Source organism: Acinetobacter beijerinckii CIP 110307, from assembly GCF_000369005.1.
Classification (GTDB): domain Bacteria; phylum Pseudomonadota; class Gammaproteobacteria; order Pseudomonadales; family Moraxellaceae; genus Acinetobacter; species Acinetobacter beijerinckii.
Genome location: NZ_KB849765.1, coordinates 230,687 through 692,059 on the forward strand (window position 1 = coordinate 230,687; position 461,373 = coordinate 692,059).

A 461,373-nucleotide genomic window follows, 5' to 3' on the forward strand; every position below is an offset into this window, starting at 1 on the left:
CTTGATATCGTCACTGGCATTGTCGGTGGTATTACTGGTGGTGATCTAGGAAATAATCCTGTTACTGGCGTCATTCAAACAGGTATTGATGTACTTCAAGGTGTTGAAAGTCTAAAAACAGATATTATCAACACAGGTATTAATACAGTTGGGGGTACTCTCAGTGGGATCTTACCTCAAGTTCACCCTATCGTTGACTTAACAAATCTCGGCACACTTACTTTCGAAACTTCTCGTGATACTGTAAATGGTACATTAGAAGTCATCTCTGATTTAGCAGGCGCTGATCTTAATGGTGCAATTGGCTCTGCAACAGGTGTCATTGAAACGCTTATCAATAATGGCACTACAGCATCTAATACCATCCAACACATTGTCGGTGATTTGACAGATATTGGTAGTGGTGGACCTTTAGGTGCGATTACAGATCTTATTGGTGGCGTGACTGGCGGTACTGGCGGAAATCCGCTTGATATTGTAACGGGCATCGTCGGTGGCATTACTGGTGGCGCTGGTGGTAATCCTCTTGAAGTCGTAACTGATATTATCGGTGGTATTACTGGTGGTGCTGGCGGCAATCCCCTTGAAGTCGTAACTGATATTATCAGTGGCGTAACTGGTGGTGCTGGCGGCAATCCGCTTGAAGTCGTAACTGATATTATCGGTGGCGTGACTGGCGGTACGGGTGGAAATCCATTAGATATCGTCACAGGTATTGTCGGTGGTATTACTGGTGGTGATCTAGGAAATAACCCTGTAACTGGCGTAATTCAAACAGGTATTGATGTTCTTCAAGGTGTTGAAAGTCTAAAAACAGATATTATCAACACAGGTATTAATACAGTTGGAGGTACACTCAGTGGGATCTTACCTCAAGTTCACCCTATCGTTGACTTAACAAATCTCGGTACACTTACTTTCGAAACTTCTCGTGATACTGTAAATGGTACATTAGAAGTCATCTCTGACTTAGCTGCTGCCGATCTGAGTGGCGTACTTGGATCTGCAACTGGCGTTATCGGTACACTCATCAATAATGGTTCTACAGCCGCGGATATTCTTCAACATATTGCAAATGATTTTACAACGGCAAACCCACTGGATACTGTCACAGGCTTGATTGATAGTATTACAGGTGGAGTTTCTGGCAGCCCGCTTGGCTCTATCGCTGATGTCATTAGCAATATTGGTAATGGGATTGATAGTGGTGATGTTATTTCAGGAATTGCTCAACCAATTCAAACTGTAATTGGCAGCGCTAATCTTGCAATTGATACAGTTCAAGACAACTTCTCTAGTCTAATCAATAATAGTACATTTGAGGGTATTGATGATCTTATTAACATCAATGCTGGAAACGGTGATTACAGTATCAGTGGTAGTGTAGATGGTATCTTAAACGCAATCACTGGCGCAGTATCAGTTACAAGTATTGCAGTAGGTGAAACTAACCCGACAGGTGGTTCTCTCACTGATCTAATTTCTCTACCATCACAATTGACGAGCTTAACTGACAATCTATTTGGTTCAATCAATAACTTCTAACAATCAAGTGAATATATAAAGCCGCTGATATCAGCGGCTTTATTGTTTAATTATTATCAAAAAAATCTGGGCACAAAAAAACCGCAACAAAGCGGTTTAATGTTTAAGTTGGTGCGCTCAGAGAGATTCGAACTCCCGACCCCTTAGTTCGTAGCCAAGTGCTCTATCCAGCTGAGCTATGAGCGCATTACTTATGTGCCTATTTCGGCATGTGTTACTTTTGCAATATTTACTTGGTGCGCTCAGAGAGATTCGAACTCCCGACCCCTTAGTTCGTAGCCAAGTGCTCTATCCAGCTGAGCTATGAGCGCATTAAGTAAAATGGCGGTGAGAGAGGGATTCGAACCCTCGGTACAGTTACCCGTACGCATCCTTAGCAGGGATGTGGTTTCAGCCACTCACCCATCTCACCGTAACACGAGCGCAATAATACAAACTAAAACCACATTACACAAGCAGTGTTCCTGTTTTTTTCTCTTTTTTTAGTTCAATCAAATATTTTTTAATCAATTTCTGCTTTTTTTCATCATTTTATCGTTCAACGCTTGTTAATATAGCGCTCTCTTCTTTACTAAGATCAGTTTAGTAAACAGAATCTTGCAATCTTTGACGTGCAGTCAGAGTTTGAATGACTTATGCTAAACCAATCTGCCAGATGTGAAATGAAACGATATGACTACAAATTGGGTTGATCCCGAAGCTAAAGCAGAAGCGCAACGTTACGATAATCCTATTCCTAGCCGAACACTTATTTTAACTACATTAGAACAATTACAAACTGCACAATCACATGCAGAACTCGTTGATCATTTTAATATTCCAGATCAAAAAAGTATTGATGCCTTAAACCATCGCTTAAGCGCAATGGTGCGTGATGGTCAATTGATGAAGGATGGTTTTAAATACCAACCTGCAACTGATCTGCCAAGTCATGAAGCAACGGTTTATATTAATAGTAAAGGTCTTGGTACTGCCAATATTGCAGGTCAGGATGATTTACTCCTGCCTGAACGTGAACTCCGTTTAGTTTTCAATGGCGATCGAGTTAAAGTCCGTCAAACTTCTGTTGATCGTAAAGGTAAAGCGTGGGGCTTTATAACTGAAGTGGTACAACGCCGCGTTAAACAAATTATTGGTAAAGTGGCTGAACATGAGGGTGAATACTTTATTCAACCAAGCAACCCCAATCAGCATCAACCCATCACCTTAGAAAAAGAATTAATCGAACACGCCAATGCCAAAGTAGGCGATATGCTCCGTGTTGCGATTGATGACTACCCGACCCGTGAAGAACTTGCAACAGGTCATATTGTTCAGTCTATGGCAGACAAAGCAGATACTGAAATCATTATTCCGCAAACCATTTTAGAATTTGGTTTGCCTTATGAGTTTCCAGAGGCTGTCATTAAAGAAGCTGAAAGCTTTAAAGAACCTTCGGAAAAAGATCTCAAAGGACGTGTGGATTTACGTGATCTTCCATTAGTCACCATTGATGGCGAAGATGCTCGTGACTTTGATGATGCAGTGTATGCAGAAAAACGCCCAGGCGGTGGCTACCGTGTCGTGGTTGCGATTGCAGATGTCAGCCATTATGTGCGTTTAGATTCTCCATTAAATGAAGAAGCGGAAGATCGCGGTACTTCAGTTTATTTCCCGCACTTTGTTTTGCCAATGCTGCCAGAGGCGTTGTCGAATGGCTTATGTTCTTTAAATCCACACGTTGACCGTTTATGTATGGTCTGTGATTTAAAACTTTCCCGTGCAGGTAAAGTGACAGGCTATGAATTCTATCCTGCGGTTATGCATTCAAAGGCGCGTTTAACCTATACCCAAGTGGGACAATATTTTGAGGGGACAACAGATGCAATCCCCGAAGATAAAACTATTCATAAATCATTGAATACGCTGTTCCAACTTTATCAAACACTGAAAGGCTTACGTGCTGAACGTCATGCAATGGAATTTGAAACCATTGAAACCTATATGACCTTTGATGAATTAGGTGGAATCAAAGAAATCTTGCCACGTTCGCGTAATGATGCGCATAAGCTGATTGAAGAATGCATGTTATTGGCAAACGTTGCAGCAGCTGAATATGCTCTAGAACATGATATTCCAATGCTTTATCGTGTGCATGAAGCACCAGAATTTTCACGAATTCAAAAAGTTCGTGATTTTGTAAAATTGCTCGGTCTACCATTCCCCGAACAACCAACTCAGGCTGATTATCAACGAGTGATTGAAGCGACCAAAGATCGTTTAGATGCGCCAAGTATTCATGCTGTGTTATTACGCTCTATGATGCAAGCTTACTATGGTGCGAAGAATTCTGGACATTACGGTTTAGCATATGAAGCCTATACGCACTTCACTTCGCCAATTCGTCGTTACCCAGACCTATTGCTACACCGTGCAATTAAAGCGTATTTAGATAAAAAAGTTTACCCACTTTCTGGGGCTGCTTTAGATGATGCGGGTGAACATTTTTCTCAAACTGAACGTCGTGCCGATGAAGCGTCACGTAGCGTAACGACTTGGTTGAAATGCCACTATATGCAACAGCATTTAGGTGATGAATTTGTCGGTATCATCAGTGCAGTAACAGAATTTGGTTTATTTGTTACCTTAAAAGACCTTTATGTAGATGGCATGATCCATGTGAGCCAATTGGGTGAAGACTATTTTGTCTATGATCAAGCAAGTCAGAGCTTAGTTGGACAAAATCGTGGACAGGCATTTAGCTTGGGCGATGAAGTGAAAATTCAGGTCGCTGGGGTCAACCTTGAAGAACGTAAAATCGATTTTAAACTCATTCAACAACTCACCCATCTCGGTCGTGCGATTCGTCAAAAAGCACCTCGTACTACAGCGCCTAACCACACTCAAACGACAGAAGAGGTATTTCGCAAAGCACCCGCTAAAGCGAAATTAAGTGAAGATGGTGAAAAGCCTGTGCGTAAGAAAAAGGACAAAAACAGTCCAAGTTCTTATACCAAGAAGCCTGCTAAAAAAGCTTCAGCAAAGCCTGAAAGTAAAGAAAAGGCAAAGAAAAAAGTGAAAAAGAAAAAGTCGAATGCGAAAGCAAAGAGTGAGTAACAGATAAAATATGGGGAGCTTCGGCTCTCCTATTTTTTGTTATATAATGCATAGTTAAATAATGTCAAAATACAAATAAAATCCTAATGCCTCATTATAAAATCACAAAATATTATTATCATTACTATGTGCTCGCTTGTTTATTCTTTTTAAGCATTAGTGCGGCTATTTATATATTTAAAGCTAACTTTTCACCTACATTAACAGTAAAGATTTTCGCCTTGGTAATTGCTGGCTTTTTCTATGTATTGCTCATACTTTACTTTCTCAATTTAAAAATGAATCAGGAATGGGTGATTCCACGACAATGGCGACGCGTGCAAACGCAACCTAAATTTTATGCCTTGGTTATTTTTCCTTTATTTATTATTCCTCTACTCTGGCTAAACTTAGCAGGTACAATTCCAATGTTATTGACCTATATGGTTGGACAGCCCAAAATCGTAGAAATATCAGCAACTGCCGTAAAAAAACGCTCCCGCAATACAGATTTTTATTCTTTCCAAACAGTTTATTCAGGAATCCCTATTTTTAGAATTACTTTGAATGAATATGAAGCGTATAAAAATCATCATCTCAAATTAAAGTTAAGTACTCGCCAAAGTCACTTCGGCACATATATTCTATCAATTGATGAAATTCAGATCACAACGCAAAACCTAACGAATAAATAATAATTCAACCTTGATTTATCAACCTTAAAGCCCTACATCTATAACTATGTTTAAAGATGAATATGGCAAAAATACAATGACACTACAGCAAGCGACTCTTCCCACTCCCCAGTTTGATCAAATCCAACTTACAGAATTAAAACAACAGATCGAACAAACGATTCAAAACGGTCAAAACTTCTTAAATCAACTCAGTGAAGTTCCTCAAAGTCCTGAAACCCAACTGGCAACTTTGGCGGAAATCGATCAACTTGAAAATAACATGAGTGAATCATGGGGTATTTTGTCGCATCTGAACGCAGTGATGAACAATGCCGAAACCCGTGAAGTTTACCAAGCATTACTGCCAAGTCTAAGCGAATACTACACTCAGCTTGGACAGCACACGGCGTTGTATCAAACTTACCAACATATTCATGATAGTTCTGTATTTCAAACGCTGAACGAAGCACAACAAAGTGCGATTAAACTCGCGCTACGTGATTTCAAATTGTCTGGCGTTGCACTCGAAGGCGAAGCCAAAAAACGTTATGCGGAAATCTCAGCACGTTTATCTCAACTATCTTCAGATTTCTCTAACCATGTACTCGATGCCACTCAAGCCTACTTCAAACCATTAACCGAAGAACAGCTCAAAGGCTTACCGCAAAGCAGTGTTGAATTATTAAAACAATACGGTCAACAACGTGAACTTGAACAAGCCGTAACCACGCTCGACTTCCCTGCATATTTTGCGATTATGACCTATGCTGATGATCGTGAATTAAGAGAAGAACTCTATAAGGCTTATGTCACTCGTGCCTCAGAACAGTCAGATAAAACTGAGTTCGATAATACACCTGTTATGGAAGAAATTCTGAGCCTACGCCAAGAAATGGCGCAACTGCTTGGCTTCAATAATTTTGCTGAATATTCACTTGCTAGCAAGATGGCACCTGATGTCGAAACTGTAGATAAATTCTTGGTTGATTTAGCAGAACATGCACGGACTCCAGCACTTGCTGAAATTGCAGAACTGAAAGCAATTGCACAACAAGATGGTATTAATGAACTCAAACCTTGGGATGCAACCTATTACTCTGAGAAGTTGAAACAGCAACAATTCAACTTGTCCCAAGAAGCACTTAAACCATATTTCCCCGCACCAAAGGTTGTCGATGGTTTATTCAAGATCGTACAACGCCTTTACGATATTCAAATCATCGAACGTCAAGCGCCTGTTTGGCAAAATGATGTCCATTATTTTGAAATTGAAGATCAAGGTCAAGTGGTTGGCGGCTTCTACTTCGACTTATATGCCCGCAATGGTAAACGTGGGGGTGCATGGATGAGTGGTTTCCGCTCTCGTGTGCAAACTGCAAATGGTCTTCAAAAACCAATTTGCTATATGATATGTAACTTTACCCCACCGATTGGCGATCAGCCTGCCCTACTTACCCATGATGAAGTGATTACACTATTCCATGAGTTTGGTCATGGCTTACATCATATGCTCACTGAAGTGGATAATATCTCGGTTGCAGGTACGCACGGTGTGGCTTGGGATGCTGTTGAATTACCAAGTCAGTTCATGGAGTTTTGGGCTTGGGATAATGAAAGTCTAGATGTACTCAGCGAGCACACTGAAACCAAACAAACCTTACCGCAAGAGTTGTTATCAGCGTTATTAAACGCGCGTTTCTTCCAGTCAGGTATGCAAACCTTGCGTCAGATTGAATTTGCTCTGTTTGACTTAACCATTCACCGCCAAGCGCCAGCCTTAAACAGTCAGCAAATCCAAGCCACACTGGATGATATTCGCGATAAATTTGCCGTGGTTCCTGCGGTATCTTATAACCGTTTTCAACACAGCTTCAGCCACATTTTTGCAGGTGGTTATGCTGCTGGTTATTACTCATATAAATGGGCAGAAGTTTTAGCCAGTGATGCCTTCGATCGTTTCGAAAACGAAGGTATTTTTAACACCGAGACTGGAAAAGAATTTAGAAAGTTTATTCTAGCAGTTGGCGGAAAAGATACAGCGCTTGATGCGTTTCGCAATTTCCGAAAAAGAGAACCAAAAATAGATGCATTATTACGACATCAAGGTTGGACGAACACAGATAAAACCGCTTAAACTACGTCAATATTGTTCACAGGGTGTAATTAACTGACATGAAAAGACAGTTCATCGCGGGTGCCAAATGCCCAAAATGTGGCGCTTTAGATCGTGTTGTTAAGATCATCACTGTGGATGACGAGTGGATTGAATGTATCGAATGTGCTTATAGCGAGAAGCGCCCAACCCATGTGGAAGAGTCGCAATCTGCTGAGCCAGATGAAATTGGGGTCATACAATTCAAACCTCGTCATTTTGACTAGAAAGGTTAAAAGATGATGTCATCATATCAAAATGAAAACTCAAAATTATTATGGATGATTATTGGCGGGATCAGTGTGGTAGTCGTGCTGATCTTTGCGATACAGTGGTTTTTTTCTGAAAAGCATCAAGAGACATCTATAACCTCAATACAACCAGCAATTGAAAAAACGGTAACACCGTCTGTTACAGCAACTACGGAATCTGCTGAAGTAGCGAATGAAACACCTGCGCCTATTCAGCTGGTCGAAGAGTCTATTGTTAAAGACCCTATTCCTGCAAATGACACTTTAGCCAAAGAAGAAATTACAAAACTGGATGATATTCATCAGCAACTTAAAGATCAGCAACAAGATCTAAAGCAGCAACATACCGATGTTGATACCTTACTCAAGCTCAAAGAAGATCAAGTTAAATTGCTAGAAGCACAACTTGCTGCTCAGAATAAACCTTAGTTGGTAGCGTTAATTTGAATTAAAGCTACACTTTGGAATTAGATATTTCTTCCATGTATTAAATGAAAATATATTTGATCAGAACAGTAAATAGTATTTAAAAACACTTATATTTCAAGACTAAATTTGATCTAAAAACAAATATTAGCGGATTAAGTGCTTAATCTTTCTATGTATCTAAATCGACGTGAAAATTTAAAAGTATCTCTTTTTAATTCATACTCACTCTATTTCGTATAATGAAATGATAATCTGAACATCTATGACCAATACAGCTCTTATCCATGTGGCAAGATTCCACTTAATATGAATATATTTGATAAAGATAAAAACCTTATTTTTGCAATAGGCTGTCTGACACTCTCTGCATTGTTGTTTTCTGTAATGGGTATTTGTATTCGCTATGCTTCTCATAGTGTAGATAATTTCACCATTGTTTTTTTCCGCAACCTTGTGGGTTTAGTTCTATTTTTACCTTTCATACTTAAACAAGGTATGAGCTTTGTTAAAACAGAAAAACTTTGGATGCATACATGGCGAAGTTTGATTGGTCTGGCTGCAATGTATGGTTTCTTTTATGCAATTGCCCATCTAAAACTATCAAATGCCATGGTCTTTACCTACTCATCCCCGATTTTCATTCCGCTTATTGCATGGCTATTTTTAAAGGAAAAGATCACTAAAGTTATGCTTTACGCAGCAGGCTTAGGTTTTATTGGGGTATTTTGTGTCGCAAAACCTGATCAAGGCTTATTAAACTGGGTTTCGATGGTTGGGATTGCTTCAAGTTTATTTGCTTCAATGGCATTCGTAACCGTCAGAGCGCTTACTCAAACCGAACCACCTGAACGTATTGTATTTTATTTCTGTTTTATCGGATCACTTTTGTCTGTTATTCCTATGTTTTGGGTATGGCGTCCGTATCATTTACAAGAACTCTTCTTTTTGATTGCAGCTGGTGTACTTGCAAATATTAGCCAAATTTTTATGTCACATGCTTATCGACTTGCACCTGCTGGGCAAATTGCTCCAGTCAACTATATGGCAATTATATTTGCAGGAATATGGGGTTTTTTGCTTTGGAATGAAATACCCGATTTCTACAGTTTAATTGGTTTTGTTTTTATATTGCTGGCTATTGTGCTATGTAGTCCGATCATTCAGAAAAGAAGATACAAGTAACCGTTTCTATTGCACATAAAAAAAGCACCCTCAGGTGCTTTTTTTCGATCTCAAAAATTAGTGTTTATACCAACCAAACATTTGGAAAACATAAGGCGCATATGTCACCAAGACTAATGATGTGAATAAAACAATGATAGGTAAAATCCAGCGTTCATAACGGAAGTAGAAACTTGTATATTTCTCTTTCGCTTCTTTATCAGCGGCGGTAACCTCCTCATCCCCGACGGAGAGTCGCGTCAGCAAGTGGTTCAAGGCAACAGGCGGCGTTACATAACCGAATTCGAATGCAACCAATACGATCATCCAGAAGTGGATCGGGTGGATACCATTTTCGTAGGCCACAGGTGCAACCGTTGCAGCAACTAAAATCACCGCACCAAATGGATCTGTTGTCATCCCAATAATGGCAAGTAACAGTGCAATAAAGGCAAGTGAAATATAGATATTACCCAAGTGTGTCGGTAATAACTCAACCACTTCAGCACGCTCGATTAAACCACCGACACTTGCAGATAATGCCATCAGCAGAATCAATGCACCGATATGTCCAACCGTTTCTGAGGTTGCAAAACGTAATGCACCACCAAAACCAAAGCTCTTACTGCCATGTGGATCATGTGATTTCAAGAATTCTGATTTCTTTTCATGCTCACGAACCAGTGCTTCATGCTTGGCATCAACGACTGGTGCAGGGGCAAGTTTTGCTGAAAACAACTTGTCAAACAAGATCATTGCAATCAACACCAACGGTAAAATCATCGGTGCGGTGAATTCATTGATCGACGTATCTAAAGCAAGCTTATAGAACATCACAACGGCAAAACCAATAATCACATAAGGAATCACAGGTACGCACGCACGTAACATGCCAGGAACTGCAACTTTAGGCGAGTTCACACGGAATTTTTCTTCAGCAAGAATTAAAGAAACACCAAGGAAAATGAATGCTGTTAACCAGAATACATAGATACCATGATCAAATAATTCTGTAGACGTCACATGACGGCTGTCCAGCATCGAAATCAAGATCACAAGTAAACATGGACGAATGACCACACCCAAAGAACCTGACATCGCAGATACAGCGAGTGCATATTGACGACGTGCACCAGAGTTCCAGACTTCTTTATAGATGATCGCACCGGCTGCGATAACGAAAATACCAGAAGCACCTGTATATGCTGTTGGAATCGCTGCTGCAATCAAGATTAACCACGTTAAGGTTTCAGGTGCCAAGTTCCATGGACGTAGGATGTTTAAGAATAAATCCATCACACGGGTTTGAGTGAGCAACATACCTGCCCAAATAAACAATGCAAGATTTAAGAAAATACCCGAGAACTCAACCAAGATACCTAAGTAAATCCCTTGCCCCATTGGATAATCCATGAAGAAGGTAAATGCGATCCCTGTCACGATTGACATGAATGCATATAGTGGAACACTCAACAAGGCTAGACCAAAGTTTCCTTTAGTTTGTGCAGTCTTTGGTACGAAGAGAAATTGAAATACACTGATGATCGTCAAAGAAACAAAAAGTAAGATCCATAACCATGAAATCATCAAGGTTTTATCGGTTAACTCTACCCCTGAATTGAGTAAAGATTGATATTGGCTAACCACAGAATAGCTGAGTAAACCATTACCAATCACCATTAACGCTGAATAAACTCTAAAATCAATTCTACTTTTCGGTGCACGCAAACCAATATGGTGATAACGCAAAGATGCAGTAATAGAAGCAAACAGCACCATAAATAACAGTAAAACAGTCTGGTTCTCTGAACCATACTTAAAGATACCGAAGAATGTGGTTTCTACTTGACGATAAGTACGAATACTTGGATGAGCCTCCAAATGTTTCATCGCCTTATCATAAAATTGATATTTTTCTTCACACTGCTGTTGTGCAGCTAACAATGAGGTACGCACATCAGATTCAGAGGCAGCACCAAACATACTTGCAAACTCATCCGCAGCATTGGCTTTCATCTGCGTTTGAACTTGCCCTTCAATGTCAGGATGACGGTCACAAGTAGGTTTTTCAGGTTCAGCACGTAAAAATGAATACTGCATTCCTGTGGTTTGATCACCATACAAACGCTCACCCATACGAAGCATTTGACCGTGAATCATCTCGCCTGTACCAATAAGCAGAGTCATTAGTAGCAATGCAAGAATAATGAATGTTGATATCCAATCATTCCAGATATAACCTAATCGGGCTAATCTAGACTTATTTTCTTGATCATTTTGCATGTCTTGTCCAGTTTATTGTTATCAACATCCATCCAAAGATGTTGAATCATGCGTTATCCATGGCTGATAGATAAATGAATTACCCTTTTCTGACCAATCCCTTTTAAACCGTTTAAATTTGCAACAAAGTTTTATTAAAGAAAATGACTACAATTACTTTATTGTTGGTTTTTATTATCAATACATATGTACTAAATAATATAAAATAAATTTCATAAAATTAAACTCAATAAAGACTATATTAAAGATAAACAGTTAACCAAGAAATTATTTTAAATACATATTAACATTTAATATCAAATACTTAACAACAAAACCCAATTAACTACAAGAATCCAGCTACGAATTAATTAAATGAAGAATCATGAAACTTATATTATAAATAACTTTATATAATAATATTAAAATCTTAAAACAACCTTAAAATGTAAAAATAAAAAAGCACCCGAAGGTGCTTTTTTAATATTACTTATAATTAACTATACCAACCAAACATTTTGAAGTAGTAAGGCACGTAAGCAATAATCAGAATAGCTGGTACCATAACCAGTAAAGGTAAAATCCAGCGCTCATAACGATAGTAGAAAGATAAATGTCTAACTTCAGCGTCTGCTTCAGCAACTTCTGCATCACCAATCGCCTGACGTGCTAATAAGTGATTGAGAGCTACCGGTGGTGTCACATAACCTAACTCAAAACCAATTAATGCAATCATCCAGAAGTGAATAGGATCAATGCCGTACTGATATGCAACTGGTGCGACTGTCGCAGTAATGAGAATTACTGCTCCAAATGGATCCATGATCATACCAACAAAAATCATTAAGAATACAATCAATGTAATCACAACAACGATATTATTAATATCTTGCGGGAAGGCTTCCATGATATGAATCTGCTCGAGGAAACCACCAACACTCACTGAAAGTGCCATCAGAATTACAAGCGCACCAATATGACCTACTGTTTCACTTGTAGATGCGTGTAACGCCTTTCCAAATGAGATATTACGTTCTGGTTTGCGTGGATCATCTTCTGGATTGATTCTCGGTGCAGGTTGAGTACCATCCGCAGGTAATGTATAGCTATTTAAAGTACTATCCCAATGACCAACAGGTGCAAGCGGTGCAGGTTCTTTACGCAACTTATCAAACAATACCATCATCAATAAAATCACAGGCATCATCACTGGTGCTGTAAATTCATTTAAATCTGTTGATAAAGCATGTTTATAGAACAACCAGATCAAAACAAAGATCACGATATACGGTGATACAGGTACAAATGCACGTAATGATTTTGGCAGTGCAATCTTTGGTGGTGCAATTCTAAATTTCTGCTCTGCAAAAATTAAAGCAATAATTAAAAATAAAGTAGATGTGAGTAAGAAGGTGTACATACCGTATTTATAAAGCAGATCGGTTGTAACCTCTTTGTTCAACGAAGCAACTACAACGATCAATAAACACGGACGTAAAACCACACCCATTGAACCCGATAGTGCTGTTGCAGCGAGTGCAAATTGACGACGTCCACCCGCATTCCACACTTCTTTATAAATAATTGCGCCCGCAGCAATAACGAAAATACCAGAGGCCCCAGTGTATGCTGTTGGTAATGCCGCAGCGATTAGAATTAACCACGTTAACGTTTCAGGAGCCAAATTCCATGGACGCAAGATATTCAAGAATAAATCAACAATACGTGTTTGCTTGAGCAACATACCAGCCCAAATAAACAATGCAAGATTCAAGAAAATATTCGAGAACTCAACCAACTGACCAAGATAAATACCTTGACCCATCGGATAATCCATGAAGAAAGTAAATGCAACCCCTGTGATAATTGCCATATAAGCATATAGAGGAACGCTGAGGAAGGCTAAGCCTACATTTCCACCTTCACGTGTTGGAGTTGGTGGTTTAATTAATTGGAATAAACTAATTAAAGTCAGAACCGCAAACAGAATCATCCATAACCAATAAATTACAGTCATTTCAGGTGTAATAGGAACACCAGAATTGAGTACCGATTTATATTGGCTAATGACGGAAGACGTCAACAACGCATTACCTAATAACATCGCAATGTTATAAACACGAAAATCGGTCTTGGTTGCTGGGCTACGTAAACCAATGTGATGAGCTTTCAATGTCGCACTGATGGCAGCAAATACAACCATAATCACAAGGAATAAAGCACGATTCTCCGTACCAAATTTAAAGATGCCAAAGAAGCTCGTTTCTATTTGTCGATAGGTACGAATACTCGGATTGGCTTCGATATGTTTCATCGCCTTATCGTAGAATTGGTATTTCTCATCACATTGTTGCTGAGCCGCTAGCAATGAAGTTCGAACATCTGCCTCAGAAGCTACACCAAACATACTTGCAAATTCATCGGCAGCATTGATTTTCATCTGCTCTTGAACTTGTGCATCTATATTTGGATTTCTGTCACAGGTCGGCTTTTCAGGTTCAGCACGCAGAAATGAATACTGCATTCCTGTATCAGGATCACCATACAGGCTCTCCCCCATACGCAATAATTGACCATGAATCATCTCACCTGTACCAATAACGAGCGTCATTAATAGTAAAACAAGAATAACAAAGGTCGATATCCACTCAGTCCAGATATGACTCAGTAGACCTAGTCCAGACTTTTTCTCTTGATCATTTTGCATGTCTATTCCAGTTTTTGTTATCAACATCCATCCAAAGATGTTGAATCATGCTATTTAAATGGTCGATAGATAAATGACTTACCCTCTTCGTAACCAATCCCTTTTAAACCGCTTAAAGTTGCAGCAAACTTTATCCAAGAATGACCACAATCACATTTATACTGTTTTTCTTAGTTTCCAAGTCTTAAATCGTTTTAATACCAAATATCCTAATCCGCACAACACACCTCCAATTGCACCAATCAAATGAGCTTCGGTTAATACAGGACTGCCAATCAATTGCGCAGTTCCTGTTTGCCCAAAGGTATTTTCCCAAGCTAGTTTCACGGCTATTAAGCTGAGAACCAAGATTGCAAACTTACGCTCATTTTTATACTTCAAATAAACCAAACCGACTGCGGTATATAAACCATGTAATACCCCCGATAGTCCTGCATAAGCATCAATATATGGAAGATAAAAATAGAAGATCAGACTGATAAATGGCGGTAAGATAAATAAGAGCGCCCATAAATGCCAATTACGAACATGAGGAAAAATAAAGGGCAAACATGCAAATGCCATCATGTTCAACAGAAAGTGAACCCAACCGACATGAACCCAATGTGCTGTCCACAATCTCCAAAATTCGCCAAGCAGATTAGGTCGCCAATAAATGAAATGATCAGCAAATACTTGCAAACACGCTGATATTGAAACGCATATAGCGATCAAAATGACTTTCCGTATCCATACTTGATCTTTCATTTATTTACACCTCATAAAAACAGACCTCTCACCAATTTAAATGTTTCATCGGTAAAAGGTCGTTTAATTCAGGTTACTCGGCTGGAACTTCTTCAGTTGCTGGCGCTGATGCACCATCACCACCACCATCGAATAATTCATCCAGTTCCGTTGAGCTTTCTTGTTTGTCATCCCAGAAAGACGTTAAACCTTCATCGCCTGCTCGAACACCAGTATTTTCAGTCCAATAACGATCTGCAATACCACGAACCATGAGACCAGCCATCTGATCGATCAATCTAAACTGAGGATTTGCTGGTTTATCTTCACCTGTAGCCGCAGCATATGAACGGAAAGCATCACGAAGTTTTGCATCATCTCCACTTGCTTGAGCTGCAACGGCATATAGAGCATGAGACAGACGCACACCTTTTTTCTCACCAATTTGCATTGACTGTTTCATGGTCGCATATGGTTCTGGCTTACCATCTCCTGCACCTGGTAATAAGGTCCAGATTACAGCGCGCGTTGCCATTGGCGCACCCCAGAATTTTTCATTGTCTAAACAAGCCATACCTCGTTCAACAATACCTGCAATATCTTTTGGAACGTTGATTGCACCACCTGAGTTAATGTCATTGGTCATCGCCTGTAAACCACTCACCATACCGAGCAGATAAACAGTTTGATCCAAGTCATTGCGCATAGTTGGGCATGAATCACCTAGTTTATATTTATATTTTGCTTCCCAGCGGTCTCTAAATAGTTGATAACCAGCATATTGACGTTGAGCAGCAATACCAGCCCAACGTTTTTGCTCGATACGAGCATCTTGCGCTTCAGTTACCTGCCCAGCTTTTGATGCTCGTAAATAACGTAATTCAGCCTCTAAAGCCTGATTTTCAGCACAAATCCCCGCAGACGTATAAAGCAATACTGCCATGCGCGTCGGATCAGCACCCATATCTTTTGTTGCCATAATCGCAGGAGTTAAAGCATTTCCTGAATTACAAACCATTTCAGCATCATCCATCGCTAAAATTGGTGGCACAATATGATTTTCACTGAAGCCTAATGCAACATTTGCACCTGTTTTAATGACGTATGAACACCCAGATAACATTGATGTTGTAAGTAACGCAACCGCCACACCCTGTCCAATTCTATGGAGTTTAGACATTCTTCCTGTCCTCTAATTAATTTGTTTTTCCTTTTAGATGTACCTTATCAGATGCAATACGTGAATTAAAGAGTAATTGCTCTAATTTAAGATGGACATTTTGACACAATTCACAAATAAGCGAATTGACAGAGAATTGAAAATACACAAATTTCAGGCAAAAAAAAGTAGCATTGCGACGGTTCAGCACATGCTACTTATTAACTGGTAAAAACTTAAAACTCTTTATCTTTTAGTTTTGTTGAAAATAATCCTTTAGTAATGTTCCAGCTCTTCCTACAACAATCGCCATAACGACTGCAATTACTAGAAACATCCACATTGAAATCTCCATAGAGACCTCCTACACTTTGCGTATCCACTTTTGGTGAATACTAGATTGGCGTTCATCATCATTATTCACTGGGAGTGTGTATATTGATGACACTTTCAATCTCTTTCTCTTGGTCACTACAACTTTATGTTGATGTGATTCAAGAAGTTCCCTGAGTAAAGTTCCTGCTCTTCCTACAACAATTGCAAAAATGATTGCAATCACCAGAAACGACCATGTTGGAATTTCCATCTTAGGACCTCCACCACACTTTACGTTGGTGTTTGTACTTTAGCGAAAACGTATCCAAGTTGATTGCCATATTGTCTGACAATCATGATTTTCACGATTTTTTAGAGTATTTAATCTAACAATTGAGATAAAAACTTTACTATTAATTATTAAGAATATGAAAAATATTAATTTTTAATTTTTATACAAATGTAGAATTGTCTGACAATCAAATCACTTTTGCCAGCAACTTTAGATTTTTCCATTGCAAATATGACAATTGATCCCACCAAATGATGTAAGTTTTGCAACTCGAGTCAGCAATATGAATTGAAACATAAGCTTTATGGTCAATTATTTTAGTAATATTCAAACGTTGAATTGCTAAATTCTTATCTGAAAATTCAAACGACCAGATGTGTTCATCTAAATATTCAAAACGAATGATGGACGGCTGCTTGAATAGCTTAAACCATGCGAAAGCCATGATTCCGAGACTTAACAACCACAGCATCGGATGGAGTAATTGATAGCTTAGAATTAAAATGGTAAGAAATATAAAAAACTGCAATACAATCGAAAAACGGCTGTATTGCAGCTCGAAAAGACGACTAGCCGTGGACATAATGTTTTAGTTTTAAAATAAAATCTTTTAATTCATTTCGTGGTGGTTCACCGACTTCCATGAACCAATCTAGCAAATCTGGATCTTCTTGCTCAACCAATTCAGCAAACAAAGCTTTTTCTGCTTGATCAGCGGTTAAATAGTGATTCTTCACATAAGGATCAAAATACACATCAATTTCTTTTAAACCACGACGTGCGCGATAAATTACTTTACGTTCTTCAAGAGTCATTTCATCAGACATTATGTGTTTCGCTATGCAACAGTTTCCCACATAGTGTACCCGATCCCCTGTTAAGTTCGCAGAGATTTTTCCAAGGTGACCAAATACATCAAGTAAATTGAGCATTGATCACATTGTCCAATATTTTCGATTTCTTGTATCTTGACCATGATCATCTCAAATCTATTGATTAAGGAAAAAATAACAAATGCAATCAGGTGCAATTCGTCCAATTCCAAATATGTTAGCACGAAAATTATTTACTTCTGACCATGAAGCATTTCGTGAAACTGTTCGTAAATTTTATGAAAAAGAAGTTGTTCCAAATATTGAGAAATATGAAAAACAACAACATGTTGATCGCGATTTATGGAATAAGGCAGGTGCACTTGGTTTGCTTTGTACCACGATGCCTGAAGAGTACGGTGGTTCAGGTGTCGATCGCCTATACAGCATGATCTTAATTGAAGAACAAGCTTATGCAATGGATTCAAGCACAGGCTTTTCACTACACTCAGATATCGTTGCAAATTACATCAATAACTTTGGCAATGAAGAGCAAAAACAAAAATGGTTGCCCAAAATGGCATCAGGCGAGGCTGTAACTGCAATTGCAATGACTGAACCTGGCACAGGTTCTGATTTACAAGCCGTTCGCACCACAGCCGTATTGGATGGCGATGAATATGTGATCAATGGCTCAAAAATCTTTATTACCAATGGCTATCTATGTGATATGGCAATTGTTGTCTGTAAAACAGGTAATAATGAAAAAGGCTCAGCAAACTTATCTTTAATTATCGTAGAAGCTGATCGTGCTGGTTTTAGCAAAGGAAAACCTTTAAATAAAATTGGGATGAAAGGTCAGGACACTTGTGAGTTGTTCTTTGATAATGTTCGTGTACCAAAAGAAAATTTATTGGGCATGGAAGGCATGGGCTTCATCATGCTCATGAAAGAACTTGCATGGGAACGTATGTTAGTAGCAATTATATGCCAAGCAGGTGCTGAAGCCGCGTTTGCTCATACTGTTCAATACACCAAAGATCGTAAAGCTTTTGGTAAATCTATTAGTACATTCCAAAATACACGTTTCAAACTTGCAGAGTTGCGTACAGAAATTGATTTCTGCCGTACCTATTTGGATCGTTGTATGGAGTTGCAATTAGAAGAAAATTTAGGTGTAGATGCTGCTGCCGCTGCAAAATACAAAATCTCTGATATGTTCTCTAAAGTTGTAGATGATTGTTTACAATTACATGGTGGTTACGGCTATATGCTTGAGTACCCAATCGCTCGCGCATATATCGATAATCGTGCAAATCGTATTTATGCAGGTACCAATGAGATTATGAAAGAACTGATCTCTCGTACACTTTAATCGCTTTAAACGAAGGATAGGGATTCTCGCCCTATCCTTTTTATTTTTTAATTTTTCTTTTCAACGGTTGGTATTGCTTGTGGATTCATTCTCGCCATCAATTGTTTAACTGTCGGATTATCAATATATTGCTGCATTGTTGTATTTAAAGCAGTGCGCGCATTTTGTGTCGTGAAATGCGCCACTTCACTTCCCACATCACTTGCTTTCTTAGCCCATGCCTTTCCTTCAGTGGATTGATAAAATGCTAAAGCAGCTTGTAATTCTTTTTGGCTAAAGCTTTCAACATAGCGCTGCACAATAAATTGTTTACGCTGCTCACTATTTAGGTTTTTACTTAAATCTGTATAAAAACTCTCTGGTAAGTCTTTTGGCAAACGCATCTTAATTTGTTCTAAAATCATCTTATCTGTATTCTGTAGACCTTGCTCAGTGCCATCCACAGAAACTAATTTTTGTGCGATCTGTTCTTTTTGTTTCATATCATCAGCAAATGCAAGCTGACTTAATAATAATGTCCCCAAAATCAATACTTTTTTCATTGATCAATCCTTCGTTTTAAATTTTAATACTGCTCAATATACGCGATATTATCCTGATTTAAAGAATAATTATAAATAAAAAAACCTCATGCATTAGCATGAGGTTTTGATAGAGCCTATTCGATTAAGACACTAATTTTGGCTTACGATCAGCTTGTTCGCCACGTTTGTGAAATTGTAAAACGCCATCATTGAATTTAGCATCTTTCAACTCTTTACGATCAGCTAAATAATTGTTAGTGATTTTCCAAGGTGCTTGTTTACCTTGTTTTGGCATAACATCTGCTGCACGAGCAATATATCCTGAAGACATCTTACCCATAATCGTATCTTGTTCACGCTGAGCAGGATCAGCATGTGCGATTACTTCATCATAACCATTTTTATCCATATGGTTGATCAAGCGACAGATATAATCAGCAGCAATATCAACTTTCAACGTCCATGAAGCATTGATATAACCAATGATCATCGCCATGTTTGGTACATCACTGACCATAACACCTTGATAAAGCATATGGTTTGATGTATTCATTGGTTTGCCATCAATTGAACCTTGCACACCACCTAAAATCTGGATTTCTAAGCCTGTTGCCGAAATAATAATATCAGCATCTAAATGTTTACCCGATTTTAATTGAATACCTTTCGCAGTAAATTTCTCAATTTGATCCGTTTCAACATCCGCTTTACCTTCGCGTAATGCTTTAAATAAATCACCGTCAGGTACGACACATAAACGTTGATCCCAAGGATTGTAGCTCGGCGTAAAGTGTTTCATATCCACTTTACCCTTAAGCTGCAATTCAATGCCTTTCAATAATAAACGACGTACTGTTTGAGGATATTTTTGTGCTAAAGCATAAATACCGCGTTGCATACCAATGTTACGAGCACGGGTAAACTTATAAGCTGTTTCTTCAGACATAAATTTACGCGTTTTTTCATAAATAAAGTCGATTGAAGGAATCGTCGCAATGTAAGAAGGAGAACGTTGAAGCATTGTGACATGACCAGCACCGCCTTTTACCATTGAAGGTACAAGGGTAATCGCTGTTGCACCACTGCCGATAATAACGACTTTCTTACCTGTATAGTCTAAATTCTCTGGCCAATGCTGCGGATGAATGAGTTGACCTTTGAAATCCTGTTGATTAGGAAATTTAGGTGCATAGCCCTGATCATAGTTATAATAACCAGTACAGCCCATTACAAAATTCGCTGACCAAGTTTGCTTTTTCATATTGCTGTCCTCAATCTCAACTGCCCATTTTTTCTTAGCAGAATCATAGTTCGCAGACAATACACGATGACCAAAATGAATTTTTTCTTTTAACTGATTTTCACTAATTACATCACTTAAATAGCTTTTAATCTCAGCACCGCTTGCAAGAACTTTATCTTTTGCCCATGGCTTAAAATTAAAACCAAAAGTAGACATATCTGAGTCTGAACGAATACCAGGATAACGGAATAAATCCCAAGTACCACCAAAGCTTTCACGACGCTCTAAAATTTCAAATTTGCGTTGTGGACAGTTTTTAGAGAGATGTACAGCCAACCCAATTCCAGAGATACCTGCACCAATAATGAGAACATCAACTTGCTTTTCCATTTTTTTTATACCCTGTGTAAATCATGTCTTTATTAAAGCACAAATTTGACAATACACAATGTCAAGTTTAGTCATTCATCGGTTTTTTCATATCACTTCGGGACATTTTGAGAAAAAAAGTGGTTAAAAAATCCTGAGATTTTCGCTTGGTTTTCTTGAATAACAATGCAAAGTAAACAAATAAATTTGTATATAAATTCGATGCTATTAAAAAATAATCTTATCTAATACAAGCACAGAATAACTTTCAAAAAATGTCAAAATAGAAAAACAGACTTTATTACAAGAGAGCTGATAGGTTTTCCGTTAAAACATCGTAAGTTGAACTATTAGGGGTTTAGTAAGTTAAAAAGATCTTTTATCAACTAAGGCAGTACTGCCTTTCGATGGCTGTAAATATACACCCTAGTGTAAAAAAAGCTTCATTAAAAGCTCATCCGTGTATTTAGTATCATTTTTCAAAGCATTTTTTTCCAAACCATAAACCCGAAATCCAAATTTTTGATAAAGGTTAATTGCAGGCTGATTATCATCGGCAACCGTCAGTAAAATTTGTTCTACTTGCGCTTTGCAATAAGCGATAACTGCGCGAAGCAATTCATTTGCAATCCCTTGTCTTTGAAATTCAGGTTCAATAAATACGCTAGATAGAACAAACTTATGAGAAATCTTTATTCCACTCTCTCGTGTTAAAGTCGCTAAACCTATAATTTTACCTTTATGATAGACGCCAAAAATCGTTGAACCTGATAAGCAACTTTGAAAAAAGCTTAATGGCTTTACGACTTCTGAATCATAAGTAGAGCCAAACATTTCTGGAGCTTTCACTAAAGCTGAAAGTCTAATCATTCTAAAATCATTCAGTTCAGCTGCACCTAAAATTGTAATCTCAATATCTAACATATTTCTCTATTTGATGTTTTTATAGTATTGCGACCTAATTTAGCATACTAGCCAATCGCCAAAATCAGTATTAATAAACAAATTATTATTTAGAATCTTTATGTCTCAAAAACTATTAAAAAATCTAATAAAAAAGGTCGGTTATTACACCGACCTTTTTTGGAACAACTGACTGTTCTACGCGTAGAAGTATTATTTTACTTCACGGTCAACGAGTTCAACGTAAGCCATCGGTGCAGCATCACCTGCACGGAAGCCCGCTTTAAGAACACGAAGATAACCGCCGTTACGTTCTTTGTAACGAGGGCCAAGAACGGTAAATAATTTACCAACAGTTGCTGCTGAACGAGTACGAGCAAACGCTAAACGACGGTTTGCAACAGTATCGTTTTTAGCCAAAGTGATTAAAGGCTCAGCAACACGACGAAGTTCTTTCGCCTTAGGCAAAGTTGTCTTAATTAACTCGTGCTCTACTAAAGCATTTGTTAAGTTTTGAAACAACGCCTTACGGTGGCTGCTTGTACGGCCTAATTTCACACCACTATTACGATGACGCATGGTGATAGTCCTACTTAATTAACGGCTACGATAGGCAAAACGGTCATCCATACGGAGACTAGCTGGTGGCCAATTCTCTAAACGCATGCCGAGTTGTAAACCTTTCGATGCCAAAACATCTTTGATCTCTGTTAACGATTTTTTACCTAAGTTAGGAGTTTTTAACAACTCAACTTCAGTACGTTGAACAAGATCACCAATGTAGTAAATATTTTCTGCCTTCAAACAGTTAGCAGAACGAACAGTTAGCTCGAGATCATCTACTGGACGAAGCAAAATTGGGTCAACTTCTTCGCGAGGTTCTTGAGCAACCGGAGTTTGATCTTTCTGAAGATCAACAAAAATTGCAATTTGTTGTTGCAAGATTGTTGCCGCTTTGCGGATTGCTTCTTCTGGATCAACAGTTCCGTTAGTTTCAAGATCGATCACTAACTTATCAAGATCGGTACGCTGTTCTACACGAGCATTTTCAACTGTGTAAGAAACGCGCTTGATTGGGCTATAAGAAGCATCTAACTGTAAACGACCAACAGGACGTGTTTCGCCTTCAGGGAAACGAGAGTCAGATGTTTCATAACCACGACCTTGAGCAACTTTAAGGCGCATTTTTAATGAACCAGAAGAACTCAAAGTACCGATTAAATGATCAGGGTTAACCACTTCAACATTATGAGGTAAACGAAGGTCAGCTGCTGTTACGTCACCTGCACCTTGTTTCTCTAATGTCAAATATGCTTCATTTTGATCGAACAGCTTAATAGACAATCCTTTTAGGTTCAGCAAGAGCTCGACGATGTCCTGCTGCAAGCCTTCTAAAGTACTGTACTCGTGCTCGACGCCTTCTATTTCAACTTCAACCACAGCAGCGCCAGGCAAAGAAGACAATAGAATGCGACGTAAAGCATTACCTAGAGTATGACCAAAGCCACGCTCTAAAGGTTCCAGAATCACTTTTGCCGAGGTCCCGCTCACCGCTTCGACCTTGATCGCTTGCGGAGTTAGAAACTCGTTTGCAGTACGCGTCATTTATTGCTACCTCAAGGATTATTTAGAATACAATTCTACAATCAAGCTTTCGTTGATTTCAGCAGGTAAATCAGAGCGATCTGGTGCAGCTTTAAACGTACCTTCTAACTTAGAATGATCAACTTCCATCCAAGCAGGGATACCACGTTGAGCAGCTAACTCAATTGCATTTTTAATACGCAATTGTTGTTTAGCACCTTCATGCACTGCAATTACATCACCAGCTTTTACTTGAATAGACGCAATGTTTACACGACGACCATTTAAAGTAATAGAACGGTGAGAAACTAACTGACGAGCTTCTGAACGTGTAGAACCAAAACCCATGCGATAAACTACGTTATCAAGACGGCTTTCAAGCAATTTCAACAAGTTTTCACCTGTTGCGCCTTTAACACGAGCTGCTTCTTTATAGTAGTTACTAAATTGACGCTCTAACACACCGTACATACGACGTACTTTTTGTTTTTCACGTAATTGTAGTGAATACTCAGATTGCTTACCACCACGAGCCTGACCATGTTGACCAGGTGCTTTATTGTGTTTTTTGGTTTTAACATCAAACGGTTTAACGCCTGATTTAAGTTGCAGGTCTGTCCCTTCGCGGCGAGAGAGTTTGCATTTTGGACCAATATAACGAGCCATGAATGTTTCTCCTTACACGCGACGTTTTTTAGGTGGACGGCAACCGTTGTGAGGAATTGGAGTCACATCGGTAATGCTGTTAATCTTATAACCCACTGCGCCTAATGCACGAACCGCAGACTCACGACCTGGACCAGGACCTTTTACAAGGACGTCTAGGTTTTTCAAACCGTAATCCAAAGCTGCTTTACCAGCAACTTCAGCAGCTACCTGAGCAGCAAACGGAGTTGATTTACGTGAACCACGGAAGCCTTGTCCACCTGAGGTAGCCCAAGCCAATGCATTACCTTGACGATCGGTAATCGTAACAATGGTGTTATTAAAAGACGCGTGAATGTGTGCAACACCTTCAGAGACGGTACGAGTGACCTTCTTGCGTGTGCGAGTATCTTTAGCCATCTTTTAGCTTCCAGAAATCTTACTTTTTAATCGGTTTGCGCGGACCTTTACGGGTACGTGCGTTAGTTTTGGTGCGTTGTCCGCGAACAGGCAAGCTGCGACGATGACGAAGACCGCGGTAGCAGCCTAAATCCATTAAACGTTTAATGTTCATGGAAATTTCGCGACGTAAATCACCTTCGGTCGGAACCTTAGCAACTTCTGCACGAATCGCATCAAGCTGAGCATCATCTAATTCACGAATTTTAGTGGTTTCAGAAATACCAACAGCAGCTAAGATGTTCTTAGACGTGTGGCGACCTACACCAAAAATATACGTGAGAGAGATAACAGCATGCTTGTTATCCGGAATGTTTACACCGGCAATACGAGCCATTCAATTTTCTCCAAAAAGGCAGTCAAGATAATCAACCGCCCCACAAAAATCTTGAGGGGCGGATAATAACCTAATTAGCCTACTGAAATCAACAGGTCTTAATTAAATTAACCTTGACGCTGCTTATGACGAGGTTCTGCGCTACAAATTACGCGAATAACCCCATTACGACGGATAACTTTACAGCTACCACAAATTTTCTTTACAGAAGCTTGTACTTTCATGATGAAACCTCTAAGTGCGCTTATCCCTTAGGATGAGCAGTCGTTTTTCTCATTAACGTTTGATTATCATATTGATGCGAAGTAAGGTGCGCTTGTAACTGCGCCATAAAGTCCATTACCACTACAACTACAATTAGCAATGATGTTCCACCCAAATGGAATGGAATACCAAAAGAACTCTGTAGCACCATAGGCATTAAACACACTACGGTAATGTAAATTGCACCAATAAATGTCAAACGGTTAAGAATATGATCTAAATAACGAGCCGTTTGCTCACCTGGGCGGATACCAGGTACATATGCCCCACTACGTTTTAAATTTTCTGAAACTTCTTTTGGACTAAATACAAGCGCCGTGTAGAAATAACAGAAGAAAATAATTAACGCACCAAAAAGCATTAAATACAACGGCTGTCCAGGCGATAACACCAATGCCAAATCTTGCAAGCTACGCTTAACAATCCCTGCATTTGGATCAGCACTTCCTAACCATTGTCCCAAGCTCGCTGGAAATAATAACAAAGAGCTTGCAAAAATTGCTGGAATCACGCCTGCCATATTAATTTTTAATGGTAAGTGTGTTTGCTGTGCAGTAAATACGCGACGACCCTGCTGTTTTTGAGCATAGTTTACTGGAATACGACGTTGTGCTTTTTCAATAAACACAATCGCTGCTAAAACTGCTAACGATAATAAACCGAATACAGCTAAACCAATTAAACTACCTTGACCATTTTGTACAGATGAAAAAGACTGAATTACTAAACTTGGTAACCCAGCAACAATACCTGCAAAAATAATCATGGAAATACCATTACCAACACCACGTTCGGTAATCTGTTCTCCCAACCACATCAAAAACATTGTTCCTGCAACTAAAGAAGTCAAAGCTGGAACATAGAATGCCAAGCCTGAAGTCAAAGTAATACCTTGACTGATCAGACCTGCACACATCCCTACACCTTGCACAAGTGCAAGAAATAGAGTGCCATAACGTGTATATTGATTGATCTTACGTTTGCCTTGCTCGCCTTCTTTCTTCAAAGCTTCAAGCGATGGAACAACCGTAGACATCAGCTGCACAATAATCGATGCAGAAATGTACGGCATAATCCCCAATGCAAGAATCGACATGCGTTCTAATGCACCGCCTGAGAACATGTTAAATAAACCTAAGAAGGTACCTTCATTAGCTTTAAAAAACTGTGCAAGCGCCACATTATCAATACCCGGCAACGGAATATGCGCTCCTAGTCGAAAGACCAACAACGCGCCAATCAAAAACATTAATCGACGAATAATTTCACGATATTTCACATGAAACGGTTGGCCTTTCATCATGTTTACATGACCAGTAGAACTAGGAGTCATAGACACTCGAGATTACTCCTCGACTTTACCGCCAGCAGCTTCAACAGCAGCTTTAGCGCCTTTAGTCAACACGACACCTTGTACAGTGAACGCGCGAGTGATTTCACCAGAAAGTACGATGCGAGCACGAATTTGATCGCGACGAACAACATTCGCAGCTTTCAAAGTTTCAAGGCTAATAACATCACCTTCAACTTTATTCAACTCAGACAAACGCACTTCAGCAGTTTTCAAAGCGATTTGGCTAGTGAAACCGAATTTAGGCAAACGACGATATAATGCAGTTTGACCGCCTTCAAAGCCTGGACGAGTACCACCACTTTTACGTGAGTTTTGACCTTTGACACCACGGCCACCAGTCTTACCAACGCCAGAACCGATACCACGGCCTAAACGACGATTTTCACGTTTAGCACCTTCTGCAGGTGCAAGTTCATTTAAACGCAGAGTCATGGCTTATTCCTCTACACTAACCATATAGTAAACTTTGTTGACCATACCACGGTTAGAAGGCGTATCTTGCACTTCTACAGTATGACCAATACGACGCAGACCAAGACCTTGTAAGCAAAGTTTATGATTTTTTAAACGATGCGAAGAAGATTTAGTCTGGGTAACTTTAATCGTTTTCATGATTGATTACCCTTGAATTTGTTCTACTGAAAGACCACGTTTTGCAGCGACTTTCTCAGGAGAAGTCATATCACGCAAACCTTTGAAAGTTGCGTTTACTACGTTAGCAGCATTAGTAGAACCATAACATTTAGCAAGTACGTTATGTACACCAGCAGCTTCAAGAACAGCACGCATTGCGCCACCAGCAATTACGCCAGTACCTTCTGAAGCAGGTTGCATATACACACGGCTTGCACCATGACGAGCATTCACAGGGTGTTGTAAAGTAGTCCCCGCAAGGTCTACAGTAATCATGTTGCGACGTGCTGCTTCAAGTGCTTTAGAAATAGCAGCTGGAACTTCACGTGCTTTACCACGACCAAAACCTACACGACCATTACCATCACCCACAACAGTTAATGCTGTGAAAGAGAAGATACGACCACCCTTAACAACTTTGGCTACACGATCAACGGCAACCAGCTTTTCAACGAGACCTTCGTTTTGTTCAACTTTCGCCATGATTAGAACTCCAAGCCGCCTTCACGAGCAGCATCAGCCAAGGCTTTGATACGACCATGATATTTAAAACCAGAACGGTCAAATGCAACTTTAGTAACACCAGCTGCTTTAGCACGTTCTGCGATTAAAGCACCAACTTTAGTTGCTGCATCGATATTACCAGTCGCACCACTACGCAATGATGTATCCAAAGTTGAAGCTTGCGCTAAAACTTTGCCACCATCTGCTGAAATGACTTGAGCATAGATGTGACGCGGAGTGCGGTTTACACACAAACGAGTCGCACCCAATGCACGAATGTGCAAGCGTGTGCTTTTCGCACGACGCAAACGGGTTTGTTTCTTTTCGTTCATAAGAACCTCGCGCCTTATTTCTTCTTAGCTTCTTTACGAAGAATAACTTCATCCGAATAACGAACACCTTTACCTTTATACGGTTCAGGAGAACGATATGCACGGATTTCCGCTGCTACTTGACCTAACAACTGCTTGTTTGCTGATTTCAAAATGATTTCAGTAGCAGTTGGAGTTTCCGCTGTTACACCTTCTGGTAAAGCGTAGTCAATCGGGTGTGAGTAACCTAAAGCGAGGTTAACAACAGAACCTTTAACCGCAGCTTTATAACCAACACCAACGAGTTGCAACTTGCGTTCGAAGCCTTCACTGACACCTTTTACAAGGTTGTTCAATACAGCGCGAGCAGTACCAGCTTGCATCCAAGCGTCTTTCGACTCTTTTACTGGAGCAAGTTGAAGTGTACTATCATCCTGTTTAAGCTCGACCAGCGCATGCAGGTTGAAAGACAATGTACCTTTGCTGCCTTTCACTTCGACCTGCCGGCCGTTCTTAGTAACTGTTACACCATTAGGTACAGTTACTGGGGCTTTAGCCACACGAGACATGAGGAATCACCTATTAAGAAACAAAAGCAATAACTTCACCACCGATGCCCGCAGCACGTGCAGCGCGATCAGTCATGATGCCTTTGCTTGTAGAAACAATTGCAATACCCAAACCTTGCTTAACGCTCGGTAATTTATCTTTACCACGGTATTGACGTAGACCTGGACGGCTTACGCGCTTAACCGTTTCGATAACTGGTTTGCCTTCGAAATATTTTAACGTAATAGTCAAAGTAGATTTTGTCTCTTCTTGAGCCACTTCTACATTTGAAATATAACCTTCTTGTTGAAGTACGTTTGCAATAGAAACTTTCAACTTAGAAGACGGCATAGAAACGGTTTGTTTCTTTGCCATTTGTGCGTTACGAACACGTGTTAACATGTCGGCAACGGTATCTTGCATACTCATTTAGTCGCTCCTTACCAGCTTGCTTTAACAACGCCTGGTACATCACCCTGCATTACTGTATCGCGTAATTTGTTACGGCTTAAACCGAACTTACGGAAGTAACCATGAGGACGACCAGTTAAACCACAGCGGTTACGAAGACGTACTGGAGATGCATTACGTGGTAATGCTTGTAATTTTAGCGTCGCGGCGAAACGTTCTTCGTCAGTTGCATTTACATTTGCAATCGTTGCTTTTAATTCAGCACGTTTTGCAGCGTATTTTGCTACTGTCTTTTCGCGTTTCAATTCGCGATTAATCATACCTTTCTTAGCCATATCGACCTCTTATTTGAACGGGAAGCCGAATGCACGCATAAGCGCACGGCCTTCGTCATCGCTACGAGCAGTGGTCGTAATAGTGATATCTAAACCACGGATACGATCAATTTTATCAAAATCGATTTCAGGGAAAACGATCTGCTCTTTTAAACCCATAGAGTAGTTACCACGACCATCAAATGATTTCGCTGAGAAACCACGGAAGTCACGGATACGAGGGATTGCGATCGAGATCAAACGATCCAAGAATTCGTACATTTGGTCGCCGCGTAAAGTAACTTTACAACCGATCGGCCAACCATCACGGATTTTGAAACCAGCAATTGATTTACGAGCAAGAGTCACAACTGGTTTTTGACCAGCAATGAGTTGCATATCAGCAACAGCACCATCTAATAATTTCTTATCAGTTGCAGCTGCGCCCACACCCATATTCAGTGTGATTTTAGTAATGCGTGGAATTTCCATCACATTCTTAATGCTAAGTTCTTCTTTTAACTTCGCTTTAAGTTCTTCATTGTAACGTGCTTTAAGTCTGGCCATCGCCTATTCAACCTATTACTTCGCTACCGCCACTGATTCACCATTTGATTTATAAACACGAGTTTTCGCGCCATCAATCACTTGGTAACCAATACGGTCAGCCTTTTGGGTTGTAGCATTAAAAATTGCCACGTTTGAAATATGAAGCGTAGCTTCTTGAGTAACGATGCCGCCTTCAGCGCCAGTTACACGGTTCGGCTTTTGATGCTTCTTCACTAAGTTAAGACCTTCGACCTTAACTCGATCTTCAGAAATTGACAAAACAACACCTTGTTTGCCTTTTTCTTTACCTGCGATCACAATTACTTGATCGCCTTTTTTAATCTTAGCCATGATTGCCTCTTATAGAACTTCAGGAGCCAATGAAATGATTTTCATGAACTGTTCAGTACGAAGTTCACGAGTCACTGGTCCGAAGATACGAGTCGCAATCGGAGCTTTATTGTTGTTCAAAATAACAGCTGCGTTATCGTCGAAACGAATAACTGAACCGTCTGGACGACGGATGCCGAATTTTGTACGAACAACTACAGCATTCATCACGTCACCTTTTTTAACACGTGCGCGTGGGATTGCTTCTTTTACAGTAACTTTAATAATGTCGCCAACTGAAGCATAACGACGGTGTGAACCACCTAGTACTTTAATACATTGTACGCGGCGTGCACCACTGTTGTCTGCTACGTCGAGCATACTTTCGGTTTGAATCATTGCCCTACTCCAAAACCGAGCATCACCGGTCACAATTTCGAAAGGCTCAAAGAGTACTCGAAATTGTCCGATGATGCAACAAGAACGTCTAATTACTCAGCAGCAGCTTCAACTACTTCCACTAAAGTCCAAGCTTTAGTTTTAGAAATTGGGCGGCTTTCTTTGATGGTTACCAAGTCGCCGGTTTTAGCAACATTGTTCTCATCATGAGCGTGTAATTTAGTTGAACGGCGGATTGATTTGCCATACAACGGGTGTTGAACGCGGCGTTCAATAAGCACAACAATAGACTTGTCCATTTTGTCGCTTACGACTTTGCCGGTTAACGTGCGGACTGTTTTTTCACTCATTGTCCGTTCCCCTGTTTTTCGGTAAGGAGTGTCTTGATACGAGCAATTGTCTTACGAGCAATTTGCACTTCATGCGATTTGCCTAATTGACCAGTTGCTTTTGCCATACGAAGACGGAATTGGTTAAGCTGTTGCTCATCAAGCAAAGCTTTCAACTCTTCTACCGATTTTTCACGTAGATCTTTAGTTTTCATTACATTACCGTCCGAGTCACGATAGTGGTTTTAAACGGAAGTTTAGCAGCAGCTAAAGCAAATGCTTCGCGCGCCAACTCATCGCTCACACCTTCAATTTCGTACAGGATCTTACCTGGCTGAATCTGGCAAACCCAGTATTCCACACTACCTTTACCTTTACCCATACGAACTTCTAATGGTTTTTCGGTAATTGGTTTGTCTGGGAATACGCGGATAAAGATTTTACCACCACGTTTAATACGACGGCTAATGGTACGACGTGCAGCTTCGATCTGACGCGCAGTCATACGACCACGTTCAGTCGCTTTAATCGCAATCGAACCAAATGATACTGTACTACCACGGTGCGCTAGACCAGTGTTACGGCCTTTGTGCACTTTACGGAATTTGGTACGTTTAGGTTGCAACATGGATTATTCTCCCTTGTCAGCAGCACGGTCACCGCGACGACCACGACGCTCTTGACCTTCACCACGACCACGACCACGTTTAGCTGGACGATCTTCAGCAGGAGCAGGGTTCATGACTTGTTTCATGCCACCTAAGATCTCACCACGGAAAATCCAAACTTTAACACCGATCGTACCGTAAGTTGTTTCAGCACGCATAGTTGCATAGTCGATGTCCGCACGAAGCGTATGCAAAGGTACACGACCTTCACGATACCATTCTGTACGAGCAATCTCTGCACCGCCTAAACGACCAGAAACCTCAACTTTGATACCCTTAGCACCAGCACGCATTGTGTTTTGTACCGCACGCTTCATAGCACGACGGAACATTACACGCTTTTCTAATTGAGAAGCGATTGCTTCAGCAACTAGACGCGCGTCTAAGTCAGGGCGATCAATTTCATTGATGCTAACTTGCGCTGGAACACCCATAATATTGGTGAGTTCGCGCTGTAATTTCTCAATGTCTTCGCCTTTCTTACCAATAACGATACCTGGACGAGCAGTGCTAATTGTTACTTTAGCAGCACCTGTAGGACGTTCGATAAGAATATTGCTCACCATCGCATTCTTAAGTTTTTTCAATAAAAACTCACGAACTTGAAGATCTTTAAGCAAATATTCAGCGTATTGTTTCGGACTCGCATACCAGTTAGCGTTATGACGTTTCACAACACCTAGGCGGATACCGATTGGATGAACCTTCTGACCCATATCAAACCCCTACCTTAACGGTGATGTGACAAGTACGCTTAGTAATACGATCTGCACGGCCTTTAGCGCGTGGCATAATACGTTTAAGGCTTACACCTTCATCAACGTAAATCGTAGTTACTTTAAGGTCATCAACATCTAAGCTGTTATTGTGTTCAGCATTTGCGATAGCAGACTCTAGTGCTTTTTTAACAAGCACAGCTGCTTTCTTATTACTGAAATTCAAAATATCAAGCGCGCGCGCAATCGATTTACCACGGATCAAATCAGCAACTAAACGTGCTTTTTGTGCCGAGATAGCGGCACCGCGTAATTTTGCAGTTACTTCCATCATAGCACCTATTAACGTTTAGACTTCTTATCAACACCGTGACCACGATAGGTACGAGTTGGTGCGAATTCACCAAGCTTATGTCCAACCATGTGCTCAGTAATGATTACTGGAACGTGGTTACGACCATTGTGAACAGAAATTGTTAAACCAACAAAATCTGGCAGGATCATTGAACGACGAGACCATGTCTTGATCGGCTTACGGTTGTTAGCAGCAACAGCAGCTTCAACCTTAGCGAACAAGTGCGCGTCGACGAATGGACCTTTTTTTAATGAACGAGGCATTATTCAGATTCCTTTACTTGACGCGACGGTCGCGAATAATCATCTTAGTCGTACGCTTATTGGTACGTGTCTTGTACCCTTTAGCCTTTTGACCCCATGGACTTACAGGTTGGATACCTTTACTACGTCCTTCACCACCACCGTGTGGATGGTCAACTGGGTTCATCGCCATACCACGAACGGTAGGACGAACACCACGCCAGCGCGCAGCACCAGCTTTACCCAATGAACGAAGGTTGCTTTCTTGGTTAGATACTTCACCAATTACAGCACGGCATTCAACGTGTACTTTACGCATTTCACCTGAACGTAAGCGAATGATTGCGTAAGAACCATCACGACCTAACAACTGAACCGAAGTACCAGCAGAACGTGCGATTTGAGCACCTTTACCGATTTTAAGTTCAATGTTATGAAGCGTAGAACCGATAGGCATGTTACGAAGTGGTAAACAGTTACCTGGACGAATTGGAGCATCGTTACCAGATTGAACTTTATCACCCGCACGTAAACCTTTAGGCGCAATAATATAACGACGCTCACCATCAGCATACAATACAAGTGCAATATGTGCTGTACGGTTAGGATCGTATTCAATACGCTCTACAGTCGCTGGAATACCATCTTTATTACGCTTAAAGTCAACGATACGGTAGTTTTGTTTATGACCACCACCTACGTGACGCGTAGTAATGTGACCGTTATTATTACGACCACCAGTACGTTTTTTAGCTTCTACCAACGGAGCATAAGGCGCGCCTTTGTGAAGATGGTCATGAACCACTTTCTCTACAAAGCGACGTCCTGGAGACGTTGGCTTACATTTTTGAATTGGCATAATTCTCGTCCTTATTCCGCTGCGTTTTCAGCGGTATCGCCCAAGTCAGCCATTTCAACATCTTGGCCAGCTTTCAGGGTGACGTATGCTTTTTTCACATCAGAACGACGTCCTAATGTTTTACCAAAGCGCTTAGTTTTACCTTTAGTGATCGTTGTATTTACTTTAACAACTTCAACACCAAAGAGTTTTTCAACTGCTTTTTTGATTTCAAGTTTAGTAGCATTAATATCTACTTTAAAAACTTGAACACCAGCAGTATCACCTAAAACTTGTGCTTTTTCTGAGAATACTGGTCCTTGAAGGACTTGATAGATACGTTCGTTGTTCATCCGAGTTCTACCTCAATTTTCTTAGCAGCAGCAACAGACATTACAACTTTGTCGAATGCGATCAAGCTAACTGGATCAATAGCAGTTGCATCTACCACATCTACGTGTGGAAGGTTGCGCGCTGCAAGATACAAGTTCTCATCAACAGCATCTGTAATAATCAAAGCACGAGTTGCATTCAAGTCTGTAAGTTTTGCAAGCAAGTCTTTAGTTTTTGGAGCTGCAACAGCAAACTCTTCAACTAATACAAGACGATCTTGGCGAACAAGTTCAGCTAAGATACATTGCATTGCACCGCGATACATTTTACGGTTTACTTTTTGAGACCAATCTTGTGGGCGAGCAGCAAAAGTTTTACCACCACCTACCCAGATTGGGCTACGAATAGAACCCGCACGAGCGCGACCAGTACCTTTTTGACGGAATGGTTTTTTACCACCGCCAGAAACATCTGCACGTGATTTGTGAGCACGAGTACCTTGACGACCACCAGCTAAATAAGCTGTAACAACTTGGTGTACAAGAGCTTCGTTAAATTCACGTCCGAAAGCAACTTCAGACAATTCAACAGCAGAGCCGGAAACAGTTTTTAAATTCACAGTATTTCCCCTCAGGCCTTAATGGTAGGACGCACAATAACGTCACCGCCAGTTGAACCAGGAATAGCACCTTTAACAACTAAAACAGAACGTTCAGCGTCAATAGATACAATTTCAAGACCTTGAACTGTTACGCGTTCATCACCTAAGTGACCAGCCATTTTTTTGCCTTTGAACACGCGACCAGGAGTTTGGTTTTGACCTGTAGAACCTAATACACGGTGAGATACAGAGTTACCATGTGTAGCATCTTGCGTACGGAAGTTCCAACGCTTAACACCACCTTGGAAACCTTTACCTTTAGACTGACCAGTTACGTCAACAATTTGACCCACTGTGAACATGTCAACACCGATAGAAGCACCAACTTCACGACCTTCAAGCTCAGCTTCAGTAACACGGAACTCTTTAACCAAACGACCAGCTGCAACACCTGCTTTCGCAAAGTGACCTTTCTGAGCGTTAGTTACGCGTGATTCACGACGTTCACCAGTAGTTACTTGAATTGCTTGATAACCATCAGTTTCAAGTGTTTTGATTTGCGTAATGCGGTTTGGATCGACTTCGATAACTGTAACAGGTACAGATACACCAGCATCTGTAAAGATGCGAGTCATACCACATTTGCGACCGACTAAACCAATAGCCATGTGCATAAACCTCTAAAAAAGCGGCCTAATTAACTTAAATCGTTAATTAACCGAAAGCCTTAACCCAAAGCGATCTGAACATCTACACCAGCAGCAAGATCTAACTTCATCAATGCATCAACAGTTTTATCTGTTGGTTGAACGATATCGATCAAGCGTTTATAAGTGCGGATTTCATACTGGTCACGAGCGTCTTTGTTGACGTGTGGTGAAGTAAGAACGTTGAAGCGTTCGATGCGAGTAGGCATCGGGATTGGACCACACACTTGTGCGCCAGTACGCTTAGCGGTTTCTACGATCTCTTGAGCAGATTGATCAATCAGGCGATGATCAAAAGACTTCAAACGGATACGAATTCTCTGGTTAGACATACCAGTAAACTCCAAGCCAAATATATAAAGAATCACCCATGACGCACCTCACCTTTTCGGCAAGTGTCAAGGGCAGTGAAAATCACTAAGGTCATGATCGATGCCACGACTGTAATGCATTTACTACTTTCTTCGTAGTAAACGCCCTCCATTTGAGGGTCGCTCATTATAACGATTGTTTAAGTCTTATGCAATTCTTGATTTTATTTTTTTGTTTTTATCTTTGCTCAAGCATTCACCACATATTCGATCGCTCGATTTAACAGTTGATTGCCCTGCTCAAATTTAGCTTGTATTGATTTTTTTAGATCTGATATGGGTTGTACATACTGACCATTGAAAACGGCCATATCTTCTTCATTTTCGATTAAAAGCTGCAAAGCATGCGGTGTGATTTCTGGGTGAAATTGAAAGCCTAAAACATTTCGACCGATTTGATAAAGTTGATTTCTACAAACATCGTTTTCCGCTAAGCGAACACCCCCTCTTGGAATTTCAAAAGTTTCACTATGCCATTGCATAATATTTATTTTTTCTGGAATCTGAAAATAATTCTCAGGGATATGTGAAGCTCGTCCTACATCCATCCACCCAAGTTCTTGGTAAGTATTACGGCTTACTGCTGCTCCTAATGCATTAGCAATTAACTGACCACCCAGACATAAACCAATTGCAGGTTTTCCTGCCGCCAAATAACGACGCAACCATCGTTTTTCTAACTTTAACCAAGGATAATTTGCTTCATCATTCACACTCATGGTGCCACCCATAATAATCAGCAGATCTACTTCATCTACTCTTGGAAGCGCCTCCAATTCGAGCGGCAAATCAACAGGTAATGCAAAAAACTCTGTTGCCGTTATTTTTGCTTTATGAGCCTTTAAAAAATTATAACAACTTCCAAAACCCTCACCGGCAATGTGCTGAAAATAATGCACTCTTAAATGCGACTTCATGCGCTAAAACCTATTATCGTTAGAATGATATCTAGTCTTTGCAAAAATAAAGCCAGTTTTTTATTTTTTATTTTATCTGTAACGATTCTGTACAAAACATCCAAATAACTAGCAGCTTTTGTGATTTTCTCTTAACCTAAATTATTATTTCAATTTAATTTTGCCCCATGACAGCACATAAAAAAACTCAAACTCAATTGATCCATGCACCACGAAAAGCACCTCAATACATCGAAACAGTACAACCTCCCTTATTCCGTGCATCAACAATCATTTTCAAATCAACATCGCACCTTTTTGATCGTCATTGGACTGATGCTTATGATTATAGTTATGGTACACATGGCACGCCCACCACTTTTACCTTAGCCGATAATATTGCTCAAATTGAAGGAGGAACATATTGCTTACTTGCACCAAGTGGTTTATCTGCGATTACTTTAGTGAATAGTGCAGTATTAAACTCAGGAGATGAAGTCTGGGTAGCGGACAATATTTATGGACCCAACCTTGAACATTTAAACAATTTACAAGCTCGGTATGGCATTCAAGTTAAAATTTATAATCCGATTGATGCCAACAGTTTTCAACCTACAGAAAAAGCGAAACTGATTTGGTTAGAAGCAGCAGGATCTGTCACGCTAGAGTTTCCTGATTTAAAAAACTTAGTTAAAAAAGCACAACAAGCCAATATGCTCACTGCACTAGATAATACATGGGGTGCAGGACTGGCTTTCAATGCATTTGATTTTTCTAATGAACATCTCAGCGTTGATATAACCGTACATGCACTGACCAAGTATCCAAGCGGAGGCGGCGATATTCTGATGGGCTCAGTGGTTACTCGCGATCAACAACTCCATCACAAGCTATATCGCATGCATGCGATTCAAGGCATTTCAGTTTCGGGTGATGATACTGCACAAATCCAACGCAGTTTGGCGCATATGTCACTGCGCTATGATCAACAATCCAAAAGCGCAGTCACTCTACTGGATTGGTTACAACAACAACCGCATTTCAGCCAAGTCTTACATCCAAGCCATGCAGATTCCGCAGGTCACTCATTTTGGTCAGAAATTTGTACCACTGGAAAAAGTGCAGGCTTAGTCAGTGTTATTTTCAAACCCGAATATGATCTCGCTGCGATTCAAAAATTCTGCGACAGCCTCAGCCTTTTTAAATTGGGATTCAGCTGGGGCGGCCCAATCAGCCTAGCAATGCTGTATGACCTCAAACAAATGCGCTCACTGGAAAATACACATTTACAACAAGGATTATTGGTTCGCTTCTGCATAGGACTAGAACATCCAGAAGATTTAATTCAAGATATTCAAAACGCATTAAAACAGATCGAATGAAACTAAAATAGGTGAAGAATGAGTACACCAATTATTATTGCAAAAAAAACCACAGACACAACACAAGATATTGTTTTACATTCACAATTTGCAAATAGACATGGCTTGATTGCTGGTGCAACTGGTACGGGTAAAACAGTTACCCTAAAAGTACTAGCAGAAAGCTTTTCTCGGCTTGGCGTGCCAGTATTTCTAGCCGATGCTAAAGGTGATGTCTCTAGTCTCGCCAAACCCGGTGCCAACAACCCCAAATTTGATGAACGCCTGAAAAGCCTGCAATTAGACGCGATTCCTTTTGCAGCGTCTCCTGTGATTTTTTGGGATTTATTTGGTGAGCAAGGTCACCCTATTCGCACTACGATTTCTGAAATTGGTCCTTTATTATTAGCCCAAATGCTCAATCTGAATGACACACAAGAAGGCGTGCTTTCAGCAGTATTCCGTGTTGCCGATGATCAAGGTTTATTATTAATTGACTTTAAAGATTTAAAAGCAATGCTGACCTATGTCAGCGAAAATGCTTCTGATTTAAAGGCAGAATATGGCAACCTCTCTCCTGCCAGCCTTGGAGCAATTCAACGCAATTTATTGGCATTGGCAGATCAAGGTGGTGAACAGTTCTTCGGTGAACCAAGTCTTAATATTCTTGATTTCATTCAGACTGACACCAATGGTCATGGCTATATTAACATCTTAGCTGCTGACAAATTGATGAATACGCCAAAGTTATATGCAACATTCTTACTTTGGATGATGTCAGAACTATTTGAACAGTTACCTGAAGTCGGCGATATGGATAAGCCAAAGTTGGTATTCTTCTTCGATGAAGCGCATTTACTATTTGATAATGCCAGCCCTGCTTTGCAACAAAAGATTGAACAAGTGGTTCGGTTGATTCGCTCGAAAGGTGTCGGAATCTATTTCATCACCCAGAATCCACTCGATCTTCCCGAAAGCGTACTAGGACAATTGGGGAATCGTGTGCAACATGCACTACGTGCATTTACACCAAAAGATCAAAAGGCAGTTAAAACCGCAGCGGATACTTTCCGTGCCAATCCAGAATTTAAAGTCGACCAAGCCATTACCGAACTTGCCGTCGGTGAAGCTTTGATTAGTTGCCTAGACGAACAAGGGACACCACAAATTGTAGAGCGTGGTTGGGTCATGCCTCCTTATTCATCTTTTACGCCAATCACACCACAAGAGCGTCAAGTCTTAATTGCGCAAAGCATAGTTGCTGGTGTCTATGATCAAGCTGTTGATCGAGATAGCGCCTATGAACGCCTTCAACAAAAAGTATTGCAGCAGTCTCAACAAAAACAAGCGGATGAGTTAGCAAAACAACAAAGTAAAGAACAAGACGCTTTAGCCAAGCAACAGGCGAAAGAACAAGAGCGATTTGCTAAAGAGCAACAAAAAGCAGCAGAAAAAGCGCAGCGAGATCGAGAGAAACTAACGCAGGATATTGTGGGAACTTTTGCTAAGAGCGCTGCACGCAGCTTAGGTGGCAGTACTGGGCAAAAAATTGTGCGTGGCTTACTCGGTTCATTATTCGGTAAAAAATAACCTCATGCTTCTTTGTAAATTAAGGGATAATAAATTATCCCTTAATTTTTTTATGGTTTTTATTTAAATATGCATTGCAAATACACCCTATAAGATGTATTTTAAATACATCTTATAAATGATAGCCAAGAGAGATCAAGCATGACTCCACAGCAAATTGACCTAGTAAAAGCCACTGTTCCTGTATTGCGTGAAAATGGTGTTGCACTTACTGGTTATTTTTATAACCGCATGTTAGGTAATAACCCTGAATTAAAAGAAACTTTTAACATGGGTCATCAACGCAGTGGTGCTCAAGCTCAAGCGCTTGCGGGGGCGGTGTTGGCGTATGCAGAAAATATCGAAGACCCTTCTGTGCTTTTGCCTGTGGTTGAAATGATTGCGCATAAGCATGTGAGCTTAAATATTCAATCCCCAGATTACGGCATCGTTGGTGAAAACCTCTTACACTCGATTAGTGAGGTCTTGAACATTTCAATGGAAGATCCATTGATTGGCGCATGGGCTGCCGCTTATGGTCAATTAGCAGACCTATTTATCAGCACTGAAAAAGCTATTTATGATCAACACCAACAAACTCAAGGGAGTTGGCTAGGTTGGCGTAATTTCAAAATTGCCAAGAAGGTCATAGAAAGTGATGAGATTACCTCGTTCTATCTAGCCCCTATTGATGGTGGCGACTTACCGAAATATGAAGCAGGTCAATACATATCAATTCGTGTATTTGTTGAGGAACTTGGTTTAAGACAGCCACGCCAATATACACTTTCGACTTGTCCACAGTCAGATTACCTGCGTATCTCGGTAAAACGCGAAGATGAAAAAGGCGAGTTAGCGAGTGGTTGGGTATCTAGCACTCTACATGGCTTAGCTGAAGGCTCTGAAATTGAAGTGTCTGCACCAACAGGTAATTTCTATTTGATCGATAGCAGTAAGCGTAATGTCTTTATCAGTGGTGGTGTAGGATTAACACCAATGATTGCAATGCTGAACCAGTTAGTAACTTTGGATATGCCACAACCTGTTAGCTTTATTCATGCTTGTCGTAGCAGCCAAGTGCATGCCATGAAAAAGCATATTCATGAGCTAAAAGCAAAATATCCACGTCTGAGTACATTCACTGCTTATGAGTTCCCTCATGCAGAAGATGTATTAGGCGAAGACTACGATATTGCTGGACGTTTAGATTTAAGCAGCATCGATGCCGCACTATTACCTGCCCATGCTGACTATTATTTATGTGGTCCAATGCCATTTATGGCAGAACAGCATAAAGCCTTAGTTGCTCGTGGTATTCCTGCTGAAAATATTCATAGCGAAGCATTTGGTACAGGTGGCGTAAAACTCAGCTAATCAGCGCTGCGTTTTGCATAGGGCTAGTCTATGTTAGACTAGCCCTTTCTATTTATAGCAATAGATTGAGTGAAACCCATGCAACTCAATAAGTTTACTGATTATGCGCTCAGAATTCTAATGTATGTCGCTCGTCCGAGTGATGTACCCTATACGATTGCAGATATCGCTCAAGACTTGCATGTCTCCCAAAACCACTTAGTGAAAATTGTTCATTTCATGGGCAAACAACAATGGATTGTGACCATTCGAGGGAAAGGTGGCGGTCTTCGTTTAAATCCAGAGGCCAAAAAACTGAAATTAGGTGAAATTGTTCGTATCTTACAAGGCAACCATCAAATTGTAGAATGCAATACCCCCCCTTGTGTTTTGCGTTCGCACTGTGGTCTGAAAGGACTTTTAGATCAGGCTTTAGAATGCTTTTATCAAAGTCTTGACCAATATACACTTGGTGAAGTAGTACAGCATGGTATTTTGCCTTCATCTACACACTCAAATATTAATTTTTTAGAAATCGTTCAGAAAGCTTAAAGATCGCATACAGATGAGGATTCGCACGAACGCCTCACATCCTTTATAATGGTCGTTGCTATTTCTATTCAAAAGTAAGCTTCTATGCGTCGCAGTGAAAAATCGAAAGACACCAAAGCCAAACTCGCACCTAAAGAAAAGATCAGTTATGAAAAAAAGACCGATCCTGCATTAACCGCATATGCAGTACAGTCTTTAAATTGGCTACGCCAAGCTGAGTTTCTGATGAGTGCGCCAAAACTGGCTTTGTGCGTAGAAGATACTGGCTATGAAATTGCTTTTGCAGGTCGTTCTAATGCAGGGAAATCAAGTGCTATCAATGCCTTGACCAATCAAAAACAATTGGCACGTGCATCAAAAAGACCTGGTCGTACACAAATGATCAACTTTTTTAGCTTGGGCAACCCCGATCAACGCTTAGTCGATTTACCTGGCTACGGTTACGCCGCTGTACCTGAAGCAATGAAAATTGTATGGCAAAAAGAGCTAGAAAATTATTTGATTCATCGTCAAAGCTTACAAGGCTTAGTGCTATTGATGGATATTCGCCATCCTTTACAACATTTTGACTTGATGATGTTGGAATGGGCCCATTCTCGTCATTTATTTGTGCATATTCTTTTAACCAAAGCAGATAAACTCAATCGTGGCCCTGCCAATAAAACATTACTTGATGTCAAACAACAATTGAAAAAAATGAAACTCGATTTTTCAATTCAACTGTTTTCTTCATTGAATAAAATTGGTTTAGAAGAATTAGCAAGTGTTATGGGTGGTCGCCTGAATTTCACACTCGATCAACCAAGTGAATTTGATTTAACGCAGATCCCAGAAGCATCAGAAACTGACACTGAAGAATAAATAATGCATTTTTTGCAACTTGATGCATAAAATAATTTTTAATTGTCCCGAATTGCTAAACACAAACACTAGGTAGTTTACATATACTGCTTAGTGTTGGTTCATTGCACTATCGATTAGGACTAAACGATGAAATTACTATCATTTGTGAAGAACAAAGTTCTTGGTTCTTCGATTGACTATAAAATCCTCCCACGCAAAGTAAAATTTGACTGGGAAAAAACGCCAGTAGATTGGATTCCAAACCAACCTTTTGCCAGCTATTTTATTAATGAAATTAACAATATTTTACCTGCTGGTGAATTTTGGTTTTGCCGTTTGTACAACAAAGTTCTGCCTGAAATTACCGATGAAAAATTAAAAGAAGATGTTCAAGCTTTTATTCGTCAGGAAGCAATGCATGCGGTAGCACACACTTCTGCAAACAAAGAGTATCTAAGTCAACGTAATATCGATATTCAACGTAATCTCGATATTATGGATTTCTTGTTTACTAAAGCACTGGCTGATAAACCTTTTGATAAAGAAGTTCCTAAATTTTTAGAACATCAATGGGATTTGTTTCGCCTAGGTGTGATTGCAACCGTAGAACACATGACCTGTGTGCTTGGTAAATATGCGCTATACAATAAACGCTGGGAAGAACTCGGCGCAGATCCTGAAATGATTGATCTAATTAAATGGCATGGCTCTGAAGAAATCGAACATCGTACCGTTGCATTTGATCTTTATCGTCATTTAGGTGGTAGCTATATCGCACGTTACTACCTGAGCGTTGCGGTAATCGTTCTAGTACTTGGCTTATGGGTTGATGGCGCTGCTCACATAATGAGTCAAGACCCTCGTTTCGCAGATAAAAAACCAAGTGTACTCAAACCATGGGTATGGTTGGAATGGTATAAGCAAGGACGCAAAGACGATCAAGTTCTACCAAATCCAATTTGGTTGGTAGCACAGCAAATTGACTACTTAATGCCTTGGTATGATCCTGTGAAAGAAGGTAATACCCAAGACGCGGTGAACTATTTGAATAATTCACCTGCCGCTAAACGCGCATTACAGCCAGCAGCATAACTGAAATTTGCAACAAAAAAGCAGGAGTTCATTCCTGCTTTTTTGTTTTTTAAATTGGTATATTAATCAGCTCAACTCAGTTTCTGCTTTTTTAGCATAACGATCAACCACTACACTAATCATCATATCCCCTTGGACATTGACCACGGTACGTACCGTATCCAATAACCGATCAATCGGCAGTAAAATTGCAATCGCTTCCGCAGGTAAACCAACAGATTGTAAAACCATAATCATGGTCACCATACCTGCACTTGGAATACCCGGCGCTCCCAGTGATGCGATCATTGCTGTTAAACACACAATAATTTGCTGTGTCAGACTTAATTCCAGGCCCATCAAATTCGCAATAAACAAAGCTGCGGCTGCTTCATACAGCGCAGTACCATCCATATTCAATTGCGTGCCCAAAGGTATAACAAAACCTGCTGTTTGAGGACGCACCCCTAAATTTTCTTGAGCACACTTCATACTTAATGGCATCGTGGCTGAACTTGAACTGGTTGCAAAAGCTGTCACCAATGCAGTTCTCGCCCCTCGAAAGAACGTAATCGGATTCATTCTTCCAAATACCCATAGCAATGCAGGTAGAACCACAACACCATGAAAAATAGTTGTTCCTGTAACGACCACTGCAAATTCTGCCAATCGACTTAAAACCGAGAGATCCTCAGTCGCAATGAGCTTAGCCAATAAAGCAAAAATACCAATAGGTGCGAGTTTCATTACCCAACCGACTAGCATCATCATAATTTCAAAAAATTGCTGACTAATTTGGCGTACCACATTAAAGCGCTCACCGCCTTTGACCAATGCAACACCTAAAAAGAGTGCAAATACAACAACGGCGAGGACATTCCCCTCACTAAAGGCTTTAAATGGATTAATCAGTGTATTTTGAATAAAATTGGTTAAAAAGCTTGAAGGCGTGAGTGTATCTGGCGATTGATGACTTTGCATGTCGGCTTGAAAGATACTGATATCAACACCCTTTCCCACCTCAAAAATATGAGCACAAGTAAGTCCTATAATCAGCGCTAAAGTCGTGGTTGTAACACAACTCAGAGCTGTAATTTTCCAAACCCGTCCAAATTGCCCGCCCGCTTGTAAATTTGAAACACCCACGACAATCGAGCTAAAGATAAGTGGGATTAAAAGCATTTTTAACAAGCCGATAAAAATACTACTTAAAATACCTAAACCATATAAGCTATTTGCGGCAAAAATTGTTTCAGGGTAAGCGGTCAATAAAAGTCCGAATGCAAGCCCCAATACTGCGGCAATTAAAATCTGAGTATTTAAATTCATACTGATTAATAAAAGTTTTCTCTTAGCAGTACTATCGCATGTGAGTTTTTAAGAATCGAGCAATTTTTTGTCACAACCTTATAATAAAAACATCATGATTTACTTAGCTAGCGTATGTTCAACGGAGATATTTTTGAAAGATAATCTGCGCAGTTTCTTCATTTGCTGGCACACCATCAAAGCTGGCACCATTAACGACTAAGCCACAGGTCGAAGCATAAAGAACATTTTGTGCTGAACTCAATGCAATTACTCTATGAATAACATCAGCCCAATCCTTAAATAGCCCAACATTTATACGCTCTTTAACAATTTTGTCGGCTGTTTCCTCACGAATACTACACACTTTTGCTAACTCAGCGGCTGAGGCACTATTAATTTCCACTAAACGTAATTCATAACGTAAAGCTCGCTTAGCATCTTTCTCTGCTTGCCTTGCTTCACGTTGTTTAGCATTTCGAACATCGTGTGCCTCATCTTCAGCTTTTTTTCGTGCTAACGCTTCTGGAGACCTCGCGATCTCTCTTTGTGCTTTAGCTTCTTGCATGGCACGATATGAGTTTATATCAATACATTTATATTGTTGATTAATCGCATAGCCATCTTCCAATGCCTGATTGCGCTGTTCTATTGTAAGCAAGGGGACGCCATAACAGGCTTGTTGATATTCTTGTGAGGTAGATGCATCATCTGAACAACTGGATAGCGCCAATCCTAGGCTGGCGGTCATCATCAATAGGTGAGTTGGCGACAATCTTAACTTTGAACTTTTCAGCACAGCAAACTCACCTATTGACCATTTTATTTAATTATTTTTCATTACTGCGTTTCTATTTCTCTGAGCCGAATCAAACCTTCTTGAACGGTGCTGCAAACCAGCTGGCCATTTTGCCACATTTTGCCAAAGTTCAAACCGCGCGAACTTGCGCTAATGGTTGCTTCCATATCGTATAACATCCATTCATCTGCACGCAGCGGGCGATGGAAATAAATCGTATGATCAATACTTGCGCACTGTAAATTAGGTGATATCCACGATAGTCCATGTGGACGTAAAGCTGTCGTCATCAAGGTAAAATCAGAATAAAATGCAACAATTGCCTGATGTAGCGATATTTCATCAATATTCTGCGGGATTTGATCATGCGTACGAATGTAGTGCGCATAAAATGGTGCTTCAGGTTGTGGTTGAAACGGATTTACCGCCTGAATTGGTCGAATTTCCACATGACGTTCACGCATAAAACTGGCACGAACATTTTCTGGAACGAAGTTAATAATACTTTCTTTTAATTCTTTTTCAGATTTTAAGTTTTCAGGAGCAGGATATTCTGGCTCTTTGTGTTGATAATTTAAGCCTTCTTCTGGATTGGCAAAAGATACCATCGCCGAAAAAATAATTCGACCATGTTGAATCGCACGAACCTGACGACTAGCAAAGCTTTTACCATCTCTTAAAGAATCAACTTCATAAATGATTGGCGCATCAACATCACCACCATACAAAAAATAAGCATGTAAAGAATGTGCAGGACGATTCGTTGTATATGAGGCTGCTCGTAATGCTTGTCCTAAAACTTGTCCGCCGAATACACGCTTACCGACCAAGTTACGGCTATTACCTCTGAAAATATTGTTTTCTATTCTTTCTAAGGTCAAAAGTTCGACAAGTTCTTGAGTCAAAGCATTCATGTAATAACCATCCAGCAGCAATGAGGAGAGATTCACTTGAGCAAACGAAAATTTACTCAAAGTACGCAGCGAAGTCAGGGCAATAATATTGACAGACAGAAACAGCCTGAATTGATTGTGCCACAAATTCCAATAAATATGCTCAGGATAAAATGATTCGTCCGTCACATTAATTTATATATATACCCGCTAAAAATACGATTTTTAACGATAAAATCTACCAAATACGCTATATTTTGTCAGAAAATAACATACCGTTTCATGTCAGAATACAGCAGAATGTCGTGTTCATCATGACTATACGTCAGGATTATTATTTAGGAGTTTGTAATGTCCAAGACTGGATTTGGTCAAATGTATCGTCAACTTTCGAGTAAGTTACTTGACCTTGTGGTAACCCCACATGTTCTTGGTGAAGTTCCTACAGAATCCACCGCAGTAGAGCAGAATACAACAGATTCAAATAAATTGATTTGCTATGTATTACAAAATTACTCTCGAAGTAATGCGCTTGTGGTTGATGGAGAAACCCGTCGTCTTCATTTAAAGCCGGCTTTAGACCCAATGAGTTTTGGTACTTATCAAGAAAAAAACTCAGTTCTATTTTTACATCAAAACGAAAATAATTTTTTTAATACACAAACTTTTCCCCCTCGTCTTTTACAGCTCATTGAAGCATTAGAACAAAATCCTGAAGTGGAAGTTGAACTGGTGCCTGTGACCGTTCTTTGGGGACGTTCACCTGATAAAGAGGACTCATGGTTTAAGCTTTTATTCTCTGATACATGGGCAACGCCTGGCACTGTAAAACAATTAGTGAATATTGGACTACATGGTCGCCAATCTTATTTAGAATTTCACGAAGCTCAGTCATTACGTGAATTGGTAGATTATGCCAAGACCAACCACCCTAATATCTCACCAGCAACCTACATTGCCAGCTCACTCGATACTTATTTAGACCAACAACGTGAAGTCGTTTTGGGACCAGATTTATCAGATCGTCGCAACGTCATGCAGTCAGTGGTGAAAGCTCGCGATGTACAAGATGCTATCCGTCGTGAAAGCATACAAAATAAAATTAGCATGTTAGAAGCTGAACGCCGTGCCATTGGTTATGTCAATGAGATCGTTTCAGACTATTCTGCTTCAGCAGTACGTTTTGCTGATATGGCATTAACACGATTATGGACACAGTTATATGATGGTGTAGAAGTACATAACTTTAGTACTGTCCGCGAGCTTGCCAAAGACTACGAAATTATTTATACACCTTGCCACCGTAGCCATATCGACTATTTATTATTGTCTTATGTGATTTATAAACGCGGGTTGATGATTCCCTATATTGCTGCGGGTGATAACCTGAACTTACCATTTGTGGGTCAGCTATTACGTGGTGGTGGTGCTTTCTTTATCCGCCGCTCATTCCGCGGCAATGCACTTTATACCTCTGTCTTCAAAGAATATTTGTATAGTATTTTATCGCGTAACACCCCGATTGAATATTTCATCGAAGGTGGACGCTCACGTACTGGCCGTCTTTTACCACCTAAAACAGGCATGTTGGCAATGACCATACATGGGCATTTACGTGGGCGAGCAAAGCCAATCGTATTCTTACCGACCTATATTGGTTATGAACGCCTCATGGAAGGTTCGACTTATGTCGGTGAAATGCAAGGTAAGCCTAAAGAAGCAGAGTCTATTTTCGGCATCGTCAAAACTTTACGCAAAATCGAACGTATTTTCGGTAAAGTCCATGTAAATTTTGGCGAACCTGTTTTCCTTGATGATATTTTGAAGCAACACAATGCTGATAAAATTCACATCGAAAAAAATGATGCGCCTATTCCAGCTGAAATTTCGAAAGTCGTATCAAGCTCTGCCCATCTGATTTTAGAAAATATAAACCGAGCAGTGGTGATTAATCCTGTATCGTTACTTTCTTTAATTTTACTAGCGACACCAAAACACACGCTCGATGAAGAAATTTGTGCGAAGCAGCTAGATATCTATCGTGATCTTGTAACGCAACATCCTTATGATGAGCGTACAGAAGTTACATCTTTATCTGGTAAAGAAATTATCGCTTACGGTTTAAAGCTTAAACTGATTAAACGTGTACAACATGTACTAGGCGATATTATTGCAATTGAAGATAATCAAGCAGTCTTGCTCACTTATTTCCGCAACAATATCTTGCATGCTTTTGTTCTGCCTTCATTGGTAGCTTCACTGGTTGAGCATAACGGTAAAATCCATAAAACAGATTTGAGTAACGTTATTCGCACCTTATATCCATTTTTAAGAGCTGAGCTCTTTATGAAATGGCAACCTTCTGAATTACAACAGCATATTAATACCTACATTGATGCACTTGTGAATATCGGCTTAATTTTCCAAGATCATGATGGTAATTTATTCAGCCCAACACCAAATAGTGAAGAGCATCAGAAGCTTTTAACCTTGGCGATGCCAGTCAAACAAAGCTTAGAGCGTTATTACATGACGCTTGCACTCATTACGCAGCGTGGTTCTGGCAATATTTCAACCAAACAAGTTGAAGAGTTGAGCCACTTATTAGGTCAACGCTTATCTGTACTTTATGAGTTTAATTCACCTGAATTCTTCGATAAGTCATTATTCCAGAGCTTTATTAAAGTTCTCACACAGCAAAACTATATCCGTAATAATGAACAGGGTTTCATTGAATATGATGACAACTTTAGTGAAATGGCGGCGGGTGCTCAGTTGGTACTTGATGAAACAACATTACAAATGTTGCAACACATCACGACGTTCAGCGATGAGGAACTTGCAACTGCTTTAGAGGCGATGGCATCTCAACAAGCCAAACGCCGCTTAAAGCGTAAAAAGGCTTAATAAAAAAGGCAACTTCGGTTGCCTTTTTTGTATTTACATTCTCACTATCGACGACACTCAAAATATTTTGGATCATCTAAACATCTCAACCGTTTAATCAATTCCGCAAAATAAGCATCATAATAACCAGAGTCGATATAACGGTTACGAATTTTTGCGACTAAAGCTTCATATCCTTGCTTTTCAAAACCAGAAATATCTGCCCAATAATAAGCAGGTAAATGATTTTCCCATTGAATCGCCTGTGCTGCTAAACCATTACTATTTTTCACAAACCACGTTCTAATCTGATGTCCAAAACCATTTGGATAAGCTTGAGGACGAATCACGATATTAACGGCGAAATAGGCCACCGGAAAATTGACAACTTGAGTTGACTCACCAAACTCCTTTTTTAAGTTATATGGCAATACACCATAAGCAGGTGCGGCTAAAATATCGATTTTCTTTTGCTTAAAAGAATCAACTGCCGTAGAAAAATCAACATACACAGCTTTTGCAGCCACACTTTGAACTAGGGCTTGTTGTGGGGGATTATCCTCTAGAATACCTATTCGTTTATTCTTGAGTTGCGATACCTTATTGATCTGTTGCGTATTCATAATCATGTATGCCGTGCCAATTGGAATCATCCCAACCACTTCATATTCCTGACTAATTAAGCGTTTCTCAACATTAGTATTGGTAAAAAGCTGCAAAAATAGTCGTGCAACACGGTTATTCGAAATCAAACCTATTCCACCCGTACTCCCCATAAAGTGGTTATAACGGTAGGTATTAAAATTGGATGCGGCTAATCCAGAACATTTTTTTTGATCAAATGCACGAATGGCTTCTTTTTCATTTTTGAAAAATTGAAATTTAAGTTGAACTTGATTTTGTAATGCATGCAAACGAATATCTTGCAGACGACGACTAATATCACCTTGTGAACTCAATGGATCAAATACACACCACGTTTGTTCTCCAGCCCATGTTACAGTTGTTATAAAACTCAGTAATAGTACGTAAATTATTTTTCTCATAGACAACCCTTGATGCCTCAGTGCAAATCATGTGCACAATCTGGCAGTTCCTTAACGGAATCTGTTGGTATTTAAACATCAAAATCCATACCAACTATTTAAACTTTATTGCAGTTTAATCTAATTATTTTTCATTACTATGTACGGCGAGCCCTGCTGCATAGTCATTAAAGCAAATCAAATGGTCAAATCTAAAACCTGTACTCAGCAATCGAGTCGCATAAATCTGTTTGCCTGTACGCTGTCGAGATGCCAATTGCAGAAGTGGCAACTTCAATTGTTGTTGAAACCACAAAAGAATTTCATGCATAGGTAACGGTGCATTATTACTTACAATATAACTTTTTTGCGCTTTTTCCAACTCAGGCAATAACGCTAGAAATTTTGCAAGATCATCAATATGGATACGATTACTAAAATGAATGGCGGGATAATTTTGAGTTTGTTCGGCAAGTTTTTTTAATCTTAGAATTGAAGTGCCATAAATTCCCGTCGGTCTGATGATAATCGTTTGCTCAGGATAATATGACTGCCAAAGTAACTCCATTTTTCGAAGTATATGACCTTGTTCATCGATTGGTTTGATTACTGATTCATCATCAATCCGCTCTCCAGCATTTTCACCATACACCCGAGTCGAAGAAACAACAATAATCCGCCTTACAGGGTGTAGTTTTAAAGCTTTAACAATAGGCTCAATACCATCTAAATAGGTGTGCTGATAAGCATCTATACCACTTTGTTTTGGGGCTAAAATGACATAAACCACGTCAATAGGATTTAATTTCGATAAATCAAGCTTGTGAATATCCTGCATATAATGAGTCGCGTAACAATCTGTTTTTTCGCTACGACTTATTGTGCTAATGTGGTGTCCTTGCTCAAATAAATGTTTAGCAACTCGTTGAGATGTTTTACCATAACCAATAAATAAAATATGCATTCATATTCCTGATCACAAATGACTTCAGTCCAGCAATTACAAGGCGTTGGCGCAGCCGCAACGACTTTATTAGAAAAGCTTCATATTTTTAGCACGGATGATTTGTTATTTCATCTCCCTCGTGACTATGAAGATCGTAGCACTATTATTCCAATGAATCAGTTGGTTGTTGGACGAAGCTATCTGATCGAAGGAGAAGTACGATCAGTCGATTTTCCTCCTGGTAAAAAGAAATCGCTTGCAGCTTTGTTACAAGATGATTTTGGCAAAGTCACCTTACGTTTTTATCATATTTATAAAGGTTTAACAGATCGTATCAAAATCGGACAACAGCTTCGAATCTTTGGTGAAGTTCGCGTTGGCGCACGTGGTTTAGAACTGTATCATCCTGAAATCCAAGTGATCCAACAACATACGCCTTTACCGAAAACTCAACTGACCGCAATTTACCCAAGCACAGAAGGTCTTACCCAACCTAAATTACGTGAATATGTTCGCCAAGCCCTTCAGCATCATAGTGATGATTTACCTGAATTATTACCGAGCAAATATAGTAATGGTTATGAATTAAAAGAAGCGCTGCATTACATCCACGAACCACCTGTCGATGCAAATATGCTACAGCTCAATCAAGGTTCACATCCTGCTCAGCAGCGTTTGATTTTTGAAGAATTGGTTGCGCATCAAATTAGTTTATTAACACGTCGTGCTTACATTCGCCAAATTGCAGCACCCAAATTTACAAGCAGTAAAATCTTAGCCAAAGCATTACTTGATGCTTTGCCTTTTCAAATGACTCATGCACAAAAACGAGTATCTAAAGAAATATTAAACGATCTGAAACAAGATCAACCCATGTTGCGTTTAGTTCAAGGTGATGTCGGTGCAGGTAAAACCTTGGTTGCAGCAGTTGCAGCCTGTCATGCGCTTGAAGCCGACTGGCAAGTCGCTCTGATGGCACCGACTGAAATCCTAGCAGAACAACATTATCTCAATTTTAAACGTTGGTTTGAGCCACTAGGGATTGAGGTTGCTTGGCTGTCTGGCAGGCAACAAGGCAAAGCGCGTGCGCAGGCGGAACAATTAATTAAACAGGGTCATGCTCAACTGATTGTTGGAACACACGCCCTCTTTCAAGACAATGTTGAATTCTCAAAACTTGGTTTGGTTATTATTGATGAACAACATCGTTTTGGCGTTGATCAGCGCCTTGCCCTCAGAAATAAAGGGGTAGATCAATTTACTCCACACCAACTGGTGATGACCGCAACGCCTATCCCTCGCACCCTCGCGATGAGTGCATATGGTGACTTAGATACATCCATTATTGATGAACTTCCTCCAGGACGTACCCCGATTCAAACGGTGACTATTCCATTAGATCGTCGTGAACAAGTTCTACAACGTATCGCAACCAACTGCAGAGAAGGTAAACAGGCGTATTGGGTATGCACACTCGTAGAGCAGTCCGAAACCTTAGATGCTCAAGCTGCTGAAGCCACCTATCAGGAAATTAAAGAGCGCTTTCCAGATATCAATATTGGTCTAGTGCATGGCAAAATGAAGGCAGATGAAAAGCAAGCAGTGATGCAAGCGTTTAAAGATAATCAATTACAGCTCTTAATTGCTACGACAGTAATTGAGGTTGGCGTAGACGTTCCAAATGCATCCATCATGGTGATTGAAAATGCAGAACGTTTAGGGCTTTCGCAACTACATCAGTTACGTGGTCGCGTTGGTCGAGGTGCAACTGCTAGCTTTTGTGCTCTACTATACAAAGTACCTTTATCTCAGAATGGTCAGGAACGGCTTTCTATTTTACGTGAAAGTAATGATGGCTTCGTGATTGCTGAAAAAGATCTAGAAATACGTGGTCCGGGCGAACTCTTGGGCACCAAACAAACTGGTGATATGGGTTTTCGTGTAGCTCGTTTAGAACGTGATGACCATTTGCTCACTCAAGCACATTATGTCGCTGAACAAATTCTCAAAGATTATCCTCAACATGCCGATGGTTTGTTAAAGCGCTGGTTACCTGAAGCACCAAGGTATGCTTATGTTTAAAAACCTAAGGATGGGTACTCGTCAGCTTTTTGATTACTTCACCCCGTGTAATCTTTGCGACATTGGGATGAAGAAACACCATGGGATTTGCCAAAGTTGCTGGCAGCAATTGCCGTGGTTAAAGCAATCTATCCAACGCAATCAACAACAGATTTTGGTTGCATGTCATTATGAACATCCAATTGATCGCATTATTCAGCAATTTAAATACGAGCAAAAACTTCATCACCAAAGGCTATTGAGTGGACTTTTATTGCAACTCAAACTTCCAAAAGTTCATGCGATTGTACCCATGCCTATCTCAACTGATCGCTTAGTAGAAAGAGGATTTAATCAAAGCTTATTACTTGCTCAAGAACTGAGTAAAAATTTGCATATTCCTATTTGGCAACCCGTACAGCGTTTAGCACAGCACTCGCAAAAAGGCTTATCCCGCGTAGAGAGATTAGAAAATATCGAACAACAATTTATAGCTGATTCAACACAGAAAATACGTTACCGCAAAGTACTGATCGTAGATGATGTTATTACTACGGGTAGTTCGATTAGCGCTCTGTCGCAAGTCTTAGAACAGCTCGGTTGCCAACAAATTTATAGTTTATGTTTAGCAGCCGCTCGCAATCAAAAGTGATTTAATTCACTAAATTTTGCTGACACCACGGAATAACAACATCTCTGGTTAATGGTGCGAGTAGAGTCGATTGATCATCTAAATCAATCCATTTCATTTCAGCAATTTCAGCGGCAATTTGCGGTGTTTGCTTTAATTCAATTACATAGACATAACTGATCAACACATGATTCGGCTCATTAGCAGCTGCCGTTTCAAACTGACCGACGAACTGCTTCAACTCACTACGACAACCAATTTCTTCTAATATTTCGCGTTGAATCGTGATCTCAGGTGCTTCATCTGCCTCTAGTTTTCCACCGACCTGCATAAATGCATGCGTATTCTTTTTACGGACCAACAGCAATTGATCCTGTTCATTTAAAATAATTGCCGCAGCGACAGTAATTGTATTCAAGCAGTTAGCCTCTCCGTTATAGCGAGCAATAGTCTATTATGATTCTGCAACTTGATACATGAGTATCGTATTAAACGTTCGTAAAAATACACTGCTCAATCTAAAAGCTTCAGAAGAATAGACAGATCAATCACATGTATTTGCTTAAAAAACAGCCCGAAGTATTTTGCTATTTTTATTTAACTGAAGATGATTACAGTCACCATTACTGAAAACACATATAGAATTCATACAATTAAAAGCATTTTATATAACTGTCATGCTGATAAAGTAGTCTAAGCAATAAGATTTTTAACAAATTAACGTTTAGGCAAGTGTTTTTCCTTTCATCCTTGTCTAAAATACACGCTGGTTTTCGTTAGAATACGCAAAACCCGACATCGACTGCGCGAGGAAAAAAGACATGCTTGAAGCCTTTTATGCCACAGAGCGCGGTAGTCTAGAAGATGCAACCATCAATGGAAGTTTTGATCTACACCCTGAATTGGTCTGGATTGATCTGATTGCTCCATCTCAAGAAGAGCAACAATGGGTAATCGATGCTTATGATCGGAACTTACCTACTCTCAAATCATTAGAAGACATTTCCTCATCAGCACGCTTTTATCGTGATGACGATGGTATTTTGCATATTAGCACCTATTTTTTAACGAAAAATAAGAGTTATCAAGTCGACGGTGATGTAGAAGATTCGACTCATATGTTAGCGATGGTTCAAACCGTAGCTTTTATTTTGCATAAAGATCGCTTGTTCACCATGCGTGGTGAGAAACTTGTCGCTTTTCGCGCCTTTCGTGCTCGCGCTCGTCGTAATGACTACGATATGGACTATAAAGATCCAACGTGGATTTTACTTGGACTACTTGAGGCAAAACTTGATGAGCTTGCGGATATCTTAGAAGATATCCACAAAGACTTAGAAGGATATTCGACTGAAGTCCTTAACAACCATCATCGAGAAAAAATCTTAGATCTCGATGACATGATTACACGCTTAGCTCAGCAAGAAGATATGCTCGGAAAAGCACAACTTTGTTTGATTGATTTACGACGTGTGCTGACTTTTTTGGCTCGTCCTCGCGCTTTAGGCAGTCATATTTATGATGCTGACATTCGCGAGTTAAGTGAGGATGTTCGTTCACTTGTCGAGCATGATGCATTCCTCTTCCAAAAAGTTCGATTCTTACTCGATACAACGTCTGGATTCATTAATACAGAACAGAATGATACGATCCGTCGATTCTCAATTTTACCAAGCATGCTTGCACCACCCATGTTGATTGCCAGTATTTATGGCATGAACACGGATGTGCTTCCATTTGCGCATGGTAGTTTAAGTTTTTGGATCGTTGCGGCTATACTCATGGCATTTCTAGTCTTACCGATGTTCTATTTCCGCTGGAAGAAATGGATTTAATGTTTTTATCTCTAGAATATTTTGGCTAAGGTCAAAATGTTCTAGCTCTTTTATGATAAATCAAATGCGACAAGATCTTTTTCATTTTCAATAAAATAATCAATTAAGGCATCATATCCTTTAGTTTCCCATTGCTGATATTCTTTCGTACTTAGGAAAACAACAAGGATAAAATTATAATTTACCTCATTAATTTCGAGTTGAGTGGGTAAAAAATTTAAAATATCCGATGTAATAATTGGTAATAAGATTATTCCTCTTACATCATTTTCGATAAGGCGAGTGTCATCAAACAACTGAACACAACCAATACCTATTTGCTCATGTCCTTCAATATCTTCAAGTGTCGCAAATAGCTGCCTGATTAAATTAGCATCACCATCAGAAACCGTAATATAAATATAACGTGTATTCGTAGGTATTGAAAAAATAACATGTAAATTTACATCATCACGCAATGTGCTTACGGCTTGATGTCTTTTTGTCCCATTCTCTTTTTCAAAATAATAAAGATTACAATCATCATTAAATATGTCATTACTGATTACCGTATTGACTATGACGGAACATATTTGCTGTATCTCAGGTGTATATTTCATTCTTCACCTTAAAACCAAACCATAAAACAAAAAAAGAGAGTTAGGTAACTCTCTTTTCTCGATGAATAAGATAATATCAAATCAATTTCAAATCATCTTGCAGATGACAAGATTGGATAATCTTCAGCATTTTCTCAGGTACATTTTTAAAATGCAGACCTTTATTCTCAGGTGTTTGGCGTAACCATTGCACCAATACAGCCAAAGATAAAGTATTACCATGTTCAAGCTGAGCAAGATCAACAACCAAAGGAAAATTCTTGTGCTGTTGAATATGCTTTAAGCCAGTTTGATACATCTGCTCTGCATTTTCAAAATTAATTGTTTTTGAAACAACTAATTGTTGATCAATATACTGAATCACCAAAGATCACCTATTTATTTTTTGCTAACAGCAGCATCTGCATCAGGCTTAAATGTTGCAATCGCTTTATTAATATCGCCACCATTACGCTGAACGGTTGCAGCAAACTGATTACGGAATTGCAAACCTAAATCAATTCCTGAAACATTGATATTACGAACTTTCCACTGATCACCTTTATCAATCAACTGGAAAGATACAGGGATTTTCTCGCCTTTATGCAAGAAATCCAAAGTTACAACAGGGTTCTTACTGTTTGAAGCTCGATATGGACGCATGGTGTAGCTTTCATTGGTATATTTAGCGAAAGCACTACCATAGTTTTCAATAATCACTGCACGAAAGTTTTGCTCAAACTGCGCACGTTGTGCAGCATTGGTATATTGATTATTCGCATAAGTACCCAGAACAATTCTCGTGAATGCTTGAGAATCAACATACGGATCTAGATTTTGGCGAATGATTGTTTTCACTAAAGCTGGATTGTTTTGCAATTTAGCATGGTCCGCTTTTAAACGAGTAATCAAGCCGTCAGCAACACGCTTTACAAAATCAGGTGGGGTTTCTGTAGGCGCAGCAAATGCCGCCGTTGCAAGCATGCTTGATAATACGCTTGCCGTTAACGTTTGTTTCAATAATGTATTCACTTCAATCTCCTAACCTGAATTACTCAACAAAAGAAGCTTCTGCTTCTGTAGCAGCGGGCTGTGATGCAGAACTACTAGATGATGTTGAGTCTGATGTGGTCTTGCCAGCACCACCAGTAATAAACTTACTGATTAAATCTTCTAAATCCATCGTACCCTGGGTATTTGAAACAACATCTCCACGTTTCAAATAGTTCACGCCCCCACCTGGTACAACTTTCAAATATTTCTCACCTAACAAACCGTTGGTTGCAACCATAATATAAGCATCCTCATCCAAACTGGTGATGGAGGTCATGTTACGAATAAGTTGCTGTTCCATTTCTTTTTGTTTCGCTACATCAGCTTGTTGATAATCAGAGCTGTAATGCAATTCTTCCAACGCATTTTTCTGAACTTGCTTTAATTGTTCAGCGTCAAAGCTGGTTAATTTACCATCTAAGTCAAATTTAACTGTTGCCAAACGTGTGACTGGATCCAAAGAAATTGATTCAACACGACCAATCGTTACACCACTCATGGTGACTTTGGCACGTGGTTTTAAGCCATTTACGTTATCAAACTGGGCTGTCATGCTGTAACTATCTTTTAAGTTAGTCCCAACTAAGCCACTGACTGTCATTGCAAGAAAAAATAGAGCAATACCAAAGATAATGACAAAGATACCTACGGCCAGCTCACTAGTACGTGATTTCATTAAATCCCTCCGAACATGACCGCAGTCAACACGAAATCAAAACCTAAGACACAAAGTGAAGAATATACGACCGTTCTGGTCATAGATGTCGCGATACCTTCTGGTGTTGGGTCACAAGCATAACCTTGATATACCGCCACCCATGTACAAATCACAGCAAATACAATACTTTTGATAATGGTGCCATTAAAAATATCATGCCAGAACTGTACGCTACTTTGCATACCGCTCCAAAACGAACCCTCATCAGCACCTAAAAAATCCACACCTACCAACTTACCGCCAATAATACCTATCGACGCAAATATCACCGTAAGCATGGGTAAGCTAACAATACCCGCCCACAAACGTGGTGCTACAATTTGTCTGAGTGGGTCTACCCCAATCATTTCCATACTTGCAAGTTGTTCACTTTGTTTCATTGAGCCAATTTCAGCAGTCAATGCTGAACCAGCACGCCCAGCAAATAATAAGGCTGCAACGACAGAAGCAAGTTCACGAAGTAAAGTCAGTGAAATGGCTGTACCGAGCATTGCTTCACTACCAAATGTGACGAGAATGCTGTACATCTGTAGACCAAGAACTGCGCCTATAAATAAACCAGAAACAGCAATAATCAGCAGGGACATCACCCCGACTCGATACATTTGGTAAATAAAACGCTGAAAGCCACCTTTCGATGGCATGGCAAATAAAACTTGCAGCAGCATTAGCGCAGCAGCACCAATTCCCTTTATCCGCTCAATAACGAGTCTACCTAACCAGGCAATCGCATTCATGGACGAACCTCGTTATCTAAATATGCTTGTTGAGTAAATTGATATTCAACAGGGCCATCAGCCGAGCCCGTTAAAAACTGACGCACAAATGGCGAAGCATGATTTTTTAGCTGTTCTGGTGAACCTTCGCCCTGAATTTTACCTTCTGCGACCACATAAATATAATCGGCAATCGACAAGGTTTCTGCCACGTCATGCGACACAATAATTGTTGTTAAATCGAGTGCTTCTCTCAAAGAGCGAATTAAACGTGTCAACACCCCCATCACGATCGGGTCTTGCCCCGCAAAAGGTTCATCATACATAATCAATTCAGGATCAAGTGCAATGGCACGTGCAAGCGCAACACGACGGTTCATACCTCCAGAAAGTTCTGATGGCATTAATTGTTCAGCGCCACGTAATCCGACTGATTCAAGCTTTAATGCAACCAGTTCTGCGATTAGATTTTCTGGCAAATTGGTATGTGCCCGAATAGGAAAGGCTACATTTTCATACGCAGACATATCTGTAAAAAGAGCACCACTTTGAAATAACATGCCCATTCGCGCACGTGCTGCAAAAAGTTCATGACGGGACATCGCAGCAATATTTTTACCATCTAGTAAAATTTCACCACGATCAGGTACTAACTGTCCACCGATTAGGCGCAGTAGCGTTGTCTTACCAGTACCAGAAGGTCCCATAATTGCTGTTATTTGACCACGTCGAATTTTAAGGCTGATATCGTCATAAATGACACGTTCTCCTCGATTAAAGCTCAAGTGTTTCACTTCAATTAAGGCTTCAGTATCGAGAGGAGATTTATTATTCATAATGGCATTCATTCCTGCACTTTTTATGCACGCATACTATACACTGAAAGAATAAGCGCTTGTTTTTATTTTGATATGCTACGTATGAAGATTATTAATTTATGTAGTTGTTCTTTGTACTTACTTCATTGACACCATGATGAGAATTCACATTGAAAGATTGAGGATTAGTTTCATCAAAAATTGCAAACGCAAAAAACAGACCATTACACAGCATTAAGATCACAAATAAACACGGCAACCCTTCGCTACACACAAACGACCACATTTGATTGAAAAGACTTTTATTTTGATTAACTCTATTCATTTCCAAACTAAAACTTGAACCAGTATACATTTTTGCTATTTTACATGACTACCCCCAAATAAAAAAGCCAGTTTTTCAACTGGCTTCTTCTTTTTATCGGTTTTTATCGATTAAAAGTCGTTTTTCCGACGATAATCACTCGCTACCAAACTTACGTTTTGGGCGGTCATCACCGAAGCTACGCTTTGGACGATCTTCACCACCGAAGCTACGCTTTGGACGGTCTTCACCACCGAAACTACGTTTTGGACGGTCGCTGAAACCACCTTCACGGCGTGCTGGACGATCACCAAAATCACGCTTTGGACGGTCACCAAAACCACCTTCACGTTGTGGCGCTGGACGATCACCAAAATCACGTTTTGGACGATCACCGAAACTGCCTTCGCGACGTGGTTTATAGTCTACACGATTACCACGGTTGTCATCATTCGATTCAAAACGCGGTTTATCATTGAAGCCACCTTCACGACGTGGACGATCTGAATTAAATTCGCGGCGCGGACGATCTTCACCACCAAATGATGGACGTTCGCCACGTGGTTTGTCATCAAAGCTACGACGTGGACGGTCTTCAAAACCACCTTCACGACGTGGACGATCTGAATTAAATTCGCGACGCGGACGATCTTCACCACCAAATGATGGACGTTCGCCACGTGGTTTGTCATCAAAGCTACGACGTGGACGGTCTTCAAAACCACCTTCACGACGTGGACGATCTGAATTAAATTCGCGACGTGGACGATCTTCACCACCAAATGATGGACGTTCGCCACGTGGTTTGTCATCGAAGCTACGACGTGGACGGTCATCACCACCTTCACGGCGTTTGAAATTGCTTTCGCCTTCAAAACGACGACCACCGCCGAAACCGCCACGACCACCGCCGTCACGACCACCGCGACCACGACCACCACCATCACGGCCACGACCGCCACTATCACGACCTGAACGAGCAGGAGGTGGAGATGGCTCTAAACCTTCAATTTCAGATACGCTTAAACGAGCATCTAAATAATCTTCTAAAGCACGAATTTTACCGCGTTCACGGTAAGTCGCTAATGTAATCGCTTGACCTGTACGACCCGCACGACCTGTACGACCAATACGGTGTACATAGTCTTCATTCTTCATCGGTAAACCGAAGTTAATCACGTGAGAAATTGTTGGTACGTCTAAACCACGCGCTGCAACGTCAGTTGCAACCAAGATTTTTGCACGACCTTCACGAATACTACGTAAACGACGGTTACGAACGGTTTGTGGCATTGCACCATGTAATGCAACCACTGAATGACCAGCTTCAGCTAATTCTTCAGCAAGCATGTCTGTGTCTTCTTGTGTGCTTGCGAATACTACAGCTTGATCTACTGACTCATCAGATAACCAGTGAGTAAGTAATTTTTTCTTGTGTTCAAAACCATCAGTCCAATGTAATGTCTGAGTTACATCAGTGTTAGTACTGTGGCCAGTTTCAATTGCGATACGTTGTGGATCATTCATCATGCGCTCAGCAAGACGAATAATACGATCAGCAAAAGTCGCAGAGAACATTAATGTTTGTTTACGATTTGCAGCTAATTCACCAATCGCTTCTAGATCTTCAGAGAAACCTAGATCAAGCATACGGTCAGCTTCATCAACAATAAGTGATTCAACTTTGTCTAACTTGATTTGACGGCGGTTTACAAGGTCAAGTAAACGACCTGGAGTCGCAACGACAACTTGTGCACCTTTAAGCTGTTGGATTTGTTTACCAAAAGGCATACCACCCATAATTGCAGCGATACGAACACCTTTCATGTGGCGTACAAAACCAATCGCGTCTTGGCTTACTTGTTGAGCCAATTCACGTGTAGGAGAAATAACTAAGATTGTAGGCTGAGTAACTGCTTTCATACGATCTTTAAAAGATACGAAAGCTTCTTCGCCAGCTAAAGAGTTTAAAGTTGGCAATAAAAATGCAGCAGTTTTACCTGAACCAGTTTGGCTCGATACTAATAAATCTTTCCCTTCTAACGCAGCAGGGATCGCTTGTTCTTGTACAGGAGTTGGTGTGGTAAAACCTAAACCTTCAAGCGCTTGTTGTAAGGTTTCGTGTAGAGAAAATTCGGCAAAAGTTTTGCTCATAGAGAGTTTCACCCTAATGGGTGCTCCATTTTAATAAATACAAAAAATAGACATCGGCAACAAGCGGCAAAGCGACTCAAGCTGAAAAATAGATGAAGTTCAGCGGCGATCCGAATAACGACGATGTGGACTAAACGCACGCTTGATTACTGCTTCAACCTGAAGAATCGCTAAGCGATTTGGGCGCAAGATGTGGTCCTCTCTACGGACAGCGTGCGCTAATATGAATAGAAATGAGTGTTCAGGTAATGAACTGGAATTTAAGTGCGTGGGCGGATTATAGCAGAAAGTTTAAGAAAGTCACGTCTTTTAGTTATTTTTTCGATTCAATTACTTTTTTCTGCTTATTAAATCAATCATAAAAGTAGGAGATAGAAATAATTAAAAATCAATCACAATCCACTATAAATATAATTATCAGCCACTTAATTTTAAATACAACATCAAAAAATTTAAATATTAGATTATTTTCGCCCCAGCCAAAGACTATTATTTTTTCTTCTCTAATAGCAAATCGCCAAATATCTTTATAAAATTATCAGCAACTATATCAGGAGATCTGTCCGTAAGGACCGCTCTGCATTTGAATCCAGTGTAAATCTTAAATCTTGCTCTAATTTTTAACTCTTCACTTTCAATGACTGGATTTAAATAAGTCCTATTCATTTGCCTTGATAATATAGTTTGTACACACATTTCCAAATCTAATGATGGTAATACTAAAAAAGTAAAAATATGGTTTTCTATTTCACCCTTTAACTCATGATAATTTTGATCGAGATTCTCTGGATATGTCATAAATCCTGAAGAGCAAACTATGATCGTTATCTTATTTATATCAAATTGTGCTTGAAGCTCTTTAAATAGCTGAATATTACGTAATGCATATTTTCGATAACCGTTCATATGAATGTATTGAGAAATATCACCTTCAGTTTGCATAAAGTAGTAATCTAAATCGCAACAGATAAATTTAAATTTCTTAGAAATTAAATTTGCTATTGTTGTTTTTCCTGCTCCACCAGGGCCAATAAAATAGATTAGCAATTGTTTTTCCTTATTTTCAATGATGCATAAAAAAACCCTCAAATATTGAGGGCTTTTTTAAAATTCAGCAAATTATTTTGCAGCTTCGCCCCAAGCTGGAACAACTGTTTGCATCAATGGTTTTAACATTTTAAGTGAACAAGCAAGGACTTGACCATTTTCCATTGAATCATTACCACCACGAGCATCAACGACGACACCACCCGCTTCTTTCACAATCAACTCACCTGCTGCAATATCCCAAGGCTTTAAACCAAGCTCAAAGAAAGCATCAAAGCGACCCGCCGCAACATAAGCCAAATCTAATGCAGCAGAGCCTGTACGACGGAATTGAGCGCCTGATTTAGTCACAGCCAGCAAAGAAGCGAAATGTTGTTCTGCATAAGAAACGATTTCACCATTACGTTTCGCACGGTAAGGATGACCCACTGCGAGGAAAGTATTTTCTAAACTGTCTTTTACATTCGCACGAATACGGCGTTGGTTCATTACTGCACCACGACCGCGGCTTGCAGAGAATAATTCATCACGGACTGGATCATAAATCACACCGTGTTGAGTTATGCCTTTATGTTGCACAGCAATAGAAATACAGAAATGAGGAACAGCGTGAATAAAGTTTTGTGTACCATCCAAAGGATCAATCACCCAACACCAATCAGCATCGTGACCTTTACCTTCTTGTAACCCAAACTCTTCACCTAGGAAGCTATGATTTTTATAGCTTTTGCGAAGTGTATCTATTGTAAGTTGTTCGATGTAACGATCTACACGTGTTACTGGACCATCAATGCCTTTTTCTTCAACTTGTAAATCGAGTTTATGACGATTTTGATGTGCCTTTAAAAGCTCTTGACCAACTGTTTGAGCCGCACGCGCAGCCATAACCACCATAGGTTCCATTGAACACCCACTACAAATTTGAAGATTTTGACAAAGAATAATGCATAAAAGCCCGCATATTCTAGCAAATATACGGGCTTTTAGGTGAAAAATGTTTACGAAAAATTATCTACGTATTTACAGAAGCTTATGTATCACAACCAAGCTTTCTCAATTGAAGCAAAAATCCCTTGTCCATCCAAACCACAATCTGCAAGCATTTGCTGATGTGTCGCTTGATGTAAGAACGTATCAGGCAAACCGAGATTCACAACTGGCTTTAAAATTCGAGCATGTGCTAAGAACTCATTTACTGCACTACCTGCTCCAGCCATGACCGCATGCTCTTCTACAGTAACAAACAGTTGAGTACGAGGCGTTAAATCACGAATGATTTTTTCATCCAAAGGCTTCACAAAACGCATATTCACCACACGTACACCGATCAAGTGTTTATGAGCGAATAGTTTTGCTGCTTCAACTGAGGCTGCCACTCGACTACCAAAAGCTAAAATACTGATCTGCTGATCTGCATCTACATTAAATTCTGCAACAATTTCAGCTTTACCAATTTCTAAAGCAGTCATTTGCTGTTGAATTTCTACACCTGTTCCTGCACCACGCGGATAACGTACCGCGGTTGGTCCTTCGTAGAGATAAGCTGTGTGCAACATCTGACGACATTCATTTTCGTCCTTTGGTGCCATGATGACCATATTAGGAACTGTACGCATATAGGCATAATCATACGCACCAGCATGCGTTGGACCATCTTCACCCACTAAACCAGCACGATCAATACCAAAAGTAACATCTAAATTTTGCAATGCGACATCATGGATTAATTGATCATAACCACGTTGTAAGAAGGTTGAATAAATCGCAACAACAGGTTTTAAGCCTTCACATGCCATACCTGCTGCTAAAGTCACTGCATGTTGTTCGGCAATAGCAACATCAAAGAAACGCTCAGGATATTGTTGTGCGAACTTCACCATGCCAGAACCTTCGCACATTGCAGGTGTGATCGCTAATAGACGTGAGTCTTGAGCTGCTTGATCACATAACCATTGCCCAAAAACATCTGAATATTTGGGTGGTGATTTTTTGACTGGTGCTGAAGCTGTAGGAGTAATCTTAGTAATCGCATGATAGGTAATTGGATCTGCTTCCGCTGGTGCAAAGCCTTTACCTTTTTTAGTGTAAATGTGAACTAATCGCGGACCTTTGCGTTTTTTGAGTGCATGGAAAACTTGAGCTAACTGTTCCACATCATGACCATCAAATGGTCCAAAATAATCAAAACCAATCGCTTTAAATAAATTATCGGCCGCATCCGTCGCAGATTGATGCAAGCGCGAATTATAAGTCCATTTGGGATGTGGTTGAACATAAGCTTCGCCATGTTCATTGACATTAATAAACTGACCTGTTTCCCAAATCGCTGCTAAGTGTTTTGCAAAACCACCTGTGCTACATGAGATCGACATATCATTATCATTGAGAACAACAATTAAATCAGCATCATGTGCAACAGCGTCATTCATCGCTTCAAATGCCATACCCGCTGTCATTGCGCCATCACCGACAATCGCAACAACATCGCATGGATCTTTTTGATAGCGACGTGCCAAAGCCATCCCCAAACCTGCTGAAATTGCAGTTGATGAATGCCCTACCCCAAAGGTATCAAACTCTGATTCATCACGAGCGGGGAAAGCGGCTAAACCATTTTTTGTACGAATTGTGGTAATCGTTTCACGGCGACCTGTTAATACTTTATGCGGATAGGCTTGATGACCTACATCCCAAACCAAGCGGTCTTCAGGAGTATTAAAGCAATAGTGCAGCGCAACAGTCAGTTCGATGACTCCAAGATTTGCACCAAAGTGACCACCGCTTTGTCCTGCTGCATACAAAATGTATTGACGCAACTCATCAGCCACTTGTACGAGTTGGCTTTGCTCGAGCTGACGTAATTGTTGTGGATGATCAATTCCATCTAACAATGGCGTAACAGGGCGTTGAGTTGGAATTTCGGTATACAACATAATGTGGCAAAGCCTTTTTAAGCCTGGCAAATCCGAAGCTGGGTTAAATGGGGGCAATCATACAATTAAATATGATCTACCTTCAATCAGCCACATGTGCGAATGATGTAGTGCTGAACATTCTCAAACCAATCATAACTGACTGGCTCGCAGATTATCCTGAATTATGTCACTGTTTATCAACCATTATTGTGTGCTTTCTATGAAAAAGAAAAACTTATGTGAAAAATCAGAAATTCCAATTCACTCAATCTTCACACATTAAGCTATACTTTGACTGTTTTTATTATAATAGAGAGTTATCTGTGCCGATTGAATTTATTGCAACATCAAAGCTACCTACTGCTTTCGGTGACTTCAATATTTCCGTGTTTCAAGACCCTGAGACGGGTGAAGAACACGTGGCACTTTCTAAAGGTTTAGAAACTGCTCCCAATAAACCAGTATTAGTTCGTATTCATTCTGAATGCTTAACTGGTGATGCGTTCGCCTCACTCAAATGCGATTGTGGTCCTCAATTACAAGCAACTCAACGCCTAATTAATGAGGCTGGACAAGGTGTGATTTTGTATTTACGTCAAGAGGGTCGTGGCATTGGATTAACCAACAAAATCCGTGCTTATGCTTTACAGGATCAAGGGCATGATACGGTTGATGCAAATCTTATGTTGAATCTTCCTGCTGATGCGCGTCGTTATGATATGTGCAGCATTATGCTCGATCATCTTGAAATTAAAGAAGTGAAATTAATCACCAATAATCCTTTGAAACTTAAAGCATTAACCGATCTTGGAATTAATGTGATTGAGCGTGTACCTCTCACAGTTGGTCGTAATCCATTTAATGAACAATATTTAAAGACCAAAAGTGAACGAATGAATCATCTTTATCAAAAAGATGACTTTTAATTCATTTCAAAGGTGTTCAAAAATAAAGCATTTAAGGGATTTTTAATTAGAAAAATTAAAAATCCCTTATTTTTTTTATGGATTTATGTTTTGATATAAGCAATCCCTAGATCACTTTCAGAGGATCATCATGCAACATCCAACTTCAGTTGATATTCAACGTGTTCGTGAGTTTTTACTCGATCTACAAGCACGGATTTGTGCAGGACTAGAGCAACAGGAACTTGCAGGCGGTGGCACCGCTGAGTTTATCATTGATGATTGGCAACGAACTGAAGGTGGCGGTGGTCGCTCCCGTGTTTTGCAAAATGGTGAAGTGATTGAAAAGGGTGGGGTCATGTTCTCCCACATTAATATCAGCAAACTTCCTGCATCTGCTACAGAACGTCATCCACAGATTGCAGGTGCAAAAGCACAAGCATTGGGTGTTTCTTTAGTGATTCACCCGAAAAATCCAAATATCCCAACTTCTCATGCTAATGTTCGTTTATTTATCGCAGAACCAGAAGGTCAAGATCCTGTGTGGTGGTTTGGTGGTGGCTTTGACTTAACCCCATTTTATCCAGATGATGAAGATGTTCAGAATTGGCACCAAACAGCGTACGATTTATGTCAACCTTTTGGTGAATATGTCTATGCAGAACATAAACAATGGTGTGATGATTACTTCTACTTAAAACATCGTGATGAACAACGTGGTGTTGGTGGTTTATTCTTTGATGATTTGAACCAATGGGACTTCGAGACTTGCTTTAAATATATTCAAGCCGTTGGTAATGGTTACTTAGCAGCGATCTTGCCAATTTTTGAGAAGCACCGTGAGCAGCCCTATACCGAAGCTCAACGGGAGTTCCAACTTTATCGTCGTGGTCGTTATGTAGAATACAACTTGGTTTATGACCGTGGCACCTTGTTCGGTTTACAAACAGGTGGGCGTATTGAGTCAATTCTTGTGAGTTTACCGAATTTAGCAGGCTGGTCGTATCGTCCAGAATGGGAAGCTGACTCGCCTGAGAAGCGACTCACGGATTATTATTTAAAACCAAGAGATTGGTTAGGTTTAGAGAATTAAATGAAATTATTCATCCCTGATATAAAGCTCAGGGATGAAATCTTATCTGAAAACATTAAAATAAAAATATTGTGGTATTTGGGATGGGTTGTTGAATTAGGTCTAATCTAAAATTTTGCATCAGCTCTCGACTTAAAGGTTTAGGTCTATCCTTTAATGTCAGAAGTAATCGTAGAAATTGCCCATGCGTGAAAATCACTAAATTCTTTTCCGCATACTCCTTTTCTAATTGTCTTAATTTTTTATGAAATAGTTGTACACGAATGTATAAGTCAGTAAAAGACTCCGCATCATCGCCATCCCGATAATCGCAGTCCATCTTTTCCCAATATGCTTTTACCCACTCTTTTCGATCATCTAAATTGGTATTTGCACACTTACGTTCAGAAAGATAACTAAACTCATGAATGTTTCCATCTATCTCCGCAGTGATCCTATATTTTTGTAAAATAGGTTCAGCAGTCTGATATGTACGTAAATATTTAGAAATAATCACATAGTCAATTTGAGGCAAGCTCACACAAAGTTGCTTAGCTTGTCATTTGCCATTTTCACTAAGAGCAATAGAAGCATGAGATAAAGTGCGCCCATTGATATTGGCCTCGCTTTCAGCATGCCGAATTAAAAATATACTCATAGTTTTATTTAAAGTTGTATCTTGATTTTCATTCATCAAAACATGTTGTAAAAACTAAATCACCACATCGTCTTGTTATAGATGTAAATCAATATTGCAGCATCCCTTTCAACTTTATAAACTTCTACTAACCTTTACCATACTGATCACTCATGACCAAACAATTTGCTGTAATTGGAAACCCGATTGAACAATCTCGCTCACCAGAGTTACATCACGCATTCGCAGCAAAAGCAGGAGTCGATCTAAACTATAAAAAAATTCTTGCGCCCTTAGATGGATTTGAAAGCACAGTAAAAGATTTCTTTGCACAAAACGGTGCGGGCATGAATGTCACTGTGCCTTTTAAAGAACAAGCATTCGCCCTTTGCGATCAATTGACTGAACGCGCTAAGATTGCAAAAGCAGTGAATACCTTATGGATGCAAGATGGCAAGCTCCACGGTGACAATACTGATGGTCAGGGCTTGGTTACAGCAATTCAAGCCTTAAATTGGAGTTTAGAAAATAGTCGTATTTTAATTTTAGGTGCAGGTGGTGCAACACGCGGTGTGATTTATCCACTGGTTCAAGCTGGCACAAAACAAATTGTGATTGCTAACCGAACACTCACTCGCGCTGAGCAACTCGTTGAGGATTTAAAAGATGCTGTTGCCCAGACTGAGCTAAAAGCCATTCGCTTAGATGAATTGACAGGTGAATTTGATTTTGTGATTAACGCAACTTCAGCAAGTTTAAGCGGTGAAGCATTACAATTACCTGAAAACTTAATCTTTCATCATGCCTATGAAATGGCTTATGGAAAACCCTCTAGCTTTTTGGAGCAAGCCCAAGAGCGTCAAGTTCCCTCAACTGATGGTTTTGGCATGTTAGTGGGGCAAGCTATTGAAGCTTTCTCTATTTGGAATGGTGTTAAACCCGAATTAAAAGATTTTTTATAAATCAACGTATGTAAAAAAGAACCTGCATAAATCAGGTTATTTTTTACATAATTAACAATTATTTAGTGCTTAACATTTTCAAATAAACGTCTTTAAAAATTTCATAATCAATAAATTCATTATGCTCAATCTTTAATGATTTTATGCTCTTTTCAGACAACTTATTTTTACGCGCATCAACATACACCTGTCCTAAAATATTTGCTGTTTGGGCAAGTAGAAGCTTTTCTTCACTTGAAACCCCATTTTCCAGTTCAAATTGAATCTGATATTGCTGTGCAAATAACTGTTGTGGCTGCTTATATTGAGCTTGCAATTTTTTCCAAGCTTGACGATCTTTATCACCGCGCATTGCTTCATTAACGATACGATTAACAGCTTGACCCAATTTATCATCAAACTGATCTTCCTCTTGAAGATGGTGTTTATTTTGTAACGCTTCTATTGTTTGTAGTGCTTTACCTTCTGGATTATAAACCTCTTCATTGCCATACCAATACGCAAAGACAGCAGCAATTTCCTGTAATTCCTGACTCGTATAGCGCTGTACAATTTCAGGCTTAGTTTCAATCAATTTCGCGATAAATACTGCTTTATACGTTTGCTCATAGGCTTTCGTTGCATCAAATCGTTGTTCAGCAATCACTTTCAATTGGTCATCTAATGATAGTGTATATGCTTCTGCTGAACGTTCTTGAACATTCGTTTGCCCTAACTTTTCAGAGAAACTACCAATCGCCTGCTCTAACATAGAACCTTTGCTTGCTTCTGCCCATGTTTTAGCACGCTTCAATTGAGCTTGGTCAATTGGAGTTGCTTTACCATAATTAGAAATCAGCATGTCTGCTTTGACGTTAAAGCGAGATTTCATCTCAGGTAATGCATAATTCAAATCATAATCGATTTTAACCGCACGTCCTTGAGTATCTAACCCAACATCCATAATAAAAGGATTACGTTTATCTACAGGTGGGAGTGCTTTTGCAATCTCAGCCTGATGCTTGATCCATAACGCTTTAAATGCTTGATCATCAATAAATTGATTTTTATCGTACACAACAAATTCTTTTTCTATAGCTTTTAGCTTTTCTATGTATGAAAGAAAACCTGATTCAGTTTTCTTATCACCAAATACATCTACACCATAAAGGCTTTGACAATATTGTGCGTCACCATAGGTTGCCTTAGACGCATTTTGCAATGTTAAACATTGGTCTTCTGATAAACCATCTTGCTCATCATCAACTGAAGTTGAATCAGCCACAGCATTTTCTGCGGCATCATCCGCGGCTTGTTGTGCCTCATCAGCGGCATCTTCAGCAGCCTCAACCGCTGAAGTATCCGCTTCAGCATCAACACCAAAGTGCTGATTGACTAATCGATAAAGTTGTTGGCTGACGACACTTGGGTCTTCTGCTGATTGTTTATTATTTAATGGCGTTTTTGTAGTATCAGCAGGCGTTTTGTTGGCATCATCTAGAATTAACTTTTCTAAATTTGCTTCTTTAATATTTAATATGCTTTGCATCAAATATTTTTCATTAACCTTACTATACAAATTTGCTTGTAAGATCAGCTCCTCAATTGAGGTTTTTAAACGAATTTTTTCAACAACACCGGCAGCCTGATCCGCAGATGTAATTGATAAAGCTTGGATATTATTCGCATCGGCTAATCGATAATAAACCGCGCTAGATGCTTTTACATATTCAGCAAATTTTTTGTAATCGACTTGTTTGAACAAATCCTGATATTTGGAAAAATCCAAGTAAGCCAAATTATTTTGATTTTCTTTATTGACCAAATAAGGCATTAAAGCGAAGTAATTGATATAGAATTTATAACTACTCAGATCTAGTACCATCGGTACTTTCGCTTGAACCAACAGTGTTGGCTTTTCATAACGCGCGGTTAGATTAAATGAACCCATTTTTTGGCGATAATGAACTGAGCCATCATATTCAAACTGCATATCATTTAAAATATTGGTCATGATACGAGCGAATTTATCTGCTTTAGTGCCGAAAGCACTCTTAGGCTGCTCAGCTAAAGCGGTATATAAAGCTTTCTTTTGCTGACTATTCAAATTGACTTTTTGATCACGCAAATATTGATCCGCTTTTTGTTGTACTGCGGCATCTAATACTTTGTTATCAGTCGCTGATTTCTGTTTTTCGTCCAGATCGACATGTACATTAAATTTTCCCCGATAATCATAACTCGGATATTCGTACATCGCATTGAGGCTATTAATCGCCTTCTGATCTAAGTTAGCAGAGCCTGAATTGGTTTTAATGACATGCTGTGAACATGCAGAAAGACTAAGACCCAAGATACATAATGTTAAATATTTTAAACGCATAGCTTTACCAAACACCCTTATATCGTTATATTTTCAACTATAAAATAGATTATTTTTCACATATACTGTATGCGAAGACTCTAGCAGAAAAATGATTTTCTTAAGTAAAACTTTTTTTGAAAATTCGCTTTTCTGACATTTTTTTCCCTCGGGTTTATCAATGTATTTTTTATCACTAGTATGAATAATCAAAGTATCGAAACAGATAATCCAAAATGATTCAAATACAGGATTAAGATTATGCCAGCATATAAAGCCCCGCTCCGTGATATTCGTTTCTTAATGAACGAAATGTTAGATTATCCAGCACATTACCAAACTTTGACAAGTGGTCAAAATGCGGATGCTGAAACCGTTGATATGATTCTTGAAGGTGCAGCTGATTATTGCGAAAACGTACTTTCTCCGCTGAACCAATCAGGTGATGAAGAAGGTTGTACTTTCAACAATGGTGAAGTCACTACACCGAAAGGTTTTAAAGATGCTTATGACCAGTTCGTAATGGGTGGTTGGCAAGGTCTTTCTTATCCTGAAGAGTTTGGTGGTCAAGGCTTACCAATGTCTTTGAACCTCATCAAATCAGAAATGATGGGTACTGCAAACTGGTCGTTTACAATGTATCCAGGTTTAAGTACAGGCTGTATGAACACCATCATGCAATTTGGTACTGATGAGCAAAAAAATACCTACATGCCTAAATTGGTTGAAGGTACTTGGTCTGGCACAATGTGTTTAACAGAACCACAATGTGGTACAGACTTAGGTCAAGTAAAAACTAAAGCTGAACCTGCTGCTGATGGTACTTATAAAATCTCTGGTACGAAAATCTTCATCTCTGCGGGTGAACACGATTTAACAGACAATATCATTCATATCGTACTTGCGCGTCTTCCAGATGCCCCTGCTGGTACACGTGGTATTTCTTTATTCATCGTACCTAAATTCATCCCAACTGCTGATGGCGGTGTTGGTGAGCGTAATACAGTTTCTTGTGGTTCTATCGAACACAAGATGGGGATTAAAGCGTCTGCAACAGCGGTATTAAACTTTGATAATGCAACTGGTTACCTGATCGGTGAAATTAACAAAGGCTTACATGCAATGTTTACGTTCATGAACACTGCACGTATTGGTACAGCAGTTCAAGGTATTGCACATGCGGAACTTTCTTTCCAAGGTGCGTTACCTTATGCGAAAGACCGCATGTCGATGCGTGCCCTTTCTGGTAAGAAAGAGCCTGAGCGTGTAGGTGATGCGATTATTCACCATGCTGACGTTCGTCGTATGTTATTAACTCAAAAAGCGGTTGCAGAAGGCGGTCGCGCAATGATCTATCATGCTGCTAAACTTGCAGACAAAATGACAGATGCATTGGTAAATGGCGATCAAGCTGCTTATGAAGCTGCCGACGACAAACTTGGTTTCTATACGCCGATTTTAAAAGGTTTCTTGACTGAATTAGGTTTGGAGGCAGCAAATCACGGTATGCAAGTTTACGGTGGTCATGGCTATATCCGTGAATGGGGTATGGAACAAATCGCACGTGATGCACGTATCTCAACATTGTATGAAGGTACAACAGGTATCCAAGCACTTGACTTATTAGGTCGTAAAGTTCTTTTAAGCTCAAAAGGTAAAGTCGTTCGTGACTATACTGCTGAAATCTTGAAATTCTGTGCTACTCATGCGCGTAACAAGTATTTACGTCGTTTCGCTTGGGACTTAACGAAGCTTTGCGCTCAATGGAATACTTTAACTGTTCGCATCATGCTTGCAGCTCGTAAAGACCGTGACATCGTATCTTCTGCTTCCAATGATTTCTTGATGTTCTCTGGTTATGTAATGATGGCTTATTTCTGGGCTCAACAAGCAGTGATTGCTTCTGAGAAACTAGAAACTGGTAACGGAATTGAAACACCAGAATTCTATAAAGCAAAAATCAAAGTTGCAGATTTCTACTTTGACCGCTTATTGCCACGCGCTCAAGGTCATGCAGAATCAATGGTAACCACGTCTCGTACCTTGACTTCTCTTGCTCCAGAACACTTCAGCTTCGATTACTAATTGAATCGGAACTGATCAATAAAAAGAGCGCTTGAAGCGCTCTTTTTATTTAATATTGGTTTTTAGTGTTTAACTTTTTCAAACACATAAGCCTGTTCAGGGAAAGGATATTCTTGAAAGAACTTGCGATTGCGTCCATGATCACCATTCCAAATTTGATCTAAATCTAAAACTAAATCTTGTTTTGAATTAATTTTATAATACAAATTCACATCGGCAGCTTCACAACGAACCAAAATTTCCTTACCAGCCTTTTGCACTCGCCATTGTACTTGTTTACAGGTCTGTTCTATTTTCGCAATATTCGTTGAAGCGTCTGAACCCAAACGCCCAAAACTGGTATTGGTCCAATAAACGGAGCCATCTTCTAATAAATTAAGAATATACTCAGCTTCTTTTTCATTTTTAACACAACCTGCAAAAGCATCAGTACACGGAATCCGCGCATGATAACGACCAGCATATTGCATATCTTTGTCCGTCGGCTTGTCTAAAGACTTTGAAGCGACATGAGGAATGGTCGCTTGTCCTGCGACTTCAGTTAAAGAAATTCCTTCACTAGATACGTTTTGATCATCTTCGAAAATAATTGCAGCAGAACTTTCCTCACTACTCCGTTGTGTTTGAGTCTGTTTTTTCATTGATTCAGGATGATGGCTATCGCAAGCACTTAACCCTAGCGTGAATAGAACGCCTACACTTACATTTTGTAAGAATAACCTGAACTGCATATTCATAATTCTCTAACATCAACATCGATATGGCTTTCTAAGCTGACTCAATCACCCTAATTTATTGAAAATATAGAGATCAATCAAATAAGCGTCCATTCCCAAAAAGGATAAGCAGCAACAAACTTTCAGATGGAAATAGCCAATGACAAAGCAGATTGCTTTAAGTCGGTGCATTTTAGGCGATAGTGTCGGTTTTTCCATCAACAAATTACACACCGTAACGATTTTGTTATCTGTTTAAACTTTAAAAAAAAGAATTTACCCCTATTTCTTTAATAACAGCAGCTTATATATTTTTATTTTACTGTTGTAACTTATTTATTTTAGGAGAATGTCTCGATGACCAATTCTGGTTTATATCGCTCTAGCCAACGAAGCATGATCGCTGGTGTTCTAGGTGGTATTGCGGAACGTTTTGGTTGGAATGCAAATTTATTACGCCTGATCTTTGTGGTGATCTCGCTCATGAGTGCTGCCTTTCCTGGTATCTTAGTTTATCTAGTTTTATGGTTAGTCATACCGAAAAAACAGATTGATCAAATAGAACGGGTACAAGGTTACAACCAATCCATCAAAACCATTAATGATCACGAGACAACAAAGCGTTAATTAAGGTTTTCTGTATATTTATGTTTTGGTCGCTACGGTTGAGTTTCCCCCAATCCAACCGTAGCTTTTTTTATTGTAAAAATTAAAGCCTAATTTAATTGTCGATTTAATTGCTGTTGTAAAGCAGCAATCATATCTGCTCGACTAATAATACCGATCAAGCGTTGCTGATCAACCACGGGAATATAATTAAAGGACTTTTCGACAAAATATGGAACTAAATCTTGTATGGGTTGTAAAGGATCAACCGTTACCACACGATGACTCATAATTTGTCGAACATAATGCTGCCATGAATTACGCGGGTCAGTTGCTCCCTTAAACCATTCCACAACTTCATATAAAGCAAGAGTTCCTACTAATCTATCGTCATGATCTACCACAGGTAAACTCATTAAATTCACTGCCTTAAATTTATCTAATGCCTGATGAATATCGTCATTTTCATGCAATTTCATCACATCTCGGCTCATGATATCTTGGCACACAAATGAATTCACTATTCGTTCATTCGCACGTTGTTGCGCCTCTAAAATAATTTTTTCTAAATCATACTGACTGATATCAAGCAACTCAGTGCGGTGATCTAATGCATATTCAATATCTTTAGGCTGAATCGACACTTTTTGGGTAGGTGTCGGATCTTTTGACCTTTCATTCACATGGGCAGTCATTGGATAATGCCTACCCACTAAACGGTTAAAAAATACAGCAAAAACTAATAATAAGATCGAATTTAATAAAACAGGATAAACAATAAAGTGAAAACCGAGTCGATGTACAGCATCGCCACCTAACACCGCAGTGATTGCAACAGCCCCACTCGGTGGATGTAATGAGTCGGTGGTCATCATCATAAAGATCGCAAGCCCCACCGCCACACTAAACGCTGTTGTTAAGTCAGGTAAGATTTGCGCACAGCTGACCCCGATCAACCCCGCAATTATATTGCCTATCACCACATTCCACGGTTGCGCTAAAGGGCTATTTGGAACTGCAAACAATAAAACGGAGGATGCACCCATCGGTGCGATATACCAAGCATTTATACCACCTAATACATACCAACTGATTAAAGAGGAAATCGCTAAACCGCAGAGTGCACCAACGCCTGAAAAAAATCGTTCTTTCAGTGGAAGCACTTTATAATTCGGTTTCAGAAAATTTAACCAGTCAGATTGGGGATAGCTCACAATGCACCTTACTGAAATTGTATTGTTTCTCATTCATCGCGCAGTATACGCGCATCTTAATTTAAAGATGTATTTAAATTATAGTTTTAGGTTATGAGTAAAGCTATTGAGCATATTTAAATCAATTTAGATATTCTTGAAGTTGCTCTAAGCGTTCTGCATATTTTTGCATAGGACAAAACTCATACATCGGTGAGCCAATATAAGCTCCTGCATTACGGCATTCCTGATCTACAAAATTCTTCCAAAGTTGTTGTGATTTCATAATATCGCTATAACGTTCTGGCTGTTTATATTGTTTGCTTTGAGCTTTGATTTGATCTAATAATTTGACAATCTGCTTGGTATATAATGTCTTAGTCCTTGTACTACAAATTTCTACCACCGCATTGTTGATATTACCCAACTTTAGCTCTTGAATGGTTTCATCAACACATTGACTATAGGGATCAATCGCTTGCTGCTGCGACGCAGCAAAACTATTCATACTTAGGAAAGCAGTGAGCAACCATATAACTTTAAAATTGTTTTTTACCATTTTTATGTTCTTCATTTTAAGTCACCAATAATAACGAGCAGTTAATACAAAGCTTAATTTTCAGACCTTAGCTTTACGTATATGTCATATTTTATGGCAAGACATCACTCCTATTAAATAATATCTTACATAGATGGTAGAACTTAATATTTACTTTGCCCTCATTAAACTTTTATGGTTAGGCGGTCACCCAATGATTAGACGACAACAACAACTTAAATAATAAGGATATTTTATGAATGTTCCTCACCTTGAAACCCCAACCAATGCCATGCCAAAAGGTTTACTACGGGGTTGGATTATTATTGTCATTGCAGCTTTGCTGTCCTTCGGTTTATATGAAATCTTACCTTACGATCAAAATGCCAATAAAGGACTAAGCTTATTAGTGTTTATTGGTATTCTTTGGCTGACTGAAGCTATTCATATCACCATCACCGCACTCTTGATTCCTATTATCGCCGTGTTGGTAGGTATGCCCAGTGCCGGGACAAATGATGAGCTCAAACCTATTACGACCACTAAAGCACTGAGTACTTTTGCTGACCCTATTATCTTCCTCTTCTTCGGTGGATTTGCACTGGCAACAGCACTACATGTACAAAAGCTTGATCGAAAGATTGCAATGTGGATTATCGCACTCTCCAAAGGTCATCTAGGTATAGCAGTTTTATCGATCTGTTTAGTCACTGCAATTTTGTCGATGTGGATTTCCAATACAGCCACAGCAGCGATGATGTTACCACTGGCTTTAGGTTTACTTTCACATTTTGATGCAGCAAAGGAGCGTAAGACGTTTGTCTTCATCTTACTCGGTATTGCTTATTCAGCAAGCATTGGTGGTTTAGGCACATTGGTCGGCTCACCCCCAAATGCGATTGCAGCGAAGGCTTTAGGTTATGATTTTGCCGACTGGATGAAAGTCGGTTTACCGATGATGCTCATCATTTTTCCTGCAATGCTGGTGAGTCTATATATTGTTCTACGTCCAAAACTTAATCATCGTGTTGAATTTAAAACTGAAAGCATCCCTTGGAATCGTGATCGCATTCTGACCATGCTTGTATTCTTAGTCACTGCTTTTGCTTGGATTTTTGGTAAGGCGATCAGTGAGCAATTTGGAATTAGTCAACCAGACACATGGATTGCAGTACTTGCTGCCTGTATGGTGGTTATTTTAGGTATCGCGACATGGAAAGATATCTCAGATAATACCGATTGGGGTGTTTTGATGCTGTTCGGTGGTGGCTTAACTTTAAGTGCGATTCTAAAAGATTCAGGCTCCTCCTTAGTTCTTGGACAAACACTAGCCAATGCCTTTGGTGATGCGTCTCCATTTCTAGTGATTGTAATAGTTGCAGCATTTATTATTTTCTTAACCGAATTTACCAGTAATACAGCTTCAGCTGCACTTTTAGTTCCTGTATTTGCTGCAATCGCAGATCAAATGGGTTTACCTAAAGAAATATTGGTTGTTGTGATCGGGATCGGTGCTTCGTGTGCATTTATGCTTCCTGTTGCAACGCCGCCAAATGCGATCGTATTTGGAACAGGACACATCCAACAAAGTGAAATGATGCGAGTAGGCTTTATATTAAATATTCTCTGTGTGGCACTGGTTTCAGTTTTTATCTATTTGTTCTTCATTTAGCAGCTATTGCTTTAGCTTGATCATCATTGTGCTAAACCGAACATTCATAAAAAAGCAAACAGTCAGTTAAACTGTTTGCTTTTTTTCTGCTTCAATCTGCAATCAAGACGCTTTTACACCCAACCACGTAAAGGTATTTGGCACATCACTGAGTTGAATGGTTTGCTTGATTTTCAAATTCTTCAAATCTAATTCAACAATGCTTTTCGCTTGCGTATCATTAATAAAAATCGTACCTGCACTCGCATTTACGACTAAACGGCTTTTTGCGAGCTCAGTTGTATCTAAATTTTGAATGACTTTGATTTGTCCAAGACGTTTCCAATTTTGGCTATCAATCACATGTATCACACCAACACTATCTAAAATCGCTAAATATTGACCTGATGCATCGACCACTTGTTGCAAGCGTTTAACTGGGGTTATGCCATCGAGTTCTTTAGCCGCTGAAGACCAATCTAAGCTGATTGCATTTAAGTTTTTTGGATCAACTACAAATAAAGCATGTGTACCTGAAGCAAAAGCAGCAAATTTATCTAGCTTTTCATGTCCTGTAATCGTGCTAATGCGTATTAAATTATCATTTTGATCTGTTATTTTAATTTTTTTATCTACGAAAGAATCCTTGTTTTGCTCAACGACCAATACGCCATCCTCACAACCAAAAGCAGCATATTGTTGAATTGATGCTGCCCCATGTAAACGATTACAAAGGTTGGTTAAAGTCTGCTCTTCGTGAAAATGATCGCCGTGCACATGATAGCTTTTCACAACACTTAATGTTTCTGATGCTTTAGACATATACGTACTTAACACGTACTCGCCACGCGGTTCAGCCACACCATGATGCTTTTTAGGTAAATTTTGAGTTGCAACACTTTGCTGTGCAATGGTTGCATCATCAAACACGTCAAATTTTGAACTATCAGCTTCGCTTCCATCATAAAACAATGCTGCCGTACCATTAAAACTACGATAATGCGCGGGGATTGCGCCTTTTAATTGATACGCCAATAAATAAGGTGCATTGCGTTGCAAGCTGCCATTTTTATTAAAAATTCCACCATCAGCAAATTGCACGATGCCTTCATTTCGACTCAGCATCACCGCATATCGTGATTGAGGGCTGCTATACATGGCAGAAGGAACATAATTCAACGCAGTAGTATTGATCGTCTTTTGCTCTTTTAAATCATACACGGTGAGTAAAGGTCGTATCGTATCTGCATTGGCAATTGCCAAACGCCCTGCATCAGCTTCAATGGGTTGCTGCGGTTTTGGCGACACAACTGATGATGAGTTTGAAGAATCTCCCCCTCCACATGCTGATAGCAACACGCTACTCATTAAAATCGTTAAGACATAACTTTGTTTTAGACTTTTCACCTTATTTGCCTCTATTGGACTGATTATCTACCTAGTTGTTACGTTATAACATAACATATACAAATAATTAATCATTTTTTAAGCTTTCATAAGTTGAGCCAATTTTTTAGAAGCAATCAGTAAATTAGTTAGACATATTTTTCGTTGAGATAACGCCAATAGCGTTTAGGTAAATATTGCACATGTAATTTCACATTCTGACGTTCTTTAATGTTGATACTATTGAAATAATCTTTCCAAAGCTGATCGTATAATTCTTCTTGTGCATCTAATTCTAATTGGAAATTTTGACTGGCACCATTTTCGATATTACGGTCAATCTGATTGGCTTCTAAAGAAACCTCGTGAATGTCTTTCAAATCATAATACAGACCATATTTGCGTTGTTCGTCATAAATCAGCCAACGTTGATCTTGATAACGACGCTTAAAATGCGGCTGTATTAAAGGTAATACATTAAAATCTGGTCGAACTAAACTTAAAAATAAACCATCTGTGGTTTTCTTAAACCGCACAAAAGCTTCCATACGATGCTTTTCGCGCCCGACCTTTTTCGTCCATTGTGAAATCGCTAAAACACTGGGATGAGAGTAATTTTTTTCGACTGAATGTTGATGTCTAAAGACATAGATACAATAATTGAATAAATGCTGATAGGCATCCAAAGACTCAGATAAATAGGCAAAATAAAATTGTCTCAAAGATGAATGCGACAATTTCTGCTGTAAGGCTGACCAGACACGACCTGCATGTTGCTCATGATTTGGAATCTCAACCACCGTGGCAAATAAGCCATGCTGCGCGCCTTGGTTTAAACACAGTTGAACGTGGAATTCTTTAAATTGAAAAGCACGAAATACGCAGTTGAGCAAACCGACCATTGAACCATCAAAGTAATAATAAACCACAGCATCACTGAGCATATTTAGAATCCTAAACTCAATTGTGGTGACAGTTGTTTTACGTACTTAGATGAACCCTGCGTTAATATCTGTTGCCGAATATCAAGCGTGGAAAGCTCTTTTTGAAACCGTGGACTATCTTCACAACGAATAAAGAACTTAGCACGTGAATACGCCACGCCTAATCGTTTCAGCAAATCAATATGCACTTTTCCAAAACGTCGTGCTTGTACGATTTTCTTGGCAGACTTCACCCCAATCCCCGGCACACGCAAAATCATTTGATAATCCGCACGATTTAAATCCACTGGAAATTGTTCAGGATGACGCAATGCCCAGCTCAATTTTGGGTCAACATCTAAATCTAAATGTGGGTGTTTTTCATTGACGATTTCGTTGACTTCAAAACCATAAAACCGCATCAACCAATCACTTTGATAAAGCCGATTTTCCCTTAATAATGGAGGCGCTGAACCGACTGCTGGTAAATAGTTATTTTCGGTGTTGATTGGTATATAACCTGAGAAATAGACACGTTTGAGTTTAAATTCTTTGTAATGTCGATCTGCCATCACCAGCACATCTTGATCAGTTTCCTGATGTGCGCCCACCACCATTTGTGTGGTCTGCCCTGCGGGTACATATTTCGGCACATGCTTGATAATTTGACGTTCATCTTTAAGTTGAATCAGTCGATCTCGTACTAAACCTAAATCCTTTTGTACTTCTTGATGTGATTTTTCAGGGGCAAACGCTTTTAATCCGACCTCAGTTGGCATTTCTAAATTGATGCTCATCCGATCTGCATAAAGCCCTGCTTCGTGAATTAGCTCAGGCGATGCCCCAGGAATGGTTTTGAGATGAATATAGCCATTAAAATTTTCTTCTAGACGCAATTTTTTCACCACTTGCAGCATCCGCTCCATGGTGTGATCAGCAGATTTGAATATGCCTGAGCTAAGAAACAATCCCTCTATATAATTACGACGATAGAAATTAATAGTGAGATCAACCACTTCCTGCACTGTAAACGCGGCCCGTTTGACATCATTGGAACGGCGTGACACGCAATAGGCACAGTCAAAAATACAGACATTACTGAACAGAATTTTCAGTAATGAAACGCAGCGACCATCTTCTGTATAGCTATGGCAAATGCCTGAACGACTGGCATCACCTAGCCCCTTATCTTTATTTTTACGATCACTACCACTAGAGGAACAGGACACATCATATTTAGCTGCATCCGCAAGAATTTGTAATTTTTCACGAATACGATCAGACATAGCAAACACCTCAGTGACAACATCATTTCAAAGCTAACATTTCATGATTTGAAAATTAAGATTGATAAAGATGTTATGCGTCATGAGGTGACGTTTGAATGATTGGATAAAGTCTTTTCGAGACAGGCGAAAATCCTTATACTCATTTTCAGTCCAAACTACTTAAATTATATTGATGAGCTGTAATTACTTAGAAAAAATTAAAAGTGCTATTGGATTTTCTCAAGAATTAGGACTAAAAAATCTTGTGCTAACACCTATAGAAGACCAGTACACAAACAAAGAAGAGCTAGAAAATTTATTAAAAATTGTAAATGGTCATTTATTTGATTTCATTGAACAAAGATTCGCCGTGTATCCTTATTGGGGAGATATGTGCTTAGATTTGAATGCTCATGCATTTATGTATTTACACGCTCTTGGCTACAATGTAGACATGGTATTTGGAAACGTCAATGTTAATAATTCACCTGAAGATGAATTCAACGTTACTAAAGAATCATTAAAAGATGAATACATAAATAGAATAACTCAAGGCAACCAAGATTTACATGCGTGGGTGAATGTCGGTGGCGAGATCATTTTAGATTTTGCACTAATGCCGAGACTGATTAAGAATTACGATTATCCGCGTGAATTTGGAGATGTAATATGCTTTACGACAGATATCTTAGAAAAAAACTATAAATTGATTTACAAACCAATATTAGTTGGTTCAGATTTTTTTGCGACTACAAATAGCTATAATCCACTAAAAGAATCCTTAAAATTAAAAGCAATTCTAAAATCACAATTTAGGTAAAGCCTTTGCCACTCACCATCAAAATCCTTATACTTAAGCACAATTTTTGTTTGATTCCAGTGGATGCACCATGAGTCGTGCTATATCGCATATTGATACATTTCAGGGCTTAATTCTTGCCCTACAAAACTATTGGGCGGAGCAAGGCTGCGTCATATTACAACCATATGATATGGAAATGGGTGCAGGTACATTCCACACTGCAACTTTCTTACGCGCATTAGGTCCAGAAACTTGGAATGCGGCGTATGTTCAACCTTCACGTCGTCCGAAAGATGGTCGTTATGGTGAGAACCCAAACCGCTTACAACACTACTATCAGTTTCAAGTGGTACTTAAGCCAAACCCAGACAATATCCAACAACTTTATCTTGATTCATTAAAAGCGATCGGCATCGACACACTAACGCACGATATTCGTTTCGTAGAAGATAACTGGGAATCTCCAACACTTGGTGCTTGGGGCTTAGGTTGGGAAGTTTGGCTCAATGGTATGGAAGTGACTCAATTCACTTACTTCCAACAAGTCGGCGGTGTTGAGTGCTACCCTGTGACTGGCGAAATTACTTACGGTTTAGAACGTCTTGCGATGTATCTTCAAGGTGTAGACTCAGTTTACGATCTTGTTTGGACTAAAGGTCAATTCGGTACTGTGACATACGGCGATGTATTCCATCAAAATGAAGTTGAGCAATCGACTTATAACTTTGAATATGCCAACGTTGAAAAAATGTTTGAATTATTCGATTTCTATGAAGCCGAAGCAACTCGCTTAATGGAAGCTGAGTTACCACTCCCTGCTTATGAGCAAGTGATTAAAGCATCGCATAGCTTTAACTTGTTGGATGCGCGTGGTGCGATTTCAGTGACTGAGCGTCAACGTTATATTTTACGTGTTCGTACATTGGCACGCTCTATTGCACAAAGTTATGTGGCTGCACGAGCGAAGCTCGGTTTCCCAATGGCAGAACCACATTTGCGTGATGAAGTATTGGCTCAACTGAAAGCACAAGTTGAAGCAGAAGCAGCACAAAACAAAGCCAATGCATAAATGGGAAAAAATCTGATTTAGGAAAATAAAATGCCAAGTGTTGTGATTGAAGTAAGACGTGAATATTCAACTGAACAAGAAATAGCAATCATTGATGCTGTTCAGTCTGCTTTAGTCCAACATTTTCAAATTCCTGAAAAAGACAAACATATCCGTTTTTTCGCTCATTTACCGCATCGTTTTGCTTGTCCACCACATCAAGATCAACCTGAGTTTTATACTCAAATTAGTATTGATGCATTTGCTGGACGTTCTGTGGATGCAAAGCGAAATCTTTATCAAGGAATTGTAAATAACCTTGAAGTGCTCGGCATTCCACCAAAATACGTGACAATTATTATTCGAGATATTCCCTTAGAAAATTGGGGTATCCGTGGCGGTCAAGCAGCGTGTGATGTTGCATTGGGATTTAAGGTAGATGTTTAGATCATCTTGCTTATGACAGATAAATATTTTTAGAAGACATTTGAAATGACACATACCGTACTATTTGAATTGGGCTGTGAAGAACTTCCACCCAAAAGCTTAAAAACTTTACGTGATGCTTTAAAAGCAGAAACGGAAAAAGGCTTAAAAGATGCAGGCTTAAATTTTGCCGCTATAGAAGCTTATGCTGCGCCACGTCGTTTGGCACTCAAAATTATTGATATTGATGCGGCTCAAGCAGACACACAAAAACGTTTTGATGGCCCTGCTGTTCAAGCCGCTTATGATGCAGAAGGCAAACCAACTAAAGCACTTGAAGGCTTTATGCGCGGTCAAGGTATTACGGTTGATCAACTTTCGACTTTTCAAGCGGGTAAAGTTGAAAAAGTTTGCTTCTTGAAAGATGTGAAAGGTCAAAGCCTTGATGCTTTACTGCCACAAATTTTACAAGCTGCATTGGATAACTTGCCAATTGCAAAACGTATGCGTTCAGCGGCAAGCCGTACTGAATTCGTACGTCCAGTAAAATGGGTGGTATTGCTGAAAGATGATCAGGTGGTTGAAGCAACTATTCAAGATCACAAAGCAGCTAATGTGACGTATGGTCACCGTTTCCATGCACCTGAAGCTGTGACTTTGGCGCATGCAAATGACTACTTGGCAACGTTAGAAAAAGCATATGTGGTTGCGAATTTTGAAAAGCGTCAAGCAACCATTCAAGATCAAGTGAAAAAGTTAGCTGATGAAGTCAATGCGACTGCGATTGTGCCAGCAAACTTACTTGATGAAGTGACTAGCTTGGTTGAATGGCCTGTTGCGTTACGTGCGACTTTTGAAGAGCGTTATTTAGCAGTTCCTCAAGAAGCGTTGATTACCACCATGCAGGATAACCAGAAGTATTTCTGTTTGATCAATGCTGAAGGTAAATTACAGCCTTACTTCATTACCATTTCAAATATTGAGTCGAAAGATCCGATTCAAATTATTGAAGGAAATGAAAAAGTTGTACGCCCTCGTTTGTCAGATGCAGAATTCTTCTTCTTACAAGATCAAAAGCAACCGCTTGCATCTCGTAAAGAAAAACTTGCGAATATGGTATTCCAAGCACAATTAGGTACGCTTTGGAACAAATCAGAGCGTATTGCTAAATTAGCCGTTGCCTTGTCACCAATTACAGGTGCAAATGCAGCCGATGTTGAAAAAGCAGCACTACTTGCTAAGTGTGATTTGACTTCTGAACTTGTGGGTGAATTCCCTGAACTTCAAGGGATTGCAGGCACATATTATGCTCGCCTTGAAGGTGAGAATCATGAAGTTGCTGAAGCTTTAGGTGAGCAATACTTACCTAAGTTTGCGGGTGACGTACTACCACAAACCAAGACAGGTACCACGATTGCGCTTGCAGATCGTTTAGATACGCTTGTTGGTATTTTTGGTATTGGTCAAGCGCCTACAGGTTCTAAAGACCCATTTGCATTACGTCGTTCTGCAATCGGTATCTTACGTTTGATCATTGAAAATGAACTTGATGTGACGATTGAAGAACTGGTTAACTTTGCGCTTCAAGGTTATGGCGACGTGGTTAAAGATCATGATAAGACGCGTGCTGATGCCGTTGCGTTCCTTGAAGGTCGTTACCGTGCTAAATATGAAGATCAAGGCGTAGCGGTTGATGTGATTCAAGCCGTTCAAGCACTTGCTCCAAAATCTCCTCTTGATTTTGATAAGCGTGTGACTGCGGTCAATCATTTCCGCACCTTGCCAGAAGCGGCTGCATTGGCTGCGGCAAATAAGCGTGTTGCCAATATTCTTGCTAAAGAAGCGACACCAGAAGGTGCTGTAGTTGAAGCGAATCTAGTCGAAGCTGCTGAAAAAGCGCTTTATGCAGAACTTCAAGCACTCACGCCAGTGGTTCAGCCTTTACTTGCTACACGTAACTACACAGAAGCATTATCTAAGCTTGCTGCTCTTCGCGCGCCGATTGATGCATTCTTTGAAGGTGTAATGGTCATGGCTGATGATGCAGAGTTGAAAGCAAACCGTTTACGTTTATTGGCTCAGTTGCGTGATTTATTCACAGCGATTGCAGATGTAAGTGTATTGCAGGGTTAAGTATTTAAAATACTTGATCTTTAAAATAAACCCCGCTATATATTTAGTGGGGTTTATTTATTGGGCTCGTAAATGAGATTAGTTAAAGTACAAGTACAAAATTATAGAAGTATTATTGATAGTGGTGAGTTTGATATAGAACAAATCAAAACCGTCTTTGTTGGTATTAATGAGGCTGGAAAAACAGCCCTTCTAAAAGCTATTAACCATATAAATCCTGGCAGTGATATTGAAAAAGTTAATATTCTAAGAGACTTTCCTCGCTCTAAGTATTCTGAATATGTACAGAATAAATCAACAGATGAAATCAACAAAACTCCCTTAGTAAAAGGTTGGTTTAGCCTAGAGCAAAGTGATATAGATGAAATTGAAAAACTACCTTACTTTAATCACAATTCAATTGATTTAGAAAAATGTTTATACCTTAGAGATCAAAGGTATAGCCATTGTTTCCATGAGGTAACAGAATTTAAAAAAACTATATATGGTGATATAAGAAAATCTACTCTCAGACTCATAGATGCTTTAAGCTCGAACTCTTCAGCACAAGAAATAATTGGAGAGCTAAACAACTTCTTAGAAACAAATAAACATGACTTCTTAATACTATCAGCTGAAAATTCAAAAAAATATATACAATTAGTTGAAAAAGCAGAAATTAAAATTGATGAAGATAATGAAAAAGAAATTCAAAGAATTGTTGATCTAAGGAATTTAGCTAGTAAAAATATATTCCATGATGAGCTAATAAATTTTTTAGCTAATAGACTCCCAAAATTCATTTATTTTAATAACTATATAAAGGTTAAACCTCTCATACACTTACAACAATTAGCAGATCGACAAGATCAAAAAACAATTGATGATAAATATTACGATTATGGTAATTTATCTTTATTAAAATTTCTTGGCTATACCCCAAGAGAATTATCAAACTTAGGTATCGAAAATAATAGTACTGATACCGATACTTTTAGGGCTAAGCGTGATGAGCGTCAATATAAACTCAATGCTTCTAGCATTAGACTCACAGATTCAATTAAAGAAATTTGGAATCCAAATAATTCAAAAGATGAAGCTTCACAACTTCGTGTTATAGCTGATGGACAATATTTGAAAGTTGCTGTAATTGATCAGTTAGGAGCAGAAATCGAACTTGATCAACGCTCTGAAGGTTTTCAATGGATGGTTTCTTTTTTTATTGTTTTTGAATCTCAAGCTGACAGTGATTATAAAAATTGTATTCTTTTATTAGATGAACCAGCGACGAGCTTACATGCATTAAAGCAAAAAGAGTTTATAAGAACTATTAGTAAGTTAGCTGAAAAAAATCAAACTATCTATACAACACATTCCCCTTTTATGATTTCCCAAGATGAGTTAGATTTAGTAAGAATTGTTGAACTGACCGATAGATCTACAGGTACATTAGTTAATAATAAGATCGTTTCTAATGATCCAGCAGCACTGTTTCCACTACAAGAAGCATTAGGGTACAACCTCGCTCAAAGTATGTTTACTGCAAAGAAAAATGTACTTTTAGAAGGTCTTACAGATTTATGGTACCTAGAAGGGATTAATTCATTATTTGATAAGAACCTTGATCCTAGCATTGCTTTATTACCTGTAGGAACTTCTGCAAAAATTTCTTACTATGCCTCTATGCTTAGCAACAATGACTTAAAAACTTTAGCCCTTCTAGACTCTGATGTAGCTGGAGATAAAGCAGCAGAACAAGATACTGTTATCTACTCATTAGGTGCTAAAAATATACTTAGAACCAAAGAGTTTTTATCTGAAGAAATTAAAAATTCAGAGATTGAAGATATTATTCGAGAAACTTTAGTCAATATTTTTAAGGATCAATATCAAATAGATATTTTAGACGAGGAAATAACGTCAGATAAACCAATCATTGATATTTTCAAAAAAGCTAAGAAAGATTTCTCAAAAGCTCAGTTGGCAAAAGCCTTTTTAAGTTGGGCAAAAAACCATTCCTCAGCAGATTTATCAACTGCTGAGCAAGTAAATTGTAAACATCTAATTGACACTATTAATAAAAAGCTAAAATAGTAATAGGGCTCCTGATATCAGGAGCCTTTGCATAACTATAATTTAACAGGACTTAACAGAACTGTATCAATTTCACATCACCTACATTCTTTTCTTGAACTTGGCGATAAGCTATAAAACTTGAATTGCAGCAATATTGCCAAAAGGATAAAAGATGATGAAAAAAGTACCTGCACTGTGTTTAGCGACTGCACTGATCGCATCGTCTTCTCTCTGGGCAGCCGAAACAAATACAACTACGGCGAATACAAACACTGCAACGGCTGAAAAAACACTTCCTTATGGTGACAACCCTAGCCTTGGTCGAGTATTGCTCTATAAAACAGGAAAAGGACTACAAAACTTAGGTGGCTCGATTCAAGGTGCATCTGAAAACACCTCTCAAAAAATTGGTGAGAAATGGCAAGACACCAAGAAATATACCGAAGAGCAATCTGAGGTTGTTCAAGCCCAAACTGAAAAAGCTAAACAGTACACTGCAAAAAAATGGCAAGATACTAAAGATGCTGTAGTTGGTACCAACGAAGGTAATGTCCCAATTGAACGAGCTGAACTCAGTCAGCCCTCGAAAAACTAAATTTACGACCTCTACTAAGTAGAGGTTTTTTTATAGCGAAGTATTGAATCAAACCAAGATGAACTTGCTCACTACACTATACGGTTTGACGAAAATAGCTTTGATATGACTTATAAATAATCGAGCCTAAATTTACAGTGTTGTCTCAAAACCTTGGTTGAATTTCACGAATTAAGTCGACAAACTGAAAAGAATTTAATTGAACTGGAATCCGTAAATGAGCTTAACACCATTAAAAGTTGCTTTATTATCAATTGTTAGCAGTTTTACTTTTTCTGCATGTTCTACCTATCAAGCGAAAAGTGTATCTTCTCCTCAAGTTTTAGAACAAGTTAAAAATATCGAAGCAACACCATCAACCAAGAACAATAAGGCTCAACTGATTAAACAATCCAATAATTGCTTAATTGAGTTCACTGGATATTTTGATGGTGGACAAGCTGTAGAACATTGGATTTTCAATCAACATGGACTGATCTCAGCAAACTCAAGTACACAACAATACAAAGATGCCGAAGTTGAAGCTGAAGCTGAAACATCAACTGCATTTGATACACAAGACACTGTAGTACAAGCCAACTTTAAGAAACTGCAAAGTAATTTTAAGCACAAAAACTTAGCAAAATGTATTGAATCAACTTAAATAAAAACTCGTTGCAACAGTGTTCATTTGCAACGAGTTATGGCTTTTCAAATATTTTTTGGATCAATTTAAACTATAAAAAATTAATCTTAATTTGATGTGAGCCCATTGGTTGCAGCCAATAGATCTATACGTGGGAATACTAAGCCAGTGCGAGTATCAGTGACTAATTTACCCGTTGCTCTTAAACGATTAACTGTTTGATCAATGGTTTCTGTTGGACTCACGCCATTGGCACGGAGTAAAGCAATTGCCCCCGCAACATGTGGTGCAGCTTGCGAAGTTCCACCTTGCGTATAACCACCCGCTGTAATCATTGCACCAGGTGCAAGTAAAGTCACAAGTGAACCACCATTACTAAAGCAAGTCACTTTATCTGCAGCAGTGGTTGGATCAGAGCATTTTAACGGATTACCCCAAGACGCACTGCCGATATTACTGTCATACACAGCACCTACACGTACAGCACCTGCCACACAAGCAGGTGACGAAATCCCATCCGAAAATGCATCATTACCTGAAGCAACCACAGGCACGACACCCGCGGCACGTGCATTTGCAAAAGCAGTACTATAGCTACTGTTACTACATTCGGAAGTATATTTCACACCTGGTACACCCAAGCTTAAATTCACTGATTTAATGTTATATGTTTGCGCATTATTTACAGTCCAATTTAAGCCCGCCAAAATATCACTGTCATAAGCAGTACTGCCCCACTGACCATTCACGCGAACACGGCGGAAGGTATCAATGCCAATAATTTTGGTTTTCGTGGCAACTTTAGACACGATGCCTGAGACATTACTCCCATGACCATTATCATCTAAATTGCCATCATCGGGCGCACTATCGAAAGCATAGACAACGCGACAGCTTGCAGCAGGTGTATTGATTGCAGTACATCCAAAATCACTATGCTTATAATTCACACCTGTATCAATCACCACAACGCTTGATCCTTCACCTGTAAAACCATTGCTTACAGTCTGAGGTTGATTGATCAAAGGGAGACTTTCCATTGTGTTGGTAGTATTTTTTCGATTCGGATAGACGCCTTTTACAGATGGATCATTGAGCACTTTTGCTAAAGTTTCTCGATTTTGAATTCGGTATAAGCCCAATGGCAAGCCATTAAATTCACGCAAAGTTTGGAAACCTGATTCTTGTGAAAATTTATTTTTAAATCGGGTTTTCCCATCTGCAATATATGATCTTTTTTCTAAACCTAAGGGAATACTGGCAGAGTTCATATCATATTCGATCAGTAAATCATTCGACTCATTGCTGACCAATGCATTAACATCAATTTTTCCTTGCGCAACTTTACTTATCGCACTTGAACTCAGTCGTTGTTTTAATTGAGTTGCGTTGAGTGAAGCAGCAGAAGCTGACGTGGTATATAAAGCACATAAACTTAGCAAAAATAACGTTTTATTTATCAATTTCAATCTCCATTGTTCTTGGGTAAAGAACTTTTGAATCACTAAAACTCTCGGATAAAGAGCATTTGATTATTAAAGTGTTTTGATTTCATTTGCAGGATCTTTGTCAGGATCTATCGGTTGTATCGAAGGATCACTTTTGGTGTCATAAAACGGAACCTCCTCTTTTGTTTTTCTAGTTTGATTTAACAATGTTGCTGTTGTGACTTGTTTTTTTTGCGCCTCCTCTTGGTTGAAGTGTTGCGATGTGGTTTCAAGATGGTCATCTTTGATCTGATGAATATACAGATCATCGGAAGAAGTTAAGGGATCTGAGGGCTGGAAATACATCACCAATACCCCCAAACCAATCAATACAAGTAAAAAAGCCGCTATCATTTTCATTTAATTTCTCCGATGCTTTTTACTAACAATCACAAAGTTATTTACTCAAACGAGCTAAAAAATCAAAATTATTACTTTAATATTCACATTTATTTTCATATCAATAAAATAAAACCTCGAAGATGGAAAATCTAAAAAAGTATCATGATCTTTCATTCATAATGATTTACTCATCTCATCAAATGTTGGAAATACAAAATTCTGTATCCACCTGACACAACATATAAATCAAAATAATGTAGAGTATTTTTTATACCAAGCAATAAAAATGCCAGTTTTCTATTAAAAAAAGCCAATTTAAATAATGCTTATTTATTCAATAGTTATGTTTTTAATTTTATTTGCTTTCATCAATTTTAATTTGAATTTTTATAAATTAAAAATCACTTATAAAGGTATATTTTTCACATAGTTATTAAAGTACTTTATCTTCACAATTTATATCTGATGTGTTTTTCAGTTGTAATCTACATGTAACGTTTTGCTGAAATCCATAGCTTTCCCCTTTTTCATCGATATGATGCATTTGCGTTCATGAAGTGCCCCAACATGGCACATCTTTAAAGGAAATCGCAATGAAAAAAATGATCAAAACAGCTATCGTGACAACAACGCTTCTGGCATCTGCTTCAATTTTTGCACAAAATGTCGGGGTAAATGCCAATGGCTCAGCACAAGTCAATGTTCAATCTGGCGGTTTGATTAAAGGCGTCACTGGACTTGCTAAAAACACTGCTCAAGGCGTCGGAAACGTAGCTCACGGTGTTGGTCATGTCGCACATGATGTCGGTCACAGCGCTGTAAATACAGGTGTCAATGTGACTCAAAAAACCGTTACTGCTGTCGGTAATGTCGGTTCACATGTGGTTAATAAAACAGGTGAAACCTTAAAAAACACCAAAAACTATACGGTAGACAAAGCTGGAGATGCCCAAGCTTTTGCTACTGAAAAAAGAGCTGATGCAAAGAAACGTTATCAACAAAGTCAAAATGATCCGAAATCAATCGGTGTAAATACCCAAGCGGGTGTACAACTTGGCAACTCATCAGTTCAAACCCAAACAGGTTTAAATGCTAATAATAAGCAAGCTCAAGCTGGTGCAAATGTTGGAGTGAAAGTATTGGGTGTAAATGCGAATGTAAATACCAATGCAAAAATTGGCGCTAACTAACTGTTCATCAAACTGTTTTATAAAAAAGCCCTTTGATATTTCAAAGGGCTTTTTTATTTAGCCTACATTTAAATGAGTACGCTCATCTGGACTATGTTCGATAAAATGCGTAAATCCTGATTCATCGCAACTCAGCGTCAATTGCTTATAACTTAAACTGCAATATTCAGCATAATGCTTAAAGAGCAATAGAGATTGATCTAAAGCCAATGCTTCACCCTGCTTCACTAATTTATGAATGCCACGATCATTCATGGTCAGCACATAAATTTCATGGTTGAGTTCAAGCTCAAGCACAGCATTTAATTTCGGCGTTAAAGGCAACAGATAATGGAAATTTGCATTGATTGTTTCTAAATCATAAGTCTCAAGCTTTAGACTCACTAAGTTAAACACCAAAAAAGTATCATTGCCTGTTTTGATTGCAGGAGAAACTGAATGGGTCTGCTGTACAAAATGCGGATGTGCACCTAGCTTACGCAAATTCTGTTCAGTACCTTGTTTTAACTTGAATAATTGCTGAACGAGTTTTTGCTTCATATGTGCATCAAAATAACGCTCATCGAGTTCAAAATCATTATTTTGCAATATTTTCAGTAAAGCTTGATGATGCCTCGGCAGTAAAGCATCTAGTACATGACGATAATAAAATTTACTCTGTTTTTTAACTTCACGAACACGTTTATTGAAATAAGTAATTTCAAAAGGCTTTTCAACAAAATCATTTAAAAGCTCTGAGCTTGCCAAAACAGACAATGCTTCATGCCCCGTGAAAGGCAAATGAATCACATGCATTTTAGGCAATAAAGGCTGGATCTTTAGAAAGTGCTCTTTATCTTCCGCATAGTATGGATCATAGACGATGATATATTCACGTGATGAATCAACTTCATCTGATTGAATCTGCATATCCTGATGAATATTGGCATCAAAAAATTCGGCGTAACGGCGATCTTCAACCACATTTGGATCAATCGAGTATTGCGGAACAAAAGCCACAATTTTTTGCATATTCAATAAATTTGAATACTTGATAGCAGCATAGCCGCCCATGGAGCCGCCATAGCCGACAATGCCTTTAAATTGCTGCAAAATCGGTTGAATCTGCTGCTGCATCTGCAACATGCTACTTTTTGGAAACCAAGACTTTTGCTTCGGCATAATGCCGATCACATTGTACTGATATTTGATCAGCGATTTTTCAGCATTAATCGACATGCCTTTGGCACGGCTAATCAAATCACCGAATGAAATCACCAAAGTGTCACTTGAACCTTTTAAGAAAATAACGCGGATATGTTCATCTTCAAATATTATTTGCTTGTCCATGCTCACACTAAAAATTGTTCCTGAGCTTGTATCAAAAAGTCACCAAATGATGCTTTTGCCAAACCATAATTGCGGAGTATCTTATTTTATAGAGATAAGACAGATTAAAAAGCGCAAAAAATGACACAATCCCTACATCCTACTGCCAAAAAAGGCTTTAGCTTAGGGGCTAAACTCTATCAACAGGTTCGCCCCAGTTACCCACAAGAAACAGCTATTTGGCTGCAAGATCAGCTCCAAATAGGAGAAAATTCAACTGTTGTTGACCTCGGTTGTGGGACTGGCAAATTCTTACCTTTTTTAATTCAGACGCAAGCCAAAGTGATCGCGGTCGACCCCGTCATTGAAATGTTACAACAACTGCAAATAAACTATCCCACAATAACGTCAGTTCAAGCATCGAGTGAACAGCTACCTTTAAACACGGACACAATTGATGCCATTGTATGTGCTCAATCCTTTCATTGGTTCGCAAATCTTGATGCATTAAAAGAAATCCACCGTGTCCTCAGCCCAACAGGTCATCTGGGATTAATTTGGAATCAACGTGATATTCAAGTCGATTGGGTTAAGGCCCTTGCAGATGAAATAGCGCCTTTGGAAGGTGATACACCGCGTTATCATAGTGAGCAATGGAAAAAAGTTTTTGAGGATCAGTCTTTATTTAAATTTGAGCGCTTGAATACATTCCAACAAATCCATCAAGGTACCGTAGAGCAAGTGGTCAGTAAGCGTTTACTATCGACCAGTTTTATTGCAGCGATGAGCGTTGCAGAGCAGCAAAAGCTAAAAGCGCGATTTGAACAAATAGTATTTGATTTTACAGGCTTAACTGCGCAAGATCAGATAGGTTTTCCTTATATCACTTATGCTTATCATTTTCAGAAAATGCCCATTGAAGGATTAAAACGAGTTTATTTATGAACGTAAAATTTAAAACAACATTTGCGATTGGTTGTATCCTTAGTTCAACATTATTACTGACTGCATGTAATAAAGATAAAGAACCCGCAGCCAAGAATGAAAGCCAAACCAACTCGAGCACGGATGCAATTGGTCAACTGAATCAAACACCAATTAAGCAGTTTCCAAGCACACCTGATGATGGACATGATATTGCGATTTTAGATGACTATGACACTCGTTTTACCGAAATGAGTGACAGTATGGAAATTGAATTGGCGAAGATGAAACAAGCCAATACGCTCACACCAGAATTTGAACAACAACGCCAAAAAGATAATATTAAATCTGCTCTCACCATGCTCAAACAACTTGAACTGAAAACTGAGCAAGGTCGTTATATTCAAGGGTTATTATATGATTACTGGGAACAGCAAGCCAAAAATTTAGACCAAGCAACTTTGGCAAATAACAATCAACAGGTAGATGCCAATAAACAAGTCAATCATCTTAATGAATATTTACATGCACAAAGTCAATTGCATCACTGGAAAAGTGCCCAAACACCTGAAACAAAAATGCAAACTGAATAAATATTTGCTGTAAAAAAGGGTCTGTTCAGACCCTTTTATCATTAAGAATTTTAAATTTACTCAATAAAATTTAAATCTTCTGTTTTTCAATCCATTCAATTGAATTGACTCGAAATAATTCACAAGCTCCATCACCGACTCCACCAGGAGTGAGGGAAGATGTCCAAACCAAATCCTTATCGCGCACTTCAACCAACTCTCCTTTTAAGTTGACCAAATCACCGCGTTTCACCTGTTTGATTTGTTTTGCAATTTCAGGGTTAGCAGGAATGATGTGCATATTTGACACCAGCTTTAATGCTTGATCGGGTGGAACAGGTAATTTTTTCATATTCCAATTTAAATAACGATCATATTGACGCACTGAAATTGTCCGTGCGATATCTGGTTCTGCAAATAGACCTAGACTCACCGCATAATCAATAGGTGAAAATTTTGCTTGTTCATCATCATGATAGACTTTTGAACCTAAAATACGAAAATTACCATCAAAAGGTTTTAATACCGAGATAGACTGATACTTCACAACAGGGGATAAACCATTGGCAATATTGTATTCAACTGTCGAAGTTGATGCATGGGTCTGCCCGATTGCAACCACCATACATAAACTCATCCATAGACGTTTATTCATGGTTTTATCATCCTCAAACGACCAGTAAAATTTTGAGCAACTGCTTCATTTCATAGTATGCTGAGACGATGAAAAAAAGTGCTTTTTTTAGTAACAATCAAACTCAGTTTGGTCATATTTTTGTGCTATTAGTTTTTATACTTTCTTTTGAATATTGAATGGATGCCTATGCTTTACCAATTTTATCAACGTCGTATTTTTCCGCATTTACTTAATCAAGTCATGCAAACAGCAAGTTTGATGGATCGACGTCGAGAGTTATTGCTACCAATTGAAGGTGAGGTGCTCGAAATTGGTTTTGGAACAGGCTTAAATGTGCCTTTTTATGGCAATGTAGATAGCTTATACGCACTTGAGCCTAATCCAGATATTTATCAATTGGCTGTGGAACGTGTTCAACATGCTCCTTTCTATATCAAACATGTGCAATCCAGCGCTGAGAAACTGCCTTTTGCAGATGCATCTTTAGATCATATCGTTTCGACATGGACGCTATGTAGTATTCCTCAACTAGATCAAGCATTGGCTGAAATCCATCGGGTGTTAAAACCAACAGGCACTTTTCACCTACTTGAGCATGTTAAGCATCCAGACTCAGTTAAAATACAATCATTACAAACGTTATTGACGCCAATTCAAAAAAGAATAGGTGATGGTTGTCATTTAAACCGTGATATTGAACGTCATGTTTTACAGGCAAATTTTCAGTTCATCGTGAAAGACTATTTTGATGCGGAAGGTATTCCTGCTATTGCACAAAAAATGTTATTGGCAAGAGTACAAAAACGCGAGATGACAGCTTAAAGTGAGCTGTCAAAATCAATTTTTAGCGTTTCAAAGCGGACTCGACCTTGCTGTATCGCTTGAGCAATCGCCTGTTGCCCTTTGCTTAAGCGCGCTCCTCCACTTTTAATATCTAATAAAATGACTTCTATATCTTCAGCACGACCATCCCCATCACGAAAATCGGTATAACCATCAAACACGACATAATCGACAGGATCGCCAAGAAATTTGGCATCACTAGGCAGATATTGAAATTCAGGTAAGATCGGCGCAAATTGCTCAGCCATTTTTCCTTTTAAGACTGCACGACTGGTATTCACACTACGTTTTTGTGCATCTAATAATGCTTGTTTATGTTCGAGTTCTAATTCAGCAATATATTTTTCATATTCAGCTTGAATACGACCATTTCGACTGCTCGACAAAATAATCGTGGTGATCACAACACCAATACATCCACCAATTAACATGGCAAGCCAAACTGACATATAACATTCCTTATTCGTTAACGCTGCTATTTAACTGCAACATTAAACTTTTGTCATGTGTAACACACTCTTATAAAAAAGATGCTAAGGTATAGTTGAATATAAAATCCACGTTTAAAAAATCTAATTCCATGAAGACAATATTAGTTGCAAATCAGAAAGGCGGTTGTGGTAAAACCATGACGGCAATTACACTCGCAGCAGCTTTATCACAGAAAGGCTATAAAGTTGCACTTGCAGATGCAGACAACCAAAAATCATCATTACAATGGCTCAAGCAACGTCCAGACACTGTCACCAATATCCAAAGTCTTGACTGGCGACATGAAAAATCAATTGGTGAAGCACCTAAAAATCTCGATTATTTAATTATTGACGCGCCAGGTGCATTATCAGGTGAACATGCTGAACAACTGGTCAGTGAAGCGCATGCAATCGTTACGCCATTACAACCTTCATTTTTTGATATAGATAGTACACGTCGTTTCTTAAAACACTTACAAGACATCAAACGTATTCGTAAGGGTAAAGTACAAATCTTGTTGATTGCAAACCGAGTCAAATCCAATAGTGCGAGTTCTAAGGATATTCAGGACTTTTTTAACAAAATAGAACAAGAACCTGTCGCATGGATTTCTGAACGCAGTGCATATGGCACATTAGCCATGCAAGGGCTCAGTGTCTTTGATAAAACTCAGAAAAATTTTGTGTCGATCCAAACACAATGGCAACCTGTATTAAATCAGTTAGTCGACGATCCCAGCGAATGGTTCTAAACAGTATGATCAGTGCTAATCTTTTGATAATTAATATTGAAATCGTATGGTGAAAATTTCACTGAACGTGTTTTTCAGTTAATATGTTTTCAATTATTTTTTGGCACTAGAGAAAACTATGGTGCAACAATACGCTCCAACTTTACAACGCGTTTTATTGTTTGGACTGTTTTTTGTTTTAATGTTTTTGGGATTTAGTATTCTCAAATACTTCATTGTGCCTGTTCTTTGGGCAGCTATTATTGCCTATATGACTTGGCCTGTATATCTATGGGTACAACGTCGTTTTTTTGGTGAAAATCGCCCGACTTTAAATGCAACAATCATGATTACCTTAGTCATTCTGGTGATCGGTATTCCCTTTGTTTGTGCTATTTTTATGCTACAACTCGAAGGTCGGAATTTATATTTCAATTTACAAAAACAATTATTCTCAGGTCACATCCAAGTGCCTGACTTTATTAAAAATCTCCCTATTATCGGTAAAGACATCAGTCGTACCGTCAATGAGTTAAGTGCAGACCCGAATAGCATTGCAAAAAATGTTGCTGAGTGGATTCAAGGACATCTTAGTTATGGTCGTTTTGTCTTAAGCGAAATTAGCCGTAATTTGGTGAAACTTACTTTTGCCATCATGACGTTGTTCTTTTTTTATCGTGATGGGCAACTGATTTTGGCGCAAGTCAGTCGTGCTTTAGAAATGGTGATCGGTCCTCGTGTCCATCATTATCTTGATACGATTTCTGAAACAACACGTGCTGTGGTTTATGGGGTGGGTTTAACTGCGGTTGCTCAAGCTATATTGGCTGGTTTAAGTTATTTTGTTGCGGGTGTTCCTAACCCAATGCTACTCACCATTGTCACCTTTATTTTGGCATTGATCCCTTTTGGCACACCAATCTCATATCTAGGTGTTGGCCTGTGGCTATTTGCTCAAGGACAAACCGTAGAAGCTATTGGTGTTATCGTTTGGGGATTACTAATCGTGAGTAGTTCGGATAACGTGATTCGTCCTTTAGTCATCTCAGGTGCAACGCAAATTCCATTCATTTTGATTATGTTTGGTGTATTGGGTGGTATTGCCAGTTTTGGTTTAGTCGGTCTGTTTATTGGTCCAGTCATTTTGGCGATTTTATTGGCAATCTGGCGTGAATGGTTACATGAAAACATTCCCGAACCTGTTGCTGAAATCGAAGCACCAATAGAAACAAAATAAAGCTTAGTCGATACCACTTATCATCTGTTGATGAATCTGACTTGCGAGTTATCACATTCTTTGCTTGAATCGAATAGATAAAGACAATAGATAAGGATAATTCGCAATGCTTTCAAGCTTCAAACGGTGTTCGATTCTTTCCACAATCATGATGAGTATCAGTGCATGCTCATCTATTCCTCTCGACAATAATGCCGCGAAAATTCAGAAACAGCCTACTAGCTCCGATCATAAATATTTAATCCCGATCTATCTGGTTAGCGCCGATGGTATAGGTGCTTCGATTGGCACAGTATCCTTCCAAGATAGTCCAAATGGACTGATTATCACCCCTGCTTTATGGAAACTTTCATCGGGTGAACATGGTTTTCATATTCACGAGAAACCATCATGTGAAGCTGCAATGAAAGATGGAAAAATGGGCGCAGCACTGGCAGCGGGCGGTCATTACAATCCTGACAATATTGCCCATCACGGCACACCAAAAAATGGTCATTTAGGTGACTTACCTGCACTCACTGTCAATGAAAAAGGTTTTGCGACTCAAGCTGTTATTGCACCTCGATTAAAACTATCAGATATTCAGGGACGTGCAATTATGATTCATGCAGGTGGAGATAATTATTCAGACACACCGAAACCACTCGGTGGCGGTGGGGAAAGAATTGCCTGCGGTGTAATCAAATAAAGAGTGTGGGTATCTCAAAAGATATCCACAATTTATGACTTTATTCAATTAATTTATCTATAGTAATGAATATAAATAGATGATGAGCACGAATCTTGCTTAGTTTTATTAAGTGAAAAATCAACAGAAATGGTTTCGAAAATTGGCTCAATATCTTGATCAGCACATCATTTTACCTACACTATAAGGCTATATGATGATTAAAACACTCGTTGAAGTAATACAATCGTGAATAGTCTTTATCATCTTTTCAATCGAGTTCGATCGAACTCCATTCTATTGTATTGCCTACAAATTTTGATTGTGTTGACAGGCACCACATTGGTGTTGCATGGATTGGGACTCGGTCAATTCATTATTCCTGTCACGTTAGGCGCAATCGCGGCTGCCCTTACAGACTTCGATGATCGTCTGAGTATTCGGCTACGCAATTTGGTCTATGTCTGTGTGCTGTTCTTTACTGTTAGCACCATTTTAGAATTTTTAGCACCTTATAAATTTTGGTTTATCGTTTACCTTAGCCTGTCCAGTGCAGCACTGATTCTCATGGGTGCTTTAGGTCAACGTTATGCGACGATTTCATTTGGTACGATTCTCCTTTCGATTTACACCATGTTTGGTCTAGGTGAATATGCCAATTGGTATCAGCAACCCAGTTATTTTGTTATCGGTGCTGTTTGGTACGGATTGACCTCGATCTTATTTTTTATGATTCGACCAACTCTACCCTTGCAGGAGAAGATTTCAACGATTTTCAAAGAAATGGGTGAGCTGCTACAGAGCAAAGCCAAACTGTTTGATCCTGATAATGTCGACAATGTTGAAGCACTGTTGTTTGAACTCTCACAAAAAAATGCCCAAGTGGTGAATAGTCTAAATCAAGCAAAACAATCCTTACTTTCTCGGCTTAAATCATCCCGCATCAATAACAGCAGCATCTATTGGCTAAACTTATATTATTTTGCGCAAGATATTCATGAACAAGTCACCTCTAATTATTTGCACTATGAAAAAATCCATCAAAACTTTAGCCGTAGCGATTTAATTTTTCGTATTCAAAAAAATATGTTTCTACAAGCAACTGCCTGCAAAAAACTGAGTCAGGCTTTGCTGCATAAAAGTACTTATCAAAATAGCCCACTCGCTGATGCTGCGCTTGCTCAATTAGAAGCATCCATGCAAGACTGGATTGCTCAACATCCACATAATCTTGAAGTTAAAAACCTAGAACTGATTCTGAATAACTTAAAAAGTATTCATGAACAATTTGCTCAACTGCAATTTCAACAAAACATCGAAATAAGATCAACACAACATCAACAAGCTCATCTCAATTTACTGGATGAGGATATTCAGGGCTTTCAGGATTTATTGTTAAAACTAAAACAGCATCTAAGTCCTCAGTCGGCATTATTTCGTCACGCAATTCGCTTAGCTATTGTGTTTGCCGTAGGTTATGCCGTGTCCTTGATGCCTTTTGCTAAAAATGGCTATTGGATTTTATTGACCAGTTTATTCGTTTGTCAGATCACTTACTTTGCCACCAAAAGCCGCTTAAAACTTAGAACCATTGGCACGTTGTTAGGTGTACTTTTAGGTGTACCCGTTCTTTATTTTGTACCTAGTATCGAAGGACAATTGGTCATTACCGTAATTTGCGGGGTGTATTTTTTCTATTTGCGTCAAAAAAAGTATGCCCTCGCAACAGTGATGGCAACGCTGATGGTGTTGTTAATTTTCAATTTAAAAGGCGCAGGTTTCAGTATTATTTTGCCGCGTATCATCGATACGTTAATCGGCTGTGCAATCGCTTGGCTAGCGGTTAACTTCATATGGCCAGATTGGAATTTCCGAAATATTCCTGAAAATATCATCAAAAGCAGTCAAGCAACGCTCAATTATTTGCATGCAGTCGTCCAGCAATATCATCAAGGTCGCTCCAACGATCTTGAGTATCGAAAAGCTCGTCGCGCCGCCCATAATGCTCAGATTGAATTATCTAATATGATTTCTAGTCTGAGTACAGAACCTGAACCAAACCAAGAACTCATTCACTATGCATTTCGCTATTTGGTCTATAGTCATAGTCAGTTGAGTTATGTATCCGCGCTGGGTCATCAACGCGAACAAATTCAAGATCAAGATATTTTGAAGCTATTAGACCAGAGTGAAATATTACTTAATCAAACATTGATCGAAAGACAAGCACTTCCAGAAAAGCACATCGAAGAGATGTTTAACGAAATTGATCGTTTAAATTCAATGGCTCAAGTCTCAGAACAACAGCAACTATTGTTAAAACAAATGACGCTATTGCTTGAGACTCTGCCCGAATTGGTGATGTTAAAAAATAAACTACTTGAACTAGAAATTAAGTAGTGAGTTTAGTATAACGCGAGTTAATGAATGCCTTGTTGCAGCCTTGTTTGCATATATTGTTTAAGTACCATTCGAGGTATGCCAAACCAAAAAGCTATCAGGGCAAAACTCGTCAATACAAATGCCCAAATATGAAAATAGGTATATAGCAGACGAACCACTTCAATAATTGAGAAGAAGCTCACCATCATCAATATTGAAACCGCAGCTGCGACCGTTCCTTTCGATACTTCAGAAGACATCAATGCAAAACGATAAATCACTGAAAAACTAATTCCCTCACCAAAACTGATTAATGTCATACCGATCAGCAAACAAGGTACTAAATAGGTTTGCCAAATCACGCCAAGCATCAAAAATAAAGTACCTACTAGCATAATCGGCAAACCCATTAAAATGGTTTTACCAAGTGCATAACGATCCATAATTTTGATCAGAACGATATTGCCTATAATCAAACCAAAAAACACAGGAAACTGCGCCAAGCCATATTGCACACTACTCAGTTTTAGCTCATCTACGAGGATAATCGGTGACAAAGCAATCCACAGCATCAGTGGCATTCCTACAATCGGTAATGCAACACTTAAACCTAAAAACTGGCGATTACTAAAGACTTGTTTGAAATCATCCCAAATATAACCAAAGGGTTGTTTCGCTTGTTTACGACTTTCTTGCGAGGCTGGCATAAATTTATTTAAGCCGAACCAACTGAGAAAAGAAATAAAAGCAATCGCTACAAAGCCCCAGTGCCATGACACATAATCAATCAGGAACGCGCCTAATACAGGTCCAAGCAAAGGCGCAAGCAAGGAAATATTTGCCATCAATGCCATGACTTTAATGGCATCACGCTCTTCAAAAGTTTCTTGAATTGCCGCATATCCAACGGCTGAGATCACACTTAGACCAATACCTTGCAAGAAGCGCAAGGTCAGGAATTGTTGAATATTATGGGTCAATAAAATCAACAAACAGCAAATCGTAAAAAAAGCGACACCAGCCAATAAGACTTTTTTACGTCCAAGCCGATCTGAAAGTGGCCCCAGTAACCAAGCGACACTGGCACCACCCAATAAATAAAATGACATTGAAGATGGCGCCCACGTTGCGCTGACTGCAAATTGCTCTGTGATCGCCAACATCGCTGGCTGAATCAAGTCATTACCGATATAAACTGAAAACTCAAATAGCACTAAAGCCAATGGAAACATGAGCGTTATACGGTTTAACGTCATGCTTTGATTATTCGTCATCATGTTTTATTCACAAAAATAACCAATTCGTGTGCCGTCTATTTTCCTGAAAAAAAGGAAATAGATTCTGCACCACATCATTTTATGGTTTTGATTTAAATTAAATTTTGATTTCCATGCAGTGAGAGCGCATGTAAAAGTGTGAAAACACCGTATTCACAAGGTGTATTTAGAAAACAATTTATTTACGTGAGATTGGTAAAAAGTTTTACCTATTGGCAAAATTGCCAAGCGCAACTTTAGCACTTTTTAAAAATGACCGCAATTTAAGCAAAGCAAATCAATTGTATGGATATGTGAATAACCCAAAAGTTATCCACATTTTTGTCTGAGTTTTATTCAGAAAAAAATTATAGCTCAGCTTTAAGAGCACAATTCAAACTGAAAAGTATTGGTATTTTCCCCTCTTGCGCATTGATAACTTTGTTTTTTATTTACTACTTTCCAAATCTCTTGATCACGCTTCAACTGATATTCAGTGCGAATGGCAGCGACAGAATCATCTAACTGCGCTTGTTCAACGGTAATCTCAGCATCAGTAGGATTTTCAGCGCTATTAAATTGTTGATCAATTTTCAGATTAGTTTCATCATGAAATAAATTCGGTTGATCAAGTAATACCACATGCATCGCTGTACTTTTTTGCACAGCAGCTTGTTGTTGTGACTGAGCAACAGGCTGATTACACGCCGTTAAAACAAGTCCGCATCCTAAAATCATCCAAAGTTTATGCATTTTGTACCTTTCCTATTTACAACATGCAACTATGCTACTATGCAAAATTGAATTTCAAAGCAATAAAATGTATGGGACTTATGTGAGATTTGTTGTATTTATCAATCATTTGACCAGCATCATAAGTAACCCAAAGCACAAATTTTAAAACATTTATACCACTACATATTGAGCATGAACTCATGTCAGATTTAGCAAATAAACTAACGTTTATTTTAATATTAAGTACTGCGATTGTCGGCTGTTCAAAAAAAGAAGAAGGCATGGCAAGCGATGCATCTGTAGCAGCGGAAAGCGCGACACCCAATAATGAATCAATTCAAGCAAATGCAGCGAAAAACCCTGAACAGCTTTTGAGCACACAACAAAGTGCACTCGAACAAAATCGTCAATTGATTAAAAGTGCTGAATTACGCTTTGAAGTAAAGGATGTATTGAAAACCACATCTACACTTGAACAGCAGTTATTGCAATACAACGGCTATATTGAAAATAAGCAAATTGATTATCAAGTGAGTGACCGTTCTCAACATGATCGCATTGATGGTACGGTGGATATTTATGAAAAAATCATACCAACAGTACAACTGACGGTACGTATTCCAAATGCTCAGGTCACAAGTTTCTTAAACAATATGCTGCCTTTAATGTTGAATTTTAATACGCAGAGTTATGAAGCAAAACGCTATGAGTTAAAGCTATTAGAAGAAAAACTCAATACCGCAAATCAAAGTAATAGCGCATCAAATACAGTCAATAATCAACTGCAACAACTGACTGATATGGAAGTGAAAGATCGTCTAGCATATAGCACCATTCGTTTAGAGTTTTTCCAACAGCCTAAAGTTCGTAAAAGCCAAGACTTAAATATTCATCGCATTGCAACATTAGACAGTGACCCATTACTCACTCGAATCGCTCAAGCCTTCAAAGTTGGACTATCGTATTTTAAAGAATCCATCATATGGTTGCTTCAATTCTGGGCATTTTTCCTTGTGATTATTGCAGTTTGGTTTATTCGTAAAGCCTATAAATCTAGAAAACAAAACTGCTAATTATTGATTTTTGATCAATAGTATTTTGCTTATTTACGCATTTTTACTCATGAATAGATTCTCTAAAATGCACTCAAGTTTTAGAAATCTATTTTTGAGTTTAATTTTATGAGCAATATTTTAATCATTAATGGCGCAAAACAATTCGCTCATTCAAATGGTGAATTGAATGACACCTTGACAGACTTTTCAGAATCGCATTTAAAAGCCTTAGGTCATACAGTACAAGTAACACGTACCGACAGTGACTATGATATTCAAGCTGAAATTGAAAAATATCTATGGGCAGATGTGGTGATCTATCAAATGCCAGGTTGGTGGATGGGTGCACCATGGACAATGAAAAAATACATTGATGATATCTTTACAATTGGTCATGGTTCACTCTATGCCAGTGATGGACGTAGCCGTTCTGATGCTTCTAAAAAGTATGGTTCAGGTGGTTTGATTCAAGGTAAAAAATACATGTTGTCGCTCACATGGAATGCACCAATGGAAGCGTTCACTGATCCAGATCAATTCTTTCACGGCGTGGGTGTAGATGGCGTGTATTTAGCTTTCCATAAAGCCAATCAATTCTTGGGTATGGAATCATTACCTACATTTATCGTGAATGATGTAATCAAAATGCCAAATGTCCCAAGCTATATCGAAGATTATAAAGCTCATTTAGATCAGCATTTTGCGACTGCCCATTAAGAGAGAAATCCTATGTTGACAATTATTGCAGAAATTCAGACACATGCAGGTGCAGAACACCGCCAAGCAGTCTTAGATGCTTTCCAAAAAATCATTCCAACTGTATTGGCAGAAGAAGGTTGTCACGGTTATGCCCCATTGATTGATCATCTACCAGCGATTGCGATGCAGACGCAAGATGAAAATAGCATTGTGATGTTAGAACAATGGGAAAGTACCGCTCACCTTGAAGCACATATGCAAACGGCACATATGCTGAAGCATTTTGAAGCGACCAAAGCGCATGTGTCTGATGTGAAAGTGCGTATTTTGGAAAATGGGATTTAGAACAAAGATTGGTTATTTATCAAATCCTCATAAAATATATGATACTCGGTAATGTCATCTGCAACCTGCGTGATTTCAAGAAGATACTGTTTCTGCGATAAATTTTAATTAATACAAGAAGTGAACAGGTTTTGCAGATGACAATGCCTTTGGTTACTTTGGGCAAAACCAAAGTAACTCCAGCCGAAGGCTAATCTTGAATATGAATGAGAACACAATACGACTCCGTCAAGACAAAGAAAAATATAAGCAAATGATTTTACTGATAATAATACTGCTTCAAATGTCGGCTATATTCTGTTAAATAACATTCTAAGCCCTCTCGACGATCAGCTTTTTGCATTTCTCTAGCAGCTAATTGCTCAATTTTGGTTTCCAATAAATTCAGAATCGCTTCTTGTTCCACTTCAGGAAGTTGGGCTTTTTCTTTCTGCTGTTTCTTAATTTCCAAATAATCTTCTGCCCAATGACGTAATGGATCATTTGAATCAACTTGTGCAAATAAATCAGTGATCAATAATTCAGGCATTACTTCTTGGGTTGCTAACTCTGCCGACATCAAACCACGAATCGAATAAAATACTTTTTTATAAGTAAAATTATCTGCGGTTTGCATCACTTTCATGCCACCTTTCGCCAGCGATAAGTAGTGGTGATATAGCGCACTATAGTCGATTCGCTCAAGTAATCCATCACGAAAAGTTTGCCATTCTGGAAAAGCATTAAAATATACAATATGTGCTCTGACCCATTCCAATACTGTTGGGTTACTTTTTGCCAATAAGCCAAACATTTTGTCGAGATCATAAGAAACGAAGTCAAAATCACCATCCATGATTTCGATTAAATCACGGTACTTTTTATAATCAAAATATTGGTCTTTACTCGGCAAATGAAAACCACGTACATCATAGTCGCTGTCAGGGCTAGCCATACCCCATAAACGACTACCACTTTCAATATAAAACAATGGAAGGTCTTGGCGTTGTTGAAATAGTTTTTCAATTTCGTGATGGATGTTCATATTTCTCTCTAAGATTCGATTAAACGAGAATTTTATTATTTATAACCTATGAATTTGATTCTCTACCCTTAATTTGTCGAATAAAAAATAGTATTTCTAATTTAATAGCTAAGTTAACCTATAACACATCAGTAAAATAGATAAGTCCTATCCGCTCATTTTTTAAGTTATGAAGCTCGTAATTCTTAAAGAAATTTAATTCTCCGTCATAACAAAGAAAATTTATTTCACAATGAATAAGCTCTCCTAATATCCATGAAGAGAAATCTTTGAATATAAATGAACAGGAGTAAAATAGATTTCCAATTTTTACTCTCAACATAATACGCAGACACTTTACATTATGTTCATTATAAAAATGATCAATATAGTCTCCATATACTTGATCACTATCTAGATAAATATAGGCTTGAGTTTTCATATTGGTTTTATAAAAAAGCGCATCTTACGATACGCTTTTAGCAGAAATTCTTTTACCTAATCAAGCATTAAAGATCAAATAATTTTCCTGGGTTCATAATTCCGTTCGGATCAAACGCCAATTTCAATGCTTTCATATATTCAATTTCTTCAGGCGAACGTGAATATTCTAAATATGGCTTTTTAGTCATCCCCACACCATGTTCGGCAGAGATCGAACCATCATATTTTTTCACAGTCTCAAACACATATTTATTCACCACCTGACACTTCGCAAAGAATTCGTCTTTAGTTAAGTTTTCAGGTTTTAAAATATTTAAGTGCAAGTTACCATCACCAATATGACCGAACCAGCAGATTTCAAAGTCTGGATAGTTGTTTGCAACGATCGCATCAATTTCTGAGATAAACGCTGGCACATGCGTAATTAAAACTGAAATATCATTCTTATAAGGAATATACGGCGCAATAGATTCCGAAATATCTTCACGTAAACGCCATAAGCTCTGCGCTTGTTCTAAGCTTTGGCTCATTACACCATCAATCACCCAACCTTGTTCCATACAATGCTCAAAAATCTGCATTGCTTTGTCCATGATCGGCTCATACGGCGCTTCAAATTCGAGTAACACATAGAATGGGCAAGTTGTTTCAAATGGACGTTGTACATGCCCACGATTCAAGACTTTTTGCATTGCCACTTCACCAAAGAACTCGAATGCAGTTAAGTCGATTTCTTTTTGGAAAGCATGTAATACAGGCATCACCGCTTCAAAGTCAGGCGTACCCAATACCATGACTTGTAAGTTTTGTGGTTGACGCTCAAGTTTAATCTCAGCTTCTGTCACTAAACCTAATGTGCCTTCACCACCGATAAACAAATGCTGCAATGCATAACCCGTCGCATTTTTAATCATGCCTTTGTTTAAACGTAAAATGTCGCCTTTACCCGTCACAACCGTTAAGCCAAGCACCCAGTTACGTGTCATGCCGTATTTGATCACTTTAATACCGCCTGCATTGGTTCCGATATTCCCACCAATCTGACTAGAACCTGTCGATGCAAAATCAACTGGGTAATACATGCCTTGTTGTTCGGCATAATTTTGCAATTGTTCAGTCACCACACCTGCTTGAACGCGAACCATACGATCGGCTGGCAAAAACTCCAAGATCTGATTCATCTTGTCGAAACTAATTACGATTTCGCCATTATTCGCCACAGCACCAGCCGATAAACCTGTACGACCACCCGATGGCGTAATCGCAACATTGAATTGATTGGCAAGTTTTACAATCGACTGCACTTGTTCAGTGCTTGAAGGGAAAACGATGACTGATGGGTTCGGATCAAAATGTTTAGTATGATCTCGTCCCCAATTTTCTAAACTGTCAGCATCGGTTTTAATACGGCTTTCACCCACAATTGCGGTTAATTGGGTTAATAACTCAGGTGTCAAATCGACTGAAGCATTCATCGTTTACAGGCCTAGCAAGAAGTAGATATTGAGCTTTTGGATAACAACATAATATTTTTCAATCCCTTAGTAATATCGACATCGAAATATCCAAAATATAGAAACGCTGGCGAACACACCAAACTTGATCATGCTCAAGCTTGATTATCGTATTTGTTTATTTTACATGTAAGCACACGAGGGATAAAGCATCGGATGCAAGATACTTCATTTTCCGAAGCCCTATAAGCAATAAAATTCAGCAATAACTGAAAAAATATCAACAATTCTGCTGAGCTAATTTTAAACGAAATATCTATAACTCAAAGCTGTATGCTATGATACCGCAACTAAATTTTGGCCTTTGTAGCGGAGCCGTAATGAGCCAACATCTATCACTACCGAAAGATAAAATCCGTTTCCTTTTGTTAGAAGGTGTGCATCAAAATGCCATCGATACCTTAAATGCGGCGGGTTATACCAACATCGATTATCACAAAACTGCGCTTGAAGGCGAAGCTTTGAAAGAAGCAGTCAAAGATGCGCACTTTATTGGTATTCGTTCGCGTACTCAATTGACTGAAGAAATCTTTGAAGCAGCGAATAAATTGATTGCAGTTGGTTGTTTCTGTATCGGTACTAACCAAGTCGATTTAAAAGCGGCGATGTCTCGTGGTATCCCAGTTTTTAACGCGCCTTATTCAAATACACGTTCTGTAGCAGAATTGGTTCTTGCTGAAGCAATTTTATTACTTCGTCGTGTACCTGAAAAATCAAAAGATACACATGCAGGTGGTTGGAACAAATCGGCTGTTGGTTCTTTTGAAACGCGTGGTAAGACTTTAGGTATTATTGGCTACGGTTCAATTGGTTCACAACTTTCAGTTTTAGCTGAAAGCTTGGGTATGAAAGTTTGCTATTACGATGCGGTAACTAAATTACCTTTAGGTAATGCACGTCAAGTCGGTTCATTAGACGAACTTTTAGCAACTGCGGATGTGGTTTCTCTCCACGTTCCAGATGTTCCTTCTACTCGTAATTTCTTCAAAAAAGAACAATTCGCGAAAATGAAAGAGGGTTCGATCTTCATTAATGCTGCACGCGGTACATGTGTGATTATTGAAGATTTAGCAGATGCGATTAAATCTGGTCACATTGCTGGCGCAGCGGTTGACGTATTCCCGAAAGAGCCAAAAGCCAATGGTGAAGAATTCGTTTCTCCACTTCGTGGCTTAGACAACGTGATTTTAACACCGCACGTAGGTGGTTCTACGATGGAAGCGCAAGCAAACATTGGTTTAGAAGTTGCTGAAAAATTCGTTGCGTATTCAGATAAAGGTATGACGCTTTCAGCGGTGAACTTCCCAGAAATCGCGTTACCACTTTCTGATGGTCAGCATCGTTTACTGCACATTCACAAAAACGTACCGGGTGTATTGTCTAAGATCAATACATTATTCGCTGAACAAGGCATCAACATCTCTGGTCAATCATTGATGACTAAAGGTGATATCGGTTACTTAGTGATGGATGTGGATGCATCTGCATCTCAAGAAGCTTTGGATACCTTGAACCATGTTGAAGGTACAATCCGAGTTCGCGTATTGTTCTAATTATATAATTCAGAACAATCTAAAAAAGCCACAGTAAATGCTGTGGCTTTTTTATGGGTGATTGAATTATTATGTGAATATTATACTGAATGTTAAAAAAATAAGATGTCTGCCTCAATGTTGAAAACACCACTTCATGCCGTATTGCTGTTGATGCTTGCAATGATTTGCGTTCAAGGCAGTGGTTCTTTAGCCAAAATTCTATTTCAAAGTTTTCCAGTACTGACCGTTTCTGCCATGCGCTTGTTTTTTGGTGCGATTATTTTGGCAGTTATCTTTAAAATTTGGACCATCAATTTTAAAGTTGTGCGCTGGAAAGCCATTTGTACTTATGGAATTGCGCTTGCAGGCATGAATGCGCTGTTCTATTTATCGCTTGAAAGATTACCCTTAGGACTTGCCGTTGCTTTTGAGTTTATCGGACCATTGAGCGTAGCGCTTTATTATGCGCGTCAAAAATATGATTTTATTTGGGTTGGCTGTGCAATTTTAGGCTTAATTCTGCTGTTTCCATTACAACAAGCTCAACACGGACTCGATTTATTGGGGGTCTTTTTTGCGATAAGCGCTGGTGCATGTTGGGCAGTGTATATTATTGCAGGACAGAAGCCATCAGGCATATCGGGTAATCATACTGTATGTTTGGGTATGAGTATCGGCATGCTATGTCTCATTCCTTTTACTGTATATTCAGGTGCAATTGATCGCGTATTTGAATTACCTAATCTCTATTATTTTATTGGACTGGCGATCTTAGCCAGTGCTTTGCCGTTTACCCTAGAAATGATCGCATTAAGAAGTCTAACGCCCTTGAGCTTTGGTACTTTAATGAGCCTTGAACCTGCTGTAGCAGCCCTATCAGGATTTATCTTTTTGGGTGAAACCTTATTGTGGAATCAATGGCTTGCACTTGGCACGATTATCATTGCATCGATTGGTTGTACCGTTACCACGCAACGTGCCCGACTGCAAAACGAGCGTACATAAAATGAAAAATCACCAATCTACGCTCTCCACTTCAACTTATAATTTTGAAACCTATTGTTTAGGTTTTTTTACTTTGATTTTGTAGAATCGCCATGAAAAATATTCAGTTGATCGCAGTGCTATACATGGTTCTATCCATGGTGTCATATCAAATCAGCGCTTCGTTTGCCAAACAACTTATTGCAACTCTCGACCCACTCACTGTCACCATTTTAAGACTCTGTTTTGCGACAATTTTAGTTGCAATCATGTTCCGTTCTTGGACGATATTGTCTAAGCTCAAATCTCTTAAATGGCGAGACTTATTGCTATATAGTGCGTCTTTGGGCTGTATGAATATTTTATTTTATACGTCTTTAGGTAAGTTACCTCAAGGTATTGCAGTGGGTCTTGAATTTATTGGTCCTTTGGGATTAGCGCTGCTATCAATCAAACAGCGCAGTGATTATATTTGGGTGGTTTTTGCCATTCTTGGAATCGCACTCATGGTTCCTTGGCACGATGCGAACTCGGAAAATTTCTCTTATTTTGGAGCAGCTTGCGCTTTAAGTGCAGGACTGTTTTGGGCTTTGTATATTTATTTTGGGCATCGTGTTGTGCAACAAAATATCGGAATGCATGCACTCACAATTGCGATTGGTTTGTCAGCACTGACATTATTACCATTCGGACTCTGGAATAACACACCTGCTTTGCTAGATACCCAATATTGGGGCAAAGCCTTAGTGATTGCCGTTTTAGCCACTGCTATTCCCTATGCACTCGATCTCATGGCTTTAAAACGTTTAAGCAAACTCAGTTATGGAACACTGACCAGTCTTGCACCAGCTTTGGCAGCTTTGGCTGGATTACTGATCTTGCATGAACAAATCAGCATGATTCAGTGGTTTGCACTTTTCTGTATCATGATCGCATCGATTGGAGTGACCTTACGTGGTGAAAAAACACAAACACCGTAAGTACACTCCGCTCTGCTCATTATTGTTATAACGAAAAATTAGGTATCTGCATTTTTATATTTCTGATATTCGGCTAAATACTTTTTACCTAATTTTTCCTTTTCACTCTCCTCTAAAATTTTTCCAGCTTGTTGGAAAAACTTATGTTCCTCTTCCTTTAGGTGATGATGAACCTTTTCACTTAATTGTTTAGCAGTTGCAATCCAACTTGGACTACTCATATCCGTTTCTTCAAGTTGCTCGACCAATTCATCCATTTCATGGTGTTCAGCCAAGGCATGTCGAGTGATATCCAAACCTACATCATTAAACATTAAAGGAATATATAAATAGCGATCTTCAGCCACGGAATGTGCATAAAGTTCATTTTTTAATAAATCAAATAATTCTTTTCTGTCTTCACTTGCCCCACTCGTTTCAATCAAGCTATTCGCTAAACTACGTTGTAACTCATGACTTTCTCGGAGTGCTTCAAATATATTCATTATTCACCTCTATGATTGGCTAATCGCCACAATACAGAATTAAAAAACATCCTCGTATTGTGGAATGTGGCTAGATACCCATCATAGAAAGTGTATTTTTTTCAAACAGCATCAATTAGGTTTGTTTTTGTATTGAAAATTTATCTTTAAATTCAAGCAGCCACAATAATTTGATATCCCAGACGGCAAATCAGAATACTCACTAAAATTAAAAATAAAATTCGAATAAAACCACTACCATATTTCAAAGCGAGACGTACGCCTAATAATGAACCTGCAATATTTGCAACTGCCATCATCAAACCAAGTGAGAAAAGCACATGGCCTGTGGGAATAAAGAAACTCAGCGCCGCAAGATTGGTCATGAAATTGCCAATTTTTGATAATGCAGATGCATGCAAGAAATCAACTTGCAGAAAACGAATAAAAAAGAAAATAAAGAAACTGCCTGTACCCGGTCCAAAGATACCATCATAAAACCCGATCGCAAGACTACCAATTGCAGCAAAGATCAAAAGTTTTGGCGTAATTCGTTGATCCACATGAACTTGCCCAAATTGCTTTTTCATGAAGGTATAAATCGCAATCACGATCAGCATAACCAATACGAAAGGTCTTAAAATATGTGTCGGAATCATAGAGACACATGCAGCACCTGCGAATGAGCTGATAAAAGCAAAAATGGCAATTACAACGAGTAATGGCCATTTTAATTTTACTCGTCGCACAAATGAAAACGCTGCTGAAGCGGTTCCACAGATTGAAGCAACTTTGTTAGTTCCAAACAACGTTGCCGGTGATGTATTCGGTAATGCCCCCATTAATGCGGGAATTTGGATAAGACCACCACCACCAACTGCCGCATCAATGGTTCCCGCACAAAAAGCAAAGAACATAAGACTCAGAATCAGTTCCCATTCCATCGACAATGACCCTATAAATTGAGTAAGCGTTTTGGAACAAGACGTTTTTTATCTGTAATTTCAGCTAAACCTAAACAACGTTCACCATCAAAAACCAAAACTTCAGCCGCTGCCTCATGATCAATATTACTTTCCTGACCATTGCCAAAATACTTTTCACGCCCCTCAGGTAATTGAACTCTTGGAAAATGTTCCACGGGTGCATAGACCGACAGCAATAAAGCATCGCGTTGTTCTAGTGAAAGGCTTTCAAGATATTCAATGGTATAACTTGGATTAATCTCAAAGTGTCCCGTTTGGGTACGATGTAATTTTGTCAAATGTCCACCGCAGCCCAAAGCTTCACCAATATCTTCCCCTAATACACGGATATAAGTTCCCTTTGAACAAGTCACATCTAAAGTAAGACTATCTTCAGTAAAACTAAGCAATGTTAAGTTATAAATCGTTACTGGGCGTGCTTCACGTTCAATTTCAATTCCCTTTCGAGCTAACTCATAGAGAGGACGACCATCACGTTTTAAAGCAGAATACATTGGGGGAATTTGCTGAATATCACCTCGAAATTTTTCTAATACGTGTTCAATGCTTTCTGTTGTTAAGTGAGGTACTGGTCTTTGTTGTAAAATCTTACCTTCTACATCACCTGTGGCTGTGGTTTGCCCAAGCTTTACCGTCGTTTGATAGCGTTTGGTTGAATCAAGTAAATAATGTGAAAACTTAGTCGCCTCACCCAAGCAAATTGGTAATAAGCCTGTTGCCAAGGGATCCAATGCACCCGTATGTCCAGCTTTTTGTGCGTTGAAAAGTCGACGTACTTTCTGAAGCGCGGAATTAGAACTTAAACCCAAAGGTTTATTCAATAAGAAAACGCCGCTTAAGTGACGATAAGAACTTTTTTTCATAAATAAAAAGCCAGACAATAAAGGCGTATTTTATCAAAAAACCAGCTCTAAAATTTTAATAAAAGCAGTATTTTTACAGCAAAGAGCAAGATTAAAGTTCGATCTAAATCGATCACAGGTTCGCAATTAATTACTTTTAAAATATAATTTTTTATTTTGATACGACCATAAAAAAATGCGCCTAATAGCGCATTTTTTTGCTTTAAAACAAAGTTAAAATTAACCTTGTTTACGAGCTGGTAATTTTTCACGAATACGTGCAGCTTTACCAGACAACTCGCGTAGGTAGTAAAGTTTAGCACGACGAACGTCACCACGACGTTTCACTTCGATTTTAGCAACAACTGGAGAGTGAGTTTGGAAAACACGCTCAACACCAACGCCGCTAGAAATTTTACGAACTGTGAAAGCAGAGTTTAAACCACGGTTTTTCTTCGCGATTACAACACCTTCAAATGCCTGAAGACGCTCACGCTCACCCTCTTTTACTTTAACCTGAACGATAACTGTATCGCCTGGTGCAAAAGCAGGAATGTCTGATTTTAACTGTGCATTTTCAACAGCTTGAACTAAAGGATGCTTACCACTCATGTGGAGTCTCCAAATGTGCGGGAGAGAAGAGGTCTCTTACACCGCTGGGAATAGAGGCTAAAGCGCATATCTCCCGTTTAACTTTCCCCTTAGAACACATGTTCCAAGGAGCCTATTATTCAACTTAAACAAAGTTTAAGTAGCAACTCGAAGCTAAGCTTCTCGTTTGTTACAAGAATAAAAGCAGTGCTATATTGAATAGCACGTCCAAGTCATACTTGGATTTACCTTTATCCTTGCGAATTTTTTAACCATTTTATTTGCTGCTTGGTCAATTCCACTTTTTCTACCAACTCTGGTCGGCGATCTAAAGTACGTTGATAACGCTGCAAAAAACGCCATTTTTCTATATTGGCATGATGTCCTGATTTAAGTACCTCAGGCACATCCAACCCTTCAAAATGGTCAGGTTTTGTATATTGTGGACAATCTAACAAACCATCCACAAAAGAATCTTGTATCGCGGATTGCTCATCAGACATGACATTTGGCAATCGACGAATAATACTATCAAGCAACACCATCGCAGGAAGTTCACCACCTGATAAAACGTAATCCCCTATTGACCATTCTTGATCAACATAATGCTGGATTAAACGCTCATCCACCCCCTCATAACGTCCACACAATACAACCAAACCATCATATTCAACGAATTGTTGTACCGCCTGTTCACTTAGGGTTTTGCCTTGCGGTGACATATACACCACTGGCACATGAACACAGCCTGCTTGCGAAGCAAGTTGTTTAGCATGGCTAATTGCTTTCGCCAAAGGCTCAGCCATCATCACCATACCTGGACCACCACCAAATGGACGCTCATCCACTCGTTTGTAGTTGCCCTCAGCAAAATCTCGTGGGTTTATGCAAGTTAATTGCACGATGTCACGTTTCGCTGCACGTCCGCTAATCCCGTATGCTGTAATCGCTTCGAACATCTCAGGAAATAATGTGATGACTGCAAAAAACACCGCAGACTCCTCTCATTTCCTGCTGCGCTACTTCCCCTCGAAAGGATTAGTAATCTACGCCCCAATTGACGTAAATGCGACCAGCTTCAAGATCAACACGTTGTACCACATCTTTATGCCAAGGAATCATTCGCTCTTCAGCATCAACACTGTCAGCAGTCGCTTTGACGACCATGACATCATTGGCACCTGTTTCAAACAATTCAAAGATTTGACCTAGATTAACTTCTTGCTCATCATCATTAAGACCTAACACAGTTAAGCCTTTCAGATCAGACCAGTAATACTCGTCTACATCTGCTTTGGGAAGTTGAGATTTAGCAATCCAAATATTAGCGCCAACCAAGTTTTCCGCTCCAGTGCGATCATTCACATCTTTCAGCGCAACAACCAAGCCTTTGCCATGTGGCTTCCAACGTTTTACATCTATTGTTTGCCAACCTGCCTTAGTCTCAATGTACCAAGGTAGGTAGTCAAACATATTGCTCATAGGTTCAGTATTAGAATAAACCCAGAGCCACCCATTCAATCCATAAGCTGAACGTAACTGTCCAATCTGAATCCGATCTTCGGGAACATTCTGTATTGATGTCATGGGTTATCTACTACCCTTAAGCAGTAGCTGCAGCTTTTTTAGCTTGAGCAGCTAAAGAAGCAACACGTTCAGAAGGTTGAGCACCTTGAGCAACCCAGTGAGCAAAACGTTCAGCATCTAAGCGAACTTTTTCAGCTTTACCTTGTGCAGTTGGGTTAAAGAAACCAATACGCTCGATGAAACGACCATCACGTGCATTACGGCTATCAGTAACGATGATTTGATAGAATGGACGTTTTTTTGCACCACCGCGCGCTAAACGAATAACAACCATGAGAACAACCTTATAGTTTTTACGGATTATCCCTGCACCGACCATCGGCAGCATTTCAAACCCCTTTAATAGAGGGCGACATTCTACGTTATTTTTAGCTTGAAAGAAAGATTAAATTTAGATTTATCCACAGCTTTGAATTTGCTTTTGAAATATTACTTTTACCAATCCTCTGAATGAGAACCGCAACTTGAATTAGTAATACTTGCCGCTGTTTTGGTCTTACATTTTTTACCTGTGCTAGTGAACAATAGAGAATCATTTCTAGGATTTTGACTAACTGCTTTGAGTGACCATGTTTGAGAAGCGACATTTAATGATAAGGTGAATTTTTGGCTTCCATTGGTTGCATTTAAAGGTAAAAGCAGCATGGTATCGGTCGCATTTAGAACAGCATAATATGCGCCTTGGTTTGTTGCTGTTCCTTTTAAAACAAAACCATCATAACTAAAATTACGTGATCGATGCTTCTCTAACAAAGCACCAATTTTCAACATCTCTTGCTGGGCAGTTGATAAATCTGCTCGACGAATATAAGCATCATAACTGGGGATTGCAATCGCAGCGAGAATCGCCACAATCATGACCACAACCATCAGTTCAATTAAGGTAAATCCTGAGACACGATTAAATCGAGCAACGCACGATCGTGTCGCAAGACGAGAAGTTATGCTTCGAGTGCGAAGATTAAAAATATAAGACGGAGAGCTATGCTCGTAGTGGCAGGAATGAAATCCTTGCGAAGCAATTCTTCTCACACTCAATCTTGCCCCAAGACGAGAAACTATGCTTCGAGTAGCAGGATAAAGTCGGGTAGCACTCGACTCTACCATCTTAGCGTGATGGGATAAGTTATCTCCCATCACATATTCATATTTCAGTTGCTGAATTTTATTTTTATTCATTATTTTCATACCATGTTAATGGCACGAGTTGACGGCGCATTTTATTTATAGGTAACTCACCCACGTCATTAGTCGCCCAGTTACGAATTAAGCCACGTGACTGTAGTTTTGAATTTGGGTCAGTTATACCCGCTCCAATATTAATCGGGACGATACCTTTTCCAGCAACAAAACTATTTACTTGTCCTGACTGTAACTGTTGCTCACATATCCCAAAGGGTAAGCAATAACGGTGTATTTTGGTTTCACCTCTAACTTGGACTGGGCAGGTTGGCTGCTGACCTGGATTATAAACACTGACATAAAGATTTTTATTTACAACTGCCATCTCATCTAAAATTTTCTTACCTTGTGCTGCATCAGGATCTTTACCCACACTTGCATTCGGATTAAATGAAATGACCCAACCATTTGGCATGAGTGACTTCACTTGATCAATAGTCTTATTTCTAACTTCATCAGCAGTGAATATGCCACGTAACGCATTACTAGAACTGAGATCAATATCTTTAGTGAGCGGTGTAAATGTTGAGCTATATAGATCTGTACGGGTCACGTCACGATCAAATAAGTTATATATTTCCCCTGAACGTTCATCGCTCACAGGTAGACTTCGGTTACCTGAAGCAATACTCAAAACAGCTAAAGGCTCTTCGTAACCATAAATACTAAAACTTGGTGCATCATAGAATCTTGGACTACTTCCATCTGCCTTGTGTAAATTAAGTAATCGTGTTGTATACTGAGCAAAACTTCCTGAACTAGCATTCATGTCTGGATTCAAATCAATACGCCAGACCTGCCCACCTAAATCACCGAAATAAAGATGATCCATCAAACCATCACCATTCCGATCAAGTACATTAATTCTACTCACCACACTGTATTGCATCGTTGCAACTTTTAAAGCATGTTCTTTATTGCCATCGTTTTTTGTTGTTGCATTCGCACTTGTCCACCAAAGTAAGTCACCATTATCTGCATCAAACATATAGATGCCTGCACCTTTGGATAAACTTGGATTATAGTCTTTGCTCTCATATCCAAGATCATATCCACCACCTACGAACATGACGTGTTTCCGTTGACCTTTCCAATTTACGTATGCAATTGTTGGCTTAGACCAACTTTGCCCCATGAAACTTAATGGACTATTTGCAACAGCTTGATCAGGATTAATGTGGAATTTTAATTTTGGTGAGTCTAAATCAGCAAGATCTAAGGCATAGTAACCACGGCCTCCCATTCGCAAGCCACCATAAAGTACTTGCTTGCCCTTAATCCTGTTATTTGAAGAACCTATTTGCCCTACAGTTGCAACGATTTTCCCATCGTTCATCCCATAAACGTATTCTGTATATGCAGTCCAAGCGCCATCGACACCATAGGGCATATTACGATAACTTCCTTGACGTTGATTGGTGAATGCTTTTCTTTGTTCCGCATTTTCAAGCATTTCATTGGGTACAAAAGCGAATTTTTCCTTACCATCATCAGCATCTACGACATGCAATAAGCCTTGAGTAGAACCAAAAATAATATAGTCATCTCGATCTATAACACCATTATTATTAAATTTTGCGTATTGGGTAATTTTCACAGGTGTTGAGTGCAATGGCATTCCTAACTGCCATAATGGCTCGCTTCCCTTAAGATCCTTTGCTTCAATATTTTCGGGTTCAACTTTGTAACCTATTAGGTTAATCAAATACCCTCCCAAATTATCTTTTAATGTGCTATTTGATTGACATCTTAGACTATTAACATCGGCTAAATAATCAAACCTAATTTCTTTTAAAGCATCATTTTCTACAAATCTATAAATATTATTTTCTTTTTTACAATCTCGATTAATCCATAATTTTCGAGTTGAATCTTTATCTTTTTCTCTTAATTTTTTTAATTGATCAGCGACTCCTCCCTGCAAAACTTCAGAACCGTCTTCCTTTTCCTCCTTATTACTGTTCCACTGATCTTTAAAATCTATACTGCCTTTAAGTCTAATAACTTGCTCACCATTCGACTTTCCTTCTGTTAAAACAGAATATTTTTTTAAATTGCCAAACCAATTCTGCTGATTGGATGGCAAGAACATGCTGTTATACACATTATTGTCTAATTCATATGGCGTTAATGGATCAGAAGGTATAGTAGCAACACCTAAAAATGAATTTGTTTTTTCTTCAAGAAGCTGTTGACTAAAATCTAAGATACTTTGGGAAATACTTCCATGGCTTGCTTCCGTATACCAACCACCTTTTCCTTCATTACCCCAATTTACTAAATTTTCTATGTCAGATTCATTTACCGGTGATGTAGGTAAAAGGATATCCACTAGATTTAAAAGTGGTTTTAAATCGACAACTATACTAACCACACTTAGTGCCGTTTTTAACAATCCTTTAACGGTATTAAGCAATGTATTAACGATGCTGCCGTCAATACCCACACCAACAACTTTATCATCCTCTAATCGTACATAATTAAACTCTTTACCTACTCCAGCTACAGCTGTTTTTATTTCTACGTTTGTTTTATAGCTAGAGTTTTTATCTAATAACGCTTTCGAATAATTTGCAATACAGGACCATGTCGCAGTACTTGTTCCTTTCATTGACCAAGATGCTGGTGAATTATTGCAAAAGTCTGAAATATTGTTTGTAGAATTTTTACCAAGTGATTTTTGCATTACTCGCTGTACTCCAAGAATATCACTTGAACCGAGCTTTGGAATATTTCCAGTCAAGACAAAAATACCTTGCCCAAGACATTGAGTTTTATCACCACTATTGATTTGTCTACGAATATTTTCAGGATTAACATAGTTATCACCATAAATAGACACACTATTTCCCCGATAATTAAATCCAGAATATATCGAATCACCAAAATTGTAATAACGAACAATCTTATTTAGACCCAACAACCCTGTACTAATCTCCTCATATCTAGAGTAACTAGGCAAGTTATAACGTTTATTTTGAGGCGTACATAAGAATCCATTGCATGGCTCTTTTTCATATTGCGAGCAATTATTATCCGCACTTCGAATTAAACATTTATATGCATAGTTTGTATTTATCGGAGACTCAAATTCTGAAAGTTTTTCGCCAGTTCCCTTTGTATTGTATCCTAGTAGATAAGCACCTGTTTCTGCATAAGCAGTTGCAGTCGGCGTTTCTACATTACTTAATAATGACAAGACGGCTGCTGGCAATCCAGCGATAAGATCTAAAACATTCGTTAATAATCCTACAATATTTAACCCGTCTAAAAGACTATTCAAAACTCCGATTACACTATCTAAAATATTTCCCAAAGGATCATCACTTGGGAATAAATCATTGATTGCGGTCTGTAATGCTTCTTTTTGACCAGAATCACTTAATGCTTTTGCTGGTACAATGATCATTCCTGCTTGATCATTAATCCCTGAACTATTTTTAGCTGGAAAAACAGATAATCCTATTACAACATTTTCAGACAATGCTTCAATATTTTTACTGGAATTGCCATTAATTACATCTTGAACTGCTATTTTGATACGAGATAAACGACTGTAACAACGATAGCCCTCACCTAAACTAATATTTACTTTTAATCGCCCGCTATCAGGTTTAGGTTCACTAGATGGTAAATCTGAAAATGATGAACAACTCGCCCTCATATAATCCAATGAACTTTTCAAACCTAATAAGCTGTTCTTTCCAGAGCCAGTAACGGAATCGACTGTACCAAGTAAATCTAAAACCGATTTAGGAAAAATCACATCACAATATACTTCGCCACCTGCCTGTGGAGTTAAGCGAACATCCACAGCAGGTAAAGCACCAACCACTCCAAAAATTTTACTACTAATGCAAAGTGGATAATCTCTTAGTAAATCCAAAGCGGGTGAACCCATGGTTTGAGATGTATCAACCATCAACATAATCGTTTTTTTACCAGCATCATTTCCTTGTCGATAAATCTCAATGTCACTTGCATGTATAACAGAGGAGGCTATAGAGCATCCTGAAAAAATGAGACCTGAAAAAAATTTCAATCTTGCGTATTTTTTAGCCACTGAAAAACCAAAATTTTTAATTATTAATTCTTGTTTCAATTTAATTTTTTTGTTATTCATTTGATTGATCTCCCTTATGAACCTGATGGTTCAAAGTCAGATAAGAAGCGATATTCTGCTACCTGTGTACTGAATAAAATATTTTTATCTTTGAGGCATTGAGTCAGAGAAATTTGCCCTTTCTCTAAAGCGTTTGCAGGTGGATCTATACTTTTATTTAAACACCCGATCTTGATATCAAATAAATCATTATTAGGATTTGAAAGTAATCCTTTCATAACTGATGTTACGTACACTTTTAAAAGTATGTTGTTTTCAGTTTTTGCAGTAATTACATCTGTCCCTCTAGCGAATTCTGAGAAAGGCGTTGCTTGAGAGACAGCTCGTTTAACATGGACTTGCGTAATGACCTGAGAACGTCCAGCAGAAATATCATTTGCATGGCATGCGCCACCATTCGTTGCCATAAGTTGAATTTGCATTGTACTATCTTGCCAGTACAGCCAACTCGCATTGGACAAATCAAATGGAGAGTTATCTTTAAAACAAAAGATAAGTTCTTTATTCCAGTTATCATTATTTTTAAAGAATCCAACTATTCCATTTGCTGCTGCAATTCTCTGAGTTGTTTCAGGTCTTTGAAAAGCTATCAATGCAGCATCCGAGTTCTTTAAAAGCAATGCTTGCATCTGATTATTACTCACTAACTTTAGTGAACTCATACTTTCACGAATAGCTAGTGTTCCAACAATTGTGACAAGTAATAATATAATTAAAACCACGATAATAGTTGAACCACGTTCATATCGGATCATCTTCACAACCCTCCAGTACATGTTGTGGTCTTACTACTATCACACCCCTCAGCGACCCAACCCATAGCATTTCTGAGTGAAACTGTCTGCTCAACAACTTGACGTAATCGCGCATCCTGATATGCAGCATTCAATTTCAATTTCATACCTAACATTTGAAACTCATCTTTATTCTTATTTCTTATAGACATGTGGTTACCAGCATTATCTTGCGACTGAACTAAGACACCCAATTGAATTGAATTAATATGAGGGCGAGTAATTTGAACTATTCCATTTATATTTTTCTTTTTTGCCGTTAAATTCATATAGTTTTCAACATCAACATATGCGAGGCTACTATCATTCTTATTTAGATCACCATCAATATAGCCAAGCTTTACCTTGAAAAAATCAACATTAGGTAAAATGATTTGGCTTTTTTTCCAATTTAACTTTAGTGCTGCATCAGTTTCTTTAAGAGCATTGAGTTGTTGTTGAGTATATTGTGCTGCCTGACATCTTAAAGACTGCCTTAAATCAGTTAAACTCGGACCAACATAATAACGTTGTATAACAAACGTATCTTTTGTTAAATGGATACCAGAGCAGTCAAAACTATTGTGAGGTGCTCTATAACGGATTATTAACTGATCATTACTATGTGCAGCAACATGTGCTGTGCCAAAAGTGGATAGTTTGTTATCTTTAAAACAATCATTACAATTTAAATTTATTTTTTTGCCCACGTTTAGATCAGTGAGTAAAATTCCAGCATAAGAAATTTGATCATTGACTGCAGGCAGTGGAGAGCTGAGATTAGCCTTACGAATATCGTCAATTATAAAATTCAAACCAAAGCTTGCATTATTCTGAATATTTGCCATTGCTTTTTGTAATTTATAACTTGTAATTCCTGTAATAAAGAGTTGAATTCCAGCCGCTACGATTATCAGTCCAAGAACTATCGAAATCATAAGTTCTACTAATGTATAACCCTGTTGATTTTGTTTTAATTTTTGAAAGCTTTTTTTCATTTTAATACGCCTCCAAAAATAAACAGTGTGAACCTTGAACGTATACTCCATCTTTAATGCAGTTTTCTAAGCCTCTCTCACCACTTAATGAGGTTTCCTCCCACGCTACATAAATACATTGCCGAGTATTTCCAACAGGACATTTATCAATAGATAAATTCATTCCATGACGTTGCGCATGAAGAGCTACATTTTGTAAATCTTGATTAGCAGTATTTTTAGGATTTGCTGGCGAATTATCTTTGGATATCGTAGATAAAGTTACACTCCCAACGGCATAATGACCATCTATTAAAGCTTGTGGGTTAGCCCTCATTCTTTCTGCTAAATCTTGAGCAATAGTGAGTGCCAAAACTTGATTATTTGCTTCTAAGCTCGCATCAACCGCTCTTAATTGCAATATTGAGAAACCCAACACGCCAATTGCCAATAGAAACAATCCAACTAAAACCTCTACTAGCCCAGTCCCTCTATGATTTGAAATATTCATAAACAGGCTCCTTCATTTATCACTGTATCCCCTGTAATACCAACGTTGATACAATAAGAAAGAGCTTGTCTAGATAGAATAAAATTTACAGAAGTAGCGATACTGCCGTTACTACGAAACTGAATACTCTTTGCGGAAAGAGTTTCTGCAGTTACTTCATGATCCAAATTAACTTTAAATATTCGATCTTGATCCGTTTCATTTATTGATACAGCCGTTGAACAATCACGTATTGAAAGAACATCTAAACATACACCTGTAGTTTTACGTATTAGTACAGCTCTACTTCTTGCTTGAGAAATTTGTATAACTAGTTCGTTTACTGAGGACTCTAACTTTTTACGGTTATACATAACAGAAAATGAAGGCATTGTAATAACAGCTATAATTGCTATAACTAGAATAGTTACCATCAACTCAATCAGAGTAAATCCATCAATATTGATATGCTGCATATAGACCTCCATATGCACATTAATTATTGTTATATTTATTTTCTTTTTACTAGTTCTCACTTTCTTATTAAAATAAGAAAAAATCCATACCATATAGATAAATGGTCTTTTTTTTCAGACAATGTGCTTATTATTTATTTTACTTAAATAGATATTTAAAAATTATTTAATATTTTATTTATTTCACACTAAAAATTAAATACACCAACACTAAATAAAGTTTAAATTAATTATTTTAATAACAGATTTTAGTTAACATGAAGTTCAAATTTTAAAATCCGAACTTCATATCATATAAATAATTACTATAATTTAAATTAATAGCCATCCCAATTCGAAGCTGTTGATAGAGAGCATGCTGTAGCACCCTTAGCCCAGAACTTCTGACCCTGATCATTTAAACAGATCACTCCATTAGACGCTTGTGTTGTACCAGTTTTTGGTGTTGCTATGAGCAACCAAGTTCTGACTTTTGCACTAGCATTTGTAAGCAAAACGCCATCCACATCAGTTAAAGTAATATCGTACAAAGGATCTGTTCTTGGAATTGTTGCTGCACCATAAATGTTAATAACTGTTCTTCCAGCATAATTATTATTTGCCATTTTATAATTAGCCATAGTGCGAGCAATTTGCATCATTTCTGCTTGAGCATCAGTACGTTGAACTCGCACCTTGTATGACGTATAAGATGGGTAAGCAATAGCTGCCAATATTCCTACAATGCCAACAACAATCATGAGTTCAATTAAAGTAAAACCTTTATTCTTTATTACCACGACTCTTCTCCAACACCGCACTCCCAGCGTTTATTCGTTGTATTAAACTTAATATTTACCTTTGTTTTATTTTTGCACTCAAGTCCTTCACTGGTCATTAACAAATCATAATTTCTGACATTATTTGTTTTTGCAACCATAACCCAACTACGCGCCCGAATTACTGCTGGCACTGTAGCATCCGTCAAAAGTCTTGTAGAACCATCACCATCATATATTGTAATTGTATATTTAATTGCTGAACCTACGGCACCTCTTGGTAAAGTGACATAATCCATAGGTCCAACAACATTATAAATAAAATTAGGATCAAAACCTCTATAGGTAAAATTCTTAGCCTTATGACGTTCTAACTGCTCAGCAATTTTCTGCATTTCCTGTTGAACAGTCGATACATCAGCACGTCTCACATATTCTTGATAACTTGGAATAGCTATAGCTGTAAAAATTGCGACTATGACTAGGACAACCATTAATTCAATTAAAGTAAACCCGGTCGAGCCACCTCTTGTTCTACTTAAACTATAAGTAGAACAAGTGAGACAAGTGGATATTTTATTTATTTTATCCATTTTTCATACCAACGAGTTGGGTTAATAATTGATTTGCAACTCCATTTACCTGGACCTTCTGCTAAAGCTTTATTTTGGCAGTTTCCACCACCATCTACAGGAACCAATGCTACGCCACGAATACCAGCACCAATAGGATTAGCATTACATTCCGATACACCTGCAGGGCAGCCCGTGGTAGTTGTTTGAAAACCAGTGTACTGCTCCTTACCTCCAGATCCACTATCAGCAGTTCCATCCTGTTTTAAATATACACCAAATGGAATGCTATATAATTGTCGATCTGTTTCCCCAACAACCCTTGGTAAACAAGGATTTTGTGGTGCAATACCTGTTCCTTGTGGGTCATATACAGGAACTATCAGATTACCAGTAATTGCTATTGGCTCTTCAAATGCTTTCATACCACCAGCAACACGGAATCCAGTTGTTGATGTCTCTGTACCATCGCTTTTACTTGATAAAGAACGATACCATCCATCCTTAGGTGAAGCACCAAAAAATACATTTGGAATATTTCCAGTCAATTTTTGTGGATCTTTTTGGAAGTTCGCCAAAGTTTTATCTTTAGACACCAATGTTGGAGTACCTGTAATCAAATTAGACTTAATAAAGTCTCGATCAATCACACCATAAACATTATTAACCAAACGATCTGATAAAGCATTTGCAGGTAGCATACCATCACGACCAATTATTGGATAAACATCTAATGGAGTACTACGATTTCCTGATGCTAAACCGACCAATATGAAAGTGGTAGCATCGTGGTCATGAATAGTTACTGTCGGCGCCTCATAAAAACGAGGATTTTTACCCAGACCTAATGCAGTTCCTGATGTATTAGTTGCTAAATTAGCCAATCGAACCACTCGCTTACCAAAGTTTGCAGCAGTCGTTCCTATCGTATTATTAAGATCAGCACGAAAAACTTGTCCACCCAAATCACCAAAATATAAATGATCCGTCAAACCATCTCCATCACGATCTATAGCACTAATACGGCTGACAACACTATGCTTCATATCTGCATTAATCGTTTTTGCATTTGATGCACTACTTGCTGACCAAATAAGCGCACCAGTTTTGGCATCAATGACATAAACTGCATTACCTTTTGCAGATGAAACATTATCACAAGACGCATCAGGATACTCTGTCGGCACCTGTACGCCATTTACTGTTGTATAAGAAAAGACTTTACCAAATTCAAAACTTGGATTTTCATAACATTGGTCATAGCCCCCACCCACAATCATTACACGGGTGATTTTATTGTTATAACGCACGTTAGTCAGTACGGGCTTGGACCAAGATTGCCCCATACGATTAAAGTCAGTTTGATCTGGGCCCACTCTAAATAAGAATTTAGGAGCTAGAGGATCTAATAAATCTAAACCATAGTAGCTACTTCCCCCCATTCGCAAACCACCGTAAACATTCATTTGACGTGCTTTGACCGCGCTACTTTCCGTTGGTGAGCTTCCTTTTTGAGTTTTATAGGCTGGATCTGCAACCCAAGCACCATCTAAGCCATGCACTGGAGCATTACTGTCATCTTGCCCCTTAACTAATGCTTTAGAAGCGACATTATTTTTTAATAATTCCGCAGGCACGAACACCATCTGCTCTACACCTGTTTCATTATTTACCACATGCAAACCACCATCCATCGTTCCATATAATACAGATTGATCACGGACATTCGTTAATTTCCCTGATGAATCTAAAGTACCTGAATACGTTAATTGGATTGGGAAAGAATGGATACTCCCCCCCATCGCTAAATTAGGTGTGATTGGCGTGGATAAAGACGCCGGTAAAGCTGTAGCCGCCTCATCTAAAGGCACAGCAAAACCAAGATAATTAAGAAGTTTTTGTTTAATTACTAATGGAAAGTCTTTTAATGTAGTTTGTGTAGTAAATTTACCTAAAACATAGGATGCCACACCAGTATTAGGCGTTGGTCCCTCAGGGATTCTTAACAAACTAGCCCCATTAGCGGCACCTGTTAAAGTTGATCCGCCAGTAGAAGAAACATCAGTAAATAGCTTCCGTAAAGCATCTGGAGTTGCAGTTAAAGCATACTCTTTAGGTTTTTTTGTTAAGTCTTGATTTTGTCCTAAGATTGGCATTGGAACTCTAGAATAAGCTCCACCTAAAGTAATAATTCCACCATCATCATAACTGGTATTTTTATATACACTTGCACTATTCCATAGGTCTTTGGTATTGGTATTGAATGCACCATTTTTATCATAGACCAAAGTAGTCCCATTAGCTGAAGTAAACTTACCCTCGTTCGTTCCAGTTAATGCTACTTTATATTTTTTCAGATTTCCTGTCCAAACCGCTTTATTACTTTGTGGATTTGGTTCAAGTCCACGTAAATAACCATAAGGCTGTAAACCAGAAGGATTCAAATCATCAAGTGGAACAGAGATTGCACCTGTAGTCAGAGGCTCTAAAGGAGCAGCACCTAAGTTATTGATAAATGCAATTACACTATCGGTAACACCCTGTGCTGTTTTTGTTGTAAAGAACCCGCCGTTTCCAAAACCAGGACTATTTACAGCATAAGTGCCTTGACCTGGGGAGCAAGAATCATTACCAGCACGATCACTTTGAGTACGAGAACTTAATTTACAAGCTTGTTGTACATGAGTTGCCGTTAAACTATTAAAATCACTACCAAAACCAACAAAAGCAGTTTGAATTGAAACACCAGCAGGATTCGTAGCTTTATCGAATAATTTCTTTGCGAGCTCACCCATACAATTCCACGAAGCAGCATCACCAGTACTCAAACCGCCACTACTTGGACAAGTAAAACTAGCACCATCCAACGCTGCAGACATAATGGATTTAGACCGCGCATTTGTTGAATTATTGGCTTCACCATCTGATAAGATATAAACCCCTTGCCCATCACAACTCACTCGATCAGCGACAGATGGTAAGGGTGAAATATATTTTAGACCATCTTTAGAATCAGCAACGGATTTATCAAATCCACTATCGGCATTTGGACCAAGTTGCATTTCTAAAGTATATGAATATAAAACGCCAGAAACGGTTTCTGTACCATCTCCATAGAAATCTGATGGCTCTGTACTACCTAAATTCTGCCAATAGGATGAACTCGTACTAGTTCGATAACTATTAGAACCAGAGCCACAATACTGTACACCATTATTAAAATCTGTTGTCCGCCAACTAATACATTTATAATAGTTTATAGTAGTTTCTGTTCTATAAGTGGCTGAGATATAGGACCCACTAAAATTACTCCGCTGATAGCATCTATTACTATTTTGATTGCTATAAGTTCTAAGATAAGGATATGAAGGGTTATCACATTGATCTCTATAAGTATCTGTAGTAGTAATTTTTTTATATAAATCCTTTTGTATTTCTGCTTCACTTCGAGTGGAAGTTCCCATCAAATAAGCCGCGGCTTCAGCATAAGCATGTGCTGTTGGTGTTCCCCCTGATGCTGTTAAACCGCTTACTGCATTTTTTAAAGCGGTACGTTGCGCTGAGCCTACTGCACCTAATTTCTCTGCTTTAACTAGAATACGGCTAGACTTTCCATCACCGCCAACAGAATAGTGTCCCAAACCAACACGAACATCATCTAATATGGGATTATTACTATTGAGGAAAGCATTCATCCCTGTTTTTAAACTCGCTAAGCGATCCTCACCATAATTGTTTTGGCTAGGACTCATTGATCCTGATGTATCTAGCATCATAACAATCGTTTTTTTTCCAGCCGTTGGCACTGCATATATCTGTAAATCACTCGCTTGCACCACAGATGAGGCAACCAACATAGTTCCTACAAATGCCCACATAAAGGAAACGCCATGCTGAATATGGTGAGCATGATTCTTTGAAGTTAACCTGTTTTTGAATTTTTTCATTATCATTCTCCCCTATTCTTATGATGTTGGTGCTGCAATTTCTACATCTTGGCGACGTAAAATGATTTCTTGTACCTGAACATTAACTGGAATGCCATAACCCGTTAAACAGTCCGCGACTGTCTTTTTACCTGTAGTTCCAGCGACATCTTGATCCAGAGCATCATTAATATAACCAACAGCAGTAGCATCACCTATGCAATCTCGTTGAACATCTGCCAAACTAGCACTTGAATAATTAGGTAAAATGGAAGTTGTTGTTACCCTTACTCGAGAACTTTCCCCTTTACTGTTTTGTACAATTGAACCTGCACTTTGGTCTCCTCCTCGCTCCAAATATGCTCCTGGGGCAAGATTTTCAGCATCTGTAGGAATTCTAACCGCAACTTGAGTTACCACAGCTTCACGTGCACTACCAAAATCTTGCTGTAAATTACAGAAACCACTTCTATTCGTTAATGTTGAATCAATAGTGGCTTTCGTATCTTTAGGATCATTTCTCTGAGGTGGGATCAAAACAGTTGCATCCAATGCTGCTGCTACTTGCTGCTCGGAAGTCGGTTTATAACAAAATACAAACTCCTTGCCTGGTGCGTTTCGTTGCTCCATAATTGCAGCACCGATTACTACATCGGCTGCTTTTAGAACATCATAACTCGACAGATTCAGAAATTGATTTGTGGGCGTATCACCAGTTTGCAGTAGTAACTGTCCAATTTGGCTATTTGTAGCAATATTTAGTGAGGTAATTGCTGTACGAACAGCAATGATTCCGATCACAGTTATTAACAGCAATAAAATCAAAACAACAATTAAAGTCGCACCACGTTGCTGATGACGGATTTTTTGTATTTTCATCATATTCTTTCTCCCAAGCCATTTCGAATAGCAACTGTAGTGCTATAGACACGACGTGCGAATCTATTATCTTTATCTGTCAACTCAACACTTTGATTTAAAATATCAATTTTCTTGGTTAAATCGATTGAATTATTTTTTGTATTGTCTGTTGATCTAACTAAAACAGCCAATTTAACTGAAACAATTCGAGGCGGCACTGTTGCTGGAACAGCAGCACGGGCTGTAGCTGCAAGTGTTCTATATTGATTAATTGTATAATAGGCAAGATTACCATTCTCAGCCCGCACCCCGAGTTGAACAGCAAAGTGATCGACTCTTGGCATAATTAATTCACCAGCATCACCAAAACCAGAAATTATTGTTGGTGGCAACACTGGCGTCACTCCAGCGGCAGTTGGTGAATTAGCGTCACAAGCCAGTCCATAATTGGTTCCCGAAGTCGCTGTTGCAGGATCTCTACGTACAAAATAACGTTGAATAACGTAATCACCCTCTTGTACATTCTCACCCTGACAATTGACCATAGCATTAGGTGCAACAAACTGAATTGTTAATTGATCACTTGAAACATCAACATTCGAAAAACCGCGCCATTCATTATTGACTGTGCTTACAGTTTCACCAGTTCCTGTACTGTGGCTAAGTAGGCCATTTGAAATATAAGGGGCTGCTGTTGGAATTGGCAAATTAACATTACTTGTCACCGTGGCTGATCGAGCAGTTAGAACAATTCCGCCCCAAGGAGTTTGTTCATTTAATGCAGGATTATTAATGTTGGAATAATTGGCAAGTCGAATATCTCTTGCCAAATAATCTAGACCAAAAACTCCACTGTTTTGAAGTTCAGCATTTGCTTCTTGCATACGTGAAGTCAACAAACCTCCCGTAAAGAGCTGAATTGCTGCTGCGGTAATAAGCAAGCCAAGCGCCAAGGCCACCATTAATTCAATCAGCGTGAAACCTTTTTGTTGTCTTCTTTTTGTTGAAATTTGATGTAGGGCTTTCATTAATAAGCCTCCATCATTAAACATTTTGAACCACTCACGTATACACCATTAGTACGCATGCATGCACTAACATCTGCTGCTGTGTTTGTTGCGGTTAGAGTCGTATCGCCCCAGGCAGCAAATAGGCATTGCCTAGGAATAGGGGCAGAAGAGACTCCAGGACAATTATCGATTGTTATATTCATACCAATATCAAAGGCAGTTTTAGCTGCAATAAAAGCATCGTATGTAGCCATTTGCGCTGGTGTACAATTTACAGTTGGGTTAAAGCAAATTTTAGAAGGTGTATTCGGTGCAGAAGTAATATTTGTATAATTTCTTACCGCCGCTGGGTAACTACTTTGAGCAGTCGAATTAGCTCGCATATTTTCTGTAAGACCACGTAAAATCATAATTCCTTGAGAACGCATCAGTGCTTCGCTCGAAGCATCAACCGCTCTTAATTGTAAAATTGTATAACCCAACACCCCAACTGCAAGTAGCAATAAAGCAACTAGGACTTCAATAAGTCCTACACCTTTTTGGTGTTTATAAGTATTCATTAACAAGTCCCCGACGTTTTCTGAATATTCCCTAACCGTGTTACTTGTACGGTTCTTTGCTCACCAGACTTACAGAAAATAAATGTTTGTGTTGCAGTTACACTACCTATTTCATTAAATAACACCGCGTTTGAACTCGTAGACTCAACTGTAATTCTTGGATCAATCTGGACGGAAATAACTCGACTTTTTAAAATTTCATCTTTTTGAGCAGTTGTTAAATTGGGTAAAGGGGGTGATCCACTAGTTGCTGTATATTCAGGTATAGTCGCACTTGCACATTCATCTTTAGTAAAATCATTATCTGTATTAGTTTTATTTAGACACAATGCTACAGTCGTTTTCATCATAGCTGCTTGTGATTTTGCTTGATTAATCGCAATAGCTAATTCGCGTGTTGACGAGTTTAGCTTTTGTGTTGTCATCATATTCCCAAAAGCTGGTACAGCCATCATTGCAATAACTGCAAATATAGCTATCGTTACCATTAACTCAACTAAGGTGAATCCTCGACTTTTCCCCATCGCTTAACACCTAAAAATTTTTTACTTATATTAATATTAAACCGATATTGTACAGAACCAATACAAAGCAGATAAGAAACATAAAAAAACGGATGGAGCGCAATCCATCCGTTTCTATTTCACATTTTTCTAATAAAATTAGGCTTGTATCACCTGTATTCTGAGCTCTTTAGGTAAGCTGAAAGTGATGTTTTCTTCTGTTCCTTGCAACTCTTTAGGTGGTGTTGCCCCCCAGTCTTGCAAGCGTTGAATTACTTGTTTTATTAAAATTTCGGGTGCGGATGCTCCAGCAGTTACACCTATTTTAGCATCAGTATTAAACCATTCTTTTTCAAGCTGATCTGCATTATCAACCAAATAAGCCGATTTACCCATACGTTCTGCTAACTCACGCAAACGATTTGAATTTGACGAGTTTGGTGAACCAACCACCAAAACCACATCACATTGCTCCGCTAAATCACGTACCGCATCTTGGCGGTTCTGAGTCGCATAGCAAATATCATCTTTACGTGGACCTTGAATCATTGGAAATTTAGCTCTCAACGCATCAATGACTTTAGCCGTATCATCAATTGAAAGTGTTGTTTGAGTGACAAAAGCTACTTTTTCAGGATGTTTCACCATTAAAGCATCGACATCTTGTTCATCTTCAACCAGATAAATCTCACCACCTCTAGACTTATCATATTGCCCCATCGTCCCTTCAACTTCAGGATGGCCTTCATGACCAATTAAAATTGCTTCAGTGCCTTCACGCGCATATTTGGTGACTTCAATATGAACTTTAGTTACTAATGGACAAGTTGCATCAAAGACTTTTAAACCACGTCGTTCAGCCTCTTGTTGTACTGCTTTTGACACACCATGAGCACTAAAAATGACAATTGAATCATCAGGAACTTGATCTAATTCATCGACAAATACCGCACCTCGCTGACGTAGATCATCAACCACAAACTTATTATGTACGACTTCATGGCGAACATATATGGGTGGATTAAAACATTCTAATGCTCGATTGACGATCGCTATAGCACGGTCAACACCAGCACAAAAACCTCGTGGATTGGCCAACACGATTTCCATAACATCCTCTCTCATGATCTGAATATTTATACCAAGCTATTTCGTTTGGCGGCACGCTACACTACAATAGCCAAGATATTTTATCATATCAGGAAAAATATCATGTCGGGTCTATTGTTTGTCGTTTCTGCGGCATCAGGAACAGGCAAAACATCTTTAGTCAAAGCCCTACTCGATCGCGTCAGCAACTTACATGTTTCTGTTTCTCATACCACTCGTGGACAACGCCCCGGTGAACTTGATGGTGTGCACTATCATTTTACCAGTAAAGAATCTTTTCTATCTCAAGTTGAACAGGGTGGTTTTATTGAATACGCTGAAGTATTTGGTAATTACTATGGAACTTCTCAAGCAAAAGTTAAAGAACAATTACAGCAAGGTCATGATGTTTTATTAGAAATTGACTGGCAAGGAGCTGATCAAGTCCGCAGACTTTTTCCTGAATCAAAACAAATATTTATCCTACCACCAACACAGTATGATTTAAGACAGCGTCTTTCTAATCGTGGTACTGACTCTGTTGAAGTGATTGAACATCGTTTGAGCTGTGCTGTTGAGGACATGCGTCATTTTGCAAACTTTGATTACATTATTATCAATGATGATTTCAATAAAGCCGTGCATGAGTTAGAAGCAATCATTACCGCTAATCGTTTAGCTACTCTACAACAAAGCGCTCGTCATCAGCAGTTAATTGAAAAGTTAATTACTCTACATCGCGAATAACTTGAGTCTTATAGAAAAGCCTTTTATACTATTTAGTCTTTCAAATGTGATGTTCAAACGAGACAACTTATGGCACGTGTAACCGTTGAAGATTGTTTAGACCATGTAGATAACCGTTTTGAGTTAGTACTGGTGGCGAGTAAACGTGCACGTCAATTGGCACGTCAAGGTATGGAACCAACTGTAGAATGGGACAACGATAAACCAACCGTTGTTTCTTTACGCGAAATTGCAGCGGGTCATGTCACTAAAGAAATTTTGAAACAACGTGATCAAGATTATCAAACATCAAATCTTGATATGGTGTTATCAACTAATTCATTAAATTTAGAAGGTTTTACTTTTTAAGTAAAATTTGCTTTGCTTAGAAGCCCATTGTGAAGACACTGGGCTTTTTTGTTTAATGAAAATTCTGTCATATATTGGTAAAAACAATATGTTTCATTGAAAAAATTTAAGAGTTTTTATAACGAACAAATTGACAAGTTTATCAATATGCTTTTCATTAGAAGCTAAGCTTATTCATTATTGAATTCATGTTAAAAAAGGTGTTTTTTATGCCAGGCGAAGAGGTCAGCCAAGCCAAGCAACAACTCAAAGTCATCATTGAAGCCTATCTAAAAGATAGTGCCGTTCAACGAGTTCTTGCTGCCTGTGATTTTGCTGATTTAGCACATAGCGGTATCACACGTAAAAGTGGTGAGCCCTACGTTCTTCACCCTATCGCAGTGAGTTGTATCTTAGCGCACATGCGTTTAGATGCTGACACGCTTATGGCAGCGTTATTACATGATGTAATTGAAGACACTGAATTTACCAAAGATGAAATTGGGCAAAAATTTGGTATTGTTGTCGCCGAACTTGTTGACGGCGTAACCAAGCTCAGCCATTCAAGTGATAAAGAATATAACAAGGCTGCATCTTTTAGAAAAATCTTACAAGCAACCTTACAAGATCCTCGTGTCATTATTATTAAACTCGCTGATCGCTATCATAATATGACCACCTTAGGCGCATTACGTCCTGATAAGCGCGCACGTATTGCCCAAGAAACCTTTGATATTTTCGTACCAATGGCACGTTTGGTCGGCATGAATGAGATGGCGGATAATTTAGAACATCTCTGTTATCAAAATCTTGATTTAGATATGTTTAATGATGTGCAAACCGCATTGCTAGAAACAAAACCTAAACGCTGTGAATATCAAGCAGTTTGGGAGCAAAAACTTTCTGATTTATTGAAAGCATATGATTTGAAAGGCCGTATTAAGAAGAAAAATAATAATATTGAATTACTACGTCATTTCGTAAAAAGTGAAATTGATTTAAATGAACTCAGTCATAGCCATGCCTTTGAAATTATTTTAAATAGTATTGCAGACTGTGATCGTCTCGTTGAAGCATTAAAAGATAATTTCCAAGTTTTACAATATAACGATTATATTCGCCGCCCATTACCGGGTGGTAATCAATCTTTAATGATTAAGCTCAAAGGTGAGAAAACAACATTATCACTCACTATTCAAACCGAGCTGATGCGTAAAGCTGCACGATTTGGCGTGGTGCTTGGAGAAAATGCGCCTCAAGCCTGTCGTTCTGCAATTCAAGCTTCTATGCAGAACTTGAATACCCTGATTGATGGTGAATGTGCAAAAACCACTTTTAGCGATTTGCTTGATTATTTACATCAGGAAAAAATTTGGGTCTACACCCCTCACGGACAACTACATGAATTGCCACAAGGTGCAACTGTTGTAGATTTTGCCTATTCTGCCAGCTTGTTTTTAGGTAACCATGCTGTTGGTGCAAAAGTTGATGGCGAAATTCGTCCACTATCAACACCTTTACACAGTGGGCAGGTGATTGAAATTATCACCGATGTTCTTGCTACTCCAAATCCTGATTGGTTAAGCTTTATTAATACTCAAAAAGCTCGTCGCGCCTTACAAAATATGCTACGCGAACAAGATATTGATGAACAACGCTTAGTGGGACAACAAGCATTAAATCGCGCACTTAAACTTTTCAATCGTTCGATAGATGATTTATCTCCAATTGATTGGATGAATGTGTTGCAATGGCGACATTTGAGTAGCAAAGATACGTTATTTGAACAAATTGCGGTTGGAGATTTACTCCCACAATTGGTTGCGAATCATTTGTTTGCGCAAGATTATCATACCCAGCATCATGAGACTTCAGATCGTTTAATCATCGGCACAGATGGTGTAGATGTAAAATACGCGCATTGCTGTAATCCAGTTTTAGGTGATCCGATCCAAGGTCATTTATCACGTCGTGGTTTGATTGTACATCGCTCTAAATGCCGCAACCTTTTGCACGAACAACATTTACACCCAGAAAATATTATGCCGTTACACTGGCAATCAGAAGAAATTGACGATGTTCGCTTCAGTGCCTATTTATGTATTCATATGACAATGGATGATGAACAAATTTCTGAGTTAATTTATCAATGTCGTAAAGCGAAAACTGGCGTAGAAATGGTTCATTCGCAAGACCAAAAAACCTATGTCAATATAGTGGTGAGTAATCGTAATCAAATTGCCCAAATTATCCGTGATTTACGTATGCACTTTGGTTTCCCTAGAATTGAGCGTTTGAATATGCCAATTGTTCAACCTGAAATTGCCAAAGTTGGTTAAAAGAAAGTATTTGTATTTCTTATCAATTCTAAATAAAAAATAAAATCCTAGAATATTATTCAACAATGGCGACTAACCAGTATTCGGTCATTCAGTAATTATACTTTTGTGTTAAAGTCACATTGTTTAAGATAGAAACAACGACATAGGAGAGCTTAATGTCACGTCAAGTTATTCATACTGAACACGCCCCTGCCGCTATCGGAACATATTCTCAAGCAATTCTTGTTGGCAATACGCTCTATCTTTCTGGTCAAATTGGTTTAGATCCTTATAGTATGGAACTTGTAGACGGCATCGAAGCACAAATTCGACGTGTATTTGATAACTTGAAAGCGGTATGTACTGCCGCTGGCGGAAGTTTGGCTGATATTGCGAAACTGAATATTTTCCTAACAGATTTATCGCACTTTCAATTAGTGAATCAAATTATGGGGGAATATTTTGCTCAGCCTTATCCTGCACGCGCGGCATTGGGTGTAGCAAGTCTCCCTAAAAATGCATTGGTTGAAATGGATGGCATTGTTATTATTTCTTAAATAATATTTATATTTTTCAATTAGATAAAAAAATTAGAAAAGACTGCCGATCAGGCGGTCTTTTTTTATTCAAATTCTCAATAAGAATTTATTCGTTAATAGAATGAAATTCATTGACAAACGATAATAATTATCAATAATATCAATTATCGCATTAGTATTTGTGGATCACTCCCATGTATGTTTGTTTATGTCGTGGAATCACCGATCAAGATATCAAAGACGCCGTTGCTAATGGCGCAGAAAGCTATCGTGAAATTCGTGATTTGCTTGACCTAGGCACTTGCTGTGGACGTTGTGCTCCAGAAGCTCGCGCAATTATCAGCGATGAACTGGCTGAAATTGCCGCACGTATTTCTATTGCTGCATAATTGATTTCTTTCAAAGTTTAATCAATTATTTACGACTCCACCGCTTCTTGCAGAACAATAAACCGTCCTGATTTAAGCGGTTTTTTTATATAAATCATAATCATATTAGGATGTTTTTGATTGTGATTTTCATTTGCCGTTCTATAAATTACTCGCCAGATCACTATTTGTTTATTACTATAATAAAAATTGCCTTAGTTTTAGGGCATCGTTTGGTGTTATGGAGTAAGCGCAATGAAAGGTAATCGCGAAGTTATTAATCAATTAAATCAAGTGCTTTACCACCACTTAACTGCTATCAATCAGTACTTTTTACATTCTCGCATGTTTAATGACTGGGGAATTGAACAACTTGGCTCTGCTGAATACAAAGAATCTATTCGCCAAATGAAACATGCCGATAAAATTATTGAACGTGTTTTATTCTTAGAAGGTCTACCCAATTTACAACATTTAGGTAAGCTCTATATCGGTCAACATACTGAAGAAGTTTTAACTTGTGATATTCGCAAAGTTAAAGAGAATATTGAAACACTCAAGCAAGCTGTTGAATTATCAGAAGCTGAACAAGATTATGTGACGCGCGATCTAGTTCAGGAAATTCTAGAAAAAGAAGAAGAGTACTGGGATTGGCTCGATACTCAACTTGATTTGATTGGAAATGTTGGTATTGAAAACTATATTCAAAGCCAAATCTAACTTAGACATTCTTATTTAGATTGAATCTCAAAAAATAAAAGCCCTGATTAGGGCTTTTATTTTACTTACTTTTATTATTCAGCTCGATAATCTCAGCCAAACTCAGCTTCTGCTTATATAATCGATTTAATACAACCAATTGCTGCTCAGCAGCATTAATTTTTTGATTGTATACCAACAATTGAGCATACTTTTTCAGGTTATAAGGTGTAGCCTTATTCTTGACCATTTCACCTAAAAGCTCTAAATCAGTCTCAGAGAACTTCGTTTTTGGATTCAAAGCAATCCAATCTAAACGTTGCTGAAATTGTGTCAGCAATAAAATTTTCGAACTACCCAAAATCTCTTCTGAAGGCGTTTTTCCCTTGAAGACTAAACGACTATTTTCCTGAAAAAGCTTATAGTCTCTCCAAACTAATAATAAAACCACTATTGAAACTAACCAAAGACAACGAGTGACATTCTTATTGACGTTTATTGCCTTTAAATTTGGCGTTTGCGCCTGAATGAGACCTAATAAAAAACCCATAGGTAAAAGAAAATAGGCGTAGCGTTGAGGAAACTCTAGCATCGCATGAATAAGGATAGTGCAAACCATCAGAATCGCGATAATAGAGGTTATATCTTTAGCCTGCTTATTTAACCAGAAAAACCATAATGCGATATAAGCAATGAATAAGGTCGCAAGAGGAATACCATTCCAAACTAATAAATCCAAAAAGACATTATGAGCGCTATTAAACCAAACTTGAACCGTATTGAAATGAATACTCTCAACTACTGCTATGCTGGTTTGATTCCATCCATAACCAAACCAAGGACGCTCAGCGATTGCATGGAGAATTTGTATCCACATTCCAATTCGCTCATGCCCAGAGCCAGCACGCTCAACAATAGAAGCTGTATGGGAAATCTCTGAGCCAGCACTATATGACATCAACTCAGCAATGAGAGGTAATAAATAACCTGCCAATATAAAATATGCTAGTGACCACATGAGCAATTTTGGAAAATTAAATCTTGGTTGCAACTTATATTGTTTATAAATCCAATAGAAAAAAATAAAAATACAAACAATCCAAGCTGTTCTTGATTGTGTTAAACATACTGCAAAAAGTACCAATACACTTGATGGAATGAGCATCCATAGCGAGGCTTTATGCTTTTCATATAGATACAACGCGCCCAACAATCCCATAATTAGGAAAGTTGAAAGATTATTGGGCTGTCCGAAATTGGCATAAGGTCTACTGCCTTTTAAAGCCATTACCCATCCAAAATGTGACTCCCAATTTAACCACTGTATCACCGCAAACAAACCACTTATGAAAGCCACACATAAAACCGTATAGCTCAATCCCGTCATAATTCGTTCACGTTTTTCATTATTAGAAGCAACGTTATATCCGCTTATGATCATTAACCAAAAAACTAAAAGATATGAAAAGCTAAGAAACGCAACACTAAAATCAGTGATTAATCCAAAACTGAACTGAATCAATGGAATGAGTAGAAAAGGAATCAGCCAAATCTGAGGTCTTGCAAGCTTTATATTTTGATTCAGAAATAATCCTAGTATTGCTAGCGCAGCAGCAAAGCTCGATAGCTCACTCGAAAAAGTCACCCACGGATAGGTATGAAACGGTGATAGCCAAGCAAAACTGATAAAAATAATGGCGAAGAAAAAGCATAATGCTTGCATATTTGCGAATTAAAAAAAGAGCTTGGTTGTATTATACAACGAAGCTCTTTTAAACAAATTTGTTCTTTAACAGAAGTAAACTATTTCCAAGGACGCAAGTCTACAATTTTAACAACCTCACCTTTTTCCTTATTGACGAGGACAGTCATGTCTACTGCATTAGCTTTGAGTGGGACATAACCTGTGGCTTGAGGGTATATAGACAAAGTAGACTTGACTAAGGATTTATCGTTATATTTATACAACTCTTTAAGATGAATAGCTTTCTGTTGTAATCGATTGGTTTGATTCGATAAAGGCGAATACAAATTAGGCCGCTGAGCAATATCTATACCAGAAAAAACAGACTCAAAGGTTATTTTATTATTTTCTTCAACATTTTTTGGCGCACTCGCTGAAACCCATTGAGGATAAAACCAAGATGGATTTTGATACTGTTGCTGTGCTTTTGCAATATTTCGATTATCTATTTCATTGACTCGAACATTATCAAAACGATCAACATTAAATACCAACCATACGGGGCGTCCTTGAGAGATAGTCCATAAACCGTAACTAAGTGCAGACACTTGCAAGATAACAATAATTGTTAAATCGAAAACTAATGTTTTTTTACCTTCTTTATATACTAGCAGCGTTAACAAGGGCCCTAGAATCACATCTATCGCCAACATCATTAAGAATATATGGGTAACACCTACAGCCTTTGCTAAAGGTGCTGGGTACCAAATAAAAAAAACAAGAGCGATAACTAGTAATGCAATACCTATTGAAATCAATCCGTGAATTAAAAATGCTTTTATACGCGAAGACATAATTATTCTTAATACTCCATTTCTTAAACCACAATATTCTATTCATTAAAGCATATAGCGACAATTACTCGGAATATACTTATATGCATTAATTGAACGCACCCCACACCCCCAAACAATAGGCTGACCAGGCACAACTGCAGCACTTGGTCGAGCTGATCCACTGACACTTCCAGAGCCTGGAGTAAGTACGATATTTGAACTTAGATTGGTGTTTATGACACCATTGTATTGAATTTCTATGCTTCCTTCATCCATAACTGGTGTAGCTAGATTTGCAATTCCAGAAATACTTATACTTGCGACATTTTCAGTTGGGGTAAACTGATAAGAGTACGAACCAGCTAGATTAGGACCAGTGCCACTGTATGAAACTATATTACCACTGATCATATAACCTAATGTCTCTACTACTGCTAGTTTTGCTTCGCTAGCAAGCACCAAACCTTCCGAAACTTTCGTTCTAACCGTGTAGTTTTGATAAGCAGGAATAGCAATAGCTGCAAGAATACCAATTATTGCAACTACTAGCATTAACTCAATCAAGGTAAATCCTTTTATATTTTTCATTATTCAACCACTTTTCAACCATTAAGTGATTTATATAACTACAAATTTGATGCCAACTTTATTTTCAATATATAACAATAACTTAAAACATATAAAAAAATTATATTAACAAAATTTGTCAAAAACTCACAATAAAATTACTTATATTACAACTTTCAAGATAATAAAAAACGCATCCGAAGATGCGCTTTTTATTATAAAAATTAGTTAATTAGTTTGCATAACGGCAGTTAGCAGGTACATATTTGAATGCTGCCTCAGCACCAGATGCTAAAGTACAACCCCAAACAATTGGCTGACCTTGAACCAACGCTGTAGGTGGTAAACCAGTTGTTGCACTAGCTACCGCTCCACTACCTGGAACTAAACGAATAGTCGAAGCTAATGAAGTAGCTAATTGACCAGCATAAGTAATTGTAATAACACCAGATGTATTTAAAACTGGAGCTGTTACATTGGTAATTTCAGCAATTGCAATTGAAGCAACATTCTCACCTGCAGTATATTCATAACCATAAGAACCAGCAACTGAAGCACCTGTACCAGCATAAGCAGCAACAGTACCAGAGTTACGAGTTGAGAAAGTTTCCGCAACAGCTGTTTTCGCAGCATTTGCTAAAGTTAGACCTTCGGTTACTTTTGTACGTACTGTATAACTTTGGTAAGCAGGAATCGCAATTGCAGCCAAAATACCGATAATCGCTACAACGATCATCAATTCGATTAGAGTAAAACCCTTTTGCATTGATTTCATAACATTTCTCCAATGTATAAATTTTTTATAAGCTTTTTTCAGCTACTTAGTATTTAGCATGTTTTATGCCAGTCCTTAGCTTAGCCAATTTTAACTCAAAAAAACAGAGACTTAAACAATATTCCTTTTGATTATTCTTAGCGCAATTTAGACGCTTAATGAAAAAAAATGACAATAAATGTCATATTTCACACTAAATTATTAACCTCCCCATCCATTAACTTTGATTATTTTCTAAGACTAGTCAAATTGAGCGAAATCGATCACACAAAAAAATATTATTTTTTATTTACCACTCATCGGATTGATTACAACATAAATGGGCTTTTAAACAAAATAAGTGATCTATATACAACTAAAAAAAAACCAAATGCCTAAAGTACATTCAACATCACTTTAGTTGAGAATAATAGGCTCATTTGGCAGTTCATTTTGATCGTTAATATCTAACTTTACATAGTACTGATCTAAAATCTGTCCAATTTCGATGACACCTTTTGTCACCGCTGGTAGATATTGCTTTTGAGCAAGCAGCAAGACCATGCTCTGGCAAATCTCGTTCCAAATTTCAGTCTGTGTCGCGTTTTTTAAGCCACGATCAATGATGATTTCGACTTTACGCTCACATAGGTTCAGATAAAGTAGCACTCCACTATTAAGCTCGGTATCCCACACTCCTAATTCAGCAAACAATTGTTGTGCGCGTAATCTAGTATTTTGCTGATAAGCCTGTGAGCAAGGTATATGTCCCTCAATCACCACCTGTATTTCACCTACATGCCCTTTTTCAGCTTGCTGCACAGCTTGGGCAATTTGTTGTCGATCTTGTTTAGTAAAATATCGATGTGTCGATGAAATATAAAAGAAATGCTTAAACCAGCGTTTTAAACTTGGTTGTACATAGTCATCCAGTTTCGGCTGAGTAATGATTTCTGTTGTATCTGTCTTAGTTACCATGATCCTGATGCGCCTCCCCCGCCAAAACTACCGCCGCCGCCGCTATAACCACCGCCACTGCCGCCGCCAAAACCACCTCCACCGCCACCGCGACCACCGCCCGATAGAAAGGTTTGGAAAATAAGTTGAGCAAGTGAAGTGATCAGTAAAAAGAAAATACCGACTCCAAGCAATAAGCTCATGAGAAAACCTGCACCGTTAACTAAACCAGCAACTGTAGCAGCCACAGCAGCCGTTGATGCACTTAATCGCTTGCCAACGATAAATGATCCGACTACACCTGCAATCAAGATAAATATTGCCATCATAAGGGTACTATCTTTTGCTTGTTGAGCTTGTATCGCTTGTTCATGGCGCTCTTTGAGTTCTTGAGCAGATTGTTGTGCGATTTCTGGATCTAAATTAACAATTCGGGTGACTTCATCCAGACCTGCCGAAATGCCTTGTGCATACTGCCCTTGTTTAAAATAAGGGGTGATCTGATTTCGGATAATTCGGCTCAATACCACATCAGGTAATACACCCTCTAAACCATAACCTGTAAGTATTTGAATGTTGCGATCATTCACCGCAATTGCTATTAATAAGCCATTATCACGTTTGGCAGAACCTAACTGCCACTTCTCTCCTGTACGCAGTGCAAAATCAAAAATCGCTTCCTGCCCAGTCGTTGGAACAATAATCACACCGATTTGAGCTTTGCCTTGCTGATACAGACTGAGAATTTTCTTATTGAGTTGCTGTATTTCAGCATCACTTAGCACTTTTGCTTGATCAATCACAGGCTGATTTAGAGTTGGTAAACCACGAATTGATTCACCTTCCTGCATATCATTGATGACCGTGGGCAATACAGGTGTTTCAGCAGGCTTTTGCGATGGTACAGTAGAAGTATTTTTTTGCTGATCTTGAATGATTTTCGCTGCGACAATTACGTCACTTTGATCTGTTGCTGTTGCAACCTCAGCCCGAACGGTATGCTGAAAACAAAGCAGCGCAAAAAAAATAATCAAAACATATTTTATTTTTTGCGTTAATTTTATCAACATACCGAACTCCCTATCTTTTAAAAACAGTTTCAACTATTAGTTAAATGAAACTGTTGGGGCTAGTTGTGCTGATTGCTCTGCTTTAAAGTTCTCTTTGGTTTTCATCCCAATGACTTTTGCTGTCATCACTTGAGGGAACTGACGAACGTAAGAATTATAATCTTGGACAGTCGTGATATAACGATTGCGTGCCACAGCAATGCGATTTTCAGTTCCTTCTAATTGAGCTTGTAAATCCCGAAAGTTTTCATTGGCTTTGAGATCAGGATAGTTTTCTGAAACAGCAATCAAACGAGATAGCGCACCTGTTAATTGGCTTTGCGCTTGTTGATATTTCTCAAACAAAGCTGGATCTTCCAATACTTCTTTATCGACTTTTAAACCTGCTACATTTGAACGTGCTTGGGTCACCTCTGTAAGCACTTGTTCTTCATGTTTAGCATAACCTTTCACCACATTAACAAGATTTGGAACAAGGTCAGCACGGCGCTGATATTGGTTCTGTACTTCTGACCAAGAAGCACTGACTGCCTCATCTTTGACTTGTAAGGTGTTATAACCGCAACCTGTAAATAGCAGTGTACTTGCTAATACTGTTGCAAGAGCGGTGTGTTTGATCATTTTCATAAAAATTTATCCTCAAGTTTTTCTTTATATTTTTTGCGATAATTCATTGTAATGAGATTTTTTGCAGGCTGTGTAACATTTATTTAAGTTGATTTATATTTAGATTAAATAAAAAAGGCATTACCCAATCATGTTGATGTAATGCCGCGCTAAGCTTTTTTGATATTTTAAAAGTTTATTAGCTATAAATTTTAGAAGCAGTCTCTTCTTGAAAACTAATCATGCCATATTCATCAGCCATTCGCGCTTTCCAATAATTGACCAATTTCGTGTAATCATGTTTGGCGGGGTGAAAATCTGCTTGGTAATAAGACAAATATTCTGGAATTAATTGCAAAAGCATTTTACTCACCAGATACACACCAAATAGATTACCACCTAACTTCGGAATACTTTTCCACTTATCTTGCCAAATTAAACGCGAGGTTGCGTAGAAAGTTAAACTCGCAAATCCAGTCGTCACACTGCGCATCAACAAACGGCGAATGCGATCATCTCCATATACTTCTTGATAAACATCAAACGCCACTGAACGATGTTCGATTTCTTCGATCGCATGCCAAACCCAAAGTTTCATCGCATCTTCGTCGAGTGTACTTAAAATTTCTGGATGTTTAAGAATATAACCACCAAGCATCGCGGTAAAATGTTCAAATGCACAGGTTAAAGCGAGCTGTAATTTCGGATGCGCTTTTCTTAAAGTGTCGTCCTGCTTTGCCAACCACGCTTGAAAACGATCAAGCTGATAATCATCCCTACGCCAAGCATCATTAAATTCAGTATGCGCTTTAGAATGCATCGCTTCTTGCCCAATAAATGCTGCGATCTGCGCTTGTAATTTGGGATCAGTTACTTTGTCTCGCACATTACGTACGCTATTTACAAAAAATTGCTCACCTATTGGAAAGGTTGAAGACAGCGCAGTCAGCAAATGCGACATAAATGGGGAGTTTGCAAAATAATGCCGTTTAATTTTTTTAGGGTTAAATTGCAAGCGTCGTACAGTGATACCCAAAGCTTTGGGACGATTTAAATAGTTTTTTTCCACATTCACATTTGCAAGAGACATCTTCATTCCCTACATCATTTTCTATACTGTTTTAGAGTATTACGCTGAGAAAACCATATGGACAGGGCAAAAATGCTTAGATCGTTTGCCAAAACTACCAAAAAGATAAGATGTAAAAAAAGCCTGCATATCGCAGACTTCCTTTTTACAAGCTTTACAGTGTATTTCGTTTACACACCTAGATAGTCCAAAATACCTTCTGCTGCTTGGCGACCTTCCCAAATAGCGGTAACTACAAGGTCAGAACCACGCACCATATCTCCACCTGCGAAGATTTTTGGATTAGACGTTTGGAATTTAAATTCTTGTTGTTCAGCCGCAACAACACGACCTGAACCATCTAATCCAACATTCGCAGAACCAAACCAATCAGCTGGGCTTGGACGGAAACCGAATGCAAGCAATACTGCATCTGCTGGTAAGATTTCTTCAGAACCAGGAATCGGCTCAGGACTACGACGACCACGACTATCAGGCTCACCCATTTGGGTAGTCACCACTTTAACACCAGTCACTTTACCATTTTCACCAACAATTTCGATCGGTTGGCGATTGAACAGGAATTTTACACCCTCTTCATAGGCATTCTTCACTTCACGGGCGGAACCTGGCATGTTGCTCTCATCACGACGATAAGCACAAGTCACATCATGCGCACCTTGACGTAATGAAGTACGGTTACAGTCCATCGCGGTATCACCACCACCAAGAACAATCACCTTTTTACCATCGACACTAATGTATTCGCTTGGGTCTTTTTCCCAACCTTGGCAACGATTGACGTTGGCAATTAAGAAATCTAAAGCATCATAAACGCCATCTAAATCTTCACCTGCGAAACCGCCTTTCATATAGGTATAAGTACCCATACCCATAAATACAGCATCGTATTCAGCTAATAATTGTTCAATCGTAACATCAACGCCAATTTCAGTATTTAAACGGAATTCAATCCCCATATCCGTGAAAATTTCACGACGACGCTTCATTACATCTTTTTCCATTTTAAATTCTGGAATACCAAATGTAAGAAGACCACCGATTTCTGGACGTTTATCAAATACGACTGGTTTTACACCACCACGCGCAAGAATATCTGCACAACCTAAACCAGCAGGGCCTGCACCAATAATCGCAACTTTTTTATCGGTCCATTTCACGCCAGACATATCTGGACGCCAACCTAAAGCGAAAGCAGTATCATTGATATATTTTTCAGCATTACCAATCGTCACCGCACCAAAACCATCATTTAAGGTACATGCACCTTCACATAAACGGTCTTGTGGGCAAACGCGACCACAGACTTCTGGCAAGGTGTTGGTTTGATGGCAAAGTTCAGCTGCTTGGAAAATTTGACCTTCCGCAATCAGCTTTAACCAGTTTGGAATGTAGTTATGTACAGGACATTTCCATTCACAATATGGGTTACCACAGCCTAAACAACGATGGGTCTGATTTGCAGCCACTTCCGCAGTAAAGGGTTTATAAATTTCCACAAACTCTGCTTTGCGGACAGTAATATCTTTTTTCTCTGGATCTTGGCGTGCTACATCCAGAAATTGAAAGTCATTATTGAGGCGTTCTGCCATGTCTCTCTCCGTGGGTAGGCGCAGCGATGTCCTTCATCTCTGCACCTGCCTATGTCTTTGCAGTCGTGGAATTATTGTGGGTCAGCTTGAGTTGTTTTCAAAAGCGTTTGCAAATTAGCAGCTTTCGGTTTTACAAGCCAGAACTTACGACTATAGAAGTCGAACTCGTTACGGATTTTATATGCCCAAGCACTTCCTGTTTCTTGAATGTGTTCATCAAGAATACGAAGCAGGTTTTCTTTATGATCTTCCATCGCTTCTGTCGAGATTCGATTTAAATCAATGAGCTCATGGTTATAGTAGTCAACAAAATCGTTATCAAGGTCAAGCACATAAGCAAAACCACCAGTCATGCCCGCACCAAAATTATGACCTACTTTACCAAGTACTGTTACCACACCACCTGTCATATATTCACAACAATGGTCGCCGGCACCCTCAATGACCGCAAATGCACCTGAGTTACGAACTGCAAAACGTTCGCCCGCAGTACCCGCAGCAAATACTTTACCGCCAGTCGCACCATACAAACAGGTGTTGCCAATAATTGCTGTATTTTGCGTTTGGAAAGGCGAACCTTTTGGTGGGAAGATCGATACGCGACCCCCTGCCATACCTTTACCGACATAGTCGTTGGCATCACCCTCAAGTTTGATATGCAAACCACCCGCATTCCAAACACCAAGCGATTGACCTGCTGTACCGACAAGATTCATCACAACTGGGCTATTTTCCATACCCAAGTTACCGTAGCGACGTGCGATTTCACCTGAAATACGCGCTCCAATCGAACGGTCACAGTTACCCACCGTGAAGTTAAACGAACCGCCTGTACCTGCTTCAATAGCTGGCAACATTTCAGCGACCATCTTCTCAGCCAATACACCTTTATCAAACGGCGCATTACCTTGAACTTGGCAATACTGCGCTTTACCTTCAGCAGAAGGATGAGAGGTTAATAAAGCACTGAGATCAAGATGCGCATGCTTGTCTGTTTCACCCGGTAGAACTTCAAGCAAATCAACACGACCAATCAAGTCTTTAAGTGATGCAACACCTAATGCAGCTAACAATTCACGCGTTTCTTCAGCAATAAATTTGAAGAAGTTGATTAGCATTTCTGGCTCGCCAATATAATGCTCTTGACGCAAATGATCTTGCTGCGTTGCAACACCTGTCGCACAGTTATTCAGGTGGCAAATACGCAGGTATTTACAACCTAATGCGATCATTGGTGTAGAACCGAAACCAAAGCTTTCAGCACCTAAAATTGCTGCTTTGATTACATCCAGACCTGTTTTTAAACCACCATCAGTTTGTACGCGAACCTTACCACGCAAATCATTGACACGTAGTGCTTGATGCGCCTCACTTAAACCTAATTCCCATGGCGAACCTGCATGGTGAATTGATGAAAGTGGAGATGCCGCTGTACCACCGTCATACCCTGAAATGGTAATGAAGTCTGCATACGCTTTTGCAACACCTGCCGCAATCGTTCCGACACCCGGCTCAGATACTAATTTCACTGAAACCATTGCTTGAGGATTGACTTGTTTCAAGTCAAAAATCAATTGTGACAAATCTTCGATTGAGTAAATGTCATGGTGTGGCGGTGGAGAAATCAGCGTCACACCTGGTACTGAGTAACGTAAACGTGCAATTAAGCCATTCACTTTACCACCTGGTAACTGACCACCTTCACCTGGTTTTGCGCCTTGTGCAACTTTGATCTGCAATACCTCAGCAGAGGTTAAGTACGCAGGAGTTACACCAAAACGACCTGAAGCGATCTGTTTAATTTTCGAGTTACGGATCGTGCCATAACGTGCAGGGTCTTCACCGCCCTCACCTGAGTTCGAACGACCACCAATTGTGTTCATTGCAATGGCAATAGCTTCGTGTGCTTCTGGAGACAATGCTCCCAGAGACATACCCGCAGAGTCGAACCGAGGAAGAATATCTTCAATGCTTTCAACTTGATCAATAGCAATTGAATTTGTCGTTTTTAACTTAAATAAGTCACGAATCGTAGCGATTGGACGGTTATTAACAAGCTCAGCATATTCTTTAAAGTCTTGGTATTGACCTGAACGTACCGCCTTATGCAGTGAATTAATCACGTCTGGGTTGAACGCATGGTACTCTTTACCAAATACAAATTTGAGTAAACCACCCTGATCAATTGGCTTACGATGTTGCCAAGCAGTCGTTGCCAATTTCTTTTGGTCATTTTCTAAATCAACAAAAGTTGCACCTTGGATACGGCTTGGTACGCCAAGGAAGCATTTATCAACCACTTCAGAAGATAAACCGACCGCTTCAAATAATTGACCGCCACGATAAGAAGCAACTGTAGAAATACCCATTTTAGAAAGAACTTTGAGCAAGCCTTTCTCGATACCTTTACGGAAGTTCGCTTGTGCGTGAATTGGATCACCCAACAATTCGCCTTTAGCAACCAAATCATTGATGACATCATAAGCTAAGTACGGATAAACCGCTGTCGCACCAAAACCAAGTAATACTGCAAATTGATGTGGATCACGAGCAAAACCAGTTTCAACTAAAATGTTCGCATCAGTACGCAAACCAGTTTTAATTAAATGATGGTGAACTGCACCTGTTGCCAATGCTGCATTTGCAGGCAAGTAACCTTCACGGAAATTTTTATCCGTTAATACAATGAGTGTTTTACCATCACGAACAGCTTGAGCAGCCTCTTCACAAATACGCGCAATTGCTGCTTGTAAGCCTTCGGCTTCTGCATAGTTCAAATCGATATCGACAACGCCATAACCTTCACGTTCTTTTTCAACATCACGAAGTTGCTGCATTTTTGAGTTTGACAATACAGGACTTGAAATAATGATGCGGTCAGCGTGCTCAGGACCTTGTTCGAATACGTTTTGTTCACGACCTAAACACGTTTCCAAAGACATCACGATCGATTCACGTAATGGATCGATTGGTGGATTTGTGACTTGTGCAAACTGTTGGCGGAAATAGTCAGACACATGACGTACTTGACGCGACAATACAGCCATTGGCGTATCATCACCCATTGACCCGACAGCTTCCTGACCACTTTCTGCAATTGGACGCAAAATTTGATCACGCTCTTCAAATGTCACCATAAACATTTTCTGCGCTGCTTTTAATGCATCACCTGTTAAGCCTTGATCAATTAATTCCTCTTCAAGCTGCGGATTTGCCTGTAGGCGAATCGCATGATCACGTAACCATTCACGATATGGGCGCATATTTTTAAGATGATTGCTGACATCTTTAGTCTCAAGCACTTTACCAGTCAAAGTGTCGACGACTAAAATTTGACCAGGACCTACACGACCTTTAGATACCACATCTTCAGGTTCATAGCCCCACACACCAATTTCAGATGCCAGTGTGATGTAATCATTTTTGGTAATAACCCAACGTGCTGGACGCAAACCATTACGGTCAAGCATACAAATCGCATGACGACCATCTTGGATAACTAATCCCGCAGGGCCATCCCAAGCTTCCATATGCTTAGAGTTAAACTCATAGAACGCACGTAAATCCGCATCTAAAGTTTCAACGTTTTGCCATGCAGGTGGAACAAGCATACGCAACGCGCGGAATAAATCCATGCCACCACCGACAAGAATTTCAAGCATATTATCTAAGCTTGATGAGTCTGAACCTGTACGGTTCACAATCGGTGTTAATTCAGTTAACCCTGGCAATAATGGGTTTTCAAATTTTGGAGTACGCGCCAATGCCCAATTACGGTTTGCAGTAATGGTATTGATTTCACCATTATGAGCAAGGTAACGAAATGGCTGAGCCAATGGCCAGCGCGGCAATGTATTTGTTGAAAAGCGTTGATGAAACACCACAATGTGTGATTTCAAACGTTCGTCTGCTAAATCGGTATAGAAATCAGCAATTGCTGCTGGCATCATCAAACCTTTATAGCTGATCACTGTAGTCGCTAAAGTAGTGACATAGAATAGTGGATCATTTTGTAATTGTTGTTCTGCACGACGACGAGCTAAAAAGAGTTTACGATTAAACTCAACTTCAGTTAAACCCATTGGGCAGTTAACCAAAATCTGTTCAAACACAGGTAAAGATTGCAATGCAATTTCACCTAAAGCGTCATTATTTGTTGGTACAACACGCCATGCCGCAACAGTCAGACCGGCAGCTTCCATTTCTTTATTGAGGATGTTTTTTGCATTCTGAGCTAAAGCAGGGTCAATATTTAAGAATACTGTACCAGCCGCAAAAATCTCAGTCAGATTGGTTCCAAGTTTTTGAGCTTCTTCGCGGAAAAACTGTTTAGGCATAGCCAACAACAATCCGCACCCATCTCCTGTTTTACCATCCGCGGCAATACCACCACGGTGCGTCATGCAACTTAAACTGTGAATCGCAGTTTCGACCAGATGATGGCTTGATTCACCCTTCATATGGGCAATCAGACCAAAACCACAGTTATCCTTAAACTCATCAGGTTGATATAAACCTTGAGCGGGAGCTACAGTATTAGGCGATGGCATGTGCATAGCGTACCCTTCTTTCAACATGGCTCTTTCGAGCAACAAACAATCAATTCATTTTCTGCGATATTGCCGACCAACTCATATAAAGTTCAATGCTTCGCGAAAACATTTTTACTGGCGGATTTGCAATATACGCCTTTCTTTTCCAAGAATCAGCGCATTTACCATATAAAGTGTTTTCAGTTATTACACCTTCACAAATGTTTGTAAAGCATAAAAACTTTCCATTTCACTAAATTTATGAATCATTTAGCACAAAAAAGGGCAATAAGCAGACAAATTAGCACCACAACTAAGCAAAAAACATACCAAGTTATTATTTTTTTACTAAATCATTAAAAAAGTTAAAATAATATTAAAAAAAAGAGGGGTAGAAATTATTAAAATGCAATGAAACGCACCAAAAAAAAGCCAATAGCTTCAAATAAGAACTAAAATTGACCAATAATGGTGCATTTTAATTAAACGGATCACTCACTTCTCGGCGTGAAGAATCTGAACTTTCTTTTAATTTTTCTGCATTTTGCGCACTAGATGGCTCATTGCGTGGCAATTCCGTTTGACTACGCTTCACATTGACAATATTACCCTCAGCATCTCTTTGTGTAACTGTTGTTCGCACCGAAGTAGAGGCATCTCGCGCCATCTCTGGAGCTATGGTCTTTTGAGTCTGATTTCCTAGTAGCAAGGTCTCATCAATCTTAGGAAGTGCAGCTGGCTTTAACTGAATTGCATACAATTGATTTGCAGCTGACTTCATTTCATCAGCACCTAAATCATTTACAAACTCAGAATATACTGACAACTGCTGTGCTTTGGGCTGAATGGTCTGAGGAAGCTGTAATGCTAACTGATTAAAACGGCGTTTAGCCTCTTCGTCATTAGAGAATACGCCATAGGATAAAACATATTGTTCAGCTTGATCTTCACCACTCAAGCGAAAATATAAAAACTGTTTTCGATCTGCTCGATTGAGTAAAAAGTTTTTGACAATTGCTTCGTCAGAACTACGAAATATTTCCATCGTCCATTGACGTTGATTCTCTTTAATAAACTTTGTTCCACGAAACTCAGGCGCATGCTCGTTAGAAACCACAACACGTGTGCTTAAATCTAAAGGTTGCACCTCATCTGACAATGCACCTAAATGAGTCATCGCTGTAACCTTTTCAGGTTGAATTTGTACCTGAACCTCAGATTTTGACTGAGGTTCAACCTCAGTCAAAGCATCACTGTCCGTCACAGCCCAAAACACCAATGCAGCGACTAAGCAAGCAATAGCAAATACTAACCAGCTATATTGTTGTATATTTTGCCAAATTGATCGTGACGCAGTCATGCCCTTTCCAACACTTTATTTATGCAGATTGATTTTCAAGAATAGATTGTTTCATTAACTCAAGATCAAAGTCTTTGGTAATTACTGCTTGACCTAACTTTTTCAGTAATACCAATCGTAATTGACCATTTAAGACTTTTTTATCATGTGACATATAAGCCAAAAATTCATCTAATGGAATTTCGGGACATGATATCGGTAAATGAGCACGTTGAATGATTTTTTTTGTACGTTCAACATCATCTGAAGAAATCCACCCCAATCGATAGGATAAATCAGCAGCCATCACCATCCCTGTTGCAACGGCCTCACCATGCAACCAAGTGCCATAGCCAAGATACGATTCAATCGCATGACCAAAGGTATGACCTAAATTTAATAAGGCTCTTTCACCTTGTTCTTTTTCATCATTTGCAACTATTCTTGCTTTGTGCGCACATGAGCGATATACCGCCTCTGCAAGCAAATTAGCATCTCGGGCAACTAAAGAGTCAATGTTTTGTTCCAACCAAACCAAAAAATCCACATCACCTAATAAGGCGTATTTAATTACTTCTGCCAAACCTGCAGATAACTCTCGATCTGGTAAGGTATCGAGTTGTGCCATATCAGCCAGCACCACTTGTGGTTGCTGAAAAGCACCCAGCATATTTTTGCCCAAAGGGTGGTTGATTCCCGTTTTCCCACCCACACTCGAATCCACCTGTGACAATAATGTTGTCGGGATCTGAACGAAGTTCACTCCCCGCTGAAAACATGCTGATGCAAAACCAGCCATATCACCCACTACACCACCACCCAATGCCAACACGGTACAATCCCGATTAAAACCAGCTTCAAGCAATGCATCAAAAATTAAGTTCAGATGTTGGATATCTTTATATTTTTCCCCATCTGGCAAAATACATTGTGCAATTTGCTTATCCAATTGGGTTAATGCATCCACATAATGTTGTAAATATAAGGGAGCAACCGTCGAATTTGAAACCAACATTACTTGTCGACCAAACAAATAAGGCTTTAATAATTTTTTTGGATCTAAATGACTTCCAATAAAAATTGGATAACGACGATCGCCCAACTCAACATGTAATGTTTGCATAACCCAAAAACCACTAAACTTGTTTAGATAAAATAACTTGTAAGATACGTTGTGCTAGATCTCGAGCAGCACCTTGATTTGTTTCGATAATATAATGTGCAACTTCACGATACAATGGATCACGTGCCTCCAATAAGTCACGTAATTTTCGCTCTGGATTTTCTACTTGTAATAATGGACGATTTTTATCGCGATAGGTTCGCTGTAATTGTAGTTCTACAGGCGTATATAGATAGACCACAATACCGCGTTGTTTTAAAAAGTTTCGATTTTCAGCTTGTGTAACCGCACCACCACCAGTGGCTAAAACTAGCATAGGACGATTCGTTAATTCATTCAGTACATTCGTCTCTCTGAGACGAAATCCCATTTCACCTTCTTTTTCAAAAATCCATGGAATAGTAGCACCTGTTTTTCGCTCGATTTCATGATCACTATCAATAAAATCTCGACCTAACAATTCTGCTAAATGTCGACCAACCGTTGTTTTACCTGCCCCCATTGGCCCTACCAAATATATATTTGGTAGGGATTCAAACGCTTTGCTTGGCAACGCGCCACCTATATTAATTGCGATTATTGAAAATATATTAATGATTTCTCGTCAAAGTGTCATTAACAATTCTCGGTGTCACAAAAATTAAAAGTTCACGTTTGCTATCTTTCTTTGTATCGCGGCGGAACAATTTCCCTAGGTAAGGAATATCACCCAAGAAAGGAACTTTAGTTTGCGAGTTGAGATTTTCTTGCTCAAAAATCCCACCTAACACAACAGTTTCACCGTTATCAACCAATACATTGGTATCAATTGAATTTTTATTAATCGTTAACTGACCTGTAGGTGTCGGTTGTCCTGGTGCATCTTTGGTGATATTCAACTTCATCATCACCTTACCTTCAGGGGTAATACTTGGAGTGACATCCAAGCTTAAAGTTGCATTAATAAACTCAGTTTTTGGCACTGCATTTGCGCCGCCACCCGAGGAAGATGCATAGGGAATTTGTGTACCAGACTCAATTTTTGCAGATTGCTTATCAGCAGTCATAACTTTTGGTGTTGAAATCACCTCGCCATAACCATCAGCTTGAACTGCTGAAAGCTCTAAATCCAACATAAAATCAGACAAACTAATCAAACCAAAAGCAATACGACTTGCACCAGGAGTCACAGCACCTAAATCTATATTTAAATTGTCTGGGCGTTCAATCTCATACTTCCATCCCCCAGTATCACTATCTTTTTCTGGTTTTCTCAAATTCCAAAGTGTCGTATCACTTCCGCCGACTAACAGATCATTATTTCTGGTGATTCCTTGCGACAAAATACCCCATTTAACTCCCATTTCTTTGGTAAAATCTGTACTAGCACTTACGATTCGAGCTTCAATCATCACTTGCTTTACGGAAACATCCAGTAAATCTACCATTTTTCTAATTTTATCAATATTTTGAGCAGTATCATTTACAATTAAAGTATTTGTTCTTGTGTCCGCGACAGCACTACCCCGAGGGCTTAATAAACTTTCCAAGGCAAGAGAATCTGAGTTTGATGTCCGATTTGCCATCGCGCCTTTACCATCACGAGAATCTTCAATCAACTTCAAGATATCAACTGCTTTCGCATAACTAAGTTTAATATACTCAGATTGAATTGGAGATAATTTAATACTCTGTGCAATGGCTTTGGCTTCTTCTTCTTCTGATTTAATTAGCTCAGAAACAGGAGCAATCCAAATTACGCTTCCATTACGACGTTTATCTAGATTCTTGGTTTTAAGCACGATATCTAATGCTTGATCCCAAGGCACATCTTTTAAACGCAAAGTAATATTACCTTGTACAGTGTCAGCAGCCACCATGTTGATGCCAGTAAAATCCGCAAGCAATTGAAGGACTCGACGAACTTCAATATCCTGAAAATCTAGGGAAATCTTGTTTCCAGTATAGATTTGCGATTTTGCTTTTGCAGGTGACTTATCTTCAGGGCGTTTTAGGCTAATGGTTAATTTATTTTCAGCCTGATAAGCCATATATTCATAGCTACCTGCAGACTGAATAGTAATAACGCCATTACCTTTATCATTATAAGCATCAATACTGGCAACAGGCGTTGCAAAATCATTGGTATTCAAACGACGTGCAAGATGGGTCGGAATCTTATTCCCCATGGTCCGAACAACAATCTTACTACCTTGCTGTTGTACATCAACTGGCGTGTTGCCGCCCAATAAATCAATAACAACTAAACCTTCACCTTGATTTCCTCGCTGAAAACCAATATTAGAAACTCCTTGCTGAGGCTGTCGTGCAATTGTCTGAGTTGCACTTGTTGCTGAAGGTCGAGCTGAATTAATTTTTAAAACAAAGGTATTTCCTTCGACACGTGTTGTAAAGGCGCCCGCATCTTTCAAATTCACAATAACACGTGAGCGTTGATCATCAGCAGCTACCTCGACAGAACTCGCTTCTGCCGTAGATACAGGGATTGAACTTTGTTTCAATGTCTGCTGTGCTTTATCAAAATCTAAAATTAAGCGTGCAGGTTGTTCCAGTTGATAAGCTTGTGGCTGCGGAGGCAAGCCATTAAACATGACTCGAATTTCCGTTCCTTGCTCAGCTAAATTCATAGGTACAATATTCGTCATACTGACCTGTGCGGATGCTATTTGCATCATAGCAATAGCGACAGCACCCATAGAAAATTGACGGAATGCATGATTCATGGTCTTCGCTTCCCCAAATAAAGAATCTTTAAACTGTTTTTTCATTGTTATTCCCTTAATCTTACGGTGCTGGCCCGATTAAAACGAGTGTTCTTGGTCTCTCCACATAACCTTCTCGCCCATCTGGAACAATTTCAACCAAATCTATCTGAGTCGGGCTGATTTTAATAATTCGCCCTTGATTCATCCCCAAATAACTTCCGACCTGTACACGCTCAATTTGTCGATCAGGTGTTTGAATTAATGCAATCGTGTCATTTCCTTTACCACGCATACTACCTTTCATATTTAATGATTCAAGAGCGTAGCTTTCAAGTGGCTGTGGTTGACGATTAAAATTCGGATAAACACGTTTTCCTGCCATGATTTTCAATTCTGCGGCTAAAGAACTTGGCATAAATGGGCTTTTTAACTGATGAGCAGAATAATTAAATAACGGTACAGGGGTGAAAATTGGCGCAGGCTCAATCGGTAATGGCGGTTGATTACGAATGTCAGCCATTTGTTGATTGACCGCATCAATACGCGAGTCACAACCAACCAAACCAATCCCAACGAACAAAGTAAGTAATAATTTATTTTTATTCATTACTATTTTCCTCCTTGAGCAGGTGGATTTGTAGCAGGTTGAGCTGCAACATCAGCATTCGCTTGTTCATCAGCACCAACATAACGATAGGTTTTAGCTTTTATTGAATAATTCACAACTGGAATATCAGACTTTTTCTCTTTATCAGCAGATGCTTCAACAGTAAAGTCATGCAAAGTTACGATACGCGGTAATGCTGCAATCCCTGTCACAAAAGCACCAAAAGCATGATAATCACCTGTAGCATCAATACTAATCGGCTGCTCAATAAAAAACTCTTGCTTCACTTCATTTTCTAAGCGGATATTCTTAAATTTCAGTCCAGAATTAACACCTGTCAAATTAATGTCTTCGACTAAACTCGGAATCTCAGTTTCTTTAGGCAGCTGTTCGAGTTGCTGATTAAAGTTCGCTTCCATCTCTTGCAATTGTGCTTGATATTGTTGCAAATTACGCAACTTAGATTCTTTTTCACGAAACTCGTTGAGTAAACTTTGTTCTTTCGCTTGTGCGTTAGCAATTGATTCTAATTGCGACTTAATCACTACAAAATAACCGAGAGCGCCAACAGCTAAGAAAATAAAAATCCAAGTGGTAATCTTGACAGATAAAGGCCAACTGCCATAATTATTCATATCCAAAGTATTAAACTGTTGGAAGAACTGCTCCACCGTCATTTTCTTTTTCTTTGCAGCAACGGTGTCTTGATTTAAATCATCTGATTTATCTAGGTTCATTTCGCCACCCCTACTGTTCCTGATGCAACGGCTTCTAATGCAGGATCAGCTTGTTCCGTCGTACCGATCTCACCTAAATCTACAGTGACAACAAAGCTTCCATAGTTTTCTTCGACGCGAGGAACCAGTGAGCTTGCGGTTTTATCTTTTTTCTCTTCCGCCGCTAAAAACGAGTTCATAAACGCATTACGATACCAAGGCGAAGCCTCTAAATTACGTAGTAATTCAGCGACTGTATTTGGACTTTCCGCTTTTCCTTCAATCGAAAATTTATCACCTGTCCGACTAAATTTTGTAATGTACATTGTTGGTGGTGTTACTCGAACCAACTCATCTACCAAACGAACAGTAACAGGACGTTGACCTTGTAAACCTTGGATTAATTTCATTCGCTCGATAATTGCATTACGACGTTCTTGCAAACCATCAAGCGCTTTTAATTGTGTATCTAAGTTTTGATTTGTACTTACAATCAGTTGATTCGCCTGCTCTTGATCATTCAACTTATGATCAAAATACATCCATCCAGAAAATACAGATGCAACCCCTAATGCAGCGACCCCAACACAAAATGCGACAAACTGTTTCTTTCTTTGTTCTCTTAGCTCATCACGCCAAGGGAGTAAATTAATCTTTGCCATTAATCAAAACTCCTCAATGCTAAACCACATGCCACCATTAATGATGAGGCATCGTTTTCTATTTTTTTAATATCAATTTGCGGAGAAAAGCCCATTTGTAAAAATGGATTGGCAATCGTTACACGGTAACCGAGTTTTTGTTGTAATAACTTCGCTAAACCAGGAATATTTGCATTACCACCAGCCAGCAAAATATGATCAATTTCATTAAATTGTGACGAGGAGAAGAAGAACTGTAGTGAACGTGCTGCTTGTTGTACAACAGCATCTAAAAACGGTTCAAGAACTTCGGTATCATAATCATCTGGAAGCGTTCGTTCTTTTTTCGCTCGACCCGCCTCTTCAAAAGACAAACCATATCGAGTTTGAACATCTTGGGTCAATTGTCGCCCACCGAAGACTTGTTCTCGCGTATAAATGATTTTACCTTTCTGCATCACAGATAGCGTTGTCATGGTATGACCAATGTCTAGAATACCAACAGTATTGGCACCCATTGGAAGTGTGTCTGAAAACACACTAAATGCACGCTCCATGGCATAACTTTCAACATCAGCAATTTTAGCAGTCAATCCCGCAAGTTCTAAAACTTCTACTCGTGTATCAACATTTTCGGTGCGCGTTGCCACCAAAAGGACATTCACTCGGTTTGGATTGGCCAATTTGTCAGATAAGACTTCAAAATCAAGACTAACTTCATCTAATGGGAACGGAATGTATTGCTCGGCATCCATGCGAATTTGAACTTCTCGTTCATCTGCTGTCATGTCAGCATCCATCTCAATGGTTTTATGAATCACCATTGAGGTAGGTACCGCAATTGCCACATTCATGGTATGCGGATTCGCAAGATTCACCACTCTTTCAAGGGCATCACCTACTGCTTCTGGATTTAAAATGCTTTTTTCGACAACACTGTTTTCAGGCAGCGGCATCACAGCATAACTTTCAACCCAATATCTACCGTTCTTTACAGAGAGCTCCAATAATTTAACAGTTGTCGAACTAATATCGACCCCCACTAACCCCTTATTTGGTTTACGATATAACCTGAGCACAGTACTTTCCTATTTATTTTTTTATCCCCAAAAATACAACCCACTAATTTGTTTTGGTCTTTAATTAATACGGATACAATATCTCATCTAACAATCCGTATGTCTAAAGGATATACTGACCACAATTAGTTTGCCATTCGCTCTTATTAAAACTTACTTATTATGAAAAAGCTATCCAGTTCTGGTATTGTTCGCCCATTTTTTTTGATCATTATTATTATCTTAGTCTCACTTCCAATGGGATTTTATGGCATGTATCTCTATCTCGCGCCATCACTGCCAGATATGAGCTCATTAAAAAAGGCGCCTTTATTAAAACCATTACAGGTATACACGGCTGATGAGAAGTTAATTGCAGAGTATGGGGGCAAACTTTCTATTCCTGTCACCTATGAGCAAATTCCACCAACATTTATTCATGCATTCTTAGCAGCTGAAGATTCTTCCTTTTTTGAGCATAATGGCATTAGCTTTAAAGGACTCGGGCGGGCTATTACCGAATCAGTAACAGGTTCTGATGTCCAAACTGGGGGCTCAACCATTACCATGCAGGTGGCAAAAAACTATTATTTAAGCCCAGAACGTACATTACGACGCAAACTCACTGAAGTATTTCTTGCTCGAAAAATTGAACAAAATCTAACAAAACAAGAAATTCTAAGCTCATATGTAAATAAAATCTTTTTAGGTAAAAATGCTTACGGAATTGCGGCAGCTGCGCGGATTTATTACAACAAAAACATTAACCAGCTTACGATCGCGCAAATGGCAATGATCGCAGGTCTCCCTAAAGCACCCTCAAAATATAATCCTGTCGTCAATCCAGAAAGAGCGCTGGAACGACGAAATTGGATTTTAGGTCGCATGTTACAACTGGGCTATATTAATCAAGGGCAATACCAAAAAGCAGTCGCTGAACCTATTAATTTAAATATGATTGATCGCTCAGTCAGCAATGTATTTCCTTATGTAGGTGAGATGGTTCGCTCTGAACTGGTTCAACATTTCGGTGAGCAAGCGATTGATTCTGGGTATAAAGTCTATACGACTATCGATAGTAATCGTCAACGTTATGCAGAAAAGTCTATACAGGATGGACTTGAAGCCTATGATCGTCGTCATGGTTGGCGTGGTCCTGAAGCACATGACAAACCCTTGAATGAGTTTATGGCGTATGCGAATACCTACCCTGCACAAGTGGTAAAAGTAAATAAAAATTCTTTTGATGCACTCATGCAGGATGGTTCAACTGTTACTGTAAATTGGTCTGGCATGTCATGGGTTCGACCTTATCGCAATGCCAATAGTGTGGGTGGCGGTCCATCAAATGCATCCCAAATTGTTAAAGTAAAAGATATTATTCGCTTACGCCCAAATGAAAACAAAACAGTATGGTCTTTAGTTCAGGTTCCTAAAGTTCAAGGACAATTGATTGCCTTAAATCCAAATGATGGTGCTATAGAGGCCGTCGTCGGTGGTTATAATTTTTATCAATCTAAATTTAACCGTGCTATTCAAGGATGGAGACAACCTGGCTCAACCATTAAACCTTTCGTTTACGCATTGGCTTTAGAGCGTGGCATGACACCCTATAGCATGGTCAATGACAGTCCGATTACCATTGGAAAATGGTCACCAAGAAACTCAGATGGCCGCTATCTTGGCATGATCCCTTTGCGAAGAGCTTTGTATTTATCTCGAAATACGGTTTCTGTTCGCTTACTACAAAATGTTGGAATCGAACGTACACGCCAGTTATTTATGGACTTTGGTTTACAAGATGAACAAATTCCACGTAACTACACAATTGCGCTAGGTACACCACAAGTACTTCCTATTCAGATGGCAACGGGTTATGCCACTTTCGCAAATGGTGGTTATCGCATTCAGCCACATTTTATTAAACGAATTGAAGACGCGGCTGGCAAAGTCATTTATGAAGCAAAACCTGACTATGCATGTATTCCTTGCATAAGTAATCCAGATGCTAATTCACAAGCATCTTCAGAATCAGAGCAAGGTACTGTACAAGAAATTACCAATCAAACATTAGAGGGGCAAGCAGCTGTTTCAGAGCCTACAATTACAACCTCTAGCATCGAGAATACCAATAAAACAAATAGCGACTATCGCCAAGCGCAACGCATTCTTAAATCAAGTTCCGCTTACGATATGGCAAATATTTTACGTGACGTGATTCAACATGGTACAGGTCGTGCAGCACTTAAAATCGGTCGTGATGATTTAGGTGGTAAAACAGGTACAACCAACGATGCAAAAGATGCATGGTTCGCTGGATTTAATGGAAAATTGGTTGCCGTTGCCTGGGTTGGATTTGATCAGCCTAGAACATTAGGTCGCAGAGAATATGGTGGTGTTGCTGCGCTCCCAATTTGGACAAATTTCATGGCGAGCTCACTCAAAGATACGCCTTCGGCATGGGTTCGCTTGGATAAAGATGCTAAAGATCCAATTTCTCGTGATCAAGTGCAAGTCCAACAAAATGAAGATAAAAAAGAATATCGTGCTTCACCACCATTGGCTCGCCCACTCTATCGTCCAGCTCCACCAATAGCACCACGCTCAACTGAAAATGACTTTTCAGATCTACCTGGCACAACGCCTTCTGCTAATGAAGAAATTATTGTCCCATCAAGAACCCAACCACCAACGATGGGATCTGGTGCTCAACCAACCAAATCCCAAAAAGAAAGAGATGGAATTGAAAATCTAATCAACGAAATCCAGTAACACAAAAAAGCCATCAATTTGATGGCTTTTTTCTTTTTTCAAATACATAAATCTGAAATGCAGCAGTCACAGCAAATTGCTGCTTTTGCTCCAGTGCTTGTCTTTTTTCTAAACTGGCTTTGTAAGCATACGGTGTCATTGCAATCAAATTATTTAAGGCTTGATGATCTAATAACAATTCCGCTTCGACCAGCTTGGATTGTTTGATTTCGAATTGGGCATCAAGCTGTTCTACAAACTTCTGTGGTTCATGTAAATTTACCTGTTCAAATAGCGCTTCACGAAGATGGAATAAATGTGTTGGTGCTGGTGTTACCACAATTAAATGACCATTTTTCTTTAGCACTCTGATAATTTCATCTTGCGGGATAGGGCTAAATAAACTGGTGCATACATCGATTGAATGATCTTGAACAGGTAGAGTTGCTCCTGTTGCCACAATCCATGTCACCTTTGAATTCAGCTTTGCTGCTCTTTGAACTGCTGTTTTTGCAATATCTACTCCAATACAATACTGGGTATGCTGCTGCATCGCATTGGTATAATAGCCCTCACCACAGCCAATATCTAAAACGGCATGAGGCTTTAACTCTTGTAGCAATTCAACGATCGCATGTTGTAAAGGCTGATAAAATCCTGCTTGTAAAAATTCACGCCTTGCCAGCACAGACTCTGCCGTATCGCCAGGGTTCTTACTGTGTTTATGTTGAACGACATGTAAATTGACATAACCTTGTTTGGCAACATCATAATGATGCCCTTTTTCACATCGCCACGAATTTTCAATTAGATTCAATGTCTGGCGACAAACAGGACACATCAATAAACTCATCTATTTTCTCCAAACAAAAAAAGCTGGTGATCACCAGCTTCTTTTTATGAATCTTGGTTTAACGTAATTTTAAGGTCATTAACCCCAATACAACGAGGAAAATGGTAATAATCCAGAAACGAATAACGACTTGGGTTTCTTTCCATCCCTGTTTTTCGTAATGATGATGTAGCGGTGCCATTAAAAAGACACGCTTATTACGCATCCGCAATGAACCAATCTGTAAGAACACAGAAATTGCTTCCATCACAAATACACCGCCCATAATTGCAAAAACAATTTCTTGGCGAACCATCACAGCAATCGTGCCCAGCATAGCACCTAAAGCCAATGCGCCGACGTCGCCCATAAAGACTTGTGCTGGATGTGCATTGTACCAAAGGAATGCCAAACCTGCGCCAACCATTGCTGAACAGATAACAACCAGTTCAGAAGTGTATTTCACGTAAGGAATATGCAAATAATTGGCAAATCGAATATCACCTGAAAGGTAAGCAAATACACCTAACCCAGCTGCAACCATGACAATTGGCATGATGGCCAGTCCATCTAGCCCATCCGTCAGATTGACAGCATTAGATGCACCGTTAATCACTAGATACGTAAAAACAATAAATGCAAGTCCGAATGGAACAACAGAAAGTGGTATCGATAAATTTTTAAAGAACGGGATGAGCAAATCCAACATATTGGCCGTATGAACCATACTATCTTGCTGTTTTGCAATAACATATAGCGCAACACCTGCGCCTAAAGATGCTACAGATGTCCAGAAAAATTTCTTACGTGCGGGTAAACCTGCGTTGTCCTTATATCGTACTTTAATCCAATCATCTGCCCAACCAACTGCACCGAATACAACCATTACCCCCAACACGATCCACACATAAGGGTTAGATAAATCAGCCCATAACAATGTACTAATCCCGATCGAGAGTAAAATTAAAATCCCTCCCATCGTTGGCGTACCCATTTTTTTGGCATGATTCTCTGGTGCAAATGAACTGACTGCTTGACCGTATTTCAGGGCTTGTAACTTACGAATCATCACTGGTCCTAACACCAGTCCAATCGCTAAAGCCGTCAATAGACTGAGTAAAGAGCGCAGTGTTAAATAACGAACAACTTGAAATGAGCTGTTATAGCCTGCCAATTGTTCAAATAACCATAACAACATTTAAATTTTCTCCATCAAATCAGCCATCAACGTTTCCATATGGGTATAGCGAGAACCTTTAAATAGGAAACTCATGTGCTGTGGTTGATGTGTTTCTACTAAACTAAACAAAAACGACAAAGCTTGTTCCTGATTAAGAAAAGCCTGTAATTTTTTGCCGTACTGCGTGCTTCTCGCACCTTCTTGTGTTGCTGGTGAAAATTCACCTACTGCAACTACAAAATGAATACCCTGAAGCGAAACTAAATCTCGACCCAACAAATAATGTTGTTGTGCAGCCGTATCCCCAAGCTCACCAATATCCCCAATGATCATGACTTTAATCCCCGCTTGCTGCGCGAGCACTTCAGCTGCGGCACGCATTGAAGTGGGATTGGCATTATAAGTATCATCAATAAACAGATGATTTGAGTGTTGAATAAAATTCAAACGCCCCTTAGCACCCTGAGCTTGTTCTAAACCATGAATAATGTCATCCAGCGCAATTCCAATTGCTAAGGCAAACGCTGTCGCCGCTGTCGCATTCTGCACATTGTGCACACCTGCAAACGGAAGATCTACTGTACGCATACCTTGCGGAGTGTGTAAATTAAATTTTGCTGACTGAGGATGCAATTCAACATCTGTCGCAAACACATCCCCACCATCACCGAAACTTAAAATTGAATGGCTTTGAGCATTTTCACGAATAACTGTGCTGAAATCATCGTCCGCAGGAACAATTGCAGTACCTTGTGACAGTATATGTGCATAAATTTCTGACTTGGCGCGGCAAATACCTTCACGCCCACCAAACTCACCTAAATGTGCAGTACCAATATTCAAAATACCTGCAACATGTGGTTGAACTAAATGAGAGGTATAGTCAATTTCACATTGATGACTTGCTCCCAACTCCATAACGGCAAACTGATGTTCTGAACGTAGCTCAAGTAACATCATCGGCACACCTAAATCATTATTTAAGTTACCACGCGTAATTAACGTCGGAGCTAAACGAGACAAGATACTGCCCAACATTTCTTTGGTGGTGGTTTTACCACTGCTACCTGTGAGAGCAATCACTTTGAGCTGTGAATTTTGCTGACGACGATAAGCCCCTAGATGCCCCAAAGCCAAACGAGTATCTTTCACGATCAGTTGCGCAATATCAGCATCGATTGGACGCTCGACAATCGCAATTTGACATCCTTGTATCGCCACTTGTGCTACAAAGTTATGTGCATCAAAGCGCTCACCTTGCAAAGCAAGAAAAACATCTCCAGCTTCGGCATGACGCGAGTCAGTCAAAATACGCTTAATTTCACCTTGTGGAATATTCTGTTGATACCACTGCCCTTGAGTCGCTTGCTGTAATTGTTCTGCTGTCCAAGGTTCTAATGGAACGGTACTGGTGGTTGAAGTATGCATACGCTTTATTTACCTTTTAACCTTATTGCGCAGGATAAGCTGAATCTACAGAGTGCGGCTGTGCATCAATTGCAGACTGCACCTCAACCACATCATCAAACCAATGCCGAACCCCATCAATTTCCTGATAATTTTCATGCCCCTTACCAGCAATCACCACAATATCACCCGCTTGAGCTTGCGCTACCACAAATTTAATAGCTTCACGGCGATCACGAATTTCATGCACAACATGATCAATAAAACAGATACCATTTTTCATATCTGCAAAAATCTGTTCAGGATTTTCAGTTCGTGGATTATCCGAGGTCAGAACAACAGGATTGGCATGATCTAGTGCTGCTTGAGTCATGAGTGGACGTTTGCCACGATCACGATCACCACCACAACCAAATACTGCCCATAACTGCCCATTGACATGACGTTTCAATGTTGTCAGCACTTGAACCAAGGCATCAGGTGTATGTGCATAATCCACGACAAATAATCGTTCAGCATCTTGAATCACCTGCATTCGACCGGGTGCACCTTTCAATTGCGGAACAAACTCGACTAAATCAGCCAAGGCAAAACCGGTATATTCTGCTGCAATCAAACTTGCCAATAAGTTCTCTACATTAAAATGTCCCAATAAAGGACTTTGTACTGCATAAGAACCTGTTGGGCTAATCAGCGTGAAACTTGCTCCACTCAAGCGATATTGCAAATCTGAGATATGATAATCCGCACTCGCCTTCGTCAATGAATAAGTTAAAATTTTAGGTTGTGAAGGATTCGTTTGAGCCGCATTCAACATCAGATGCGCATGCGCATCATCCAAATTGATTACTACAACCTTTAAAGTGGTGAATTTGAATAATAAGGCTTTGGCTTCAGCATAAGCTTCTAAAGTACCGTGATAATCTAGATGATCACGACTTAAATTACTGTACACTGCAATTTCAAGCGCACAACCATTAAGGCGCCCTTGTTCCAAACCATGTGAACTGGCTTCTAATGCGACAAAACTTGCGCCTTGTTTAGCATAGTCATGTAAGGCATGCTGTAATTGCAGCGCATCCAAAGTAGTATGCGTAGATGGCATTAAATTCGGTAAAATACCGTTACCTGTAGTCCCCATCACTGCACAGCCTTTGCCTTGTGAGCTAATCAGCTCCGCAATCAGACGTGAAATTGTGGTTTTTCCATTGGTTCCTGTCACCGCAATACCACGTAATGGCTGAACAGGATCGGTCCCTTGTAAATATTGCTTTTGCCATTCGCCCATTTGATAACGGACATCAGCACAAACCCATTCATTTGCGAGACCTAATGGCGTTTCACTAATCACCGCCAACGCACCCGCCTTCAAAGCATCTTCAACAAATTGGCGTGTTTTTTCTGCTTGACTATAACTATTTAAAGCAATAAAAATTTGCCCTTGTTCAACTTTACGGCTATCCAAACAAAAGCCATGAAAAGGCTGTGTATACCAAGCCGTATCTATGCTGATCGGATGTATCTGTTGAAAACTAATCGACATAATTTACCTACGGTTTGGATTGTATAGAAGTATCTAATGGTCTATCTAACGGAACATTCAACAAGCGCAATGATTCTTGCATGATACGTGCAAACACTGGTGCAGCAACGAGACCACCGTAATAACGACCTTGTGGATTTTCAACAACAATAATTATGGCTAAACGGGGATCACTGATCGGTGCAACACCAGCAAACAGTGCACGATATTCATTACTCGAATATCCTTTACGATCAGCACGTAATTTATGTGCTGTACCCGTCTTACCACCTACACGATAACCAGGAATGACTGCTTGTTTCGCTGTTCCTCCAGGCATGGTCACTTGCTCTAGCATTAATAAAACTTCGTCAGCAATCTTTGGACTCAGCACCTGTTTTCCTTCAGGTGCTTTATCTAATTTGCGCAAGCTGAGTGGCATTTCAACACCGTGATTTGCCAACATCGCATAGCCCTGTGCAAGCTGTAAAATCGTTGCGTTAAGACCATAACCATATGCCATCGTACCCAATTGTGAGGGATTTAATTTATCACCAGAGTACAATAAACCAGCACTTTCGCCTGGAAATTTCACGTCTGAACGATGACCAAAACCGACACGCCTAAAGAATGAAGGAACCGTATCTTTAGGCAAAGACAAAGCAAGTTTTGCTGAACCGACGTTAGATGACTTAACAATAACGCCTGTCAGGGTGAGCGCACCATAATTATGTGTATCGCGAATCGTATGCCATCCAAGCTTCATGGAACCTGGTGAGGTATTGACAATAGTATTCGGTGTATATTTACCACTTTCCAAGGCAGCAGCCACAGTAAATGGCTTCATGGTTGAACCTGGCTCAAACATATCAATTGCGCCACGATTACGCATCGCATCTTTATTACTAAGACCATTTTTATCATTTGGGTTATACGATGGCCAACTGGTCATCGCTAAAATTTCACCAGTTTTCACATCAACCGTAATCGCTGTAGCAGAACGTGCATTATTCGCAACACCAGCGGCAGTAAGCTCACGATACATAATGTATTGCAAACGAGAGTCGATACTTAGGGTAATATTTTCGCCAGACTCGACTTCTTTGATTACTTCAGAAACTTTTAAACGGTTGCCTTTTTTATCACGAATAATTTTCTGCTCACCATCCATCCCTGACAACTGTTTATTCAGCTGCATTTCCAAACCTTCGATGCCTGTACCTTCACTATTGGTTAATCCAATAATTTGAGCATTCGGCTGAGGTTGCGGATAGTAACGCTTATAACTTTTCTCAGCATAGACGCCTTGAAAGTTTCGCTTGGTAATTAAATCTGCTTGCTGTGGTGGAATTTCTTTCTGTAATACCAAATAACGTGAGCGCGGACGATCATTCATTTGTTTTTTTAAACTTTGACGATCAATACCAACTGCATCGGCTAACTCGTCTAAATTTAGATTTTTATCAGGCAATTGACGCTTAAGTTTACGATTGGTGGGATCTTTTTTGAGTTCTGCGGTGATCTCATCGTATAAATGTTTGGTTTCCCAATAATCTCTTGGATCAATCACAATTTTCATGATTGGCGTACTAATCGCTAAAGGCACGCCATGCCGATCACTAATCACACCGCGCATTGCTTCAAGGCGTTCTGTACGCAAAATATTGGCATTGGCTTTATTTTGCAAAAAGTCTTTATTCACAACTTGCACATAAAAAGCACGAGCAACCAGCACAACAAAACAAAGAAGCACCGTTCCCCAAAGTAGGTAAAAGCGCCACATATCCAAGGCAAGGGTTGGCTTTTCCGAAATGGACTGCTGTTTTTTTCGTATTGGTTTAGTTCTCTTATCAGCCATACAGCATGCCTTATTTATCTTGCTTTGAAGTCATAGGTAAAGAAATCACAACGGTTTGCGCAGCAGGTGGTGAAAACATCCGCAATTGCGTGACGGCGCGTGACCCAATCTGAGCAGTTGCACCAAACGTCTGTTGCTCGATCAATAAACGCCCCCACTCTGCATTTAAATCATCTCTTTCACGCATATATCCACTTAAATCACGATAGTCATGGCGATATTCAAACACCTGAAAAACCACCATCATCGCGCTGACAAACACCAGTGCAAGCAGTACAGCATAAACAATAACTTTTTTCAGTCCCTTTTTGCTGTTGGGTAAAACGTCGTCATCATTTTTATTGTTCATTATTTGCCTTTTTGCTCTAAACGTTCCGCAACTCGTAACCAAGCACTACGTGAACGTGGATTTGCTTTAACTTCTGCTTCACTCGCACGAATACGAGACACTTTCTTTAAACGTCGAGTATCCACCTGTGCTTGTGGCATTCCCCAACCATGATCTTCAGCTAAGCTAGATTCTTTTTGAATGAACTGTTTGATCAAACGATCTTCCAATGAGTGGAAGCTAATCACCGCCAATTGTCCTGTAGGCTTTAATAGCTCTACAGCTTGAGGCAAAAAAACCTCGATATCATCAAGTTCTTTGTTAATGGCGATACGAATTGCCTGAAAAGTACGCGTTGCAGGATGTTTATGTTTTTCCCATTTTGGATGGGCTACTTTTACAATTTCAGCAAGCTGCGCAGTAGTGGTGATTTCTCCAGCAAGCTTAATCGCTTTGGCAATACGACGGCTATAACGCTCTTCCCCGTATTGATAAATAATATTCGCTAATTTTTCTTCTTCAATTTTGATTAACCACTCTGCTGCCGTTAAACCTTGCGAGTTATCCATCCTCATATCCAATGGACCATCATGCATAAAACTAAAACCACGTTCTGCTTGATCAAGCTGCGGTGAAGACACGCCCAAGTCAGCCATAATACCATCGACTTCAGTGATACCAATCTGATTCAATTCAGTCTGGATATCTGCAAAACTCGCATGAATAATTTTAAAACGTGGATCTTCTTGTTCTAATTCCGCAGCCACTTCGAGCGCTTGTGGATCTTTATCAAATGCATATACACGTGCGTTATCATCTAATTTTGAAAGCAATAACTTGGTATGCCCACCTCGACCGAAGGTCGCATCGACATAGAGACCAGTATCGCGACCTGCCAATACGCCATCAACGGTTTCATGAAGTAAGACAGAAATATGCGACATAAGAAATGAATCAACAGCTAAAAATGTAACTGCACATTATCACCTTGTTTTATGCCAGTACCAAACGACTTTTTGTAGAGAATTCTTAACTTCTCATAGATAAAACCGTTTTATTTTCATTTTTCATCCAATAAAAAAGCAAATACACGAAGTATTTGCTTTTTAATCTCACAACGTCGCCGTTATCGCTTTTTTTATCTAAGGTTTTTCAGCATAAATCTGATCAAAGATCGCACCATTCACAAAGTGAGTTTTTTGTGCTTTTGCCCAACCTCCAAACACATCATTAATCTTGAACAATTTAATTTTTGGAAATTGTTTTTCATATTTCGCAGCAACTTGAGGATTTCGCGGACGGAAATAATGTTTGGCCGCCAACTCTTGACCAAGCGGTGAATACAAGAAGTTTAAATAGCCACGAGCCAAATTACGATTACCGTTTTTATCAACCGTTTTATCAACGATAGCAACTGATGGCTCAGCCAATATCGAAATAGAAGGATAAACAATATCGAACTTGTCTTTGCCTAAACCTTGCGTCGCTAAAAGCGCTTCATTTTCCCAAGAAAGTAATACATCACCGATGCCACGTTCAGCAAAGGTCGTTAATGAGCCTCGGGCACCCGAATCCAATACTTTGACATTTTGGTAAAGCTTTTTCACCAATTCTCGTGCCTTGGTATCATTGCCTCCTGGTTGTTTTAAAGCATATCCCCAAGCAGACAAATAAATCCAACGTGGCGCACCACCTGTTTTTGGATTTGGTGTAATAATTTCCACACCTTCTTTGGTTAAATCATTCCAGTCACGAATATTCTTTGGATTACCTTTGCGGACAAGGAAGACAACCGTAGATGTATAAGGTGCTGAGTTATCTTTAAATTGTTTTTGCCAATCTTTTCGAATAAGACCAGCATTGGCGATTTCATCGATATCATTTGCCAAAGCTAAAGTTACAACATCAGCCTGCAAACCGTCGATCACCGATCGTGCTTGCTTCCCTGAACCGCCATGCGATTGTTTAAAATCAACCTCTTGTCCTGTCCGTTGTTTCCAATATTGACCAAATGCTTGGTTGTATTCTTGATAAAACTCTCGAGTTGGATCGTAAGAGACATTTAAAAAAGTCGTAGCCGCCTGTGCTACACCATTTAACCCCAAAGCCAATAAAGCAGCCGCAATTACAGTTTTCATTTAATTTTGCTCATTTGTTACTCATACAACCCACTATATTTATTTAAAATTAATTTACAATCATGCACTTATATTAATATTGTTTTTACTATTCGCTTTTTAAGATATGCAAATATCATGCTTTTATTGCATAAAAAATGCTAAAGCTTATATTTCTTAGTCAAAAATAAGAGAAAACATCAAACTCCACTTTTTCTACACATTTGCTTGCTAAATTCAACTTGCATACAAAGTAGCCAAACAGTTATAAATAGTGAGTATTTATAGCTCAAAAACTTATGATTTTTGTAAAAAGTGTGACGTAGTTCTACTTTTTTATTAAGATTTATGTTTGAATCGTATTATTAAAGCAATAGTATGTTTGCTTAGTTAGTCTTGTAGACTCAGGGTCATAAAGGGGAATGTTGGCAATGCGAGCATTAAAATTGAAAAAAACATTATATTTAAGCTTATTTCTTGTATGTTCTGTACAAGTTGGACACGCTGCTGCGATTAAAGAAAGCAGTAATATCAAATCATTTGATAAATCTTCACCGAATTTGATTGTAAAAGCACTTGATCAACAAAAGCGTAACACTGCAATGTTGCCATCAAATGATGATGAATTGAAAATGCTGAATACGATTCGCACGAATCCCACACAAAACTTTTTTGCAAGTCAACACGAGCGTTTTTCACGTTTCGTGCAAACGATATTCCAACCTCATACTTCTTAAATTTAAATATGTATCCCCTCTCATGTTTAAATGAAGCCTAGTCATGCTGTGATTAGGCTTTTTCGTTATAATAAACCCAATTCTTATTTGCTCCCCTCATAATCTATGAAAGTTCGTACTCGTATTGCACCGTCTCCTACAGGTTTTCCACATGTAGGAACTGCCTATATCGCTTTGTTTAACTTATGCTTTGCTAAGCAACACGGCGGTGAATTTATTTTACGTATTGAAGATACAGATCAGCTCCGTTCAACTCCAGAATCTGAAAAAATGATTTTAGATTCTTTACGTTGGTTAGGTCTCAATTGGTCTGAAGGTCCTGATGTCGGTGGTCCGCATGCACCTTATCGTCAATCAGAACGTATGGGCATTTATAAACAATACGCACTTGAATTGGTTGAAAAAGGTCATGCTTTTTATTGCTTTGCAACTGCTGAAGAACTTGACCAAATGCGTGCTGAACAACAAGCACGTGGCGAAACACCCAAATATGATGGTCGTGGCTTAAAACTTTCTCAAGAAGAAGTACAACAGCGTCTTGCTGCGGGTGAACCACACGTCATTCGCATGAAAGTACCGGAAGATGGTGTCTGTAAAATAAATGATTTACTCCGCGGCGAAGTTGAAATTCCATGGGTTCAAGTGGACATGCAAGTTCTTTTAAAGACTGATGGTCTACCAACGTATCATTTAGCCAACGTAGTCGATGACCATTTAATGGAAATCACTCATGTATTGCGTGGGGAAGAATGGTTGCCATCTGCACCAAAACACCAGTTACTTTACCAATACTTTGATTGGGATATGCCAACACTGTGCCATATGCCTTTATTGCGTAACCCAGATAAGTCAAAATTATCAAAACGTAAAAACCCAACTTCGATCAATTATTATCGTGATATTGGGGTGCTGCCTGAAGCATTGTTGAACTATTTGGGTCGTATGGGTTGGTCAATGCCTGACGAACGTGAAATCTTTACTTTACAGGACATGATTGAAAACTTTGATGTACAACGTGTTTCGCTAGGTGGACCTATTTTTGATGTTGAAAAACTTAATTGGCTCAATGGTCAATGGATTAAAGGCTTAACACCGGGACAACTTTTAGACCGTTTATTGACGTGGAAAAGTGACCGACAAACGCTTGAAGATATTGCAGCTGCCATTCAACCAAGGATTAATCTACTGTCTGAAGCAGTCAATTGGGCGGGCTTCTATTTCAACCATATGCCACAAATCAGCAAAGAGCAATTTGAAAGCAAAAAATTGACTGATGAGCAAGTTCGTCAAAGCTTGCAATTTGCGATTTGGCGCTTAGAAAGTCAGTTTACTTGGAACAACGACACCGTGAGCCAAACGCTGATGGATTTGGCTAACCAAATGGAAATCAAGCTGCGTGACTTTATGCCAGCGTTCTTTATTGCGATTGCAGGCTCAACCAGTTCAACACCAGTCATGCAATCGATGGTGACTTTAGGACCAGATTTAACCTTTGCTCGCTTACGTCACGCACTCGAGCTTGTGGGCACACCAAGCAAGAAAGAACTGAAAATTTGGGAAAAGTTAAACGAATCACTTAAATTGCCGAAAAATGATGCAAATAGTGAGACTTAATTCAGTTTAATCATTGACGTGTGAGTGCAATCCCCCTAATATTGCGCTCACACAAACTGGGGTCATAGCTCAGTTGGTAGAGCGCTACAATGGCATTGTAGAGGTCAGCAGTTCGATCCTGCTTGGCTCCACCAAACTTTTTGTGTTGCCTCACCTGTCCCTATCGTCTAGAGGCCTAGGACATCGCCCTTTCACGGCGGTAACCGGGGTTCGAATCCCCGTAGGGACGCCATATTCTTTATCTAATAACAATGAATAATTATATTTTTCTCTCAATCTTTCTCTTAATCAGATTGCACATTTCATAATTTTCCATAAAATAGCCGCTTCTCTATGCTTGGACAAATTGTCGTATGCAATCTTCCAACTCAAATGCGCATTCAGAATCTAAAACCTTAAAACGTGCAATGAGTACTCGCCATTTAGTTATGCTTTCCTTAGGCGGTGCAATTGGTACAGGTTTATTTTTAGGTTCTGGTGAAGTGATCGCACAAACAGGTCCTATTGGTGCAATTCTTGCCTATATCTTAGGCGGTCTGATTGCATATATGGTGATGCTTTGTTTAGGTGAACTCGCAGTCCATATGCCTGTCGCTGGATCTTTCGGTGCATACGCTCAAAAATACATTGGTCCAGGTACAGGTTACATGATTTCTTGGGTGTACTGGCTGACATGGACAGCGACACTAGGAACAGAATTCACCGCAGCCGCGTTACTAATGCAAGAATGGTTCCCTCATATTTCGATGTGGATATGGACCATCATTTTTGCGATCACAATATTAGGGCTTAATCTTAGCTCAACGCGAATGTTCGCTGAGTCTGAGTTTTGGCTTGCACTGGTCAAAGTGATCACCGTCATTGCCTTTATCATTTTAGGCTTAATGGCTATTTTTGGATTTATTCCATTCCACGGTTACGAATCGGCACCGCTTTTTCACAATCTCACTGCACATGGTTGGTTCCCACAAGGTTTGGTTCCAATTTTTACGACAATGTTGATTGTAAACTTTGCTTTCTCAGGAACTGAATTGATTGGGGTTGCCGCTGGTGAAACCAAAGATCCTGCTGAAAATGTACCAAAAGCCATCAATGCAGCGATTTGGCGGTTATTAATTTTCTTTGTTGGTACCATCATCGTGATTAGTGCCCTGCTTCCTTTCCAAGTTGCTGGCTTAGGTGGTGAAGGGGTCAGTAGCAGTCCTTTTGTTACTGTATTTAATTACATTGGTATTCCATATGCCGATGATATTATCCGTTTCGTGATTATTACTGCATTGTTGTCTGCGGCAAATTCAGGTCTTTATGCTGCATCACGTATGATGTGGTCATTGTCAGATCAGCGTCAACTGCCAAGTCTATTCTCTAGACTCTCTAAAAGTGGCACACCAATCATTGCGCTTGTGGTAACAATGTTCGGTGCTATTCCTGGGTTACTCTCAGAGCACTTCGCTCCTGAAACAATTTTTAAGAACTTATTAGGTGTTGCCGCATTCACGATGGTTATCGTGTGGATGAGTATTTGTTGGAGTCAATTTAATTTTAGACGCCAATGGTACAAGGCTGGGCATACCGCAAAAGATTTAAAATTTGCTGCACCTCTTTATCCAATTGTGCCGATCTTAGGTTTTGTATTCTGTTTTATTACGGGTTTAAGTATGGCAGCAGATCCTGAGATGCAAGCTGGCTTTATTGGATGTTTGCTGTTTATTGCAGGCTGTTATTTAAGTCACTATGTTTTATATCGAAATCGCAAATAATAGTGCTTCATAAAAAATGCAGCGTTAGCTGCATTTTTTATCTCAACAAAAAACATTTTCAACATGATTTTAAACTTAAATCCTTATTTTTGATTATTTATTCTTCGATATGTTTTATTTTTAAACACTTACCCAGTTTTTTTAGATTTTCTATAGAAAAGTGTTTGACACCCTATCTAATTCACCCTAATATACGCCCACCTCTGAAACGTCCCTATCGTCTAGAGGCCTAGGACATCGCCCTTTCACGGCGGTAACCGGGGTTCGAATCCCCGTAGGGACGCCAATATTTATTATTGTTTTCAGATGTATGCCTCATATAAGTCCCTATCGTCTAGAGGCCTAGGACATCGCCCTTTCACGGCGGTAACCGGGGTTCGAATCCCCGTAGGGACGCCAAATTCTAAAAAGCCACTGCAATGACAGTGGCTTTTTTATTGCTTATTCGCTTCCAATACCAACTTGAACTTCTAGGCGTCCAGACTGTACCCGCAAGCCACGGATCTCAAATTGATCCACCAATTGCTGAACCAATTCACGACTTTCTTGCAGAATATTCAATCCAGGCAAAATACTAAAATCTGTCAGACTTAAAAGTTTATCGACCATCCATGAACGGTTATTAATAAAATCAATAAAGCCTGCTTCTTCGAGGTCGATATACCAGAGGCGATGTCCTTCTTTTTGAATCCCAGGGACATCACGAATCAAATGATTAATCAAAAATGGAATCGGTAATGAATTAATCACTTCGAAACTGACATTTCCAACACGACGCGCAGCCCAATTGGTTAAGGTTCCACCGTGACGAATTTGTAGATCAAGATGCTCATCGACCTGACGTAAACGCAGATATTTTTCCTGCCCAATACGACACTCTAAAACATTAAATTCAAGTGAAAGACGATATAAAAACCGACGATAATGTCCATCTAATTCGATATGAAATCGATCATTACCACATTCAACTTTAATATCATCAATTTCAGAGCGATCCATGCGCTTACGAATTTGATTATTCAATAAGATTTCAGGCAAATATAAGGTTAGGCTACTTTTCCCCAAAGAAGCACGCGCCATAGCCAATGAAACTTGTCTCGCCGCTTCACTGGTCTCAGAAACCATATCTCGAACGGTATTTCGCATCCCCTCCACACCACGTTTGGTATGATGAGTCACCTGATCTAGAGCGTCTAAAGCTGCATCTGCCACACCTGCAATATTACGCGAGGTATCACTGGCAAACTCAACGGCATCTTGCGCGTGTTGCAGCGTTTTATTAATTAAACGGCGTGATAACGATGGTTTATCATCAGACGATTCTATGTCAGCTGGCATAATATCGAACATTGCCTTTTTATCATCTTGTCGATTCAAGATGCTCTCCCTCTTTCTCTTTCCTTACTTGCTCATGTTGATGTATGAGCTAAATCTACTTTCTGAACTTATTAGACATTTTTAACTAGATTAGCATGCTCTCTACAGCAATTTGCGTCTTTTTGTTGCTCACTCTCAAATTAATCAAACCCTAGCTTGATTGAATTTCACTCAAAAAATGTTACTTTTCATCTTCTTTATAATCCGATATTTCTTTCGAATCAAAACTTATTAAGATTTGATTATTTCGAATAGTTTTGTATTGCATTAGCGTATTCTGTAATGCATTGATTTTGTCTTGAGCCATTTCAGACTCAAAACCAGCAACTTCTCGTAATGCTACCCATGCCGCATTTACCCGATCAAAGTCATTTCCTTTTTCTAATTTTATTTTCATCCAGTTCGATAAATCTTGAGCTCTTTGTTGTATTTCATATTGATAGATGAATAATTGACTCGTAAATGCAATATTATCCAATTGAAGCAATATCAGTTTCATTTGCTGAAAAAGTGCAGTTTGTTGATACAAATAAGGTTGTAGACATTCTTGATAAAACCAAGATGTAAACGCCGTCATTTCAGTAACAACCATATCTCTTTGCGCATACAACATATTTCTCTCTGAATGAAATTTGTCTAAACTTTCTTCCCCCAAATAATTCAGTAATCCATGTTCGAGTATCAGTTGAAACTCCGCTAAATTTAATGGTTTTTTAGTTTGGAAATGCGTATTTGGCAATGTTTCAAACCAAGCTTTAGACTGACTTGGTGTGATCAATCGTTTTAAAAGTTCTGGTTCAGTTTGCACAGACAGCCAAAATTGTTGTAATGCTGGTTCAAATTCAATGGCTGTCGTCAATTCATTATTTTTCAGAAGCGTTTGCACAGCAGTTCGAATTGCTTCGTTCTGAGCAAGATGTTCTAAAATAATTTCACTATGCAATAATTTAGGTGCGTTAGCTATTACCTCTTTGCTAAAAGGCAAGTCAAACTCTTTCACTTTTAAAATATGATTTAAACTTTTCCCAAGCGAATTTAATCCTCGCCCAACATCAGCCAAAATATTGGTTTGTACCGCCCGTGTTTTTAAAATACTATCCGGCAGTAATGATTTAACACCAGCTTGTAATAGCTTTGCATAAGCTTTCTGATCAATTGGTTTCAAATACTGAATGAGCAAATGGATTGCATACTCCACATCACTCATCTGTGGCTTATATTCAAGCTGATTGCGGTGAATTAAACTTTCAATATAACCGAAAAATGCAACTTCATTGACTTGAGAGGATTGCTGAGCTGCCCATTCATACCATTCAATTGCTTTCGTGTATTCAGAAGCACCCGCATAAGATTTCGCAAGTGCATTTGCATGCTGAGCACTAGGATACTGCTGCTGAAAATGATGAAGTAGCTCAATTTTAGGCTGTTGGTCTAGACATTGATCCAACTGGCGCAAGTAACCATTGATTTGTTGCTGACTCGGTTTCAGTACAACGAAATTGAGTTGATACATCAAACATTGCTCATACCACGCATACTTTCGCGCATGAAACTCATAAGCAGGAATAAAATCAGTTTCAATTAGTTCAATCAATTGTTTTGAATAATGAATATCCTCATCGTCCGCATGCTTAAATTTCCACTGTTTGGGTAATGAAACTTTAAATAATCGCAGCAAGAAATTGGCACTTAGGTCAGGGCTTTCCATTGTCACCAACATCAGTTTATCTTGTGTCGATAAATGCTCTTTTCCCTTCTGTATACGTGACAACCGTAATTTTAAAATTTTGGTAACTAACATACGGTTCCTTGCGCGATATTCAGCAGATGTACGCATCAAATTATCATGACTGATCATCTTTACGCGACTAGGTTTAGACGAGCTGTATCGGCTTTATTAACAGCCTATACAGCCTATGAATAAGTTCATTGATGCTTTTAAATCTTTCAAAATTTTAGCTTTTGCAAAAATTTCGCTAAAATAGCCAAAACACAATAGGAACCATCCATGCAATACCGTTGCCCTAAATGCCAAAGTGTGAAAATTATGCCTGCAAGCCAAGGCGCAAATAGCCCGCGACCAAATGTACCTAAAAGTTTAGTGCTCTTAGTTCCTGCTATTTTTATTCTATTGGTCTTGGTCTTGATTAGTGTTGCCTTGTGGATTTTTGGGAATGGTGCTGGTCAAGGTCTGCAAATCGCAACGATTGTTGTATTTGTTGTCTGTATCATTGCAGCTGTTCTATTTTGGCGTGATCTACCAGACTTTAAAATTTCCATGCAAGCTTTTATGCAAGCACAAAAGCATTGGAAATGCCGTGATTGTAATCATGAATGGCAGAATTAATTGATAAAAGTACAAAAGATCACATCAGCTTAATGCTGATGTGATGCATGATTATGTTCTGTTTCTCGTTCATGTTGATGGGTATGTTGACAGTTCATTTCCGCATCATCTTCGATCTGGAGTGTTACCTCAGCAATACCATGTTCATGCGACAACATTTCTGTAGCCGCTTGATGTAGTTGTTTTCGATCTGCGTTAGGTGCAAATAAATGAACGGTTAGGTGAATATTTTTTGAAGTAATCGCCCATACCTTGAGTTGATGAATATTCTCAACACCTTGCAGTGACAATAAATCATTACGCAATTTTTCAATATCCACTTCTTCAGGTACACCCTCCAAAAGAATATTGATACTTTGTCGAAGCAAAATCCATGTTCTCGGTAATACCCAAAAGCCAATCGCTACAGCAATAATCGTATCAACCCAATACCAGTTGGTATAATAAATAACGATTGCACCAATAATCACACCGACAGACCCAAGCGCATCACTGAGCACTTCCAAATAAGCGCCTTTCATATTTAAGCTTTCGGCCGCACTCGACATTAAAATCTTCATCGAAATAAGATTAATGACGAGACCCAAAGAAGCAACAATCAGCATTCCTACACTTTGAATTTCTGGAGGTTGCGTAAAACGTTGGTACGCCTCATAAAGAATATACATCGCAACGAAAAACAGCATTGAAGCATTAAATAATGCTGCCAAAATTTCAAAACGCTGATAACCAAATGTGCGTTTGTTATCCGCTGGGCGTTTAGCAATCTTGATCGCAGCTAATGCAATCGCTAAAGCTGCTGCATCGGTGAACATATGCGCGGCATCTGATAACAGTGCCAAACTTTGTGTCATTAAACCTGCGATGACTTCAACGATTAAAAATGTTGATGTGAGCACCAGTGCAATCGTCAATTTTTTTGCGTTGCCTTCTGTGACCACAGCATGACTATGATCATGCCCTTGATGTCCACTCATGTTGGACTCCTTATCATTATCAGCATAAAACCCATCAGGTTTTACAAGTCAGCCAAAGTTGGGATACCTTGGCTGGTTCAGATTCTTCTTAGTAAAATGTCTTACTACGAAGATAGCATAGATAGATTAAATGGTGCTTTCCTGACTTTTGTTGTTTTTCAACTCATTCATCCAACGATAAACAATGGGCAAAATGAGTAAAGTCAGTAAAGTTGATGAAATAATCCCACCAATCACTACAGTTGCTAATGGACGTTGTACTTCTGCACCTGTACCAGTCGCAATTGCCATTGGAATAAAGCCAAGCGAAGCGACAAAAGCAGTCATTAATACAGGACGTAATCTCAGAATTGCGCCCTGCCACGTGGCTTTATGCACATCAAACTGCTCTCGGAGTTCTTTAATAAAGCTCAACATCACCAAACCATTCAACACGGCGACACCTGAAAGGGCGATAAAACCCACGGCTGCCGACATTGATAAAGGAATGTCTCGAAGCCAAAGTGCAACCAAACCACCAGACAATGCAAATGGCACACCGCTAAACACTAACAAGCTTTCTTTAAAGTTATGGAACACGGCCATCAGTAAAACAAAGATGGTAATTAAAGCGAGTGGAATCACGATCTGCATACGTGCCGCAGCAGAAGCCAAGTTCTCAAACTGCCCACCGTATTCCAACCAATATCCCGCAGGTAAAGGTTGTTGTTTAAGACTTGCTTGCAATTCTTGGACAAATGAACCTAGATCACGCCCTTCTACATTGGCGGTCACAATAACTCGACGTTTACCATTTTCACGTCCGACCTGATTCATTCCTGAAATGGTTTCAACCTTAGCGATATCTTGTAATTGAATCAGACCACCATTCGGTAGTTGGATAGGAAGCTGAGCTAAATTTTGCGCGGTACGTTGACTGTCCGGTAAACGAATCTCAAAATCAAAACGACGGTCACCTTGTAAAATTTGCCCAACATTCTGACCACCGACACTCGCTGCAACGACATCTTGAATCGATTTCACAGACAAGCCATATTGCGCTGCGAGTGCATTATTGATATCCACATTTAACACAGGTAAACCACTGGTTTGTTCAACTTTGACCGCTGTTGCACCAGAGATCTTTTGTACTTTCTGAGCGATCACTTGTGCTTGAGTATTTAGCACATCCATATCATCACCAAAAACTTTGATGCCGACATCGCTACGTACACCCGAAATTAATTCATTAAAACGAAGTTCAATTGGTTGTGAAAATTCACTATTATTTCCTGGGATGGTTTCCAGAAATGCCTGCATCCGCGTCCGTAATTCATCAATGGTTTCTTTTGGATCTTCCCATTGATCTCGTGGTTTTAACAGAATCACTGCATCGGAAATATTGGGTGGCATCACATCAGTTGCAACTTCAGCCGTACCTGTTCGAGCAAACACAGCTTTAACTTCAGAGAAATTCTTTAAGATCAGTTTTTCTGTATTTTCCTGCATTCTTAAAGATTGTTCCAAACCTGTACTTGGAGAGCGCATTTGCTGTAGGGCAAAATCTCCCTCACTCAATTGCGGTGCAAACTCACTACCAATTTGCGTGGTCAACACACCCGTTAAAACTAAAATACTTACTGCTAAAGCAACTACCACCATCTTAAATTGGTAAGCCCAATCTAGGATTTGTTGATATTTTCTTTTCAGCGCTTGCATCCAACGAGATTCTTTTTCTTTCACCTCACCTGTAATAAATAATGCGACTGCCGCAGGGACAAAAGTCACCGATAAAATCATTGCGCCAAGCAGTGCCATCACCACGGTCATCGCCATTGGATGGAAAATTTTTGCTTCTACACCTGTTAAAGCAAAAATCGGCAAGTACACCACCATAATAATCGCCTGCCCAAACAGGAGTGGTTTTCGTGCCTGTCTAGCTGCAAGAAAAACTTCTTTAAAACGTTCTTGTCTTGTTAATAATCGCCCTGCATGATGTTGGGCTTCTGCGAGCCGTCGAATACAGTTTTCGACAATTACTACCGCACCATCGACAATAATCCCGAAGTCTAATGCACCTAGACTCATCAAATTGGCACTAATATTTTGCTCAGCCATTCCAGTTAAGGTAAACAACATCGAAAGCGGAATGACACAGGCAGTAATTAAAGCCGCACGAAAATTACCTAAGAAAACAAAGAGAATTACGATGACGAGGATCGCACCCTCAACTAAGTTCTTTTGAACAGTTTTAATGGCTTTATTAACTAGACTGGTACGATCATAAACCGTTTCAATTTCAACCCCTTTCGGTAAAGTCGGCTGAATTTCTTGGATTTTTGCATCTACCGCTTGGGCAACGGTACGGCTATTTTCGCCCATCATCATCATGGCGATACCCAATACCGTTTCTTCGCCATTATAAGTTGCAGCGCCAGTACGTAGATCATGCCCAATCGCAACCGTTGCAATATCGGCTACACGAATAGGTAAACCATTTTTGACACTTACGGTAATATTTTGAATATCTTCAACAGTGCTCAACATGCCTGGAACACGGACAGTAAGCTGCTGACCATTTTCTTCAATAAAACCTGCACCGCGGTTTTCATTATTTTCCTGTAGTGCTGTTTGAAATTCAGTCAGTGAAATTTGAAGCTGCTGCAAACGTTTTAAATCAGGAGAAACGATATAGGTTTTGTTATAGCCGCCAATACTATTGATTTCGGCTACACCTTTCACTCGCTGCAATTGTGGGCGTACAATCCAATCTTGAATTTCACGCAAATCCATTGCGGTATAAGGTGTACCATCTTCTTTTTTCGCATCAGGTTTGGCTTTAATCACCCACTGATAAATTTCGCCTAAACCTGTAGAAACAGGTGACATCAGTGGATCAACCGCATCTGGCAATTGCCCATCAGCTTCCTGCAAGCGTTGATTAATCAGCTGCCTCGCCCAGTAAATATCAGTACCATCTTTAAAAATAATGGTGACTTGCGATAAGCCGTAACGAGAAATCGAACGGGTTTGCTCTAAATTGGGAATCCCTGCCATCGCAGTTTCAATCGGATACGTAATCCGCTGTTCAACTTCTAAAGCAGTATAACCATTGGCTTGAGTATTAATTTGCACTTGGGTATTGGTGATATCGGGAACGGCATCAATCGGCAGTTTTTGATAACTCCACACCCCGACCGCAATCCATGTCATCGCAAACAGCATCACCCAAATCGCATTATGGATCGCAAATTGAATAATGCGATCAAACAAACCCTCAGGCTTTGGTAATTGAGAGGAATTAGTGTCCATGCGCAGCCTCTCCTTTTTCAAGCTCTGATTTCAGCAAGAAGCTACCTTCAGCGACATAAGATTGACCTGCCGTTAAACCTTGAGTGATTTCAACCCATTGCCCATCCTGCGTACGCTGCCCGATTTGTACAGGGACTGCGATAAAGTCAAAGCCTTTATTTTGATTGGCTTTAGCAACAAAAACGTTATCTTTACCTTCAACCTGTTGAATCGCCTGTGCATTTACACGGATAGCTGACTGTTTTGAGCCTGCTTGCAGTTCTACATTCACCATCAAATTTGGACGTAATTCGGCTGCATTTGACAGAACTTTAGCGCGCACTTGTAAACGCCCTGTTTGTGCATCGGCTTCAGTGGTGAGACTTTGAACTTGTGCGTTAAATTGATTACCTGTTTGCAGGGATTTGAAGCGGATTTGTTGATTTGGCTGAACATTGACGTTAGCGATTGTCGGCATAACAAACTCTAACCAAAGCTGATCAAGTTGATCTATGGTGAACAACTGATCGGCAAGCTGAACATTTTCTCCAATCACAATATCTTTGTTGCTGATCACACCATTCATTGGTGCTGTGAGGGTATACCGTCCATTAGAATTTGAACCTGCGCCGAAAGCGGTTAACCGTGAGCGAGCAGCTTGTACCTGAATTTGCGCTTGACGATAAGTATTATAAGCACGCTGATAATCTTGTTTTGCAGAAATGCCCTGTGACCACAAACTGCGTTCACGTTCATAATCTTGTTTCGCCAAATCCAAATTTGTTTGCGCAATTTGTAGATTGGCTTGTTGATCGACGAGATCTGGAACCAACAAATTGGCTAAAGCCTGACCTCGTTTGACTTGCTGACCCAGTTCAACAAAAACTGACTCCACACGCCCCGCAAAACTCGGCGAAACGTGTGCTTGACGATCTGTATTGACCACCAATTTGGCTGGAAATGTTTGAACTTGATTGACTTCACCTAATGCAACTTGCGCAAGTTTGACATTTTGCTGTTGCATTTGCTCATTGGTCAGGGTGAGTTTTCCCTCTTCTTCACCCTGCTCTTTTTCACCTTCATGCCCTTCTTTTTCATTTTCCTGATGAGCGTGCTCTTGCTCAGCATTCTCGGTATTTTCAGCTTTTGAACCCCATAACAAAGCACCTGCGAGAATCCCCGTGACAACAATAATGATGCTAATCCAAACCCATTGAGAACGTTTCTTTAATGTGTTGCCCATGTTTATTCTCCTAATTGGTTCGGAAATGAATTACTTTGTTGCCAAACACGTTGATTCAATTGCATCAATGCATCTTTAGCAGTGATTTGATCGACAGGAAGACCCATAAGTGCACTTTGAACTTCTACACTCAGCTGCCATGCCTGTTTAAGGAGTTGTACTTTACGTAAGCGAACGTCTTGTAATTGAGTAGTGGCTTGCTGCACGTCAGTCACAGCAAATTTACCGAGACGAAAACCTTCTAAGGTTTTTTGCTGAACTTGGATTGCCAAGGGCACTTGCTGATCATTTAACTGTTTAAATTGCGTTTGTAAGCCACGTATTTCTGCAAGGCGAACGTCGATATCCATCTGATTTTGCTGACGGTAAAAGCGTTGCTGTTGTTGAATCAGTGTTTGTTTGGCTTCAGCGATTTGAATGCCATATTTTTGTGGATTAAAAATATTAAGAGGAATTTCAACGCCTAAACGAATTTGATTTTCAGTATTTTGATCTGCTGATCGGGTCCGATTTACCCCTAAAGTCATAATGGGCTGAGGACGAGATTTTGCTCTGAGCTGCTCGATATTAGCCTGTTGACGTTGCGTTTCTAATTGCAAACTGCGTTCAAACAAATTTTCAATTTGTTGTTGATCCGTTTTGACTTGTGTTGCACGAGACCAAAGCTCATTCGCACTTGGAGCAATCACAAATTGATTGCTATCACTACCTACAAAACCTGCTAACTGCTTTTGTGCAACCTGTAATTGCAAATCTGCTTGCTGAAAAATGCGTTGATTTTCTAAATGAGCCATACGCACACGCTCAACGTCAACTTGAGCAATACTGCCAGCTTGATAACGTTTTACAGTGGCATCTAAATTTTGTTGACTCACTTGCAACTGTTCTGCGATCAATGACTTTTCCAATTGGAATAAAGCCACTTGTGACCATGCGTATTGCACAATCAAATCAAGTTCCGCATTGTAACGTTGCTGTTCAAGGTCAACTTGTGTTGAGGAAAGTTGAGCAACTTTTTGTGCTGCTCGACGCTGACCAAAAAGATCCAAAGCTTGCGAAACACCAATTGCTAACTCTTGATCTTTGTTACTTTGTAAGCCTGTTTGTTCAACAGAAATACTTGGATTCGCCCACAAAGCGCTTTGTTTAAGCTGCGCACTCGCCATTTGTTGCTGTGTTTGCCAACTTGACTGATTCGCTTGATAGCTACGAATCTGTTCGAGAATTTGCTCAAAGTTAGCATTTGATTGCACTACGCGTGCTGCGTTTTTATTTGCATTCAATAACGACTCAGCAGAAACAGATTGACCAACAGCCATCACAGTTAAAGCTGTAGCCAATATCGACCATTTGAATGCTGACAATGAAACTTGATTTTTTAGCGCCTGAGTGCGCTGATTTAAACTTAAAGACATTTTAAGCCCCGCAAATAAATGAAGATTGCGGTGGGCTATTTTTCGGCTACCCCACCTATAGCGGGGTGTAGAGCGGCGGTGGATTTATTCCAGATAAATGCGGGGATTGATAAAAATTCGACCAATAATATTGTTGTTCTGACTGCTGAACTCGTAAAACAGGTGTATCAAGCAGTTGTTGTTCTTCAGTAACAACCACATGAAAACATGATGGTAAATGATCGTGATGATCTTGCAAGCTCAAAGGCATTGGTAAATCAGTCGTATCCTGATTAATCGAATGGATATGCTGTTTCGTTACAACCTCAGCATTCGCAGGAAGATGATGACCAAAATGACTATCTAAGATTGACTGTTGACTAATATTTTCATGTCCACAATACGCGGCAGCCACATTCCAAAGACTTTGGAATATGAACAAACTCAGCAAGACGGAAATGAAAAGACTAGAACGGCGCAAAAGTTTCTCTTTAGACAAAAATTGCTCAAATGGACTATAGCAAGTAAGTTCGATGTAATAAAATTACATTTAGCAAGATAAAAATAGAAAACAAAGTAAATCTGACTGCTTTAAAAAATAATTTAACTCATCAATATATTTATCTTCATGAATAGGAAACTGATTATTTAAATAATCAGTTTCCTAAAAAATTATTTACATTCACAACTTAAGTTAGAATGATGATGCTGCTTTGTAGTCTTGGTTTTCATTTCTTGCTGAGACTGAATATTTTTTTCTAGAAAAATTAATCCGCCATCTGCATTTGCGAGGGTTGCAGAAAATAATAAAACTACTAAGCCTAATTTTACATTTAATTGAATAGACATACTCATTACCTCATTTAAATATTTCAGATTTATTTAAGGATTTAATCCAAAAATAAAATTAATTTGACTTATGCTTTCATCAACCGACCTTAGTACTCATTAAAAGGTCTAAAAAACATAAGGATTTCTTTGCTACTAAAACCAACTGAACAATGAAGGAAGCACACCATGTAAACGTAGCTCTTCAAAAAGCTGAACTAAAGCTGCAACCCAGATAAACCAAACCACTTGCCCCAAAAAAATACGGAAATGTTTTGGAGATACTTGATAAAAATCAGGCTCTTTAAAGTTTTTGAAGCTTGGTAAAAAGCGAGGGGTTGTGCTTACATAATCTGAATATCTTGTTCCATATTTTTTACTCAAGAACACTTCTTCTTGACGCATAACATAATGGTAATAACCAAGAAAATAGATCGTAAATAAGATTGGGAAGACAAACGTCTCTGTCAGAAACATGATGCCAACGCCGCCTAAATAACTAAATAGATATAGTGGATTTCTACAAAGAGAATATGGACCTTCGGTCACTAATTTTGCATTCTTAAATCCTGAAATATAAAGACTGCACCATATTCTCCCCATCACACCAATGCCTACAAACAGCCATCCGAAGAACCATAAAATATGTTCTATAAATGAAGACTGGAAATGCCATTCACTAAAACTCAAAGCAAGAATAATCGCCAATGTAAATCCAATAACTCTTGAACTTACAGTCCGAACACGTGGGGAAAATAAAATATTCATTTTATAGACCTCAATGACTGCAAATCATTAAAGATGAAATAGGAACTTCATTAAAATGATATTTTTGCTGATGAGGAATGGAGGATGAATACTGGAACAAATTGGATTTATGAATGAAGGAAACGTTCCGTAAAGATTTACAAAATCTTGATAAAACTGTAGATAGCATCGTCTTATCAGCATAATGATGAGCACGTTTCAGTGAGTAATCTACAGAGAAGATCGTTGTACTGTATTTACAAGTATAATTAAGCATAGAATAACCCTTTGAAATAGATATATTTCTAGTGGGTTATTTTTTGGCTACCCCACTAATAGCGGGATTGATTCAGGTGGTGGATTAAATTCAGATAAATAAGGGGATTGGTAGAAATTTACCCAATAATATTTTTGTTTTAATTCATGTGCTCTGAAAATTGGCTCATTTAGTTGTTGTTCTGAAGCTAAAACGACTACATTCGTACAGGTTGGCAGATGATCATGATGATCTGTGACATTAATAGATTTCGATGTATCTGAAACCTTTAAATCAACCTCAGCATCACTGCTATTTTTGGTTGAGCTTTCAGAAAAATGATGACCAAAATGCGAATCTGAGATAATTTGTTCAGTTGGATTTTCGTGCGTGCAATAAGCTGCAGCCACATTCCAAATGCTTTGGAATATGAACAAACTCAATAAGACTGTCATAAATACAGCAGAACGTCGCACGTTTGATCAACTGTTCAAAATTTATTGAAGCATAGCAACGAAAGCTTATGTAATAAAATTACATTATTAAGTGAGATTGTTTTAATTACGTAGCCAATCTTACAAGTCCATTTTTTGTACTTCAAATGATAATCTAAGCAATAAAAAAACCAGCTCGAAAGCTGGTTTTTTATCATTCAGGTATTAACCCGTAATTTTCTTATATTTTGAACGCTTCGCTGTTGCAGTATCGCCTAAACGTGACTGACGGTATGCTTCATATTCCGCATAGTTACCTTCGTAGAACTCAGGCTGTTCATTTTCAAATGACAAGATATGCGTTGCAATACGGTCAAGGAACCAACGGTCATGCGATACAACCATTACCGTACCAGGGAATACAAGAATTGCATCCTCAAGCGCACGTAAAGTTTCAATATCCAAATCGTTTGATGGCTCATCCAGTAAGATAACGTTTGCACCTAACTGTAAGATCTTCGCAAGTTGTAAACGGTTACGTTCACCACCTGACAATTCACCAACACGTTTTTGCTGATCTTGACCTTTAAAGTTAAAGCGACCGATATAAGCACGTGATGCAATTTCATAATCGCCGATTCTTAAGATATCTAAACCACCAGAAACTTCTTCCCAAACGGTTTTATTGTTATCCAAAGTATCACGAATCTGACCAACATAAGCCACTTTAACCGATTCGCCTAAAGTCACAGTACCCGTATCTGGTTGTTGTTCGCCTGTCATCATACGGAATAGCGTGGTTTTACCCGCACCGTTTGGACCTACGATACCGACAATGGCTGTAGGCGGTACAGTAAAGGTTAAGTCTTTATAAAGTACACGACCATCAAATGATTTACTGATGCCTTCAACTTCTACGACCTTATTACCTAGACGTGGACCAGGTGGAATGTAGATTTCAGAGGTTTCATTACGTTGTTGGAACTCACGCGAGTTAAGTTCTTCAAAACGCTCCATACGCGCTTTGTTTTTCTTTTGCTGACCTTTGGCATTTGAACGAACCCATTCCAGTTCTTTTTTCAATGCTTTAGCAAAAGATTCTTCTTGCTTGTTTTCTTGCTCTAGACGCGCATTCTTCTGTTCTAACCAAGAAGAGTAGTTACCTTGATAAGGAATACCCATGCCACGGTCAAGCTCAAGAATCCACTCAGCCACGTTATCTAAGAAATAACGGTCATGCGTAATCGCAACGATGGTGCCTGGGAAATCTTTTAAGAAGCGCTCTAACCAAGACACTGATTCAGCATCTAAATGGTTCGTCGGTTCGTCAAGAAGCAACATATCTGGCTTAGAAAGCAATAAACGACATAAGGCAACACGACGACGCTCACCACCAGATAGCAATGATACATCTGCATCCCAAGCCGGTAGATTTAATGCACCTGCTGCTTGTTCCATTTGGTTATTAAGGTTGTGTGCATCCCAAGCATGGATGATTGATTCTAATTTTTCTTGCTCTTTTGCAAGTGCATCAAAATCTGCATCTTCCGCTGCATATTCAGCAAAAACTTCATCTAAACGAGCAAGCGCATCAAGCGGCTCACGTAGACCATCTTCAACGTTACCACGAACGTCTTTGCTTGGATCTAATGGCGGTTCTTGTTCTAAGTAGCCGATTTTGATTCCTGGTTGTGCACGCGCTTCACCTGAGAAATCTTTATCTACGCCAGCCATAATACGGAGTAAGGTAGATTTACCAGCACCGTTCAAACCAAGCACACCAATTTTTGCACCTGGGAAAAATGATAAAGAGATGTCTTTTAAGATTTCGCGCTTCGGCGGAACCATTTTAGACACTCGATTCATCGTATAAATATATTGGGCCACGCAGGACTCCTCAATTGAAAAACCAATAAATCGCAAAAAGCGAAAAATAATCGCACGTATTATACGCTGAAAACCCGATTAACATGAAGTTAAGATCATATTTGTTTAGCTTAATCAAAGGATTTTCTTTTTCAATGGTTTAGCGTATGCAGAAAAATTCCATAACAAAAAATAGAAACAATTCCGCTTTTTCTGTATATGAATAAAAACGCAATAAATCGCATAAATTATGCACCATTATGGATAACTTTTAAGCTACACTCGACTACGATTTAACTCACGTAGATGATGTAAACATGACCTATAAAGATGAAACTTTAGCTATTCATGCGGGATATTCACCAGAAGCCACCACCAAAGCAGTGGCTGTACCTATTTATCAAACCACGTCTTATGCCTTTGATAATACGCAACATGGCGCAGATTTGTTTGATCTCAAAGTTCAGGGGAATATTTATACGCGTATCATGAATCCAACCACAGCAGTGCTCGAACAACGCATAGCAGCACTTGAAGGTGGTATTGGTGGATTGGCTTTAGCATCAGGGATGGCAGCGATCACCTACTCGATTCAAACCATTGCTGAGGCAGGCGATAATATCGCTTCTGTTTCAACTTTATATGGGGGCACCTATAACTTATTTGCCCACACACTGCCGAAACAAGGCATCGAAGTTCGTTTTTTTGATTATCAAAATCCAGAAGCACTACGCTCAATTATCGATGACAAAACCAAATTGGTTTTTGTCGAGTCGATCGGCAACCCTCTAGGCAATATTATCGACTTAGAAGCGATCTCAAAAATTGCACATGAATATGGTGTACCTGTGATTGTCGATAATACCGTGGCAACCCCTGCATTGCTTAAACCATTTGAATTTGGGGCAGATATTGTCATTCACTCCCTCACTAAATACATCGGCGGACATGGCAATAGTATTGGCGGTATTATCGTCGATAGTGGCAAGTTTCCTTGGGGTAAATATCCAGAACGTTTTAAAGCATTAAATACACCCGATCCGAGTTATCACGGCGTAAATTATGTTGAGGTTCTTGGTGAAGCGGCATATATCGCTCGTGCTCGTGTGGTGCCATTACGTAATACTGGCGCGGCGATTAGTCCTCTGAGCGTGTTCCTCATTTTACAAGGTTTGGAAACTTTAAATCTGCGAATGGAACGTCATACTGAAAATGCCATCAAAATTGCAGAATACTTAAAGCAACATCCAAAAGTAAAATGGGTGAATTATGCAGGACTCAAAGATCATCCACAGCATGATTTAGCTCAAAAATATGTGAAAGGTAAACCTTCTGCAATCCTCTCCTTTGGTGTTCAAGATGGAATCGAAGGGGGAACACGCTTTATTGATGCATTACAACTGTTTACTCGCTTGGTGAACATTGGCGATGCGAAAAGCTTAGCTTGTCATCCTGCAACAACAACGCATCGTCAACTTAATGCCGAAGAGCTAAAATCAGCAGGTGTAAGCGAAGACCTAGTCCGCTTGTCTATTGGGATTGAGCATATTGACGACTTAATTGCTGACCTTGAGCAAGCCCTCGCTCAAGTTTAAATTCAATAAAATCAGAAAGCCTCTCATGTAGAGGCTTTTTTTTATTCAAAAAGATATAAATATTATTGCATTTTCAACTATTACAATATCTTATTTTAGAGTATTTGCTCTAAAAATATTATTATATTTCAAATATTTACACTAGACAAACAAAAAAAATCGGTTAATATTAGTACAAAATAAAGTGCAGTGTTTAAGCGGAATAAGAAGGCATTGCAAACAACAGCTTGATTAATGTAGGTAACTTACATGAACGCAAAACTCAAAAAACTTTTTCAACAAAAAGTCGACGGGAAAACTATCATTGTCACTGGTGCTTCAAGTGGTATTGGTTTAACGGTTTCAAAATACCTTGCTCAAGCAGGTGCACATGTCTTATTACTCGCTCGTACTAAAGAGAAGTTAGATGAGGTTAAAGCTGAGATTGAAGCTGAGGGTGGAAAAGCAACAGTATTTCCATGTGATCTCAATGATATGGAATCGATTGATGCAGTTTCGAAAGAAATTTTAGCTGCTGTTGATCATATTGATATTCTTGTGAACAATGCTGGACGTTCAATTCGTCGTGCCGTACATGAGTCAGTTGATCGTTTCCATGACTTTGAACGTACTATGCAACTCAATTATTTTGGTGCTGTTCGTTTAGTCTTGAATATTTTACCGCACATGATGCAACGTAAAGATGGTCAAATCATTAACATCAGTTCGATTGGCGTACTTGCAAATGCAACACGTTTTTCAGCTTATGTTGCATCTAAAGCTGCACTAGATGCATTTAGTCGTTGTTTATCTGCTGAAGTGCACTCGCATAAAATTGCGATCACTTCGATTTATATGCCTTTGGTACGCACACCTATGATTGCACCAACCAAGATTTATAAATACGTACCAACGCTTTCACCTGAACAAGCCGCAGATTTAATTGCGTATGCGATTGTGAAACGTCCGAAAAAAATCGCTACCAATTTAGGTCGCCTTGCATCGATCACTTATGCAATTGCACCAGATGTAAATAACATTTTGATGTCAATTGGCTTCAACTTATTCCCAAGTTCAACAGCTTCAGTCGGTGAACAAGAGAAGTTGAATATCATGCAACGCGCTTATGCACGTTTATTCCCAGGCGAACACTGGTAATCAACTCAATCTGTTAAAAAACCTCTCGCCATGGGAGGTTTTTTTATGAAATAAATTATCTTTTAAAAGCGCATAAACTAATCAAAAAATGAATGTGAATAAGTTTAGAGTTATCCACAGCCTGCTGATTTAAACCGCAATTATGTGTGTTGGAATATCCACAGACTGGTTTTTTCTAAGGATTTCTTCAAATCTGATTCTTGGATATGCCAGTGCTGGGTATACTGTTTTAACTGAGAAATATTTAATGGTTCTGTTCGAATAAAATTCAGCATTTCTACAGACATTTCTAATTTCTGCGCCAGCCATTTCCATTTCAAAATCATTCTTAATAAATCTAACGAAACATATCGAGTTGGAGCTTTTTGACCCACTTGTGCAGCCATAATATTAAACATATCTGAAAGCGTTAAACGCTGTTCATGAGCAACCAATAATTCAGATCGAGCCAAACCAGTTTCAGTCGCTGCATAACCTATTACTTTCACTAAATAATCAATACTAACCAAAGGCAAATAATGTTGTGCTGTTGCCGGTATTGCACCCATTTTCTTTCGTTTTAATAGACTAATCATATGTGCAATCGGTTGATTAACGGGTATTTCCCCAGTAACTTCATCACTAATCACTGTTGCTGGATGAATAACAGTCCAGTCTAAACCCAAGCTTTGCGCTTGTTTAATCCATGCATAATGCACCTCGACTTTAGACGCTTCATAAGCACCTAATTGCTGATAAACCCTTTGCCAATTGGTTTGTTCAGGTTGATCAATACATACGCCAGCTTGGCGTAAATGATCTTGTAATGTCAGCATATAACCTGAAACATGAACTGCACGATCTAGACGACAATGCTCACTGATACATTTTAAAAGATTTAGTGCACCCTCAACATTAACCTGTTGCGCTTGTTGCATTGTCAGATTCCATGCAAAAAGTGCACTGCTGTTGTATAAAATATTCACTTTAGCAAGTTCAATCCAATTTTTTTGGCTAATCGCAAGATTTGGCTGTGTAATATCCCCTTGAATAAACGTTAATTCAGTGACTGAAACTTGTTTATCTTTCAACCAATTTTCCAACTGATGTTGTTGCGCTTGTTTATCACGTACTAAGGCATAAACCTGATGTCCTTGCGTGAGCAACTCAGCAATTAAAAAGCGTCCAATAAAACCTGTTGCGCCTGCAACAAATGCAATCTGTGGTGAATAATTTAAAGCAATCTCTTTATTGTCCATTATTAAGCACTCTTTATTCGCAAGATAGGCATAGGCTAAAGGATGGAGTACACTCAATGGTCAAGCATTATTTTAAAATAATAAAAGGTCAGCTATGTTAATTGGAACACTCGCAAAACAAGCAGATATCAGTCGCGATACCATTCGTTTTTACGAAAAAATTAATATTATTCAATCAAATACACGCACTAATGGCTATAAAGATTATCCTGAACAAACACTACAACAACTACAACTCATCCGTACCGCTAAAAATCTAGGTTTCTCTTTAAGTGAAATTAAACAAATTTTAGATATGACCGCACAGGATGAAATTCCTGCGTCACAAGTACAAAATATCTTCTTTGAAAAGCTCGCAATGATTGATGAAAAAATTAATCAATTAAATCAAATTAGAAGCATGTTAAGTCGGTTTACCCAAGGTGAGGCATGTCCATTAAGAAAGGATTGTCCTATTCCACAATTAAATTAATTGATTTTCATAAAATTAACTTTTCTCAATTGACTATATTGCCCACAACATTGTTTTTTAAACCGTTCTTAACAAATACATCCTATTCTCGCCATCTAAAAATACAGTCATAAAAAGCATACAAAATAGTGTCATTTTCATGCTTTTTTAGCGTTATATAACATTCTGTAAAGATTCACACACAGAATCTTGCTTGGTTGAGAAAGGAACATATATGAGTCAGACATATAGCAGGGAAGAAAAAAAGAGCCGTATCAAAGGTATTGTTGGTGCGGCATCAGGGAATTTAGTTGAATGGTTCGATTTTTATATTTATGCCGTTTTTGCTGCTTATTTTACTCATGCATTGACCGCTCCAGATATGGATTCAACCACCAAAGCCATTTATGTATGGGGAGTGTTTGGCGCGAGCTTCTTCATGCGACCCATTGGTAGTTGGTTATTCGGACGCATTGCCGACCGCCAAGGTCGTAAACAATCCATGGTTATTTCGATTTGCTTAATGGCACTCAGCTCATTCCTATTTGCAGCATTGCCGACCTATGATCAAGTTGGAATGTGGGCACCATTTTTACTGTTAATGGTTCGTTTACTACAAGGTCTATCCGTTGGTGGTGAATATGGCGCGGTTGCCACCTATATGAGCGAACTTGGATTAAAAGGACAACGCGGTTTCTTCGCATCATTTCAATATGTGACCTTATCAGGCGGACAACTTCTTGCCAGTTTACTTGGGGTGATTTTGCTTGGTTTTATGACGGAGCAACAATTAAATGATGGCGGTTGGCGTATTCCATTTGTGATCGGTGGTGTCGCTGCTTTGCTTTCTCTTGCTGCGCGAAGTCGCTTAGAGGAAACTCTTTCTCATGAAGATGCGGAACGTGAAGAGTCAGGTAGTTTAATTGCATTATTGAAGCAACACTGGAAAACCTTTCTATTGGTGGTGGGATACACCTCAGCAGGTTCACTCACCTTTTACGTGGTAACAGTTTATTCAAAAACCTATCTCACCAATATCGGCATGGATGGTAAAACCGTAGGCTTTATCATGACCACGGCGTTATTTGTGTTTATGATCGCGCAACCTTTGTTTGGGATGTTATCGGATCGAATCGGTCGTCGTGCTTCAATGCTAGCGTTCAGCTTACTCAGCGCAATCTTTATTTACCCAGTCATGGTTACGGGAATGCGGAGTTTTGCCGATTCACCTGTCATCATCACCTTATTACTCATTTTCTTGATGATGTTGCTGAGTTTCTACACCTCAATCAGTGGTTTGGTCAAAGCTGAAATGTTCCCTCCTCATGTCCGCGCCTTAGGTGTCGGTTTCTCCTATGCGGTGGGTAATGCCCTATTTGGCGGTTCAGCGCCATCAGTTGCCCTGATATTTAAAGATGCAGGCATTGAAAATATCTTCTTTATCTATGTCATTTTCATGCTAATGATCTGTTTCTTGTGTAGCTTGGCGTTACCGAAAAAACCTGAATATTTGGAGCATGATCACTGATAAAGTGAATGATTCATTTAAACCACTTTTGTTCTCGCAAAAGTGGTTTTTTTATTTCTGACCGTTTAATCAAGATAAGGATTCAAACGAACCAATTGCTTAAACCCACTCTTTACCACCATTGCTGTTCGAGATTTTGGGCGAATACGTGCCTCTTCTTGAGTAAATTCAATCATGTGCTGGTTAAAGTCTAAACGTGGATATTGCGCATATAATTGTTGTCTAAATAATGTAGAAAATTCAAAACCACGGCTGCCAATGACATCACAACTGGCTGCTTGCTGTAGCAAATGTGCCTCAACACCCTCATCAACCGCAACATAAGGATTCATGTGCATACTGATCACATCAAACAATTGATCTGCCCGTGGTAGTTGCCATCCTTGCGCTAAAGACCAGTTTTGAGCAGCATAAGCCCCCTGTCCTGCAAAGCAACGACAATTTTCGTGATGCTGATAATGTTGCTCAGTCATGCCTAAATCATGGAGTAAACAGGATACCGCCAATAATTCAGCATCAGGTTTTAGATTCTGCATTGTGGAAAATGCAACGGCATAAGACCAAGTTCTTAAACAATGATTCTGCAAACTTACTGAACTACAGGACCGCATCTTTTCAATCGCCTGTTTGACATCATAACTATCAGGCAAATGTAAATCATCCATACTCAAAAACTGATGATTCTGCTTAGAGCGACCTGCTAAAGCATACATTTTTATACTTTGTTTGAGCACAGGGAATAGGCTATGACTCAATAAGGTCATACGATCTTTTAAAGATAAATCTCCTGAAGTTTGAGCCATCCATGCTTGTCGACCAATCTGCATTTTTATCCACCTATAGAAATTAGAGTAATTACTCTAATTTTTAGTTTTACTGTAAATTTATGCTAATGTCAAAGTGAGCTAAGATATTGTTCTGATAGAAGCTAAAGTAGTTTTTTTAAATGTTGCTCTAACCAGTCAATAAAGTCTTGAAAATACTTTGGGCGATATTGTCGATCCGTCAGCAAAATATTTACAGGTAATTCCAAGCATGGAATATCTGAGAATAATCGCTGGAGCTGCCCTTGCTCTACATAAGTTTTCGCGTCAAATTCAGGAATTTGAATTAAACCTATACCTGCTAAACCTGCTTGGATATAAGCTTCCGTATTTTCAACCAGTAAACGATAAGGCATGTTGACACGATGATTCTGAAAGCTTAATTCACTTAATTCTCGATAATGCTTTGCTACATGATAATCCACAGCAAAATGCCGTTCTAACTCATCAAAATGCGTTGGTTCACCATATTCCGCCAAATATTTTGGCGATGCTAAAGTCCATATTTGCGTCTGTTTAATTGGTCGAATCAGTAAGTATTCATCATGAACCTGCCCAACCCGCACCACACAGTCTAGTTGTTGTTCAATCAAATTTGAAAAATCATCACTGCCATTAATCAACACTTTGACTTTAGGATAGCGTTGATAAAATGCGGATAGATGAGGAATCAACACTTGTGTTGCCAAGCGTTTCGGCATACCAATACTGATCTTGCCCTCTTGACTACGTACCTGTGTTTTAAAACGATTTAGCTCTTTAAGCTGAGCAACCAGACGTATTGCCTCCTCATAAAACAAACTGCCTTCATGCGTTAACGCAACTTTACGCGTAGTGCGATAAAACAGTAAAACTTCATATTCTTTTTCCAAAGCCTGAATCGCATAAGTCACATTGGAACGAGGCAAACCCAGTTGCAGTGCGGCTTGGGCAAAAGACTGTTTTTCAGCGACCAGACAAAAAATCTTTAACCGCTCAATTTTATCCATTTTATTATTCAACTTTTTTGCACAATTAGTTCAATACTAACAACTATTTCAAACAAATAAATTCAATTAGGATGTTTTCTATGCAAAAACAACATGAGGAATAAAGCAATGTCACAACATAATCTAAAAGGAAAAACGGTATTGATTACCGGCGGTGCAAAAAACTTAGGTGGATTAATTTCACGTAAATTTGCTGAACAAGGGGCAAATTTATTGATTCATTACAACAGTGCCGCAACACAATCAGATGCTGAAGAAACTTTACAAGCGGTACAAGCACTGGGGATTAAAGCAATTTTGGTACAAGCAGATTTAGCCAATATCCAGAACATTGAAGACTTATTTATTCAAGCCAAAACAGAATTTGGCGGTGTGGATATCGCAATTAATACCGTCGGGCGCGTGCTCAAAAAACCGTATTTAGATACCACTGAACAAGAGTTTGATGGCATGAATGACATCAATAATAAAATTGCCTATTTCTTTATTCAATCGGCAGGTCGTCATCTTAATCCAAATGGAAAAATCTGTACCATTGTCACCAGTTTACTTGCTGCATATACAGGACTTTATTCCACTTATGAGGGTTTAAAAGCCCCTGTGGAACACTACACGCGTGCTGCATCAAAAGAGTTTGGTAAACGTGGTATTTCTGTCACTGCTGTCGCACCTGGTCCAATGGATACACCATTTTTCTATGGTCAAGAAGCACCAGAAGCGGTGGCATATCATAAATCAGCATCAGCATTGGGCGGCTTAACCAAGATCGAAGATATTGAACCCTTAGTACGTTTCTTAGTGACTGATGGTTGGTGGATTACAGGACAAACGATTTTCGCCAATGGTGGATACACCACTCGCTAAGGTATTCATAATCAAGATTGGGTGCATGATCTGTACACCCAATCTTTTAATTCAACCAAAACACCAATCCATAAAAACATGCCAAACTCAAAACAATCGTCAACAAGGTATGACGGACTTTATACGCAATCAAAATCGTTAAAATAGTGGCAAGAAAATAAGGATTAAGTAATGTTTCACGAAATACACCATGTTCATCCATAAAAACAATCGGTGTTGCAATAGCCGTCAATAAACACGGTGCAGAATATTGCAAAGATTGTTGAAACCATTTGGGTAAACGCAAAGGCAGATTCGGTTCAAGAAGAATATAGCGATTCATAAACACCACAATTGCGAGAATAATCAGGAGAAACCAAGTCATGCTGTGCGCTCCCTAAAATTCTGCAAGCAAGTTGCCGCAAACATTCCAATCACACCTGCCATGATCGCAGCACTTTTAAGACCTAAGCTTAGAAAAACAACAGTGAGAATCACTGAAACCAATACCCCAACCAAAGTATTTAAGTTTTTAATAAATGGAACCACGATTGCGATAAATGTCGCAACAATTGAAAAATCGAGATGATATTGATCTAAATTAGGAACTGCGGCAGCAAGAAAGACTCCACAAGCACTAAACAGAACCCAACATATATAAAAGCAAAGTCCTGCACCTAACAGATAGTGAATATAATGTTGTTGCTTTTTAATACTAACTGCAAACAATTCATCAGTTAATAAAAAGCCCAATATCAAACGATCTTTTAAAGGTTGCTTAGAAATATCTTCACGTAAATACAGTGCATATAAATAATGCTGCGTGGTAATCAGAAAAACGGAAATGATGATAGTAATTGCGGGCGTTCCTGCCATGACTAAACCTAAAGTCATTAATTGTGCTGCACCAGCAAAGACTAGTGCAGACATTCCAATCGCTTGTAAAGTCGTTAGTCCTGCTTGAATCGCCATAGAGCCTGCGAGTAAACCCCACGGCAACACTGCAAAACACAATGGCAGTATTTTGATCACCCCGTTCAAAAATGCCCGTGATTCGGTCATCGGAATGTCGTCTATGCTTTCACCTAACATTAGCATCACAATTATTCATTAACGAGAATAGACTATGCCAAAAATGCTTCCATGAAGCTTGTACAAAATTGCTGTTTTATTTGAGAGAGGCGGTGTAACCACCTGGTGTAATTCCAAAAGTTTGGCGAAAATGTCGATTAAAATGACTTTGATCTGAGAAACCACATTGCTGTGACACCTCTGATAAATTCAGACCTTGTCTTAATAATTTTTGTGACTTCTGTAGACGTGCTTGAATGAGCCATGCATGCGGTGAGAGTCCAACATGCTTTTTAAATTGACGTAAAAAATGCCACTGACTGAGATTTGCCATTTCCGCCAATTCAATAAGTGAAAACTCTTGCTCAGGTATACTCGCCATTAATTCTTTAATATTTAAAATGCGTTGTTTGGCATTACTCTGATCATTGGCTTGAGGCTTGGTTTGACTATATTTTGAGATTAGCCAAGCAATTGTCGATAAAAATAAAGTTTGTTTAAGTAACTTATTATTTGGTTGCTCAAGTAAATCAAAAAGTAATCGTAATTGTTGTGCCAAACCTTCATCATGCAACACTGCTTCTCTAAACCACGGTGCTGTACCGTGTACAGTAGTGAGATCACGGGTTAATTCATGGAAAATTTCGGGAGTCGGATAAATCGCGCGGTAACGCCAACCTGTTTCCACGGCTGATGAGCCTGTATGCACTTCATCGGCATTCACTAAAATAATATCGCCTTGCGGTGCAACATGATTCCCACCTGTGCGATAGAACCGTTGTGCTCCTTCTTCGATGACACCGATACAAAATCCTTCATGAACATGTCGTGAAAACTCCTGTTGAAAGTAACTGGCTTTCAACATTTCTAAACCACCCAATTCTTCTAGGTGTAAGTAATCGACTTGTTCTCGAGGTCTGCGCGACATCACGACCTCCTAAGGCATGTATGCATCATTTCAGGTTAACGCGATTTAGATAGATTTATAGAACAAAATTGCTGTTTGATAAAATTATTTCACTTGGGATTTCAATAAAATATTTTTTAATCCTCCTATCAACTCTAAATAAATATCGCCTTTAATATTGTATTAATCCTGAGAATATAATTAGATAAATATTCAGTTGAAATAAATATTTTTCCAAAGAAATATTATATTCTTAAAAATAACTTTAACTTATGATAAAAATCATTTTAAAATACTTCCATAATTTATGTCATAAATTGTAATAAAACCAATAGCTAATAATGATTGTGAGATTTCTATGTTTAATCCTTTACACCCCCAAAAATTAATACCATTAAGCCATGCGATTGCTCTTAGTCTTTCTATGTTGGGCACCAGTACCCTACCAAGTTATGTGCATGCCTCTGCACCTGTTGAAGAAACAACAACTAATACGACAGCTCAAAATACTGTTGAAAATCCAATGGCTAAATTAGATTGGCATTTAGGGCCTAAAAAAGAAAATGTTGCTAATGTTGCGACTTTAAATACGCTCAAAGATGAAGGTTTTTTAGATCCGAAGAATGCAGATAAATTTCTGGAATTAACTGGTAATTTAACTACAGGTAATACAAATATTTTAGTTGCACCTGATGATTCATGGTGGGCAACTTTTGATTTTGAACCATCTGGTTATGTCAAAGATGATGAGAAAATCGATGCTGATGCCTTATTAAAACAACTTAAAGATTCTGATGAGCCTTCAAATGAAGAGCGTGCTCGTTTAGGTTATCCAAAACTGTATACTGTTGGTTGGGTCGTTCCGCCGCATTATGATAATCAGACTAAACGCTTAGAATGGGCACTCAAAATCCGTGATCAGGATAATAACGAAGCGATTAACTATACCATTCGTATTCTAGGTCGTACGGGTGTGACCAGTGCAACATTAGTTTCGGATGAAGAACATTTAACTCAGAACATTAATGCGTTTAAAGGTAGTCTAAAAGGCTTTGATTATAACTTTGGCGAAAAATATGCAGAATATCGTGAGGGCGATAAAGTCGCTGAATATGGTCTAGCAGCATTAATTGCTGGCGGTGCAGCAGTTGTGGCAACCAAAAAAGGCTTCTGGGCTGCTATTGCTGCCTTCTTTGCAGCTACATGGAAATTCATTGCAGTAGGAGCAATTGCTGCGGCTGGATGGCTTCGTTCTTTATTCAAGAAGAACAAATCATAAATGTATTTGCCTTTCGAGGTATTACTCGTAATAGGAATAGTCGGGTTCTATATTTATGACTCGACTCATCTCTATTTTTATAATGAGTTTAATATTTACAAAGGTTTTAAAACCACCTTTAAGTCACAATTGATTTCACGAAAATTCAATTTTTATCGTCAGTACTTGGTTATTCTTAACTTACTTTTGCCACATCAACTTATTTTCAAATGTGCATGGAGGTTTAAAGATACGCATTCAACAATTCATGCAATTGAGATTGAACATATTAGAAAAATTAGTCTAATATTAAAGCCCCTACAGGTTATTAATATTTTAATTTTCTTACTTACTCTCGCTATTCTGCCATTTTTACTGATCTATAAAGCAAATTATGTAGCAATTTCAATTACACTTGTGATGATATATGGCTTAAACCTGTTTTCAATTTTTTTTGTAATGTTCAAACGGAAAAACTTGCAATTATCTTGGTTCAAAACCACTCAACTCTTATTAGATGTGTTGTTATGCCCTCCTTTTGCGGTGAATCTATTAAGAAAAATTAGTCTAAACTATCAAATCAAAACCGAAGGAATTCTGCTTGCCTCTCAAATATTTGATCAGAAGCATTATCAACATTTACTTGATGAAGTTCTTCTAGATATTCAAACATTAAAAACAGCATCTAATGAAAAACATGTTATTCAACTTGAATTACGCGAACAACAACTCCAAAGCTTAAAATACAAAATAGAGAACAAATAAAACATCTCGAAGACAAGTGAATATAAAATCATACGCACAAAATAAAAGCCTCCGAAGAGGCTTTTATTTATTTGATCAGTTACTTAGAACCTTTAATCCCTGCTTGTAATAACAATGCACCTAAACCACCGATTTTTTGCTCTTGTGCTTTTTCAGTTTTTGGCTTGTTATTTTGCGGACGCTTAAAGTCACCTTCTTTACGTGGTGGACGTTGACCTTGAGGCTTACGCTCTGAACGTTCAGTTCGCTCTTGCTGTGGACGCTGTTGTTGACGTGGCGCTTTAGCAGGTGCAGAACCTTCTGCACGCATACTCAAGTTCACACGATTACGTTCAACATCAACTTGCATCACACGCACTTGCACAATTTGACCTGGTTTAACCACTTTATGTGGATCAGAAACAAATTCATTTGCAAGTTCAGAGATATGCACTAAACCATCTTGATGTACACCTACATCTACGAACGCGCCGAAGTTAGTCACATTGGTCACCACACCTTCGAGCTGCATGCCTTCAGTGAGTTGTGCAACTTCCGTAATATCTTCACGAAACTTAGCAGTACGGAACTCTGGACGTGGATCACGTGCAGGCTTTTCAAGTTCAGCTAAAATATCTTGAATCGTCGGCAAACCAAATTTGTCATCGACAAACTCATCTGCTTTGACTTGGCGGATAATTTCAGTATTACCAATAATGTCTTTTACCGTCGTTGCTTTTGCCGCAACAATCTTTTCAACCACGCCATAACTTTCTGGGTGAACTGCTGATGCATCCAATGGCTCAGAACCATTTTGAACACGTAGGAAGCCTGCTGATTGCTCAAAAGTACGCTCGCCTAAACGTGGCACCTTTTTCAAGGCTTGACGGTTGTCGAAACGACCATGTTCTTTACGATATTCAACGATTTGCTGTGCAATGGATTTATTTAAACCTGCAATATACGCCAAGATCGCTGGAGATGCGGTATTCACATCCACCCCTACAGCGTTTACACAGTCTTCAACCACGGCATCCAGGGTTTTAGCCAAACCAGTTTGATTCACATCATGCTGATATTGACCCACACCAATTGATTTCGGATCAATTTTAACAAGCTCAGCCAATGGATCTTGTAAACGGCGTGCAATTGAAACCGCACCGCGAATTGAAACATCAAGCTCTGGCAGCTCTTGAGAAGCGAGTTCACTTGCCGAATAAACAGAGGCTCCTGCTTCACTTACAGTAATACGAGTCAGATTTAAATCTGTATTGGCAGCCATCATTTCAGCTACAACGGCTTCGGTTTCACGACTTGCAGTTCCATTACCAATCGCAATAAGTTCCACGTGGAACTCTCGACATAAACGAGCTAACTCAGCAATTGAACCGTCTTTATCTTCTTTCGGCGCAAACGGGTAAATCGTACTATGCGCAAGAACATCACCTGCGTCACTCACCACAGCAAGCTTCACGCCAGTACGGATACCAGGATCAACACCTAAAGTGGTACGCCCACCCGCAGGTGCAGACAATAATAAGTGACGTAGATTTTCAGCAAAGACATCCATCGCTTCAGCTTCAGCAGCTAAGCGTTTATCAGTCAATAATGAATGTTCGATTTGCGGACGAATCTTACCAAGCCAAAATAATTTTGCAGTTTGTTTTAAATATTCCTGACGGCTTTGTGGTTGAATTTGTTCAAGATTATATTCAGTTTCGATGCGTACCAATGGCGCATCATCTTCACCATCTACTTTTAAACCCAGTACATTTTCTTGACGACCACGTAACATCGCCAATAAACGATGAGAAGGTAACTTGTTTAAATTTTCTGAAAATTCAAAATAATCACGGAATTTTTTGCCAACTTCTTTTTTCTCTTCAGAAGCAACTGTACTTTTCAATAATGCTGTTTTAGCAAAAGTTTGTTTTAATTCAGTGGTGAGCGCAATGTTTTGTGCCCAATCATCAATCAAAATATGCTGAATTGCATCGAGTTGACTTTCAATGTCTGGATAGTCTTCATGACTAAAATCAGCCAACGCTTCTGCTGGATCAATTTGATCGTTAATGATTTTCTCAGCAATCGGACCTAAACCCGCTTCTCTTGCTTTAAAAGATTTACTAGTACGTTTTGGGCGATAAGGCGCATAAATTTCTTCTAACGCATTCTTTGTTTCAGCCGCATTTACACGTGCCAATAAATCATCGTTTAATTTATCTTGTTCTTGTAAAGACTGGATTACTTTCTCACGACGCTCGTATAAATCACGCAAGTAAGTTAAACGTGTATCGAGTTGACGTAATTGCGTATCATCTAAGCCTTGTGTGACCTCTTTACGGTAACGAGCGATAAAAGGAACACTAGCGCCTTCATCAATTAAACGAATAGCAGCTTCTACTTGGTTTGGACGTACGGCGAGTTCATTTGCCAACTGCTGAACTAAGTCAGTCATCGTGATTGATTCCACTAGGGTTAAGTCTAAAAGCACTGATTATAAAGTCCATGACTATAAAATCCACTATTGTTTTTTTGAATATTATTTCAATAGATAATGCTAATTCACCAATGTTTCTAAAATACCAACAGTTTTTTAGCTAAATATTGAAAAAATAGATTGATTGTCATGATTTTACCTGTATACATTTGGTATCTATCTCTTGATTTTATTGGCAATATTTGTTGCTTTATAACATAGCCAAAACCGTGCAATGAACCTTATACTCCCGATCATTGCATAAGACGATGACAATAAACGATAAAGGAGCACACATCATGAGTTTAGTTGTACCTGCCGAATCGACGGAAACCGTACACCATGAAACAGATCGAGTCGAACGTATCTTAGTCGTCGATGATGATGTGCGTTTACGTACGCTTTTACAGCGCTTCCTTGAAGATAAAGGCTTTGTGGTCAAAACTGCCCATGATGCTACGCAAATGGATCGTCTGCTTCAACGTGAGCTATTCTCACTGATCGTTCTTGATTTCATGTTGCCTGTCGAAGATGGTTTAAGTATTTGTCGTCGTTTACGTCAGTCGAATATCGACACACCTATTATTATGCTTACTGCTCGTGGCAGCGATTCTGATCGTATTGCAGGCTTAGAAGCGGGTGCAGATGACTATCTACCAAAACCATTCAACCCAAATGAACTTTTAGCGCGTATTCGTGCTGTATTACGCCGCCAAGTCCGCGAAGTGCCTGGCGCTCCAAGCCAACAAGTTGAAGTGGTCAGTTTTGGTCCATGGGCATTAGATCTTTCTACACGTACTTTAACTCGTGAAGGTCAAGTGGTCACGTTAACCACAGGTGAGTTTGCGGTACTAAAAGCACTCGTTCAACATCCTCGTGAACCATTAACTCGCGATAAACTAATGAACTTAGCGCGTGGTCGTGAATGGGGTGCAATGGAGCGCTCAATTGATGTTCAAGTGTCTCGCTTACGTCGTTTAATTGAAGATAATCCAGCCCGTGCTCGCTACATTCAAACGGTTTGGGGTGTAGGCTACGTTTTTGTTCCAGATGGTGCTGAATAAGCTTAGGAAGCAAATTCTTGAAACTTGAACCAATCGATCCGCAAGCATTTACTGATTTCGTGGCTTATTCAGAACGGCCACGAACCAAATGGGAACGTTTTTTAGATAAAATTAAGCCGCGTTCAGCCGCTATGCGTACCACGATTTTGGTACTTTTTACGGTATTTTTTAGTCTTTTCATGTCCTTGTGGTTCTTTTGGCGAACTTTATATTTACCAGAATTACAACAACATGCGCGTTATCTCGCCATCGAATTAGAGTTAGTCAATAATCCTGATATTCGGATTCTGCATCGTGATACTGAAGTCGATGTCGATACTTGGCTTAAAAATCGTATTGGTATCGAGTACGTCACTGATCCTAAAGAATTCCCAGTCGTCGAAGATAAGTTCTTAGCGGAACTGTTTACCAATCAGATCGAGGCAAAACTAGCTAAAGAACTAGGTGTCGATAACGTTACCGTTTATTTTAAATTTAAACCCATCCCTCGAATTTGGATTCAAACACCAGAGATGAATGGTAATTGGGTGCGAGAACCGTTAAAAACCTATACCAATTACAGTGTTGAATTGATCTCTGCTTGGTTATTTGGTGTCCCAATTTTTTCATCCATTATTATTCTCATTTTAGTTCGACAAATGAATCGACCATTGCGTCGTTTACAGAATGCCGCCAGCAGTTATAGTAAATCAGGAAAAGCGCCTTATTTAGATACTAATCATGGTCCTTTTGAAATTCGTCAAGTTAACCAAGCCTTTAACCATATGGTCTATACACTTGAACAAACCGAACGTGATCGACAAATCATGTTGGCTGGGATTTCACATGATTTGCGCACACCTTTAACACGCATTCGACTCACCGCAGAAATGCTACCTGATGAGTTTTTCCGCGAAGGTCTGATCTATGATGTCGATGATATGGATGCGATTCTAAATCAATTCATTTCTTATATGCGTGATGGTTCTGATGAGGAATTAACGGATACCAACATCAATACGTTATTACAAGAATTAGTCATACAGTTCAAGCCACTGGATATACGTTTTGCAATGCAAGAGCTACCTATCATTCAAGCTCGAAGCTTATCTTTAAAACGTTTAATCGCAAATCTGATTAACAATGCGAAACGATATGGAGCCGAACCGATTGAGCTTTCAGCCAGTCATGTCGATGAACATATATTGATTACAGTTGCTGACCACGGCGAAGGCATTCCACCTGATCAAGTCGAGGAACTCATGCAGCCCTTTGTTCGTGGTAATTCAGCACGGACTGTTCAAGGAAGTGGTTTAGGACTCGCTATTGTGAAGCGAATTGTGGAGATCCATCAAGGACAAATCAATATTCGCAACCGAGAACAAGGTGGTTTAGAGGTCGTAATCTCTCTGCCAATTACGACAACCACAGAAGAAGAACCTCCAAATAATACACTTGATAAAATCAGACAGACTCTAACTGGGCATTTTTAAAACAAAAAGTGGCAGATTAAAATGCCACTTTTTCTACTGTAAAAATATCACGGATTTCACATATTAGACCTTAGCCGTAATCCAATTCCCTTTTCACTTTTTAACGTTAAAATCCATATCTATTAAAAAGTATATTGAGAATGGATCATGTCTTTAAGTCGTATTCGCCTTGCTTCCCTACATGACAAAGTAATGAGTGCTGAACAAGCAGCGCGCTTTATTGAAAATGATATGACGGTTGGTATGAGTGGTTTTACTCGTGCTGGAGAAGCGAAAGCTGTTCCACAAGCACTGGTTGAACAAGCCAAAAAAAATCCGTTAAAAATCACGTTAATTACAGGTGCAAGTCTAGGTAACGACTTAGACAAACAGCTCACTGAAGCAGGCGTTCTTGCGCGTCGCATGCCATTCCAAGTTGATAATACTTTGCGTCGTGCCATCAATAATGGCGAAGTGATGTTTATCGACCAGCATTTGTCTGAAACTGTCGAACAAATGCGTAATCAGCAACTCAAACGCCCTGATGTTGCGGTAATTGAAGCCGTTGCAATCACAGAAGATGGTCACATTGTTCCAACGACGTCTGTAGGTAACTCTGCAAGTTTTGCCATTTTCGCGGAAAAAGTAATTGTTGAAATCAACACCTCTCTCAGTGAAAACTTTGAAGGCTTACACGATATTTATATTCCAACCTATCGTCCAACACGCACCCCATTGCCTTTGACCCAAGTAGATAATCGCATTGGCTCAACCGCAATTCCAATTGATCCCGCGAAAATCGTAGGTATCGTGCTTAATGATACTGCTGACTCTCCATCAACTGTGACACCGCCAGATGATGAAACTCAAGGGATTGCAAATCATTTGATTGCATTTTTTGAGAAAGAAGTTGCTGCTGGTCGTTTAGCAAAAAACTTAGGTCCGCTGCAAGCAGGTATCGGTTCAATTGCCAATGCAGTTCTAACAGGTCTGAAAGATTCAAACTTTGAAGATCTGGTGATGTATTCTGAAGTATTACAAGACTGTACCTTTGAATTAATCGATGCAGGTAAAATGAAATTCGCGTCTGGCAGTTCAATTACACTTTCTGCTCAATGTGGCGAGCGTGTATTTGGCAATCTAGAACACTACAAAGATAAATTGGTTTTACGCCCACAAGAAATTTCAAATCACCCTGAAATTGTGCGCCGTTTGGGTATTATCGGAATTAATACTGCACTTGAGTTTGATATTTACGGTAACGTCAATTCAACTCATGTTTGTGGTACCAAAATGATGAATGGTATTGGTGGCTCAGGTGACTTTGCTCGCAATGCACATTTGGCCATTTTCGTGACCAAATCAATTGCCAAAGGTGGTGATATTTCATCAATCGTACCGATGGTCAGCCATGTTGACCACAATGAGCATGATGTTGATATTTTAGTAACAGAAGTCGGTTTAGCAGATTTACGTGGTTTAGCACCTCGTGAACGCGCACGTGTGATCATCGACAACTGTGTACATCCTCTCTACAAAGTGGCATTAAACGATTACTTTGATCGCTCTTGTGAGCGCGGTGGTCATACACCTCACATTCTTCGTGAAGCATTGTCATGGCATGCCAATTTTGAAGAAACAGGTCATATGTTAGCTGCTGAAAAGCTCGCAAAAACTGCTTAATTCATTATTGTAAAAATAAAAAAAGCTGAATCTAAAAAATTCAGCTTTTTTTTAAATTAGAATTTCAAACCATAAGATAATCCGAGAATATGCTGATCCATTTCTAGGTTAGCTTCACCACCTCCGAAAGCTGTAGGAATTGATTGATTACCTTTTACCTTTTTCTTAAAGCCATAAGTATAAGCAACACTCAACTCCTGTCTCTGATCCACACTCCATGTTGCACCCAAGCTTAAATGATCTTGAATGACACCAGGTGCTAAGATATTTAGAAAAGTTTGATCATTGGGAATGGGTTGATCATTATGGCTATATCCTGCTCTCAAGGTTAATTGTGGATCAACTTGATACGTTGCCCCCAATTTATAGATATTAATATCTTTCCAGCCAAAGCCCTGCCCCTTTTCCGTTCCAAAAGCATTACCTGCCATCACTGACGCTAAACTAAAAGGATGACCAACTGAATCAACATCCGAATAATTAATTCGTTGAGCATCTGCTAATATTTTCAAAGCTGGTGTGATCTGAAAACTTGCGCCAATAGCATAACTTTCTGGAACATCAAAACTACCCGCTTGCGCAAATAAACCACGGTACTTATCAAATTTATCCGCTTCAATTTTTGAAGAGTAATTTGCTCCTACCGTTACAACATCATTTAATTTGGCACTCCACCCGACCCGCACACCAATGCCAGTAGCTGAATCTTTACCTTGGTTACTTAGTTTTTGTGCATCACTTGAAAACGGCGCGAAACCAGAAATACCTTTCGCTTCAAAGCGTTGGTAAAGAATATTCGTTGCAATACCAATGGATTGATTTTCGCTATAACGCCATGCGACCGCAGGTGAAATAAAGACTTGAGCTAAATCAATACCTGCTTCCCCTGCATTACCAAATGCTGCATAAGGGTTGCGTTTATAAGTCGTGTTCATTCCCCCATTGCCATAAATCGCTAAGCCTAGAGCAACGGTATCATTTACTTTCTTATTGATCGCAAATTCAGGCAGTACAAAGTATTCAAGACCATTACCACTGTATTGTCCGTTGGCACCTGCTAAGTTTCCTTCTATTTCCGCAGAGCGTTTAGGATTAAATAAAGTTGCTCCCACATCAACTCGGCTGTCAATCCAACTTAAACCAGATGGATTACTTGCGATGGTGAGCGCGTCGTTAAAGGAAGCTGTAGAAGCGCCTGCATTACCTTGAGATTTAATCCCATAACCATGCATAAAATAGCCTGTAGTTGCAAATACATGCTGCGTGAGGGTCGATAAAATAATCACGGGCAGTGCCACCCCAATAAATTTTTGCATAACTTATCTTCAATAAAAATAATATATGCACAAGCATATTGTTTTTCTTTTATTCTTATAACCAAATAAAACTGAGAAACATATTCTTATTATTCATAAAGAATCTTTTTTAAGTGCAGTTTTACTTTTAAATAAATTGGGTTAAATTTTTCCATAAAAAAAACCCCAAACTTGCGTTTGGGGTTTTTGAATATGGTGGCGGGACCCAGGATCGAACTGGGGACACACGGATTTTCAATCCGTTGCTCTACCGACTGAGCTATCGCGCCAATGGGGTGTATTAAGCCGTATCTCAGCGCAATAGTCAATAATTATCATGAGCTTTTGATTTAACTGCCCATTTTTCACGCAACAAACTTTAAGACAAAAAAAATCCCTGATGGGATCAGGGATTGAAAATACAAATTTATGGTGGCGGGACCCAGGATCGAACTGGGGACACACGGATTTTCAATCCGTTGCTCTACCGACTGAGCTATCGCGCCAAAGTGGGCGTATTAAACAATGTTTGTCAAAACACGTCAAGCAAATTTGCGTTTTTTTCTAACAAGCGATTAATTTTGCTACACATCCTCAAAATTCGGTGTTTTTAGATTTTACCTAAGTGCGATAAACAACGATGAATCGCACCACAACCTGGCTCAAATTGCTTTACGCCATGCTCTTCTTCCATTCGACACACTTCTTCAACTAAACGCTCAGCCACACCACGACCACGGTTAGAAGGATGCACCACAATATATTCCAAAACGCGGCTTTCACCTTGTCCTGTTACCCAAATTGCACCTATAATTTTGGTGTTAAATTCAGCGGTATAAACTGTGGTATATTGCTGTAGATCTTGTTCAAGTTGCTGCATAGCATCTTGCCCATCGCCAAACTCTGGGCTGGTATCGTAAAGTCGCTCTAGCTGGGTACGAATCCCTAGATTATCTAGAGAACTGTAAGCATGTACGCTAATAGGCATTGATTAACCCTCCTGAGCAAACTATGATGCTGTCACTTTTTCGTCACAGCGAAATATTGGTTTTTAATTCAATCATTTTTGACGTTTTTTGAGGAACGTGTCCATGACGCAACGTATCAGTGAAGTGGTAAGAAATACCAACGAAACAAAAATTCGAGTTCGTCTCAATCTCGATGGTACTGGTCAAGGCACACTCAACACTGGAGTTCCATTTTTAGACCATATGATTGATCAAATCAAGCGCCATGGTCTATTTGATATCGATATTCATTGCGACGGTGATCTAGAAATTGATGATCATCACACCGTTGAAGATTGTGGAATCACCTTAGGGCAAGCTTTTGCGCAAGCTTTGGGTGATAAAAAAGGCTTACGTCGCTATGGTCATTTTTATGCACCACTTGATGAAGCACTTTCTCGTGTTGTAGTAGACCTATCTGGTCGTCCGGGTTTATTTATGGATATTCCATTTACTCGTGCGCGTATCGGAACTTTTGATGTGGACTTGTTTTCGGAATTTTTCCAAGGTTTCGTCAATCATGCATTAATGACATTGCATATTGACAATCTCAAAGGCAAAAATAGTCATCACCAGATTGAAAGCGTGTTCAAAGCAATGGCACGTGCTTTGCGTATGGCATGTGAAATTGATCCACGTGCAGAAAACAGTATTGCTTCAACCAAAGGTAGTTTGTAATGACCCGTATTGCTTTACTCGATTATGGTATGGGTAATTTGCACTCTGCGGCGAAAGCCTTAGAACACGTTGGTGCTACTGTTGATGTGACGAATGATCCTAAATTAATTGCCAAAGCGGATAAAATTGTTTTCCCTGGTGTGGGTGCAATGCGTGATTGCATGCAAGGTATGCATGAAGCAGGCATTGATGAGGTCGTCCGTCAAGCTGCCTTCAACAAACCTGTTTTAGCGATTTGTGTCGGTATGCAAGCCCTACTACAAAGCTCTGAAGAAAATGGTGGTGTCGATGCTTTGGGAATTTTTGATGGTGTTGTTAAACACTTCCCAGAAATTTCAAATTTGAAAGTACCACACATGGGCTGGAATCAAGTGCATCAACTTGATCCAAGTCATCCAATGTGGAACAACATTGAACAAGATGCGCGTTTCTATTTTGTACATAGTTACTATGTAGAACCAAAAGATGCTGCTATTACTGCGGCAACTTGTGATTATGGCGTGAATTTTTGCACTGCGATTCATAAAGACAATTTGTTTGCAACGCAGTTCCATCCTGAAAAAAGTCATACCGCTGGGTTACAGCTGTTAAAGAACTTTGTGGAATGGAAAATTTAATCACTTGAATGAATTTAATTTCTGAAAATAAAGCCAATTTAAAATTGGCTTTATTTTTATTTATTTCTAATTACTTTTTGCATATCATGCAAACGTTTTGAATAAAAATCAAACAGCACATCGTTTCAAAATTAATTTTAAAAATCAGTGACTACAGGAAAATAATATGTCATCTCATTTTCAAACCAATGATTCAGGTTTTAGTGCAAATGGTCGTTTCGGCAGACTGTCTTACTTAGGCTGGAATATGTTACTTATGGTCTTCGTATTCATTTTAGGTATTATCGCAGCATTTCTAGTCCCTACTTTTAGCAGCTCATCAACAGGCTCATCGTTGTATGTATTCGGTGGACTCTTTATCATTGTTTATATTGCAATGATCTACTTTAGCTTCGTTTTTTCAATTCGTCGTTTGCATGACCGCAATCAAACTGGTTGGTTATCACTTGTAATGCTTGTTCCATTGATCAACTTTTTATTTGTTATTTATTTAAGTTGTGCAAAAGGTGATGAAAACACAAATAATTATGGGTTGCCTCGTATTACTCAAGGTTGGGAAAAGGTTTTAGCTTGGATTTATATTATCGTCTTCCCAATCAGTATTTTAGCAATTGCAGCAACAGCAATTCCTGCATATCAAAGCTATATAGAGAAAAGTCAGCAAATGCAAATTGAACAGCAGCTTAATCAAGCTGAGTAAGTTCTAATAAAAGCCAAGCTTCCAAACTTGGCTTTTTCATTTCAATAAAAACGTTTAAGCTCAAACCAAAGTTTTGAGTTTCGTTATAATGGAAATGCCACAGCAAACAACGCTTTTAAGCAAAGAACACATCCGTGCATTACCCGCATTTCGAAACTTAGATACCGATAAGATTTTAGTGATTCAAACACCACAACAATGCTTATCTATTCAAAATGAACTCTATCAAACACCTATTTTTGGTTTTGATACTGAGTCTAAACCTACTTTCAAGGTCGGAGAAAAATCGACTGGACCGCATCTTATTCAGCTTGCAACACTTGAAAAAGCTTATTTATTTCAAGTTACTCCAGAAATCTTAGTATTTTTAAAGCCTATTTTAGAAAATGAACACCAACTTAAAGTTGGTTTTGGCTTGAAAAATGATCTGATTAGTTTCCGCCGTAAAGGGATTGAACCAAAATCACTGATTGAACTTTCCAAAAGTTTTTCGAGTTTTGGTTACAACGCTCAAGTCGGTGTACAAACTGCAATTGCTCTACTCTTTCAACGCTATTTTATTAAAAGTAAAAAGGTCAGCACTTCAAACTGGTCTATCAAACAGCTCAGTCCTCAACAAATCAATTATGCTGCCGCAGATGCTTATGCCGCATTGTTGATATGCCAACAGCTATATCATCAGAAAATATTGTCCACTCAAACTCAACAACAAATTGCAAGAATACTTGAAGGTTCAACAGACAAGGCTTAGCGATTGATCAATACTTTGCTAATATGTAGCCAATTTAAACTTTATGATGATGCAAGGAGCGAAAGCATGCTAATCATCCCTGCAATTGACCTGAAAGATGGCAAATGTGTCCGTTTAAAACAAGGTCGTATGGAAGACGATACCGTTTTCTCTGATGATCCAGTGGCAACTGCTCAACATTGGGTTGATGAAGGCGCACGTCGTTTACATTTAGTTGATTTGAATGGTGCTTTCGCAGGTACACCAATTCATAAACCCGTGGTTGAAGCAATTGCTCGCGCGCAACCAGAGCTTCCAATCCAAATTGGCGGCGGTATCCGTTCGCTTGAAACCATTGAACATTATTTAGAAGCAGGCGTATCTTTTGTTATTATCGGCACCAAAGCCGTACAAGAACCTGAATTTGTTGAAGAAGCATGTAAGCGTTTTGCAGGTCACATCATTGTCGGTATCGATGCCATCAATGGCATGGTTGCAACTGATGGTTGGGCCAATGTCACTGACGTTAAAGCAACTGATCTTGCTAAACGGTTTGCTGATGCAGGTGTATCTAGCATTGTATACACTGATATTGCACGTGATGGCATGATGCAAGGTGTCAATGTTGAACAAACTGTTCAGTTAGCACAATACTCTGGCTTGCCTGTGATCGCATCTGGTGGTGTGACCAACCTTGATGATGTTCGTAACTTAAAAGGTCAAAAAGGCATTTTAGGTGCAATTACTGGTCGTGCAATTTATGAAGGCACATTGAGCCTTCGCGAAGCACAACTATTGTTAGATGAACAATCACTTTAATCATTCGCAGCTCTAGCGATTTAAATAATGGCTAGAGCTTTTTTAGCTTAAATGTTATCCTTACCTCGATTTTCCTATCGACTCTCAATTTTATAATGACACTTACGCCACCCTAGTTTTTACAGTCCCCTCGTGTAAATAACTCATCACTGTCTAGTGATGTGGTGTAGTCGTGTGTTTTTATATATCACATCACTAGCCTTTAAAATTTTTTTCAAAAAATAGGCTATTTCTATGTTTTCCAATATACGAGAACAATGGTTCTCTAACATCCGGGCCGATGTATTGGCTGGTCTCGTGGTGGGATTGGCGCTGATTCCCGAAGCAATTGCATTTTCAATTATCGCGGGAGTTGACCCTAAAGTCGGTTTATATGCTTCATTTTGTATTGCAGTCGTTATTTCATTTGTTGGCGGTCGTCCTGCAATGATTTCAGCAGCGACGGGTGCAATGGCTTTGGTGATGGCGAGTCTGGTAAAGGAGCACGGCTTACAATATCTACTTGCTGCAACGCTTTTAACAGGCGTATTGCAAATTTTGGCAGGTTATCTAAAACTCGCAAAACTCATGCGCTTTGTCTCAAAATCTGTGGTGATCGGCTTTGTTAATGCGCTCGCTATCCTCATTTTTATGGCGCAATTGCCTGAATTGGTTCATGTGACATGGCATGTGTATGCACTGGTTGGATTAGGCTTGGCAATCATCTATTTATTTCCACTCCTGCCTAAAATTGGAAAAATCCTGCCGTCTCCCTTGGTCTGTATCATCGTTATTAGCCTGATCGCGGTAGGTTTAGGTATTGATATTCGTACCGTAGGCGACATGGGTGCATTACCAGATACATTGCCTGTATTTTTACTGCCTGATATTCCTTTAAATCTTGAAACCTTAACAATAATCTTACCTTATTCAATTGCATTAGCGGCAGTCGGCCTACTTGAGTCAATGATGACAGCCACCATTATTGATGAAATGACGGATACGCCAAGTGATAAATTCCAAGAATGCAAAGGTCAAGGCATTGCCAATATCGCATCTGGTTTCATGGGCGGCATGGCGGGCTGCGCCATGATTGGTCAGTCAATGATTAATGTGAAATCTGGTGGTCTGACTCGTTTATCAACTTTTTCAGCAGGCGTATTTTTGCTGATTTTAGTTGTCTTTATTAGTGACTGGTTAAAAGTCATCCCTATGGCGGCTTTGGTTGCTGTGATGATTATGGTTTCGATTAGCACCTTTGAATGGAAATCCTTGACCAACTTTAAAGCCAATCCCAAAACGAGCAATGTGGTTATGCTTGCCACTGTTATTGTCGTGGTTGCAACCCATAACTTGGCACTTGGAGTACTCACAGGTGTATTACTTTCTGCTTTATTCCTCGCTAATAAATTAGAGAACGACATTCGTGTTGAAAGCTATTTTGAAAATAACGCCCGTGTTTATGATCTGAAAGGACAAATCTTTTTTAGTTCATCAGAAAAATTCATGCAAGGTTTTAATTTTCAAGAATCTGTGTCCGAAGTGATCATTGATTTAACTCATTCACATATTTGGGATGTGACTTCGGTAGCAATGCTCGATTCTGTCGTGAATAAATTTCAAAGAAATGGGATCAACGTCACTGTACGTGGGTTGAATGAAGCCAGTTCAATCATGATTGATAAATATGGAACGCATAGTAAACATCAGTTTGATGCGATTTAGTTCAATAGACTGAAAGAATTAAGCAGATAAAAGAGCCAGACATTAATGTTTGGCTCTTTTGACATCAATAAATCACATTACGAATAAAACGAAGTATGCCTGTACCTTGATTGCTATAGCGATAAGCTGAAGAACTATCAAATAAAAATGATGTACCCGCTACAACCAAATGTGTTCCAGAAATTAATTCAAGACTGAGTTCACCTTCAATCACATAGATCAATTCCTGCCATCCTTGTTGATCAGGCTCAGCAACATAAGTCTCTCCACTAGCCAATGACCATGTCCATAATTCGACTTGGCTACGTGCAACTACGGATGCATGTAAAGTCGCTTGGCTTTCAATATGATCCCCCTGCCATGCCAAAGTCCTTACGATGGCAGAATCTGCAAGCTCTGGTACAGTGACAAGCTGCTTAAAATTCACACTCAAAGCATGGGCAATTGCATCAAGTTTGGTCAGACTAATATTCACCATCCCTGTTTCTAAAGACGCGATGGTTCGTCGACTCACGCCAGCCCGTTCTGCAAGCTCTTGCTGACTCAATTGGTGTTGGTTTCGATAAAATCGAATATTCTGCCCTACGTATTGCAGCACCGCATCAGGTTGATTCATGCAGCTTCACTCTCTTTTGGTAGTGCGCAATATATTGCACAAACGCATAAATTAATGCAACATGTGCAGTATATTGCACTCTAATTTGGAATTTGGTTTTGACAGCGTTCTCTCAATCGCCTAGAGCAGCACAATTTGCATTGATTTTTATTACCATGATTTGGGGCGGAACTTTTTTGGCAGTTCAATATGCACTTAATTTTAGTAGTCCGATGTTCTTTGTCGGTTGCCGTTTTGCCGTCGCAGCTTTGGCAATTTTTTTAATCTCAATTCAATCTATTCGTGGATTAACTTTAAAAGAAGTCATGGCAGGGACAGGAATCGGTGTAGTGATAGCGATTGGTTATGGAACTCAAACGATTGCTTTACAAAGCATTCTGAGCAGTGAATCTGCATTTCTGACCGCCCTTTATGTTCCTCTCGTCCCGATTTTAATGTGGGTTATTTTTCAGAAGCGCCCTTCTTTAATGACATGGATCGGCACAACACTGGCTTTTATTGGTTTAGTTCTTCTGACTGGCAATGGTATTTCCAAAATCAGTTTAAGCTACGGACAAACGCTGACGTTAATTTGTGCTTTTGTGATCGCGCTAGAGATTATTTTAATTGGCTATTTTGCAGGAAAAGTGAATTTAAGACGAGTCACAGTCATTCAATTAGCAGTTGCTTCTTTATTATCATTTTGCAGTATGCCCTTAGTCGGTGAACATTCGATACCTGCATTTTCATGGCAATTACTTGTTGTTGCGCTTGGTTTAGGTCTGGCGAGTGCACTGATTCAATTTGTGATGAATTGGGCACAGAGAATGGTCGATCCGACCCGAGCAGCAATTATTTATGCAGGCGAACCTGTTTGGGCGGGTGTATTTGGACGCATTGCAGGTGAACGATTGCCTTTATTAGCTTTATTGGGTGGATGTCTTGTTGTGCTTGGCGTTTTAGTGAGTGAGCTGAAACTAAAAATACTCAACTACTCACAAAAGAATAAAGATGCTTAAATTAATCTTTTTTTATTGAAGGCTCTTTCTTCTTCAATAATATTTGTGTTTGATAATACTCAACTTTTGGCATTGGGTCATAGAATGGATGTAACAATGCTTTCCATTCTTGATATGCCTCAGACTTTCTAAAGCCTTCTGTATGATCTTCGATACAATCCCAAAATATCATCAGAATATAGCGATGATCATCTTGGACATTTTTGATCAGTTGAACGGCATTCAACCCTGCCATCGGGTAAATAATTGATTTGGCTTTTTGAAATGCTTCTTCAAACGCATGATTTCGATTAGGTTTAATATTTAAATGCACATGCTCAATAATCATGAATTAACCTATTTAAATCAATTGTAGATATTTTATATTTTTAAATATAAATCAAATAATTATTTAATAAAATCAAATGACTTTAAAATTTTATTTAGAAAGCAGATGAGGCGTTCATCTGCTTTCTGGTCGTCTTATTGATACATGGGTTTATTGTCATTGAGAGCAATCAAACCACGAATCGCACGATAAACAATCCAAATCCATGCAATAAAGATGACTGCAACACAGAAAACGGTTCCCGATAATGCAACACCCGCAAAGGCATTCGGATTATCTCCAGTAAAGAACAAAAAGAAAAATGGAATAAAGGCAATAATATTCCAAGCGAGATACCACCAAAAGGTACGAATTTGCCAAGTAAAATGACTTTCAAAAATCGATCCTTGTACATCACTGCGTTTTACATAGTTGATAATCAACGCAATGATTGCCAATAGACCACCGGAAAAAATCGCAATGATATAAAGCACATACAGTACCAAAGTCAAAGTACGATTTGGATCTTGATCAACGGAATAATTCATTTTTATTTAATCTCCAGAAACAAACTCCCTCAATCAATAAAACACATTGAGCGGAGAAATTAACCAACATATCAATAATATATGGAAGACTATGGTACAGAAATAAATCTTACGAAACGGTTGTTTTTGTGTTTTATGTCGCAGTTTTTGCTGAGCAAGCCAACCACCGCACCATCCACCCAAAGAATCTACAATATGCAAAGTCTGCTCTGGAATGCGTCGATTTCCCAATTGTGCTGCCTCTTTGTCTTGAGCATACAGCCAATAACTCAAAACATTCATTAAACTCACAAATAACAAGGTATAAGGAGGTAATAGCTTGCTAAAACCAGCAATCAGCATAAAAACTGCATAAATCGCAATCCCAATTTTCATTGCAGACCAGCTTTTGGCTTGCTTGGGAGTTGCTGGTTTCGCTTTATGCTCAATGACTTGGGATGCTTTTAAATAGCTTGCTTGCTGTGCACGATAACGACCACGCTCATCCAAAATGACCAAATACTCTAAAGCACAACCGACGATAGGACGAGGTCCCGTACGAGCAAAGTCTTTGATATGGATAAAAACACGCTCCTTATACATATCATTGGGTTGAATAAAGCCATAACCTTTATCATCAAACCATTCTACTAAACGACCTTGATCTCGCATCTCTTTTCCTTAAGCTGTGATTCGTTGTAAACGATCTTGTAGCATCATTCGCATTTCTAACGGATCTTTCTGTGAAATATCCTCACCAGTGCGACCTTGTTCTGCATTTTTCTGAGCGACTTGCAAACGCATACTCCAAAAGCGACACGCAGCCATTGCTAAGAAGATATTTAAACAAGCCAATTCATCATCCGTTAACTGACGAATATTTTGGTATGCAGCAAGAAAAGCATTGGCTTTGGCTTGATCTAAATGGGCTTGTGGATAAGCGGTACAAAAGTCATTGATACTAATCGCAATATCAAATAAAAACTCATCTTGATTTAACTCATAAAAATCAAGAATACCTTGTAATTGATCGCCCTCAAACAGCGTATTGTCTCTAAATAAATCAGAATGAATAAAGCCTATTGGACGATTTGGATGCTGTTGCGTAATGTGTGCAAACTGTTGAAACACTTGATCCAATAAAGATTGATCATCTTCATTCATGTTTGGTCTGAGTTGCTCTGCTACATCTGACCAGTACTGATGATTACGATTAAAATCACGCTCTAAAGGAAAATCTCTTAAAGCCAAATGCATTTTTGCTTGTGCTTGAGCAATTGCTTGTATTTGTACTAATGTTGCCTCTTCAGGATGCCCACCCATTAACCGAGGCGCGATTTGTGCGGGTTTATCAGCTATTGTATGAATTGCCTGACCACGATGCTTTAGCGGCACTGCCACAGGCACATCTGCTTCACCTAAGCAATCCAGCACAGGTACCAATTCACCTGCCCCTTCCGCATCTAACTCCTCAAACACCGTTAACACATATTGTTTCTGTGATTGATCCACCAAAAAATAGTTGGTGTTTTGGATACCACCTTGGATTGGAATTAGATCAATCACTGCCAAACCATAAGGCTCAGCAAAGGCTTGAACTTCTTCTAAACTCAACGGGGTATAAACCGACATGGAAAACCTGCAAAAAATAGCTGTGAAGTTTGATAGAATACCTGTTCCCTCCATGAAGGTGTAGCACCCCTTTCTTTATTGGCGATTTTTTGGAATATTTTATGCTCGCAAAACGTATTATCCCTTGCTTAGATGTTGATAATGGTCGAGTCGTCAAAGGCGTTCAATTCCTTGATATTCGTGACGCAGGTGACCCAGTAGAAGTTGCCCGTCGTTATAACGAACAAGGTGCCGATGAAATTACCTTTTTAGATATTACTGCTACCCATCATGGACGCGACACCACTTACCGTACTGTTGAGCGTATGGCGGAAAGCGTTTTCGTTCCTCTCACCGTTGGTGGTGGTGTGCGTAAAGTTGAAGATATTCGTTTATTATTGAATGCAGGCGCAGACAAAGTTAGCATCAACTCAGCAGCGGTATTTACCCCCGAGTTTGTTCAGGAAGCGTCTCAACGCTTTGGTGCACAATGTATCGTAGTTGCAATCGATGCGAAAAAAACCGGCGAAAACAAGTGGGAAATTTTCACGCACGGCGGTCGTAAACCAACAGGCATTGATGCAATTGAATGGGCTGTCAAAATGGCAGACTTTGGTGCAGGTGAACTGTTGATTACCAGTATGGATGCCGATGGAACCAAAGCAGGTTATGACATTGCCTTGATGCGTCAGATCAATGACCATGTCAATATCCCGACCATTGCTTCAGGTGGCGTTGGTAATTTACAACATTTGGCTGATGGGATTTTAAAAGGTGGGGCAGATGCTGTACTTGCAGCTTCTATTTTCCATTTTGGCCAACATAGCATTCCAGAAGCTAAACAGTATCTTGCTGCACAAGGCATTGAAATGCGTCTCTAATTCCTAATCGAATCCAGTTAACCTCTCACTTGAGAGGTTTTTTTATTTAAAGATTTCATTTATGAAGACAAAAAAATACCTTGCTAGGCAAGGTATGGAAACTGCGTTTATACAACGCTAGAGGGTAAAAATGAATTTTGAGCATCAAAAATGCTTGAACCAAAATAGCCATAAAGTGATCAAAAATATTGACATTAAAAACCGATTTTATTGACAATTCACGACATAGCTTTTGATACATCGTCGTAAATTGTCAAAACAGTTGTACTTTATGGACACACTTCACATTTAAGCTTTTATGCAACCGACTCTTGTTGCTGTTCGTCTTCTACTTGTGCTGCCACAAGTTTAGGCTTTTGCTCAACCCACTTTGCAGGAAAGACTGATTCAATCGCTTGCGTCAAAACTTTAGATAAAGCTGTAGGTAAAGGAAGACCTAGTGGATTGGCTTCTTTTAAATCAGCCGAAGATACAACGCGTGTACCCATGACATAATCAAACCATGGTCGGGTCACACACCAGTTGGCATCTTGATTCGAATTCATATGATGATCATAGTGCCAAGGAATAGTACGTCTCGCCCAATCAGGCTCAAGATGTGCACGGCGGTGTACATAATAATAATTGCCCGCACTATACAGTGCCGCCAAAGACATCCCTTTTGAGATTGGATAAAACGCCACACTTGCAACACCTGCCACGACAGCTAATGACATGATTTCATTACGCGTACGCCAGTGTTCCACCCCTTCAACATAACAGTCATCAGAGAATTCTTGTTTACGAACTTCGCGGTGATGTGCCCAATGAGATTCCATGCTTTTTGGCACAGGACTGTAACGAGGTTGTCCTGGACGATGAACACCATGCAAAATGTATTTATGTGCAAACCATTCAAATGCATTCGCTACAGCTAAACCTGCGATAAAACCCTTCAACATGGTTCTCTCCAAAAGTATCCTTATTTTTATTTAAGATATAAATTTTTGTAGGCGAAGTATTGACGATACGATATATTTATATTGACAAAACACGACAAGAATAGGAAATAGACAGGATGTCTCAACTCAAGAACTATATTGGCTCTGTTTTTGGTGGTTTGGGGCATTTATTAAAAGCTTACTGTGAAGCTGAGCATATTGCTGTTCCTGAACAATTACAGCTCGTTCAAAACCAAGAGCGCTTTGACTATGTCATTTGGCGCGATCTGCTTGAAGACCTCAATCGGTTACATCCTAAAACGGGTTTGGGTTTAGAAATTGCAGAATATGTACAACCTAAACATTTAGGAATTATTGCTTACCTCGCACTATCTTGTGAAAATTTAGGCGAAGCTTTGGCTCGTTATCATGATTTTCATCGCTTGATTTATGATGGAAGCCCTTTAGTTGTTGAATTTAACGAACCATATGTTTCGATCCGCTGGGAAGCACCTGAACCCCACCCCACACAACTCACTGATGAAATTGCGATTGCGCTCATGGTGCAGTTCCTTAAGTTATTTATGTCTGGCGAGACCATTCATTTACACGAAGTTCATTTCGTCAATATCGCGCCGAAAAATATTAGTGTTTATGAGCAATATTTCCATTGCAAAGTTCGTTTTGAACAACCGAAAACTCAGCTTTTATTACCTGTAGCAGAAGCTTTTAAACCATTAAAAACAGGTGATCACACGCTACAGCAATTGTTATTACAACAAGCACAAGCCCTATTAGATAAGCTTCCAAATTCGACCCAGCTCGACCAGCGTTTACAGCATGCGATTTTGACTGGGCTACAAAAGAACCAATATCAAATCGACTTCATAGCAGAAAAACTAGGACTTTCGGTTCGGCAGTTACAGCGTCATCTTCAACAACAAAACACCACCTTTCAGGAACGCGTACAACAAGTGCGTTTTATGTTAGCAACCGAATATCTAAAAGATCCGCATCTAAGCCTACAAGAAATTGCCCTATTACTGTGTTATTCAGAACAGAGTGCTTTTCAGCGTGCCTTCAAACTTTGGACCAATTTAACCCCTCAACAATGGCGAAAGAACAACACAATTTACAATTCTTAATAAAACTAAAGTCAAACTTACTGTTTCACAACTGTTGATTATCTTTACAGCATTTATACAAGATTATAGATCCTGTGTGAACTAATTCACATTTTTTTCACAGGTCATCAGAAAATCCATAATAAATTTTTTGGATATTTTTAGTTTTTTATAAATGTTTTGGTGATAAAAATGAATAAATATTTAGCAGAGTTTCTAGGTACCTTTTGGCTTGTCTTTGGTGGTTGTGGTAGTGCAGTACTTGCCGCTGCTTTTCCAGAACTTGGGATTGGTTTCTTAGGTGTTGCATTTGCATTTGGTTTAACCGTACTAACGGGTGCCTACGCATTCGGTCATATTTCTGGCGCACATTTTAACCCCGCAGTCAGTGTAGGCTTATGGGTATGTGGTCGTTTAGAAGCAAAAGATTTAGCCCCATATATTATTTCTCAAGTGATCGGTGCAACTTTTGCGGCATTTGTTCTCTATATTATTGTACAGGGTCAAGCAGGATTTACAGGAACAGGGGGATTTGCTACGAATGGTTATGGTGAGCTTTCGCCCAATCATTTTTCCATCGCTTCTGCATTTTTAATTGAAGTTGTACTCACAGCCATATTCTTGATAATTATCTTATTATCAACGCATAGAAATGCACCCGCTGGTTTTGCTCCGATTGCTATTGGTTTAACACTCACTGTTATTCACTTAATCAGTATTCCTGTCACCAATACCTCCGTAAACCCTGCGCGTAGTACTGGTGTTGCCTTTTTTGCAGAGACCGCAGCACTAAGCCAATTATGGCTATTTTGGGTTGCTCCCATTTTAGGTGCTGTCATTGGTGCGATTATTTATAAAGTCGTCGCAACTGAAAAAGACTAAACGTTTAAAATAAAAAACAGCCTTCCATGGGCTGTTTTTTTATGAATTATAGAAATGGATTTTCAATTTCCTGTTCAGGCTTTCGTTCGATCTGTTTAGGTAATTCTTCTTTTTCTAAAGCGATCACCACGTCATTGATAAACTGCTGTAAAGCTTTTGCTGATTTCAAACCTGCTTGATCTTTAGTGATTTGTAAATTGCCATATAAACTCACACAATCAAGCTGATTTTCCAACGTCAAATCATATATTGCTGAGGACTCGTTGCCATTTTCAAAAGGTTTAAACATTTTTTCCTCTAATTGTTCTTGTATTCATCACAACATGAGCCAAACATGATCACTTTGCAAGGTACTCTACATTATCTCAACATTTGTAAAAAATACTGGACCAAAGCATCAACCAATTGCTTAATTAAAGCCTGCTTAGTTTCTTCATCAATTTGTGGAAATTTGCTTTCTGTTGGCTGTGATTGTCCTGAACTAAATTGTTTTTGTTGCGTTTGAATCGCTTCATTTGTGGCTTCTTCAGCACACTGACTCTGACCATCCCAATGCGAATAGCTAATGTCTTTATTTGCTTTCACATGTTGTGCGGATAATGGTAGATGATAGATATTACGCTTCTGTTGTTCAGTGAGTTGTGGGAACAAGTTAATTCCTAACTTTTCCTCTAAATAACACACACTGACGACTTTAACTTGCTGCGAATTATCATTCGGCGCGTAATAAGCACCAATAATCCCCTGCTTAGGGAGATAAACTGCTTTGTAGACGGCTGTTGGAACAATCACGCCACTGCCAATCGTTTTTAATCGTTTACCTTCAAAAATAGGACCCGTTAGCACATAAGCATCTTTATGATGTTTCGTCACTACTGCTCGAACAGCTTCTTCTAATTTACGCCATACTTCCTGATTATTTTTAGGAGCTTGTGGAACCATATTGGCCAGAGAAAAACTATCATATTGCGCTGCGGTATTGTTCATATCACCATTCGGTGCCATATGCCCGCGATCATATCCAGAGCCACGATAATCTGATAATAATGCTCGATGCGCTTGCTGTACGCGAGTTTCCTCATGGAAATTATCTTCGCGTTTAATCTTTATGCTTAAACGTTCAGGTGTTAGATATTCTGCCGTCCATAAAGGTGTTTTTGATACACCTGAATACATCACGTTAAAATCGTTAAAACATAAGGCATAGTTATTATTTTTTAGACTTTCTTTATTCAATAATGGCGGAACATCACGATAAAACTGTTTTAAGCAACCGCTATTACTTGATTGTAATGGAATGAATTTAGAGATTTTTTCATTACCAAATGCGATCGCAAAACTTCCTGTCGCAATCAAAGCTAAAATAATTTTCCCAAAATTTTGGCTTAAAAGAGTAAAAGGAGACTTACTCTTTCTGGTTGTTCTCTTCGCCATAACTACATCAAAATCAATATGAACGCGCAGCTTAACAACTCAAAAGTCCACTGTATATTGCGTTTCAGCCTAGAACGACATTTTATGTCGCAATTCTGTTCAATTAAACACCCACTCGTAAAAATGGCGCTCTAGAGCGCCATTTAGAATGATGTGTGCTACTGCTAAATTTCTATTTGACTACCCAATTCCACGACACGGTTGGTTGGAATTTGATAGAAATCGCTGACAGGACTGGTATTCCGCTGCATCGAAATAAATAGTTTTTCACGCCACGGCGACATCCCATCACCCACTGTATGCACAATACGGTCTCTTGAAATAAAGAAACTCATTTGCATCATATCAAATTCAAAATCTAACTCTTTATAAGCTTGTTCCAAAGCATTAGGAATATTCGGTTGATCCTTGAAACCATAGTAGACAAAGATGCGATAGAAATGATCCTCAAGTTTCTCTACTTTTAAACGGTCAGCCGCAGCGACATAAGGAATATCTTGCGTATATACCGTGAGCATCACATTACGATCATGCAGCACTTTATTATGTTTAATATTATGCAACATCGCATGCGGAACAATATTTGGAGTACCTGTTAAAAAGATGGCTTCACCAGGAACAAAATGTGTCTCTTTGCTCATGCCAATGCTTTTTATGAATAACTCGATCGGTAATGCATTGGTTTCCATACGGTTATATACAATTTCACGCCCACGTTTCCATGTCATCAAAATCGTATAAACCACGACACCAATTAAAATTGGCACCCATCCACCTGCTAAAATTTTCAGCGATGTTGATGCAACAAAAACTAAATCAAGAAATAAGAATGGTATCGTAAATAATGCGACTTTCCACCACGCCCAACGCCAAACCCCATAAGCCAATGTTGAGATTAAAATCGTACCGCATAACATGGTCATCGTAACCGCGACACCATATGCACTCGCAAGCTCGGCACTACTTTCAAAAAGTAAAATCAGAATCACCACAGAGATAAATAATACCCAATTAATAAAAGGTAAATAAATCTGCCCTTGCTCTACGTCTGATGTATGGTGAACTGTCAATCGGGGTAAATAGCGCAATTGAATTGCCTGATTAGCAACTGAAAATACGCCTGTAATCACGGCTTGCGAGGCAATCACTGCCGCAGCTGTAGCCAATCCAATCATTGGAAACAAAGCCCATTCTGGAACTAAGATATAGAATGGATTTTCAATCGCTTGAGGATTACGCAATAACAATGCACCCTGACCTGCATAATTCAACAATAGACATGGCAATACAATAATGAACCACGCCAATTTAATTGGCATACGTCCAAAGTGCCCCATATCAGCATATAGCGCCTCACCACCTGTCATCGTCAGTACAACAGCACCCATGGTGATAAAAGCAATGGCTGGTTGTTCAAACACGAAATTCAGTGCCCAGTAAGGATTAATCATCATCAATACGTATGGTGTTTGGATAATACTCCACAGACCAATCAAGCCGATAGAAATAAACCAAAGCAAGGTAATTGGACCAAAGAATTTCCCCATTGTCGCTGTACCATGTCGCTGTACCATAAACAATGCGGTTAAAATTCCTAAGGCAATTGGAACCAACCATTGATCTAAAGCCGGTGTAATTAGACTCAAACCTTCAATCGCAGAAAGTACAGAAATTGCAGGTGTAATGATGCCATCGCCAAAAAATAAGGATGCGCCAATAAATCCAAGTGCAATCAGATAGATCTTATTTTTATCTGAAAAAACTGTAGAACGGAGATTTAACGCCAACAGCGATATGATCCCCCCTTCACCATTGTTATCAGCTCGCATAATGACGGAAACATATTTATAGCTGATACTTAAATTCATACACCAAAAAATCAGTGACAATATACCTAAAACAGATGCTTCGTTAATTGGCATATGCCCCGTTCTGAAACACTCACGTATGGCATACAATGGACTTGTTCCAATGTCTCCAAAGACCACCCCTAAGGCTGCCAGTGTCATGACTGGCAATGCGGCTTTTTTTGCAGTGCTTTGCATATGTTGTCTTCAAAATAGAACGTTATATGCCGCAATATTATCACTAGCTAGAAAGTTTTTCTGCAAATCTGTTTGACTACAACTTGGCATGATGCTTTTTTTTAGTTACTATCGCACACCTTGGTGAGGTGTCCGAGTGGCTGAAGGAGCACGCCTGGAAAGTGTGTAAACGTTTATAGCGTTTCGAGGGTTCGAATCCCTCTCTCACCGCCAAATATACTTTCTATGATATCCCATAGAGTCCTAAAAGCTTAAATCTAAAGGGTTTAAGCTTTTTTTATTGCCTTATGCTTTCCAAGAAATACTATTGAATCCTAAGATAGTTGGGGGTATAACTGGGGGTAAAATAATTTACTCCTATTTTTTACCCCCAAATTTCTACGGAATGAACGGCAATGCTTACAGATGCGCAAGTCAGAAAGATCAAACCACTAGAAAAAAAGACCAAATATGCTGATGAAAAAGGCATGTATTTAGAAGTTACACCATCAGGTGGTATGCATTGGCGTATGAAATTTCGTCTAAATGGGAAAGAAAATATTTTTAGTATTGGCACATATCCTGAGACTACACTGGCTCAAGCAAGAAGAATTCGTGATGAAACTCGCTTACAGATAAAAGATGGCGTTAATCCTAATGAAGCAAAAAAACAAAAAAAATTACATGCAGATGAAAGTACACTCTTTAAAGTACTAGCAATGCAATGGATGCAAGATCGTAAAGATGCGATTACTGAAGGTACTTACTTACGTGATTTATCTGTTTTTGAAAAAGATCTGTTCCCTGCTTTAGGTGATACACCTATAGACCAAATCAAAGGTAAAGATATTCTTGCTTGTGCTAAAAAAATTGAAGAGCGTGGCGCATTGGAAATGGCCAAGCGTTCTATTCCTTTGACTGGTCGAATTTTTCGCTATGCAATACGTAAAGGAATTATTGAGAATGATCCGACCCCTCATCTACAAGAGGCATTAAAGCCACGAAAAGTAAAACATATGGCTCGTCTGGATATTTCTGAGTTTCCGCCATTCCTTGAGCGTATGGATCATTATCACGGTAGTATTTTAGTTAAAACTGCACTACAACTAATGACTTTAACATTTGTGAGAACTGCGGAACTAATAAACATGGAGTGGAATGAGATTGATTTTGATAATCATTTATGGAGAATTCCTGCTTATAAAATGAAAATGGCATTACCTCATATTGTTCCTTTATCAAAACAAGCTGTTGAGTTAATTGAGGGGCTAAGACCAATAACAGGTAACAAGCAATTCGTTTTTTATAATCACAGTAAAGCCAAACCGTTAAGTAATAATGCTCTTTTAAGTGCAATTCGAACAATGGGTTATATGGGGAAAATGACGGGACATGGTTTTCGAGGACTTGCGTCTACAACCTTACATGAACAAGGTTATATGCATGATGCGATTGAAATTCAATTAGCGCACACCGTTGGGAACTCGGTTTCTCAGGCTTATAACCATGCTCAGCATTTAGATTACCGAGTAAAAATGATGCAGGAATGGTCTAATTTTATTGATAATTTGAGAGAAAAATAGTCAATTTAGAAAAGCTCATCGTAAATCTAATAGGTGGAAATATGATAGCTTGAGCTTATCATCTTAAACCCTAGATAGTTACAAGCTTTAGCTTAGAAAGGTATTTCAGCTATGAACCAAACTTGATATATTCTAAATCATTATCAAGTTTTCAACAAAAGGCTCCTATCATGAGCCACTTTAATTTTGGTTTTTATTTTTAGTAGAAATTTATCATGACTTTGGATATTAAAGGCGGTTTAAAAAACACACTTCCTAGTGCCAATAAATATGTTGTGGTAGAAGAACTACTATCTAATGCTATTGATTCCTACCTAATTCGTCGAAAAGAGGATGCGAGCACCCCCAAACTAACTATCACATTTGAAATAGAATTTTATCAAAAAACTTTATTTACTGATGGCGAATATGATTTGGCTATTTCTTGCTTAGAAAATGGAGCAGGATTTTGTAATGAGCAGGTCAAAGCCTTTGTAACTAAGGATTCGACTTATAAAGATTATCTCCATATAGAAGGACTAGGAAAATGTAAAGGTGCAGGTAGAATTCAATTTTTTCACTACTTTGAAATACTTAATATTGATAGTGTCTACTTAGATAAAGATAAGCTAAAACGCAGAATACTTTCTATAAAACCAGAGACCAGAGAAATTTCAGAGTCTCATTTTTCTCAATATGAACTTGAATCTACGGATATAAACACAAAAGTAACACTCAAAGGTATTAAAAAAAACTCATTTAAAAATCAAAATGATATATTAACGATTCGTAATGATTTTTCAGCACTCAAATTAAAAAAATATGTTTTAACAACATTCTTACAGCGCTTAATACTCTTAAAAGAATTAATTGGAGAGTTTTCAATTAATTTTCATGATAACGATAATGGCGAACGAACTTCATCTACTATTTCTTCAGATGATTTACCGTTACCAGTGGATAATAAGACCCTAGTATTAAGATGTTCACATAGCAATTTATCTAAGCCGTCATACGATCTAAAAATTACAAGATATTCTATTACGCCGTCTGAGAATAGCAGCGAACAACATGAAATTGCACTTTGTGCTAATTCTGCAATAGTTTGCTCTCTAGCAAAGAAATTTTTCCGTACGACTTCTGATCTCAAAAAGCCTATTGATGGTTACTTTGAATTAATACTTGTAGAAAGTGAATTTCTTGAAAGCAAAGTGAATCAGCAAAGAGATGCTTTTAATATTCCCAAAGAATGTTCTAGTGGTGAAGATCTTATTGATGAAATTTCAATGCAGGATATTATCGAAGCTTTAGAAGATTATGTTTATTTAATTATAACTCCGAAAGATTTTGATAAAGAAGCTTTAATCAACTCTACTCAAGAAAGATTTGGCATATCTCGAACCATGCTTGAGGATACCAATATCAAAATTCACTTCAGCGATACAGAAGAGAATATCGCTAAGCGTGTTTTAAAGAAGCTTCAGGAAGACATTGTTAAAGATACGTCAAACCTCTTTGATATTAAACAAAGAGTACTACTCCTAGATCCTCGTAGCGAAGATTTCAGAACACAAATTAACGACCTTTCTTGGAAATACACAAGTTCGCTCAAAAAAATGGACATGGCTAATTTATCTCAACTGATAGTTCGTCGCTCTTCAATGATTGAAGTGTTAAGAAAAGCTGTGAGACTTATGCTTGCATGCCAAGAGCAATCTTCTGTTGTACGTCGTGAGGATGAAAAAATAATCCACAATGTATTTTTCCCCACAGGAAAAAACAATACAGAAAGTATTGATCATGATATTTGGATATTAAACGAGGAATATCATTATTTTGAACATATAGCTTCAGACAGACCCCTATCATCTTTCGTATGGAAAGATCAGAAAAAACTGTTTGAATCGGATATTGATGAAAGCTTAGAAGCATTATTCAAAAAAAATAATAATGATCATTCTAAAAAACGTCCAGATATTGCAATTTTTAATGAAGAAGGCTCAGCAATTATTATTGAATTTAAGGCACCTAAAGTACCTCTTCAAGATCATATTCCTGATTTAGTACAGTATTCGAGACTCCTAGCAGCAAAATCTGGTGGAAAAATAAAAAAATTCTATGGTTATCTAATTGGCACTGAATTAGATGAGTCAAGAATGCCAACTAACTATGAAAAATTCCCTAGTGGTCTAGGTTACTTTAATACTAGTGTTATATCCGATCCTGCAACAAGAATCCCCTATGGCGAGCTATATACTGAAATTCTTTTCTATGATCAGTTTATAGATAGGGCAGAAAAGAGGCTTAATATTTATAAGAAAAAATTAAACATTGAATTTTAATGTCAACATAGCGGATTAAGCAAAACAGTATTAATACTCTGGTTTAAGTTAACGAACAGTTCTACTTTATCTAGAGTATACCTGTACCAGTCTGATGCTTTAACAAAGCTGCCAATTGTGAACCTGATTTTAGTTTCTCTGTGTAAGGGCAACCTTGGTCATTAGGTGCCCAATGTGGACATCTTAGATAATATTGATCTAACAACCCAATACCATTCTTTTTCTTTTGTAAAATCATCGGCTCAGCATGCATTGGGCAACAAACAATGTTAATACCTTGCTTTTTATTTCTTAGATCAGATTGTAAATCATCCATACGCTCTATAATACTTTCAGAAGTACTATGATCGTGAAGAATAATATTAAAATCTTGGGCAGGAAGGCTAAACTCAGGTGCAGATGTATCTGTCATTAATGCCAAATCTTGTTGAGATAAATTTTCACGATACTCACACAAATGAATCAGCTGATTATTAAAATACCAACCTGTACATCCCCAATAAAAGTCTTGTGGTTTTACATGAACTAAATTGCGTGCCCACTGCAGTTTCATAGGTCTTTGACATTTAGAACATGACTTGGCCATTGTATCAGCAAAGGCATTCCACTGAAGAACATGTGTTGTTTCTAAACCAATTTCAACTTTGTGGATATTCTCTTCATTTTGTTGGAATTTATCAGCAGCAATGATTTGACTATCATTTTTAATCCTTTGTTTAAGAAAATTTCTTTCCTCATCAAGTTCATATAACCTTTTACGTTGTTGTTCAGTAATACGTCCATTTTCATTTAGCTTTCGACGTAAAAATTGAATTTCTTGATTAAGCTCATGTATTTTTTCTTGTTTTTATTTCTCTCATCATAAACAGTCTTTGTGATAATTTCTTTCGCAGAAAAATAGGTCTTCACAGTAGAAACCACTTCAGAAACCGCGTTCACAGCCACACTGAATAAAGATCCAATGCCAGAAAACAACATATCAAAAAAGCCCATAACTACCCCATGCAAGGGAGTCTATGACTCAGCCATAGACTCCCTTTTACTTACTTAACTAGGCTCATCAAACTGCTAAAGCTATCAATCACGGCATACTTTACGTCATCACCTAAAGACTGATTTTCTTCATTCAACGTTGCAAAGAATTTCTTAGCACTATCAATTTTACGTTTTTCTTTATCACGTAGGTCAGCATCATTCATAGAACCTTTTGTTTCTGCGACAAAATAAACTTGGCGTACTTTATCTTTATCAAAAGCAATTGCCCAGTCAGGGTTATAGTTCCCAAATGGCGTAGGAATTTGAAAACGATCTGGAAGTTTTGCGTAAACAATCACTTCATCAGCCCCATCCAACTCTTCTACAAACTTGCGTTCATTATCAGAATCAGTTACTACATAATCCCAAATGTGGCGGTCTGCTTTAAAGGACTTTAATGGAATATTTTCATTACTTACAAAAATATCATTTTCAGGATAACCCTCTTTTAATGGATTGTATTTTAAACCCTGAATCACCATGGATGCTTGTTGCTCATTGATAATTCTACTCATTTCACGAATAAACGCTTCAGGGTTTAATTTAAATTGAGCAAAAACAGAGGCATTAATCCCTTTGAGAATCTGTGCTACAGTCTTTCGGGTCAAGTTGGTATCTTCCGCAATATTACCAACCAAGTCATATTGCACCTGAGAGTGAATCGATAAAGTACTATTTTCAGTTTTAGAGGTCATTTTTCCAAAAGCTTCTTTTGACTTCAATTCATCAAAACTCACCTCATCTTTCATTGAAGATTCAGCAAGCTTGTAAGTTAAAGTTTCTACAAACTTGTTGTTACGCTCTTTTGCTGTACGCTCAACACAACTAATACTGTCACTAATCAACTTGTTAGAATCAATCTGAATTTGATAAATCGCTTTACGATTAATTTTTTTCCATAAATCCTGAAATTCTTTACGCTCAAGATTTTTAGAGTTGATGTGGTTAGTCAAACGCTTATTAGCATCCTCAGTCATACCATCAGTCGCTTTAGGATCAAAAATACTATCAATTAGCTTTGTAATTTGAGCTGTATAGGGTTGCAACTCATCAGGGAGTGTAACCAGCTCACCATTGGCTTTGTCTTGATGATATTTAGGTGCAATATGATCATTATCATCGATATAGTCATTTCGTGTCAGATACTTATGAATCTGTTTTGCCATAACTTTCGTCACTTCAAGTTTTGAACCATCTGAAAGTGTGAATACCTTGCCTTCAAAGTACTCAGGCGTTGCTTGTGTTGGGCGACTCGCCAATGTATTTACAATCTCTGTCTGCAATTTAGCAACAAAGTCTTTGTAACTTTCATTGGTGACAACAGTCAGATTATTTAAACGATGAACTTCACCTAATGCACCAAAATAGTTGGCATCCATACGTTCGCCATTTTTATTCACCGCTAAGCGTAGACCACGCCCTACTTCTTGACGACGTGAAATCGTATTATCTGAATGCTTCAATGTACAAATCACGAAAACGTTTGGATTGTCCCAACCTTCTCGTAAAGCAGAATGTGAAAAAATAAAACGTGTTGGTTCTTCAAAAGAAAGTAAGCGCTCTTTATCTTTTAAAATGAGATCGTAGGCATCGATATCATCCGCTTGTTGCACGGATACGCCCAATTCTTCATCTTTGACTTTCTTTAATGCAGGATCAGTTAATTTTTTTGATTTTTTATCGATCGAAAAATAGCCATTATGTGTTGTACCTATGTCAATAGACTTTAGATATTCTTGATATGGATCATTTTCTATATTGAGATCCAAAAAATCATTTAAAACAAATTGATATTGTTCTTTAAAGATTTGAGTGTATTCACCATCAACGGGATTGTTATCTTCATCATACTGACGGTATTTTGCCACTTCATCGATAAAGAAAAGACTCAAAACTTTAATACCTTGATTGTAAAGCTGACGTTCTTTTTGAAGATGTGCACGAATTGTTTCACGGATTTGAATCGTGCGCATAACTTGTTCATCAACATGTCCAACGGCTTCGCCTACATGGATTTTTTTCCCATTTTCAAAAGTAACAGAGTTATCCCGTGCATCAATATCGATGACAACGTAACGGTCATGGTATTGCTCAGCCTGTCCAGAGATATTATAAAGATTATCACCCTTTTTAATCTGTCGAATTAAACGCCTAAATCCATTTTTTTCTGCAATCTCTAATTCAAGACGTGCAATTGGTGCAGATTTTGAGACAAGGATATCTTGCAGATACAAGTAACCATGTGTACCTGTTAAACCTTGGACTTGGATACCTTTAACCGTGATTTTCTTTACTAATTTTTGGTTATAAGCATCTAAAGCATCTAAACGGTACACTAAATTGTAGTCACGTTTATGCGTCGCAGAATAACGTAGAATAAATAATGGCTTGAAGTTTGCTAAAGATTGTAAGGTTTTTTCCGCACCCATTTTTTGAGGTTCATCCAAAATTAGAATTGGACGGTTACGACTAATCACATCAATCGGTCTACGAGATTGAAATTCATCGAGTTCATCATAAATACGACGGTTATCTTTACCAGTGGCATTAAACGCTTGCACGTTAATGACCATGACATTAATACCTGCATTTGAGCTAAAGCTTTCTAAGTGATGTAAGGCTTTGGAATCATAGATAAAGAAGCGGGCTTTTTTACCATATTGATCTTTTTCCATAAAGTGGTCTGCTGTCATCTGTAAGGTTTTATAAACACCTTCACGAATGGCAACACTTGGCACCACAATAATAAACTTTGACCAGCCATACTGCTTATGCAGTTCAAACATGGTACGGATATAACAATAGGTTTTCCCTGTACCAGTTTCCATTTCAATATTTAGATTGAGTGGACTACCAGTGAGGTTTTTACCTTTAACATCATCAGTAATTAAACCTGATGATGGCTCTAAAATATTCGCCATTTGTACATTTTGAATATTTTTAAGCACTGCATCTAGGTTAAAAATTTGAGCATTTTCAAAACCAACGTCAGCCACTACTTTTTTAGGTTTACCACGCTGTAAGTCTAATGTCTCTTCAAGCATGTCTGCTTGTGCTGTTGGTTTTTTAGTTTTTACTGCACCTTGGTCGATCATATAACGATGACCTTCCAACTTGGGTTGTCCAATAAAACATTCTACCACTGCCTTTACAGCATCTTTCTGATAATCAAGTGTTTTAAAATGGATTTTCATCTATTCAATCCTCTTAAATAAACTTAACTTCAGTTTCAGGCGACAACTGTTTAAAGCGTTCTTTGATATTAGTTTTGTCATGGTCGAGCTGAATTGCACGTTCTGCCGAGACTACTCGTAAAGGTTTGTCTTGAGCAATCTCATCCACCATGGCAAAGTTAATTTCGTCAAAACATGCCACAAGGCTATTGCCTGCGACATAAAAGACTTCTTTGCCTTGAATAATTTTTTGTTCTATGGGTAATGAAAGTTCTAAACCCCAATCTAGCATCACTTGGAACAACAAGTCTTCAGAGGTACTGTCTTCTTTAATATGATCTGCTAAATCTAAAATGTCCGCTTGTGTATAAGCATCTGGTGTGTAATACACATCCTTCATATTGGTAGAGTCGATTTTTAGAACACGGAAGCCTATATCTAAGTTTTCAATGCCTTCTTTTTCTGCATTTTCAGTTAGGATTTTTTGACCTGCACGACAAATACGTTCTTTAGATATTTCAGCAATATTTTTATAACCAGCCTTGAATGCTTCAGATTTTTCATCCGTTGGTTCGGGTAACTGCACCATAATAAATTTACGATGACCTTGATCTTCTGCATTTAATTGCATTACAGCATGGGCTGTAGTTGAGGAACCTGCAAAAAAATCTAAAATTGTTATATCTTTATCTTGGTTTATAATTTTAATTAAATATTTAATCAAACCAACCGGTTTTGAAAAGTCAAAAGGTATTCCTATTTTCTTTATTAAATCAGCACCTTGCCTATTAATAAATTGATCAATATAATTTCGAGGAGCCGCTCCTTTTTCTTGTCTATCAGTTAAATAGCTTTTAGTGTATAAATTCCATTTTGATTTATTTCCAATCTCATCAAATAGAGGAGAACTTTTTGTTTCTTTAAAAACAATCTCGTTTCGATCTTTCATTCCTAAAAAAGTTTCCTCTACCACTCTCCAACGCTTTCCTTCAGGTGGAATACATTTTGTCCCATCAGGACACTCAATAAAATAACGAGCATTTCTTGAGCGCTCTAGCGTTAAAGATGATTGATATAATGCTACATCATCACGATATAGTTCTCCTTTCCTTGGGCCAACATTTTCAACTTTTTTGAATAGATCAACTTTAACTTCATCATTGAAAGAACGACTTAAACTTTCATTTTTTGCATAACAAATCAAATAATCTGTTGAAGGTGCAAAAAACTTGCCTGCATCACTAGCAGTTTTTGCGACACGAGAAATAATGGCGAGCTTATTACTGTCGCCAAAAACTTCAGATAACATTTTTTCTGCGTTACTAACTTCTTCTTGACCAATTTGAAAAAAAATAATTCCATCATCACTCAAAAGGTTTCTGGCTAATTTTAAACGGCTATACATCATACTGAGCCAATCAGAATGAAAGCGTCCATTGCTATCAGTATTTGCAACTAACTTGTTACCTTCATCATCTGTTTGGTTAGAACGTTCAAAAAAAGCATCTGTACTTTCTGCAAAATCATCTTCGTAAATAAAATCATTGCCCGTGTTATAGGGCGGGTCGATGTAAATCATTTTGACCTTCCCCAAATAGTTCTCTTGCAACAGTTTTAAAGCTTCTAAGTTGTCACCCTCAATAAACAAGTTTTCTGTGCTATCAAAATTAACACTTTCCTCACGGCATGGACGCAAGGTTTTCGCAATAGGTGCATTGGCAGTCAAAATAGATTCTTTCTTTCCCACCCAATCCAAACGGTAACGTTCTTGCTCCCCCTCAACCAAAACATGGGAAAGTTCTTGTTTGAGCAAATCAAAATCAATGGTTTTTTTCACTTCGCTATTTTCACCTTGTGCTTCTGTGACACAATTCGGGAATAAGGCTGCTATCTTTTCAATATTGCTATCCACAAGGTTAGGGCTGTGCATTTTTAGTTGGTCTTGGTTTGGCATTTATACAATCTCAATCATTTAATCTTAAAAATCTAAATTTTCCATATCCCAGTTTTTACCGAAATATGGACGTAATTGTTCGAGTGCTGTCGGCAATTCATCGGTACAGGTCACTCCTAAATAATTGGCTGCTCGCGTTGCACCGACATATAAGAACTTCTGATATAAATCAGGATGCTGTTGTAGTAGTTGATCTACCCCAACAAAGAAAACCGCTTCAAATTCTAAGCCCTTAATATACTCAATGCTACAAACACGTACATCCGTTGCATTGCCTACACTTTGACCTTGCAAACATGCAATGGCTTTTAAATTAAACTCATCTAAATATTCTGTGAGTTTTTTCGCCATATGTTGTACATCAGCTTCATCTTTTACTAAGACAACAATAGAAGGTAAAAGTTGCTCTTCTGCATGATTTGTATTGACTAGACGTTCAATTTCACTAATACGCAGGGTAATCCAGTGAGCAATATCATTTAAGTCTTCATGATATTCTGCTATAACAGGGGCTAAACCTGCAAAATCCGTAAACTTTGGTAATTCAGAACGTGCGGCCAAATCACTTTCATCCATTAAGTCCAAAATTGCATGTGTAAATTCATTTAATTTAGGGCTCTGACGATAAATGATATTAATACGTTCAATTTCTAACTTTTGAGAAATCCATTCAATGAGTTCTAAATCCTTGATCCCATGTGAAGTTAAACGCTGATTAAAGTCACCACAAGCAAAAAAAGAATTGAGTAATGGATTGGTCATAGCTTGCATACATGCCAATTGTAATGCAGAAAAGTCAGTGGCTTCATCTACCATGATTTGATCTTTTAACAGAGTATCTCTTAAACTTTTTAACTCTTGGAATGCAATTTCATCAATATTTCTAATGATATAAGACTCGGTGAGTAAATCTTTAATATTGCGAAGTATCACCAACAAAATTAAATCCAGCTCTGCTTGTGAAATTTTCTTCGCATCAAACTTCTGAACTGAAAAAAAATGTTGATAATGTTCTTCTTTTCTAAACTTTTTAAATAGACTTGTTGGCTTTTTATATAAACGTTTCCAGCAATTTAGGTTATGACGTAAACCATTTTGCAAAGCAATACCACGTCCTAATTGGCTGAGTCTTTCATCAGAAGGTAATTTCCCATCTAACCACTCAAGCAACTTAGCATCTTTACTGTTTTTTTTCAGTGTTTTCTTTAGGTAGCGATTACGCGCAAGCTTCTTTAGAAACTTTAGATATTCGGCTAAAGCTTTGGCTTGTTGAGTATGATTGACTGGTGCATCAATCTCATCATCGTCATAATCAGCTTCATCATCCTCATCTTCTTCCACATTCTTTAAGCTTTCTAAAAAGCGTGCAAGTTCTTCAAGAATATTTTCATGTTTATTAATCAGTAGGTTTTTTTCTTCCTGAATAATTTTTTCACTGATTTTTTTCTCACCTTCAATCATTTTTTTAATTTGATTTTCAAGCTCAAAAAGCTGTCTATATTTGCTCTTGACTGAATTCTCACTCGTAATAATCACACTAATTTTTTCAATGAGTTTTTCATCATTAAGACCAGAGGCCTGCTTTAAGATTTTTAGACCGTTGTTTAGCTCTGTATTTAAAGACAATTCAATAAAATTTTGGAAACTTGAATAGAAGCGACGTGGATCATCTATATATTCTTGTTTCACAAATTCTTCATTTTGCACTAAAGTCAACCCTGAAGTATTGATGGGACTTTTGAGAATACCTAAAGTTTTACGTGCAATATTACGAGCGCAATCAGACCAAGTAATTAAATTATCTTTAATTGCAATACCTTCATAATTAAAGGCTTTTAATAAATATTCTTTTAAAAGATCTGAAGGGGTAAACATTAACCAATCATTAAACCCTTTACCATCTTTACCTAAATTTTTCAATAATTGTAATTCTGATTCTTGAAATGAACCTTCCGAAATATCTAACTTTTGCCCTAATCGCTTAATTAAAGTTGTCGTTTTTCCTGTGCCTGGTGGGCCTAAAATAATGCGTTGTGAATTGATAGGCAAACGAAAAATATTATCTTGATATTCATCTAACGCAGCTTGGCTACGCAATGACATCCCTGAGCGTATGTTGCGGGTTAGTGTTTTTAATTTGCCAGATAAAGTTTGCTCTTGTTCATGTAATTGTTTGAGATAAGCTTCAACATCAATCCCTTTATCTTCAAGACTCTCTAACAATTGACGAAAAGAGTCTAAATTTACTTTTTCATTCTCTGTTAGAACTTCTACTTCTAAACAATCCCATACCTCTTCAATCATACGAGGCGTGAATTTAATTTTTCGACCTACATAGTACTCTTGTTTACCAAACACAATGTCTGATCCACAATTTAAAGCTGCTAAACGACCTAGTGGCGCACGATAGCTAATAAAATCAATTTTTTTCTCACGCCAATCATTTAAGCCCGTAGGTGGTGCAACCTTTGAAATATACACACTGCGACAATAATTGTGATCTACATCTTCTAAGTCCACACGCATAAACACTGGTTCTTTAAATAGCTCAAGACTATCTTTTTGTACAAAATTTGAGGCATTTTCTAATATTAGAAATGCATTGTCAGTAAATGAATTTGCAGTAATCACTGAACCAGAAAAACCAGATTGCTCTAATATATTTTTTGCTTTCAGTGAGATATCAGAAACAATATCTAATGTCTGCCGAGCAATTATATTAATTTCCTGATTTGACATGTTATCCCTCTTATTTCAATAAGCTTTTTATCTGTTTCAACTGAATGTTTAGCTCAGCTATTTTCTGATTAATTTCAACCTTACGATTAAACTGTTTTTCATTTCTCAACTTGGATTTCAACTGATCAAACTGTTTTAACAAGCTTTCAAGTTGTTGGGCTTTCTGTAATTTAATTTCAAGGGAAATAGATTCCCGATCTTGGTGCTGTTCTCCACTTACTGCTAGTGGTAATAACTGTTCGATAAAATGTTCATATAGATCAGACAATTTTAGGTAAAGAGGTAATTCAGCACGGTTATGGTCTTCTAACCACTCAGAAGCATAATATTGACCTATCACAGCTTTGCTTTTATCTGCTTGATTCAACCGTTTATACGTTGCAACGACTTTAACTTTATCCTGATAAACCACTTCAAAAATAATAGGCGTTAAAATGAGTTTGTCGATAAAAGATAGGATTGAAATATCTAAATTTTCCACACGACTTTTCACTCGAAAAATTTGAATTTCTTTCAAGTCATCTTGATCTTCAAGGTGAATCGTAGAAGCTGCCAATTTATAAACCCAACGAACACTCTCGACCTGATTCACAAATAATTGCTCAATTTTACCGTTAGCTTTACCTTGTTCGTAGAACTTGTTTTTCGGAATTATGCGGTCAACTTTTGCTTGTTGTGGAAATTGATATAGCTTCATGACTAAGTATCTTCAATCACAATAAAACTAATAAGTTCAAAATCATTTAAGCCTGAAACAACATCAACCAATGCCGAAGTTGTCAAACCCAAAAACAGACTATCAATATCCTTTTCAACTTTTATATTTTGAATGCTATGGATCACGGTATCCAACAATGCTGAATATTGACTCATATCTCGTCCATCGTTGGTTTCTTGATTAAATTTTTCATACGCTTCTGGTATTGGATCAACTTTTCCACGACATGCTTTCCTTGCGATATCCAATAAATATTTGGCTTGAGTGTAGTCATAAACCACTTCTCCATTTTTATTAATATAAATCAAATAGTACGGATATAAGCGATTACTTTGGCTCGTATGCGACTCAGGATGTCGTGCTCTTAAAGTGAAAATGACGCCTGTATTCAGACCTTGTTCTGGCTGGACAGGCACAACAGTATGAAGACCATTTGGCAATCGTTTCAATTCAGGATGTTGTTCCAAATAGCCAAGCAAATCCATACGGAAATCATTTAGACCTAAATCTGTAATTGATACACCTGTATTCGCATCCTCTAAATCCAGCACTTCATTTTGTAATTTTTGTAGTTGTTCTTTACGATATGCCATATCGTTGGCTTGAGCACTCAGAACATTATCATCCCCTGTGCTCGTCATATCGACAATGACCATCCGATTTTCAACACGTTCTCGTAGGTTGATATATTCATCTAAACTAATGTCAGGCCAGTAATTCACAAGTTGAATTACGTCATTGGACGAGCCTATACGATCCACACGACCAAACCGCTGAATGATACGTACAGGATTCCAATGAATATCGAAATTAATCAAATAATCACAATCCTGTAAGTTTTGTCCCTCAGAAATACAGTCTGTAGCAATTAAAATATCAATTTCTCTTGCTTCATTTGGGAATATATCTTGTTTTTGTTTTGATTTTGGCGAAAACAACGTCAGTAAACCTTGCATATCGTAGGCTTTACGGCTGCCTAGCATTGTTTTAATGGTTGAATTGTTTTTTGAGCCAGTAATACAAGCGCTGTGTAATTGATGCTGTTCATGTAAATAGGGTGCTAGATGTTCGTAAATATAATGCGCAGTATCAGCAAACGCAGTAAAAATGATCACTTTGTAGTTTGAAGGATTAATTGGCTGTTGGACCTTCTCAATCACTTGCTGTTTTAAATGTTGTAGTTTGGCATCGTGGGCTGCATCGATTACTTTAATTGAACGCAATAAACCGAGGATCAGTTGATGATCACCTTCAAGATCAACTTTCCAAGTCATGAGATCCAAATCACCTAGATGGATCTTGAGTTTTTTCCCAATTAAATCTTCACTACTTATCCCTTCATCATTTTCATCTTCATCATATCCAAAATCAGTTGAAATACTGATTTCATCCGAAGATTGCCGCGCTTCAAAATCAGCAATTTGTGATAGGACTTTCTCAATATTATTTTTTAGCACAGTCAGTGTTAAACGAAAGGCATGTACTGAGCTTTCAAGCCGTTTCAGCAAATTCACCGTCATTAAGGCTTGTAGACTTTTTTCCCGATCCTTTTGCTTAAATTTTTTCCCATCTCCTACTTGAGTATCAAATAGCTCTTCATATTTTTTTAATGCGCTTGGAAAAATGTAACTCACTGGCGCATAGACAGACATCTTAATTAATGACAGATCGGCATATATTTCATTCAGAGATACAGTATTGTGCTCAGTCGACAACGCACAGCGAAAAGAAATTGGCTTGAGTCGCTGAGGAAACTGACCAATATCTTTAGTATCATAAAAAGTTTGGATGTGCTTCCTAGAACGGGCAATCGTGACACTATCTAACAACTTAAAGAAATCAAAATCTAATAAATTTAAAATGGCTTGTGTATTGCGTTGCTTTGGATCAAGTTTTGCCCATGTATTAAAACTTGCTTGCGCACGACTAAAAATTGTTGAAATATCCCTCTCGGTATCCAACTTTTGTTCAAGCAATGAGGCATTACCCTCATATGCCAATGCCAACTGATTTTTTAAATCATTAAAACGATTATTGACTGGAGTCGCAGAAAGCATCAAAACCTTAGTTTTCACACCTTGACGAATAATTTTATTCATCAATTTATCGTAACGAGTTTCTTTATCTTTATAAGTATCGCGGTTTCTAAAATTATGTGATTCATCAATTACAACAAGATCATAATTGCCCCAATTGATCTTTGCTAAATCAATCCCGAGTGTTTCACCACTACTACGTGATAAATCAGTATGATAAAGAACATCATAGTTAAAACGATCCTTAGCAAAAATATTGGTTACTAAGTTCGCATTATAATTGGTCCAGTTAGCGCTTAATTTTTTAGGGCAAAGTACCAAAACACTTTTATTTCTTAGTTCATAATACTTAATCACAGCCAATGCAGTAAAAGTTTTACCCAATCCCACACTGTCTGCCAAGATACAGCCATTATAACTTTCAAGCTTATTAATGATCCCTACAGCTGCATCTTTCTGAAAATTGAACAGCCTATTCCATACCAAAGTATCTTGATAACCCGTGAGATCATTTGGCATCACATCCTCATTTAAATCTTCCAAAAAATCCTTAAAGATGTTGTAAAGCATTAAGATATAAATACGTTCAGGAGAATTCTCTTGATAGACAGATTCTATATGCTGAATAATTTCACTGGTGACATCATCAACCTTTGAAGCATCATTCCAAATTTGGTTAAATAATTGAATGTAAGTTTGTACTGTAGCAGTCTCATCAAAGCAATTTACGATATTCGAGATGGCATTTCCCTTCTCAAAGCCAAGCCCCATTGGAGTAAATCCCTGAATGGGCATATATGTTAGGGAATGTCCAGGTTTTTGGATGTTGATAAATTCCTGCATTGGCGCATTGCTATTATTGGATTTAAATTTCGCTTTTCGCCGTATCCAATCAGCACATTCTTTAGCAATCGCCTTTTGTGATAATTTATTCCTTAAATGAATTTCAAACTCTGTTCCGTACAAACTACTTTCACGATCTTGCTGAGGGATCACAAACTCACGTTTTTCTTTTTTAAATTTGTCTGTAACGTTATCCGCAACAAAGGTTGGCGAAGTAAAAATGAATTGTAATTCTTCAATTTTTTCAAGCTCCTTCTTCAATGCAGCAAAGGCATAAATTGAAAAATAAGACGCCGCTATCTTTAAACGTGATTTGCTGTTGAGATTTTCCTCAATCTCATTACCTAATGTGTTATTAATGTTATCAATCAGTTTCATAGAGAAGTAATAATAAATATATCATTCACTATAATAACTGAAATATTTCTTCTTTTTCGCAATCTTCCCCACACATACCAAATTCTTATTTATTTCATAAATTCAATAGTTTTTCAGGTCTATACCAATCACATTCAGCTGCCTGATTGGACCCACATTTAAATTTTTTGGCTTTGCAAAAAATAGGCTGATTATTTGCATAATCCCAGTTATTCCCACTATATTTGCATAAAAAACAATTCTTGATCGGTACTTTGTTCTGAGCTGCCAGCTTTAGCTGGTCCAGAAAGATATCACCATGAGCATAGCCCACATATACAGTAGAGTTAACGAACTCTAAATCTGTTTCAATGATATTGCTATAAATAATTTTATCCCTATACTTCATAAGCTTTGCTTCAATATCTGACAAATAGGAGAGCTCTAAAAAGGACTTACCTGAGTCCCAAACATAGAAACCAAAAAATTGCTTACGTAAACATTTGCACTCAGAATCCGTAATTGAGGCACTACCCTGATTAAAGCCCAAAAACAATGCACCATGAGGTTCTAAATTTGCTTGATATATTTGATCTATATCTTCCTCAGAATCAATTCTTATTTCTATAATACGTTTTCCTGAGCTTTGTTTTTTCTCACTCAAAAAGTGTGTTACAGCAATTTCGATATAAATATTGTCTTCTGGAAAATTTGCTCTAGAAAGTAACAAATCTGGAATAAAATTTTCTTCTCTCTTCTCAACTTCAATAATTGAGAAATATTCAGTCAGATCAAACTTCTTTTCAATAAATCCAAGATCACAATTCTTACGAATACTTCTTCTGAATTTATTGCATTTCTTAGAAATATGAAAGGTAATATAAAAGGGTTCATTTTCTTCTAAGCATTTTTGGTAGACCTCAAAAAAAACCTGTTTCCCCAAACGATGTAAATATGTTTCACCATTGCACTCTTGAATACTTTTATGTGCAAAATGTGGTTGTTTTATTTTTCCATTCACTTTAGCTATTAAAATATTATCACAGCCTAAACATATGAAATCTGACTGTTGCTCTTTACCAACCAAATCAATAGCTTTGATTACTTGCCCCAATTGATCTTTAGCATATTGATAACGTGCCATATTCTTCCAATTATTGTTTTATATCAATAATAACCAAAAAAATAAGGGAGCAAAAGCTCCCCTTACTCTCGCTCTTCCATCTTAGACTCAATCCATCGATGAATTTCCCAAGCTGACCAACCGATACGCATTTCTGTTAACCGTATAGGCTGAGGAAATGTCGGATCATAATACTTTGATTTCTTATTAATCATCTCATAGATTTTTGATTTACTCAGAGCAGTAAATTCAACGACATGCTTGATGTTAATGATTTGATTCATCTGAAAAGTTTGACCTGTGAACGCATTCATGATGTTTCTCTCCTGATCATTGATGCGAGCGGCAATTCGCTCAAATGATAGAGCGCTCCGTAAGAAAAAACTTGGCACCCCGTTCAATCAATTCAAAGCCTGCACCGACTGCTGCAAGCCTTTTTGGATATCCTGCACATGGCTCAGGTCATGGGGTGACTGAGATGGTTCCTGTTTAGATTCATCCGTGTAAAACTCCTCAACAATATCTAGCCCCTCCTCACCACCCACCTCAAAACTGGCATTGCCATAGCCTTGTCGTGCTACATGATCTAAAGCCTCCTGATAAAACCCTGCCGCCTTGCTTTGTTCATCTATCTGTTTGGCTGAAGTAATTGCTTCCTGCAAATTAACCCCATCACGTAAAGTTAAATCCACGTAATAGATTGGGGTACGGTAGCTTTGGGTTGTACTTTTACCTCTAAGCGTTAGTTGCAAAGGTAAACATGAAAGTAGATCACCTGATGCTGCATGGTAATAACTTAATCGTGCAGCTAAGGTACGAATGCTATTAAAACCTGTAGTTCTAAAGATGAATGTACCAAACTCATCCGACTCATCTAAATTCACGTAAAGCCTCCCATAAGGTTTACACAGTCCACCCTGAGCCAATGGACATAAATCAGGTGATGGACATGGATGTTGCTCAATACCGTTTTGTCCTAGTCGCTGACAAGTTTCGCCATTTCCTGAACAGATTAAACGCCCAGTTTGTCGGTCAAATAAGCTGTATTCTGCCCGTAGGTTCAGTTCAGGATCATTGAAGATCATTCTTACAGGTATAGTTCTTAGTTTTTGATTCTGATTCGGTGCTTTAGCACGGAGTTGTTCATCCAGTGGATGTTTAACCCAGCCATCTTTGTTTTGGATTTGGCTGGTAATGGTAAATTGATCATCCTTTTCAGGCAGTCTTTTGCCATTCTTTTCGACAATTTTGCCAATGCTGATACGACCGAGTACAGGTGGTGTGATTGCGAGACCTTTAATCATGTTGAATTCCTCTTTGGTAATTTTTGACTGATGCCCCTTTTATATGAGTAAGAAGCAATCTTTTTTTTGAAATGCATATAAATCTCGCAAGGCAGTCCATTTGCTCTCTATAGGTACGTTTCCTCAACGTGCTTATAGGGAGCGGGGGCTGTTTTGCGCTTTTTTGATGGATTGGGGATTTGATGGATCGGATAGATTTCTGTGTGAATATTTGGAGATTCTACTTAGGCTAATTTATTTGGACTGATCATCATCTGCATAAATCTGAAAGCGCCGTGTGCCCTGCTTGTTTTGTGGGAACTGTTGTAAAAACTCAGGATGCTGTTGCAATAGCGCTTTACTGTCTAAACTGACTGAGTCTTTTGATCTTTTCCAAGTGACTGATCCCGTTTTAAAAGTTGCCCGTTCAGCATCTTGCATCTTGGCTTGGATTTGATGTTTCAGTTGATCAAAGCTCGCTTGATGCTGCTCAATCAAATGACGTTGTTTTAGCAATTGCTCAAAGTCTTGATTGGCATTTTGGTCTTCAGATAAATCCGTACTGCTCAGCGGTACATGAACTGGATATAACAGTTGTAAGGCTTTGGCTGCTGATTCACTGGCATCCACATCAGGCGGAATATCTTTTTCCACACATTCCCAGAAGTAACGTTCAGCATCTACAATGTATTTGATCACCGTTTCACTACGCGTCACTTTAAAGATTCGGGTTTCATGTCCACAGATCAAGGCACAGATATGCGCTGCCTGTTTGCCTGTCACTGCCAGTTGGTGTTGTACCTGACACAACACATATAAAGGCACACCATCTCGCCATAGCTTTGCACCATATTCCCCTACGGTTTTGCACTCTAAGATTTGAACTTCCTCATTACCCACCACGGCATAATCAAGATTAGCCAACATAAAGTGTTTGTCTTCATCAGGATGCTGAAGTACGGCATTGACTCGACGGACTTTATGGTTGGTGTGCATGCTGTAGTATTGCGCCACTAATGGCTCAAGCTGCTTACCCCAATAAAGCGGTGCATGTCCTGCACTTTCGTCTTCAATGTTTTGTTGTATTCGACCTGTTTTGATCATCCACAGCTCTAACATCGACATATAGGGATTGAGTCCACATGCGGTTGCAGCATCACTGCTGCCGATGCCTTGCTTTCTAACTTCTAGCCATTGTTGGTAATTCAACTGTTTAGTGTTGGCCAGTCGTTTTGCTGAAGGTAATTGAGTGGTTTTCTTTGGTGTTTTCTTAGTTCGTGTTCCGACTTCAGCTTTATGTTCTGTCTCGATCTTGATGGGATAAGGTTGTAAGGGTGGATGATTAAGCGTGTTTTGAATTTGCGTATGACTATTCATTGTAAATGTTCCTGTATAGCGAAAATCTTAAAGCTAAATTTTGGGCATAAAAAAAGCCACGTCGGGGGTGACGTGGCGAAAGGGTTCTGCGGTTTAAGTTTTACCTGATGATTAAAATAAGATAGTTTTCTTAAATAAAACTGAATAATGACAAGGTTTATTAAGTCACCATTCTTAATGCCTGTTCTAAACCGCGTTGTTTAATAGCAGCCCCTGCACCAAACCAAGCTGAATCAAGACGATGATCGGTACTCATCGCTCGACGCTCATGGTCACAGAACTCGGTAATCGAACACAGTAATCCATACGCCGTATCCTTGGCTGAACTCAGTTCTGCCCCACGTCCATGTCCGTTAAACATGGTCATGACTTTCGACATTGCTCGTCCATTGGGTTCAGTTTTGGATGAATTTGTTTGATTTGGCATGGCTGCATTGCGGTAGAACTGGATAATGCTTTCATCCTGCTCAACCATACTCAGATTGGTATTGTTGAATACAGCATCAAAGTAAGCAGCCGCTTCTTGCTGTGTGACTTTACGCTGACTCAGTTGTTTCATTTCATACATGTGTTCATCCCATGCACGAACTGAAATTCCCAATTGCTGTTTGACTTTCTCAGCATCGAAACGCGTACTGTGTGGAACTTTAACCACGCCCGCATTGTTCGATGAGTTGTTGTGTGATTTCAATGCAATCGCTAAAGTGTTGTTACACACCACTCGTATTGAAGTGAATTGTGCGGTAGTAGCGAGTGTGCCATCACAAGCAGTTGCTAAAAGAATATAGCCATTACTGACATCTTTACCTTTTAAAGCTGAGGTCTGTCCAGTTTTAGCCAATGCCCAGAACTTCTTGCCACCTTTGAGCACCCCTGCTGTTTCCAGTTCAAAGCCTGATTGTTCAGTCAGATCACGATAGAAGTGTAGAATTTCCATCGGTTGTACCTCCTGAAAGCGTTGGCTCACAACTGATAACGGTGCATGAGTATCAGAACGATAAAGTACCCGCTGTTCTTCAAAGGGCATAATCATGTTTTGACCACGTTGGTTTTGCGCCATATAACTGACATCGGAAGATTCAATCCGCCAATCCATACCAGCTTGCAGTGCCCAAACCTCTAAAGGTTGATTTGGTGTCAGTTGATTGCCTAAACCATGCCAAGGGGTTTGTCCAACAAATGCCATTGTTTCAACTAAATGTGCCATAAGATGTGTCCTTTATTCTGATTTGAATGATGTCTTGCTCAGTATTTATGTGTGCTAATGCTTGATCGTGTTTGATCAGCCAGTACTAAAATCACGCCACCTAATGCAGCACCTGCCACGCCACCAAGCATCGGTGAAAAGCCGATGGACTTGGCAAGGTTCATACCCAGCACCGCCAAAGTCGTCGGTGCGCTAGTAAGGCTGAGTTGCGGTGGTTGTGGTTCTCTAAATCGAGGGCTATACGGTTCTTCTTCTGCGTCCAAATACGACATGGAACTTCTCCAATGTTTAAGAAATGACTGTTTAAAACGCCTTGATTGAGATCATCAATTGAGTGCTTGGCGTTGCTTCATTTCCGTAATATGTATTTGAAATAATTTGGAATCGTATAGCTGTTCATTTTTTACTGAGTTGTACAAATCAGCAGGACAAATCGAATTGACCTATGAAATCGTTATGATTATGATGAGCTTGCTGACCCTCATGGTCAGTCGGTTTTAGCAGACCGATTCATACAGCGCATCAGGGTTTATTCTTCTGAGTATTCTCTACATGCGTAAAACCTTCTCGTCCCCCTTTGCGGTAGAACGGGAGGGGGACGCGTTCGCGCGTGCTGGTTCTGTATGTCCAGTCTGCTAACCCCTTTTCGTTCTGCCACCATTATTTAGCAGTGATGCGGTAGAACTCCATATACATACAGGAGTCAATCATGACTGTTTTCTTTATTTCTCAGTATTCCCCACCCTTGCCTTTTTATTCTGGCGTGTCCTTTGATCGACTCGATCTTTTGACTCGGTAAATTCATTTCGTCATACAGCCGCTTTGTTGTTATTTGGGCATGTCTCTACTGCCAATCTTCAATGATGTATATGCATCGTTGATAACTGACTACGCCTAATTATCTGCAATTCAGTCTGTACGCATTCTAAAAAACCATAAACAACAAGAATCAGGAATACATTTGAATGAACAATCGAATCCACGCATTTATAAAATGCAGTGCTGTTGCAGCCTGCCTATCATTGACTAGCCTGAGCCATGCCGATGTAAAAAGCATGAATCAGTTTTATAACAATCCAACCAGCGCACCCAAAGTGACACGTTGTAAAGGTGATGTGTATTGCAACGCCTTTTATGCACTGTCTAAACAATGGCAAGTCATTCCCAAACACTACCAATTAAGTGGTTATCAACTCATAAGCTTTATTGAAGACAATGATGGTGAAGGTTTAAGCCGTGGCTTTACCCCACCGCAACAAGATCGTGCTTATCAAATTCTAGAAGCGGGTGAAAAAGTCTTTAATGAAAAAGCCCGTAATGATGCTGATCGACTCGTGTATGTCAAAGGACTCGCGGTACTTCACTACATCGATCGTGGTCCAAACAGCAAATAATAAAAAGGAAGCTATTCATGAATTATTCAATTAAAACTTTGCTGCAAGGTACTGCGGTCGCAAGTTGCATGTTATTCACAAGTGTAAGTCATGCAGATATGAGTCAAGTCATGGCACTGATCAACGATCCTGCCACTGCACCAGCGGTGCGTCGTTGTGACAACAATCCAAACTGCAATGCCTTTGTCGCAATCAGTAAGCAGTGGCAAGTGATTCCGAAAGACGATCCATTACGCTATTTCATTTACAGTGGTGATTTAAATGCATTGATCATCGAAGGCAAAGATTTGCATGATCCTAAATTACAAGAAATCGATGATTTGGCGTATCAGATCTTTGACTACAATGCGGAGAATTTTAATGACAGGTGGCTGTACATCAAAGGCTTAACTGTACTGAAGTACGTTCAGCGTATCCAATCAGCACAGTAATCAGCCTCTGACTTGATACCGCCATTATTGATTTAAAAGGACTCCACGCCATGAAGAGACTCATTCTCGCGGCTGTAATTATAGCTAGCCTCACTGCATGTAATAAAAAGCCTGTTGAAGAATCTGCTGCTGCAAGCGATGTCGCCAACACTGATTTATCAGAACTAAAAACACAAGAAAGTAGCAATCAACCCGACTGGCCCTTGGATGCAGCCAAAGAGCAAAAGGCTGAAGCGGCTACAATTGCTCATGATCAATATGATCCAGACAGTATTTATACAGGCGCGGATAATATTGCCATTCCAACGCCACAACTTAAAAAGAGACTGCGCCCAGGCGAATCCGTTGAGGTGAAGTTCCGACCTGTAGATTCATATCCAATTTTTAAAGTCATCGCCAGTACAGCCAACAATACCACTCGCTTAAGAGTCGTTTCTGAAGTTGAAGACGTGATCGACAAAGTTGAAATGAATCATGGTGAATGCACCATTCAGCGAATTGAACCAAATACAGTGAAGTTTCCTAAATTGATGTACTACGGTGCAGTCTTCGATCTAGTACTCAACCACTGTACTTCAGAACAAATTCAGCAGGTTGATCTTTACACCACGCGTGGCAAATTGGCTTACACGCCGATTGTTGAAGAATAGCTGATACAGGAATCAATCATGAAAACACGTTTACTGATTTTAATGTGCAGCTCAATCGTATTATTCGGCTGTAACAAGAACAATGCACCTCAATCTAACCAAAATTCAGCTGAAAGTACTTTAGCTGCAAGTGAAACAGCTCAGATTGATGCCGATCGTCAGCAACTCATGGATGAACTTACCGAATATAAAGACAATCCAAATCTACCGCCTGTACAACAGAAATTAGCCAATGCCTATTATGAGATGCTCAAAACAGGTGGTGGTGACTTAGAAGAGATTCGTGCTTTTATTAGCGAACTTCAAGAAGTTGAACAGGCTGCGGTCGAACAAGCAGCACAACAAACTCCATCTGCCAATGAACAATTTGAAATTCGACTCACTGCAAAGCCGTTGCCTGATGCTACGGCACATTATGCGGCAACCATTATTAATCGACTTGAGGTGGTCTCTCTCAATGACGCGAGTACATCAATCACGTCGGTGAAAGTCAATCGAGGCAATTGCCCTGTAGGTGGTGGTGAAAATTACAAGAATATGCAGTACGGCACTGTTGCTGAAATCATTATTCGCTGTGATGCCAGTCAAGTTCGTGAAGTCACACTAACCACAGCTAGTGGTGAATATACTTTTAATATGAATGGACAATAATCAGTAAGAGAAGTACTGGCTTGTCGTACTTCTCTGTATTACATTTCAATCATCGTAATGATTTTAAGGTACGTAAATGTCTTGAATTGAGTAATCAAATACGCCATCTGTTTCAAATACCCTGATAGACAGAATTAAATCGCTACGCCCTTCTCGTTCTGTAAACAAATCAAGAATGACATCCCAACAAAATCCCATCCATAATGCTTGTGAAGTCTTCCAAGTTTCATCAGGTAAACTCACCAATGTTTCACCATAATCAGTAATATTTTCTGCAATTTCTTGAAGATGCTCTAATTCAATATTTTGAACACCTTCAATACGACTAATAGCTGATAAATCATTATTTTTAAAGGCTTCCACAATTCTAATAAGCGTCTCTCTCCAAACAGTAGGCACTTGAGAAGCTGTTTCTTTATCATATACAACAGGTACATCAGTGATCATTCAGGATTCTCTTTTTTAATTATTAGGCGATAGCAATCAGTTAGATAAGTACACCATTAATTTTCTTTTAAATAAAGTATATCTAAACTGCTGCTAACGTCTTACAAGTTTAACTGATCAATTCAATCTTGTTGATACGCCTATTTGCTTTCTCAAACTGAGCAACACCAAACGTGCGCATACCACGTATTTTAGACCTCAAATACTGAGACTCCTTTTCAGGATTGACCAAGTACTTAGCTGCATTAATCGCATTACCAATCTGCTGAGGATTGTCACGATGAATCATACCGATACCCAGTGTGCCCTCTCGCTCAAACTTCTTAATGTATTCAGTATCATGGCAATTAAAGTACATGCCTGTACTCCCTGTGATTTCCAACCAAGCATCACCAATTAACTTGGCTAAACCAAAACCTTGTTGATGTTTATGCCCATCATAGATCAGTAAGACATGTGCATGTAAACCCTTGGTAGTTCCTTCTTCCAGTGCCCATGCATAACCCTGTAGGTCACTAAAACACCCATCCTGATTAGCTAAACGACTTCTGAAAGCTTCCATGTGTTTCTGAAAGAGATTAACGTCAACTTGATACTGCTGTTCTTTCAAATAGCCCAGATCAACACGAACAAACAACAACTTGGAATAGTGATCAGTTAAATCGGTTAGGTATTGCTGTATACGTTTCTGATTTCTTTTTTCTTGATTCTGATGCCGACTAATGTATTCCTGCATATCATTCAGACTTTCACGAATTATGATTCTGAGGTATGACATATCTTCATGATCAAAATTAAGAATCTGATCATAGGATTGAGACATTAGGATTGTATCTATTGTAGCAATGACATTCATAAAGCCTTGAATACTTGGTACATAGCTTAAGTCATTCCGATAGAACACTTTAAATGTAGGTACTAAATCAACCAAAGCATACTTTAAGTCCTCATTATCAATCTGGTCGTTATAGACTTGATGCACTAAATGACCAACAGCTGTTAATACGCTAGATGGGTTGAGTGGTACTTTATCGAAATTTATCATGAACTTCACTACGAGAATTGAATCATAGTAAATAGACTCGTGTGATAATTTACTTATGTCAGATGTATATGAATAAAGATCATAGTAGAGATATGATCTTAGTCTATTGATTAACAATAATAATCTTAGATACATACTAAGGATATATATAGACTTATAAATGAATATTAGATTAGTTATATGTTCATTTCATAATATTAATAACCTGTTCATTTGAGCACATAGACCCACGATGTCGTGGCGGCAGCCCCATCACCGAATCCACCTTAGCTAAGACAAAATGGGAAATTATCCAGTAAGCTAGAGTTACGTATCTCTCAGCTACTTTGACTTGATTACTGAACCTTTAGAAAACAACTTTTTCTTTTGAATGTTAGATGCAAGAAAATAATGCCTAAAGGTAAAATAAGGGACAATATTATGATAAATATCTTGCTTGAGTCTGTGATCAGATGCCTCCACTGCAACGAAATATTGCTTTAATGAAGATGTTGCAAGAGATAAGACCGCATCCTGTTTAACACAAGGGTTACCATCTTGAATATGCCACTGTGGTTTTTGTAATTTACTTTCAATAAATTCTTTCCACTGGTTATCTAGCTGGAAGATGAAATCTTTACCCCCATAACTTTTATGGTATTGCAAGATAAAAATTACATCTACAACTGGCAACCCATCACTATCTAGCAACCAAACCAAGAAATATCCTTTCAAGCCTTTTAAAATAGCCTTTGAACGATAGATTCGTAAGAAATCAGTGAGGTTTTTAGAGAAAAAATCTAAATTAGTTATGGTCGTACAATAAAACTGAGCACGAGTGATAAAACTGTCTTCTTTAAATAGGTTCTTTACATACTTCTGCGTATTTAAAGTCTGGTTGATGAAGTATGAAATATTCTTATCTACGGTTGGAGAAGTGTTTTTCAGGATTTGATCACTTGGACCATACTCTATTGTTCGAACAGCAAATACTCCCTTTTCATCTCTAAAAACACTTTTTTTCAGAATGTCATTAAAAAATGCCAATTTTTTCAAATTAAGTAAAATACTATGAGCTTCGTCTTGACCAACTATATTTTTACTGATGAGAATCGTATTCCATAAATCACTGTAGAAAAGTTGATTCAGCACCCCACCTCGCATGTTGTTATAAAAATCTATACTTCCAATTGAAACAGTCTTTTGTTTAAAATATTTATATAAAAATAAAAGTTGATTACCTAAACGGGTCACTCTGATTTGATTTTTCTTTTTCGTCGTTGCTGCGACATCAAATCTAAAAAAGGGTTCATTAGAGTGCTTAAGTGAATCGGTAAAAATTTCCAAATACTGCAAAACACGCTTAGCATCTAAATCAAAATTTGGGATATTGATCTCATTAACAAAGACCTTAAGATATTGATGCTTTTGTATTAAGACTTCTGGTAAATGCTCGACTTTCCAAACAGCTTTGGAATCGCTACTATAATTTTGTAGAGCATGATATTGAATCAATTGTTCTTGATCTTTATTGCTCCCTATAAATTGAAGATCAATATTCCATTCATGACTATGTATGTGATTAATCTTTAAAGCATACTGATCCTGAACAATAGGATTTAAACCAATATAGAAATCATATAAGTAATAGTATCCTACGTGCCAATGGCAAAAAGCTTGTAATTTTTCTAGAGTGTCGATTGTACCTGATGTTTTCATACCAGCCACAGAATCTATAGGTATACTCCTATCATGCATTTCTGCAAGGGTATTGGCGATCACTGGTTTTAATTGATTTTCTATAACTTGTTTTGTTATACCAGCTTCCTTTGGATAGACCAAAATACAGCTATAATTCAGACCATATTGCCCATCATCTTCAAGCTTAAAAAACCCTTTTACCAATCGCTGATCATCATGCAAGCTTAATTGAACTCTTTCCAGAATAGGCTTAATATTATTGATGAATCGATCATAACCTACCTCCCCGCGATCATCATTCGGGAAATGAATTTCTATGTTCAACACTTCCAGCAGAGCATAGCGATGAAACAATTTTTCCATCTCTACATAAGCTTTTTCGATATTCAGGATTACTGTATTTTCCCTTGTTTTCCCAGCATGATTAAAGCTGTTATTCATTTCCATAGAAAATGATGATTGCAATAAATCAGAAAGATGCTCCAAAGAAAAATTACCATCCTGATAAATTCGATACTTTTTAAAATATTCTCTCAGAAATTCATAACCGTCATATCGAATTGAATCAACAAGGTTGTTTTGCCGACAAAAAAAGTGATTTATCACATTTTTCTCATCGGAGGAAAATGACTTAAATGCATCAACCCATCCATTTCTACCAACCCAATATTCCAACCTAAGATCGTAAAATTTTTCTATCTCTCGAATTTTTTCTATAAATTTTATCTGTTCAATCGGAAGCGAGTACTGCTCCCATAAACTTTCCCGTACACCCACAAGATGTGTATTATATTTATATCTCAATAATGAAAAAAAAGAATAATCGCTAATAATTTTATTTTTATCTAAAATCATATCAAGATCCATATATTTTATAGTGTATAAATTATAAATAAAAACTATTATTCATGATATAAAAATTATTAATTAAGTACTTAAATCTATTAATTAAGCTTTTATTAAATATAAATCAAAACCAAAGATAGATCGATTTTCAGTCAATTTTTACTATTTCATCTACACGAACTGAAAATATCCCACTTGAATAAAAATTATGAGTCCAAGATATAAAAAATATGTCATTAAAAAATATGGTGCATGAAAGACAGATAACCTTTCTCAACCAAGAAAAATTACTTTCTTTTTACTTTAATTTTTTATATTAATTTATTCACGAATTAAAATTATCTAGACAAGTACTCAAAGCAATGTTTTCTGTACAATAGAGATTTTGAGCTAACTAAATAGCTTAAGACTTTGTTGGGTATACAAGGAACATTTATAAGAATTTCTTATTTAAATTTTAATGATTAGTTATTTTACATGTATGTTTATAAAATTAAAAAATGTATTGAAAGAAAGACCCTATAACAACACCTCACTTTTACAGATTAATATTTAGCCGTTTTATTGGTTTTTTGGTATGTCATTTTACTATTTCACAACAGCAGAGACACTGATCCTCCCATTGCTCCTTAAACGATTTTCAGGAAAATAAACCTCCTGACAAGGCTTGCCTCATAGAGCTAATAATAAACAGCAATTCATTTACACCTAGCATCCTAATCACACTTAGAACATCGACACATCCTAACTCTTATGTCGATGTTTTTTATTTTTATCGACATGACGCCCTATTCATGTTTATGCTATCGACATAACTTATTCTCATGTCGATTTTTTCAATTCGCATCGACATAACAATAAATAATGGAAGAAATACGATGACCCAATGGCAAGCAACTGAACCGTATAACGATCTGCCCCCTTTACCGCCAGAACAGGATGTAGAGACCAAGACAGTACTCAAGTTATGTATTGAAGCTAGAGCAGCCTTGGCTGAATTAAAGCAGGCTGGTGAACTCATTCCGAATCAAACAATCCTAATTAATATCATCCCATTGTTAGAGGCAAAGGACAGTTCTGAAATTGAGAATATTATCACCACAACAGATAAGCTATTCCAACATGCACAAGGCCCTGACGATCAAGCAGATCATGCCACTAAAGAAGCTCTAAGATACAGAACAGCACTATATCAAGGCGTACAGTCCATTCAGGAACGCCCTTTAAATACACGTACCGCTATCGGGATATGTCAGACGATTAAAGGTGTGGATTTGGATATCCGTGCAACTACAGGCACAGCGTTAAAAAATAGCTATACAGGAGCAGTCATCTACACACCACCTGATAGGCAGGAAACGATCCGTAACTTATTATCCAACTTAGATCAGTTCCTACATTACAATGAAGACATAGATCCGTTAATCAAGATGGCAGTGGCTCATTACCAATTTGAAGCGATTCACCCTTTTGTTGACGGTAATGGACGTACAGGGCGGATTCTTAATATTTTGTATTTGATGGATCAACAACTACTGACTTTGCCTATTCTTTATCTGAGTCGTTTTATCATTCAAAATAAAGCTAAATACTACGAACTGCTATTAAGTGTGACTACACAAGAAAATTGGCAAGAATGGATTTTATTCATGCTACAAGCAGTGAAAAATAGTAGTGAGTGGACAATCGCCAAAATCAAAGCAATCCGAAACTTGCATGAACATAGCATCGAATACATTAAAAACCATGCTGAAAAGATTTACTCAAGAGAATTGGTCGATGTGATTTTTGAACAACCCTATTGCCGTATTTCTAACCTAGTCGAAAAAGACATAGCTAAAAGACAGGCTGCATCCACCTATCTAAAAAAATTAGTTGAGTTAGGGGTACTGGAAGAAATCGCTGTCGGCAAAGAAAAATTATTTCTACATCCAAAGTTGTTGCATCTGCTAACGAGTGATGAAAACCAGTTTAGCCTTTACAGTGATCAATAAGCGAAACCTCTGATGTTTTATCTTAATAGCAGTAAAATGAATCAAGGCTTCCATGTTATAGTAAGAACAATAGCTATATAGCTAAAGAAGTACCCTCATACAGTTGGGGGTAAAACTGGGGGTAAAACATAAAAAACGTTTTCTAATTTTAATTAATTATCATACATTTAAATTAAAAAGCTTACTCCCTCTCTCACCGCCAAATTTAATTTCTATGATGTCTCATAGAGTCTTAAAAGCTTAAATCTAAAAGGTTTAGGCTTTTTTGTTGTCTTATGTTTTCTAATTTCCTCTATTAAATCCTGAATTAGTTAGGGGTAAAATAATTTACCCTTATTTTTTACTCCCCAATTTCGATAAAATTAGCTTCAAACCTTAAGTTGAAGGCTATTAAAAAAACATTGATTGATTGGAATTTACTACGATCAATTCGAGTAGAATTGATAAAAAATCAACAATCAAATTAAATTTATCTATTTGCTCAATTTTTCGCTTGTTTTTTAAATTAGATTCTGTAGAATTCTCGCCACGTTGCCGGCATAGCTCAGTTGGTAGAGCAACTGACTTGTAATCAGTAGGTCCACAGTTCGAATCCGTGTGCCGGCACCATCAAATTCAAAAAAGGTTTAAACTTTCAGGTTTAAGCCTTTTTTATTGCCTAGTTTTCACTGCACTAATTTGAATATACCGAACTAAACCATCGTGGTAGAGTTTTCGGCATAGCTTCGCTGTCATTTCGATTTTTATTTGTGCCAAATCAAAACGTTTCTGCTCAGTTGTTCTGTTTTCAATATATGTCGCAAAACCATTTAAAACAGATTCGGAAAAATCTTGAATTTCAACCTCACCATATCCTTGTTCAGATAGGGTTCGCGCGAGTTGTTGCTCATTCATTAAATTTTGCCAATTCACATCAGCACTTTTGAGCAAATAACGGTATTGTTGTTTTTTAAAATTAGAACAATCTCGCCAAGTATCTGACCACATTAAATAATGAAATACTAAATGGCCTTTTGAATTTAAAACTGGAGATACTGAACTGAGAAATGAATTTAATTCACTGTGATATGCCGCATCGACACATAGTACTGCATCAAATGAATTTAAAAGTTTCAGTGCTTTTAAATTTAAAAAAGATTCGCAATAACTATGTATCTCAGGTAATTGTGTTTGAATCCGTTTTACACAATTCGGTTGTAATTCAACCGCACTGAGCTGTTCGATAGAATAGTGATCCATCCAATGTAATAAGCTGGCACCTTGACCACAACCAAGATCTAAAACACGATCATTTTTTTTTAATTGCGCTGAAATTGCAATTTGATCTGCAAGACTTTGGCAGGCCAAACGATAATCATGATGTTGGTCTTGCCAATATCCTAAATTACTCCAAGCAAGTAAAGCATAATCGCCGAGACGTGTTGCATCAATTGCATACTTATGTCCGAAAACTTTTTCAATCCATCCTTGCTTGGGGTTAGGCATTTTTAATAGCCAAGTTCAGGAGCGACATTTACTTTTGGTTTTAGTCCCACAAATGGCACTGAAGCTCCTAAAATTTCAGAGATGTGCATTGCCGAAGTTACCGCTGATTCTAAAATTGGCAAACCATCACACGACCATGAACCACAATAGAACACCTTACGATTTTGTTCCAAATGTCGTTCTTGTATTTTCTTATTCAACGCAACAGTTTCGATATCAACCACTGCCCGAGTAAGGTTAACTTTAGAAATAATTTTCTTTGGATCAATATCAATTACAGGACACCATGTTTGAAATACGGCATTTTTACCGACCAATGAAGGTTCTACAGCATTAATCCACACCGTAAACTGTTGTCGTGTGAATTTACGATCCATCATATAACTGAGTACCGCCCAGTCTTTACGGCGTTGCGGCATCACGATTGGATCGGTATGAATGACTAAATCACCTTGTTCAAATCTAAATTTCTTTAACAAGGCAATATCTTCAGCGAACTGAGGCTGTTTTAAGAAATTTTCAATTGCAGGAGTCGGTGTCGCTATCACGACTCGATCAAACAACTGACTCTCACCTTGTTCATTGGCAACTAAAATTTTATCGCCTTGTTCTTCGACTTTTTGAACAGGTGAGCCACTATGAATTTCAATACCTTCAATCAAACGATTGACTAAAGCTGGTGTACCGCCTTTCATACGAAGTAGCGCTTCACCTTCAGTTAACTGGCGTATAAATTCTAATAATGGTTTTGCTGGCCACTCACCGATGGTTTTAGGATGACACGTGCAAATAGTATAGAGCACAGGCATCACCGTTCCATGCCAAAATACTTCCTCAATATGATATTGATTCATAAACTCAGCCAAGGTGATATCTTGATTGTCTGATTTAAAGAATTGATGCACAGCCGTTTTGAGTTGCAACATCCCTTTGACTAGACGCCAACCATATTGTTGAATGCCTTTGCGATTATTAATAATCGGAAAATTACCAATACGACTACGCGACGTAGTTAACCATGTATCTGTTTTATCTTCAAATAACCAACTGCATGCCATGAAGGTACGCACTGGAAAAGTTTCTATGCCTAAATAACTGGCCAAACTGAGCGTATTTTTCCAAAGTTTAGGGTTCATCACACGTAAAGGTGCATCAATTATGCCACCATCAAAGTCGATACTGTGACTATCCATGCCTCGTCCAGCGAGTGCTTCGAATATCGTTACTTTATGTCCTGCATCATGTAGGATTCTGGCTGAGGCAAGTCCTGCCATTCCACTGCCGATAATTGCAATATCCAAAATTATGTCCCATCAGTTGATGATTTTTCTTGATTATGACTGATAGTTAACTCAAACACCGTATTAAAAAATACCAGATTCAGCATTTAAGTCAGACTTTTGTCGTAACACCCCTGTTCATTTATTGTTACATTTTATCACAACTTGTTTTTCCAGCTTAACTCAATGAAATTATTATATTTAGTATCGTAAATCTAACAATACTATACAGAACATTCTATATTTTTTCATTTTTAGGATGTTAAGGGCTTTGCAAAGTAAAGAAATCGCGCTATTCTGATTACACAACAATGAGAACCGAGTCACATAATAAACTGTATAATAATAAGTGACCTAATATTAAAAAAATCAATAGAGGAACCTTACAGCGAAACCCCATAACTCTAAAGGAGTTATGGGGTTTCTTATATAAATAAATGATTTTTAATGAATTAGTCTTGCATTACACCAAACTTACCACTATTGAAATCATGTACTGCTTCAACAATTTCAGCTTTGCTATTCATTACAAACGGTCCATAACCTTCGATTGGTTCATTTAAAGGCTGACCAGTTAAAATCAGGAATTTACTGTCTTGTTCAGCTTTAACATTAAAGTCAATTTCTTCACGACTTAACACCACCAAACTTGGAGCTTCTATCCGCTGGTTATCATTCAAAATCACCTCACCAGAGAGCACGATCACTAATGTGGTATGTCCTTCAGTCACATAAAATGTGTGGGCCTGACCTGCCACAATTTTGCCATCCCAAACATTGACTGGACTAAACGTTGTAGCTGCACCCGCTGTATCTTGATATTGACCAGCAATCACACGTAATTCACTACCAACATCATCTAAGTCAATGCTTTGAATTTGAGTTGATTCAATTGCTTGATATTTTGCAGGCGTCATTTTTGAATGCGCTGGCAAATTGACCCAGAGTTGAACCATTTCAAACAAACCACCATCATGAGCAAACTCAGGCGAATGAAATTCTTGGTGCAAAATACCACCACCCGCAGTCATCCATTGCACATCACCTGCTTTAATCGTACCACCGCCACCCGCTGAGTCTTTGTGTGTTACTTCACCTTGATAAGCAATTGTAACTGTCTCAAAACCACGATGTGGATGTGTTCCAACGCCATGTTGCGCATTGGTTGGCTCAAAGCGATAAGGCGCTGCATAATCCAACAATAAAAATGGACTAATTGTTTGCCCTAAACGATCATAAGAGAATAAGTTATAAACAGGAAAACCATCGCCAACCCAATGCATGTGTTTGTTTTGGTACACACCAACAACTTTCTTCATTTTGTTTCTCCTCTACGGTAGAAATTCTTTTCTTGAGCTTATTCTACGCTTCGGTAAGCAACACTTATAGAGATGGATTGGCAACACATTATTCTATATATAGGACAATGAAGCATTTTTAATACAACTAAAATCTATAATTTGGCTATCATCCTATTTTTAATATTGTTTATCTCATTTTTTGTACTTCTGACCTTTAAATTTTTTCATTAGCATTATTTCAAATAACACTTCCCATGAAGTAACGATCAATAAATTTTTTCCACAAATCACAAGGATATATTCATGGCTCAAAATTACATTCGCTTAGACAAACACAATGCCGCTGTTTTACTGGTTGATCATCAAACTGGATTGCTTTCTTTGGTTCGCGACATTGATCCAGATAAATTTAAAAATAATGTGTTAGCGCTTGCAGATGCTGCCAAATATTTCAATTTACCAACCATATTAACAACCAGTTTTGAAAATGGCCCGAATGGTCCTTTAGTTACTGAACTTAAAGAAATTTTTCCTGATGCGCCTTATATTGCACGTCCAGGTCAAATTAATGCATGGGACAATGAAGACTTCGTTAAAGCGGTTAAAGCAACTGGCAAAAAACAATTGATTATTGCAGGTGTTGTGACTGAAGTTTGTGTGGCTTTCCCAACGCTATCAGCACTTGCTGAAGAATTTGAAGTTTTTGTAATCACCGATGCTTCAGGTACATTTAATGCGTTAACCCGTGATGCAGCTTGGGATCGCATGTCTCAAGCAGGCGCTCAATTAATGACGTGGTTTGGTATGGCGTGTGAGTTACATCGTGACTGGCGTAATGATATTGAAGGCTTAGGAGCATTATTCTCGAACCACATTCCAGATTATCGCAACTTAATCAACAGCTATAATCAAAACACTGCACAAAAATAAATCGTTCACTGAAGATTAGAAGAGTTAATGCTATTCTAATCTTCATCTGAATATAGGACTAAAGCTGCCTTGATGAACTCATTTGATGATTTTCATTATTTTTATCTTGTGGTGAAACACGGCGGTTTTAGTGCTGCCAGTGAAGCAGAAAGTATCAGTAAATCTAAATTGAGCCGTCGTATTATTGAGCTTGAAAATAAATTTAATGTGAATCTCATCCAACGAACCACACGGCATTTTAAAGTAACTGAACTGGGACAAGAGTTCTATGACGAATGTTGTAAAGTGATTGCTCAAGTTGAATGTGCAGAAAATGTATTACTGAAACAGAAAAGCGAACCACAAGGTTTAGTCAAAATCAGTTGCCCACCATTGATGATGCACTTCCAAATTCGCAAATTATTAAATCAATTTTTAAAAACTTACCCTAAAGTTGAAATTGCCTTGGAGTTGACCAGTCGTCGTGTTGACGTGTTACATGATGATATTGATATTGCAATACGTACCAGTTTTGAACCCAACGAAGACTCTAGTTTAATCATACGCGATGTGATTCAAACTGAACATTGTTTGGTCGCTGCACCTGAACTTTTACAGGGTAAACAAATCACACACTACTCTGAATTATCAGGTTATCCAAGTGTAGCTTTAGGGATTCAAAAAAACCAATATATATGGCATTTATGTGGTGTCAATCATGATGAAACGGTCGATGTGCCTTATTCGCCGCGAGTACGAAGCAACGATTTGGCTGGTGTTTATTATGCTGTCAGTGATGGTTTGGGTATCGCAGATTTGCCCTATTTAACGGTTCAAGCTGACATTGAAAAAGGAAAGCTGATCCATATTTTACCCGAATGGAAGTCTAATCGAGGTACAGTGCAATTAGTCTATGCCTCGCGCAAAGGACAGCGTCTAGTGGTTGAAAAATTGCTTGAAATGCTGATTGAAAATTTAAGACGTTTGCCTGAAAGCCATCACGGCTATAGCCCGACCTAACAAATAAAAAACGATCATGAATGGGCATGATCGTTTTTTATTAAACAGATTTGAGTGTTCAACCACCCAAGATTTACTCAGATAAATCCATACACAAGTACTTCATTTCGAGATATTCATCGATACCAAACTTTGAGCCTTCACGGCCTAAGCCTGATTGTTTAACACCGCCGAATGGCGCAACTTCATTTGAAATTGCTCCCGTGTTAATTCCAACCATGCCGTATTCAAGCGCCTCGCCCACTCGCCATTGACGAGCTGCGCTTTGAGTAAACACATACGCCGCCAAACCAAATTCAGTGTCATTTGCCATTGCCACTGCGTCATCTTCAGTTTTGAAACGGAATAACGGCGCAAGTGGACCAAAGGTTTCCTCTTTTGACACTTTCATATCTTGAGTAACATTGGTGAGTACTGTTGGTTCAAAGAAAGTACCACCTAACACTGAACGCTGACCACCAATACGGACTGTCGCGCCTTTTGCAGTCGCATCAGCAATATGTGACTGAACTTTGGCAATTGCATCTTCATCAATCAATGGACCTTGGGTTGATGTTTCCTGACGACCATCACCGACTTGTAGCTTAGACACAGCTTCGACTAAACGATCTGCCAAAGCATCATAGATACCATCTTGCACATAAATTCGATTCGCACAGACGCAAGTCTGACCACTATTGCGATATTTGCTCGCCATAATGCCCTGAACGGCTTGATCGAGATTGGCATCATCAAACACCAACACAGGTGCATTACCACCCAATTCGAGCGATAGTTTCTTAATCGTCGGCGCACATTGCTGCATTAAAATGCGACCCACTTGGGTTGAACCTGTAAAGCTCAGCTTGCGCACAATATCGCTCTCGCACAGCGTTTTACCGACTTCAATCGCATCACCGCTAATATTTAACAAAATATCGGCAGGCAAACCTGCTTTTAAAGCCAACACTTCTAGTGCATACGCGGTCAAAGGCGTTTGTTCTGCTGGTTTGACCAACATCGAACAACCCGCAGCTATTGCTGGCGCAGCTTTGCGTGTGATCATCGCCGCAGGGAAATTCCACGGCGTAATTGCAGCTGTTACCCCGATCGCTTGTTTAATCACAAGCAAACGTTGGTTTGGCAATGTTGGCGTTAATACCTCACCATCAATACGACGAGCCTGTTCTGCAAACCAACGAATGAATGAAGCAGCATAACCAATCTCACCACGTGCTTCAGCCAATGGTTTACCTTGCTCAGCAGTTAAAATCTGTGCGAGATTTTCTTTATGCTCAAGCATCAATTGATACCATGCCAACAACACATCAGCACGAACTAAAGCAGTTTGCTTTTTCCATGTAGCTTGCGCTTGGGCTGAACGCTGAATCGCTGCTTCAACACCAGCACGGTCATAACTTTTCACCCATGCCAGTATTTCACCTGTCGCAGCATCTTTCACTTCGATATCGTTATGCGCGGCTGGTGCAGCTAGTGAAATATCGGGGTGCTGTAATAAATACTGCAAATCGTTTTGAATCATGCAGATTGCTCCACTGCTTGTGCACTGTCTGCTGTTAATGCTGCAAAACCTTGTTTTAAAATATCGAGACCTTGACGGAATTGCTCAGCAGGAATGGTTAACGGATATAGGAAACGAATGACATTACCGTATTTACCACAAGTGAGAATCAATAAACCATGTTCCATGGCATAACTTTGTACTGCTTTTGCTTGTTCAGCTGTTTCTAGCTCGGCAGCAACCATTGAACCCAAAGCACGAATTTGAGTGACAACATCGCCTGAAGTTTCTTGAATTTCTTTTAAAACAGTAACCAACTCTGCACCCAGCTCATTGGCACGCTCACATAAGTTTTCTTCTTCGATTGCATCAATTACCGCATGAGCAGCAGCAACTGCGATTGGACTACCTGCATAGGTACCTCCCAAACCGCCTGGGTTTGGTGCATCCATCACTTCGGCACGTCCCACTACACCTGAGATTGGGAAGCCTCCACCCAAGCTTTTCGCCATCGTGATTAAATCTGCTTTGGTTTCATAATGATTCATGGCAAATAATTTGCCTGTACGGGCAAAACCAGATTGCACTTCATCAGCGACCAATAAAATACCGTGCTTATCACACAAAGCACGTAAGCGTTTTAAGAATTCGGCAGGTACAACGTTGAAACCGCCTTCACCTTGTACAGGTTCAAGCACAATTGCCGCGACATCATGTGGGGCAATATCTTCGCTAAAAATATCTTCAACACTTTCAATCGCTGCTGCAACTGAAATACCTTTTTCTGGCACAGGATAACGCGCATGGAATACACCTGCAGGCATCACACCAAAGTCACGTTTATAAGGTGCTGTTTTACCTGTCATTGCCATAGTCATAAATGAGCGACCATGGAAACCATTACCAAAAGTAATGATGCCGTGACGACCTGTATATGAACGTGCAATCTTCACTGCATTTTCAACTGCTTCTGCGCCTGTAGTGAAAAATGCTGTTTTCGCTGCACCTGCGATTGGCGCACGCTGATTAATGCGTTCAGCCAAAGCAACATAACTTTCATAAGGTGTCACTTGATAAGCCGTATGGGTAAATTTAGTCAGTTGCTCTGTTACCGCAGCGATCACTTTCGGATGACGATGCCCAGTATTGAGTACTGCAATACCACCTGCAAAATCGATATATTGCTTGCCTTCCTTGTCCCAAATGGTTGCATTTTCGGCTTTTTCTGCATACCACTGACACATCACACCTACGCCACGTGGGGTTGCTTGCTGTTTACGAACATTAAGTGCAGAATGTTGAGTGTCCATTTTATTCCCTCATATTTCATCATCAGTTACAGCTTTAGTCTTACATCCCAAGGGTCGATTTTTAGGATGCGATACAATGACTGCCTATAGCTGTAATTTCGCTCGTCTGAAGGCAAGTGACGAGAGCCATTTTTAAAGTCTAGGAGAGAGCCAATTGCGTAGTTTACTTGGAGATCATTTGCTACAAAGACTCCAACAGGACACTGAGGGAAAACTACATCAGCGCCTTTTCCGCTGTTTACGCGCTGCCATTATTGATGGCGTGGTTCAACCGATGACACGGTTGCCTGCTTCGCGGGATTTAGCCAGCGAAATTCACGTCTCACGAAATACCGTTTTAACGGCGTATGAACAATTACAAGCAGAAGGTTATTTAGAAGCGCGGACAGGGCATGGCACATGGGTCGCAGAAAAACTGCCTGAAAGTTTCTTAAATACCAAGAATAAAAAGAAAGCTCCTGAGCTGACAAAAGTTCAAAGCTCATACGTGCTATCACAACGCGGCTCAAACTTATTGGGTTATGCCGCTGCATCACCGCATCAATGGGGAGCCTTTGTACCTGGTGCACCAGATGTAACCGAATTTCCTCATCATATTTTTAGTCGTATACAAGCGCGTTTAAGTCGCGAACCTGATGTCAATCGACTCATTTATAGCAATGCAGGTGGCTGCATTGAACTACGCAGTGCCTTGGCTGATTATTTACGTGTCGCTCGTTCAGTACAATGTGATGCAGACCAAATAATTATTACTGAGGGGATTCATCAAGCGATTGATTTAGTATCTCGCGCGCTCAGCGATATTGGTGATCATATTTGGATTGAAGATCCGGCTTATTGGGGGATGAGGAATACGTTGCGAATTAATGGCGTACACATTCAACCCATGCCTGTAGATGTGGAAGGTATTATTCCTGAACAACAGCCCAAACAGCCCCCTAAATTAATTTTTGTGACCCCATCTCACCAATATCCATTGGGTTCACATTTAAGTTTAGATCGACGTAGACAACTCATCCAGATTGCGCGTCAGCACAATAGCTGGATTGTGGAAGATGATTATGACAGCGAATTTCGTTTTTCAGGTCAGCCTTATCCTTCACTACAAGGCTTAGAGAACAATGCGCCTGTGCTCTACATGGGCACTTTTAGTAAAACGATTTATCCATCTTTACGCATTGGTTATTTAGTTGTACCTAAACCGCTGTTCTCACCTTTACGTATCGTTGCCGCTGAACTGTATCGTGGCGGACATTTACTCGAGCAAAAAGCACTCGCTGAATTTATTCGTGAAGGTCATTACGAAGCACATATTCGACGTATGCGCTTGCTGTATGGCAAACGTCGGGATTATTTGGTCAGTTTAATTCAACGTTATCTTGGATCTGAGTTTATTCATGAATACGATGAAGCGGCGGGTTTACATTTGGTTTTAAAATTACCAGATCATTGTGATGATGTTGCTATCGCGGCAACTGCACTGGAACGTGGCGTCAAAGTACGTCCACTTTCTCAATACTATATGCAGTCACATGCACATGCCCAACGCGGTTTGCTGATGGGCTTTGCTTGTGTCAATGAAAAAGATATGGTGATGGCATTTGGTGTGTTATTACAATGCTTACGAGAAGCAAAAGTTCCTACACTCAATTAATCATCAATCAACTCTAAATTTTAATAAAAAAGAGCCTCTATAATAAAGAGGCTCTTTTATTTTCAAAAATTAAACTAATTTTTCTTCATGTACTTGGCTTAAGTGCGACGCTCGACGTTCTTCTCCCCAACGCAATTTTTGTGAGACAAAACCAAAGAATACGATAATGCCAAACAGTGCTGTGGTATAGATGACTTCTTTGAAATAAGTACCTTCAATCAACATGGTGAGAATTGCACCGATGATCGCAAAGATCACCAGATAAGTTATATAAGGAAATAACCACATTTTAAACTCAATAGGCGTGCCTTCTGCTTCAAGCTTTTTACGCATACGCAGCTGAGAATATGCAATCGTCAAGTACACATACAGTGTTGCAGCACCTGTGGTTAACATGAAAAAATCGTAGACATTCATACTTTCCGTAGCCGTTAAAATCACAGCAATCACTGAGAAAAAGCACGACACAATCACCCCAACCCAAGGGCTGCTCTTACTATTCACAGAGCCAAAACTTTTCGGTGCATCACCGCGTTTTGACAATGAAAATAACATACGAGAACAGGTATACAATGCTGAGTTAAAACAACTGCATACTGAAGTTAAAACCACGAAGTTCACGATATGACGCGCTTCTGGAATACCCAGTGCATTTAAGGTCACACTATAGGTTCCCCAAGTTGAGTCTTTTAATAATTCGTTATTATGTGGAATCAAACAAACCGCAACAAACATTGAACCGACGTAAAATAGTACAATCCGCCACACCACTGAGTTAGAGGCTTTACGAATTTCTTTAGAAGGATTTTCAGACTCTGCCGCCGCGACGGTGACAATCTCCGCTCCGATATAAGCAAACATGACTCCAAGTAACGCCGTAATCACGGATGATGCACCATTGGGCATAAAGCCTTGCGCAGTTAAATTACTGACACCAGAAGCAGATGCATCTCCCCATGGCCATAAGTGCATAATGGCTAAACTACCGATCACAAGGAATATCACAATCGCAATCACTTTGATGAGTGCAAACCAAAACTCAAACTCACCATAATTTTTTACGTTTTGTAAATTTACAGCGACTAATCCAACAATCACTAGAACCATGTAGGCCCAAATTGGAATAAACGGAAACCAACTATTTAAAATTTTTCCAGCCACATAGGCTTCCCATCCCATCAGCATCGCTAAGGTACACCAATATAGCCAACCGATGGAAAAACCGGCCCAACGACCAATCGCACGATCGGCATAAGTTGAAAATGAACCACTGTCAGGATTTAAAACCGCCATTTCACCTAACATGCGCATAATGAACCAAACCAGTAATCCACCTAAAGCATAAGTGAGAAACACCACTGGTCCTGTGTTGTAAATAATGCTGCCTGAACCGACAAATAAAGAACCACCGATCACACCAGCAATTGAAATCATGGTGAGATGGCGTGATTGAAGTCCATGTTTTAAATTTTGGGAGAGATTGGCTTCAGAACCATGTTGATGTGCTGCCATATCATTTTCCTTAACCTATGAAGATATAAACAACTCAAGACTTCAAATGCTCGATATTGTTTGAATATCTCCTAAAAATTGTGTCACTCAATCCATCTCTCATCATGAAAGAAATATAGCTCAAGCGACGCTTCCGTATGCATACTTCCTATAGCTTTAATTTGTCGTTTTGGCTCTGAAGAAACGAGAGCCATTTTTATAATAAAAGAGAGAGCCAATTGAAAAAATTATGCACAAAAATGGAGAACTTTACTTTTAAAGGAAAAGCCCATATTTAAAAATTCTGTATTTATTATTTATTGAATAAAATATAAATCAAATACTTAAATAAAAACTATGATTTATTTTTTACTCATTCATTGAAATGTTCTTGCTGACTTTGCTCCAATTTTTTTTCTAGAAACCATTAAAAAAGCCCTATCTTAGTTTTAAGAGAGGGCTTTTTTATCACCTAAACCAACCAGTTAGAACGGTAAATCATCATCTAAATCAGCAGGCGCAGCAGCAGGTTGTGGTGCAGCTTTTGGTGTATTAAAACCATTACCCGCTTGTGGATTGCCAGTATAATTGCCTTGATTGCCACCTTGACCATAACCATTTTGGTTATTGTTATAACCTGTATTTTGGTAACCACCACCTTGGTTATTATTGTTAAAACGTGGTTGGTTAAAGTCACCACCACCTTGTTGTTCACCTTGCTGACGTGAGTCAAGCATTTGCATTTGATCGCCACGAATTTCAGTACTGTAACGCTCTTGACCATTTTGGTCTGTCCACTGACGTGTACGCAATGAACCTTCAATATAAACTTTTGAGCCTTTACGTAAATATTGCTGAGCAATTTCCCCTAAGCGATTGTGCAATACAATACGATGCCATTCTGTTTGTTCTTTTCGCTCACCAGTATTTTTATCTGTCCACGATTCACTTGTTGCAATCGAAAACTGAGTCAGAGATCCACCATTCGGAAAGGTTTTTGTTTCTGGATCTTTACCCAAAGTACCGACTAAAATAACTTTATTCACACCACGCATTAGCTGTCATCATCCTATCTATTTCTATGTTTTACTTTATAAGAGTTATGCTTAAATGGCTACCTCTTTGCCAATCAAGTGCGTTAAATCTTGTCGCCCAGCATCATCAATCCGCTGTTTATCGACTTTAATATAAGCAACTTGTTGTTCGGGCATCACCACAACTTCTTCAATACCACGAATTGCCAGTAATTTTGAAGTCCATTCATCTGTTTGTGTCATATGAGGTAAAGGCAACACAATTGAAGACAAATATCTTGGCTGAGCCAAGCCAAAACTAACCAGCAACCAGAGTATAGCAATCCCAGATAATACACTCCAGCCAAGCGCAGTATTCTGTAACATCAAAAGCTGACCGCCTAATGTTCCACCAAAAAATGCGCCTAAAAATTGACTACTCGCATTCACACCCATTGCTGTCGCTTTCGATTGAATCGGTGCAACTTTTGATAACCAAGAAGGCAATAATGCTTCCATCACGTTAAATGCAATAAAGAAAATACCTAAACCTGTCAGCAACACATATTTGGATTCATAGCCAAAAATCAGGATCAGTAAACCGCCAATAATGCCGGCAATTGCTGAAAGAAAAATGCCACGCATCTTGCGGTATTTTTCAGCAATGATAATACTTGGAAATGCAAAAAAGAGACTGAGCACCAATAAAGGTAAATAAATTAAACCATGCTTAGCCAATGGGATCTGTGCATATTCAATCAGTTGTGATGGAATATAGATAAACATTGCGGTCAATAATAAATGCAATGCAAAAACAGAAATATGTAATCGATTTAAATCGCCCATTTGAATCACTTGTTTCAGTTGATTCAAATAACCCTGTTGAAAATTACGATGATGTCGAGTGACTTTAGGTACTAAGAGCAACATTGAAATTGCAGCTAAACCCATAATGGTCGTGACAAAGAATAAACCTGAAATACCCACTAGACTGGTGAGCCACGGTCCTAAACTAAATGCCACGACGAAGGACAAACCAATACTCATGCCCATGGCAGCCATGGCTTTGGTTCGCTGCTCTTCTCGAGTGACATCAGCAAGTAACGCCATCACTACGGCTGAAACTGCCCCTGCTCCTGCAATTGCACGACCTATGATGACGCCATAAATGGTATCGGCAAATCCAGCAATTGCCCCACCAACAGCGAACAGAATTAAACCCAATATGATCAGTGGTTTTCGACTAAAGCGATCAGCTAAGAGACTAAACGGAATTTGTAATATTGCCTGAGTCAGACCATACACCCCGACAGCCAAACCAATCAACGCAGGTGTTGCATACGCATAGGATTGTCCTGCTACAGAAAAAACAGGAATAATCATGAACAACCCCAACATGCGTAAGGCAAAAATGCTACTTAAGGCAAAAGTTGAACGACGTTCTAAAGCATTCATTATTGATAAGACACTATAACTGACTCAACGGATTATAAGTCATTCACTCATAAAGGTTGTAAGTAGATGATAAAAACTTAAGATATTTGCAAGAAAAAATAAAGGAGCGATTCCGCTCCTTTATTTAACATAGCTGATTAAGCTGAAAATAAGCTTAAGATACGTGTTGCTGTCTTTTACTGTATTGAATCGAGGCAATCACTGCCCAAACAATAAAGGCAACACCAATAAGACCAGTAACCACTTCAGGTACATGTAAGCCTGTACCACTTGCAATCATAATGAATGCCAAAGCACCAATTGCATAATGCGCGCCATGCTCAAGGAAGATGTATGCATCCAAAGTGCCTTTTTCTACCAAATAAATTGTCATTGAACGGACGAAGATCGCACCAATAGCCAGACCTAACATGATGATGACGACATCACTAGTAATTGCAAATGCGCCAATCACACCATCAAAGCTGAATGATGCATCAAGAACTTCAAGATACAAGAAACCACCGAAACCAGCTTTCACAACACCTGATGCTGCACCGTTTGCATCATGAGTCACCGCATTACCTTGTTCATCAATTTCAGGTTCACCGCCAAGCATATGACTCAGCACTTGCACACCGATATACACCACAATGCCCCAAATACCAGCCATCGTGACAACAAGACGCTTACTTTCATCTACATTCGATGCCATGATGATCATTGCGACCAAAGCAATAAATACCGACATTGCAGGTACACTAGCTAAATTTGCAAGTTTAGATTCAAGCCAACGGAACCAATGTGTTTCTTTACCATCATCAAAGAAGAAGTTTAAAAACACCATAAGTAAGAATGTACCACCGAAGGCTGCAATTTCAGCATGATGTTCCATCAAACGTTCTGAATAGGATTTTGGATCATTGAGCGCTAGTTTCACCACTTCCATCATCCCCATATCGGCAGTCACAGCGACAATCACGACTGGGAAAATCAAACGCATACCAAACACGGCGATTAAAATACCCACCGTTAAAAAGATCATTTTCCAAAAATGATCCCAATTACGCAGTACTGAAGCGTTTACGACAGCGTTATCAAAAGAAAGGGAAACCTCCATCACAGCTAAAATTGCAGTAATGGTTAATGCTTTAAGCATTGTAGCGACACCTGCTTCTGGGCCATGCGAATAGCCCCAGTAAGCAGATAGTGCTAAACACACTATGGTGAAGAATATGGAGAAACGGAAATGCTTCATGAGCAACCTTTTTACGAAATCGTTAGGGTATAAAAATGTGTCTATTGTAGGCGAGTTTTAGATGAAAGATAGAAAAGATTGTTGCTGTTATTTTGAGATCAAACTCTATTAAAACTGAGTTCTGCTATAGTCTCTTGATGTTTTTCTTTTATCAGTTTCTAACAGGTTCAATTCATGACATTTTCTCAAGATGTTTGGCAACGTAATCAAAATTTATATCAAAAAATCTTAGCTTTGCCGTTTAACCAAGAACTTGCAGCAGGTACATTAAACCGTGAAGCCTTTTGTCATTATGTGATTCAAGATGCGCACTATTTACTGGCTTATGGTCGTGCACTTGCTGTAGCTGCGGCAAAAGCCTATGAAGCAGATGATGTAATTCAATTTTCCGAAGCTGCAAAAATTGCCATTATTGTAGAACGTAGTCTACATAGCGATTTTATGCAGGAATTTGATATCAGCAAAACTGAGTTTGAAAATACACCTTTGACGCTCGCTTGCCATCATTACACTTCTTTTTTAACAGCAACAGCTTGGTCAGAAAGCTACCCTGTAATTTTGGCAGCACTACTGCCTTGTTTTTGGATTTATGCAGAAGTGGGTAAAGACATTGTTAGTCAATCTGTTGCAAATAATCCATACCAAGCATGGATTGATACTTATGCAGGTGAAGAATTTAATACGGCAGTGCGCAATGTGATTACAACTGTAGATAAAGTGGCAGCACGTTGTGATCAAGACACTTTGGCGAAAATGCATGCTGCATACACTATGGGTGCAAAACTGGAATGGTTATTTTGGGATAGCGCTTATCAGCAACGCCAATGGTTAGGTTTAGACCAAGCTTAATCGTCTATCTGATCTTCATTTACATTTTCATAGACATAAAAAAGCCCCTCATGGGGGCTTAGTCGTATATCGTATTGTCCGATATACTGTATGAGGCTCATCTCAAACTGAGTGCATTAAAACACAAATCAGAATGAGTGAATACCTTTATGAGCTAAAAAAGTTGACTGCAATTAAAGCAAGCAATGCAGGTACAGATTGGATATAAATAATTTTTTTACTCGCCGTCAAACCACCATAAATACCTGCGATCAACACACAAGCTAAAAAGAAATTTGCCAAAGCCACAGCATAGGTTTCAGGTGCAACTAATGCCCAAAATAAGCCTGCTGCAAGAAAACCATTATAAAGACCTTGGTTCTGCGCCAAAACTTTGGTGAGCTGAGCTTTTTCAGGGGTATTCGCAAATGCTTTTAAACCTGCTGGTTTATCCCATAAAAACATTTCTAACACTAAGATATAAACATGCAAGACAGCAATTAATCCTACAAGCAGTTGTCCAATCATATAATTTTCCTTTTTATTTTATGACTTAATATCAGTAGACCAGCCTCACGACTGGTCATCTATTTCCCAAGTTAAGGCTTTAACAACACTTTACCCTGACGTGCAGCTTGAGTGGCTTTGAGTGCAGCCGTTTTAATCTCATTAAAACTGAAAATGCCTTCTACAGGTAAAATCAGTTTCTTTTGTGTCGCAAGCGTTAATAACTCAATAAATAATGCCTTCTTACGCTCGGCTGGCATTTCTTTATTAACCACACTTGCCCAAAAACCTTTCACCGTCGCTTGTTTGAAAATTAAATCACCCGATGAAATCTGCATGGTTTCGCCCGTCATGCTGCCAAATGAAACCAATACGCTATTTTCACTCAGTAGATTCAGCATTTCACCACTCGCCGTTCCACCAATTGAATCCACGCCTGCAATCAATGGCTGATCAACATGAATGGCTTTCACTTGTTGCTTCCAATCCGCTTGATCCGTTGCAACTACATGCTGAATGCCTAAAGCCTGCATTTCGGCAATTGCATCGGTACGACGCACAAGATTAATCACTTGCAAACCACGCGCCTGAGCAATCATCGCTACGGTTTTACCCACCGCACCATTGGCTGTGTTTTGAATCAGCCATTTCCCTGCTTGAACATTTACAAAGTCGAGTAACATCAAAGCACTGATCGGCATCCCGATCAATTGAGCTGCTGTTTCATCATCAATCGCATCATTTAAAGGAATGATGCTTTGCGCAGGCGCAATAAAATATTCTGCCCAACTACCATGTACGCCAGCAACAGCAACCCGTTGTCCTAATTTACTTTCATCAACACCTTCACCCACCGCATCGACGATACCTACCGCTTCACTCCCGCCAATTGCAGGCAACGTTGGTTTATAACCATAACTTCCCCTCACCGTCCATACATCATGATTATGGATTGGGGACATAATCGTTTTAATACGGACTTCACCTGCTTTAGGCTCAGGTTTAGGCATATCACCGAATTCTAAAACATCTACGGGTTCGCCAAATTGATGATGAATAATACTTTGCATGATTTATTCCTGTATCGGTTGTAACAGCTGTTTCGTAGTTTCCAAAGCTAGATGCAATGGTGCTTTGTCTTGTGCCAATTTGGTCATCAATGCCGCACCTAACCAAAGCTGATACATCACTTGAGCTGTTTTAAATGGGTCAAGATGTGTTGGAATCGAACCTTGCTGCTGCCCTTCTTGTAATAGCAGCGCTATGCGTTGCGTGAGTCGATGCACACCTAAATTCAAAATCTGTCGCATGTCTTCTGATAAATCAGAGACTTCAGCCGCGAGTTTCACAATTAAGCAGTTTTCTGCCCAACTGCCATAAATTGGATCGTCAATCCACGCCTGCCACAAAGCCATCAATCGTGCATACGCACTTTGTTCAGTGTGCTGCCAAAGCTGCTCAACTCGTACTTTATAGTCAGCCATATACTGTTCTAATAAAGCACAACCAAACGCCTCTTTAGACGTAAAATAGTGGTAGAACGAACCTTTTGGTACGTCACAGGCTTTCAAAATTTCTTGTAAGCCAACCCCCACAAAACCTTTACGCAATACCAATTCAAAACTGGTATCCAAGATATGTTGTCGGGTCGCTTCACTTTTCATTGATCGTTTCATAGACACACTGTATTTTAATATTAGACCAGTCGTCTAGTAAAATTATGTATTTTTATTTAGCAACAGCTTTACAGTAGTAAAATGAGAAAATGAATGATAAAAATACAACTCGGTTAAGACTGATGATGTTTGAAAATGTGGTCTAACCGTCACAATTTGTCGTTTTAAATATTTTTATACCACTTGAACAATTTTAAGGCGCTATCATATAAGACCTGTTAAACATCATGATGCTACTCAGCAATTATTTTAAATTTATGTGTATTGATTCCTTTCTCATCGCATTCAAATTAAATAATCGATGCTGCATGACATCAATGTTCAACCTGTTTTGATCTTCTATTTGCATATTATTGAGATGTTTTCATGAGCCAAAGTCATATCCGTATTCGAGGCGCACGTACCCATAATTTAAAGAATGTGTCACTCGATATTCCACGTGACAAATTTGTGGTGATCACAGGGCTTTCAGGTTCAGGAAAATCATCCCTTGCATTTGACACTTTATATGCTGAAGGTCAGCGTCGCTATGTCGAATCACTTTCCGCTTATGCACGCCAATTCCTTTCGCAAATGGAAAAACCTGAAGTTGACTCAATCGAAGGTTTATCACCTGCAATTGCAATTGAACAGAAATCAACCAGCCACAATCCACGCTCAACTGTCGGTACAATTACCGAAATTTATGACTATTTACGTTTATTGTATGCACGTGTAGGAACGCCATATTGCCCTGAACATGACTTGCCGATGGTCGCGCAAACAGTCTCGGAAATGGTTGATGCAGTAAAAGCGCTCGATGAAGGTACAGCGCTGATGTTACTTGCGCCTGTGGTACGTGAACGCAAAGGCGAATACAGCAATTTATTTGAACAATTACAAGGTCAAGGTTTCGTACGTGCGCGTGTCGATGGTGAAATCATTGATATCGATACGCCACCTGAATTAGATAAAAAGAAAAAACACACCATTGAAGTCGTAATCGATCGCTTTAAAGTCCGTGATGATCTCGGTAATCGTATCGCTGAATCTTTTGAAACAGCATTACGCTTAGGTGGTGACATTGCAATTTTATCGTGGATGAATGGTGAACACCCTGAACGTGTCTTTTCAGCTAAACACTCATGCCCTGAATGTGATCGTGCCGTGGCGGAACTTGAGCCACGTTTGTTTTCATTCAACAATCCCTTCGGTGCCTGCCCTGTTTGTGACGGTTTAGGAACGCGTAGCCATTTCAGTGCGGAAAAACTTATTCCAAATCCTGAAGTATCCATTAGTCAAGGTGCGATTCGTGGTTGGGACAGACAACGTCCTTATTACTATACGATGTTGCAAAAAGTCGCCGATCATTTTGAGATTTCATTAGATATCCCTTGGAATGAATTGGATAAAGAGACACAAAAGAAATTCTTACAAGGTACAGGCAAAGAGAAAATCGACCTCAGTTATATCGATGAACGTGGTCGCAAACACAGTCGTGTACAAGCCTTTGAAGGCGTATTACCGCACTTAGAACGTCGTTATCGTGAAACTGAATCGAATTATGTCCGTGATGATCTCGCACAATATTTATCAAATGCGGCATGTGATGCCTGTGATGGTTCACGTCTCAATGAAATCTCACGTCATGTTCGTGTCAAAGATAAGACCATTGCACAAATCACCAAGATGTCGATTGGTGATGCTGAAAACTATTATCAAGATCTCAATCTTGAAGGTGCTAAAGGTGAAATCGCCGATAAAATCTTTAAAGAGATTCGCGAACGTTTACACTTTCTCGTCAGTGTCGGTTTAAATTATCTCAGTCTCGCTCGTTCGGCAGAAACTTTGTCAGGCGGTGAAGCTCAGCGTATTCGTCTCGCTTCGCAAATCGGTGCAGGCTTGATGGGTGTGATGTATGTGCTTGATGAACCCTCGATCGGTTTGCATCAACGTGATAATGATCGCTTATTACAAACATTGATTCGCTTACGTGATCTTGGTAATACCGTACTTGTGGTTGAGCATGATGAAGATGCGATTCGTGCTGCGGATCATATTATTGATATCGGACCTGGCGCAGGGATTCATGGCGGTGTCATTATCGGTGAAGGTAGCTATGACGAGATTGCGGGGAATAAAGACTCGCTTACAGGTCAATATCTTTCAGGCAGTCTAAAAATTGCGATACCTGCGCAACGTACCCAATCGCCACGCCCAGATGAATTCATCAAACTCTCTGGTGCAAGTGGTCATAATCTACAGAATGTCGATCTCACCATTCCGCTCGGCATTATGACCTGTGTGACGGGCGTTTCAGGTTCAGGAAAATCAACCTTAATTAATCGTACTTTATTACCATTAGCTGCCACTCAACTCAATGGTGCAACAACGCTGACCGCAGAAAAGTTTGATTCGATTGATGGCTTACAGCATCTCGATAAAGTGGTTGATATTGACCAAAGTCCAATTGGTCGTACCCCACGTTCAAATCCTGCCACCTATACAGGTTTATTTACGCCGATTCGTGAGTTATTTGCGCAAACACCTGAAGCCAAAGCGCGTGGTTATAGCGCAGGTCGTTTCTCGTTTAACGTGAAAGGCGGTCGTTGTGAAGCCTGTGAAGGCGACGGCATGATTAAAGTCGCGATGCACTTCTTACCTGATATGTATGTGCCTTGTGATGCTTGTCATGGCAAGCGTTATAACCGTGAAACTTTAGAGGTGGGTTATAAAGGCAAGAACATTTCAGATGTGTTAGAAATGACCGTTGAAGATGCAGCGGAATTCTTTAGTGCGATTCCAGTGATTCATCGCCGTTTAGATACCTTAATGCAAGTGGGTCTGGGTTATATTCGCCTAGGTCAAGCTGCAACCACGCTTTCAGGTGGTGAAGCGCAACGGGTTAAATTAGCGCGTGAGTTAGCAAAACGTGATACAGGTAAAACCTTATATATCTTGGATGAGCCAACCACAGGTCTACATTTCCATGATATTGCCAAGTTACTCGACATTTTGTATGAGCTACGCAATAAGGGTAATACCATTGTGGTGATTGAGCATAATTTGGATGTGATCAAAACCGCTGATTGGGTAATTGACCTTGGTCCTGAAGGTGGTTCTGGTGGTGGTCAAATTATTGCTGAAGGCACACCTGAGCAAGTCGCTGAAGTCGAAATTTCACACACAGGTAAGTTCTTAAAACCGATGTTGAAGTGATATAAAAGGAGTCTTACGACTCCTTTTCTTCATCTGTTAACTTAGCAATAAGATAATTCACATATATCTTTTGAAAGCTTGAAATCTGCGCTCTTTCATTCAGCATCTCGATTACAAACTTTTTTTGCTGGTTAGGTAGTCGAGAGATGAGGTGATGAACTCTAGTATTCAGGAACCGACTGTCTTTTTGAAAATCTTTAAAAATAAATTGATTTAGGCTATTTTTATCAGCATTTCTAATACTTTCTAAATCTAAATCTGAATACGAGCTATCTATATAAACATTATAAATAGCGTCTTTTAAAGTGGGCAGATTTGGATTTAGTTTCAAGAATTCTTGAATAATACTTTGAAATCCATGAACTCCAAATAACTCACTTCCCTTAAAGGCATTTCTATCTTTAGATAATTTTTCCTTAATCCAACTGATAATCTTTGATTCAAGCAACTTAGCTTTTTCAAACTCTCCGAAGTCTTCCAACGTACTAATACAAGCTCTAAGGTCACGTAAAGAACTAACACCAATACTTTGGCAAGAAATTGAATATAACCGATCTATAAAATTATCACTTGCCTGATAATTATCACGCTCATCAAAAAGAGCTGAAAGTTTGTCCTGTAATTTATTATTGGCATCACTTATCACCTCGGATTGGGCTAACTTTATTAAGGCCTCATTTGAAAAATCATCTTTCTGGTCAAACCACTTTTTAAATTCAATCAGCCAAAGATCGTTTTTTATGAAAAAAGTTGAAACTTCGTTTAAATTTTTATAAGTTTGCTTTTTTTGATCTGACCAATTTTCTCTTTGCTGCTCTGTAAAACATTGGCAGTCCTCCCATCCATACTCTAACTTACTGAAATCACAAATTAAGTAACCTTGAAGAATTCTTATTAATATAATTTCTTTAGTCGAATCAGCTACTGTTTCTGGCAGCTTACTTCTAAACTCTCGATATAACTTAATTACTTTTTGAAAGAATCGAAAATTATGAATTTCTAATTTATTAGCAAACTCCACCATCAAATCAACAAGCTGATCATCAATGTCTTTGGTATTTTCTCGAATCAAAGGCTCAACAGAATTGATAATAATCGTTTCATCAACTAGTTTTTCCTTATAGTCCGCATACTTCTGCTTATTGTCACCTTCTGCTTTATCTTCATCTAAAATCAAAATGATCTGACAATTTTTTTCTAATTTTAAATAATTTGCTAAACCCATAACGTCTTTTATATCTAATTTATTAGACATACGCTCGAAGTCATCAAAGCAGATGATGGCATCTTTGACCTGATTAAACATAAGGCTATCAAAAATTTTAGTAGAAGCGTTTAATCCAAATTGTGAAACTCTGGTATCTTTTAAAATCGATGGTAACCCCCGAATCCATCGAGGAATCTCTAAAGCTGAATGGTTATTCTCAATATTGCTATAAATATGCGTTTTTAAATCACTCAGCGACTCAAGACCAAATAATGAGACATAGACGTACTTCTTTTTAAAATTATATCCACCTATACATCTTTTCCAAAAGAAAGTCTTACCAACACCCCAAGGCCCAGTAATCGCAATTGCTGTGCCGATCTCTTCATTTCTAATATTGTGTTCTAGTCGCTCTTTTAATCTTTTTTCTTTCTCTAATATGTCCATCAGATCATAATGCTTTAAATATAAAATTTTATAATAATTCAATAATTGAGCGAATCAAGTCTCAACTATATTCTTCCCTTTTACTTTCGCTTTTAACAACGACTGATCGGCTTTTTCCAATAATTCCAACCAACTTTCAGCACCAATCGCAACACCAATACTGACCGAAACCTGAATCAATTCATCAACATTCGAGGTCATAATATTTTGCTTTAAAATTCCTGAACGAATATTTTCAGCTATGGCTTTTGCAGCACCCATTTCAATACTTTCAATGACCACTAAAAACTCATCACCGCCATAACGCACAATCAAATCAGAAACTCTTACATGATGCTTAAGCTGATCTGCAATCATCGTAATCACTTCATCACCTACAATATGCCCATATCGATCATTCACAAATTTAAAATTATCAATATCAATTGCGAATACGCAGGTCTGAGATAGCGCATTTGGTTTAGCGATTAAATGATTAACATACTCTTCCAAAGCCAAGCGATTAGATACCCCCGTAAGCATGTCGGTATTTGCAATTTTTTTTAATTGCGACTCCATCATATCCCGCTGCTTCAACATAAGCTTTAAGTTATCAATTGCGCCAAACAGCGATAAAAACTCTTGCTTAGGTTGTTTGGTAATTAGTTCAGAACTGTCCGATAATTCTAAAATCATGTCTCTGGCATTAATCAAAGGTGTAAAAACCTTTCGTTTGGTATAAATCATCGTAAAAAGTGCAATCAGCAAAGACAAGCTAGAAATAGACAAGGTGAACATAAACTGCTGTTTGGCTTTTCTATTCTGCTGTGTAGCAATACGAATACTATGATCTAAAATATAATTTTGCAGATCCATGACTGTTGTAAATTTACCAACGATACGCTCTGTAAGTTGCGTGCCTGTTAAAAAATACGCCTGACCCGCTTTACTTTCATCTAATAATTGACGAACTAAGGGTAATCCTTTGTCAAGAAATTCGCTTTTGACCCTTTGATGTAAACGAATATATTCAGGTGTTTTGGTGTACTGTGGTTGGATCGCATCAACTAATGACCAAAGATAATGTGATTGATGCTCAGTTTGTAAAGAACGTGCTCGATTCACATCTGAAATAGTTTCTGAAAAAGTAATTGGTGCCATGACATTGGACGCAACACGTCCAGCTTGATCACGCATATCGGTTAAAATTAAGATGGAAATAAAATAATTTGACATTCTGCTGTCTTGGCTTTTTGATTGAGCCATTAACTCATTTAAAAAGTTACGGCTTTCATCCCATACAGCAAACATCTCTAAAATGGCATGATCAAGCTGAGCAGATGTCCGCTCGGAATGAGTTATTTCAGCATATGCATCGACAATTTTACGTGAGTTTTCCAGTTTAAATTTTAAGTCGGTTTGCAATTTTTGCGCTAAGGATTTAAAACCTGCTTGATCTAATGTAGTGATCGTTTCATTAATTTGACCATCCACGACTTGTCTAAATTCAGCTAATTCTTTTTTATTTTTTTCAATTTCTTCAGGTGTACTCGACATGACTTTATTTGAAGGAGCACGCTCTCTCGAAATTTTATTCGCAGTTTTCACTAAAGCACGTAGACTTGTAATCTCAGTAAGCACCTGATTTGTTTTATTATATTCTTTATAGCTATTCAATATCAAAGGAATAGAAATATATAAAATCGATAAAATTATGATAGCCATACAGAAAAAAAGTCGAAGACTGATTTGTTCTGAACGTAATTTGACACGCTTTAACTTACGTCCCATTCAACCACCTTGTTTTTTTTCAAAAGCCATCCCGAATAAATTTTAAACAATGAATAATTTTACCTGATTTTCAAAATATACTGGCATTATTAATCTCATTTTTCTATGCATTTAAATATATACAACAACATCATATTCTTTTTATTATTTAATTTTTCTCTAAATTTAATTTCAATTTAAATAAGCAATAAATTTGATCAAACACCATCAAAATAAAAAGGATAATTCAATTTAAAACAATGCATTAAGAAAACACTTAACGTGCAAATAATGATCACTATATATGGTTTAATTTATATGTTTAAAACATATGAAAAATTAAAAGCACAATATCAATTTTTTAATTTTAATTAAAAATTCATCATCGGAGATTTAAATCTTTAACATAAAAATAAACAATTTCACAAACTGAACACGCTACGAGATACTTTTATTAGATAGATACTGCGAATTTAGTTCAGTGATTCCTCAGGATGTTTTCTCCCTCCATTAAAAACATCCTTTTCGATCCCAGCCTTTTCAAATCAGGTTGGGATTTTTTTATTCATAGATATAGACAATCTAAACTTAGTCATATCAACAATTAGATTTACCGTTGGTTTTGATACAATAGTGAAGTTCTTGATATTGCAATAATGATGATAAAGTCAAAATTCAGACAAAAAAAAGCTCAACCTTGGGGAAAGCTGAGCTAGTAAAAAGAGATGTGAATACACATCGAATACTAAGAAATGTTATGAGATATAATGCAAATTAAATACCTCTTAGTGCTCATTATGAGAACTATGTCTCAAAAAGTAAAGTTGATTAAATAGATCGGATTTGTTTTTATTATCGCTTTTGCGAATGAATAATTTGTAGTCATAATGCGATCAGAGACTAAATTTACACATCAATTAATTGATATTCATCTAATAATCAGGATAAATAATGAAATATGTCACACTAATTAATAGTCAATATGACAAAATTAAGAAACACTAAAATGAAAAAAACGATTACAAAAATCGGTTTATCCAATAACAAAAGACTACATATTCCACTTCCTGAATCATTTAAAGGCTATTAAAAATCAATATATGTTATTGTAAAAAATCAGTTTAATTTCAGGTTGACAATAAAAAGTACAATTGTATATTTTTTAATCTAAAAATTCACATTTACATTCATTCGTCGGGAGATTCAATTTATTACATTGACTTCATATTTTGTTACAATACAATGACTCCAACTTTACCCATTACTGTTAATGCTGGAAATTGTTATGAAAAAACTCGGTTTAGCCACTGCTTTATTATTAGCCATGACCGGTGCTCATGCTTACCAAGTAGAAATTCAAGGTCAGTCTGAAGCTCTAGATTCTAACGATGAAAAAAGAGATTTTAATAACTACACAGTTGGCGGACAAGCAACTTACTACTTCAAAAATGTAGATGCTTCTAAAGGTCCTTTAGCAGAAGCTGCTTTCGTTAACCAAGCGTCAAATGTATCTTTAGGTTATAACTTTGCTAATCTTGACGAAGTTAAATCTCAAAACGTAGGTGTTAAAGCTGAAGCTTATGTACAAACTCCATATACACCAGCATATGCAAGCTTAAGCTATAGCGCTACTGACAACGATGGTAAATATGGTCTTAGCGATGACCGTGGTCAGCGTTGGGCTGTTGAATTTGGTACTGTAATCGCTCCAAATTTCCTTGTTGCTGTTGGTTATACAAGCGTTGTTGAGCAAACATCTTTTGATACATTCAAAATCTTAAACAGTGGTTTTGCTAAAGCAGTTGGTGAAACAGCTACTATCGCTGATGACCAAGATGCAATCACTGCTCGCACTAAATACGTTGGTGCGATCGATGGTACTCCAATGTCAATCGGTTTCGAGACAGGTATCGTTTACGGTGAAGACACTGCATACGAGTTAAAAACTGATTTGTACTTGAACTCTCAACTTAGCGCAGGCGTTTCTTACGCTGAATCTAGCTTTGCTGGTTCACCAGATTCAGCTTGGGGTGTTAACGTAAATTACTTCATCACTCCAGCGATTGCTGTTGGTGCAAGCTACGTAAATGCTAATGCTGTAGGTTCTGATGAAGATATGCAAACTGTAGGCTTAAACGCTAAAGTACGCTTCTAATCTTGTTATCAATGTTCTAATCAGGCATTGATGCATAAAAAACCAGCTCATGTGAGCTGGTTTTTTTATTGTGTTTAAATAACTGAATGACTTGTTCTTTTTTACATCTTTTTATCTTCAATATTTAACGCACTGATTGCTAAAACAGCCTGTGTACGATTTTGCACACCTAGCTTACGGAAAATAGCCGTTACATGCGCTTTAATAGTCGCTTCAGACACATCTAATTCATAAGCAATCTGTTTGTTCAATAAGCCTTCTGCCACCATCATCAGAACACGAAACTGCTGTGGAGTGAGTGATTGCAAACGCTCTGCTAATGCTGTTTCGTCAGCCGCTCTAGGATCAAAACCAGAGTGTGTTGGTAAATTCGGTGGTAACCAAATCTCACCTTCTAAAACAAGTTTAATCGCTTCACCAATATGACTTGGGTGAGATGACTTTGGAATATATCCCATTGCACCATGTGCAATCGCTCGCTGAATAATCGACACTTCTTCATGCGCCGAAACTACGATGATCGGTATTGCTGGATATTGTGCTCGCACATAAACCAAAGCAGAAAAACCAGATGCACCAGGTAGATTTAAATCGAGTAAAACTAAATCAGGTTCAGAACCATGTTCCAATTTTTCATAGAACTCATCAACATCCGCAGTTTCCTGAATCTGAGCTTGAGGAATGCTATAACGAACCGCTTGAATCAAAGCATGTCTAAATAAAGGGTGGTCATCTACAATTAAAATATTCATAAGCGTTTTACGCAGTCTGCAAGTACGTCACTGTACGGTGTTTATTCAAATTTAATCTATCTTAGCCTATTTTGAAATAAACTGTTGGTCTGAGATCAAAACTTGTTTATTTCAAATCACTGGAAAACAAATCAGATATTGATATAAATCACACAACCTAGGTCAATCAAGAAATACTATACAGAAATAACCATTAGAAACAGAGCATTAAATTGATTTAATTTTTCTTAACTTTATGTTTCTAGATATATCTATAAAACAGATAAGCTTGCAGCATTTCCTTATTTTACAGTACATACCCTCATGTAGATAAATAAATAGCAATTCGAAATGATCTTTTTAGGCAGTTGCTATGTCCAATTACAATATCCCATCTACTCCTCTTAATATTGTTGCAGTATCAGGTGGTTTAAATAGTCCTTCAAAAACAGAAAGTCTGGTTCAAGCCATTCTTGACGAGCTTTCAGAAGCAATCAATATTAAAGTTCATTTTGTAAAGCTTAGTGAAATCGGACCGTTGTTAGGCGGAGCAATTTACCGTAACCAGTTACCACAACGGGTACAGGATGATTTGGCTGCTGTAGAAGCAGCAGATGCGCTTATTGTTGGTACACCTGTGTATCGAGCTTCATTTACAGGTTTATTCAAGCACTTTTTTGACTTCGTAGAGCAAACCGCTTTGGTTGACGTGCCGGTGTTATTAGCTGCTTCAGGTGGCAGTGATCGTCATGCCCTTGTACTGGAGCATCAATTACGCCCCTTGTTTAGCTTCTTCCAAGCACAAACCTTACCAATTGGTGTTTATGCGACTGATCGAGACTTTACGCCTGAATATACGGTAAAAAGTGAGCAATTATCAGACCGAGTGACTTTAGCTGTCGCTCGGGCATTACCAATTTTGGAATGGGCACCTGCCAAAGGTCAACGAGCAGCAGCGATCAAAACCAAAACTGAACAAGCCAATCAGAACTTGGGTATTAACAAACAAATTGAACAAGCTGAGGTATTACCTTCAGCAGCCGTTCCTAGTCTAGATGCTGCTGAGTCTCGCCTACATCCTAAGTCAGGCAAAAAATTAACCCATGTCGCATAAATCAACTCTTTAGAGAGGATACAAAAATGACAATCGCAGAATCAGCAATTAAATTTGCTTATTGGGTTCCCAATGTTAGTGGTGGTCTGGTTGTCAGTACGATTGAACAACGCACCGATTGGAGCTATGACTATAATATACGTTTAGCCCAAGCAGCTGAAAAAAATGGCTTTGAGTATGCACTTACTCAAATCCGCTTTACCGCAGGCTATGGTGCAGATAATCAACATGAATCAGTCAGTTTCAGCCATGCTTTACTGGCAAAAACTGAAAAACTCAAAGTGATTGCAGCCATATTACCAGGACCTTGGAAGCCTGTACTTGCAGCAAAACAACTGGCAACCATTGATTATCTAACTCAAGGACGTGTTGCAATCAATGTGGTCAGCGGCTGGTTTCGTGGTGAGTTTGATGCGATTGGTGAACCTTGGCCTGAACACGATGAACGCTATGTAAGATCAGAAGAGTTTATTCGCACTTTAAAGGGGATTTGGAGCACTGATAATTATAGTTTCGATGGAAAATATTACCAATTTCAGAATTACACGCTTAAACCTAAACCTGTGCAAAAACCCTATATCGAAGTATTCCAAGGCGGTAGTTCACGTGCTGCACGTGATATGGCAGCGCGTGTATCTGATTGGTATTTTACCAATGGCAACAGTGTCGAAGAAATCAAAAAACAAGTGGATGATGTCCGAAGTAAAGCCAAACAAGCCAATCGACAAGTCAAGGTTGGAGTAAATGCCTTTATTATCGCCCGTGATACAGAGGAAGAAGCTAAAGCCGTGTTAAATGACATCATTGCACACGCCAATGTTGAAGCGGTGAATGCCTTCGGTGATGCTACTCGTGAGGCAGGTGCAGCCGCTCCAGAAAAAGAAGGTAACTGGGCAAAATCAACATTCGACGATTTAGTACAATATAACGATGGTTTTAAAACCAATTTGATCGGTACTCCGCAACAAATCGCTGAACGAATTGTGGCGTTGAAAAATGTCGGAGTTGACCTCATTCTGTCAGGCTTCCTACATTTCATTGAAGAAGTTGAATATTTTGGAGCAAAAGTATTACCGTTGGTTCGTCAGTTAGAACAACAGCAGGAAATTCAACTGGAGGCTAAATCGGCATAACCTTGGCATTGAATAAGAAGAAAAATAAAAACGATTGAATCTTTCCCTCATGACTCGGCTTGAGGGATTTTATTTTAAGTCAATTCAATTTCTCGGATGACCGTTTCAACCGAATAACGACACCACTGTGACAACTTCTCAATAAACGCATTCAATTGGGGTGGATTAAAATGACTGACGATCATGTAACAACCATTTCCTAAAGTCTTAAAACATTCATCTATCTGTTCATATTGTATAACCAGCCGCTCAATTTCAATGAATGCTTGTTGTTCATTTAAAAATAATTGAATGAATTGTTTATGTTCATATCGCATGGCAATAGTGTAATTTTTAATAATGCCCGCATCGATTAATTGGTTAATACGTGCACCAACCGCCTGCCCTGTACGATGTACGCTTTGTCCAATTTCTTTGTGGCTTAGACGTGAGTCTTGTTTGAGTATTTCAATAATTTTTAAATCAATCGGATCAAGTTCAATATTCATTTTTTCATTACGAAAGAAAACAGGCAACAATGCTTTCATCTGACTATATCTGATTTTTGCTCTACTCCCTATGCTTGTTTAATCCCCACTTTGGAAACACAACCATGAAACAAGCATTGCTGATTATTGATGTTCAAAATGATTATTTTAAAAATGGCAAAATGGAATTGGTCAATCCAGACCTTGCTCTAGCGCAAACCAATCTATTAGAAGATCATTTTATTCAAAACAATTTACCCATTATTTACATTCAACACATAAACCCTGCCTCTGCCAGTTTCTTTCAGGAAAATACAGTGGGTGTTGTATTACATCCGCAGCTTCAAGTGAAAGACTCGTCGATAATTGTTGAAAAACATTTTCCAAATAGTTTTTTAGAAACCAAACTTCAAGAAATATTAAAACAGCATCAAGTTGAGCAACTGGTGATTACAGGCATGATGACCCATGTCTGTATCGATTCAAGTACGCGCGCAGCCAAAGAGCTTGGCTATCAACCGATTGTAATTGCCGATGCGACTGCAACTCGTGATCTTGAACATGATGGCAAAATTGTTAAAGCAGCCGCTGTTCAAACCGCATTTTTGTCTGCTCTTGGCTTTTTCTCTACAGTGCAAAACACCGCTGACTACTTAGACCGCCATTAAGCTGTTTCCATAAAAAGAGCGCTACATGAAGCGCTCTTTTAGATTTTTAGCATTATCTATTTGGATAAACCGTTGCAATTAAATGTTCAACCACTGCTGGCTCAGCCAACGTAGAAGTATCACCTAAACTATCCAATTCATTTGCTGCTATCTTTCTCAAGATACGACGCATGATTTTACCTGAGCGTGTTTTAGGTAAAGCAGGTGCCCAGTGCAAGGCATCTGGCGTTGCCACAGGACCAAGTACTTTACGTACCCAATCGACTAATTCCTTTCTCAGTGCTTCAGATTCAGCGACATCGGCTTGCAGCGTTACAAAGGTACAAATACCTTGCCCTTTAATGTCATGTGGCATGCCCACAACAGCGGCTTCCGCGACTGCTTCGTGTGCAACTAAAGCACTTTCGATTTCTGCTGTACCTAAACGATGTCCTGAAACGTTGAGCACATCATCGACACGTCCAGTAATCCAATAATAGCCATCCGCATCACGACGCGCACCATCACCTGTGAAATAACAATTTTTAAAGGTTGAAAAATATGCCTCAATAAAGCGCTCTGGATCACCCCAAATTGTGCGCATTTGACCCGGCCAAGAGTCTTTAATCACCAAATTACCTTCAGTCGCACCTTCAAGTTGATTGCCTTCACCATCCACTAAAGCAGGTTGAACGCCAAAGAACGGACGTGTTGCCGAACCTGGTTTGAGCGCTGTTGCACCAGGTAATGGAGAAATTAAAATACCACCAGTTTCAGTTTGCCACCACGTATCCACAATTGGACAACGACCTTCACCCACCACTTCGTGATACCAGTTCCATGCTTCAGGATTGATTGGCTCACCCACTGAACCAAGTAAACGTAAGCTACTACGATCACTTTCACGGACATAGGCATCGCCTTCACGCATCATGGCACGAATTGCGGTAGGTGCGGTATATAAAATCGTGATGTTATGCTTATCAATCACATGACCAATACGTGCCCATGTTGGGTATTGTGGAATCCCCTCAAACATAACAGTCGTTGTTGCATTACTGAGTGGACCATATAACAAATAGCTATGCCCTGTGATCCATCCTACATCTGCGGTACACCAATACACATCATCTTCTTTGAGGTCGAAGACTTCTCTAAAGGTGGTATTCACATAAACTAGATAACCACCAGTGGTATGTAATACCCCTTTTGGTTTACCAGTAGAACCAGAGGTATATAAAATGAATAGCGGATCTTCTGCTTTCATCGGTTCAGGTGGGCAATGCTCATCCACTTCCATAATCGCAAGGTGATACCAAACGTCACGTTCTGCATTGAATTGAATTGGGTTACCTGTACGATGCACCACAATTACATTTTCAACACTACTGGTGCCGTCAATTTCTAAAGCAGCATCAACATTTTCTTTCAGTGCAATCAGCTTACCACCACGCATGCCTGCATCGGCTGTAATCACTAATTTCGCCTGACTATCCTCAATACGACTCGCCAGTGAATCAGGTGAGAAACCACCAAAAACCACACAATGCACTGCACCAATACGAGCACAAGCTAACATCGCAATTGCAGCTTCTGGCACCATTGGCATATATAAAACGACGCGATCGCCCTTGCGTATCCCTTGTTTTTTTAGCACATTGGCAAAACGACAGACCTCATCATGTAATTCAGCAAATGAAATAATTTTATGTCTTGAAGGATGGTCGCCTTCCCAAATAATCGCAGGTTTAAGGGGATTAGTTTTTAAATGACGATCCAAACAATTTGCCGAGACATTTAATTCGCCATCAGCAAACCATTCAATTTTAAAGTTGTCTGGTTGAAAACTGGTATTTTTCACTTGTGTAAAAGGTTTAATCCAATCAACCTTTTTCGCTTCTTCCGCCCAAAATGCTTCAGGCTGTTCAATCGAATGCTGGTAACGTTTGAAATAGTCTGCTTCCGAGATTCTTGCCGTTTGTTTAAATTTCTCAGGCACTGGGTAGATTTCTTTCATAGCTCACTTCCTTGGTTTTTTATTTCATACCCTAGATATACACATCTAATTGATTGGTATGTTTTGTTTTCTCTTGCAGTATTGTCACCATTTACAAGAGCAAACAATGCGGCTTTGGTCGTAGGACTGTTATGATTTTACAACCAAGATAAATTTCAAAAATTTACTCAAAATAATTTAAAATTTAACAGCTTGTCTATGCTTTTTGTTTTTAAAATAAGTGAATATTTTGATCAATCTGTAAAGCTTAAAAGATTTAATAAACAGAACAACAGGAAAAATTATGTTTAATCCCGAAACCACCTCCCAAACACCACGCAAAGATCATCCTTTATCTGCTCAAGGTCGTTTTAATCGTCTGAGTTATTTGGGTTGGTATGGCCTACTCAGTCTCAGTTGTATGCTGGCTTTTATATTAATCATTACGCTTGCTGGCAGTTTTAGTGTCAATAATGTAAATGTACATGAGCCATTTTTTTCGACATTTTCAGGGATTGGGGGTTTCGGCATGTTTGCAATATGGTTTGCTGCTTTTTATTTTCAAATTGTATTTCTAATTCGTCGTTTACATGACTTAAATAAAACAGGATGGCTCAGTTTGCTACTGCTGGTTCCATTCATTCAAATCTTTTTTACTTTATATGTCTTACTTGCACCAGGTACACCTCATCGTAATGATTATGGTGATATCCGCCCTTCAAGCACATGGGAAAAAATCATCGCATGGATCATGATCATGCTCAGTTTATTCATGATATTTGGTGTGTTTATTTTTGCGTATTATTTTGCAAGCCCTGAATTTTGGGACACACCAACTCAAATTATTCAAAACACGACAGAATATTTTTAATGTTCTATGCTCTATAGATAGAGGATATGTCGTTACTGAATTTAGCATGCGCAATCATCATAAATTTATTATGATTGCGTTCCTCACAATACATTACTTTGCGAAATAGAGATTTTCCTGTGGCAGACGAACAGACAACGTTAACGAATATAGCGAAAGATACTGGTGAGCTTATTCATCAAGCGGGTGCAAAAACAACGCAAACGGTGATTACCCATACAGAGAAATACCAAGACGCATATACTGCAATTGATAAAATGGTGAATGCGTTCTGGGATCGTCTTCCCTATATTGGTCTAGCTCTTATTGTCTTTGTAATCTTCTGGTTACTTACTAAATTATTTAAAGTTTTTGTCAATAAAACATTGAGTAATCGTTCTTATACACGACAAAACTTAGTTTTAGTGCTCCATCGTGTCGGTGGTACTTTTATTTTATTTTTTGGCTTCCTAATCGCATTAGTTATTGCAATTCCAGGTTTTACCCCTAGTCAATTAATCGGTGCATTGGGAATTGGTTCAGTTGCCATTGGTTTTGCATTCAAAGATATTTTTCAAAACTTACTTTCAGGTGTACTCATTTTATTGGGTGAACCATTCCGTATTGGCGATGCCATTATTGTCAATGGTATGGAAGGTGTTGTGGAAGATATTCAAATTCGTGCAACATTCTTACGCTCATATGATGGTCGTCGTATCGTCATTCCTAATGCGACTGTTTATACGAGTCCAATTACGGTTAACACAGCTTATCAACAACGTCGCTGTGAATTCATTGTCGGTATTGGATATGATGACGATGAGCAAAAAGCCAAGCAAATTGTTTTAGATATTTTAAATAATGATCGTAATGTATTAAGTCAACCAGCTTTCTCAGTCAATGTCACAGCTTTAGCTGATTTCTCAGTGAATCTAACGGTACGTTGGTGGATCAATACCACAGAAACTGATATTTTATCTTCCACCAGTTCAATTCAAGCTCAAGTGAAGCAAGCATTTAACGCTCAAGAAATTAATATTCCCTACCCAATTCAAGAGCTTAAAATGCAGTCTACTCCTATTGCTCAACTTCCTACTGCAATAAAGACTTCAGACAAACAATCGACCTAAAATATGCGATAAGGCTGTTTCTGTTCTTAAAATTCGGTTGCCTAAGCTCATTGCTTGGCAGCCATTTTTTTTGAGTAACTCAATCTCATAAGGAATAAAACCACCTTCTGGTCCCACCACTAAATTACATCCATTTTGTATCACAGATGGCATCTTTAGCTCAGCATAAGGATGCGCAACATAAGCGGGTTTTTCGTTAGTAATCAAGGTCGGTAAAACATCTTCTACAAAAGGTTTAAAACGCTTGTACAGTTGAATTTTGGGTGGAATAGTATCGCCTGCTTGCTCTAAACCAAGCGTCACATAACTCTCAAGCTGTTGTAAAAATGGACTTTGCCAATAGCTTTTATCTACGCGATAACTATGTATTAAACTGATCTGCTCGACGCCAAGCGTCACTGCGTCCATGATCATACGACGCAATACTTTTGGACGAGGTAACGCTAAAATTAAATGCACAGGTAACTTTTCAGGCACAGTTTCAGTCTGAATGGGTTTAAGCTTGATTTGTTGCTCTGAAATACTTAAAACTTCTGTCAGATAACGCTGACCATGACGAATACCAACTTTTAAAGTATCACCAACATTTAATTGAAGATGTTGTTTTAAATGTTGAATTTGACGAGCATCCTCAATTGACCATACGTCCAATGCAATATTTTGATCAGATTCAAGTAAAACAATATTCATGATAAATTTTTTTGTTCTAAATAATGGTCAATCAATTGAATATGCTTTTGTAGTGAGCCTTTATTCCGTTGTAGAACCAATTCCGCTTGTCTAATCAATTGCTGACTCTGGCTTAGATCATCTAAGCAACTTAAAAGTTGCTGTGCCACTTGTTCAGCATTTTCACCCACAAGTATTCCGTGTTCAGCCACGAACTCCTCTACGATACTTTGAAAATTAAAATAACGTGGACCAATGACAGTCGGCACATCTAAAACCATCGGCTCTAAAATATTGTGCCCCCCACCCGGTTCATTCAATGAACCACCCACAAAACAAGCTTGACTGAGCGCATACCACAACCACATTTCGCCCATACTATCTGCAAGAAAAACCTGTGTATTAACTTGAATTGGTTGTTTAAGACTACGGCGTTGTGTATTTAAATTTAAATTTTGGCAGACTTTATAGACCTCATCAAAACGTTCAGGATGGCGTGGCACAACGATACACAGTAGCTTTGGGTTTGAATTTAAATATGACTGTAATTGTTTCAGTAAACTTTCTTCTTCCGGCGAATGGGTACTTGCAAGTACGATGATCTGACGATCTGCCAATTGCCAATCTAGTTTCAATTGTTGTGCTTGTTCGATGAAAGAGATCGGTGCCGTAATATCAAATTTAATATTACCAACTACCATACTCCTGTTTGGATCAAGACCTAAATCAATATAACGCTGTTGAGTTGCGACATCTTGCGCTAACATCCATGTCAATTGCTGCAACATGGGCTGGGTTAAGCGGCGAACTTTGCCATAACCTTTGGCAGATTTTTCTGAAAGACGAGCATTCAATAAGATACATGGAATTTGTTGCTGCTTGGCCTCTGCTATTAAATTGGGCCAAATTTCAGTTTCAACAAGTGCAAGAAGCTTAGGCTGATAAAGATCAAAAAATTGCTTGAGTAAAGGTTTTTGATCAACAGGCAAATACACAGCCTGAAATAAATTCAAATATTGTTCTTTTAGAAATAACGACTTTGCACGTGCTTGACCTGTCTTGGTAGTATTGGTCACTAAAACAGGATGCCCTAATTTTAAATAATGTTCGATTAGAGGCTGAGCAGCATTGGTTTCTCCGACCGATACCACATGAAACCAAATTGTATTTAAATTTTTAGGCGCTTGAAACGGTCCAAAACGTTCTAGACATTCTTGTTGAAATAGCGCTTCACTTTCAGCCCGTTGTTTAATTTTCCAACGGTATAAAGGCTTGATACATTTCAGTAAAAAGTTATACCAAAAGGGCGTTTGTCGTACTGCGTTGCTTTGCGCCATCCTAGACCATATTTCAGAGTTTAATTTAAGCTCATTATGCGCAATTTCAAAAAAAAACTCATGCCATTTTAGTAAATCGCATGAGTGATTCTGAATGTTAAATACTGATTATGCTTCTAACTTTTCAAATACAGAGTAATCCGTATATCCCTCTGCACCATCAGCATATAAAGTTTGAAAATTTACCTGATTTAAAGGTAGATCATGTTCTAAACGTTCTAATAGGTCAGGGTTTGCGATATAAGCCAAACCAAATGAGACTGCATCCGATTGATTTTCCTCTAAAATCTTTTTAGCAGAATCGGGAGTTAATTTCTCATTGGCAATCCACGCTCCTTTAAATTTCGGACGTAGTTTTGGCTGTAAGCTATCTTCTGCTGCATATTCACGTGTGAAAATAAAAGCAATGTTACGTTGATCAAGCTGTTCAACCACATAACCAAAGGTCGCTAATGGATTGTCATCACCCATATCATGAGAATCAGCACGTGGCGCTAAATGTACACCGACGCGACCTGCGCCCCACACTTCGATAAAGGTATCGACCACTTGTAACAATAGACGCGCACGATTTTCAATCGAACCACCATATTCATCATCACGAATATTGGTTTTACTTTGCAAGAATTGATCGATTAAATAACCATTCGCAGCATGAAGTTCAACTCCATCAAAGCCAGCTGCTTTTGCTTGTTCCGCCGCATTTTTATATTGTGCTACGATTTCTTGAATTTCTTCATGGGATAAAGCACGAGGTGTTACAAACGGACGCTTTGGACGAAGCAAACTGACTTCACCAGCGGGTTGAATAGCACTTGGAGCAACAGGTATATCACCATCTAAAAGATCGGGATGTGAAATACGACCTACATGCCACAATTGAACCACAATTTTTGAACCTTGCGCATGCACCGCTTTGACGATTTTATTCCATGCTTGAGCTTGTTCTTGTGACCATAAGCCTGGCGTATTCGCATAGCCCGCTGCTTTAGGGCTAATCACAGTTGCTTCAGTAATAATCAGACCAGCGTTGGCACGTTGCTGATAATATTCCACCATTAAATCGTTTGGAATACGCTCCGCGCCACTACGCGCACGGGTTAAAGGTGCTAAAACCAAACGATTTTTAATCGTAAAATCACCTACTTGTAACGCAGAATTTAATTCAGCCATGATCGCCTCAACTTCACTTTTTGATGAGCTTTGAAAAAACTCTTTTTAAAGTGATTTTTTTAAATGTTCGATGTATTGCTGAATCAAAGCTTCGTTACGGGTGAAATATGACCATTGCCCATATTTTTCAACCTTAATCAAACCCGCTTGCTGTAAGACAGACAAATGATTTGACATGGTCGATTGTGCAACTTTTCCTAAGCGTTCAATGTGACCTGCACATACGCCTCGTTCAAAACTGCCACCACATTCCTGTACCGGTAAAAATTGCTCTGGTTGTTTTAACCATTGCAAAATTTCTCGACGTAATGGATTGGCTAAGGCTTTGCTTATAACATCAATATCCATAGACTCACCACATTTTCAACAGGCAAAACTTCGTTCAGCACCTAAAATCAGTATATCGAATTTAATAAATATTAATATCTATTTTTTCCGATATTAATATCTATTTTTTCCGATTAACTAAAAATTGCTGAACGAAAATGCCGTTTTAAAGTTATAGACCTTGTTTCAAACTTGCTTCAATGAACCGATCTAAATCACCATCTAAGACTGCTTTAGTGTTTGAATTTTCAACACCTGTACGCAAATCTTTGATACGAGAATCATCTAATACATAAGAGCGAATCTGACTTCCCCAACCAATATCTGACTTCGAATCTTCAAGCGCTTGTGCGGCTTCATTACGTTTACTCATCTCTAACTCATAGAGTTTGGCACGTAATTGCTTCCATGCATGGTCACGGTTGGCATGTTGTGAACGTTGGTTCTGACACGCGACCACAATACCTGTAGGCGCATGCGTTAAACGCACTGCCGAATCCGTTTTGTTAATATGCTGACCACCTGCACCTGAAGCGCGATAAGTATCAGTACGAACATCTGATGGATTAATATCAATTTCAATATTGTCATCAATCTCTGGAGAGATAAACACGGCTGAAAATGATGTATGACGGTTGTTATTACTATCAAACGGCGACTTACGAACTAGACGATGCACACCACTTTCGGTACGTAACCAACCATAAGCAAACTCACCATCAACACGGATCGTTGCAGATTTAATACCAGCAACATCACCGTCAGAGACTTCCATCAATTCGCCTTTGAAGCCATGACGTTCAATCCAACGTAAATACATACGTAACAGCATTGACGCCCAATCTTGCGCTTCTGTACCACCAGAACCAGATTGGATTTCAAGGAAGCAAGGATTCGGGTCCATTGGATTGCTAAACATACGGCGGAATTCAAGATTTCCAAGCGCTTCTTCAGCACTATCTAACTCAGCTTGAACATCTTCAAGCAAACTTTCATCATCTGCTTCAACAGCTAAATCCAGCATAGCTTTTGCATCATCGAGCTGCTCAGCAAGACGATCAAATACACCCAATGTATTTTCTAAACTGCCTTTTTCTTTAGCGATGGCTTGAGCACGACTTTGATCATTCCAAATTGCAGGATCTTCGAGTTCTCTTAAAACTTCTTCTAAACGCTCTGCCTTTAGATCGTAGTCAAAGATACCCCCGTAGTGTTTGACTACGATCAGATAAATCTTTTAATTGGACTAAATACGGATTAATTTCCACGCCTACTTTCTCTCAATTTTTTCACTCAATTTGTTATTTTAACATAAGTGTTTTAAGTGACACAGCCTTCTGTTTTCCAATAGATTTACTAATAAAAAAACTCTCAAACGATCAGTATTTCTTATTAAAATTTTAATTTTGTAATGACACATTTAGCGACAAAAGTGTCCATAAATTACATAAAGATACCAGAACACACAATCTATCCTATGTTTTAATAAATCAAAACATTTATAAATAAATTTTATTTATCAAATAGATATAATTTATATTTTACAAGTTGATTACATTCGTACAGTCCGATTACTTTCCTGTGATTGACGACCACAATATTTTAACTAGACTGAGAGTTGTAACAAAACATGTAATCAACATTCATTTGGTTCATTATCTCAAAAGGGGCATAACCATGAAAAAATTAGCAATTGCATCAGCACTTTTATCTGCACTTGCAGTAACAGGAACTGCTCATGCTTATCAAGCTGAAGTAGGTGGTTCATATACTTATACTGATTGGGATGATTTCGATGGAACTCATAGTTTTGGTGTAGATGGTAAATATTATTTCAACCCAGTTCAAACACGTAATGCACCACTTGCTGAAGCAGCATTTTTAAACCGTGCTAGTAATGTGAACGCAAAAGTTAATTACGCAAATAATAATGGTGTAAAAGATTCACAATATGGCGTAGGGGTAGAATACTTCGTGCCGAATAGTGATTTTTACTTAAGTGGTAATATTGGTCGTAACGAGTTCGAAGTAGACAATTCTTTTGTTGATCAAAAAGTAACAACTTATGGTGCAGAAGTCGGTTATTTACCAGCACCTGGTTTATTACTTGCACTTGGTGTGAAAGGTTACGATGAGAAAGATGGTAAAGACGGAGCAGATCCAACAGTTCGTGCTAAGTACGTAACTCAAGTGGGTGGTAATGACATCAACTTAGAAGCTTATGGTGCTTTCGGTGATCTTGATGAATACCGAGTAAAAGGTGATTACTACCTTGATAAAACCTTGAGTGTTGGTGCGGATTATTATAACAACGACTTAACAAACCGTGATGAATGGGGTATTTCTGCGAAGAAATTCCTTAATCAACAGGTAAGCTTAGAAGGTCGTGTTGGTTTAGGTGATGACTATAATACCTACGGTATCCGTGGTGCTTACCGCTTCTAATTTAAACTCTCTCTAAAAAGAGAAATAATTCAAAAATACCCTGTAAATATTTACAGGGTATTTTTATTTTAAATTCTAAAAAATTTTATAAATAACTATTTCTTATTAATAAATATGAATTAATTTTACTGATTAATTAACATTTGACCTTTCTATTTTTTTCATTACACTACCCATGTAACAAAATATTAATAAATAGCTTATTTTAATAAGGGGTCCACAATGAAAAAATTAGCTTTAGTCTCTGCTCTGTTATCTTCAATCATTGGCTTAAATGCGCATGCATATCAAACTGAATCATTTGGTGCTTATGAACATATCGACATGGATGGTGCTAAAAGTAACAGCGCAGCAATCAGCGGTAAATATTATTTTAAGTCTGTACAAACTCGCAGCGCTCCACTTGCAGAAGCTGCTTTTCTAGACAAAGCATCAAGCATTGGTGGTGGCTATTCTTATAGTAAAATAAAAGATGATGAAGATTTAGTCGACTTTCAGTTTAATGCACTTGGTCTAGAAAGTGAGATTTTCATTCCCGATTCTCAGTTTTATGTTTCTGGCGCATTACACCGTACTAATGTTAAAGCAACTGTTCATGGCTTAGGTTCTGAATCAGACAATGGTAATGGTTATGAGTTTGAAGCTGGTTTCCTACCAATCAATGGCTTATTACTTGCTGTCGGTGTTGCTGATTTTTCCGAAAGTATGAACCCTGTTAAAATTGCAAAATATGGTTTTGTGACTAATTTTAGCAATGCTGCAGTTGTTTCAGGTGAAAATGATGATACCGCTGTATCTCTTCGTGCAAAGTATGTCTCTGAAATTGCTGGCTACTATACAAACTTAGAAGCACAAACTTATATTGGCGATGAAACAAGTTATCGTTTAGGCGCAGATCTATATCTTGATCCAACATTGAGTATTGGTCTCTCATTCGCTGATTCAACAGCAGATGATTCAGACACTATCTTTAATATTCGCGCACAAAAATTCATTACTCCACAATTTGCTTTAGGCGTGGGCTATACAACTCTTGATGATGCTGATTCTTATGGCATCAATGGCACACTTCGCTTCTAAATCATACAGTTTTATAAAAAAATCCGCCCTTCTGAGCGGACTTTTTTATTGCGTTAAATGCGCGATTTGTAGTTGTAAACTGGTATTTCCATTAAAGACATTACGTTCTAAGGTATAAACCAAATCAACATAAGCTAACATTGGATTAAATTCAAAACGATCTATTGCATTAAAGGCAATCGCATCGATCGAATGATTTCCTGATGCAAGCTTAAGTTTTAAATGTTGGTCTTTAAGCCACCGATAATCAATTATTTGGAAGCGACCTTCAAACTGAGGAAGTGGAAATTTTTGCCCCCACGGACCAAGTTGGTCAATCCAGTCTAACGTATTTAAATTCAAATCAGTGGCAACAAGCTCACCATCCGTCCATAAGATCGGCTGAAATAAATCCTCATCCATTTGTGCTATTGCTTCGATAAAAACAGATTTAAATGTATCAAAATGTTCTTTTTTGAGAGTCAAACCTGCTGCTGCTGCATGTCCACCAAAATGGCTGACTAAATGCGGATATTGCTCAGCAACTTGCTCAATCATGTCGCGGATATGAATACCTTCAATTGAACGTGCCGAACCCTTAATATGTATACCATCTTCATCAGGTGCAAAAACCAAACTAGGACGATGAAACTGTTCCTTTAAACGACCTGCAACAATACCAATCACACCTTGATGCCATTGCTGATCAAACATCACCAGTGCAGCAGGTAATTGCTCTGTTTCTAAGTGAATATGCTGCAAAGCACTCATTGCTTGCTGCTTCATCTCCGTTTCAACCTGACGGCGCTCAATATTCAACTGATTGAGTTGCTGCGCAATGGGGTACGCTGTTTCTAAATCTGGAGCAAGCAAACACTCGATACCTATACGCATGCTTTCCATACGTCCAGCTGCATTAATTCTAGGAGCAATCACAAACCCTAAGTCTTGTGCTCGAAGCGTTGCTGCATCACGTTTCGCAATGTCTAATAATGCGAGGATTCCTGCACGACATTGATATTGCTGAATCCGTTTTAAACCCGTATCAATCAGAATACGATTGTTATAGTCCAAAGTTGCAACATCGGCATAGGTTCCTAAAGCGACTAAATCTAAATATTGCGTCACTTTACACGTGCTTTTAGCTTGCTGACTCCGATAACTAGCGAGTTTTGCTAACACATAAAAGGCAACACCAACTCCTGCTAAAGCCTTACTCGGAAAGTCACAACCCAGTTGGTTTGGATTCACCACAGCTTCAGCAGCAGGTGTAGATTTTGTCGTTAAATGATGATCAGTAATAATGACTTGCATACCTAAAGCATGAGCCGTTTCGACCCCTGCATGGCTAGAAATTCCATTATCGACTGTAATTAAAAGATCAGGCTGATAGGTTTGTTTTGCCAAATCAGCAATTGCAGGAGTTAATCCATATCCATATTTAAAACGATCAGGAACTAAATACTCGACCCGTGCACCCATTTCTTTTAGGACTAATATCATCAGTGCAGTACTGGTAGCTCCATCTGCATCATAATCACCGATAATCACGATTTGTTTTTGTTGATCAATTGCTTGATCAATCAGCTCAACCGCGACATCTATTCCTTTCAAGTTTGGCGCTAATAAATTTTTAAGCTTTAACTCCAGTTCTTGCTCTGACTGAACTCCTCGCCTTGCTAAGATTTCTGCAATAAATGTAGGCACGCCCTGAAACTGTTCAGGGCGTGTAAGCAATGGTTTTTTTTTAATTTGTATCTGCGTCATTTATGGCATCAAACGTTGTATAGACCAAAGTCCATTTTGTTTTTCATAACTCAAGCGATCATGTAAACGATTTGGTCGTCCTTGCCAAAACTCGTAGTAATCTGCTTCAAGACGGTAGCCACCCCAAAACTCAGGCTTGTCTAATTCATCAGTCTGTGCTTGATTTTGCAAATTTTGAAAGCGTTGTTGCAATAGCTCACGACTCTCAATCACACCACTTTGTGGGGTACTAATATGTGCCGCAATCTGACTATCGCGCGGGCGTTTATGATAATAATCCATCGACTCTTGTTCGGATATTTTGACGACCTGACCGCCAATACGTACCTGACGCTCTAAACTTGGCCAGTAAAATAGCAACTCTGCAACAGGATTTTGAAGTAAATCTAATCCCTTCTGGCTGTCATAGTTGGTATAAAAATCATATCCAGCTTCTGTCGCACCACGTAGCAAAACTGTACGCACATGCGGACGACCTTGCGTATTAGCAGTGGCTAAAGACATCGCATACGGTTCATGCAGATTTGCAGTAAGCGCATGATTAAACCAATTTAAAAATTGTAGATGTGGATTATCACTGACCTGCGCCTCGTGTAATTCACCTTGTTCATAACTCAAACGTAATTCACTTAGGTCTTTAATGACATCACTCATGATTCATCCTCACCTAAGCAACTTGAGCTTGCGAACGCACGGCATCAGCCAATCGGTTTGCTAACGCTTCAACTTCTGATAAGTCATCACCTTCCACCATTACACGAATCACTGGTTCTGTGCCTGATTTACGAATTAATAAGCGTCCGCGACCTTTCAACTGTTGTTCTGCTTTTTCAAACTCTTCAACTAAAGAAGGAATTGAGTATGGATCAATCATTTGTTGTAAACGGACATTCACCAACACTTGCGGGAATAACACAAAACCATCTACTAATTCATGTAAGGCTTTACCTTGCTCGACCATCACGGTTAGGACTTGTAGAGCCGCAATAATGGCATCACCCGTCGTGCTTTTATCTAAAGTGAGAATATGCCCAGACGGCTCTCCACCAATAGACCAATGGTTTTCTTCAAGTGCTTGTAATACATAGCGATCGCCAACTTTAGCACGGACAAAACCAACATTTGCCTTTTCCAGAGCCAACTCTAGTGCCATATTACTCATGACGGTTCCCACAACCCCTGTAGGTTTTTGATTCGCCTGAGTCGCAAGAATATAAAGAATGTGATCGCCATCGATCAACTGACCATGCTTGTCAACCATTACAACACGATCCGCATCGCCATCAAAAGCAATACCAAGATCAGCCTGATGCTCAATCACAGCTTTTTGTAAAAACTCTGGGTGAGTAGAGCCACAGTTTTCATTGATATTTAAACCATCTGGCTCGTTAAATAATGGGATGACTTTCGCACCTAACTCACGGAAGACTGATGGCCCCACGCTATACGCAGCACCATTGGCACAATCCACCACGATTTTTAAATTACGTAAGTCAAAGTGATATGGGAATGTAGATTTACAGAATTCAATATAGCGACCATTCGCATCTTTTACGCGGACACTCTTACCTAAATTTGCGGTGTCCTCAATGACCAAATCTTGTTCAAGCTCTTGATTAATTTGATCTTGCAAATAATCTGGTAGTTTTTTCCCTTCGCTTGAAAAGAATTTAATACCATTATCGAAATAAGGATTATGTGAAGCGGAAATTACAATTCCAGCATGCGCATGCAAAGCACGTGTTAAATGTGCAATCGCAGGTGTAGGTAACGGGCCTAATAGATGAACATAAACACCAGCCGCATTTAGACCTGCTTGTAATGCTGCTTCCAAAATATAACCTGATAAGCGTGTGTCTTTCCCCAATACCACAATCGGTTTATTTTTCGGACTGTTTCTTTTTAGAACTTTGCCAGCTGCGAAACCTAGTTTTAATGCAAATTCAGGTGTAATTGGCATTTGTCCAAACTTGCCACGAATTCCATCAGTTCCAAAATAGCTCATTATTTACTCACTTTCTTATCTTTATATGACTTTAAGCCATATCATTTTTCATATGATTCACTTTACACCAAAACAAAAAAACCGTCAGTGGACTGACGGTTTTTCTATCGGCAAAATTACCAAAAATCAACCAACACGATAGTTAGGCGCTTCTTTAGTAATCGTTACGTCATGAACATGTGATTCAGACATACCTGCTGAAGTAATTTTTACAAATTTCGCATTTTGACGAAGATTTTCAATCGCAGCTGAACCTGTATAACCCATAGATGAACGTAAACCGCCCATCATTTGATGCACGATGTTACCCATTGGACCTTTATAAGGAACACGACCTTCGATGCCTTCTGGTACTAACTTCTCAGCACTTGCTTTTGAGTCTTGGAAATAACGGTCAGCAGAACCCGTCGCACCTGCCATTGCACCCAATGAACCCATACCGCGATACGCTTTATAGTAGCGACCTTGGAAAAATTCAACTTCGCCTGGTGCTTCTTCAGTACCAGCAAGGAGTGAACCTACCATGATCGTGCTTGCGCCTGCGCCAATCGCTTTCGCCATATCACCAGAGAAACGAATACCACCATCCGCAATCAAAGGAATTTGATCTTTCAAGGCATTTGCAACGCTATCAATGGCAGAAATTTGCGGCATACCAATACCGGCTACGATACGTGTCGTACAAATTGAGCCTGGTCCGATACCTACTTTTACCGCATCTGCACCTGCATCAAGCAATGCCAATGCCGCATCACCAGTTGCGATGTTGCCGCCAATCACTTGAACTTGTGGATAGTTGGCTTTTACCCAACGTACGCGTTCAATCACGCCAGCAGAATGACCATGTGCAGTATCGACCACAATCGCGTCTACACCTGCATCGACCAATGCTTCTACGCGGCTTGGTGTCTCAGCACCTGTACCAACTGCTGCACCTACACGTAAACGACCTAGATCATCTTTACAGCTATTCGGGTAGCTTTCAGCTTTACGGAAGTCAGTTACCGTAATTAAGCCTTTAAGTTCGTTGTTTTCACCAACAACTAAAACTTTTTCAATACGATGCTTTTGTAGCAACGCTTGAATATTTTCTTTCGACTCACCTTCACGCACAGTCACCAAACGGTCTTGACCTGTCATGATATTGCTTACAGGCTGCTCAAGATTTGTTTCAAAGCGTGTATCACGACCTGTGACGATACCCACGACTTTGCCATCTTTGACAACAGGTACGCCACTAATATTATTCGCTTGGGTAATCGCAATCAACTCACGCACCGTGGTTTCAGGCGTCACTGTAATAGGATCTTTCACCATACCAGCTTCAAATTTTTTCACACGGCGGACTTCAGCGGCTTGTGCTGCAATATCCATATTTTTATGCAAAATACCAATACCACCGTTTTGCGCCATCGCAATCGCCATACGAGACTCAGTCACCGTATCCATTGCAGCAGAAACGAGAGGAATATTAAGTTGAATTCCGCGAGTTAAACGTGTCTTTAAGGAGACATCTTTTGGGAGAACAGTAGAGTAGGCAGGAAGTAATAAGACATCATCGAAGGTCAAGGCTTCTTGAACGATGGTCAGCATAACAATCTCACTGGTAATTTCCGTGAGCTATTATAAACAAATTTCGATGTGATTTTCATTTTCTATGAAGAAAATAATTCAATAAACTGCCCTAACCATCCATTACAGCATCTATTTTTTAGCTAAAAAAATGAGAGTATTAACAAACTTGATCGTAATTCTCATTATTTTCAGAATGTTGCGGCTCAAGTTGGATTAAGGGAATCAGATGATGCGCAATACGTGCTTTATTACAATGATCATCTGCAATTTGCACCTCTTTGCACGTTGAACTCCGTGAAGCATAAATCGAGCAACTTACTTGCTGCCCTACCTCGCCTTGTAACGCAATACATTTTACTTGAGGCTGATTCGTTCCTTTCATACATGAATAGACCGAAGTCAGGGGTTCGACCATGTCTTCTGGCATAGACTCCGCTTCAGCCCAATAAAAGGAAACTCGATAATTCGCACAGCATGCGCCGCAACTGACACATGCATCTGAGCTCGCAACTTGAGACAACATTTTCTTAAAATTCTCGTTATCAAATTCATTTTTGTTACTTGAATCCTAAGAAAAGTCATTTATGAAAACAAGAGCTTATTCGTTTAATTTATGGATGAATCAGTCATTTTAATACATCTGCTCTGGTTAACTCATTTCAGTGGGCAAGCTAAAAACATATTGGTTCATAATGTCTACACCACACTCTAAATTTTCGATCCAGTCCAAGAATTGATCAATCATTGCCTTGCCGACAAAAGCTGTACCATGCTGTGGAACAATCATTTCTAAATCCATTTGTCGTACCATGTTGACCCATAATCGAATCACTTTGTTGGAACACATATAGCGTTGGTGAAAGCCTTTCATTTTTTTAATATGCGCTTCAAAGTCGATAATCGGCAGACTAGCATCTTCGACAATTGATGCGCCCATATCACCTGAGAAAAGAATCTTTGCAGTTGGGTCATAAAACTGAAAATTTCCGACTGAATGTAAGAAATGTGCAGGAACTGCAATAATTGTCGATTCACCCAAAGGAATAACTTGACCTGTATCTGGCAGTTCGATCAAACGTTCTTCCCAATTACCTTTCATTCGATCACTCATAAAAGCAGAATTGAGATGGGGGAGGAAGCGCGCCCATAATTTTGATGCAACAACTTTTGCATCTGTATAGACCAACCAACGTGGCATTGAGGTAATAATGTCGGGGTCTTGATGCGATGCCATCACATAATCTAAGTTTTTCAATTTGGTATAACGATTAAGTTCCATCGTGAGCGGTACATAGGTTAAATCACCACCTGGATCTAAAACGGCAGCGCGATCATGATCAATGATTAAAAACTGATTAGCTTGTATTCCCTCACCTTTCACCAAACTGGTAAAACTTATACATTTATGCGTACCATTATCAAATAATATTTGTGATGTTGTTCGTTCCAAGCTCATAGTAACCCCATAAAAAATCTTTAAATATGAATTATTTTAATTCCATAATAAAATAATGGGATTCAGCTTTGGTTTCAATCATATCTTGGATATTTATCATAATTTATCAAGTAATCGTTTTGAGTTTTATTGCTTGGTTTTAGATAACGTATCGATTAAAATAATAACCATTCTCATTAACATCTTGCTTTGTCTTCATCTCCTCCTTTTTGGAAATTTTCTATGTTGTTCACTCGCCCAACGTTACTTGCAGCCTTCATTTTGAGTTATATGACAAGCGCTGCGTATGCAACGGAAGATCAAAGTAATACCCTCCCAACCATTTCCATCAAGGCTCAACAAGATAAAAACAATGATTATGTGGCGACACAAGCAACATCCACTTTGAAATCAAGTGCACCATTATTTAAGACAGCGCAATCTGTTACGGTGATTACTCAAGAACAATTACAACAAAAACAAGCCCAAACCTTGGCTGATGCACTGAATGGTGTTGCTGGGGTCGTCTCAGGACAACTCGGAAGACGGGGTTGGGATGATTTTATTATTCGTGGGCAAACCTCATCTGATCAGGTTTTTATTGATGGGTTACGCCAAGGTCAAAGTACCTTTGTTGCTACTGAAATTTCAGGTATGGATCAAGTTCAAGTTTTAAAAGGACCTGCATCGGTTAACTTTGGTTTAGTTCAACCTGGTGGCATGGTGAACATGGTCACCAAACGCCCACAAGCCGAGAGCTTTTACCGCAGCGCTTTCACCTACGGCTCTCATCAACTCAAGCAAGCAACATTCGATATCAACTATAGTCCGAATGAAAGTGAGAAAGGTGCTTTTCGCTTAAATGGTCGCATCTCTGATCAAAATGATCCGACTAACTTTGTTTATTTTAAAAACTACTATATCTCACCTTCTTATAATTTTGATTTAGGCGAAAAAACCGATTTATCTGTGATTGCTAGCTATCAACATCGTGAATATTTACGACAACAAGGTTTACCAGTCTTAGGTACTTTAATAGATAATCCTAACGGAGCTATAGACCGAAGTTTATATATTGGAGATCCTAATTTCGGACAATATAAAGCTGATGTTTATCGAACAGGTTATACGTTTAAACATGAATTTGGTAATGGCTGGAACTTTAATCAGAATTTTGCAGTGCAAAAAACTGAAATGGATGGTAAAGCTGTTTTTGCACAAACGAAGAAATTTTGGGTTGACGAAACCTTTACAACAATAAACAGATCAAAAAACAGTCGATACCAAATTGCTGATAATCTTAGCTACTCGATTGACAACCAATTAAAAAAAGAGTTTACGCTTTATGGCGTAAAACACTATCTAACAGTTGGTTTAGATGCCTTGCAAGAAAAAAGTGACTACACAAATAATAAATATGATATTGGTGGACTAAATATTTACGATCCTATTTATGGACAAGAAACAACACTTACTGAAAATGTTCATAATATCAATCGCCTCAGATATACAGGTTTATATCTACGTGATCGCATTCAACTGAATGATCAACTGGTTTTGAATCTCGCTGGGCGACATGATTGGACTGAAACAACCAATCAAAATCTAGTTAAGAATACCGAAACAACACAATCTGAGAATGCATTTACAGGTAATGCCTCATTGCTTTATAGCATCAATGAAATCGCAGCACCTTATGTGAGTTATGCAACCTCTTTCTTCCCTGTCAGTGGTACGGATTTTTATGATAATGCCTTTAAACCTGAAAAAGGCAAACAAATTGAGGTAGGTTTAAAACTACAAAGCCCAGACCAACGCATTCAAGGCAGTATCGCTTGGTTTGATTTACGTCGCCAAAATGTTTCCGTAACTGATCCAATCAATACGAGTTTTAAAGTACAACGTGGCGAACAACTGACACGTGGTATCGAAACAGAGCTTGCAGCGCATTTATTTAATCAACTCAAAATTACTGGTGCCTATACCTACACGCCTGATGCAGAAATTAGCAAAGATACTCAAGCTGAGAATATTGGATTAAGCATAGATAATATTCCAAAGCAAAGTTATAGCTTGTCTACACGCTATCGTTTTGAACCCAATTCAAATTTAGGTTGGTATGTAGGCGCTGGCGTTCGAGGTGAAAGCAAAAAAAGTGTCAACGGTTTAACAGTCGATATTCCAAATTACACCTTGTTTGATACTGAGGCTGGTTATGACGCTGAACATTGGGGTGCACAGCTGGCAATCCGCAATATGTTTGATAAAGATTATTATGCTGGCGCGCTCAACGAGAACTTGGTTACTTTAGGCAATCCACGCCAAATTAATTTTACAGTGAAGTTTAATTATTAATTTTCTCTCGACATAAAAGAAGCACCTGTTCAACAACAGGTGCTTCTTTGAATAAAGTTAAGCAAAATAATAATGCTGAACTAAAGTTGAAATACCTACCACTAAGAAAATCGCAGCACCAATTTTATGGATTAAAGAGATTGGTAATTTATCAGCCAACTTATTACCAATGAATACTGCTGGAGCATTTGCAAGCATCATCCCAACAGTAGTACCACACATGACCCAAAATACGCTGTCAAAACGTGCAGCTAAGGCAACCGTTGCAATTTGGGTTTTATCACCAATTTCGGCCAAGAAGAATAGAATAAAGGTCGCACCAAACACACCAAATCTCTGCCATTTATTGATGCTTTCTGTTTCATCACCAAGTTCATCAGGGATCAACATCCAGATCGCCATCCCGATAAAACCAAGTGCTAGTATCCAAATCAAGATTTCAGGGCTGAGAACGGTCGTAATCCATTGACCAAAAACAGCAGAAATACCGTGGTTAATCGTGGTGGCTAATAAAATTGCGATGAGGATTGGAACAGGTTTTCGGAAACGTGCTGCTAACAATAAAGCGAGTAATTGTGTCTTATCACCCATTTCAGCAAGAGCGACGATCGAAGTAGAGATGAGAAATTCATACATAGTGAATGCTCTGGCTAGCAATATATACCGATGACCTACCCCTCCTGCTAGCCAAAATCAATTAGATTGATGCAGAGTGGTAAATCAAAGGTCTTGCCAACAAAAGCACAGCAAAAATAGCTGTTCTTGGTTCTTTGCTATGATGACCATGTTCTGTTGAACAATTATGTTGATCATCACCTCTTTACTTTGCGTAAAGAGCGGCTACTCCCCAATGAAGTGTCTTTATTCTATCAAAGAACTTTATTTTTTTGAATCTTTAAGTCCAAAAATTTTGGTAACTCCACATTAACAATCGAACCAGACCTAATAGTAGAGCTAAATAAAAGCTCAAACCTAAAAAGCCAAAACTACCCCAGCCACTGCTCGTATTTAAATTTTGTGCCTGATATTCCATCGCCATCACAATGGTTGCGACTAATAATTCAATCCCCATCACAATATAAAGCACCCATTCCGATGGAAAATGCAGAAAACTCACCCATAATCCCATGAGCACAAAAACTACCAGCAATAATGGCAACATGACTCTATAAATCGCAAACATTTCTCCACCTCAAATTCAGTGTTTGATTCCTCATTGCCAATATTCAGATTGATAGCAAATAAAATAGCGTTTTTCTATATTGAATAAAAGAAAACCCCGCCTAAGCGAGGTATTCTTCAATCAATTATTCGTTACAGTAGTAAGCTACGAATATCTTTTAATAGCTTGGTCAACTTATTGGTAAAACGTGCTGCATCAGCACCATTAATGACTCGATGATCATATGACAACGATAATGGCAACATTAAGCGTGGATCGAAATCTTTACCATTCCATACAGGTTGCATGGTTGCTGGAGAGATACCCAAAATTGCGACTTGAGGCCAGTTCACTAAAGGCGTAAATGCAGTTCCACCGATACTACCTAAGCTCGTAATGGTAAAGTTGGCACCTTGTAGATCTTTCGGTGATAACTTGCGATCACGCGCTTTTTGACTCAGCTCAGCCAACTCAATAGCGATTTGCTTAATGGATTTCTGGTCAGGATTACGCAGCACAGGAACCGTTAAGCCGTCTGGTGTAGCGACTGCAATTCCCATATGAATTTCGTTACGTAACAACACTGACTTTTGGTCATCTGCCAAATGACCTGCAAAATAAGGCTCTTCTTTTAACAAGTGAGCAATCGCTTTCGCAATAAATGCCAAAATGGTTAAGCTGATTCCTTGCTTTTTAAAGCCATCTTTCAGTTCACCGCGCCACGCTTCAAGCTCAGTGATATCCGCCAAGTCAAACTGTGTCACTTGTGGAATAAAGTTATTCAATGACAATTGCGGTACAGACACTTGCTGTAAACGCGTCATCGCTTTCACTTCACCACCACCAAATGCATTAAAGTCTGGCAACTTTGGTAAGCCTGAAGCAACAGGTGCAGCCTGTGTAGGAGCAGCTTGCGGTGCTGTCAGACGCGTTTTCACATAAGCAAAAACATCGTCTTTCATCACACGACCGTGTTCGCCAGAGGCTTTGACCTGCCCAAGAACAACACCCAACTCTCGTGCCAGTTTACGCACGGCAGGGCCTGCATAAACCTTCGCATTTTCTGCTTCTTGCTGTTTAGTCAACTTCTCAGCTTGCGCTGGCGCACTTGGTGCTGCTTGCGTAGCAGGCGCAGCAGCTGGTTGAGCCTTTGGTACTGCTGGAGCAGCAGCCTGACCACTCACCTCAATCGTTGCCAAAGCCACGCCTTGACGAACTTCTTGATTAGCAGAGACATGGATTGCTTTCACAATCCCTGATACTGAACTTGGCACTTCAACAGACGCCTTATCTGACTCAACCACACATAGGCTTTGTTGAGCTTCAACGCGATCACCGACATTGACCAAAATTTCTGAAACAAGTGCTTTTTCTACACCTAGATCTGGTACTTCAATTTCAACATTACCTGTTGAGGTATTGCTTGCAGCTGGTACTTCTGTAGTTACGACTGGCGCTTCTGTTTGAGCTGGGGCTGCTTGCGGTTCAGATGACGTTGCAGCGCTCGTAGTCTTGACCTGAATCAATACTACGCCTTCTTTGATGCTATCGCCTTCTTTAATCTGGATCGCTTCCACAATCCCCGCAACCGAGCTTGGTACTTCTACAGTCGCCTTGTCTGACTCAACCACGACAATACTTTGTTCTGGCTCAATCTGATCACCGACTTTGACCAACACTTCTGCAACCAACGCTTTTTCTACACCAATATCTGGAACTTTGACATCCACAACTTGTGAAGTAGTGGCTGCTGGTTTTGCAACAGATGCTGGTTGAGTTTCAGCTTTAGCAGCTTGTGTTTCTACTTTTGGCGCTTCAGCTTTCGGTGCTTCGTTCGCAGGGGCTTCAGTAGCAGACTCAGACTCTAGTTCGACCAAAGCAATCCCTTCGGATACTTCATCACCTTGTTGAACTAAAATACTTTTCACAATACCTGCTGCAGTACTTGGAACTTCAACGGTTGCTTTATCGGACTCTAAGACCAAAATGCTCTCATCAACAGCAACATGATCTCCAACTTTCACCAAAATTTCTGCAACGAGCGCCTTATCTACGCCAATATCAGGTGCTTGGATTTGCATGATTATTTCCCCTCACCTGTTTGCGTTTCATTGTATTCAGCAACGGCCTGAACTTCTGGATGCGCTTGTGGAGCCCATGCCACTGGACGATCCGTATCTAACTCAAAGTTAGAAATTGCATCTTTAACCAAACGATTTTCAACTTCACCTTCATCCGCTAATTTTTTCAATGTCGCAACCACAATATGCGCAGCATCAACACCAAAGAAACTACGTAAGTTGGCACGTGTATCTGAACGACCGTAACCATCAGTACCTAATGCAACAAATGGACGACCATCTGGAAGATATGCACGGATTTGTTCACTGTATGCACGCATATGGTCTGTTGCAGAAACGACAATACCTTCTGTTCCACGTAATTGTTTAGATACCCAAGATTCTTTCACTTCTTCAGTCAGTGGGTGTAAACGGTTGTATTCTTCACATGCCATACCATCACGCGACAACTCATTGAAGCTAGTTACACTCCAAACATTTGAGTGAATTTGGTATTCATCACGTAAGATTTTCGCAGCTTTGATCACTTCACGAAGAATGACACCTGAACCCATCAATTGAACAGTTGCTTTTTCATCTTTTTCGAACAAGTACATACCACGTTTAATGCCTTCCTCAGCGCCTTCAGGCATTGCAGGATGCTCGTAGTTTTCGTTCATTACAGTGAGGTAATAGAACACACGCTCTTGGTTCACATACATACGTTGTAAACCATCATGTACGATTACAGCCAACTCATAACCAAAACATGGATCATAAGATACACAGTTTGGAATGGTGTTCGCCAAGATATGAGAATGACCATCTTGATGCTGTAAACCTTCACCGTTCAATGTGGTACGACCAGCAGTTGCACCTAACAAGAAACCTTGAGCTTGTGCATCGCCCGCAGCCCATGCAATGTCACCAATACGTTGGAAACCAAACATTGAGTAGTACATGTACATTGGAATCATTGGCAAGTTATTGGTTGAATAACTGGTTGCCAACGCAGCCCATGCGCTCATCGCACCTGCTTCGTTAATGCCTTCTTGAAGCATGTGACCGTCACTTGCCTCACGGTAATGCATTAACTGTTCTTGGTCTTCTGGGGTATATTTTTGACCGTGAGCAGCATAAATACCGAGCTGACGGAACATCCCTTCTAAACCAAAAGTACGTGCTTCATCTGGAACGATAGGTACAACACGATCTTTAATTGCTTTTTCTTTTAGTAAAGCAGCAATTAAACGTACCATCAGCATTGTCGTCGATTGCTCTTTACCACCAGAACCATTTAATACAGCATCAAATACAGAGAGTTCTGGAATCGCTAAAGTTTCACTCTCTTTACGACGTGCAGGTAGGTAACCACCTAATGCTTCACGACGCGCCTTCATGTACTTCATTTCTGGAGAGTTTTCACTTGGGCGGTAGAATGGAAGTTCTTCTAACTTATCGTCTGTAAATGGCAAGTTGAAACGGTCACGTACATATTTCAAAGAGTCGATCTGCATTTTTTTGATTTGGTGAGTTTTGTTCACCGCTTCAATTTCTTCAGATAAACCATAACCTTTAACTGTTTTCGCAAGAATAACGGTTGGTTGACCTTTGGCTTTCATTGCTTCTGCATAGGCAGCAAAAACTTTGTACGGGTCATGACCACCACGGTTAAGATTGTCGATATCTTCATCGCTTAAATCTTTTACAAGTTCCGCAGCTTCTGGGTACTTGCCAAAGAATTTCTCACGTGTATATGCACCGCCTTTCACTTGATAGCGTTGATACTCACCATCAACTGTTTCATCCATAACCGCTTTTAAAGCGCCTGAGCTGTCTTTTGCAAGAAGTGGATCCCAATGACGACCCCACACCACTTTAATGACTCGCCAGCCCGCACCACGGAATAAAGATTCTAATTCTTGAATAATTTTACCGTTACCACGTACAGGACCATCTAGGCGCTGTAAGTTACAGTTCACCACCCAAATCAGGTTATCAAGCTTTTCACGACCAGCAAGTGAAATTGCACCTGTACTTTCTGGCTCATCCATCTCACCATCGCCTAGATAAGCCCAGACTTTACGATCTTCTTCTTTGATCAAGCCACGATTCATCAAATATTTTTGAATGTGCGCCTGATAAATCGACATGATTGGACCAAGACCCATCGATACAGTAGGGAACTGCCAATAGTCTGGCATTAAATATGGATGAGGATAGCTTGGTAAACCGTTACCGCCAACTTCACGTCGAAAATTACTTAACTGCTCTTCATTTAAACGTCCTTCGAGGAAAGAACGTGCATAAATACCAGGAGCACAGTGACCTTGGTAATAAATCATGTCACCGCCAAAGTTATTGCTGTTTGCACGGAAGAAATGGTTAAAACCAACATCATATAAGGTTGCAGACGATGCGAAACTTGCAAGGTGACCACCTAAATCATCGCCTGTTTTATTAGCACGTAGTACCATTGCCAATGCATTCCAGCGAATCAGCGCACGAATACGACGTTCCATATCCTGATCGCCAGGCATTGCTGGTTGTTCTTCAACTGAAATCGTATTGAGATAAGGTGTATTTAAGCGTTGGATTGGAACATGTTTCGCAATTGCCCGTTGATACAGTTTTTCAAGTAAGAAAGCAGCGCGTTCCGTGCCCATATGTTGTAATACTGAATCAAATGCTTCTTGCCATTCTTGGGTTTCCTGCGCGTCAGAGTCGCCATAAAACGCCATACAATTCACCTTTTCCCTAGAGTTATTTTGTCGGTAGTATTTTTATCATATTTTAGCTTGATAGAGATATTGCCCCAAATGAATACAAAACTCCCTAATATTTTCTCACTAAATAGTCATTGACCTAATTGAAATAAAAAAAGTAAAAAATCGCCAATAAAGGCGATTTCAATCAATATTCTTATTTAAAATATTTTGTAGTTACATTAAGGCAACAAAGCTAAATAAGTAGAAGGGTTTTTACGTTGACCATCTTTCACTACCTCAAAATGTAAATGTGGTCCAGTACAACGCCCTGTACAACCAACGTTTGCAATATGCTCACCCGCACCTACACGATCGCCTGCATTCACCATCAAACGTGATGCATGTGCGTAACGAGTGATGTACCCATTGCCATGATCAATTTCAACATATTGCCCATAACCAGTGCCCCACCCTGATTTTGTTACAACACCAGCGCCTGTAGCATAAATAGGAGTACCTGATGGTGCAGCTAAATCAACACCAGAGTGATGACGGGTTGAACCAAGCAAAGTACGTGTGCCCCACGATGAGCTAACGCGACCTTCTTGTAAGGGATGGCTCACTAGCCAAGAGTAACCTGTAGAAGAGAACGATGGTGCATTGTCTTGAGTTGAAATAGCCGAACGACCATATTTCTTTTCAATCATTGCATTATTCAGTTCAATGGTTTTTTCACGTAATTTAACTGACACATTTGAAACAGCTGGAACATCAATATCATCTGGATGATTGTAAGAACCTTGAGCCAAAGTTTTAGACAATTGTTCTAAACGATCATTATCTGTGGTTTGACTGATATTTTGATAATCTGCAAAAGCAACCGAAGCAGCTGACGCAGCCAATGAAAATGCGAGTAAAATACGACGCGTATGATGCATAAAAAACCTCTTGAAACCGTCCTTAAAAGTTCCTTTATCATCTCTTCCTTGATAACAGTCGAACCTAATGCTTAAGATAGACATCTAACCTCAAAGGAAGCCGACATGTCTGAACCCAGCAATGTTTTCCAACAGAAAGGACAACACATAAAAACTGGAAACTTAACGTTTCTGACTACGCAAGTGACCCAATGGAAACAACTTACGAAAATTATTCAACCTTTATTACCCCAACCAGAGCAATGGCAGGTTGTTTGTTATCAACATGGTATCTTGATCATAACAGGCGAAAATCAAGCAATGATTAGTCAACTGAGTTATTTACAAAGCCACTATGTTGCGCAGTTAGCTCAGCTAGAAGGACTCAAAGAATTACGAAAAATTCAAGTTCGGTTAAGAAACAAAATACTTGTCCCTCGTGAACCTTCTCCCCCATCTAAACCACTTTCTTCAGAGACTCAAGAGCAATTACGCAGTGCCGCTGAATATGTGAGCGACCCTAAGCTTAGCCAAGCTTTACTACGTTTGGCAAGCAATAAAAAGTAAATCCCTTATCTTAAGTTTCGGAATATGCAATTAACTTATGTGATAAACATCTCAATATACCTTGTTATAATATAACATATGCAAGAAAAGACAATGACTTATGTCACACTTACATAAGGAATTGGACAATCACTCTCGTTATTAAATGTTACAATTTCATAGCTGCTTGGATCATTTTGAACATTGCGCAATAACTGATTATTCAATGCATGCCCTGATTTATAGCCATCAAACTTGGCAATAATTTGATGTCCCAATAAGTAAAGATCGCCAACAGCATCTAAAATTTTATGACGTACAAACTCATCAGCAAAACGTAAACCTTCTTCATTGACAACACCCGTGTCATCGACCCCAATGGCATTATCTAAGCTCGCGCCCAAAGCCAAATTATTGGCTTTTAAATAATCCAAGTCTTTCATAAAACCAAAGGTTCTGGCTTCACTAACTTCATATACAAAGGTTTCAGTTGAGAAATCAATACTGACCGACTGATATTCTTTAGCAAATGCTGGGTGATCAAAATCAATGGTAAAATTAAGTTGAAAACCTGCATGAGGTGTAAAAATAGCGTGTTTATCTTCAATAAGTGCTTCAACAGGTTTTAAAATTCTTATAAATTTCTTTGGTGCATTTTGTTCAGCAAGTTCACCTTGCATTAACAAATAAATAAAAGGACCTGCACTACCGTCCATAATAGGCACTTCAGACGCAGAAACTTCTACAATCAGATTATCAATCCCTAAGCCCGCAATTGCACTCATCACATGCTCAATAGTTCCGACTTTAATATCATCTCTCACGAGGTTAGAGCACATGAACGCTTCTTGGATCAGTAATGCATTTGCAGTAATATCAACAGGCGGATTTAAATCGATACGGCGAAAGACAATACCTCCATCAATATGATGCGGAACAAAATTAATCAACACCTTTTGACCACTGTGCAGACCAATACCGCTCGCTTTCACCACACGCTTGAGAGTCCGTTGTTTCACCATGCCATGCCAACTTGATTTGCAAAAACCGATATAAGTTAGCATATTTTGCCATTTTAAAAAAATAAAAAAGGGCACAAATTCGCGCCCTCTTTCTCTAAATATATGATTTTGTTATTTACGCTGCTGATTTTTCAAATAATCTTGAATACTCATTGGCGAAGAACGTGGCGAAGAACTTGGTGCAGCACTGGCTGGAGCATCTGCATTTGCACGTTTACTAATCGCAGGAACATCATCTTCGTCTACAGATTGTTGAGCTACCTGTGATGGTGAGTGCGATGGAACAACACGCTTTTTATGCTCTACTTCACTCGCATTACGTGTTAAACCTGTTGCTATCACCGTAACACGAAGTTCATCACGCGCATCTGGATCAAATACCGTACCGTAGAAGATTTCACCTTCATCCAGATCAACAATCTGATTCACAACATCGGTAATGATTTCCGTTTCACGTAAGGTAATATCATCACCACCAGTGATATTAATTAATACGCCTTTGGCGTTAATAATATTCACGTTATCGAGTAATGGGCTACGAATCGCCTGTTCAGCAGCTTGACGTGCACGATCTTCACCGCGTCCTAAACCTGCACCCATCATCGCATAACCACGAGTACTCATCGCAGTTTTCAAGTCGGCGAAGTCAAGGTTAATATGACCACGATTGACAACCAAATCAAAGATACTGCGAACAGCATTTAGCAATACATCATCTGCCTTTTTATAGGCATCTTTCATTGAAATATCACCGTACACGCTCAGCAAGCGTTGATTTGGGATAATAATTAATGAATCAACATGCGCTTCTAATGCATCAATGCCTTTTTCAGCTGATTTTTGACGGCGACGACCTTCAAAATTAAAAGGTGTAGTAACCACACCGACCGTCAAAATGCCCATTTCTTTAGCAACTTCAGCCACAACAGGTGCTGCACCAGTACCTGTACCGCCACCCATACCAGCAGTCACGAAAACCATGTCCGTGCCTTCTAGGTGCTGACGAATCACTTCACGACTTTCTTCAGCAGCAATTTGCCCGACTTCTGGGTTTGCACCTGCACCTAAACCACGCGTACTTTGCTCACCCAATTGAATTTTGAATGGGGCATTCATACTGTCCAGTGCTTGTTTGTCTGTATTCGCGCAAACAAATTTTACACCTTGAATATCTGACTGCACCATGTGCTGCACAGCATTACCGCCACCACCACCAACACCAAATACTGTGAAACGGGCTTGACCGTTGCCATCGTCTAGTTCATCTTCTATAAATTCAAATGAGGCCATGACCTTTAAATTTCCTAATATATGTAAGTGGCAGTTACTTCAGCCCGTTACTGCCTTGATTTTTAAAACTACTGATGTCTAGGATGCTGTTCAATAATACCGAGCTTGTCAAGTACAGTGACTTAGTATTACAACTTCCTAACAATTTTTCCCCAAAATTCCTACAACCTTAAAATATCGCTTTAAGTTTGCTATTCAATGCATTCCAACCATTTGCAACACGATCAATAAAACTACGATCATTGGCTTCTTCAGGTTCTTCAATCGTATCTTGCAAGTCACTTTGGCTAAACATCAATAAGCCCGCAGCTGTTGCATACATTGAGCGACGTAAAGCCGGTAAATGTTGATCATCGGCATACACTTGCAACGGTGGATTACCCAAGTGTGCAGAAACACCAAGCATACGACGTGCCAAATTCACCATACCTTCAATTTGACATGCATCACCTGTAAGTACGACACCATGATATAAACCATGAATCGCACCGCTATGCTCTAACTCTTCACGAATTTGTGTAAAGATTTCTTCATAACGCGCAATAATAATTTCCGCAAGCTCAATACGACTAATGGTCTGTGGCCCATCAATCCCTTGTACTTGAATCATGTGATCTGGTTTCACCACACTTAGGTCAACACAACCATGTAAAATCTTAATGCGCTCGGCTTCTTCAGTCGTGGTTTGTAAAACTGCTGCGATATCTCGAGTCACATTTTCACCACCACGCTGTAAAGTGCGCGCCAGTGCTAATCGACCATCTAAATACACCGCAAGATTGGTAATTCCTGCACCAATATCAACTAAACAAACACCATATTCTTTCTCGTCTTTCAACAAGCTGGCTTCGGCAGTGGCTAAACATGAAACCACCATTTTTTCCACGCCGATATTCGCACCTTTCATGGCTCGATCAAGGTTTTGCATGGTACTAATTGGCATCATCATCAATTGATAATGTCCTGTCATACTATGTGCCGACATATTGACTGGGTTTTGTACCCATTCACCTGAGTCGCCCAAATCAAAACCTAAAGGCACAGCACTGGCTAAATAATAATCTGGAGAAACATGACTTGCTTTAGCTAACTCTAACGCTCTCACCACTTCATTTGTCGTAATAATATGATCGTGGTTTGCTACAGGCGTACGTCCTGAAGCATAAAAGCTTTGTAGCTCTGTACTTGGAATAGACACCCATGCACTATGGATACGGCATTCAGCCATATCTTCTGCCTCAGAGACTGCATTTTTAATTGCAGCAATCACCTTATCTAAGCTGACAATTTTGCCTTTAACCATACCTCGGTTGCGAGCAGTTGCCATGCCAATCACTTGGATCTTATCTGGTGCATGGACCTTACCAATCAAAACTGAGACTTTATGAGTCCCAATATCAATCGCAACAACTGAGGGAACAGCTTCACTCATTACTTCATTACCATATCTTTAATGTTGTTTAGGACCACTGCCCATATTTTCAAGCCATGTATTATGGCTTCGCCTGAATTGCACCTGCAAGACTTGTGTCATTAATCGTTACAACTAACTGACCGTTCACTATCTTCGGCGGTGTTGCATTTTTCCATTGAATCGCGAGACCATTTCGGTAACGCAAATCAATTGCCGAGATATTTGACCATACAGGTTTTAAATCGGTTTGTGCCAAATGGCTTAACCGTTGTAACTTATTCATGGTTTGATCTTGGTCAACAATAATCCGCAAACCTGAATCAAACTGCATAAACCATGTCATTCGCTCTGTTAAATACAACTCTTTTAATCTTAAATTCGCTGGATGAAACAATTGATTAATTTCATTATAGCGACGCATCATCATTTTGGATTGGCTGATCGGTCCATGTAAAAGTGGCAAATTTGGATGTGTGGTTGATACAGCCTCACTAAACACATCGCCATTGTCACTCAGCAAGCGCCCTGTTCCCCAACGTGCAATTGCATGACGCGGCATCACCCGCACTCGAATTGCATTTGGCCAAGCTCGTGACACCACTACACGGTCAACCCAAGACACTTTTAATGCTTGATCTCGAATCTGCTCTAAATCCGAAGTGAAATAATTATCTTTAATACTTGGATTTAAATGTTTGACGAGTTGTTGATTTTCAATATCTGAATTGGTTCCAACCACCTGCAATTCTGCAACGCGTGCATCTGTCATGACTTTATACAAACCATACAGACCAATTGCCAATACCACAAATGCAATCATCAACAATGCCCAGCCACCCGCATTCACCATTTTTTGTTTAGGCGAAGGCGGTTTCTCATGGATAGAGCTAATGGCTGGTCGTGTTTTACGACGCATTGATGCAGGAAGTTGAGCCATAAAAATTAAGCCGACTTCGTCAGAGTTTGCTCTAAAATTGCAACACAGAGCTGATCAAAACTATAACCTACCGCTTGCGCAGCCTTAGGCACTAAAGAATGGCTGGTCATACCTGGCACGGTATTTACCTCTAACAACCAGAAATTACCTTGCTCATCCTGCATGGCATCAATACGCCCCCAACCCTCTGCACCAACTGCTTGGAAAGCACGTAAACACAAAGCTTGTAGGTTTTGTTCTTCTGACGCATTCAAGCCAGAAGGAATACCATATTCCACATCATTACGTTGATATTTGGCTTCATAGTCATAAAAAGCAACGTCTGCGGGTGGTTGCAAACGAATCACAGGTAATGGCTGACCATTTAGGAAAGAAATCGTAAATTCACGCCCTGTAATCCATTTTTCTGCCATCACCACCGCATCATGCGCGGTTGCTTTTGCAATTGCTGCTGCAAAGTCTTCTGCTTTTTCAACTTTACTCATGCCAACACTTGAACCTTCGTGTACTGGCTTGATAATCACAGGTAAGCCTAGATCAGCAATGACCGAATTTAAATCAGTGTCTTTAGTGATAATCCGATAAGGTGCAGTTGGTAAGTCGCTACCTTGCCAAATTTGCTTGGTTTTAACTTTATCCATACCGATTGCAGAACCTTGTACGCCCGTACCTGTATATGGAAGGTTTAACCACTCCAACACACCTTGGATCTGACCATCTTCGCCACCACGCCCGTGTAGCACAATAAAAGCACGATCATAGCCGACCAATTCGGTTACGCTGCGATCTTGTGGATCAAATGCTTCCGCTTGCACGCCTGAACGCAACAGCGCATCTAAAACAGCTTGACCACTATCCAATGACACGGCACGTTCTGCCGATTTCCCACCAAACAACACAGCAACTTTGCCGAATTTTGCAGCATTTGACACGTTTATATCCTTAAAACTTTTCTAAATTCTCTAAATCTCCCCTATCCCTCTTTATGAAAGAGGAAAACTCCGCCCTTTGATTAAAGGAAGGCTGGGAGGGATTTTCTAAAACTATTCGGCATACAAGCGATGCTGAGCTAATTCTACTGAAATTGCACCCACGTTACCTGCACCTTGTGTTAATAACAGGTCATTCGCTTGTAACACTTTTTGTAAAACGCTTGGTAAATTACCTTCAACTGGATCAACCAATATCGGTTCAACCTCGCCACGTAAACGAATACTACGTGCTAAAGCTCGACTGTCCGCACCAACGATTGGTTTTTCACCCGCAGAATATACTTCCAACAATAATAATTGATCAACTTGAGATAGCACATCGACGAAATCATCAAAACAATCACGGGTACGACTATAACGGTGTGGTTGGAACAGCATCACCAAACGGCGATCAGGGTGACTCGCACGAGCTGCTTTGATTGTGGCTTCCACTTCTTTTGGATGATGACCATAATCATCGACCAATTTCACCAAGCCTTCACCCACTTCAAATTCACCCTGAACTTGGAAACGACGACCAACACCGCTAAAGCCTTCTAAGGCACGACAAATTGCGCCATCAGACACACCTTCATCGGTTGCCACGCCAATCGCCGCAAGGGCATTTAAGATATTATGTAAACCTGGCTGATTAATGGTGACACTGAGTGGTTCACGATCTTTACGTAGAACAGTGAAGTGCGAACGCATACCATCTTGCACTACATCGACTGCACGCACATCATTATCTTCATTAAAACCATAGGTCACGACTGGACGACCCACGCGAGGTAAAATCTCACGAATGTTGGCATCATCGCCACAAACCACGGCTAAACCATAAAATGGCAAGTTATGTAAAAACTGAATAAAAGTATCTTTTAATTTATCAAAACTACCTTCATAGGTATCCATATGATCTGCATCAATATTGGTCACGATTGCGGCCATCGGCTGCAAATACAAGAATGATGCATCTGATTCATCGGCTTCCGCCACAATGAAACGACTTTCACCTAATGCGGCATTAACACCCGTACTATTCAACAAACCGCCGATGACATAAGTTGGATCAAGATTCTCTTCCGCCAACATCGTGGTTAATAAACTGGTAGTCGTGGTTTTGCCATGTGTCCCTGCAACTGCAATACCATGACGATAACGCATCAACTCACCCAACATCTCTGCACGACGTACAATCGGCGTACGATGTTCAATCGCAGCTTTGATCTCTGGATTTTCAGGATCAATCGCCGTCGATACCACCAATACATTGGCATTTTTAATATTGTCGGCGCTATGTCCAATATGAACTTTTATACCATTTGCTTCGAGTTGAGCAGTGGTCTTAGACGCTTTAATATCTGAGCCTGAAACTTTATAACCTTGGTTGGCTAAAACTTCTGCAATACCGCACATCCCCGCACCACCAATCCCAACAAAGTGGATGTGTTTAATACGGCGCATTTCTGGCACTTTAATCAGCTTTTTGGCTTGGCTTGGATTTGTCGGGGACATAGATAAACTCGAATTACAATTTTTTAATCAGATCAACCACATGCTGCGTTGCATTCGGTTGTGCTTGTTGGCGTGCTTTGATTGCCATTTCAGAGAGCAGCTGACGATTCAACAAAGTCGCTAATAACTCATCTAAAACAGCAGGGGTCATGTCTGCTTGTTGGCAAATTTTGGCAGCACCTACATTTGCCAAAAATTTAGCATTTGCAGTTTGGTGATCATCTACAGCGATTGGAAGGGGTACAAAAACAGCAGCAAGACCTGCCGTTGCGACTTCTGTTACTGTTAATGCACCTGCGCGACAGATAATTAAGTCTGCCTCACTATAAGCTTTTGCCATATCATGAATAAATGGCTCAACTTGAATGTTTAAACTTTGCGATGCGCCTTGATATCGCACACGTGTTGCATCTTGCTGATTTTGTCCGCATTGATGGAACACATTTAACGGAATATTGACCTTTTTCAAGGCTTCGGGCAAACGCTCATTTAAGGCTTGCGCCCCCAATGACCCACCGACAATCAATATATTAATCGGCAATTGTTCTTGTTCACGGGTTTGATAACGCCATGATGGATTCAAAATTGCCGTAATTTCAGCGCGTACAGGATTCCCTGTCGTGACTACTTTATCACTAGTCGGGAAGGTATTTGGAAAAGCCTGACACACGGTTTTGGCAATGCGTGATAATTGTGTATTGGTAAATCCTGCAATCGCATTTTGCTCATGAATTAACACAGGAATACCGAGCAAACGTGCCGCCAAACCGCCGGGTCCAGCAACATAACCACCGAATCCAGCAACAGCATCAATATTAAGCTGCTTCATGTAGCGCATCGCGCTTAAGGTCGCTTTTAAAATTTTAAATGGCGCGCTGAGCTTACGTAATAAACCATTACCACGCACACCTTGAATATCAATTTGATAAATTGGAATATTTTGATCTTTGAGTAAGCGATTTTCCATTCCCGTAGGCGTTGCTAACCATGAGACTTGACAGCCTTCTTGTTGAAGTTGTTTGGCAACGGCAAGCGCAGGAAAAACATGCCCACCTGTACCAGCGGCCATCATCAAGACATGTTTAGGTTTGTTATGTGGTGAATTGGTCACGGTCTAATTCTTCAACTCAAAAAAGAAGGTTATCGTCTATTGTTTTCGGGAGTTATTCTAATCCTAAAGCTTCATTCACGAAAAGCGAATTTCACCTGTTTACAACAGAAAGCTATGCTTTTTTTAATTGTTAGTTAAAAACAACATCCTGTCTATGTCTAAATGCCCATTTGCCAGTGAAATAACTTGAAATACAAACGGGCATTTCGGTCAAAAAAGATGCTTATTTAAACTGTGCGACCTGCTTCTAAGACATTAAATAGATCATCTGCAATTGATGTTCCAAATTGAGCATCAATTTCACGGATACAGGTTGGACTGGTGACATTAATTTCAGTCACATAATTTCCAATCACATCAAGCCCTACAAAGATCAGACCTTTTTCACGCAGGAAAGGTCCTACTTTTGCCGCAATCATTTTGTCATTTTCAGTGAGTGGACGCGCCTGACCTAGACCACCTGCTGCCAAATTACCACGTACTTCGCCATTTTGTGGAATGCGCGCCAAACAATACGGTATAGGTTCGCCGTTCACCATCAAGATACGCTTATCCCCTTCGACAATTTCGGGAATATAACGTTGTGCCATGATGGGACGTGTGCCCAATTCAGTGAGCATCTCCAAGGTTGCACCAATATTCACACCATCTTGGTATAAACGGAAAATCCCAGTCCCGCCCATACCATCGAGTGGTTTTACAATCACATCGCCATGCTCTTTGATGAACTCACGAATCAGGCTTTGTTGAGAGGTCACCAAAGTCGGTACTTGTAACTCTGGAAATTGAGTCGCGAACAGCTTTTCATTACAGTCGCGTAGCGATTGTGGTTTGTTAATAATCCACGTACCTTCACGTTCAGCTTGTTCCAAAATATAAGTGGTATAGACAAAATTCATGTCAAACGGCGGATCTTTACGCATCAGCACCACATCGTATTCAGCCAATGACTCTTTGCGCTTCTCACCCAACTCATAATAATGATTGTAATCTTCGAAGACTTTAAGCGGCGAAATCAAACCAAAGGCTTTGCCTTGATCTATATATAAATCGTGCTGTAATGCATAACCCAATTCATGACCGCGACGGCTTGCCGACCATAACATTGCCATTGTGGAATCTTTCTTGAGATTCACCGTTTCAATTGGGTCCATCACTACAAGTACACGCATAATTTGACGCTCGTATTTTTAATCTTGACAAAAAGTATAGCGAAGTTTAGTGATGATGTTTAAACAAGTTATGTAATTCTTAAATCTAAAAAATTCTAATTTATTCAGATCACTAGATTCGATTTATTTAAATAGACCGTTTTCTGAGTGATAAAAATTGAAAAATTACTGGTAGATAATTTCGATACCAGTAATTTCTAAAGCATTCAATTTTATATTCAACTTATGCCAACAGTTTTTGAATATCTTTGCTAATTTTTTCAGGTTTAGTCGTTGGTGAATAGCGTTTGATGACTTCACCATTTTGGTTAATCAAAAACTTGGTGAAATTCCATTTGATGCTTTCACTACCTAAAATGCCTTTGGCTTCTGAAGTGAGATATTTATAAATCGGATGCGCATTTGAACCATTCACATCGACTTTGGCAAACATTGGAAATGATACGCCATAGTTACGCTGGCAGAAGCTGCCAATTTCTTCATTGCTCGATGGGTCTTGGTTAGCAAACTGGTTACATGGAAAACCTAAAATCACCAAACCTTGTTCTTGATAGTCCTGATATAGCTTTTCCAAACCTTCAAATTGTGGGGTTAAGCCGCATTGACTTGCAGTGTTCACCACCAATAAAACTTTGCCTTGATAGTCTGCAAAGTTCTTTTGCTCACCTTCTAAAAGTTCAGCCTGAAAATCATAAATTGTGGTCATACAACATCTCGCTCTGATTCAATCAATCTTATTTGCCTAATAGCTTTGTTTATTTGTTCAGCTATGCGAATTAATATTGCACACAAATATCTTGCATGCAAGTTAATTATGCACAATATACTTTTCCCATTAATCAAACTATACTGTGATTTCGCAAAGATGACCTTGAGGAGCAAAGCATGACTGAATTTTCTTACTTGGATAATCAAGTGTGTTTTGCGATGTATTCCGCGACCAATGCAATGATTCGCCAATATCGTCCCTTGCTTCAGGAATATGACCTGACCTATCCGCAATTTATTGTGCTGTTGGCTTTATACGAAAAGGACAATGTGACGTTGTCTGAAATTGGTCAAAAGACGTTTTTTGATTCGGGAACGCTGACGCCAATTATTAAAAAACTAGAAGAAAAGCAATTTTTAAAACGCGTTGCAGTGAAAGAAGATGAGCGTATGAAAAAGGTGATCTTGCTTGAAAAAGCACTTGCTGCAAAAGATGAAATTACCTTAATTCCTTTTAAACTCGCCTGCTCTTTGGGTGTTGATCCAAATGATTTGGTGGCAATTCATAATTTATGTCATCGTTTTTTAAAGGGTTTAGAGGATTCTAAACTCGAAAGCCTGAGTGAATAAATGCAACAAGCCATTGTGGATTTTCATATCGATGAGGAAAACCATTGGGTTGCTGATCTAGCTTGTGGTCACACTCAGCATGTGCGCCACGACCCACCGTGGCAAAATCGCCCTTGGGTTTTGACTGAGCAAGGGCGTAATGAAAAGTTAGGTATGAAGTTGGAATGTAAAAAGTGTGAGGACGAGTAATTCGCATAACGCCCACTATGTTAAATGCATGATTTATTTATAAATCCTTACTAAAGAAGACTACATCCATATTTAAAAAATTAGAAGTAAAGGTTTTAATAAATCCTAACTTCTTTAAAAGGTTATGAGCTGGTACATTTTGTTCTTCAGAAAATGCTATTACCTTTTTAAAATTTCTATTTTTCATGTCTTCTAGCAATCTTGAAGTAGCTTCAATGACATATCCTTGTCCTCGTTCGCTTTTGACCAATCTAAAACCTAATTCTGCTTCATCTGTCCCATCTACAGTACACATTTCAAAACCGCAGTAACCAACAATCTTATTGGTGTTTTTAGAGATAATAGCTAATTTTCCAAATCCATATCTTTCATAATGTTCTAAGATTTCATAAAAACGATTTGTTGCATCTTCAACATTCAATGTTCCGTTAGGTGAAAAAACCATGAAGTCTTTATCTTGAAATAGGGTGATAGCTTCATTTAAGTTTTCTTCAGCAAATGGTTTTAATAATAAGTTTTTTGTTTCAAATACAGCCATTTTTCAATCTACCTAAAATCAACATAAGCCTTATGCGAAACACCTAAACTTTTTCTTTCCACATCAAAATATTAAATTAAGCCATTCTATGGTTCAGAGCACTGGAGCGATTTTTTTGTAATTTTTCACGTTTCATGCTTATTTTTCAACAATTGATGAGTTAATTATTTCTCTTAACAACTAAACTCAATCCTTGACCTCAAGCTAAGTTGAGCTTTTATAGTTGTCTTTTAAGCTAAAAACATGGACAGATGAATGGATAACTCGAATAAAACTTTTCTCATATACGGCGTTAGTAAGGGACTAGGAAAAGCGATTGTTCAAACTATTCCAAAGCCAACAGATACCATCTATGGCGTATCTCGCACCCAACCACAAGAAATTCCAAACTTAAACTGGATCCGTACTGATCTCTCCAAATCTGAACAGGCTGTAAGTGATGTAAAGGCTGTGATTGGACAGCAAAAAATTGATGTGCTGATTTACAACGTGGGCATTTGGGAACAACGAGCTTTTAGCGACAACTATAATTTCGAAAATGTTTCTGCTAATGAAATAAACCAAATAATTAATACCAATATCACTACTTGTATCCAATCCATTCAATTTCTCATTGAAAATCTAAAACTATCTGATAACGCCAAAATCATTCTGATCGGTTCCACTTGGGGTGTTGAGAATCATAACGGTAAAGAACTTGTTTTTTCTGCCACCAAATTTGCCTTAAGAGGTATTGCACAATCACTACGAGAAATCTTACGTGAACATTTTATTGGTGTAAGTGTGCTTAATCTAGGCTACCTTGCCAGTGAATATGAAATTGAAAAACCTGTTGAAGAAATTTTAGAAGAAACTGAATCTGCGTTAATTCCTTTGATAGATGTTATTCATGCAATTCATTTTATTATTTCAACTAGTAAAGCAGCCTGTGTAAAAGAAATACTTATGCCTGCAATGTTAGATAAGAATGTTTAGGTTATTTACAACTTCGATTGTGATCATAATCTTGGGGTTTGATTAAAAAGGAGCATTATGTTGGCATGTAAATTTACGAAGTTCATTTCAAAACTATAATTTTCTAAGTTAGGTTTAATTATCTATATTTTTTTTAAATAATTAAGTTTAATAAGGATAGATAAACCACTTAGAATGTTGTTATGAATAAAAAAGATGATGATCCGACAATCATATTAGAAGATACACCTGATCAAGAAAAGTATGAGAAACTCAAAGAAAAGCTAAAATATAAACAAGCACTTAGGGCAAATGTCAAAAAAATAGATCATAAAAATGTTCGTTTGAACATTCAAGCGGATGCTTTACCAAGTAAAACATTTTTTATCATGAATGCTTTGGCGGCAATTATTGCTGGATATGGTCTCCTTGCAAATTCATCTGCGGTTGTGATTGGTGCGATGTTAGTTGCAATGATGCTCGGACCTATTTCTGGCATAGCCCTTTCTTTTATTGATAATAGATGGATTTTGTTTAGAACAGCTTTTACAACCCTCATATTAGGGTTAATTATGATTTTTTCTATCGGAGTCATTTTAGGTTTAATTAATATAAATCTACCGATCACCAATGAAATTTTAGCTCGTACTCAACCCACAATTATAGACTTAATGATTGCGCTCGCAGGCGGTGCTGCGGGGGCCTTTGCCTCAATTTCTCCCCGACTTTCTGTTGCTGTTGTTGGCGTTGCTGTGGCTACAGCTTTAGTCCCACCTTTGGTGGTCAGTGGCATTTTAGTTGCCCATATGGAATGGAAAAATGCCACAAATGCTTTAATTCTGGCAGTCACTAACATTATTGCAATTCAAGTAAGTTCTTCACTAGTTTTATGGATTGCGGGATTCCGCCGAGGCTCAGATGTTGAAGTTAAAAGTAATATTTTAGAGTTTATAAAAAGAAATATTATTAGCTTATGCTTTTTAGTCGCATTAGCGATTTATTTAACCCTCAATTTTATGCATATGCTGAATAAACAAATGTATGAAAATTCAATTAAATCAGAAGTCAAAAGTTTTTTTAACATTAAAAATAATATCGTCGATACTATTCAATTTGATAAACGTGGTGATTTTACTTTGGTGAGAGTTGTCGTTAGAGGAGATATCCAGCCACAACCTTTAGACATTCAAAAACTCAATGAGTCTTTAAAAAGAGACTTAAATGGTCAGTCAACGGTTACTCAAGTTAGATTTATTCCTATCCAAATAATTGAAGCGCCCGACAGTCCAAATATAATGATCAAACCCAAAGAAGCATCTCGTTTAGTCAAAGGGCATTAATCTAGTATTCATTCCATTAGAAAAATTTAGCTTATTTTCTAATCATTATTTCCAAAAATTGATCAATTAAAATCAACAAAAAAGGAAGCCTTCGCTTCCTTTTCATCTACATCTAAAACTTAGATGCCATATTTTTCACGATAAGCCTGCATATTTGCTAAAGCGTCTTTCTCGCCTTTTGTATCTAAATAATCCATCAAATCTTTCATCGTGATTAAGGCATGCACAGGAATTTCGAGTTCTTTTTGCACTTCCTGAATCGCAGAAAGCTCACCCTGACCACGTTCTTGACGGTCTAGCGCAACTAAGACACCTGCAATCGTCGCACCTGCATTTTTTAAGATGGTGACAACTTCACGAATCGCAGTCCCTGCAGTGATCACATCATCAATGATCCAAACTTTTTGACCTGCAACCGATGCACCAACCAACACACCACCTTCACCATGATCTTTGGCTTCTTTACGGTTAAAACCCCAAGGAACACTTTTGCCATGTACTTGAGACAACGCCACAGCAGTCGCCGCAACAAAAGGAATGCCTTTGTACGCAGGACCGAAAATCACACCAACATTTTCGCACTGAACCAATTTATCTGCATAGCCTTGAGCTAACAAAGACAATGCTTCACCATCATTGAGCAAACCTGCGTTAAAGAAATAAGGACTGACACGGCCTGATTTTAAGGTAAACTCACCAAATTTAAGCACACCACGTGATAATGCGAGTTCGATAAAAGCTTGCGGATGAAATGACACAGGCGTTGTCATATAAGGTGCTCCAAATTCTTTAATTGAGGTTAAACAGACGTATGATACCAAAGGATAGCTATCCAAGTGATGTAAAAATTCTTAGAGTCGTTTCAATCAACGTAAATGGTCTACGTTCATCGGTAACAAAAGGTCTACTCGAATGGTTAGAACAATCGGGTGCCGATGTGGTGTGTATGCAAGAAAGCCGCATCACCCACGAACAATGGACCGATAAATTTAAACCTGAAGGTTGGTACACTCACCTCTTCCCTGCTGAACGTGCAGGTTATGCAGGTACGGCGATTTATAGCCGCTTACCCTTTGTCTCAGTCAAAGATGGTTTAGGTTTTGAACTTGCGGACTCTCAGGGTCGTTTTGTTACGGCTGAGTTTGATTTAGGACTGTCACATCCTGTTCATATTGCTTCTTTATACTTGCCATCAGGTTCAAGTGGTGATGAAGCACAAGCACGCAAAGATTTATTTCTACAAGAATATGCGCAAATACTAAAAAAATGGCGAGATGAAAATAAATCAATCATTGTGTGTGGTGACTACAATATCGTACACAAGCGTATCGATATTAAAAACTGGTCAGGCAACCAGAAGTCATCAGGCGTTTTGCCGCATGAACGTGCATGGCTTGATCATATTTATGATGAATTAGGTTACGTCGATACTTTTCGAGAAGTACGACATGAAGCTGAATTATATTCATGGTGGTCAAATCGTGGTCAAGCGCGTGCGAAAAATGTCGGTTGGCGTATTGACTATCATGCCTGCTCTCCAGACTGGAAAACTCGCACCGCAAATGCATGGGTCTATAAAGAACAATGGTTTAGCGACCATGCACCTGTGATTATCGACTATAAAATACACGAATAAGTGAACAAGTGTTCACTTTGACCGTCTCTTTAGCTTACATCTCGTGTCGTTTTTTGTGTATTTTTATTTACCAGCTGTAACGGCATTATAGCACCACGGCACAGGGAAGCGGTCAGGATGACCACAAAAGGATAGGACGCCGTAGGAAGACAAAATAAACTTAGTTTAAGTTTATTTGCAAGGATGAGACATTGGACGTTGAAATGAGACCCGCATGATCAGGATGATTAAATGCGGGTTTTCTCTTTTCTAGATAGTCGATTTTTTATTTGAATTGTCTTTGGCTTTTATGCTCAAAATATAAGAATAATTTGATCAATACGCCTCCATTTTCATTCAAAAATACTCAATCAACTTTATAAACAATATCGATTGGCAAATGACCGAGTTTTTAGGTTAGGCTTTACTCCATCTCTTGTATTATTTTTTATGGTCTTCCCATATGTTTAAAATCTACGGTATTAAAAATTGTAATTCGATGAAAAAAGCCTTTGATGCCTTGGCGGCTAAAAATATTGCTTATGAATTTCATGATTATAAAAAGCAAGGAATTGATGCCGATACTTTAGCAATTTGGCTAAAAGAGATTGGCGCAGAAAAAGTACTGAATAAGAAAGGCACCACTTGGCGCAAACTTAGCGAAGCTGAGCAAGCACATGCAACGGATAGTGAACAAAATCTGATTGAAACACTGATCGCGCAACCGAGTTTAATTAAACGTCCAATTTTGCAAACATCACAAGGTTTTGTGATTGGCTTTGATGAAGCAACCTACCAAAACCTTTCTGCTTAAAATTAAAAGATAGATGTAAAAAAACCGAGTTTATTGAAACTCGGTTTTTTTATTACTTTAAAATTAGTTTGTGCGAACCCAAGTCTGGTTACGACCTAATGCTGCAACACCGATGTAACCACGTAATTTAAGCTTTTTACCACCATCAATGATTTCAGCTTTTAATTTATAAGTTTTACCATTTTTAGGGTCGATAATTGAACCACCATCATAACTATTACCACCTGCATTTTTTAGGCTGTGCACAATCGTCACACCTTTTAATGGTTTGTTGTGATAAGTCCCTTCACATTTAGAGCATGCATTTTCCTGACCTGCCACTAAATATTTTTGAATTGATGCGCTAAGACTGCCATCCTTTTGCTCTGTGAATTTCACAATCGCTTTCGGCTGTTTCGTTTCATCATCAATTGTTTGCCAAACTGTGCCATTGAGTGCATCCGCAGCATTGGCAAAAGTTGTTAAACCGAGCAATCCAAGTGCTAAAGCTATTTTCTTCATTTTTGTAATATCCTTAAGGGGGTCTTTCAAGACCAAGAGTATTGAGAACTTCTATCAATATTGCAATTCTTGATTATGACTATTTGGTATAACCTTACGAGTCAAGAACTCTCTTATTAGTATACTGACCTAACAATATGGAAAAATTATGAAATTTGGTACTGTTTGGAAATATTATTTTACTGAATCGTTACTAAAAGCGACCATTCGTACGCCGAGTCAGTTCAATTTAGCCCCGAATGCATTAAGACCTGTTTTAGATCAACTCTGTCGTTTATTTCCTCAAAATCAAACAGTACAAATTCGACCGATACGTTTGGCAGGTGTCCGTGGCGAAGAAATTAAAGCACAAGCTACAGCGACCCAACTGATTTTCCATATTCATGGTGGTGCATTTTTCTTAGGTAGCCTAAATAGCCATCGCGCCCTGATGACGGATATCGCTGCACGTACTCAAATGCAAGTGATTCACGTGGATTATCCACTTGCACCTGAACATCCTTATCCTGAAGCAATTGATGCTATTTTTGACGTGTATCAAACCTTATTGGTTCAAGGGATTAAACCAAAAGACATTATTATTTCTGGTGATTCATGTGGGGCTAATTTAGCGCTCGCGTTGTGTTTACGTCTAAAACAACAACCTGAATTAATGCCAAGTGGTTTAATTCTGATGTCACCGTATTTGGATTTAACGCTCACCAGTGAATCACTCCGTTTCAATCAAAAACATGATGCGCTACTTTCGATTGAAGCCCTACAAGCTGGTATCAAGCATTATCTAAAAGATGGGATGCAGCCTGATGATCCACGGGTATCACCATTATTTGATGATTTAAAAGGCTTACCCCCAACCTTGGTTCAAGTGGGTTCTAAAGAAATTTTGCTCGATGACTCGAAACGCTTCCGTGAAAAGGCAGAAAAAGCCGATGTAAAAGTCCATTTTAAGATTTACACGGGAATGTGGCACAACTTCCAAATGTTCAATGCGTGGTTCCCTGAAGCGAAACAAGCTTTAGCAGATATTGCTGAATTTGCCCACTCTATTGATCAAGATTAATACTCAAGCATAATTTGTGTAAAAAATGGTCAGCTATGTCTGACCATTGTCATTGTTAATTTCTTTTTGTCATCGTGAAATAAAACTGATTGGTTTTTTAGATAATCACGCCTTTTTTCAAAAAATTTTCCCTTTCTAATTTGCATTAAAAAGTACAGAGCTAGACTTCTTTCTCATTCTAAAGATGTTATTGTTATTTTAATAATCGTTTTTCACTCCTTTTGATGACGAATTTACATTTATAACGTTTCTTAGGAATCTCATTGCATATAAGGATGAATGCGAATGGTGAAGATTCAGTTTAAGAGATTGGCAAAAAGAGAAAAATGGACTTTCTCGCAGTTGTGGGAACATGAACCTCTGATTAATTGGAACATGTTAAAAAAAACGACTTTATTGCTGATTCTCGCTGCTTTTATGACCGTTTTTTGGATCATATGGGATTGTTTTGTACTGCTTAATCCTGTGACATGGCAATGGGTCAACTTGCCCTTAATTCGTTCTAAATTATGGACGAATATCATTATGCTGATGGTTTTTTCAAGCCTGATTATTCCTTGTTACTTCTATAAAAATAAAAGCTGGGCACATGATGTTATCCCTATTTTCAGTGTGCAAGTTTTCACTGTCTTACTTTGCCATACCAGCTATATGATTGGAAGTTTTAGTCCTGCAACTATGGTGGTCTACGTGAGTTTAGTGGCCGTAGGACTGGTATTATTTAATCGTAAAATGATTTATTGCGCGCTTGTACCAGCGACGATTGCTTTATTATTTTGTAGTTTATTAAGTATGTTTGGTATTTTGCAATATGCGCCTGTATTTAAAACAGAGGTATTAAACCAAGCAGAAATGCATCCTTTTTGGGTAGGCAGCATGCTGTTTTTCCTACTTCCTATTTTGATCGCCTGCCTATTTCTTTTTGAAATATTACTCACTCAATGGCGTACTCGCGAAACTGCTATTCAAGTGTTGAGCCGTCTTGACCCACTGACCAATGTAATGAATAGACGCAGCATAAGTAGTCATTTAGAAAAGTTGAATCAACAACCCAATCAGCTATATTCGGTGGTATTACTCGATCTCGATCATTTTAAAAACATTAATGATCGTTTTGGACATAGCATGGGAGACCAAGTCTTAGTCCAAGTGGCAAAATGTTTATCGGAAAAATTACGAGATCAGGACATGATTGGGCGTTTCGGTGGCGAGGAGTTTATTTTGTTACTACCGAATACCACACCGACCCAAGCTAAGAATATTGCTGAACGTTGTCGTTTGGCAATTGCAGACTTATGTTTTATTTCAGAGGAACAGCAAAAGTTTTTAATAAGCGCCAGCTTTGGTATCAGCAGTACACTGAGTGCCGATGAACCTCACGTCATTATTGGTCAAGCGGATCAAGCGTTGTATGCAGTTAAAGCAGCTGGACGTAATCAAGTCAAAGCTTATACGGATTTAGCCTTAGACTAGATCAGCACTACATTCAAAAATTTTCAGACTGGATTGCAAATAGCTCTTCAACATTCACAACCTCATCTGCTAGTTGCATACATTCTTTAAAATGAGTAATAACGATAACGGTTTCAATATTTTCTTGCAGAAACTTTAAAATCTTTACTGCAGTTTTAGGGTCTAGGGCGGAAGTAGGTTCATCTAAAATCAATACTTTCGGCTGCTTTAGAAAAGCTCGAAGAATGTTTAAACGCTGTTTTTCCCCTCCAGATAGACTTTTAATAAATTCATCAAGCTCGCTATCTAATGAAAGATGATTGTCTAAAATTATTTTTTCTAAATCAAAGAATCGGATCAAGGATGTTAGCTCATCATCTGTATATTTACAGTTTGAGTTATAAACTAAATTCTCTCTTAAAGAGCCACTTGAGACCGTGGAATTCTGTCCCACAAAAGCGACCTCATCGAAAATTTTATTAGAATAAATATGGGTTATATCTAAGCTTTTATAGAATAATTGACCACTCTCGATTTTATATGCGCCCAAAATATAGTTAATTAATGTCGATTTTCCTGCTCCTGTCTTACCTACAACAGCATACATTTTGTTTTTATAGAAATTGAGATGGATCGGTTGCGTTAACTTGCCAGCTATTTCTAATACAGCATTTTTAAATGAAAAAAGTATATGACTATCAAGATAGGATGCTTCACTGAGTTGATCTTTTTCTAACGCAAAATAGCTATGAAATTTTTCAATGGCGACCATATTACCTGCGAGCAAATTAATTTGCTGTGAGATCATCAGTGAGGGTGTGGTGAGCATCATAATATATGAACTAATCATCACCATATCACCCGTTGTAATTTTACCAATCGAAAATAGTTTGGTCGAAATGAGTAAGAAGCTCAGTAAAAATATAAAAATGAAAATAATCTGTAAAATCATTAAACCAGCAATTCTAAAGTGACTATAAGCACTTTGCTTTACAAAATTTTGAACATTTTTTTGAAACTGAGAAACTTCATATTCAACTGAATTATTAAATTTTATTTCATAAGCATTATTTATTTTTTCTAAGAACCGACCTTGTAAGGTATTACCTATCGAATACAATGGTTCATAGTAAATCTTACTTTTACGATTAATAAAATTCGAAATGAAGAACAGAATAATTGCAGCACACATAAATCCGACCGCAAAAACCAATCCAATATTGAGAAAAAGGATATAACTTATAAAAAACAATTGAAGGACTACGGGAACAAAAACCACTAATATCGCAAATATAATCATCGAAAATGCTCTGCTGGCACGTACTGCTTCAGCATTGAATATCCCTATATCGATCTTGTCCTGTTGTTTTTTCTCTATTTGTAAATAGTTTTTTAGACCTGCAACTAAAATTGATGATTCTTGTTTTGCGGTAATTAAGCCGCCAAATGCATTTTTAGTCCATTCAATAATTTTAGAGAGAAGCCAAGCAAAACAATAAGAAGTCACCAAAATATAAATGTAATTTATATTTTTGTTTTCGTGAGTACTGTCCACAATCAATTTAACAAAATAAGGAAGGATTGCACTGACTAGACTTGCCAATGCGACTAATACAATTAGAAAAATTAAATGTTTTTTTTGATGCTGATAATAGTGAGTCGAGCTATGCCATATTTCCTTAAATTTATAAAAAAACATGGCACAACCTCTTTCTATTATTAGTGGAATTTTCCGCAATAATAGCACTCTCAACAGAATAAAAAGGTTGAGAGCTTTGTTTATTTTTTGTCTATTTCTTTAAGTATTCATCTCGATTCTGACGATAAGGCTCATCGAAAGGTACAAACATTTGCTCTTGTTTAGCTTCCTGAATCCATTGTTGGACAGAAGATAAAGCCAATATCTTTTGCATATAAATTTGGCTGGATGCTGAAAGTGGTAAATTAAAACATTCGAAACGCATAACCACTGGTGCATAAAATGCATCTGCAATACTCAATTCACCACATAAGAAAGCATCTTCACTTGGACGCTCAGACCATATCTGATCAATTCGAGCCACCTCGGCACGAATCTGCTCATTTTCAGCCCATAACTGCTTTCCGACATGTGTCAAATCAGCTTCAACATTCATTGGACAAAGATTACGTAAAGCTTGGAAACCACTATGCATTTCTGCGCTGATACAGCGAGCACGTGCGCGTAATTTCTTATCTTGAGGTAATAATGCTTTTTCAGGATGTTGTTCAGCAATGTATTCTGCAATTGCCAAACTGTCCCATACAATAATATCAGCATCGATGAGAGCAGGTACTTTACCCGTCGGATTCAGCTTGAGAATCTCAGTTTTAAATTGACTATCAGGCTCAAAACTATCAAATCGAATCCAGTGTTCTTGAAATGGAATATCTACCTGTTTTAATAAAATCCACGGACGCATCGACCAAGTCGAATAATTTTTATTTCCTATGAACAGTTGATAACTCATAATCATTTCTCTTTTAATGCAGCGAGTTGTTGTATTAATTCCTGTTTCTGGAACGCTCCTGTTAAACGTAAGGAACGAATTTCTTGGTGCTTTGGATTTAAAAATAAATACGTTGGCGGACCTAAAATATCCCACTCTGCCAATAAGGCTTGATGTGAAGCATCGTAGTGACTTAAATCCAATTTAATTAAATAATGAGCAGCTAATGCTTGTTGTACTTCTGCATCTTTTAAAATTCGATGTTCAATCGGCTGACATGCGACACACCAATCTGCATAGACATCAATCACGATATTTCTATCATCAGGTGCATTGGCAAGAAGTTGTCTAAACTCCTCTGCTGTTTGTGCCACATGCCATTCAGCCATTTTTTCTGCTTGAACCGAGCTGAGACTTTGAATGTGTTGATATTGATTAAAAGCAAGCGCAGGAATTGCTAAAATCAACAACAAAGCATACAGCCACTGTAGCTTACTTTTTTGCCCAAATAAACGGTAGACCGCGTAGATAATAAACGCCAAACCTAAAAAGAGGCTAAGAATCTGAAGCGCTAACTCTGGCAAAAGCGGACGAATGAAATATAAACTCAATGCAAGCATCAGAAAGGCAAAAATCACCTTAATTTGATGCATCCACTCACCGGCTTTAGGTAATGCTTTTGCACCTAACACACTGGCAAGCAATAATGGAATGCCCATGCCAAAACCTAAGGCGAATAATAACAAAGCGCCTTGCCATTGGCTTTGAGTCTGTGAAATAAACAGTAAAACCCCCGCCAAAGGTGCAGTCATACATGGCCCAACCAACAAAGCCGAAATCATGCCCATCACACTTGCACCCAGCAAGGTGCCGCCTTTTTGTGTAGATTGCATGTGATCGAGTCGATTGATCCACTTTTGTGGCAGCTTTAATTCAAATAATCCAAATAGATTCAAAGCAAAAATCACAAACAATAAGCTAAATGCAATTAAGGTTGCAGGTTGTTGTAACCATCTTTGGAAGTTTAATCCCGCAGCAGAGGCAATTAATCCGAGTACGGCGTATACCATTGCCATGCTAATGACAAAAGTCAGTGCAATTGACCACGCTTTCACGCCTTTATTTTCACGCACAATCAAAGAGGTCAAAATTGGTAACATTGGCAATGAGCACGGTGTGAATGCCAATAAAATACCCAAGCCTAAAAACAGCAAAATGCTATATGCAAGTGAATGTTGTTCTAGTGTACTTGACCATTTTTGATCTTGTGCCATCACCGTTGTATCTGCTGATGCTGAGCGTTCAGAGGACACGGCTTGAGTTTCATCTTCTAAGCTTGGCGCTGCATTTAAAGCATTTGCTGAACGTGCCACGTCTAAGAAGCGTTTTTGTGCATTTGAGCTGGTGTTTTGTACACTCACCAATCCATCTGCATCGGTTTGAAATTCTATATTTTGAGGAGGATAACAAATACGATCCTTGGCACAACCTTGCCAAGTCACTCGATAATGTTGCGATGCTTGGGTCGGAATATTGAACTCAACTTGTTGATAATAAACTTGGCTATGCCCATAGTTCTCATCATATTGTTCAATCCCTTTCGGTAAGCTCAATGCCAAAGGCTGATTACTTTGTTGAACTTCGAATTTATGTTGATATAAATAATAATTCGGCTGAATCGTCCAATGCAGTTTTGCCTGATTGGTTTGAGTGGATTCAACCGAGAATGCAAATGCCTCTTCAGGACTGAGTAGCGTTGCTGATAAATTCTCTTGCGCGTGAAGCAAAGAGCCGCATAACAACAATAAACTACCCACAAAGTAACTTATCAGTTGGGAACAAAACGTCCCACCCTGAACAGACATTTTCATTTTCATCTCGCTATGACAATTCTGAGCTTTTTAACTGAATCATTAAATTGGAAAGCTCAAAATGAGGGTTATTTAGAATAAAACGGATACGCCCAAACCACCGTTGTATCCCTTAGCATCACCATTTAAATCTACTCCCACACTTGCATCAAGCTGAGCACGATCATTGATGGCATAGACTAAGCCAGTACCTAAACCATATTCATAGTCTTGGCTTTCCGCTTTACGATAAACAAATTCTGAATACCCAGATAATTTACCTGCGATTTTATAATCAATCGTTGGAATGGCTGTGACCGCCCAATTACTATTTTGTGCTTCATAACGCATGGTTATTGATGTGCCAATTAAATCACTAAACTCATAAGCAACCGCAGAGGTTAAGCTATAGATATCATCATGCGCGGTGAACTCGTCATTACCTGTTGCAAGAATGGCTTCAGCCAATAACGCCATCGTTAAACGATCATCTTTTAAATCAATCGCTTTTTTCAAACCAATGCTAACATCACCCAAACCATTAGTTTCTTTTTTCATACCTGCGCGTTTATGTTGTTGCCAAACAGGTCCTTGCCAACCCAGTTGTAATTCTAAGCCATTTGCCAAACCTGTACGTAACAGCATGTCAGCATTCAGGCTGAGATTTTTTTCTCTTTCAACATCCACAGTCGCTTGTTGATAGCTTACTGTTGGTAGTCCTTGCTCCCAAGCCAATTGACCTACAGGCGTAATACCTGTTCCGATACCTGCACCAGGGCGATCAAAAGAGAAATCAGCCGCAAAAGTGGTGGTGGCAAGCATGGATGTTGCAATTAAGCTGAATGTTTGCAATTTTTTCATGGTTATTCCTTTGTTTTCATTTTATTTAATCATATTAAGCACTTAATTCTTTTGACATTTTTGCACCACGGCTGCGCAATAATTCAAGTGTTTCGCGCTCTTCAGACAAAGATTCTGACCAGTCAATTTCATCAAAATCACAGTCAAAAAACAGTTGGCTAATCGAAGAGAGAATCGTTAAGCCTTCTTCATCACGCGTATTTGGATCTACTTTTTCATCCAGTAAGCGTTGTACGACAGGAACACAAGCTGAACTTGCTGCATCCCAAAGCGGCCCATAAAACTCTTCAGCATCCCAAAGATGTAAATTTGCTTTTGCTTGGATTAATGCATCTAAAATCTGTAAATAAACCTGTAGTTGTTGTTGCTTTTCAGCTTCGGTAAACGGCTTACCTTTCTCATAAGCCTCACAGACATTTTCCCACCATACAAATAATCCATCACATAAAATTGAGACTGGAAAACCGTGTTCAGGGTCAATGAAATTAGGGTCGAGTCCTTCAGCAAGTAAAGATTGCACTTGGGCTAAATCAAGTTGTTGTATGGCTTGCACCAAGGCCTGCTGCTGATTGCTTAACATGACCAATTCTCACAATATGTTTAATGGCTCTATTATGCCGAATATCCCGTCAGGATTTTATAAAACGATCTAAAAATCATGTATAAATTTGATACAGGCATAAAAAAAGCCCAATACAGGGCTTTTTTTATGCGCGTCTTCTACGCTTCATCATCTACTTTGACATCATCATCTACATCAACATATTCGGGTAAACCACCACGGTGATGTTCTTTTTTCTCGTATAAATGTTCTAAGCTGCGTTTCAACTTATCTACTGCACCATGAATAGATGCATCAATATTTGCAGCCTTATGGGTCACAGCCAGTGGTTTCATGCCTGCTGGACGTGCTTCGATCATACAGCGTTTGTCATGATCTCCCGTTTTGTCCCCATTTTCATCACTAATATGAACCGAAAAATGCGTAATACGCTCACTATAACGTTGGAATTCTTGCGTAAGCTCTGCACGGACATAACTTATTAAACGTTCGCTACCTTGAATGTTCTTATCTGTACGGATTTCAATATTCATAAATATCTTCCTCTCTTTTCTGTTTAGACAGTTCAACGAAACTTTTTATCTAGCACACTTTGAGCATGCATTCATTCGGTGCAGTTGTATATTTTGTTTATGTAAAGGCTTGTGGTCTCCTTGCTTCGCATCTGTTGCGTTTCAGTAGTTAGAAGATCTTCTATAATTCCAATATCTGACTTTCATCATAAATATGCAAGCTGATTTTCAAGATTTTCTATCAAAATTTGATCAAAAGCGTTTTTATTTCTGCCTTTTTCTTGCGTTTAAGCGATATACAATTCTTTTGAGCATTTGGTCAAATTTGGCTTTATTTTTGCTTAATTCCTTGTATGCTTGACACGCCTTTTTGGGGGGAGATTTTTTAAATGCAATTGAAGCAACTTACAGCAGCATGCCTATTCTTATCTACAGCAGCTTTCGCTCAAGCTAAGCCAATTTGGCAAGATTTTAGCTTGACCGGTTTATATGGTGAAAACTATGAAGTTGTTGATGAGAAGCAAACAACTTTAACGGTTGAATATGCAGCAAAAGTGAAATATGCAGACGTATTTTTCTTTATGGATCGCATGCGCGGCAGCGATGATCACAAAAGCACCTATTTTGAACTTTCTCCTCGTTTAAGCTTAGGCGAAATTTCTGGTCAAAAACTCGCTTTTGGTCCTGTGAAAGACGTGTTGATCTCAACCACATGGGAAAGTAACAGCGATGACTTCTCTAGTTTTGATAATTTTCTCTACGGTGTAGGATTTGATCTTACGATTCCATATTTCCAATATGCGAATGTAAACTTCTACCGTGCCAATAATGAAAAAACTGCTGATGACTATCAAATGACCATTGCATATGCATTGCCATTTAAAGTTTCAAACGAAGATTTCTTGGTTGATGGTTTTCTTGATTGGTCGACTGGTGAAAAAGATCACGCTAGCGAAATGAACTGGACCACTCAATACAAATGGAATGTCGGCAAACATATTTCACCTGAAACACGTTTATATTTGGGTGTAGAACATTCTGTTTGGAATAACAAATTTGGTATTAAAGGCAGTGACGAAAACAATGTCAGTGCTTTAGTTAAATACCATTTCTAAATTGGTCATATCGTTAAAAACAGCAAGCTCAGTCTTGCTGTTTTTTTTGTAATCGCGCATATTGAAATAGATGAATTTTCTTTTATTTTGTTATGTCTCACGATCTTACGCTTGCAACCCACACGCTTCAAAATTCTTATCAGATTCGTTTTGCAACAACTGCTGATCTTGAGCAGATCCTCAATATTTATAATCATGAAATCCTAACAGGTACAGCCAACTGGAATGACCAAGCTGTGACTTTAGCGCAATATCAACAACGTTTTCATGACATGCAACAGCAGCAATTTCCGATGATTGTGATTGAGGATCAGCAACTGAAAAAAATTGCTGGTTATGCTTATTACTCAGCCTTTCGTAGCATTACAGGTTATCGTCAAAGTATTGAGCATTCTGTTTTTATTGACCCCAATTATGTTCGTCAGGGTTTAGGAAAAGCTTTGATGCAACAACTGATCCATCTCGCAACACAACACCGCATGCATATCATGGTGGCTGCCATTGATAGTGAAAATACGGGTTCAATCGTATTGCATCAACAGCTAGGCTTTATTCAGACAGGTTATATGCCACAAATAGGGCAAAAGTTTGGACAATGGCGTGACTTGGTTTTAATGCAATTACAACTTAGTGTTTAAATAACATAACAATTTCATCACTGCTGTAATCATATTCTTGGTTAAAATAAAAAATAGTACCATTCTAAAAACGATGCAACATATGAAAATATCACAATTTTATATACTCACCGCGAGTATTATCACTGCAACAGCAAGCTTTGCTGAAACGTCCTTTGAACAAGAATTACAACAAGGCTGTGCCAAAGTAAAACAATATGCGCTAAATGGAAAAAAGCTCTATGATCAAAAACAATATGCCAAAGCGGTAAAACAGTTTGAAGATCAAGCCGCATGGTCGCAGTTCTGCCAAATCAATGCAGAGGAAAGCGGTATCAAGGTTACTGACCGAGAGATTGAAATAGCCAATAATAATGTCGGGTTGAGTTATGCCAAATTAGGCAAACCACAATGGGCACGGGTGTGGTTTTTACGAGATAAAGATTCAAAAATCAGTCAATACAACTTAAAACAACTTCCTAAACCTCATATCAGCAAAGACTTACAAGGCACTTATGTAAGAGCCAATGGTTTTGGGCAATGGGATTACATCACGGTAAAGAAACAACAGAGCAAATATCTCATTAATTTTGAAGGTTATTATTTTGGCATTCGTGGTCTTATTTATGGTCCTAATTTAGGTGAGTTTGATACCACAATGCCGATCACTGCAAACAAAGCCAACTATCGTTATGAGGACTGCCAGATTAAGCTTCAATTTGTGAATGATACAAATAATGGTCAAAAAATTGAGGTGAAACAAAATAACGGCGAGTCTGGATGTGGTTTTGGGCATAACGTCTATGCGGGTGGCACGTTCTATAAGGTTGAAGGTAAATAAATGATCTTTACCCTCAAACTCAACAAAAAATTTAAGAAAACTTATGAGTCTCGGAAACGTCATTCACAACCTGCGTAATCTTTGAAAGATATTGTTTCTGCGAAACAATAGAAAAAATCCAAGAATTGAACAGGTTTTGTGAATGACAATGCCTTTGGTTACTTTGGGCAAAACCAAAGTAACTCCAGCGGAAGGCGTATTTAAAAATTAGAAGACTACTAGGTATGACGACTCCGAAAGATAATCATTTTTTTAATATCTAGTTTCTAAATAGTAAAATGAGATATATAGGGTTGATACTAAATCGCCACCAACTCCCTTATCCCCTTTTCAGGCATTTCCGCACCTTGCCCCTGTGCGATCACTTGACCACGCGCCATCACCGTATAGTTATCTGCCAGTTCTTCAGCAAAATCGTAAAACTGCTCCACCAAAACGATCGCCATTTCACCCTGATCTGCCAATTTACGAATCACCCGACCAATGTCTTTGATAATCGAGGGCTGAATCCCCTCAGTCGGTTCATCCAAAATCAAGACTCTTGGCTCCGAAGCCAACGCGCGTGCAATCGCGAGCTGTTGCTGCTGACCACCTGATAAATCTCCACCACGGCGATGCTTCATTTCATCCAAGACAGGAAAAATTTCGTAGAGATGACTCGGCACTTTTCGGGTTTTTGCACCCGAAAATTTCGCCATACCAATTAAGATATTTTCCTCTACGGTTAAAGTTGAAAAAATATCTCGTCCTTGCGGCACGTACGCCAATCCCGCACGTACTCGTTGCTCAGGAGACATCTTGGCAATATCTTTGCCATCTAGCAAAATCTGTCCTGACTTAATCGGTAAAATCCCCATCAAGCATTTCATTAAAGTGGTTTTACCTACACCATTCCGTCCTAGAACAACACTGCATTCGCCTAAAGGCGCTTGAAAAGACACATCACGCAGAATATGACTACCACCATAAAACTGGTTAACTTCTTTCACTTCTAACATGGCAGTCTCCTAGCGTCCTAAATACTTTTCAATCACATCTTCATTGGCTTGTACCTCTGCCAATGTGCCCTCTGCCAAAATTGCACCTTGTGCCAATACCGTGACTTTTTCACTGATGGTGTCAATAAAGCTCATGTCGTGCTCAACAACCACAAGCGTATGATTTTTTTTCAATTCTAAACACAGTTCAGCAGTGCGTTCTGTTTCTGCATCGGTCATTCCTGCCACAGGCTCATCCAATAAAATCAGCTTTGGACGTTGCATCAACAACATGCCGATCTCTAACCACTGCTTTTGACCATGAGATAATAATCCTGCGGGCTTTTTTACAAATTCCTTTAAGCGAATTTGTTCTAAACTTTCCTCCAATGCTAACTGCGCTTCTGGATCAAGTCGGCTAAACAAGCTCTTTTTCACTCGCTTATCTCGTGGTGCCGCGAGCAGTAAATTTTCCATTACTGTGAAATTTTCAAACACTGTTGGTTTTTGGAATTTGCGTCCAATTCCAACTTCCGCAATTTCCTCGGTACTCATTTTGGCAAGATCATAGTTTTGTCCAAAAAATGCTGTACCTGTGGTTGGACGCGTTTTACCTGTAATCACATCCATCAGCGTGGTTTTGCCTGCACCATTCGGTCCAATGATGCAGCGTAACTCACCTTCAGCGATGTAGAGTGATAAATCATTGAGGGCACGAAACGAATCAAACCAGACACTGACTTTTTCTAAATACAAGGCAATCCCGTGACTAAAATCTGCGCCTTCAGTTTTGGCACGACCATAACCCTCACCGAGTTGACCGCCATGTTGAGCTGAGTCTATGAATAAATCACTCATTTAATTGCTCTCCTTTTTAAAACGGTCAAATAATCCAATCACACCTTTCGGTAAGAAAATCGTCACCACAATAAATAAAGCACCTAAGATCAGTAACCAAGCTTCTGGTGCCGCAACTGTGAAATAAGTCTTCACAGCATTGATTAAACCTGCACCTAGAATCGGTCCAATCAAAGTGCCACGACCACCTGCGGCAACCCACACTGCCATTTCAATCGAGTTGACTGGATTCATTTCACTTGGGTTAATAATGCCAACCTGTGGCACATACAACGCCCCTGCAATACCTGCAATCACTGCTGATAGCACCCATGCTGAAAGCTTGTACCACAGTGTGCGATAGCCCAAATATTGCAACCGGTTTTCACTGTCACGAATCGCGCCAAGCACTCGACCATAAGGACGATTCATCAGTTGACGTAAACCAATAAAACACAGCATTAACACCAAAGCAGTGACAAAACATAAAGTGGCACGCATCGGCGCAGAGGTGATATCAAAACCGAGTAAGGTTTTAAACCCCGTGAAGCCATTATTTCCACCGAAACCGGTCTCATTTCGGAAGAATAATAAGGCTGCGGCAAAGGTCATGGCTTGAGTAATAATCGAGAAATACACACCCTTGATTTTGGAGCGAAAGGCAAAGAAACCAAAAATAAAAGCAACTAAAGCAGGTACTGATAAAACCAAGATCATTGCCCAAGCAAAATGCTCTGTTCCCACCCAATACCAAGGGAGCTCTGTCCAACTAAGGAAACGCATGAAATCCGGTAAACCATCGCCTGCGGATTCGCGCATTAAATACATGCCAAAAGCATAGCCACCCAAGGCGAAATATAAACCGTGCCCCAAGCTTAAAATCCCTGCATAGCCCCACACTAAATCCAGTGCCAATGCGACCAATGCCAGACACATTATTTTGCCAATCAACGTGATCCAATACGCAGACAGATAAAATGTGGAATCAGGTGACAACAAATGCAACCACGGCAAGCTCAATAACACGGCAAAACAAATGGCAATCGCAATTGCGCTATAGGGTTTATCTGCAAATAAAGAAGTGATTTTCATTGGCTTACTCCACGAAACGACCTTTGATGGCAAACAAACCTTGTGGACGCTTTTGGATAAACAAAATCACAAGAACCAAGAGAATAATTTTTGCTAAAACCGCACCTAAACCAATCTCCAAAACTGTACCGCTAATCCCTAAACCTAAGGCTGCAAGTACTGCACCCCACACTTGCCCCACGCCGCCAACCACAACGACAAGGAAGGCATCAATGATGTAGTTTTGTCCGAGGTCAGGCCCGACATTGCCTACTTGTGCTAGCGCACAACCTGCCAATCCTGCTAAGCCAGAACCTAAGCCAAATGCCATCATGTCAATACGTGCAGATCGAATGCCCACGGCACGCGCCATTTGACGGTTTTGCGTCACAGCACGGACAAATAATCCGAAACGGGTTTTGTTTAATAAGAAAACTAAAAGTAGTAATACCGCCACAGTAAAACCAATAATTGCAATACGGTTATATGGCAACATCAGGCTTGGCGTCAGGGCAATTCCACCACTGAGCCATGCAACATTCGACACTTCAACGTTCTGCGCACCAAAGATCATACGAACCGATTGCATCAAGATTAAGCTTACCCCAAAGGTAGCCAATAATGTTTCCAATTGGCGGCCATATAACGGGCGAATCACCGTTCGTTCAATCAACATGCCGATCAGCGCACTTACCAGAAATGCAGCAGGAATCGCAGCCAATAAATACCAATCGACTAGACCTGCAAAGTGCGTTTTAAAAAAGCTTTGAATTACATAAGTGGTATAAGCACCAATCATGATGAGTTCACCATGTGCCATATTGATGACACCAAGCAAACCGTATGTAATTGCCAGACCAAGCGCGGCTAAAAGTAAAATACTAGCAGTACTAAGACCCGAAAATACATGTCCTGACCACTCACTGATTTGCAAACGGGTTTTAATTTTATTTTGTGCTTCAACCAAAGCTGTCTTGAGTGCTGGATTGCTCTGAGGTTGTTCCAAGCTTTGTGTGATTAAAGCATATACATCTGGGCGATTCGAATCTGCCAAAATTTTTACCGATTCGATCTTGGTGAATTCATCTGAACTATTAAAATCTAAACGGGCTTTCAGTTGTGCTAAACGGGCTTTAACAACATCACTTTTTTCATTGAGATAGAGTTGTTTAATAGTGGTGACATCGAGCTCATCTAAGTTGTTTTCTAAAATATCCACCGCAACTAAACGTTGTGAAGCATTATCTGAATTCAATTTAACTTTGGCTTGTCCAAAATTCAGTGCCTTACGCAACGTATTAACCAGCGTCACTTGTGACAAGTCCGATGGCCAAGTTTCGATAACTTGCTGTTGTGGGTAACTTAATAATTTTTCATCATTTTTTAAAATATATGTGTTGCCAAAACTATCAGTATATAATTCATTTTGATCAATATACGCGACCAATTGATCCAGTTGCTCAATACTGGCTGGCCATTGATTCAACATGGCACGACGAGTGGCAAAGTCAGATTTAACAAATGTTTGGATGGCATCCTGAGAAGTTGTAGACGTCACTGTTGTTGGTGAAGTAACTTCTGCCCATGCAGGATTAAAAATGATCTGTGCCATGATGCAGAGCAGTGCCAAAACATAGTGTTTCGCCATAAGACTCCCCTTATATTTTCTATTTAAACCAATTAATCAAAACTAAAAACCAAGAAAAACCTGCTGCCGAAACAGCAGGTTGCATAGGAAAATTATTTAGGAATGTAAGGGCTCCAAGGCTCAGCTTTGATGGTCTGAGGCGTTTTATAAACCACATCAAATTGTCCATCACCACGGATTTGGCCGATCATCACAGGTTTATGTAAATGGTGATTGGTTTCATCCATTTTGAGGGTATAACCCGATGGTGCTGCAAAAGTTTGACCTGCCATCGCATCACGAACTTTATCTACGTCCGTTGTACCCGCTTTTTCAACCGCTTGTTTCCACATATTGATACCAACATAGGTCGCTTCCATCGGATCGTTGGTCACAACTTTGTCAGCATTTGGAAGTTTGTACTCCACTGCATACTGTTTGAATTTATTGACAAATTCGGTGTTTTTCGGATTTTTAACTGACATGAAATAGTTCCATGAAGCTAAATGTCCAACCAATGGTTTAGTATCAATACCACGTAATTCTTCTTCACCAACTGAGAAAGCCATCACTGGAATATCAGCAGCCTTAATACCTTGGTTGCCTAACTCACGATAGAAAGGAACGTTGGAATCGCCATTGATAGTTGAAATCACCGCAGTCTTTTTGCCCGCAGAGAATTTCTTGATATTGGCAACAATGGTTTGATAGTTGCTATGACCAAACGGTGTGTATTCTTCCATGATGTCTGCATCAGCAATGCCTTTAGACTTCAAGAATGCACGTAAGATTTTATTGGTGGTACGTGGGTAGACATAATCTGTGCCGAGTAAAACAAAACGTTGTGCTTTACCGCCCTCATCTCCCATTAAATATTCAACAGCAGGAATGGCTTGTTGATTCGGCGCTGCGCCTGTATAGAAAATATTCTTAGACTGTTCCTGACCTTCATATTGCACTGGATAGAATAGTAAACCATTCAACTCTTCAACCACAGGAAGAACAGACTTACGTGATACTGACGTCCAACAACCGAAAATAACGGCAACTTTGTCCTGAGTAATTAACTGACGTGCTTTTTCAGCAAATAGTGGCCAATCTGATGCTGGGTCAACAATGACAGGTTCGAGTTTTTTACCCATAACTCCACCATTGGCATTGATTTCATTGATGGTCATCAATGCAGTATCTTTCAGAGAAGTCTCAGAAATCGCCATCGTGCCTGAAAGCGAATGCAGAATCCCGACTTTAATGGTATCGCCACTTTCTGCTGGTGCTGTCTTTGCTTCAGTTTTTGTTTGTTCTGTTTTTTCTGCTGGTTTTGAACAACCAACCAGTCCTACCCCCATCATCGCTGCCATAAGTACAGACATCGACATCAATTTATTTTGCATCTTTGTTCTCCACAGGTTGATATTGTGATTTTTACTAAGTGGAGTTATTCAATTTCTGTGCCAATAATTTAAGCAATTGTTTTATATTAATTTTATCTAAAATTTCTCGTTAGAAATCCAATCTTGTATACAACATTGCATACAAAAAATACGTAATGAACCAAAATGATGCAGACTGACTTCTTCAAGACGTGAAATTGATAGTTAACCCCGATAGAGAAAACTTAAATTTCTGCTTTGGAAAAAATTGAATAAATTCAAAATCCTTTAAGTTAACGAATCCATATGATATTTCGATATTTAAAACATAAAGCACACATGATTACAGCTAAGCTATAAGACACGATTAAAGCAAACCAAAATCCAAAAATTCCCAATGGAGCGATCTTGAATATCCACCAATCCATTCCCCAATATGCCAATACCTGACCAAAGCCTAAACCAAAGATCAATAATGAGCTGCTATAAATCATACTCGGCACAATCGTTATACCCCAGCAACGTAATACCGTTGCAAAAATACATAACATTGCATCGGCTAAATGAAACAGTATGCCGAGTATAAAGAGGGAGATCGTGATCTGAATAACCGCTGAGTCTTGAGTAAATAGGGAAATGAATTCCTCACGAAGAAGCAGTAAAACACTGCATAAAGTCACAGCTAAAACAAATATAAGCAGAAAGGCTTTTTTTGACCAAAGCAAAGCAACTTGCTTCTGTTGAGCACCAATTTTTTCAGATAACATCAAACTGAATGCAACAGAAAATGCGGCAGGTAAAATATATAGCATGGAACATATGCTTGCGATCACTTGATGCGAGGCAATCACGATACTGCCTAATGGTAATGCTAAAATCGAAATCGCCATGAAAGCAATCACATCAATCACGATCATGAGAGCGGTGGGTATTCCAATTCGAAGAAAACGAATCAACAATTCATAATTGAAAGAAAAGCGACTCAGATCAAGTTTAAAAACAGCGTTGCCACGTATATAACCGCACAGCAATATCAACATCACACTGTCCCCAAGCAATGTCGAAAATACGGCACCATAGACACCCCAAGGTGCAATATCAAAGTACGCCACTCCATTGATCAAAGCATAGGACAGTGGCAGTTTGATCAACAAAAAAACCACACCAATATATGTCGCGATGATAGGACGATCTAAAACCTGTATTTGTATGGTTAAGATTCGACAACATAGACGAATCACTAGATCGACTGAAAAAATCATCAAGCAATTTTTAACCAGTATCAGAACCGTGTCAGGTGCTTGAAAAAAGGTTAATAAATACTCAGTATTATTGATCAAAACGATCGCGAAAATACTAAACACAGCTGCGATTAATACGGCCAAACTCACGACGTTAGTTAATTTTTGTTGATTGATTTCCCGCCCTTTTTCTTCAGCGAGGATTTGAAACATTCCTTGTAGTAAGCCGTAGCCCACCACAAAAACAATCATGTAAACTGAAAGAGAAACGGATAAAGCCGTTAAATGCACATGGCTATAGTGGGATAAGAAAGCGGTATCAATAACACCACTCATAATAAAAATCGTATTACTAAACAGAATTGGGAAAAAAATACTTAAAAAACGCTTCATTATATTTTCACTATTATCAATTAAGAATTTGATATATTTGAATTTTAAAATCTTAGAAACAAACAAGACATTTTGATCAATGCGCTTCAAATGTTAGATAAAATTTTACCAATAGATAAAAAGCAAATAGCGTTCCATATTTATTTTTATGCTTATGAATTCATATTTTTAACAAGACATAAAAAAGCCCAGATGGACTGGGCTAAGCAAAAAAACGATTCAAATCAAACCACAATATCCGCCAAATTACCTTTCTGCTCTAACCAATGTTTACGATCACTCGAACGTTTTTTGGCAAGCAATTTATCTAATAACCCTGCGGTAAAATGCGCATCATCCAAATCGAGCTGTACTAAACGGCGGGTATTTGGATCCATGGTGGTTTCACGTAGTTGACTGGCATTCATCTCACCTAATCCTTTAAATCGAGTGATTTGCGGATTTTTATTACCTTTCACTTTTTTCAAAATGCTTTCGAGTTCACTATCATCCAACGCATAATAAACATCTTTACCAATATCAATACGATAAAGTGGTGGCATTGCGACAAACAAATGACCATCTTCAACTAAAGTCGGGAAATGCTTCACAAACAATGCACAGAGTAGTGTCGCGATATGTAAACCATCCGAGTCTGCATCGGCAAGGATACAAATTTTGCCATAGCGCAGTTCTGATAGATCATCACTGCCTGGATCAACACCAATTGCAATCGCAATGTCATGGACTTCCTGAGATGCCAAGACCTCATCCGAAGACACTTCCCAAGTATTTAAGATTTTTCCACGAATCGGCATAATCGCTTGGAAGTTTTTGTCACGCGCTTGTTTTGCACTTCCACCTGCCGAATCCCCTTCGACAATAAACAGCTCACTGTCTTCACGTGTTAAACCAACACAATCTGCTAATTTACCGGGTAATGCTGGACCAGCTACAATCTTCTTACGTTCAACTTTTTTGGCTGCTTTTAAACGACGACCTGCTTTGGCAATTGCCATTTCAGCTAATTGAGTCGCGATCTCGGCATGTTGGTTTAACCATAATGCAAACGCATCTTTGGCGATATTGAGCACAATATTTGATGCTTCACGGCTCGATAGCCGTTCTTTGGTTTGTCCTGAAAATTGTGGCTCTTGAAATTTTAAAGATAAGATGAAATTTACGCCATCCCAAACATCTTCTGCGGAAAGTTTCATATTACGCGGTAATAAATTGCGTAATTCACAGAACTCACGTAATGCCTCAGTGACTCCTGAACGTAATCCATTGACATGCGTACCGCCTTGCGCGGTTGGAATCAAATTGACGTAACTTTCCTGAATCTGCTCACCACCTTCAACATTCCAGCAAATCGCAAATTCACACGCTGCACGGTCTGCTTGTCCACTACTGACAAAGGCAGGATCAGGTAAAATTTCACGCTCTTCAAGCTCATCCATCAAATAGTCAACTAGACCATTTTCAAATTGCCATTCGATTTTTTCGTTACTTATTTTATCGTCATAAATAATTTTTAAGCCTGCTGCTAATACTGCTTTGGCTTTTAAATTATGTTTAAGCGCTTTTAATGCGAACTTAGGACTATCAAAATATTTTGCTTCTGGCCAGAAACGAACGGTTGTCCCTGTCGCACGTTTCGCCACCTTACCTTCTAATACAGATAAAGGTGCTACAGGCTCACCTTGCTCAAACGCCATTTGATACAAGTTACCCTGACGTTGTACCGCAACCTCAACACGTGTAGATAAAGCATTGACGACAGAAATACCTACACCGTGCAAACCACCTGAAAATTGATAGTTATCGGTACTGAATTTACCACCTGCATGTAGCTTGGTCAGAATAATTTCGATACCACTTTGACCATATTCAGGATGGATATCAACGGGCATTCCACGACCATTATCTTCAACCGATAATGAACCATCTTCATAGACCGTCACACAAATTTGGTCAGCATGTCCTGCCAAAGCCTCATCGACAGCATTATCAATCACCTCTTGCGCCAAATGGTTTGGGCGTGTGGTATCGGTATACATACCTGGACGACGACGTACAGGATCTAAACCAGAAAGAACTTCAAGAGATTGTGCCGTGTATTGTGTCACTTGGTCTGACTTCCTTATTGGATGGCTGCCGATAAAAATTCAAAGATGAAGGGTAATTTTTCTTCAAAATCATCCATTGCATGATTACCACCAACATCGGTTAAAATCAATGAACAAGGATGTGCTGCGCTATAATAACGTTGTGCCTGACGATAATCCAAGACTTCGTCACCCTGTTGCAACAACACAAGAATTTTATCAGCATGATTAAGCTTCGTCTCGGCAATCGATTGTAATTGCTGCAATTGATCGATATCAAGCATCCATGATTCAGTGACTTTGAGCGGAATCTGCCCAATTCCAAATAAATCTTCAAATAATTGCCATGGTTGCATGGCAGGATTAATCAGTACAGCAGCACAACCATACTTGGCGACAAAATATGTCGCATAAAATCCGCCTAAGCTACTGCCTACCAATACAACTTGTTGCAGGGTTAAACTTTCGATCAACTGCGAAATTTGCGCTAGTACAAGTTCAGGGGATTGATTTAAATCAGGTAAATGTACGTCTACATCATCAAATTGTGCACAGTATTGATACAACTGTTGCCCTTTTTTAGACATGGGGCTACTTCTGAAACCATGTAAATAAATAATTTGCATACGCACCAAAATAGTCAAAGACTTGACATACAGTGAAATAAGTCACATTATTTTGATTAATAGTTAATCAAATAACAAAATAAATTACATTTAAGCTCCATATTGTCAGACACAAAAAACGATACTGCACTCCGTTCATCAGTATTCTTAAAAAATTGCTTATGAAAGACATAAGATGTAAGCGTTTGTTGTAGTTTATCTAAACAATATGAATGAATAACTTCAAACCTTCGGTATATATCAAGGATGGGGAATCAATATGCCAAGTTTAACACCTCTGCATGAAACCTACTGTAAATGGGACAGTACGCCACCTAGTCAGGCAGATGTTTTGGAAGGTTTGGCACAACTGGTCAGCACAAGTCTGAGTGGTGTGCACGAATTGGTGCAACTTGTACAAACTGAAGTGTTACGGACTACGCTCGGTTTAAGTGCGCAAAAAGCTAAAAAACTTCAAAAACACCCACAACTACAAAAGTTTTATCAATTTTCTTATGATGCACTACAAAAATATGGAACAAGTTTTCTTGCACCAAGTTTGCGTCATATCATTGAGAAATTTCCTGTTTTACATGACAAACCGCTCACTCCAAGTCTTTACTTTGTTGTCGGTGCACTCAATGGCATTTTCGGTGATTTCTTTTTAAAGCAGCATAATCCAATGGCATTGCCTATGGTGCTTTATGATCACTATGGATCTTTACAACAAGGTGAACTCACAGGTCGTGTTGTGATACTGACACATGGTTTGTGTATGAATCATTTAAGTTGGTCGAATAGTCGCTATGGTGGTATCGGCGAACGTTTGTTAGCTCAACGTGATAACAACACCATGTTGTATCTTAACTATAATACTGGACGACGTATTTCAGCCAATGGCCGTAGTTTTGCAAATGTGCTTGAAGATTTAGTACAACGCAATCCAAGAATTACCAGTATTGATTTAATTGGACATAGTATGGGCGGCTTAGTGTCTCGAAGCGCGCTATTTTATGGAAAACAAAATCTTTACCAATGGGTTCATATGGTTGAGAATTTAGTTTGTATTGGTTCACCCCATCATGGTGCTGTGCTTGAACGTTTTGGCTTCATCTTGCAAGATAAATTGGGTGCATTCCCTTTTATTAGTCTAATTGGTCAATTAGTCAATGTGCGTAGTAACGGCATTCTAGACTTGCGTCACGGCAGTGTACGTGATGATGACTGGGAACATAATGATGCCCGTATTGGTTTTGCTGATGACAATCGTAAACCTGCTCCATTACCTTCACATATCAATACTTTCTTGATTGCGGGTACTTTAGAGTTTGAAAAGTTACGTAATAAAGCGTTGTCTGTCATTGGCGATTATTTGGTCAGTGTAAAAAGTGCTTTAGGCGAACATCCAAATCCACGTTTCCAACTAAAATTACCAGACACACATAAAGCGGTTTTCTATGGGCTGAATCATTTTGAAATTCAGTATCACTCCAGTGTCGCTGAACAAATCACACGTTGGTTGTATCCTGATGCGAAAGAAAAAGTGGAAGCTGGGGTACAGACCCATATGATCAATGTACCGAACAATTACACCTTTGATGATTTAGAAGGCATTGTTGAGACTTAAAATTAAAAAAGCTCAGCTATATTGCTGAGCTTTTTATAGATTTGTGAGATTAGATTTTCAGATTAAGTTTTCTTCACTGTAATTCTAATCATAAGATTCACTGTATCTAAGTGAAAATAAAATCTGAAGGCATCACAAAAAAAATGCTGAGAAAGTTCTCTTTTACTCAAAGTTTCATTTTTGAATTCCAACCTTATGGTGCATTAGAGTTACGTATTTCCAATACTTCATTACAAACTTTTTGATCAGAATAAATAAAAATTCGCTGGCTTTCATTTTCTAATAATACTGCATCTTCATCAGTACCAAAGGCATCTTTAGAGATTTCACATTTATAAGATGTAAGCTTAAAGCTCTGTACAGTTTTACATTTTGGTTCATCTGTAGTTTCATCAAAACCATACCATTCTGTAATATTCTTATCAGAACATGAGATTTGTGGACTATCATTACTCTCAAATTCTTTATTATTAGTTACCGTTGGCTCACTTATAGCTAATAGAGGTTTTTCTCTATCCTCTATGCGCATTACATTCTGTTCGCTATTTAAACCAACTTGTGATTTGTCCTGATTTTTATCACTACATGCTAGTAAAGTACTAATAAAAATCAAGCATAGCAGGAAAATTATTTTCTTATTCATTATTTACCTCAAAACCACCAACAATTTTAAAAAACTCAATCAATATCTTTCTTTAAAAAAGAAGAATACATTCCACCTCTATCATCATTTGAAATAACATTATTACTACCTTTTTTCTTTTCAGAAAAATTTTTTATCAAAAATGGTTTTTTTTGATCAGGAATTAGTATAAATGAATATTCAATTGGAGCCTTTTCATAGACAACCTTCCCAGTGGAGCTAAAATCTTCTGAAGCATTATTAATTTCATACACAATATTATATTTTTTTCATTCTTATCATATTTAGCAGAAATAAATTTACTAAACCCCATAGAAGCATAATTCAAATTTTTTAATTTTTTATTTAAAGATAAAACAGAAGGTGCATACAAGCCTGAATTTTTCTTATTCAGGACATAAACATCACTTTTAAATTTTTTTGAATTATTATTTGAAACTGGATTTGCATAACTTTCTACTGAAAAGATAACTATATTATCATCATTAAAAAGCATACTTGCACCAACAGCAGCTACATCAGAAATAACAAAGGGAAGCTTGTATTTAACACCACCAAATTACACAAAACATTCGTAGTTTAAAAAATAATAATCCATGCCTTTTATTTTATTATCATTTTTCAATAGCGGCTGAAATACAATTAAATCATCTTCATATGGAATATTAACTGTATTCCTCTTTAAGTTAGCATTCTTGTCACTATCAGGATAAATAAAGCTTGAATTCAGAATATTCCTATACCCTAATTTTATATAGGTAGGCTGATTCTTATTATTTTCTATATTAAATTCAGCATTAGCCCTTGTTAAAAAGACCAATAAACCGATCAAGATACATGTATATTTCATAATAAAATCATATGCTTATTTTTATAAAAATATTCATTATTAGAGAAACCCTATATTTACAAAAAACAAAACAGTGATGACAAGCAAAAAAATCACTGTTTTATTAAAAATTTAATTTAAGATAATTTCATTGCCATTAAAATATACTTTCTGACTACTATCCACTTTAAATGATTTAACTTCACCTAATGCCTTTGTTTTAAACAAACCATTTAAAAAATAGGACAAATATATATTTTCTTGCTCACTATCTCCTTCACTATATTTAAAAACATATAAAATATTACTACCAGCAGAAGCATTAATGTAAGTTGTATCAAATCCTCTTTCATTTACAAGAAAGCGAAGTTCACTGTTTTTATCATTATTTGATATTTCTTTTAGCTTCTCGTAAGTAAGTGTGTTTTCTTTACACTTTACTCCATTGCATAAAAATTTTTTCTTTTCAAGTGAAACTGGAAGATTTCCATTTTCATATTTTATGATTTTTTCTTTTTGTACCTTTTTAAAGAAATTTTTATCGTTTGGATTGAATGTATAGCATTCATTCTCAACATTTACATTATTATCTTGATACGAGAATGTTGTACCTGATAGACAAACTTTATTATTATTTTGGTTAAATTTAATAATTGAAGGCTCTGTGGCAATTTCTTCCAACCTATCATTAACAAAATAACCAACAGATTGTTCTAATGGATATACTCTTTTAGTTATCGGATCCAATACAACAAAGTATTTAACTCTCCTAGGTACACCTTTCCCAGTATCTCTTTCTTTATTAATTACTAAAGCAACCTTATTTTGAGCAAAGTTTACTTTCTTACTTAATGTATCCTTATAAAATTTTAAAAATTTATCTGAACAAAAATCAATGTAACCTTGTTCAAATTTACACTTTAAAACTTGTTCTCGTGTAACAGAACTATTAATAACGCTCTTATTTTCGACATCAAGATTTTGATTATTCTCTTTAGAGAAACCACAACTTGATACTACTAAACCAATAGAAAATATCATTACTGTTTTAAAGAAATTCATTTCATATCTCCTATTAGTCTAAATCCACCAATTTGAATTTATTTAAAAAATACCCCAACTCAGTTAGAGTATATCAACTCAACATTAAGTTATTCTTATTTTAAATATCTCTTCAATAATTTTCCATTTTTATCTTTATAAGTTATTACTCCTGAGCTATCAATGGAGTAATAATCACCGATTTTTTCTATTTCTACTTTTGGTTTAAGTGTAATCAGATAAAATTCAGATCTAGAGTCTTCATCTGTTTCTATATACTTTTCAGCAATAGAATAAAAACTATCTTTCATTTTAGGAAGAAACCTAAACGTATTTGCATTCAATGAGTCTATTTTAGAATTATAAAATATATTAAAAAAATCAGGAGATATTTTCTTTAATTCGGATAAAGTATAAGGTCTATTATTAGATCTTTCAAGTTGTTCACATTTTTTCACTGGATTTTTCTCAGCACACTTAGAGTAAAAATCAGACGAAACTGGTGTTTTCATAAAAACCAGGTTGTTACTATTATTTTTTTGACTTATATCCTCTATAATACTCACCTTTACAAAAGCATTATCAATAATTTTAAAACATGCTTTTGAGTTTAAATATGTATCTCTATAGGAATATAAATCTCCAGATATACACAACTCATCTTTTTCAGTAGAGTAATTAAAATTAGATTTTGCCTTATTTATTTGATAATTCAAAGGGTAAACCTTATAACTTCTTTGATTCAAAACGGCCAACCTATAATATTTACCATCATCAATTTTTATTACAGAGTAATCTTTATTAAAATCCGGCTTCATTCCAATATTTTTTCAAAAACTTTAATTTTATCCGATTTAGATTAATAGTTATCTACATCATAATCAAAACCACAAGACTCAACTTTAATATTTTGATTATTTTTTGGTCTACAGATTTAGCATTACAGCCTATTGTAAGGCCCATTGCTAATAATATGTATGGTAGTCTTTTCACTGTTTATCTCACTTTTTCTGTTTGCTTACAAAAAACCCGAACTATGAATAGTTCGGGTTGATTTCAAGTATTTACTGGAATATAAATAAAATTTTCATTTTAATTTTACTCTTTTTTCTTTACTACCTTCCATATAAGTTAAATTATAATTCTTATCTATTAATACATTTTTAGTTGCTGGGATAAATTTCTTTTCTTCTACACCAAAAGCATTAATGATTAAAATAGCAAGTTGTGGACCCTCATCTTCATTATCTTCAAATGGAGAAATTATGATTTGTTTACCACTTTCTGTTTCTGGAAGAACAATACCATCCCCATAACTTGGTGAAATAGATGGATAGAATTTTACCAAATTAGATGAGCTCACCAAATTAACTTTAGAACAACTATTTATATCTTTCTTTAAAAGACATTTAAAATGATCAACTGAATTATAAGGTAAATGTGTTACCACTAAACCATGAATATTTTTTTCTTCTTTCGAAGTTTTTCCAGTTGTTAAAAATGATAATCTAGATAAGTACTCATCTCTATAACATTGATTTCTAACTAGACCTGCACCTTCCCCAGCTATATGACTTATTTTTCCTTCACAATTATTTTTTATTTTTTCCATCCATTTATTATAATCATTTTTTTCTCTATTTTTTTCATTATCAAGTTTAATAATTAATTTTTTATTTTCCTTTTCAATACACTGTATACTTTCATAAACATTATTTTTATTACAATTTACTGATGAACTATCCGCACATGCTGATATTATTGAACCAAATGCTAATAATACCAATCCTGTACCAACCACATATTTACTAAACATATTAAATTCCTTTGAAGTTTTTAGGGAGAACTATTTTAAAAGGTTTTGGCATTTTATTTCTTAGTTCAGTCGTAGTGCCATGAGCATGTATAGCTGTTCCATTGCCAAGTATCATACCTTTCTTTACTGCTTCATCATGAAATTTATCTACCCATGCCTTTCTATTTTTTGCATCTGAATAATATTTATTTGCATAGTTTAGATTTTCTCCAATAATGGAATGTTTACCATTTGCTCTTTCTATAAGATAGCTATTAACAAAATTCCTAATCCTTGTACTTACATGCGATATTGGCATTTTTTCAACACTACCATAAGGGTCTAAACTTTTAGGACCTGTAATTTTAGAAAACTGTCTATCAGCATTGACTACACTTCTGACACTATTTCCCCATACACCAGACTTGACTCTATTCATAATAGTATCTATAACACCAGCAGCTTGGTCAGTAAAATATTTCTCTGTTTTAAACTTTATCACCTCAGTCTCAGTTACTTTCATAATATCTATAATATCATCATTACTTAATACTAGTTCACCACCCACTATATTATCATGTGGTTTTGGTGTTGACCCTCCCCCTCCACAACTTAAAATCCCAGGAACTTTCAAACTGTTTACTAGAGTAAACATTTTAACGCCATTTAATTCAACCATTGTTTTTTGAAAAATATTTCCGCTAAAATATATAGCTGAAAATTTAGTAACGTCAAAATGTACCCATGTAGTTGCTCCTGAAGTTCCACTATTAAAAACTTTTGGTTCTAAATAAATTTTATCAACCTCTCTATTTTCAGATGCTCTCATTTTTTTAATCATAATTTCTTTACGAATAAATTCCATATCATTGACTTCACGAGTCCTACTTCCATTCTTATTAAAATGAACATCCAGAGCTAACCCCATATGATTTACTGTTGCTCTTCCATGTTTTTTATTATTTTCAATACATCTATAACCAGACTCTATATAAGCCACTTCGATTTTCTTTTTCTTAAATTCATTTTTTAAATAAAAATTTATAGCCTTTAATATCCAGATTAGACTTCGGTGTAATCCTGGATATTCATTTGCTTTATTTGAACCGGATGGAATCCCCATATTACCATTACCAAAGCCCGAACATTTGCCACAATTACAAGCAGCTTTCCCCATAAAACCTGCTATAGGGTATTCTTCATAAAATTTATCCAATGCTACTAATACTGAACCACAAATTTTCCCCGTCTCTGGTACCCCCATATAATCCCTTTGGAATTGCTTAATACATTTTGCAGTTAGTTCGGTAAACTCATCCGTAGGTAAAGCTCCACCAAAACCCGCCAAACGAATATTCACTTCTCGAATAAGCCCACTCTTACCACTTGAAATACATTGCGGATTGGTTTTACATAAATTTGGAGCATCTGCTTTAGGTGTCCCACCATCCTGACTACGGTCATCCACTGTCAGTATCTTGGAAGCAGTGTTTGTAGCTTCGTTCAGCGTTTTTTTACCCTCTTCATAAAGCTCATTCACTTGGTCGAGAATTTTACTGCCAAAATTTGCTCCAAAAATTTCTTCTCCCTGCTTTTTCTGAGGTGTTGTATTCGATGACCTTACTGATGGAGTCTGTGGTGCTTTTGTTTTAGTGCTGCTAGCCGAAGGTTGTGTTCGAGTGGTCTGTTTAGATTTTTCTTGATGTGAATTATTTCCTGTAGCAGGAATATTCACTGGCAACTTAATCACTTGCCCAATACTAATCTTATTTGGATCGTCTATTTTATTCAAACGCTCCAATGCTCGAACAGTAGTATGATTTTTTTGAGCTATTTCAAATAAAGTTTCACCCTTTTTTACAACATGCGTTTTTCTTTTATATTGTCCATTATTACCTTGATTTGTTAATGTTTTTAAATCCAACATTACTTTTGGGCTGGTAATTTTTACGAGCATGCGATCTCTAGACATTACAAAACTTTGTACCTTGATCATCAAGCCATTAAACATACTTTTGATATAAACATCTAAAGCCGTGCCTTTATCTCGACTAATCTCAACGATACATCCAGATGAATTCGTAAATCCAGCAGCAATAACTTGCCCAGTCCTCTGATTTTTTACTTCATATTGTGCTTTTGAGATTGGGCTACCAAATAAATCTAAGAGTTGTATCGTAACTAATGATTTTTTATTCATTTCCAATCCCTATCTTCTACATTATTCTCTGTTTCTGAGTCACTCACATTTTGATCTGCTAAAAAATCATCTTCATCAAAACTATCAATGACTAATCCCCATTCATCATTGGAGCCAACAAGAACCTGAACTTTGGTTGGATCTGGCGTAATAATTTTCGCTGTACGACCATGTTCATCTATTGATCCCGAAGTAAATGAATTCGTCCCCGGTACAAAAGCTTTATAACTGAGCTTGCTAAAATCACTCTCCCAAAATAAATCATAAATATCTAAGCGATTGCTAAAAGTCGGCGTGCTAGGTAATTCAGGAACCTCATATGAAACTTTAGCCCCACTCACAAACAAATGCTGACCAGCCTTACTCTCAAACTTACCACCTGTAGTTGAGAACACACCATCCGCATTAATTTTGAGTTGTGAACCACCCGCTGTTAATACAATCTCTTTGGGGCTGGTAATTTCGATTTTATCTTCAGTAGAAATGAACTTAATGACCTTCTTCGCAATTGCTTCAATCGCATCATCCTGCGCCTGCAACTCCAATTTCCCTTTTGCGGCATAAGCTCTAAAGCCCTTTTGTGCTGCAAACAAACTGATCTTGTCCTGTGCATGCCCAATAATATTCTTCTGTGCACTCAGGTTAATTGAACCACTGGCACTCTCGGCAATATCCTGAGAGGCCTGCAAAATAATATTTTCAGGCGTAGTTAACGCAATTCCATTCGGTGAAGCCAACAACATCAAGGCCTGTCTGAAAATCTTGCCTTGCTCTTGTTGCTTGGCATCGGAACTGCTTTCCAAACCTTGAGTATAACCCTCCATAAAGCCCTGTAATGAGCCCAATGCTTTGGATGGGGTGATTTCTAGTTTGCTACCTTTACTAAAGGTTCCACAGCTACTCATCAGCTCGAAATCTTTAATATCGACATTGGCTAAAACGTTGCCAACTTCTTTAAGACTTTCAAACGGATTTTGCTGAATCCGATCTTTAATACTAGCAAGCTTACCTTTGACAATATCAGCGCCATGCTCTTCTACGTTTTCAATGAATTCTTTTAGATTTTCTACCGCACCTTTGGCATCATTAAAGAACGCATTAAATTCTTCTACTGCACCTTTAGCATCACCACCGAGCGCACCAATATCCTCAATAAAACCACCACAATCTTTTAACGCATGGATGGGATCATTATTCATCCCTGCTTTAAATAGATTTAAAGTGCTACCCAGTGCTTGACCTGTGGTCTTAAGTTCCAGTGACTGAATAAACTTCGGTAAACGATTAATCACATTCAGCGCATCGGTCTGCTGCTTCGCTGCAATTTCACTGAGCATTTTCATGCTGTCATAGCCTTGCGATAGCAAAGATTGTGCTTGTGCGGCTTCCAGATGATCAGCAATGGCCTGTTCTTGGGCATAGGTACTAATCAGCATGCCTCTGCCTGCCCGAACCGCACCCCAAGCATCAGTTCTGAGCTCAAAGCCCTCACCACGACCATTACTGGTCTCCTGCACTTTTGGGTGACTTAAATTACCTAAATTCAGCTGTGTTGCAGCATGGCTACTTTGCAACTGGGTACTGATTTGCCCTGTTGTATCATCGAAGCGTAACTGATTAAAACCACTCCCATTGACCTCCTGACTGCGGATACCACTGAGTTTTTTAGTGTCGGGAAGCTGCCCTTTAATATCAAATTTGGTCGGAGAACGCTGTGCTTCATGGATTCGTCCTGTCACAAAAGGACGGTCGATATTGCCATCAAAGAAGTCGATGACCACCACCTCACCAATCCGTGGTAAGAACCGTGCACCATAACCCTCTCCCGCCCAAGGTGTGAGGACATCCACCCATGCAGAATCGGTGTCATTGTCATTGCTACCTGCACCGCCATCATGTCCATGATCATCATTACGAGTAAACAGAAAACGTACTTTGATTCGTCCCCATTCATCCACATAAATGCTTTCACCTTCAGGTCCAACCACTTTGGCACGTTGCGGATAGACTATCGGACGATACTGTTCAGGATTATATTCAGGCGTTATTTTGATGTGACGGCGAATCAAGGTCAGTTCATTACCCTGACGCTCGGCATCATCATAGCTACTTTGATCCCAACGGCTCTGGATTAACAGCTGACGTACCTGTTGCTGTAAATCTTTAGGTAAAATATTTTGATTATAAAAATTCTTGGCAATAATCAGGAATTCTTGATCCGCCCCTTCATGCTGATCGATTTCAGGATGTTCTCTGAGATTAAACCAATACCCAACTTGGCTATCACGCACGGTACTATAAGCCTTAAAGTATTTGGCTTGACTGGCATACATATCATTAAATTGCTGATTCAGTTTTTCTAACTGACTGTTCCCAGAAGCAGTGGCTTGATCTTCACCCTTTAAGTCCTGCATCCAAGCTGGACTGATGTGCCATGCCTGTTCAAGACTCAAACTTGCCGAATCGAAACTATCTGAATGACTATGCGTTGTCACCACTGAACCTGCGCCTTCTTCTTGTACCAAGGCATCGGGCTGCCAACGTTGCACATGAACTGCCGTCGGCTGCAAGCTTCGCACCGCTACAAAACCTGTAATACTGTCTTGGAATTCTGTCGCACTGCTGCGGTGATAGCGAATACTCCGTCGAGCCAAAGCCTGATATTCGCTATTGTCATCAATGAGTCTGAGCTTTTGGGCTTGGATCGGCGTACTAGAATGCGCAACAAAAAGCTCAGCTTCATCAATTAACCAGTTAATTCCTTCACTACGCCATAACCGCGTCACAAATTCATAATCTGATTCATTATGTTGCATCGTAAAGGGTCGAATATCATAATTCTGACTCAAGCCATTGAGATCAAGTGCCAAACTTGCTGCAAATAGTTGGCTTTTCTCTTGCCATTCCTTGAATAAAACCTCAGTGATTTCCACGATATTTTTATTCATAAAGACACGACTATTTCGACGTTTTTGCCATAAATTCGTTGCATCTTTTAAAGTGAGTTTATAAGGTGTTAAAGCGCCATCACTTTGCCCATAACAGGCTTCCGTTATTATTCCTGAGGTTCTGAATAATTGTCCTGTATCTGTGACCTGATCAACAGCGACCTGAACACCAATGAATTGTTTAAGAGGAATCTGTGCATTGACGGAAAGGCAAATCAACTCCGCTTCTAAGCCACTATTGAGCTGATGTTTTCCCTCTATACGTTGCAGTAAAACTTGATGATTGAGTAATTCATTAGAAAATTGTACCTGTATGGCACGTTTTTGTGCATTTAGCCCCATTTTTTCTAATACATTAAATATATTAAAAAGCATTTTTTATAATCGTAGTACAAAGAATCGGCTGAACTTTATAAAAAACAGAACTATCTGTCTACAAATAAGTGACCTAAATTAGCAAAAAATTACACTTTTGTTTTTTTCTGACAAAAAATAAACCCAAAATTGAGATAAGCAATTTTGGGTTTATGGTAATTATAAAAGCTTATTTTTTGAGGACATTATAATTCCTGAAAAGTTGCCATAAACAGATCAGTAAAATTAGGCTGAAATATAGAAGAGACCATACTGGTAAAGACTGTCCTAAGAAAGTCCAATCAACCATTGCACATTCCCCAGAGCCAGAAAGAACTTGTTGTAATACCGTTTTCATGGGTAAGGCATCGACCAAATAATCTAAACCTGGACCACAACTTGGCACTTGATCAGGTGGTAAGTTCTGCAACCAAACATGACGTGCAGCCACACCGACAGACCAGCCAATCGACAAAGTGGCTAACAACGCATAGAAACGTTTAAAACCATTAGAGATAGGATTATGGATAAATGCAATCAGTGCGATAAATCCCATACCGATCAAACCAATCCTTTGGAAAATACAAAGTGGACATGGCTCTAAACCCTGCACGTGTTCTAGATACAAGGCAAATGAGATACCAATAATACTTGTCAGAACAAGCAAAGCACTGACCAAACGGTAATTCCATCGCATGGGAAATCCTCTAAAAATTTTAACGGTATTTTGCAAGATATTGGCTAAAACTCATGTCGTTATCTTGTTCAAGTTCAGCCTGTTTTTGCAACGAGATTTGCGCCAATTGTTCGAAATATTGTTTGCGTTCTTGACTAAGCGGGTGCTGATCATAGTGATCGACGTGTTGTTGTGCCATTGCACTGCCAAAATTCCACGTTCCGCCATTCTCTAGCGTATCTTTAATCACCTGCGCGGAAAGTGTATCTTCAACATGATCTAAACGCTGTTGCATCACTTGAATAGACTTCTGATATAACTTTGAATCATTCATTTGATCTAAGATATTGGCACATTCTTGAATCGCATTTAAATGATGCTGTGCCCAATCTTGCAATAAAACTGTTGTTTGACCTAGTTCAATTTTGGCATCCGTTGCACGACCACGATTGACCACTTCAGTTTGATTATGATCAATTTGCTCTTGTTCTTCAGCAAACAACTCTGGACTGTCACTTAATAAACAATACAAGGCTAAACTCTCAAGAAAACCTGCCGAGATTTCATCAATCCCAATTGCACTATATGGATTGACATCAACAGCTCGAAGCTCAACATAGCCCACACCACGATTTTTTAAGGCTTGTGATGGGGTTTCACCTGCTTGGGGAACTTGCTTCGGACGAACCAAGCTATAGTATTCATTTTCAATCTGAAGCACGTGATCATTGATCTGAATCGGCTCACCTTGCTCATCATCCAAACCTAAATCACTAAATTCAGGATAAGGTGTATGTACAGCTTTCTGTAATCCATCCAAATAATCATGTAGGTCGTTATAATGAATACCGAGCTCTTTTTGTGCTGAGTTTTGGTAACCTAAACGCCCCATACGCAAAGCTGTCGCTTCAGGTAAATATAAGGTTCCTTTGACCAAAGGCTGTAAATGATGTTGACGACCCGTTAAAAAACAACGACAAACGGATGGACTCGCACCCAACATATACATGACTAAAGGAATTAAACGGATAAAGTTCCGAATCAAACCAAAATAGCGATGACTACGATAATCTTGTGCGCTGAGCTGTTTTAATTCTGGCTTGTTTTCATGGCGTTGTAATTCAGCAAATAAAGCATCTGGAAAAGATAAATTATAATGCACACCCGAAATCGTCTGCATACGGCGACCATAACGTACGCCTAAACCATGACGATATAAGGTTTTAAAACGACCAATATTTGAAGTCCCATATTGGGCTAATGTTATATTTTCTTCATTATCATCAAGCATACATGGCATCGACAGTGGCCATAGACGCTCGCCATCTTCTAGTTGCTGATGTACGACACTGTGAATGTCTTTTAATTCGTTTAATGCTGCTGCAATTGTTGTTTGAGGAGTGGTAATAAACTCCATCAACGCTTCTGAATAATCTGTCGTGATATGTGGATGTGTCAGTGCTGAACCCAAAGCTAAAGGATGCGTTTTTTGTGATAAAAAGCCATTACTTTGCATACGTAAGCTTTCACGTTCTATTCCACGCAACATCCCCTTTAATAGCGAGGCATCTACCCAAGTTGGTATCACAAAGGGATTAAGGCTGGGTTGATTCATATTATATGCTCGCTTGTTCAAGATCAGCCGACCCAATACATGGTATCGACTTCGCCGAATATGACAGTATTCAGACTGTGCTCATGATTTCGACTTAGCCAATTATAACGACAATTATGATCTAGTCATCTGATTTAGTTTGGCAATTTTTATCACAATCTTATTACATAAGACATGCAGAAATTGTGATTTTATTAAAAAATAAATCTTCCAACGGATACTTGTTTATGCAAGCACAAGACATTATTAATTTCTGGTTTGCGCCAGAACATCAGTCGCTTTGGTTCGCTAAAAGTGATGAATTTGATATTAAAATTCGTGATAAATTTCATACAATTCATCATCAAGCAACTCAAGCAGAACTTTGGTCATGGCGTCAAACACCTGAAGGACGTTTAGCCGAAATTATTGTTTTAGATCAATTCTCTCGAAACTTGTATCGTGATCAAGCACAAGCGTTTGCTTATGACAGTCTTGCTCTGGCATTGTCACAAGAAGCAATTAGTTTACAACTGGATGCACAGCTTAGTCCTGAACAACGCTCCTTTTTATATATGCCATTTATGCACAGTGAGTCGAAGCTGATACATGAGTTTGCTCTCAAATTATTTCAACGATTAGGCAATGAAATCAATTTAAACTTTGAGAAAAAGCATAAAGTGATCATTGATCGTTTTGGCCGCTATCCACATCGCAATGCAATATTGGGAAGAATCTCAACCCCTGAAGAGTTGGAATTTTTAACTCAACCGAACAGTAGTTTTTAAGTCGGCTAAGCTCGTCATTTTAAAAACAGGAATAGCAAATGAAAAGATTATTGATATGTACACCGCTTCTTGTCGCATTGACATTGGCAGGATGCGCGACGGTTCCTTCCAAACCACGAACCTTTGATCAACTTGGGCAATTCACTGCTTATCCGTTAAATAACAAAACCTACCGTATTGGTTTCCAAGCTGATAATAATTTAAGTTATGGTACGGCTGAAGAGATTACTTTATTAAAAGCAGCACAAACCACAATCAAAAATGGCTTTCGCTATTTCACCGTGGTGGATGACCCAAGCAATGCAAGGCATAAAACCCAGCGACAAGCCGTGATTTATCCAACTCCATCATATTATCCTTATGGCTACTATCGTCGTCATCCCGCCTTTTGGCCCGATCCATTCTATGATATGCCACAAGTGGTCAATATTGATCCAATCCAAGTGTCGTATACTATCGAGTGTTTTCAGACTCAACAGCAATCACCCGATGCCTTTGATGCACAGCTAATTTTGCAATCGTTAGGGCAAAAGTACGGTTTGAGTCCCACAGGAGAAGTGTTGCAGCCCCCTGCACCACCTCAAAATAAGAAATGATATTTATAAGGATGACTAAATGAGTTCAGTCGAAGAAATTCACGTTCCGAGTCTACAAAGAAGTAAATACTTCGCCACAATGGCACTGATTATTGCCGTGGTGACATGGATTTGCTTAATGGTCGCGGCACACTTTCTCCCTGAATATAAATGGCTCATCCATATTTTTATGCTTGCTGCTGAAGCAGGTGTGGTGGGTGGCTTGGCTGACTGGTATGCGGTTACCGTGTTATTCCGTAATCCATTTGGAAAAATGCCACTGCCTAAACTATTGCGTGATCACACTGAAATCATTCCACGAAATAAAGCGCGTATCGCTGAATCCATGGGTCGCTTTGTACAGGAAAACTTTTTATCACCTCAAATTGTTGAACGTAGCTTAAAAAATGCTGATATTAGTTTGGCTGTCGGTGAATGGTTAGCAAATCCTAAGAACAATAAACAAGTGGTACAGATGATTCAGCACACTGTGCCGAAAATCTTTGAATTTGTCAGCCAAGATCAAATTGCTCACTTTGTACAAAACAATAGTGTGCAATGGGTCAGAAGCACTAAAGTCAATAAACTTGCCAGCGAAATGCTACGTGCTGTATTAGAAAATGATTTCCATCAAGATGTATTGCAACGTGGACTTGATCTCGCACATGAATGGATGGTGTCTCATCCAGAAGAAGCGCGTGATCTATCTCGTAAATTATTTCAAGAACTGGGGGTTTGGAAACTCGCAAAAGGTGCAAGCTGGATTGGCATTGATGTACAGCAAAGAACCATTGACTCACTGATTGAAAAAGTTGAATCAATGTTGGCTAATCCTGAGCATCCTTGGCGTCAAGATATTGAAGCAACCACGCACTCGCTCATGTTACAACTAGCAGATACGGATAGTGATGCTAGCCAACGTTTAAACAGTGGTAAAGATGCATTATTAGATAGCCCACAAGTATTGAACTTTATCAGTGGCGCCATCGCTATTTTATGTGACGCAATTAAAACGGATTTAATGCAACCAGACTCAGGCATTGCCACTAACTTACAAGTGGCGATTCAACAACTTGGCGAAAGTTTGATTCAAAATGAAAAAGTACGACAAGTTTTAAATGAGAAAATGGTAGGGTTGGGCACCACGTTCAGTGAACAATACAGCGACAAGATTATCCGTTATATCAGTGAGCGTATTCATGAATGGGATTCACGTGAAATGATTGCAAAAATTGAAAGCGAGGTTGGCGGTGATTTACACATGATCCGCGTCAATGGTGTAATCGTAGGTGCTTTCATTGGTTTAGCTCTCGGGATCATCCGTGCCATTGTTGAAAATGTTTTGTAAAGAATAAATAACTATGAGAAAGTTTATTTCTCATAGTTATGCAGATTGCGTAAGTTGCTGCTTACTTTGCTGATAATATCGAACCAGTGCGTCAGTATCCTGCTTTAAAAATGCAGTGAGATAGCTTTTCACCTGTACCAGTGAAAGTTGCTTAAATTGAACTGTCTCTTTTATCTGAAGCGTAATTAAGCCAAATATTTGTTTTTTAGGTACAACTATTGGAATATCTGTCTTTACAATAAAGCTAAGCTCCTGAGATGACTTATACGTATTCAATACGATTTCTATGGTCTGCCTCGTCTTCTCATCTGTAATGGTAAACGTCGGATTTGCACCATCGAGCTGCAACCAACGGCTTAATTGCTGCTTCCAGTCCATTCTGTCAAATTTGGTTAATATCCCAATGGTATTCAATGTCCCGAACTGCTCCACATCATTGAGATCAATATGATGTGGATAGCGTATTTTTAAATCGAAACTGTCCATACTCTAGGCCCCATTTCACTATAATTGATATTTAATTGAATCCCTCGATGTAAATTATAGTACTTAAATCGCTCAACATAAACGCTTTATCATCATGAAAAACAACAAATTTTTTAGACATTTTTAAATAAAAACCGACCAATTCCGTCACTATTGTTTTTATTCAGACTCTCTTACTCTATTTTCCTGACCTAAGACACATTATTTAGTCAATTAACGGCAAGGTTCAATATTTACTTTCACAGAGGCACCTTGGTAAGAACTCAGCTTTCGCTATACAATCAATGCAAAATAGAATGTCAATCAGGTCAAAAACAATGTTGCAACTTCAGTCAAAACTCCCAAGCCAAGGCGTGACTATTTTTAGCGTGATGACTGAACTCGCACAACGACTAAATGCCCTGAATCTCTCTCAAGGTTTCCCCGATTTCCCCGCACCACCTGCGCTACTCCAAGCGCTCAGTGAAGCGACGCTTTCAGGTTATAACCAATATCCTGCGGGTGATGGTGTTCTGACTTTAAGAGAGCAGTTGGCAAAACAATTCTTTGCAAGGGATCAATTACAACTCGACCCTCTCTCTGAAATCACGATTACCCCAGGCGCAACCATCGCGATTTTCTGCGCGATTCAAGCGTGTATTCATGCAGATGACGAAGTGATTATTTTTGACCCGAGCTATGACAGCTATGCCCCTGCGGTACAGTTGGCAGGTGGAAAATCAGTGCATATCCATCTAGAAGCACCAACTTTTCAGGTGAATTGGCAAAAAGTCAAAGACAGTATCAATGCTAAAACGCGCATGATCATTGTCAACACACCACATAACCCAACAGGTGCAATTTGGTTTGAACAGGACTGGAAACAACTGATTGAACTGATTCAAGATAGAAATATCGTGGTGCTCTCAGATGAGGTTTATGAGCATTTGGTTTTCGATGGAAAAAAACATCATAGCGCCCTGCAATTTCCAGAACTTCGTGAACGTAGCTTTGTCATCGGTTCTTTTGGTAAAACCTACCATGTCACCGGTTGGAAAACAGGTTATTGCGTTGCCGCGCCACAACTCATGCGTTTGTTCCGCCAAATTTACCAGTTTGCCAATTTCTGTGGCACCACCCCTTGCCAGATTGCGCTTGCCAACTATATGCAACAACATCCCGAGCATATTCAGGAGTTACCCGATTTTTATCAGGCAAAACGAGATTTATTCAACCAACAGATTCAAAACTCACGTTTTAAATTGATACCATCTCAAGGCACTTATTTTCAAAATCTAGATTACAGCAACATTCGTCCTGATCTCAAAGATGTAGAGATGTGTCAGTTCTTAGCCGAGCATCACAAAATTGTGGCGATTCCGATCTCAGTGTTTTATCAACATGCACCATCTTCACTTCGACAAATTCGCTTTTGTTTCGCTAAAACTGATCAAACCTTACAACGTGCGAGCGAAATCCTCGTACAGTGTTGATCTACAAAAATAAACTCAACAAGCCTGACTCGAACACAACGGATAATGATATGTTGAAGAAAACATAGCCGTTTCGGGATCAAGCTTGAAGGAAATTGAATGACTCCACACCAACCTTTGGTGATGCAACCGAATCTCTGGAAAACCTTTTTAGTTTTTTTAGTTCCCTTGATTGCCACTAATATTTTACAAAATCTATCAGGCACCATTAACACGATTTTTGTCGGTCAAATGATGGGGGTGGATGCAATTGCTGCGGTCTCTGTATTCTTCCCTATTTTGTTCTTTTTACTTGCTTTTGTGATCGGGATCTCCGCGGGGTCAACGGTTTTGATTGGACAAGCTTGGGGAGCACAAAATTTAGAGAAAGTTCGTAGTGTCATTGGTTCTACTATTTTTATGACCCTGATCGGTGGCAGTATTATTGCTGTACTTGGTTTAGTGTTTGCTAAACACATCCTCGAATTACTCGGCACCGATCCGAAGGTGATGCATCTATCTTTGCCTTATGTACAGTGGATGCTAGTGGGTAGCCCTTTGCTATTCGTCTATATTATTTACACCTCAATTTTACGTGGTGTCGGCGACAGCGTAACCCCTTTAATTGCTTTGAGTTTAACCAGCTTAATTGGTTTAGCTGTCACACCCGTATTGTTAAAAGGTTATTTTGGCTTTCCTGCTTTAGGTATTGTGGCTCCTGCAATCGCCACCATTATGGGCTACGCTGCGGTACTTATCTTTCTGAGCTTATATCTGAATTATAAAAATCATCCGCTCAAAATAGATGCTCGTTTATTAAAAAGTATTCGCCACGACCCTGTGTTAAGCAAATTGATTTTAAAACTGGGCATTCCAACTGGCATTCAAATGGTGACAACTTCGCTTGCAGGCTTAGTGATCATTGGTTTGGTCAATCAGTACGGCGCACATGCCACAGCCGCTTATGGTGCAGTCAACCAAGTGCTGAATTATATTCAATTTCCAGCACTCTCAATCTCAATTGCAGCATCTATCTTTGCCGCTCAAGCAATTGGTGCAGGCAAATCCGATTTATTAGCGAAAGTTACTCGCACGGCATTGGGAATGAATATCCTATTTACCGGAAGCTTGATCACACTGGCTTATTTATTTTCAAAATATTTAATGGCGTTGTTTATTACAGATGACAGTGTGATTGAATTGGGGCAACAGCTTTTATTTATTGTGTTGTGGTCGATTCTGTTTTTTGGTGCTAGTGCTATTTTTGCATCAATTATGCGTGCCAGTGGCACCGTGAATGTTCCAATGATGATTAATATTCTGACCATTGTCTTAATAGAGGTGCCATCTGCTTATTGGTTTAGCTCGATGTGGGGCTTAACGGGCATTTGGATTGCGTATGCCCTTTCTTTTGTTTGCTTATGTGTATTACAAGCGTCTTATTATCAATTTGTTTGGAAGAAAAGTAAGATCAAAATTCTCATCTAAACGTTTAATGATGAGTGATGTGGTCTCACCAATAAAAAAGCCATTCTGATTAGAATGGCTTTTTTAATTTTTTGGCTTACATCATCTTGGTCGCAAGTGCGGCAATACGTTGATAACCCGTCGGGAATAAACGTTGGAAAGAATCCACAATACGCGCATCTGTACCAATCAACAAACGACGTTTATCTTTCAATACTGCATTTAAAATTTGACGCGCTGCTTCTTCTGGTGGTGTGCGTAAGAATTTATCAAATTGCTTGATTGATTTATTCGGATCCATACCTAAGCTTTTTAAGCTGTCATTCATTTTTGCAGCTTTGGCAATATTGGTACGAATACCACCTGGATGTACGCAAAGTGAACTTACACCACTTTTCTCGATATCAAGCTCTTGGCGTAAAGACTCAGTAAAACCACGTACTGCAAATTTAGTTGCGTTATAAGCAGATTGTGTTGGTTGCGAAGTTAAACCAAAGATACTTGAGATATTGATGATATGGCCATCTTTGGTTTGTTTGATGAACGGTAAAAACTCTTTGGTACCGTAAACTACACCCCAGAAATTAATCCCAACAATCCATTCTAAATCTTCGTAACTTGCGCCTTCCACAGTTGAGCCTAGTGCCACTCCTGCGTTATTGAAAATTAAATTCACTGAACCATGATCTTGTACAGTATCTTGTGCCCACTGTTTAACTGCTTCACGGTTTGAAACATCAAGCACCTTGGTTGTTACGGTGACTGGATATTGTTTCACTAGCTCAACAGTTTGCGCTAAGCCCTTTTCATTGATATCACTCAATGACAAATGACAGCCTTGTTTAGCCAATAAAATTGCCAATTGTTGTCCAATCCCAGAACCTGCACCTGTGATCGCTGCGACTTTATTTTTAAAATTTTTCATTGCCTATCCTTTGTATTGCGAATGAGAAGCACATATTTGTCTAGATCATGTGCAGTTTAAGCTGTAACCAATATAATTTTGACAATACAGGTTGTCAATATAGTACACTACAGCTTTAAGACAAATGGCAATAACAAACACATTCCTTGTCATATTAGGTCTATTTACATTCTAGGCTGAAGATGTTTAAACGATATACAGCATGTTTTGCAAAATTTAGTTATTCTAAGTCAGCAAGACCTCGTTAAAACGTAAACAAATCTTAGATATACGATTCAAAGACTTTTTTAGGGAACGGTTTTTCCATGGCAAATGAAGATCTAGCGACGCGCAAGAAAAATAATACCGAAGTGAAAGAACGCCAATTCAAAGGTCTATCTTTAACCGAACGCAAAGAAGCACGCCGAGAAAAGTTAATTGAGGCGGGCATCGCAACTTATGGAACACATGGTTTTTTCTCGGTCACGGTAAAAGACGTTTGTAATGAAGCCAAACTCACTGAACGCTATTTCTATGAATCATTTAAGAAAAGTGAGGAGTTATTCCAAACCGTTTTCTTAAAAATGATTGGAAAAATGCAAACCTGTTTAACGCAAGCCGTCATCATGGCTGCGCCTGAACCTAAAAATATGGTCACTGCTGGTTTATCCGCACTGCTAACCGCAATTAAAGATGATCCACGCATGGCACGCATTATTTATATTGATGCTATGTTAGTACAAGACTTACATAATCAAGCCACCATTCAAGAGACTTTGACTCAATTTGATCGCATTATTCAAGGTTTTGTGATGATCACCATGCCGAACGCTCCGCAAAGTGCCGAAGAAATATCATTGATGGCAACTGGTTTAAATGGTTACGTCACGCATATTATTATTCGTTGGGTATCCGAAGGCTTTAAACAGCCTTTGTCAGAGGTTTTAGCGGCTTGTTGTGCGGTATTTTTATCGTTTATAGAAACAACAACCGAAAAAAATTAAATTCATTTTACAGTTTTGTGACTAAAAGAACGGCTAAACTACAATGATATTAACCCAATGAATTCATTTTGTTTATTGCAGAACAAGTTGTCATCATTTGGTCATTGCTCTGCCCTATAATTGTCACAATTTATTGCTAAATTCGACTTTATTCACTCTTTTGCAATGATATTGTCATAATTAATCTTTGTAATAAGCCTGTCATAACAACAAAACGGTTAACCGTTACATATTTAAGGGTATTGCGCTGTGAAAGATGACTATATTTTAATTGTCGATGATGAATTACCGATTCGTGAAATGATCCATACCTCTCTTGATATGGCAGGCTTCCAATGTTTACAAGCTGAGGATGCCAAACAAGCACATCAGATTATTGTTGATCAGCGTCCTGCTCTTATTTTGTTAGATTGGATGCTACCAGGTGGTATTAGTGGGGTTGATCTGTGCCGTCGCTTAAAACGTGATGAAAACTTATCAGAAATCCCTGTGATCATGTTGACTGCTCGTGGTGAAGAAGATCATAAGGTTCAAGGTCTAGATGCAGGCGCAGATGACTATATGACCAAACCATTCTCAACACGTGAGTTGGTATCACGCATCAAAGCAGTTTTGCGTCGCGCCAATGCACTGAGTGGTGAAAAGGTGATTGATGCCAATGGCTTAATGCTTGATCCAGTCAGTCAACGCGTCAGTTTTGGTAACAGTATTTTAGAGATGGGTCCTACAGAATATCGTTTACTTGCATTCTTTATGACGCATCCAGAACGTGCGTATACACGTGCTCAATTGCTCGATCAAGTGTGGGGCGGTAATGTCTATATCGAAGACCGAACCATTGACGTGCATATTCGTCGTTTACGCAAAGTTTTAGAACCTTTTGGTGTAGACCGTTTTGTACAAACGGTACGCGGTACAGGATATCGCTTCTCTACACGAGCAGATTTAGCAGCAGGTTAAAAATCCTTTATGTATGAACCTTATCCCGTCCCTGAATTGGCACGTGAACATCAACGTTTTCGTTACAGCAGTTTATGGACGTTTGCAAAACAAGATTTAAGATTGTTACTTTTTTTCTTATTAATTGCGAGCTTAATTGGATTTGGGGTTGGATACTTTTGGAGCTGTATTTTTGTTGCCTTTATCGTTTTTTTTACTCTACAGCTCCGTTCACTTTATTTAGTGAATGAATGGATTTCAAATCGTCCCTATGATGTACCGCCTAATTTAGGAGGTATTTGGGGAGCTTTGCTATTCAATGTCTACCGCGCTCAACGTCAAGAACGTATTGTACAAGCTGAAATGGTGGGCTTAATTGATCGAGCGCAGTCTTCGTTGGTCGCTTTGGCAGAAGCAGTCGTTTTAATTGACGATCAACACCAAATTGAATGGTGGAATCCAGCAGCCGAAAAATTATTAGGCATTAATCCACTAGATCGTGGTCGTAACTTATTATCGATTTTACGCCAACCGAGTTTTATTGAATATTTTAACCATAGCGATCAAGCACCTGATGGTATTCGTCTACAAGCACAAATGGATGAAGAACGATATGTGCAAGTTAAACTCACTCGCTTTGGTGGAGAAAGCCGTCTTTTAGTCGCATATGACACCACTCGAGTACATAATCTTGAACAAATGCGTAAAGATTTTGTCGATAATATTTCACATGAACTACGGACTCCTTTAACCGTATTGAGCGGATATATCGAAACTTTTACAGATCAAGATGATATTACGCCGCGTTGGAAACGTGCTTTCACCCAAATGCAATCACAAACCAAACGTATGAATGCCTTGGTGAATGACCTATTGCTATTATCAAATTTAGAAAATAATAAAAAAGTGGCAAAAAACCAGATCATCGATATGGCGAATCTAATGAACCAGATCTTTGATGATGCCCGTGCTTATAATCTTGATTATGGTCATACGCTAAATTTAGACATTGATAGTCATTGTGATCTAATCGGCTCAGATATGGAAATTGCCAGTGCTTTTAGTAACTTAATTACCAATGCAATTAAATATACGCCACCCGGCGGTATTATTACCATTGGTTGGCATGAAGATGGTGACCATGCCTATTTCACAGTACAAGACAATGGAATTGGTATAAATCCCAAACATTTACCTCGCCTAACAGAACGTTTCTATCGCGTAGATAGCGCTCGAAGCCGTCAAACAGGCGGTACAGGTTTAGGTTTGGCGATCGTAAAGCACGTCCTTATGCAGCATGGTGCGCATTTAGAAATTAGCTCTAAAGAAAATGAAGGTTCAACATTCACCGCTGTTTTTCCGAAAGAACGCTTATATCGTATGATTTAATCAGTACAGGGAACTGCTGAGTTCCCTGAATTATAATGTTATTATTCCACTATAATTATATAATAACCCTTTGTTTAAGCTCTTAATTTCTATAATTTACTTTGATCTAAATTTATGATGAATCTTCAATTTCTTCGTCCTTTGATTTTACTCATCGGACTCAGTACTCCCCTTTCTGTTTTTGCAACATCGTTTGATCCACTCATTGGCACATGGAAAGTTGTAGATGAACGTACCGGCTCTTATCTATCTGATATCGTGATTAGAAAAAATTCTAAGACAGAACAATACAGTGCTGTGATTGTAAAAATTTATCCCAGCAGTAAAGGAACAACGCCCACACTATGTACAGCGTGCTCAGGCACTTTAAAAGATCAACCCCTTCTTGGGATGGAAGTTCTCACAAATCTGAAAATGCTAAAACCCAATGAAGAATTAGGACAAGGTATTTGGATAAACAGCACCGATGGCAATAAATACAGCCTGACTGGTCGCCTAAGTAAAACTGGAAAAATGTTAAATATCAGTGCAAAAAATCCAAGTAATAATACTTTCCGCAATATGACGTGGATCCGACTTTGATAAAATGCTTTCAACAAGTGTATCCATTTACACTGTTTTCAAGTAGCTGATTACTTTCAATTTGAGCATCAGTTTGATGTATTGATGCTCAGTTGTTTAGCTTCAACCAAATGATTGGGCAAACCAAAAATATGATCAAAAAAGTAATTATAAACAAAGGTATAGCACGGAATCAGTATCATTAAACTAAAATCAAGTAAAAACGCTTTTATTAAACTAATCTGCATCCACCACGCGATCAATGGAATTAAAATAGTAATTAAAACCAGTTGAAATCCAATCGCATGTGCCACTCTTCTCTTAACAGTTCGTGTTTTTGAAATTTGTTGTTTTTCCCACATTTCAAAAACATAGTTATAAAAGAAATTGACCGTGACCGCGATCACAGCAATCAAAATAGATAAAGGTCCTGTATGACTCATACTGGTACCTGAAAGGATTGCTAACAGCATTGCACAGATCAAAAAACTAAAAATCTCATAGAAAAAAACATAAGTCACTCTTCTTTTTATACCTTGCATACTCACACTCTGAAATCAATAATCAGTGGATTTTACTCCGACATTCTGATAAAAAAAGTCAATCGTTATCAGATTTACTGACAAGAAAATAGATATGAAACTCAGCAGTGAACAGCTTGAATTGATTCTGGAAATTATTGATCGTGGTAATTTTTCTGCAGCGGCACGTGCTCTCAATCGAGTTCCTTCCGCAGTCAGTATGGCAATCGCCAATATAGAAGCTGAATTGAATTTAAAATTATTTGATCGAAGTAAAAACCATCTGAGCCCCACTGAAATCTCACTTTCGATTGAGCCACATGCCAGACTGATCGTAAATAAAATTCGCCAACTAGAAATGCATTTATCGGAACTTTCAACAGGTTTAGACACTAGTATTTGCATCGGTGTTGCAGCCGATTTGAATCAGAAATTATTATTATCTGGCATTCAACAACTCACTCAGCGCTATCCATTATTAAATATTGAAATGATTTGCGCCCCGCAGCAAGAGTTAAAAGCACGTTTGCACAATAATGAAATCGATCTCTATGTTGCTTACAGTTCATCGAATATCGATACCAATCAACGATTTCGATTATTGGGTGTTGAAAAATTTGTTGCTGCTGTTTCTCCCCAAGATGCTCAACAGCTAAAAGACAGTCATAAAAATGAACTCACGACTTTGTCTGAATTAAGACAAATTATTGTTGCGAGTAAACAATATCCCCTTTCAGATCCGCGTATCTTAGTTTCTGAGTCATATTGGTATACCGATGATTTATTTATGGCAATTAATATGGTGGAACAAGGACTGGGTTGGGGGAATTTCCCGCTTTCGGTTGTCTATGAAAATTTCAGCAAGCAGAGTTTAATTCGTTTGGAATTTAACGATACCACCAATGGACTGGATATGCCTATACATGCAATTTGGCCAAGCTATAAACCATTGAATCAAGCACTACAATTATTAATCGAACTTTGGGCAAAAAATTTTAAATAGAAAAGAAAAAAGCCCGACATCCAAGTCGGGCTTTTTCGTATTCCTTTCACTAGATACAACTCCTGTCATATCTCACGTCCTGATGCATAAACTTATCATTCTTGTTTTATGTTTTGGAACATCCTGTTCCTGATGAGTTCATATTAGGTAATTTAGCACAGGTTGAAAATGGGTCATTGGCTGTAATTGCTGTAAGAAAAAACGTACATCAGCAAACCGTACCCATGTTTAAGAAATATAATAAAAATTCGTATTTAGCTAAACTGCTCTAATCGCCCAATACATCGCTATGATCTACTGTTTTTTCTACACCCATATAAGCATCAAAACTTTGAGCAAATAAACAAGCTATAACGAAAGCGATCAATATCAATATTTTCTTTGTCATCATCATTTTGGTTTACTCAACTCAAGAACTTATGAAAAAGATATAAGATTTCTTTGATCTAATCTAATATAGAAAAAACACCGAATGATCTAATTTTGAGATATGTGGACATTAAAACAATTCAACTATTTAATTACCATCGTTGAAACTGGCGGTTTTATTGCAGCTTCAGAAAAATTATTTATTGCTCAATCTGCACTCAGCCGACAAATTAAAAACTTAGAAGAAGAATTAGGTTTTGACATTTTTGATCGTTCTGAAAAGAAAATTAAACTGACCCCAGCAGGCGAAGCACTCTATAGAAGTTTAAAGACTAATATCGATCATTTAAAAAGCTCAATTGTAAGCGCACAGAGTATTAGCCGCGGTGAAGGTCGTATTATTAAAATTGCGCACTCTAGCAGTATTGTGCTTGATCAAAATAAACTCGAAGTATTTGAACAATTATGTGATGCAAACATGATTGATATTGAAATGAATACTTTATCTTCTGAATTACAACTCGAATATTTATTAAATGGCACAATTGACCTTGGCTTCATCCGCCCACCAATTTATCACAATCTAAATGAAGTGAATTCAATCAGCTTATATACCGCGCCTTTGTACGTTGCGGCTCATAGCTCAGATCCTTTTTTATCTGAAAAAGAAAGTGTATCTATCCGAGAGTTAGAGCAGTTAAATTTCGTTTCTCTACCTCATAAAGGACGGGGTGGTTTAAGTTATTTGGCTGCTAATTTATGTTTGGTCAATGGTTTTTCACCTAAAAGAACGAGAATATATTCCAGAAAAAGATCTCAACTTGAATTAGTTGCCAACGGCTTTGGGATTTGTATTGTTCCTGAAGAATTTAAAGTGATTCTCCCAAATAATGTCAAACTCATTCCAATCAAAGACGAAAATGCTTTAAGTGAAGTAAAGTTAATTTGGAAAAAAGAGCAAGATCCGGTCGTCAACCGTTGTGCAGATTCAATTCATCGTTATTACGAATCTAAGCGTGAAAAAATGAATTGATTAAGTACGCTACTTTTTATCAATGCGATAAACACTTGATCTTTAGTTGAAAACATAAGATAAATAAATAATATATATAAAAAACTTGAATATTTATAAATATCATGTATAGTTGAACTAACTAGAAAAAGTATCGTTTAGTTAAATCTTCTTTAAGTATCGCAGTTTTAGTCATAATCCTTCGTTTTTTTTAGATCTTAAGCTTTATTCTTTTTCGAAGTTATGTACAGTCTTCGAATGACTGAAAATTATTAAAATTTAGTAGGATATATTATGTCTAATACAGTTACTGGTACAGTAAAGTGGTTTAACGAAACTAAAGGTTTTGGTTTTATTCAACAAGAATCAGGTCCTGACGTTTTTGCTCACTTTAGCGAAATTGCTAACTCTGGCTTCAAAACATTACATGAAGGTCAACAAGTTTCTTTCAGCATCGCTCAAGGACAAAAAGGTCCAAATGCTGTAAATATTGTTGCTCTGTAATAAAGAATATGTGTAAAAAAAGCACTATATAGTGCTTTTTTTTCGTCTAAGAATTGAATTTTTCATTTTTAGCTTTAATCAAATAATTATATAAAAGTTGGTATAACATTGAATCAAACTAATAATCTTATTGCAAAATCAATTAACGGAACTGAAATCTTAGTTTCACTTGTGCCTTTAAACAAAATGCAAAGTACTCGTGATGGATTTAAATCAATTGAAGTGGGTAAGCGAGTATTACTTCAATCAGGTGTTGAAGTTGACTTAAATCTGGATGGTCGTACTTTTTATACTGCGTTAAATCAGTTATTTAAGTTAAATTATAAAGTCGCTTAATTTTTCAAATTTTATCAATCGAATTAATTGTAAAAAATGAATAATCTAAAGAGAAAAAGCCCGACATCCTGTCGGGCTTTTTCGTATTCCTTTCACTAGATACAACTCCTGTCATATCTCACATCCTGATGCGTAAACTTATAATTCTTGTTTTATGTTTTGGAACTTCCTGTTCCTGATGAATTGATCATAGGTGATTTAATTAAATCTGAATATGGGTCATTGACTGGAATTGGTGTAGGAAAAAGCGCACATGATATAAATATTTAGCAAATCACACCCAAATTCCGCATAATCGATCTTTTTATTTGTTTAACGTTATAATTATTGAATTTCACTTATGTACCACTATGTTAATTTTAGAAAATACTTTTTTTTAAATATACTATGACTATATATTAAAATTTCATAATAATACTGAGACGAATTAATGAAAAAAATTATCATATCTCTTGCTTTTGGATTAGCAAGTGTAAATTCATGGAGCATATGCGCTTACAATCTTGATGCAACACAAGCTGATTTACAATCTCAATTAAGTGAAAGATTTCCTTCAGTGACAGGGAGTGAAGTTTCTTATAGTACTACACTTACTAATAAAATATATTCAGCTATGAGCAAATCAATCTACAATAATCTAGTTACTTCAGCAGGTGATTCAATACACTAAATGGTGATAAAGAATTAGCAACAAATGGAATACAAGCTTTTGAGTTTAAATTTAAACTTCCACAAATTTTAGATAACAAAACTATGCTAAATATTTTTCCAATTATTGTGGGAGGGAAAATGCTAAATGGAGAAAATATTAACTTTATGATTTCATATCAAAAATTAGGTTCAGTAAACTCTTTTTATCTAACACTAACATCACCAAATAATGTAGGTCAAACAACGACTTTACCTATCCAAACTACATCTGATGGATATCAATATTTAGGAATTTATTTAAATCAAAATTCAAACCAAATCGGGGTAATTTTTAACGGAATTAATAAAGGATATATTGATAATTACCCCTCAAAATTGAAAAATATATTTTTCACAATAAATTCAAATTACACTGATATGACGAATCAAGATATAGGAAAAAATGTCGAAATTAAACTAATTACTGATTCAAGTCAGATTTCACAAACTTACCCTACAAGTACAACTGATATTTGTGGAATAAATATTTAATTCTTATCCATAAAAATAGTTCATTTAACATAATACACCTTATGTGAAATATATAAAAAAGCCCCTATCAAGGGCTTTTGTAATTTTATTAATTACACTGAATGACCTAACCGCTCACCCATCACCACAGTTGAATTGGCTTTAAATTGTTCTTCCCACACCATTTTATCTTTTTCAAATAAAACCACAGCAGTTGAGCCTAAATAAAAACGACCTAATTCAGCACCTTTATCTAACTGCATTTGGTGATGTTGTAATTCAACTTTACCTGATGGCTTCACTTTACCTGTCGCAACAGTTTCAATCCCCGCCACAATCATTGCACCGACTAAAACCACCGCCATACGACCAAGTTCGGTATCAAACAAACACACCATACGTTCATTACGCGCAAATAAACCTGGTACATTTTCAGCCGTGGTTTGGTTGACTGAAAATAACTCACCTGGGATATACAACGTTTCAGTCAATGTACCTGCAAATGGCATATGTACACGATGATAGTCTTTTGGTGACAAATAAACTGTCGCAAACTCACCATCAATAAATGGTTTCGCCAGTTGTGGATCACCAACCAATTTCTCTACAGAAAAACTTTGACCTTTGGCTTGGAAAATATCACCCGCTTCAATCTTACCAAGCTGAGAAATTGCGCCATCCGCAGGACACACAATACTATCTGCACGTTCATCCACACCACGCACACCTTGTTTTAATGCACGGGTGAAAAATTCATTAAATGATTTATATTGATTTGGATTGGCTTGTTCAGCAATGCTCATATCAATGCCGTATTTTGCTTTGAATGCTTGAATCACAGCAGTTTTCACCAAAACGTTTTCACTTGCTGCAACTTTGCCAATGACACGGCTCAGTTGATGTTGCGGTACTAAATTTTGTGCTTTGATAAAAAATTGTTTTTTTAAATCTGCTGAAAAACTCAAGATGGTGACTCCCCTGAAATAATAGGACTATCGAGGCGATTGCCCCATTCACTCCACGCACCATCGTAGGCTCTGACTTGCCAATTGAGCAATCTTGCCAAAATATACGCTAAACCTGAACGATGATGTGACTGGCAGTACACCACGACAGGTTGTTGTAAATTAAAGCCTAATTGCTCTAAACGTTGCTGAGTGCGTTCAAGCGGGTGTAATTTTAGATGATTTTCACGGTTTAGGGCAGTACTCCACTCAAAATGCAGTGCATTTGGAATGTGACCGCCGCGTCGCGCTGCTAATCGCAAGCCTGTATATTCTTCATTGGTTCGACAATCCCACAGTTGAATCTTCTGTTCTTGGACTTGCTCGAGTAGCTCATCATATTCAATTCGATGTTTTTGAACTGCATCAAGATTAACTTTCACCAGTTCCGTAACAGGGCTGAAACGTTCGACCTCAGCACTGGTCGGAAGCCCTGCACCCAACCATGCATGAATACCACCGTTAATGACACTGGTGCGCTCAAAACCTAGGCAATGCAAATTCCAAATCAAACGTCCAGCCCAAGCTCCACCTTCATCGTCATAGACCACGACATGGTGCAGAGATGAAATATTTAATTTCTCAATCAGGATTTTTAAACCCTCGATTTCAGGCAATACACCATTGGCTTGTTCATTTTGAGCAACGAGATATTTGGGTTGTAAATGTATCGCATGTGGAATATGCAGTTGTTCATAAACCGAAGCGCGACTTAAATCAACAACACGAATCAATTCATGTCCTAAATAAGGCACAAGCTGTTCAGGTTCAATCAGTAAACCCAGTTTAAAATCAGTGTCAGTCATTGTTATGGAATCTTGTGATCACAGCATTGTGATTGATTTTAACATAGCTCACTTTTTATCTTTGTCTGATTTTTTGCATTCATTTAGCAGAAAATGAGATATACCATCTGATGAATATCCATAATGCTTCTGAGATTTAATATAACCTATCACATGAAATTGGATACTCGAAAACTTCATCCACAACCTGCTAAATATCTACAAGATATTGTTTCTGCGAAATATAAAATAGAATAAGGAAATGAACAGGTTTTGTGGATGACAATGGTTTTGCCTACTTTTCCCAAAAGAAAAGTAGGTCGAACATAAGGTTGTATCTAATATTTAAAAAAAGCCCAGTAAGATACCGCCATCACCATCCTCTAAACTCGTTTGCTTAGACACTAACTTCAATCTCAAACACTTGTCTTAAATACGCCAAGAACGTTTCATTATCTGTCATGGTTTTTCCAGAACTATCGGAAATTTTTGCCACCGATTGACCATTACATTCCACCAATTTCAACACGATATTCAGTGGTGTTTGTCCCATATCATTGGTTAGATTCGTCCCGATACCAAAACTCACTTGGAAGCGATCTTTAAAATATTGATGTAATAACCATGCTTTCTCTAAATTTAGACCATCACTAAAGGTCAGCATTTTAGTCTTGGTATCAATCTTTAATTTACGATAATGCGCATAAGCCTTATCTCCCCATTCATATGGGTCACCACTATCATGTCTTAAACCATCAAACAACTTGGCAAAATACAGATCAAAATCACGCAAGAATGCATCCATTCCCACAACATCAGTCAAGGCGATGCCTAAATCCCCTCGATATTCTTGCACCCAAGCTTCTAAGGCTGCTTTTTGGAAATTACGCAATCGAACATCCAACGCTTGAAACGCCTGCAAAAACTCATGTGCCATCGTTCCGATTGGACTAATTCCTAATTCTTTGGCTAAAAGCACATTACTGGTTCCACGAAAGACTTTGGGTGCGGCTGCATGAAACGCTCGTACCACATGCTTTTGCCATTCAAAACTATAACGACGGCGAGTACCGAAATCTGAGACTAGAAACGGTGGGTCATTTTCTTGTTGTTGCTCTGCATAATGTTGTAGTTGAGCTAACTTTTGCTGTAAACGTCGTTCACCTTCTACAAAAACGTTTTCATTGCGGATACGTTGAAAATACAGCTCATTAACGATGGCTAAGACAAATATCTCAAACATCATCGCCTGAACCATCGGACCTTCAATTCGGATATCTAATCGACCTGCATCATCAATCGTTGCTTGGATAAAACGACGTTTAAGTTGAAATAATTCTAAATAATCAACGAAATCACTTTTGATAAAACGTAAGGATCGTAAAAACTGTAACTCGTCCTCTGCAAAGCGAAGTTCACACAACAAATCAAGCTGATGGTTTAGGTCCGTTAAAATATCAACCAGTGGATAAACGGTATCTTCTAGATTTCGACAGCGAAATAAATAAACACTATGGGTTTGTGGAAACTGATGTAATACCACTTGCAACATGGTGAATTTATATAAATCAGTATCAAGTAATGATCGAATAATCGCAGACATAAAGGATGGTTTTAACCAATTTTTATAAGATATGTTTTGTTATACAACCAAATAACAGCGTTTGAATAGTAGACTTTTGCTGCACAACTCAATTTTATCAAATCTCTCTGCTACACTTGCTCTTTTCATTTCATCTATCTTTCAATTCTATGCGCGCATTAATTCAACGAGTCCTCGAAGCTAAAGTAGTGGTTGACGGTCAAACAACTGGCGAGATCCAAAAAGGTTTATTAGTCTTTCTTGGTTTAGGCAAAGACGATACTTTGGATAAAGGTCAGAAACTGATTGATAAAATTCTTAAATATCGAATCTTCGATGATGAAAATGGAAAAATGGGATGGAATGTCAGCCAAGCCAATGGCGGTATTCTATTGGTTTCGCAGTTTACCTTGATGGCACAAACACAAAAAGGCTTACGTCCTGATTTTGGACCTGCAATGCCCCCTTCGGAAGCCAAAGCGCTCTATAAACAATTGGTTGAATACGCACAACAGCAATTTGAAAATGTACAAACAGGTATTTTTGCAGCCGATATGAAAGTACACTTAATCAATGATGGACCTGTGACCTTTAATTTAGAGATTGAATAAATTTCCGCATAAAAAAACTCCCTATTTGGGAGTTTTTTTATGGTCGTTTATTTACCTGTTTTTTCTTTGATAAATGCGCGTGCTTGACGAATTTTTTCTTTTACAGGTTTTGGCACTTTTGGTGGAATCAATTTCGCAGCTTGGTTAAACCAGACCAGCAAACTAAAATCGCCTTCCATTTTGATGCTACCATCTTGCATACCCGTCATGAATGCAGTTGGATCACCTTTGACCAAAGTTTTTACGCCTTGCTCACTTGAAGCAAATTGCAAAATAAAATCAGCTTTTTCTGGATTACCCGCCACTGTATCAATTTTGCCATGATTCACAATAATTTGACGCGCCAATCCCAAATCAGTACCAATTTGGATACGGAATTCACGGTCATGAACCAACTCAATAAACTTCGGGCTAGTACGTGCCAATTGCTTCATACGTAACGCCAAACCTGCCACCAATAAATCTAATGGATCAGTGCTTACATCAACGATCGGTAACTTAACCACAGGTAAAGAAGAAAGCTTCATGACATTTATGCCTACAGTATTATGATGAAATTTAAGACAACCGTATCCTAGCACAATTGTAGAAAACTCTGTAAAAGCTTTGTTTCAGAAAATTAATACAAAAAAGGCATGCTGAGCATACCTTTGATGTTATTAGAATTATTTATTATCAATTATCGACTAGAACATTGCTGTTGGTCATCTTTATAAACTGGCGTATGTTCAATATATTGACGATTTGCCAATTGTTTTTGTGCTTGTTTGTCTTCACGTAAAAGGATAAATGTAACCGTCACCATCGCGAGGCTCAAAGCCGTCAGATAACTATAAGCGACTGACATATCGAAAATGGTTTGCGCGCCAAAGCGTACCACCTCTAACAGCCCCCAACTGAGCATACCTGCCAACATAAAACCTAACCAACGACGATAAGGAGAAAAGAAAACAGCTATAACTGCGACAGCGATTAAGCCAAATCCAACCCACATGGTGAAATTCGCTGCTTCCATAGAAACCTCCGTCTTAAAAAAGGTGGTCTGTTTAATCATCAGACCTCATATTGTTCTGTAATCTCTAAACAGTAGTTTGTGTTGCATTCGTGTCTTTATGCATTATGGAGCGTTTTTTTTAGAAAAAAAGAGTCAAGAATGCGCCATACGACACAAGATGTCGCAATATGCTTTTGTCATTACATTTTTTTAAATTACAAAACTTCAAAATCTCTATATAGCATCAATTGCAGCGTGTCATTACAAAAAACTATCGCTATTTTTCGAGTTGAAAAAACTTTTTTCGGAATTTTTTTATCGTTGTTTTTCTATACATTTAGACATAAATATGACTGAATCATGACGCCCTTAAAAAGAGCAATGCCACTCAAAAGTGGCATTGTTTTTAAACATCGAGAAAAGAGATTTAAGCTCGATTTAGGTCTTTATCATGCATACCTAATAAATACAAAACACCATCTAAACCTACACTTGATATCGCTTGATTGGCATTTTGACGTACCAAAGGTTTAGCTCGGAACGCAACGCCAAGCCCAGCAATTGAAAGCATTGGTAAATCATTGGCACCATCGCCCACAGCCATCGCCTGCTCTAATGAAATCCCCATTTTTTCAGCCAACTGACGTAACAACTCAGCTTTACGTGCACCATCAACAATCGCACCTTTAACTTTGCCCGTTACAACACCATCTTGAACATCCAAAATATTGGCATGGACTTCATCAATTCCTAATTTTTCTTGTAAATATTCAGTAAAATACTGAAATCCACCCGATAAAATCGCAGTTTTATATCCCAGTGCTTTGAGCGTTGAAATCAGTCGTTCAGCGCCTTCAGTAATGGTTAAACGTTCTGCAATTTTCGGTAATACCGAAGCATCTAAACCCTTTAATAAAGCGACACGCGCACGGAAGCTTTGTTGAAAATCAAGTTCCCCTTGCATCGCACGCTCAGTAATCTCAGCAACTTGTGCACCTACGCCTGCTTCTAAAGCAATCTCATCAATCACTTCTTGTTCAATTAAAGTGGAGTCCATATCAAAACAAACTAAACGACGATTACGGCGATAAGCATTATCTTCTTGTACTGCAACATCGATATTTAATTCACCTGACAAGCTCAAACAAGCAGCACGCATCGCTTGTGCATCAAGCATTTGTCCACTTAAGCCAAACTGAACGCAAGCACGACGTGGAAAATTGTGTGCTTCTTCTAGCTCTAAACGACCTGATAATCGAGTTACCGTTTCGATATTAAAACCCTGACTCGATACAATCTTGGTCACGGCTTGTAAATGTTCGGCCGTTAATTCCGGTGCAAGTGCCGTCACGATGTAACGTGTTCGACCACCCTCACTCACCCACTGATCATATTCTGCGTTGGAGATTGGTTTAAATCGCACAGTTAGGCCAATATCATGTGCTAAAATCAGAATCTCTTTCATTGCAAGTGCAGTTGCAGTCTCATTATCCGAAGCGACAACAATCCCAAGGGTAAGTTGATTATGGATAACAGCCTGACCTACATCGAGTATTTGCAAAGAATGTACGGAGAGTACCTGCATTAATCGAGTAAACTGATTCGGTTGATCTGGTCCTAAAAAGGATATAAGAATGATTTCACGCATGAATTGACTCGTGTTTGAGCGACAACTATTGTATGTAAGAATCATAACATAACCCAACCTAAATCTATTTGCCTTGGAAGTTTAACTTGAATGCGCCTCGCCAAGGGCTATTTGCTAGCCTACTGATCGTAAGTTTTGCATTGCATACCTTTTTATTGGTGATTGCAACGACACATCAACTCAATGAAAACCGCGCTAGCCAAGGACAACTGATGACCAGTCAGTTAGTGGCAGATAGTCTTGCAGAACTGGAACCTGCCAATACTGTTTCGTTGGCCTTAGTTGCCAATCGCTATGCAACCAATCCAAGTGTGGCATCGATTCGTATTCTAGATGCGAATAAACAAGTACTCGCCACCAGTGGCATGGCAAAAACACGTCAAGGTGAGGTGTTTGTCCGTGATGCATTACAAAATGAAAAGAAAGTTGGGACAGTTGAGATTACTTTGATCGAACCAAGTATTGGCGAGATTTTACGTACCCAATGGTTAGCTATTTTAGTCTCTCTTTTTATTCATGGCTTGATTTGGTTAGCCTATCGTGCAATCGCACGCCCAACACGTAGCGAATACTTAGCACGTATTAATCAAGAAAATCATCTTAAACATGAAATTCAGCGATTAACCCAAGCTTTAGCTCTCGAAAAACAAAATACTGTAACTTTGGTTGCCCAAGCTCAACAACAAGCAAAAGCGCAACCTAAACCGCGTGTCGAAAAAACATCAACCCCGACTGCGCAAGTCGATGATCAAGTTTTGGCTTTAAATATTCAATTCTATGATCCGAAGCAACTGCTAAGCAGTGTAAATCAATCGGTTTCAATCCCGTATTTCAAACTGTGCCAGTTATTCCTAGATAAAAGCATTGATTTATGCAGCAAGCATTATCAGATTAATTCGACACAGATTCGAATTGAACAAGAGTTTAATGCTGAAGGCGCAACTTTAACCACCAGTTCTAATCATCCTCAAGCACTTGAATGTTTAATGATGGTTGGTGCTGTGTTCCAACTGCTAGCAGACGTACTTTATAAACGTTACCGCGAAGATAAACGCTTTGCACTGCAAACACGTGCTGCCGTATCAAATGCAGTTGACGCAATGCAACTTGACGCAATTGAAGCCGCAAAACGCTTAACACAGCATTTACATGCGAAAGAAGCAGCTTTACATCTTCATCATGATCACCTTAAAACCGTTCAAAACAGTTATGAGTTGGTGGTGATGCCAAACCCAAGCAATGTGATGACTCGTCATGCATTTATGATTAATGGGATGAATGAAGCGTGTGCAACAGTCGCACAAAATCTACGCACTGAAATCCTAATGGGTAAAAAAGCAAAAACGCCAACCGAATCATAGAAAAACGATAGTGTCGTTTCTTCTGTTTTAATTATCTTGAGGAATCTTACCCCTCCTCAAGATAATGCTCTAATTTATTTGACTTCATTTCAAAAAATGTTTTCCGAACGATTGCTCATCAAGCTCAGTATTTTTATTGCTGAAGAAGCACAGGCGAAATTTTTTAAAATGCGTTAAACTATGCCAGATTTATCGAATACTAGTGCCTGAAAAGGCAGCATCAAAGGTGAAAGCGAATGCCGCTGAGTCGTGTTGAAGAGCTTGTCGCAGATATTCGTGCAGGCAAAATGGTCATCCTTATGGATGATGAAGATCGTGAAAATGAAGGTGACTTAGTCATCGCTGCTACACATGTTCGTCCTGAAGATATTAACTTCATGATCACTCATGCCCGTGGTTTAGTCTGCTTAACGCTGAGCCGCGATCGCTGTAAACAACTGAACTTGCCGTTGATGGTTGACCAAAATGGCGCACAGCATGCGACCAATTTTACGCTTTCAATTGAAGCGGCTGAAGGGATCAGCACAGGTATCTCAGCAGCAGAGCGTGCGCATACGATTCGTACGGCTGTTGCAGCACATGCAAAGCCAAGTGATATCGTTCAGCCCGGTCATATTTTCCCATTAATGGCTCAACCAGGTGGTGTCCTACACCGTGCTGGTCATACTGAAGCAGGTTGTGACTTAACCCGTTTGGCAGGTTTAGAACCAGCTTCTGTGATCTGTGAAATTATCAATGATGATGGCACCATGGCACGTCGTCCTGATTTAGAAGTGTTTGCTGAAAAACATGGTCTAAAAATTGGTACGATTGCAGACCTGATTCATTATCGTATGACCAATGAGCAAACCGTTGAGCGTTTGTCTCAAGAAACCATTGAAACACAATACGGTACATTTGAACTCTATAAATATCGTGAAATCGGTAACCCTGATATTCACTTAGCTTTGGTTAAAGGTGAACCAAAGCAAGGCGTAACCACGGTTCGTGTCCATGGTTTCAATCCTGTTCGTGATCTTTTAAAGCTCAATAAAGCCGATGGTTCTCCAGCATGGAATCTTGATCTTGCAATGAAAACCATTGCTGCAAGTGACCGTGGTGTATTGGTATGGATCGGACAAGATCATTTAGAAGATTTAGGACATGCCTTACACTATCTAAATCAGCCAAAACCACTGAAATCGAATGCTGCATTATCACAGCAATACCAAACCATTGGTGTAGGTGCACAGATTTTACGTGATCTAGGTGTTGAAAAAATGAAGCTGTTGAGTTCTCCACTTCGTTTTAATGCCTTATCAGGATTCAATTTAGAGGTGGTGGAATACATCACTGCCGATCAAATCACAGCAAAATAATCGAGGTTGCTATGGCAATTCGCCGAATTGAAGGTTTATTACATCTCGCAAGTGAAGGTCGTTATGCGATCTTAGTGGGTCGTTTCAACAGCTTCGTGGTTGAGCATTTACTTGAAGGTGCAATTGACACCTTGAAACGCCACGGTGTTTCTGAAGATGCGATTACCGTGATTCATGCACCAGGTGCATGGGAACTTCCTATTGTTGCGAAAAAATTAGCAGCATCAAATAAATTTGATGCCATCATTGCATTAGGCGCAGTGATTCGTGGTAGCACACCACATTTTGATTTTGTTGCTGGTGAATGTGCCAAAGGTTTAGGGGTCGTTGCCCTTGAAAGCACAATGCCAGTCATCAATGGTGTCTTAACCACAGATAGCATTGAACAAGCAATTGAACGTTCTGGTACGAAAGCAGGCAATAAAGGCAGCGAAGCTGCATTGACTGCAATCGAAATGGTTAACTTATTAAAGGCAATTTAAAGCATGTCGCAAACACTTCAGGCCGCTTATGCAGCGAAACGCAAAGCACGTCGTTTTGCTGTACAAGGGATTTATGAATGGCAAATGAGTCATAACCCTGTACATGAAATTGAGGCACGTACGCGTGTTGAAAATGCAATGCACAAAGTTGACCTTAACTATTACCATGAATTGCTCACTCAAGTGGTTGCTCAACATGAAGCTTTAGATGAGTTGCTCATCCCTGTACTTGATCGTGAATTATCTGCACTTGATGGTGTAGAACTTGCAACTTTACGACTCGGCGCTTATGAATTACGAGATCATCTCGAAGTTCCATATCGTGTTGTACTTGATGAAGCAATTGAGCTAGCAAAACACTTTGGTGGTGCAGACAGTCACAAATACATCAATGGTGTATTAGACCGTTTATCATCAAAGCTTCGTGAAGCTGAAAAACAACAAGCAAAATAAAAGGCTTGATGTTTTATGGCTGAGTTTTCAATTATTGACCTTTACTTTAAACGTACATCAAAGACAGATGTCAGTTTAGGCATTGGTGACGACTCAGCCGTTATTACCCCCCCTACATCACAACAACTGGTGATCTGTGCAGATACGCTGGTTGCTGGTCGCCATTTTCCAGTAGACACTTCTGCCCATGCAATTGGTTGGAAAAGTGTGGCTGTCAATTTATCTGATTTAGCTGCAATGGGCGCAAAACCCCATAGTATCTTATTGGCACTCAGTCTACCAACGATTGATCATGACTGGTTGGCTGGTTTTAGTCAGGGTCTATTTGATTGCTGCGATCAGTTCGGTGTCAGTTTAATTGGTGGCGATACCACACAAAGCACCCAGCTAACGATCAGTGTGACTGCCTTAGGTTGGATTGAGCATGGTCAAGCTGTTACACGGGCTGGTGCTCAAGTCGGCGATTATATTTGTGTTAGTGGTCAAATCGGTGATGCTGCCTTTGGATTACAACATCTTGGTCATGCGTTACAAAAGCGTTTAGACTACCCGACCCCACGCTGCCTCTTAGGACAACAACTCAAAACTGTGGCATCGAGTATGATTGATATCTCAGATGGATTAGCACAAGATTTAGGGCATATTCTGAAAGCATCAGATGTCGGCGCAAAACTCTTTTTAGATCAAATTCCGATAGATAAATCACTAAAACTGTTAGATAAGCAACAAGCTTGGCACTATGTCTTAGCTGGTGGTGATGACTACGAACTATGCTTTACAATATCACCGCAAAACTTTGAAAAACTGTCGCGACAACAATTAGATGTTCCGATTACAATAATCGGCGAAATTACCCAACAAACTGGATTGTTATTTGAGTATATGGGGGAAATCCACCCATTACATGTTCATGGATACCAACATTTTGCATAAACCTCCCATTCACTTTCGCCAAATGACTTGGTTTGACCGCTTCATCGTTTTTTGCGGTGTGGGATTTGGTTCTGGCCTCAGCCCGAAAGCACCTGGAACTTTTGGTTCAGCCTTTGCTTTATTGTTTGTGCCGATCTGGTTATACCTTGGATTTAACAGCAGTCTCGTCATTATTTTACTCATGTCTTTGATCGGTATTTATATTTGCGGTCATACCGCAAAAGTGATCAATGTTCATGATGATGGTCGTATTGTTTGGGACGAATTTGCTGGACAATCGCTTACCTTTTTACCTTTGCTCTACTTACAGCAAATGAATTGGTCGTGGGTCATTGTCGGTTTCGTATTATTCCGTATATTTGACATTTGGAAACCATTCCCAATCAGCTGGGCCGACCAAAAGGTTTCTGGTGGCTTGGGCATCATGCTAGATGACATTATTGCTGGTCTTTGGGCAGCACTTTGTATTTTTATTTTTCATTTTTATTTTTTGACTTGAGCCATTGCTATTAGGGTTAGTTATGTCAACAACTGTTATTATTCTTGCCGCTGGAAAAGGAACGCGTATGCGTTCGCAATTACCAAAAGTATTACAACCCATCGCAGGTCAACCACTGCTCGGTCATGTAATTGACACCGCAAAAAAATTAAATGCCCAAAATATTATTACCATTTATGGGCATGGTGGTGAATTGGTTAAACAAAAGTTTAGTGGCGAACAGATTGAATGGGTTGAGCAAGCAGAACAACTTGGAACAGGTCATGCTGTTCAAATGACACTACCCGTTTTACCTCAAGATGGTATTTCTTTAATCCTTTATGGCGATGTTCCTTTAGTTCACCAAAGCACACTTGAACAATTACTTACAGCATCTAGCCAATCGGGTATTGGTATGATCACACTGAATGTTGAAAATCCGACAGGTTATGGACGTATTGTTCGCCAAGCAGGAAAAATTCAGGCGATTGTTGAACATAAAGATGCCAATGACGAACAACGTCAAATTCAAGAAATCAATACAGGCATTTATTGTGTAAGTAATGCCAAACTACATCAATGGTTATCAAAACTTTCTAATAATAATGTACAAGGTGAGTACTACCTCACAGATATCGTTGCCATGGCCGTTGCTGATGGTTTAGAAATTGCATCTATTCAACCTGAACTGGCATTTGAAGTTGAAGGTGTAAATGATCGTTTACAACTCGCGACTTTGGAACGTCAATTCCAACAACAACAAGCCAAAGAGTTAATGCAACAAGGGGTTCATTTAATAGACCCTAGTCGTTTTGACCTGCGTGGCACGCTCAAATGTGGGCAAGATGTTCAAATAGATGTCAACGTGATCATCGAAGGTGATTGTGAATTGGGTGACAATGTTCAGATTGGCGCAGGCTGTATTTTAAAGAATACGCGTATCGCAGCAGGAACCAAAGTCCAAGCCTATAGCATTTTTGAAAATGCAGTGATAGGTGAAAATACCCAAATCGGCCCTTTCGCACGTTTGCGTCCAGGTGCGAATCTCGCCAATGATGTGCATATTGGTAATTTTGTCGAAGTGAAAAACTCTAATATTGGAACTGGCTCTAAAGCCAATCATTTTACCTATTTAGGTGATGCCGATATTGGTACTGGTTGTAATATCGGAGCAGGAACGATTACTTGCAATTACGATGGCGCAAATAAGCATAGAACTATTATTGAAGATCATGTATTTATTGGCACCAATAATTCGCTGGTTGCTCCAATCAAAATTGGTCAAGGTGCGACTACAGGCGCTGGATCAACACTGACACGAGATGTGGCTAACCATAGTTTAGCTGTCGAACGTTCTAAACAGTTTGAAAAAACAAATTATCAACGTCCCCAAAAGTTGAAGAAATAAGAGGATCAAATTATGTGTGGTATTGTTGGTGGCGTTGCTGAACGTTGTGTAACTGACATCCTGATTGAAGGATTAAAACGTCTTGAATATCGTGGTTATGATTCTGCTGGTTTAGCATTATTGAATAACCAACAAATCTTACGTGAGCGTCGTGTAGGCAAAGTCGCAAATTTAGCCGAAGCCGTATCAGAACAAAAATTAACAGGCAATATTGGTATTGCACACACTCGCTGGGCAACACACGGTAAACCAACTGAAGACAATGCACACCCGCATATTTCAGGTAATGTTGCTGTGGTTCACAATGGTATTATTGAAAACTATCAAGAACTTAAAGAAGAATTACAAGCTTTGGGGTATATCTTTACTTCTCAAACAGATACTGAAGTTGTTGCGCATCTGACCAATGAAGCACTGAAACAAACGGACAGTCTCTTAGAAGCAGTACAAAGTATTATCCCTCGCCTTAAAGGTGCTTATGCACTGGGAATCGTACATACAGCACATCCTGACGAACTGATTACCGTTCGTGAAGGTTCTCCATTAGTGATTGGTGTCGGTATTGGTGAGAACTTTATCAGTTCAGACCAACTGGCTTTATTGCCTGTGACAAATCGCTTCGTTTATCTAGAAGAAGGTGATATTGCTCGCCTAACACGCACGAGTATCGAAGTTTTTGCACAAGGCGAGCGTGTTGAGCGTCCAACCAAAGAGTTAGATGCAACGGTGAGCAATGCTTCAAAAGGTGAATATAAACACTACATGCTCAAAGAAATCTATGAGCAGCCAGAAGCAATTCAACAAACGATTTCTCAGGCGCTGAATGGCAATAACTTGCGTGAAGATTTTCTTCAATATGCCAATGCCGATTTTGCGAAAATTCAACAAGTACAAATTATCGCGTGTGGTACCAGCTATCATGCAGGGATGATTGCCAAATACTGGTTTGAGCAACTGATTGGCGTGTCATGCCAAGTTGAAATTGCAAGTGAATTCCGTTATCGCACCCCTGTGATTGTGGCGAATACACTGTATATCTGTATTTCACAATCAGGTGAAACAGCTGATACATTGGCTGCACTTCGTGAAACTCAAAAACGTGCGAAAGCAAAAAATATCGATATCAGCACAATGACGATTTGTAACGTAGCGACCTCATCGATGGTTCGTGAAACAGATCATCATTTACTGACTTTAGCAGGTCCAGAAATCGGTGTTGCTTCAACTAAAGCATTTACCACACAGCTTGCAGCTTTGATGCTGTTGATTTTAAAAGTAGGTCAAGTAAAACAGACGCTGGCTGAAACTCAACTGGTTGAAATCATAGAAGGACTTTGGCATTGCCCTAAAGTGCTCTTAGATACATTGCAATGTGATACAGAAATTCTACGTCTATCTACCTTATTTGTTGAGAAAAATCACTGCCTATTCTTAGGTCGTGGCACCAATTTCCCAATCGCGCTTGAAGGTGCATTAAAACTGAAAGAAATTTCATATATTCATGCTGAAGGTTATGCTGCTGGCGAACTCAAGCATGGTCCGCTTGCTCTAGTGGACAATGAAATGCCTGTTGTGATTTTGGCACCTAAAGATGAAATGCTTGATAAACTCAAGTCGAATATGGAAGAAGTTCAAGCACGTGGTGGGGAACTATTTGTTTTTGCTGATGAAAACAGTGGTATTCATGGCAAAGACCGCCAACATGTCGTTCATGTTCCTGCTGTCAATGAATGGTTAGCACCAATCGTTTACAGCTTGCCAGTACAACTGTTGTCTTACCATGTTGCAGTATTACGAGGTACTGATGTCGATCAGCCACGTAACCTTGCGAAGAGTGTGACTGTGGAATAACAAAACTAAAATGTATCAGCGTAAACTACGCTGATACATAATCAAAAAGCCCCCATAAAGAAGCTCTTTATGGGGGCTTTTTGATTATGTCATTACTTCAGCAGTTTAATGGTTTTAATAAAATATAGCTTTTCATCCTCACCGGGTCCTGCAATACGATCTTTATTATTTTCCAATGATAATTCTGCTATCACTTTTCTGCCTTTATAATGAGGGCTAAGCGACTCATGCTGTTCCTGCTCATCATATATAAACCAAGGTCCGCACTTCTCCTGACAATAGACCCAAAACTTTTTACCTTTGCCATCTTTTAAACCGAGCGCGGTATCATCAATACCACCACCACTTTCAAGGGTATATTGTTGCGGCTTTGCAAAAACGGCACTACATGCAGTGTAAATTAGGAGGATAAGAATATACTTTTTCATCATAAAAATTGCTTAGTTTTTCAGCAGTATAAACGATGGCAAAGAAAATATATACTCAAACTACATATCGGCTGTTTTTATGATTCAACAAAATTATCGAATTTAAAATTACAGCACCTAAAATTGAAACTAATATCAATTTCCAATCAACAAAGAATAATGAGGTTAATAAGATCGTAATATCAATGCCCATCTGCACCTTACCAGCAGGAATTTGAAAGCGTTCTTGCAAATAAAGCACCAATAAATTAATTCCACCCAAACTTGAACGATGTCTAAATAAAATTAAAAAACTTACGCCCATGAGCGTATTTGCAAAAATAGTGGCGTAGAGAGGATTTACATCACTGAGGTGAAAAAAGTGAGGGATTGTTTCTGTAAAACCTGCCAATAAAGCAACCGCAATAAAAGTTTTAACCACTAAACCAACACCCATTTTTTTATAGGCAAAATAATAAAACGGAATATTGATGATAAAAAATAAGATACCAAATTTTATATCTGTGACGTAATGAATTAGTAAAGAAAGTCCCGCCGTTCCCCCAGTCATAATTCCAGCTTGCTGCAATAAGGTCATAGCAAAAGATAAAATAAATGTTCCAATCAACATTGCTAATGCATCTTCAATCTTTGAATGTTGATCAATTTCAGGCATGACTGGACTTACCAAAGACACATTTTGATCGGTATTCATAAGGGTAAAACTCTATAGGAGAACAACAATGGGAGATGTCTTTCAAGGAAAGACATGGCATATTTGATCATTTTTATTAAAATTTCGCAATTTTTTATTATAATTTCACCATAAATGCAATTTATGTTCACAATAATCTTTTTAGAATGATCTTCTTACACAAAAGAAAAAAGCAATTTTTTATTCAGATAATTAGAGAAATTTATGAAACTCTTTTATTTGGTTGCGATACCGTTTTCTTTTAATTTTTCTAAAACAATTGACGTATTTAAATTACTCACCCCGAAATCACTTGAAGATAAAATTCCGATCAATTTGACCATCTCATCTAAATTTTGAACAGCAACTTTAAGTGCAAAATCATAACTTCCAGTTAATTTATGAATATCTTTCACCGCTGGTTCATGTAAAAGAAACTCCACAAAACGATCATGCGTTGCATCATTATAATTTTGCAATTTCACTTCGATAATACCCATAACGGGTGTTGGATCAGCCCTTAAAGCAACTTGTGCATAATATCCAGTAATAATTTTTTGCTGTTCAAGATGAATGCGACGACGCGAACATTGTGACGTAGACAACCCAACTAATTCAGCCAGCTCTTGATTGGCTAATCGCCCATTCATTTGCAAATGATGAATAATTTTTTTATCAAAATCATCAAGCTCTTCGATCATGAAACTCTCTATTAAAGACTGAAATATCAGTAAAACAACGATATATGGTTATTCAAAGTTTAACGTTTTTAAATTCACTCTCACAAGTCTATAACTAAAGCTGAGATGAATGAATGCGATGAATCCCTTTTTTTGTCATTTCTCGCCAAGCATTGTCTAAAGAACCATTTAAATTAATCGCTTTGCAAGCATCCTCAATTACATATGTGTGATAGCCCATTTCAGCAGCATCTAATGCCGTCCAAGCCACACAATAATCGGTTGCAATTCCTACAATATAGACCGTATCAATTTGATGTTCTTTTAAATATCCATTCAAACCTGTTGGCGTTTTTCGATCTGCTTCCTTAAATGCCGAATAGCTATCGATGTCCTGATGAAATCCTTTGCGAATAATTAACTGCGCTGTTGGAATCTTGAGCGCAGGATGAAATTCAGCATCATGCGTGCCTTGTACGCAATGCTTTGGCCATAGCACCTGAGTACCATAAGCTAATTCAATTGTTTCAAAAGGCTTTTTATGATGATGATTTTCTGCAAAAGAAATATGCTGCTGTGGATGCCAATCCTGAGTGAGCACCACATGCTCAAAATTTAATGCCAATTGATTGATCAATGGAATAATTTGATCAGCATCTGCCACAGCCAAGTTGCCACCTGGTGTAAAACCATTCTGTACATCCACAACAATTAACGCGACATGATTCAATTGTTTTTGCATCTGCTCCGTCCAAGTCAATTTTATCTATTGAACAATACGCTGCTCAAACAAATCTGACCACTACACTTTCATTTTTAAGTATGATGAAAACGATTCAATACAAAGATGAATTAAAGTTTTCCACAGTTTAACGAAAGCATATTGTTCTTATGTCTCCGATCAGTCATAATTTGCATAATTGTCATTCAACTCTTCTTCACGTTGAACGACCAATCAAAATACTGCAACCATCCACTATTTCGTTTCAATCACTTCAAATTCGGATGGAAAAATAGGATATTTTTTTAAAATGACTCAGCTAGCACAGAATATTCATGGCTCAATTGTCGCAATCGTCACCCCAATGTTTGAAGATGGCGGCGTAGATTGGAAGAGCCTTGAGAAGCTCGTTGAGTGGCACATCCAACAAGGTACTCATAGCATTGTTGCTGTAGGCACAACGGGCGAAGCTTCTACACTCAGTATGGAAGAACACACACAGGTCATCAAAGAAGTGATTCGTGTAGCCAATAAACGTATCCCAATTATTGCTGGCACAGGTGCTAACTCTACTCGTGAAGCCATTGAGCTCACACAAGCAGCTAAAGATCTAGGTGCAGATGCAGCTCTACTAGTTACACCTTATTATAATAAACCGACGCAAGAAGGTCTTTATCAACATTACAAAGCAATCGCTGAAGCCGTTGATATTCCGCAAATTCTTTATAATGTTCCAGGTCGTACTGGCGTAGACATGCAAAATGAAACGGTTATCCGTCTTGCTGATGTCAAAAATATTGTTGGTATTAAAGATGCAACTGGTGACGTTCCGCGTGGTCAAGCCCTCATCGAAGGTTTAAACGGTCAAATCGCTGTTTATTCTGGTGATGATGAAACTGCATGGGAACTGATTTTACTGGGCGCAAAAGGTAATATTTCAGTTACGGCAAATGTCGCACCAAAACAAATGAGTGAAATTTGTGAAGCTGCATTAGCTGGCGACAAAACCAAAGCACAAGATCTGAATCAAAAAATTGCAAATCTACACAATATTTTGTTTTGCGAATCAAACCCAATTCCTGTGAAATGGGCGTTACATGAGATGGGGTCTATCGGTACTGGCGTACGCTTACCTTTGACTCCGCTTGCTGAGCAATATCGCGAACCGCTCCGCAGTGATTTAAAAACTGCCGGAATTATTTAAATACGAGCAATTTATGATGCAATTACGTCTTGGTGTTGTACTAGTCATTTCAGCTTTAAGTTTGGCTGGTTGTGGTCGTTTTGCCCTCAATAATCATTCTTTAGATTATAAAAAGGCACAAGCACTTGAACCACTCAAGTTCCCTGAGAATGCAACGGTAAGACCATTTACGCCATTGTATCCAGCCCCTACGGTTGACCCACTTGCTATTCAACATGCGCCAACATTTGAAAACAAGACGGGTAATCGTTATGCATTACCTCGTCCAGAGGCATTGAAAGCAACAAGCAATACTCCTGAAGTTGCAGCAACAACTTTGGGTCGTCCACAACTGGTGATGGATGGAAATAAAAATCCATTATTAAAAGTGGAAGGTCCAACAGCAGCTGCATGGCAATATGCGTTTGCGACACTCAGCAGTCTAAATTATCAAGTTATTTCACAAGCAAGCAATGGTTATGAAGCAACCATTAAAGTAGGCGATCAGAATTATCTACTTAAATTATCTGCTGTGGGTTCAAATAATACGATTGCGCTTTTCAAACTTGATACTACTTTTGCAGACACAGCCGTTGCAACTGAAGTATTAAACCAGATTTATCAAAATTGGCCAGCCTAGTCGTTTACTAGGCATACTTTTTCAAAAGGTTCCCCCATGTTAAAACAAACCTTGCTCTATACTGGTAAAGCAAAATCTGTATATGAGACAGATAATGCTGATCACCTAATTTTAGTGTTTCGTGATGATGCTTCTGCATTCAATGGCGAAAAAATTGAGCAATTAGATCGTAAAGGCAAGGTCAACAACCGTTTTAACGCCTTCATCATGGAAAAATTGGCTGAAGCAGGTATCGAAACTCATTTTGAGAAGTTGCTTTCTCCAACAGAAGTACTAGTTAAAAAACTTCACATGATCCCAGTTGAATGTGTAATTCGTAACTATGCTGCTGGTTCACTTTGCCGTCGTTTAGGTGTTGAAGAAGGCAAAGAGTTAACGCCTCCTACATTTGAATTATTCTTTAAAGATGATGCTCTTGGCGATCCAATGGTAAATGAATCACAAGCCATCGCTTTAGGTTGGGCAACAGCTGATCAACTTGAAAAAATGAAAGAACTCACTTACCAAGTGAATGATGTACTTAAAGCATTATTCGATGCAGGTAATATGATTCTGGTTGATTTCAAACTTGAATTCGGCGTATTCCATGACCGTATCGTATTAGGTGATGAGTTCTCTCCAGACGGGTGCCGTTTATGGGATAAAGACACCAAGAAAAAACTAGATAAAGACCGTTTCCGCCAAGGTTTGGGTGGTGTGGTTGAAGCATATGAAGAAGTTGCTGCACGTTTAGGCATTAACTTAGACAACATCTAAGTCTAACTAAATATTTAGCACATATAAAAAACCAGTCCGATTGGACTGGTTTTTTGTTTTTAATATTACTGATTTTGATAAATGAGATTCCCTTCTTTGTAGGTCGCCAACACCTTAATATTTTTAATTTTTCGACTAGGGATGGTTAATGGATTTTGATCTAAGATCACCAAATCAGCAAGCTTGCCTTGCGTTAAAGTACCTTTGGTCTGATCTTCAAAATACTGATAAGCAGCCCAGTCAGTCATTGATTTTAAGGCAAGATAAGGACTTATACGTTCATCTGCACCCAAAACATAATCACTACGTGTCACACGATTGACCGTAGCATCGAGCATCATCATGCTATGTGGTGGAACAACGGGAGCGTCGTGATGTTCAGTAAAGATTAAATTTTTCTTTAACGCTGTTGCTGTTGGCGAAATATGGGCAGCTCGGGTTTCGCCTAAGGTTTGCTGACGATGCCAATCACCCCAATAATAAGTATGTAACGAGAAGAACGAAGGAATAATATCTAATGCCTTCAATTGGTCTAGTTGATCATCTCGAATGGTTTGCGAGTGAATCAATACACTTCTGCGATCCGCTTTACCTTGCTTTGCAGTAGCATCTTTGACAGCACCAATAAACTGATCGATCGCGGCATCACCATTGGCATGTGCAAGCACCTGCCAACTATGTTTGAAGGCTAAATTGATGTATTGATTAACCTGTTGATCCTCTTTGATTGCTGGATAGCCTTTGTAGTTTTTATCTTTACCTTCAGGTGGCACTAAATATGGTTGTGTGAGCCAAGCAGTCTTGCCTTGTGGCGAACCATCTAAACTAATTTTCACCCCACCTATACGGAAGTGATGATCGTATTGCCGGCTACTTCCTTGCTTGAGCATATATTCTTCACTGGTGGTGATATCAGGATAGGAAACGACATCAATCGGAAGATGATTTTGCTTGGCAAGAGCATGCCACATCTCGGTCGTACCCTGATCTGCTCGTCCCTCTTGTACTGTGGTGAAACCATTTTTGACATAAGCATCAATGCCTTTACGCGCAATTTCAAACATCACTTGCGGCGGCACATCTTTAAAAATTGAGCCAATCGCCGTAAATAATGCTGACTCCTCCAGTACTCCATTCGGAACATTCGAATCTACTTCTCGACGAATCACCCCACCCGCTGGATTGGGGGTATTTTGATTAATGTTGAGTAGTTCTAGTGCTTTATGATTCACCGAAGCCAAATGACCCGATTGATGTAAGATCATCACGGGTTGATCTTTGGAGACGCGATCTAAATCGGTTGCGGTCGGATGATTTTGTTCTTTTAGTTGTGCATCATCATAGCCATTGCCTAAGATCCAACCGCCCATCGTTTGAATAACTTGAGGATTTTGTTTTTTCCATTGTGTTAATACCTGAACCAATGAATCAATATCAGAAACTTGACCATCTGGCGCAGGATAGAGATTTGCAACCATCTGATGAAATCCAACCATATTTACATGACTGTGTGCATCAATAAAACTCGGCAAAAGTGTTTTATTTTTTAAATCAATGGATTGGACATTTGAGTTTGCTAAATTCTCTGCTTGCTTTTTTGAACCAACAAAAATGATCTTCCCATCTTTAACCAGCAAGGCTTCTGCATATGTTGGCGTCATACCTTCCATCGTCAAAATTGAACCACCATAAAACAGTTTTTCAGACCGCTCTCGATCAAGTGGTGTGCTTGCACAGCCTGATAAAGTAAAGGCAATGATCGTTGCTGTAGTGAGTTTATTGAAATTTCTAAAAGTCATAGATTAAAACCATATTTTTATTATGCCTTTTTAGATTAAATCGCATTCTTTCTGATATAAAAAGGCATAACTTGTTATTTTTGTAATGCTTGATCAATTCTTGAATAAATAAATAGTGTCAACCACTGTAAATTTATGACTTCGTCTTTGTCGCCAACCAACAGAGTATAGAACCGACGCATACCATCAGCGCACCATACCAAAAAGAAAGACCCAATGGCGTATTCAGTAACAATGCAGCAAAAAAAGCGGATAAAACGGGAATAAAATAAGAGGCACCCGCCAATAAAGTTACATTGCCATGTAAAATCCCGACATTCCAAGCTGCGTAACCAAAACCCATCGCCGCAGCTGCGAAAACTAACGAAATGGAGGATGACCAGTCAAAATCAAATCCGCTTCCACCCATCACCAAATATTTAATCCAAAGCACAATCGACACCAAAATAAAGAACAAAGTGATGCCATTCACTCCATTGGCGATCCTTGCGGTCAGCGTACAATAAGCTGCCCACAACAACGTACCCATAAATGCCAATCCATAGCTGAGCGGATTTTGTTGAATGTTCGCTGTCATGCCGATCAAATCAAATCCTTGATCTCCCCCCAAAACCCAACAAATACCAAGTAGAGAAACAACGAAACCAGGAATGATGAGAAAATTTGCTTTTTGTTGATTAAATAAAATCGCCGCAACCATGGTGAAAGTCGGCCATAAATAATTGACCATTCCGACTTCAATTGCCTGTCGATTATTATTGCTGTAGCCAATCGAAAGAGATAAACAAATTTCATAGGCGACAAATAAAAGAGCACCCCAAATCAAATAATTTTTTGGAAAGCTTTTTAGGCGAGTCCAGCCGACTGAGAAAAACAGGAAAATTGAAGCAAGCGTGTAGATTAATGCGGCTCCACCGACCGCACCAAAATGACTGCTGACATCTTTGATCAAAGCAACAATCAAACTCCATAACAAGATTGCAATCAATCCAACCAGCGTCGCTTTTTTTGTGTTCATCTTTATACAAATTGGAAGTGTAAATCACAGCAAAGTCCTTATTTACATCAGAACTTTGCTTTGGAAAATTTAAAAAATAGCAAATACCAAAAATACTTACCTACTGCTGTTGTTGTTCCTGCTGCCAACGGCGTTGTTGTAAACGTTCACCTTCAACTTCACGTTTATTTAAGGCGCGTTCATAGAGCTTAGTACCACGCAACTCAGGTGGTAAATATTCTTGCAGCACAAAATGTTCTGGATAATTATGTGGATACAGGTAATCCACCCCATAACCTTGCTGTTTCATCAATTTGGTCGGAGCATTTCTTAAATGCAAAGGTACAGGTAAATTTGCAGTTTTTTCAGCAAGTTCTAAAGCCTTATTAATCGCAAGATAAGTGCTGTTACTTTTCGGACTCGTCGCTAAGTACACCGCACATTGTCCTAAAATAATACGCGCCTCAGGCATGCCCACTGCTTGGACTGAACGGAAGCACTCTCCTGCTAACAGCAGAGCATTTGGATTTGAATTGCCAATGTCTTCCGATGCGGCAATCAACATTCGACGTGCGATAAAGATTGGATCTTCGCCGCCTTTTAGCATACGTGCCATCCAGTACAATGTTGCATCTGGATCACTTCCCCGAATCGACTTGATAAATGCCGAAACCAGATCGTAATGCTGTTCGCCAGATTTGTCATAGCGTGCAATATTTTGCTGCGCGACTTTAACAACGATGGCATTGGTTACGATATTTTCGATATCAGGTTCAAAAGTACTGGCAATGAGATCAATCAGATTAAGTGCTTTGCGTGCATCACCCGCAGCAAATTGAATCAGTGCATCATATTCTTCAATTTGAATAAAACGCTGTTTTAAAAACTTATCGCTTTGGATGGCTTTATTGAGTAAGGTCTGAATCGAATCGGCATCTAGACTATTTAGCGTATAAACCTGACAACGAGAAAGCAGCGCACTATTCACTTCAAACGATGGATTTTCGGTCGTCGCTCCAATTAAGGTGATTTTTCCTTTCTCAACGGCATTCAGTAAGGCATCTTGCTGCGATTTATTGAAGCGATGGATCTCATCAATAAATACCACAGGCGTTAACAGATCACCGCTTTCTGCGATCACCTCACGTAACTCTTTTACACCCGTATTCAGTGCAGATAGGCTGATAAAAGGACGATCCACTGCTTGAGCCAGTAATAATGCAATCGTTGTTTTCCCGACCCCTGGTGGCCCCCAAAAGATGATTGAAGGCAAGTGCCCTTGATCAATCATCTGACGTAAAGGGGCATTTTCACCTAGCAAATGATCTTGTCCAATAATTTCGGACAAGTCACGAGGACGTAAACGTTCAGGTAAAGGAATATGCGTATCTGACATCATCACTGGCTTTATGATCTTTTAACCCTAGTCTATTGTGTCTAACACAAATCTACAATTTGAATCTGTACGCACGCGACACTCTATTGCGTACTGTTGACTTGAATCAACTGCTGCATCACGCCATAGCTGGCTTTAATTCGTTCTTCGTTTGGAAAATTAGTATTGGCTAACATCACAATCCCGATTTTTTTTTGCGGAATAAAGGCGGCATAGACACCAAAACCATTGGTTGATCCCGTTTTATTAAAGAATGTTGCTGCTGAAGCAATTCTTGGTTGTTTAACCGCGATCGCAGTATGGCTTTCTAAAGCCATTTTGCTTGAATTACCTTGTAAAAGTGTCTCAAGCTTAACAGGATAAGTATATTGCTCCCATCCTAAGCCCTGCGTCATTGCAGCAACTTTAAAATAACCCACATGGGTATTTTCAATCGCTTTGCGAAGAGGTTGTTTCAATTTTGATGGATTGATCTGCGCATCCAAAAACTTCAACATATCAGAACTACTACTTTTTATACCATAGGCTTCTGCATCAAACATACCCGACGTTACACGCATCGGTTGGTTGTTTTTATAGCCCCAAGCGTAGTGTGGCAATTGCTGTGTAGGGACATTGATAAAACTTTGTGTCATATCCAATTGAGGAAAAAGCGTTTTTTCAACCAATTCGGCGTATGGTTTTTTCATCGCCAAAGCTGTGACATAACCCATTAATCCAATACTTGGGTTGGAATATTGACGTGCCGCGCCAACTTTGGTTTTTGCTCGCCAGTTTTGAAAATATTGAATCATCTGTTGCTGTTGCACGACTTCATCTGGAAATTGCAACGGAAAGCCACCTGCACTATAGGTGCCTAAATTCAAAATAGTAGCTTGATTAACGGCAGTATTTTTGAGTTCAGGAAAATATTTAGCAGGATGATCAGAGAAAGACAACTGTCCTTGTGCCTGCGCATAGCCCGCTAAAGTCGCATTGAACGTTTTACTAACAGAACCAAGTTCAAATAAGGTACTGTTGCTGACCGCTTGTTTGCTTTGCTGCGAAGCAACACCATAATTCACAAAATAGTGTTTGCCATTTAAAGTCACAGCAACCGCCAGACCTGGAATTTTGTATCGTTCTAAGAGCGGTTTAAATTGCTGATCAACAATTTTCTTCACCTGTAAATCTGTTAAAGGCTGTGCCCATAAACTTGAGCTACAAGATAAAAGTCCAATCAACATGAATGTCTTTTTTGAAAATAAAGTTTGGTATTTCAATTGAATCATTAATTTTTTCACTTCATTAAAATTTAGTTGCTACTCAGTTTGAGTAATCTCGCTTTAGAACCATCTTCAATTACCCAAATCGAGCCATCTTGTGCTTGTTGTAAACCACGAATCCGTTGTTTCATGTCTAGACGCTGAACTTCTTTCGCAGGTTGCGATTTTAGATCAACTACCACAATCGATTTAGATGACAAGCCACCAATTAAGGCTTTCTGTTGCCATAGAGGGAATTTATTACCTGTGTAAATCATCATGCTAGAAGGTGAAATTACAGGTGTCCAATCAATTGCAGGCGCTTTAAATTCTGGGCGCGTCTTGTGATCTGGAATCGGTAATCCAGAATAGTGATCACCATTCGATACAATTGGATAGCCATAGTTCGCCCCTTTGAGAATGAGATTAAGTTCATCCCCTCCTTTTGGCCCCATTTCAACTACCCACAATTGCCCCTGCCCATCAAATGCCATGCCTAATGGATTACGATGCCCCAATGACCAAATTTCAGCAGTAACGCCTGCTTGTTGGCTAAATGGATTATCAGCTGCTGGAGAACCATCTTCATTCAATCGGAGAATCTTACCTAAATTGCTTTTGATATCTTGGGCAGGATCAAATTTTTGTCGCTCTCCCGAACTTATCCAAAGCTTTCCATCAGCACCAAACAGCATACGATGACCATAATGTCCTTGTCCTGAAACCTTAGGTGTTTGCTGCCAGATTGTTTTTAAGTCCGTGAGCTTCGGTTGTACGGGATTAGATAAATCGAGTTTGGCGCGGGCAATCTCAGCCCCATATCCACCCCGACCTTTAACCGCATAACTGAGATAGATCCAATGATTACTGGCAAAATCCGGATGTAAAATCACATCACCCAAACCACCTTGCCCACCATAACTCACCGCAGGAATACCTTGAATATTGAGACTGGTTTTAGTTTTGGGATCAAATAATTTTAACTGCCCTTTGCGCTCAGTCACTAATAAACGTTGATCGGGCAATACTGCGATCGCCCAAGGCTCATCGAACTGAGCAAGCGCTTCGACTTGGTAAGTCTGATTTATAGATGTTTTACTAGCTTGAACCGAAGCCTCAGGTGTTTTGGAATTGGTATTATTTGGACCGCAGGCAAGCAGTAACAGAGCGCTACTACAAATTAAAGGTGTTACTAACAGTTTTTTCATTGCTGATCTCCCTTCACATCAGTTCATCTTACGGAGATCTGCATATAGAAATACTGTAAAAATGTTGTTTTTACTCATATTGGTTAAATGAATGAAGTCTAAATATTAGCGTATCCAGCGCACTACATAGTCTTCGATATCTTCTTCATTAATTTCAACTTCTGAAATACAACGCCCTGCCGCCGATTTTTTAGCTTTAATCACACTTTGGCGAGAACCTGTATTTAAATAGTGCCATGAAGGTAAATTTTTTCCTTCATTTAAGCGTCGATAAGCGCAACTCGGTGGCAACCATGTAATCGTTTGCAAACGTTCTGGCGTCAATTGGATGCAATCTGCAACATGCTGCTGACGATTGATATAGTCCGAGCAGCGTGCGGTCTTACAATCGAGTAATTTACATGCCACTTTAGTGTAGGCGACTTCAGCCGTATCTTCGTCTTCTAGTTTTACCAAACAACATAAACCACAGCCATCGCAGAGTGCTTCCCACTCAGTATTATTCAACTGATCAAGCGGATATTGTTTCCAAAAATTGGGTCTTAATTCAGCAGACATACGGGTGCGTTTCGGGCTAAAAAATCAGTATTAATTATAGCATTTATTATTCAACAAGCTGGTTTTAGATGCGCTTAACTGATTAACAATTCTTAATCATTTCAACACTTCAACCACAGAAAAACCACATTTAGTTTAAAAAACACACGCTATAGTAAGCACATAACGATAAATTTAGGAGGAAGTAATATGTTCCGCTGGGCTATTATTTTTGCAGTGATTGCATTAATTGCTAGTTTACTTGGTTTTGGTGGTGTTGCAGGTTTATCTAAAGACTTCGCCGTAATCTTACTGGTGGTTGCAGCCATACTTGCCGTAGTTGGTTTCTTATCACGTGGTAAAGTTTAGCTTTCTAAGAATTAGAAACTGAATAAAATAAAAAAGAAGAATCATCGTATTCTTCTTTTTTTATTTCTAGCTTCTCATTTCACCTAAAAAATTTTACATCTCGTCCATCATATTATTTTATGCTTTATCCACTATTTTAAAAATACAGTTTGGGATCTGAAAATGAGTTTTTCTATTACTACTCGTGAAATTGAATATACAGCAGCAGATGGTCAACGCTTAATCGGTTATTTTGCCTCACCTGTTGTAGATCAACCTGTTGCAGGTGTAATCGTCGCACCTGAATGGTGGGGACGTAACGAATATACGGAACAACGTGCACGCGAACTTGCAGCACATGGCTTTGCTGCCTTAGCAATCGATATGTACGGTGATAAAAAAGTTACTACGGCCGTACCTCAAGCTTCAGAATGGATGAATCAAACCTTTGAACAACCAAATACGATCGTCAATCGTGCAAAGGCAGGTCTAGCGACCTTAGCTGCACAACCTGAAGTCAATGCTGATAAGCTGGCGGCAATTGGCTTTTGCTATGGTGGTAAAGTTGTACTTGATTTAGCTCGCTCTGGTGCAGATATCAAAGCAGTTGCGACATTCCATGCGGTATTAGCGACCAATGCTCCTGCTCAAAAAGATCAAATTAAAGCGGAAATTTTAGTACTGCATGGCGAACTTGATAGCATGGTGACTTTAGATGATGTCGCAAGTTTCCGTCAGGAAATGCATGATGCAAATGTAGATCATGAAGTGATTATCTTTGAAGATGCAAAACACGGTTTTAGTAATCCACTCGCAGATGAGCGTGCCAAAGCGAATCATGTTGATCTCGGTTATAACGCAGAAGCAGAACGTCAAGGTCTTGAAGCGATGTATGAGTTGTTAGATAAATATTTAAAGTGATTGATAAGCTTACAAACTTTCGATAATGCTTAATCGTGCAAAGGCGGCATGAATATCGCCTTTGCTCTAGCAAACATTAACTCGCATTCACATCAATATTTACTGTATCACTATTGGATCATGTATTTTTGAAAGATAGATAACATCCTATCAATCCCTGATTTCCGCTATAATGCCCCTCTGCTTTTGATTGTTCTGATTCATGTCTGATTTTTCATTTTCTGATGCGCTGCTTACATGGTTTGACCAACACGGTCGTCATGACTTACCGTGGCAAGTCGCGGATGACCCTTACAAAGTTTGGGTCTCAGAAATCATGTTGCAGCAAACACAAGTCAAAACAGTGCTGCAATATTTTGATCGTTTTATTCAACGCTTTCCGACTGTCAATGATTTGGGTCAAGCCAGTTGGGATGATGTTGCCCCGTACTGGGCAGGTTTAGGTTATTACGCTAGAGCAAGGAATTTGCACAAAGCGGCAGGCATTGTAAAGCAGCAAGGAAAGTTTCCTGAGACATTAGAACAGTGGATCGAACTACCAGGTATTGGACCATCCACAGCGGGTGCACTGATGTCTCTCGGATTACGCCAATATGGCGTAATCATGGATGGTAACGTGAAACGTGTTTTAGCTCGATTCTTTGCTATCGAAGATGATTTATCTAAACCACAACATGAACGTGCTTTATGGCAAATCGCAAAAGACCTATGCCCACAACAACGCAACCATGATTACACTCAGGCGATTATGGACTTGGGTGCAACCATCTGTACACCGAGAAAACCCTTATGTCTTTACTGCCCAATGCAGCAGCACTGTCAAGCTTATCAACAAGGATTAGAACAAGAACTGCCCTTTAAAAAAGCTAAAAAGCCTGTGCCTATAAAAACGGCAGATATTTTAGTGATTCAATCTGGTGAGGAATGGCTTTGGCATCAACGTGAAGCGCATGGTTTATGGGGTGGTTTATATTGTCTGCCAATTATTGAGCAGACAACCGAACTACAACAGATTGAGCAACACTTTAAACTACAAGCTCAAGTATCATCTTTACAGATTAGTCATAGTTTTACCCATTTCACTTGGTTGTTAAATGAAAAACTGTTCCACGTGGAACATGATCAAAAAGAACAACTCAGCATTGAACTGAACGGGATATGGCTTAATCCTGAAACGGCGATTGCGAAAGGCATTCCCACTGCCATGAAAAAATTGATTACAGCTAAACAAAAATCGTGATGTTATTTATGCTGTAAATCAGAACGCAAGGAGTTTTTGTGCGTCAATCAATTTCTTATTCGGTTCTTGCTGTGTTGATCATATTACTTGCAGCGTGTACCACAGCACCTAAGAAACCAACACCATTACCGAATGCTCAAGTCAATAAACTCAAAAGTATACGTTTGGACAGTCGCCTTCCAGTTCCTGTCAAAGGAATTAGTCGGCATGAATTACGCGATACTTGGGGCGCCGCACGTAGTCAAGGCCGCAGTCATGAGGGCATTGATATCATGGCAGAGCGTGGAACGAAAGTGTATAGTGCTACCGAAGGCTTAGTTGCTGATTTACGTAATAATAATCTTGGTGGTAAAGTGATTTGGATCATGGGGCCATCAGGTTCTTGGCATTATTATGCTCATTTAGATGGTCATAAACGTGGTCTTAATGTTGGCGATTATGTTCGTAAAGGTGACCTGATCGGTTATGTGGGAAATACGGGCAATGCACGTCACACCGCCCCACATTTACATTACGGAATTTATTTAAATGGTAAAGGGCGTGGCGCAGTCAATCCATATCCTTATTTACGTTAGGAAAAAACAATGTCAGATGCATTGATCGAACGACTGGTTGAATTCGCAGAATCAGGTAATCAGCAAAAAATAATTTCGAATGGGACCAGCTATCAAGGTTGGATCATGGAAATTACGGAAGATGCTTTGTTGATCAGCACGGGCTTCGCCGATAAATCAGGTAAAGACTTTTGGCTAAAGTTTAGTGATTTAAATACATCAGAACTATATTATTGGGACACACGCCCAAATGAATGGGTTAAATTTGAACTATAGATAAAAAACTTTCTAATAACGATAAGGAGCTTCCACGATGACAACCCAACGCTGTGGCTGGTGTTCGGATGATCCCTTGTACATTGCTTACCATGATCAAGAGTGGGGCAAGGCACAATATGATGAAGCTCATTTATTTGAGATGCTTTGTCTTGAAGGGCAACAAGCAGGTCTATCATGGATTACTGTTTTAAAAAAACGTGAACATTATCGCTCCCATTTCTTCCAATACCCAATCTCTCAGATTGCTGCGCTGACGGATGATCAACTTGAAAATAAACTGACCGATTCTGGTTTGATTCGCCATTTGGGTAAATTAAAAGCCATTCGAGATAACGCGATTGCATGGCAAGCCTTGAAAGATGAAGTCGCTGATGTATCAGCATGGTTATGGAGTTTCGTTGATCAAAAAGTCATAAATAATGATGTTGCAAACTATCGTGAAGCCCCTGCTCAAACTGAATTGAGCCAGAAATTATCTAAAACGCTAAAAAAACGTGGTTTTAAATTTGTTGGACCAACAACCTGTTATGCCTTTATGCAAGCAGTCGGCATGGTGAATGATCACGAAAACCACTGCTCTTTTAAATAAAAAAATTCCTCCACAGGAGAGTTCTCATGAGTAATAATCAAATACGTGCTTATGCTGCGATGAAAGCAGGTGAGCAATTGGTTCCTTATCAATTTGATGCTGGTGAGTTACAAGCACACCAAGTTGAAGTCAAAGTCGAATATTGTGGTCTATGCCATTCAGATATTTCTGTGATTAATAACGATTGGCAGTCTTCGCGCTATCCTGTGATCGCAGGTCATGAAATTGTGGGTACGATTAGCGCTTTAGGATCAGAAGCCAAAGGTTTGAAACTAGGTCAACGTGTTGGAATCGGTTGGACAGCTGAAACTTGCCAAGCTTGTGATCCATGTATTGGTGGTAATCAAGTGCTATGTACTGGAGGCAGTGTTGCAACGATTGTTGGACATGCGGGTGGATTTGCCGAAAAAGTCCGTGCCGGGTGGCAATGGGTCATTCCTTTACCTGATGACTTAGCTCCTGAGAGTGCTGGCCCATTATTGTGTGGCGGGATTACGGTATTTGATCCGTTGCTCAAACATAAAATCCAAGCAACGCATCATGTGGGTGTCATTGGGATCGGTGGATTAGGTCATATCGCAATTAAATTATTGAAAGCATGGGGCTGTGAAGTCACTGCTTTTAGTTCTAATCCAGAAAAAACTGAAGAACTCAAAGCCATGGGCGCTGATCATGTCGTGAATAGCCGTGATGCTCAAGCAATTAAGGCGCAGCGTGGTAAATTCGATTTATTATTAAGTACCGTCAATGTCACCTTAAATTGGCAAGCCTATTTAAATACTTTAGCACCGAAAGGCAGCTTACATTTCCTCGGTGTCACTCTAGAGCCTATTCCTGTTTCGGTGGGTGCAATCATGAGTGGTGCAAAATCTGTTACCTCATCACCAACAGGCTCACCTTTGGCACTTCGTCAACTGCTTCAGTTTGCCGCGCGTCGCAATATTGCACCTCAAATTGAGCTTTACCCAATGTCTCAACTCAATGATGCAATCGAACGATTGCATTCAGGACAAGCACGTTATCGCATCGTACTGAAAGCTGATTTTGACTAACTCAAAGGCATCTTCAAACTTTGTCTGATCCAATCCGCCAACTGCTGAATCGCGTGGCGGATTTCATCAGTCAATGCATGCCCTGCGTTTAAGCGAATAAAGTGTTGATAACGTCGATCTTCGCCAAACACTTCTCCTGGTACGATGTTAATTCCCTTGCCTTGCGCTAAATAGTATAAATCCAGTCCTGTGATTGTTTCAGGAAGCTGCATCCATAACGCATAACCACCCTGTGATTGACTTAAAGCAATCGGAATACCTTGAAAAGTCTCTAAAATACAAGCTCGATACTGTTCAACCTGTTGCATTAACTTTGGTCTTAATTGATCCAAATGCTCTCGATAACCACGGCTATAAATAAAATCTGCTAAACCAAGTTGCAAAGGCGTATTTACCCCAACATTGTTTGCCATTAATTTTGGGCGCAAATATTCGAGCCGCTGACCGATACAAAACCAACCGACACGATAAGCAGTCGATAATGATTTTGATACCGAACCACACCAAAGCACATACCCTTGCTGATCCCAATAACGAATCGGTAATGGTCGCTCTTTTTCAAAACTACATTCGGCATAGATGTCATCTTCGATGACAAAACATTGATACTGCTGAGCCAACTCTGCAATCTTTTGTTTTTGTTGATTGTTTAAACAATATCCTAATGGATTCTGATAATTGGCGGTCAATAAACAGAGTTTCGCACTGCCCTGTTGCATAAAGAATTCTAGACGTTCCAAATCGATACCGAGATGATCAGCAGGAATTTCAATAATCTTACGTTTTAAACTTGCCAACATCTGCAACTGACCGTTGAAGGTTGGAGTTGGAATAATAATGCTATCCCCTTCACGGCTCATCTGCTGGATTAATAATGCAATGGCAGGCATACAACCATTACTAATGAAAATATCCTCAGTGGCGACATAAATTCCATCTTCACGCCAATGATCTGACAGTGCTTGTCTTAATAATTGATGCCCCTGCTTATTACAGTATAAAAAATCTTCGGGTTGGCAATGTTTAAGCGCACGTTGTAAAGAACGACGCAACCCATCTACAGGAATCAAATGTGGAGACAGTTGAATCGCCCCTAATGGCGTTAAATGGCTTTGAATCGAAGCCGTTTGAATTTGATTCTGCAAATCTAAATTTGAAACCTGTCGAGCTTTAGATTCGAAATGGGGACTGTCTGGAATCGGGCTTTGGTATTGTCGAGAACTAACAAAATATCCTGACTTGGCTTTGACGTAGATTAGCCCTTTTGCTTCCAATAATTCATAACACTGCTGGGCTGTACTCAAACTAATATTTTGCTGACGAGCAAATTCCCTTAAAGAACTGAGCTTCTGTTGCGGTTGTAATTCATGTTGATAAATCTTTTGCGATAGCTGTTCAGCCAAACGCTGGTATTGAAATGCCATTTCTGTACTGCTTTTTTATAAATTTCTGTATCTGTATTGGTTTATAAAACACCGTTAAGCTATAAAAATCAATAGTGAAGGAGTAAGACGATGAAAAATATAATATTATTTATATTAACTACAGTTTTATTTGCAGGTTGTCAGCTCACTGATCAGCAAGCATATCAACAGCAAGAGGTCTGTAAAACCCTAACTCAGGGATATTTAAAAATTCAAAATCAACCGACTTATGAATTATGGAAACTTGAACACATCCCGACTCAAGATCAAAAAGATACCTTGAAGCTAACCTATAAAAAGCCAAATGAAAACGGTGTGGTTTTAGCAGGAACACTACTTCCAACTGTTGTTTTGGAATGTAGTCTACAACAGCAGCATATCGTCGTCTCTTTGGTACAGGCGACTGGTGAGCCAACTCCTGTTCTAGAAGTGCAACTTCCCAATCAAACTATTGGCACACTGAAAAACCGTGAGCTAATTGCTCAGACAGAAACTCGATAAATAAACGAACACGCTTCGGTAGATGCTCTTGTTGATAATACACAGCATGGATGCTTTGATAAGAGTACTCAATTTGATCTTCAAATAAGGCAATCAATCGCCCCTCATTGATGTCTTGCCAAACTTCAAACTCAGAAAGTCGTGCAATACCTTGTCCACGTAAACATAATTGTCTGACCGTTTCACCACTCGATGCTTTAACTTTAGCCTGTGCTAAAAAGTATTCACCATCGACTTTAATCGGCCATTTATTGATATATGTTGGACGAGTAAAACCCACAACATCATGTTCATATAGCTGTTTTGGTTGTTGCGGCATCCCTTTTCGACTTAAATATTCTGGGCTTGCAACAATATATATACGGCTTTTACACACCAACTTGGCATGTAAACTCGAATCATTTAATTCTCCAAAACGAAATGCCACATCAGTTTTGTGCTCCAAAAGATCAATGACTAGATCATTACTATTTAATTCAATTTCAATATTTGGATAACACCGCCTAAATTTATGTACCAGTGGGGTAATCACATGCAGAATAAAAGGTGTCGCCGAATCTACGCGAATAACACCTGCGGTATCTTGATCCGATTTTTGTAATGCTTCTTCTGCTGCATTTAAATCACTTAAAATTTTGCGCGCATGATTTAAAAATTGCTGTCCTTCTTGGGTCAATTTCAATTTCCGTGTGGTGCGCTCCAGTAAAGTCACTTCCAACTTCGATTCTAAACGACTTAATGAACGGCTAAGCCCTGAAGCTGTTTGCCCTAATTTTTCAGCGGCAGCAATAAAAGAACCAGTATCTACAATGGTCATAAAAGCATGCAGTTCTTCAATGGTCGATCTCATTGCTACCTCTTAATTATTGATATTTAGTCAACTATATTTTGCAAATTCATCTATTTTTTAGCAACAATAATCGTTGCAAAATCGCATCTATGCACAGAATACGCTCCATTGAGCAGAAATAGATGAGGTAAATCACATGCGTATCCCAAAATTTGGTTTAGGTACATTTCGACTTAAAGACCAAATCGCCATTAACTCAGTCAAAAATGCATTAGAGGTCGGTTATCGTGCCATTGATAGCGCTCAAATTTACGAAAATGAAGCCGCCGTAGGGCAAGCCATTGCTGAAAGTGGTATTGCGCGACAAGAGTTATTTTTAACGACAAAAATTTGGACCAGTAATTTCTCTGAAGAAAAATTAATCCCTAGCCTGAAAGAGAGTTTACAGAAGCTTGGTACTGATGCCGTTGATCTGACCTTAATTCACTGGCCTGCACCCTCTCAAGGCACCAATATTACTGAGCTAATGCAATTATTATTGGAAGCAAAACAACAAGGTTTGACCAAACTGATTGGTGTTTCTAATTTTAATATTGCACTCACACAGCAAGCAATCGATAGCATCGGTGCAGAACATATTGCAACTAATCAAATCGAGTTAAGTCCCTATTTACAAAATCAGAGCTTGGTGAATTATCTAAGCGAACAACAGATCGATGTGACCTCATACATGACGCTTGCCTATGGCAAAGTGTTAAACGACCCTGTTTTGCTTGAAATTGCGTCACAGCATCAAGCCACCACTGCACAAGTTGCATTGGCTTGGGCACTACAGCGCGGTTTTGCCGTTATTCCATCATCCACTAAGCGTGAAAACTTGATCAGCAACTTAAAAGCGCAAGATTTAAAATTAAGCGTGGAAGAGATGCAGATGATAGCGCAACTAGAACGTAATGGACGTGAAATCGACCCGCCTGAACTTGCACCGCAATGGGATGAATAGAATGGGCAAAAGTATCAATCTTCCTCTACTTGCGCTAGCAATTGGTGCTTTTGCAATTGGAACCACTGAGTTTTCGCCTATGGGCTTGCTGCCCAATATTGCCAATGATCTTGGTGTGTCGATTCCAAGCGCTGGTATGCTGATCACAGGTTATGCCTTGGGTGTTATGCTCGGTGCACCGATTATGACCTTATGGCTCGGTGGTTTTGCTCGTCGTAATGCGCTTATTTTACTGATGGCAATTTTTACGATTGGTAATCTAATCGCAGCGTTTGCGCCTAATTATATGAGTCTAATGGGAGCACGTTTAATCACCAGTCTGAACCACGGTGCTTTTTTTGGAATTGGATCCGTGGTTGCCGCGAGTGTGGTTCCAGCAAATAAACAAGCCAGTGCTGTAGCCAGCATGTTTATGGGACTCACCATTGCCAATATTGGTGGTGTGCCACTTGCAACTTGGATCGGGCAAAATATTGGTTGGCGAATGTCCTTCCTGGGGATTTCAGCACTCGGTCTTATCACCATGGTTGCTCTTTGGAAAGCTCTACCTGTCGGTTCAGTTGGGCAAAAACCGAATGTGAAAATGGAGCTGAAGGTGCTTACTCGACTACCTGTGGTTTTGGCATTGCTCACCACGGTGTTTGGTGCCTCTGCCATGTTTACCCTATATACCTATATTGCACCGAGCTTAGTACAATTCACCCACGCTTCATCGACCTTTATCACCATAATGTTGGTCTTAATTGGTATTGGTTTCTCGATTGGTAATCACTTTGGCGGCAAATTTGCAGATTTATCGTTAGATAAAACCCTGATTGGCTTCTTAGCTTTATTGATTGGATTAATGCTGATTTTTCCAATTCTTGCAAAAACTCAACTTGGTGCAGCCATTGGTTTAGTGATTTGGGGTGCGGCAGCATTTGCAATCGTTCCACCTTTACAAATGCGCGTGATGGCAGTAGCGCATGAGGCATCAGGACTGGCATCTTCAGTCAACGTTGGAGCATTTAATTTAGGCAATGCCATCGGTGCAGCGGCTGGTGGTGCAGTGTTGAGTATCGGCTTAAATTATACGGCGGTTTCCATGATCGGTGCGCTATTAGCAGGAGTCGGTTTAATCTTGGTATTTATCCAAATCAAACTAACAACCAAACCAAGCACAACATTAGAACAATGCTCTCAAAGCTGATGCGGAATAGAAAAGCCTGATATAAATCAGGCTTGTTCTTTCATACAAGTACAAAGGTTCAAATGCATATTATTTCAATACGTCAGGCAAATTAGGTTGTGCATATATTGGATTATTCACCTCCTTTTTCATTTTCATTAACATTTGATAAGGTTGCTGTTGAACAAACATATTTACAAAGCTTAATGGAATTGAGCCAGCTGGATCAGCATAGCCATTGGTGATGACTTTGACTTTATTATTGGCTATTTTTTGAAAAGTCCAATCACCAGAATACTTGGTCAGTCGAACCACATCTGCTTGTTCAGGGTAATTATTTTGAATGGCATTATTTTTAATACTAATGCTGCCATCTGCATTTTTAGTCATTTTGCCTTTAATCACCACATCTCGATCTTTTAATGGAAATGGGAAATCTAAAACCATATAAAGTGTGAACTCACCTTTTTTCTCATCTCGAGCTAACATTTGTGCTTTACCCACATAAGGCACCCATTGTGGTGTCCGTTCGACATCAAGAACCACGGCAACAGCACGTTCTAATGGCACATCAAAGGTGGTTTCAGCTTTATATTGAATAATCGGATTGTTTTCTGTTTGGTATGTCCAAACCTTAATATTATTGCGATGCAAACTGAGTTTCGCTGTATCTGATGCAGCAGTAACCGCAAAACTGGTCATGCTGAGCAGTGTCGCGAGGACGATATGTTTTTTATTCATGTCACGCTCAATTGTTTTAATGATGGCAAGAGCTTGTTTTCACTCATCTAAGAAAGAAAGCTCGACAAGCTCTGTTATAGTACAAAAAAGGAACGTTTTATACTTCCAAATCGTTAAAGCCTAAAACATCTTTCATGTCATATTTACGCGCTTCACGTCCGACCACCCACGCTGCTGCGCGCACAGCACCTGAAGCGAAGTTCATACGATTGGTGGCTTTATGTGTCACTTCAACACGCTCACCTTCACCAATAAACATCACAGTGTGCTCACCCACGATATCGCCACCACGAATCGTTTCGAAACCAATAGTTTGACGATCACGAGGACCGGTATAACCTTCACGTCCATAGACCGCGACTTCTTTTAAGTTACGACCTAAAGTATCAGCAATCGCCTCACCCATCATAAAAGCAGTCCCCGATGGTGCATCGACTTTATGACGGTGATGAGCTTCAATAATTTCAATATCTACAGTGTCACCAAATACTTTTGCAGCTAGCTCCAACAGTTTAATAGATACATTCACGCCAACTGAATAATTGGCTGCATAGACGACTGGTGTTTGAGTTGCCGTGTCATCTAAAAATGCTTTTTGCTCATCAGACATACCTGTCGTACCAATCACCATCGCTACGCCTGCTTCACGGCATAACTTTAGGTGCTGTTCTGTTGCAACAGGTGCAGTGAAGTCAATCACTACATCGCAGTCTTTTAATACTTCACTCAGACTTCCTGCCACCTTGACGCCAAGGCTTCCCACACCTGCAAGCTCACCTGCATCTGTACCCACTAAGCTACTTTCAGGACGCTCAACAGCCGCAGCCAGTTGATAGCCAGCCTGTTGCACAGCTTGAATTAGAATACGTCCCATGCGTCCGCCTGCACCTAAAATACCAATGCGTGGAGAAGTTGACATAATTTTTCCCAGTCTTTTATTTAAACAATCTCGCTACTATAGCAAAACTCTCACATTACGCTAAAAAAAACCCATAAAAAAACCTGCCGAAGCAGGTTTTTTATCTAAATATCGATTAGTCGAATAAACGATCAAAGAAAGATTTTTTCTTTGGAGAAGACGCATGTCCATCACCATCCAAAGAGGTTTGTAATTCTTTCAATAACTCGCGTTGACGACTGGTTAAATTCACAGGCGTTTCCACCACGATACGGCAAAGTAAATCACCGACCATGCTACTACGGACAGGACGAACACCCTTGCCACGTAAGCGGAATAATTTACCAGTTTGTGTCCCCTCAGGAACTTTCAAGCTTACACGACCATCAAGGGTCGGGATTTCCATTTCTTTACCGAGTGCAGCATCTGCGATGCTCACTGGCACATCCATGTAAAGATCAGCGCCATCACGTTGGAAAATTTCGTGTTCACGCACCACAACTTCTACATATAAGTCGCCCGCCTGACCATCACGAATTGCTTCGCCTTTACCGGTTAAACGTACGCGATCACCATTATCTACGCCTGCTGGAATAGTCACTTCAAGCGTTTGTTGACGATCAGCCACGCCCGAACCATGACAACTATTACATGGGTTTTTGATTATTTTACCTTGACCACGACAGGTACTACAGGTTTGCTGGACTGAGAAGAAGCCTTGTTGCATACGCACTTGACCTGAACCATGACAAGTACGGCAAGTTTCTACATCATTTGGATTTTTAGATCCCTTACCATCACAAACCTCACAAGGTGCTGGCGCAGTAAAGGTGATGGTTTTTTTCACACCTTTAACCGCTTCTTCAAGTGTGAGTTCCATGACATAGCGAAGATCTGAGCCACGGCGTTGACGTTGTTGTTGACGACCACCGCCACCAAACGCGCCACCGAAAATATCACCGAATTGGCTAAAAATGTCTTCAGCGCTAAAACCACCACCGAAACCGCCGCCACCGCCGAAACCGCCTTCAAAAGCGCTATGACCAGCACGATCATACATACTGCGCTTCTCACCATCAGAAAGCACTTCATAGGCTTCTGATGCTTCTTTGAATTTCTCTTCTGCTTCAGCGTTGTCAGGGTTACGATCTGGATGATACTTCATCGCCAACTTACGATAGGCTTTTTTAATCTCATCATCACTTGCGGTTTTCGAAACGCCCAAAACCTCATAATAATCACGTTTAGCCATGGTTGGCGATGCTCCTCACGGAATAAATTCAATCTCTACAAAAACAAATAGGCTCTATTGACATTTTATTTCTAAAGTCAACAGAGCCTTAATAGGGGTTAGATTACAGATTTACAAGGGCTACCCAAACAAAAAAGCGATAATTTAGAAAACAGCTTTATTTTTTAAGTATTTAGAAACGCCATTTAACCAAGCATTTAATAAGTACAACCATGCAATCAAACCAAAGACAACACCAGCAACAGTCATTCCTGTCACCCATAAAGCGCTATCCCAAGCAAAAAAGAATAAGGGTATAAACCAAAGTGCCGCGAAAAAGGCCATCAATATAAACAACAACACATTACGCATGATCCAAAGTGCATGTGCATGTATCCATACTTCAGCATTATCCACAATTGCAACTTTTCGTGCTAACACATACGCAAACGCTGCAAACACAATTGTAAATAATGCAAGAAACATGAACACGTATGAAATCACCACATAGCGGCGATGTTGCTCAATATTGTCTTGCGCCATGCTCTATATCACCTCATTCACTGCATTTCGTTAAATTGGTCATGCAATGAAATTCAATTATTTTTTGGTCTTAAAATATAGGTGCTACTATATTGAAATTTTCAATATTTCGCACCTTTATTCACAAAATAATTACGATAGTTGTGTTGTTTTCTTAACCTTAAACCATGCTGCATAGAGTGCAGGCAAGAAAAATAGGGTTAATAAGGTTGCTACGATCAAGCCACCCATAATTGCCACAGCCATCGGACCAAAGAAAATACTGCGTGATAATGGGATCATTGCAAGCACCGCTGCGAGTGCGGTCAACACAATTGGGCGGAAACGGCGCATGGTTGCGCCAATCACTGCATCCCACGGCGCATGACCTGCATGAATATCTTGCTCGATCTGATCAATCAGAATCAGCGAATTACGCATGATCATGCCTGAAAGCGCAATGGTGCCGAGCATCGCCACAAAACCAAAGGGTTTATTGAACAGTAATAAGAATGCAACCACACCAATTAAACCCAACGGCGCTGTCAACAATACAATTGTCGCACGAGACATACTGCGTAATTGAATCATGAGTAATGTCATCACCACGGCCAAAAATAATGGCATACCTGCATTCACCGAGCTTTGACCTTTGGCAGATTCTTCCACTGTGCCACCTACTTCGAGCAGATACCCATTCGGTAGATCAGCACGTAAGCTTTGCATTTGATCGGCTAACTGCTGAACCACGGTTGCTGGTTGCAAATTTGTGCGAATATCCGCTCGAACAGTAATGGTTGGTAAACGGTTACGATGCCAAATCAAACCTTCTTCAAAGCGTGATTCAATTTTTGCAATTTGCGCTAAAGGAACTGTGGTGCCATTACTGGTTGGTACAGCCAAACTTGCTAAAGACGCGACTTCAGCTCGTTCAGTTTTATCACCACGTAAACGAATCTCAATCAGTTCTCTTTTTTCACGATATTGATTCATCACCGTTCCTGTTACCGAGGCATTCAGGAAGTTTGCTAAATCTGAGCTAGATACACCCATTTGACGTGCGCGATCTTGATCAATTTCAATAGAGATGATTTTACTCGGCTCTCCCCAATCCAGATGCACATTAGTAGTATTTGGATCTTCACCTAAAACTTTGGCAACCTTTTGTGCCCATAAACGTACCGTTCCCAAATCCTCACCAGAAACACGATACTGCAATGGATAGCCCACAGGCGGTCCATTTTCTAATAAAGAAACACGGGTGCGGACTTGCGGTAATAGCTTTTTAATTTGTTGATCTAATGAACGGCGGATTTCATCGCGGTCATCTAATGAAGAAGCCAACACCACAAATTGTGCAAAACTCGCTTGTGGAAGCTGCTGATCTAGAGGTAAATAGAACCGTGGTGAACCAGTTCCGACATACGCCACATAGTTATCAATACCTTGCTGTGTTGATAAGAATTTCTCAACTTTTTTCACGGCTTGCTCTGTAGCCGTGAGTGATGCACCCTCTTCGAGCTTTAAATCCACTAAAATTTCAGCGCGATTGGAAGGTGGGAAAAATTGTTGCGGCACGAGTTTAAACATCGCCACAGAGAGCACAAAAATACCCACTGTTACTGCAATCACCGTTTTGCGGTAGGTAATACAGATTTCCACCACACGACGGAAAGATTGATAAAACTTAGAATGATAAGGATCATGATGTTGACCATGTGCCTCAACAACAGGCGCAGGTTGCTTACGTAATCTTGCCCATAAACGCACATACCAAGCAGCTTGTTGCTTTTGCTTGGTGAAGTCAGGTAATAATTTTTCACCTAAATATGGCACAAATAAAACAGCTGCAATCCAAGACACAACCAAAGCGATGGTCACCACTTGGAAAATTGAACGCGTATATTCACCTGTACCCGATTGTGCTGTCGCTATCGGCAAGAAACCTGCTGCTGTAATCAGCGTTCCTGTCAACATTGGAAATGCCGTGGTTTGCCATGCGAAACCTGCGGCTTTGAGCCTGCTGTAGCCCTGCTCCATTTTGATTGCCATCATTTCAACAGCAATAATCGCATCGTCAACCAACAAACCGAGGGCGAGAATCAAAGCACCGAGTGAAATTTTATGTAGACCGACATCGAATAAGCTCATGCCAGCAAAGGTCATTGCGAGTACCAATGGAATAGACAGTGCAACGACCAAACCCGTACGGAAACCAAGCGAGAAGAAACTGACCAATAAAACAATGATTACGGCTTCGGCAAGAACTTTTAAGAACTCTTGAATACTACGCTGTACTGCAACGGGTTGATCTGAAACTTTTTGCAGTTTCATTCCTAAAGGTAAGCTTTTCTGTAAGCTGTTAAATTCAGTCTCAAGGTTTTTACCTAAGGCAATAATATCACCACCTTTACGCATCGAAACGGCAATACCAATACCATTTTCACCCATGAAGCGCATACGTGGTTGCGCAGGTTCACTAAAACCACGATAGACATCTGCTACATCACCGAGTTGAATGGTTTTGTCGCCCACCAATAACGGCATTTTTTTCAGATCATCGACACTATGCAAATGTCCACTAACCCGAAGCTGAATACGGTCTGTGCCTGTCTCAAAGAAGCCTGCACTTGCCATATCATTTTGTTTTTGAATTGCTTCTTGGATCGCTGTAACGGGTACACCCAGTTGTACAGCTTTGGTATTAGATAGCTCAATCCAAATTTTTTGATCTTGCAATCCAACTAAATTGACTTTGCTGACATCTTTGACCCGTTGCAATTGCAGTTGCAAACGATCTGCATATTCTTTCATCACCGCATAGTCAAAATCTTTGCCTGTCAGCACATAAATATTGCCAAAAGTATCGCCAAACTCATCATTAAAGAATGGACCTTGCACACCACTTGGTAACTGATGACGAATATCATTGACCTTTTTGCGAACGTTATACCAAACATCTGGAATGGCACTCGAAGGCAAACTATCTTTGGCGACAAAAGTAACCAGCGATTCACCCGGACGTGAATACGCCATAATTCGGTCGTATTGTCCTGTGGTCATTAACTCTTTTTCAATTCGATCTGTCACCAAAGTCGAGACTTCTTTGGCAGTCGCACCTGGCCAGTAGGTCTGTACCACCATCACCTTAAAGGTAAACGGAGGATCTTCACTTTGAGACAATTTGGAGTAAGAAATGATTCCCACAAGTCCAAGCAATAGCATAAAATAAAGGACAATGCCCTTATTCTTAAGTGCCCATTCTGAGAGGTTAAATTTCATGATTAACCTCCAGCTTTAAGCTTAACTTCGCGATTTTCACGATCTACTGGGTGAATTTTTTGTTGGTCACGAAGTAAATGCACACCACCAACCACGACCCAATCTGTTGCTTTGAGACCAGAAAGAATCGGTACACTATCACGCCCATAAGTACCCATTGTCACAGGAACTTTACGTAAGGTTTGATTACTATTGACGACCCAAACATAGCCTTGCTGATCATTTGCGGTGACACTCGATAAAGGTACACTCAGCACATTATTTTCATTAGCCACAAAAAATACACGTGCACTTTGACCCAGTTGAATGTTCGACTGACCTTCAAGTAAAGAGACTTTCACCGTAAATGTGCGTGATTGATCTGCTGCGGGAGAAACCTCACGGACTTTAGCAGCAAAACGTGCATCAGGTTGCGACCAAAGCGTGACCCACGCAGGTTGCCCCACTTTAATGGTACTCACCAATTGCTCTGGCACGCCAAAAACCACTTCACGCTCGCCTTCAATCGCCAACTGATAAGCAGCTTGTCCTGCTGCAATAACTTGTCCGACTTCAATTTGACGTTGCGTGATTACACCATTTTTATTCGAAATCAGCTGGTTATAACCTGTTTGATTGGAAGCAACTTCATAATTAGAACGTGCTTGTTGTAAACCTGCTTGTGCCGATTCGTATTGATTTTTGATCGCATCGAACTGCGAGCGACTGACTGCATTAATAGGTAAAAGTTGTTGATAACGCTTGTATTCTTCAGATGCAATTTTTGCTGCTGCCTGCGCACTATCAAATTGCGCTTTGGCTGCATTCATTTGCAATTGCGCATCTTTAACATCTAATTTAGCAAGCACTTGCCCCACTTTGACCCGATCACCGACATCGACATACCGTTCAGTAATTTGTCCTCCAACACGGAATGCAAGTGCAGTTTGTTGTCTCGCTTGGACATCGCCTGCATAGCTTTTTTGATCAACATGATTGCTACTTGGCTGAGCCACCATGACATAAGGGATTTCCTCAGTCTTGGGAACTTCTTTTTGACATGCTGTTAAAGTGACACTGCTGAGTACGAGCAACCCCACAATTACATGATTTAGCAGATTCATCTCTTTTTCGCTCTTATTCAAATTGATTTTTTAAGGCACAATATGAACATTATGATAGATTGTTTATTTTTTAATTAATATACCCGTGAGTACACTAATTAAAAATTAAATCTATAAACTTGATTTGTAAATAAATTAAAAGAGAAAGGTATAGTGCAAATTCACAGTGGTCGCCCAAAGGATTTAGAAAAAAGAGCCAAGATCTTACAGGCGGCTAAATCTATTTTTCTAAAAATGGGTTTTCATGCGACCAATATGAATCAGATTGCCAAAGAAGCTGGTGTCACTAAACTGACGGTGTATAACCACTTTCAAGATAAAGCCAATCTATTTATATGCGCGATTGAAGAAAGCTGTGAAGAATCTATTCGAGCAAAACAATTTGAACTGACAGCAGAATCTGATTTTAAACAAGCGCTTTATTTAATGTGTGATCGTGCTTTAGGCATTATTTATTTACCCGAGGCAATAAAATTAGATTGTCTTATGTTTGAACTTGCAGCCGAACAAAGTCCCTTAGCACAACAATTTTTTGATGCTTCCCATACCCGAATGTGCAATGTGTGGTGTCATTTTTTTGAACAGGCGATCGCGTTTAAATTTATTCAAGCAGACCAGCCGATTAAACAAACTGAACTGATGCTGTCACTTCTATTAGGCATACGCCATCAACAAGTTTTACTGAATTTAGCGCCCGTACCAACAGCGGCTGAAATTGATCAGATGATTCAACAATCGATTGAGATTTTTTTGCTTAAATATCAACCTAAAAATTAGATAATATTCACATTTTTTTACGTTCTCCACTTGGATTGTCTCTCAATCACGCTATAGTCGAATGAGAACAACAGGAGAAATAGAATGATTCAGCAAATCACTGCTCCATTACGTGAAGATGTCCGTTTATTGGGCAATTTACTCGGTGAAACCCTTAAACAACATGCAGGGCAAGATTTGTTTAATCAAATTGAACAAATTCGCGCATTGGCAAAAGGCGCTCGTGACGGTCAACTTGAAGCAGAAAAACAATTAGAACAACTTTTCCTTGGTTTAAAAGACGAAGAAATTTTACCCCTGACCCGTGCATTTTCACATTTCCTGAACTTCGCCAATATTGCAGAGCAATATCACGTCGTTCGTAGTCGTCGTCAGGCTGAATTTGATGAACAAGCACCGAGTCCAAATCCTCTTCCTCATTTATTCGAAAAATTTAAAACCCAACATATTGATACACAACAGTTGTTTCAGCAAATTTGTGATCTAAAAATTGAACTGGTATTGACTGCTCATCCGACTGAAGTGAGCCGTCGTACTTTAATTCAAAAATATGATGATATTACCGATTGTTTATCCAAACTCGATCAGCAAAAACTCACTCCAAGAGAACGCCAAGAAACGATTGCCACATTAAAACAATTGGTCAGTTCGGCTTGGCAAACGGATGAAATCCGTCAACATCGCCCAACCCCTGTTGATGAAGCAAAATGGGGCTTTGCAACGATTGAACAAACCTTGTGGAATGCTGTACCCAAATTCGTGCGTGAACTGAATGAATTGTCCCAGCAACATTGTGAACAGGCTTTACCACTGAATATTGCACCAATCCGTTTTGCTTCATGGATGGGTGGTGATCGTGATGGTAATCCAAATGTCACCCATCAAGTGACTCAAGAAGTGCTCTGGCTATCACGTTGGCAAGCGGCAGATTTATACCTACGTGATATTGAAAATCTGCGTTGGGAACTCTCTATCCAAAGTTGCTCTCATGAACTGACTCAAGCCTTGGGTTATGAACACCCAGAACCGTATCGTGAATATCTACGTGAAACCCGTGAGCGCTTAAAAGCCACTCGCTATTGGTTAGGACAGCGCTTACAAGGAAAAGAAGCCGATGATAGTCATATCATTCGAAATAAAGATGAATTACTACAACCCTTATTACTTTGCTATCGCTCTTTAATAGAAAGTAATCTTGCTGAAATCGCCAACGGACAATTACTTGATTTTATTTATCGAATCAATTGTTTTGGGATTGAATTACTTAAACTTGATATACGCCAAGAATCAGGTCGACATCGTCAAGCCATTTCAGCCATTACTGAATATTTAGGTTTAGGTAATTTTGAATCATGGACAGAACAAGCACGTCAGAACTTTCTGATTCAGGAATTACAAAGCAAGCGTCCGTTATTACCAAAGTTCTTTACTGAACCTGAAGGAAGCTTAATTCAGCACCCTGATGTACTCGAAGTCTTTGCCACCATGCGCACTTTAGCTGAGCAACCGACCGAGAGTTTGGGTGCGTATATTATTTCGATGGCGGAATATCCAAGCGATGTCTTAGCTGTACTTTTATTACAAAAAGAAGCAGGAATTCAGCACCCGCTGCGCGTGGTACCATTATTTGAAACCTTAAAAGATCTCGATGGTGCAGCCAAAACCATGAACACCTTGTTTAATATGCATTGGTATAAACAGCATATTCAAGCTAAACATGAAGTGATGATTGGCTACTCAGACTCTGCAAAAGATGCAGGTTTTATGTCAGCTAACTGGGCACAATATCGTGCTCAAGAAGAATTAACGGCTGTCGCTCAACAACACGGCGTGCAATTAACCTTATTTCATGGTCGTGGTGGTTCGATCAGTCGTGGTGGTGCGCCAACCCAGCAAGCGTTATTCTCTCAACCACCGGGTTCAATCTCAGGAGCCATCCGTGTCACTGAACAAGGTGAAATGATTCGCTTCAAGTTCGGTTTAGAAGGTATTGCGCTGCAAAATCTAGAGATCTATACCGCCGCGACTTTAGAGGCAACCTTATTACCACCACCTGAACCGAAAAAAGAATGGCGCGACCTGATGAATCAAATGACTGATTTATCGGTACAGGTTTATCGTCAAACCGTGCGTGAAAATCCGAATTTTGTGAGTTACCTGCGTACCGTTACGCCTGAGCTAGAATTGCAAATGCTGCCGCTTGGTTCACGTCCTGCAAAACGTAAAGTCAGTGGTGGTATAGAGTCTCTTCGGGCGATTCCTTGGGTATTTGCATGGACACAAATTCGATTAATGTTGCCTGCTTGGCTCGGAACAGGAACGGCGATCAATCAAGTACACGAACAACATAAAAAAACACTGGATGAGATGTTGGAACAGTGGCCATATTTTCAAACCTTAATTGATATGTTGGAAATGGTATTGTCCAAATCTGATGCCAACATTGCTTTGTATTATGAATCTCACCTGACTCAAAATCAGGATTTGAAAGTGTTAGGTGTAGAGTTACGTCAACGTTTGCAAAATGCAGTAGATACCTTATTAAACTTAAAAGGTGAATCAAAACTTTTGAGCAATAACGAAGTGCTTGATCAATCCATGCAGGTGCGTAAACCATATTTATTGCCTTTGCATCTGTTGCAAGCAGAACTGATGAAACGTCGACGTTTATATTTAGCAGAACACCAAACGGAGCATAGCCCAGTCGATCACGCCTTAATGGTCAGTATTGCCGGGATAGCCGCTGGCTTGCGTAATACTGGCTAAATTTTACTTTTCTGAGCCATGCCATCAATAGAAATAAGTGCTATTGATGGCAAAATTGGCAAAATATTCCATTTCTTTAAAAAAAATTTAAAAATTTTTTTCTATCTCTCTTTTTTAATATTTCAAATATTCGTTGAAAAATAAACAATAAATCCGAAAGTTTATTTTGAAACATATTTTACCAAAAGGTAAAAATACAAACTTAAAAGACAAGAACAATCAAGATTCTCAATGGCCTATAGGTGAAAGCTTGATTTAAGAAAGAGTATCATACGCGCTGATATCACATAATGAGTCTCATCTATGTCAAATTGGTTTCCAAAATGGCAGCCGTATCAGGGGAAGATTGATCATCGACCTGTTGCGACAAATGAATATTTACCGCCCTTACAAAGCGCGGTGCTCGGCGTACAACATGCATTTGCAATGTTTGGTGCAACTGTACTCGCACCCTTATTAATGGGTTTTAGCCCGAACCTTGCCATTTTAATGTCAGGGATTTGTACCATTATTTTCTTCTTGATTACGGGTGGTCGTGTACCGAGTTATCTCGGTTCAAGTTTTGCATTTATTGGTGTTGTTGCAGCAGCAACAGGTCATATCACAGGCTCAGGTGCAAACCCCAATCTTTCAGTAGCACTCGGAGGTATTGTTGCCTGCGGTATTTTATACGCATTGATTGGCTTTGCCGTCATGCTAACAGGTACACGTTGGATTGAAAAACTTATGCCGCCAGTGGTGACTGGTGCCATTGTGATGATCATCGGTTTGAACCTTGCTCCTGTGACCATCAAAGGCGTTGCAGGTCAACCGTTTGAAATGTGGATGGCACTTGTTACTGTTTTAAGTATGGGCGTGATCGCAGTCTTTACCAAAGGCTTGTTACAACGATTATTGTTATTGGTCGGGCTACTGATTGCCTATGCAATTTATGCGATCACAACCAATGTGCTAGGCTTTGGAAAGCCGATTGATTTTTCTCAAATCGCAGCAGCACCGTGGTTTGGTATTCCAAGCTTTTCACATCCAACCTTTGATATGAATGCAATTTTAATTATTGCACCTGTTGCCCTTATTTTAGTGGCTGAAAACTTAGGTCATATCAAAGCAGTCGGCGCAATGACAGGTGAAGATCTTACTCCGCAGCTAGGCAAAGCATTTGTCGCCGATGGTCTTGCGACCACATTATCTGGTGGTGTAGGCGCACCAGGAATGACAACTTACGGTGAAAATATCGGGGTGATGGCTGTGACTCGAGTTTATTCAACCATCGTGTTCGTGATTGCAGGTGTTTTCGCCATCTTCTTAGGACTTTCGCCTAAATTCGGTGCAGTAATTAGTACCATTCCAACTGCTGTACTTACAGGCGCTTCAATTGTAGTGTTTGGCTTAATCACCATTGCAGGTGCAAAAATCTGGATCGAAAATAAAGTCGATTTCTCCAATAATAAAAATTTGATCATCGCATCAGTGACTATTATTTTAGGTGCGGGTAATTTTGAACTATTGTTTGGAAGCTTTAACTTAGGTGGTATCGGAACCGCAACTTTTGCAGCAATTTTATTAAATTTATTATTTAGTTTAAAAAAATAAATCTCACACATTCAAAGGCAGCTTAGGCTGCCTTTTTTTATTGCTTTAAAGCTTTCGCTACACAATGCCACCATTGGTTCTGATCACCTGTGCGTTAATCCAGTTACTGGCATCACTTACTGCAAAATCGATCACGGCAGCAATATCTTCAACCGTACCTAAACGTTCTAAAGGCGCTGCTTTAGCCAACTGCGCAATCAACGCATCACTTTTTCCTTCAAAGAAAAGTTCCGTTGCTGTTGGTCCAGGTGCAATCGCATTTACAGTGATCTGCTTACCTCTGAGTTCTTTAGCAAGAATGGCAGTCAACGACTCAATTGCTGCCTTTGATGCAGTATATATGCCATAGCCTTCGAGCTTCATAGCAATGACGCTGCTGGATAAATTAATAATTTTACCACCTTGTTCAAGACGGTTCGCTGCCTCGCGCATGGTATATAACGCACCTTTTAAATTAATCGATAGAACACTTTCAATGGTTTCATCATCCAAAGCCTCAATTTTTTTAAAGCACATAATTCCTGCATTATTGATCAGTACATCAATTTTTCCATAGGTTTGAATGGTGTAATCAAATAATTGTTTGACCTGACTTGATTGACTCACATCTGCCTTAAACCCAGTTGCCGTACTACCCGCCGCTTGGATTTTTTCTACAACCTGATTGGCTTCTACATCATTATTGGCGTAGTTAACCATGATCTGATGACCTTGTTGTGCCAATAAGCTTGCGGTAAACGCACCGATACCACGAGATGCGCCAGTAATTAAAATCACTTTGCTCTGATTTACAGTATTGGATTGTGTATTCATTTTCGACCTCACATAAGTCAACAGATGACTGAATACGATCTATGATACTGTTCAGATAGAACTAGATAATCCATCAAATTTCGGCATCTTTATGCGGATATACCGAACAAAAGAATGAGTCCTATGGATAAATTAAATGCAATGTCGGCATTTGTGCAGGTTGCTGAACAGCGGAGTTTTACCAAAGCTGCCCAATTACTCAACCTGCCGCGCTCTACGTTGACAGACGCGATTAAACAATTAGAAACTGAACTAAATACGCGCTTGTTATTTCGCACCACGCGTCAAGTTAGTCTGACCGATGAAGGCAATATTTATTACCAGCGTTGTAAATATATTCTTGGTTATATTGATGAATCAGATCATGATTTCCTTCATGCCAAGCCTAAAGGTGTATTAAAAATTGAAGTTCATGGCATGTTTGCCGCTCATTTTATTATGCCAAAACTTCATTTATTTTTAGCTGAATATCCTGAAATTCAACTTCAACTGACGGAAGGTGATCGTTATGTCGATGTCATTAAAGAAGGTATCGATTGCGTCATTCGGATTGGTCATCTTAATCATAGTGAATTGGTGGTCAGACATTTAGGTGATATTCAACAAGTCACTCTAGCAAGCCCCCAATACTTAGAAAAATATGGAACACCTAAGAGCCTCAACGATTTGAAGCAGCATTTTATGGTCGGGTTTTACTCCACCGCCCGACAAAAAACGTTGCCTTTAGAATTTTTGGTGAATGATCAGTGGAAAATGTATGATTTAGCCAGTTTCATTCAGGTCAACGGTGCACATTCATATTCAGCCGCCGCTGAGCAAGGCTTTGGCATTATCCAAGTGCCTCGTTACGGCCATATCAAAGAAATCGAAAATGGCCAACTGCGTCAAATACTCAAACAATATCAAGCTCCATTTTTGCCTGTTTCCCTACTTTACCCCTCTAAAACCTTAGTTACGCCTCGGCAAAGAGCATTTATTGAATGGATTGTGCAACTATTTAAAGATCATCCTTTAAAAGAAGTTAAATCGTTTTAGTGTCCTTAATATAGATTTTATTTTGATCCTATTTTTATGCAGATATTCAGCATGCTATGTTTATTGAGTTTATTTTTAGTATGATGATTTTTTGCATTTCAATGCGTTGTGCTCATGCGTTTTGACTTTTTTGATTTACAATTATTGCTGCATATCATTGCAACAGGCAGTCTGACCAAAGGTGCCAAACGCTCGGCTATCTCATTGCAAGCAGCGAGTGAACGCATCAAAAAACTTGAACAATATTTCAACACCCCCCTATTTACTCGACAAACAACTGGCGTTGAGCTCACCAGTGCGGGTCATGCTTTAGCTGAACATGCAAGAACGTTGATACAACAAAAAGATCAACTTGAACAAGACATGCAACGTTTTCGAGAAACCACACCGCTATCATTGACATTGTGGTGTAATTCTTCTGCACAAAGTGAATATTTACCAACATTATTACCGCAATATTTAATGCGCCACCCTGAAATTAATATTGACTTACATGAAGCCGAAAGCTCAGAGATCATTGCAGCACTTCACAAAGGCATTGCTCAATTAGGATTAGTCTCTAGCTTCTTTGATATCCAACCTTTACAAACACAGGATTTCGCCAGTGATCCTTTAGTGCTGATTTGCCCTCGCTCACATGCACTGGCGCAGCATCAACATTTGAACTTAATTGATGCATTAAACTACGGTTTTATTGGTCTAATGCCACATCACTCTTTACAGCAATCCATCGAAACTCAAGCCAAATTACTGGGCTTTAATATCCAATATCGTTTGCGTTTACCGAATTTTGCTTCAATTGCTGAAGTCGTGGCTGAAGGTGTAGGTGTAGCCATTATGCCTGCACGTGCCGCACAACGTTTACAACCCACCTATCATTTTCATACTGTGCAACTGCTGGGTGCTTGGGCAAATCGTAAACTATTGCTGGCAACTCAGGATTTCAAGCAACTATCACAAGACTATCAAAACTTTGCCGATTTTTTATTGCAACATCGTCTGAAATGATCCTGCCATTAATGAGATAACATATATCCACCCAATGCCAACAACCCCATAAAAAATAGGCGGCGGAAACGTTGCTCATTCAATTGATAACGGATTTTTTTACCTAGCCACATGCCAATTAAAGCAGCAATTAAAGCAATAAATGAAAGACGATAATCCAGTGTAATACCTGTGATTGGATTGTGATGTAAAAACATGGCTAAACAAATCGTAGAGATGGTAAAGGTTAAGCCTAAAGACTGAACCAGTTCATCTCGTGTCAAATGCAAGGACTGCAAATAAGGTACAACAGGGATGATGATCACACCTGTCGCCACGGTCACGGCACCCCCAATATAGCCCACCAAAGGTGATAACCATCGTTCATATTTACTCAAATTTGGAAGATTTTTGACCCATAGACCGTATATGCCATACAGCACTAACATCGTCCCTAATAAGATTTCACTGTTTTGCCCATGACTTTGGCTCAAGGTCGGTAAAAAGCTCCAAACGGATCCGATCACAACGCCAAGCAGTAAAGTCCAAAAACGACGAACAAAAGTCCAGACTCGACCTTCTGCAAAAAGCTGCCAAATATTGGTAATCATTGAAGGGACAATTAAAAGTGAAGCTGCCTGAAATGGACTCATGGCAATGGTTAATAGCCCCATAGAGACTGCGGGCAAGCCAAGACCAATCATGCCTTTAATCATGCCTGCGAAGACAAATACCATCACAATAATTGCTAAAAAAGTCATGCCCTGCCTCCAATCTTAGGTTGGAGTTATGCTACGGAAAAAGTAGGGTCTGGGCGTATTCTTATTTTTGGAAGTAGGCCTCAAGCAGAGGTTGAGGCCAATTTATATTTATCCTCTAAAACATTACTAATAATGCTTTCAATCATCCACACTCGATATAGGCTATTAAAGACATAACTTTGCCCATCAATCCTGAGTTCCAACACAGGAAAATCTGGCTGATGCTTTTGCTGACACAGTTCATCATTGTGCTGAAGTAAAGCATCTATATCTTGTTCAGTAATAGCATCAATTTCTAAACGCTTTTGCATGCGCTGAAAATGTGTTTTAAATGAGAGATCTTTACCACGTGTCCAGACCCCTTCCAAGATTTCGTGGATACAATCCACTTGCTGTTGTTCTGGAACACTGTAAAACAATCTTGCCATCTCATAGGTCGCTTCTTTGGTTGGACGGCAAAAGGGGGTAAATGCAACTTCAGTTCGTTTAGACACCCGCGTTGCGAGACTCCAGTCAAACCAATCACGTCCTTGATAACTTAAAGGAAAAACTTTGAGTTGAATATTATAATAATTCGCCAGCTCTTCTTTGATATAGGAAAGCAATAACCAACTCATTGGATCTTCTAAGGCGATATACAAATCAAGCTCTGGATGCAAAGCTTGGATCTCATTCAATGCTTCGCCATCATTAATTAAATGCTCGCGCCATTCGATATGATTAATCAGAAAAATTGGATTTCCTGTCAGCAATTTTTGTTGCTTTAAACGACGTGTCAGTCGCAATAGATCATCAACGGCTTGATATTTACGCTCACCAAATTCGAAATAACTTGCAATAACGGGCACATCTTTGAATATCCGCTCAGGAAAATCTTGAGGGCTTTGATGTTGATTTGCCATCGCGTACAACGTTCGCAATTTACCGTATTGCTGTTGCCACAACATATGGAACACATCTTCAAGCAAATGTAAGAAATTTTGTTCGCGCAAAGGCGTATTTCTAAGAATAGTTTCAGCTTGTTGTAAGGCTTCAGGACTTGGAATTTCTGGCGTTTCATCGAATCCAAAACGATGCTGTTTAGCTAAAATCTTAGCGTCATTTAAGCAATACTGTAGCCAATCCTCTGCTGACATTGCATTCGGTGGTTCAGCATCCTGCTTAGAAATAATTATTTTTAAGGGTTTGAGTTCATCACTCAAGATTTCATTGAGTTGATCAAGTTGTTGTACCGCAAGATAGCTATAAACATCGTCCAAACGTAAATAAATACTTAAACCCTGTCCCGTGGGTAATACCGCCTGACGAGAAGGTTTTTGATAGAACCAACTCGATCGGATGGGATCAAACCAACGACGTAACAAAGACATGTCGATAGCCTCTAATGGTTATAAAGTTCTTGATTGGGAAGTTATCTCTAACTTGTATGCAAACAAGCGAGTAATAATTATATTGAGTATCTTATAAAACAAGAAAAAAGTCCCTCTCAGATGCGATTATAGCATCGCAAGTAAGAGGGACTTAAACAGATTACAAAACGCGTACCGCACCTTTGGCTGCACTGGTTGAATGCAATGCATAAATTTTCAGTGATTTTGACACCTTACGTTTACGCTCTTCCACTGGATGCCAACCTTTCGCTTCTTGAACAGTACGGCGATGTGCCATCGTTGCATCATCGACATCAAGGTGAATGCTACGATTTGGAATATCAATTTGAATGGTATCACCATCTTCAACTAAACCAATCGCACCACCTTCTGCTGCCTCTGGAGACACGTGACCAATCGATAGACCTGAAGAACCACCAGAGAAACGACCATCGGTAATCAAAGCGCAGTCTTTACCTAAACCTTTCGATTTCAAGTAACTGGTTGGATACAACATCTCTTGCATCCCTGGACCACCACGTGGACCTTCGTAGCGAATCACGACAATATCACCAGCAACAATTTTATGATCTAAAATCGCTTCAACAGCCGAATCTTGGCTTTCGAATACCCGTGCTGTCCCTGTAAATTTCAGGATTGATTCATCCACACCCGCAGTTTTAACGATACAACCGTCTAATGCAATGTTTCCGTAAAGTACCGCTAAACCACCGTCTTTAGAGAAGGCATGTTCCGCATTACGAATTACACCTTTCTCACGGTCACCATCTAAAGTTGAATAGTAACGATTTTGCGAGAATGCCACTTGCGTTGGGATACCACCCGGAGATGAACGATAGAACTCATATACATCCGCATCTTCAGTGCGAATAATATCCCATTTGTCTAATGCATCTTTCAAAGTTGGTTCGTGTACGGTTGGACATGATGTATTTAGCAAATTGGCACGATCTAGCTCGCCCAAGATTGCCATGATGCCACCTGCACGGTGTACATCTTCCATATGTACGTCTGATTTTGCAGGAGCAACCTTAGACAATACTGGCACTTGACGAGATAAACGATCAATATCATCCATGGTGAAATCGACTTCTGCTTCATGTGCAGCAGCGAGCAAGTGCAATACTGTATTGGTTGAACCACCCATTGCAATATCTAGGGTCATGGCATTTTCAAATGCAGCTTTGGTTGCAATTGAACGCGGCAAAATAGTGTCATCATTCTGTTCATAATAACGTTTTGCTAATTCAACAACTAAACGACCTGCTCTCAAGAATAATTTTTCACGATTGGCATGTGTTGCAACGATTGAACCATTGCCCGGTAAAGAAAGACCTAACGCCTCGGTTAAGCAGTTCATTGAGTTCGCAGTAAACATACCTGAGCACGAACCACAGGTTGGGCATGCTGAACGTTCGAACGCTTCAACTTCTTCATCGGTATAGCTTTCGTCAGCTGCAACCACCATCGCATCAACGAGGTCAATCGCTTTTTCATTACCGCGGAACTTCACTTTACCCGCTTCCATCGGACCACCAGACACGAAGACGACTGGAATATTTAAACGCATTGCAGCCATGAGCATTCCCGGTGTGATCTTGTCACAATTCGAGATACAGACCATCGCATCGGCACAATGTGCATTGACCATATATTCAACTGAGTCTGCGATCAAATCACGTGATGGCAGTGAATACAGCATGCCATCGTGACCCATTGCAATACCATCATCAACCGCAATCGTATTGAATTCTTTGGCAACACCGCCAGAAGCTTCAATTTCTCTCGCTACCAATTGGCCTAAATCTTTAAGATGCACGTGACCTGGAACAAATTGAGTAAATGAGTTGACCACCGCAATAATTGGTTTGCCAAAATCTTCATCTTTCATACCTGTCGCACGCCATAAACCGCGTGCGCCAGCCATATTTCTTCCATGTGTTGATGTTTTTGAACGATAATCAGGCATTTTGTATTCCCAACAGGTTTGTGCGCGAGATGAATAAGAGATTCTCTCTGGCGAAATGATACTAAGCTTTTTCCATCATACTACAACTCATCGTTTAACAGATGACCTACTTGTAGAAGTTTTTTTTGCTGATTTCAGTACCGAATTACCTCAGCAGATTCCAGTTTTTATAGAAATACTTGCATTGTGTCGTAAATGTAATTGTGCAACCTATACTCAAACATACACTTCCAATAAGCGTGCGATTAAGGAGGCTAATATTAAAATAAAAATTATCACAGTGCCTAAGGCGAGCTCTTTGCTGATCATGGTTTCACCTATTTTTATTATTTAAGTTCTGTTTTCACCATCGCACTTACATCAACATGTGAACGAGTCACTGATTAACTCAACTCATCACCTCTTATCAACTAAAGCGAGTTAAGTTCTAATTGGCAATTCGTCTGCGGTGCGTAGCAGTTCTATTCGATTATACATAAAAATGTTCATTATGCACATTTTTATGTATATTCTGCGTAGCCTTTCTCGATTTTGATTACGCTTTTCAGTTTAGGACTTTGTTATAATCAACACAGATTGATTTATTTTGAAGAGCTCACCCGATTGAAAATCATTTTTGCTGGTACGCCTGAATTTGCTGCAACGGCATTGGCGGCATTATTAAAAACATCACACCAGATTATTGCGGTTTATACTCAACCTGATCGCAAGGCAGGAAGAGGACAAAAATTAACCCCCTCTCCTGTTAAGCAACTCGCGCTTGAACACAGTTTGCCTGTTTATCAACCTTTGAACTTTAAAGCATCTACCGAAGAAGGCTTGGCAGCTCGACAAGAACTTGCCGCACTTGGCGCAGATGTGATGGTGGTTGCTGCCTACGGTTTAATCTTGCCACAAGCAGTATTAGACACACCTAAATATGGCTGTCTAAATATTCACGGCTCATTATTGCCACGTTGGCGTGGCGCAGCGCCGATTCAACGTGCCATTGCCACAGGTGATGTAGAAACTGGCATTACCATTATGCAAATGGCGGCTGGTCTGGATACTGGCGATATGATGTATAAGACGTATTGTCCAATTACAGCCGAAGATACCTCTGCAAGCTTGCATGATAAACTTGCGATACAAGGCGCAGAAGCGATTTGTACCGTGCTTGAATCAGAGCAAAGCTTAAAAACATTTATTGAAAAGCGTGAAGTTCAAGACGAAGCGCTGACTGTATATGCGCACAAATTGGTAAAAACCGAAGCGCGTATTGATTGGACACAAAATGCGGTTCAGATCGATCGAAATATCCGAGCTTTCAATCCTTGGCCTGTTGCCTTTATTCAACTGGATGAAAATAATGCTTTGCGCGTGTGGGGCTCAATGCACTCTGACCACAGCAAAGCTGATGCTCAAGTCGGTGAAATCATCGCGATGGATAAATACGGTGTGCATGTCGCGTGTGGCGAAAACACTTCAGTCTGTTTAACCAGCTTACAATGGCCAGGTGCTAAAGCGCTCAATCCAGTGCAAATTGCACAAACTCAAAAATTGCATCTTGGACAAATTCTCCCATGAACCAATCAAATCAATCATCTGCAAAAAATTTGAATTTGCGCGCGCAAGTGGTCAAAACACTTTTGGCTGTTCAAAATGGGCAATCTTTGGCTTCCGTGTTGAATCAACATATCAATATTGTTTCTGAACGTGACCGTGGCTTATATCACGAACTTACTTTAGGTTGTTTACGCCAGTGGTATTCTTTAAAAGCAATTACCTTACCATTGCTGACCAAACCATTAGACAATGAAGCACTAGAAAGTTGTTTATATCTTGGTTTGTATCAAATTTTATGTACACGTATTCCTGTACATGCTGCGATTTCAGAAACTGTAAATGCTGCTAAGCAACTCGGTTTCGAGCCAATGAGTGGTTTGGTCAATGCGATTCTGCGTCGTGTTTCACGTGAAACAGATGAATTTCAAACAGCGTTGAATAATACGCATGGTTTGCCAAGTTGGTTATTCAAACGACTTAAAAAAGATTGGCCTGATCAATTTGATGAAATCTGTCAAAATTTAAAACAAGTCGCACCGCTGACTCTGCGTGTCAATGAACGCCAAGTTAGTCGTAATGAGTATCTTGATATTTTAGATGAAGAACAGATTGATGCTCGTCCTTGCATACTTTCAAATGTTGGTATTGTTTTGGAACAAACGGGCAACATTACCCATTTACCAGGTTTCGAAGAAGGCGGTTTTTCTGTTCAGGATGAACATGCTCAATTGTGTGCAACTATTTTGCCAAACTTAGATGATAAAGTCGTTGTCGATGCCTGCGCTGCACCCGGCGGTAAAACAGCGCATATTCTTGAGCGTTATAATCCTAAAAAACTGATTGCGCTTGACCATGATGCAAAACGTTTATTACGTTTGTCTGAAAATATAGAACGTCTAGCCTTAGATCAAACCGAGGTTGAGATTGTTACAGCAGATGCAACAACTTGGCAGGCAGAAGAAGCCGTCGACTGTATCGTGCTCGATGCACCGTGCTCTGCAACAGGTGTAATTCGTCGCCATCCAGATATCCGCTTGTTGAGACAATCAACTGACATCGCGCAAACAGTGGCATTACAGCATCAAATTTTGCAACAGATGTGGCAACAGCTCAAAGTTGGCGGTAGCATGCTGTATATCACTTGCTCAATTTTAAAAGTCGAGAACGAGCAGCAAATGGCGACTTTCTTTGCTGAACATAGCGATGCAGAAGAAATCAAAATTGAAGCTGATTGGGGTATTGAACAGACCTATGGTCGTCAGTTATTACCTTACCTACATTCAGGTGATGGCTTCTATTATTGCCATATTAAAAAAGTGGCGTAAAAAAAAGCAGGCTTTCAGCCTGCTTTTTTTTAAATTAATTTAGAGCGTATGCTGGTCTTTGACTTCTTCCAGAACGTCATCAAGCTCTTCTGGATTTTTCATCAAGTGTAGGATAGACAAAGCTAATCCTCCCCAAACAAACAGCATGGCAATAATCATCATTATGATTGCTGAAGTATTCATATGTGCTCTCCTAGCGATCTTTTATTTTGCTGAGTATGATTGCGACAACAGCACAGAAAATCACGCTGCCCCAACCGAATAAGCCTTGTAAACTCATGCTATAAGTATCGTAACCATTTTTGACGAGGTTAAACAAAGTCATACTTAAAGTCGTTAACAAAACCAATGAAGTAATAACGGTTAAAGTAAATGCCCAGCCCTTACCCAATTGGATCGTTGAAATACGATTCACATGATCACGAAGTTCGATTAATGCAGAACGTTTAAACCACGTAATACAAAGGATCGAAACAAGCGCACCGCCCACAATACCAATGTTATTGATAAAGTGATCGACAATATCCACCAGTTTAATCGCATTTACGCTTGAGAATAAGATCACGGAAACCAATGCACTACCGCCACCAATGATGGTTACGGCTTTCTTACGGCTCCATTTCAACTTATCTTGCATCGCTGCAATCGGCACTTCCAAAATACTCACCATTGAAGAAATACCCGCAACAAAGAGTGATGAGAAGAATAAAAGACCGAAAATATCTGAACCTGCACCTAAGCTTGAAATAATCTTAGGGAAAGCAATGAAGGCAAGACCAATACCACCACTGACAACATCTTGTACATTGCTTCCTGCTGCATGTGCCATAAAGCCCAATGCTGCGAAAATACCAATACCTGCCAAGATTTCAGTCGAAGCATTTGCAAAACCAACGATCAATCCAGAACCTGTGAGGTTGGTTTTAGGCTTGAGGTAAGAGGCATAGGTCACCATGATCCCGAAACCAACCGATAACGAGAAGAAAGTGTGTCCATATGCAGCTAACCACACTTTATAATCCATCATTGCCGACCAGTTTGGTGTGAAGAATGCATTCAAACCTTGAGCAGCACCTGGTAAACGTAATGATTGAACTACGAGGATGGTAAATAAAACAAAGAGTAACGGCATGAAAATCTTATTCGATAATTCAACGCCTTTTTTAACGCCACCATACAGAATAATTAATGTTAATGCCCAAATACCAACGATCGGCCAAAATAAATGGCTGACAAATTGGAAATCAAAGCCAGAAGCTTTTGATGTTTGCAAATAGGTATTAAAGAAGAAGCTTTCAGGGTCGCTTCCCCATGCTTGACCAATCGAGAAGTAAACATAACTACCCGCCCACGTCAGCACGCTGGCATAGTACAAACCGATAATGATACAAACACAGACTTGCCACCAACCTAATGTTTCACCACCTTTAAATAACGCTCTATAAGCTTTTGGAGGTGAGTTACGGGCACGATGACCTGTCGCATAATCTAAAAATAAAAGGGGTAAACCAGCGGTAATGAGTGCAATAAGATAGGGTATAAGAAAAGCACCACCACCATTTTCATAAGCAACATATGGAAAACGCCAAATGTTGCCTAAACCTACAGCTGAACCTACAGCTGCAATAATAAAACCAGATCGTGATGTCCAGTTTTCACGAGAATCTGCCATAGAACACCTAAATATATACCAGTGGCCTTTTCAAACTGTGTTAGCTTTTTATTATCCAACAGACATGAAAAGTGCCGTAAAAATCTTGTTTAGCTTGCATGAAATTTCAACCTTGTGAGTCTCTCATTTTCATGAACAAACAAGCAAAAACCAAACCATCTTCCTTAAAGATTAGATTTTATTTTCTGCTTTGTAATAGCCGAACAATACCTGTTTTTGTTTCTTTTTACTGTAAATTCTACAAAAAATTCTTGCCATTCGTCGCTAATTCCAACCCAATTGATTATTTTTCAACTCAATTGGGAAACCAGCTTTTGAATTTATCGTTAGATAAAAACGCTCAGCCATTTAATCGTTTTACATCGGCATTTAGTTTTTAATTCGATAATGCCCTGTGATCTTATATTTATATAAAATATCTGATTCTTCAGCGCCACGACCAATATTATGTAAAATTAACGGTGTTTTCTGAAAGATGCTTTTTTTGTCAGAGACAATTCCGATATGCACCAATCCTTGCCCTAAATCCCAAGTCACAACATCTCCAGCACGATAATTCTGATCAGTGATTTGATAACCTTGTCGTTGGAAATACGTTGCGATATTGGGTACTCGACGATGATCTATATTTTTATCAGGTGTTTTGAGCCCCCATTTATTTGGATAAACATTAAAATGTTTACGCATATCTTCATGCATCTTTTGTTGTAAATCGATGCCTTGCTGTCGGAGTGCACGTACAACAACATCGGTGCAGACTCCTTTAATCAAAGGCACATCGCCCATTGGATAAACTAAGCGCGTATACGCTGGATCATAATATTTTGTTACTCCAATTTGTTTTCTCGCATCAGTGACCAGCTGTTGTGAGGAAAATGCCGATACCGACATATTCCAAAGCATAGACATAACAACTAAGACAAGTTTCCATCCTCTCATCATGACAGCTCTTTAATCGCCAACAAACGCTCTTCTTGCATGTCACGAATGGCAGAGTGAATACCCTCACGTCCTAAACCAGAATCTTTTACGCCACCATACGGCATATTATCTACACGGAACGTAGGAACATCATTGATAATTACCCCACCCACATGCAAATGATCCCATGCATAAAGCATATGATTTAGATTTTGAGTATAAATACCTGCCTGTAAACCAAAACGGCTTTGATTAATCGTGGCGATGCCCTGCTCAAAGTTTTTAAATTTTTCTAAAATGGCGATTGGCCCGAATGCTTCGTCTTTGTAAATTTCAAGTTTAACATCAACATTCTCCAACAATGTCGGATCAAGAAAGACGCCTTCAAGCTTGCCGCCAATCAATATTTTTGCACCTTTTTTCTCAGCTTTATCAATCCATTTTTTCAAACGTACTGCTTCAGCTTCTTTAATCATTGGTCCAACAATTGTTGTACTTAATGCAGGATCGTCTACCTTTAGTTTTTTTAATTTGGCTAATAATTTCTTTTTTACCTCGACATAAAGATCAGCGTGAACCAAAATTCGTTGCACACTAATACAGATTTGCCCTGCATGCCCGTAAGCTGCTCCGATTAAACGATCAATAATCGCATCATCAATTACGGTGTCAGTATCAATTAAAACCGCTGCGTTGCCGCCTAGTTCTAAAGTGACTTTCTTACGACCCGCACGTGCTTTCATATCCCAACCGACTTGGTCAGAACCAGTAAAGCTCAATAATTTAAAACGATCATCTGTCACTAGAATATCAGCGGCTTGACGATCACATGGCAATATTGACCAAGACCCTTTCGGCAAATCCGTCTCTGCTAAAACTTCAGCAATTTTCAGCGCACTAATCGGGGTCAAGCTCGCGGGTTTCAGCACAAAAGGACAACCTGCTGCGATCGCTGGCGCAATTTTATGCGCGACTAAATTCAGCGGAAAATTAAATGGACTAATCAAAGACACTGCACCTATCGGCACATGTTTTACCATGCCCCGATAACGTGAAGCAGCAGGCGTTACCGCTAAAGGAATCATTCGACCATCATCAAGCTGTGTGACGGCATCAGCGGCCAACTGAAAAGTATTAATTAATCGCTCAACTTCGGCACTCGCTGCACCGCGTGGTTTACCGCCTTCGGCAATTAAAATATCAGTCAGTTCATCACGTAATTCACTAAAACGTTTCACGCAATGCAGCAATATTTTTTGTTTTTGAAAGGGTTTCAGTGCTGCCATTTCTGCCTCAGCACTGACAGATGCGGCAATGGCTTTCTCTAGCACTTTTGCATCTGCTAACGCCACTCGAGCATAAACTGAATTTCTATACTTATCATGTACTTCTAACCATTGACCTGTCTTGACTGCTTTCCCAGCAACATAAAGTGGATAGTCCACAACATTCTGTACATCAGCCATTATTATTGCTTCCTTTTAAAAGTTTAAATTTAGACTACTGCATATTTTCTGAGATCACTATATGATTCGCCCATTCACTGATGAATTCACAACAATTCATTACGCTTTTGATATGAATTAGGACATTGCGATGAAAATATTAAAAATATCAATCTTAGCTTTAGGGACAAGCTTTTGTGGGCTAGCACAAGCAGATGTGATTGGTGTAAAAGCAGATGCCAGTTATTGGTTTTATGATGGCAAAGCACAAGTTCAACCTAAACCAAACACTTCATCATTAGCGAATAAAACAGGTGTAGATGATCTTCTACTAAACCCTTATGCCGGTCTATCTGCACCTGAAGAAAAATTAGATCGTAAAGGTTCAGCGCAAATTTCACTGGCCTTTGAACATCCGATTCCACTTATTCCAAATGCAAAAATTCGCTATGTGAATTTAAAATCACAGACTGAAAAAGAAATTGCAGGACAACCCGTGTATGACTTAAACATCGATCACACTGATTTTCTTTTATACTATGAAATCTTAGATAATATCGTCGATGCGGATGTTGGTCTTGGTGCAACCAAATTAAATGGTGATATCAAGACACTAAATCTTAGTAAAATTGATATCGATAAAACCATTCCTGTTATTTATGGGTCAGCAGGAGTTAAACTGCCATTTACAGGTTTAAGCGCAAAAGCGGAATTGTTATATAGCAACTTTAACGATACCAAAATCACGGATGCTCAAGCAGAGTTACAATATAACTTTATTGATAATTTATTGGTCGATGTCGGCTTAAAAGCAGGTTACCGTATTTTAGATGTGAAATTCGATGACTACAAAAGCAATAACGTCAAAAATGATCTTAAATTTGACTTTAAAGGTCCTTATATCGGCATAGATGTCCATTTCTAATATCGTCGCTCTCTAAACAAAAGACCCTGAATCATTCAGGGTCTGACCGACTACAGTTTGATTGGAAATACTACGAGCAACATCAAAACTGTCACTGTTCCAATAAAAATATTCATGGGCAAACCCACTTTGAGAAAATCATTAAATCGATAATTTCCAGGCCCCATGACCATAAGATTAGTTTGATAACCTAGTGGTGTCGCAAAACTAGCAGATGCACCCATCATAATTGCAAAAACAAATGGAATCGGGTTTAAATGAGCCTGTGAAGTGATTTCCAACACGATTGGCAAGGTCAGTAATGCCGCTGCATTATTGGTAATGACTTCTGTAAGCACTGAAACGAAAAAGTAGGTTAAGATTAATAATAAAATTGCCTCACCTGCACTGAAATGCACAATAAATTGTGCTAATAACTCAGCAACACCTGTTTTCTCTAAAGCTGCCCCAAGAGCAAATGACGCAGCAATCGTTAAAATAACCGTTAAGTCTAAACTTTTCTCTGCCTGTTTTACGGTTAAACACTTTGCAAAAAGCATCGCCCCTGCTGCCAATAAAGCCGCATTCAACATACTCAGGAGTTCAAAACTTGCAGCTCCCACTGCTACAAGTAAAATTCCCCATGATAATAGAGCCTTATCATGTTTGAGCGGTTCATGGTCGAGTTCATTGACCAGTAAAAAATCTTTATTATATTTTTGCCGCGTCACAAAAGCTGGACGAGCTTCTAACAACAACGTATCACCAGCCTGTAATTTGATATTACCTAAACCACCTTTCAAACGCTCACCATTGCGAGCCACGGCTAACACAACTGCACCATAACGATTGCGAAACTTCGAGTCACGAATTGCGCTCCCGATCGCTTCACAATGTGGTGAGACCACAGCTTCAACTAAACGACGTCCTGCATGTGATTCTTCTAAAGCTGATTTTTCGTCAATACTCGACGGAGCAATTAAACCATTAATTTTAAGAAGTTCAGTAATCGCTTCTGTGTCTCCAGCAAACACTAGACGATCACCACCAAATAAAACCTCATCTGAAGAGACTGCGGATAACACCGTTTGTTGACGCTCGATCTCAACCAGATAAACTCGCTTTAAACTTCTTAATCCCGCAGCTGCAACCGATTGTCCCACTAAAGGACCATTTGGGCTTACAATGACCTCTAAGGTAAATTCACGTAGATTAGAAAAAACATTTTGCTCTTGATGATGGGGTAACAACTTTGGCGCAAACCAATACATCGCAAACATACCAATAATGGCAACAGGTAAACCAATAACTGTGATATCAAATAGACCAAAACCTGCTTCACCAGTTAAGGTCTGATACTGACCATTAACCACCAAATTGGTACTTGTCCCGATCAATGTAATTGTTCCGCCGAGGATTGCGGTATAACTCAAGGGGATCATGAGTTTTGAAGGAGGAATTCCTATCTTTTTTGACCAACTATTCAATGCAGGAATCATTGTCGCAACCACGGGCGTATTATTTAAAAAAGCACTGAGTGGCGCTATAGGTAAAAAAATCCGTAATAGAGCCATCCGCTCAGATTTCGGTGAACCTAATAATTTATTAACGAATAAGTCAATTCCCCCAGAGTTTGAAATACCTGCTGCAACCACAAACATTGCGGCAACTGTAATCAATCCAGAATTACTGAAACCCGCCAAAGCTTCTTGAGCAGTCAACACACCAAATACACTTAATATCGTTAAAATTGCCATCATTACGATATGCGGAGCAATTTTTGAAAATATCAGTGTAAGTAGCCCTCCAAGCGTTAACGCCAAAGACAACCAACCTTCCCAGCCCATCTAGCAGTCTTTCCATACATCTATAATTTCCCGAATTCTATATCGTTAAAGTTCATATACAAATGCGATTAAAAGCTAACCTTAGCTAAAATATTCATAACAAAATTCATATATTTGGTGTGTTTTTCTATTCCACAGTTGAATCACGATTGAACTGTACGCTTCAGCCTACAAAAATCGCAGCAATTGACGAATATACCGACCTCAACTTTTCACCTATTATTTGAAACATAGAGAGATAGGAAGTCTCATTGAGAATAATAAAACACACAGGACGTGGTCGTTCATAAGGACTATAAACGACAAGAAACTGAATACGAAGAAGCCCCGTCAGGATGATGGGGCTTCTTTTTATCTATTATTTTATTGGTGATTTAAAGACTTCTAAGATATACAACTATTTCGCTATGTTCTGCCAACTCAGCAAGTTGTAATGCAGTATATTCGCCTTTATAAGCTACATTAGCACCCTTACTCACCAGTAGCTTCACTACAGCCAAATGATCATTCTCCGCAGCAGCTTGTAAGGCACTATAGCCTTCGTCATCGGTCTGGTTTGGATCTACGCCCTCTGCCAATAGCTGCTCGACTTGTTCCACATCACCTAAGGATGCCCAATACACTAGCTCAGGAAGATGCAGCTCTTCATCATCTTCGGGGAGTGGAGAGAAAGAGTTGAGTTTCATAAGAAATGACCCAGTTTTTAGTATCAAGTATAATTAAAACTTAAATTTGGTAGCGTATCTATAATAAATTTGATGGATATAACGCCAAGTTCAGTGGCAGTTTTTTAGTCGTGGTTTTTCGGAATACTTTTACGCAGCAAAACCATAAAAGCACGACTTAAAGCTACCCAAGGGGTAATTCGACTTGTTAGGTATTAAACTCTGTTCTCCATGACGTTGTCATTCTGCATACGTTTTCTGCACTTCCTTTTTGTGCTGGTTCTGTACCATGAACGTGAATCCTGTTATCAAAAATAAGTAAATCACCTTGTTGTATATCTACATATATTCGACCTTCAGGATTTTCATATTCAATAATTTTTCCACAAGTTGAAGCTATTGCATCTTTGTTTAGAAAGAACTTACCTTGCGAAAAATCGTTATTTGGCTTAGTGAGCATAGTTACAGCCACATAGTCATTTCTGCCATAGCCTACGTCTCTACCTCTATGCCGCTCTATATAACCACCCAAACCATATTTGAAAATTGGGAAATATTTTTCATTGATATTTCCTGACCAGATTAGACCAGTAATCTGCTCTAATTTTTTTATTCCTTCCTTTGATATTTGCATAGACTCTTCTGTTGAAAGATAACAATACGACAAAGGTGATCTATTAGATTCATATACGATATTATATCTGTCACTACTATCATTTAGACCCATTGCTCCTGTATCTAAATATCCTTTTTCTGCTTTGTAAAATTCAGAAACTAAGAGATCACAATCAACCTCGCTAAGGAAGTTCTTGATGTATACATACCCATCATTTTCTAATTTTTCTTTCATTTTAATTGCTCCTGACGCCTAACTACTCTTATGCTGTAGAGATAACACAAGATGCTAAAACTTGCTGCATAAGATATCTGTTTTATTATAAATTGAATAAAAAATAATTGATTTATTTGAACTATAAAATATTTTTGAATAAGAAAAATCAATAATAGTCAACTCAGCTACCTAAATTATTTTTCTCTTTCCCTTGCAAAAAAACACCCCCTGCTCTATCGAGTAGGGGGTGTTTTGAATTTAAAAGCTGGCGATGACTTACTCTCACATGGCAAGTGCCACACTACCATCAGCGCGAAGAGGTTTCACTTCTGAGTTCGGGAAGGGATCAGGTGGTTCACTCTTGCTATTGTCGCCAGCAAACTGTTTTGGCTTTCGGTGGTCTTACTCTTGAACTTAATTTTAAGTTCTTTGCCACTTAGTACCGAAAGAGTTATTAACGGATTAGATCATTGGTCTGTATTGTAACTAGTTTATACACTAAATCAAGTTAAGTATTGAATTTATCTTGAATACAACAACTGTTTGGGTGTTGTATAGTCAAGCCTCACGAGCAATTAGTATTGGTCAGCTTCACACGTCACCGTGCTTCCACACCCAACCTATCAACGTCCTAGTCTCGAACGGCTCTTTAGAGGACATAAAGTCCTAGGGAAATCTTATCTTGAGGTAGGCTTCCCGCTTAGATGCTTTCAGCGGTTATCCCTTCCGAACATAGCTACCCGGCGATGCCACTGGCGTGACAACCGGTACACCAGAGGTTCGTCCACTCTGGTCCTCTCGTACTAGGAGCAGATCCTCTCAAATTTCCAGCGCCCACGGTAGATAGGGACCGAACTGTCTCACGACGTTCTAAACCCAGCTCGCGTACCTCTTTAAATGGCGAACAGCCATACCCTTGGGACCTGCTTCAGCCCCAGGATGAGATGAGCCGACATCGAGGTGCCAAACACCGCCGTCGATATGAACTCTTGGGCGGTATCAGCCTGTTATCCCCAGAGTACCTTTTATCCGTTGAGCGATGGCCCTTCCATACAGAACCACCGGATCACTAAGACCTACTTTCGTACCTGCTCGACTTGTGGGTCTCGCAGTTAAGCGCGCTTTTGCCTTTATACTCTACGCGTGATTTCCGACCACGCTGAGCGCACCTTCGTACTCCTCCGTTACTCTTTAGGAGGAGACCGCCCCAGTCAAACTACCCACCAGACATGGTCCTCGCCCCGGATTACGGGGCAGAGTTAGAACCTCAACATTACCAGGGTGGTATTTCAAGGACGGCTCCATTGGAACTAGCGTTCCAACTTCAAAGCCTCCCACCTATCCTACACAAGTAAGGTCAAAGTTCAATGTCAAGCTGCAGTAAAGGTTCACGGGGTCTTTCCGTCTAGCCGCGGGTACACTGCATCTTCACAGCGATTTCGATTTCACTGAGCCTCTGCTGGAGACAGCGCCGCCATCATTATGCCATTCGTGCAGGTCGGAACTTACCCGACAAGGAATTTCGCTACCTTAGGACCGTTATAGTTACGGCCGCCGTTTACTGGGGCTTCGATCAAGAGCTTCGCTTACGCTAACCCCATCAATTAACCTTCCAGCACCGGGCAGGCATCACACCCTATACGTCCACTTTCGTGTTTGCAGAGTGCTATGTTTTTAATAAACAGTTGCAGCGGCCTGGTTTCTGTGGCTGCCAATAGCTCAGGGAGCAAGTCCCATCACCGTCAGCAGCGTACCTTCTCCCGAAGTTACGGTACCATTTTGCCTAGTTCCTTCAGCAGAGTTCTCTCAAGCGCTTTGGTCTACTCGACCTGACCACCTGTGTCGGTTTCGGGTACGATTCCTGTGTAACTGAAGCTTAGAGACTTTTCCTGGAAGCATGGTATCAGCCACTTCACTGTACAAGTACAGCTTGCTATCAGCTCTCAGCATAGAGCACCCCGGATTTGCCTAAGATGCATGCCTACAGCCTTCCACCTGGACAACCAACGCCAGGCTGACTTAACCTTCTCCGTCCTCTCATCGCATTACACAGAAGTATTGGAATATTAACCAATTTCCCATCGACTACGCCTCTCGGCCTCGCCTTAGGGGTCGACTCACCCAGCCCCGATTAACGTTGGACTGGAACCCTTGGTCTTTCAGCGAACGGGTTTTTCACCCGTTTTGTCGTTACTCACGTCAGCATTCGCACTTCTGATACCTCCAGCATACTTCTCAATACACCTTCATCGGCTTACAGAACGCTCCCCTACCACTTACGCTAATGCGTAAATCCGCAGCTTCGGCACATAGTTTTAGCCCCGTTACATCTTCCGCGCAGGCCGACTCGACTAGTGAGCTATTACGCTTTCTTTAAAGGGTGGCTGCTTCTAAGCCAACCTCCTAGCTGTCTATGCCTTCCCACATCGTTTCCCACTTAACTATGATTTTGGGGCCTTAGCTGGCGGTCTGGATTGTTTTCCTCTTGACTACGGACGTTAGCACCCGCAGTCTGTCTCCCGGATAGTACTCATTGGTATTCGGAGTTTGCATCGGTTTGGTAAGTCGGGATGACCCCCTAGCCGAAACAGTGCTCTACCCCCAATGGTATTCGTCCGAGGCGCTACCTAAATAGCTTTCGGGGAGAACCAGCTATCACCAGGCTTGATTAGCCTTTCACCCCTATCCACAAGTCATCCCCTGGCTTTTCAACGACAGTGGGTTCGGTCCTCCAGTTAGTGTTACCCAACCTTCAACCTGCTCATGGATAGATCGCCTGGTTTCGGGTCTACACCCAGCAACTAAACGCCCTATTAAGACTCGATTTCTCTACGGCTCCCCTATGCGGTTAACCTTGCTACTGAATGTAAGTCGCTGACCCATTATACAAAAGGTACGCAGTCACCGAACAAGTCGGCTCCCACTGCTTGTATGCATGCGGTTTCAGGATCTATTTCACTCCCCTCACAGGGGTTCTTTTCGCCTTTCCCTCACGGTACTGGTTCACTATCGGTCAGTCAGGAGTATTTAGCCTTGGAGGATGGTCCCCCCATATTCAGACAAGGTTTCACGTGCCTCGCCCTACTCGTCATCATTATGTGTGCCCTTTCGTGTACGGGAATATCACCCTCTACGTTCGCACTTCCCAGAGCGTTCCACTAGAACACACATAACTTAATGGGCTGCTCCCCGTTCGCTCGCCGCTACTAAGGGAATCTCAATTGATTTCTTTTCCTAAGGGTACTGAGATGTTTCACTTCCCCTCGTTCGCTTCATAAACCTATGTATTCAGTTTATGATACCCGCCTTATAGCGGGTGGGTTCCCCCATTCAGAAATCTCCGGATCAAAGGATATTTGCCGCCTCCCCGGAGCTTTTCGCAGGCTATCACGTCTTTCATCGCCTCTGACTGCCAAGGCATCCACCACATGCACTTAATTACTTGACTATACAACCCCAAACAGTCGTTAACACATACAAGTGAGTGTTAGCGTTGCAAACTTAATTGCTACTATTCGTTGTCTGTGAACTTAATCACCATACAGCTTCAATCTAAATTCATTACCAAAACGCTTGATTCAGTGTTTTTGCTAGTTCTCAGATTAACTCTTCATCCAACTGAAATACTTACGTATTACTGTTAGTGTTGAATTAATCGAGTTTGAACAATTTATTTCAGACTCAATTTTCTAATCTGTTAATGATTAACTACCACCTCGTCGGTGCGTAGTAAACTGTGATAAATCACAGAAGTTAATAAACTCAAATCAAAATCTCTTTTGATTTATTTAGGCATTTATTAATTTCTATAATTTACTTTAGCTTTGAATTAATTTCGTTTTTACAAACTCTTTTTAATTCATGGTGGAGACTAGGAGAGTCGAACTCCTGACCTCCTGCGTGCAAAGCAGGCGCTCTACCAACTAAGCTAAGTCCCCAGCTTAAATCATAATGAACGACATATCTTTCAATCTAGCAGCTTGTGATTATTCATCACTTCGTCAGTAGTGGTGGGTCTGACAAGACTTGAACTTGTGACCCCACGCTTATCAAGCGTGTGCTCTAACCAACTGAGCTACAGACCCTCAGATACATCTTCGAAGAACAACTTGTTGTGGATTCTTACCGGCCATCAATCTTTCGTTAAGGAGGTGATCCAGCCGCAGGTTCCCCTACGGCTACCTTGTTACGACTTCACCCCAGTCATCGGCCACACCGTGGTAAGCGTCCTCCTTGCGGTTAGACTACCTACTTCTGGTGCAACAAACTCCCATGGTGTGACGGGCGGTGTGTACAAGGCCCGGGAACGTATTCACCGCGGCATTCTGATCCGCGATTACTAGCGATTCCGACTTCATGGAGTCGAGTTGCAGACTCCAATCCGGACTACGATCGGCTTTTTGAGATTAGCATCCTATCGCTAGGTAGCAACCCTTTGTACCGACCATTGTAGCACGTGTGTAGCCCTGGTCGTAAGGGCCATGATGACTTGACGTCGTCCC

422 protein-coding genes, 13 tRNA genes, 3 rRNA genes, 5 pseudogenes and 1 riboswitch (2 of these 444 only partly in view) are annotated in these 461,373 nt (G+C 39.0%); of the genes and pseudogenes, 161 read left to right on the forward strand and 282 right to left on the reverse strand.

Translation table 11 applies throughout. The features are described 5' to 3' along the window. On the forward strand, positions 1–1,545 hold the 3' portion of the coding sequence (locus F933_RS06620) for a beta strand repeat-containing protein (RefSeq protein ID WP_005059682.1). 1,434 nt of this gene lie to the left of the window's left edge; 1,545 of the gene's 2,979 nt are visible here — the last part of the coding sequence; its start codon lies off the left edge, out of view; its stop codon occupies positions 1,543–1,545. 109 nt (positions 1,546–1,654) lie between these two features. On the opposite strand, the gene F933_RS06625 is transcribed toward F933_RS06620, so the two are convergent. The 3 genes from F933_RS06625 to F933_RS06635 all read right to left on the reverse strand — a co-directional run bounded on the left by F933_RS06625 (position 1,655) and on the right by F933_RS06635 (position 1,957). Then, a tRNA-Arg gene (locus F933_RS06625) sits at positions 1,655–1,731 on the reverse strand. Between the two features lie 48 nt (positions 1,732–1,779). Beyond that, positions 1,780–1,856, reverse strand: a tRNA-Arg gene (locus F933_RS06630). A gap of 11 nt (positions 1,857–1,867) precedes the next feature. Further along, positions 1,868–1,957 (reverse strand) — tRNA-Ser (locus F933_RS06635). 260 nt (positions 1,958–2,217) lie between these two features. Between F933_RS06635 and rnr the strand changes: the two genes are divergently transcribed. The 6 genes from rnr to F933_RS06665 all read left to right on the forward strand — a co-directional run bounded on the left by rnr (position 2,218) and on the right by F933_RS06665 (position 9,311). Beyond that, positions 2,218–4,641 carry a ribonuclease R gene (gene rnr / locus F933_RS06640; RefSeq protein ID WP_005059684.1) on the forward strand — a complete coding sequence of 808 codons (2,424 nt, stop codon included), beginning with the start codon at positions 2,218–2,220 and terminating at the stop codon, positions 4,639–4,641. Positions 4,642–4,727: 86 nt separating this feature from the next. Beyond that, the gene (locus tag F933_RS06645; protein WP_005051990.1) at positions 4,728–5,315 is read left to right on the forward strand and encodes a hypothetical protein; all 588 of its coding nucleotides are present in this window, start codon (positions 4,728–4,730) and stop codon (positions 5,313–5,315) included. Positions 5,316–5,391: 76 nt separating this feature from the next. Continuing rightward, complete coding sequence (locus F933_RS06650) at positions 5,392–7,431, forward strand: M3 family metallopeptidase (RefSeq protein WP_034710918.1); 2,040 nt, start codon at positions 5,392–5,394, stop codon at positions 7,429–7,431. Between the two features lie 38 nt (positions 7,432–7,469). After that, positions 7,470–7,676, forward strand: coding sequence for a YheV family putative metal-binding protein (locus F933_RS06655; RefSeq protein ID WP_005051993.1), 207 nt, complete (start codon positions 7,470–7,472; stop codon positions 7,674–7,676). 12 nt (positions 7,677–7,688) lie between these two features. Then, complete coding sequence (locus F933_RS06660; RefSeq protein WP_167539074.1) at positions 7,689–8,129, forward strand: hypothetical protein; 441 nt, start codon at positions 7,689–7,691, stop codon at positions 8,127–8,129. A 306-nt stretch (positions 8,130–8,435) separates the two neighbouring features. Then, positions 8,436–9,311, forward strand: a complete 876-nt coding sequence (locus F933_RS06665) for a DMT family transporter (protein ID WP_005059690.1) — start codon at positions 8,436–8,438, stop codon at positions 9,309–9,311. A 57-nt stretch (positions 9,312–9,368) separates the two neighbouring features. On the opposite strand, the gene F933_RS06670 is transcribed toward F933_RS06665, so the two are convergent. From F933_RS06670 to F933_RS06700, 7 genes are all read right to left on the reverse strand, one after another. Beyond that, entirely contained in the window at positions 9,369–11,573 is a 2,205-nt protein-coding gene (locus F933_RS06670; RefSeq protein WP_005059692.1) for a TRAP transporter large permease subunit, read from the reverse strand. Between the two features lie 475 nt (positions 11,574–12,048). Beyond that, on the reverse strand, positions 12,049–14,259 hold the full coding sequence (locus F933_RS06675; protein ID WP_005059693.1) for a TRAP transporter large permease subunit: 2,211 nt from the start codon (positions 14,257–14,259) through the stop codon (positions 12,049–12,051). A 156-nt stretch (positions 14,260–14,415) separates the two neighbouring features. Beyond that, positions 14,416–15,006 (reverse strand): rhombosortase, encoded by a 591-nt coding sequence (gene rrtA, locus F933_RS06680; RefSeq protein WP_005059696.1) that lies wholly within the window; start codon positions 15,004–15,006, stop codon positions 14,416–14,418. Between the two features lie 73 nt (positions 15,007–15,079). Further along, positions 15,080–16,165, reverse strand: a complete 1,086-nt coding sequence (locus F933_RS06685; protein ID WP_005059697.1) for a hypothetical protein — start codon at positions 16,163–16,165, stop codon at positions 15,080–15,082. A 343-nt stretch (positions 16,166–16,508) separates the two neighbouring features. Next, positions 16,509–16,730: a hypothetical protein gene (locus F933_RS06690; protein ID WP_005059699.1), complete on the reverse strand. Its 222-nt coding sequence runs from the start codon at positions 16,728–16,730 to the stop codon at positions 16,509–16,511. Between the two features lie 208 nt (positions 16,731–16,938). Further along, positions 16,939–17,334, reverse strand: a complete 396-nt coding sequence (locus tag F933_RS06695; protein WP_005059700.1) for a hypothetical protein — start codon at positions 17,332–17,334, stop codon at positions 16,939–16,941. Beyond that, positions 17,321–17,578, reverse strand: a complete 258-nt coding sequence (locus F933_RS06700) for an FAD assembly factor SdhE (protein ID WP_034710568.1) — start codon at positions 17,576–17,578, stop codon at positions 17,321–17,323. The genes F933_RS06695 and F933_RS06700 overlap by 14 nt, the downstream gene beginning before the upstream one ends. A 187-nt stretch (positions 17,579–17,765) precedes the next feature. Between F933_RS06700 and F933_RS06705 the strand changes: the two genes are divergently transcribed. Beyond that, the gene (locus F933_RS06705) at positions 17,766–18,938 is read left to right on the forward strand and encodes an acyl-CoA dehydrogenase family protein (protein ID WP_005059702.1); all 1,173 of its coding nucleotides are present in this window, start codon (positions 17,766–17,768) and stop codon (positions 18,936–18,938) included. A gap of 47 nt (positions 18,939–18,985) precedes the next feature. Here the strand turns inward: F933_RS06705 and F933_RS06710 are convergent, their stop codons facing one another. From F933_RS06710 to F933_RS06865, 32 genes and pseudogenes are all read right to left on the reverse strand, one after another. Then, positions 18,986–19,480 carry a DUF2059 domain-containing protein gene (locus tag F933_RS06710; protein ID WP_005059703.1) on the reverse strand — a complete coding sequence of 165 codons (495 nt, stop codon included), beginning with the start codon at positions 19,478–19,480 and terminating at the stop codon, positions 18,986–18,988. 124 nt (positions 19,481–19,604) lie between these two features. After that, positions 19,605–21,095 (reverse strand): flavin-containing monooxygenase, encoded by a 1,491-nt coding sequence (locus tag F933_RS06715; protein WP_005059704.1) that lies wholly within the window; start codon positions 21,093–21,095, stop codon positions 19,605–19,607. A 405-nt stretch (positions 21,096–21,500) separates the two neighbouring features. Continuing rightward, entirely contained in the window at positions 21,501–21,998 is a 498-nt protein-coding gene (locus F933_RS06720; RefSeq protein ID WP_005059705.1) for a GNAT family N-acetyltransferase, read from the reverse strand. Between the two features lie 192 nt (positions 21,999–22,190). Continuing rightward, entirely contained in the window at positions 22,191–22,556 is a 366-nt protein-coding gene (gene rplQ / locus F933_RS06725) for a 50S ribosomal protein L17 (RefSeq protein ID WP_004641032.1), read from the reverse strand. An 18-nt stretch (positions 22,557–22,574) separates the two neighbouring features. Continuing rightward, on the reverse strand, positions 22,575–23,582 hold the full coding sequence (locus F933_RS06730) for a DNA-directed RNA polymerase subunit alpha (protein WP_004660372.1): 1,008 nt from the start codon (positions 23,580–23,582) through the stop codon (positions 22,575–22,577). A gap of 18 nt (positions 23,583–23,600) precedes the next feature. Further along, positions 23,601–24,227, reverse strand: coding sequence for a 30S ribosomal protein S4 (rpsD, locus tag F933_RS06735; RefSeq protein ID WP_004641035.1), 627 nt, complete (start codon positions 24,225–24,227; stop codon positions 23,601–23,603). Positions 24,228–24,239: 12 nt separating this feature from the next. Continuing rightward, positions 24,240–24,626, reverse strand: coding sequence for a 30S ribosomal protein S11 (rpsK, locus tag F933_RS06740; protein ID WP_001040166.1), 387 nt, complete (start codon positions 24,624–24,626; stop codon positions 24,240–24,242). A gap of 19 nt (positions 24,627–24,645) precedes the next feature. Continuing rightward, a complete protein-coding gene (gene rpsM / locus F933_RS06745; protein WP_005052018.1) occupies positions 24,646–25,002 on the reverse strand; it encodes a 30S ribosomal protein S13 in 357 nt (118 codons plus the stop codon). 107 nt (positions 25,003–25,109) lie between these two features. Then, positions 25,110–25,226 (reverse strand): 50S ribosomal protein L36, encoded by a 117-nt coding sequence (gene rpmJ, locus F933_RS06750; RefSeq protein WP_000867907.1) that lies wholly within the window; start codon positions 25,224–25,226, stop codon positions 25,110–25,112. A gap of 20 nt (positions 25,227–25,246) precedes the next feature. Further along, on the reverse strand, positions 25,247–26,566 hold the full coding sequence (secY, locus tag F933_RS06755; protein ID WP_171065728.1) for a preprotein translocase subunit SecY: 1,320 nt from the start codon (positions 26,564–26,566) through the stop codon (positions 25,247–25,249). A gap of 45 nt (positions 26,567–26,611) precedes the next feature. Beyond that, positions 26,612–27,052 carry a 50S ribosomal protein L15 gene (gene rplO, locus F933_RS06760; protein WP_005052020.1) on the reverse strand — a complete coding sequence of 147 codons (441 nt, stop codon included), beginning with the start codon at positions 27,050–27,052 and terminating at the stop codon, positions 26,612–26,614. Between the two features lie 3 nt (positions 27,053–27,055). Further along, a complete protein-coding gene (gene rpmD / locus F933_RS06765) occupies positions 27,056–27,232 on the reverse strand; it encodes a 50S ribosomal protein L30 (RefSeq protein ID WP_003653652.1) in 177 nt (58 codons plus the stop codon). Positions 27,233–27,238: 6 nt separating this feature from the next. Next, a complete protein-coding gene (rpsE, locus tag F933_RS06770) occupies positions 27,239–27,736 on the reverse strand; it encodes a 30S ribosomal protein S5 (RefSeq protein WP_004657688.1) in 498 nt (165 codons plus the stop codon). Positions 27,737–27,738: 2 nt separating this feature from the next. Further along, complete coding sequence (rplR, locus tag F933_RS06775; RefSeq protein ID WP_005052022.1) at positions 27,739–28,089, reverse strand: 50S ribosomal protein L18; 351 nt, start codon at positions 28,087–28,089, stop codon at positions 27,739–27,741. A gap of 14 nt (positions 28,090–28,103) precedes the next feature. After that, complete coding sequence (rplF, locus tag F933_RS06780) at positions 28,104–28,637, reverse strand: 50S ribosomal protein L6 (RefSeq protein ID WP_005059706.1); 534 nt, start codon at positions 28,635–28,637, stop codon at positions 28,104–28,106. A 13-nt stretch (positions 28,638–28,650) separates the two neighbouring features. Next, the gene (gene rpsH, locus F933_RS06785; protein ID WP_005052024.1) at positions 28,651–29,046 is read right to left on the reverse strand and encodes a 30S ribosomal protein S8; all 396 of its coding nucleotides are present in this window, start codon (positions 29,044–29,046) and stop codon (positions 28,651–28,653) included. An 11-nt stretch (positions 29,047–29,057) separates the two neighbouring features. Further along, positions 29,058–29,363, reverse strand: a complete 306-nt coding sequence (gene rpsN / locus F933_RS06790) for a 30S ribosomal protein S14 (RefSeq protein WP_005052026.1) — start codon at positions 29,361–29,363, stop codon at positions 29,058–29,060. Between the two features lie 9 nt (positions 29,364–29,372). Continuing rightward, positions 29,373–29,909 (reverse strand): 50S ribosomal protein L5, encoded by a 537-nt coding sequence (gene rplE / locus F933_RS06795; RefSeq protein ID WP_005052027.1) that lies wholly within the window; start codon positions 29,907–29,909, stop codon positions 29,373–29,375. 15 nt (positions 29,910–29,924) lie between these two features. Further along, the gene (gene rplX, locus F933_RS06800; protein ID WP_005052028.1) at positions 29,925–30,242 is read right to left on the reverse strand and encodes a 50S ribosomal protein L24; all 318 of its coding nucleotides are present in this window, start codon (positions 30,240–30,242) and stop codon (positions 29,925–29,927) included. Positions 30,243–30,251: 9 nt separating this feature from the next. Next, the gene (rplN, locus tag F933_RS06805) at positions 30,252–30,620 is read right to left on the reverse strand and encodes a 50S ribosomal protein L14 (RefSeq protein ID WP_004657680.1); all 369 of its coding nucleotides are present in this window, start codon (positions 30,618–30,620) and stop codon (positions 30,252–30,254) included. 92 nt (positions 30,621–30,712) lie between these two features. Continuing rightward, positions 30,713–30,970, reverse strand: a complete 258-nt coding sequence (rpsQ, locus tag F933_RS06810; protein ID WP_004641057.1) for a 30S ribosomal protein S17 — start codon at positions 30,968–30,970, stop codon at positions 30,713–30,715. Further along, positions 30,967–31,164 carry a 50S ribosomal protein L29 gene (gene rpmC / locus F933_RS06815; RefSeq protein ID WP_000849927.1) on the reverse strand — a complete coding sequence of 66 codons (198 nt, stop codon included), beginning with the start codon at positions 31,162–31,164 and terminating at the stop codon, positions 30,967–30,969. Before rpmC ends, rpsQ begins: the two co-directional genes overlap by 4 nt. Then, on the reverse strand, positions 31,164–31,577 hold the full coding sequence (rplP, locus tag F933_RS06820) for a 50S ribosomal protein L16 (protein ID WP_004657678.1): 414 nt from the start codon (positions 31,575–31,577) through the stop codon (positions 31,164–31,166). Before rplP ends, rpmC begins: the two co-directional genes overlap by 1 nt. Continuing rightward, a pseudogene (rpsC, locus tag F933_RS06825) lies at positions 31,517–32,333 on the reverse strand (30S ribosomal protein S3). Before rpsC ends, rplP begins: the two are co-directional and overlap by 61 nt. Position 32,334: 1 nt before the next feature. Beyond that, positions 32,335–32,664, reverse strand: a complete 330-nt coding sequence (rplV, locus tag F933_RS06830; protein ID WP_004672999.1) for a 50S ribosomal protein L22 — start codon at positions 32,662–32,664, stop codon at positions 32,335–32,337. 11 nt (positions 32,665–32,675) lie between these two features. Next, positions 32,676–32,951: a 30S ribosomal protein S19 gene (gene rpsS / locus F933_RS06835; protein ID WP_004985338.1), complete on the reverse strand. Its 276-nt coding sequence runs from the start codon at positions 32,949–32,951 to the stop codon at positions 32,676–32,678. 13 nt (positions 32,952–32,964) lie between these two features. Further along, positions 32,965–33,789 (reverse strand): 50S ribosomal protein L2, encoded by an 825-nt coding sequence (rplB, locus tag F933_RS06840; RefSeq protein WP_005052033.1) that lies wholly within the window; start codon positions 33,787–33,789, stop codon positions 32,965–32,967. An 11-nt stretch (positions 33,790–33,800) separates the two neighbouring features. Beyond that, positions 33,801–34,121 carry a 50S ribosomal protein L23 gene (gene rplW, locus F933_RS06845; RefSeq protein WP_005052035.1) on the reverse strand — a complete coding sequence of 107 codons (321 nt, stop codon included), beginning with the start codon at positions 34,119–34,121 and terminating at the stop codon, positions 33,801–33,803. Continuing rightward, positions 34,118–34,720, reverse strand: coding sequence for a 50S ribosomal protein L4 (rplD, locus tag F933_RS06850; protein ID WP_004804113.1), 603 nt, complete (start codon positions 34,718–34,720; stop codon positions 34,118–34,120). Before rplD ends, rplW begins: the two co-directional genes overlap by 4 nt. Before the next feature lie 11 nt (positions 34,721–34,731). After that, the gene (gene rplC / locus F933_RS06855) at positions 34,732–35,370 is read right to left on the reverse strand and encodes a 50S ribosomal protein L3 (protein WP_005059711.1); all 639 of its coding nucleotides are present in this window, start codon (positions 35,368–35,370) and stop codon (positions 34,732–34,734) included. A gap of 59 nt (positions 35,371–35,429) precedes the next feature. Next, complete coding sequence (gene rpsJ / locus F933_RS06860; protein WP_000070912.1) at positions 35,430–35,741, reverse strand: 30S ribosomal protein S10; 312 nt, start codon at positions 35,739–35,741, stop codon at positions 35,430–35,432. 227 nt (positions 35,742–35,968) lie between these two features. Next, the gene (locus tag F933_RS06865) at positions 35,969–36,697 is read right to left on the reverse strand and encodes a type 1 glutamine amidotransferase (RefSeq protein WP_005059719.1); all 729 of its coding nucleotides are present in this window, start codon (positions 36,695–36,697) and stop codon (positions 35,969–35,971) included. A 167-nt stretch (positions 36,698–36,864) separates the two neighbouring features. Between F933_RS06865 and F933_RS06870 the strand changes: the two genes are divergently transcribed. From F933_RS06870 to F933_RS06895, 6 genes are all read left to right on the forward strand, one after another. Beyond that, positions 36,865–38,058, forward strand: a complete 1,194-nt coding sequence (locus tag F933_RS06870) for a PLP-dependent transferase (RefSeq protein ID WP_005059721.1) — start codon at positions 36,865–36,867, stop codon at positions 38,056–38,058. 18 nt (positions 38,059–38,076) lie between these two features. Then, positions 38,077–39,627 carry a helicase HerA-like domain-containing protein gene (locus F933_RS06875; RefSeq protein WP_005059722.1) on the forward strand — a complete coding sequence of 517 codons (1,551 nt, stop codon included), beginning with the start codon at positions 38,077–38,079 and terminating at the stop codon, positions 39,625–39,627. Between the two features lie 141 nt (positions 39,628–39,768). Then, entirely contained in the window at positions 39,769–40,980 is a 1,212-nt protein-coding gene (gene hmpA / locus F933_RS06880; RefSeq protein ID WP_005059724.1) for an NO-inducible flavohemoprotein, read from the forward strand. Between the two features lie 78 nt (positions 40,981–41,058). Further along, entirely contained in the window at positions 41,059–41,511 is a 453-nt protein-coding gene (locus F933_RS06885; RefSeq protein WP_005052043.1) for an RrF2 family transcriptional regulator, read from the forward strand. A gap of 84 nt (positions 41,512–41,595) precedes the next feature. Further along, positions 41,596–42,372, forward strand: a complete 777-nt coding sequence (gene yihA, locus F933_RS06890) for a ribosome biogenesis GTP-binding protein YihA/YsxC (protein WP_005059726.1) — start codon at positions 41,596–41,598, stop codon at positions 42,370–42,372. A 129-nt stretch (positions 42,373–42,501) separates the two neighbouring features. Then, on the forward strand, positions 42,502–43,446 hold the full coding sequence (locus F933_RS06895; protein WP_005059729.1) for a metal-dependent hydrolase: 945 nt from the start codon (positions 42,502–42,504) through the stop codon (positions 43,444–43,446). Positions 43,447–43,512: 66 nt separating this feature from the next. On the opposite strand, the gene F933_RS06900 is transcribed toward F933_RS06895, so the two are convergent. The 3 genes from F933_RS06900 to F933_RS06910 all read right to left on the reverse strand — a co-directional run bounded on the left by F933_RS06900 (position 43,513) and on the right by F933_RS06910 (position 46,446). Further along, positions 43,513–44,754, reverse strand: coding sequence for a dicarboxylate/amino acid:cation symporter (locus F933_RS06900; RefSeq protein ID WP_005059730.1), 1,242 nt, complete (start codon positions 44,752–44,754; stop codon positions 43,513–43,515). A 118-nt stretch (positions 44,755–44,872) separates the two neighbouring features. Beyond that, complete coding sequence (locus F933_RS06905) at positions 44,873–45,532, reverse strand: helix-hairpin-helix domain-containing protein (RefSeq protein WP_005059732.1); 660 nt, start codon at positions 45,530–45,532, stop codon at positions 44,873–44,875. A 41-nt stretch (positions 45,533–45,573) separates the two neighbouring features. Next, positions 45,574–46,446 (reverse strand): acyl-CoA thioesterase, encoded by an 873-nt coding sequence (locus F933_RS06910; RefSeq protein WP_005059734.1) that lies wholly within the window; start codon positions 46,444–46,446, stop codon positions 45,574–45,576. A 330-nt stretch (positions 46,447–46,776) separates the two neighbouring features. Between F933_RS06910 and plsB the strand changes: the two genes are divergently transcribed. Continuing rightward, entirely contained in the window at positions 46,777–49,332 is a 2,556-nt protein-coding gene (plsB, locus tag F933_RS06915) for a glycerol-3-phosphate 1-O-acyltransferase PlsB (RefSeq protein WP_005059735.1), read from the forward strand. A gap of 44 nt (positions 49,333–49,376) precedes the next feature. Here plsB and F933_RS06920 read toward each other — a convergent pair whose 3' ends face one another. Then, positions 49,377–50,357, reverse strand: a complete 981-nt coding sequence (locus F933_RS06920) for a putative solute-binding protein (protein WP_005059736.1) — start codon at positions 50,355–50,357, stop codon at positions 49,377–49,379. A gap of 124 nt (positions 50,358–50,481) precedes the next feature. Next, complete coding sequence (locus tag F933_RS06925) at positions 50,482–51,300, reverse strand: NAD-dependent epimerase/dehydratase family protein (RefSeq protein ID WP_005059737.1); 819 nt, start codon at positions 51,298–51,300, stop codon at positions 50,482–50,484. Positions 51,301–51,318: 18 nt separating this feature from the next. Between F933_RS06925 and recG the strand changes: the two genes are divergently transcribed. Both recG and F933_RS06935 read left to right on the forward strand, forming a co-directional pair. After that, positions 51,319–53,364: an ATP-dependent DNA helicase RecG gene (gene recG / locus F933_RS06930; protein WP_005059738.1), complete on the forward strand. Its 2,046-nt coding sequence runs from the start codon at positions 51,319–51,321 to the stop codon at positions 53,362–53,364. After that, positions 53,357–53,995: a ComF family protein gene (locus tag F933_RS06935; protein ID WP_005059739.1), complete on the forward strand. Its 639-nt coding sequence runs from the start codon at positions 53,357–53,359 to the stop codon at positions 53,993–53,995. Before recG ends, F933_RS06935 begins: the two co-directional genes overlap by 8 nt. 1 nt (position 53,996) lies before the next feature. Here the strand turns inward: F933_RS06935 and F933_RS06940 are convergent, their stop codons facing one another. Next, entirely contained in the window at positions 53,997–54,392 is a 396-nt protein-coding gene (locus tag F933_RS06940) for an NUDIX hydrolase (protein WP_005059740.1), read from the reverse strand. 403 nt (positions 54,393–54,795) lie between these two features. Here F933_RS06940 and F933_RS06945 point away from each other — a divergent pair, with 403 nt between their 5' ends. Continuing rightward, positions 54,796–55,809: a CorA family divalent cation transporter gene (locus F933_RS06945; RefSeq protein ID WP_005052061.1), complete on the forward strand. Its 1,014-nt coding sequence runs from the start codon at positions 54,796–54,798 to the stop codon at positions 55,807–55,809. Positions 55,810–55,859: 50 nt separating this feature from the next. Here the strand turns inward: F933_RS06945 and F933_RS06950 are convergent, their stop codons facing one another. The 10 genes from F933_RS06950 to dxs all read right to left on the reverse strand — a co-directional run bounded on the left by F933_RS06950 (position 55,860) and on the right by dxs (position 66,130). Continuing rightward, positions 55,860–56,408: a suppressor of fused domain protein gene (locus F933_RS06950; RefSeq protein WP_005059744.1), complete on the reverse strand. Its 549-nt coding sequence runs from the start codon at positions 56,406–56,408 to the stop codon at positions 55,860–55,862. A gap of 76 nt (positions 56,409–56,484) precedes the next feature. Next, positions 56,485–56,772 carry an STAS domain-containing protein gene (locus F933_RS06955; RefSeq protein WP_005052063.1) on the reverse strand — a complete coding sequence of 96 codons (288 nt, stop codon included), beginning with the start codon at positions 56,770–56,772 and terminating at the stop codon, positions 56,485–56,487. 14 nt (positions 56,773–56,786) lie between these two features. Next, the gene (locus tag F933_RS06960) at positions 56,787–57,419 is read right to left on the reverse strand and encodes an MlaC/ttg2D family ABC transporter substrate-binding protein (protein WP_005059748.1); all 633 of its coding nucleotides are present in this window, start codon (positions 57,417–57,419) and stop codon (positions 56,787–56,789) included. Positions 57,420–57,438: 19 nt separating this feature from the next. Further along, positions 57,439–58,116, reverse strand: coding sequence for an outer membrane lipid asymmetry maintenance protein MlaD (gene mlaD / locus F933_RS06965; RefSeq protein ID WP_005059750.1), 678 nt, complete (start codon positions 58,114–58,116; stop codon positions 57,439–57,441). Continuing rightward, positions 58,116–58,895, reverse strand: coding sequence for a lipid asymmetry maintenance ABC transporter permease subunit MlaE (mlaE, locus tag F933_RS06970; protein WP_005052066.1), 780 nt, complete (start codon positions 58,893–58,895; stop codon positions 58,116–58,118). Before mlaE ends, mlaD begins: the two co-directional genes overlap by 1 nt. Further along, positions 58,892–59,710, reverse strand: a complete 819-nt coding sequence (locus F933_RS06975) for an ABC transporter ATP-binding protein (protein WP_005059752.1) — start codon at positions 59,708–59,710, stop codon at positions 58,892–58,894. The genes mlaE and F933_RS06975 overlap by 4 nt, the downstream gene beginning before the upstream one ends. Before the next feature lie 442 nt (positions 59,711–60,152). After that, entirely contained in the window at positions 60,153–62,150 is a 1,998-nt protein-coding gene (locus F933_RS06980; protein WP_005059753.1) for a DEAD/DEAH box helicase, read from the reverse strand. A gap of 489 nt (positions 62,151–62,639) precedes the next feature. Beyond that, on the reverse strand, positions 62,640–63,197 hold the full coding sequence (locus F933_RS06985; RefSeq protein ID WP_005059755.1) for a shikimate kinase: 558 nt from the start codon (positions 63,195–63,197) through the stop codon (positions 62,640–62,642). A 72-nt stretch (positions 63,198–63,269) separates the two neighbouring features. After that, on the reverse strand, positions 63,270–64,100 hold the full coding sequence (locus F933_RS06990; protein WP_005052072.1) for an inositol monophosphatase family protein: 831 nt from the start codon (positions 64,098–64,100) through the stop codon (positions 63,270–63,272). Between the two features lie 134 nt (positions 64,101–64,234). Continuing rightward, a complete protein-coding gene (gene dxs / locus F933_RS06995) occupies positions 64,235–66,130 on the reverse strand; it encodes a 1-deoxy-D-xylulose-5-phosphate synthase (RefSeq protein ID WP_005059757.1) in 1,896 nt (631 codons plus the stop codon). Between the two features lie 305 nt (positions 66,131–66,435). On the opposite strand from dxs, the gene ribA reads away from it, so the two are divergent. Together ribA and hemF are read left to right on the forward strand one after the other, a co-directional pair. Further along, positions 66,436–67,038 carry a GTP cyclohydrolase II gene (gene ribA / locus F933_RS07000; RefSeq protein ID WP_005059759.1) on the forward strand — a complete coding sequence of 201 codons (603 nt, stop codon included), beginning with the start codon at positions 66,436–66,438 and terminating at the stop codon, positions 67,036–67,038. Positions 67,039–67,168: 130 nt separating this feature from the next. Beyond that, positions 67,169–68,110 (forward strand): oxygen-dependent coproporphyrinogen oxidase, encoded by a 942-nt coding sequence (hemF, locus tag F933_RS07005; protein WP_005059762.1) that lies wholly within the window; start codon positions 67,169–67,171, stop codon positions 68,108–68,110. Between the two features lie 55 nt (positions 68,111–68,165). Here the strand turns inward: hemF and F933_RS07010 are convergent. Then, positions 68,166–68,633: pseudogene (locus tag F933_RS07010) on the reverse strand (histidine phosphatase family protein); the annotation flags it as partial. Positions 68,634–68,651: 18 nt separating this feature from the next. Then, positions 68,652–68,747 (reverse strand): annotated as a pseudogene (locus F933_RS17380) (histidine phosphatase family protein); the annotation flags it as partial. Between the two features lie 152 nt (positions 68,748–68,899). Here F933_RS17380 and aroE point away from each other — a divergent pair. Beyond that, complete coding sequence (gene aroE, locus F933_RS07015; protein WP_005059770.1) at positions 68,900–69,688, forward strand: shikimate dehydrogenase; 789 nt, start codon at positions 68,900–68,902, stop codon at positions 69,686–69,688. Positions 69,689–69,746: 58 nt separating this feature from the next. On the opposite strand, the gene F933_RS07020 is transcribed toward aroE, so the two are convergent. After that, complete coding sequence (locus F933_RS07020; RefSeq protein ID WP_005059771.1) at positions 69,747–72,050, reverse strand: hypothetical protein; 2,304 nt, start codon at positions 72,048–72,050, stop codon at positions 69,747–69,749. Positions 72,051–72,290: 240 nt separating this feature from the next. On the opposite strand from F933_RS07020, the gene F933_RS07025 reads away from it, so the two are divergent. Continuing rightward, positions 72,291–74,114, forward strand: a complete 1,824-nt coding sequence (locus F933_RS07025) for an acyl-CoA dehydrogenase C-terminal domain-containing protein (protein WP_005059772.1) — start codon at positions 72,291–72,293, stop codon at positions 74,112–74,114. A gap of 62 nt (positions 74,115–74,176) precedes the next feature. On the opposite strand, the gene F933_RS07030 is transcribed toward F933_RS07025, so the two are convergent. After that, positions 74,177–74,845, reverse strand: coding sequence for a hypothetical protein (locus F933_RS07030; RefSeq protein ID WP_005059773.1), 669 nt, complete (start codon positions 74,843–74,845; stop codon positions 74,177–74,179). 342 nt (positions 74,846–75,187) lie between these two features. Between F933_RS07030 and F933_RS07035 the strand changes: the two genes are divergently transcribed. Then, on the forward strand, positions 75,188–75,457 hold the full coding sequence (locus tag F933_RS07035; RefSeq protein WP_005059774.1) for a PspC domain-containing protein: 270 nt from the start codon (positions 75,188–75,190) through the stop codon (positions 75,455–75,457). 89 nt (positions 75,458–75,546) lie between these two features. On the opposite strand, the gene F933_RS07040 is transcribed toward F933_RS07035, so the two are convergent. Both F933_RS07040 and F933_RS07045 read right to left on the reverse strand, forming a co-directional pair. Further along, complete coding sequence (locus F933_RS07040; RefSeq protein ID WP_005059777.1) at positions 75,547–76,650, reverse strand: HPP family protein; 1,104 nt, start codon at positions 76,648–76,650, stop codon at positions 75,547–75,549. Positions 76,651–76,771: 121 nt separating this feature from the next. Then, positions 76,772–77,188 carry a lysozyme inhibitor LprI family protein gene (locus F933_RS07045; RefSeq protein WP_005059780.1) on the reverse strand — a complete coding sequence of 139 codons (417 nt, stop codon included), beginning with the start codon at positions 77,186–77,188 and terminating at the stop codon, positions 76,772–76,774. 235 nt (positions 77,189–77,423) lie between these two features. Between F933_RS07045 and F933_RS07050 the strand changes: the two genes are divergently transcribed. Beyond that, positions 77,424–78,839 (forward strand): SLC13 family permease, encoded by a 1,416-nt coding sequence (locus F933_RS07050; RefSeq protein ID WP_005059783.1) that lies wholly within the window; start codon positions 77,424–77,426, stop codon positions 78,837–78,839. A 102-nt stretch (positions 78,840–78,941) separates the two neighbouring features. On the opposite strand, the gene F933_RS07055 is transcribed toward F933_RS07050, so the two are convergent. From F933_RS07055 to F933_RS07065, 3 genes are all read right to left on the reverse strand, one after another. Continuing rightward, positions 78,942–80,225: a YncE family protein gene (locus tag F933_RS07055; RefSeq protein ID WP_005059785.1), complete on the reverse strand. Its 1,284-nt coding sequence runs from the start codon at positions 80,223–80,225 to the stop codon at positions 78,942–78,944. Between the two features lie 128 nt (positions 80,226–80,353). Next, on the reverse strand, positions 80,354–81,148 hold the full coding sequence (locus tag F933_RS07060; RefSeq protein ID WP_005059789.1) for a TIGR03915 family putative DNA repair protein: 795 nt from the start codon (positions 81,146–81,148) through the stop codon (positions 80,354–80,356). 2 nt (positions 81,149–81,150) lie between these two features. After that, the gene (locus F933_RS07065) at positions 81,151–82,413 is read right to left on the reverse strand and encodes a putative DNA modification/repair radical SAM protein (protein WP_005059791.1); all 1,263 of its coding nucleotides are present in this window, start codon (positions 82,411–82,413) and stop codon (positions 81,151–81,153) included. Between the two features lie 175 nt (positions 82,414–82,588). On the opposite strand from F933_RS07065, the gene F933_RS07070 reads away from it, so the two are divergent. From F933_RS07070 to F933_RS07100, 7 genes are all read left to right on the forward strand, one after another. Continuing rightward, positions 82,589–83,215 carry a hypothetical protein gene (locus F933_RS07070; protein WP_005059793.1) on the forward strand — a complete coding sequence of 209 codons (627 nt, stop codon included), beginning with the start codon at positions 82,589–82,591 and terminating at the stop codon, positions 83,213–83,215. A gap of 70 nt (positions 83,216–83,285) precedes the next feature. After that, positions 83,286–84,266 carry a glycine--tRNA ligase subunit alpha gene (gene glyQ / locus F933_RS07075; RefSeq protein WP_005059795.1) on the forward strand — a complete coding sequence of 327 codons (981 nt, stop codon included), beginning with the start codon at positions 83,286–83,288 and terminating at the stop codon, positions 84,264–84,266. 30 nt (positions 84,267–84,296) lie between these two features. Continuing rightward, positions 84,297–84,692, forward strand: a complete 396-nt coding sequence (locus tag F933_RS07080; RefSeq protein WP_005059797.1) for a tautomerase family protein — start codon at positions 84,297–84,299, stop codon at positions 84,690–84,692. Positions 84,693–84,737: 45 nt separating this feature from the next. Then, a complete protein-coding gene (gene glyS / locus F933_RS07085) occupies positions 84,738–86,804 on the forward strand; it encodes a glycine--tRNA ligase subunit beta (RefSeq protein ID WP_005059799.1) in 2,067 nt (688 codons plus the stop codon). Between the two features lie 72 nt (positions 86,805–86,876). Next, positions 86,877–88,877, forward strand: a complete 2,001-nt coding sequence (locus F933_RS07090) for an AAA family ATPase (protein ID WP_005059801.1) — start codon at positions 86,877–86,879, stop codon at positions 88,875–88,877. 154 nt (positions 88,878–89,031) lie between these two features. Beyond that, a complete protein-coding gene (locus tag F933_RS07095; RefSeq protein ID WP_034710581.1) occupies positions 89,032–89,454 on the forward strand; it encodes a hypothetical protein in 423 nt (140 codons plus the stop codon). A 217-nt stretch (positions 89,455–89,671) separates the two neighbouring features. Further along, on the forward strand, positions 89,672–90,097 hold the full coding sequence (locus F933_RS07100) for a hypothetical protein (protein WP_005059806.1): 426 nt from the start codon (positions 89,672–89,674) through the stop codon (positions 90,095–90,097). A gap of 89 nt (positions 90,098–90,186) precedes the next feature. Here the strand turns inward: F933_RS07100 and F933_RS07105 are convergent, their stop codons facing one another. Beyond that, complete coding sequence (locus F933_RS07105) at positions 90,187–91,542, reverse strand: S8 family serine peptidase (protein WP_034710583.1); 1,356 nt, start codon at positions 91,540–91,542, stop codon at positions 90,187–90,189. A gap of 72 nt (positions 91,543–91,614) precedes the next feature. Beyond that, positions 91,615–91,926, reverse strand: a complete 312-nt coding sequence (locus tag F933_RS07110; protein ID WP_005059811.1) for a hypothetical protein — start codon at positions 91,924–91,926, stop codon at positions 91,615–91,617. Positions 91,927–92,501: 575 nt separating this feature from the next. Here F933_RS07110 and F933_RS07115 point away from each other — a divergent pair. Next, positions 92,502–93,098, forward strand: a complete 597-nt coding sequence (locus F933_RS07115; protein WP_005059813.1) for a hypothetical protein — start codon at positions 92,502–92,504, stop codon at positions 93,096–93,098. 57 nt (positions 93,099–93,155) lie between these two features. Here the strand turns inward: F933_RS07115 and F933_RS07120 are convergent, their stop codons facing one another. Then, positions 93,156–94,427, reverse strand: coding sequence for a hypothetical protein (locus F933_RS07120; RefSeq protein WP_034710586.1), 1,272 nt, complete (start codon positions 94,425–94,427; stop codon positions 93,156–93,158). 120 nt (positions 94,428–94,547) lie between these two features. Between F933_RS07120 and F933_RS07125 the strand changes: the two genes are divergently transcribed. Together F933_RS07125 and F933_RS07130 are read left to right on the forward strand one after the other, a co-directional pair. Beyond that, positions 94,548–95,351, forward strand: coding sequence for a class I SAM-dependent methyltransferase (locus F933_RS07125; RefSeq protein ID WP_005059819.1), 804 nt, complete (start codon positions 94,548–94,550; stop codon positions 95,349–95,351). Then, complete coding sequence (locus F933_RS07130) at positions 95,348–95,923, forward strand: hypothetical protein (RefSeq protein ID WP_005059820.1); 576 nt, start codon at positions 95,348–95,350, stop codon at positions 95,921–95,923. Before F933_RS07125 ends, F933_RS07130 begins: the two co-directional genes overlap by 4 nt. Positions 95,924–95,993: 70 nt before the next feature. On the opposite strand, the gene F933_RS07135 is transcribed toward F933_RS07130, so the two are convergent. Further along, positions 95,994–96,557: a hypothetical protein gene (locus F933_RS07135; protein ID WP_005052107.1), complete on the reverse strand. Its 564-nt coding sequence runs from the start codon at positions 96,555–96,557 to the stop codon at positions 95,994–95,996. A gap of 168 nt (positions 96,558–96,725) precedes the next feature. On the opposite strand from F933_RS07135, the gene F933_RS07140 reads away from it, so the two are divergent. Next, a complete protein-coding gene (locus tag F933_RS07140; protein ID WP_005059823.1) occupies positions 96,726–97,361 on the forward strand; it encodes a class I SAM-dependent methyltransferase in 636 nt (211 codons plus the stop codon). Here the strand turns inward: F933_RS07140 and F933_RS07145 are convergent. Beyond that, positions 97,358–97,831 (reverse strand): Holliday junction resolvase-like protein, encoded by a 474-nt coding sequence (locus F933_RS07145; RefSeq protein WP_005059826.1) that lies wholly within the window; start codon positions 97,829–97,831, stop codon positions 97,358–97,360. The genes F933_RS07140 and F933_RS07145 overlap by 4 nt on opposite strands. Before the next feature lie 131 nt (positions 97,832–97,962). On the opposite strand from F933_RS07145, the gene F933_RS07150 reads away from it, so the two are divergent. The 4 genes from F933_RS07150 (at position 97,963) to yccS (ending at position 102,890) form a co-directional block, all read left to right on the forward strand. Then, complete coding sequence (locus F933_RS07150) at positions 97,963–98,607, forward strand: ParA family protein (RefSeq protein ID WP_005059827.1); 645 nt, start codon at positions 97,963–97,965, stop codon at positions 98,605–98,607. 121 nt (positions 98,608–98,728) lie between these two features. Then, positions 98,729–99,823 (forward strand): AI-2E family transporter, encoded by a 1,095-nt coding sequence (locus F933_RS07155; protein ID WP_034710925.1) that lies wholly within the window; start codon positions 98,729–98,731, stop codon positions 99,821–99,823. 106 nt (positions 99,824–99,929) lie between these two features. Beyond that, positions 99,930–100,511, forward strand: coding sequence for a superoxide dismutase family protein (gene sodC / locus F933_RS07160; protein ID WP_005059833.1), 582 nt, complete (start codon positions 99,930–99,932; stop codon positions 100,509–100,511). 228 nt (positions 100,512–100,739) lie between these two features. Further along, positions 100,740–102,890, forward strand: a complete 2,151-nt coding sequence (yccS, locus tag F933_RS07165; RefSeq protein ID WP_034710588.1) for a YccS family putative transporter — start codon at positions 100,740–100,742, stop codon at positions 102,888–102,890. Positions 102,891–102,910: 20 nt separating this feature from the next. Here the strand turns inward: yccS and craA are convergent, their stop codons facing one another. Beyond that, positions 102,911–104,146: a chloramphenicol efflux MFS transporter CraA gene (craA, locus tag F933_RS07170; protein ID WP_167539084.1), complete on the reverse strand. Its 1,236-nt coding sequence runs from the start codon at positions 104,144–104,146 to the stop codon at positions 102,911–102,913. 363 nt (positions 104,147–104,509) lie between these two features. Further along, positions 104,510–104,881 carry a hypothetical protein gene (locus tag F933_RS07175; RefSeq protein ID WP_005059841.1) on the reverse strand — a complete coding sequence of 124 codons (372 nt, stop codon included), beginning with the start codon at positions 104,879–104,881 and terminating at the stop codon, positions 104,510–104,512. A 182-nt stretch (positions 104,882–105,063) separates the two neighbouring features. Between F933_RS07175 and F933_RS07180 the strand changes: the two genes are divergently transcribed. From F933_RS07180 to F933_RS07190, 3 genes are all read left to right on the forward strand, one after another. Beyond that, entirely contained in the window at positions 105,064–105,936 is an 873-nt protein-coding gene (locus tag F933_RS07180) for a DUF4349 domain-containing protein (protein ID WP_005059843.1), read from the forward strand. Positions 105,937–106,044: 108 nt separating this feature from the next. After that, complete coding sequence (locus F933_RS07185) at positions 106,045–106,635, forward strand: NAD(P)H-dependent oxidoreductase (protein WP_005059846.1); 591 nt, start codon at positions 106,045–106,047, stop codon at positions 106,633–106,635. Between the two features lie 12 nt (positions 106,636–106,647). Further along, on the forward strand, positions 106,648–106,962 hold the full coding sequence (locus F933_RS07190; protein ID WP_004951648.1) for a putative quinol monooxygenase: 315 nt from the start codon (positions 106,648–106,650) through the stop codon (positions 106,960–106,962). A gap of 259 nt (positions 106,963–107,221) precedes the next feature. Here F933_RS07190 and F933_RS07195 read toward each other — a convergent pair whose 3' ends face one another. Further along, entirely contained in the window at positions 107,222–107,986 is a 765-nt protein-coding gene (locus F933_RS07195) for a nucleotidyltransferase domain-containing protein (RefSeq protein ID WP_005059857.1), read from the reverse strand. A gap of 488 nt (positions 107,987–108,474) precedes the next feature. Further along, positions 108,475–109,884 (reverse strand): FAD-binding oxidoreductase, encoded by a 1,410-nt coding sequence (locus F933_RS07205; protein ID WP_005059862.1) that lies wholly within the window; start codon positions 109,882–109,884, stop codon positions 108,475–108,477. 359 nt (positions 109,885–110,243) lie between these two features. Here F933_RS07205 and serA point away from each other — a divergent pair, with 359 nt between their 5' ends. From serA to F933_RS07220, 3 genes are all read left to right on the forward strand, one after another. Beyond that, positions 110,244–111,476, forward strand: a complete 1,233-nt coding sequence (gene serA, locus F933_RS07210) for a phosphoglycerate dehydrogenase (protein WP_005052134.1) — start codon at positions 110,244–110,246, stop codon at positions 111,474–111,476. Between the two features lie 105 nt (positions 111,477–111,581). Beyond that, entirely contained in the window at positions 111,582–112,463 is an 882-nt protein-coding gene (locus tag F933_RS07215) for an EamA family transporter (RefSeq protein WP_034710592.1), read from the forward strand. Positions 112,464–112,555: 92 nt separating this feature from the next. After that, a complete protein-coding gene (locus tag F933_RS07220; RefSeq protein WP_005059867.1) occupies positions 112,556–113,422 on the forward strand; it encodes an EamA family transporter in 867 nt (288 codons plus the stop codon). A gap of 38 nt (positions 113,423–113,460) precedes the next feature. Here the strand turns inward: F933_RS07220 and F933_RS07225 are convergent, their stop codons facing one another. The 21 genes from F933_RS07225 to ispH form a co-directional block, all read right to left on the reverse strand. After that, positions 113,461–113,907 carry a hemerythrin domain-containing protein gene (locus tag F933_RS07225; RefSeq protein ID WP_005052141.1) on the reverse strand — a complete coding sequence of 149 codons (447 nt, stop codon included), beginning with the start codon at positions 113,905–113,907 and terminating at the stop codon, positions 113,461–113,463. 152 nt (positions 113,908–114,059) lie between these two features. After that, the gene (locus tag F933_RS07230; RefSeq protein ID WP_167539075.1) at positions 114,060–114,836 is read right to left on the reverse strand and encodes a sulfite exporter TauE/SafE family protein; all 777 of its coding nucleotides are present in this window, start codon (positions 114,834–114,836) and stop codon (positions 114,060–114,062) included. Positions 114,837–114,841: 5 nt separating this feature from the next. Beyond that, a complete protein-coding gene (truB, locus tag F933_RS07235) occupies positions 114,842–115,735 on the reverse strand; it encodes a tRNA pseudouridine(55) synthase TruB (protein WP_005059869.1) in 894 nt (297 codons plus the stop codon). Between the two features lie 219 nt (positions 115,736–115,954). Further along, positions 115,955–116,326, reverse strand: a complete 372-nt coding sequence (gene rplS, locus F933_RS07240) for a 50S ribosomal protein L19 (protein ID WP_005052144.1) — start codon at positions 116,324–116,326, stop codon at positions 115,955–115,957. A gap of 230 nt (positions 116,327–116,556) precedes the next feature. Beyond that, positions 116,557–117,297 (reverse strand): tRNA (guanosine(37)-N1)-methyltransferase TrmD, encoded by a 741-nt coding sequence (gene trmD / locus F933_RS07245; RefSeq protein WP_005059871.1) that lies wholly within the window; start codon positions 117,295–117,297, stop codon positions 116,557–116,559. A 46-nt stretch (positions 117,298–117,343) separates the two neighbouring features. After that, positions 117,344–117,892, reverse strand: coding sequence for a ribosome maturation factor RimM (gene rimM, locus F933_RS07250; RefSeq protein WP_005052147.1), 549 nt, complete (start codon positions 117,890–117,892; stop codon positions 117,344–117,346). Between the two features lie 16 nt (positions 117,893–117,908). Next, the gene (gene rpsP / locus F933_RS07255) at positions 117,909–118,166 is read right to left on the reverse strand and encodes a 30S ribosomal protein S16 (RefSeq protein ID WP_034710927.1); all 258 of its coding nucleotides are present in this window, start codon (positions 118,164–118,166) and stop codon (positions 117,909–117,911) included. A 161-nt stretch (positions 118,167–118,327) separates the two neighbouring features. After that, on the reverse strand, positions 118,328–118,762 hold the full coding sequence (locus tag F933_RS07260; RefSeq protein WP_252322632.1) for a type IV pilin protein: 435 nt from the start codon (positions 118,760–118,762) through the stop codon (positions 118,328–118,330). 301 nt (positions 118,763–119,063) lie between these two features. Then, positions 119,064–123,197, reverse strand: coding sequence for a pilus assembly protein (locus F933_RS07265; RefSeq protein ID WP_005059877.1), 4,134 nt, complete (start codon positions 123,195–123,197; stop codon positions 119,064–119,066). Between the two features lie 14 nt (positions 123,198–123,211). Further along, positions 123,212–123,952: a hypothetical protein gene (locus F933_RS07270; RefSeq protein ID WP_005059878.1), complete on the reverse strand. Its 741-nt coding sequence runs from the start codon at positions 123,950–123,952 to the stop codon at positions 123,212–123,214. 2 nt (positions 123,953–123,954) lie between these two features. Beyond that, a complete protein-coding gene (locus F933_RS07275; RefSeq protein WP_005059879.1) occupies positions 123,955–124,968 on the reverse strand; it encodes a prepilin-type N-terminal cleavage/methylation domain-containing protein in 1,014 nt (337 codons plus the stop codon). A gap of 1 nt (position 124,969) precedes the next feature. Further along, positions 124,970–125,458: a type IV pilus modification protein PilV gene (gene pilV / locus F933_RS07280; RefSeq protein ID WP_005059880.1), complete on the reverse strand. Its 489-nt coding sequence runs from the start codon at positions 125,456–125,458 to the stop codon at positions 124,970–124,972. Next, positions 125,455–125,913, reverse strand: coding sequence for a GspH/FimT family pseudopilin (locus tag F933_RS07285; protein ID WP_005059881.1), 459 nt, complete (start codon positions 125,911–125,913; stop codon positions 125,455–125,457). Before F933_RS07285 ends, pilV (F933_RS07280) begins: the two co-directional genes overlap by 4 nt. A gap of 317 nt (positions 125,914–126,230) precedes the next feature. Next, the gene (locus F933_RS07290) at positions 126,231–126,653 is read right to left on the reverse strand and encodes a type IV pilin protein (protein WP_252322631.1); all 423 of its coding nucleotides are present in this window, start codon (positions 126,651–126,653) and stop codon (positions 126,231–126,233) included. A 32-nt stretch (positions 126,654–126,685) separates the two neighbouring features. Further along, a complete protein-coding gene (locus F933_RS07295; RefSeq protein WP_005059884.1) occupies positions 126,686–127,264 on the reverse strand; it encodes a type IV pilin protein in 579 nt (192 codons plus the stop codon). Next, positions 127,252–131,190 carry a PilC/PilY family type IV pilus protein gene (locus F933_RS07300; protein ID WP_005059885.1) on the reverse strand — a complete coding sequence of 1,313 codons (3,939 nt, stop codon included), beginning with the start codon at positions 131,188–131,190 and terminating at the stop codon, positions 127,252–127,254. The genes F933_RS07295 and F933_RS07300 overlap by 13 nt, the downstream gene beginning before the upstream one ends. A gap of 18 nt (positions 131,191–131,208) precedes the next feature. Then, positions 131,209–132,051, reverse strand: a complete 843-nt coding sequence (locus F933_RS07305; RefSeq protein WP_005059886.1) for a PilX N-terminal domain-containing pilus assembly protein — start codon at positions 132,049–132,051, stop codon at positions 131,209–131,211. Next, entirely contained in the window at positions 132,048–133,058 is a 1,011-nt protein-coding gene (locus F933_RS07310; RefSeq protein WP_005059888.1) for a PilW family protein, read from the reverse strand. Before F933_RS07310 ends, F933_RS07305 begins: the two co-directional genes overlap by 4 nt. Next, positions 133,058–133,600: a type IV pilus modification protein PilV gene (gene pilV, locus F933_RS07315; protein WP_005059890.1), complete on the reverse strand. Its 543-nt coding sequence runs from the start codon at positions 133,598–133,600 to the stop codon at positions 133,058–133,060. The genes F933_RS07310 and pilV (F933_RS07315) overlap by 1 nt, the downstream gene beginning before the upstream one ends. Continuing rightward, on the reverse strand, positions 133,600–134,124 hold the full coding sequence (locus tag F933_RS07320) for a pilus assembly FimT family protein (RefSeq protein WP_005052176.1): 525 nt from the start codon (positions 134,122–134,124) through the stop codon (positions 133,600–133,602). The genes pilV (F933_RS07315) and F933_RS07320 overlap by 1 nt, the downstream gene beginning before the upstream one ends. A gap of 138 nt (positions 134,125–134,262) precedes the next feature. Further along, entirely contained in the window at positions 134,263–135,213 is a 951-nt protein-coding gene (gene ispH / locus F933_RS07325; protein WP_005059891.1) for a 4-hydroxy-3-methylbut-2-enyl diphosphate reductase, read from the reverse strand. Positions 135,214–135,315: 102 nt separating this feature from the next. Here ispH and gmk point away from each other — a divergent pair, with 102 nt between their 5' ends. The 6 genes from gmk (at position 135,316) to bfr (ending at position 140,214) form a co-directional block, all read left to right on the forward strand. After that, on the forward strand, positions 135,316–135,939 hold the full coding sequence (gene gmk / locus F933_RS07330; RefSeq protein ID WP_005059895.1) for a guanylate kinase: 624 nt from the start codon (positions 135,316–135,318) through the stop codon (positions 135,937–135,939). 69 nt (positions 135,940–136,008) lie between these two features. Further along, on the forward strand, positions 136,009–136,287 hold the full coding sequence (gene rpoZ / locus F933_RS07335) for a DNA-directed RNA polymerase subunit omega (protein ID WP_005052184.1): 279 nt from the start codon (positions 136,009–136,011) through the stop codon (positions 136,285–136,287). A gap of 209 nt (positions 136,288–136,496) precedes the next feature. Further along, positions 136,497–138,605, forward strand: a complete 2,109-nt coding sequence (locus tag F933_RS07340; RefSeq protein WP_005059899.1) for a RelA/SpoT family protein — start codon at positions 136,497–136,499, stop codon at positions 138,603–138,605. A 158-nt stretch (positions 138,606–138,763) separates the two neighbouring features. Continuing rightward, entirely contained in the window at positions 138,764–139,144 is a 381-nt protein-coding gene (locus F933_RS07345) for a RidA family protein (protein ID WP_005059901.1), read from the forward strand. A 176-nt stretch (positions 139,145–139,320) separates the two neighbouring features. Continuing rightward, on the forward strand, positions 139,321–139,515 hold the full coding sequence (locus F933_RS07350) for a bacterioferritin-associated ferredoxin (RefSeq protein WP_004776027.1): 195 nt from the start codon (positions 139,321–139,323) through the stop codon (positions 139,513–139,515). A gap of 234 nt (positions 139,516–139,749) precedes the next feature. Next, a complete protein-coding gene (gene bfr, locus F933_RS07355) occupies positions 139,750–140,214 on the forward strand; it encodes a heteropolymeric bacterioferritin subunit Bfr (RefSeq protein ID WP_005059904.1) in 465 nt (154 codons plus the stop codon). Positions 140,215–140,275: 61 nt separating this feature from the next. Here bfr and F933_RS07360 read toward each other — a convergent pair whose 3' ends face one another. From F933_RS07360 to F933_RS07445, 18 genes are all read right to left on the reverse strand, one after another. Beyond that, positions 140,276–141,916: an O-antigen ligase family protein gene (locus tag F933_RS07360; protein ID WP_005059910.1), complete on the reverse strand. Its 1,641-nt coding sequence runs from the start codon at positions 141,914–141,916 to the stop codon at positions 140,276–140,278. Between the two features lie 80 nt (positions 141,917–141,996). Beyond that, a complete protein-coding gene (gene tfpZ, locus F933_RS07365) occupies positions 141,997–142,731 on the reverse strand; it encodes a TfpX/TfpZ family type IV pilin accessory protein (protein ID WP_005059912.1) in 735 nt (244 codons plus the stop codon). Between the two features lie 45 nt (positions 142,732–142,776). Then, positions 142,777–143,301 (reverse strand): pilin, encoded by a 525-nt coding sequence (locus F933_RS07370; protein WP_005059914.1) that lies wholly within the window; start codon positions 143,299–143,301, stop codon positions 142,777–142,779. Positions 143,302–143,512: 211 nt separating this feature from the next. Beyond that, positions 143,513–144,046 carry a pilin gene (locus tag F933_RS07375; protein ID WP_378236438.1) on the reverse strand — a complete coding sequence of 178 codons (534 nt, stop codon included), beginning with the start codon at positions 144,044–144,046 and terminating at the stop codon, positions 143,513–143,515. Between the two features lie 405 nt (positions 144,047–144,451). Further along, a complete protein-coding gene (locus F933_RS07380; protein WP_005059924.1) occupies positions 144,452–145,012 on the reverse strand; it encodes a TPM domain-containing protein in 561 nt (186 codons plus the stop codon). Next, entirely contained in the window at positions 145,006–146,061 is a 1,056-nt protein-coding gene (locus F933_RS07385; RefSeq protein WP_005059925.1) for a TPM domain-containing protein, read from the reverse strand. Before F933_RS07385 ends, F933_RS07380 begins: the two co-directional genes overlap by 7 nt. A gap of 36 nt (positions 146,062–146,097) precedes the next feature. Next, entirely contained in the window at positions 146,098–146,688 is a 591-nt protein-coding gene (locus F933_RS07390) for a LemA family protein (RefSeq protein ID WP_005059927.1), read from the reverse strand. Positions 146,689–146,866: 178 nt separating this feature from the next. Continuing rightward, positions 146,867–147,757, reverse strand: a complete 891-nt coding sequence (locus tag F933_RS07395; protein WP_005059930.1) for a metal-dependent hydrolase — start codon at positions 147,755–147,757, stop codon at positions 146,867–146,869. Positions 147,758–147,927: 170 nt separating this feature from the next. Beyond that, positions 147,928–149,349, reverse strand: coding sequence for an FAD-dependent oxidoreductase (locus F933_RS07400; RefSeq protein WP_005059932.1), 1,422 nt, complete (start codon positions 149,347–149,349; stop codon positions 147,928–147,930). Between the two features lie 71 nt (positions 149,350–149,420). Continuing rightward, positions 149,421–153,899 (reverse strand): glutamate synthase large subunit, encoded by a 4,479-nt coding sequence (gene gltB / locus F933_RS07405; protein ID WP_171065953.1) that lies wholly within the window; start codon positions 153,897–153,899, stop codon positions 149,421–149,423. 460 nt (positions 153,900–154,359) lie between these two features. Continuing rightward, entirely contained in the window at positions 154,360–155,241 is an 882-nt protein-coding gene (locus tag F933_RS07410) for a hypothetical protein (RefSeq protein WP_005059936.1), read from the reverse strand. Positions 155,242–155,260: 19 nt separating this feature from the next. Next, on the reverse strand, positions 155,261–156,343 hold the full coding sequence (gene aroB, locus F933_RS07415; RefSeq protein WP_005059938.1) for a 3-dehydroquinate synthase: 1,083 nt from the start codon (positions 156,341–156,343) through the stop codon (positions 155,261–155,263). Positions 156,344–156,356: 13 nt separating this feature from the next. Next, positions 156,357–156,923: a shikimate kinase AroK gene (gene aroK / locus F933_RS07420; protein ID WP_155757334.1), complete on the reverse strand. Its 567-nt coding sequence runs from the start codon at positions 156,921–156,923 to the stop codon at positions 156,357–156,359. 10 nt (positions 156,924–156,933) lie between these two features. After that, entirely contained in the window at positions 156,934–159,066 is a 2,133-nt protein-coding gene (locus tag F933_RS07425; protein ID WP_378236437.1) for a type IV pilus secretin PilQ, read from the reverse strand. Positions 159,067–159,127: 61 nt separating this feature from the next. Beyond that, complete coding sequence (locus tag F933_RS07430) at positions 159,128–159,655, reverse strand: pilus assembly protein PilP (protein ID WP_005052211.1); 528 nt, start codon at positions 159,653–159,655, stop codon at positions 159,128–159,130. Between the two features lie 2 nt (positions 159,656–159,657). Continuing rightward, entirely contained in the window at positions 159,658–160,392 is a 735-nt protein-coding gene (locus F933_RS07435; protein ID WP_005052213.1) for a type IV pilus inner membrane component PilO, read from the reverse strand. Beyond that, positions 160,389–161,033, reverse strand: a complete 645-nt coding sequence (locus F933_RS07440) for a PilN domain-containing protein (protein ID WP_005059945.1) — start codon at positions 161,031–161,033, stop codon at positions 160,389–160,391. Before F933_RS07440 ends, F933_RS07435 begins: the two co-directional genes overlap by 4 nt. Then, on the reverse strand, positions 161,033–162,091 hold the full coding sequence (locus tag F933_RS07445) for a pilus assembly protein PilM (RefSeq protein ID WP_005052218.1): 1,059 nt from the start codon (positions 162,089–162,091) through the stop codon (positions 161,033–161,035). Before F933_RS07445 ends, F933_RS07440 begins: the two co-directional genes overlap by 1 nt. A 162-nt stretch (positions 162,092–162,253) precedes the next feature. Between F933_RS07445 and ponA the strand changes: the two genes are divergently transcribed. Beyond that, a complete protein-coding gene (gene ponA / locus F933_RS07450; RefSeq protein ID WP_005059947.1) occupies positions 162,254–164,842 on the forward strand; it encodes a penicillin-binding protein PBP1a in 2,589 nt (862 codons plus the stop codon). A gap of 13 nt (positions 164,843–164,855) precedes the next feature. Here the strand turns inward: ponA and F933_RS07455 are convergent, their stop codons facing one another. From F933_RS07455 to F933_RS07490, 8 genes are all read right to left on the reverse strand, one after another. Then, positions 164,856–165,674 (reverse strand): putative RNA methyltransferase, encoded by an 819-nt coding sequence (locus F933_RS07455; RefSeq protein WP_005059949.1) that lies wholly within the window; start codon positions 165,672–165,674, stop codon positions 164,856–164,858. Between the two features lie 58 nt (positions 165,675–165,732). Further along, positions 165,733–166,851 (reverse strand): phospho-N-acetylmuramoyl-pentapeptide-transferase, encoded by a 1,119-nt coding sequence (gene mraY / locus F933_RS07460; RefSeq protein WP_005052225.1) that lies wholly within the window; start codon positions 166,849–166,851, stop codon positions 165,733–165,735. Continuing rightward, a complete protein-coding gene (locus tag F933_RS07465; RefSeq protein WP_005059951.1) occupies positions 166,852–168,261 on the reverse strand; it encodes a UDP-N-acetylmuramoyl-tripeptide--D-alanyl-D-alanine ligase in 1,410 nt (469 codons plus the stop codon). 22 nt (positions 168,262–168,283) lie between these two features. Further along, positions 168,284–169,783 (reverse strand): UDP-N-acetylmuramoyl-L-alanyl-D-glutamate--2,6-diaminopimelate ligase, encoded by a 1,500-nt coding sequence (locus F933_RS07470; protein ID WP_005059953.1) that lies wholly within the window; start codon positions 169,781–169,783, stop codon positions 168,284–168,286. 7 nt (positions 169,784–169,790) lie between these two features. Beyond that, the gene (ftsI, locus tag F933_RS07475; protein ID WP_005059955.1) at positions 169,791–171,620 is read right to left on the reverse strand and encodes a penicillin-binding protein PBP3; all 1,830 of its coding nucleotides are present in this window, start codon (positions 171,618–171,620) and stop codon (positions 169,791–169,793) included. Between the two features lie 10 nt (positions 171,621–171,630). Next, a complete protein-coding gene (gene ftsL, locus F933_RS07480) occupies positions 171,631–171,969 on the reverse strand; it encodes a cell division protein FtsL (protein ID WP_005052232.1) in 339 nt (112 codons plus the stop codon). Further along, positions 171,969–172,892, reverse strand: coding sequence for a 16S rRNA (cytosine(1402)-N(4))-methyltransferase RsmH (gene rsmH, locus F933_RS07485; protein WP_005059956.1), 924 nt, complete (start codon positions 172,890–172,892; stop codon positions 171,969–171,971). Before rsmH ends, ftsL begins: the two co-directional genes overlap by 1 nt. Before the next feature lie 198 nt (positions 172,893–173,090). Then, positions 173,091–174,086 (reverse strand): sulfate ABC transporter substrate-binding protein, encoded by a 996-nt coding sequence (locus F933_RS07490; protein WP_005059959.1) that lies wholly within the window; start codon positions 174,084–174,086, stop codon positions 173,091–173,093. 410 nt (positions 174,087–174,496) lie between these two features. Here F933_RS07490 and F933_RS07495 point away from each other — a divergent pair, with 410 nt between their 5' ends. From F933_RS07495 to F933_RS07525, 7 genes are all read left to right on the forward strand, one after another. Further along, positions 174,497–174,802, forward strand: coding sequence for a hypothetical protein (locus F933_RS07495; protein ID WP_005052239.1), 306 nt, complete (start codon positions 174,497–174,499; stop codon positions 174,800–174,802). A 105-nt stretch (positions 174,803–174,907) separates the two neighbouring features. Continuing rightward, complete coding sequence (gene gltX / locus F933_RS07500) at positions 174,908–176,416, forward strand: glutamate--tRNA ligase (protein ID WP_005059963.1); 1,509 nt, start codon at positions 174,908–174,910, stop codon at positions 176,414–176,416. A gap of 58 nt (positions 176,417–176,474) precedes the next feature. Continuing rightward, positions 176,475–176,550, forward strand: a tRNA-Ala gene (locus F933_RS07505). Positions 176,551–176,572: 22 nt separating this feature from the next. Further along, a tRNA-Glu gene (locus tag F933_RS07510) sits at positions 176,573–176,648 on the forward strand. Between the two features lie 121 nt (positions 176,649–176,769). Next, a complete protein-coding gene (locus F933_RS07515; RefSeq protein WP_005059965.1) occupies positions 176,770–178,176 on the forward strand; it encodes an amino acid permease in 1,407 nt (468 codons plus the stop codon). Positions 178,177–178,386: 210 nt separating this feature from the next. Next, positions 178,387–178,462, forward strand: a tRNA-Glu gene (locus tag F933_RS07520). A 37-nt stretch (positions 178,463–178,499) separates the two neighbouring features. Then, positions 178,500–178,575 (forward strand) — tRNA-Glu (locus F933_RS07525). A gap of 42 nt (positions 178,576–178,617) precedes the next feature. On the opposite strand, the gene F933_RS07530 is transcribed toward F933_RS07525, so the two are convergent. Both F933_RS07530 and F933_RS07535 read right to left on the reverse strand, forming a co-directional pair. Continuing rightward, positions 178,618–179,553, reverse strand: coding sequence for a hypothetical protein (locus F933_RS07530; RefSeq protein WP_005059967.1), 936 nt, complete (start codon positions 179,551–179,553; stop codon positions 178,618–178,620). A 181-nt stretch (positions 179,554–179,734) separates the two neighbouring features. Continuing rightward, the gene (locus tag F933_RS07535) at positions 179,735–181,354 is read right to left on the reverse strand and encodes a hypothetical protein (RefSeq protein ID WP_005059969.1); all 1,620 of its coding nucleotides are present in this window, start codon (positions 181,352–181,354) and stop codon (positions 179,735–179,737) included. 207 nt (positions 181,355–181,561) lie between these two features. On the opposite strand from F933_RS07535, the gene F933_RS07540 reads away from it, so the two are divergent. After that, complete coding sequence (locus F933_RS07540) at positions 181,562–181,900, forward strand: zinc-ribbon domain-containing protein (RefSeq protein WP_005052250.1); 339 nt, start codon at positions 181,562–181,564, stop codon at positions 181,898–181,900. A 29-nt stretch (positions 181,901–181,929) separates the two neighbouring features. Here F933_RS07540 and F933_RS07545 read toward each other — a convergent pair whose 3' ends face one another. The 9 genes from F933_RS07545 to ettA form a co-directional block, all read right to left on the reverse strand. Continuing rightward, a complete protein-coding gene (locus F933_RS07545; protein WP_005052252.1) occupies positions 181,930–182,877 on the reverse strand; it encodes a cation diffusion facilitator family transporter in 948 nt (315 codons plus the stop codon). A 126-nt stretch (positions 182,878–183,003) separates the two neighbouring features. Continuing rightward, positions 183,004–186,168, reverse strand: a complete 3,165-nt coding sequence (locus F933_RS07550; protein ID WP_005059971.1) for an efflux RND transporter permease subunit — start codon at positions 186,166–186,168, stop codon at positions 183,004–183,006. Continuing rightward, positions 186,158–187,390, reverse strand: coding sequence for an efflux RND transporter periplasmic adaptor subunit (locus F933_RS07555; RefSeq protein ID WP_005059973.1), 1,233 nt, complete (start codon positions 187,388–187,390; stop codon positions 186,158–186,160). The genes F933_RS07550 and F933_RS07555 overlap by 11 nt, the downstream gene beginning before the upstream one ends. A 2-nt stretch (positions 187,391–187,392) precedes the next feature. Further along, a complete protein-coding gene (locus F933_RS07560) occupies positions 187,393–188,805 on the reverse strand; it encodes a TolC family protein (protein ID WP_005059975.1) in 1,413 nt (470 codons plus the stop codon). 55 nt (positions 188,806–188,860) lie between these two features. Continuing rightward, complete coding sequence (locus tag F933_RS07565) at positions 188,861–189,283, reverse strand: cation efflux protein, CzcI-like (protein WP_005059978.1); 423 nt, start codon at positions 189,281–189,283, stop codon at positions 188,861–188,863. Between the two features lie 173 nt (positions 189,284–189,456). Beyond that, a complete protein-coding gene (locus tag F933_RS17245) occupies positions 189,457–189,633 on the reverse strand; it encodes a hypothetical protein (RefSeq protein WP_005059979.1) in 177 nt (58 codons plus the stop codon). Positions 189,634–189,768: 135 nt separating this feature from the next. Beyond that, positions 189,769–190,380, reverse strand: a complete 612-nt coding sequence (locus F933_RS07570) for a methyltransferase family protein (protein ID WP_005059981.1) — start codon at positions 190,378–190,380, stop codon at positions 189,769–189,771. Between the two features lie 303 nt (positions 190,381–190,683). Further along, on the reverse strand, positions 190,684–191,091 hold the full coding sequence (locus F933_RS07575; protein ID WP_338025188.1) for a cation efflux protein, CzcI-like: 408 nt from the start codon (positions 191,089–191,091) through the stop codon (positions 190,684–190,686). 183 nt (positions 191,092–191,274) lie between these two features. Further along, the gene (ettA, locus tag F933_RS07580) at positions 191,275–192,936 is read right to left on the reverse strand and encodes an energy-dependent translational throttle protein EttA (RefSeq protein ID WP_005059986.1); all 1,662 of its coding nucleotides are present in this window, start codon (positions 192,934–192,936) and stop codon (positions 191,275–191,277) included. Positions 192,937–193,232: 296 nt separating this feature from the next. Between ettA and F933_RS07585 the strand changes: the two genes are divergently transcribed. Both F933_RS07585 and F933_RS07590 read left to right on the forward strand, forming a co-directional pair. After that, positions 193,233–194,510 carry an O-acetylhomoserine aminocarboxypropyltransferase/cysteine synthase family protein gene (locus F933_RS07585; RefSeq protein ID WP_005059988.1) on the forward strand — a complete coding sequence of 426 codons (1,278 nt, stop codon included), beginning with the start codon at positions 193,233–193,235 and terminating at the stop codon, positions 194,508–194,510. Between the two features lie 249 nt (positions 194,511–194,759). Next, on the forward strand, positions 194,760–195,647 hold the full coding sequence (locus F933_RS07590; RefSeq protein ID WP_005052271.1) for an SDR family NAD(P)-dependent oxidoreductase: 888 nt from the start codon (positions 194,760–194,762) through the stop codon (positions 195,645–195,647). 140 nt (positions 195,648–195,787) lie between these two features. Here F933_RS07590 and F933_RS07595 read toward each other — a convergent pair whose 3' ends face one another. Next, positions 195,788–196,885, reverse strand: coding sequence for an SDR family oxidoreductase (locus tag F933_RS07595; RefSeq protein WP_005059991.1), 1,098 nt, complete (start codon positions 196,883–196,885; stop codon positions 195,788–195,790). A gap of 94 nt (positions 196,886–196,979) precedes the next feature. Here F933_RS07595 and F933_RS07600 point away from each other — a divergent pair, with 94 nt between their 5' ends. Both F933_RS07600 and F933_RS07605 read left to right on the forward strand, forming a co-directional pair. Next, positions 196,980–197,357, forward strand: a complete 378-nt coding sequence (locus tag F933_RS07600) for a MerR family DNA-binding protein (protein ID WP_005059992.1) — start codon at positions 196,980–196,982, stop codon at positions 197,355–197,357. 214 nt (positions 197,358–197,571) lie between these two features. After that, complete coding sequence (locus F933_RS07605; RefSeq protein ID WP_005059993.1) at positions 197,572–198,864, forward strand: MFS transporter; 1,293 nt, start codon at positions 197,572–197,574, stop codon at positions 198,862–198,864. A gap of 65 nt (positions 198,865–198,929) precedes the next feature. Here the strand turns inward: F933_RS07605 and F933_RS07610 are convergent, their stop codons facing one another. Next, on the reverse strand, positions 198,930–199,691 hold the full coding sequence (locus tag F933_RS07610) for an HD domain-containing protein (RefSeq protein ID WP_005059994.1): 762 nt from the start codon (positions 199,689–199,691) through the stop codon (positions 198,930–198,932). 101 nt (positions 199,692–199,792) lie between these two features. Next, positions 199,793–200,677, reverse strand: a complete 885-nt coding sequence (locus tag F933_RS07615) for a LysR family transcriptional regulator (protein ID WP_005059997.1) — start codon at positions 200,675–200,677, stop codon at positions 199,793–199,795. 108 nt (positions 200,678–200,785) lie between these two features. Here F933_RS07615 and F933_RS07620 point away from each other — a divergent pair, with 108 nt between their 5' ends. Further along, the gene (locus tag F933_RS07620; RefSeq protein WP_005059999.1) at positions 200,786–201,541 is read left to right on the forward strand and encodes an SDR family oxidoreductase; all 756 of its coding nucleotides are present in this window, start codon (positions 200,786–200,788) and stop codon (positions 201,539–201,541) included. Positions 201,542–201,587: 46 nt separating this feature from the next. Here F933_RS07620 and F933_RS07625 read toward each other — a convergent pair whose 3' ends face one another. From F933_RS07625 to F933_RS07635, 3 genes are all read right to left on the reverse strand, one after another. Next, positions 201,588–201,905: an AzlD domain-containing protein gene (locus tag F933_RS07625; protein ID WP_005060001.1), complete on the reverse strand. Its 318-nt coding sequence runs from the start codon at positions 201,903–201,905 to the stop codon at positions 201,588–201,590. Next, complete coding sequence (locus F933_RS07630) at positions 201,902–202,612, reverse strand: AzlC family ABC transporter permease (RefSeq protein ID WP_005060004.1); 711 nt, start codon at positions 202,610–202,612, stop codon at positions 201,902–201,904. Before F933_RS07630 ends, F933_RS07625 begins: the two co-directional genes overlap by 4 nt. A gap of 76 nt (positions 202,613–202,688) precedes the next feature. Continuing rightward, entirely contained in the window at positions 202,689–203,519 is an 831-nt protein-coding gene (locus F933_RS07635) for an AraC family transcriptional regulator (protein ID WP_005060006.1), read from the reverse strand. Between the two features lie 337 nt (positions 203,520–203,856). On the opposite strand from F933_RS07635, the gene F933_RS07640 reads away from it, so the two are divergent. After that, a complete protein-coding gene (locus F933_RS07640) occupies positions 203,857–204,777 on the forward strand; it encodes a DUF2167 domain-containing protein (protein WP_005060009.1) in 921 nt (306 codons plus the stop codon). Beyond that, positions 204,778–205,521, forward strand: a complete 744-nt coding sequence (locus tag F933_RS17535) for a hypothetical protein (RefSeq protein WP_005060010.1) — start codon at positions 204,778–204,780, stop codon at positions 205,519–205,521. A 79-nt stretch (positions 205,522–205,600) separates the two neighbouring features. On the opposite strand, the gene F933_RS07650 is transcribed toward F933_RS17535, so the two are convergent. After that, positions 205,601–207,958 carry a Tex family protein gene (locus F933_RS07650; protein ID WP_005060012.1) on the reverse strand — a complete coding sequence of 786 codons (2,358 nt, stop codon included), beginning with the start codon at positions 207,956–207,958 and terminating at the stop codon, positions 205,601–205,603. 320 nt (positions 207,959–208,278) lie between these two features. On the opposite strand from F933_RS07650, the gene ompR reads away from it, so the two are divergent. From ompR to F933_RS07665, 3 genes are all read left to right on the forward strand, one after another. Then, on the forward strand, positions 208,279–209,043 hold the full coding sequence (ompR, locus tag F933_RS07655) for an osmolarity response regulator transcription factor OmpR (RefSeq protein WP_004678831.1): 765 nt from the start codon (positions 208,279–208,281) through the stop codon (positions 209,041–209,043). A gap of 17 nt (positions 209,044–209,060) precedes the next feature. Next, positions 209,061–210,515: an ATP-binding protein gene (locus F933_RS07660; RefSeq protein WP_005060015.1), complete on the forward strand. Its 1,455-nt coding sequence runs from the start codon at positions 209,061–209,063 to the stop codon at positions 210,513–210,515. A gap of 147 nt (positions 210,516–210,662) precedes the next feature. Continuing rightward, entirely contained in the window at positions 210,663–212,177 is a 1,515-nt protein-coding gene (locus F933_RS07665; protein WP_005060017.1) for an acetyl-CoA hydrolase/transferase family protein, read from the forward strand. 56 nt (positions 212,178–212,233) lie between these two features. Here the strand turns inward: F933_RS07665 and F933_RS07670 are convergent, their stop codons facing one another. From F933_RS07670 to F933_RS07685, 4 genes are all read right to left on the reverse strand, one after another. Beyond that, positions 212,234–213,493 (reverse strand): OmpP1/FadL family transporter, encoded by a 1,260-nt coding sequence (locus F933_RS07670; protein WP_005060019.1) that lies wholly within the window; start codon positions 213,491–213,493, stop codon positions 212,234–212,236. A 193-nt stretch (positions 213,494–213,686) separates the two neighbouring features. Beyond that, positions 213,687–213,762 (reverse strand) — tRNA-Phe (locus F933_RS07675). Between the two features lie 140 nt (positions 213,763–213,902). Next, positions 213,903–213,978, reverse strand: a tRNA-Phe gene (locus F933_RS07680). A gap of 104 nt (positions 213,979–214,082) precedes the next feature. Then, positions 214,083–214,460: a GNAT family N-acetyltransferase gene (locus tag F933_RS07685; RefSeq protein WP_005052309.1), complete on the reverse strand. Its 378-nt coding sequence runs from the start codon at positions 214,458–214,460 to the stop codon at positions 214,083–214,085. 103 nt (positions 214,461–214,563) lie between these two features. Here F933_RS07685 and hisB point away from each other — a divergent pair, with 103 nt between their 5' ends. From hisB to F933_RS07715, 6 genes are all read left to right on the forward strand, one after another. Beyond that, positions 214,564–215,157, forward strand: coding sequence for an imidazoleglycerol-phosphate dehydratase HisB (gene hisB / locus F933_RS07690; RefSeq protein ID WP_005052312.1), 594 nt, complete (start codon positions 214,564–214,566; stop codon positions 215,155–215,157). Further along, entirely contained in the window at positions 215,157–215,774 is a 618-nt protein-coding gene (gene hisH, locus F933_RS07695) for an imidazole glycerol phosphate synthase subunit HisH (protein ID WP_005060021.1), read from the forward strand. Before hisB ends, hisH begins: the two co-directional genes overlap by 1 nt. A 166-nt stretch (positions 215,775–215,940) precedes the next feature. After that, entirely contained in the window at positions 215,941–216,474 is a 534-nt protein-coding gene (locus F933_RS07700) for a DUF805 domain-containing protein (protein ID WP_005060024.1), read from the forward strand. 88 nt (positions 216,475–216,562) lie between these two features. Beyond that, entirely contained in the window at positions 216,563–217,225 is a 663-nt protein-coding gene (locus F933_RS07705; RefSeq protein ID WP_005060025.1) for a 3'-5' exonuclease, read from the forward strand. A gap of 66 nt (positions 217,226–217,291) precedes the next feature. Beyond that, a complete protein-coding gene (hisA, locus tag F933_RS07710) occupies positions 217,292–218,023 on the forward strand; it encodes a 1-(5-phosphoribosyl)-5-[(5-phosphoribosylamino)methylideneamino]imidazole-4-carboxamide isomerase (protein WP_005060027.1) in 732 nt (243 codons plus the stop codon). A gap of 234 nt (positions 218,024–218,257) precedes the next feature. Further along, entirely contained in the window at positions 218,258–219,727 is a 1,470-nt protein-coding gene (locus F933_RS07715; RefSeq protein ID WP_005060029.1) for a SulP family inorganic anion transporter, read from the forward strand. 64 nt (positions 219,728–219,791) lie between these two features. Here F933_RS07715 and F933_RS07720 read toward each other — a convergent pair whose 3' ends face one another. Next, entirely contained in the window at positions 219,792–220,343 is a 552-nt protein-coding gene (locus F933_RS07720; protein WP_005060031.1) for a helix-turn-helix domain-containing protein, read from the reverse strand. A 98-nt stretch (positions 220,344–220,441) separates the two neighbouring features. Between F933_RS07720 and F933_RS07725 the strand changes: the two genes are divergently transcribed. After that, positions 220,442–221,341: a DMT family transporter gene (locus tag F933_RS07725; protein WP_005060033.1), complete on the forward strand. Its 900-nt coding sequence runs from the start codon at positions 220,442–220,444 to the stop codon at positions 221,339–221,341. A 1-nt stretch (position 221,342) separates the two neighbouring features. On the opposite strand, the gene F933_RS07730 is transcribed toward F933_RS07725, so the two are convergent. From F933_RS07730 to F933_RS07745, 4 genes are all read right to left on the reverse strand, one after another. Then, positions 221,343–221,669 (reverse strand): antibiotic biosynthesis monooxygenase family protein, encoded by a 327-nt coding sequence (locus F933_RS07730; protein ID WP_005060035.1) that lies wholly within the window; start codon positions 221,667–221,669, stop codon positions 221,343–221,345. Positions 221,670–221,803: 134 nt separating this feature from the next. After that, the gene (locus F933_RS07735) at positions 221,804–222,196 is read right to left on the reverse strand and encodes a DUF4870 family protein (RefSeq protein ID WP_005060037.1); all 393 of its coding nucleotides are present in this window, start codon (positions 222,194–222,196) and stop codon (positions 221,804–221,806) included. 33 nt (positions 222,197–222,229) lie between these two features. After that, a complete protein-coding gene (locus F933_RS07740) occupies positions 222,230–222,847 on the reverse strand; it encodes a DUF1294 domain-containing protein (protein WP_005060039.1) in 618 nt (205 codons plus the stop codon). A 9-nt stretch (positions 222,848–222,856) separates the two neighbouring features. Further along, positions 222,857–223,807: a homoserine kinase gene (locus F933_RS07745; protein WP_005060041.1), complete on the reverse strand. Its 951-nt coding sequence runs from the start codon at positions 223,805–223,807 to the stop codon at positions 222,857–222,859. 101 nt (positions 223,808–223,908) lie between these two features. Here F933_RS07745 and hisF point away from each other — a divergent pair, with 101 nt between their 5' ends. Continuing rightward, positions 223,909–224,667 (forward strand): imidazole glycerol phosphate synthase subunit HisF, encoded by a 759-nt coding sequence (hisF, locus tag F933_RS07750; protein ID WP_005060045.1) that lies wholly within the window; start codon positions 223,909–223,911, stop codon positions 224,665–224,667. Positions 224,668–224,963: 296 nt separating this feature from the next. Here the strand turns inward: hisF and F933_RS07755 are convergent, their stop codons facing one another. Next, on the reverse strand, positions 224,964–225,608 hold the full coding sequence (locus F933_RS07755) for a sterol desaturase family protein (protein ID WP_005060047.1): 645 nt from the start codon (positions 225,606–225,608) through the stop codon (positions 224,964–224,966). Between the two features lie 116 nt (positions 225,609–225,724). Between F933_RS07755 and F933_RS07760 the strand changes: the two genes are divergently transcribed. Further along, positions 225,725–226,732, forward strand: a complete 1,008-nt coding sequence (locus F933_RS07760) for an AraC family transcriptional regulator (protein ID WP_005060048.1) — start codon at positions 225,725–225,727, stop codon at positions 226,730–226,732. Between the two features lie 171 nt (positions 226,733–226,903). After that, entirely contained in the window at positions 226,904–227,593 is a 690-nt protein-coding gene (gene aqpZ, locus F933_RS07765; protein ID WP_005060049.1) for an aquaporin Z, read from the forward strand. Positions 227,594–227,639: 46 nt separating this feature from the next. Here the strand turns inward: aqpZ and F933_RS07770 are convergent, their stop codons facing one another. The 3 genes from F933_RS07770 to F933_RS07780 all read right to left on the reverse strand — a co-directional run bounded on the left by F933_RS07770 (position 227,640) and on the right by F933_RS07780 (position 231,072). Continuing rightward, entirely contained in the window at positions 227,640–227,882 is a 243-nt protein-coding gene (locus tag F933_RS07770) for a hypothetical protein (RefSeq protein ID WP_005060051.1), read from the reverse strand. Positions 227,883–227,953: 71 nt separating this feature from the next. Then, positions 227,954–229,027 carry a DNA/RNA non-specific endonuclease gene (locus F933_RS07775; protein ID WP_005060053.1) on the reverse strand — a complete coding sequence of 358 codons (1,074 nt, stop codon included), beginning with the start codon at positions 229,025–229,027 and terminating at the stop codon, positions 227,954–227,956. 164 nt (positions 229,028–229,191) lie between these two features. After that, positions 229,192–231,072: a potassium transporter Kup gene (locus F933_RS07780; RefSeq protein ID WP_005060055.1), complete on the reverse strand. Its 1,881-nt coding sequence runs from the start codon at positions 231,070–231,072 to the stop codon at positions 229,192–229,194. A gap of 122 nt (positions 231,073–231,194) precedes the next feature. Between F933_RS07780 and F933_RS07785 the strand changes: the two genes are divergently transcribed. From F933_RS07785 to F933_RS07795, 3 genes are all read left to right on the forward strand, one after another. After that, positions 231,195–231,285, forward strand: a tRNA-Ser gene (locus F933_RS07785). Between the two features lie 182 nt (positions 231,286–231,467). Further along, the gene (locus tag F933_RS07790) at positions 231,468–232,634 is read left to right on the forward strand and encodes a tyrosine-type recombinase/integrase (protein WP_005060057.1); all 1,167 of its coding nucleotides are present in this window, start codon (positions 231,468–231,470) and stop codon (positions 232,632–232,634) included. 215 nt (positions 232,635–232,849) lie between these two features. Beyond that, a complete protein-coding gene (locus tag F933_RS07795; protein ID WP_005060058.1) occupies positions 232,850–234,955 on the forward strand; it encodes a hypothetical protein in 2,106 nt (701 codons plus the stop codon). 70 nt (positions 234,956–235,025) lie between these two features. On the opposite strand, the gene F933_RS17385 is transcribed toward F933_RS07795, so the two are convergent. From F933_RS17385 to F933_RS07855, 13 genes are all read right to left on the reverse strand, one after another. Further along, positions 235,026–235,508, reverse strand: coding sequence for a hypothetical protein (locus F933_RS17385; RefSeq protein ID WP_005060059.1), 483 nt, complete (start codon positions 235,506–235,508; stop codon positions 235,026–235,028). A gap of 236 nt (positions 235,509–235,744) precedes the next feature. After that, the gene (locus tag F933_RS17390) at positions 235,745–235,948 is read right to left on the reverse strand and encodes a hypothetical protein (protein ID WP_228127866.1); all 204 of its coding nucleotides are present in this window, start codon (positions 235,946–235,948) and stop codon (positions 235,745–235,747) included. A 50-nt stretch (positions 235,949–235,998) separates the two neighbouring features. Next, on the reverse strand, positions 235,999–239,184 hold the full coding sequence (locus F933_RS07805) for a type III restriction-modification system endonuclease (protein WP_005060061.1): 3,186 nt from the start codon (positions 239,182–239,184) through the stop codon (positions 235,999–236,001). 13 nt (positions 239,185–239,197) lie between these two features. Further along, positions 239,198–241,117, reverse strand: a complete 1,920-nt coding sequence (locus F933_RS07810) for a site-specific DNA-methyltransferase (RefSeq protein WP_005060063.1) — start codon at positions 241,115–241,117, stop codon at positions 239,198–239,200. Positions 241,118–241,141: 24 nt separating this feature from the next. Beyond that, positions 241,142–243,856, reverse strand: coding sequence for an ATP-binding domain-containing protein (locus F933_RS07815; RefSeq protein WP_005060065.1), 2,715 nt, complete (start codon positions 243,854–243,856; stop codon positions 241,142–241,144). 10 nt (positions 243,857–243,866) lie between these two features. Then, entirely contained in the window at positions 243,867–244,553 is a 687-nt protein-coding gene (locus F933_RS07820) for a DUF4391 domain-containing protein (protein ID WP_005060066.1), read from the reverse strand. Between the two features lie 2 nt (positions 244,554–244,555). Next, positions 244,556–247,831 carry a helicase-related protein gene (locus tag F933_RS07825; RefSeq protein ID WP_005060068.1) on the reverse strand — a complete coding sequence of 1,092 codons (3,276 nt, stop codon included), beginning with the start codon at positions 247,829–247,831 and terminating at the stop codon, positions 244,556–244,558. A 94-nt stretch (positions 247,832–247,925) separates the two neighbouring features. After that, entirely contained in the window at positions 247,926–248,954 is a 1,029-nt protein-coding gene (locus tag F933_RS07830) for a competence protein CoiA family protein (RefSeq protein WP_005060071.1), read from the reverse strand. 62 nt (positions 248,955–249,016) lie between these two features. Next, positions 249,017–249,247 carry a helix-turn-helix transcriptional regulator gene (locus tag F933_RS07835; RefSeq protein WP_005060074.1) on the reverse strand — a complete coding sequence of 77 codons (231 nt, stop codon included), beginning with the start codon at positions 249,245–249,247 and terminating at the stop codon, positions 249,017–249,019. Between the two features lie 87 nt (positions 249,248–249,334). Next, positions 249,335–250,237, reverse strand: a complete 903-nt coding sequence (locus F933_RS07840) for a recombination directionality factor (RefSeq protein WP_005060077.1) — start codon at positions 250,235–250,237, stop codon at positions 249,335–249,337. Positions 250,238–250,471: 234 nt separating this feature from the next. Continuing rightward, complete coding sequence (locus tag F933_RS07845; protein WP_005060078.1) at positions 250,472–251,593, reverse strand: YqaJ viral recombinase family nuclease; 1,122 nt, start codon at positions 251,591–251,593, stop codon at positions 250,472–250,474. Positions 251,594–251,753: 160 nt separating this feature from the next. Further along, entirely contained in the window at positions 251,754–252,800 is a 1,047-nt protein-coding gene (locus F933_RS07850) for a DUF932 domain-containing protein (protein ID WP_005058288.1), read from the reverse strand. 38 nt (positions 252,801–252,838) lie between these two features. Then, entirely contained in the window at positions 252,839–253,072 is a 234-nt protein-coding gene (locus F933_RS07855; protein ID WP_005060080.1) for a hypothetical protein, read from the reverse strand. A 693-nt stretch (positions 253,073–253,765) separates the two neighbouring features. On the opposite strand from F933_RS07855, the gene F933_RS07860 reads away from it, so the two are divergent. From F933_RS07860 to F933_RS07875, 4 genes are read left to right on the forward strand one after another with little or no spacing between them, the layout of a single operon-like run. Then, positions 253,766–254,194: a hypothetical protein gene (locus F933_RS07860; protein ID WP_005060082.1), complete on the forward strand. Its 429-nt coding sequence runs from the start codon at positions 253,766–253,768 to the stop codon at positions 254,192–254,194. 17 nt (positions 254,195–254,211) lie between these two features. After that, a complete protein-coding gene (locus F933_RS07865; protein WP_005060084.1) occupies positions 254,212–254,625 on the forward strand; it encodes a hypothetical protein in 414 nt (137 codons plus the stop codon). A 50-nt stretch (positions 254,626–254,675) separates the two neighbouring features. After that, positions 254,676–255,275, forward strand: a complete 600-nt coding sequence (locus F933_RS07870; RefSeq protein ID WP_005060087.1) for a lipoprotein — start codon at positions 254,676–254,678, stop codon at positions 255,273–255,275. 18 nt (positions 255,276–255,293) lie between these two features. Beyond that, positions 255,294–255,926 carry a hypothetical protein gene (locus tag F933_RS07875; RefSeq protein ID WP_005060089.1) on the forward strand — a complete coding sequence of 211 codons (633 nt, stop codon included), beginning with the start codon at positions 255,294–255,296 and terminating at the stop codon, positions 255,924–255,926. Positions 255,927–255,989: 63 nt separating this feature from the next. Here F933_RS07875 and F933_RS07880 read toward each other — a convergent pair whose 3' ends face one another. The 3 genes from F933_RS07880 to F933_RS07890 form a co-directional block, all read right to left on the reverse strand. Continuing rightward, positions 255,990–256,373 (reverse strand): DUF7668 domain-containing protein, encoded by a 384-nt coding sequence (locus F933_RS07880; RefSeq protein WP_005060090.1) that lies wholly within the window; start codon positions 256,371–256,373, stop codon positions 255,990–255,992. A 109-nt stretch (positions 256,374–256,482) separates the two neighbouring features. After that, positions 256,483–257,418 (reverse strand): YagK/YfjJ domain-containing protein, encoded by a 936-nt coding sequence (locus tag F933_RS07885; RefSeq protein ID WP_034710614.1) that lies wholly within the window; start codon positions 257,416–257,418, stop codon positions 256,483–256,485. A 321-nt stretch (positions 257,419–257,739) separates the two neighbouring features. Beyond that, positions 257,740–259,953 (reverse strand): hypothetical protein, encoded by a 2,214-nt coding sequence (locus F933_RS07890; protein ID WP_005060094.1) that lies wholly within the window; start codon positions 259,951–259,953, stop codon positions 257,740–257,742. Between the two features lie 869 nt (positions 259,954–260,822). Between F933_RS07890 and fic the strand changes: the two genes are divergently transcribed. Both fic and F933_RS07900 read left to right on the forward strand, forming a co-directional pair. After that, positions 260,823–261,938 carry a protein adenylyltransferase Fic gene (fic, locus tag F933_RS07895; protein ID WP_005060096.1) on the forward strand — a complete coding sequence of 372 codons (1,116 nt, stop codon included), beginning with the start codon at positions 260,823–260,825 and terminating at the stop codon, positions 261,936–261,938. A gap of 533 nt (positions 261,939–262,471) precedes the next feature. Further along, a tRNA-Thr gene (locus F933_RS07900) sits at positions 262,472–262,547 on the forward strand. A 42-nt stretch (positions 262,548–262,589) separates the two neighbouring features. On the opposite strand, the gene F933_RS07905 is transcribed toward F933_RS07900, so the two are convergent. The 3 genes from F933_RS07905 to F933_RS07915 form a co-directional block, all read right to left on the reverse strand. Beyond that, positions 262,590–263,423 (reverse strand): SAM-dependent methyltransferase, encoded by an 834-nt coding sequence (locus tag F933_RS07905; protein ID WP_005060097.1) that lies wholly within the window; start codon positions 263,421–263,423, stop codon positions 262,590–262,592. 2 nt (positions 263,424–263,425) lie between these two features. Then, positions 263,426–264,724 carry an FAD-dependent oxidoreductase gene (locus tag F933_RS07910; protein ID WP_005052408.1) on the reverse strand — a complete coding sequence of 433 codons (1,299 nt, stop codon included), beginning with the start codon at positions 264,722–264,724 and terminating at the stop codon, positions 263,426–263,428. Between the two features lie 431 nt (positions 264,725–265,155). Then, positions 265,156–266,022 (reverse strand): pirin family protein, encoded by an 867-nt coding sequence (locus F933_RS07915; protein WP_005060099.1) that lies wholly within the window; start codon positions 266,020–266,022, stop codon positions 265,156–265,158. 285 nt (positions 266,023–266,307) lie between these two features. Between F933_RS07915 and ycaC the strand changes: the two genes are divergently transcribed. Further along, positions 266,308–266,934 carry an isochorismate family cysteine hydrolase YcaC gene (gene ycaC / locus F933_RS07920; protein ID WP_005060101.1) on the forward strand — a complete coding sequence of 209 codons (627 nt, stop codon included), beginning with the start codon at positions 266,308–266,310 and terminating at the stop codon, positions 266,932–266,934. A gap of 72 nt (positions 266,935–267,006) precedes the next feature. After that, positions 267,007–267,933: a LysR substrate-binding domain-containing protein gene (locus F933_RS07925; protein WP_005060103.1), complete on the forward strand. Its 927-nt coding sequence runs from the start codon at positions 267,007–267,009 to the stop codon at positions 267,931–267,933. A 73-nt stretch (positions 267,934–268,006) separates the two neighbouring features. On the opposite strand, the gene F933_RS07930 is transcribed toward F933_RS07925, so the two are convergent. Continuing rightward, positions 268,007–269,455: an NAD-dependent succinate-semialdehyde dehydrogenase gene (locus F933_RS07930; protein ID WP_005060105.1), complete on the reverse strand. Its 1,449-nt coding sequence runs from the start codon at positions 269,453–269,455 to the stop codon at positions 268,007–268,009. Then, positions 269,452–270,744, reverse strand: a complete 1,293-nt coding sequence (gabT, locus tag F933_RS07935; RefSeq protein ID WP_005060107.1) for a 4-aminobutyrate--2-oxoglutarate transaminase — start codon at positions 270,742–270,744, stop codon at positions 269,452–269,454. The genes F933_RS07930 and gabT overlap by 4 nt, the downstream gene beginning before the upstream one ends. A gap of 154 nt (positions 270,745–270,898) precedes the next feature. Between gabT and pdxR the strand changes: the two genes are divergently transcribed. Beyond that, positions 270,899–272,398, forward strand: a complete 1,500-nt coding sequence (pdxR, locus tag F933_RS07940; RefSeq protein WP_005060109.1) for a MocR-like pyridoxine biosynthesis transcription factor PdxR — start codon at positions 270,899–270,901, stop codon at positions 272,396–272,398. 69 nt (positions 272,399–272,467) lie between these two features. Here the strand turns inward: pdxR and F933_RS07945 are convergent, their stop codons facing one another. The 4 genes from F933_RS07945 to F933_RS07960 form a co-directional block, all read right to left on the reverse strand. After that, positions 272,468–273,910, reverse strand: coding sequence for an amino acid permease (locus tag F933_RS07945; protein ID WP_005060110.1), 1,443 nt, complete (start codon positions 273,908–273,910; stop codon positions 272,468–272,470). A gap of 464 nt (positions 273,911–274,374) precedes the next feature. Continuing rightward, on the reverse strand, positions 274,375–274,944 hold the full coding sequence (gene ssb, locus F933_RS07950) for a single-stranded DNA-binding protein (protein ID WP_005060112.1): 570 nt from the start codon (positions 274,942–274,944) through the stop codon (positions 274,375–274,377). A gap of 51 nt (positions 274,945–274,995) precedes the next feature. After that, positions 274,996–276,360, reverse strand: coding sequence for an MFS transporter (locus F933_RS07955; protein WP_034710621.1), 1,365 nt, complete (start codon positions 276,358–276,360; stop codon positions 274,996–274,998). A gap of 151 nt (positions 276,361–276,511) precedes the next feature. After that, positions 276,512–277,594: a DUF475 domain-containing protein gene (locus F933_RS07960; protein ID WP_005052426.1), complete on the reverse strand. Its 1,083-nt coding sequence runs from the start codon at positions 277,592–277,594 to the stop codon at positions 276,512–276,514. 174 nt (positions 277,595–277,768) lie between these two features. Between F933_RS07960 and tenA the strand changes: the two genes are divergently transcribed. Next, positions 277,769–278,443, forward strand: a complete 675-nt coding sequence (gene tenA / locus F933_RS07965; protein ID WP_005060115.1) for a thiaminase II — start codon at positions 277,769–277,771, stop codon at positions 278,441–278,443. Positions 278,444–278,590: 147 nt separating this feature from the next. Here the strand turns inward: tenA and F933_RS07970 are convergent, their stop codons facing one another. The 3 genes from F933_RS07970 to F933_RS07980 all read right to left on the reverse strand — a co-directional run bounded on the left by F933_RS07970 (position 278,591) and on the right by F933_RS07980 (position 280,605). Next, positions 278,591–278,950 carry a DUF1304 domain-containing protein gene (locus F933_RS07970; protein ID WP_005060117.1) on the reverse strand — a complete coding sequence of 120 codons (360 nt, stop codon included), beginning with the start codon at positions 278,948–278,950 and terminating at the stop codon, positions 278,591–278,593. A 71-nt stretch (positions 278,951–279,021) separates the two neighbouring features. Further along, complete coding sequence (locus F933_RS07975) at positions 279,022–279,999, reverse strand: zinc-binding dehydrogenase (RefSeq protein ID WP_005060118.1); 978 nt, start codon at positions 279,997–279,999, stop codon at positions 279,022–279,024. 3 nt (positions 280,000–280,002) lie between these two features. Then, positions 280,003–280,605: a TetR/AcrR family transcriptional regulator gene (locus F933_RS07980; protein ID WP_034710624.1), complete on the reverse strand. Its 603-nt coding sequence runs from the start codon at positions 280,603–280,605 to the stop codon at positions 280,003–280,005. A 366-nt stretch (positions 280,606–280,971) separates the two neighbouring features. On the opposite strand from F933_RS07980, the gene uvrA reads away from it, so the two are divergent. Beyond that, entirely contained in the window at positions 280,972–283,803 is a 2,832-nt protein-coding gene (uvrA, locus tag F933_RS07985; RefSeq protein WP_005060121.1) for an excinuclease ABC subunit UvrA, read from the forward strand. A gap of 13 nt (positions 283,804–283,816) precedes the next feature. Here uvrA and F933_RS07990 read toward each other — a convergent pair whose 3' ends face one another. Then, positions 283,817–285,457, reverse strand: a complete 1,641-nt coding sequence (locus F933_RS07990) for a P-loop NTPase fold protein (protein ID WP_005060123.1) — start codon at positions 285,455–285,457, stop codon at positions 283,817–283,819. 54 nt (positions 285,458–285,511) lie between these two features. Then, on the reverse strand, positions 285,512–287,227 hold the full coding sequence (locus F933_RS07995) for a GGDEF domain-containing protein (protein ID WP_005060125.1): 1,716 nt from the start codon (positions 287,225–287,227) through the stop codon (positions 285,512–285,514). Positions 287,228–288,491: 1,264 nt separating this feature from the next. On the opposite strand from F933_RS07995, the gene omp33-36 reads away from it, so the two are divergent. After that, positions 288,492–289,361, forward strand: coding sequence for a porin Omp33-36 (gene omp33-36, locus F933_RS08000; RefSeq protein ID WP_005060126.1), 870 nt, complete (start codon positions 288,492–288,494; stop codon positions 289,359–289,361). Between the two features lie 101 nt (positions 289,362–289,462). Here omp33-36 and F933_RS08005 read toward each other — a convergent pair whose 3' ends face one another. Further along, positions 289,463–290,113 carry a response regulator gene (locus F933_RS08005; RefSeq protein WP_005060129.1) on the reverse strand — a complete coding sequence of 217 codons (651 nt, stop codon included), beginning with the start codon at positions 290,111–290,113 and terminating at the stop codon, positions 289,463–289,465. A gap of 352 nt (positions 290,114–290,465) precedes the next feature. Between F933_RS08005 and msuE the strand changes: the two genes are divergently transcribed. Beyond that, positions 290,466–291,206, forward strand: a complete 741-nt coding sequence (gene msuE / locus F933_RS08010; RefSeq protein WP_005060133.1) for an FMN reductase — start codon at positions 290,466–290,468, stop codon at positions 291,204–291,206. A gap of 26 nt (positions 291,207–291,232) precedes the next feature. After that, positions 291,233–292,339: a dimethylsulfone monooxygenase SfnG gene (gene sfnG / locus F933_RS08015; RefSeq protein ID WP_005060135.1), complete on the forward strand. Its 1,107-nt coding sequence runs from the start codon at positions 291,233–291,235 to the stop codon at positions 292,337–292,339. A 74-nt stretch (positions 292,340–292,413) separates the two neighbouring features. Here sfnG and F933_RS08020 read toward each other — a convergent pair whose 3' ends face one another. Next, a complete protein-coding gene (locus tag F933_RS08020) occupies positions 292,414–292,827 on the reverse strand; it encodes an Lrp/AsnC family transcriptional regulator (protein WP_034710939.1) in 414 nt (137 codons plus the stop codon). A 104-nt stretch (positions 292,828–292,931) separates the two neighbouring features. Between F933_RS08020 and F933_RS08025 the strand changes: the two genes are divergently transcribed. After that, positions 292,932–293,474: a cysteine hydrolase family protein gene (locus F933_RS08025; protein ID WP_005060139.1), complete on the forward strand. Its 543-nt coding sequence runs from the start codon at positions 292,932–292,934 to the stop codon at positions 293,472–293,474. A 52-nt stretch (positions 293,475–293,526) separates the two neighbouring features. On the opposite strand, the gene acs is transcribed toward F933_RS08025, so the two are convergent. Beyond that, the gene (gene acs, locus F933_RS08030; RefSeq protein WP_005060142.1) at positions 293,527–295,470 is read right to left on the reverse strand and encodes an acetate--CoA ligase; all 1,944 of its coding nucleotides are present in this window, start codon (positions 295,468–295,470) and stop codon (positions 293,527–293,529) included. Between the two features lie 283 nt (positions 295,471–295,753). Here acs and F933_RS08035 point away from each other — a divergent pair, with 283 nt between their 5' ends. Next, a complete protein-coding gene (locus F933_RS08035) occupies positions 295,754–296,320 on the forward strand; it encodes a DUF805 domain-containing protein (RefSeq protein WP_005060144.1) in 567 nt (188 codons plus the stop codon). 119 nt (positions 296,321–296,439) lie between these two features. After that, positions 296,440–297,429 (forward strand): mechanosensitive ion channel family protein, encoded by a 990-nt coding sequence (locus tag F933_RS08040; protein ID WP_005052459.1) that lies wholly within the window; start codon positions 296,440–296,442, stop codon positions 297,427–297,429. Here the strand turns inward: F933_RS08040 and F933_RS08045 are convergent. From F933_RS08045 to prfB, 5 genes are all read right to left on the reverse strand, one after another. Next, positions 297,409–298,119 carry a 16S rRNA (uracil(1498)-N(3))-methyltransferase gene (locus F933_RS08045; protein WP_005060146.1) on the reverse strand — a complete coding sequence of 237 codons (711 nt, stop codon included), beginning with the start codon at positions 298,117–298,119 and terminating at the stop codon, positions 297,409–297,411. The genes F933_RS08040 and F933_RS08045 overlap by 21 nt on opposite strands. After that, on the reverse strand, positions 298,116–299,435 hold the full coding sequence (locus F933_RS08050) for a 3-deoxy-D-manno-octulosonic acid transferase (protein ID WP_005060148.1): 1,320 nt from the start codon (positions 299,433–299,435) through the stop codon (positions 298,116–298,118). Before F933_RS08050 ends, F933_RS08045 begins: the two co-directional genes overlap by 4 nt. A gap of 108 nt (positions 299,436–299,543) precedes the next feature. Then, positions 299,544–300,608 (reverse strand): alkene reductase, encoded by a 1,065-nt coding sequence (locus F933_RS08055; RefSeq protein WP_005060150.1) that lies wholly within the window; start codon positions 300,606–300,608, stop codon positions 299,544–299,546. A 45-nt stretch (positions 300,609–300,653) separates the two neighbouring features. After that, complete coding sequence (locus F933_RS08060; protein ID WP_005052470.1) at positions 300,654–300,956, reverse strand: ArsR/SmtB family transcription factor; 303 nt, start codon at positions 300,954–300,956, stop codon at positions 300,654–300,656. A 151-nt stretch (positions 300,957–301,107) separates the two neighbouring features. Next, positions 301,108–302,203, reverse strand: a protein-coding gene (gene prfB / locus F933_RS08065; protein ID WP_155757337.1) for a peptide chain release factor 2 whose coding sequence is annotated in 2 segments (ribosomal slippage) — positions 301,108–302,130 and positions 302,132–302,203 — 1,095 coding nt in all. Because the reading frame shifts where the segments join, the coding sequence is not laid out codon by codon here. Positions 302,204–302,612: 409 nt separating this feature from the next. Between prfB and F933_RS08070 the strand changes: the two genes are divergently transcribed. Further along, positions 302,613–303,380, forward strand: coding sequence for a putative porin (locus F933_RS08070; RefSeq protein ID WP_005060152.1), 768 nt, complete (start codon positions 302,613–302,615; stop codon positions 303,378–303,380). A gap of 222 nt (positions 303,381–303,602) precedes the next feature. Further along, positions 303,603–304,460, forward strand: coding sequence for a putative porin (locus tag F933_RS08075; protein WP_005060156.1), 858 nt, complete (start codon positions 303,603–303,605; stop codon positions 304,458–304,460). Between the two features lie 45 nt (positions 304,461–304,505). Here F933_RS08075 and recJ read toward each other — a convergent pair whose 3' ends face one another. From recJ to F933_RS08105, 6 genes are all read right to left on the reverse strand, one after another. Next, positions 304,506–306,206 (reverse strand): single-stranded-DNA-specific exonuclease RecJ, encoded by a 1,701-nt coding sequence (recJ, locus tag F933_RS08080; protein WP_005060159.1) that lies wholly within the window; start codon positions 306,204–306,206, stop codon positions 304,506–304,508. Then, the gene (gene pdxH / locus F933_RS08085; protein WP_005060161.1) at positions 306,207–306,860 is read right to left on the reverse strand and encodes a pyridoxamine 5'-phosphate oxidase; all 654 of its coding nucleotides are present in this window, start codon (positions 306,858–306,860) and stop codon (positions 306,207–306,209) included. A 13-nt stretch (positions 306,861–306,873) separates the two neighbouring features. After that, positions 306,874–308,211 (reverse strand): phosphoglucosamine mutase, encoded by a 1,338-nt coding sequence (gene glmM, locus F933_RS08090; protein WP_005060163.1) that lies wholly within the window; start codon positions 308,209–308,211, stop codon positions 306,874–306,876. A 126-nt stretch (positions 308,212–308,337) separates the two neighbouring features. After that, complete coding sequence (gene guaB / locus F933_RS08095; RefSeq protein ID WP_005060164.1) at positions 308,338–309,804, reverse strand: IMP dehydrogenase; 1,467 nt, start codon at positions 309,802–309,804, stop codon at positions 308,338–308,340. Between the two features lie 139 nt (positions 309,805–309,943). Further along, positions 309,944–310,309, reverse strand: coding sequence for a YkgJ family cysteine cluster protein (locus F933_RS08100; RefSeq protein WP_005060166.1), 366 nt, complete (start codon positions 310,307–310,309; stop codon positions 309,944–309,946). A gap of 126 nt (positions 310,310–310,435) precedes the next feature. Continuing rightward, entirely contained in the window at positions 310,436–311,242 is an 807-nt protein-coding gene (locus F933_RS08105) for an oxygen-binding di-iron domain-containing protein (RefSeq protein ID WP_005060168.1), read from the reverse strand. A 222-nt stretch (positions 311,243–311,464) separates the two neighbouring features. Here F933_RS08105 and F933_RS08110 point away from each other — a divergent pair, with 222 nt between their 5' ends. Next, entirely contained in the window at positions 311,465–313,576 is a 2,112-nt protein-coding gene (locus F933_RS08110; protein WP_005060171.1) for a TonB-dependent siderophore receptor, read from the forward strand. 57 nt (positions 313,577–313,633) lie between these two features. Here the strand turns inward: F933_RS08110 and F933_RS08115 are convergent, their stop codons facing one another. The 5 genes from F933_RS08115 to F933_RS08135 form a co-directional block, all read right to left on the reverse strand. Next, positions 313,634–314,212 carry a TMEM165/GDT1 family protein gene (locus F933_RS08115; RefSeq protein WP_004951316.1) on the reverse strand — a complete coding sequence of 193 codons (579 nt, stop codon included), beginning with the start codon at positions 314,210–314,212 and terminating at the stop codon, positions 313,634–313,636. A gap of 82 nt (positions 314,213–314,294) precedes the next feature. Continuing rightward, a riboswitch (yybP-ykoY riboswitch) is annotated at positions 314,295–314,437 on the reverse strand. Positions 314,438–314,471: 34 nt separating this feature from the next. Beyond that, positions 314,472–314,759: a hypothetical protein gene (locus tag F933_RS08120; protein WP_005060173.1), complete on the reverse strand. Its 288-nt coding sequence runs from the start codon at positions 314,757–314,759 to the stop codon at positions 314,472–314,474. A gap of 131 nt (positions 314,760–314,890) precedes the next feature. After that, positions 314,891–316,819 (reverse strand): 2-oxo acid dehydrogenase subunit E2, encoded by a 1,929-nt coding sequence (locus tag F933_RS08125; RefSeq protein WP_005060175.1) that lies wholly within the window; start codon positions 316,817–316,819, stop codon positions 314,891–314,893. 2 nt (positions 316,820–316,821) lie between these two features. Continuing rightward, on the reverse strand, positions 316,822–319,539 hold the full coding sequence (aceE, locus tag F933_RS08130) for a pyruvate dehydrogenase (acetyl-transferring), homodimeric type (RefSeq protein ID WP_005060176.1): 2,718 nt from the start codon (positions 319,537–319,539) through the stop codon (positions 316,822–316,824). A gap of 206 nt (positions 319,540–319,745) precedes the next feature. Further along, positions 319,746–320,444, reverse strand: a complete 699-nt coding sequence (locus F933_RS08135) for a M23 family metallopeptidase (RefSeq protein ID WP_005052506.1) — start codon at positions 320,442–320,444, stop codon at positions 319,746–319,748. 105 nt (positions 320,445–320,549) lie between these two features. On the opposite strand from F933_RS08135, the gene F933_RS08140 reads away from it, so the two are divergent. Further along, the gene (locus F933_RS08140) at positions 320,550–320,990 is read left to right on the forward strand and encodes a hypothetical protein (RefSeq protein WP_005060179.1); all 441 of its coding nucleotides are present in this window, start codon (positions 320,550–320,552) and stop codon (positions 320,988–320,990) included. A gap of 98 nt (positions 320,991–321,088) precedes the next feature. Here the strand turns inward: F933_RS08140 and lpxC are convergent, their stop codons facing one another. The 9 genes from lpxC to F933_RS08185 all read right to left on the reverse strand — a co-directional run bounded on the left by lpxC (position 321,089) and on the right by F933_RS08185 (position 331,110). Next, positions 321,089–321,991 (reverse strand): UDP-3-O-acyl-N-acetylglucosamine deacetylase, encoded by a 903-nt coding sequence (lpxC, locus tag F933_RS08145; protein ID WP_034710945.1) that lies wholly within the window; start codon positions 321,989–321,991, stop codon positions 321,089–321,091. A 111-nt stretch (positions 321,992–322,102) separates the two neighbouring features. Beyond that, the gene (ftsZ, locus tag F933_RS08150) at positions 322,103–323,281 is read right to left on the reverse strand and encodes a cell division protein FtsZ (RefSeq protein ID WP_005060180.1); all 1,179 of its coding nucleotides are present in this window, start codon (positions 323,279–323,281) and stop codon (positions 322,103–322,105) included. Between the two features lie 169 nt (positions 323,282–323,450). Beyond that, complete coding sequence (ftsA, locus tag F933_RS08155; RefSeq protein ID WP_005052516.1) at positions 323,451–324,713, reverse strand: cell division protein FtsA; 1,263 nt, start codon at positions 324,711–324,713, stop codon at positions 323,451–323,453. Positions 324,714–324,774: 61 nt separating this feature from the next. Further along, positions 324,775–325,632: a cell division protein FtsQ/DivIB gene (locus tag F933_RS08160; protein ID WP_005060182.1), complete on the reverse strand. Its 858-nt coding sequence runs from the start codon at positions 325,630–325,632 to the stop codon at positions 324,775–324,777. Between the two features lie 5 nt (positions 325,633–325,637). Beyond that, positions 325,638–326,564, reverse strand: a complete 927-nt coding sequence (locus tag F933_RS08165) for a D-alanine--D-alanine ligase (RefSeq protein WP_005060184.1) — start codon at positions 326,562–326,564, stop codon at positions 325,638–325,640. Positions 326,565–326,675: 111 nt separating this feature from the next. Continuing rightward, a complete protein-coding gene (gene murC, locus F933_RS08170; protein ID WP_005060186.1) occupies positions 326,676–328,121 on the reverse strand; it encodes a UDP-N-acetylmuramate--L-alanine ligase in 1,446 nt (481 codons plus the stop codon). Between the two features lie 13 nt (positions 328,122–328,134). After that, positions 328,135–329,232: an undecaprenyldiphospho-muramoylpentapeptide beta-N-acetylglucosaminyltransferase gene (gene murG / locus F933_RS08175; protein WP_034710633.1), complete on the reverse strand. Its 1,098-nt coding sequence runs from the start codon at positions 329,230–329,232 to the stop codon at positions 328,135–328,137. 227 nt (positions 329,233–329,459) lie between these two features. After that, entirely contained in the window at positions 329,460–330,404 is a 945-nt protein-coding gene (gene gshB / locus F933_RS08180; RefSeq protein WP_005060190.1) for a glutathione synthase, read from the reverse strand. A gap of 223 nt (positions 330,405–330,627) precedes the next feature. After that, a complete protein-coding gene (locus tag F933_RS08185) occupies positions 330,628–331,110 on the reverse strand; it encodes a glutathione peroxidase (RefSeq protein WP_005060193.1) in 483 nt (160 codons plus the stop codon). Between the two features lie 179 nt (positions 331,111–331,289). On the opposite strand from F933_RS08185, the gene F933_RS08190 reads away from it, so the two are divergent. Beyond that, the gene (locus F933_RS08190; protein WP_005060194.1) at positions 331,290–331,742 is read left to right on the forward strand and encodes a MarR family winged helix-turn-helix transcriptional regulator; all 453 of its coding nucleotides are present in this window, start codon (positions 331,290–331,292) and stop codon (positions 331,740–331,742) included. Then, positions 331,743–331,931 (forward strand): DUF3565 domain-containing protein, encoded by a 189-nt coding sequence (locus F933_RS08195; protein WP_005060196.1) that lies wholly within the window; start codon positions 331,743–331,745, stop codon positions 331,929–331,931. A gap of 37 nt (positions 331,932–331,968) precedes the next feature. Here F933_RS08195 and F933_RS08200 read toward each other — a convergent pair whose 3' ends face one another. After that, positions 331,969–332,469, reverse strand: a complete 501-nt coding sequence (locus F933_RS08200; protein WP_005060199.1) for a GNAT family N-acetyltransferase — start codon at positions 332,467–332,469, stop codon at positions 331,969–331,971. Between the two features lie 255 nt (positions 332,470–332,724). Between F933_RS08200 and F933_RS08205 the strand changes: the two genes are divergently transcribed. Together F933_RS08205 and F933_RS08210 are read left to right on the forward strand one after the other, a co-directional pair. Continuing rightward, complete coding sequence (locus F933_RS08205; protein ID WP_005060201.1) at positions 332,725–333,444, forward strand: SDR family oxidoreductase; 720 nt, start codon at positions 332,725–332,727, stop codon at positions 333,442–333,444. A 182-nt stretch (positions 333,445–333,626) separates the two neighbouring features. Beyond that, the gene (locus F933_RS08210; RefSeq protein WP_005060203.1) at positions 333,627–334,763 is read left to right on the forward strand and encodes a DUF389 domain-containing protein; all 1,137 of its coding nucleotides are present in this window, start codon (positions 333,627–333,629) and stop codon (positions 334,761–334,763) included. A 119-nt stretch (positions 334,764–334,882) separates the two neighbouring features. Here F933_RS08210 and pyrE read toward each other — a convergent pair whose 3' ends face one another. Then, positions 334,883–335,533 (reverse strand): orotate phosphoribosyltransferase, encoded by a 651-nt coding sequence (pyrE, locus tag F933_RS08215; RefSeq protein WP_005060205.1) that lies wholly within the window; start codon positions 335,531–335,533, stop codon positions 334,883–334,885. A 41-nt stretch (positions 335,534–335,574) separates the two neighbouring features. On the opposite strand from pyrE, the gene F933_RS08220 reads away from it, so the two are divergent. Both F933_RS08220 and F933_RS08225 read left to right on the forward strand, forming a co-directional pair. Then, positions 335,575–336,399, forward strand: a complete 825-nt coding sequence (locus F933_RS08220; protein ID WP_005060207.1) for an exodeoxyribonuclease III — start codon at positions 335,575–335,577, stop codon at positions 336,397–336,399. A gap of 442 nt (positions 336,400–336,841) precedes the next feature. Beyond that, positions 336,842–337,192, forward strand: a complete 351-nt coding sequence (locus tag F933_RS08225; protein WP_005060208.1) for an arsenate reductase — start codon at positions 336,842–336,844, stop codon at positions 337,190–337,192. A gap of 63 nt (positions 337,193–337,255) precedes the next feature. Here the strand turns inward: F933_RS08225 and F933_RS08230 are convergent, their stop codons facing one another. Further along, positions 337,256–337,693 (reverse strand): DUF2147 domain-containing protein, encoded by a 438-nt coding sequence (locus tag F933_RS08230; RefSeq protein WP_005060210.1) that lies wholly within the window; start codon positions 337,691–337,693, stop codon positions 337,256–337,258. A 148-nt stretch (positions 337,694–337,841) separates the two neighbouring features. Here F933_RS08230 and F933_RS08235 point away from each other — a divergent pair, with 148 nt between their 5' ends. Together F933_RS08235 and F933_RS08240 are read left to right on the forward strand one after the other, a co-directional pair. Further along, positions 337,842–338,753, forward strand: coding sequence for an alpha/beta hydrolase (locus F933_RS08235; RefSeq protein WP_005060212.1), 912 nt, complete (start codon positions 337,842–337,844; stop codon positions 338,751–338,753). Positions 338,754–339,038: 285 nt separating this feature from the next. Continuing rightward, positions 339,039–340,226: a GGDEF domain-containing protein gene (locus F933_RS08240; RefSeq protein ID WP_005060214.1), complete on the forward strand. Its 1,188-nt coding sequence runs from the start codon at positions 339,039–339,041 to the stop codon at positions 340,224–340,226. Positions 340,227–340,239: 13 nt separating this feature from the next. Here the strand turns inward: F933_RS08240 and F933_RS08245 are convergent, their stop codons facing one another. The 6 genes from F933_RS08245 to F933_RS08270 all read right to left on the reverse strand — a co-directional run bounded on the left by F933_RS08245 (position 340,240) and on the right by F933_RS08270 (position 346,479). After that, a complete protein-coding gene (locus F933_RS08245; RefSeq protein ID WP_228127867.1) occupies positions 340,240–341,943 on the reverse strand; it encodes an ATP-binding cassette domain-containing protein in 1,704 nt (567 codons plus the stop codon). 52 nt (positions 341,944–341,995) lie between these two features. Beyond that, positions 341,996–342,694: a glutathione S-transferase family protein gene (locus F933_RS08250; RefSeq protein ID WP_005060217.1), complete on the reverse strand. Its 699-nt coding sequence runs from the start codon at positions 342,692–342,694 to the stop codon at positions 341,996–341,998. Between the two features lie 2 nt (positions 342,695–342,696). Then, positions 342,697–344,544 (reverse strand): protein-disulfide reductase DsbD, encoded by a 1,848-nt coding sequence (gene dsbD, locus F933_RS08255; RefSeq protein ID WP_005060219.1) that lies wholly within the window; start codon positions 344,542–344,544, stop codon positions 342,697–342,699. A gap of 72 nt (positions 344,545–344,616) precedes the next feature. Further along, positions 344,617–345,384, reverse strand: coding sequence for a transporter (locus tag F933_RS08260; RefSeq protein WP_005060221.1), 768 nt, complete (start codon positions 345,382–345,384; stop codon positions 344,617–344,619). Between the two features lie 34 nt (positions 345,385–345,418). Continuing rightward, positions 345,419–345,964: an ankyrin repeat domain-containing protein gene (locus F933_RS08265; RefSeq protein WP_005060224.1), complete on the reverse strand. Its 546-nt coding sequence runs from the start codon at positions 345,962–345,964 to the stop codon at positions 345,419–345,421. Between the two features lie 140 nt (positions 345,965–346,104). Continuing rightward, positions 346,105–346,479: an HPF/RaiA family ribosome-associated protein gene (locus tag F933_RS08270; protein ID WP_005052568.1), complete on the reverse strand. Its 375-nt coding sequence runs from the start codon at positions 346,477–346,479 to the stop codon at positions 346,105–346,107. 368 nt (positions 346,480–346,847) lie between these two features. Here F933_RS08270 and F933_RS08275 point away from each other — a divergent pair, with 368 nt between their 5' ends. The 3 genes from F933_RS08275 (at position 346,848) to F933_RS08285 (ending at position 349,031) form a co-directional block, all read left to right on the forward strand. Continuing rightward, positions 346,848–347,573, forward strand: coding sequence for an outer membrane protein OmpK (locus F933_RS08275; protein ID WP_005060226.1), 726 nt, complete (start codon positions 346,848–346,850; stop codon positions 347,571–347,573). A gap of 92 nt (positions 347,574–347,665) precedes the next feature. Beyond that, positions 347,666–348,211 carry a GNAT family N-acetyltransferase gene (locus F933_RS08280; RefSeq protein WP_005060229.1) on the forward strand — a complete coding sequence of 182 codons (546 nt, stop codon included), beginning with the start codon at positions 347,666–347,668 and terminating at the stop codon, positions 348,209–348,211. An 82-nt stretch (positions 348,212–348,293) separates the two neighbouring features. Then, positions 348,294–349,031 carry a hypothetical protein gene (locus F933_RS08285; RefSeq protein ID WP_034710948.1) on the forward strand — a complete coding sequence of 246 codons (738 nt, stop codon included), beginning with the start codon at positions 348,294–348,296 and terminating at the stop codon, positions 349,029–349,031. 299 nt (positions 349,032–349,330) lie between these two features. Here the strand turns inward: F933_RS08285 and urtE are convergent, their stop codons facing one another. The 8 genes from urtE to F933_RS08325 form a co-directional block, all read right to left on the reverse strand. Then, positions 349,331–350,029 (reverse strand): urea ABC transporter ATP-binding subunit UrtE, encoded by a 699-nt coding sequence (urtE, locus tag F933_RS08290; RefSeq protein ID WP_005060233.1) that lies wholly within the window; start codon positions 350,027–350,029, stop codon positions 349,331–349,333. Between the two features lie 9 nt (positions 350,030–350,038). After that, positions 350,039–350,866: an urea ABC transporter ATP-binding protein UrtD gene (gene urtD / locus F933_RS08295; protein ID WP_005060235.1), complete on the reverse strand. Its 828-nt coding sequence runs from the start codon at positions 350,864–350,866 to the stop codon at positions 350,039–350,041. Next, entirely contained in the window at positions 350,867–351,937 is a 1,071-nt protein-coding gene (urtC, locus tag F933_RS08300; protein WP_005060237.1) for an urea ABC transporter permease subunit UrtC, read from the reverse strand. Between the two features lie 4 nt (positions 351,938–351,941). After that, positions 351,942–353,564 carry an urea ABC transporter permease subunit UrtB gene (gene urtB, locus F933_RS08305; protein WP_005060239.1) on the reverse strand — a complete coding sequence of 541 codons (1,623 nt, stop codon included), beginning with the start codon at positions 353,562–353,564 and terminating at the stop codon, positions 351,942–351,944. A 92-nt stretch (positions 353,565–353,656) separates the two neighbouring features. After that, positions 353,657–354,937 carry an urea ABC transporter substrate-binding protein gene (gene urtA / locus F933_RS08310; RefSeq protein ID WP_005052584.1) on the reverse strand — a complete coding sequence of 427 codons (1,281 nt, stop codon included), beginning with the start codon at positions 354,935–354,937 and terminating at the stop codon, positions 353,657–353,659. A gap of 272 nt (positions 354,938–355,209) precedes the next feature. Further along, positions 355,210–356,550: an MATE family efflux transporter gene (locus tag F933_RS08315; RefSeq protein WP_005060240.1), complete on the reverse strand. Its 1,341-nt coding sequence runs from the start codon at positions 356,548–356,550 to the stop codon at positions 355,210–355,212. 224 nt (positions 356,551–356,774) lie between these two features. Then, the gene (parE, locus tag F933_RS08320; RefSeq protein ID WP_005060242.1) at positions 356,775–358,658 is read right to left on the reverse strand and encodes a DNA topoisomerase IV subunit B; all 1,884 of its coding nucleotides are present in this window, start codon (positions 358,656–358,658) and stop codon (positions 356,775–356,777) included. Positions 358,659–358,672: 14 nt separating this feature from the next. Next, on the reverse strand, positions 358,673–359,263 hold the full coding sequence (locus tag F933_RS08325; RefSeq protein ID WP_034710638.1) for a YqiA/YcfP family alpha/beta fold hydrolase: 591 nt from the start codon (positions 359,261–359,263) through the stop codon (positions 358,673–358,675). Positions 359,264–359,522: 259 nt separating this feature from the next. Between F933_RS08325 and F933_RS08330 the strand changes: the two genes are divergently transcribed. Next, complete coding sequence (locus F933_RS08330; protein WP_005060246.1) at positions 359,523–360,869, forward strand: PGAP1-like alpha/beta domain-containing protein; 1,347 nt, start codon at positions 359,523–359,525, stop codon at positions 360,867–360,869. Between the two features lie 193 nt (positions 360,870–361,062). Here the strand turns inward: F933_RS08330 and F933_RS08335 are convergent, their stop codons facing one another. The 9 genes and pseudogenes from F933_RS08335 to gshA all read right to left on the reverse strand — a co-directional run bounded on the left by F933_RS08335 (position 361,063) and on the right by gshA (position 372,970). Next, a complete protein-coding gene (locus F933_RS08335) occupies positions 361,063–361,512 on the reverse strand; it encodes a hypothetical protein (protein WP_005060249.1) in 450 nt (149 codons plus the stop codon). 35 nt (positions 361,513–361,547) lie between these two features. Continuing rightward, positions 361,548–362,362: pseudogene (locus F933_RS08340) on the reverse strand (hypothetical protein). A 111-nt stretch (positions 362,363–362,473) separates the two neighbouring features. Next, entirely contained in the window at positions 362,474–363,403 is a 930-nt protein-coding gene (locus F933_RS08345; protein ID WP_005060254.1) for a hypothetical protein, read from the reverse strand. A gap of 95 nt (positions 363,404–363,498) precedes the next feature. Further along, positions 363,499–364,200, reverse strand: coding sequence for a hypothetical protein (locus F933_RS08350; RefSeq protein ID WP_005060256.1), 702 nt, complete (start codon positions 364,198–364,200; stop codon positions 363,499–363,501). Between the two features lie 269 nt (positions 364,201–364,469). Next, positions 364,470–365,198: a hypothetical protein gene (locus F933_RS08355; RefSeq protein WP_005060258.1), complete on the reverse strand. Its 729-nt coding sequence runs from the start codon at positions 365,196–365,198 to the stop codon at positions 364,470–364,472. 1 nt (position 365,199) lies between these two features. Continuing rightward, complete coding sequence (locus F933_RS08360) at positions 365,200–367,377, reverse strand: LysM peptidoglycan-binding domain-containing protein (RefSeq protein WP_005060260.1); 2,178 nt, start codon at positions 367,375–367,377, stop codon at positions 365,200–365,202. Next, on the reverse strand, positions 367,374–370,700 hold the full coding sequence (locus F933_RS08365; RefSeq protein WP_005060262.1) for a type VI secretion system Vgr family protein: 3,327 nt from the start codon (positions 370,698–370,700) through the stop codon (positions 367,374–367,376). The genes F933_RS08360 and F933_RS08365 overlap by 4 nt, the downstream gene beginning before the upstream one ends. 169 nt (positions 370,701–370,869) lie before the next feature. After that, on the reverse strand, positions 370,870–371,376 hold the full coding sequence (locus F933_RS08370) for a disulfide bond formation protein B (protein WP_005052608.1): 507 nt from the start codon (positions 371,374–371,376) through the stop codon (positions 370,870–370,872). A gap of 19 nt (positions 371,377–371,395) precedes the next feature. Beyond that, on the reverse strand, positions 371,396–372,970 hold the full coding sequence (gene gshA, locus F933_RS08375; protein ID WP_005060264.1) for a glutamate--cysteine ligase: 1,575 nt from the start codon (positions 372,968–372,970) through the stop codon (positions 371,396–371,398). 227 nt (positions 372,971–373,197) lie between these two features. On the opposite strand from gshA, the gene F933_RS08380 reads away from it, so the two are divergent. From F933_RS08380 to F933_RS08390, 3 genes are read left to right on the forward strand one after another with little or no spacing between them, the layout of a single operon-like run. Further along, positions 373,198–373,737 (forward strand): DUF924 family protein, encoded by a 540-nt coding sequence (locus tag F933_RS08380; RefSeq protein WP_005060266.1) that lies wholly within the window; start codon positions 373,198–373,200, stop codon positions 373,735–373,737. Between the two features lie 38 nt (positions 373,738–373,775). Then, positions 373,776–374,333, forward strand: coding sequence for a CC0125/CC1285 family lipoprotein (locus F933_RS08385; RefSeq protein ID WP_005060268.1), 558 nt, complete (start codon positions 373,776–373,778; stop codon positions 374,331–374,333). Positions 374,334–374,352: 19 nt separating this feature from the next. Next, positions 374,353–375,660: a DUF445 domain-containing protein gene (locus tag F933_RS08390; RefSeq protein WP_005052619.1), complete on the forward strand. Its 1,308-nt coding sequence runs from the start codon at positions 374,353–374,355 to the stop codon at positions 375,658–375,660. Positions 375,661–375,696: 36 nt separating this feature from the next. Here F933_RS08390 and F933_RS08395 read toward each other — a convergent pair whose 3' ends face one another. Continuing rightward, a complete protein-coding gene (locus F933_RS08395) occupies positions 375,697–376,146 on the reverse strand; it encodes a hypothetical protein (protein WP_005060270.1) in 450 nt (149 codons plus the stop codon). 317 nt (positions 376,147–376,463) lie between these two features. On the opposite strand from F933_RS08395, the gene F933_RS08400 reads away from it, so the two are divergent. Further along, positions 376,464–377,618, forward strand: a complete 1,155-nt coding sequence (locus F933_RS08400; RefSeq protein WP_005060273.1) for a methionine aminotransferase — start codon at positions 376,464–376,466, stop codon at positions 377,616–377,618. A 99-nt stretch (positions 377,619–377,717) separates the two neighbouring features. Beyond that, positions 377,718–379,085: an MATE family efflux transporter gene (locus F933_RS08405; RefSeq protein WP_005060275.1), complete on the forward strand. Its 1,368-nt coding sequence runs from the start codon at positions 377,718–377,720 to the stop codon at positions 379,083–379,085. 76 nt (positions 379,086–379,161) lie between these two features. Here F933_RS08405 and F933_RS08410 read toward each other — a convergent pair whose 3' ends face one another. Further along, on the reverse strand, positions 379,162–379,989 hold the full coding sequence (locus F933_RS08410) for an SDR family NAD(P)-dependent oxidoreductase (RefSeq protein ID WP_005060278.1): 828 nt from the start codon (positions 379,987–379,989) through the stop codon (positions 379,162–379,164). Between the two features lie 305 nt (positions 379,990–380,294). Here F933_RS08410 and F933_RS08415 point away from each other — a divergent pair, with 305 nt between their 5' ends. The 4 genes from F933_RS08415 (at position 380,295) to F933_RS08430 (ending at position 383,882) form a co-directional block, all read left to right on the forward strand. Continuing rightward, complete coding sequence (locus tag F933_RS08415; RefSeq protein WP_005052631.1) at positions 380,295–380,972, forward strand: TetR/AcrR family transcriptional regulator; 678 nt, start codon at positions 380,295–380,297, stop codon at positions 380,970–380,972. Between the two features lie 249 nt (positions 380,973–381,221). Continuing rightward, a complete protein-coding gene (phoB, locus tag F933_RS08420) occupies positions 381,222–381,932 on the forward strand; it encodes a phosphate regulon transcriptional regulator PhoB (protein ID WP_005060280.1) in 711 nt (236 codons plus the stop codon). 9 nt (positions 381,933–381,941) lie between these two features. Further along, entirely contained in the window at positions 381,942–383,300 is a 1,359-nt protein-coding gene (phoR, locus tag F933_RS08425) for a phosphate regulon sensor histidine kinase PhoR (protein ID WP_005060283.1), read from the forward strand. A gap of 114 nt (positions 383,301–383,414) precedes the next feature. Continuing rightward, positions 383,415–383,882: a DUF2147 domain-containing protein gene (locus F933_RS08430; protein WP_005060284.1), complete on the forward strand. Its 468-nt coding sequence runs from the start codon at positions 383,415–383,417 to the stop codon at positions 383,880–383,882. A gap of 68 nt (positions 383,883–383,950) precedes the next feature. Here the strand turns inward: F933_RS08430 and F933_RS08435 are convergent, their stop codons facing one another. After that, positions 383,951–384,403 carry a PACE efflux transporter gene (locus F933_RS08435; protein ID WP_005060285.1) on the reverse strand — a complete coding sequence of 151 codons (453 nt, stop codon included), beginning with the start codon at positions 384,401–384,403 and terminating at the stop codon, positions 383,951–383,953. Between the two features lie 94 nt (positions 384,404–384,497). On the opposite strand from F933_RS08435, the gene F933_RS08440 reads away from it, so the two are divergent. Next, positions 384,498–385,385, forward strand: a complete 888-nt coding sequence (locus F933_RS08440) for a LysR family transcriptional regulator (RefSeq protein ID WP_005060288.1) — start codon at positions 384,498–384,500, stop codon at positions 385,383–385,385. A 268-nt stretch (positions 385,386–385,653) separates the two neighbouring features. Here the strand turns inward: F933_RS08440 and F933_RS17475 are convergent, their stop codons facing one another. Next, positions 385,654–385,779 (reverse strand): hypothetical protein, encoded by a 126-nt coding sequence (locus tag F933_RS17475; protein ID WP_005060290.1) that lies wholly within the window; start codon positions 385,777–385,779, stop codon positions 385,654–385,656. A 96-nt stretch (positions 385,780–385,875) separates the two neighbouring features. Between F933_RS17475 and F933_RS08445 the strand changes: the two genes are divergently transcribed. The 5 genes and pseudogenes from F933_RS08445 to F933_RS16865 form a co-directional block, all read left to right on the forward strand. Then, on the forward strand, positions 385,876–386,787 hold the full coding sequence (locus F933_RS08445) for a LysR family transcriptional regulator (RefSeq protein ID WP_005060292.1): 912 nt from the start codon (positions 385,876–385,878) through the stop codon (positions 386,785–386,787). Between the two features lie 273 nt (positions 386,788–387,060). After that, positions 387,061–387,270 (forward strand): cold-shock protein, encoded by a 210-nt coding sequence (locus F933_RS08450; protein ID WP_005052641.1) that lies wholly within the window; start codon positions 387,061–387,063, stop codon positions 387,268–387,270. Between the two features lie 108 nt (positions 387,271–387,378). Next, positions 387,379–387,606 carry a hypothetical protein gene (locus F933_RS08455; RefSeq protein ID WP_005060295.1) on the forward strand — a complete coding sequence of 76 codons (228 nt, stop codon included), beginning with the start codon at positions 387,379–387,381 and terminating at the stop codon, positions 387,604–387,606. A 430-nt stretch (positions 387,607–388,036) separates the two neighbouring features. Then, positions 388,037–388,276 (forward strand): hypothetical protein, encoded by a 240-nt coding sequence (locus F933_RS16860; RefSeq protein WP_005060297.1) that lies wholly within the window; start codon positions 388,037–388,039, stop codon positions 388,274–388,276. Positions 388,277–388,290: 14 nt separating this feature from the next. Then, positions 388,291–388,788 (forward strand): annotated as a pseudogene (locus F933_RS16865) (DUF4882 family protein); the annotation flags it as partial. Between the two features lie 92 nt (positions 388,789–388,880). Here F933_RS16865 and asd read toward each other — a convergent pair. The 3 genes from asd to pncB form a co-directional block, all read right to left on the reverse strand. Then, a complete protein-coding gene (gene asd, locus F933_RS08465; protein ID WP_005060300.1) occupies positions 388,881–389,732 on the reverse strand; it encodes an archaetidylserine decarboxylase in 852 nt (283 codons plus the stop codon). Further along, positions 389,729–390,577 (reverse strand): sulfurtransferase, encoded by an 849-nt coding sequence (locus F933_RS08470; RefSeq protein WP_005060303.1) that lies wholly within the window; start codon positions 390,575–390,577, stop codon positions 389,729–389,731. The genes asd and F933_RS08470 overlap by 4 nt, the downstream gene beginning before the upstream one ends. Positions 390,578–390,953: 376 nt before the next feature. Further along, positions 390,954–392,159, reverse strand: a complete 1,206-nt coding sequence (gene pncB, locus F933_RS08475) for a nicotinate phosphoribosyltransferase (protein ID WP_005060304.1) — start codon at positions 392,157–392,159, stop codon at positions 390,954–390,956. Positions 392,160–392,308: 149 nt separating this feature from the next. Between pncB and dtd the strand changes: the two genes are divergently transcribed. After that, on the forward strand, positions 392,309–392,749 hold the full coding sequence (gene dtd, locus F933_RS08480; RefSeq protein WP_005060307.1) for a D-aminoacyl-tRNA deacylase: 441 nt from the start codon (positions 392,309–392,311) through the stop codon (positions 392,747–392,749). Positions 392,750–392,796: 47 nt separating this feature from the next. On the opposite strand, the gene F933_RS08485 is transcribed toward dtd, so the two are convergent. The 3 genes from F933_RS08485 to serB form a co-directional block, all read right to left on the reverse strand. Beyond that, positions 392,797–393,276, reverse strand: coding sequence for a hypothetical protein (locus tag F933_RS08485; protein ID WP_005052654.1), 480 nt, complete (start codon positions 393,274–393,276; stop codon positions 392,797–392,799). A gap of 152 nt (positions 393,277–393,428) precedes the next feature. Beyond that, entirely contained in the window at positions 393,429–393,764 is a 336-nt protein-coding gene (gene aciT / locus F933_RS08490) for a ciprofloxacin tolerance protein AciT (RefSeq protein ID WP_005060309.1), read from the reverse strand. A gap of 406 nt (positions 393,765–394,170) precedes the next feature. Further along, a complete protein-coding gene (gene serB, locus F933_RS08495; protein WP_005060312.1) occupies positions 394,171–395,391 on the reverse strand; it encodes a phosphoserine phosphatase SerB in 1,221 nt (406 codons plus the stop codon). 68 nt (positions 395,392–395,459) lie between these two features. On the opposite strand from serB, the gene F933_RS08500 reads away from it, so the two are divergent. From F933_RS08500 to glmS, 8 genes are all read left to right on the forward strand, one after another. Next, positions 395,460–396,752 (forward strand): DUF4175 domain-containing protein, encoded by a 1,293-nt coding sequence (locus tag F933_RS08500; protein ID WP_167539076.1) that lies wholly within the window; start codon positions 395,460–395,462, stop codon positions 396,750–396,752. Positions 396,753–396,988: 236 nt separating this feature from the next. Then, a complete protein-coding gene (gene ribBA, locus F933_RS08505; RefSeq protein ID WP_005052661.1) occupies positions 396,989–398,110 on the forward strand; it encodes a bifunctional 3,4-dihydroxy-2-butanone-4-phosphate synthase/GTP cyclohydrolase II in 1,122 nt (373 codons plus the stop codon). An 11-nt stretch (positions 398,111–398,121) separates the two neighbouring features. After that, positions 398,122–398,592, forward strand: a complete 471-nt coding sequence (ribH, locus tag F933_RS08510) for a 6,7-dimethyl-8-ribityllumazine synthase (RefSeq protein ID WP_004659764.1) — start codon at positions 398,122–398,124, stop codon at positions 398,590–398,592. A 3-nt stretch (positions 398,593–398,595) separates the two neighbouring features. Continuing rightward, positions 398,596–399,045 (forward strand): transcription antitermination factor NusB, encoded by a 450-nt coding sequence (gene nusB, locus F933_RS08515; protein WP_005060316.1) that lies wholly within the window; start codon positions 398,596–398,598, stop codon positions 399,043–399,045. A 15-nt stretch (positions 399,046–399,060) separates the two neighbouring features. Further along, complete coding sequence (gene thiL / locus F933_RS08520; protein ID WP_005060318.1) at positions 399,061–399,978, forward strand: thiamine-phosphate kinase; 918 nt, start codon at positions 399,061–399,063, stop codon at positions 399,976–399,978. Then, entirely contained in the window at positions 399,956–400,477 is a 522-nt protein-coding gene (locus tag F933_RS08525) for a phosphatidylglycerophosphatase A family protein (RefSeq protein ID WP_005060320.1), read from the forward strand. The genes thiL and F933_RS08525 overlap by 23 nt, the downstream gene beginning before the upstream one ends. A gap of 22 nt (positions 400,478–400,499) precedes the next feature. After that, entirely contained in the window at positions 400,500–401,864 is a 1,365-nt protein-coding gene (gene glmU, locus F933_RS08530) for a bifunctional UDP-N-acetylglucosamine diphosphorylase/glucosamine-1-phosphate N-acetyltransferase GlmU (protein WP_005060323.1), read from the forward strand. 12 nt (positions 401,865–401,876) lie between these two features. Beyond that, on the forward strand, positions 401,877–403,715 hold the full coding sequence (glmS, locus tag F933_RS08535; protein WP_005060325.1) for a glutamine--fructose-6-phosphate transaminase (isomerizing): 1,839 nt from the start codon (positions 401,877–401,879) through the stop codon (positions 403,713–403,715). Positions 403,716–403,807: 92 nt separating this feature from the next. Here the strand turns inward: glmS and F933_RS08540 are convergent, their stop codons facing one another. The 4 genes from F933_RS08540 to pncA all read right to left on the reverse strand — a co-directional run bounded on the left by F933_RS08540 (position 403,808) and on the right by pncA (position 406,238). Beyond that, entirely contained in the window at positions 403,808–404,146 is a 339-nt protein-coding gene (locus F933_RS08540) for a hypothetical protein (RefSeq protein ID WP_005060328.1), read from the reverse strand. A gap of 52 nt (positions 404,147–404,198) precedes the next feature. Next, a complete protein-coding gene (locus F933_RS08545) occupies positions 404,199–404,837 on the reverse strand; it encodes a YitT family protein (RefSeq protein ID WP_005060330.1) in 639 nt (212 codons plus the stop codon). A 215-nt stretch (positions 404,838–405,052) separates the two neighbouring features. Next, positions 405,053–405,517, reverse strand: coding sequence for an Lrp/AsnC family transcriptional regulator (locus tag F933_RS08550; protein ID WP_005052677.1), 465 nt, complete (start codon positions 405,515–405,517; stop codon positions 405,053–405,055). A 94-nt stretch (positions 405,518–405,611) separates the two neighbouring features. Then, positions 405,612–406,238: a bifunctional nicotinamidase/pyrazinamidase gene (gene pncA, locus F933_RS08555; protein WP_005060333.1), complete on the reverse strand. Its 627-nt coding sequence runs from the start codon at positions 406,236–406,238 to the stop codon at positions 405,612–405,614. Positions 406,239–406,527: 289 nt separating this feature from the next. Between pncA and dapA the strand changes: the two genes are divergently transcribed. Genes dapA through purC form a run of 3 tightly spaced genes read left to right on the forward strand, consistent with a single transcriptional unit; the run spans position 406,528 to position 408,796 of the window. Beyond that, positions 406,528–407,421 (forward strand): 4-hydroxy-tetrahydrodipicolinate synthase, encoded by an 894-nt coding sequence (dapA, locus tag F933_RS08560; RefSeq protein ID WP_005052681.1) that lies wholly within the window; start codon positions 406,528–406,530, stop codon positions 407,419–407,421. 16 nt (positions 407,422–407,437) lie between these two features. Continuing rightward, positions 407,438–408,040, forward strand: a complete 603-nt coding sequence (locus F933_RS08565; RefSeq protein WP_034710646.1) for a hypothetical protein — start codon at positions 407,438–407,440, stop codon at positions 408,038–408,040. A gap of 36 nt (positions 408,041–408,076) precedes the next feature. Then, positions 408,077–408,796, forward strand: a complete 720-nt coding sequence (purC, locus tag F933_RS08570) for a phosphoribosylaminoimidazolesuccinocarboxamide synthase (RefSeq protein ID WP_005052684.1) — start codon at positions 408,077–408,079, stop codon at positions 408,794–408,796. 65 nt (positions 408,797–408,861) lie between these two features. On the opposite strand, the gene F933_RS08575 is transcribed toward purC, so the two are convergent. The 6 genes from F933_RS08575 to F933_RS08600 form a co-directional block, all read right to left on the reverse strand. After that, on the reverse strand, positions 408,862–410,595 hold the full coding sequence (locus F933_RS08575) for an amidohydrolase (RefSeq protein ID WP_005060336.1): 1,734 nt from the start codon (positions 410,593–410,595) through the stop codon (positions 408,862–408,864). A 133-nt stretch (positions 410,596–410,728) separates the two neighbouring features. Next, complete coding sequence (gene yddG / locus F933_RS08580; RefSeq protein ID WP_005060338.1) at positions 410,729–411,613, reverse strand: aromatic amino acid DMT transporter YddG; 885 nt, start codon at positions 411,611–411,613, stop codon at positions 410,729–410,731. Positions 411,614–411,713: 100 nt separating this feature from the next. Continuing rightward, positions 411,714–412,988: a replication-associated recombination protein A gene (locus F933_RS08585; protein WP_167539085.1), complete on the reverse strand. Its 1,275-nt coding sequence runs from the start codon at positions 412,986–412,988 to the stop codon at positions 411,714–411,716. 83 nt (positions 412,989–413,071) lie between these two features. Next, complete coding sequence (gene ampC, locus F933_RS08590) at positions 413,072–414,259, reverse strand: class C beta-lactamase (protein WP_005060342.1); 1,188 nt, start codon at positions 414,257–414,259, stop codon at positions 413,072–413,074. 23 nt (positions 414,260–414,282) lie between these two features. Then, positions 414,283–415,440 carry a PQQ-dependent sugar dehydrogenase gene (locus tag F933_RS08595; RefSeq protein ID WP_005060345.1) on the reverse strand — a complete coding sequence of 386 codons (1,158 nt, stop codon included), beginning with the start codon at positions 415,438–415,440 and terminating at the stop codon, positions 414,283–414,285. Positions 415,441–415,545: 105 nt separating this feature from the next. Beyond that, positions 415,546–415,998: a YcgN family cysteine cluster protein gene (locus tag F933_RS08600; protein ID WP_005060347.1), complete on the reverse strand. Its 453-nt coding sequence runs from the start codon at positions 415,996–415,998 to the stop codon at positions 415,546–415,548. 189 nt (positions 415,999–416,187) lie between these two features. Here F933_RS08600 and F933_RS17020 point away from each other — a divergent pair, with 189 nt between their 5' ends. The 7 genes from F933_RS17020 (at position 416,188) to ahr (ending at position 420,960) form a co-directional block, all read left to right on the forward strand. Then, a complete protein-coding gene (locus F933_RS17020) occupies positions 416,188–416,346 on the forward strand; it encodes a DUF1328 domain-containing protein (protein ID WP_004878181.1) in 159 nt (52 codons plus the stop codon). A 162-nt stretch (positions 416,347–416,508) separates the two neighbouring features. Continuing rightward, on the forward strand, positions 416,509–417,246 hold the full coding sequence (locus F933_RS08610; protein ID WP_005060349.1) for a dienelactone hydrolase family protein: 738 nt from the start codon (positions 416,509–416,511) through the stop codon (positions 417,244–417,246). 202 nt (positions 417,247–417,448) lie between these two features. After that, positions 417,449–418,486 (forward strand): A/G-specific adenine glycosylase, encoded by a 1,038-nt coding sequence (gene mutY, locus F933_RS08615; RefSeq protein ID WP_005060351.1) that lies wholly within the window; start codon positions 417,449–417,451, stop codon positions 418,484–418,486. A 38-nt stretch (positions 418,487–418,524) separates the two neighbouring features. Further along, positions 418,525–419,061 (forward strand): M23 family metallopeptidase, encoded by a 537-nt coding sequence (locus F933_RS08620; RefSeq protein WP_005060354.1) that lies wholly within the window; start codon positions 418,525–418,527, stop codon positions 419,059–419,061. Between the two features lie 9 nt (positions 419,062–419,070). Next, on the forward strand, positions 419,071–419,316 hold the full coding sequence (locus tag F933_RS08625) for a hypothetical protein (RefSeq protein ID WP_005060356.1): 246 nt from the start codon (positions 419,071–419,073) through the stop codon (positions 419,314–419,316). 37 nt (positions 419,317–419,353) lie between these two features. Further along, a complete protein-coding gene (locus F933_RS08630) occupies positions 419,354–419,908 on the forward strand; it encodes a DNA-3-methyladenine glycosylase I (protein ID WP_005060358.1) in 555 nt (184 codons plus the stop codon). A gap of 26 nt (positions 419,909–419,934) precedes the next feature. Further along, positions 419,935–420,960: an NADPH-dependent aldehyde reductase Ahr gene (ahr, locus tag F933_RS08635; protein ID WP_005060360.1), complete on the forward strand. Its 1,026-nt coding sequence runs from the start codon at positions 419,935–419,937 to the stop codon at positions 420,958–420,960. Here ahr and F933_RS08640 read toward each other — a convergent pair. Beyond that, positions 420,957–422,384 carry an aminotransferase-like domain-containing protein gene (locus F933_RS08640; protein ID WP_005060362.1) on the reverse strand — a complete coding sequence of 476 codons (1,428 nt, stop codon included), beginning with the start codon at positions 422,382–422,384 and terminating at the stop codon, positions 420,957–420,959. The genes ahr and F933_RS08640 overlap by 4 nt on opposite strands. A 90-nt stretch (positions 422,385–422,474) precedes the next feature. On the opposite strand from F933_RS08640, the gene F933_RS08645 reads away from it, so the two are divergent. Continuing rightward, the gene (locus F933_RS08645) at positions 422,475–422,885 is read left to right on the forward strand and encodes a hypothetical protein (RefSeq protein ID WP_005060364.1); all 411 of its coding nucleotides are present in this window, start codon (positions 422,475–422,477) and stop codon (positions 422,883–422,885) included. Here F933_RS08645 and F933_RS08650 read toward each other — a convergent pair. Next, entirely contained in the window at positions 422,833–423,735 is a 903-nt protein-coding gene (locus tag F933_RS08650; RefSeq protein WP_005060365.1) for a LysR family transcriptional regulator, read from the reverse strand. The genes F933_RS08645 and F933_RS08650 overlap by 53 nt on opposite strands. Before the next feature lie 136 nt (positions 423,736–423,871). Here F933_RS08650 and dkgB point away from each other — a divergent pair, with 136 nt between their 5' ends. Both dkgB and F933_RS08660 read left to right on the forward strand, forming a co-directional pair. Further along, a complete protein-coding gene (dkgB, locus tag F933_RS08655) occupies positions 423,872–424,678 on the forward strand; it encodes a 2,5-didehydrogluconate reductase DkgB (protein ID WP_005060368.1) in 807 nt (268 codons plus the stop codon). A 1-nt stretch (position 424,679) separates the two neighbouring features. Continuing rightward, on the forward strand, positions 424,680–425,867 hold the full coding sequence (locus tag F933_RS08660) for an MFS transporter (RefSeq protein ID WP_005060371.1): 1,188 nt from the start codon (positions 424,680–424,682) through the stop codon (positions 425,865–425,867). 69 nt (positions 425,868–425,936) lie between these two features. Here the strand turns inward: F933_RS08660 and F933_RS08665 are convergent, their stop codons facing one another. The 6 genes from F933_RS08665 to F933_RS08690 form a co-directional block, all read right to left on the reverse strand. Further along, positions 425,937–426,587: an START domain-containing protein gene (locus F933_RS08665; protein ID WP_005060373.1), complete on the reverse strand. Its 651-nt coding sequence runs from the start codon at positions 426,585–426,587 to the stop codon at positions 425,937–425,939. 97 nt (positions 426,588–426,684) lie between these two features. Beyond that, complete coding sequence (dapB, locus tag F933_RS08670; RefSeq protein ID WP_005052726.1) at positions 426,685–427,506, reverse strand: 4-hydroxy-tetrahydrodipicolinate reductase; 822 nt, start codon at positions 427,504–427,506, stop codon at positions 426,685–426,687. Positions 427,507–427,621: 115 nt separating this feature from the next. Next, positions 427,622–428,737 (reverse strand): molecular chaperone DnaJ, encoded by a 1,116-nt coding sequence (dnaJ, locus tag F933_RS08675; RefSeq protein WP_005060380.1) that lies wholly within the window; start codon positions 428,735–428,737, stop codon positions 427,622–427,624. 144 nt (positions 428,738–428,881) lie between these two features. Continuing rightward, a complete protein-coding gene (locus F933_RS08680) occupies positions 428,882–429,259 on the reverse strand; it encodes a hypothetical protein (RefSeq protein ID WP_005052732.1) in 378 nt (125 codons plus the stop codon). Between the two features lie 132 nt (positions 429,260–429,391). After that, positions 429,392–432,520 (reverse strand): efflux RND transporter permease subunit, encoded by a 3,129-nt coding sequence (locus F933_RS08685; protein ID WP_005060382.1) that lies wholly within the window; start codon positions 432,518–432,520, stop codon positions 429,392–429,394. 2 nt (positions 432,521–432,522) lie between these two features. Next, complete coding sequence (locus F933_RS08690; RefSeq protein WP_005060385.1) at positions 432,523–433,623, reverse strand: efflux RND transporter periplasmic adaptor subunit; 1,101 nt, start codon at positions 433,621–433,623, stop codon at positions 432,523–432,525. Between the two features lie 153 nt (positions 433,624–433,776). Between F933_RS08690 and F933_RS08695 the strand changes: the two genes are divergently transcribed. The 3 genes from F933_RS08695 (at position 433,777) to F933_RS08705 (ending at position 438,759) form a co-directional block, all read left to right on the forward strand. Beyond that, positions 433,777–434,400, forward strand: a complete 624-nt coding sequence (locus F933_RS08695; protein ID WP_005060389.1) for a TetR/AcrR family transcriptional regulator — start codon at positions 433,777–433,779, stop codon at positions 434,398–434,400. An 84-nt stretch (positions 434,401–434,484) separates the two neighbouring features. Further along, positions 434,485–437,166, forward strand: coding sequence for a phosphoenolpyruvate carboxylase (gene ppc / locus F933_RS08700; RefSeq protein WP_005060391.1), 2,682 nt, complete (start codon positions 434,485–434,487; stop codon positions 437,164–437,166). A gap of 303 nt (positions 437,167–437,469) precedes the next feature. Beyond that, positions 437,470–438,759: a solute carrier family 23 protein gene (locus F933_RS08705; protein ID WP_005060394.1), complete on the forward strand. Its 1,290-nt coding sequence runs from the start codon at positions 437,470–437,472 to the stop codon at positions 438,757–438,759. A 57-nt stretch (positions 438,760–438,816) separates the two neighbouring features. Here F933_RS08705 and F933_RS08710 read toward each other — a convergent pair whose 3' ends face one another. Continuing rightward, positions 438,817–439,572, reverse strand: coding sequence for an SDR family oxidoreductase (locus F933_RS08710; RefSeq protein ID WP_005060396.1), 756 nt, complete (start codon positions 439,570–439,572; stop codon positions 438,817–438,819). Between the two features lie 123 nt (positions 439,573–439,695). Between F933_RS08710 and F933_RS08715 the strand changes: the two genes are divergently transcribed. Together F933_RS08715 and F933_RS08720 are read left to right on the forward strand one after the other, a co-directional pair. Continuing rightward, positions 439,696–440,607, forward strand: coding sequence for a LysR family transcriptional regulator (locus tag F933_RS08715; protein WP_034710652.1), 912 nt, complete (start codon positions 439,696–439,698; stop codon positions 440,605–440,607). A gap of 114 nt (positions 440,608–440,721) precedes the next feature. Continuing rightward, a complete protein-coding gene (locus F933_RS08720) occupies positions 440,722–441,615 on the forward strand; it encodes a LysR family transcriptional regulator (protein ID WP_005060401.1) in 894 nt (297 codons plus the stop codon). An 8-nt stretch (positions 441,616–441,623) separates the two neighbouring features. Here F933_RS08720 and F933_RS08725 read toward each other — a convergent pair whose 3' ends face one another. The 3 genes from F933_RS08725 to ilvD all read right to left on the reverse strand — a co-directional run bounded on the left by F933_RS08725 (position 441,624) and on the right by ilvD (position 445,715). Continuing rightward, positions 441,624–442,355: a sulfite exporter TauE/SafE family protein gene (locus tag F933_RS08725; protein ID WP_005052759.1), complete on the reverse strand. Its 732-nt coding sequence runs from the start codon at positions 442,353–442,355 to the stop codon at positions 441,624–441,626. An 80-nt stretch (positions 442,356–442,435) separates the two neighbouring features. Then, positions 442,436–443,725, reverse strand: coding sequence for a hypothetical protein (locus tag F933_RS08730; RefSeq protein ID WP_005060404.1), 1,290 nt, complete (start codon positions 443,723–443,725; stop codon positions 442,436–442,438). A 160-nt stretch (positions 443,726–443,885) separates the two neighbouring features. After that, positions 443,886–445,715, reverse strand: a complete 1,830-nt coding sequence (gene ilvD, locus F933_RS08735) for a dihydroxy-acid dehydratase (protein ID WP_005052763.1) — start codon at positions 445,713–445,715, stop codon at positions 443,886–443,888. Positions 445,716–446,318: 603 nt separating this feature from the next. On the opposite strand from ilvD, the gene fmt reads away from it, so the two are divergent. Beyond that, positions 446,319–447,281 (forward strand): methionyl-tRNA formyltransferase, encoded by a 963-nt coding sequence (gene fmt / locus F933_RS08745; RefSeq protein ID WP_005060408.1) that lies wholly within the window; start codon positions 446,319–446,321, stop codon positions 447,279–447,281. Continuing rightward, complete coding sequence (gene rsmB, locus F933_RS08750) at positions 447,278–448,585, forward strand: 16S rRNA (cytosine(967)-C(5))-methyltransferase RsmB (RefSeq protein WP_005060410.1); 1,308 nt, start codon at positions 447,278–447,280, stop codon at positions 448,583–448,585. Before fmt ends, rsmB begins: the two co-directional genes overlap by 4 nt. 39 nt (positions 448,586–448,624) lie before the next feature. On the opposite strand, the gene F933_RS17025 is transcribed toward rsmB, so the two are convergent. The 4 genes from F933_RS17025 to F933_RS08765 form a co-directional block, all read right to left on the reverse strand. After that, positions 448,625–448,768, reverse strand: coding sequence for a methionine/alanine import family NSS transporter small subunit (locus tag F933_RS17025; protein WP_005052772.1), 144 nt, complete (start codon positions 448,766–448,768; stop codon positions 448,625–448,627). Positions 448,769–448,778: 10 nt separating this feature from the next. Then, positions 448,779–450,257 carry a sodium-dependent transporter gene (locus tag F933_RS08755; RefSeq protein WP_005052774.1) on the reverse strand — a complete coding sequence of 493 codons (1,479 nt, stop codon included), beginning with the start codon at positions 450,255–450,257 and terminating at the stop codon, positions 448,779–448,781. A 369-nt stretch (positions 450,258–450,626) separates the two neighbouring features. Then, positions 450,627–451,199 (reverse strand): DUF1287 domain-containing protein, encoded by a 573-nt coding sequence (locus F933_RS08760; protein ID WP_005060412.1) that lies wholly within the window; start codon positions 451,197–451,199, stop codon positions 450,627–450,629. Further along, a complete protein-coding gene (locus F933_RS08765; protein WP_005060414.1) occupies positions 451,196–452,644 on the reverse strand; it encodes an aldehyde dehydrogenase family protein in 1,449 nt (482 codons plus the stop codon). The genes F933_RS08760 and F933_RS08765 overlap by 4 nt, the downstream gene beginning before the upstream one ends. Before the next feature lie 130 nt (positions 452,645–452,774). Here F933_RS08765 and F933_RS08770 point away from each other — a divergent pair, with 130 nt between their 5' ends. Beyond that, positions 452,775–453,548, forward strand: a complete 774-nt coding sequence (locus F933_RS08770) for a TIGR04219 family outer membrane beta-barrel protein (RefSeq protein WP_005060416.1) — start codon at positions 452,775–452,777, stop codon at positions 453,546–453,548. Between the two features lie 50 nt (positions 453,549–453,598). On the opposite strand, the gene F933_RS08775 is transcribed toward F933_RS08770, so the two are convergent. The 8 genes from F933_RS08775 to F933_RS08810 form a co-directional block, all read right to left on the reverse strand. Beyond that, a complete protein-coding gene (locus tag F933_RS08775) occupies positions 453,599–455,374 on the reverse strand; it encodes an SLC13 family permease (RefSeq protein ID WP_005060418.1) in 1,776 nt (591 codons plus the stop codon). Positions 455,375–455,748: 374 nt separating this feature from the next. Then, on the reverse strand, positions 455,749–456,060 hold the full coding sequence (locus F933_RS08780) for an ankyrin repeat domain-containing protein (protein ID WP_005060421.1): 312 nt from the start codon (positions 456,058–456,060) through the stop codon (positions 455,749–455,751). A 187-nt stretch (positions 456,061–456,247) separates the two neighbouring features. Beyond that, the gene (locus tag F933_RS08785; RefSeq protein ID WP_005060424.1) at positions 456,248–456,889 is read right to left on the reverse strand and encodes a hypothetical protein; all 642 of its coding nucleotides are present in this window, start codon (positions 456,887–456,889) and stop codon (positions 456,248–456,250) included. Positions 456,890–457,134: 245 nt separating this feature from the next. Further along, a 5S ribosomal RNA gene (gene rrf / locus F933_RS08790) occupies positions 457,135–457,249 on the reverse strand. Positions 457,250–457,425: 176 nt separating this feature from the next. Further along, a 23S ribosomal RNA gene (locus tag F933_RS08795) occupies positions 457,426–460,319 on the reverse strand. A 414-nt stretch (positions 460,320–460,733) separates the two neighbouring features. After that, positions 460,734–460,809: transfer RNA gene (locus tag F933_RS08800), tRNA-Ala, on the reverse strand. A gap of 70 nt (positions 460,810–460,879) precedes the next feature. Continuing rightward, positions 460,880–460,956 (reverse strand) — tRNA-Ile (locus tag F933_RS08805). 59 nt (positions 460,957–461,015) lie between these two features. Further along, a 16S ribosomal RNA gene (locus F933_RS08810) occupies positions 461,016–461,373 on the reverse strand; it runs 1,180 nt beyond the window's last position. The 16S, 23S and 5S rRNA genes sit together here with 2 tRNA genes alongside, the layout of an rRNA operon.

What these genes read in the sequence shown, in the direction of transcription:
- rnr (WP_005059684.1), top strand. Translation starts at nt 2,218, where the DNA reads ATGACTACAAATTGGGTTGATCCCGAAGCTAAAGCAGAAGCGCAACGT.
- F933_RS06645 (WP_005051990.1), top strand. Translation starts at nt 4,728, where the DNA reads ATGCCTCATTATAAAATCACAAAATATTATTATCATTACTATGTGCTC.
- F933_RS06650 (WP_034710918.1), top strand. Translation starts at nt 5,392, where the DNA reads ATGACACTACAGCAAGCGACTCTTCCCACTCCCCAGTTTGATCAAATC.
- F933_RS06655 (WP_005051993.1), top strand. Translation starts at nt 7,470, where the DNA reads ATGAAAAGACAGTTCATCGCGGGTGCCAAATGCCCAAAATGTGGCGCT.
- F933_RS06660 (WP_167539074.1), top strand. Translation starts at nt 7,689, where the DNA reads ATGATGTCATCATATCAAAATGAAAACTCAAAATTATTATGGATGATT.
- F933_RS06665 (WP_005059690.1), top strand. Translation starts at nt 8,436, where the DNA reads ATGAATATATTTGATAAAGATAAAAACCTTATTTTTGCAATAGGCTGT.
- F933_RS06670 (WP_005059692.1), bottom strand. Translation starts at nt 11,573, where the DNA reads ATGCAAAATGATCAAGAAAATAAGTCTAGATTAGCCCGATTAGGTTAT.
- F933_RS06675 (WP_005059693.1), bottom strand. Translation starts at nt 14,259, where the DNA reads ATGCAAAATGATCAAGAGAAAAAGTCTGGACTAGGTCTACTGAGTCAT.
- rrtA (WP_005059696.1), bottom strand. Translation starts at nt 15,006, where the DNA reads ATGAAAGATCAAGTATGGATACGGAAAGTCATTTTGATCGCTATATGC.
- F933_RS06685 (WP_005059697.1), bottom strand. Translation starts at nt 16,165, where the DNA reads ATGTCTAAACTCCATAGAATTGGACAGGGTGTGGCGGTTGCGTTACTT.
- F933_RS06690 (WP_005059699.1), bottom strand. Translation starts at nt 16,730, where the DNA reads ATGGAAATTCCAACATGGTCGTTTCTGGTGATTGCAATCATTTTTGCA.
- F933_RS06695 (WP_005059700.1), bottom strand. Translation starts at nt 17,334, where the DNA reads ATGTCCACGGCTAGTCGTCTTTTCGAGCTGCAATACAGCCGTTTTTCG.
- F933_RS06700 (WP_034710568.1), bottom strand. Translation starts at nt 17,578, where the DNA reads ATGTCTGATGAAATGACTCTTGAAGAACGTAAAGTAATTTATCGCGCA.
- F933_RS06705 (WP_005059702.1), top strand. Translation starts at nt 17,766, where the DNA reads ATGCAATCAGGTGCAATTCGTCCAATTCCAAATATGTTAGCACGAAAA.
- F933_RS06710 (WP_005059703.1), bottom strand. Translation starts at nt 19,480, where the DNA reads ATGAAAAAAGTATTGATTTTGGGGACATTATTATTAAGTCAGCTTGCA.
- F933_RS06715 (WP_005059704.1), bottom strand. Translation starts at nt 21,095, where the DNA reads ATGGAAAAGCAAGTTGATGTTCTCATTATTGGTGCAGGTATCTCTGGA.
- F933_RS06720 (WP_005059705.1), bottom strand. Translation starts at nt 21,998, where the DNA reads ATGTTAGATATTGAGATTACAATTTTAGGTGCAGCTGAACTGAATGAT.
- rplQ (WP_004641032.1), bottom strand. Translation starts at nt 22,556, where the DNA reads ATGCGTCATCGTAATAGTGGTGTGAAATTAGGCCGTACAAGCAGCCAC.
- F933_RS06730 (WP_004660372.1), bottom strand. Translation starts at nt 23,582, where the DNA reads ATGACGCGTACTGCAAACGAGTTTCTAACTCCGCAAGCGATCAAGGTC.
- rpsD (WP_004641035.1), bottom strand. Translation starts at nt 24,227, where the DNA reads ATGGCTCGTTATATTGGTCCAAAATGCAAACTCTCTCGCCGCGAAGGG.
- rpsK (WP_001040166.1), bottom strand. Translation starts at nt 24,626, where the DNA reads ATGGCTAAAGATACTCGCACACGCAAGAAGGTCACTCGTACCGTCTCT.
- rpsM (WP_005052018.1), bottom strand. Translation starts at nt 25,002, where the DNA reads ATGGCTCGTATTGCCGGTGTAAACATTCCGGATAACAAGCATGCTGTT.
- rpmJ (WP_000867907.1), bottom strand. Translation starts at nt 25,226, where the DNA reads ATGAAAGTACAAGCTTCTGTAAAGAAAATTTGTGGTAGCTGTAAAGTT.
- secY (WP_171065728.1), bottom strand. Translation starts at nt 26,566, where the DNA reads ATGAAAGGCCAACCGTTTCATGTGAAATATCGTGAAATTATTCGTCGA.
- rplO (WP_005052020.1), bottom strand. Translation starts at nt 27,052, where the DNA reads ATGACTCTGCGTTTAAATGAACTTGCACCTGCAGAAGGTGCTAAACGT.
- rpmD (WP_003653652.1), bottom strand. Translation starts at nt 27,232, where the DNA reads ATGAAAACGATTAAAGTTACCCAGACTAAATCTTCTTCGCATCGTTTA.
- rpsE (WP_004657688.1), bottom strand. Translation starts at nt 27,736, where the DNA reads ATGGCGAAAGTTGAACAAAACGAAGGTCTCGTTGAAAAGCTGGTTGCC.
- rplR (WP_005052022.1), bottom strand. Translation starts at nt 28,089, where the DNA reads ATGAACGAAAAGAAACAAACCCGTTTGCGTCGTGCGAAAAGCACACGC.
- rplF (WP_005059706.1), bottom strand. Translation starts at nt 28,637, where the DNA reads ATGTCTCGTGTGGCTAAAGCCCCAGTAACTGTACCTAATGGTGTAACA.
- rpsH (WP_005052024.1), bottom strand. Translation starts at nt 29,046, where the DNA reads ATGAGTATGCAAGATACCGTTGCCGACATGTTAACACGTGTTCGTAAC.
- rpsN (WP_005052026.1), bottom strand. Translation starts at nt 29,363, where the DNA reads ATGGCTAAGAAAGGTATGATTAATCGCGAATTGAAACGCGAAAAGACA.
- rplE (WP_005052027.1), bottom strand. Translation starts at nt 29,909, where the DNA reads ATGGCCAGACTTAAAGCACGTTACAATGAAGAACTTAAAGCGAAGTTA.
- rplX (WP_005052028.1), bottom strand. Translation starts at nt 30,242, where the DNA reads ATGGCTAAGATTAAAAAAGGCGATCAAGTAATTGTGATCGCAGGTAAA.
- rplN (WP_004657680.1), bottom strand. Translation starts at nt 30,620, where the DNA reads ATGATTCAAACCGAAAGTATGCTCGACGTAGCAGACAACAGTGGTGCA.
- rpsQ (WP_004641057.1), bottom strand. Translation starts at nt 30,970, where the DNA reads ATGAGTGAAAAAACAGTCCGCACGTTAACCGGCAAAGTCGTAAGCGAC.
- rpmC (WP_000849927.1), bottom strand. Translation starts at nt 31,164, where the DNA reads ATGAAAACTAAAGATCTACGTGAAAAATCGGTAGAAGAGTTGAAAGCT.
- rplP (WP_004657678.1), bottom strand. Translation starts at nt 31,577, where the DNA reads ATGTTGCAACCTAAACGTACCAAATTCCGTAAAGTGCACAAAGGCCGT.
- rplV (WP_004672999.1), bottom strand. Translation starts at nt 32,664, where the DNA reads ATGGAAGTAACTGCAAAATTACGCGGTGCCGCTATCTCGGCACAAAAA.
- rpsS (WP_004985338.1), bottom strand. Translation starts at nt 32,951, where the DNA reads ATGCCTCGTTCATTAAAAAAAGGTCCATTCGTCGACGCGCACTTGTTC.
- rplB (WP_005052033.1), bottom strand. Translation starts at nt 33,789, where the DNA reads ATGCCAATTCAAAAATGTAAGCCAACGTCTCCAGGACGTCGCTTTGTA.
- rplW (WP_005052035.1), bottom strand. Translation starts at nt 34,121, where the DNA reads ATGAACAACGAACGTATCTATCAAGTCCTTCAAGGACCAGTATTCTCA.
- rplC (WP_005059711.1), bottom strand. Translation starts at nt 35,370, where the DNA reads ATGGCTATTGGTTTAGTCGGTCGCAAATGTGGTATGACTCGCATCTTT.
- rpsJ (WP_000070912.1), bottom strand. Translation starts at nt 35,741, where the DNA reads ATGTCTAACCAGAGAATTCGTATCCGTTTGAAGTCTTTTGATCATCGC.
- F933_RS06865 (WP_005059719.1), bottom strand. Translation starts at nt 36,697, where the DNA reads ATGAAGTCGCATTTAAGAGTGCATTATTTTCAGCACATTGCCGGTGAG.
- F933_RS06870 (WP_005059721.1), top strand. Translation starts at nt 36,865, where the DNA reads ATGACAGCACATAAAAAAACTCAAACTCAATTGATCCATGCACCACGA.
- F933_RS06875 (WP_005059722.1), top strand. Translation starts at nt 38,077, where the DNA reads ATGAGTACACCAATTATTATTGCAAAAAAAACCACAGACACAACACAA.
- hmpA (WP_005059724.1), top strand. Translation starts at nt 39,769, where the DNA reads ATGACTCCACAGCAAATTGACCTAGTAAAAGCCACTGTTCCTGTATTG.
- F933_RS06885 (WP_005052043.1), top strand. Translation starts at nt 41,059, where the DNA reads ATGCAACTCAATAAGTTTACTGATTATGCGCTCAGAATTCTAATGTAT.
- yihA (WP_005059726.1), top strand. Translation starts at nt 41,596, where the DNA reads ATGCGTCGCAGTGAAAAATCGAAAGACACCAAAGCCAAACTCGCACCT.
- F933_RS06895 (WP_005059729.1), top strand. Translation starts at nt 42,502, where the DNA reads ATGAAATTACTATCATTTGTGAAGAACAAAGTTCTTGGTTCTTCGATT.
- F933_RS06900 (WP_005059730.1), bottom strand. Translation starts at nt 44,754, where the DNA reads ATGAATTTAAATACTCAGATTTTAATTGCCGCAGTATTGGGGCTTGCA.
- F933_RS06910 (WP_005059734.1), bottom strand. Translation starts at nt 46,446, where the DNA reads ATGAATGCTTTGACTCAAGAACTTGTCGAACTTTTGACCTTAGAAAGA.
- plsB (WP_005059735.1), top strand. Translation starts at nt 46,777, where the DNA reads ATGTCCAAGACTGGATTTGGTCAAATGTATCGTCAACTTTCGAGTAAG.
- F933_RS06920 (WP_005059736.1), bottom strand. Translation starts at nt 50,357, where the DNA reads ATGAGAAAAATAATTTACGTACTATTACTGAGTTTTATAACAACTGTA.
- F933_RS06925 (WP_005059737.1), bottom strand. Translation starts at nt 51,300, where the DNA reads ATGCATATTTTATTTATTGGTTATGGTAAAACATCTCAACGAGTTGCT.
- recG (WP_005059738.1), top strand. Translation starts at nt 51,319, where the DNA reads ATGACTTCAGTCCAGCAATTACAAGGCGTTGGCGCAGCCGCAACGACT.
- F933_RS06935 (WP_005059739.1), top strand. Translation starts at nt 53,357, where the DNA reads ATGTTTAAAAACCTAAGGATGGGTACTCGTCAGCTTTTTGATTACTTC.
- F933_RS06945 (WP_005052061.1), top strand. Translation starts at nt 54,796, where the DNA reads ATGCTTGAAGCCTTTTATGCCACAGAGCGCGGTAGTCTAGAAGATGCA.
- F933_RS06950 (WP_005059744.1), bottom strand. Translation starts at nt 56,408, where the DNA reads ATGAAATATACACCTGAGATACAGCAAATATGTTCCGTCATAGTCAAT.
- mlaD (WP_005059750.1), bottom strand. Translation starts at nt 58,116, where the DNA reads ATGAAATCACGTACTAGTGAGCTGGCCGTAGGTATCTTTGTCATTATC.
- mlaE (WP_005052066.1), bottom strand. Translation starts at nt 58,895, where the DNA reads ATGAATGCGATTGCCTGGTTAGGTAGACTCGTTATTGAGCGGATAAAG.
- F933_RS06975 (WP_005059752.1), bottom strand. Translation starts at nt 59,710, where the DNA reads ATGAATAATAAATCTCCTCTCGATACTGAAGCCTTAATTGAAGTGAAA.
- F933_RS06980 (WP_005059753.1), bottom strand. Translation starts at nt 62,150, where the DNA reads ATGAGCAAAACTTTTGCCGAATTTTCTCTACACGAAACCTTACAACAA.
- F933_RS06990 (WP_005052072.1), bottom strand. Translation starts at nt 64,100, where the DNA reads ATGGAACCTATGGTGGTTATGGCTGCGCGTGCGGCTCAAACAGTTGGT.
- dxs (WP_005059757.1), bottom strand. Translation starts at nt 66,130, where the DNA reads ATGTTGTATACCGAAATTCCAACTCAACGCCCTGTTACGCCATTGTTA.
- hemF (WP_005059762.1), top strand. Translation starts at nt 67,169, where the DNA reads ATGCAACATCCAACTTCAGTTGATATTCAACGTGTTCGTGAGTTTTTA.
- aroE (WP_005059770.1), top strand. Translation starts at nt 68,900, where the DNA reads ATGACCAAACAATTTGCTGTAATTGGAAACCCGATTGAACAATCTCGC.
- F933_RS07020 (WP_005059771.1), bottom strand. Translation starts at nt 72,050, where the DNA reads ATGCGTTTAAAATATTTAACATTATGTATCTTGGGTCTTAGTCTTTCT.
- F933_RS07025 (WP_005059772.1), top strand. Translation starts at nt 72,291, where the DNA reads ATGCCAGCATATAAAGCCCCGCTCCGTGATATTCGTTTCTTAATGAAC.
- F933_RS07030 (WP_005059773.1), bottom strand. Translation starts at nt 74,845, where the DNA reads ATGCAGTTCAGGTTATTCTTACAAAATGTAAGTGTAGGCGTTCTATTC.
- F933_RS07035 (WP_005059774.1), top strand. Translation starts at nt 75,188, where the DNA reads ATGACCAATTCTGGTTTATATCGCTCTAGCCAACGAAGCATGATCGCT.
- F933_RS07045 (WP_005059780.1), bottom strand. Translation starts at nt 77,188, where the DNA reads ATGGTAAAAAACAATTTTAAAGTTATATGGTTGCTCACTGCTTTCCTA.
- F933_RS07050 (WP_005059783.1), top strand. Translation starts at nt 77,424, where the DNA reads ATGAATGTTCCTCACCTTGAAACCCCAACCAATGCCATGCCAAAAGGT.
- F933_RS07060 (WP_005059789.1), bottom strand. Translation starts at nt 81,148, where the DNA reads ATGCTCAGTGATGCTGTGGTTTATTATTACTTTGATGGTTCAATGGTC.
- F933_RS07065 (WP_005059791.1), bottom strand. Translation starts at nt 82,413, where the DNA reads ATGTCTGATCGTATTCGTGAAAAATTACAAATTCTTGCGGATGCAGCT.
- F933_RS07070 (WP_005059793.1), top strand. Translation starts at nt 82,589, where the DNA reads ATGAGCTGTAATTACTTAGAAAAAATTAAAAGTGCTATTGGATTTTCT.
- glyQ (WP_005059795.1), top strand. Translation starts at nt 83,286, where the DNA reads ATGAGTCGTGCTATATCGCATATTGATACATTTCAGGGCTTAATTCTT.
- F933_RS07080 (WP_005059797.1), top strand. Translation starts at nt 84,297, where the DNA reads ATGCCAAGTGTTGTGATTGAAGTAAGACGTGAATATTCAACTGAACAA.
- glyS (WP_005059799.1), top strand. Translation starts at nt 84,738, where the DNA reads ATGACACATACCGTACTATTTGAATTGGGCTGTGAAGAACTTCCACCC.
- F933_RS07090 (WP_005059801.1), top strand. Translation starts at nt 86,877, where the DNA reads ATGAGATTAGTTAAAGTACAAGTACAAAATTATAGAAGTATTATTGAT.
- F933_RS07095 (WP_034710581.1), top strand. Translation starts at nt 89,032, where the DNA reads ATGATGAAAAAAGTACCTGCACTGTGTTTAGCGACTGCACTGATCGCA.
- F933_RS07100 (WP_005059806.1), top strand. Translation starts at nt 89,672, where the DNA reads ATGAGCTTAACACCATTAAAAGTTGCTTTATTATCAATTGTTAGCAGT.
- F933_RS07110 (WP_005059811.1), bottom strand. Translation starts at nt 91,926, where the DNA reads ATGAAAATGATAGCGGCTTTTTTACTTGTATTGATTGGTTTGGGGGTA.
- F933_RS07115 (WP_005059813.1), top strand. Translation starts at nt 92,502, where the DNA reads ATGAAAAAAATGATCAAAACAGCTATCGTGACAACAACGCTTCTGGCA.
- F933_RS07120 (WP_034710586.1), bottom strand. Translation starts at nt 94,427, where the DNA reads ATGGACAAGCAAATAATATTTGAAGATGAACATATCCGCGTTATTTTC.
- F933_RS07125 (WP_005059819.1), top strand. Translation starts at nt 94,548, where the DNA reads ATGACACAATCCCTACATCCTACTGCCAAAAAAGGCTTTAGCTTAGGG.
- F933_RS07130 (WP_005059820.1), top strand. Translation starts at nt 95,348, where the DNA reads ATGAACGTAAAATTTAAAACAACATTTGCGATTGGTTGTATCCTTAGT.
- F933_RS07135 (WP_005052107.1), bottom strand. Translation starts at nt 96,557, where the DNA reads ATGAATAAACGTCTATGGATGAGTTTATGTATGGTGGTTGCAATCGGG.
- F933_RS07140 (WP_005059823.1), top strand. Translation starts at nt 96,726, where the DNA reads ATGCTTTACCAATTTTATCAACGTCGTATTTTTCCGCATTTACTTAAT.
- F933_RS07145 (WP_005059826.1), bottom strand. Translation starts at nt 97,831, where the DNA reads ATGTCAGTTTGGCTTGCCATGTTAATTGGTGGATGTATTGGTGTTGTG.
- F933_RS07150 (WP_005059827.1), top strand. Translation starts at nt 97,963, where the DNA reads ATGAAGACAATATTAGTTGCAAATCAGAAAGGCGGTTGTGGTAAAACC.
- sodC (WP_005059833.1), top strand. Translation starts at nt 99,930, where the DNA reads ATGCTTTCAAGCTTCAAACGGTGTTCGATTCTTTCCACAATCATGATG.
- craA (WP_167539084.1), bottom strand. Translation starts at nt 104,146, where the DNA reads ATGACGAATAATCAAAGCATGACGTTAAACCGTATAACGCTCATGTTT.
- F933_RS07175 (WP_005059841.1), bottom strand. Translation starts at nt 104,881, where the DNA reads ATGCATAAACTTTGGATGATTTTAGGATGCGGACTTGTTTTAACGGCG.
- F933_RS07180 (WP_005059843.1), top strand. Translation starts at nt 105,064, where the DNA reads ATGTCAGATTTAGCAAATAAACTAACGTTTATTTTAATATTAAGTACT.
- F933_RS07185 (WP_005059846.1), top strand. Translation starts at nt 106,045, where the DNA reads ATGAGCAATATTTTAATCATTAATGGCGCAAAACAATTCGCTCATTCA.
- F933_RS07190 (WP_004951648.1), top strand. Translation starts at nt 106,648, where the DNA reads ATGTTGACAATTATTGCAGAAATTCAGACACATGCAGGTGCAGAACAC.
- F933_RS07195 (WP_005059857.1), bottom strand. Translation starts at nt 107,986, where the DNA reads ATGAACATCCATCACGAAATTGAAAAACTATTTCAACAACGCCAAGAC.
- F933_RS07205 (WP_005059862.1), bottom strand. Translation starts at nt 109,884, where the DNA reads ATGAATGCTTCAGTCGATTTGACACCTGAGTTATTAACCCAATTAACC.
- serA (WP_005052134.1), top strand. Translation starts at nt 110,244, where the DNA reads ATGAGCCAACATCTATCACTACCGAAAGATAAAATCCGTTTCCTTTTG.
- F933_RS07215 (WP_034710592.1), top strand. Translation starts at nt 111,582, where the DNA reads ATGTCTGCCTCAATGTTGAAAACACCACTTCATGCCGTATTGCTGTTG.
- F933_RS07220 (WP_005059867.1), top strand. Translation starts at nt 112,556, where the DNA reads ATGAAAAATATTCAGTTGATCGCAGTGCTATACATGGTTCTATCCATG.
- F933_RS07225 (WP_005052141.1), bottom strand. Translation starts at nt 113,907, where the DNA reads ATGAATATATTTGAAGCACTCCGAGAAAGTCATGAGTTACAACGTAGT.
- truB (WP_005059869.1), bottom strand. Translation starts at nt 115,735, where the DNA reads ATGAAAAAAAGTTCTTATCGTCACTTAAGCGGCGTTTTCTTATTGAAT.
- rplS (WP_005052144.1), bottom strand. Translation starts at nt 116,326, where the DNA reads ATGAGTGGTAAGCATCCTTTAGTTCAAGCTGTTGAAAATGCACAGTTA.
- rimM (WP_005052147.1), bottom strand. Translation starts at nt 117,892, where the DNA reads ATGACATCAATACAGAATGTTCCCGAAGATCGGATTCAGATTGGACAG.
- rpsP (WP_034710927.1), bottom strand. Translation starts at nt 118,166, where the DNA reads ATGGTTGTTATTCGTTTAGCGCGCGGTGGTGCAAAAAAACGTCCATTC.
- F933_RS07260 (WP_252322632.1), bottom strand. Translation starts at nt 118,762, where the DNA reads ATGGTTGTGGTCATGATTGTGGCGATTCTCGCTGCGATTGCAATCCCC.
- F933_RS07265 (WP_005059877.1), bottom strand. Translation starts at nt 123,197, where the DNA reads ATGAATAACAAAAAAATTAAATTGAAACAAGAATTAATAATTAAAAAT.
- F933_RS07270 (WP_005059878.1), bottom strand. Translation starts at nt 123,952, where the DNA reads ATGATCCGATATGAACGTGGTTCAACTATTATCGTGGTTTTAATTATA.
- F933_RS07275 (WP_005059879.1), bottom strand. Translation starts at nt 124,968, where the DNA reads ATGAAAAAAAGCTTTCAAAAATTAAAACAAAATCAACAGGGTTATACA.
- pilV (WP_005059880.1), bottom strand. Translation starts at nt 125,458, where the DNA reads ATGAATATTTCAAATCATAGAGGGACTGGGCTAGTAGAGGTTTTAGTT.
- F933_RS07285 (WP_005059881.1), bottom strand. Translation starts at nt 125,913, where the DNA reads ATGCAGCATATCAATATTGATGGATTTACTCTGATTGAGTTGATGGTA.
- F933_RS07290 (WP_252322631.1), bottom strand. Translation starts at nt 126,653, where the DNA reads ATGATTGTTGTTGGCATTGTAGGAATATTGGCAGCTATTGCTTACCCA.
- F933_RS07295 (WP_005059884.1), bottom strand. Translation starts at nt 127,264, where the DNA reads ATGGATAAAATAAATAAAATATCCACTTGTCTCACTTGTTCTACTTAT.
- F933_RS07300 (WP_005059885.1), bottom strand. Translation starts at nt 131,190, where the DNA reads ATGAAAAAATTCAAAAACAGGTTAACTTCAAAGAATCATGCTCACCAT.
- F933_RS07305 (WP_005059886.1), bottom strand. Translation starts at nt 132,051, where the DNA reads ATGATGAAAATACAAAAAATCCGTCATCAGCAACGTGGTGCGACTTTA.
- F933_RS07310 (WP_005059888.1), bottom strand. Translation starts at nt 133,058, where the DNA reads ATGAAAGCCCTACATCAAATTTCAACAAAAAGAAGACAACAAAAAGGT.
- pilV (WP_005059890.1), bottom strand. Translation starts at nt 133,600, where the DNA reads ATGAATACTTATAAACACCAAAAAGGTGTAGGACTTATTGAAGTCCTA.
- F933_RS07320 (WP_005052176.1), bottom strand. Translation starts at nt 134,124, where the DNA reads ATGGGGAAAAGTCGAGGATTCACCTTAGTTGAGTTAATGGTAACGATA.
- ispH (WP_005059891.1), bottom strand. Translation starts at nt 135,213, where the DNA reads ATGGAAATCGTGTTGGCCAATCCACGAGGTTTTTGTGCTGGTGTTGAC.
- gmk (WP_005059895.1), top strand. Translation starts at nt 135,316, where the DNA reads ATGTCGGGTCTATTGTTTGTCGTTTCTGCGGCATCAGGAACAGGCAAA.
- rpoZ (WP_005052184.1), top strand. Translation starts at nt 136,009, where the DNA reads ATGGCACGTGTAACCGTTGAAGATTGTTTAGACCATGTAGATAACCGT.
- F933_RS07340 (WP_005059899.1), top strand. Translation starts at nt 136,497, where the DNA reads ATGCCAGGCGAAGAGGTCAGCCAAGCCAAGCAACAACTCAAAGTCATC.
- F933_RS07345 (WP_005059901.1), top strand. Translation starts at nt 138,764, where the DNA reads ATGTCACGTCAAGTTATTCATACTGAACACGCCCCTGCCGCTATCGGA.
- F933_RS07350 (WP_004776027.1), top strand. Translation starts at nt 139,321, where the DNA reads ATGTATGTTTGTTTATGTCGTGGAATCACCGATCAAGATATCAAAGAC.
- bfr (WP_005059904.1), top strand. Translation starts at nt 139,750, where the DNA reads ATGAAAGGTAATCGCGAAGTTATTAATCAATTAAATCAAGTGCTTTAC.
- F933_RS07360 (WP_005059910.1), bottom strand. Translation starts at nt 141,916, where the DNA reads ATGCAAGCATTATGCTTTTTCTTCGCCATTATTTTTATCAGTTTTGCT.
- tfpZ (WP_005059912.1), bottom strand. Translation starts at nt 142,731, where the DNA reads ATGTCTTCGCGTATAAAAGCATTTTTAATTCACGGATTGATTTCAATA.
- F933_RS07370 (WP_005059914.1), bottom strand. Translation starts at nt 143,301, where the DNA reads ATGAAAAATATAAAAGGATTTACCTTGATTGAGTTAATGCTAGTAGTT.
- F933_RS07375 (WP_378236438.1), bottom strand. Translation starts at nt 144,046, where the DNA reads ATGCAAAAGGGTTTTACTCTAATCGAATTGATGATCGTTGTAGCGATT.
- F933_RS07380 (WP_005059924.1), bottom strand. Translation starts at nt 145,012, where the DNA reads ATGGTAACTAAGACAGATACAACAGAAATCATTACTCAGCCGAAACTG.
- F933_RS07385 (WP_005059925.1), bottom strand. Translation starts at nt 146,061, where the DNA reads ATGTTGATAAAATTAACGCAAAAAATAAAATATGTTTTGATTATTTTT.
- F933_RS07390 (WP_005059927.1), bottom strand. Translation starts at nt 146,688, where the DNA reads ATGAAAATGATCAAACACACCGCTCTTGCAACAGTATTAGCAAGTACA.
- F933_RS07395 (WP_005059930.1), bottom strand. Translation starts at nt 147,757, where the DNA reads ATGTCTCTTGCAAATGTGAATGTGGAAAAAAACTATTTAAATCGTCCC.
- F933_RS07400 (WP_005059932.1), bottom strand. Translation starts at nt 149,349, where the DNA reads ATGGCAGAACGCCTCAATAATGACTTTCAATTTCTGGATGTAGCACGC.
- gltB (WP_171065953.1), bottom strand. Translation starts at nt 153,899, where the DNA reads ATGCCATCGCCTAATACTGTAGCTCCCGCTCAAGGTTTATATCAACCT.
- F933_RS07410 (WP_005059936.1), bottom strand. Translation starts at nt 155,241, where the DNA reads ATGACTGCGTCACGATCAATTTGGCAAAATATACAACAATATAGCTGG.
- aroB (WP_005059938.1), bottom strand. Translation starts at nt 156,343, where the DNA reads ATGCAAACATTACATGTTGAGTTGGGCGATCGTCGTTATCCAATTTTT.
- F933_RS07425 (WP_378236437.1), bottom strand. Translation starts at nt 159,066, where the DNA reads ATGAATCATGCATTCCGTCAATTTTCTATGGGTGCTGTCGCTATTGCT.
- F933_RS07430 (WP_005052211.1), bottom strand. Translation starts at nt 159,655, where the DNA reads ATGAATAAAAATAAATTATTACTTACTTTGTTCGTTGGGATTGGTTTG.
- F933_RS07435 (WP_005052213.1), bottom strand. Translation starts at nt 160,392, where the DNA reads ATGAACCTAGATAAATCAGATGATTTAAATCAAGACACCGTTGCTGCA.
- F933_RS07440 (WP_005059945.1), bottom strand. Translation starts at nt 161,033, where the DNA reads ATGGCAAAGATTAATTTACTCCCTTGGCGTGATGAGCTAAGAGAACAA.
- ponA (WP_005059947.1), top strand. Translation starts at nt 162,254, where the DNA reads ATGAAAAAGCTATCCAGTTCTGGTATTGTTCGCCCATTTTTTTTGATC.
- F933_RS07455 (WP_005059949.1), bottom strand. Translation starts at nt 165,674, where the DNA reads ATGAGTTTATTGATGTGTCCTGTTTGTCGCCAGACATTGAATCTAATT.
- mraY (WP_005052225.1), bottom strand. Translation starts at nt 166,851, where the DNA reads ATGTTGTTATGGTTATTTGAACAATTGGCAGGCTATAACAGCTCATTT.
- F933_RS07465 (WP_005059951.1), bottom strand. Translation starts at nt 168,261, where the DNA reads ATGCATACTTCAACCACCAGTACCGTTCCATTAGAACCTTGGACAGCA.
- F933_RS07470 (WP_005059953.1), bottom strand. Translation starts at nt 169,783, where the DNA reads ATGTCGATTAGTTTTCAACAGATACATCCGATCAGCATAGATACGGCT.
- ftsI (WP_005059955.1), bottom strand. Translation starts at nt 171,620, where the DNA reads ATGGCTGATAAGAGAACTAAACCAATACGAAAAAAACAGCAGTCCATT.
- ftsL (WP_005052232.1), bottom strand. Translation starts at nt 171,969, where the DNA reads ATGAACAATAAAAATGATGACGACGTTTTACCCAACAGCAAAAAGGGA.
- rsmH (WP_005059956.1), bottom strand. Translation starts at nt 172,892, where the DNA reads ATGTCGCATATTTCTGTCTTACTTCATGAAACCGTTGATGGCGTATTG.
- F933_RS07490 (WP_005059959.1), bottom strand. Translation starts at nt 174,086, where the DNA reads ATGAAAACTGTAATTGCGGCTGCTTTATTGGCTTTGGGGTTAAATGGT.
- F933_RS07495 (WP_005052239.1), top strand. Translation starts at nt 174,497, where the DNA reads ATGCGAGCATTAAAATTGAAAAAAACATTATATTTAAGCTTATTTCTT.
- gltX (WP_005059963.1), top strand. Translation starts at nt 174,908, where the DNA reads ATGAAAGTTCGTACTCGTATTGCACCGTCTCCTACAGGTTTTCCACAT.
- F933_RS07515 (WP_005059965.1), top strand. Translation starts at nt 176,770, where the DNA reads ATGCAATCTTCCAACTCAAATGCGCATTCAGAATCTAAAACCTTAAAA.
- F933_RS07535 (WP_005059969.1), bottom strand. Translation starts at nt 181,354, where the DNA reads ATGTTAGTTACCAAAATTTTAAAATTACGGTTGTCACGTATACAGAAG.
- F933_RS07540 (WP_005052250.1), top strand. Translation starts at nt 181,562, where the DNA reads ATGCAATACCGTTGCCCTAAATGCCAAAGTGTGAAAATTATGCCTGCA.
- F933_RS07545 (WP_005052252.1), bottom strand. Translation starts at nt 182,877, where the DNA reads ATGAGTGGACATCAAGGGCATGATCATAGTCATGCTGTGGTCACAGAA.
- F933_RS07550 (WP_005059971.1), bottom strand. Translation starts at nt 186,168, where the DNA reads ATGGACACTAATTCCTCTCAATTACCAAAGCCTGAGGGTTTGTTTGAT.
- F933_RS07555 (WP_005059973.1), bottom strand. Translation starts at nt 187,390, where the DNA reads ATGGGCAACACATTAAAGAAACGTTCTCAATGGGTTTGGATTAGCATC.
- F933_RS07560 (WP_005059975.1), bottom strand. Translation starts at nt 188,805, where the DNA reads ATGTCTTTAAGTTTAAATCAGCGCACTCAGGCGCTAAAAAATCAAGTT.
- F933_RS17245 (WP_005059979.1), bottom strand. Translation starts at nt 189,633, where the DNA reads ATGTCTATTCAATTAAATGTAAAATTAGGCTTAGTAGTTTTATTATTT.
- F933_RS07570 (WP_005059981.1), bottom strand. Translation starts at nt 190,380, where the DNA reads ATGAATATTTTATTTTCCCCACGTGTTCGGACTGTAAGTTCAAGAGTT.
- F933_RS07585 (WP_005059988.1), top strand. Translation starts at nt 193,233, where the DNA reads ATGACCTATAAAGATGAAACTTTAGCTATTCATGCGGGATATTCACCA.
- F933_RS07590 (WP_005052271.1), top strand. Translation starts at nt 194,760, where the DNA reads ATGAACGCAAAACTCAAAAAACTTTTTCAACAAAAAGTCGACGGGAAA.
- F933_RS07595 (WP_005059991.1), bottom strand. Translation starts at nt 196,885, where the DNA reads ATGGACAATAAAGAGATTGCTTTAAATTATTCACCACAGATTGCATTT.
- F933_RS07600 (WP_005059992.1), top strand. Translation starts at nt 196,980, where the DNA reads ATGTTAATTGGAACACTCGCAAAACAAGCAGATATCAGTCGCGATACC.
- F933_RS07605 (WP_005059993.1), top strand. Translation starts at nt 197,572, where the DNA reads ATGAGTCAGACATATAGCAGGGAAGAAAAAAAGAGCCGTATCAAAGGT.
- F933_RS07610 (WP_005059994.1), bottom strand. Translation starts at nt 199,691, where the DNA reads ATGCAGATTGGTCGACAAGCATGGATGGCTCAAACTTCAGGAGATTTA.
- F933_RS07615 (WP_005059997.1), bottom strand. Translation starts at nt 200,677, where the DNA reads ATGGATAAAATTGAGCGGTTAAAGATTTTTTGTCTGGTCGCTGAAAAA.
- F933_RS07620 (WP_005059999.1), top strand. Translation starts at nt 200,786, where the DNA reads ATGTCACAACATAATCTAAAAGGAAAAACGGTATTGATTACCGGCGGT.
- F933_RS07625 (WP_005060001.1), bottom strand. Translation starts at nt 201,905, where the DNA reads ATGACTTGGTTTCTCCTGATTATTCTCGCAATTGTGGTGTTTATGAAT.
- F933_RS07630 (WP_005060004.1), bottom strand. Translation starts at nt 202,612, where the DNA reads ATGTTAGGTGAAAGCATAGACGACATTCCGATGACCGAATCACGGGCA.
- F933_RS07635 (WP_005060006.1), bottom strand. Translation starts at nt 203,519, where the DNA reads ATGTCGCGCAGACCTCGAGAACAAGTCGATTACTTACACCTAGAAGAA.
- F933_RS07640 (WP_005060009.1), top strand. Translation starts at nt 203,857, where the DNA reads ATGTTTAATCCTTTACACCCCCAAAAATTAATACCATTAAGCCATGCG.
- F933_RS17535 (WP_005060010.1), top strand. Translation starts at nt 204,778, where the DNA reads ATGTATTTGCCTTTCGAGGTATTACTCGTAATAGGAATAGTCGGGTTC.
- F933_RS07650 (WP_005060012.1), bottom strand. Translation starts at nt 207,958, where the DNA reads ATGACTGACTTAGTTCAGCAGTTGGCAAATGAACTCGCCGTACGTCCA.
- ompR (WP_004678831.1), top strand. Translation starts at nt 208,279, where the DNA reads ATGAGTTTAGTTGTACCTGCCGAATCGACGGAAACCGTACACCATGAA.
- F933_RS07665 (WP_005060017.1), top strand. Translation starts at nt 210,663, where the DNA reads ATGTCTTTAAGTCGTATTCGCCTTGCTTCCCTACATGACAAAGTAATG.
- F933_RS07670 (WP_005060019.1), bottom strand. Translation starts at nt 213,493, where the DNA reads ATGCAAAAATTTATTGGGGTGGCACTGCCCGTGATTATTTTATCGACC.
- F933_RS07685 (WP_005052309.1), bottom strand. Translation starts at nt 214,460, where the DNA reads ATGCCTATTAGCGTACATGCTTACAGTTCTCTAGATAATCTAGGGATT.
- hisB (WP_005052312.1), top strand. Translation starts at nt 214,564, where the DNA reads ATGACGCAACGTATCAGTGAAGTGGTAAGAAATACCAACGAAACAAAA.
- hisH (WP_005060021.1), top strand. Translation starts at nt 215,157, where the DNA reads ATGACCCGTATTGCTTTACTCGATTATGGTATGGGTAATTTGCACTCT.
- F933_RS07700 (WP_005060024.1), top strand. Translation starts at nt 215,941, where the DNA reads ATGTCATCTCATTTTCAAACCAATGATTCAGGTTTTAGTGCAAATGGT.
- F933_RS07705 (WP_005060025.1), top strand. Translation starts at nt 216,563, where the DNA reads ATGGAAATGCCACAGCAAACAACGCTTTTAAGCAAAGAACACATCCGT.
- hisA (WP_005060027.1), top strand. Translation starts at nt 217,292, where the DNA reads ATGCTAATCATCCCTGCAATTGACCTGAAAGATGGCAAATGTGTCCGT.
- F933_RS07715 (WP_005060029.1), top strand. Translation starts at nt 218,258, where the DNA reads ATGTTTTCCAATATACGAGAACAATGGTTCTCTAACATCCGGGCCGAT.
- F933_RS07720 (WP_005060031.1), bottom strand. Translation starts at nt 220,343, where the DNA reads ATGAATCAACCTGATGCGGTGCTGCAATACGTAGGGCAGAATATTCGA.
- F933_RS07730 (WP_005060035.1), bottom strand. Translation starts at nt 221,669, where the DNA reads ATGATTATTGAGCATGTGCATTTAAATATTAAACCTAATCGAAATCAT.
- F933_RS07735 (WP_005060037.1), bottom strand. Translation starts at nt 222,196, where the DNA reads ATGAATTATTCCGTTGATCAAGATCCAAATCGTACTTTGACTTTGGTA.
- F933_RS07740 (WP_005060039.1), bottom strand. Translation starts at nt 222,847, where the DNA reads ATGCGAGATCAAGGTCGTTTAGTAGAATGGTTTGATGATAAAGGTTAT.
- F933_RS07745 (WP_005060041.1), bottom strand. Translation starts at nt 223,807, where the DNA reads ATGTCGGTTTATACCCCGTTGAGTTTAGAAGAAGTTCAAGCCTTTGCT.
- hisF (WP_005060045.1), top strand. Translation starts at nt 223,909, where the DNA reads ATGCTCGCAAAACGTATTATCCCTTGCTTAGATGTTGATAATGGTCGA.
- F933_RS07755 (WP_005060047.1), bottom strand. Translation starts at nt 225,608, where the DNA reads ATGTTGAAGGGTTTTATCGCAGGTTTAGCTGTAGCGAATGCATTTGAA.
- F933_RS07760 (WP_005060048.1), top strand. Translation starts at nt 225,725, where the DNA reads ATGTCTCAACTCAAGAACTATATTGGCTCTGTTTTTGGTGGTTTGGGG.
- aqpZ (WP_005060049.1), top strand. Translation starts at nt 226,904, where the DNA reads ATGAATAAATATTTAGCAGAGTTTCTAGGTACCTTTTGGCTTGTCTTT.
- F933_RS07770 (WP_005060051.1), bottom strand. Translation starts at nt 227,882, where the DNA reads ATGTTTAAACCTTTTGAAAATGGCAACGAGTCCTCAGCAATATATGAT.
- F933_RS07775 (WP_005060053.1), bottom strand. Translation starts at nt 229,027, where the DNA reads ATGGCGAAGAGAACAACCAGAAAGAGTAAGTCTCCTTTTACTCTTTTA.
- F933_RS07780 (WP_005060055.1), bottom strand. Translation starts at nt 231,072, where the DNA reads ATGCAAAGCACTGCAAAAAAAGCCGCATTGCCAGTCATGACACTGGCA.
- F933_RS07790 (WP_005060057.1), top strand. Translation starts at nt 231,468, where the DNA reads ATGCTTACAGATGCGCAAGTCAGAAAGATCAAACCACTAGAAAAAAAG.
- F933_RS07795 (WP_005060058.1), top strand. Translation starts at nt 232,850, where the DNA reads ATGACTTTGGATATTAAAGGCGGTTTAAAAAACACACTTCCTAGTGCC.
- F933_RS17385 (WP_005060059.1), bottom strand. Translation starts at nt 235,508, where the DNA reads ATGAAACTGCAGTGGGCACGCAATTTAGTTCATGTAAAACCACAAGAC.
- F933_RS17390 (WP_228127866.1), bottom strand. Translation starts at nt 235,948, where the DNA reads ATGGGCTTTTTTGATATGTTGTTTTCTGGCATTGGATCTTTATTCAGT.
- F933_RS07805 (WP_005060061.1), bottom strand. Translation starts at nt 239,184, where the DNA reads ATGAAAATCCATTTTAAAACACTTGATTATCAGAAAGATGCTGTAAAG.
- F933_RS07810 (WP_005060063.1), bottom strand. Translation starts at nt 241,117, where the DNA reads ATGCCAAACCAAGACCAACTAAAAATGCACAGCCCTAACCTTGTGGAT.
- F933_RS07815 (WP_005060065.1), bottom strand. Translation starts at nt 243,856, where the DNA reads ATGTCAAATCAGGAAATTAATATAATTGCTCGGCAGACATTAGATATT.
- F933_RS07820 (WP_005060066.1), bottom strand. Translation starts at nt 244,553, where the DNA reads ATGAAGCTATATCAATTTCCACAACAAGCAAAAGTTGACCGCATAATT.
- F933_RS07825 (WP_005060068.1), bottom strand. Translation starts at nt 247,831, where the DNA reads ATGAAACTGATTGATAACATTAATAACACATTAGGTAATGAGATTGAG.
- F933_RS07830 (WP_005060071.1), bottom strand. Translation starts at nt 248,954, where the DNA reads ATGGCACGTTATCAATATGCTAAAGATCAATTGGGGCAAGTAATCAAA.
- F933_RS07835 (WP_005060074.1), bottom strand. Translation starts at nt 249,247, where the DNA reads ATGAATGCGTTCACAGGTCAAACTTTTCAGATGAATCAAATCATTAAC.
- F933_RS07840 (WP_005060077.1), bottom strand. Translation starts at nt 250,237, where the DNA reads ATGATTAAAGGTCTCGCAATCACACCACCTGTACTCGGTCGTATCAGC.
- F933_RS07845 (WP_005060078.1), bottom strand. Translation starts at nt 251,593, where the DNA reads ATGAATAGTCATACGCAAATTCAAAACACGCTTAATCATCCACCCTTA.
- F933_RS07850 (WP_005058288.1), bottom strand. Translation starts at nt 252,800, where the DNA reads ATGGCACATTTAGTTGAAACAATGGCATTTGTTGGACAAACCCCTTGG.
- F933_RS07855 (WP_005060080.1), bottom strand. Translation starts at nt 253,072, where the DNA reads ATGTCGTATTTGGACGCAGAAGAAGAACCGTATAGCCCTCGATTTAGA.
- F933_RS07860 (WP_005060082.1), top strand. Translation starts at nt 253,766, where the DNA reads ATGAACAATCGAATCCACGCATTTATAAAATGCAGTGCTGTTGCAGCC.
- F933_RS07865 (WP_005060084.1), top strand. Translation starts at nt 254,212, where the DNA reads ATGAATTATTCAATTAAAACTTTGCTGCAAGGTACTGCGGTCGCAAGT.
- F933_RS07870 (WP_005060087.1), top strand. Translation starts at nt 254,676, where the DNA reads ATGAAGAGACTCATTCTCGCGGCTGTAATTATAGCTAGCCTCACTGCA.
- F933_RS07875 (WP_005060089.1), top strand. Translation starts at nt 255,294, where the DNA reads ATGAAAACACGTTTACTGATTTTAATGTGCAGCTCAATCGTATTATTC.
- F933_RS07880 (WP_005060090.1), bottom strand. Translation starts at nt 256,373, where the DNA reads ATGATCACTGATGTACCTGTTGTATATGATAAAGAAACAGCTTCTCAA.
- F933_RS07885 (WP_034710614.1), bottom strand. Translation starts at nt 257,418, where the DNA reads ATGATAAATTTCGATAAAGTACCACTCAACCCATCTAGCGTATTAACA.
- F933_RS07890 (WP_005060094.1), bottom strand. Translation starts at nt 259,953, where the DNA reads ATGATTTTAGATAAAAATAAAATTATTAGCGATTATTCTTTTTTTTCA.
- fic (WP_005060096.1), top strand. Translation starts at nt 260,823, where the DNA reads ATGACCCAATGGCAAGCAACTGAACCGTATAACGATCTGCCCCCTTTA.
- F933_RS07905 (WP_005060097.1), bottom strand. Translation starts at nt 263,423, where the DNA reads ATGCCTAACCCCAAGCAAGGATGGATTGAAAAAGTTTTCGGACATAAG.
- F933_RS07915 (WP_005060099.1), bottom strand. Translation starts at nt 266,022, where the DNA reads ATGAAGAAAGTTGTTGGTGTGTACCAAAACAAACACATGCATTGGGTT.
- ycaC (WP_005060101.1), top strand. Translation starts at nt 266,308, where the DNA reads ATGGCTCAAAATTACATTCGCTTAGACAAACACAATGCCGCTGTTTTA.
- F933_RS07925 (WP_005060103.1), top strand. Translation starts at nt 267,007, where the DNA reads ATGAACTCATTTGATGATTTTCATTATTTTTATCTTGTGGTGAAACAC.
- F933_RS07930 (WP_005060105.1), bottom strand. Translation starts at nt 269,455, where the DNA reads ATGATTCAAAACGATTTGCAGTATTTATTACAGCACCCCGATATTTCA.
- gabT (WP_005060107.1), bottom strand. Translation starts at nt 270,744, where the DNA reads ATGGACACTCAACATTCTGCACTTAATGTTCGTAAACAGCAAGCAACC.
- F933_RS07945 (WP_005060110.1), bottom strand. Translation starts at nt 273,910, where the DNA reads ATGGCAGCACATCAACATGGTTCTGAAGCCAATCTCTCCCAAAATTTA.
- ssb (WP_005060112.1), bottom strand. Translation starts at nt 274,944, where the DNA reads ATGCGTGGTGTGAATAAAGTTATTTTAGTCGGTACTTTGGGTAAAGAT.
- F933_RS07960 (WP_005052426.1), bottom strand. Translation starts at nt 277,594, where the DNA reads ATGAAGCATTTCCGTTTCTCCATATTCTTCACCATAGTGTGTTTAGCA.
- tenA (WP_005060115.1), top strand. Translation starts at nt 277,769, where the DNA reads ATGACATTTTCTCAAGATGTTTGGCAACGTAATCAAAATTTATATCAA.
- F933_RS07970 (WP_005060117.1), bottom strand. Translation starts at nt 278,950, where the DNA reads ATGATTGGACAACTGCTTGTAGGATTAATTGCTGTCTTGCATGTTTAT.
- F933_RS07975 (WP_005060118.1), bottom strand. Translation starts at nt 279,999, where the DNA reads ATGCAAAGTATTATTCATCATCAATTTGGCGAACCCGTAGATGTTTTA.
- F933_RS07980 (WP_034710624.1), bottom strand. Translation starts at nt 280,605, where the DNA reads ATGAAACGATCAATGAAAAGTGAAGCGACCCGACAACATATCTTGGAT.
- uvrA (WP_005060121.1), top strand. Translation starts at nt 280,972, where the DNA reads ATGAGCCAAAGTCATATCCGTATTCGAGGCGCACGTACCCATAATTTA.
- F933_RS07990 (WP_005060123.1), bottom strand. Translation starts at nt 285,457, where the DNA reads ATGGACATATTAGAGAAAGAAAAAAGATTAAAAGAGCGACTAGAACAC.
- F933_RS07995 (WP_005060125.1), bottom strand. Translation starts at nt 287,227, where the DNA reads ATGGGACGTAAGTTAAAGCGTGTCAAATTACGTTCAGAACAAATCAGT.
- omp33-36 (WP_005060126.1), top strand. Translation starts at nt 288,492, where the DNA reads ATGAAAAAACTCGGTTTAGCCACTGCTTTATTATTAGCCATGACCGGT.
- F933_RS08005 (WP_005060129.1), bottom strand. Translation starts at nt 290,113, where the DNA reads ATGAATATTTTAATTGTAGATGACCACCCTTTATTTAGACATGCTTTG.
- msuE (WP_005060133.1), top strand. Translation starts at nt 290,466, where the DNA reads ATGTCCAATTACAATATCCCATCTACTCCTCTTAATATTGTTGCAGTA.
- sfnG (WP_005060135.1), top strand. Translation starts at nt 291,233, where the DNA reads ATGACAATCGCAGAATCAGCAATTAAATTTGCTTATTGGGTTCCCAAT.
- F933_RS08020 (WP_034710939.1), bottom strand. Translation starts at nt 292,827, where the DNA reads ATGAATATTGAACTTGATCCGATTGATTTAAAAATTATTGAAATACTC.
- F933_RS08025 (WP_005060139.1), top strand. Translation starts at nt 292,932, where the DNA reads ATGAAACAAGCATTGCTGATTATTGATGTTCAAAATGATTATTTTAAA.
- acs (WP_005060142.1), bottom strand. Translation starts at nt 295,470, where the DNA reads ATGAAAGAAATCTACCCAGTGCCTGAGAAATTTAAACAAACGGCAAGA.
- F933_RS08035 (WP_005060144.1), top strand. Translation starts at nt 295,754, where the DNA reads ATGTTTAATCCCGAAACCACCTCCCAAACACCACGCAAAGATCATCCT.
- F933_RS08045 (WP_005060146.1), bottom strand. Translation starts at nt 298,119, where the DNA reads ATGAATATTGTTTTACTTGAATCTGATCAAAATATTGCATTGGACGTA.
- F933_RS08050 (WP_005060148.1), bottom strand. Translation starts at nt 299,435, where the DNA reads ATGGCGCAAAGCAACGCAGTACGACAAACGCCCTTTTGGTATAACTTT.
- F933_RS08055 (WP_005060150.1), bottom strand. Translation starts at nt 300,608, where the DNA reads ATGGCTGAATTAAATTCTGCGTTACAAGTAGGTGATTTTACGATTAAA.
- F933_RS08060 (WP_005052470.1), bottom strand. Translation starts at nt 300,956, where the DNA reads ATGGATATTGATGTTATAAGCAAAGCCTTAGCCAATCCATTACGTCGA.
- F933_RS08070 (WP_005060152.1), top strand. Translation starts at nt 302,613, where the DNA reads ATGAAAAAATTAGCAATTGCATCAGCACTTTTATCTGCACTTGCAGTA.
- F933_RS08075 (WP_005060156.1), top strand. Translation starts at nt 303,603, where the DNA reads ATGAAAAAATTAGCTTTAGTCTCTGCTCTGTTATCTTCAATCATTGGC.
- recJ (WP_005060159.1), bottom strand. Translation starts at nt 306,206, where the DNA reads ATGACGCAGATACAAATTAAAAAAAAACCATTGCTTACACGCCCTGAA.
- pdxH (WP_005060161.1), bottom strand. Translation starts at nt 306,860, where the DNA reads ATGAGTGATGTCATTAAAGACCTAAGTGAATTACGTTTGAGTTATGAA.
- glmM (WP_005060163.1), bottom strand. Translation starts at nt 308,211, where the DNA reads ATGAGCTATTTTGGAACTGATGGAATTCGTGGCAAGTTTGGACAAATG.
- guaB (WP_005060164.1), bottom strand. Translation starts at nt 309,804, where the DNA reads ATGCTGACCATCGTTCAAGAAGCCTTGACCTTCGATGATGTCTTATTA.
- F933_RS08100 (WP_005060166.1), bottom strand. Translation starts at nt 310,309, where the DNA reads ATGTTGTCTCAAGTTGCGAGCTCAGATGCATGTGTCAGTTGCGGCGCA.
- F933_RS08105 (WP_005060168.1), bottom strand. Translation starts at nt 311,242, where the DNA reads ATGAGCTTGGAACGAACAACATCACAAATATTATTTGATAATGGTACG.
- F933_RS08110 (WP_005060171.1), top strand. Translation starts at nt 311,465, where the DNA reads ATGTTGTTCACTCGCCCAACGTTACTTGCAGCCTTCATTTTGAGTTAT.
- F933_RS08115 (WP_004951316.1), bottom strand. Translation starts at nt 314,212, where the DNA reads ATGTATGAATTTCTCATCTCTACTTCGATCGTCGCTCTTGCTGAAATG.
- F933_RS08120 (WP_005060173.1), bottom strand. Translation starts at nt 314,759, where the DNA reads ATGTTTGCGATTTATAGAGTCATGTTGCCATTATTGCTGGTAGTTTTT.
- F933_RS08125 (WP_005060175.1), bottom strand. Translation starts at nt 316,819, where the DNA reads ATGCAAATCCAAGCACCTGATATTGGCGTAGATAAGGCGCTCGTTGCA.
- aceE (WP_005060176.1), bottom strand. Translation starts at nt 319,539, where the DNA reads ATGGCGTTTTATGGCGACTCTGACGCGCAGGAAACCCAAGAATGGCAA.
- F933_RS08135 (WP_005052506.1), bottom strand. Translation starts at nt 320,444, where the DNA reads ATGCATCATACGCGTCGTATTTTACTCGCATTTTCATTGGCTGCGTCA.
- F933_RS08140 (WP_005060179.1), top strand. Translation starts at nt 320,550, where the DNA reads ATGTCTGAACCCAGCAATGTTTTCCAACAGAAAGGACAACACATAAAA.
- lpxC (WP_034710945.1), bottom strand. Translation starts at nt 321,991, where the DNA reads ATGGTGAAACAACGGACTCTCAAGCGTGTGGTGAAAGCGAGCGGTATT.
- ftsZ (WP_005060180.1), bottom strand. Translation starts at nt 323,281, where the DNA reads ATGGCCTCATTTGAATTTATAGAAGATGAACTAGACGATGGCAACGGT.
- ftsA (WP_005052516.1), bottom strand. Translation starts at nt 324,713, where the DNA reads ATGAGTGAAGCTGTTCCCTCAGTTGTTGCGATTGATATTGGGACTCAT.
- F933_RS08160 (WP_005060182.1), bottom strand. Translation starts at nt 325,632, where the DNA reads ATGGCTCAACTTCCTGCATCAATGCGTCGTAAAACACGACCAGCCATT.
- murC (WP_005060186.1), bottom strand. Translation starts at nt 328,121, where the DNA reads ATGTCCCCGACAAATCCAAGCCAAGCCAAAAAGCTGATTAAAGTGCCA.
- gshB (WP_005060190.1), bottom strand. Translation starts at nt 330,404, where the DNA reads ATGCGTGTACTTGTAGTGATGGACCCAATTGAAACGGTGAATCTCAAG.
- F933_RS08185 (WP_005060193.1), bottom strand. Translation starts at nt 331,110, where the DNA reads ATGACCACAATTTATGATTTTCAGGCTGAACTTTTAGAAGGTGAGCAA.
- F933_RS08190 (WP_005060194.1), top strand. Translation starts at nt 331,290, where the DNA reads ATGACTGAATTTTCTTACTTGGATAATCAAGTGTGTTTTGCGATGTAT.
- F933_RS08195 (WP_005060196.1), top strand. Translation starts at nt 331,743, where the DNA reads ATGCAACAAGCCATTGTGGATTTTCATATCGATGAGGAAAACCATTGG.
- F933_RS08200 (WP_005060199.1), bottom strand. Translation starts at nt 332,469, where the DNA reads ATGGCTGTATTTGAAACAAAAAACTTATTATTAAAACCATTTGCTGAA.
- F933_RS08205 (WP_005060201.1), top strand. Translation starts at nt 332,725, where the DNA reads ATGGATAACTCGAATAAAACTTTTCTCATATACGGCGTTAGTAAGGGA.
- F933_RS08210 (WP_005060203.1), top strand. Translation starts at nt 333,627, where the DNA reads ATGAATAAAAAAGATGATGATCCGACAATCATATTAGAAGATACACCT.
- pyrE (WP_005060205.1), bottom strand. Translation starts at nt 335,533, where the DNA reads ATGACAACGCCTGTGTCATTTCATCCGCAAGCTTTTATCGAACTCGCA.
- F933_RS08220 (WP_005060207.1), top strand. Translation starts at nt 335,575, where the DNA reads ATGATACCAAAGGATAGCTATCCAAGTGATGTAAAAATTCTTAGAGTC.
- F933_RS08225 (WP_005060208.1), top strand. Translation starts at nt 336,842, where the DNA reads ATGTTTAAAATCTACGGTATTAAAAATTGTAATTCGATGAAAAAAGCC.
- F933_RS08230 (WP_005060210.1), bottom strand. Translation starts at nt 337,693, where the DNA reads ATGAAGAAAATAGCTTTAGCACTTGGATTGCTCGGTTTAACAACTTTT.
- F933_RS08235 (WP_005060212.1), top strand. Translation starts at nt 337,842, where the DNA reads ATGAAATTTGGTACTGTTTGGAAATATTATTTTACTGAATCGTTACTA.
- F933_RS08240 (WP_005060214.1), top strand. Translation starts at nt 339,039, where the DNA reads ATGGTGAAGATTCAGTTTAAGAGATTGGCAAAAAGAGAAAAATGGACT.
- F933_RS08250 (WP_005060217.1), bottom strand. Translation starts at nt 342,694, where the DNA reads ATGAGTTATCAACTGTTCATAGGAAATAAAAATTATTCGACTTGGTCG.
- dsbD (WP_005060219.1), bottom strand. Translation starts at nt 344,544, where the DNA reads ATGAAAATGTCTGTTCAGGGTGGGACGTTTTGTTCCCAACTGATAAGT.
- F933_RS08260 (WP_005060221.1), bottom strand. Translation starts at nt 345,384, where the DNA reads ATGAAAAAATTGCAAACATTCAGCTTAATTGCAACATCCATGCTTGCC.
- F933_RS08265 (WP_005060224.1), bottom strand. Translation starts at nt 345,964, where the DNA reads ATGTTAAGCAATCAGCAGCAGGCCTTGGTGCAAGCCATACAACAACTT.
- F933_RS08270 (WP_005052568.1), bottom strand. Translation starts at nt 346,479, where the DNA reads ATGAATATTGAAATCCGTACAGATAAGAACATTCAAGGTAGCGAACGT.
- F933_RS08275 (WP_005060226.1), top strand. Translation starts at nt 346,848, where the DNA reads ATGCAATTGAAGCAACTTACAGCAGCATGCCTATTCTTATCTACAGCA.
- F933_RS08280 (WP_005060229.1), top strand. Translation starts at nt 347,666, where the DNA reads ATGTCTCACGATCTTACGCTTGCAACCCACACGCTTCAAAATTCTTAT.
- F933_RS08285 (WP_034710948.1), top strand. Translation starts at nt 348,294, where the DNA reads ATGAAAATATCACAATTTTATATACTCACCGCGAGTATTATCACTGCA.
- urtE (WP_005060233.1), bottom strand. Translation starts at nt 350,029, where the DNA reads ATGTTAGAAGTGAAAGAAGTTAACCAGTTTTATGGTGGTAGTCATATT.
- urtD (WP_005060235.1), bottom strand. Translation starts at nt 350,866, where the DNA reads ATGAGTGATTTATTCATAGACTCAGCTCAACATGGCGGTCAACTCGGT.
- urtC (WP_005060237.1), bottom strand. Translation starts at nt 351,937, where the DNA reads ATGAAAATCACTTCTTTATTTGCAGATAAACCCTATAGCGCAATTGCG.
- urtB (WP_005060239.1), bottom strand. Translation starts at nt 353,564, where the DNA reads ATGGCGAAACACTATGTTTTGGCACTGCTCTGCATCATGGCACAGATC.
- urtA (WP_005052584.1), bottom strand. Translation starts at nt 354,937, where the DNA reads ATGCAAAATAAATTGATGTCGATGTCTGTACTTATGGCAGCGATGATG.
- F933_RS08315 (WP_005060240.1), bottom strand. Translation starts at nt 356,550, where the DNA reads ATGAAGCGTTTTTTAAGTATTTTTTTCCCAATTCTGTTTAGTAATACG.
- F933_RS08325 (WP_034710638.1), bottom strand. Translation starts at nt 359,263, where the DNA reads ATGCAAATTATTTATTTACATGGTTTCAGAAGTAGCCCCATGTCTAAA.
- F933_RS08330 (WP_005060246.1), top strand. Translation starts at nt 359,523, where the DNA reads ATGCCAAGTTTAACACCTCTGCATGAAACCTACTGTAAATGGGACAGT.
- F933_RS08335 (WP_005060249.1), bottom strand. Translation starts at nt 361,512, where the DNA reads ATGAATAAGAAAATAATTTTCCTGCTATGCTTGATTTTTATTAGTACT.
- F933_RS08345 (WP_005060254.1), bottom strand. Translation starts at nt 363,403, where the DNA reads ATGAATTTCTTTAAAACAGTAATGATATTTTCTATTGGTTTAGTAGTA.
- F933_RS08350 (WP_005060256.1), bottom strand. Translation starts at nt 364,200, where the DNA reads ATGAAGCCGGATTTTAATAAAGATTACTCTGTAATAAAAATTGATGAT.
- F933_RS08355 (WP_005060258.1), bottom strand. Translation starts at nt 365,198, where the DNA reads ATGTTTAGTAAATATGTGGTTGGTACAGGATTGGTATTATTAGCATTT.
- F933_RS08360 (WP_005060260.1), bottom strand. Translation starts at nt 367,377, where the DNA reads ATGAATAAAAAATCATTAGTTACGATACAACTCTTAGATTTATTTGGT.
- F933_RS08365 (WP_005060262.1), bottom strand. Translation starts at nt 370,700, where the DNA reads ATGCTTTTTAATATATTTAATGTATTAGAAAAAATGGGGCTAAATGCA.
- F933_RS08370 (WP_005052608.1), bottom strand. Translation starts at nt 371,376, where the DNA reads ATGCGATGGAATTACCGTTTGGTCAGTGCTTTGCTTGTTCTGACAAGT.
- gshA (WP_005060264.1), bottom strand. Translation starts at nt 372,970, where the DNA reads ATGAATCAACCCAGCCTTAATCCCTTTGTGATACCAACTTGGGTAGAT.
- F933_RS08380 (WP_005060266.1), top strand. Translation starts at nt 373,198, where the DNA reads ATGCAAGCACAAGACATTATTAATTTCTGGTTTGCGCCAGAACATCAG.
- F933_RS08385 (WP_005060268.1), top strand. Translation starts at nt 373,776, where the DNA reads ATGAAAAGATTATTGATATGTACACCGCTTCTTGTCGCATTGACATTG.
- F933_RS08390 (WP_005052619.1), top strand. Translation starts at nt 374,353, where the DNA reads ATGAGTTCAGTCGAAGAAATTCACGTTCCGAGTCTACAAAGAAGTAAA.
- F933_RS08395 (WP_005060270.1), bottom strand. Translation starts at nt 376,146, where the DNA reads ATGGACAGTTTCGATTTAAAAATACGCTATCCACATCATATTGATCTC.
- F933_RS08400 (WP_005060273.1), top strand. Translation starts at nt 376,464, where the DNA reads ATGTTGCAACTTCAGTCAAAACTCCCAAGCCAAGGCGTGACTATTTTT.
- F933_RS08405 (WP_005060275.1), top strand. Translation starts at nt 377,718, where the DNA reads ATGACTCCACACCAACCTTTGGTGATGCAACCGAATCTCTGGAAAACC.
- F933_RS08410 (WP_005060278.1), bottom strand. Translation starts at nt 379,989, where the DNA reads ATGAAAAATTTTAAAAATAAAGTCGCAGCGATCACAGGTGCAGGTTCT.
- F933_RS08415 (WP_005052631.1), top strand. Translation starts at nt 380,295, where the DNA reads ATGGCAAATGAAGATCTAGCGACGCGCAAGAAAAATAATACCGAAGTG.
- phoR (WP_005060283.1), top strand. Translation starts at nt 381,942, where the DNA reads ATGTATGAACCTTATCCCGTCCCTGAATTGGCACGTGAACATCAACGT.
- F933_RS08430 (WP_005060284.1), top strand. Translation starts at nt 383,415, where the DNA reads ATGATGAATCTTCAATTTCTTCGTCCTTTGATTTTACTCATCGGACTC.
- F933_RS08435 (WP_005060285.1), bottom strand. Translation starts at nt 384,403, where the DNA reads ATGCAAGGTATAAAAAGAAGAGTGACTTATGTTTTTTTCTATGAGATT.
- F933_RS08440 (WP_005060288.1), top strand. Translation starts at nt 384,498, where the DNA reads ATGAAACTCAGCAGTGAACAGCTTGAATTGATTCTGGAAATTATTGAT.
- F933_RS17475 (WP_005060290.1), bottom strand. Translation starts at nt 385,779, where the DNA reads ATGATGATGACAAAGAAAATATTGATATTGATCGCTTTCGTTATAGCT.
- F933_RS08445 (WP_005060292.1), top strand. Translation starts at nt 385,876, where the DNA reads ATGTGGACATTAAAACAATTCAACTATTTAATTACCATCGTTGAAACT.
- F933_RS08450 (WP_005052641.1), top strand. Translation starts at nt 387,061, where the DNA reads ATGTCTAATACAGTTACTGGTACAGTAAAGTGGTTTAACGAAACTAAA.
- F933_RS16860 (WP_005060297.1), top strand. Translation starts at nt 388,037, where the DNA reads ATGAAAAAAATTATCATATCTCTTGCTTTTGGATTAGCAAGTGTAAAT.
- F933_RS08470 (WP_005060303.1), bottom strand. Translation starts at nt 390,577, where the DNA reads ATGACTGACACTGATTTTAAACTGGGTTTACTGATTGAACCTGAACAG.
- pncB (WP_005060304.1), bottom strand. Translation starts at nt 392,159, where the DNA reads ATGTCTGCGATTATTCGATCATTACTTGATACTGATTTATATAAATTC.
- dtd (WP_005060307.1), top strand. Translation starts at nt 392,309, where the DNA reads ATGCGCGCATTAATTCAACGAGTCCTCGAAGCTAAAGTAGTGGTTGAC.
- F933_RS08485 (WP_005052654.1), bottom strand. Translation starts at nt 393,276, where the DNA reads ATGAAGCTTTCTTCTTTACCTGTGGTTAAGTTACCGATCGTTGATGTA.
- aciT (WP_005060309.1), bottom strand. Translation starts at nt 393,764, where the DNA reads ATGGAAGCAGCGAATTTCACCATGTGGGTTGGATTTGGCTTAATCGCT.
- serB (WP_005060312.1), bottom strand. Translation starts at nt 395,391, where the DNA reads ATGCGTGAAATCATTCTTATATCCTTTTTAGGACCAGATCAACCGAAT.
- ribBA (WP_005052661.1), top strand. Translation starts at nt 396,989, where the DNA reads ATGCCGCTGAGTCGTGTTGAAGAGCTTGTCGCAGATATTCGTGCAGGC.
- ribH (WP_004659764.1), top strand. Translation starts at nt 398,122, where the DNA reads ATGGCAATTCGCCGAATTGAAGGTTTATTACATCTCGCAAGTGAAGGT.
- nusB (WP_005060316.1), top strand. Translation starts at nt 398,596, where the DNA reads ATGTCGCAAACACTTCAGGCCGCTTATGCAGCGAAACGCAAAGCACGT.
- thiL (WP_005060318.1), top strand. Translation starts at nt 399,061, where the DNA reads ATGGCTGAGTTTTCAATTATTGACCTTTACTTTAAACGTACATCAAAG.
- F933_RS08525 (WP_005060320.1), top strand. Translation starts at nt 399,956, where the DNA reads ATGGATACCAACATTTTGCATAAACCTCCCATTCACTTTCGCCAAATG.
- glmU (WP_005060323.1), top strand. Translation starts at nt 400,500, where the DNA reads ATGTCAACAACTGTTATTATTCTTGCCGCTGGAAAAGGAACGCGTATG.
- glmS (WP_005060325.1), top strand. Translation starts at nt 401,877, where the DNA reads ATGTGTGGTATTGTTGGTGGCGTTGCTGAACGTTGTGTAACTGACATC.
- F933_RS08540 (WP_005060328.1), bottom strand. Translation starts at nt 404,146, where the DNA reads ATGATGAAAAAGTATATTCTTATCCTCCTAATTTACACTGCATGTAGT.
- F933_RS08545 (WP_005060330.1), bottom strand. Translation starts at nt 404,837, where the DNA reads ATGAATACCGATCAAAATGTGTCTTTGGTAAGTCCAGTCATGCCTGAA.
- F933_RS08550 (WP_005052677.1), bottom strand. Translation starts at nt 405,517, where the DNA reads ATGATCGAAGAGCTTGATGATTTTGATAAAAAAATTATTCATCATTTG.
- pncA (WP_005060333.1), bottom strand. Translation starts at nt 406,238, where the DNA reads ATGCAAAAACAATTGAATCATGTCGCGTTAATTGTTGTGGATGTACAG.
- dapA (WP_005052681.1), top strand. Translation starts at nt 406,528, where the DNA reads ATGACTCAGCTAGCACAGAATATTCATGGCTCAATTGTCGCAATCGTC.
- F933_RS08565 (WP_034710646.1), top strand. Translation starts at nt 407,438, where the DNA reads ATGCAATTACGTCTTGGTGTTGTACTAGTCATTTCAGCTTTAAGTTTG.
- purC (WP_005052684.1), top strand. Translation starts at nt 408,077, where the DNA reads ATGTTAAAACAAACCTTGCTCTATACTGGTAAAGCAAAATCTGTATAT.
- F933_RS08575 (WP_005060336.1), bottom strand. Translation starts at nt 410,595, where the DNA reads ATGACTTTTAGAAATTTCAATAAACTCACTACAGCAACGATCATTGCC.
- yddG (WP_005060338.1), bottom strand. Translation starts at nt 411,613, where the DNA reads ATGAACACAAAAAAAGCGACGCTGGTTGGATTGATTGCAATCTTGTTA.
- F933_RS08585 (WP_167539085.1), bottom strand. Translation starts at nt 412,988, where the DNA reads ATGTCAGATACGCATATTCCTTTACCTGAACGTTTACGTCCTCGTGAC.
- ampC (WP_005060342.1), bottom strand. Translation starts at nt 414,259, where the DNA reads ATGATTCAATTGAAATACCAAACTTTATTTTCAAAAAAGACATTCATG.
- F933_RS08595 (WP_005060345.1), bottom strand. Translation starts at nt 415,440, where the DNA reads ATGAAAAAACTGTTAGTAACACCTTTAATTTGTAGTAGCGCTCTGTTA.
- F933_RS08600 (WP_005060347.1), bottom strand. Translation starts at nt 415,998, where the DNA reads ATGTCTGCTGAATTAAGACCCAATTTTTGGAAACAATATCCGCTTGAT.
- F933_RS17020 (WP_004878181.1), top strand. Translation starts at nt 416,188, where the DNA reads ATGTTCCGCTGGGCTATTATTTTTGCAGTGATTGCATTAATTGCTAGT.
- F933_RS08610 (WP_005060349.1), top strand. Translation starts at nt 416,509, where the DNA reads ATGAGTTTTTCTATTACTACTCGTGAAATTGAATATACAGCAGCAGAT.
- mutY (WP_005060351.1), top strand. Translation starts at nt 417,449, where the DNA reads ATGTCTGATTTTTCATTTTCTGATGCGCTGCTTACATGGTTTGACCAA.
- F933_RS08625 (WP_005060356.1), top strand. Translation starts at nt 419,071, where the DNA reads ATGTCAGATGCATTGATCGAACGACTGGTTGAATTCGCAGAATCAGGT.
- F933_RS08630 (WP_005060358.1), top strand. Translation starts at nt 419,354, where the DNA reads ATGACAACCCAACGCTGTGGCTGGTGTTCGGATGATCCCTTGTACATT.
- ahr (WP_005060360.1), top strand. Translation starts at nt 419,935, where the DNA reads ATGAGTAATAATCAAATACGTGCTTATGCTGCGATGAAAGCAGGTGAG.
- F933_RS08640 (WP_005060362.1), bottom strand. Translation starts at nt 422,384, where the DNA reads ATGGCATTTCAATACCAGCGTTTGGCTGAACAGCTATCGCAAAAGATT.
- F933_RS08645 (WP_005060364.1), top strand. Translation starts at nt 422,475, where the DNA reads ATGAAAAATATAATATTATTTATATTAACTACAGTTTTATTTGCAGGT.
- F933_RS08650 (WP_005060365.1), bottom strand. Translation starts at nt 423,735, where the DNA reads ATGAGATCGACCATTGAAGAACTGCATGCTTTTATGACCATTGTAGAT.
- dkgB (WP_005060368.1), top strand. Translation starts at nt 423,872, where the DNA reads ATGCGTATCCCAAAATTTGGTTTAGGTACATTTCGACTTAAAGACCAA.
- F933_RS08660 (WP_005060371.1), top strand. Translation starts at nt 424,680, where the DNA reads ATGGGCAAAAGTATCAATCTTCCTCTACTTGCGCTAGCAATTGGTGCT.
- F933_RS08665 (WP_005060373.1), bottom strand. Translation starts at nt 426,587, where the DNA reads ATGAATAAAAAACATATCGTCCTCGCGACACTGCTCAGCATGACCAGT.
- dapB (WP_005052726.1), bottom strand. Translation starts at nt 427,506, where the DNA reads ATGTCAACTTCTCCACGCATTGGTATTTTAGGTGCAGGCGGACGCATG.
- dnaJ (WP_005060380.1), bottom strand. Translation starts at nt 428,737, where the DNA reads ATGGCTAAACGTGATTATTATGAGGTTTTGGGCGTTTCGAAAACCGCA.
- F933_RS08680 (WP_005052732.1), bottom strand. Translation starts at nt 429,259, where the DNA reads ATGGCGCAAGACAATATTGAGCAACATCGCCGCTATGTGGTGATTTCA.
- F933_RS08685 (WP_005060382.1), bottom strand. Translation starts at nt 432,520, where the DNA reads ATGAAATTTAACCTCTCAGAATGGGCACTTAAGAATAAGGGCATTGTC.
- F933_RS08690 (WP_005060385.1), bottom strand. Translation starts at nt 433,623, where the DNA reads ATGAATCTGCTAAATCATGTAATTGTGGGGTTGCTCGTACTCAGCAGT.
- ppc (WP_005060391.1), top strand. Translation starts at nt 434,485, where the DNA reads ATGATTCAGCAAATCACTGCTCCATTACGTGAAGATGTCCGTTTATTG.
- F933_RS08705 (WP_005060394.1), top strand. Translation starts at nt 437,470, where the DNA reads ATGTCAAATTGGTTTCCAAAATGGCAGCCGTATCAGGGGAAGATTGAT.
- F933_RS08710 (WP_005060396.1), bottom strand. Translation starts at nt 439,572, where the DNA reads ATGAATACACAATCCAATACTGTAAATCAGAGCAAAGTGATTTTAATT.
- F933_RS08715 (WP_034710652.1), top strand. Translation starts at nt 439,696, where the DNA reads ATGGATAAATTAAATGCAATGTCGGCATTTGTGCAGGTTGCTGAACAG.
- F933_RS08720 (WP_005060401.1), top strand. Translation starts at nt 440,722, where the DNA reads ATGCGTTTTGACTTTTTTGATTTACAATTATTGCTGCATATCATTGCA.
- F933_RS08725 (WP_005052759.1), bottom strand. Translation starts at nt 442,355, where the DNA reads ATGACTTTTTTAGCAATTATTGTGATGGTATTTGTCTTCGCAGGCATG.
- F933_RS08730 (WP_005060404.1), bottom strand. Translation starts at nt 443,725, where the DNA reads ATGTCTTTGTTACGTCGTTGGTTTGATCCCATCCGATCGAGTTGGTTC.
- ilvD (WP_005052763.1), bottom strand. Translation starts at nt 445,715, where the DNA reads ATGCCTGATTATCGTTCAAAAACATCAACACATGGAAGAAATATGGCT.
- rsmB (WP_005060410.1), top strand. Translation starts at nt 447,278, where the DNA reads ATGAACCAATCAAATCAATCATCTGCAAAAAATTTGAATTTGCGCGCG.
- F933_RS17025 (WP_005052772.1), bottom strand. Translation starts at nt 448,768, where the DNA reads ATGAATACTTCAGCAATCATAATGATGATTATTGCCATGCTGTTTGTT.
- F933_RS08755 (WP_005052774.1), bottom strand. Translation starts at nt 450,257, where the DNA reads ATGGCAGATTCTCGTGAAAACTGGACATCACGATCTGGTTTTATTATT.
- F933_RS08760 (WP_005060412.1), bottom strand. Translation starts at nt 451,199, where the DNA reads ATGATGAGAGGATGGAAACTTGTCTTAGTTGTTATGTCTATGCTTTGG.
- F933_RS08765 (WP_005060414.1), bottom strand. Translation starts at nt 452,644, where the DNA reads ATGGCTGATGTACAGAATGTTGTGGACTATCCACTTTATGTTGCTGGG.
- F933_RS08770 (WP_005060416.1), top strand. Translation starts at nt 452,775, where the DNA reads ATGAAAATATTAAAAATATCAATCTTAGCTTTAGGGACAAGCTTTTGT.
- F933_RS08775 (WP_005060418.1), bottom strand. Translation starts at nt 455,374, where the DNA reads ATGGGCTGGGAAGGTTGGTTGTCTTTGGCGTTAACGCTTGGAGGGCTA.
- F933_RS08780 (WP_005060421.1), bottom strand. Translation starts at nt 456,060, where the DNA reads ATGAAACTCAACTCTTTCTCTCCACTCCCCGAAGATGATGAAGAGCTG.
- F933_RS08785 (WP_005060424.1), bottom strand. Translation starts at nt 456,889, where the DNA reads ATGAAAGAAAAATTAGAAAATGATGGGTATGTATACATCAAGAACTTC.